The sequence below is a fragment of the Sinosporangium album genome, from assembly GCF_900100605.1.
In the GTDB taxonomy this organism is placed as follows: Bacteria; Actinomycetota; Actinomycetes; order Streptosporangiales; family Streptosporangiaceae; genus Sinosporangium; species Sinosporangium album.
The window spans coordinates 1-385,989 of the sequence record NZ_FNCN01000003.1; the positions used below are offsets into that span (position 1 = coordinate 1).

At 69.5% G+C, this 385,989-nt stretch carries 316 protein-coding genes, 2 tRNA genes, 1 other RNA gene and 2 pseudogenes; 165 read left to right on the plus strand and 156 right to left on the minus strand.

What is annotated here, in order from left to right:
* The coding region (locus tag BLQ73_RS03415) for an amidohydrolase family protein (RefSeq protein WP_093168204.1) at nucleotides 1-1,331 on the plus strand (1,331 nt) is incomplete at its 5' end.
* Between the two features lie 127 nt (nucleotides 1,332-1,458).
* Nucleotides 1,459-2,016 (plus strand): hypothetical protein, encoded by a 558-nt coding sequence (locus tag BLQ73_RS03420; RefSeq protein WP_093168205.1) that lies wholly within the window; start codon nucleotides 1,459-1,461, stop codon nucleotides 2,014-2,016.
* A gap of 361 nt (nucleotides 2,017-2,377) precedes the next feature.
* Here BLQ73_RS03420 and BLQ73_RS03425 read toward each other — a convergent pair whose 3' ends face one another.
* Complete coding sequence (locus BLQ73_RS03425) at nucleotides 2,378-3,586, minus strand: MFS transporter (protein ID WP_218125602.1); 1,209 nt, start codon at nucleotides 3,584-3,586, stop codon at nucleotides 2,378-2,380.
* A gap of 38 nt (nucleotides 3,587-3,624) precedes the next feature.
* Between BLQ73_RS03425 and BLQ73_RS03430 the strand changes: the two genes are divergently transcribed.
* Nucleotides 3,625-4,221 (plus strand): sigma-70 family RNA polymerase sigma factor, encoded by a 597-nt coding sequence (locus BLQ73_RS03430; RefSeq protein WP_093168206.1) that lies wholly within the window; start codon nucleotides 3,625-3,627, stop codon nucleotides 4,219-4,221.
* A gap of 82 nt (nucleotides 4,222-4,303) precedes the next feature.
* On the opposite strand, the gene BLQ73_RS03435 is transcribed toward BLQ73_RS03430, so the two are convergent.
* From BLQ73_RS03435 to BLQ73_RS03445, 3 genes are all read right to left on the minus strand, one after another.
* A complete protein-coding gene (locus tag BLQ73_RS03435; protein WP_093168207.1) occupies nucleotides 4,304-6,082 on the minus strand; it encodes a PD-(D/E)XK nuclease family protein in 1,779 nt (592 codons plus the stop codon).
* 132 nt (nucleotides 6,083-6,214) lie between these two features.
* On the minus strand, nucleotides 6,215-6,418 hold the full coding sequence (locus BLQ73_RS03440) for a hypothetical protein (RefSeq protein ID WP_093168208.1): 204 nt from the start codon (nucleotides 6,416-6,418) through the stop codon (nucleotides 6,215-6,217).
* Nucleotides 6,415-6,636 (minus strand): DUF6400 family protein, encoded by a 222-nt coding sequence (locus BLQ73_RS03445; RefSeq protein WP_093168209.1) that lies wholly within the window; start codon nucleotides 6,634-6,636, stop codon nucleotides 6,415-6,417. The genes BLQ73_RS03440 and BLQ73_RS03445 overlap by 4 nt, the downstream gene beginning before the upstream one ends.
* Nucleotides 6,637-6,866: 230 nt before the next feature.
* Between BLQ73_RS03445 and BLQ73_RS03450 the strand changes: the two genes are divergently transcribed.
* Both BLQ73_RS03450 and BLQ73_RS03455 read left to right on the plus strand, forming a co-directional pair.
* On the plus strand, nucleotides 6,867-7,448 hold the full coding sequence (locus tag BLQ73_RS03450; protein WP_093168669.1) for an RNA polymerase sigma factor: 582 nt from the start codon (nucleotides 6,867-6,869) through the stop codon (nucleotides 7,446-7,448).
* Nucleotides 7,449-7,450: 2 nt separating this feature from the next.
* Entirely contained in the window at nucleotides 7,451-8,644 is a 1,194-nt protein-coding gene (locus BLQ73_RS03455) for an LCP family protein (RefSeq protein WP_093168210.1), read from the plus strand.
* 204 nt (nucleotides 8,645-8,848) lie between these two features.
* Here BLQ73_RS03455 and BLQ73_RS03460 read toward each other — a convergent pair whose 3' ends face one another.
* The 3 genes from BLQ73_RS03460 to BLQ73_RS03470 all read right to left on the minus strand — a co-directional run bounded on the left by BLQ73_RS03460 (nucleotide 8,849) and on the right by BLQ73_RS03470 (nucleotide 11,789).
* Entirely contained in the window at nucleotides 8,849-9,253 is a 405-nt protein-coding gene (locus tag BLQ73_RS03460; protein ID WP_093168211.1) for a MerR family transcriptional regulator, read from the minus strand.
* 231 nt (nucleotides 9,254-9,484) lie between these two features.
* Nucleotides 9,485-10,501, minus strand: a complete 1,017-nt coding sequence (locus tag BLQ73_RS03465) for an aldo/keto reductase (protein ID WP_093168212.1) — start codon at nucleotides 10,499-10,501, stop codon at nucleotides 9,485-9,487.
* Nucleotides 10,502-10,610: 109 nt separating this feature from the next.
* The gene (locus BLQ73_RS03470; protein ID WP_093168213.1) at nucleotides 10,611-11,789 is read right to left on the minus strand and encodes an anhydro-N-acetylmuramic acid kinase; all 1,179 of its coding nucleotides are present in this window, start codon (nucleotides 11,787-11,789) and stop codon (nucleotides 10,611-10,613) included.
* 68 nt (nucleotides 11,790-11,857) lie between these two features.
* On the opposite strand from BLQ73_RS03470, the gene BLQ73_RS03475 reads away from it, so the two are divergent.
* Nucleotides 11,858-12,838 carry an N-acetylglucosamine kinase gene (locus BLQ73_RS03475; protein WP_245690766.1) on the plus strand — a complete coding sequence of 327 codons (981 nt, stop codon included), beginning with the start codon at nucleotides 11,858-11,860 and terminating at the stop codon, nucleotides 12,836-12,838.
* Between the two features lie 46 nt (nucleotides 12,839-12,884).
* On the opposite strand, the gene BLQ73_RS03480 is transcribed toward BLQ73_RS03475, so the two are convergent.
* A complete protein-coding gene (locus BLQ73_RS03480; RefSeq protein ID WP_093168214.1) occupies nucleotides 12,885-14,450 on the minus strand; it encodes a glycoside hydrolase family 10-like protein in 1,566 nt (521 codons plus the stop codon).
* Nucleotides 14,451-14,584: 134 nt separating this feature from the next.
* Between BLQ73_RS03480 and BLQ73_RS03485 the strand changes: the two genes are divergently transcribed.
* From BLQ73_RS03485 to BLQ73_RS03500, 4 genes are all read left to right on the plus strand, one after another.
* Nucleotides 14,585-16,093, plus strand: a complete 1,509-nt coding sequence (locus BLQ73_RS03485) for a glycoside hydrolase family 3 protein (RefSeq protein WP_093168215.1) — start codon at nucleotides 14,585-14,587, stop codon at nucleotides 16,091-16,093.
* A 27-nt stretch (nucleotides 16,094-16,120) separates the two neighbouring features.
* Complete coding sequence (locus tag BLQ73_RS03490) at nucleotides 16,121-17,023, plus strand: MurR/RpiR family transcriptional regulator (protein ID WP_245690767.1); 903 nt, start codon at nucleotides 16,121-16,123, stop codon at nucleotides 17,021-17,023.
* 318 nt (nucleotides 17,024-17,341) lie between these two features.
* A complete protein-coding gene (locus BLQ73_RS03495; RefSeq protein ID WP_093168216.1) occupies nucleotides 17,342-17,767 on the plus strand; it encodes a VOC family protein in 426 nt (141 codons plus the stop codon).
* Nucleotides 17,768-18,661: 894 nt separating this feature from the next.
* Nucleotides 18,662-20,080, plus strand: a complete 1,419-nt coding sequence (locus BLQ73_RS03500) for an amidase (RefSeq protein ID WP_093168217.1) — start codon at nucleotides 18,662-18,664, stop codon at nucleotides 20,078-20,080.
* A 188-nt stretch (nucleotides 20,081-20,268) separates the two neighbouring features.
* On the opposite strand, the gene BLQ73_RS03510 is transcribed toward BLQ73_RS03500, so the two are convergent.
* The 8 genes from BLQ73_RS03510 to BLQ73_RS03545 all read right to left on the minus strand — a co-directional run bounded on the left by BLQ73_RS03510 (nucleotide 20,269) and on the right by BLQ73_RS03545 (nucleotide 29,259).
* Nucleotides 20,269-21,369, minus strand: a complete 1,101-nt coding sequence (locus BLQ73_RS03510; RefSeq protein ID WP_093168219.1) for a serine hydrolase domain-containing protein — start codon at nucleotides 21,367-21,369, stop codon at nucleotides 20,269-20,271.
* Nucleotides 21,370-21,539: 170 nt separating this feature from the next.
* Complete coding sequence (gene murQ, locus BLQ73_RS03515; protein ID WP_093168220.1) at nucleotides 21,540-22,457, minus strand: N-acetylmuramic acid 6-phosphate etherase; 918 nt, start codon at nucleotides 22,455-22,457, stop codon at nucleotides 21,540-21,542.
* Between the two features lie 108 nt (nucleotides 22,458-22,565).
* Nucleotides 22,566-23,465, minus strand: coding sequence for a GNAT family N-acetyltransferase (locus BLQ73_RS03520; RefSeq protein WP_093168221.1), 900 nt, complete (start codon nucleotides 23,463-23,465; stop codon nucleotides 22,566-22,568).
* Nucleotides 23,462-24,472: an ABC transporter ATP-binding protein gene (locus BLQ73_RS03525; RefSeq protein ID WP_093168222.1), complete on the minus strand. Its 1,011-nt coding sequence runs from the start codon at nucleotides 24,470-24,472 to the stop codon at nucleotides 23,462-23,464. The genes BLQ73_RS03520 and BLQ73_RS03525 overlap by 4 nt, the downstream gene beginning before the upstream one ends.
* Nucleotides 24,469-25,482: an ABC transporter ATP-binding protein gene (locus BLQ73_RS03530; RefSeq protein ID WP_093168675.1), complete on the minus strand. Its 1,014-nt coding sequence runs from the start codon at nucleotides 25,480-25,482 to the stop codon at nucleotides 24,469-24,471. The genes BLQ73_RS03525 and BLQ73_RS03530 overlap by 4 nt, the downstream gene beginning before the upstream one ends.
* 45 nt (nucleotides 25,483-25,527) lie before the next feature.
* Entirely contained in the window at nucleotides 25,528-26,439 is a 912-nt protein-coding gene (locus tag BLQ73_RS03535; protein WP_245690768.1) for an ABC transporter permease, read from the minus strand.
* A complete protein-coding gene (locus tag BLQ73_RS03540) occupies nucleotides 26,436-27,446 on the minus strand; it encodes an ABC transporter permease (protein WP_093168223.1) in 1,011 nt (336 codons plus the stop codon). Before BLQ73_RS03540 ends, BLQ73_RS03535 begins: the two co-directional genes overlap by 4 nt.
* Before the next feature lie 7 nt (nucleotides 27,447-27,453).
* Entirely contained in the window at nucleotides 27,454-29,259 is a 1,806-nt protein-coding gene (locus tag BLQ73_RS03545) for an ABC transporter substrate-binding protein (protein ID WP_093168224.1), read from the minus strand.
* A 258-nt stretch (nucleotides 29,260-29,517) separates the two neighbouring features.
* On the opposite strand from BLQ73_RS03545, the gene BLQ73_RS03550 reads away from it, so the two are divergent.
* Nucleotides 29,518-30,492 (plus strand): helix-turn-helix transcriptional regulator, encoded by a 975-nt coding sequence (locus BLQ73_RS03550; RefSeq protein ID WP_275936258.1) that lies wholly within the window; start codon nucleotides 29,518-29,520, stop codon nucleotides 30,490-30,492.
* Between the two features lie 91 nt (nucleotides 30,493-30,583).
* Entirely contained in the window at nucleotides 30,584-31,216 is a 633-nt protein-coding gene (locus BLQ73_RS03555) for an FMN-binding negative transcriptional regulator (protein WP_093168225.1), read from the plus strand.
* 18 nt (nucleotides 31,217-31,234) lie between these two features.
* On the opposite strand, the gene BLQ73_RS32065 is transcribed toward BLQ73_RS03555, so the two are convergent.
* From BLQ73_RS32065 to BLQ73_RS34905, 5 genes and pseudogenes are all read right to left on the minus strand, one after another.
* The gene (locus BLQ73_RS32065) at nucleotides 31,235-31,687 is read right to left on the minus strand and encodes a GntR family transcriptional regulator (RefSeq protein ID WP_176955255.1); all 453 of its coding nucleotides are present in this window, start codon (nucleotides 31,685-31,687) and stop codon (nucleotides 31,235-31,237) included.
* Nucleotides 31,680-31,970, minus strand: coding sequence for a hypothetical protein (locus tag BLQ73_RS32070; RefSeq protein WP_176955256.1), 291 nt, complete (start codon nucleotides 31,968-31,970; stop codon nucleotides 31,680-31,682). The genes BLQ73_RS32065 and BLQ73_RS32070 overlap by 8 nt, the downstream gene beginning before the upstream one ends.
* 413 nt (nucleotides 31,971-32,383) lie before the next feature.
* Entirely contained in the window at nucleotides 32,384-33,595 is a 1,212-nt protein-coding gene (locus BLQ73_RS03565; protein WP_218125603.1) for a helix-turn-helix domain-containing protein, read from the minus strand.
* Nucleotides 33,596-33,716: 121 nt separating this feature from the next.
* On the minus strand, nucleotides 33,717-35,801 hold the full coding sequence (locus tag BLQ73_RS03570; RefSeq protein ID WP_093168228.1) for a DUF262 domain-containing protein: 2,085 nt from the start codon (nucleotides 35,799-35,801) through the stop codon (nucleotides 33,717-33,719).
* 438 nt (nucleotides 35,802-36,239) lie between these two features.
* Nucleotides 36,240-37,214 (minus strand): annotated as a pseudogene (locus tag BLQ73_RS34905) (hypothetical protein).
* Nucleotides 37,215-37,494: 280 nt separating this feature from the next.
* Between BLQ73_RS34905 and BLQ73_RS03585 the strand changes: the two are divergent.
* A complete protein-coding gene (locus BLQ73_RS03585; protein WP_245690797.1) occupies nucleotides 37,495-37,800 on the plus strand; it encodes a peptide deformylase in 306 nt (101 codons plus the stop codon).
* Nucleotides 37,801-37,928: 128 nt separating this feature from the next.
* Here BLQ73_RS03585 and BLQ73_RS03590 read toward each other — a convergent pair whose 3' ends face one another.
* Nucleotides 37,929-38,414, minus strand: a complete 486-nt coding sequence (locus BLQ73_RS03590) for an anthrone oxygenase family protein (RefSeq protein WP_245690769.1) — start codon at nucleotides 38,412-38,414, stop codon at nucleotides 37,929-37,931.
* 242 nt (nucleotides 38,415-38,656) lie between these two features.
* Here BLQ73_RS03590 and BLQ73_RS30925 point away from each other — a divergent pair, with 242 nt between their 5' ends.
* Nucleotides 38,657-38,938: a hypothetical protein gene (locus tag BLQ73_RS30925; protein ID WP_143020104.1), complete on the plus strand. Its 282-nt coding sequence runs from the start codon at nucleotides 38,657-38,659 to the stop codon at nucleotides 38,936-38,938.
* A gap of 442 nt (nucleotides 38,939-39,380) precedes the next feature.
* Nucleotides 39,381-39,728, plus strand: coding sequence for a hypothetical protein (locus BLQ73_RS03600; RefSeq protein WP_143020105.1), 348 nt, complete (start codon nucleotides 39,381-39,383; stop codon nucleotides 39,726-39,728).
* A gap of 91 nt (nucleotides 39,729-39,819) precedes the next feature.
* Here the strand turns inward: BLQ73_RS03600 and BLQ73_RS03605 are convergent, their stop codons facing one another.
* The 4 genes from BLQ73_RS03605 to BLQ73_RS33080 form a co-directional block, all read right to left on the minus strand.
* The gene (locus BLQ73_RS03605) at nucleotides 39,820-40,494 is read right to left on the minus strand and encodes a DUF4276 family protein (protein ID WP_093168234.1); all 675 of its coding nucleotides are present in this window, start codon (nucleotides 40,492-40,494) and stop codon (nucleotides 39,820-39,822) included.
* Nucleotides 40,495-40,498: 4 nt separating this feature from the next.
* On the minus strand, nucleotides 40,499-41,584 hold the full coding sequence (locus tag BLQ73_RS03610; RefSeq protein ID WP_093168235.1) for an AAA family ATPase: 1,086 nt from the start codon (nucleotides 41,582-41,584) through the stop codon (nucleotides 40,499-40,501).
* 187 nt (nucleotides 41,585-41,771) lie between these two features.
* Nucleotides 41,772-42,494, minus strand: coding sequence for a TetR/AcrR family transcriptional regulator (locus BLQ73_RS03615; protein ID WP_093168236.1), 723 nt, complete (start codon nucleotides 42,492-42,494; stop codon nucleotides 41,772-41,774).
* 47 nt (nucleotides 42,495-42,541) lie between these two features.
* Nucleotides 42,542-42,634 (minus strand): 2-oxo acid dehydrogenase subunit E2, encoded by a 93-nt coding sequence (locus tag BLQ73_RS33080; RefSeq protein WP_218125604.1) that lies wholly within the window; start codon nucleotides 42,632-42,634, stop codon nucleotides 42,542-42,544.
* 140 nt (nucleotides 42,635-42,774) lie between these two features.
* Here BLQ73_RS33080 and BLQ73_RS03620 point away from each other — a divergent pair, with 140 nt between their 5' ends.
* From BLQ73_RS03620 to BLQ73_RS03630, 3 genes are read left to right on the plus strand one after another with little or no spacing between them, the layout of a single operon-like run.
* Nucleotides 42,775-43,155, plus strand: coding sequence for a substrate-binding domain-containing protein (locus tag BLQ73_RS03620; RefSeq protein ID WP_093168237.1), 381 nt, complete (start codon nucleotides 42,775-42,777; stop codon nucleotides 43,153-43,155).
* Nucleotides 43,152-44,333, plus strand: coding sequence for an MFS transporter (locus BLQ73_RS03625; protein WP_093168238.1), 1,182 nt, complete (start codon nucleotides 43,152-43,154; stop codon nucleotides 44,331-44,333). Before BLQ73_RS03620 ends, BLQ73_RS03625 begins: the two co-directional genes overlap by 4 nt.
* Nucleotides 44,330-45,427 carry a LacI family DNA-binding transcriptional regulator gene (locus BLQ73_RS03630; RefSeq protein ID WP_093168239.1) on the plus strand — a complete coding sequence of 366 codons (1,098 nt, stop codon included), beginning with the start codon at nucleotides 44,330-44,332 and terminating at the stop codon, nucleotides 45,425-45,427. The genes BLQ73_RS03625 and BLQ73_RS03630 overlap by 4 nt, the downstream gene beginning before the upstream one ends.
* Here the strand turns inward: BLQ73_RS03630 and BLQ73_RS03635 are convergent.
* The 3 genes from BLQ73_RS03635 to BLQ73_RS03645 are packed head-to-tail and all read right to left on the minus strand — an operon-like array spanning nucleotide 45,363 to nucleotide 48,564.
* Nucleotides 45,363-46,406 carry a FecCD family ABC transporter permease gene (locus BLQ73_RS03635; RefSeq protein ID WP_218125605.1) on the minus strand — a complete coding sequence of 348 codons (1,044 nt, stop codon included), beginning with the start codon at nucleotides 46,404-46,406 and terminating at the stop codon, nucleotides 45,363-45,365. The genes BLQ73_RS03630 and BLQ73_RS03635 overlap by 65 nt on opposite strands.
* Nucleotides 46,403-47,473, minus strand: coding sequence for a FecCD family ABC transporter permease (locus BLQ73_RS03640; RefSeq protein WP_093168240.1), 1,071 nt, complete (start codon nucleotides 47,471-47,473; stop codon nucleotides 46,403-46,405). The genes BLQ73_RS03635 and BLQ73_RS03640 overlap by 4 nt, the downstream gene beginning before the upstream one ends.
* Nucleotides 47,474-47,490: 17 nt before the next feature.
* The gene (locus BLQ73_RS03645) at nucleotides 47,491-48,564 is read right to left on the minus strand and encodes an iron-siderophore ABC transporter substrate-binding protein (RefSeq protein ID WP_093168241.1); all 1,074 of its coding nucleotides are present in this window, start codon (nucleotides 48,562-48,564) and stop codon (nucleotides 47,491-47,493) included.
* Nucleotides 48,565-48,836: 272 nt separating this feature from the next.
* On the opposite strand from BLQ73_RS03645, the gene ctaD reads away from it, so the two are divergent.
* The gene (gene ctaD, locus BLQ73_RS03650; RefSeq protein ID WP_093168242.1) at nucleotides 48,837-50,483 is read left to right on the plus strand and encodes an aa3-type cytochrome oxidase subunit I; all 1,647 of its coding nucleotides are present in this window, start codon (nucleotides 48,837-48,839) and stop codon (nucleotides 50,481-50,483) included.
* A gap of 43 nt (nucleotides 50,484-50,526) precedes the next feature.
* On the opposite strand, the gene BLQ73_RS03655 is transcribed toward ctaD, so the two are convergent.
* The 8 genes from BLQ73_RS03655 to BLQ73_RS03690 all read right to left on the minus strand — a co-directional run bounded on the left by BLQ73_RS03655 (nucleotide 50,527) and on the right by BLQ73_RS03690 (nucleotide 62,587).
* Nucleotides 50,527-51,507: an NAD(P)-dependent oxidoreductase gene (locus BLQ73_RS03655; RefSeq protein WP_093168243.1), complete on the minus strand. Its 981-nt coding sequence runs from the start codon at nucleotides 51,505-51,507 to the stop codon at nucleotides 50,527-50,529.
* A 97-nt stretch (nucleotides 51,508-51,604) separates the two neighbouring features.
* On the minus strand, nucleotides 51,605-53,386 hold the full coding sequence (locus tag BLQ73_RS03660; protein ID WP_245690770.1) for an ABC transporter ATP-binding protein: 1,782 nt from the start codon (nucleotides 53,384-53,386) through the stop codon (nucleotides 51,605-51,607).
* A 33-nt stretch (nucleotides 53,387-53,419) separates the two neighbouring features.
* Entirely contained in the window at nucleotides 53,420-55,186 is a 1,767-nt protein-coding gene (locus tag BLQ73_RS03665) for an ABC transporter ATP-binding protein (RefSeq protein ID WP_093168245.1), read from the minus strand.
* 133 nt (nucleotides 55,187-55,319) lie between these two features.
* A complete protein-coding gene (locus tag BLQ73_RS03670; protein ID WP_093168246.1) occupies nucleotides 55,320-56,723 on the minus strand; it encodes a family 2B encapsulin nanocompartment shell protein in 1,404 nt (467 codons plus the stop codon).
* A gap of 4 nt (nucleotides 56,724-56,727) precedes the next feature.
* Complete coding sequence (locus tag BLQ73_RS03675) at nucleotides 56,728-59,013, minus strand: terpene synthase family protein (protein WP_176955258.1); 2,286 nt, start codon at nucleotides 59,011-59,013, stop codon at nucleotides 56,728-56,730.
* A 14-nt stretch (nucleotides 59,014-59,027) separates the two neighbouring features.
* Nucleotides 59,028-60,425: a family 2B encapsulin nanocompartment shell protein gene (locus tag BLQ73_RS03680; RefSeq protein ID WP_093168247.1), complete on the minus strand. Its 1,398-nt coding sequence runs from the start codon at nucleotides 60,423-60,425 to the stop codon at nucleotides 59,028-59,030.
* 102 nt (nucleotides 60,426-60,527) lie between these two features.
* Entirely contained in the window at nucleotides 60,528-61,460 is a 933-nt protein-coding gene (locus BLQ73_RS03685) for a 4-hydroxy-3-methylbut-2-enyl diphosphate reductase (protein WP_093168248.1), read from the minus strand.
* A gap of 56 nt (nucleotides 61,461-61,516) precedes the next feature.
* On the minus strand, nucleotides 61,517-62,587 hold the full coding sequence (locus BLQ73_RS03690; RefSeq protein ID WP_093168249.1) for a polyprenyl synthetase family protein: 1,071 nt from the start codon (nucleotides 62,585-62,587) through the stop codon (nucleotides 61,517-61,519).
* A gap of 360 nt (nucleotides 62,588-62,947) precedes the next feature.
* On the opposite strand from BLQ73_RS03690, the gene BLQ73_RS03695 reads away from it, so the two are divergent.
* Together BLQ73_RS03695 and BLQ73_RS03700 are read left to right on the plus strand one after the other, a co-directional pair.
* Nucleotides 62,948-63,742: an IclR family transcriptional regulator gene (locus tag BLQ73_RS03695; RefSeq protein WP_176955260.1), complete on the plus strand. Its 795-nt coding sequence runs from the start codon at nucleotides 62,948-62,950 to the stop codon at nucleotides 63,740-63,742.
* Between the two features lie 508 nt (nucleotides 63,743-64,250).
* Nucleotides 64,251-65,456: a Cmx/CmrA family chloramphenicol efflux MFS transporter gene (locus tag BLQ73_RS03700; protein ID WP_093168251.1), complete on the plus strand. Its 1,206-nt coding sequence runs from the start codon at nucleotides 64,251-64,253 to the stop codon at nucleotides 65,454-65,456.
* Between the two features lie 294 nt (nucleotides 65,457-65,750).
* On the opposite strand, the gene BLQ73_RS03705 is transcribed toward BLQ73_RS03700, so the two are convergent.
* Nucleotides 65,751-66,491, minus strand: a complete 741-nt coding sequence (locus BLQ73_RS03705) for an anti-sigma factor family protein (protein ID WP_093168252.1) — start codon at nucleotides 66,489-66,491, stop codon at nucleotides 65,751-65,753.
* Nucleotides 66,488-67,162 (minus strand): sigma-70 family RNA polymerase sigma factor, encoded by a 675-nt coding sequence (locus BLQ73_RS03710; protein ID WP_476712859.1) that lies wholly within the window; start codon nucleotides 67,160-67,162, stop codon nucleotides 66,488-66,490. Before BLQ73_RS03710 ends, BLQ73_RS03705 begins: the two co-directional genes overlap by 4 nt.
* 200 nt (nucleotides 67,163-67,362) lie before the next feature.
* Here BLQ73_RS03710 and BLQ73_RS03715 point away from each other — a divergent pair, with 200 nt between their 5' ends.
* The 3 genes from BLQ73_RS03715 to BLQ73_RS03725 all read left to right on the plus strand — a co-directional run bounded on the left by BLQ73_RS03715 (nucleotide 67,363) and on the right by BLQ73_RS03725 (nucleotide 70,093).
* On the plus strand, nucleotides 67,363-68,229 hold the full coding sequence (locus BLQ73_RS03715; RefSeq protein ID WP_245690771.1) for a universal stress protein: 867 nt from the start codon (nucleotides 67,363-67,365) through the stop codon (nucleotides 68,227-68,229).
* A gap of 322 nt (nucleotides 68,230-68,551) precedes the next feature.
* Entirely contained in the window at nucleotides 68,552-69,379 is an 828-nt protein-coding gene (ppk2, locus tag BLQ73_RS03720) for a polyphosphate kinase 2 (protein WP_093168687.1), read from the plus strand.
* Nucleotides 69,380-69,502: 123 nt separating this feature from the next.
* Nucleotides 69,503-70,093, plus strand: a complete 591-nt coding sequence (locus BLQ73_RS03725; RefSeq protein WP_093168255.1) for an Rv1733c family protein — start codon at nucleotides 69,503-69,505, stop codon at nucleotides 70,091-70,093.
* A 99-nt stretch (nucleotides 70,094-70,192) separates the two neighbouring features.
* Here BLQ73_RS03725 and BLQ73_RS03730 read toward each other — a convergent pair whose 3' ends face one another.
* Together BLQ73_RS03730 and BLQ73_RS03735 are read right to left on the minus strand one after the other, a co-directional pair.
* Nucleotides 70,193-70,678: an SRPBCC family protein gene (locus BLQ73_RS03730; RefSeq protein ID WP_093168256.1), complete on the minus strand. Its 486-nt coding sequence runs from the start codon at nucleotides 70,676-70,678 to the stop codon at nucleotides 70,193-70,195.
* Nucleotides 70,675-71,049: an ArsR/SmtB family transcription factor gene (locus BLQ73_RS03735; protein ID WP_093168257.1), complete on the minus strand. Its 375-nt coding sequence runs from the start codon at nucleotides 71,047-71,049 to the stop codon at nucleotides 70,675-70,677. The genes BLQ73_RS03730 and BLQ73_RS03735 overlap by 4 nt, the downstream gene beginning before the upstream one ends.
* 56 nt (nucleotides 71,050-71,105) lie before the next feature.
* On the opposite strand from BLQ73_RS03735, the gene BLQ73_RS03740 reads away from it, so the two are divergent.
* The 3 genes from BLQ73_RS03740 to BLQ73_RS03750 all read left to right on the plus strand — a co-directional run bounded on the left by BLQ73_RS03740 (nucleotide 71,106) and on the right by BLQ73_RS03750 (nucleotide 72,489).
* A complete protein-coding gene (locus tag BLQ73_RS03740) occupies nucleotides 71,106-71,615 on the plus strand; it encodes a GNAT family N-acetyltransferase (protein WP_093168258.1) in 510 nt (169 codons plus the stop codon).
* A gap of 65 nt (nucleotides 71,616-71,680) precedes the next feature.
* Nucleotides 71,681-72,136, plus strand: coding sequence for a hypothetical protein (locus tag BLQ73_RS03745; protein ID WP_218125606.1), 456 nt, complete (start codon nucleotides 71,681-71,683; stop codon nucleotides 72,134-72,136).
* Entirely contained in the window at nucleotides 72,133-72,489 is a 357-nt protein-coding gene (locus BLQ73_RS03750) for a hypothetical protein (protein ID WP_093168260.1), read from the plus strand. Before BLQ73_RS03745 ends, BLQ73_RS03750 begins: the two co-directional genes overlap by 4 nt.
* Before the next feature lie 129 nt (nucleotides 72,490-72,618).
* Here the strand turns inward: BLQ73_RS03750 and BLQ73_RS03755 are convergent, their stop codons facing one another.
* Both BLQ73_RS03755 and BLQ73_RS30930 read right to left on the minus strand, forming a co-directional pair.
* Nucleotides 72,619-73,308 (minus strand): type 1 glutamine amidotransferase domain-containing protein, encoded by a 690-nt coding sequence (locus BLQ73_RS03755; protein ID WP_093168261.1) that lies wholly within the window; start codon nucleotides 73,306-73,308, stop codon nucleotides 72,619-72,621.
* 119 nt (nucleotides 73,309-73,427) lie between these two features.
* Nucleotides 73,428-73,871, minus strand: coding sequence for a hypothetical protein (locus BLQ73_RS30930; protein WP_143020106.1), 444 nt, complete (start codon nucleotides 73,869-73,871; stop codon nucleotides 73,428-73,430).
* A 410-nt stretch (nucleotides 73,872-74,281) separates the two neighbouring features.
* Here BLQ73_RS30930 and BLQ73_RS03760 point away from each other — a divergent pair, with 410 nt between their 5' ends.
* The 4 genes from BLQ73_RS03760 (at nucleotide 74,282) to efeB (ending at nucleotide 82,679) form a co-directional block, all read left to right on the plus strand.
* Nucleotides 74,282-75,520, plus strand: a complete 1,239-nt coding sequence (locus BLQ73_RS03760; protein WP_093168262.1) for a metallophosphoesterase family protein — start codon at nucleotides 74,282-74,284, stop codon at nucleotides 75,518-75,520.
* Entirely contained in the window at nucleotides 75,517-79,158 is a 3,642-nt protein-coding gene (locus BLQ73_RS03765) for an ATP-binding protein (protein ID WP_093168263.1), read from the plus strand. The genes BLQ73_RS03760 and BLQ73_RS03765 overlap by 4 nt, the downstream gene beginning before the upstream one ends.
* A 240-nt stretch (nucleotides 79,159-79,398) precedes the next feature.
* Nucleotides 79,399-81,420: an iron uptake transporter permease EfeU gene (efeU, locus tag BLQ73_RS03775; protein WP_218125607.1), complete on the plus strand. Its 2,022-nt coding sequence runs from the start codon at nucleotides 79,399-79,401 to the stop codon at nucleotides 81,418-81,420.
* Nucleotides 81,417-82,679 carry an iron uptake transporter deferrochelatase/peroxidase subunit gene (gene efeB / locus BLQ73_RS03780; protein ID WP_093168265.1) on the plus strand — a complete coding sequence of 421 codons (1,263 nt, stop codon included), beginning with the start codon at nucleotides 81,417-81,419 and terminating at the stop codon, nucleotides 82,677-82,679. Before efeU ends, efeB begins: the two co-directional genes overlap by 4 nt.
* Before the next feature lie 57 nt (nucleotides 82,680-82,736).
* On the opposite strand, the gene BLQ73_RS03785 is transcribed toward efeB, so the two are convergent.
* Nucleotides 82,737-83,438 (minus strand): TetR/AcrR family transcriptional regulator, encoded by a 702-nt coding sequence (locus BLQ73_RS03785; RefSeq protein WP_093168691.1) that lies wholly within the window; start codon nucleotides 83,436-83,438, stop codon nucleotides 82,737-82,739.
* Nucleotides 83,439-83,500: 62 nt separating this feature from the next.
* On the opposite strand from BLQ73_RS03785, the gene BLQ73_RS03790 reads away from it, so the two are divergent.
* Nucleotides 83,501-84,460: an MBL fold metallo-hydrolase gene (locus tag BLQ73_RS03790; RefSeq protein WP_218125608.1), complete on the plus strand. Its 960-nt coding sequence runs from the start codon at nucleotides 83,501-83,503 to the stop codon at nucleotides 84,458-84,460.
* Nucleotides 84,461-84,468: 8 nt separating this feature from the next.
* Nucleotides 84,469-84,648, plus strand: a complete 180-nt coding sequence (locus BLQ73_RS30940; RefSeq protein ID WP_143020107.1) for a hypothetical protein — start codon at nucleotides 84,469-84,471, stop codon at nucleotides 84,646-84,648.
* A 97-nt stretch (nucleotides 84,649-84,745) separates the two neighbouring features.
* On the opposite strand, the gene BLQ73_RS03795 is transcribed toward BLQ73_RS30940, so the two are convergent.
* On the minus strand, nucleotides 84,746-86,605 hold the full coding sequence (locus BLQ73_RS03795; protein WP_218125609.1) for a sigma-70 family RNA polymerase sigma factor: 1,860 nt from the start codon (nucleotides 86,603-86,605) through the stop codon (nucleotides 84,746-84,748).
* A gap of 478 nt (nucleotides 86,606-87,083) precedes the next feature.
* On the opposite strand from BLQ73_RS03795, the gene BLQ73_RS03800 reads away from it, so the two are divergent.
* The 5 genes from BLQ73_RS03800 to BLQ73_RS34910 all read left to right on the plus strand — a co-directional run bounded on the left by BLQ73_RS03800 (nucleotide 87,084) and on the right by BLQ73_RS34910 (nucleotide 92,510).
* Nucleotides 87,084-88,583 (plus strand): DUF1996 domain-containing protein, encoded by a 1,500-nt coding sequence (locus BLQ73_RS03800; protein WP_093168267.1) that lies wholly within the window; start codon nucleotides 87,084-87,086, stop codon nucleotides 88,581-88,583.
* A 143-nt stretch (nucleotides 88,584-88,726) separates the two neighbouring features.
* Entirely contained in the window at nucleotides 88,727-89,347 is a 621-nt protein-coding gene (locus BLQ73_RS03805) for a DUF305 domain-containing protein (protein ID WP_093168268.1), read from the plus strand.
* Between the two features lie 21 nt (nucleotides 89,348-89,368).
* Nucleotides 89,369-90,784 (plus strand): ferredoxin reductase family protein, encoded by a 1,416-nt coding sequence (locus BLQ73_RS03810; RefSeq protein ID WP_245690772.1) that lies wholly within the window; start codon nucleotides 89,369-89,371, stop codon nucleotides 90,782-90,784.
* 685 nt (nucleotides 90,785-91,469) lie between these two features.
* Nucleotides 91,470-92,072 carry a serine hydrolase gene (locus BLQ73_RS03815; protein WP_093168269.1) on the plus strand — a complete coding sequence of 201 codons (603 nt, stop codon included), beginning with the start codon at nucleotides 91,470-91,472 and terminating at the stop codon, nucleotides 92,070-92,072.
* Between the two features lie 18 nt (nucleotides 92,073-92,090).
* The gene (locus BLQ73_RS34910; RefSeq protein ID WP_420819989.1) at nucleotides 92,091-92,510 is read left to right on the plus strand and encodes a tyrosine-type recombinase/integrase; all 420 of its coding nucleotides are present in this window, start codon (nucleotides 92,091-92,093) and stop codon (nucleotides 92,508-92,510) included.
* A gap of 52 nt (nucleotides 92,511-92,562) precedes the next feature.
* On the opposite strand, the gene BLQ73_RS03825 is transcribed toward BLQ73_RS34910, so the two are convergent.
* Nucleotides 92,563-92,639, minus strand: a tRNA-Arg gene (locus tag BLQ73_RS03825).
* 708 nt (nucleotides 92,640-93,347) lie between these two features.
* Here BLQ73_RS03825 and BLQ73_RS03830 point away from each other — a divergent pair.
* From BLQ73_RS03830 to BLQ73_RS03840, 3 genes are all read left to right on the plus strand, one after another.
* Nucleotides 93,348-94,100 (plus strand): phosphotransferase enzyme family protein, encoded by a 753-nt coding sequence (locus tag BLQ73_RS03830; RefSeq protein ID WP_245690773.1) that lies wholly within the window; start codon nucleotides 93,348-93,350, stop codon nucleotides 94,098-94,100.
* 115 nt (nucleotides 94,101-94,215) lie between these two features.
* Complete coding sequence (locus BLQ73_RS03835) at nucleotides 94,216-95,319, plus strand: cobalamin biosynthesis protein (RefSeq protein ID WP_093168272.1); 1,104 nt, start codon at nucleotides 94,216-94,218, stop codon at nucleotides 95,317-95,319.
* Between the two features lie 92 nt (nucleotides 95,320-95,411).
* Nucleotides 95,412-96,932, plus strand: a complete 1,521-nt coding sequence (locus tag BLQ73_RS03840; RefSeq protein ID WP_093168273.1) for a cobyric acid synthase — start codon at nucleotides 95,412-95,414, stop codon at nucleotides 96,930-96,932.
* A 131-nt stretch (nucleotides 96,933-97,063) separates the two neighbouring features.
* Here BLQ73_RS03840 and BLQ73_RS03845 read toward each other — a convergent pair whose 3' ends face one another.
* Nucleotides 97,064-97,543, minus strand: coding sequence for a winged helix-turn-helix domain-containing protein (locus BLQ73_RS03845; RefSeq protein WP_093168274.1), 480 nt, complete (start codon nucleotides 97,541-97,543; stop codon nucleotides 97,064-97,066).
* Nucleotides 97,544-97,860: 317 nt separating this feature from the next.
* Here BLQ73_RS03845 and BLQ73_RS03850 point away from each other — a divergent pair, with 317 nt between their 5' ends.
* Nucleotides 97,861-98,349 carry a hypothetical protein gene (locus tag BLQ73_RS03850; protein WP_176955263.1) on the plus strand — a complete coding sequence of 163 codons (489 nt, stop codon included), beginning with the start codon at nucleotides 97,861-97,863 and terminating at the stop codon, nucleotides 98,347-98,349.
* A gap of 91 nt (nucleotides 98,350-98,440) precedes the next feature.
* On the opposite strand, the gene BLQ73_RS03855 is transcribed toward BLQ73_RS03850, so the two are convergent.
* The 6 genes from BLQ73_RS03855 to BLQ73_RS03880 all read right to left on the minus strand — a co-directional run bounded on the left by BLQ73_RS03855 (nucleotide 98,441) and on the right by BLQ73_RS03880 (nucleotide 107,773).
* Complete coding sequence (locus BLQ73_RS03855; protein WP_218125611.1) at nucleotides 98,441-101,917, minus strand: ATP-binding protein; 3,477 nt, start codon at nucleotides 101,915-101,917, stop codon at nucleotides 98,441-98,443.
* A complete protein-coding gene (locus tag BLQ73_RS03860) occupies nucleotides 101,914-102,606 on the minus strand; it encodes a hypothetical protein (RefSeq protein ID WP_143020110.1) in 693 nt (230 codons plus the stop codon). The genes BLQ73_RS03855 and BLQ73_RS03860 overlap by 4 nt, the downstream gene beginning before the upstream one ends.
* Before the next feature lie 3 nt (nucleotides 102,607-102,609).
* A complete protein-coding gene (locus BLQ73_RS03865) occupies nucleotides 102,610-103,605 on the minus strand; it encodes an endonuclease domain-containing protein (RefSeq protein WP_093168277.1) in 996 nt (331 codons plus the stop codon).
* A 221-nt stretch (nucleotides 103,606-103,826) separates the two neighbouring features.
* A complete protein-coding gene (locus BLQ73_RS03870) occupies nucleotides 103,827-104,927 on the minus strand; it encodes a serine hydrolase (protein ID WP_143020111.1) in 1,101 nt (366 codons plus the stop codon).
* Nucleotides 104,928-105,010: 83 nt separating this feature from the next.
* A complete protein-coding gene (locus tag BLQ73_RS03875; RefSeq protein WP_093168279.1) occupies nucleotides 105,011-105,970 on the minus strand; it encodes a quinone oxidoreductase family protein in 960 nt (319 codons plus the stop codon).
* A gap of 66 nt (nucleotides 105,971-106,036) precedes the next feature.
* On the minus strand, nucleotides 106,037-107,773 hold the full coding sequence (locus BLQ73_RS03880; RefSeq protein ID WP_245690774.1) for a serine/threonine-protein kinase: 1,737 nt from the start codon (nucleotides 107,771-107,773) through the stop codon (nucleotides 106,037-106,039).
* Nucleotides 107,774-107,986: 213 nt separating this feature from the next.
* Between BLQ73_RS03880 and BLQ73_RS03885 the strand changes: the two genes are divergently transcribed.
* Both BLQ73_RS03885 and BLQ73_RS03890 read left to right on the plus strand, forming a co-directional pair.
* Nucleotides 107,987-108,253 (plus strand): DUF6504 family protein, encoded by a 267-nt coding sequence (locus BLQ73_RS03885; RefSeq protein WP_093168281.1) that lies wholly within the window; start codon nucleotides 107,987-107,989, stop codon nucleotides 108,251-108,253.
* A complete protein-coding gene (locus tag BLQ73_RS03890) occupies nucleotides 108,253-111,744 on the plus strand; it encodes a DNA polymerase III subunit alpha (protein ID WP_093168283.1) in 3,492 nt (1,163 codons plus the stop codon). Before BLQ73_RS03885 ends, BLQ73_RS03890 begins: the two co-directional genes overlap by 1 nt.
* Nucleotides 111,745-111,866: 122 nt before the next feature.
* On the opposite strand, the gene BLQ73_RS03895 is transcribed toward BLQ73_RS03890, so the two are convergent.
* The 7 genes from BLQ73_RS03895 to BLQ73_RS03925 form a co-directional block, all read right to left on the minus strand.
* Nucleotides 111,867-113,297, minus strand: a complete 1,431-nt coding sequence (locus tag BLQ73_RS03895) for a glycosyltransferase family 39 protein (protein ID WP_176955264.1) — start codon at nucleotides 113,295-113,297, stop codon at nucleotides 111,867-111,869.
* Between the two features lie 158 nt (nucleotides 113,298-113,455).
* Nucleotides 113,456-114,682: a PP2C family protein-serine/threonine phosphatase gene (locus BLQ73_RS03900; RefSeq protein ID WP_218125612.1), complete on the minus strand. Its 1,227-nt coding sequence runs from the start codon at nucleotides 114,680-114,682 to the stop codon at nucleotides 113,456-113,458.
* A gap of 142 nt (nucleotides 114,683-114,824) precedes the next feature.
* On the minus strand, nucleotides 114,825-115,055 hold the full coding sequence (locus BLQ73_RS03905; protein WP_093168289.1) for a hypothetical protein: 231 nt from the start codon (nucleotides 115,053-115,055) through the stop codon (nucleotides 114,825-114,827).
* The gene (locus BLQ73_RS03910) at nucleotides 115,052-115,714 is read right to left on the minus strand and encodes a nucleotidyltransferase family protein (protein ID WP_093168291.1); all 663 of its coding nucleotides are present in this window, start codon (nucleotides 115,712-115,714) and stop codon (nucleotides 115,052-115,054) included. The genes BLQ73_RS03905 and BLQ73_RS03910 overlap by 4 nt, the downstream gene beginning before the upstream one ends.
* A 226-nt stretch (nucleotides 115,715-115,940) precedes the next feature.
* Entirely contained in the window at nucleotides 115,941-117,089 is a 1,149-nt protein-coding gene (locus BLQ73_RS03915; RefSeq protein WP_093168293.1) for an esterase-like activity of phytase family protein, read from the minus strand.
* Nucleotides 117,090-117,347: 258 nt separating this feature from the next.
* Nucleotides 117,348-118,004, minus strand: a complete 657-nt coding sequence (locus BLQ73_RS03920; protein ID WP_245690775.1) for a DUF4328 domain-containing protein — start codon at nucleotides 118,002-118,004, stop codon at nucleotides 117,348-117,350.
* A gap of 185 nt (nucleotides 118,005-118,189) precedes the next feature.
* On the minus strand, nucleotides 118,190-118,840 hold the full coding sequence (locus BLQ73_RS03925) for a response regulator (protein ID WP_218125613.1): 651 nt from the start codon (nucleotides 118,838-118,840) through the stop codon (nucleotides 118,190-118,192).
* Between the two features lie 108 nt (nucleotides 118,841-118,948).
* Here BLQ73_RS03925 and BLQ73_RS03930 point away from each other — a divergent pair, with 108 nt between their 5' ends.
* The 21 genes from BLQ73_RS03930 (at nucleotide 118,949) to BLQ73_RS04030 (ending at nucleotide 144,182) form a co-directional block, all read left to right on the plus strand.
* Complete coding sequence (locus BLQ73_RS03930; RefSeq protein WP_245690776.1) at nucleotides 118,949-119,686, plus strand: ABC transporter ATP-binding protein; 738 nt, start codon at nucleotides 118,949-118,951, stop codon at nucleotides 119,684-119,686.
* Entirely contained in the window at nucleotides 119,683-121,458 is a 1,776-nt protein-coding gene (locus BLQ73_RS03935) for an FtsX-like permease family protein (protein ID WP_245690777.1), read from the plus strand. Before BLQ73_RS03930 ends, BLQ73_RS03935 begins: the two co-directional genes overlap by 4 nt.
* Before the next feature lie 181 nt (nucleotides 121,459-121,639).
* Nucleotides 121,640-122,626: an ABC transporter substrate-binding protein gene (locus BLQ73_RS03940; protein ID WP_093168297.1), complete on the plus strand. Its 987-nt coding sequence runs from the start codon at nucleotides 121,640-121,642 to the stop codon at nucleotides 122,624-122,626.
* Nucleotides 122,623-123,609: an ABC transporter substrate-binding protein gene (locus BLQ73_RS03945; protein ID WP_093168299.1), complete on the plus strand. Its 987-nt coding sequence runs from the start codon at nucleotides 122,623-122,625 to the stop codon at nucleotides 123,607-123,609. The genes BLQ73_RS03940 and BLQ73_RS03945 overlap by 4 nt, the downstream gene beginning before the upstream one ends.
* The gene (locus BLQ73_RS03950) at nucleotides 123,606-124,529 is read left to right on the plus strand and encodes an ABC transporter permease (protein WP_093168301.1); all 924 of its coding nucleotides are present in this window, start codon (nucleotides 123,606-123,608) and stop codon (nucleotides 124,527-124,529) included. The genes BLQ73_RS03945 and BLQ73_RS03950 overlap by 4 nt, the downstream gene beginning before the upstream one ends.
* The gene (locus BLQ73_RS03955) at nucleotides 124,526-125,236 is read left to right on the plus strand and encodes an ABC transporter ATP-binding protein (RefSeq protein ID WP_093168303.1); all 711 of its coding nucleotides are present in this window, start codon (nucleotides 124,526-124,528) and stop codon (nucleotides 125,234-125,236) included. Before BLQ73_RS03950 ends, BLQ73_RS03955 begins: the two co-directional genes overlap by 4 nt.
* The gene (locus BLQ73_RS03960) at nucleotides 125,233-126,123 is read left to right on the plus strand and encodes an ABC transporter substrate-binding protein (RefSeq protein WP_093168305.1); all 891 of its coding nucleotides are present in this window, start codon (nucleotides 125,233-125,235) and stop codon (nucleotides 126,121-126,123) included. The genes BLQ73_RS03955 and BLQ73_RS03960 overlap by 4 nt, the downstream gene beginning before the upstream one ends.
* Nucleotides 126,123-127,190, plus strand: coding sequence for an LLM class flavin-dependent oxidoreductase (locus BLQ73_RS03965; protein WP_093168307.1), 1,068 nt, complete (start codon nucleotides 126,123-126,125; stop codon nucleotides 127,188-127,190). Before BLQ73_RS03960 ends, BLQ73_RS03965 begins: the two co-directional genes overlap by 1 nt.
* Nucleotides 127,191-127,419: 229 nt before the next feature.
* Nucleotides 127,420-128,160 carry a (Fe-S)-binding protein gene (locus BLQ73_RS03970; protein WP_093168309.1) on the plus strand — a complete coding sequence of 247 codons (741 nt, stop codon included), beginning with the start codon at nucleotides 127,420-127,422 and terminating at the stop codon, nucleotides 128,158-128,160.
* A complete protein-coding gene (locus tag BLQ73_RS03975) occupies nucleotides 128,157-129,551 on the plus strand; it encodes a lactate utilization protein B (protein WP_093168311.1) in 1,395 nt (464 codons plus the stop codon). Before BLQ73_RS03970 ends, BLQ73_RS03975 begins: the two co-directional genes overlap by 4 nt.
* Nucleotides 129,548-130,189 carry a LutC/YkgG family protein gene (locus BLQ73_RS03980; RefSeq protein WP_093168313.1) on the plus strand — a complete coding sequence of 214 codons (642 nt, stop codon included), beginning with the start codon at nucleotides 129,548-129,550 and terminating at the stop codon, nucleotides 130,187-130,189. Before BLQ73_RS03975 ends, BLQ73_RS03980 begins: the two co-directional genes overlap by 4 nt.
* Before the next feature lie 102 nt (nucleotides 130,190-130,291).
* A complete protein-coding gene (locus BLQ73_RS03985) occupies nucleotides 130,292-131,182 on the plus strand; it encodes a sirohydrochlorin chelatase (RefSeq protein WP_093168315.1) in 891 nt (296 codons plus the stop codon).
* Nucleotides 131,183-131,380: 198 nt separating this feature from the next.
* Nucleotides 131,381-132,466 (plus strand): nicotinate-nucleotide--dimethylbenzimidazole phosphoribosyltransferase, encoded by a 1,086-nt coding sequence (gene cobT / locus BLQ73_RS03990; protein ID WP_093168317.1) that lies wholly within the window; start codon nucleotides 131,381-131,383, stop codon nucleotides 132,464-132,466.
* Between the two features lie 189 nt (nucleotides 132,467-132,655).
* Nucleotides 132,656-133,888 carry a uroporphyrinogen-III C-methyltransferase gene (gene cobA, locus BLQ73_RS03995; protein WP_093168319.1) on the plus strand — a complete coding sequence of 411 codons (1,233 nt, stop codon included), beginning with the start codon at nucleotides 132,656-132,658 and terminating at the stop codon, nucleotides 133,886-133,888.
* Nucleotides 133,885-136,788, plus strand: a complete 2,904-nt coding sequence (locus BLQ73_RS04000; RefSeq protein ID WP_245690778.1) for a dynamin family protein — start codon at nucleotides 133,885-133,887, stop codon at nucleotides 136,786-136,788. Before cobA ends, BLQ73_RS04000 begins: the two co-directional genes overlap by 4 nt.
* Nucleotides 136,785-138,494, plus strand: coding sequence for a GTPase (locus BLQ73_RS04005; RefSeq protein ID WP_245690779.1), 1,710 nt, complete (start codon nucleotides 136,785-136,787; stop codon nucleotides 138,492-138,494). Before BLQ73_RS04000 ends, BLQ73_RS04005 begins: the two co-directional genes overlap by 4 nt.
* An 82-nt stretch (nucleotides 138,495-138,576) precedes the next feature.
* Complete coding sequence (locus BLQ73_RS04010; RefSeq protein ID WP_093168321.1) at nucleotides 138,577-139,233, plus strand: single-stranded DNA-binding protein; 657 nt, start codon at nucleotides 138,577-138,579, stop codon at nucleotides 139,231-139,233.
* Between the two features lie 768 nt (nucleotides 139,234-140,001).
* Nucleotides 140,002-141,303: a GGDEF domain-containing protein gene (locus BLQ73_RS04015; protein ID WP_093168323.1), complete on the plus strand. Its 1,302-nt coding sequence runs from the start codon at nucleotides 140,002-140,004 to the stop codon at nucleotides 141,301-141,303.
* A gap of 465 nt (nucleotides 141,304-141,768) precedes the next feature.
* Nucleotides 141,769-143,433 (plus strand): energy-dependent translational throttle protein EttA, encoded by a 1,665-nt coding sequence (gene ettA, locus BLQ73_RS04020; protein WP_093168325.1) that lies wholly within the window; start codon nucleotides 141,769-141,771, stop codon nucleotides 143,431-143,433.
* A complete protein-coding gene (locus BLQ73_RS04025; protein WP_093168328.1) occupies nucleotides 143,426-143,875 on the plus strand; it encodes an acyl-CoA thioesterase in 450 nt (149 codons plus the stop codon). The genes ettA and BLQ73_RS04025 overlap by 8 nt, the downstream gene beginning before the upstream one ends.
* A gap of 106 nt (nucleotides 143,876-143,981) precedes the next feature.
* A complete protein-coding gene (locus BLQ73_RS04030) occupies nucleotides 143,982-144,182 on the plus strand; it encodes a hypothetical protein (RefSeq protein WP_143020112.1) in 201 nt (66 codons plus the stop codon).
* A 34-nt stretch (nucleotides 144,183-144,216) separates the two neighbouring features.
* Here the strand turns inward: BLQ73_RS04030 and BLQ73_RS04035 are convergent, their stop codons facing one another.
* The 3 genes from BLQ73_RS04035 to BLQ73_RS04045 all read right to left on the minus strand — a co-directional run bounded on the left by BLQ73_RS04035 (nucleotide 144,217) and on the right by BLQ73_RS04045 (nucleotide 147,183).
* On the minus strand, nucleotides 144,217-144,615 hold the full coding sequence (locus BLQ73_RS04035) for a globin (protein ID WP_093168332.1): 399 nt from the start codon (nucleotides 144,613-144,615) through the stop codon (nucleotides 144,217-144,219).
* 218 nt (nucleotides 144,616-144,833) lie between these two features.
* On the minus strand, nucleotides 144,834-145,826 hold the full coding sequence (locus tag BLQ73_RS04040; RefSeq protein WP_245690780.1) for a mechanosensitive ion channel family protein: 993 nt from the start codon (nucleotides 145,824-145,826) through the stop codon (nucleotides 144,834-144,836).
* Between the two features lie 1,069 nt (nucleotides 145,827-146,895).
* Nucleotides 146,896-147,183 (minus strand): hypothetical protein, encoded by a 288-nt coding sequence (locus BLQ73_RS04045; protein ID WP_093168334.1) that lies wholly within the window; start codon nucleotides 147,181-147,183, stop codon nucleotides 146,896-146,898.
* Between the two features lie 344 nt (nucleotides 147,184-147,527).
* Between BLQ73_RS04045 and BLQ73_RS04050 the strand changes: the two genes are divergently transcribed.
* The 3 genes from BLQ73_RS04050 (at nucleotide 147,528) to BLQ73_RS04060 (ending at nucleotide 151,571) form a co-directional block, all read left to right on the plus strand.
* On the plus strand, nucleotides 147,528-149,099 hold the full coding sequence (locus BLQ73_RS04050; RefSeq protein WP_176955265.1) for an NsdA family TPR-like regulatory protein: 1,572 nt from the start codon (nucleotides 147,528-147,530) through the stop codon (nucleotides 149,097-149,099).
* Nucleotides 149,096-149,593, plus strand: a complete 498-nt coding sequence (locus tag BLQ73_RS04055) for a GNAT family N-acetyltransferase (RefSeq protein ID WP_093168336.1) — start codon at nucleotides 149,096-149,098, stop codon at nucleotides 149,591-149,593. Before BLQ73_RS04050 ends, BLQ73_RS04055 begins: the two co-directional genes overlap by 4 nt.
* 619 nt (nucleotides 149,594-150,212) lie before the next feature.
* Complete coding sequence (locus BLQ73_RS04060; RefSeq protein WP_093168338.1) at nucleotides 150,213-151,571, plus strand: DMT family transporter; 1,359 nt, start codon at nucleotides 150,213-150,215, stop codon at nucleotides 151,569-151,571.
* Nucleotides 151,572-151,995: 424 nt separating this feature from the next.
* Here the strand turns inward: BLQ73_RS04060 and BLQ73_RS04065 are convergent, their stop codons facing one another.
* A complete protein-coding gene (locus tag BLQ73_RS04065) occupies nucleotides 151,996-152,559 on the minus strand; it encodes a TIGR03086 family metal-binding protein (RefSeq protein ID WP_093168340.1) in 564 nt (187 codons plus the stop codon).
* Nucleotides 152,560-152,741: 182 nt separating this feature from the next.
* On the opposite strand from BLQ73_RS04065, the gene purU reads away from it, so the two are divergent.
* On the plus strand, nucleotides 152,742-153,590 hold the full coding sequence (gene purU / locus BLQ73_RS04070) for a formyltetrahydrofolate deformylase (protein WP_093168342.1): 849 nt from the start codon (nucleotides 152,742-152,744) through the stop codon (nucleotides 153,588-153,590).
* Nucleotides 153,591-153,722: 132 nt separating this feature from the next.
* On the opposite strand, the gene BLQ73_RS04075 is transcribed toward purU, so the two are convergent.
* Nucleotides 153,723-155,792: a prolyl oligopeptidase family serine peptidase gene (locus BLQ73_RS04075; RefSeq protein ID WP_093168344.1), complete on the minus strand. Its 2,070-nt coding sequence runs from the start codon at nucleotides 155,790-155,792 to the stop codon at nucleotides 153,723-153,725.
* 419 nt (nucleotides 155,793-156,211) lie between these two features.
* Here BLQ73_RS04075 and BLQ73_RS04080 point away from each other — a divergent pair, with 419 nt between their 5' ends.
* The 3 genes from BLQ73_RS04080 (at nucleotide 156,212) to BLQ73_RS04090 (ending at nucleotide 157,949) form a co-directional block, all read left to right on the plus strand.
* Nucleotides 156,212-156,721 carry an HNH endonuclease gene (locus BLQ73_RS04080; protein ID WP_093168347.1) on the plus strand — a complete coding sequence of 170 codons (510 nt, stop codon included), beginning with the start codon at nucleotides 156,212-156,214 and terminating at the stop codon, nucleotides 156,719-156,721.
* 110 nt (nucleotides 156,722-156,831) lie between these two features.
* Nucleotides 156,832-157,635, plus strand: coding sequence for a GNAT family N-acetyltransferase (locus BLQ73_RS04085; RefSeq protein ID WP_245690781.1), 804 nt, complete (start codon nucleotides 156,832-156,834; stop codon nucleotides 157,633-157,635).
* 95 nt (nucleotides 157,636-157,730) lie between these two features.
* On the plus strand, nucleotides 157,731-157,949 hold the full coding sequence (locus tag BLQ73_RS04090) for an FmdB family zinc ribbon protein (protein ID WP_093168351.1): 219 nt from the start codon (nucleotides 157,731-157,733) through the stop codon (nucleotides 157,947-157,949).
* A 142-nt stretch (nucleotides 157,950-158,091) separates the two neighbouring features.
* Here the strand turns inward: BLQ73_RS04090 and BLQ73_RS04095 are convergent, their stop codons facing one another.
* The 5 genes from BLQ73_RS04095 to BLQ73_RS04115 all read right to left on the minus strand — a co-directional run bounded on the left by BLQ73_RS04095 (nucleotide 158,092) and on the right by BLQ73_RS04115 (nucleotide 164,250).
* Nucleotides 158,092-159,246 (minus strand): NAD(P)-binding domain-containing protein, encoded by a 1,155-nt coding sequence (locus BLQ73_RS04095; protein WP_218125614.1) that lies wholly within the window; start codon nucleotides 159,244-159,246, stop codon nucleotides 158,092-158,094.
* A 171-nt stretch (nucleotides 159,247-159,417) separates the two neighbouring features.
* Complete coding sequence (locus tag BLQ73_RS04100) at nucleotides 159,418-159,906, minus strand: helix-turn-helix transcriptional regulator (protein WP_093168355.1); 489 nt, start codon at nucleotides 159,904-159,906, stop codon at nucleotides 159,418-159,420.
* Nucleotides 159,907-160,079: 173 nt separating this feature from the next.
* Nucleotides 160,080-161,924, minus strand: a complete 1,845-nt coding sequence (gene ilvD, locus BLQ73_RS04105) for a dihydroxy-acid dehydratase (RefSeq protein WP_093168357.1) — start codon at nucleotides 161,922-161,924, stop codon at nucleotides 160,080-160,082.
* A 284-nt stretch (nucleotides 161,925-162,208) separates the two neighbouring features.
* Nucleotides 162,209-163,033: a nuclease-related domain-containing protein gene (locus tag BLQ73_RS04110; protein ID WP_245690782.1), complete on the minus strand. Its 825-nt coding sequence runs from the start codon at nucleotides 163,031-163,033 to the stop codon at nucleotides 162,209-162,211.
* A gap of 227 nt (nucleotides 163,034-163,260) precedes the next feature.
* Nucleotides 163,261-164,250 carry a hypothetical protein gene (locus BLQ73_RS04115; RefSeq protein WP_093168361.1) on the minus strand — a complete coding sequence of 330 codons (990 nt, stop codon included), beginning with the start codon at nucleotides 164,248-164,250 and terminating at the stop codon, nucleotides 163,261-163,263.
* A gap of 125 nt (nucleotides 164,251-164,375) precedes the next feature.
* On the opposite strand from BLQ73_RS04115, the gene BLQ73_RS04120 reads away from it, so the two are divergent.
* A complete protein-coding gene (locus BLQ73_RS04120; RefSeq protein WP_093168364.1) occupies nucleotides 164,376-164,966 on the plus strand; it encodes a DNRLRE domain-containing protein in 591 nt (196 codons plus the stop codon).
* A gap of 120 nt (nucleotides 164,967-165,086) precedes the next feature.
* Here the strand turns inward: BLQ73_RS04120 and pepN are convergent, their stop codons facing one another.
* A complete protein-coding gene (gene pepN / locus BLQ73_RS04125; RefSeq protein ID WP_093168366.1) occupies nucleotides 165,087-167,654 on the minus strand; it encodes an aminopeptidase N in 2,568 nt (855 codons plus the stop codon).
* 156 nt (nucleotides 167,655-167,810) lie between these two features.
* Here pepN and BLQ73_RS04130 point away from each other — a divergent pair, with 156 nt between their 5' ends.
* Both BLQ73_RS04130 and BLQ73_RS04135 read left to right on the plus strand, forming a co-directional pair.
* Complete coding sequence (locus tag BLQ73_RS04130; RefSeq protein ID WP_093168369.1) at nucleotides 167,811-168,437, plus strand: mycothiol-dependent nitroreductase Rv2466c family protein; 627 nt, start codon at nucleotides 167,811-167,813, stop codon at nucleotides 168,435-168,437.
* Between the two features lie 246 nt (nucleotides 168,438-168,683).
* Nucleotides 168,684-170,090, plus strand: coding sequence for an aldehyde dehydrogenase family protein (locus tag BLQ73_RS04135; protein ID WP_093168372.1), 1,407 nt, complete (start codon nucleotides 168,684-168,686; stop codon nucleotides 170,088-170,090).
* A gap of 7 nt (nucleotides 170,091-170,097) precedes the next feature.
* On the opposite strand, the gene BLQ73_RS04140 is transcribed toward BLQ73_RS04135, so the two are convergent.
* Nucleotides 170,098-170,670, minus strand: a complete 573-nt coding sequence (locus BLQ73_RS04140; protein WP_093168374.1) for a hypothetical protein — start codon at nucleotides 170,668-170,670, stop codon at nucleotides 170,098-170,100.
* 155 nt (nucleotides 170,671-170,825) lie between these two features.
* On the opposite strand from BLQ73_RS04140, the gene BLQ73_RS04145 reads away from it, so the two are divergent.
* Complete coding sequence (locus BLQ73_RS04145; RefSeq protein ID WP_143020114.1) at nucleotides 170,826-171,269, plus strand: hypothetical protein; 444 nt, start codon at nucleotides 170,826-170,828, stop codon at nucleotides 171,267-171,269.
* On the opposite strand, the gene def is transcribed toward BLQ73_RS04145, so the two are convergent.
* The gene (gene def, locus BLQ73_RS04150) at nucleotides 171,212-171,700 is read right to left on the minus strand and encodes a peptide deformylase (protein ID WP_093168378.1); all 489 of its coding nucleotides are present in this window, start codon (nucleotides 171,698-171,700) and stop codon (nucleotides 171,212-171,214) included. The genes BLQ73_RS04145 and def overlap by 58 nt on opposite strands.
* Nucleotides 171,701-171,799: 99 nt before the next feature.
* On the opposite strand from def, the gene BLQ73_RS04155 reads away from it, so the two are divergent.
* Nucleotides 171,800-172,267 carry a ribose-5-phosphate isomerase gene (locus BLQ73_RS04155; RefSeq protein ID WP_093168379.1) on the plus strand — a complete coding sequence of 156 codons (468 nt, stop codon included), beginning with the start codon at nucleotides 171,800-171,802 and terminating at the stop codon, nucleotides 172,265-172,267.
* Nucleotides 172,268-172,424: 157 nt separating this feature from the next.
* Here BLQ73_RS04155 and BLQ73_RS04160 read toward each other — a convergent pair whose 3' ends face one another.
* Nucleotides 172,425-172,607: a hypothetical protein gene (locus BLQ73_RS04160; protein WP_093168381.1), complete on the minus strand. Its 183-nt coding sequence runs from the start codon at nucleotides 172,605-172,607 to the stop codon at nucleotides 172,425-172,427.
* Nucleotides 172,608-172,675: 68 nt separating this feature from the next.
* Entirely contained in the window at nucleotides 172,676-173,905 is a 1,230-nt protein-coding gene (locus tag BLQ73_RS04165; protein ID WP_093168383.1) for a GNAT family N-acetyltransferase, read from the minus strand.
* Nucleotides 173,906-174,024: 119 nt separating this feature from the next.
* Between BLQ73_RS04165 and BLQ73_RS04170 the strand changes: the two genes are divergently transcribed.
* From BLQ73_RS04170 to BLQ73_RS04190, 5 genes are all read left to right on the plus strand, one after another.
* Nucleotides 174,025-175,140 carry a PP2C family protein-serine/threonine phosphatase gene (locus BLQ73_RS04170; protein WP_093168385.1) on the plus strand — a complete coding sequence of 372 codons (1,116 nt, stop codon included), beginning with the start codon at nucleotides 174,025-174,027 and terminating at the stop codon, nucleotides 175,138-175,140.
* 281 nt (nucleotides 175,141-175,421) lie between these two features.
* Nucleotides 175,422-178,073: a class III lanthionine synthetase LanKC gene (lanKC, locus tag BLQ73_RS04175; RefSeq protein WP_218125615.1), complete on the plus strand. Its 2,652-nt coding sequence runs from the start codon at nucleotides 175,422-175,424 to the stop codon at nucleotides 178,071-178,073.
* A 3-nt stretch (nucleotides 178,074-178,076) separates the two neighbouring features.
* The gene (locus BLQ73_RS34915) at nucleotides 178,077-178,187 is read left to right on the plus strand and encodes a SapB/AmfS family lanthipeptide (RefSeq protein ID WP_094029608.1); all 111 of its coding nucleotides are present in this window, start codon (nucleotides 178,077-178,079) and stop codon (nucleotides 178,185-178,187) included.
* A 164-nt stretch (nucleotides 178,188-178,351) separates the two neighbouring features.
* Complete coding sequence (locus BLQ73_RS04185) at nucleotides 178,352-180,124, plus strand: ATP-binding cassette domain-containing protein (protein WP_093168389.1); 1,773 nt, start codon at nucleotides 178,352-178,354, stop codon at nucleotides 180,122-180,124.
* Nucleotides 180,121-181,815 (plus strand): ATP-binding cassette domain-containing protein, encoded by a 1,695-nt coding sequence (locus BLQ73_RS04190; RefSeq protein WP_218125616.1) that lies wholly within the window; start codon nucleotides 180,121-180,123, stop codon nucleotides 181,813-181,815. Before BLQ73_RS04185 ends, BLQ73_RS04190 begins: the two co-directional genes overlap by 4 nt.
* A gap of 2 nt (nucleotides 181,816-181,817) precedes the next feature.
* Here the strand turns inward: BLQ73_RS04190 and BLQ73_RS04195 are convergent, their stop codons facing one another.
* Entirely contained in the window at nucleotides 181,818-182,423 is a 606-nt protein-coding gene (locus BLQ73_RS04195) for a response regulator transcription factor (RefSeq protein WP_093168391.1), read from the minus strand.
* 202 nt (nucleotides 182,424-182,625) lie between these two features.
* On the opposite strand from BLQ73_RS04195, the gene BLQ73_RS04200 reads away from it, so the two are divergent.
* From BLQ73_RS04200 to BLQ73_RS04235, 8 genes are all read left to right on the plus strand, one after another.
* On the plus strand, nucleotides 182,626-183,924 hold the full coding sequence (locus tag BLQ73_RS04200) for a M50 family metallopeptidase (protein ID WP_093168393.1): 1,299 nt from the start codon (nucleotides 182,626-182,628) through the stop codon (nucleotides 183,922-183,924).
* Nucleotides 183,925-183,956: 32 nt separating this feature from the next.
* Nucleotides 183,957-184,481 (plus strand): MarR family winged helix-turn-helix transcriptional regulator, encoded by a 525-nt coding sequence (locus tag BLQ73_RS04205; protein WP_093168395.1) that lies wholly within the window; start codon nucleotides 183,957-183,959, stop codon nucleotides 184,479-184,481.
* 141 nt (nucleotides 184,482-184,622) lie between these two features.
* A complete protein-coding gene (locus tag BLQ73_RS04210; RefSeq protein WP_093168397.1) occupies nucleotides 184,623-185,141 on the plus strand; it encodes a DUF937 domain-containing protein in 519 nt (172 codons plus the stop codon).
* 205 nt (nucleotides 185,142-185,346) lie between these two features.
* A complete protein-coding gene (locus BLQ73_RS04215; protein ID WP_093168399.1) occupies nucleotides 185,347-185,946 on the plus strand; it encodes a Maf family protein in 600 nt (199 codons plus the stop codon).
* A gap of 17 nt (nucleotides 185,947-185,963) precedes the next feature.
* Nucleotides 185,964-186,773, plus strand: coding sequence for an EI24 domain-containing protein (locus tag BLQ73_RS04220; RefSeq protein ID WP_093168401.1), 810 nt, complete (start codon nucleotides 185,964-185,966; stop codon nucleotides 186,771-186,773).
* Between the two features lie 35 nt (nucleotides 186,774-186,808).
* Complete coding sequence (locus tag BLQ73_RS04225) at nucleotides 186,809-187,921, plus strand: DUF4192 domain-containing protein (protein WP_093168403.1); 1,113 nt, start codon at nucleotides 186,809-186,811, stop codon at nucleotides 187,919-187,921.
* A 132-nt stretch (nucleotides 187,922-188,053) separates the two neighbouring features.
* A complete protein-coding gene (locus tag BLQ73_RS04230) occupies nucleotides 188,054-188,623 on the plus strand; it encodes a DUF6309 family protein (protein WP_093168404.1) in 570 nt (189 codons plus the stop codon).
* Between the two features lie 414 nt (nucleotides 188,624-189,037).
* Nucleotides 189,038-189,796 carry a hypothetical protein gene (locus tag BLQ73_RS04235; protein WP_143020115.1) on the plus strand — a complete coding sequence of 253 codons (759 nt, stop codon included), beginning with the start codon at nucleotides 189,038-189,040 and terminating at the stop codon, nucleotides 189,794-189,796.
* Nucleotides 189,797-190,148: 352 nt separating this feature from the next.
* Here BLQ73_RS04235 and BLQ73_RS04240 read toward each other — a convergent pair whose 3' ends face one another.
* Nucleotides 190,149-190,493 carry a hypothetical protein gene (locus BLQ73_RS04240; RefSeq protein WP_093168408.1) on the minus strand — a complete coding sequence of 115 codons (345 nt, stop codon included), beginning with the start codon at nucleotides 190,491-190,493 and terminating at the stop codon, nucleotides 190,149-190,151.
* A gap of 246 nt (nucleotides 190,494-190,739) precedes the next feature.
* Between BLQ73_RS04240 and BLQ73_RS04245 the strand changes: the two genes are divergently transcribed.
* Nucleotides 190,740-191,285 carry a DUF1707 and DUF4870 domain-containing protein gene (locus tag BLQ73_RS04245; protein ID WP_245690783.1) on the plus strand — a complete coding sequence of 182 codons (546 nt, stop codon included), beginning with the start codon at nucleotides 190,740-190,742 and terminating at the stop codon, nucleotides 191,283-191,285.
* A gap of 245 nt (nucleotides 191,286-191,530) precedes the next feature.
* Here the strand turns inward: BLQ73_RS04245 and BLQ73_RS04250 are convergent, their stop codons facing one another.
* From BLQ73_RS04250 to BLQ73_RS04260, 3 genes are all read right to left on the minus strand, one after another.
* A complete protein-coding gene (locus tag BLQ73_RS04250; RefSeq protein ID WP_093168411.1) occupies nucleotides 191,531-193,057 on the minus strand; it encodes an ATP-dependent DNA ligase in 1,527 nt (508 codons plus the stop codon).
* A 114-nt stretch (nucleotides 193,058-193,171) separates the two neighbouring features.
* Nucleotides 193,172-193,546 carry an FKBP-type peptidyl-prolyl cis-trans isomerase gene (locus tag BLQ73_RS04255; RefSeq protein ID WP_093168413.1) on the minus strand — a complete coding sequence of 125 codons (375 nt, stop codon included), beginning with the start codon at nucleotides 193,544-193,546 and terminating at the stop codon, nucleotides 193,172-193,174.
* An 80-nt stretch (nucleotides 193,547-193,626) separates the two neighbouring features.
* Complete coding sequence (locus BLQ73_RS04260; protein WP_093168415.1) at nucleotides 193,627-195,066, minus strand: GuaB1 family IMP dehydrogenase-related protein; 1,440 nt, start codon at nucleotides 195,064-195,066, stop codon at nucleotides 193,627-193,629.
* Nucleotides 195,067-195,350: 284 nt separating this feature from the next.
* Here BLQ73_RS04260 and BLQ73_RS04265 point away from each other — a divergent pair, with 284 nt between their 5' ends.
* Complete coding sequence (locus BLQ73_RS04265) at nucleotides 195,351-195,818, plus strand: GyrI-like domain-containing protein (RefSeq protein ID WP_093168417.1); 468 nt, start codon at nucleotides 195,351-195,353, stop codon at nucleotides 195,816-195,818.
* A gap of 30 nt (nucleotides 195,819-195,848) precedes the next feature.
* Here the strand turns inward: BLQ73_RS04265 and BLQ73_RS04270 are convergent, their stop codons facing one another.
* Nucleotides 195,849-196,991 (minus strand): CaiB/BaiF CoA transferase family protein, encoded by a 1,143-nt coding sequence (locus BLQ73_RS04270; protein ID WP_093168419.1) that lies wholly within the window; start codon nucleotides 196,989-196,991, stop codon nucleotides 195,849-195,851.
* Nucleotides 196,992-197,446: 455 nt separating this feature from the next.
* Here BLQ73_RS04270 and BLQ73_RS04275 point away from each other — a divergent pair, with 455 nt between their 5' ends.
* From BLQ73_RS04275 to BLQ73_RS04295, 5 genes and pseudogenes are all read left to right on the plus strand, one after another.
* Nucleotides 197,447-199,021: a serine/threonine-protein kinase gene (locus BLQ73_RS04275; protein ID WP_093168421.1), complete on the plus strand. Its 1,575-nt coding sequence runs from the start codon at nucleotides 197,447-197,449 to the stop codon at nucleotides 199,019-199,021.
* 283 nt (nucleotides 199,022-199,304) lie between these two features.
* A complete protein-coding gene (locus BLQ73_RS04280; protein WP_093168423.1) occupies nucleotides 199,305-200,654 on the plus strand; it encodes an FAD-binding oxidoreductase in 1,350 nt (449 codons plus the stop codon).
* A 13-nt stretch (nucleotides 200,655-200,667) separates the two neighbouring features.
* Nucleotides 200,668-201,927, plus strand: a complete 1,260-nt coding sequence (locus BLQ73_RS04285) for an SAM-dependent methyltransferase (protein WP_093168425.1) — start codon at nucleotides 200,668-200,670, stop codon at nucleotides 201,925-201,927.
* Nucleotides 201,928-202,020: 93 nt separating this feature from the next.
* A pseudogene (locus BLQ73_RS35240) lies at nucleotides 202,021-202,128 on the plus strand (GMC oxidoreductase); the annotation flags it as partial.
* A 121-nt stretch (nucleotides 202,129-202,249) separates the two neighbouring features.
* Nucleotides 202,250-203,524, plus strand: a complete 1,275-nt coding sequence (locus BLQ73_RS04295; RefSeq protein ID WP_093168427.1) for a cytochrome P450 — start codon at nucleotides 202,250-202,252, stop codon at nucleotides 203,522-203,524.
* Between the two features lie 21 nt (nucleotides 203,525-203,545).
* Here BLQ73_RS04295 and BLQ73_RS04300 read toward each other — a convergent pair whose 3' ends face one another.
* Nucleotides 203,546-204,394, minus strand: a complete 849-nt coding sequence (locus BLQ73_RS04300; protein WP_093168429.1) for a hypothetical protein — start codon at nucleotides 204,392-204,394, stop codon at nucleotides 203,546-203,548.
* Between the two features lie 933 nt (nucleotides 204,395-205,327).
* Between BLQ73_RS04300 and leuS the strand changes: the two genes are divergently transcribed.
* Complete coding sequence (leuS, locus tag BLQ73_RS04305; protein ID WP_093168431.1) at nucleotides 205,328-207,790, plus strand: leucine--tRNA ligase; 2,463 nt, start codon at nucleotides 205,328-205,330, stop codon at nucleotides 207,788-207,790.
* Between the two features lie 56 nt (nucleotides 207,791-207,846).
* Here the strand turns inward: leuS and BLQ73_RS04310 are convergent, their stop codons facing one another.
* Together BLQ73_RS04310 and lexA are read right to left on the minus strand one after the other, a co-directional pair.
* Complete coding sequence (locus BLQ73_RS04310; RefSeq protein ID WP_245690784.1) at nucleotides 207,847-209,013, minus strand: MalY/PatB family protein; 1,167 nt, start codon at nucleotides 209,011-209,013, stop codon at nucleotides 207,847-207,849.
* A gap of 252 nt (nucleotides 209,014-209,265) precedes the next feature.
* A complete protein-coding gene (gene lexA, locus BLQ73_RS04315; protein WP_093168433.1) occupies nucleotides 209,266-209,976 on the minus strand; it encodes a transcriptional repressor LexA in 711 nt (236 codons plus the stop codon).
* Nucleotides 209,977-210,960: 984 nt separating this feature from the next.
* Here lexA and nrdR point away from each other — a divergent pair.
* The 4 genes from nrdR (at nucleotide 210,961) to BLQ73_RS04335 (ending at nucleotide 216,203) form a co-directional block, all read left to right on the plus strand.
* The gene (gene nrdR / locus BLQ73_RS04320; RefSeq protein ID WP_093168435.1) at nucleotides 210,961-211,422 is read left to right on the plus strand and encodes a transcriptional regulator NrdR; all 462 of its coding nucleotides are present in this window, start codon (nucleotides 210,961-210,963) and stop codon (nucleotides 211,420-211,422) included.
* Between the two features lie 87 nt (nucleotides 211,423-211,509).
* Nucleotides 211,510-214,332, plus strand: a complete 2,823-nt coding sequence (locus BLQ73_RS04325) for a vitamin B12-dependent ribonucleotide reductase (protein ID WP_093168437.1) — start codon at nucleotides 211,510-211,512, stop codon at nucleotides 214,330-214,332.
* A 381-nt stretch (nucleotides 214,333-214,713) separates the two neighbouring features.
* Entirely contained in the window at nucleotides 214,714-215,106 is a 393-nt protein-coding gene (locus BLQ73_RS04330) for a nuclear transport factor 2 family protein (protein ID WP_093168439.1), read from the plus strand.
* Nucleotides 215,107-215,309: 203 nt separating this feature from the next.
* A complete protein-coding gene (locus tag BLQ73_RS04335) occupies nucleotides 215,310-216,203 on the plus strand; it encodes a proline iminopeptidase-family hydrolase (RefSeq protein WP_093168441.1) in 894 nt (297 codons plus the stop codon).
* 230 nt (nucleotides 216,204-216,433) lie between these two features.
* Here the strand turns inward: BLQ73_RS04335 and BLQ73_RS04340 are convergent, their stop codons facing one another.
* From BLQ73_RS04340 to BLQ73_RS04370, 7 genes are read right to left on the minus strand one after another with little or no spacing between them, the layout of a single operon-like run.
* Nucleotides 216,434-217,435 carry an Lrp/AsnC family transcriptional regulator gene (locus BLQ73_RS04340; protein WP_176955267.1) on the minus strand — a complete coding sequence of 334 codons (1,002 nt, stop codon included), beginning with the start codon at nucleotides 217,433-217,435 and terminating at the stop codon, nucleotides 216,434-216,436.
* A 19-nt stretch (nucleotides 217,436-217,454) separates the two neighbouring features.
* Complete coding sequence (locus BLQ73_RS04345) at nucleotides 217,455-218,300, minus strand: alpha/beta fold hydrolase (protein WP_093168445.1); 846 nt, start codon at nucleotides 218,298-218,300, stop codon at nucleotides 217,455-217,457.
* A 24-nt stretch (nucleotides 218,301-218,324) separates the two neighbouring features.
* A complete protein-coding gene (locus BLQ73_RS04350) occupies nucleotides 218,325-219,494 on the minus strand; it encodes a M24 family metallopeptidase (RefSeq protein WP_093168447.1) in 1,170 nt (389 codons plus the stop codon).
* Nucleotides 219,495-219,502: 8 nt separating this feature from the next.
* The gene (locus BLQ73_RS04355; protein WP_093168449.1) at nucleotides 219,503-220,399 is read right to left on the minus strand and encodes an ABC transporter permease; all 897 of its coding nucleotides are present in this window, start codon (nucleotides 220,397-220,399) and stop codon (nucleotides 219,503-219,505) included.
* A complete protein-coding gene (locus BLQ73_RS04360; RefSeq protein ID WP_093168451.1) occupies nucleotides 220,396-221,358 on the minus strand; it encodes an ABC transporter permease in 963 nt (320 codons plus the stop codon). The genes BLQ73_RS04355 and BLQ73_RS04360 overlap by 4 nt, the downstream gene beginning before the upstream one ends.
* Nucleotides 221,359-221,391: 33 nt before the next feature.
* The gene (locus BLQ73_RS04365; RefSeq protein ID WP_093168453.1) at nucleotides 221,392-222,990 is read right to left on the minus strand and encodes an ABC transporter substrate-binding protein; all 1,599 of its coding nucleotides are present in this window, start codon (nucleotides 222,988-222,990) and stop codon (nucleotides 221,392-221,394) included.
* On the minus strand, nucleotides 222,990-224,198 hold the full coding sequence (locus tag BLQ73_RS04370) for a dipeptidase (protein WP_093168455.1): 1,209 nt from the start codon (nucleotides 224,196-224,198) through the stop codon (nucleotides 222,990-222,992). The genes BLQ73_RS04365 and BLQ73_RS04370 overlap by 1 nt, the downstream gene beginning before the upstream one ends.
* A 312-nt stretch (nucleotides 224,199-224,510) precedes the next feature.
* Here BLQ73_RS04370 and BLQ73_RS04375 point away from each other — a divergent pair, with 312 nt between their 5' ends.
* Together BLQ73_RS04375 and BLQ73_RS04380 are read left to right on the plus strand one after the other, a co-directional pair.
* Nucleotides 224,511-225,542, plus strand: coding sequence for an ABC transporter ATP-binding protein (locus BLQ73_RS04375; protein ID WP_093168457.1), 1,032 nt, complete (start codon nucleotides 224,511-224,513; stop codon nucleotides 225,540-225,542).
* Nucleotides 225,526-226,506 (plus strand): ABC transporter ATP-binding protein, encoded by a 981-nt coding sequence (locus tag BLQ73_RS04380; RefSeq protein WP_093168459.1) that lies wholly within the window; start codon nucleotides 225,526-225,528, stop codon nucleotides 226,504-226,506. Before BLQ73_RS04375 ends, BLQ73_RS04380 begins: the two co-directional genes overlap by 17 nt.
* A 78-nt stretch (nucleotides 226,507-226,584) precedes the next feature.
* On the opposite strand, the gene BLQ73_RS32080 is transcribed toward BLQ73_RS04380, so the two are convergent.
* Nucleotides 226,585-226,758, minus strand: coding sequence for a hypothetical protein (locus tag BLQ73_RS32080; protein ID WP_176955268.1), 174 nt, complete (start codon nucleotides 226,756-226,758; stop codon nucleotides 226,585-226,587).
* A gap of 245 nt (nucleotides 226,759-227,003) precedes the next feature.
* On the opposite strand from BLQ73_RS32080, the gene BLQ73_RS04385 reads away from it, so the two are divergent.
* Nucleotides 227,004-227,249: a hypothetical protein gene (locus BLQ73_RS04385; RefSeq protein WP_093168461.1), complete on the plus strand. Its 246-nt coding sequence runs from the start codon at nucleotides 227,004-227,006 to the stop codon at nucleotides 227,247-227,249.
* Nucleotides 227,250-227,374: 125 nt separating this feature from the next.
* Here BLQ73_RS04385 and BLQ73_RS04390 read toward each other — a convergent pair whose 3' ends face one another.
* Nucleotides 227,375-227,779, minus strand: a complete 405-nt coding sequence (locus BLQ73_RS04390) for a hypothetical protein (RefSeq protein WP_093168464.1) — start codon at nucleotides 227,777-227,779, stop codon at nucleotides 227,375-227,377.
* A 941-nt stretch (nucleotides 227,780-228,720) separates the two neighbouring features.
* Here BLQ73_RS04390 and BLQ73_RS04395 point away from each other — a divergent pair.
* Nucleotides 228,721-229,956 carry an ROK family transcriptional regulator gene (locus BLQ73_RS04395; RefSeq protein ID WP_176955269.1) on the plus strand — a complete coding sequence of 412 codons (1,236 nt, stop codon included), beginning with the start codon at nucleotides 228,721-228,723 and terminating at the stop codon, nucleotides 229,954-229,956.
* Between the two features lie 161 nt (nucleotides 229,957-230,117).
* Here BLQ73_RS04395 and BLQ73_RS04400 read toward each other — a convergent pair whose 3' ends face one another.
* Nucleotides 230,118-230,756: an FMN-dependent NADH-azoreductase gene (locus BLQ73_RS04400; RefSeq protein WP_093168717.1), complete on the minus strand. Its 639-nt coding sequence runs from the start codon at nucleotides 230,754-230,756 to the stop codon at nucleotides 230,118-230,120.
* Between the two features lie 106 nt (nucleotides 230,757-230,862).
* On the opposite strand from BLQ73_RS04400, the gene BLQ73_RS04405 reads away from it, so the two are divergent.
* Complete coding sequence (locus tag BLQ73_RS04405; protein WP_093168468.1) at nucleotides 230,863-231,390, plus strand: MarR family winged helix-turn-helix transcriptional regulator; 528 nt, start codon at nucleotides 230,863-230,865, stop codon at nucleotides 231,388-231,390.
* 296 nt (nucleotides 231,391-231,686) lie between these two features.
* Entirely contained in the window at nucleotides 231,687-232,247 is a 561-nt protein-coding gene (locus BLQ73_RS04410; protein ID WP_093168470.1) for a carboxymuconolactone decarboxylase family protein, read from the plus strand.
* A gap of 65 nt (nucleotides 232,248-232,312) precedes the next feature.
* Here the strand turns inward: BLQ73_RS04410 and BLQ73_RS32085 are convergent, their stop codons facing one another.
* Nucleotides 232,313-233,206 (minus strand): DoxX family protein, encoded by an 894-nt coding sequence (locus BLQ73_RS32085; protein WP_176955270.1) that lies wholly within the window; start codon nucleotides 233,204-233,206, stop codon nucleotides 232,313-232,315.
* Nucleotides 233,207-233,504: 298 nt separating this feature from the next.
* Between BLQ73_RS32085 and BLQ73_RS04420 the strand changes: the two genes are divergently transcribed.
* From BLQ73_RS04420 to BLQ73_RS04440, 5 genes are all read left to right on the plus strand, one after another.
* Nucleotides 233,505-235,844, plus strand: coding sequence for an AAA family ATPase (locus BLQ73_RS04420; protein ID WP_093168474.1), 2,340 nt, complete (start codon nucleotides 233,505-233,507; stop codon nucleotides 235,842-235,844).
* Nucleotides 235,845-236,106: 262 nt separating this feature from the next.
* Nucleotides 236,107-237,090: an ABC transporter permease gene (locus BLQ73_RS04425; protein WP_093168719.1), complete on the plus strand. Its 984-nt coding sequence runs from the start codon at nucleotides 236,107-236,109 to the stop codon at nucleotides 237,088-237,090.
* 8 nt (nucleotides 237,091-237,098) lie between these two features.
* Nucleotides 237,099-238,013: an ABC transporter permease gene (locus tag BLQ73_RS04430; protein WP_093168721.1), complete on the plus strand. Its 915-nt coding sequence runs from the start codon at nucleotides 237,099-237,101 to the stop codon at nucleotides 238,011-238,013.
* Nucleotides 238,014-238,046: 33 nt separating this feature from the next.
* Nucleotides 238,047-240,107 carry a dipeptide ABC transporter ATP-binding protein gene (locus BLQ73_RS04435; protein ID WP_093168476.1) on the plus strand — a complete coding sequence of 687 codons (2,061 nt, stop codon included), beginning with the start codon at nucleotides 238,047-238,049 and terminating at the stop codon, nucleotides 240,105-240,107.
* Nucleotides 240,108-240,121: 14 nt separating this feature from the next.
* Entirely contained in the window at nucleotides 240,122-241,810 is a 1,689-nt protein-coding gene (locus BLQ73_RS04440; protein WP_176955271.1) for an ABC transporter family substrate-binding protein, read from the plus strand.
* Here BLQ73_RS04440 and BLQ73_RS04445 read toward each other — a convergent pair.
* From BLQ73_RS04445 to BLQ73_RS04465, 5 genes are all read right to left on the minus strand, one after another.
* A complete protein-coding gene (locus BLQ73_RS04445; protein WP_093168478.1) occupies nucleotides 241,800-242,666 on the minus strand; it encodes a 5-oxoprolinase subunit C family protein in 867 nt (288 codons plus the stop codon). The two genes, BLQ73_RS04440 and BLQ73_RS04445, sit on opposite strands and share 11 nt — an antisense overlap.
* Nucleotides 242,663-243,298 carry a 5-oxoprolinase subunit PxpB gene (pxpB, locus tag BLQ73_RS04450; protein WP_093168480.1) on the minus strand — a complete coding sequence of 212 codons (636 nt, stop codon included), beginning with the start codon at nucleotides 243,296-243,298 and terminating at the stop codon, nucleotides 242,663-242,665. The genes BLQ73_RS04445 and pxpB overlap by 4 nt, the downstream gene beginning before the upstream one ends.
* A complete protein-coding gene (locus tag BLQ73_RS04455) occupies nucleotides 243,295-244,050 on the minus strand; it encodes a LamB/YcsF family protein (protein WP_093168482.1) in 756 nt (251 codons plus the stop codon). The genes pxpB and BLQ73_RS04455 overlap by 4 nt, the downstream gene beginning before the upstream one ends.
* 107 nt (nucleotides 244,051-244,157) lie before the next feature.
* On the minus strand, nucleotides 244,158-245,702 hold the full coding sequence (locus tag BLQ73_RS04460; protein ID WP_093168484.1) for a hypothetical protein: 1,545 nt from the start codon (nucleotides 245,700-245,702) through the stop codon (nucleotides 244,158-244,160).
* A 123-nt stretch (nucleotides 245,703-245,825) separates the two neighbouring features.
* The gene (locus BLQ73_RS04465; RefSeq protein ID WP_093168486.1) at nucleotides 245,826-246,068 is read right to left on the minus strand and encodes a hypothetical protein; all 243 of its coding nucleotides are present in this window, start codon (nucleotides 246,066-246,068) and stop codon (nucleotides 245,826-245,828) included.
* Between the two features lie 314 nt (nucleotides 246,069-246,382).
* Between BLQ73_RS04465 and BLQ73_RS04470 the strand changes: the two genes are divergently transcribed.
* From BLQ73_RS04470 to BLQ73_RS04480, 3 genes are all read left to right on the plus strand, one after another.
* Nucleotides 246,383-246,952, plus strand: coding sequence for an HhH-GPD-type base excision DNA repair protein (locus BLQ73_RS04470; RefSeq protein WP_093168488.1), 570 nt, complete (start codon nucleotides 246,383-246,385; stop codon nucleotides 246,950-246,952).
* 195 nt (nucleotides 246,953-247,147) lie between these two features.
* On the plus strand, nucleotides 247,148-249,244 hold the full coding sequence (locus BLQ73_RS04475; protein ID WP_093168725.1) for a SpoIIE family protein phosphatase: 2,097 nt from the start codon (nucleotides 247,148-247,150) through the stop codon (nucleotides 249,242-249,244).
* Nucleotides 249,245-249,486: 242 nt separating this feature from the next.
* A complete protein-coding gene (locus BLQ73_RS04480) occupies nucleotides 249,487-251,166 on the plus strand; it encodes an RNA polymerase sigma factor (protein ID WP_176955272.1) in 1,680 nt (559 codons plus the stop codon).
* A gap of 130 nt (nucleotides 251,167-251,296) precedes the next feature.
* Here the strand turns inward: BLQ73_RS04480 and BLQ73_RS04485 are convergent, their stop codons facing one another.
* Nucleotides 251,297-252,121 carry a YaaA family protein gene (locus tag BLQ73_RS04485; RefSeq protein ID WP_093168493.1) on the minus strand — a complete coding sequence of 275 codons (825 nt, stop codon included), beginning with the start codon at nucleotides 252,119-252,121 and terminating at the stop codon, nucleotides 251,297-251,299.
* A 130-nt stretch (nucleotides 252,122-252,251) separates the two neighbouring features.
* Nucleotides 252,252-252,431: a hypothetical protein gene (locus BLQ73_RS30955; RefSeq protein WP_143020116.1), complete on the minus strand. Its 180-nt coding sequence runs from the start codon at nucleotides 252,429-252,431 to the stop codon at nucleotides 252,252-252,254.
* Nucleotides 252,432-252,917: 486 nt separating this feature from the next.
* Between BLQ73_RS30955 and BLQ73_RS04490 the strand changes: the two genes are divergently transcribed.
* Nucleotides 252,918-254,216, plus strand: a complete 1,299-nt coding sequence (locus BLQ73_RS04490) for a sensor histidine kinase (protein ID WP_245690785.1) — start codon at nucleotides 252,918-252,920, stop codon at nucleotides 254,214-254,216.
* 749 nt (nucleotides 254,217-254,965) lie between these two features.
* Here BLQ73_RS04490 and BLQ73_RS04495 read toward each other — a convergent pair.
* Nucleotides 254,966-255,196 carry a DUF7455 domain-containing protein gene (locus tag BLQ73_RS04495; RefSeq protein WP_093168498.1) on the minus strand — a complete coding sequence of 77 codons (231 nt, stop codon included), beginning with the start codon at nucleotides 255,194-255,196 and terminating at the stop codon, nucleotides 254,966-254,968.
* A 245-nt stretch (nucleotides 255,197-255,441) separates the two neighbouring features.
* Here BLQ73_RS04495 and BLQ73_RS04500 point away from each other — a divergent pair, with 245 nt between their 5' ends.
* On the plus strand, nucleotides 255,442-257,514 hold the full coding sequence (locus tag BLQ73_RS04500) for a DNA gyrase/topoisomerase IV subunit B (protein ID WP_245690786.1): 2,073 nt from the start codon (nucleotides 255,442-255,444) through the stop codon (nucleotides 257,512-257,514).
* Nucleotides 257,515-257,922: 408 nt separating this feature from the next.
* Here BLQ73_RS04500 and BLQ73_RS04505 read toward each other — a convergent pair whose 3' ends face one another.
* The gene (locus tag BLQ73_RS04505) at nucleotides 257,923-258,426 is read right to left on the minus strand and encodes a beta-class carbonic anhydrase (protein WP_093168502.1); all 504 of its coding nucleotides are present in this window, start codon (nucleotides 258,424-258,426) and stop codon (nucleotides 257,923-257,925) included.
* A gap of 210 nt (nucleotides 258,427-258,636) precedes the next feature.
* Here BLQ73_RS04505 and BLQ73_RS04510 point away from each other — a divergent pair, with 210 nt between their 5' ends.
* Entirely contained in the window at nucleotides 258,637-258,957 is a 321-nt protein-coding gene (locus BLQ73_RS04510) for a hypothetical protein (RefSeq protein ID WP_093168504.1), read from the plus strand.
* Between the two features lie 14 nt (nucleotides 258,958-258,971).
* Here the strand turns inward: BLQ73_RS04510 and BLQ73_RS04515 are convergent, their stop codons facing one another.
* Nucleotides 258,972-259,532, minus strand: a complete 561-nt coding sequence (locus BLQ73_RS04515) for a thioredoxin family protein (protein WP_093168506.1) — start codon at nucleotides 259,530-259,532, stop codon at nucleotides 258,972-258,974.
* A 173-nt stretch (nucleotides 259,533-259,705) separates the two neighbouring features.
* Between BLQ73_RS04515 and BLQ73_RS04520 the strand changes: the two genes are divergently transcribed.
* Complete coding sequence (locus BLQ73_RS04520; RefSeq protein ID WP_093168508.1) at nucleotides 259,706-260,104, plus strand: MerR family transcriptional regulator; 399 nt, start codon at nucleotides 259,706-259,708, stop codon at nucleotides 260,102-260,104.
* Entirely contained in the window at nucleotides 260,101-260,415 is a 315-nt protein-coding gene (locus BLQ73_RS04525; RefSeq protein ID WP_093168510.1) for a thioredoxin family protein, read from the plus strand. Before BLQ73_RS04520 ends, BLQ73_RS04525 begins: the two co-directional genes overlap by 4 nt.
* Nucleotides 260,416-260,458: 43 nt before the next feature.
* Here BLQ73_RS04525 and BLQ73_RS04530 read toward each other — a convergent pair whose 3' ends face one another.
* A complete protein-coding gene (locus BLQ73_RS04530) occupies nucleotides 260,459-262,975 on the minus strand; it encodes a DNA gyrase/topoisomerase IV subunit A (protein ID WP_420819990.1) in 2,517 nt (838 codons plus the stop codon).
* Between the two features lie 97 nt (nucleotides 262,976-263,072).
* On the opposite strand from BLQ73_RS04530, the gene BLQ73_RS04535 reads away from it, so the two are divergent.
* Together BLQ73_RS04535 and BLQ73_RS04540 are read left to right on the plus strand one after the other, a co-directional pair.
* The gene (locus tag BLQ73_RS04535; protein ID WP_143020117.1) at nucleotides 263,073-263,918 is read left to right on the plus strand and encodes a hypothetical protein; all 846 of its coding nucleotides are present in this window, start codon (nucleotides 263,073-263,075) and stop codon (nucleotides 263,916-263,918) included.
* Between the two features lie 222 nt (nucleotides 263,919-264,140).
* Nucleotides 264,141-266,252, plus strand: a complete 2,112-nt coding sequence (locus tag BLQ73_RS04540; RefSeq protein ID WP_093168514.1) for a RecQ family ATP-dependent DNA helicase — start codon at nucleotides 264,141-264,143, stop codon at nucleotides 266,250-266,252.
* 258 nt (nucleotides 266,253-266,510) lie between these two features.
* On the opposite strand, the gene BLQ73_RS04545 is transcribed toward BLQ73_RS04540, so the two are convergent.
* Nucleotides 266,511-267,404, minus strand: coding sequence for a carbohydrate kinase family protein (locus tag BLQ73_RS04545; RefSeq protein ID WP_093168517.1), 894 nt, complete (start codon nucleotides 267,402-267,404; stop codon nucleotides 266,511-266,513).
* Nucleotides 267,405-267,631: 227 nt separating this feature from the next.
* Here BLQ73_RS04545 and BLQ73_RS04550 point away from each other — a divergent pair, with 227 nt between their 5' ends.
* Nucleotides 267,632-270,325: a bifunctional acetate--CoA ligase family protein/GNAT family N-acetyltransferase gene (locus BLQ73_RS04550; protein WP_093168519.1), complete on the plus strand. Its 2,694-nt coding sequence runs from the start codon at nucleotides 267,632-267,634 to the stop codon at nucleotides 270,323-270,325.
* 35 nt (nucleotides 270,326-270,360) lie between these two features.
* On the opposite strand, the gene BLQ73_RS04555 is transcribed toward BLQ73_RS04550, so the two are convergent.
* The gene (locus tag BLQ73_RS04555) at nucleotides 270,361-272,499 is read right to left on the minus strand and encodes an L-type lectin family protein (RefSeq protein WP_143020118.1); all 2,139 of its coding nucleotides are present in this window, start codon (nucleotides 272,497-272,499) and stop codon (nucleotides 270,361-270,363) included.
* A gap of 341 nt (nucleotides 272,500-272,840) precedes the next feature.
* On the opposite strand from BLQ73_RS04555, the gene BLQ73_RS04560 reads away from it, so the two are divergent.
* Entirely contained in the window at nucleotides 272,841-273,431 is a 591-nt protein-coding gene (locus BLQ73_RS04560) for a DUF5998 family protein (protein ID WP_093168523.1), read from the plus strand.
* Between the two features lie 77 nt (nucleotides 273,432-273,508).
* Nucleotides 273,509-274,342 carry a sulfurtransferase gene (locus tag BLQ73_RS04565; protein ID WP_093168525.1) on the plus strand — a complete coding sequence of 278 codons (834 nt, stop codon included), beginning with the start codon at nucleotides 273,509-273,511 and terminating at the stop codon, nucleotides 274,340-274,342.
* Here BLQ73_RS04565 and BLQ73_RS04570 read toward each other — a convergent pair.
* From BLQ73_RS04570 to BLQ73_RS04585, 4 genes are all read right to left on the minus strand, one after another.
* Nucleotides 274,282-276,876: a CHAT domain-containing protein gene (locus BLQ73_RS04570; protein WP_143020119.1), complete on the minus strand. Its 2,595-nt coding sequence runs from the start codon at nucleotides 276,874-276,876 to the stop codon at nucleotides 274,282-274,284. The two genes, BLQ73_RS04565 and BLQ73_RS04570, sit on opposite strands and share 61 nt — an antisense overlap.
* Nucleotides 276,855-278,033 carry a hypothetical protein gene (locus BLQ73_RS04575; RefSeq protein WP_093168529.1) on the minus strand — a complete coding sequence of 393 codons (1,179 nt, stop codon included), beginning with the start codon at nucleotides 278,031-278,033 and terminating at the stop codon, nucleotides 276,855-276,857. Before BLQ73_RS04575 ends, BLQ73_RS04570 begins: the two co-directional genes overlap by 22 nt.
* A 115-nt stretch (nucleotides 278,034-278,148) precedes the next feature.
* Nucleotides 278,149-278,754: an RNA polymerase sigma factor gene (locus BLQ73_RS04580; RefSeq protein ID WP_093168531.1), complete on the minus strand. Its 606-nt coding sequence runs from the start codon at nucleotides 278,752-278,754 to the stop codon at nucleotides 278,149-278,151.
* 49 nt (nucleotides 278,755-278,803) lie between these two features.
* Nucleotides 278,804-279,856: a S8 family peptidase gene (locus tag BLQ73_RS04585; RefSeq protein WP_093168533.1), complete on the minus strand. Its 1,053-nt coding sequence runs from the start codon at nucleotides 279,854-279,856 to the stop codon at nucleotides 278,804-278,806.
* 203 nt (nucleotides 279,857-280,059) lie between these two features.
* On the opposite strand from BLQ73_RS04585, the gene BLQ73_RS04590 reads away from it, so the two are divergent.
* The 5 genes from BLQ73_RS04590 (at nucleotide 280,060) to BLQ73_RS04610 (ending at nucleotide 283,094) form a co-directional block, all read left to right on the plus strand.
* Nucleotides 280,060-280,554 (plus strand): DUF3145 domain-containing protein, encoded by a 495-nt coding sequence (locus BLQ73_RS04590; protein WP_176955273.1) that lies wholly within the window; start codon nucleotides 280,060-280,062, stop codon nucleotides 280,552-280,554.
* Between the two features lie 8 nt (nucleotides 280,555-280,562).
* A complete protein-coding gene (locus tag BLQ73_RS04595) occupies nucleotides 280,563-281,267 on the plus strand; it encodes a RibD family protein (RefSeq protein WP_338056591.1) in 705 nt (234 codons plus the stop codon).
* Nucleotides 281,268-281,312: 45 nt separating this feature from the next.
* Complete coding sequence (locus BLQ73_RS04600; protein ID WP_093168537.1) at nucleotides 281,313-281,756, plus strand: deaminase; 444 nt, start codon at nucleotides 281,313-281,315, stop codon at nucleotides 281,754-281,756.
* Between the two features lie 119 nt (nucleotides 281,757-281,875).
* A complete protein-coding gene (locus tag BLQ73_RS04605; protein ID WP_093168539.1) occupies nucleotides 281,876-282,262 on the plus strand; it encodes an SCO5389 family protein in 387 nt (128 codons plus the stop codon).
* Between the two features lie 226 nt (nucleotides 282,263-282,488).
* Nucleotides 282,489-283,094: a Uma2 family endonuclease gene (locus BLQ73_RS04610; RefSeq protein WP_245690787.1), complete on the plus strand. Its 606-nt coding sequence runs from the start codon at nucleotides 282,489-282,491 to the stop codon at nucleotides 283,092-283,094.
* Between the two features lie 62 nt (nucleotides 283,095-283,156).
* Here BLQ73_RS04610 and BLQ73_RS04615 read toward each other — a convergent pair whose 3' ends face one another.
* The 9 genes from BLQ73_RS04615 to BLQ73_RS04655 form a co-directional block, all read right to left on the minus strand.
* Nucleotides 283,157-284,581, minus strand: a complete 1,425-nt coding sequence (locus BLQ73_RS04615) for an acyl-CoA carboxylase subunit beta (RefSeq protein ID WP_093168541.1) — start codon at nucleotides 284,579-284,581, stop codon at nucleotides 283,157-283,159.
* Between the two features lie 11 nt (nucleotides 284,582-284,592).
* Nucleotides 284,593-285,825 carry a beta-ketoacyl-ACP synthase II gene (gene fabF, locus BLQ73_RS04620; protein ID WP_093168543.1) on the minus strand — a complete coding sequence of 411 codons (1,233 nt, stop codon included), beginning with the start codon at nucleotides 285,823-285,825 and terminating at the stop codon, nucleotides 284,593-284,595.
* A 161-nt stretch (nucleotides 285,826-285,986) separates the two neighbouring features.
* Entirely contained in the window at nucleotides 285,987-286,226 is a 240-nt protein-coding gene (locus tag BLQ73_RS04625) for an acyl carrier protein (RefSeq protein ID WP_093168545.1), read from the minus strand.
* Nucleotides 286,227-286,293: 67 nt separating this feature from the next.
* On the minus strand, nucleotides 286,294-287,241 hold the full coding sequence (locus BLQ73_RS04630; protein ID WP_420819991.1) for a beta-ketoacyl-ACP synthase III: 948 nt from the start codon (nucleotides 287,239-287,241) through the stop codon (nucleotides 286,294-286,296).
* Nucleotides 287,242-287,246: 5 nt separating this feature from the next.
* Complete coding sequence (locus tag BLQ73_RS04635; protein WP_093168733.1) at nucleotides 287,247-288,143, minus strand: ACP S-malonyltransferase; 897 nt, start codon at nucleotides 288,141-288,143, stop codon at nucleotides 287,247-287,249.
* A 108-nt stretch (nucleotides 288,144-288,251) separates the two neighbouring features.
* Nucleotides 288,252-289,370 (minus strand): PucR family transcriptional regulator, encoded by a 1,119-nt coding sequence (locus BLQ73_RS04640; protein WP_093168549.1) that lies wholly within the window; start codon nucleotides 289,368-289,370, stop codon nucleotides 288,252-288,254.
* Between the two features lie 70 nt (nucleotides 289,371-289,440).
* A complete protein-coding gene (locus tag BLQ73_RS04645) occupies nucleotides 289,441-289,890 on the minus strand; it encodes a DUF350 domain-containing protein (RefSeq protein WP_093168551.1) in 450 nt (149 codons plus the stop codon).
* Nucleotides 289,891-289,902: 12 nt separating this feature from the next.
* Complete coding sequence (locus tag BLQ73_RS04650) at nucleotides 289,903-291,072, minus strand: glutathionylspermidine synthase family protein (protein ID WP_093168554.1); 1,170 nt, start codon at nucleotides 291,070-291,072, stop codon at nucleotides 289,903-289,905.
* Between the two features lie 8 nt (nucleotides 291,073-291,080).
* Nucleotides 291,081-291,539, minus strand: coding sequence for a hypothetical protein (locus tag BLQ73_RS04655; RefSeq protein WP_143020120.1), 459 nt, complete (start codon nucleotides 291,537-291,539; stop codon nucleotides 291,081-291,083).
* Nucleotides 291,540-291,738: 199 nt separating this feature from the next.
* On the opposite strand from BLQ73_RS04655, the gene BLQ73_RS04660 reads away from it, so the two are divergent.
* Nucleotides 291,739-292,467, plus strand: coding sequence for a helix-turn-helix transcriptional regulator (locus tag BLQ73_RS04660; RefSeq protein ID WP_093168559.1), 729 nt, complete (start codon nucleotides 291,739-291,741; stop codon nucleotides 292,465-292,467).
* A 397-nt stretch (nucleotides 292,468-292,864) separates the two neighbouring features.
* Here the strand turns inward: BLQ73_RS04660 and aceE are convergent, their stop codons facing one another.
* Nucleotides 292,865-295,612, minus strand: coding sequence for a pyruvate dehydrogenase (acetyl-transferring), homodimeric type (aceE, locus tag BLQ73_RS04665; protein WP_093168735.1), 2,748 nt, complete (start codon nucleotides 295,610-295,612; stop codon nucleotides 292,865-292,867).
* A 258-nt stretch (nucleotides 295,613-295,870) separates the two neighbouring features.
* Between aceE and BLQ73_RS04670 the strand changes: the two genes are divergently transcribed.
* The 7 genes from BLQ73_RS04670 to BLQ73_RS04700 all read left to right on the plus strand — a co-directional run bounded on the left by BLQ73_RS04670 (nucleotide 295,871) and on the right by BLQ73_RS04700 (nucleotide 300,139).
* Nucleotides 295,871-296,065: a DUF1918 domain-containing protein gene (locus BLQ73_RS04670; RefSeq protein WP_093168561.1), complete on the plus strand. Its 195-nt coding sequence runs from the start codon at nucleotides 295,871-295,873 to the stop codon at nucleotides 296,063-296,065.
* A 275-nt stretch (nucleotides 296,066-296,340) separates the two neighbouring features.
* On the plus strand, nucleotides 296,341-296,769 hold the full coding sequence (locus BLQ73_RS04675) for a DUF3052 domain-containing protein (RefSeq protein WP_093168563.1): 429 nt from the start codon (nucleotides 296,341-296,343) through the stop codon (nucleotides 296,767-296,769).
* A 692-nt stretch (nucleotides 296,770-297,461) separates the two neighbouring features.
* The gene (locus BLQ73_RS04680) at nucleotides 297,462-297,917 is read left to right on the plus strand and encodes a peroxiredoxin (protein WP_093168565.1); all 456 of its coding nucleotides are present in this window, start codon (nucleotides 297,462-297,464) and stop codon (nucleotides 297,915-297,917) included.
* A gap of 119 nt (nucleotides 297,918-298,036) precedes the next feature.
* Entirely contained in the window at nucleotides 298,037-298,369 is a 333-nt protein-coding gene (locus BLQ73_RS04685) for a hypothetical protein (protein ID WP_093168737.1), read from the plus strand.
* A 130-nt stretch (nucleotides 298,370-298,499) separates the two neighbouring features.
* Nucleotides 298,500-299,474, plus strand: a complete 975-nt coding sequence (locus BLQ73_RS04690; protein ID WP_245690788.1) for an ROK family protein — start codon at nucleotides 298,500-298,502, stop codon at nucleotides 299,472-299,474.
* Between the two features lie 98 nt (nucleotides 299,475-299,572).
* A tRNA-Val gene (locus BLQ73_RS04695) sits at nucleotides 299,573-299,644 on the plus strand.
* A gap of 117 nt (nucleotides 299,645-299,761) precedes the next feature.
* Nucleotides 299,762-300,139: an RloB family protein gene (locus BLQ73_RS04700; RefSeq protein WP_176955274.1), complete on the plus strand. Its 378-nt coding sequence runs from the start codon at nucleotides 299,762-299,764 to the stop codon at nucleotides 300,137-300,139.
* Here the strand turns inward: BLQ73_RS04700 and BLQ73_RS04705 are convergent.
* Together BLQ73_RS04705 and BLQ73_RS04710 are read right to left on the minus strand one after the other, a co-directional pair.
* Entirely contained in the window at nucleotides 300,136-301,908 is a 1,773-nt protein-coding gene (locus BLQ73_RS04705; RefSeq protein WP_093168571.1) for a carbamoyltransferase family protein, read from the minus strand. The two genes, BLQ73_RS04700 and BLQ73_RS04705, sit on opposite strands and share 4 nt — an antisense overlap.
* Before the next feature lie 317 nt (nucleotides 301,909-302,225).
* A complete protein-coding gene (locus tag BLQ73_RS04710; RefSeq protein WP_093168573.1) occupies nucleotides 302,226-302,852 on the minus strand; it encodes a LysE family translocator in 627 nt (208 codons plus the stop codon).
* A gap of 324 nt (nucleotides 302,853-303,176) precedes the next feature.
* Here BLQ73_RS04710 and BLQ73_RS04715 point away from each other — a divergent pair, with 324 nt between their 5' ends.
* Together BLQ73_RS04715 and BLQ73_RS04720 are read left to right on the plus strand one after the other, a co-directional pair.
* Nucleotides 303,177-303,458: a metal-sensitive transcriptional regulator gene (locus BLQ73_RS04715; RefSeq protein WP_093168575.1), complete on the plus strand. Its 282-nt coding sequence runs from the start codon at nucleotides 303,177-303,179 to the stop codon at nucleotides 303,456-303,458.
* Between the two features lie 164 nt (nucleotides 303,459-303,622).
* On the plus strand, nucleotides 303,623-305,251 hold the full coding sequence (locus BLQ73_RS04720) for an endonuclease/exonuclease/phosphatase family protein (protein WP_218125618.1): 1,629 nt from the start codon (nucleotides 303,623-303,625) through the stop codon (nucleotides 305,249-305,251).
* Nucleotides 305,252-305,560: 309 nt separating this feature from the next.
* Here the strand turns inward: BLQ73_RS04720 and BLQ73_RS04725 are convergent, their stop codons facing one another.
* The 3 genes from BLQ73_RS04725 to BLQ73_RS04735 all read right to left on the minus strand — a co-directional run bounded on the left by BLQ73_RS04725 (nucleotide 305,561) and on the right by BLQ73_RS04735 (nucleotide 308,615).
* Nucleotides 305,561-307,126, minus strand: coding sequence for a multicopper oxidase family protein (locus tag BLQ73_RS04725; protein ID WP_093168577.1), 1,566 nt, complete (start codon nucleotides 307,124-307,126; stop codon nucleotides 305,561-305,563).
* Between the two features lie 125 nt (nucleotides 307,127-307,251).
* Nucleotides 307,252-308,247, minus strand: a complete 996-nt coding sequence (locus BLQ73_RS04730; protein ID WP_093168579.1) for a M56 family metallopeptidase — start codon at nucleotides 308,245-308,247, stop codon at nucleotides 307,252-307,254.
* The gene (locus BLQ73_RS04735; RefSeq protein WP_093168581.1) at nucleotides 308,244-308,615 is read right to left on the minus strand and encodes a BlaI/MecI/CopY family transcriptional regulator; all 372 of its coding nucleotides are present in this window, start codon (nucleotides 308,613-308,615) and stop codon (nucleotides 308,244-308,246) included. The genes BLQ73_RS04730 and BLQ73_RS04735 overlap by 4 nt, the downstream gene beginning before the upstream one ends.
* 241 nt (nucleotides 308,616-308,856) lie before the next feature.
* Between BLQ73_RS04735 and recQ the strand changes: the two genes are divergently transcribed.
* A complete protein-coding gene (gene recQ, locus BLQ73_RS04740) occupies nucleotides 308,857-310,785 on the plus strand; it encodes a DNA helicase RecQ (RefSeq protein ID WP_093168583.1) in 1,929 nt (642 codons plus the stop codon).
* On the opposite strand, the gene BLQ73_RS04745 is transcribed toward recQ, so the two are convergent.
* Entirely contained in the window at nucleotides 310,782-311,402 is a 621-nt protein-coding gene (locus BLQ73_RS04745) for a class I SAM-dependent methyltransferase (protein ID WP_093168585.1), read from the minus strand. The genes recQ and BLQ73_RS04745 overlap by 4 nt on opposite strands.
* 361 nt (nucleotides 311,403-311,763) lie before the next feature.
* On the opposite strand from BLQ73_RS04745, the gene BLQ73_RS04750 reads away from it, so the two are divergent.
* The 4 genes from BLQ73_RS04750 (at nucleotide 311,764) to BLQ73_RS04765 (ending at nucleotide 315,946) form a co-directional block, all read left to right on the plus strand.
* Nucleotides 311,764-312,423, plus strand: coding sequence for an AAA family ATPase (locus tag BLQ73_RS04750; protein WP_245690789.1), 660 nt, complete (start codon nucleotides 311,764-311,766; stop codon nucleotides 312,421-312,423).
* 447 nt (nucleotides 312,424-312,870) lie between these two features.
* On the plus strand, nucleotides 312,871-313,125 hold the full coding sequence (locus tag BLQ73_RS04755; RefSeq protein ID WP_093168587.1) for an acyl carrier protein: 255 nt from the start codon (nucleotides 312,871-312,873) through the stop codon (nucleotides 313,123-313,125).
* Nucleotides 313,126-313,369: 244 nt separating this feature from the next.
* Nucleotides 313,370-314,278, plus strand: coding sequence for an LLM class F420-dependent oxidoreductase (locus tag BLQ73_RS04760; RefSeq protein WP_245690800.1), 909 nt, complete (start codon nucleotides 313,370-313,372; stop codon nucleotides 314,276-314,278).
* An 882-nt stretch (nucleotides 314,279-315,160) separates the two neighbouring features.
* Nucleotides 315,161-315,946 carry a carbonic anhydrase family protein gene (locus BLQ73_RS04765; protein ID WP_093168591.1) on the plus strand — a complete coding sequence of 262 codons (786 nt, stop codon included), beginning with the start codon at nucleotides 315,161-315,163 and terminating at the stop codon, nucleotides 315,944-315,946.
* A 305-nt stretch (nucleotides 315,947-316,251) separates the two neighbouring features.
* Here BLQ73_RS04765 and BLQ73_RS04770 read toward each other — a convergent pair whose 3' ends face one another.
* Entirely contained in the window at nucleotides 316,252-316,620 is a 369-nt protein-coding gene (locus BLQ73_RS04770; RefSeq protein WP_093168593.1) for a DUF742 domain-containing protein, read from the minus strand.
* A 47-nt stretch (nucleotides 316,621-316,667) separates the two neighbouring features.
* Complete coding sequence (locus tag BLQ73_RS04775) at nucleotides 316,668-319,196, minus strand: sensor histidine kinase (protein WP_093168595.1); 2,529 nt, start codon at nucleotides 319,194-319,196, stop codon at nucleotides 316,668-316,670.
* Nucleotides 319,197-319,414: 218 nt separating this feature from the next.
* Here BLQ73_RS04775 and BLQ73_RS04780 point away from each other — a divergent pair, with 218 nt between their 5' ends.
* The 4 genes from BLQ73_RS04780 to BLQ73_RS04795 all read left to right on the plus strand — a co-directional run bounded on the left by BLQ73_RS04780 (nucleotide 319,415) and on the right by BLQ73_RS04795 (nucleotide 327,510).
* Nucleotides 319,415-321,034, plus strand: a complete 1,620-nt coding sequence (locus BLQ73_RS04780; protein ID WP_093168597.1) for an ABC transporter substrate-binding protein — start codon at nucleotides 319,415-319,417, stop codon at nucleotides 321,032-321,034.
* A 130-nt stretch (nucleotides 321,035-321,164) separates the two neighbouring features.
* Nucleotides 321,165-325,007 (plus strand): ATP-dependent RNA helicase HrpA, encoded by a 3,843-nt coding sequence (gene hrpA / locus BLQ73_RS04785; protein WP_093168599.1) that lies wholly within the window; start codon nucleotides 321,165-321,167, stop codon nucleotides 325,005-325,007.
* A 67-nt stretch (nucleotides 325,008-325,074) separates the two neighbouring features.
* The gene (locus tag BLQ73_RS04790) at nucleotides 325,075-325,737 is read left to right on the plus strand and encodes an HAD family hydrolase (protein ID WP_093168601.1); all 663 of its coding nucleotides are present in this window, start codon (nucleotides 325,075-325,077) and stop codon (nucleotides 325,735-325,737) included.
* Nucleotides 325,738-326,079: 342 nt separating this feature from the next.
* Nucleotides 326,080-327,510, plus strand: a complete 1,431-nt coding sequence (locus tag BLQ73_RS04795) for a cytochrome P450 (protein ID WP_176955275.1) — start codon at nucleotides 326,080-326,082, stop codon at nucleotides 327,508-327,510.
* On the opposite strand, the gene BLQ73_RS04800 is transcribed toward BLQ73_RS04795, so the two are convergent.
* The gene (locus tag BLQ73_RS04800) at nucleotides 327,485-328,888 is read right to left on the minus strand and encodes an FAD-binding oxidoreductase (RefSeq protein ID WP_093168605.1); all 1,404 of its coding nucleotides are present in this window, start codon (nucleotides 328,886-328,888) and stop codon (nucleotides 327,485-327,487) included. The genes BLQ73_RS04795 and BLQ73_RS04800 overlap by 26 nt on opposite strands.
* Nucleotides 328,885-330,489, minus strand: a complete 1,605-nt coding sequence (gene mdlC / locus BLQ73_RS04805) for a benzoylformate decarboxylase (RefSeq protein ID WP_093168607.1) — start codon at nucleotides 330,487-330,489, stop codon at nucleotides 328,885-328,887. The genes BLQ73_RS04800 and mdlC overlap by 4 nt, the downstream gene beginning before the upstream one ends.
* 119 nt (nucleotides 330,490-330,608) lie before the next feature.
* Here mdlC and BLQ73_RS04810 point away from each other — a divergent pair, with 119 nt between their 5' ends.
* From BLQ73_RS04810 to BLQ73_RS04820, 3 genes are read left to right on the plus strand one after another with little or no spacing between them, the layout of a single operon-like run.
* Nucleotides 330,609-332,465, plus strand: a complete 1,857-nt coding sequence (locus BLQ73_RS04810) for a peroxidase family protein (protein WP_218125619.1) — start codon at nucleotides 330,609-330,611, stop codon at nucleotides 332,463-332,465.
* Nucleotides 332,466-332,525: 60 nt separating this feature from the next.
* Nucleotides 332,526-332,783: a hypothetical protein gene (locus BLQ73_RS04815; protein ID WP_093168609.1), complete on the plus strand. Its 258-nt coding sequence runs from the start codon at nucleotides 332,526-332,528 to the stop codon at nucleotides 332,781-332,783.
* A complete protein-coding gene (locus BLQ73_RS04820) occupies nucleotides 332,780-335,017 on the plus strand; it encodes an acetoacetate decarboxylase family protein (protein WP_093168611.1) in 2,238 nt (745 codons plus the stop codon). The genes BLQ73_RS04815 and BLQ73_RS04820 overlap by 4 nt, the downstream gene beginning before the upstream one ends.
* Before the next feature lie 110 nt (nucleotides 335,018-335,127).
* Here the strand turns inward: BLQ73_RS04820 and BLQ73_RS04825 are convergent, their stop codons facing one another.
* A complete protein-coding gene (locus BLQ73_RS04825) occupies nucleotides 335,128-335,523 on the minus strand; it encodes a hypothetical protein (protein WP_093168613.1) in 396 nt (131 codons plus the stop codon).
* 313 nt (nucleotides 335,524-335,836) lie between these two features.
* On the opposite strand from BLQ73_RS04825, the gene BLQ73_RS04830 reads away from it, so the two are divergent.
* From BLQ73_RS04830 to BLQ73_RS04840, 3 genes are all read left to right on the plus strand, one after another.
* On the plus strand, nucleotides 335,837-337,228 hold the full coding sequence (locus tag BLQ73_RS04830) for an NAD(P)/FAD-dependent oxidoreductase (RefSeq protein WP_176955276.1): 1,392 nt from the start codon (nucleotides 335,837-335,839) through the stop codon (nucleotides 337,226-337,228).
* Between the two features lie 232 nt (nucleotides 337,229-337,460).
* Nucleotides 337,461-338,042: a GntR family transcriptional regulator gene (locus tag BLQ73_RS04835; protein WP_245690790.1), complete on the plus strand. Its 582-nt coding sequence runs from the start codon at nucleotides 337,461-337,463 to the stop codon at nucleotides 338,040-338,042.
* 46 nt (nucleotides 338,043-338,088) lie between these two features.
* Nucleotides 338,089-338,895, plus strand: coding sequence for a tyrosine-protein phosphatase (locus BLQ73_RS04840; protein ID WP_093168619.1), 807 nt, complete (start codon nucleotides 338,089-338,091; stop codon nucleotides 338,893-338,895).
* Between the two features lie 29 nt (nucleotides 338,896-338,924).
* Here the strand turns inward: BLQ73_RS04840 and BLQ73_RS04845 are convergent, their stop codons facing one another.
* From BLQ73_RS04845 to BLQ73_RS04860, 4 genes are all read right to left on the minus strand, one after another.
* The gene (locus BLQ73_RS04845) at nucleotides 338,925-339,965 is read right to left on the minus strand and encodes a Gfo/Idh/MocA family protein (protein ID WP_093168745.1); all 1,041 of its coding nucleotides are present in this window, start codon (nucleotides 339,963-339,965) and stop codon (nucleotides 338,925-338,927) included.
* A gap of 105 nt (nucleotides 339,966-340,070) precedes the next feature.
* A complete protein-coding gene (locus tag BLQ73_RS04850; RefSeq protein ID WP_093168621.1) occupies nucleotides 340,071-340,976 on the minus strand; it encodes a proteasome assembly chaperone family protein in 906 nt (301 codons plus the stop codon).
* A 303-nt stretch (nucleotides 340,977-341,279) separates the two neighbouring features.
* The gene (locus BLQ73_RS04855) at nucleotides 341,280-342,215 is read right to left on the minus strand and encodes a terpene synthase family protein (protein ID WP_143020121.1); all 936 of its coding nucleotides are present in this window, start codon (nucleotides 342,213-342,215) and stop codon (nucleotides 341,280-341,282) included.
* A gap of 736 nt (nucleotides 342,216-342,951) precedes the next feature.
* Nucleotides 342,952-344,964, minus strand: coding sequence for an ATP-binding protein (locus tag BLQ73_RS04860; RefSeq protein ID WP_245690791.1), 2,013 nt, complete (start codon nucleotides 344,962-344,964; stop codon nucleotides 342,952-342,954).
* Between the two features lie 143 nt (nucleotides 344,965-345,107).
* Here BLQ73_RS04860 and BLQ73_RS32090 point away from each other — a divergent pair, with 143 nt between their 5' ends.
* Entirely contained in the window at nucleotides 345,108-345,272 is a 165-nt protein-coding gene (locus BLQ73_RS32090; RefSeq protein ID WP_176955277.1) for a hypothetical protein, read from the plus strand.
* A gap of 111 nt (nucleotides 345,273-345,383) precedes the next feature.
* On the opposite strand, the gene BLQ73_RS04865 is transcribed toward BLQ73_RS32090, so the two are convergent.
* Entirely contained in the window at nucleotides 345,384-346,361 is a 978-nt protein-coding gene (locus BLQ73_RS04865; RefSeq protein ID WP_093168625.1) for an ABC transporter permease, read from the minus strand.
* A complete protein-coding gene (locus BLQ73_RS04870; protein WP_093168627.1) occupies nucleotides 346,358-348,907 on the minus strand; it encodes a CocE/NonD family hydrolase in 2,550 nt (849 codons plus the stop codon). The genes BLQ73_RS04865 and BLQ73_RS04870 overlap by 4 nt, the downstream gene beginning before the upstream one ends.
* A gap of 255 nt (nucleotides 348,908-349,162) precedes the next feature.
* Between BLQ73_RS04870 and BLQ73_RS04875 the strand changes: the two genes are divergently transcribed.
* Nucleotides 349,163-350,335: a hypothetical protein gene (locus BLQ73_RS04875; RefSeq protein ID WP_245690792.1), complete on the plus strand. Its 1,173-nt coding sequence runs from the start codon at nucleotides 349,163-349,165 to the stop codon at nucleotides 350,333-350,335.
* On the opposite strand, the gene BLQ73_RS04880 is transcribed toward BLQ73_RS04875, so the two are convergent.
* The 3 genes from BLQ73_RS04880 to BLQ73_RS04890 all read right to left on the minus strand — a co-directional run bounded on the left by BLQ73_RS04880 (nucleotide 350,293) and on the right by BLQ73_RS04890 (nucleotide 354,965).
* Entirely contained in the window at nucleotides 350,293-351,357 is a 1,065-nt protein-coding gene (locus tag BLQ73_RS04880) for a copper resistance D family protein (protein ID WP_093168631.1), read from the minus strand. The genes BLQ73_RS04875 and BLQ73_RS04880 overlap by 43 nt on opposite strands.
* Nucleotides 351,354-351,977: a copper resistance CopC family protein gene (locus BLQ73_RS04885; protein WP_093168633.1), complete on the minus strand. Its 624-nt coding sequence runs from the start codon at nucleotides 351,975-351,977 to the stop codon at nucleotides 351,354-351,356. Before BLQ73_RS04885 ends, BLQ73_RS04880 begins: the two co-directional genes overlap by 4 nt.
* Before the next feature lie 369 nt (nucleotides 351,978-352,346).
* Complete coding sequence (locus BLQ73_RS04890) at nucleotides 352,347-354,965, minus strand: chitinase C-terminal domain-containing protein (protein ID WP_245690793.1); 2,619 nt, start codon at nucleotides 354,963-354,965, stop codon at nucleotides 352,347-352,349.
* 377 nt (nucleotides 354,966-355,342) lie between these two features.
* Here BLQ73_RS04890 and BLQ73_RS04895 point away from each other — a divergent pair, with 377 nt between their 5' ends.
* Nucleotides 355,343-355,828, plus strand: a complete 486-nt coding sequence (locus tag BLQ73_RS04895; RefSeq protein WP_093168637.1) for a hypothetical protein — start codon at nucleotides 355,343-355,345, stop codon at nucleotides 355,826-355,828.
* 42 nt (nucleotides 355,829-355,870) lie between these two features.
* Here the strand turns inward: BLQ73_RS04895 and BLQ73_RS04900 are convergent, their stop codons facing one another.
* The 6 genes from BLQ73_RS04900 to BLQ73_RS04925 form a co-directional block, all read right to left on the minus strand.
* Complete coding sequence (locus BLQ73_RS04900) at nucleotides 355,871-357,421, minus strand: choice-of-anchor I family protein (protein WP_093168640.1); 1,551 nt, start codon at nucleotides 357,419-357,421, stop codon at nucleotides 355,871-355,873.
* A gap of 376 nt (nucleotides 357,422-357,797) precedes the next feature.
* The gene (locus BLQ73_RS04905) at nucleotides 357,798-358,790 is read right to left on the minus strand and encodes a hypothetical protein (RefSeq protein WP_093168642.1); all 993 of its coding nucleotides are present in this window, start codon (nucleotides 358,788-358,790) and stop codon (nucleotides 357,798-357,800) included.
* Nucleotides 358,791-359,060: 270 nt separating this feature from the next.
* Entirely contained in the window at nucleotides 359,061-361,568 is a 2,508-nt protein-coding gene (locus BLQ73_RS04910) for a S8 family serine peptidase (RefSeq protein ID WP_093168644.1), read from the minus strand.
* 77 nt (nucleotides 361,569-361,645) lie between these two features.
* Nucleotides 361,646-365,164 carry a S8 family serine peptidase gene (locus BLQ73_RS04915; protein ID WP_218125620.1) on the minus strand — a complete coding sequence of 1,173 codons (3,519 nt, stop codon included), beginning with the start codon at nucleotides 365,162-365,164 and terminating at the stop codon, nucleotides 361,646-361,648.
* A gap of 149 nt (nucleotides 365,165-365,313) precedes the next feature.
* Nucleotides 365,314-368,772 carry a S8 family serine peptidase gene (locus BLQ73_RS04920; protein ID WP_093168646.1) on the minus strand — a complete coding sequence of 1,153 codons (3,459 nt, stop codon included), beginning with the start codon at nucleotides 368,770-368,772 and terminating at the stop codon, nucleotides 365,314-365,316.
* 125 nt (nucleotides 368,773-368,897) lie between these two features.
* Complete coding sequence (locus BLQ73_RS04925) at nucleotides 368,898-370,859, minus strand: malectin domain-containing carbohydrate-binding protein (RefSeq protein ID WP_176955278.1); 1,962 nt, start codon at nucleotides 370,857-370,859, stop codon at nucleotides 368,898-368,900.
* A 966-nt stretch (nucleotides 370,860-371,825) separates the two neighbouring features.
* Between BLQ73_RS04925 and BLQ73_RS04930 the strand changes: the two genes are divergently transcribed.
* Nucleotides 371,826-372,461 carry a hypothetical protein gene (locus BLQ73_RS04930; RefSeq protein ID WP_093168650.1) on the plus strand — a complete coding sequence of 212 codons (636 nt, stop codon included), beginning with the start codon at nucleotides 371,826-371,828 and terminating at the stop codon, nucleotides 372,459-372,461.
* An 85-nt stretch (nucleotides 372,462-372,546) separates the two neighbouring features.
* Here BLQ73_RS04930 and BLQ73_RS04935 read toward each other — a convergent pair whose 3' ends face one another.
* The 6 genes from BLQ73_RS04935 to BLQ73_RS04960 all read right to left on the minus strand — a co-directional run bounded on the left by BLQ73_RS04935 (nucleotide 372,547) and on the right by BLQ73_RS04960 (nucleotide 379,815).
* On the minus strand, nucleotides 372,547-373,917 hold the full coding sequence (locus tag BLQ73_RS04935; RefSeq protein WP_093168653.1) for a sensor histidine kinase: 1,371 nt from the start codon (nucleotides 373,915-373,917) through the stop codon (nucleotides 372,547-372,549).
* 6 nt (nucleotides 373,918-373,923) lie between these two features.
* Entirely contained in the window at nucleotides 373,924-375,129 is a 1,206-nt protein-coding gene (locus BLQ73_RS04940; protein WP_245690794.1) for a sensor histidine kinase, read from the minus strand.
* 555 nt (nucleotides 375,130-375,684) lie between these two features.
* Nucleotides 375,685-376,791: an o-succinylbenzoate synthase gene (gene menC / locus BLQ73_RS04945; protein ID WP_093168655.1), complete on the minus strand. Its 1,107-nt coding sequence runs from the start codon at nucleotides 376,789-376,791 to the stop codon at nucleotides 375,685-375,687.
* Between the two features lie 38 nt (nucleotides 376,792-376,829).
* Entirely contained in the window at nucleotides 376,830-377,663 is an 834-nt protein-coding gene (locus BLQ73_RS04950) for a GNAT family N-acetyltransferase (protein ID WP_245690795.1), read from the minus strand.
* Nucleotides 377,660-378,781 (minus strand): M20 family metallopeptidase, encoded by a 1,122-nt coding sequence (locus BLQ73_RS04955; protein ID WP_218125621.1) that lies wholly within the window; start codon nucleotides 378,779-378,781, stop codon nucleotides 377,660-377,662. Before BLQ73_RS04955 ends, BLQ73_RS04950 begins: the two co-directional genes overlap by 4 nt.
* Nucleotides 378,778-379,815, minus strand: coding sequence for a dipeptidase (locus tag BLQ73_RS04960; protein WP_093168657.1), 1,038 nt, complete (start codon nucleotides 379,813-379,815; stop codon nucleotides 378,778-378,780). Before BLQ73_RS04960 ends, BLQ73_RS04955 begins: the two co-directional genes overlap by 4 nt.
* 161 nt (nucleotides 379,816-379,976) lie before the next feature.
* Between BLQ73_RS04960 and BLQ73_RS04965 the strand changes: the two genes are divergently transcribed.
* The 4 genes from BLQ73_RS04965 (at nucleotide 379,977) to rnpB (ending at nucleotide 383,319) form a co-directional block, all read left to right on the plus strand.
* On the plus strand, nucleotides 379,977-380,813 hold the full coding sequence (locus BLQ73_RS04965; RefSeq protein ID WP_093168659.1) for a Nif3-like dinuclear metal center hexameric protein: 837 nt from the start codon (nucleotides 379,977-379,979) through the stop codon (nucleotides 380,811-380,813).
* A complete protein-coding gene (locus BLQ73_RS04970; RefSeq protein ID WP_093168661.1) occupies nucleotides 380,810-381,550 on the plus strand; it encodes a zinc ribbon domain-containing protein in 741 nt (246 codons plus the stop codon). Before BLQ73_RS04965 ends, BLQ73_RS04970 begins: the two co-directional genes overlap by 4 nt.
* Nucleotides 381,547-382,857, plus strand: a complete 1,311-nt coding sequence (locus BLQ73_RS04975) for a bifunctional RNase H/acid phosphatase (protein WP_093168663.1) — start codon at nucleotides 381,547-381,549, stop codon at nucleotides 382,855-382,857. The genes BLQ73_RS04970 and BLQ73_RS04975 overlap by 4 nt, the downstream gene beginning before the upstream one ends.
* Before the next feature lie 60 nt (nucleotides 382,858-382,917).
* An RNA gene (gene rnpB / locus BLQ73_RS04980) (RNase P RNA component class A) lies at nucleotides 382,918-383,319 on the plus strand.
* 32 nt (nucleotides 383,320-383,351) lie between these two features.
* Here rnpB and BLQ73_RS04985 read toward each other — a convergent pair.
* Complete coding sequence (locus tag BLQ73_RS04985; protein WP_143020122.1) at nucleotides 383,352-384,047, minus strand: hypothetical protein; 696 nt, start codon at nucleotides 384,045-384,047, stop codon at nucleotides 383,352-383,354.
* An 83-nt stretch (nucleotides 384,048-384,130) separates the two neighbouring features.
* Complete coding sequence (locus tag BLQ73_RS30960; protein WP_143020123.1) at nucleotides 384,131-385,057, minus strand: DUF7224 domain-containing protein; 927 nt, start codon at nucleotides 385,055-385,057, stop codon at nucleotides 384,131-384,133.
* Nucleotides 385,058-385,738: 681 nt separating this feature from the next.
* Between BLQ73_RS30960 and BLQ73_RS04995 the strand changes: the two genes are divergently transcribed.
* Nucleotides 385,739-385,989: helix-turn-helix domain-containing protein (locus BLQ73_RS04995; RefSeq protein WP_143020124.1), on the plus strand; the 251-nt coding region annotated here is incomplete at its 3' end.

The following is a 385,989-nucleotide window of genomic DNA, read 5'->3' on the forward strand; positions in this document are numbered from 1 at the left end:
AGTTGTCTGACGGACGCATTCTTCTCAAGAACGGGACAGTGGTCACGCTGGACCCCGAGCTTGGTGATATTTCGGGTGGGGACGTCCTCATCAACGACGGGCGCATCGAGCAGGTCGGGCAGGAGATCAACGCTCCGGGCGCCGAGGTCGTGCGGGCGGACGGGATGATCGTCATGCCCGGCCTGATCGACACGCACCTGCACATGTGGCAGCATCCGCTGCGGGGGCTCGGCCAGCACGTGTGGGGCTTCCCCGACTACAGCGCTCATGTGTTCAACCTGCGTGAGCGTTACGGCCCGCAGGAGATGCACGACGCGACCTACACCTGCGGGCTGGACGCGCTGAACAACGGCACCACCACTGTGCTGGACTTCTGCCACAACGTTCTGACGGAGGAGCACGCGGAGGGGTCGCTGCGGGCGCACCGGGAGACCGGCCAGCGGGTGCTGTTCGCGTACGGCATGCTGGGCCGTGATGACCGCCTGGTCGAGGAGCGCCCGAGCAGGCTCGCGCATGTGACCCGGCTCGCCGGCGAGCTCAACACCGACAAGACGAACCTGGTGCGCCTGGGTCTCGCCTTGACGACGCTGACCTATGCGTCGATCGAGGACGTGCGGGCGGAGGTCGAGCACGCCAGAGGGCTCGGTCTGCAGATGACGATCCACCAGAACGTCCATGCCGAGGTCTTCCGCCTCCACGAGGCCGGGCTGCTCAGCGGCGATCTGCTTCCGGTCCACTCCAACAACCTCACCGACGCCGAGATCGGGCTGCTGGCGTCGTGCGGGTGTGCGATCTCCTTCACCGCCGAAGGGGAGCACAGCGATGGTCATTCGATGAGCGTGATAGGCAGGGCCGACCGGGCCGGCGTGCTGCCGACGCTCGGTGTCGACGCGCCGTCGTTCACCGACCCGGACATGTTCGCCCAGCTCCGGGCCACCTACAACATCATGCGGGCCACCGAGTCGCAGTGGGAGCGCCAGGAGGGGCGTTGGCCGGTGCGGCGCTACGAGGGGTCGCCGTACGTCACGTCGCGGCGGGTGCTGGAGTACGCCACCGTGAACGCGGCCAAGGCCATCGGTCTCGGTGACGACCTCGGTACGCTCACCCCGGGCAAGCAGGCCGACATCGTGATGCTCAACAGCGGCCTGTTCGGCATCGCCTCGGGGGATCCCGCCTACCACATCCTGCACTACAGCACGGCGCGCGATATCGACTCGGTGCTGGTCGCCGGGCGCTTCCGCAAGCGTGCGGGTCGGCTGCTCGACGTCGACTTCGACAAGCTGGCGGCCACGGCGGTGGGCCTGCGCAGCAGGATCATCGGCGACGCCTGACCGCTCGGTCCACGGCACCCCGGGGGTGACCGTGCGGCGAGACATCTCCCCCCGCCCCAGGCGGGGGGAGATCTTTTTAGTAGGAAATATGGGAGGCAGGGCGTAGGCATGACAGGATCGTGCTGCGATGTCTGCCACGCCGAGCTTCCGCCTCCTGCGCGCTGCGGTGTTCGCCGTGGCCTGCCTCGGGCTGGCGGTGCTCGCTCACCGGGTCGGCGAAGGCCGCGAGGTCGATGTCCGTACGGCTCTCGCGGGGCTGGCGCTGGCGTTCGCCGGGGCGTTCCCCCTGGCCGGCCGCGAGCGCGGCACCGCGGTGATCCTCCCTCTCCTCACCGCCGTGCAGGCCGGGCTGCACCTGCTGTTCGCCGCGGCCGAGCCCGCGGTGCACGGCCCGGGCCACGTGCACTCCGGTCTGACGGCGGACATCGGCATGCTCGTTGCGCACGGCTGGGCCGTACTTCTCACCGCGCTGTGGCTGGCCCGGGGCGAGGCGGTGCTGTGGGCGCTGCTGCGCCGCGCCGGCGTCCGGTTGAGCGTGTTCCTCCTGGCCTGGTGGTCGGTGCCGGAGCCGCTACCGCAGCGGGCTGTGGCCGCCCCGCCGGAGCCGCGGCTCCTGCGGTCGGCGGTGCTGTGCTCGGCGGTCGGGTTGCGCGGTCCGCCGCGGGTGGTCTTTGCCGCGCTGTGATCTGCCGACGCCACGGGTCCGCTCGCGCGGTCATCGTGGCCGACGTGTCCATCCGCATGTGAGAAACCCGGATGGAACGCCGGGATGAAAGGCCGGACACGGCCTGAAGCCGTGTCCGCGTCGCCGCGTTCTCGACGCTGTCTTCTAGGCGTTTCCCGCCCTTCCAGCGTCTTCGGCGCGTTCCCCAGCGTTCCCACGCGTTCTCTGTACTCATGTGGTCGACGCGCACGCTGAGCGACGCGGCTTCCCCAGCCGCAGGACACGGCCGGCACGCACGCCTGTCCGCACCCCCCTATCGAAAAGGGTGTTCTCCGCATGAACGGATTCCCTTGGAAGACCGTCGCCGCCGACGCGGACGGTCTCACGCGGGCTTCGGCCTCGTGAGCCTCGACAGGCCGAAGGCCGCGACAGCCGCTGCCGCCGCGAACTCGGCGGCGACCAGCACCCAGCCCCATTCGTATCCCACCGACTCGACCAGCAGGCCGAACAGCGGCGGGCCGACGGCGAAACCGGCGAAGAAACCCGAGGAGATCCGGCCGGAGTCACGTCCCGCCCGGCTCGGATGCGCATGCCGTACGACCGCGACCATGGTGACGGCGTTCGCGGCGACGCCGAAGGCGCCGATCCCGGCCGCGCCCACCCACGCGAGAGGCGTGAACCATGCCGAGGAGGCGAGCAGCAGGCCCGCCGTACAGGCGGCGATCCCGAGCGGGATGAGCAGCGACTCGGCGCGCTCCCTGCGCCCGGCGGCCGAGGACCACCCGATGCGCCCGGCGAAGCCGGCCGTACCCAGGACGGCGACGAGCCAGGCGGCCACGACCGGCCCAAGGCCGAGCCGCTGGGTGCCGAACAGCGTCAGGTATGTGTTCACCGAGGAGATCCCCGCCCCGAGCATCAGCGAGAAGGCCGCCAGCACGGCGACGCCCGGGGTCTTCGCGCCCTGCGCCTGCGAGGGCGCGGCGGGGTCCACCCGCGGGGCGTACGGCAGAGCCCGCCACGCCCACACCGCGATCAGCAGGGAGATCCCGGCGGCCGTCCACACCGCGCCGCGCCAGCCGGTCCACGCGGCCAGTGCGGCGAGCGGCAGGCCGGCGGCGATCGTGCCGACCTGCACGCCGGACTGCTTCCAGCCGGTGACCGCGCCGCGGCGGGCCGGTTCGACCTGCGCGAGGATGATCTTGTTGGTGGCCGGGTTGGCGAGTGACTGGGGCAGTCCGCCCAGCGTCACCGCGATCAGGAGCGTCACGGCCCCCGCGGACGAGCCGATGAGGGCCAGGGCGACGGCGGTCAGTACGAACAGCGCGATCAGGCAGCGGCGGGCGCCGAACCGGTCCACCCACGTGCCCGCACCGAGTGAGAACAGCGATGCGGCGCCGAAGCCGAAGGTCGCGGTGAGGCCCAGCACCGTGGGTGAGATCCCCGCATCGGCCATCAGACGGGGGCTGAGCGTCCCGACCAGGAAAAGCTGGAGCATCGAGACGGCCATGCTGATCGTGAGCAGGGCCGTCAGGGTGCGCTCCCCGATCAGAGGCTTGGCCGAGGCCGGATAAACCGGCTCTTCAGTTCGCATCGAGGTCCCCCAAACACGCTTGCGAGGAGTGTCCGTTCATGAGCACCGCCGTATGCGACAGGCTCACTGGAAAAAACATCGGAAACCTCGACGATCAGTATCTTACGGTTCTCGCTCTGGCCGCCCGCGACGGGGATCCCGAGCGGGTGGAGGCGTTCACCAGGGCCGTTTACATGGATGTGTTGAGGTTTGTCGCCTATCTGGGTGGGGCCCAGACGGCCGAGGATCTCACCCAGGAGACATTCGCCCGGATGCTGAGCAGCCTGCCCAGGTTCGCCGGGCGTTCCTCGGCCCGCACCTGGCTGCTCTCCATCGCACGGCGGGTCGTCGTCGACAGGTTCCGTCACGCCGCCGCCCGGCCGGCCGTCGCCGACCTGTTCGACTGGGAGTCGGCCGTCGAGCGGACCGGGTCGCGCGGGTGGATCGGCGAAGAGGAAGGCGTGGTCTTGGCCGACCTGCTCGCCAGGGTCCCCGCCGAGCAGCGTAGGGCGTTCGTGCTGACCCAGGTGGCGGGGCTGCCCTACGCCGAGGCGGCCCGGATGATCGGCTGCCCGGTCGGCACCGTCCGCTCCCGGGTGGCCCGCGCCCGCCGCCACCTCATCGAGTCCCTGCACGCGGCCGAACGGCAGGGCTAGCGGACGCGTCCGTACGGCGGGCCGCCACCGGCCGCCTGCCGTACGGACGGAGGTGCTCCTGGGGGCGGTGTTCCCGGGGACGTCAGAACGGTGGGATGTCGTCCTCGGGGGTCTCGGTGAGGGAGGCGACGATGGCGCTCGCGCGCCCGCCCCCCGCCGGGGCGGCCTTGACGATCTCCCCGGTGCGCGAATCGATCACGAGACCGTCCACGACGATATGCGGGGAGTCGCCGGAGTCGTCGGCGCTGTCGCACCACCGCGAGACCGGGCAGATGCGGCACCACGGGCCGGGCTTCGGCGCGAAGGCCGTGTCATGGTGCCACTCGGCGGCCAGCCGCGAGACGACGGCGCGGGCCGCGCCGACGACACCTGGATCGCCGGCGTCAAGGGTGATCACCTCGGCCTGCTCGGGCGAGAGCTGTTCGAGCTCGACCAGGCCCGCCCCGGGGCCGAACGCCCCATCGGCGACCAGGCAGACCGCGAGGGCGAGCTGCGGCACGAGATCGAAGGCGTTGTCCGCCGTGATGCCGCGGGAGGCGGCGACGCTCTTCTGCTCGCGGTAGACGAGGCGGCCGTCGACGCGGCGCAGCAGGTCGGGGTGGGCGAGCACGACGACATCGGCCGACGGGTCGTAGACGGCGGTCTTCGGCTCGGGCCGCACGTCGGTGACCAGGCCGGGGCCGTGCAGCGGGCACACCTCCACGTGCCGCAGGAGGTACGGCCTGGCCTCGCGGTAGTCGGCCCGGCTCACCAGCGGAGCGGCCAAGCCCAGGTCGGGCGCGTCGTGGGGCGGCAGGTCGCCGACCGAGCAGGGGCGGGCGGGGAGACGGCCGTGGGCGGCCTCCAGCCACTGATGCACGGCCAGGCCGCGGCGCGTCGCCTGGTTGCCGGAGTCGTCCCACGGCAGCCAGAGCTCATGCATCTGCGCCTGCGCCGGGCAGATCTGGTAGCGCCTGGCCGTCGTCATCGACCACGTGCGGCGGTGCGTGCCCCGGTCGGGCAGCCCCAGCAGCCCCGGCAGGTGCGGGAGGTCGTCGCAGGAGTCGCGCAGCTTGCACTCCGCGCAGTCGTGCCCCGGAGCCCTGCCGGCGCCCGCGAGCAGGCCCGCCGCCACGGGGCGGACGGTGGCGAGGTAGGAGCGCTTGATCTCCTCCGGGGCGAGGTCGACGAGCAGCTTGGCGCCGCCGTCGGTGAGACCCATCTCCACCACGCGGACCCGCCCCGCCCGCGGCGACTCGTGGCGCACAGGGACGGGGATCTCGCGGTAGACGTCGCGCGGGTTGACGGCCTGCCCGCCGGTCGCCGCCACGTAGGCCATGGCGACGGTCGCCGCCCCGTCGGGGGCGCCGACGGGGCGGCGGGTGCGCATGCGCCGGAACTCCACGACGTGGCCGTCGGGCGAGCCGTACCACCTACCCCAAGCCGTCATGGCGCGCAGCTCGGTGGGGGAGGTGATCTGCACGATGCGGGGGCTGCGTTCGGGACGCAGATCCACCCCGTCGCGCGCGAGTTCGGCCGCGAGGGACTCGGAAGTCTCGACGTAGGTGCGGCAGGCGTGGCGTATCCAGCGCGCCGCGCCGGGGTGGACGGGGGAGCGGTTCTCCGCGAGGGCCTGTGCCACCGCCGCGTCGACGTCGGCCTCCTCGAACTCGACGGCGTCGAGAGCCGCCATCACAAGCCCCAGGGGGAACGCGTCATAGGGCGCGTATCGCCGCCGCTCGTAGGCGCGGCGGCGGACCTCCGGCCTGGCCTTGACCGCGACGAACTCGCGGCAGTCGCCTTCGCGGCGGTCGAGCATGCTCGCCGACAGTCGGATGATGTCGGGGTTTCCGGTGAGTTCGGACCGGATGGTCCAGCTCATAGCCCCTCCCGGTGCCTGTTTCCGCGCTGCGACCCCTAGATTAGAAGATCGTCGGGCCGCCTGGGAACGCCTCGCTCGGCTCGCAGGCCCTTTCACCGGTGGCATGACCCGAGTCGTCCGTACGGCGACCGCTCAGCGGGTGTCCTGCGCCCACAGGTGTGTGCAGGAGGGGCACTGGAGGTGCACGACGTGCCCCTGGTTGGCGAGTAGATAGCGCCAGTGGACCGGGCAGTTGCGGCGGGCCAGGCAGTCGGCGCAGTCGTGCCCGTCGTGGCAGCTCGGGCAGGCCAGCCACGCGCGGCGGCCCAGGTCGGCGTGCGGGTCGATCGGCATCATGGGGCCGGCTCCCGGCGCGGCAGCACCCCGGCCTCCACCAGCATGTCGTAGGTCGCCCGCTGGTCGGCGTCGAGTCCGGAGTACAGCAGGTTGTATGCCTCCTCCTCGGCCCGGAGCGTGGCGATCGGGTCCCAGTCCGGTCCCATCGCGGCCATCACCGCGGCGCGGCGGCGGGTCTCGTCGAGGGTGAGGTCGTGTTCGAAGAGGATGTGGTTCACGGCTGTCGGCTCTCGGGGTGGGGGATCCGGTGGGGAACTCCTGGGGCGTGGGGCTCCGGGCTGAGGGCTCCGGATGGGGGGAGCTTTGTGCTGCATATACCTTATGTCGGCTTTCGTGGGACGGCCAGGTGACCCCGCTCACATCCTCGAGAACTTAAACCTGGCCTTACGGCAAGACATCCGTGACGTGTCCCTACGGAAAGGCCGGTCTTCATGTCATGGTGCCCATGATGAGCGCATCGCCAGATGTCCGGATACGTGATAGCGATCTCGTCCAGGAATCCCTCACCCGGCCCGAGGCGTTCGCCGAGCTCTTCGACCAGTACGCCGGGATGCTCTACCGCTACGTCTCCAAACGCATCGGCCCCGACACCGCCGAGGACATCGTCGGCGAGACCTTCCTGATCGCCTTCTCCCGCCGCAGCCGCTACGACCAGACATACGGCGACGCACGCCCATGGCTGTTCGGCATCACCACCAAACTGATCTCCCGTCACTACCGCGCCGAGGCGGCACGCTACCGGGCGCTGCTCCGCTCACCCGTGGAGCCGTTCATGGAGAACCCGGCCGAGCGCGTGGTGGCCGAGGTGGCGGCGCAAGCCGTACGGCCTGCCCTGGCCGGCGCGCTCGCCGCCCTGCCGAGGCGCGACCGCGACGTGCTGCTGCTGATCGCCTGGGGCGATCTCACCTACGAGGAGACGGCGCGAAGCCTCGGCATCCCCGTGGGAACCGTACGATCCCGCCTCAACCGCGCCCGGCGGACGCTACGGAAAGCCCTCGGTGACGACCACCCCTTGCGAGAGGAGACGTGACGATGGACGACCTGACAATGCTTCGCGACCTCGGGCGCGACCTGGAGCACGAGCCTCCCGCAGGGCTCGTACGGCAACGCGCGCGCCTGCTCGACGCGGCCGGCGGAGGCACATCGCGCCGTCCGACCTGGTTCGCCCGCCTGTGGGCATGGCCCGTCGCCGCGGTGATCGGGGCCGCCGCGATCACCGCCGCGGCCATGCTCGTGCCGACCCTGCTGGTGAAGGGCTCGTCCCAGGTCGCGGCGCCGCTCGGGGACCGGCCGGCGCGGGTGACCGGCACGCTCAACGTGCTGCTGGTGGGCACAGACTCCGAGGTGGGCACCCCCCGCTTCCGCACGGGCCAGGCGCGCGCCGAAACGATCATGCTGGTGCACCTGCCGGCCGACCGGGGGGAAGTCACCGTGGTGAACCTGCCGCGTGACTCCATGGTGGCGACGCCGAAGTGCGCCTCCAACGGCGGTCGCCCGCTCGACAAGATCAATGCGATATACGCCGAGGGAGGCATGACCTGCCTGCGGCAGACGGTCGAGACGTTGACGAGGGTGCGACTCGACCACGCCCTGGCGGTGGACTTCTCCGGATTCAAGGCCATAGTGGACGCGCTTGACGGGGTGCGTATCACCGTGCCCAGCGCCATCGACGACGCCCAGGCGAAGCTTCGGCTCCCGGCGGGCACACACATGCTCGACGGAGAGCAGGCGCTCGGCTACGCCCGGGTGCGTTACACGGTTGGGGACGGGTCCGACGTATCACGTATCAAGCGCCAGCAGGTGCTGGTGAAGGCGCTGGTGGCGCGGGCCAAGGAGAAGCTGACCGACCCGGCCGCGTTTTTTGAGTTCGCCGGTAAGGTCCGAAAGGCCGTTACGGCCGACACGGAGTTCGACGCGGAAACGCAGGCGGACCTATTCAGCGGCCTGGCGAAGGCCGACGTCACCGCGGTCACCGTGCCCTGGGAGCCTTACCCGGGGGACCGCACCGCTCTCGCGTGGCGGCAGCCCGACGCCGACCGGCTTTTCGCGCGGCTGAACGGCAAGTCCACCCCCACCGTCACCCCACCAGGCGGTGACGGTCGGGCGAAAACGGCAAGTCCACCCCCACCGTCACCCCACCAGGCTGGACGGCAAGTCCACCCCACCCCCACCCCCACCGTCACCCCACCAGGCGGTGACGGTCGGGAGAAAGCCGTGAAACCGTGATATTCCACTGATCGACCGACGGACGCGATCCGGAGCCGCCTAGGAGCGCCGGGCAGCGGGCCGGGGAGCCGTAGTCCTCCCCGGCCCGGCGTCAGAGTGCCGAGCACGCGAGGCCCCGACGCTCCAGTGAACCCAGGCGACATGCCCGCCGGCCCGTGCGCCGTCAGCCGCCCGAGGTAGGAGAAGGCGTTCGCCTCCTTCGCGTCAGCGGGGTTGCTGGTCGATCAGCGTCTCGTAGTGCTTGATCTTGCTGTCCAATACGCCGGCGTTGCCTTGCAACACGTGGATGCGTCTGGCCAGTTCGTCGCGGTGCGCGCGCAGCATGGCCAGCCGGTCGGTGAGGGTGGCGCCTCCGGCGGCCCGTAGCCGGGCGTAACGCCGCATGTCGGAGATCGACATTCCGGTCTCCCGCAGCCGGAGGAGGAACTCCAGCCACGCCAGATCGGCGGCGGCGTAACGCCGCTGGTTGCCGGTGGTGCGGCCGACCCTTTCGATCAGCCCGGCGCGTTCGTAGTAGCGCAGGGTGTCGTGCGAGAGTCCGGTCCGCTCAGCGACCTGGGCGATGGTGAGCGCCGGTTCCTGCTGGTGGACAGCGTTCCCGTTGGCCATGGAGGAATCGTAGGACCTGGAGTGTGCTCCAGGTCAATTGCGGCCTCGGCGGCGGTCGGCGTGCACGTGACTTCTCGAACCGGGGCGACGCCCAGACGCCTGCCGCGTGGACAGTGCCTGGGCGGGCGTCGTTCCGGGCTCGTCCGTTCTTCTGCGGTCAGGGCGTCGCCGGTGCCTGCCAGTATCCGGGGTGCGAGGCGGTGAGCGGCGGGGCCGGGCAGCGCCGGCGCGTCATTCCCGGCTGGCCGCCGCGAAGTTCATGTCGGCGTACCGGTCGCCCGCGACCTTCGAGGCGATGGGTTCCAGGCCCGCCAGGTCCGCCTCGGTCAGGTGGATGCGGGTCGCTGCCGTGTTCTCCTCGACCCGGCTGCGCCTGCGGGTGCCGGGGATGGGGACGACCGGGAGCCCGTGGATTTGGGTCTGCTGGTGGACCCAGGCCAGGGCGACCTGTCCCAGGGAGGCCCGGTGTGCCTCGGCCACCGCCCGGATCGGCTCCAGCAGGGCCGCGTTCGCCTTGGCGTTGTCGCCCGTGAAGCGCGGCTGCTGGCGGCGGAAGTCGTCGTCGGTGAGCTCGTTGTCGGCGTTCGTGAAAGAGCCGGTGAGGAAGCCCCGCCCGAGCGGTGAGTACGGAACCAGAGTCACCCCCAGCTCGCGGGCCGCCTGCACGACACTGATCTCGATGTCCCTGCTGAACAGCGACCATTCCGTCTGGACGGCGGCGATGGGGTGCACCGTCTGTGCCGCACGCAGTTCGGCGCCCGTCACTTCGCTGAGGCCGAGTTGCTTCACCTTCCCCTCACCGACCAGCTCGGCCATGACGCCGACGGTTTCCTCGATGGGGATGTTCACGTCACGACGGTGCATGTAATAGAGGTCGATGACGTCGACGTCCAGGCGCCGCAGGCTTGCTTCCACGGCTTGCCGGATGTACTGCGCGTCGTTGCGGATGATGCGCCTGGTCGGGTCCTCCGGCGAGACCGTCAGCGCGAACTTCGTCGCGATGATGACCTCGTCGCGGTGCGCCTTGAAGAACGGTGCCAGGAACCGCTCGTTCTCGCCGTGGCCGTAGAGGTCGGCTGTGTCGTACAGCGTGACGCCCAGTTCCAGCGCGCGTTCGAGGGTGGCCCGCGCCTCCTCGCCGTCAGTCGGGCCGTAGGCGAAGTTCATACCCATGCAGCCCAGGCCCTGTACGCCGACCTCGGGGCCGTCCATGCCGAGCTGTGCCTTGCCGATCCTGCTGTTCGTCATCGGGACCTCTCCGACGCCGGTGTTCGCCCGGCGTCCACTTTCGAATCGTTCCTCCGAACGCTAGAACCCTGGAGCGCGCTCCAGGCAAGTCGGCTGTCGATGGCTCAGGCTACGGTGTGTCCTTTACGGCGGTGCTGTGTCCTTTACGGCGGTCGCCGGACACGATCCGCAGCCGTTCCGGGACGCCCGACCGGGCGTCGGGCAGCCGCAGAGGCCCGGCGCCCGGTGTGAGGGTGCCGAGCACGCGAGGCCCCGACGCCCCCGTGAAGCCCGGCACCGTGCCCGCCAGCCCGTGCGCGGTCAGCCACCCGAGGTAGGAGAACGCGATCGCCTCCTTCGCGTCGGCGGGCACCCCCAGCTCGTCGCTCAGCGCGATCCGCGCGGCGGGGGCCCGCTCCCGCAGCATCGCCATCAGCACCGGATTGCGCGTGCCGCCGCCCGCCACGACCACCATGGTGAGTCCGTGCCGCCTGATCTCGGCCGCCGCCGTCTCCGCCGTCAGCGCGGCCAGCGTCGCGACCAGGTCGGGCAGGCCCAGGCCGTACGGCGCCGCCATCTCCTCCACATATCCCGGGTGGAACAGCTCCTTGCCCGTGGTCTTCGGCGGCGCGAGCCGGTAGTAGGGCTCGGCGAGCAGCGCCTCCAGCAGGTCCTTGTGCACACGTCCGGCCGCCGCCAGGCCGCCGTCCCGGTCGTAGGGCTCGCCCGTCGCCGCGAGCACGGCGGAGTCCATCAGCGCCGACGCCGGCCCCGTGTCGTAGGCCACGCCGAGCTCCGGCACCGTCAAATTCGCGATCCCACCCAGGTTGAGCGCGCCGCAGCGCCCCGGCAGCCCGGCCAGGAAAGGCACGTCGAACGCCGACACCAGCGGAGCCCCCTGCCCTCCCGCGGCCACGTCCCTCACCCGCAGATCCGACACCACCGGCACCCCGGTCCGCTCGGCGATCCACGCCGCCTGCCCCAGTTGGAGCGTCCCCCGCACCGCGCCGTCCTCCACCCAGTGGAACAGCGTCTGGCCGTGCGAGCAGATCAGATCGGCGGGTGGGCACGCGGCGGCGGCCTCCGCGAACGCCTGGCCGATCAGTGTGTCGAGCCGGCACACCTCGCCCATGTCCACCCGGTTCGGCGGAAGCGCCGCGATCACGCGGGCGCGCAGCTCCGTGCCGTACGGCACCGCCCCGACGTGCTCCACGACCCCGACGAGCTCGCCGTCCGCCGCCTTCCAGTCCACGACCGCGCTGTCGATGCCGTCGTGTGACGTCCCCGACATCAGTCCGAGCACCCGCATACAGGCTCCTTGAAGGGAGTTTTCAAAGCTCTATAGTTCTCGGGAGAATATCTACATCGGGAGTGCGTGTGAGCACAGGGCGGGCCGCGGCGGCGGAGAGGCACCTGGTCGTCGGGGTCGACGGCGGCGGCACCAGCACGCGGTGCGTCGTCGCCACCGTCTCCGGAGAGGTGGTCGGGCGCGGACACGCCGGAGGCGCCAACATCCTGTCCGCCGTCGACCCCGTCGGCAGCCTCCGCGCCGCCCTCGCCGAGGCGCTCCACGATCACGACGCCACCCGCGTCGCGGGCGGGGTGTTCGCCCTCGCCGGTGCCGAGGCGGCGGGGGAGCGGGCGCCGGCCGCCGCCGGTGAGGTCTGGCGGAGGCTGCGGCTGAGCGGGGCGCCCGAGGTCGTGTCCGACCTCGCCGCCGCCTTCAGCGGCGCGACCGAGGAGCCGTCCGGCACCGTGCTGATCGCCGGCACCGGCGCGGTCGCCGCCCGGATCGCCGACAGGCGGGTGACGCGCCGGGCCGACGGCCACGGCTACCTCCTCGGCGACGAGGGGTCGGGCGTGTGGATCGGGCGCCGTGCCGTACAGGCCGTGCTCGCCGCCCTGGAGGGGCGGGCCGTGCCCACCGCGCTCCTGGCCGCCGTCACCGCCCTGCCCGGCGCGCCCGAGAACCCCACGCCCGGGGAGATCGTCCGCCTCGTCCACGCGGGCCTCGCCGACGCCGGCCCCGCCTGGCTCGGCCGGCTCGCCCCCGCCGTCGAGGCCGCGGCGCGTGCGGGCGATAACACGGCCCTCGCCATCGTCGAGGACGCCGCCGAGCGGCTCACCGCCACCCTCCGCTCACTCGGCCCCGCCGACGGCCCCACCGTGCTCGCGGGCTCCCTGCTGACCGAGCCCACCCTGCTGGCCGACGAAGTGCGCGCCCGGCTCGCGGGGGCCGCCCTGGTCCCCGCCCGCGACAGCGCCGCGGGCGCCGCCGCCCTCGCTCTGCACGCCCTTGCCCTCCACGCGCTCGACCTGCCCGACGCCCCGGCCGCGCACCGGCGGCTGATCGGCTGAGACGTGTACGGCTCCCGCCGCAGGAAAGCGGGAGCCGTACCGTAGATCACCGTGCGACAGCGCCGCGGCTGGGCCGGCTCTGGCGGCCCGCGCGGTCGACCGCGGTGACGTAGTAGCGGGCGCCCTTGGCGCCCGAAGGATCGGTCCAGGTCAGGTGGCGTCCACCGGGCACGACGGCGACCAGGCTGCCGGCGTGTTCGAAGTCCTGCGGTGTGGCGGGACGGTCCAAGCGGAAGATCGCGAACTGGAACGGCCTGCCGCCGCCCGCGGCCACGGCGCACACCTCGACGCCCCCGCCGGTGACACGCGCGTGCGTGAGCACGGGGCGGCGCGGAGGGGCTCCGCCCGCGAGCCGGGGGAGGAGCGGGTTGAGGGCGGGACGCCGGTAATGGTCGGCGACGACCCGGGTGACCGTTCCCAACCGGTCGTCACGCACATCGGACGCGCTGAACCAGATATCGCCGCCGACCACCGGATGGTCGCGGTTGAGGGTGAGGTGCCGGGTCAGCTCGTCGGGCTGCTGCCACGGCGCGGGCTGGCCGGCGGCGCCCGCCTTGTAGGCGGCCTGGCCGATCCAGAGCTGCACCCCCGTGCCCTTGGCCACGTCCGACCACCAGGGGATGAGTCTGGCGTAGTCCGCGTTGGACTGGCCGATATACCAGTAGATCTGCGGGGCGATGTAGTCCAACCAGCCCTTCTTCACCCAGCCCCGCGTGTCGGCGTGCAGGCTGTCGTAGGACTGGCTGCCGCTGGTGTCCGACCCGAGCGGATCGGTGCCCTTGTTGCGCCAGATGCCCGACGGGCTGATGCCCCAGGCGCATTCGGGCTTGCCGTGCCGTACGCGCTCCTGCATCTCCCGCACCAACAGATCCACGTTGTCGCGCCGCCACGCGGCCAGGTCGGGGAAGCCCTGGCCGTACTTCGCGAAGGCCGCGCTGTCATCGAACGCGGGCGTGTTGACCGGGTAGAAGTAGTCGTCGAAGTGCAGGCCGTCGATGTCGTAGCGGTTGATCGCGTCCATCATGGCGTCCTGCACGAACGCGCGGACCTCGGGAATGCCCGGGTTGTAGTAGAGCTTCCCGCCGTAGGAGACGATCCAGTCGGGGTGCCTGCGCCCGGGATGATCGGGGTGGAGCTTCGCCGGGTCGGCCTGCATCGACACGCGATACGGGTTGAACCACGCGTGGAAGGTCAGACCCCGCGTGTGCGTCTCCTCCACCATGAACGCCAACGGATCGTAGCCGGGGTCGCGGCCCTGCACCCCGGTCAGATACTGCGACCACGGCTCGTACGGCGACGGCCAGAAAGCGTCGGCCGTCGGCCTGATCTGCACGAACACCGCGTTGAGGCGGCGCGTCTGGGCGAGGTCCAGCCAGGCGAGGTATTCCGCCTTCTGCGCGTCGGCGCTCAGACCCGGACGCGACGGCCAGTTGATGTTGAGGACGGACGCGATCCACATGCCGCGCATCTGGCGCAGCGGCGGCGGGGGAGCGGAGGTCATGGCGGAGGCGGCCTGGGTCGTCATGGTGAGGGGGATCGTGAGGGGGATGGTCGTGGAGGCGGCGGCCAGGGTGAGGCCGCGCAGCATCGTACGACGGCTGGGACGGATCATGCGTGCTCCTGAGGCTGAAGGAGATGGCGCTGATCGCGACGATGGCAGAAAGTTACATTCATATCAACGATGCTGAAAGAAAGTGTCATTGATGTGTAACCTGCTGCGGAGACCTCTCACCGGGAAGGTGACCCATGCCCCACAGCCCCGACCTGGCCAGACTCGCCCTGACCGTCCTCCAGCCCGGATTCGACGGCTCGGCGCCTCCGGCGTGGCTGCGGCGTGCCCTCTCCGAAGGGCTCGGCGGCGCGGTGCTGTTCGCCCGCAACATCGTCGACCCCGACCAGACCGCCGACCTGATCGCCGCCATGCGCGAGGACAACCCCGCCGTCGTCGTGGCCGTCGACGAGGAAGGCGGCGTCGTCACCCGCATGGAGGCCGCCTCCGGCAGCTCCTGGCCCGGCAACCGAGCCCTCGGCACGATCGGCGATCCCAGCCGTACCGAACGGGTCGCCGCCGCCATCGGCCACCTGCTCGCCTCCGTCGACGTCACCCTCGACTACGCGCCCTCCGTCGACGTCAACGCCGACCCGGACAACCCGGTGATCGGCATCCGCTCCTTCGGCGACGACCCTGGTCTCGTCGCCGAACACGGCGCCGCCTGGATCAGGGGCCTCCAATCGACCGGCGTCGCCGCCTGCGCCAAACACTTCCCCGGCCACGGCGACACCGTCGCCGACTCCCACCTCGAACTCCCCACCGTCCACGCCCCCGCCGCCCTCCTGCGCCAACGCGACCTGCTGCCCTTCCGCGCCGCCATCGACGCCGGAGTCCGCTCGATCATGTGCGGCCACCTCCTCGTCCCCGCCCTCGACCCCGCGGCCCCCGCCACCCTCAGCCGCCCCACCCTCACCGGCCTCCTCCGCGACGAGCTCGGCTTCACCGGCATGCTCGTCACCGACGCCATCGAAATGCGCGCCGTCGCCGCCCTCCACAACCCCGGCGAGATCGCCGTCCGCGCCCTCATCGCCGGCGCCGACGCCATCTGCGTGGGCGTGTCCTCCGAGGAGGGGGAGAGCGTCTACGTCCTGCGCGACGCCATCGTCGCCGCCGTCCACGACGGCCGCCTGTCCGAGGAACGTCTCGCCGAGGCCGCCTCCCGCGTCGTCGCCCTCGCCGTTTGGCACGCCGACTTCGCCGGAGCCCGGCTCTGGAACGAGCGCGACGACGATGTGGCCCTCGGCCTAGCCACCGCCCGCGACGCCCTGCGCGTCACCCTGCCCGGCAGGGGCCCCGCGCCCGCCGCCGAGGCCGCGATCCCGCCGCTCGCCGCGCCGCCCCTCGTCATCGACGTCGCCCCCAGGCTCAACCTCGCGGTCGCCCCCGGCACCCCCACCGGCCTGTACGCCGAACTGCTCGACAACCTCCCCGGCACCCTGGGCGTCACCGTGCGCGCCGACAGCCCTGCCCTGCCCGACCTCGCCCCGCACGCCGACCGGCCCCTCATCCTGGTCGTCCACGACGCCGCCCGGCACGGGTGGGCGGCCGAATTGGTGGCTCATGCCGTACGGCAACGGCCCGACACGGTCGTCGTTGAAACCGGCATGCCGGGCGAGGCGCAAGGGTCCGTTTATATCGCTACAAACGGGATTTCACGGGCATCAGCCCAAGTAGTCGCGCATTTGCTGGTCCATGGCCAATAATCGGATGCCGACTAGAGGAGGGGCCACGTGTCCTCACTGAACGAACACGACGGCCCCAGCCCGGCGAACCTGGTGGCCACCGTACGGGCCGTGCTGCCCTCGCTGACCCCGGCCGCCCAAGCCATCGCCAGATTCATCCTCGACGACCCCGGCATGGTCGCCCGCAGCACCATCACCGAGTTCAGCGCCGTCTCCGGCACCAGCGAAGCCACCATCGTGCGCACCGCCCGGGCACTCGGCTTCGCCGGCTACTCCCAACTGCGCTTCGCCCTCGCCGCCGCCGTCGCCCACAACACCCCCGAACGCCTCGTCCCCGGCGACCTCGCCCCCGACGACCCCCTCACCGACGTCATCGCCAAAGTCACCCGCGCCGAATCCCAAGCCCTCGCCGACACCGCCGCCCAACTATCCCCCGACACCCTCGGCGCCATCGTCGACGCCGCCGTCACCGCCCGCCGCATCGACGTCTACGGCGTCGGCGCCTCCGGCCTCGTCGCCGTCGACATGGCCCAGAAACTCATGCGCATCGGCCTGTCCGGCCACTCCTACACCGACGCCCACCTCGCCCTCACCGGCGCCGCCCTCGCCCGCCCCGGCGACCTCATCGTCGGCGTCAGCTGCACCGGCGAAACCCCCGACGTCATCCTCCCCGTCAAACTCGCCCGCGACGGCGGCGCCACCACCGTCGCCATCACCAACAACCCCCGCTCCACCCTCGCCGCCCTCGCCGACCACGTCCTCGTCTCCGCCGGCCGCGAGACCGCCTTCCGCCCCGGCGCCCTCGCCAGCCGCATCAGCCAGCTCCTCATCGTCGACTGCATCTTCGTCGGCATCGCCCAACGCACCTTCGAAACCTCCGACGCCGCCCTCCGCGCCACCCGCCAAGCCCTCGCCACCTACTTAGGCGAATCCCGCCGCCGCGTGAAATAACCCTCTCCGGGGACGGGGGCATCTCCGCTGCCCTCGACTTGTTGTGCACGTTGTTTGCGGGCCTGGGCGAGAAGTCGTTCGGCGCCCGCCTCGATCACGGAGGGGGCGACCCCGGCCGCATGTAGCTGTCGCTCCACATCCAGCTAATCTCCTGGTGTCCTTCTAGGCACGTCAGCTCCTCATCATGAGTCGTGTAGTGCATGTATATCCGATAGCCGGGTCTCCGACGGTAGGAGTCCGATGAGGTGTCGACGATGTAGCCGGGCCTGCGTCGTACGACGGACGGGTTTTGTCGGTGGCGTTCCCTAGGGTGGGCGCATGGCTTACGACGTGCAGATCTGCATCGACTCCGGTGACCCCCACGTGCTGGCCGACTGGTGGGCGGAGGCGCTCGGGTGGGAGGTCGAGTCGCAGGACGAGGCGTTCATCCGCGACATGATCGCCAAGGGCCACGCCTCCGAGGCGGACACGGTTGTCCACAGGGGTGAGTTGCGCTGGAAGCCAGGCGTGGCGATCCGCAACCCCGGCTCACCGCGGGTGCTGTTCCAGCTGGTGCCGGAGAAGAAGACGGTGAAGAACCGGGTCCACCTCGACATCAGGGTGGGAGCCGAGAAGATCGAGGCCGAAGTCGAGCGGCTCGTGGCCAAGGGGGCCACCGTCCTCCACCACGGTCGCCAGGGGCCCCACTCCTGGATCACCATCGCCGACCCCGAGGGCAACGAGCTCTGCGTCTGCTCGGATTGACGGCACCGGCTCGCGGTGGCTGACGTCGTACGCCACCGCCATGCTTCTTGCCGTCGATTCCTGTGATGACTCGGAGCGGGGGGCGGAGGTCCAACTGATCGCCTTCCGAGATGTTTACCGGAAGGCGGCCCCAAAGAGAACCGCTGTAATAGCAAGGAGCATCCTCGAGCACTGTCTCTGGTATTTTGTGCGTCCAGGCGGGGCGCCGAACGTGACCGTCGTGGACGGTGTTCAAACCGACCAGCACGGTGAGCGGGCCCAGCGCGACATCGCATGAGGCGATGGATTTGAAGTCGCGGATGCGAAGCCGGGTGACGAACGGGCTCGCGGATACCGGTTCCGTGCTCATGGGATGTCGACTTCCCGGCCGGAGCTCGGTGACGCGTCCGATTGGCCCGTGATTGTCACGCCTGTCGCCTTCCTTGAGCAGATCGTCGTGATCCGCGAGACCGGCGCCCAACCAGGCCGTCACCTGCGTTGAGCGGCCAAGTTCGCTCCTCGACGTGGTGAAACCGCGACCCACGATATCAAGATCGATTCTTCGTGACTTCGAAGGTCTCAACCCGAAGGCGTCGGGCTTCAATCGGCGAAGGGGGGAGAGGCGCTGTAAGTGCATGGGCTAGGCCCTTTGGGGTTCCTCGCTCGCCACGTTCTATTTATGGCCGATCTGATTTATTCGGGTGGCGTCAGCCGGCCAGGCGTAGGTCGTCGGTGGCTACGGCGTGGCGGAGGGGTCGGATGCCGGGGCGGTCGCGGAGGAGGTGGGCGTTGGTGTCCGCTATCTGGGCCGGCGTCTCGATATATGGGCGGCTGAAGCAGGCCGTAAACGCAAGACTGCAATTTTGTGACCGTGCGCCCTAGATTCCTCGGCACGGCAAACGAAGAAGGGGCGCAATGTCGGAAATATGGGAGATGTCCGCCTGGGAATTGGCGCGGCAGATCCAGGCTCGCACGGTGTCGAGCCGTGAGGTGGTCGAGGCGCATCTGCGGCGGATCGCGGAGGTCAACCCCCGGGTGAACGCGGTCACGGTCGTCCTGGCCGAGGAGGCGCTGCAGGCGGCGGATGCGGCGGACCGGGCCCTGGGCTCGGGCACGCCGGTCGGTCCGCTGTGCGGGGTTCCGGTGACCGTGAAGGAGAATGTCGACCTCGAGGGATCGGCCACGACGCTGGGCATCGTCCCGCTGCGCGATGCGGTCGCCGCCGCGGACGCGCCGCACATCGCCGAGCTGCGCGCGGCTGGGGCCATCCCGATCGGGCGGACCAACATGCCGGAGTTCGGCATGCGCTGGCACACCGACAACGAGTTGCGCGGCGCCACCCGTAACCCGTGGTCGGCCTCGCACACGCCCGGCGGCTCCAGCGGCGGCGACGCCGTGGCCGTGGCGACCGGTATGGCGGCGCTGGGGCTGGGCAACGACGGGAGCGGCTCGCTGCGCTGGCCCGCCCAGTGCTGCGGTGTCGCCGCGTTGAAGCCGTCGCTAGGGCGTGTGGCCCAGGTCGGTCTGCCGGCCGGCGCGGGTGATCCGCCGCGGCCGACGCCGTTCGGGTTCCAGCTGCTGGCCGTGCACGGGCCGATCGCCCGGAGCGTTCGGGACCTGCGTCTGGCCTTCACACATATGTGCGCGGACCATGGCGGGGATCCCTGGCACGCGCCGGTACCCCTGGACGGTCCCCCGGTTCCCGCACCCGTGCGGGTCTGGCTCGCCACCGACCCGGACGGCCCCGATCTGGACCCTGGCGTGGCGGACGCCCTGCGCCAGGCGGCGGAGCGGCTGTCCGACGCGGGGTATGTCGTGACGGAGGGCCGGGCCCCGGCCCTGGTGCGGGCCGGTGAGATCTACACGCAACTCTTGTCCGCCTACGGCCGGGTGCACGAAGTGCAGCCGCCGGTCGAGTCGGTGGCTTCCGAGGGGTTCATCCGTTTCTGGGCGGAGTACGAGCCGCACTGGAAGCAGGCGGCCGGCCAGGCGGCCTTCGATCCCATGATGGAACGCGCCGTGATCGCGCGTGCCTGGATGGCGTGGATGAGCCAGGCTCCGCTCGTCCTCGCGCCGATCTGCACCAGTCCGGCCTTCGCCGTGGGGGCCGACCTCGACGCCGACCGGCTCGCTCGGTGGCCGGCGTCCCTGCGCATGGCGTGGACCGCCAACCTTCTGGGGCTTCCAGCGGTGGCCGTCCCGACGGGCGTGGCCGAGGGGCTGCCTCAGGGCGTTCAGATCATCGGGCCGCGCTTCCGCGAGGACCTATGCCTGGACGCCGCCGAGGCGATCGAGGCCCGCACTCCTGCGCTGACCCCGATCACCCCGCGCTAGCCGCCGGGAGGGCCCATCGGGCGCGGCACAGACCGCGCAGGAAGCTCCGCAATCCGCCAATACCGAGATCGCCGCATTGGAAGGGCAGGGCGAGGCTCATTTCGGTCGGCACCCGGACGCTGAGCTCACCCTGAGCCAGGCCGGCATCGGCGTGATCCTCAGCGCCCGGGTGCTCGCGGAGTTCGAGCTCAGCCGGCCAGGCGTAGGGCGTGGGTGGCTACGGCGTGGCGGAGGGAGCGGATGCCGGGGCGGTCACGGAGGGGGTGGACGTTGTTGGTCAGCAGGATGACGGTGAGGGCGCGGACCGGGTCGATGACGAGGGAGGTGCCGGTGAAGCCGGAGTGGCCGTAGGCGGTGGTGAGGGGGCCGACGATGGCGGGGTCGCCGAGGCGGAAGCCGAGGGCTTGGCGGTAGGGGGCGCCTTCGGCGCCGTGGTCGCGGGTCATCTCGGCGACGCTGTCGGGGGTGAGGAGGGGGGCGCCGCCGGTGCGGAGGGCTTCGGCGAAGGTGAGGAGGTCGTCGGCGGTGGAGAAGAGGCCGGCGTGGCCGGCGACGCCGCCGAGGCCGTAGGCGGTTTCGTCGTGCACTTCTCCGCGGACGCAGCCGGTGCCGGGGCGTTCGATTCTGTGTTCTGTGGCGACGATCCGGGACAGGCTGAAGGCGCTGGGCCGGTAGAAGGTGTCGTTGAGGCCCAAGGGGCGGGTGATCCGCTTGTGGACGAGGTCGTCGAGGGGGGCTTTTCCGGCGAGTTCGGCGACTCGGCCGGCGGTGACCATGCCGACGTCGGAGTAGAGGTGGGTGTGGCCGAGGGGGTTGACCGGCTCGGTGGACAGCACGCGTTCGAGGCGTTTCGCGTGGATGTCGGGGCCGCCGCCGGGGATCTCCTTGTCGGCTCGGCGGCTGGGCGGGAGGCCGGCGGTGTGGGTGAGCAGGTGGCGGAGGGTGGTTTGGGGGTGGCCGCCGTATCCGTTGAGGAGCCAGGTGGAGACGGGCGTGTCCAGGTCGAGCCCGCCGTCCTCGACAAGCGACATGATCACGGTGGTGGTGAAGAGCTTGGTGATCGAGGCGAGGTCGAAGATCGCGTCTCGGCCGGCGGGGGGCCTGATGGGGAGGAGCTCTTCGGAGGCGCCCGCGAAGCGCACGATCTCGCCGACGGCCGCGGAGGCGGCCACCTTGCCGTCCACGGCGATCAACGCCACCGCCGCCGAGCACACTTTCGGTACGGCGTTGGCCAGCAATGCCGCGAGCGCGGCGGAATCCTGATGCGCGGTGGTCGATTTATCGGTCACGTCACCCTCGTCACGCTAGTCGGCGGCGGCGCCGGGGCCCAGGCTGTACGGTGACCCGGCGGTCGTGCTCGGGCCCGTGTGCGGGTGGGACGGGCCGTGGTCAAGGATTCCCAGGGAAACCACGACAAATCCCGGCAAGTCATCCAAACTCCCCGCACTCCCGGCCGGGCTCAGGCGCGCTGGGCCTTCTCGGACGCGAGGACGGCGTCCAGGTTGTCGCCGTGGGCGGCGAGGAGGGTGCGGGCGGCGTCCGCGTCGAGCCCGTGGCGGATCACGACGACGGCCACCTTGACCTGCCAGTCGGCGGCCTCCAGGGCCGCGCGGGCCGCAGGCTGGCCGGCGCCGGTGATCTGGGTGACGAGCCGGGTGGCGCGGTCGGTCAGCTTGGAGTTGACGGGGGAGACCTCGATCATGCTGTTGCCGTACGTGCGGCCCAGCCTGATCATCGTGATCGTCGAGATCATGTTGAGCACGAGCTTCTGCGCCGTGCCCGCCTTGAGGCGGGTCGAGCCGGTGACGATCTCGGGGCCGACGATGACCTCGATGGGGTGCTGCGCGGCGTTGGACACGGGTGTGCCCCTGTTGCACGAGAGGCCGATGGTGAGCGCGCCGCGCCGGGCGGCCTCGTCGAGGGCGCCGACGACGTAAGGCGCACGCCCGCTGGCGGAGATGCCGACGACGGAGTCGAGCGGGCCGATGTCGCGGTCGGCGATGGCGGCGGCCCCGGCGCCGGCGTCGTCCTCGGCGCCTTCGACGGATCTGGTCATGGCGGGCAGACCGCCGGCGATGACACCCTGGACGGTTTCCGGCCGGGTGCCGAAGGTCGGCGGGCATTCGGAGGCGTCGAGCACGGCGAGCCTGCCCGAGGTGCCGGCACCGACGTAGATGAGGCGGCCCCCGCGCTTCATCCGGTCGGCGACGCCGTCGATGGCGGCGGAGATCTGCGGGATGGCCTGGGCGACGGCGGCCGGCACGGCGGTGTCGGCGTCGTTCATCAGCCGGGCCACCTCTTCGGTGGTGAGCCGGTCGATCCCGCTGTAGCGGGGATCGCTCTGCTCGGTGAAGAGTTCGGCGAGTGAGTCAGTCATGGCTTTCCATGTCGGTAATTTTCACTGAATGCTTCTACTGTGCAAATTATCTTCGAAGTGTGGCGTCATGTCACTCGTGCGCACCGGACTCCACGGCACGCGGAACACTCAGCCGCCTCCCGGAGGGCCGTCCCCCAGGGCGCGGCTGTAGAGCCAGAACACCCGCTCGGCGCGGGCCGCGACCGCTCGGGAGTAGAACCTGAGCGGTCCCACCCATCCGATCTGCGCCTCGGTCAGCCCCGCCGTCCGCATGTCGGCCAGGCAGCGGCGCAGCAGGACGCGGCCGATGCCGAGCCCGCGCGCGGCGGGAGCACTCCCCATCGGGCCGAACCACGCGGGCCGCGACCCCCACGCGGCGAAGCCGAGGATCTCCCCGTCGCGCACCGCGTAGTGGCAGCCCGTGCCGTTCTCGGCCTCCCACGCCCAGGTGTCGTTCCAGTGCCGGCGCACGAACTCCGCCACTTCGCCGCGCTCACCGGTCGGGGCGGAGATCACGGCCACCTTCGCGTCGGCCAGCCGGGCGATGTCGTCCTCGGTGGACAGGTCGGCGGTGCTGAGGTCGGCCGTCATGTTCCAGGCGGTCGTGTCCAGCGTGTAGCCGAGGCGCTCGGCCAGGCACGCCGCGGGCGTGTAACGCACGTCGATGCCCGGCCAGGCGTAACACGGCGGGTTCCCGGCGAACCTCGCCATCCTCGCCCCCTCCGCCCGCAGCCACTCCTCGGCGGCTTCCACCAGCGCCCGGCCGCGCCCGGCGCCCTGCGCTGCGGGGTGTACGGCGAGCAGGTCGATGTGGCCGACCGACGGGTCGCGCCCCGACAGCGAGGCGAACACGACACCGGTCAGGTCGCCGGACAGGCCGCCGGTCGCCAGCGCCGTCCACCGCCGCCCCGCGGGAGGCGCGGCGAGCCGGTCCACCAGCGCGGCGGCCCCCGAGTCCAAGGTCAGCGCCGCGTCCGCGACCGCGCGCAGCGCGGTCAGGTCGGCGGGCTGTGCCGTACGGATGGTCACGCGGCCTCCAGCGGCGTCGCCACCACGTTGCGGCGCTCGGGGTAGAAGCAGGAGTGCTCCTGGGCGAAGCCGCCGGACCGCGCGAGGAGCGGAATCTCGGATGTGCACCTGTCCGTGCTGAACGGGCAGCGCCGGGCGAACAGGCAGCCGTCATCGGATTTGCTCTCGTCGAGGGCCTCCGTCGGCACGACCCGCTGCTCGCCGGGCCGCTCCAGCCCGTGGAGGACGGGGATGGCCGACAGCAGCGACTGGGTGTACGGATGGACCGGCGAGGAGATGATCGTCTCGACTTTGCCGCGTTCGACGATCTGGCCGCGGTAGATCACGTACATATCGCCGTCGCCGCCGATGTAGCGGGCGGTCGCCACGTCGTGCGTGATGAACAGCACGCTCACGCCGAGCCGTTCCCGCAGGTCTTTCAGGAGCGACAGGATGCCCAGCCGCAGTGACACGTCGATCATCGAGGTGGCCTCGTCGGCGACGAGCATCTCGGGGTCCACCGTCAGCGCGCGGGCGATCACGACGCGCTGCCGCATGCCGCCGGAGAGCTGGTGGGGGTAGCGCGGCAGCACATAGCCCGGGTCCAGTCCCACCAGGCTCAGCAGTTCCGCGGCCCGCGTGTCGATCCACGAGCCGGGCCGGCGGGTCTGCTTGGCCCGCAGGGCCAGCGGCGCGTGCAGCGTCTGGTGGATCGTGCGCGTCGGGTTGAGGGCCGAGTAGGGGTCCTGGTGGATGAGCTGGATGCGGCGGAAGTACGGCTGGCGCGCCCGCGGCTTCAGCGCCGACATCGCGGTGCCGTCGATGACGATCTCGCCGGAGTCGTAGGTCTCCAGCCCCGCGATGATCCGGCCGAGCGTCGTCTTGCCGCAGCCCGACTCGCCGATGAACGAGACGGCGCCGCCTTTCTCGATGGAGAAGTCGACCCCGCGCAGCGCCTTCACCTCGCGGCCGGCCAGCACGCTGCCGCGCTGCTTGAAGGTCTTGACGATCCCGGTTCCCCTGATCACGCCGACTCCTCCCGTACGGCGCCGCCCGCCTCGACGGCATGGCACGCGACCAGGCGCGGCCCGTCGGCGACGGTCGGCGGTTCGACTGTTTCACACACGTCCATGCGCAGCGCGCAGCGCTCGCGGAACACGCACCCCTCCCGGGGGACGGTGCCCAAGGTGGGCGGGCGGCCCGGCAGCGCCCTGGCCTCGTCGATGTCGCCGACCAGGCGGGGGATAGCCCCCAGGAGCCCGCGCGTGTAGGGGTGGCGCGGGGTGGCCAGCACCTCGTGGGTGGGGCCCTGCTCGACCACGCGCCCGCCGTACATCACGGCGAGCCGGTCGGCGACCTCGGCCACCACGCCGAGGTCGTGGGTGATGACCATGGTGGTGAGGCCGCGCTCCTCGTGCACTTCGCGGATGATGCGCAGGATCGTGGCCTGCGTGATCATGTCGAGCGCGGTCGTGGGCTCGTCGAGGACGACGAGGTGGGCGTTGAGCACGAGCGCGAGCATGATGCCGACCCGCTGCCGCATGCCGCCGGACAGCTCGTGCTGGTGCGAGTCGAGCACCCGCGCGCCGTCCAGCCCCATGCGTCCGAGCAGCTCCTTGGCCTCCCGCACGAGCGCCCGCAGGTCGGACACGCCGTGGGAGCGGCCGAGGTCGAGCAGCTGCTTGCCGACGGTCTTGAGGGGGTTGAGGGAGTTCTGCGCGGCCTGGAACACATAGCCGATGTGTCGTCCGCGCGCCTTGCGGAGCTCTTCGCCCCGCAGCCCCACCACGTCGCCGAGCCCGTCGATCTCGACGCTCCCCGCCGCGATCCTGCCGGGCGGCTGCACCGCGTTGAGCAGCGACAGCGCCAGCGTGGACTTGCCGGAACCCGACTCGCCCACCACGCCGGTGATCGTGCCGGGCCGGAGCTCCAGGTCGATCCCGGCGATGGCCGGCAGCTCGCCCGCCGGCGTCTTGTAGACCACGGACAGTCCGCCGACCCGGACACCCGGTGCGGTCTTCGGCGCGGATTCAGGCATGGGTTCCACAGGCGTTTCCGCTGACGTTTCCACAGACACCGCCATCTACTCCTCCCGCAGCCGGGGGTTGAAGATCTCGTCCATCGCGTCGACCACCAGCACGATGCCCAAGGTGAGCAGCAGGATCGCCAGCAGCGGAGCCATCAGGTACGGCAGAGCCGCCGTCGTCGTCAGCGCGCCGCCGCCGAACACCGCGAGGTTCAGCATCACGCCCCAGTTGTTCGCCTCGAACGGCAGCACGCCCAGGAAGAACAATCCCACCTGCGCGTAGACGGCACCGGTCACCGCGATCAGCATGTTCATCGCGATGAAGGGGGCCATGCTGGGCAGGAGCTCCCGTCCGATGATGTGCGTTGTCGACAGGCCGAGCCCCCGTGCCGCCTCGATGAAGCCGCGCTCGCGCAGCGACAGGGTCTGCGACCGTACGGCACGGGCCACGCCGCCCCAGCCGAGCAGCCCGAGCACGAGCCCCATCTCCCACGCGCTGCTGAACTTCCAGATGGTGGACAGCACCAGCAGCAGCGGCAGGCCGGGGATGGTGAGCTTCATGTCGGTGATCCGCATGAGCACGCTGTCCCAGCGGCCCCTGCGGAAGCCGGCGAACAGTCCGACGCCGGTGCCCAGGACGATCGTGATGACGGCCGTCACCAGACCGGTGAGCAGCACGTATTGCGCCCCGGTGACGACCAGGGCCAGCACGTCGGTGCCTTCGAAGTCGGTGCCGAAGGGGTGTGCCCAGCTCGGCGGCGCGTAGAGCGCGTTGTCGTCGCGGGGGAGCTGGTCGGGGTAGAGCAGCGGCCCGAACACGCCCATGAAGGCGAACCCGAGCACGATGATCGCGCCCGCCATGCGGCTCGGCTTGCGCTTGAGGACGCGCCAGACGCCGCGCCAGAAGTTGCGCCGCAGGGTGGCGCGGGCGCCGCCCGGGAGGGCCACCGCGGGGTTCATGTCACTCATCTGCCCGCCTCCTCACCGGAGCGCACCCGGGGGTCGATCACGGTGTAGAGCATGTCCGCCACGATGTTGGCGACGATGATCGCTATGGTGATCAGCAGGAACGCGCCGCCCATCAGGGCGAAGTCGCGGTTGGTGATGCTGTCGATCAGCATCAGGCCGAGGCCCGGATAGTTGAAGATGCGCTCGATGAAGATCGCGCCGCCGAACAGCAGCCCCAGCGAGAGGGCGAGGATGGTGAACAGCGGCAGGATGGCGTTGCGCGCGATATAGCGGAAGACGATGCTCCGCTTCATGCCGCGCAGCTCGGCGGCGAGGATGAAGTCGTCGCCGAGCACGGTCACCACGCTGGACTTCATCGCCAGGATCCACCCGCCGTAGCTCGCCAGCGCGTAGGTCAGCACCGGCAGGGCGGCGTGTTCGATGAGCGACCCGATGTATCCCAGGTTGAAACCCGGTTCGAACATGATGTCGGCCGTGCCGCCGGACGGCAGGATCGGGATCAGGGTCGTGAACAGCGCGCCGAGCAGCAGCGCCAGCACGTACTGCGGGATGCCGTGCAGCAGCGATCCCGACACCGCGAGGATGTCGCCGAGCCTGCCCGACCGCTTGATCGCCGCGTAGACGCCCATCATGATGCCGATGAGGAAGCTCAGCAGCGTGCCCACCAGCACCGGCAGGACCGTCCACTTGGTGGCTTCGAAGAGCACGTCGGTCACCTGCGCGCCGGGCGTCATGAGCGATTCGCCGAGGTCCAGGCGGAAGAGCCCCGACATGTAGTCGAGGTATTGCTGCCAGAGGTTGCCCTTGGGCATGAAGCCGTAGAGCACCGCCGTGGCGCGCTCGGCCTGTTCCGGCGACATGCCCTGCTCGATGAGCTTCTCGTAGCGGGCCGCGATGGGGTCGCCGGGGATGTTTCTGATGATCACGAAGCTGATCGACGTGACCACCAGGACCATGACGAGCCCGCGGGCCAGGTGGCCCGCGAGTCGGCGTGCGATGACCGTCATAAGCGAACTATTTCTTCTTGATCAGACCGAGCTGGATCCAGACCCCGGAGGTGAGACGCAGCAGGTCGCTGTCGTTCTCCGGGAAGCCGGTGAAGCGGTTGGTGTTGATGAACTGGGTGTTGACGTAGTCCCAGAGCTGGATGACCGGGAGGTCCTGGTTGGCGGCCTTGGCGAGCTTCGCGATGATCTTCTTCTGCTCGTCGCCGGTGACCGAGTTGAGCTTGTGGGTCAGCTCGCCCGGATCGACCTTCTCGCCGTCGACCTCGATCGTCTCCGGGCCGCCCATCCAGTTGCCCTCCTTGCCGGCGGGGACGTGCTTCAGCTTGCCCGCGAGCAACTGCCAGCCGTTGGAGGTGCCGTAGAGCCGCTGGTAAATGTTGTACGGCGCGGGCCCGAGAGCCACCAGCCACATCCCCACGTCGTACTTCCCGGCGGCGAGCTCCTCAAGATAGAGCGGGTAGTCCGCGGTCGTGACCACCTCGGCCGACACGCCGGCGTCGTTGAGCTGGCTCGTCACCGACTTGGCGCCCGCCAGCCAGTCGGAGAAGGACGCCGGCACGTTGATGGTGAGCTTCCACGGCTTGCCGTCGGCCAGCGCCCACTTGCCGTCGACCTTCTTCAGCCCGGCCTTCTTGAACTCCTCATCGGCCTTGGCCACGCCGCCCTTGTACGGCTCAAGCGACTTCAGCGCGGCGGCCCCCAGCCACTCGGCCGCCGGCCTCTGGTGCATGCCGGACGTCGTCGCCGACGCCGTGCCGCCCTCGGGCGAGGCGACCTTGGTCACCTGGTCGCGGTTGATCAGGTGGGCCAGGCCCCGCCGTACGTGCACGTTGTCGTAGGGCTTCTTCGACTGGTTGAACGCCAGGGAGTTGCCGACGGGGGAGTAGCCCCGCACGACGCCGTTGCCGGGCGTCGCCGCGATGCGCTTCATCACGTCGGCCGGCACGGCGGTGAACGGCGCGCTGTCCAGCTTGCCCGCGGTCAGGTAGCTCCAGATCTGCTCGTTGCCGTTGTAGTTGAGGATCTTCACCTGGTCGGGCGCGACCTTGGCGGCGTTGTAGAAGTTCTTGTTCTTGACGAGCAGCGCCTCGCCCGGGTTCATGCGCTCCAGCTTGAACGGCCCCGCCGAAACGTCCTCCTTCGGGGCGAAGGCCAGCACCTTGGGCGCCAGGTCCGTGATCGCCTTCCTGGCGGCCTCGGCCGCGGGGCCGTCGGTGCGGGCGGTCTTGACCTTGTCCCAGAAGTCGGCGGGCAGGAGGCCGCCCCAGATGTGCTCCGGGACGATGATCGTCTCCATGATGCCGCGGACGAACGTCACGCTCGGGTTGTCCGCAGCCTGGGTGATCTTGATGGTCTTGTCGTCGATCACCTGGATGTCCGAAGCCGCCCCCGCGGCCTTCGGGTCGAGGGCGTAAGCCGTACCGCCCTGCGTGTAGGCCAGGCCGATGGAGACCTTCACATCCTCGGCGGTGACCGGCTTGCCGTCGGACCACTTGTTGTTCGGCTGCAGCTTGATGGTGATCGACGACTGGTCCGGGGCGATCTCCCAGCTCTCCGCGATGCCCGGATAGAACTGGTTGGGATCGGTCATGTGGTTCTTGGTCCACCCAAGCCACATCGAGTTGTAGCCCCGGAACGCGTTGCCCTTGGGGTTGTAGGGGTTGATCGGCGCGTTGACATCCAGACCGGGTTTCAGTGCGTCGATCGTCGTATAGAGACCGCCGCCGGATGACGAAGAGTTGCCGTTACCGGCACTGCATGCCGTCACCGCGGCAAGACCGAGCAACGCCGCTACCGCTGCCAGACGCTTCATGGACCGCTCCGTGGGGGGTCTTGGCTCAAGGATGTGAACTCGAAGGGAGAAGGGGGACTTGCCCCGGACCTTATGGGCGCTTACGACTCCGCGTCAATAATCTCCATGATGTGTGAGGGTTCTGCAACTTTCCTTCATCTAGGTCACGGAAGCTCAAAAACCCCTGGTAGGTGGCTATCCTGGCGACATCGCGGTCAGGATCTGGCCGTGATCCGGCGTACTAATAGATATACGAACCGGCCCGGGAAGGGAGATCAGGTGGAGACCTCGGCGCGTCTGCTACGCCTGCTCTCACTGCTGCAGATGCGGCGTGAGTGGCCCGGCCCCGAACTCGCCGAACGCCTCGGCGTCGCCCCCCGCACCGTCCGCCGCGACGTCGAACGCCTGCGCAACCTCGGCTACCCCGTCCACGCCACCCCCGGCGTGCTCGGCGGCTACCGGCTGGGCCCGGGAGCCTCCATGCCGCCGCTGCTCCTCGACGACGACGAGGTCATCGCCGTCGCCCTCGGCCTGCGCCTCGCCGCCGCCGGCACCATCAAAGGCATCGAGGAGAACTCCGCCCTCGCCCTCGCCAAGATCGAACAGGTCCTGCCGTCACGCCTGCGCCACCGCGTCGACGCCCTGCACTCCTCCACCATGGCCATCGCCGCCGGCGGCCCCGTCGTGGACCCCGCCGTCCTCACCGCCGTCGCCTCCGCCTGCCGCGACCGAGAAACGCTCCGCTTCGACTACACCGGCCACCACGGCACCTCCACCCGCCGCCGCACCGAACCCCACCGCGTCGTCTCCTGGGGCCGCCGCTGGTATCTCGTCGCCTGGGACCTCGACCGCGACGACTGGCGCACCTTCCGCCTCGACCGCATCGAACCCCGCACCCCGACCGGCCCCCGCTACGAACCCCGCGACCCGCCCGACGGCGACATCGCCGCCTACCTCACCCGCCGCATCGGCCACGCCATGTGGCCCATCGAGGCCCGCGTCCGCGTCCACGCCCCCGCCGCCGCCCTCGAAGGGCGGGCGGCAGGCGACGTCCAACCCGAGACCGACGCCACCTGCCTCCTCACCCTGCGCGGCGACTCCCTTCCCGGGATCGCCGGCTTCCTCACCATGCTCGACCACGATTTCGACGTCCTCGACCCCCCGGAACTCGCCGACCACGTCCGCGCCCTCGCCGCCCGCTACGCGCAAGCCGTACGGCCCGGGCCCGCCCAGCCTCCCCCGGAAGCCCCCTAGGCTGTCGCGCATTCCGCGGCACCGCAGCACCGCACTCCGACATCCCTACATTCCGGCATTTCGACATTTCGACACGGAGGACCTGAGGCTCATGCGCGACAACAAGGACTACGCCCTGGACGATCCCGAGGCCGTCCGCGACCTTGTCCGCCGGAACCCATGGTGCACGTTCGTGAGCTCGGTGCCGGGACGGGGGCTCGTGGCCTCGCACTACCCCGCCATCCTCGACGAGACGGCGCCCGGCATCGTCCTGCTCAGCCACGTCGGCAGACCCGACGAACAGGCCCACGAACTGGGCCGTCACGAGATGCTCGCGATCGTCCAAGGGCCCAACGGCTACATCTCGCCCACGTGGTACGGCGACGCCGTCGAAGCCCCCACGTGGAACTTCGTCGTCGTGCACGCCCACGGCACGCCCGAGCGGCTGAGCGACGAGGAGAACCTGGAAGTCCTCGACCGTCTCGTGGACCACTTTGAACACCCCATGCCCACCCCCTACCGGCTGCGGGGCACCCCGGAGCGAGCCGCCTACGCCGAACGAGCCGCACGCGGCACCGTCGGGTTCCGCCTTCCCGTGACCCGGTTCGCGGCGAAGAACAAGATGAGCCAGGACAAGTCCGACGACGTCATCAAGCGCGTGATCGAAGAGCTCCACAGCTCCGGCCCCCACCACAACCCCGCGTTGGCCACGTATATGGAGAACGTGCCGCGCCCACCGCGCTAGCCTCCCGGGCGTTCGAAGTCACCCGCACACCACCCGCCGCCCGTGGTCACGCAGAATCAGGCGTTCCTTCTCCAGCAGGCGCAATGCCCGCCGAACCGTCTCCTCGCCGCACTGGTAGAACCGTTGAAGGCTCACCTGCGAGGGAAGGATCGCCCCGGGCGCGTAGAGGCCGGCGGCGATCTTCTTTCGCAGATCATCGGCAACTGTGCGGTAGCGGTACTCCAGAACGACCTCCGGAGCCGGCGAGCCGCAGACCAGCCAGCCCTTCGACGGCACCACGACGACGACCTCTTCCTCCGCCAGAGCCGTCAATGCCCTCCGCACAGCGTTCCGCGAGACCTGGAGGTCGGCCGTGAGGATCTTCTCCGACGGGAGATAGGAACCAGGTGGGTGGACACCGTCGGCGATGTCGAACAGCAGCCGCTCCATGACCCGGGCGTAGGCGCTCCACCCGTTGACCCTGTCAAACAACCGCCACCGCCGACTTCCCATGCCGCCCCTCGGCCACGCCGGAAACCGACGCGTCGGCGAGCGCGGCGGCCTCGACCTGATCCACGGCCAGTCGGTCGCCGAGACCGTCACCCCAACAGACCACACCAGACCGCACCCGCACCTTCCACACCAAGCCCGAACGATCGGGTACATCCAGACAAGGCCGGGAATCCGGCCCCTGCCCCAACCGCGCCCGCACGCCCAGACCCACCAGCCGGACCTGCAACCGCATGAGATGCCGCGCATCCTGAGAAATGCTCAACGCTTCACTGTCCTTTCCCTTGGTGTCCCTTGGTGGCATATGAAGGCCGGTACGGCACAGGCCAGGAGGAACCCATGCCGCACCGGCCACTCCGTACGGCTCACGCCGTACGGAACCGGGCCGGGACCTGCTCACTCAAGCCCCGGCCGGGGCCCGCGCGCCGGGCATCGTCACAGCACGCGGGTCATACAGCGCGGCAGCCGGCCTGCACCACCGCGCCCTTCGGCACCGCACCCTCGCGGACGAGACACGGCGCCGGCCCGCGACCGCCCCGGGCCCGGGACGGCCGCACATCGTGTACGGCACGGCAGAGGCTTCCGGTTGTTTCGGCGGAGTCACTCTGCTTGATCGCATGGGGACAGTCTTGCCACTGCGAAGCGTCGTGAAGTTTCACGGCCTGTGAAACCGTGGTTTCACGGCAGGCCAAGCCAGCGTGCGAAATCGCTGAGTTCGCGGGAGCGTCGGCGCTTCAGAGTGGAAATCGCCCGGACCGTTTCGTGGACCATCGGATGGTTGCGTGTCTGCTGAGGCGCGGTACGGCGGGCGGCGAGCAGCATGTCGAAAGACTTCTGACGGTCACCGTGGTAAAGCCAGCCGCGTGCCACGTCGATGTAGTAATGCCCGAGGCGCACCGGTGCGACCGTGGCAGGGAAGTCGCTGGATCCGGCCAGACGTATCGCCTCACCCCCGTCGCACATCTCGACGGCGACCGCGACCGCGTGCATGGCTACGTTGGAGGGTCCGAATTCGAGCCCGTAGTGGTTGGCGTCCCGGCCGATCACCCGGGCAGCCTCGCGTGCGTGCTCGACATGCTCGAAGGCCGTCTGGCGGTCGGCGGCGCGTGCGGCGAAAATCGCGGAACGCAGATGCGCCGCTCCCAGCACACTGAGCTCAGCGGCATTCAGACGGCCGAGATCCTCGCCGATCTCCTGCCGCACGCGGTCAAGGAGGGACAGCCCCTTGTCATAAGCGGCCGTCGCCAGAAACAACGTCGAGCGCTGCCAGTACGTGCGGGCGACGCGAAGGCGGTCCTGCGAGGAGTGAGCAGCCCACATCACGCGATCCATGGCCAGGCTTCGCAAGTCGAAATAGCCGAACGTGTACGCGATCGCGGTTACTCCCGTGTACGCCTCCGCAAGCAGCCCGAACACCTCGTCGCATGGACTTCCGTCGCTGAAATGAGCGGCTCGCGTCAGTTCTTCAAGCAGGCCCGGCAGCATCGCCGTGAGCTGTGCGAACTGCGCGCGTCTGCCAAGATCCGAAGCACATCGCACGTCCAGTCGAAGCTGTTCCAGCGGTGGTGGCAGCAAATCCTCATCGGGCAGGTCCCATGACAGAAGCGCACGCCGGATCTCAGGGATGCCGCAATGGACCTGTTCCTCACGGCCTTCGTGGTAAGGCTGACCCGTCAAACGCCCGAGCCCGACACCAAGAGTTCGCGCCACGGCGGCGACGAGCGCCTGAGTGGCCGGCTTGTGACCTCGCTCCACTTGAGCGATCAGGCTCTTGGAGCAGGGGACGCGGTCAGCCAGTTGCTGCTGCGTCAGGCCACGCAGTTTGCGGGCCTGGGCGATTCTCCGCCCAATTCCCATGTCAGGGGAAGAGGTGGTTCCGTCATCGCGCATGCCCCCAGCTTTGCACGTCGGCGAACGTCTGAGAGGTCCCCACCCTAGTTGCCGGAGTAATGCAGTCCAATAGAGCGAGGTGACAGGTCATCTATGCCTAGGGTATAGAGGCTGACTCTTATCAGGCGAAATCGAGCTCTCCCTGAGACGGCGGAGAGTCGTCTCCTTCCACTCCTTCGATAATCTTGAGCAAGTCGACCATTCCGATATGGCACTTCTTGCTGGCTCTTCCATTCCCGCCGAATATGACTCCTTCGGAGCGAAGAATCTGTAACTGCTCACCGGAGTCCGTGACACCGGTAGGCAATTTTGCGGGAATAGATCCATCGCTTTTGAGTACCCGGTGACTATTTGGAAGAGAGAGTTCTTCAATCCATTTACTCACCGTACGTCGATGTATTCCTGCGACTTGAGCAATTACAAGATAGTTCGTCCACCTCCCACTGGGTATTTCGCTGAGAACCTTACGTGCAAGTGCCAACTTGGGGCTAACTGGGTCAACTTTGACGGTGTCGTCTGGGCCGGGCCAGATGGTAATCGCTAAATCGGCCAATTCTTCTCCGCGCTTCTTAATCTCGGCAGCGCCCCATCTGTCCTCTTTTGCAATGCGGAGGTTCATGGCTAGTCCGCTGCCTGCAAGAATGTGCTTCTTAGCGGCGAATGGCTTATTGGACAAGCTCCCGTTGTACGCTGATAGCGTTAGGTTTCCGAGGGTATGAACAATCGTTTCATGTAATTCTTCTACTGTGCCCTCGGGGTTGATGTCATGTTCCAGATCTGTTTTCCAGTCCGGCGTCAAGCTCTGTGGGAGAATATGCTCAATCGATAGATTGGAGCTATCGAAGTCTATCTTCTCGTTTCGACCGATACCCTCTTCGAGGCAGCGGAGGACAAATTCTTTCTGGTAGGGTTTACCTCGCCAGTAGAAAGGATGTTCAAGTATGGCCTCTCGTACCATCTCGTCTGTCGGAAAACGTCCTCTCTGATGTGTAAGAGTTCGGGTAACGGACTGGGCGCTGGGGACTTCGTCGTCTAAAGAACGAACGAGATCGATGAGCATCACGTTGTTGCCGGCGCGCCCCATGCCAATAAGCATTTGCCTTACCATGTAGCTCTCGACCACTCGAAGAATGTCTGCGACGCCATCGGGGTCGACAAGGCGGTCCTCGTAGGCGAGCATGACCTTAAGGGCGACTGGGTAGACAACTTTGGCCTTCCACCGGTGAAGCCGGTCTAGGGCCTTGCCGATAGTGGTGTTATTTTCCTCATCAGGGTGAAGGATACGCCGAAAGACTAGGGCCATTCGATATAGCTCGGAAACCCATTCCTCTATCTCTGACTCGCTCTCGAGTCCACTGAGATGACGCTGCTGATCTCGATATATCGAGTGCTGATTCGTTGGCCGCCCACCTCTTTTGATCACCAGGTCGAGCCAGATTAGGTCCACCAGCTGCTGCTCATCGAAAAGTTTCTGCATGGGCAGCCAGTAGCGTCCATAAATCCGCTCTCCAGCGATGGGGAGACGCATGAATAGGTAGTTCCGTAGCAGGTCTGCTTGGGTAAGCTTTAGTCCGGTATTATTGAGAGACTCGAATATTCTATAGACGTTATCGCCGGGCTGTGCAGAAATCTCCACGAAAGAGAGTTTTCCGACCGCAACCTTTTCGATAGACTGATACCAGTCGCGGGAATTTGAGTCGTCATCGATGAGTTCTTCGAGCTGGCCCTTGAAAAATCTGTAAGCATTTCCTATGCCGTCCTCACCGCCTGCGGCGGGGTCGCGTTCTACGAGCTTGATCCAAGAGTCGCGATCAAGCTGTGTAGGAACAAGAGTGTACCTTTCAACGTGATCCGCGAACTCGTTCATGAGGTACTGTACGTCGATTTTTCTAGAGATTTGAGGATGGTGTTCGCGGCAGCAATTGCGTATTGCGCAGAGAAGGATGCTTAGTGTGGTCAGCCTTTGTTGCCCGTCCACGACAAGCCAACCTTGAACACCTGACGCGGTTCTCGCTGGGCTGGGCGCAAGCACAACGGAACCGAGAAAATGCGTATCAGATTCACTGGAATGTGCAAGTTCGATAATGTCCGACCATAACTGCTTTAGCTGGTCGCGCTTCCAACTATATGACCTCTGGTAGAGGGGGATTATATACTGCTTTTCTCCCTGGAGGAGATCGCGCAGAACAGTCTCGTTGGCTCGCACTTTACTCCTTAATCGTAAGTGGCCACATAATAGTTACTTGACTGGTGGGTGGAGGCGTAGTTTGGTAACAAGACCACAACGAAAATCTTTGGCAATCTCGATGCTGTCAACTTTGAGCTCAAAGCAAGAGGTTGCGATGTGCGTATACAAAACGGGCATACTGCACGATATGTCCTTTTCGTGCCTGATCTCAACGAGAAATTGCGTGGATCCAGGGCGATGGGTTCTGTCGGCGGTATGGATCTCACTTCCAGGTCTTCCCATGCTGGAAAAGCTCGTCCGGGTGTTGCCTGGCTCCGTCGCCTCGAAGAAGTCCATCTACTTGACTGCAAAATGTTTCGGTGAGGGCATGGAAATCGCCTTACCTGGCACATGAATATGCTTGTTTGGATAGCTGGCAGAAAGGAGGCCCACTCCTAGTACGGCAGCCGCCATTTGTTAGCTGAGCTGGGTATATGCCGTGGCCAGGCGGGCGCGGCGGTGGAACCAGCGGGCCCGGGCCTGGTGACGGCGCCGCCAAGCCGACCAGTGAGCGATGTGTTCCAGTGACGGTGTGCGGGGGGCGGCGGCGTTGAACAGGCGCTTGATCTCAGCGACCGTCAGCGGGATCATGCCGGGCTCGGCGGGTGGCGGCTGGTCGGGCCGAGTCGGTGACGGTGCCTGGCTGTCGGTGCGGTGCCGGGCCTCCGCCGCACCGACCGCGCAGACGGCCGGGGCGGCCATGACGAGCACAGTGTGCCGCAAGATCGCCTCATACAGGCGGACTTGGGCCTGGTCCAGCCCGAACAGGTCCTTGCCGAACTCGAATGCCTCCTCCACCGGCTATCTGAGCCCGGCCGCAGCGATCAGAAGGGACAGGGCAGCCGGCCGGCCTTCGGGGACGAAGCAGTAGTGGAAGGCGAGCCCGCCGGTGGAGCGATGCCTGCGGACCGGCAGGAAGTGGGTCGCGGCTGTGGTGGCGATCCAGGCCCGGGCGTAGGTGCGGTCGCCTTTGGAGCCGTCCCCGGCCGAGTGGACGGTCCACCTGCGTTTTTCTGCTTCAGGTGCCCGGCCACCGCCTGCTCGCAGGTCAGGCAGGTGCCGCCGCCGAGGGTGAGGGCGAAGGAGGCGCGGACGCGCAGCACGTAGGCCTGGCCCTGCTCCTCCAGGAAGGTGCGGAGCTTCGTGCAGGCGCCGTAGACCTCGTAGGCGGACGGCGCCCATCGCCCCCGCGGTGTCCCATCTGGCACGGTTCAGCAGCCGCCGGGTGGCATCGGGGCTGCGGTCGCCTATCCACTCGGCGATCGTCCAGCCATTGCGTTTGGGCAGGTCGGACATCACGGCACGGACGTACTTGGAGGCCTGCAGCCGTGGTTCGACCCTGGCGAACATCGGCGCCAGGGCGGTCATGAGCTCCTCGGTGTTCCGCTGTATCCGTGTGGCCTCTACGATAGGACGGCAGCCGCTCTCGATCTTGTTCTCTTCACACGGACATGATTATGAGCGGCTGTTCTCGTTGTACTGGAATCCCATCACGAGATCGCATCGATCATGGCCGCATCGTTCCAGCTCACACAGCAAATGGAGGCTGCGGTACTAGCGGAGGTCGCTGAGCGATTTCCGCTTTCCGTCGAAGCGGATGAGGTCAGGAGTTGTGTCGGCCACCTGGAAAAGATGATGAATTGTGGCCCAAGCTCGTACCTCAGCGAAGGGGGTGCGGCTTGCATTACCACAGATTGGGGCTGCTCGTTCAATAGCCGTTGTCCGGACCAGCAGCGGTGCCGACATGATGCTCATCAATCCGAGCATAATCGATCAATCGGTTGAGGTTGACGAGCAGTACGAGGGGTGCCTCAGCTTCTTCGACGTGCGTGGAATGGTTCCGCGTCCGGTGCGGATCGAAGTGGAGCATCAGGATATCGATGGGACCGTTCTTATCACTTCATTCGAAGGAGCGGTGGCCCGGCTCGTGTGCCACGAAATGACCATCTCGGTGGGCGCCTATACCGTTCGCGCATGAGGCCGGGGGTGCAACCGATCCCGGTTTCCCAGTACAAGGGCACCGGCCGGCCTTGGGGTGGCTGATCACTCCCTGGGGCCGGACTCATCGTGGAACGCGCGGTATGGCCGACTGTACGGCAGGGCGGGCTATGCGGTGGTGAGCAGCGACCAGCACAGGAGGGCGAAGGCCGCTGTGCAGGCGATGGCGCGGATGAGGTTCCAGCGGACCCAGGGTTTTTCGAAGCTGTGCCGTACTTGCGCCGGGTCGGTGATCTGGGCGGGGGGACCGGCGGCCTCGAGGGCGTTGTTGAGGGGGATGTTGGCGCGGAAGGTGATGGCGAGGGCGGCGATGTGGATGGCGAGGGCGGCTGCCAGGGGGAGGGAGAGGGGGCGCCCGTCGAACGGGTCGAGCAGCAGGGCGATGAGGGTGAGCAGGGGAGCGCCGACGAAGCAGGCGGCGAACCAGCCGTTGAGGATAGCGACGTTGATGCGCTGCATCACCTCGATGAACGCCCGGTCGTCGACCCGGCGCAGGCCGAGCATGACCGAGCAGGCGAACGCGTAGAAGAGCCCGGCGACCAGGCCGGAAGTGACCGTGGCGAGCATGAGCGCCGCGTCCTGCCATGTTCTCACGTGTTCCTCCTCGGCCTTGTGTCCGACTCAGCACGCTAGCGCGCTGGTTCTGCGGAGTACATCCTGATTACACGTGTTCATCCACGTATTGGCTCGGCGTCAGTATGTGTCTCACGACCCGGGCCCTCACCGACACCCTCACGGCGCTCGGCCGCCTCGCACCTGGCATTGAGTTCCTGATGAAGTACGCGCTGCCGCCAGACCTCCGCGACCCGTAGGGGGCGGCCTTCGCCCAGATCGCCATGGCCGCGGCGGCCGAACGCGGCGAACCCTGGCTGACCTTCTTCACTCCCGACGACCTCTTGGCCACTCTGGCGAAGCACCACGTTGATGTGGTCAAGCAGGTCCTGGCGTCGGTGCTCTGGTGGCGCCAGGACGCGCCGTCGCCGGCCGTCGCCTGCCGCCTCGTCCGCGCGAGCTTCGACCATCTTTTCGGCACGGGCCATGAGGGGCGGCCTGTGCCGTACGGACATTGTCCTCTTACATTTAGTGCTTTTGTCCGTCAAAATTGGGCGACCCGGTGACAGAATGGATCCGGTCCGAAAGAGCTGCGGAGGACGGAATCGGCCATTCCCCATATCAATGAAGGGAAAAGAGGTTGACGGTGGAAGGGAGAATGTTCACCATAGCTGCAGGTGTTCCTGCCAGGAGGAGCGTCATCATGCGGCTTGAGCTCTCCCGGCGTGTAAGAGCACGATGGCACTATGTCAGGTTCTTTTCCCTTGCCGAATGGCCTGTGGCTCTCGGGTTGACGGGGGTGGCGCTGACCTTCGTCACGCTGGGCCCGACCGTGCTGAGCTTCGCGCTCCTTCTAGCGTTATTGAGCGCCGTGACGACCGTGATCGGGTTCGGCCGGGAGATTCATGAGGCCGTGGCCAGGAGGTCTCGGTTCGAATTTGTCAGGATGAACTCCCTCCTGGCGACTATCGGCACGGCGACTCCCTGCAAGACCTTTTGGCGCGGGCCATGGAACGGGAGTTGGCCGAGGAGACGGGGGTCGGCGGCCACGACGTACGGTCGACGCGCGTGGTCGGCTTCGGCCGGTGGATCGAAAGGGGAGCGAAACCCGAGTTCTTCGGGGTGAGCTATCTTTCCATCTCGTCCAGGGAGCTCGCCGACCGCTACGTGAAGATATCCGAACGCCTGTACACCGGCCGCGTCCGCGCCCTGCCCGTGGACTTCCCGGCTCTCAAGCGAAGCCTCCTCGCTGGCGCGTCCATCGCGCATTCAAGCTCCTGCCCCGAGGACATCCGAAACTCGGGTTCCGTCCCCCTCCTCGTCGGCCTGCGCTTCGCCGTACTTGAGTGGGAGTGAACGCCAGGACAATCGCCCCGAACTCATCTCTGAATGTCTGCCTCCTCTTCCGTTGCCTTGATGTCACCGTGGACTCGGCACAGACTTCGGTTCAGCTCCGCGGAGCTTCTAGAGCATCGCTCAATGCAGAGAACCACGCGTCTGCGTGAGGGCAGGTTTTCCTGACACCGTCGACACCGAAGTCTGCGATGACCAGGGGGCCGTCCAGAGTTTTGCGGTAGCGCGGGATGAGATTGAGAAGGCGTTTCGACGGCGCTGTTTCAGGCCCTTCGTTGACCAGTTCCGCTCCGTGCGCTTCCATCACGATCCTCTGCACGACCTGGGACAGCGGCCGGTCTCCGAGGAGGTCACCCAACGCGTCATGACCTGCGAGGACCCAGGCTTCGACCTCATGGAGAACGAGGTGGGGGAGAAATCTGCGGTCGTGGACTGCCTCAGCCATCGCCCTCTCCACGTGGGCGACTCTGTCATATGGGGAGCCGATGGGCCGTGTCCTCATCCCTGGCACGTCGGAGGGGAGCCCGTAGTAGTCGAAGAGAGTTGATAGCAGGGTGATGGAGGGATCTTGGAGAAGCAGTCGGATCTCCGTGACCAGCTTCTTCCATGTGGACAGGCCGCCTTTGTAGGAGGGGCCGCCCGCTGGGCGTTTAGTGGTATGGACTGACCAGGTCACGTAGATCGTGGAGTTCATGAAATATGGCGATATGACCTCGCGGGCTATGCTCTCCTCAGTCTGCCCCTCGCAGAGGATGTGGAGACGGCGCATCGGGCTATCCCTGCTCCGCCTGAGGTCGACCGCCGAGCAGGTTCTTCTCCCACAGTTCGCCCAGTGAGTAGTCGGCCAGCCATGCCTGTAGCCGGTCGGGGTCGGGTCTGTCGAAGGTGGAGACGCCGTGGGCGCGTTCGACCACGATGAGGTCGTTGAGTTCGAACTGGTTGATGAGCGTGACCGACTGGGTGGCGATGAGGACCTGGCTTTCCCGGCTCGCGGCGCGGATCATGTCGGCCAGCTGCACGATGGCGTACGGGTGCAGGCCCAGTTCGGGTTCGTCGAGTACGACGACGTCGGGGAGGTCGGGCAGGCTCAGCAGTGTCGCGAGGCAGATGAATCGCAGTGTGCCATCGGAAAGGGCGTTGGCGGGGAAGACGACGTCGCCGCCTTCCTGTCGCCACCGCAGGCGGAGGCGTTCCTTTTCCTCGATGAGCACGAAGTCTCGGAAGAACGGGGCGACCTGCCGGACGGTTCTCACAATGCGTTTGTAGGTCGAGATGTCGTCCTCGCGGAGGCGCAGTAGCACGGCGGCGAGGTTTCCGGCGTGTGGGTGGAGGGTGATGTTGTCGGAGGTGTAGCCGCGTTGTTTGACGGGGGCGGCGGCGCCGGTGTCGTGGAAGTGGAAGACACGGCAGCCGCGCAAGACGTTCACGATGTGTTGCGCGGCCGATTCTTCTTGCCCGGTGAGGGCATTGGGGAGGCGGCTCTCGCGGTGGCCTTGGCCGAGTGAGAAGCGTTCGCCAGATGGGAGCCCGATCCACTCGTCCTCAAAGATCAATTCATCGCCCGCTGCGGGCATGAGAGTCGCCCCGTAGGTGTAGGGCGCGAGGTCGAGTGTGAGTTTCACGCGGGCGTTGCCTTTGAGGCCGCCGTGGAGGAGGGCCGAGGCTCCGCCGACTTGTCCGACGAAGAGGTTGAGCTCTTGGTCGACCAGGCGGCCGAGGAGTGCGAGGGCGGAGATGAAGTTGCTCTTGCCGGCGCCGTTGGCGCCGATGAGGATGTTGAGGTCGCTCAGGGGGACCTTCGCCGACTCGATCGAGGTGTGGCCCTCGATCGCGATGGATCGAAGTCGGCGGCGTGTCATGGAGTCAGCATAGATCGATCGGGGCGGCTGTTGTGGAGCTTCACGACCGGCGTAGACGAAAGCTCTTGTACAGCGTTTAAATATATAGGCTAGCCTATCCTAACTCAATCGGGGCGGGCGTGGTGCTGATCCGGGCGAAGGACGACCACGTGGCCGAGGGGCCGGCGGGCCGGGCCGTCGAGGCGGTCTAGGGCCGGTCGGTCAGGTCTTCCAGGCGTTGGGCGACGCCGTCGAGGGTGCGTTCGACGGCGTAGTCGTAGAGGCTGGCGTAGTAGCCCGCGATCTTCTCCGGGTTCTCCGCCAGCTCATACGCGAACGCTCCCATGGCGGCCAGACCTGGCATGTCCGCGTTGTCGCGGTATTCCCCGAACACGTCAACCATTCTCGTGCGATCCATCGCGCCACGCCTCCGCTCGTCCTCGACGGAGACGAACTGGCAGGCCGTACTGAGGATCATGCTGTACGCCAGCACGCTCTCCTTGCCGAAGCCGGCGTCCTGCAGCAGCCGTACGCCCCGGTCGATGATGGGCACGGCCCCCTGTACGGTGGGGCCGTAGACGGCGAGCCGGTGCGCCACGCCGGGATATCCGCGCAGCACGGTCCGCAGCTCGCCCACCAGCACGCGGAACCAGTCGCGCCACGGCAGGTCGCCGGGGGGCAGCGGCATCATGCCCACGACCCGCTCCAGCACCCCCAGGACCACCGCCTCCCGGTCGCCGATGTGGTGGTAGATCACCGCCGGGTACGCCTCGATCGCGGCGGCGAGCTGGCGCAGGGTCCACCCGTCCAGGCCGTGCTCGGCGGTCAGCTCCAGGGCACGATCGATGATCTGCTCGGCGGTGACGGCGGGCAGCCCGGCTGCCCAGCGCGAGCGCGGCCTACTACTGCGGATCAGTGGATTGGCGGCCATGTGGTGAACAGTAGTGTCCGGGATTCGGCAGTGCCCAACCGGCCGTCTCAGGCCAGGATGCGCAGAGGATCGTGGAGCAGGCCGAGGAACTCCCGCATCCACAGCGCGGCGACCACCCCGTCGACGGGCCGGTGGTCCATCGACGACGCCGTCCGCGCCCTACCGCAATCGATTGCAATACCAGAAGGAATAACCTCATAATGTTCATGCAATCGAGTGCGGTTTCTATGTCACAGGTGAGGGTCGCAGGTGTACTGCGAGCGGATTGGGGTGTAAGGCTGTGACCACGAAGGTGGTAGTCGGGGTGTTCAGCCCCTCAGTGTTAGCGAGGGTCGTCAGGCGCCTCGGACTGTTCGCCGACCAGGGGCTCGACATCGTCGAGCAGCCGGTCGCCTCGTCGAGCGCGCAGTTCCGGGCGCTGCTCGACGGCGACCTCGACATGGCGCTCACCAGCCCCGACAACGTGCTCGCCTACCGTTCCGCGCCGGACAACCCCCTGGGGGAGACCGCCGACCTGCGCACCGACCTCGACGCCATGAGGACCGTCGTACAGCTCAGGCGGAAGTACACCTCCCCGCCGATCGGCGGGCCGGACCCGCTCGCCTCCGCGCTCGATCCCCTGGACAAGCTCATCGACCCGCGCATGACGGAGGCCGCATGACCGGCCCCGCTCCGGCGCCGGCGGGTTCGCCGTGGCTGCTGCAGGCCGCCGCCGCGACGTCCACGCTGGACAGGTTCGTCATGCCGCCGATGCTCATCGCCATGGCGGTCGACCTCGGCGAACCGCTGTCCGCGGTCGTCGCCGCGGCCAGCGCGTACTTCCTCGCCTATGGCCTGATGCAGCCCGTGTGGGGGATGATCTCCGACAAGCTCGGCCTGGTCAGGACGATGCGGATCTCCCTCGTCCTCTCCGCGCTCGCCACCACGGTCGCGGCCTTCACCGAATCCGCGATGGGCCTCGGCATCGCCCGCGGCCTGGCGGGGGCCTGCTTCAGCGCCGCCGTACCGGCCGGGCTGATCTATATCGGCGACACCGTGGGCGTGGACCGCCGGCAGCGCGAGATCGCCTCCTTTATGGCGGCCGTCGCCGCGGGTACGGCACTGGCCTCGGTCGTCGGCGGGCTTCTCGCCCAGGTGAACGGCTGGCGCGCGGCGTTCATCGCCACCGGCCTCATCACCGCCGCCGTCGCCGCGGCCCTCGGCCGGGTGCCCAGCCCGCCGCGCGTCCGGGCGGACCAGGGCGTCATCGCTCCGATGATCGCCGTCCTGCGATCCGGCTCGGCGAGGCTCATCCTTCTGCTGGCGTTCACCGAGGGGGTGGTGCTGCTCGGCGTGCTCACCCTGCTGCCCTCCGCCGTGGAGGCGGCGGGCGCGAGCGCGTCCGTCGCAGGGGCCGTCACCGCGGTGTACGGTGTTGCCGTGCTCGTGTTCGCGCGGGTCGCCGGCGCGCTGTCGCGCCGCCTCCACACCTCCCGGCTCATCGCCTTCGGGGCGCTCGCCGCGGTCGCGGCCTGCGGCCTCGCCACCCTGTCCCGCTCGCCCGTCGCGGCGGCGCTCGTGGCCTGCCTGCTCGGGCTCGCATGGGCTCTCATGCACTCGTCCCTGCAGACCTGGGCCACAGAGGTCCTGCCCGCGGCGCGGGCGACCGTCGTGTCGGCCTTCGCCGGAGCGCTCTTCCTCGGCAGCGCCGTGGCCGCCGCCCTGGTGGGAGAGTGGGCGGAGGCGGCGAGATTCACCGAGATCTTCGGCGTGGCGACCCTGATCGCCGTTCCCCTCGGCCTGATCGCCACGGTGGCACGCATGCGCTGGACGAGACCCGAAGGTGAGCCGGGCCGATGACGAAAGAGCAGCCGCCCCCGCGGCCCTCGGAGCAGCCGAAGCTCCGCGACGTGGCCAAGGCGGCCGGTGTCCACGCCGCCACGGCCTCCCGAGCCCTCAACCCCGACACCCGCGGCCTGGTCAACGCCGAGACCGCGCGCCGCGTGCTCAAGGTGGCGAAGGCGCTCGGATACCGCCCCAACCCCATCGCGCGCAGCCTCAAGACCGCGCGCACCCGCACGGTCGGGCTGGTCATCCCCGACCTCACCAACCCGCTCTTCCCGCCGATCGTCCGCGGCATCGAAGAGGTTCTCGAAGCCGCGGGTTACAGCGCGTGGCTCACCAACACCGACGACGATCCGCGGCGGGAGCAGACCCTCATCGATTCGCTGCGCTCGCGCCAGGTCGAAGGGCTGATCGTCGCCACCGCGCGGCTCCGCCATCCGCTGCTGGAGAGCCTGCACCGGCAGGGCGTCAGGATGGTGCTGATCAACCGGCGCACCCAGGAGCCGGACATCCCAAGCGTCACCGCCGACGACGCGGTCGGCACCGCGCTCGCGGTCAAGCACCTGGCCGGGCTCGGACACCGCAGGATCGCCCACCTCGCGGGCCCGCGGCACACGTCGACCGGTGTCATCCGGGCCAGCGCGTTCCGCCACGCGATCCGCGACCACGGCCTCGCCGACGATCCCGAGCTGACCGTCGAGTGCGCGCAGTGGACCGAGGAGGAGGGCGCCCGCGCCATGTCCGGCCTGCTCGAACGGGGCGTGGAGTGCACGGCGGTCGTCGCCGGCAACGACCTCATCGCGCTCGGCTGCTACGACGCCTTCTCCCGGCACGGCCTGTCCTGCCCTGACGACGTCAGCGTCGTCGGCTTCAACGACATGCCCTTCCTCGACAAGCTCCGCCCGCCGCTGACCACCGTCGCGCTCCCGCACCACGACATCGGCGTGGAGGCCGCCCGCATGCTCCTCGAATGCATCGAGGAGCCGGAGCGGCACCCCCGCTCGGTGCTGCTGCCCGTGTCGCTGGCGGTGCGGGGTTCGACGGCTAGCCTCCGCGGTTCAACCGGAGCAGGAGCCACAGCAGGTAAGGCCCGCCGACCACGCCGGTGACGACCCCCGCGGGCAGCAGCACGCCGGGCCAGGCGAACTGCGCCGCGAAGTCGGCGCCGAGCAGCAGCACCGCGCCGATGAGGGCCGAGGGCACCAGGGTGAGGGAGCCGGGGCCGGCGAGGCGCCGCGCGATCGGCGCGCTGACCAGCGCCACGAACGGCACCGGCCCCACCACTGCGACCGCCGCCGACGCCAGCCCGACGGCGGCCGCGAGCAGCCACAGCCGGGAGCGCTCCACCGCCACCCCGAGCCCGGTGGCGGGTTCGTCGCCGAGTTCGAGGACGGACATGCGGCGTGCCAGGGCGAGGGCCGGGGGCAGCAGCAGTGCCGTACACACCGCCAACGGGATCAGCGTCGCCCAGTCGGCGCGGGCGAGGCTGCCGTTGAGCCAGACGAGGAGCTGCGTGGCCTCCAAGACGTCGGTGGTGGTGAGTAGGTAGGAGGAGATGCCCGCGGAGATCGCCGCCACGCCGATGCCGACGAGGACGAGCCGCTGGCGCGAGCCCCGCCCCCGCCAGGCGATCACGTAGATCAGCGCCGCGCCGGCGAGCCCTCCCGCGAGCGCGAGTCCGGTGAGGGCGAGCCCGCTGAGCCCGAACACCATGAGCGCCAGCACGCCCGCCGCGCTGGCGCTGTGGGTGATGCCGATGATGTCGGGGCTCGCGAGCGGGTTGCGCATGGTCGACTGGAAGACCGCCCCCGCCAGGCCCAGGCACGCCCCGGCGAGCACGGCGGTGAGGATGCGCGGCAGCCGCAGTTCTATCACCACGAACTGCGCGAAGGTGTCGGCCCGGCCCAGCACGACGTCGATCACCTCGGGAAGGGTGACGGACGCCTTGCCCAGGGTCAGCCCCAGCGCGGCGAGTCCGGCCAGCAGTACGGCACAGCCGGCCGAGACGGCCGAGGCCCGCCGTACGGCACGCCTGCGCTGCGCGCGCAGCGCCTGCACATGGGACGCCTTGGCGTGTGCGATGTTCACAGGCTCACCGCCTTGCGCGGTCGGATGAGGGCGATGAACAGCGGCGCTCCCACGAGGGCCGCGATGACGCCGACCTGCAGCTCGCCCGGGCGGGAGACGACCCGGCCGATCACGTCGCAGACCAGCAGCAGGGAAGGTGCCGTGACGGCGCACAGCGGCAGCAAGGCCCGGTGGTCGGGCCCCACGTAGTGGCGTACGGCGTGCGGCACGATCAGTCCGATGAACCCGATGGGGCCCACCGCCGCGGTCGCGCCGCCGCAGAGCAGCACGATGCAGACCGCCGCGAGCGCGCGGGTGAGTCCGACCCGCTGCCCGAGGCCGCGGGCGACGTCCTCGCCGAGGGCCAGCCCGTTCAACGCGCGGCTGATGGCCAGCGCCAGCAGCAGTCCTGCGGCGATGCTCGGCAGGGTCCGCCACAGGATGTCGAGGTCGCGTGCCGCGAGCGAGCCGACCTGCCAGAAGCGCATGGAGTCGAGCGCCGTCCGGTTGGTGAGCAGCACCGCGCTCACCAGGGAGGTGAGCACGGCGGTGACGGCGGCGCCCGCCAGGGCGAGTTTGACGGGTGTGCTGCCTTCGCGTCCCCGGCTGCCGATGGCGTACACCAGTACGGAGGCGGCTGCGGCCCCGGCGAACGCGAACCACACGTAGCCGCCGGCGTCGGTGACGTTGAAGACGGTGATGCCGATCACCACCGCCAGCGAGGCCCCCGAGTTCACCCCGAGCAGTCCGGGCTCGGCGATCGGGTTGCGGGTGAGCCCCTGCATCACCGCGCCCGCCACGGCGAAGGCGGCCCCGGCGGCCAGGCCGACGAGGGTGCGCGGCAGGCGCTTCTCGACGATCACCAGATGGTCGGGGTTGTCGGCGTTGTAGTTCGTCAGCGCCTCCCACACCGTGGACAGCGGCAGCGCGTTGGCACCGACGGCGAGGCTGAGGGCGCTCGCGACGGCGAGGACGGCGACGGACAGGACAAGCCAGAGCAGCACGCGGCGCATGCCGCCAGCCGGGCCCGGACGTTTGGTGGTCGTCGTCGGGCCCGGCCGGGCGTCGGCCGCCTGAGGCGGGGTCATAGGGGGGGCCGGGGGGATCAGCCGCCGACCTTCGTGGCCACGGCGGCGAGTTGCGGCACGTACTGGTCGAGCATCCACGGGATGGACAGCACGGTCGGCGCGCTGCTCGCCATGACGAAGGACTCGCCGACGATGGGGGCGAAGCGCTTCTCCTTGACGGCCGGCAGGGCCGCGATCACCGGGTCGGCCACGAAGGTGTCGACGTCCTTCTGGGTGGCGAAGTACATGACGAGCACGTCAGTTTTGATCTTGCTGACGTTCTCGTAGCTGATGGAGTAGAAGTACGAGCCCGCTTTCGGGTCGGCGTCGAGTTCCTTGACGCTGGGGCTCTCGGTCATGCCAAGCTGCACGAGCAGCTCGACGCGGGGGTCGCTGCCGCGGTAGATCGTGAACTGGTCGTTGGCGTTCACCGCGCCGTAGACGAATGACCTGCCCTTGAGGTCGGGGTTGTCCGTGCCGAGCTTGGCGATGTGGGCGTCGGCCTTCTCGCGGAGCGCCGTGGCCTCCGCCGACAGGCCGAGCGCCTTGCCGACGATCTCGATCTGCTGCTGCCACGACGTCGCCCAGGGCTTGTCGGGGTACGACACGGTCGGGGCGACCTTGTTGAGTTTGTCGTGCTCCTCCTTCGTGAGCCCCGAGTACGGCGCCAGGATGACGTCCGGCTTCGCCTCGATGATCTCCTCGATGGGTACCTCGCCCGAGTCGGAGGACGGGAGCAGCGCGGGCGGCGTGCCGCCGAGCTCCTTCAGCTTGGCGGCGTTCCACGGGAGGATCCCCTGGGCGTCGCCGCCGTACGCGTAGGTCGGCATCGCGACGGGCACCACGCCGAGCGCGAGCACCGCGTCCTGCGTCGACCAGCCCCATGTCACGACCCGCTGCGGCTTCTGCTGGATGGTCACGTCGCCGTGGGCGGTCGGGATGGTGACGGGGAAGGCGTCTGCGGCCGGGGCCGCCGAGGAGGCGGCGGGGGCGGCGGACGCGCCGGTCGGTGCGTTCGTCGTGGTGCCGGAGCACGCCGCCAGCGCCAGCGAGGCGAGGGCGGCGACGGCCGTGAACGCGATCCGGGAACGCGATCGGGCGGCAGCGAGCATGGGGGTCTCCGAAAGAAGTGCTGAGGTAAGGCGAGGCTTACCTTACAGTTGCGTGAATATTGAATCACCCTCGGGTGGGCGTCCCGGCCCGCGGGTCCTCCGGTCAAGCCGCGCGAGATCACCATGCGACCGGACAGGGGTGATCGTCTACCGGCAAAGAGTGGCGCGACGCCGAAGCGGTGGCGGGGCGGCGCACGTGGCCGGGTGGTACACCTGCCTCAGGTGTTGGCCGCGCGGAGTCCCCCCGCTCTGGCGAGAGGGCGGAGAGAGATGTGACGACTCCACAGGGCGGCGAACCGCTGACGTCGGCCGCGGCTCCGGTTCGGGCCAGTCGCAGGGGCACCCTGGCCGTCGCGTGGCTGTCGACGACCGATCACAAGGTGATCGGCTACATGTACCTGATCGCCTCGTTCGCCTTCTTCCTGGCCGCCGGAGTGATGGCGCTGATCATCCGCGCCGAGCTGGTGCAGCCGGGTCTGCAGTTCGTGAGCCATCGCGTCTTCAACGAGATGTTCACCATGCACGGCACGATCATGATGCTGCTGTTCGCCACTCCGCTGTTCGCCGGCTTCACCAATGTGATCATGCCGCTCCAGATCGGCTCGCCCGACGTCGCCTTCCCCCGGCTCAACGCGGCGAGCCTCTGGCTGTTCCTGTTCGGCGGGCTGATCACCGTGGGCGGTTTCTTCACCGCGCAGGGCGCCGCCGACTTCGGCTGGTTCTCCTACACCCCCCTGTCCAGGGGGAACTTCACGCCCTCGGTCGGAGGCGACCTGTGGATCATGGGGCTGGTCATGACCGGCCTCGGCACCATCCTCGGCAGCGTCAACTTCATCACGACCATCATCTGCCTGCGCGCCCCCGGCATGACCATGTTCCGCATGCCGATCTTCTGCTGGAACGTGCTGCTGACCAGCATGCTCGTGCTGCTGGCCTTCCCCGTGCTGGCCGCGGCCCTGCTCGCCCTTGAGGCCGACCGGAAGCTCGGCACCCACATCTACGACCCGGCCACCGGCGGCCCGCTGCTCTGGCAGCACCTGTTCTGGTTCTTCGGGCACCCCGAGGTCTACATCATCGCCCTGCCGTTCTTCGGCATCGTCACCGAGGTGATCCCGGTGTTCAGCCGCAAGCCGCTGTTCGGCTACATCGGCCTGGTGGGGGCGACGATCGCCATCGCCGGCCTGTCGATGGCGGTGTGGGCCCACCACATGTTCGCCACCGGGCATGTGCTCCTGCCGTTCTTCTCCGTCATGACGTTCCTCATCGCCGTGCCGACCGGCGTGAAGTTCTTCAACTGGATCGGCACGATGTGGCGAGGGCACCTGAGTTTCGAGCCGCCGATGCTGTTCGCGGTGGGCTTCCTCGTCACCTTCCTGCTCGGCGGGCTCACCGGCGTCATCCTGGCCTCCCCTCCGCTCGACTTCCACATCACCGACACCTACTTCGTCGTCGCCCACTTCCACTACGTGGTGTTCGGCACCGTGGTGTTCGCGATGTTCGCCGGCTTCTACTTCTGGTGGCCGAAGATGACCGGCAAGATGCTCGGGAGGACACTGGGGCGGTGGCACTTCTGGATGCTGTTCATCGGCTTCCACGGCACCTTCCTGGTCCACCACTGGCTCGGCGTCATCGGCATGCCGAGGAGATACGCCGACTACAGCCCCTACGACGGCTTCACCACGCTGCACGTGATCTCATCGGCCGGCGCCCTGCTGCTCGGCCTGTCCACGCTGCCCTTCCTCTACAACGTGTGGCACACCACGCGCTTCGGTGAGCGGGTCACCGTGGATGACCCCTGGGGCTTCGGCAACTCCCTGGAGTGGGCCACGTCATGCCCGCCACCCCGGCATAACTTCACCAGCATTCCGCGCATCCGCTCGGAAAGGCCGGCCTTTGATCTGCACTATCCGCCCGCCTGACGGCGGCTCCCGCCGCCCGAGCGGGGCGGCGGGAGCCGCGAGGTCAGGACGCGGCGTTCCCCTCGGCTTTCCCCGCGGCGGTGCCGAGGCCGTCGTCCACCGCCACGTCCTCGGACGCCAGGGTGATGCCCGACGCGGCGGCCTGCAGGTCGAGCAGGATGGCGAAGTCCTCGTCGACACGGCCGGTGCCCACGCTCGCCTGCACGCACTGGGCGGTGGCCGCGACGACCGGCATCGGCACGTCGAGCTGCCGCGCGGCGGCGAGGCCCAGGTCGAAGTCCTTGCGCAGCAGGATCGGGGTGAACGTCGGGGTGTAGTCCAGGTTCACGAACGCGGGCGACTTGTAGCGCGTGAACACCGACCCCATGACGCTGTTGTTGAGGAATTCGAGGAAGGCGTGCCGGGGCACGCCGCCCTTCTCGGCCAGCACGGTGATCTCCGCCAGCGTCTGTGTGACCACGCCCAGCATCAGGTTGTGGGCGATCTTGACCAGCCTCGCCACCTCGCCCTCGCCGACGTACGTCACCGACTTGCCGAGTCGCTCCAGCAGGTGGACCACCTCGTCATAGGTCTCCTTCGGTCCGGACACCACCAGGCTGAGCCCGCCGACCTTGGCGACCTTGCCGTTGCCGCTGACGGGCGCGGCCAGGTAGCCCACGCCCAGTTCCTCGCACACCTGCCGTACCTTGGCCGACGACTCGGCGGACACCGTCGAGCAGTCCACGACCACGCGCGGCACCTGCGCGGGGTCGGCGAGCAAGCCGTCCTCACCCAGGAGTACGTGCTCCAGGTCGGCCGAGGCGGACACCATCGTGAACACCACGTCCATGCCGCGCAGGTCGGCGATGGCCGCGCACAGGGAGGCGCCGTACTCCTTCAGCGGCTCGGCCTTGGCCAGGGTGCGGTTCCAGGCGGTGAGGTCCACATTCGCCTGGGCGAGCAGGGACGCCATCGACAGGCCCATGCGGCCGGTTCCGATCCAGCCGACGCGGAGCCCGGGGCCGTTCGTGGTGGGGATGCTCATCTCACTGCCTTTGCAATCGTTTGCTGTTCTATGTCGCAAACGTTTGCAGACGTCCGTGGGCCATGTCAACCATTCATGCGGGCTGCTCGAAAGCCGCTCAGTTCTCCGATGCGCCGTGCCACGACCGCCACAGCGCCGCATAGGAGCCGCCGGCCCGGACCAGCTCGTCGTGGGAGCCGAGCTCCACGACCCGGCCCCGCTCCATGACGGCGATGCGGTCGGCGTCGTGCGCGGTCTGGAGGCGATGGGCGATCGCCACCACCGTGCGGCCCTTCACCAGAGCCGACAGGGAGCGCTCGACCCGCCGCGCCGTCTGCGACGCGAGCAGCGACGTCGCCTCGTCCAAGACGAGGACGTGCGGATCGGCGAGCGCCAGCCGTACGAGTGCGAGCTGCTGCGCCTGCGCGGGGGACAGGTCCAGCCCGCCCGAGCCCACCGGGGTGGCCAGGCCGATGTCGGCCGCCCAGTCCCAGGCGTCCAGGGCACGCAGGGCCGCCTCAAGCTCGGCCCGGTTCGCGTCGGGCCTCGCCATGAGGAGGTTCTCCGCCAGCGTCGCGCTGAAGACGTGGTGTTCCTGGGTGACGAGCGCGACGCGGCGGCGCAGCTCGGAGAGGGGAAGGCCGGCGGTGGGCAGGCCGTCGAGGGCGATCGAGCCCACCCGAGGCTCGTAGATCCCGGCCAGCAGGCGGCCGACGGTGGACTTGCCCGCGCCGGACGGCCCGACGATCGCCAGCCGTTCACCCCGGTGGATCTCCAGGTCGAGGTCGCGGACCACGTCGTGGTCGTCGTGGTAGGCGAAGCTCACGCTCTTGAACGTGACATGGCCGATGTCCCTGGAGGGGGGCCGGGCCGCCGACGGCCGTGAAGGCGCGGGCGCCGCGTCCGCACCGACCCCCGCGTCCGGGTCCGCGGAAGCACCGCGGACGCCGATCAGGCGCGCGAGGGCCGCGCCGCTGAGCTGGAGCTCGTTCAGCCAGTAGAGCAGGACGTCGACCGGGCCGACGAGCTGCAGCGCGTACAGCGCTCCCGTCGTCACGGCGGCCAGGGACACCAGCCCGTCGAGGTAGAGCAGTCCGCCGATGACCAGCACCGCCACCACGGGAAGCGCGTAGGACAGGTCGGAGATCGGCAGGAACACCGTGCGGAGCCCGAGCGTGTAGCGTTCGGCGCTGTAGGCCGAGGCGATGTCGTGGTCGGCCCGCTCCGCCCGCCGCCGCGCGATGCCGAGCGCCTCCACGGTGCGGGCTCCCTCGACCGTCTGCGTGAGCCCCTCGGCCAGGTCGGCGTAGGCCGCGTTCTGCCGCACATAGCCGGCGTGCGCGCGCGTGAGATACCACCGCGCGGCCAACCACAGCACGGGCACCGCCGACAGGCACGGCAGCAGCAGGAGCGGATCGGTCAGCAGGACCGCGCCGACGATCATCACGATCGTGGTCACCGCGAGCATCGCGTCGGGCACGGCCTGCCGTACGGCGTTGGCCAGCAGACCCACGTCGCGCGTCGTGCGCGCCACCACCTCGCCGGTTCCCGCGCGTTCCACCGTCGCGAGCGGCATGGCCAGCACGTCGTCGACGAACCGCTCCCGCAGCTCGGCGAGCACCTGCTCGCCGAGCCGTGCCGACAGGTAGATGGCGACCCCGCTCAGGAACGCCTGCCCCAAGACGAACATCACGGCCAGCGCGATCACGGTCTCGACGTCGGCGGTGCCCCGGGGGATCCTCTCGATGAGGTCGCCGAGCAGCAGCGGCATGGCGAGACCGCAGATCGCGCCGGCCGCGTGCACCGCCACGGCCAACGCGAGCGCGCGAGGATGCCCCCGGGCCAGGCGCCTGGCGTAGGCGCGGACCTCTGCGGCGGACGACACAGGTAATCTGTCCACTCGCGCACCGACCTCCATGATGTGCTGCGGCGCTCAGGCCGCATTCTCTTCCCTCGCGACCACCGCGCGGTAGCGGCGGTCGTCGAGTAGTGCCGCGTGCGTGCCCTCGGCGACGACGCGTCCACGTTCGACGAACGCGACGCTGTCGGCGCGGCCCAGCATGACAGGGCTTGTCGTGAACACCAGAGTCGTGCGCCCCCGGCGGCGCGCCGTGAGGCGGGCCGCGATGCGCTCCTCGGTGTGCGCGTCGACCGCGCTCGTCGGCTCGACGAGGATCAGCACCTCCGGGTCGACGGTGAGCGCCCGGGCCAGTCGCAGGCGCTGGAGCTGCCCGCCCGACAGCTCGTGCCCCGAGCCGCGGATAACGGTGTCCAGGCCGTGTGGCAGCCCATCGACGATGTCGCGCGCCGCGGCCGTGTCGAGCGCCTCCATCAGCAGGGCCGTGTCACTCGCGCCGCTCGCGCCGGCCGCGTCGGCCGTGCCGCTCGCCTCGCTCGGGTCGCTCGTGTCGGCTGTGGTGCGGAGCTCGGTGCGCAGCGGGCCGGAGAACAGGCGGGCGTCGTTGTCCACGACGAGGACGCGCCGGCGCACCTCGTCGCGGGGGAGGTCGCGGAGGGGGCTCGTGCCGTACGTGACGCCGTCGCCGGCGTAGCCCCCGAGCCGGTCGGCGAGCACGGAGGCGTCGCAGGGGGAGGCGCACGCCACGGCGGTGAAGCGGCCGGGCGGGGCGGTGAGGGCGGACACAGGGTCGGTGAGGGGACCGGGTGCGGCCGGCCAGGTGGAGCGCGGCGGTTCCGCGGCCTCGCGCCCCTCGGGCAGGGACAGGATGCGCGCGATGCGGCCCGCGGCGACGTAACCGGCGGTCAGGCTGTGCGCCGACGACGACATCCGGCGCATCGCGAGCGCCAGGTAGGCGGTGTAGCCGTAGAAGGTGACGAGTTCGCCGACGCTCAAGGTGCCCGCGACCACGTAGCGGGCGCCGAGCCAGATGACGATGACGAGCATGAGGCCGGGCAGCAGGGATGTCACCGTCGTGAGGGCCGCCTCGACCCGCGCGACACGCAGCGCTGCCGCGCGGACTTGTTGGGACTTCTCCTGATAGCGGGTGGAGAACTGCTCCTCGCCGCCGATCCCGCGCAGCACCCGCAGGCCGCTCGCGATGTCGACCGCGCGGCCCGTCAGCTCGCCCTGCAGGTCGCGCACCCGGTGTTTTCGGCGGTGCAAAGGGCGCACCAGCAGCCCGGTCACCCACAGCATCAGCGGCACGCCGAGCAGCACCACCAGCCCGAGCCGCCAGGAGGTCGAGATCATGATGGCGGCGACCGCCGCGATCACCGCCGCCGACCCCGCGGCCCGCCCCACCACGTCGAACGCTCGGCCGAGCGCGCCGATGTCGTCGGTGGCGACGCCGACGACCTCCCCGGTCGGGACCTGCCGCCGCAGCGAGGCGCCGAGCGCGGAGCTCTTCCCGGTCACGAGCTGCGTCGAACGGAACGACGCGCCGAGGGAGGCGGTGAGCGCCCAGCGGTCCTGCGCAATGCTCGCCGCGGCCTGTACGGCGGCGAGGCCGAGCAGGGCCGCGCCCCACAGCAGCAGCGCCCCCCGGTCGCGGGCGATCAGGCCGTGGTCGAGCGCCCGGCCGATCGCGGCGGGCATCAGCGCCTGGCAGACCATGAACAGAATGCCGAACGCCACGCTGAACAGGATCGGCACCCGGAGGCCGGTGGTCAACCAGACCAGGTAACGAAGCGGGGAACGACAATCTGGAGCCCCGGGGTCGGGCTCTGGAAGCAGCCGCATGAGGCGCGATGTTAGCCCCACACCCCGCATGGTTCACCTGGTTTCCGACATGCGTGAAGACCTGCCGTCAAAGTCACGCATGAGGCCCGGGGCGGTGCCGGCCCACCGCCCCGGGCCCGTTCTTGCGCCGCCCCTACCGGGTGACGTCCACGTCCGTGAGCACGCCGAGCGCGTCGGGCACGAGGACGGCCGCCGACTGGTAGGCGCTGACCAGGTAGGAGGTGATCCCCTTGTCGTCCACCTTCATGAACCTGACCGACACGCCCTGCTCGTACTCGTCGGGCAGGTCCGCGCCGCGAAGACCGATCACGCCCTGGTCCTCCTCACCGGTCCGCATCACCATGATCGAGGTGAGACCGCGCTCGCTGACCGGGATCTTGTCGCAGGGAAGGATCGGAACCCCGCGCCAGGCGGTGACCCTCGTCCCCTCGAACTCGGTGGAGTCCGGATAGAGGCCGTAGGCGTTGCACTGGCGGGCGAACGCGGCGATCGCCCGAGGATGGGCCACGAAGAACCGGGACTTGCGCCTCCGGCAGAGCAGCTCGTCGAGATCGTCGGGGGTCGGAGGACCGGATCTCGTGGTGATGCGCTGCCTGAGGTCGGCGTTGTGGAGCAGGCCGAAGTCGCGGTTGTTGACGATCTCGAACTCTTGCCGTTCGCGCAGCGCCTCGATGGTGAGCCGGAGCTGCTGCTCGGTCTGGTCCATCGGCTCGCCGTACAGGTCGGCGACCCTGGTGTGGACACGCAGAACCGTCTGTACGGCGCCGAGCGCGTATTCCCTGGGCTTCAGCTCGTAGTCCACGAACGTGCCCGGCAGCACCGCCTCCCCGACGTGGCCCGCCGACAGCGCGATCTCCGCCTCGCCGTGCTTGTTCTGGGCCGCTCCGCCGCCCGCCGCACCCCGCCGGAGGTGGTCCGCCAGGGACGGCGAACGGTCGAGAAGCTCGCGATACGCCGCCGCGGGCAGGCTCAGCAGAGTGCACGCCGTCAGTGCCGTCGCCGTGAACTCCCACCTGCCCGGCTCGTCGGCGGCCTGGAGCACCCGGGCACCGAGATGCTCGCCCTCGGACAGGACGCCGAGGTGCCGGGCCCGGCCGTACTCGCCCGCCGCGGTGACGCCGACCCGCCCGTGAGCGATGAGGAGCACCTGGTCGGCGGGGGAGTCTTCGGCGGCGATTACCTGGCCGGCGCGGCGTTCCAGCCGTACGAACCTCTCGGCCAGCGCCGTGAGCACCCCGAGGTCGTCGAACCCCCGCAGAGCGGGCAGCTCGCTCAGCGTCGGCGGCACGACGCCGACCCCGGGCGCGGTGGAGGAGAAGGCCACCAGGCCCGAGCCCCGGTTGTAGGTCAGGCGGCGGTTCACGCGGTAGGTCCCGCCGGGCACCCGCACCCAGGGCAGAGCCTGGAGCAGGTGCCTGCCGGTGATCCCCTGCGTCTGCGGCACCGACTTGGTGGTCGTCGCGAGGTTGCGCGCGGCGGCCGTGTCGAGGCTGAGCGGCGTACCGTTCGCTCCGCCTGCGCCGTTGGATACGGTCACGGGATCACACCGCCGATCTGTTGCCGAGGGTCAGCAGGGAGGCGATCCGCGCCGTCGCGGTGCCGAGCCCGGTCGGCCCGCCGGTCCACCCGCCGGTCCACCCGCCTGTCCCCCCGCCGCTCCACTGCGGCGTGAAGGCGGACGCGGGCGGCCCCAGCGGATGGCGCAACTCGGACTCCAGATAGCGGCGGGTTTTCTGATGCCACAACAAGACCGCCGCCATCCACTCCTGCATCTTCTTCACGTAGTCGGTGAGCGCCTCTCTGGCCTCCGCGCCGAGATCGAGGTCCTCGAACAGCACGGGCAGCTCATGGGCCGCGAGATGCTCGAACTGCCGCATCCGCGCGTTGGCCAGGTCGGTGACGACGGCCACCCCCTGATCCTTGTCGCAGGAGAAGAAGTCCTGCGAGACGAGGATGCAGTTGTGCACCTCGCCCTCGAACTCGATCTCCTTCTGGTAGGAGAAGACGTCGTTCACCAGCATGGCGTAGTCCGAGCTCGCGTTCTCCAGACCCATCACGGTGCGGGTCTGGTAGATGTCCGCCGGCAGCGACCGCCCGTGGGCCAGCCGCGACAGCGCCTTGGTGAGGTCGCTCCCGAAGGTCCGCCGCCGCATCTCCATGTAGTCGACCGGGTCCGGGACCCGGTTCTGGATGTGGTTGGCGAGCTCCCACAGCCAGCTCTCCGTCATGGTGATGACCGAGTCCCTGAACAGCTGCCGCCCGTCGGGCGGCAGCGGCGAGGCGGTCCGCACCCACAGGTCGGCGAGGGCCCGCTCCACCGGGTTCGCCGGCGTGGGGACGGCCCCGAGGTCCAGCGGCATGAACTCCAGCAGTCGCGCGTGGAACGCCTTCGCCCCCGCCATGTCGCGGGCGAACACCAGCGGGAAGTAGTCGTCGGCGTAGGTGCCCCAGGTGAGCCACTGCGTCGACAGGACCAGGTCGTCGGCCGTGGAGTCCGGATCGATGCCCGCCGCGCACAGCGCGAAGTCGAAGCCCCTGTTCTGCTCGGCCGACCACAGCCCCGGCCCCGGCAGGCCGGGCAGCGGGGCGTGGAACCCCATCCGCTCCGACCATTCCACGCCCTCGCGCCTGGCCTCGTCGAGATGCGGGTTCAGCCGTACCCGAACCGGCATGTAGAAGTCCGGCGTCTCGACCGGCCCCACCCGCTGGAACGGGACGTGCATGTGGCTCTTCGGACCTCCCGGGCCGAGCAGCCCGGGAAGGAGGTTGATCTTCGCCGCGGACGTGCCGAGCCCGGTGGGCCCGCCGAGGAACGACGCCGTCGGCGTCGCCCGGCCCCCGCCGTTCATGTAGCGGCTCGACCGCATGTGCCACTCGTGCCCGCCGGACTGCCAGTCCTGCAGGCCCTTCACATAGGCGAGTACGGCGAGGCGCTCCGACAGGTCCAGCCCGTGGTCCTCGAACAGCCCCGGCAGCTCCGTCAGCACCGTGTTCTCGAACTGGTGCAGACGCGAGTTGAGCAGGTCGTTCACCGCGTCGGCGGCCGGCTGGGTGTCGAGGCCGAAGAACTTCTCGAAGACGAGCACACCATTGCTCAGCTCGCCTTCCTCCCTGACCTCCCGCTCATAGGAGAACAGGTCGTTGCGCAGGTGCACTGCGTCGGAGAAGCTGTCCCGCAGCACGTGCAGGGGACGCGTCCCCGCCACACGGGCCGGCACCTCCGCGCCGTTCGCGACCTCCACCAGGTTGGCCGACCACGGAGCGCCGCCGACCCGGCGCCGCATCTCGATGTACTCCATCGGATTGGCGACCCGGCCCGCGTTGATGTTGGAGAGCTCCCACAGGGACTCGTCCAGCAGGTTCTTCGTGCTCTCGATGAACCGCGCCCGCCAGTCGGCCGACATGCCGGGCACGGTGCGCCGCCACAGGTCGGCCAGCCCGCGCTCCACCGGGTTGGTGGGCTCGGGGATGCCGTCCGTTCCGTGGGCGGGCATGTACGCCGGGAGCCTACTGAGGTATTCCTTGGCTCCGGCGAGGTCCCCGGAGCGCTTGTAGACCTCCAGGAAGTGGTCGTCGAAGTAGAACACCCACACATACCAGTCGGTCACGAGGTTCAGCACCTCGGCCGAGCAGTCGGGGTGGATGTATGCGCACATGAGCCCGTAGTCCATGGCGTCGAGCTGCGCCTCGTCCCAGACCGCCGGGTCGGGATCCAGCATGCCCATGGTCCTCGCCCACTCCTTGGTGTGCGAACGGGCGCTCTCCAGATGGGGGTTGAGCCGCGCCGGATACGGCACGTAGAAGTCGGGCAGCGTGAAAGGCTGCATCCTCGTCCTGTCTCCTAGCTGATCTCGACGCTTTCCAGGATTCCGAGAGCATCGGGAACCAGGACGGCGGCGGAGTAGTACGTCGTCACCAGGTACGAGATGATCGCCTTATCGCTGATGCCCATGAACCGGACGGACAGGCCGGGCTGGTACTCGTCGGGCAGGCCCGTGCGGTACAGGCCGATCACGCCCTGCTCGGCCTCGCCGGTCCGCATCGCGATGATCGAGCTGATCCCTTGGTCGCTGACCGGGATCTTGTTGCAGGGCAGGATCGGGACGCCGCGCCAGGCCGGCACCTTGTTGCCGTGCAGCTCGGTGCTCTGCGGGTAGATGCCGCGGCTGTTGCACTCGCGGGCGAAGGCGGCGATGGCCTTCGGGTGCGCCAGGACGACGCCGGGGTTCTTCCACACCTTGGCCAGCAGGTCGTCCATGTCGTCGGGGGTCGGCGGGCCGGTGCGGGTGTGGATGCGCTGACCGAGGTCGGCGTTGTGGAGCAGGCCGAACTCCCGGCTGTTGACGAGCTCGTGCTCCTGCCGTTCGCGCAGGGCCTCGACGGTGAGGCGGAGCTGCTGCTCGGTCTGGTTCATCGGCTCGTTGTAGAGGTCGGCGACCCTGGTGTGGATGCGCAGGATGGTCTGCGCCACGCTGAGCTCGTACTCACGGGGCTTCAGCTCGTAGTCCACGAACGTGCCCGGCAGCGTCACCTCGCCGGTGTGGCCCGACGACAGCGCGATCGCGGCCTCGCCGTGCACGTTGGTGTCGTGCCCGGCGCTCGACCGGTAGTCCTCAAGGTGGGTCCGCAGCTCGGGCGACTGGTCGACGACCTCCTGGAACGCCTGCCTGTCGAGGAAGAGGGCGGTGCCTGAGGTGAGGGCCTTGGCGGTGAAATCCCACTCGCCGTCGCTCTCGGTCAGGACCTCGTCGCCGAAGTGGTCGCCGTCGGCCAGCACGCCGAGGGTGGTCTCGTTGCCGTAGGCGTTGACGCCGACCCGGCTGACCTTGCCGTGGGCGATGAGGACGAGCTGGTCGGCCGAGTCGCCCGCCGACGCCAGGGTCTCACCCGCGTCGAACTCCCGCTGCACGAACCGGCCGGCCAGGGCCGCCAGCACGTCGGCGTCGTCGAACTGCCGCAGCGTCGGCAGCTCGCAGAGCTCGGCCGGGATGACCCGCACGTCGGCGCCGGTCGTGACAAAGGTGATGCGTCCGTCTCCGACGGCGTAGCTGAGGCGGCGGTTCACACGGTACGTTCCGCCGATCGCCTCTACCCAGGGGAGCACGCGCAGCAGGTGCCGCGAGGTGATCTCCTGCATCTGCGGCACGGATTTGGTGGTCGTCGCCAGATTGCGCGCGGCGGCGGTGCCTAGGCTGAGCTGTGACTGCCCGTTTCCGTTTCCGGGAACCGTTTCGGTCATGGCGAGACATACCTCTCATCGGGGGTGGAAGGTTTCTTCATCCCGTCCCTCGGCCGATCCACCGGGGTCGGGGACGTGGGGGCTGAAGTCTGATGGGCTGGGTCAGCCCTCGTTGCGCAGCTCGTGGGGGAGGGAGAACGTCAGCGTCTCCTCCGTCAGCGTCACGGCCTCGGTGTCGGTGTAGCCGCGGGAGGAGAGCCAGTCCAGCAGGTCGGCGACCAGGTGCTCCGGCACGGACGCCCCGGAGCTGACCCCGACCGTCGTCACGCCCGTGAGCCACCGCTCATCGGCGTCCGCGGCGCGGTCCACGAGGTAGGCCGCGCCCGCGCCCGCGCCGAGCGCCACCTCGACCAGGCGCTGGGAGTTCGACGAGTTCGACGAGCCCACGACGATGACGAGTTCGCAGTGCGGGGCGATCCTGGCGACGGCCTCCTGCCGGTTCTGGCTGGCGTAGCAGATGTCGTCGCTCGGCGGGTCGATCAGGTTCGGGAACCGCTCGCGCAGCCGCGTCACGGCCGCCATGGTCTCGTCCACCGAGAGCGTGGTCTGCGACAGCCATCCGACCGTCGAGCCCTCGGGCAGCTCCACCTCGTCGGGCCGCGCCGGGTCCACCACGTGCATGCGCTCCGGCGCCTCGCCGAGCGTGCCCTCCACCTCTTCGTGGTCCGCGTGGCCGATCAGGATGATCTCGTGGCCCGCCTGGGCGAACCGTACGGCCTCCTTGTGGACCTTGGTGACCAGCGGGCACGTGGCGTCCACCGTCCGCAGGCCGCGCCCGTCCGCCTGGTGCTTGACCTCGGGGGAGACCCCGTGGGCGGAGAAGACGACAAGCGCCCCGTCCGGCACCTCGTCGAGCTCGTCCACGAACACCGCGCCCCGGCGGGTCAGATCGTCCACCACGTAGGTGTTGTGCACGATCTGCTTGCGCACGTACACGGGCGCCCCGTGCCGGCGCAGCGCCTCCTCTACGGTGAGAATGGCCCGGTCGACGCCCGCGCAGTATCCCCGCGGCGCCGCCAGCAGTACGCGTCCCATGACCTCTGCCCTCCCTGGTATGGCCATGTCGGATCTCTTCGGACCGGTCCGGGCTGTCACCGGGTGCGATGCACGAGGCCGTTGGCGAGTACGGCGAGGCCGTCCTTGGCCTCCTGCGTGATCGGCGCGCTGCCGAGCACCTGGAACGCGTTCCGCGCCCGGTCGCCGATCAGCGCCTCGACATGCGCGAGCGCCCCCGTCGACACGACGATGTCCCGCACCTCGGCGGCGCGTTCCTCGGTCAGCTCCGGGTTGCCGTGCCAGGTCTGCAGGTGGGCCTGCTCGCTCGGCGAGGCGTAACGGCGGGCGTGGGCGATCAGGACCGTGTTCTTGCCTTCGCGCAGGTCGTCGAGCACGGACTTGCCCGTCTCCCCGGCGTCGCCGAACATGCCGAGAATGTCGTCGCGCAGTTGGAACGCTTCACCGAGGGGCACGCCGATGCGGGAGTAGGCCTCGACGAGTTCCAGGGAACCGCCGGCCAGGGCTCCGCCGATCTGGAGGGGGCGTTCGACGGTGTATTTCGCGGTTTTGAACCGCACGACCTTCAGCGCTTGCTCGATGCTGGAGCGTTCCTGAACCTGGGTGAGGATGTCGAGGTACTGACCGATGATCACCTCGGTGCGCATCTGGTCGAACAGGGTCCGTGCCGTACGTAGCCTGCCGGGCGCGACCTCGGCCACGGCCAGCAGTTCATCGGCCCAGGCCAGCGCCAAGGTGCCCATCAAGATGCCGGCCGCGCGCCCGAACTCGGGAGCGCTCGAGCCGCCGTGCAGGGCGGCCAGGCTGTGATGCATCGTGGGGCGTCCGCGGCGCAGGTCGCTGCTGTCCATGATGTCGTCGTGGATCAGCAGGCCCGCGTGGCAGAGCTCCAGGGCCGCGCCCGCGGAGATCACCCCTTCGCTCTCCCCGCCGCCCGCGCCGCGCCAGCCCCAGTAGCAGAGGAGGGGCCGGACACGCTTGCCGCCGTGGAGCACGAAGTCACCGAGCAGCCGATAGGCGTCCGCCACCTCGGGGTCGTCCACGGGCGCGGAGTGCTCGCCCAGGAAGTCGGCGAGCCTGCGGTCGACCAGCGCCTTTATCTGTGTATCAGGCTCCACCGGTGTTGTCTGCTCGGTTTCCACGATCATCGCGCGTACCCCTCATAAGACCCTTGATGCGCGGAACGCTATTGAGCGGCTACTAAAAGTAAAAGCGTCCATTCCGAATAGTGGAACGTTTGAACCGCGCCCGGTCTGGGGCTACCGGACGCCCAAGCCGATAGATGGATCTTGTACGGCAAAGCCGACATGTCGCCAACCGCCGCCACCTTGGGGTGCCCATGGCCTGTAATATGGCTTGTCCGCTACTTACCGTGGACAATTCATTGCCTTGGGTAGTCATGCTTTGACAGATCCATGGATGGCGCATGCCTTCCCCAAGCCGGATAGGTGCGTAGGAGAATGTCGCAGAATAGCGCTTGTCAGGAAGCAGTCCTGTCCACGCAGATAGTGCCCGTCCAGTCGCCCACCAGCCTGGAGAAAGCCATCGCCATCCTGACTTCGCTCAGTAAGGCCTCCCACCCCATGAGCCTCGCCGAGCTGTCCAGGAGCACCGGACTTCCGAAGACCACCGCGTACCGCCTCCTCGGCACCCTCTGCCGGAACGGCCTCGCCCAGCGCATCGGCATCGACTACGCCGTTGGCGACCATCTCCTCACCCTCGCCGGCCACGGCCGGCGGCCGTTCCCCGCCGCCCGCCGCATCGTCCTACCGCACCTGGTCCGCCTTTACGAGCTGACCCGGCACACCGTCAACCTCGCCGTCGCCCGCGGCCTCGAAGCGGCCTACGTCGAACGCGTCTACGGCCAGAGCCGCATCGACTCGCCCTCCGACGACATCGACCGCGCCCCGCTCCACTGCACCGCCACCGGCAAAGTCCTGCTCGCCTTCGACCAGGAACTCGGCCAGTCCTTCCGCCGGCACGGCAGCCGCACCCGCATGACCCGCCACACCCTCGTCACCGACACCGCCCTCGACCGCGAACTGCACCGGGTCCGCCGCCAAGGCGTCGCCTACGCCCGCGAAGAACTCGCCAAAGGCATCGCCTGCGCCGCCGCCCCCGTCTTCGGTCCCGACGGCAGAATCTGCATGTCCATCGGCGTCGCCGGCCCCGCCGGCACCCTCCACCTCCCCGAACTCGCCGCCGTCGTCCGGCGCACCGCCAACGCCCTCTCCAGCGCCGTCGGCAAACACGCCGCCCGCCAACCCACCCCCCACCTCACCCCCGCCCCCCGCCTCCTCTGACCCCCACGACGCCGACTCAGCGGCAGGTCCGGGGCGAAGGCGGACGTGCCGTACACGAACTCGGCGGTGAAGGTCATATCGCAGGGGGAGTTCAGGGCCCGTTAATTCGCTGGACGGGGGCGGCGGCGCCTCACTACGGTGGGCCGCATGTCCAGCCCCGAGGCGTCAAGACGCTAGCCACCGGTCCTTCGGTGGCTTTTCGCTGTGTCCAGCCGACGCGCCGCTCCATGCGAGACGGCGCCGCTCTCCGCTGTCCACGCCGCGTCGGCCATGCTGCGCCTTCCACGCCGCCGAAGCACTGTCGCACGGGCTGTCTTCGCACCGGATGACCCGCCGCCCACGCCGTTTCCCCGGCGTCCACCGCGGCGCCGTCCACCGGTTGCCCTTCACGCGGTGATGCCGCGCGCCCGGCCGTACGGCTGCTCCTCGTGACACTCCGCCGCGCCGGGCCGTCGCGGCGTGCGCCGCGTCCTGTCATCGACCCGCGATGTGGTTGTGGAGTGTTGTCGTGCCGTTCGCCATTTACCTGCTCGGACTGGCGGTCTTCGCCCAGGGGACGTCCGAGTTCATGCTGTCCGGCCTGGTGCCGGGCATCGCCCAAGACCTTCATGTGTCCATCCCCGCCGCGGGGGCGCTCACCTCGGCCTTCGCCGTAGGCATGGTCGTCGGAGCGCCGCTGATGGCGGTGCTCAGCCTGCGGTGGCCGAGGCGGACGGCGCTGCTGGTCTTCTTGGCCGTCTTCATGGTGGTCCACATCGTCGGGGCCGTCACCACCGACTTCGGTGTGCTGCTCGCCACCCGCGCGATCGGAGCCTTGGCCAATGCCGGGTTCCTCGCCGTGGGGATGGCGACGGCGACAAGCATGGTGGAACCCCATGCCAAGGGGCGGGTCATCTCCGTCCTCCTGTCGGGCGTCACCCTCGCCTGCGTCGCCGGGGTGCCCGCCGGAGCGCTGATGGGACAGCTCTGGGGCTGGCGGTCGGCGTTCTGGGCCGTGGCCCTGATCTGCGCGCCCGTCCTGATCGCGGTCGTGCGCTCGGTGCCCGGCCCCGCCCCGGCGGTGCCGGAGGCCACGGCCCGTCGGCATGCCGAAGTGCCCAGTGCGCGCCGGGAACTGCGGGCGTTGCGCCGTCCCCGGCTCCTGGTGATCCTGCTCCTCGGCGCCCTGGTGAACGGCGCCACCTTTTGCACGTTCACCTACCTGCTGCCCCTCACGACCCAGGTCAGCGGGTTCCAGGAGAGCTGGACGCCGGTCCTGCTGGCCCTCTTCGGCCTCGGGTCGTTCCTCGGCGTCACCGTCGCCGGCCGGATGTCGGATAACCGGCCGATGCGGCTGCTCGTGCCCGGCGGCGGCGCCCTGCTCGCCGGGTGGCTGCTGTTCGCCGTGGCCGCCGACAGCCCGGTGGCGGCATTGCTTCTGCTCTTCGTGCAGGGGACGCTCTCATTCGCGGTCGGTTCGACGCTGATCACCCGGGCGGTGTACGCGGCGTCCGGGGCGCCGACCCTGGCCGGCTCCTTCGCGACGGCGGCCTTCAACGTGGGCGCGGCGCTCGGACCCGCCGCCGGCGGAGCCGCCATCGACGCGGGCCTGGGCTTTCGCTCCCCGCTGTGGGTCAGCGCGCTGCTCGTCGCCCTGGCGTTCGCCGTCGCGGGTCTGGCGCACGCCGTACGGCAGGCCAGGGGAGGCCCGGGGGAGACCTCGCCGGTCATCTGACCCGGGCCGCGGTCCCGGGCCGGGCGAAGCGGCCCCGGCCCCACCCCGGCGGGCCGCTGATGTGGAGGGCCGCGGTGGCCGGTGATCGCGAGTGAGCGGAGCGGGTATTCGACCATGTCCATCCCCTGGATGCTGAATTCTCATCTGTGTATGTCCAGCAGTACGGGGACCCGCATTTACCGGGTTCAACCGGTGAATGTGTAGAAATACGCATTGCGGCGCGCTGTGGTGGTGACGGAAAAGAGCCCCCCGCCGTAGCGGAAGGCTCTCGTGGATATGTGCGGGCGTGGAAAACTAGACCGGCACTGAAAGCAGCGTCTCGCCATCGATCACCTTGATCTCGAAAGCGGCGATCTCATCGCGGGCAAAGGCCGTGCCCCCGTGGAAGTAATAAGGCCCCGAGGGCCCGGACGCGTCGTAATCCCCGGCGGGAACCGCCCATCCCGTCATCACCCGCCGTTCGCCCGACCTGGAGACCGCGATCAGCTCGCACTTCAGCGGGCTGCGGACGCCTGTGAGCTCCACCACCGCATGGGTGCCCCAGTCCTTGGCCTCGACCGCCACCACCCCGCTGACGCCCGAAGGGCCCGTGCCCGGGAACTTGTCGCCATGGCGGAACATCTCCTTGGCGAAGCTCTGCACCCCGCCCGTGGCGTGCGCCGACCCCCCGTCGCCGGGGCCGCCGACCGCGGCGCCCACGCCGTACCCGCCCACGACGAGGACCGCCGCGGCGGCTGCGGCCAGCAGGAACGTAGTCCTGCGAGCGCGGCGGCGGGCCGCCTTCGAACGCCGCACGAGATCGATCACCTGCGCGGGTTCGGGGTCGGTGGCCTGCCCGCCCTCCTCGCCTTCCTTGACGTCGGCCTCGACCGGCCCTAGATCGGAGAGCAGCCCGGCCAGGCCGGACATCTCCGCGAGTTCCGCTGCACATGGCTCGCATGTCGCGAGATGCGTCTCGAATGCGGCCCGGTCCCTCACGTCGAGCAACCCCAGGGCGTAGGCGGCCACATCGGTGTGTTGAATCGGGGCGTTCACGCCTTCACCCCTCTCTCCTCAAGCACCAGGCGCAACGCCCGGACTGCGTAATAGACGCGGGATTTCACAGTGCCTATAGGAATGCCCAGTTTCTCGGCGGCGTCGTTCACCGACCGGTCACGCAGGATCGTCTCGTTGAGGATTTCCCGGTGAGCGGGAGAGAGCGACTTCAATGCTTCGGCCACGACCACCTGGCGCAGGAGGCCCTCCACTTCGTCCGGCATCGGCACGTTCTCCAGCGGGGCCTCGCCCGCCTCTTGAGGCCGTGCTTCCTTACGGCGTCGATCGTCGATCACGATACGTCTCGCCACCGTCGCCAACCACGGCATCAAGGAATTCGCACCCGAATCCAACTGATCCACGCTTCGCCATGCGCGGATCATGGTCTCCTGCACCACGTCCTCCGCCCACTGCCGGTCCCCGAAGGTGAGCCGGACGGCGAACGCCAGCAGCGGCCGGTGATACTCCCGGTAGAGGGCGGCGAAGACCGCCTCCCCGTCATGGGCGCGGGCGTGATCGTGATCGCGGTCGCGCCCGCCCGGCGGACGCAGGAGGTCGAACCACCTCCGCCGCGCTCCAGTGCTCTCCATGGTCGGACGTCTCCGGAGGGTGAGTGCGCCGCCGGCCAGGCCGACCGGTGCTGCCGTCGCCTGCGTGTGCTGTCGAGTCACGGTGGTCCTTCGAATGCCGAGTCCACCCGGTTGTACGCGAAGACACGGCGCCGGGTTCACGGGAATCCGCGGGGATTTGCGGCTCATGCCGTACGGCTGCGCGGGGCGGCCTGCGCCGTACGGCACCGCCGGAGGTCCCAGGGGTAAGGGACCTTTGGCGGTGTCGTGGTGACCCCGCGCTGGGATTTGATCGTTCGTGCATGAGGGGAGAAGACAGGATGATCGTGGTCGGAGTGGACGGGTCGGACACCGGCCTTGAGGCCGCGGCCTGGGCGGCGCGGGAGGCCGAGATGCGCCGAGCCCCAGTGCGCGTGGTCTACGCGATGGCGGAGTGGGCGCTGGAGATGGCGGAGGACGCACCCCACGCCGAGGTGGGCCGCTGGATGCGTGACAACGCGGCCACCGTGCTGGCCGACGCGGTGGCCCGAGTGAAGCAGGAGGCCCCCGATGTCGCGGTCGAGTCCCGCCTCCTCGGCGACGACCCCCGGCTGGCGCTGCTCGAAGAGGCCAAGGAGGCCGACCTGCTGGTCGTCGGCAACCACGGCCTGGGAGGCTTCCGCGGCCTGCTGCTCGGCTCGGTCGCCCTGGGCGTGTCCGGGCAGGCAACCTGCCCGGTGGCCGTCGTCCGCGTACCGCCCGCCCCGCCGCGCAACGTGGTGGTCGTCGGCGTGGACGGCTCACCCGGGAGCCTGTCCGTCATCGAGTTCGCCTTCGCGGAGGCGGCCCTGCGCGGCGCGGAACTGCACGCCGTGCACGCCTGGAACTCCTCGATCATCGGCTACGGCCCGGAGACCCTCGCCGAGGCCCTGGAAGACGCCGCCACCGAGCGGCGCCTCCTCGCCGAAGTGGTCGCCGGATGCGGGGAGCGCTACCCCGATGTGAAGGTCATCGAGCGCAGCCGGCACGGGCACCCGGCCGAGGTGCTGCGCCTGGCCTCGGCCGACGCGGAACTGCTCGTCCTGGGGTCCCGGGGCAGGGGGCCGATGGCGGGGCTGTTCCTCGGATCTGTGAGCCACGCGCTGCTCCACCACGGGAACTGCCCGATCGTGGTGCTCAGCACAGGGTGATCGCCCTTCGGCTCGCACTCTCGCACTGTCGAGTGATTGGAGGTGGATGTATAGAGGGCTGCTTTCCCGGTAACGCCTGATGAGTTTTCACCGGCTTCAACAGGATTGCCTCTTTCCCACGTCGCCCGCCGGGCGGTCCCTGAACACCGGACCGCCCGGCGGCCCTATGCGTGGCCCCACCCCGCGGAGCGTCGGCTGCAGAGGGCGCCGGGGAGGCGTCCACCCGGCGGAAAGTCGCGGAAAGTCGCGGAAAGACCAGGAAAGTCGCGGAAAGACGCGGAGTTCGATGAGGCATGGCCGGATCCTGGGAAGGAACCGGTTCATGGGTGGTACTCACAACGAGGACGCGGCGCCGAAGCTGCGGCGCAAGCCGTACGAGAAGAGGCTCTTCCACTTGCAGGGAGAATTGGTCAAACTGCAGGAGTGGGTGCGCTTCAACGGCGAACGCCTCGTCGTCGTTTTCGAAGGCCGCGACGCCGCCGGCAAGGGCAGCACGATCAAGCACATCGCGGAATACCTCAACCCGCGGGTGACCAGGATCGTGGCCCTGCCCGCGCCGACCGAGCGGGAACGCACCCAGTGGTATTTCCAGCGCTACGTCGAACAACTCCCCGCCGCCGGAGAGATCGTGCTCTTCGACCGGAGCTGGTACAACCGTGCGGGTGTCGAGCGGGTGATGGGCTTCTGCACACCCGACGAGCACGCCAGATTCCTCCACCAGTGCCCGATCTTCGAGAGGCTCCTGGTGGAAGACGGCATCATGCTGCGGAAATACTGGTTCTCGGTCAGCGACGAGGAGCAGGAGCGCAGGTTTCACGCCCGCCTCTCCGACCCCATGCGCCGCTGGAAACTCTCCACAATGGACCTGGAGTCCATCAACCGCTGGGAGGACTACTCCCGCGCCAAAGACGAGATGCTTGTCCACACCGACATTCCCGAGGCGCCATGGCACCATGTGGAAAGCGAGGACAAACGGCGGGCCAGAATCAACATGATCTCCCATCTGCTCGCATCCGTCCCCTACCGGGAGGTCGAACGCCCACCCCTGGAGATCCCCCTCCGGCCCGCCGCCACCGGATATCGCCGCCCGCCTCGGAGACCCGAGACCTATGTGCCCGATGTGGCCATCGAACTGATCCGCGACACATGAGCCCGAAGGCCCTCATCAAACTTGGCCAAGGACACTGGCGTACGGGACGTATATGAGTAACGGTGAAGAAAGAGCTTTCGACGGAGACCGATTCCGATGTGAGAGCTGGGGGAGTGGTTCCCGATGCGCGCACTGAACGGATGGGGAGCGAGGTGCCTGCGCCTGTACCGACCGGATCGCAACCCGCTCCGGCGCCGCTGCGACAGGATCGAGGCATTCGTCGTCACAATCCTGCTCCTCATCGGCCTCGTGGCCGTCTACCCCGCCGTCGTCGTAGGCGTCATGACCTTCGACCACGGCGTGGCCACGGAGAAAGCGGGCCGCTGGGTCCACGCCGTCGTCGTGTCCGAAGCCCCCCACGGAGTCCTGACCAGCGCCGCGGCCCAAGCCGCCCCCGCCATGGCCCACGTCCGCTGGCACGGCCCCGGCGACAAGAACACCACCGCCCTGGCCCCCGTCCCCGCCGGAACAGAGCCCGGCCAAGCCGTCAACATCTGGGTCGACGGCTCCGGCACCCCCGGCTCCGGCCCGCAGGACCGCGTCACCACGGTCGTCCACGCCGTCACCACCGGCCTCGGCACCATGATCGGTGCCGCCGCCCTCCTCTGCCTGGCCGGCGCCCTCACCCGCAAAGTCCTCGACCGGCGCCGCCTCGCCGAGTGGGAGGCCGAGTGGACCGCCGCCGACCGCCACTGGCCCACCCGCGGCGCCTGACCTCCGTCGGCGTGACCGGCCTCGGGGGCTGATGGCCGTACGGCATGGGCCTTGGTCGTCGGCGTGGTGGCCTCAGTCGCCTCGGTTGTCTTTGTCGCCTCAGTCGGCGAGGAGCGCGTCCATCTGGCCGACCGCCAGCCGCAGGCCCTCCGCCATGCCCATGTTCACCAACTGCTCCATCTGCTCCCGGGAGTCGAAAGCCGAGTACATCTCCATCCGGGTGCCTCCCTCGTGCTCGCTGAGCCGCACCCGCACCGCAGTGGTCGGCATCTCGGCGGACGGCACCCCGTCCTGGTCGGCGAACCCATCGGTGAACTCCAAGGACGTCGGCGGCGTGACCGACGTGATCCGCCACCAGCCGCGGTGCTTGTCGCCCTCTGGACCGGTCATGAAATAGGTGATCTCGCCGCCCGGTGTCAAGTCGTGTCCGTCCACGGTCGCCGGGTAGGTCGGCGGCCCCCACCACCGCTCCAGCTTCCGCGGGTCGGCCCACAGCTCCCACACCCGCTCCACCGGGGCGGCGAAGTCGGCGATCAGGGTGAGGGTCAGCTTGTCGTAGTCCTTGTCGATGCTGGTGACACTCATGGTTCTTGTCCTTTTGTCGTGGGGTTCTCTTCGGCGATCAGGTCCTCAGCGAGCAGCCGGGACATCCGGTCCACCCGCCCGCGCCAGGCGCTTTCGAGCTCGTCGAGGGCCAGACGCGCCCGCCGTACGGCCTCTGGGTCAGTGCGCACAAGCTGCTCCCGTCCCCGGCGCTGCTTGGTGATCAGGCCGGCCTTTTCCAGCACCGCGACGTGCTTCTGCACCGCGGCAAAGCTCATCGGGTAAGCGTCGGCCAGCCGCGACACCGACAGCTCGTCCCGCACACAGCGGCGCAGGATGTCGCGGCGCGTGGCGTCGGCCAGTGCGTGGAACAGGCGGTCCACGGCCTCGTCGGTCAGATCATCTACAACCATTTGGTTGTAGGTTAGTCCTGAGCGGCCCCGATGTAAAGGCGACTACCCTTGGGTCCATGATCCGCCCGGCAGAGGAGAACGACCTCCCCCTCCTTCAGGACATCGAACGGGCCGCGGGCGCGTGCTTCGCCGATATCGGCATGGCCTTCGTCGCCGAGGACGAACCCCTGCCCCTCGACGTTCTTCGCGAATACCAGCGCGACAGCCGCGCATGGGTCTACACCGACCCCGCCGGCCACCCCGTCGCCTACCTCCTCGCCGACATCGTCGACGGAAACGCCCACATCGAACAGGTGTCCGTCCATCCCGCCCACGCCGGCCGCCGCCTCGGCCACGCCCTCCTCGAGCACGCCGCCCACTGGGCCCGCTCCCGCGGCCACCGCGCCCTGACGCTCACCACCTTCACCCACGTCCCCTGGAACGGCCCCTACTACCAACGCCGCGGATTCCGCTACCTGGACGACGCCCAGCTCACCCCCGGCCTGTACGCCATCCGCGCCTCCGAAGCCGCCCACGGCCTCGACCAATGGCCCCGAGCCTGTATGCGCCGCGACCTCACCCCCTGACCAGCGGCTCCATGCCCTCGGCGCTTTACTTCGGAATGTGTTCCGAAGTATGCTGCGGTATGGCCATGCCGACTGTCCCGTTCTCGGACTTGTCCAAGCACTCCAAGCGGGTCGCCGAGACCATCGACCGGTTCCATCGCGTGCACGTCAAGCGCCGCGACGGAGAAGACCTGTTCATCTCGACAGCCCGGCACGACCGCCAGCGGGAGGAAACCGCGGACGTCGCGGCGCGCATGATCGCCGCATTACTGGCCAGCGATGAGGGCGTTCGCGCCGTTCTGCAAGCCCTGCCTGTGGTTTTCCCTTGGGTCAGGCACCTTTCCGCGGACGAGAGGCATGAGTTCGTCCAGGAACTCGTTGACGCCACGAGAGACGCGATCGATCTCGACGTCCACGCCACACTGCACCGGGTCATCGTCGAATGGCGCGCCACCGCCCGCATCCTGGCCGACCCGGTGTTGACCGCGCAGCTTACGCGCCCGATTCCGGAGGAGGACCATGGCGAGGTGACCACGCCGTGAGCCCCAAGCGCGGCGACGCCGTCGCGCCTCCGCCGGTCGGTGACGAATGGCATCTGCGGTTCGCCACCGGCGAGGCGGCCAAAGGCTGGATCGATCTGTGTGCGGAGGCCGCCGGCAACACTAGACGGTGTTTCGAGGCTCTGCGAGCGAACCCGCTGTCGCAGGAGGACCCGGACCGGCAGCACCGGCTACGTGGCCGTCTCGCCTCCGGTACTCTGGGCGGTCGCGAATACCCCCAGTGGGAGTACGAGGTCACCGCAGGAGGCCGCATCCGCTACCTGGTAGACGAGGTTCGGCGGACCGTTCACCTCGTCTACGCCTCAACTCGCCACCCCAAGGACACCGACACGTGAAGGGCCGACCTGAGAGGCGGTTCCGGCCGCTGAAACCGCCCACGGCCTCGACCAATGGCCCCGAGCCTGCATGCGCCGCGACCTCACCCCCTGACCAGCGGCTTCACGCCCTCGGTGGCCACGTACGGCTTACGCCCCGCCCGTGTTGACCAGCTTGATCAGGGCGTCGGCCGCCGGGGCCGAGGAGGCCGGGTTCTGCCCGGTGATCAGCAGACCGTCCTCCACGACGTAAGGCTCCCAGTCACCGGCCTTGGAATAGATGCCTCCCAGGCCCTTGAGCTCGTCCTCGACCAGGAAGGGGACGACCTCGGTGAGCTGGACCGCCTCCTCCTCGGAGTTGGCGAACCCGGTGACCCGCCTGCCCCGGACCAGCGGCATGCCGTCCTCGTCGACCGCGTGGCGCAGGACGCCGGGGGCGTGGCACACCAGAGCGAGCGGCCTGCCCGAGCGCAGCGTCGTCTCGATCAGCCGCACCGAGTCGGCGTCCTCGGCCAGATCCCAGAGCGGGCCGTGACCGCCGGGGTAGAAGACCGTGTCGAAGCCGTCGGCCGGCACCGAGTCCAGGCGCACGGTGTCCGCCAGCGCCGCGGTGGCCTCCGGGTCGGCGTCGAAGCGCCGGGTCTGGTCGGTCTGGAAGCCGGGCTCGTTGCTCTTCGGGTCCAACGGCGGCCGACCGCCCCAGGGAGAGGCGAGCACGACCTCCCAGCCGGCCTCCTTGAAGCGGTAATACGGCGCCGCCAACTCCTCCAGCCAGAACCCGGTCTTACGGCCGGTGTCTCCCAGCTCGTCGTGCGAGGTGAGAACGATGAGAACCTTCATGACTTTCCTCCAAACGTCCTCGGCCAGGCATGAAATCGAAGGACCTACAAGTGTAGGAGCCGCCGGTTCGTGGCATGGAGATCGTGGGATCTATGGGGTCGATCTGCGATCGAACATCTTCATGGCCATGGTGCGAGGCCGTGGGCGGGATCGTCATTCGGGAACAGCTCGCGCTTGATGAGAGCGTAGGTCGAGCAGAACTGCACGTGTTTCTCTAAAAGCAGAGCAGTGGACGGTTGCCCAGCCGCCGGGATCTCATCCGGTCTGATGGTGTATCCGGTCTTCAGCACCTCGCCGCCTGGCCCTTGGTCGTCGATCGAGCTGAATCGGAGTGGACCTTCCGTACCTTGCCATCCACCGGAAGCCTGCCATGTGCAGCGCAACACTAGAACGTCAGGTTCGGGGCAGTGCCAATGAAAGCGGCTGACGTCCATTGCGCCGGCGAGATTCGCCCATGCGCTCCAGCCGCGGCCATCCTGCAGGAATCCCAGCCAACTGGACTCCAAGGATCCGAGGTCATAGGGCTGGCTGTCCCAGAGGCCTACCAGCGTCTCGTGGTGCATGCCCGTTAGGTTCGCACCGCTGTAGGCGTGAGTGCAATGTGGGATCAGCATATGCGTGGACCGGCTGCCGCCCCAGGGACACCGACACCTGAGGGTGCGCCGTATTGAAACACGGTTCACAGCCGATCAACGCCGATGAGAACATCGCCGGGTCGGCCCGCGTCAACAAGGGTCGGTATTTCGGAACCAGGGGCTACCGGGACTGGAAGCGAGTCGGGGGAGTCGCAGTGCAAATGCGCATGGCGAGGAACGGAAGCCGCTCCGTCGATCACGCCCCACCTGGGGCTCCATATCGCTGCCGCTTTGGCCCATTGGAACGGTTCACTTCTTTCTCTGAAAGGCATATCTACGACGCGACTTCACGGCATCATCATGGATCACAGCTTCGATACCGGCGAAAGCAGGCTTTCGTGAAACTCCTCCATGCTGCTGATCTTCATATCGACAGCCCGCTGCGGGGGTTGTCCACGTACGAAGGGGCGCCCGCCGACGATCTGCGCACGGCCTCACGACGGGCGCTTGAGAACCTGGTCTCGCTCGCCGAGTCCGAGCCCGTTGACGCAGTGCTGCTGGCGGGAGATATCTACGACGGAGACTGGCGGGACTATCAGACGGGGCTCTTCTTCGTTCGTTGCATGTCCGAGCTTCGGGAGGCCGGGATCCCCGTGTACATGGTCTCCGGTAATCACGACGCACAGAACAGGATGACGCGAAGCCTGCGGCTGCCCTCCACGGTCTTCATGCTCGAAGCCGATGGCCCCGAGACGAGACGGGACGAGGGCCTTGGGCTGGCCGTTCACGGGCAGAGTTTCAAGCAACGTGATGTCTCCGACAACCTCGCGATCACCTATCCCGAGCCCTGTGCCGGCCTCTTCAACGTGGGCCTGCTGCACACCGCACTGGGTGGCAGGGAAGGGCACGAGCTCTATGCGCCGTGCTCGGTGGAGCATCTCGCGGCCAAGGGATATGACTACTGGGCCCTGGGCCATGTGCACAAGCGGGAGGTCGTGTCGCAGGACCCGTGGATCGTTTTTCCCGGCAACGCGCAGGGTCGGCATGCACGTGAGACAGGGCCGAAGGGCTGCACCATCGTCGAGGTCGACGACCTCCGCGTGTCCTCTGTGCAGCACCACGACCTGGACGTCGCACGCTGGGAGCATCTGAAGGTCGATGTCTCTGAAGCAGCTGATCCCGACGCGGTGGTCGATCTGGTGGCGGCGCAGCTCAGGGCGATGGAGTCTGGACGTCTGCATGCCGTCCGAGTCAGTCTCGTCGGCAGGAGCGAGGCTCACCTCCGTCTGTGGCGCGAGCAGTACCAGCTCGTCAACGACGTCCGCATGCTGGCCAACGAACTCAGCGGCGTGTGGGTGGAGAAGGTGCGGATCGAGACCCGACTACCGGACAGCCCCGATGAGGGGGCAGCGGGTCTGCTCGCTGACCTGGCCCGCACTGCTGCCGAGCTACGTGCGGATGAGGATGTGTTCCGTCAGTTGGTCACTAGAACGCCCTTGCTCAGCGGCTCGCTGTCGGCCGAGGTCTGGGGCGAGGGGCGGATAGATCCCGCGGACTCCGATTGGTTGGGCCGAATCGGCGATGAGGCCGTCGCACTGCTCGAATCTCTCGTCTCGGAAGCTGGAGAGAGCCGATGAGAATCGATCGCCTCGACCTCGCCGCGTTCGGCCCGTTCACGGACCGGACCCTGGACCTGTCCGCCCCCGGTGTGCACGTGATCTGCGGCCCCAACGAGGCCGGTAAGTCCACCGCCCTTCGTGCGCTCGATCAGCTCCTCTACGGCATCGATATGCAGACGCCGTACGACTTCGTCCACCCGAAGTCCGAGCTGCGGCTCGGTGCCCTCATCCGGTACGGCGGCGGCACCTTGGAACTCGTAAGGACCAAGAGCCGCAAATCACCGCTCCAAAGCCCGGATGGTTTCCCCCTCACCGGGGAGCGTCTGGCGTCCGCTCTGGCCGGCGTCGATCGGGGCACCTTCACCACCGTGTTCGCCTTGAACAGCCACGAGCTACGGGAGGGCGGCCGAGCCCTGGTGCAGGGCAAGGGAGACTTTGGGCAGGCCCTGGCCGCCTCGCGATCCGGGCTGCGCCTCACCAGAGCCCTGCAGGAGATCAACGCGCGTATCGGTGACCTCTACAAGGAACGACGCGCCTCAAAGCCGAGGATCAACCATCAGCTCAGCGTTCTGAAGAACGCCCGGGATCGCAGGAACAGCGCGTTGGTGCGACCAGAGGCGTACCGGGACCTGGAAATGAAGGTCGAGGCGGCGCAAAGGCGGTTCGACGAGCTCTCCGGTGAGCTGATGGAGCTGCGAAGTGCCCAGTCTCGGCTCGCCCGGCTTGATCAGGCGCTTCCCGCGCTGCTTCGGCGCCGGCAGCTTCTTGACGAGATGGAGGCTGTATGCGCGGAGGGAGCTCTGGCCCCGGCCGAGGCCGCCGACCGCCTCCCCGCTCTCCTTCACGAACTGGACGAGGCGAGAACCCGTTCGGCTGCGAGGGAAGAGGACCTGAGACACGTCCGCGAAACCTTGGCCGAGATCGTTGTTGACGACGATCTCCTGGCCCATGCTGACACGATCGATGGTCTTTTCAAGGACCGCAACGCCGTCCGAGACGCGGCCCAGCTCCTCAGCAGACATCTTGAGGAGGCGGCCAGGCTTCGGGACGAGGCAGAGAAGCTGTTGCAGTACGTGCATCCCGATGCTGCGCTCAGCGAGACGTCGCGTTATCGGGTGTCCAAGTCGGTGCGCGGCACGGCTGAGGATCTCCGTGAGCAGCGCATACGGATCGACAGCAGCCTCAGTCAGAGCCGTGGGGCGCTGGCCGTACGGCGGCGCAAGCTGGAAGGCGCGGAAAAGAAGCTGGCCGCGTTCCCACCGGTCGAAGACATCGGCCCGCTTCGCGCGGCCCTCGATGCCGTTCCGAAGGACCTGCTCAACGGGCTTTCGGCGGCGGACGAGGACCGGATGCGGCACCGCAGGCGGGCCGAGCAGATGCTGCATCGGCTGCGGTTACGTGATGTGCGGATGGAAGACGGTGCTTCGCTGGCGACACCGTCACGTTCGCAGCTCGACGCGCATATGGAAATGCGTAACGAGCTCAAGCGCGAGCGGCGCGAACTCACAAAGAGGATCAAGAAGTGCGGGCAGCAGTTGGAGGAGAAGCGGCTGGAGCTCGATTCGCTGCTGCGGAACGACCCTCCCCCGACCGAGGAGGAGTTGGCGTCCGCCCGATCGGAGCGCGATGAACTGTGGCGGCGGCTGCGCGAGGGTCGGGAAGCGGACGCTCGTTTGGCAGAGGAGTTCGAAATCGCCGTGAACAGGGCCGACCAGTTCGCGGACCAGATGCGGCGTGACGCGCAGAAGGCGAACGTCCGCCTGCAACTGGAGCTGGATATCGCAAAGGGCGAGCAGGAACTAGTCCGGCTCGCTGGCGATCAGGTGGATCTCAGAGGCCAAGAGCACGAGCTCGACTCGGAATGGGGCTGTCTCTGGCAGGAGTTCCCCGGTCCGCTTCCCAAGCCCGACGGTGCCGCGGCTGTCCTGGAGGAGGCCGGCAAGCTCCGAGAGACGGTCGATGACCTCTGCGACGCGGACACGAGGCATGCCGCCCTCCACGCCCAGGTGGTCCAGCACATCACGCGGTTGCGGGAGGTTCTGCGGGATCCGGAGGACGTGGATGCCACGGCAGGCCTCGGCGTCGACAGTGTCCTGGCCTCACTGCCCAACCTGCTGGAAATCGTGGAGCAACGGCTGCGGGCGCAGCAGAAGGTCCTCGGGGATCGGGCCGCGCAGGAGGAGCGTGTGGCACTTGAGCGCGCTGAACTTGACGAGACGAGTGAGCGCGTCGCCGAGCACGAGCACGAGCTGACCGAATGGGAGGCCGACTGGGAGCGGCTGCTTGCCCAGATCGGCCTGCCGACCGAACAGGATACGGACGCGGCCCTTGCCGCCCTTGAGTCGCTCAGGGAAGTCTCGGACAAGGCAGATCAGGCCGCCAAGAGTGAAGGCGAGTCTTCGCGGGCCGCTGAGAAAGTGAACCGGTTCCACGCGCTGCTTCAGACGACGGCCGCCGCATGCGGATATTCGGTGCCCGAGGAGGAGACCGAGCGCTACCTGTTGACGGACACGCTCCAGGCCAGCGCCCGGAAAAATCTCGCAATGGCGGACAAGCGGGCGTCCCTGCTTGCCGATCAGGAGCGGCTCGACAAGGAAGTCGATCGCTGCCGTTCGTCCGCCCAGGGAGCAGAGGCAGAGCTCGGCGCGCTCGTATCGACGGCCGGGATGGAGAGCTTTGAAGATCTCGAAGCGGCGGTGGGGCGCCGTGGCCGACACGACGGGCTGGCGCATACCCTCTCCGGGGTGACCGACACGATCGTCACAACCGGCGAGGATCTGGACGAGCTCATGGAGAAGGCGCAGCGAACGGATCTCGACGAGCTCGCCGCGCAGCTGGGCCGAGTGCGCGATTCGATCGATCAGCGGGACCGGGAGCGCGACGAGCAGTCCCGCCTTCTGGGGTTGACGAAAGCGGATCTCCAGCGGATCGACGGATCCGCCCTCGCCGCCCAAGCCGCCGAGGAGATGGAGAATGCCATCGCGATCCTGGTCGAAGAGACGGAGGAGTATCTGCGGCTGGAGATCGCTCGCGCCATTCTGTTCCGCCAGATCGAGGACTACCGCGAGTCACAGCAGAGTCCGGTTCTCATCCGTGCCGGGGCGCTGTTCCAGAAGTTGACCTTGGGTCGGTTCAGCGATCTGGGGCTCGATGACGAGAGCCCCTCTCCGGTTGTGCTGGCGCTTTCCCCCGAGCGCGGCCCCCTTCGCGTCGACGAGCTCAGTGAAGCCACCGCCGACCAGCTCTACCTGGCACTACGCCTTGCCACCTTGGAGGGTTACGCCGAGGAGGGCAGAACGCTTCCCTTCGCCGTCGACGACATCTTCATGACCTTCGACGACCAGCGTGCTCGCGCCGCGCTGTCAGTGCTGGATGAGATGGCGGACCAGTTCCAGGTGATCGTGTTCACCCACCACGAGCACCTCACCGACCTTGCCCTGCGGGCGATCCCACGCGGCCGTGTGCACATTCACTCCTTGCCGGAGTTCGTCCCGGTAAGGCCGGCAAGGAATGGGAAGCCGCATAAACCCGTGGAGCGAGAGCCGTCCCACCGCTTGATCAATGGGGAGCGCGCCTGCCGCACGTGCGGAGCACCCGTCGCCTACTCGGGACGGGGTAGGCCACCTGTTCAGTGCAGGACATGTGCGGGGCAATGAGATCGGGCTTCAACTGCCCGACTGCAAGGACGCAGTCACGTGCAAAGTCGGTCAGATCCCGCGCAGGGCGGCCGCTGAGCTCAGCGACGTCGGGGTAGACCTCGGCCGCCTCGCCCCTGGCATAGTGCGCGTGATCCTCGCGTCGGCGGTGGTGGTTCACGGAGGGGGGCCGGAGGGGAGGTGAAGTTAGGTTTGCCTACACTATCCGGGTCATGGCTGAGGTTCCCCCCGAAAGGACTGATGGTGTGGGACAACGCGTTTCCCAGCTTTCTGATCGGCTTGCGTGAAGGGCTGGAAGCAGGGCTGATCGTCTCTGTCCTCGTCGCCACGCTTGTGCGGTCCGACCAGCGGGCCAGGCTGCCGCACGTGTGGACGGGGGCTCTCGCGGCCGTCGCCCTGGCGATGGGCTTCGGCGCCGTTCTCACGTTCACGTCGGCGAATCTGACCGGTAAGGCCCAGGAGGCGTTCGCGGGCACGCTGAGTCTGGTCGCGGTGGTCTTCGTGACCGCGATGGTGTTCTGGATGCGCCGTTCGGCGCGCAGTCTCTCCGGCGAGTTGAAGGAGAAGGTGCAGGCCGCGCTGTCGATGGGGGCGGGTGTCCTGGTGGTCACCTCGTTCCTGGCGACCGGCAGGGAGGGGCTGGAGACGGCGCTGTTCCTGTGGACGACGGCTCAGGCGGCGGGGGAGTCGGTCGGGCCGCTGGTCGGGGCGGCGGGTGGCCTGCTGCTGGCCGCGGGGCTGTGCTGGGGCCTGTACCGGCGCGTGTTGAAGATCAACCTGACCAGGTTCTTCACGGTCACCGGCACGGTGCTCATCGTCATCGCCGCCGGTGTGCTGGGGTACGGCGTGCGCGATCTGCAGGCGAGCGGGCTGCTGCCCGGCGCCGGCTCATTCGCCTTCGACGTGTCGGGGAGCATCGATCCCGGCTCTTGGTACGCCACGTTGGTGCAGGGGACGCTCAACCTCACCCCGGCGATGACCTGGCTCCAGGTCATCGCGTATGCAGGGTACGCGGCGATCACGATGACGGTGTTCCTCCGCCGGTCGCGCTCCGCCGTACCCGCCGCCCGGCCCGCGCCCGCGGAGGGGCGGAAGCGGCGGCTGCCGAGTTGGACCGTTCCAGTGGCCGTGGTGGCCGTGCCGGTCGTCGCGGCGGGCGCCGTCATCGCGGTGCTCGGCGGGAAGACGACCTCGGACACGCCGGTGATCCTGGTCTCGGCGCAGGACTGCGGCAAAGGCTTCACGCCTCCCGCCCCGGGCCGCCAGACCTTCCAGGTCCGCAACACCGGCGACCGCACCGCCGAGGTGTACTTACTCGACCCGACCACCAACGCCGTCTACGGCGAGGTGGAGGGCGTCGCGCCCGGCACCACGCGCAGCCTGGTCGCCACGATCGGCGCCGGCTCCTACGCCTGGCGGTGCGTGCCCAACGACGGAAGCGTGGTCACCTCCGCGAGTGTCCGCGTCAACGCCGGCGGCGCGGTGGCCGCGGTCGTCCCGGTGTCGGAGCGGGACCTCGCCGCGCCGCTGGCGTCCTACCGCGCCTACGTGGACAAGGGTCTGGCCGAGTTGGCGGCCGAGACGCGCGGGCTCCAACGCGACATCGAGGCGGGCGACCTCGAACAGGCCCGCAGGGACTGGCTTCCCGCTCACCTGCGCTATGCCTCGCTCGGAGCCGCGTACGGCACATTCGAAGATTTCGACGCGAAGATCAACGGGCGTGCGGCGGGGTTGGCCGAGGGGGTGAAGGACGCCGACTTCACCGGTTTCCACCGTCTGGAGTACGGCCTGTGGCACGGCGAGCCGGCGAAATCCCTGGCCGACGTGGCCAAGCGGCTCACCGACGACGTGGACGCGCTCCGCAAGAGCTTCCCCACCCAGGACTTCCAGGCCGGCGACCTGCCTCTGCGCACGCACGAGATCCTGGAGAACACTCTGCAGCACGAGCTCACCGGGGCCGCGGATTACGGCAGCGGCAGCACACTGGCCACGGCACAGGCCAACCTCGACGGCACCCGGACGCTCCTGGATCTGCTGCGCCCGCTCGTCGACGCACGCAATCCCCAGGTCGTCCCCGCGGTCGATCTGTGGATGAAGCGTACGGCGGAGCTGGTGAAAGCAGCGCAGACCGACACAGGGGAGTGGACCCCTGTCGAAGCCTTCTCTCCCGCCGCCCGGCAGCGGCTCAACGGCACGGTGAGCCAACTCCTTGAGGAGCTGGCGCCGATCCCCAACCTGCTGGAGATTCGGAAAGCCTCATGAACGACAAGTACTCGACGACGGGTCGCCGCGGCTTCGTCAAGGCGGTGCTCGGCACCGGGGCGGTGCTCGCCGGCGGCGGGCTCGCCAGTGGGGGGCTCACCGGAGCCGTGACCGCGAGCGCGTCGGCCACGGCCACGGAGACGGCCGCGAGCGGCGGCGCAGCCGTACCGTTCCACGGTGCCCACCAGGCGGGGATCACCACGCCCCCGCCGCCCGCGGCGGCCTTCGTGTCCTTCGACGTGATCGCCGGCGACCGCGGTGAGCTGGCCGACCTCATGCGCACGATCACCGAGCGGGCCCGGTTCCTGACCCGGGGTGGAGTGCCGGAGGACCTCGGCGTCGGCGCGCCGCCCTCGGACAGCGGCATCCTCGGTCCGGAGATCCCCGCCGACGATCTCACCGTCACCGTCGGGGTGGGGAGTTCCCTCTTCGACGACCGCTACGGACTGGCCGCGTTGAAACCGCGGCGTCTCAAGCCGATGCGTACCTTCCCCAACGACGACCTCGATCCCGCGGAATGCCACGGTGACCTATCGCTGCAGATCTGTGCCGGGCACATGGACACCGTCCTGCACGCTCTGCGCGACATCGCCCGCCACACCCGTGGCGGGATGCAGATCAAGTGGCGTGTCGACGGGTTCGCCAATCCGTCCCGCCCCACGGGCACGCAGCGCAACTTCCTCGGGTTCAAGGACGGCATCGCCAACCCGGACGTCGCCTCGGCACGCGAGATGGACCAGCTCGTGTGGGTGACGGGAGGCGGCGAGCCGCCGTGGGCGGTCGGCGGCAGCTACCAGGTGATCAGGATCATCCGCATGCTGGTGGAGTTCTGGGACCGGGTCTCGCTGGCCGAGCAGGAGAAGATGATCGGACGCAGACGCGACACCGGCGCTCCCCTGGACGGTGGACGCGAGGACGACGTGCCCGACTACTCCAGGGACCCGGACGGGGAGGCGATCCCGCTGGACGCCCACATCCGCCTGGCCAATCCGCGGGTCCCGCAGACCGACGGCGCACGCATGCTGCGCCGCGGATACAACTACGACCGCGGGGTCGACAAAGTCGGCAACCTGGACATGGGCCTGGCCTTCTGCTGCTACCAGCAGGACGTGGAACGGCAGTTCGAGGCCACCCAGGAGCGGCTCGTCGACGAGCCGCTGGTCGACTACATCACCCCGACGGGCGGCGGCTACTTCTTCGTCCTGCCCGGCGTTCAGGGCGCTTCCGACTGGTTGGGGCGCGGCCTTCTCGGAAGCTGACGATCAGTCGGTTCGCAGACAATGCCTGCCCTCTCCCTCCATCGGGTAGGCGCGCTTTCAGTGGTTTTCATCGACCTCGGGGGTGGATTGGCTGGATCGGTGGCGGGCCAGGCGTTCGGTGTGGGCCGAGTGCGCCGCCGGCCAGCCCGCCGCAGGGGACGTCTCCTGGGCCAGGCCGTTGAGCGCGGCGCGGACCACGCGCTCGGTCTGGACATCGACCGCCCGTGAGCCGTCGATGTGGATCAGGCCGTCTGTGAGCAGCACGGCCAGTCCGTGGATCGCCGCCCACAGCACGAACTCGGCTCCCGGGCGTGCGAGGGCGGGCAGGCCGCCGGCCTCCGCGAGCCGGTCGAGCTCCGCGGTGAGCACGTCGTGCGGGTGGGTGGGGATGGACGAGTGCGGGCCAGTGGCGCCGCCGCGCAGGACGAGCCGAGCGACGGCCGGGTCTTCGAGCGCCCAGTTGACATAGCCGCGCCCCAGGGCGATCAGGCGCTGCTGGGGGTCGTTCCGCCGGCCCGGCGCCCGCTCGCACTCCTGTCTCAGGCGCTCCCCGAGCCAGGCGAGTGTCCGCTCGGACAGAGCGCGGACCAGCGTGTCGCGTGAGGCGAAGTGGTGGTAGGAGGCGCTGGGGCTGACGCCGACCCGAGCCGAAGCCTCCCGCAGGGACCAGCCGTCGGCCCCGCGCTCGCGTACGAGTGCCTCGGCGGCGTCCAGCAGCGCGCTGTGCAGGTCCCCGTGGTGATATCGGCCCTTTGTCACCACTCAATCTTAGCACTGCTCAGATCCGTGCTACGCTCCCAGGAATCTCAACACTGTTCAGATTGGACTGGGTCATGTGCCCCACCGATTCCCCGCCGACCCCGGGCGTCCCGTTGCCCGGCCAGAGCGACCTCCCCGACGTACGGATGAGCCCGCCGCCGATCGTGCGAGGCGAGCCCGTCGAGGTGTCCGACGGCGTGTACGTCATCCCCGACAACCGGATCGAGCTCGTCCCGAACGTCGGCATCGTCATGGGCACGCACGCCGCGCTGGTCATCGACACCGGTATGGGCCCCCGTAACGGCGCCTACGTCCTGGAGCAGGCCCGGCGCCTGGCCGGCGAGCGGCACCTATACATGACCGTCACGCATTTCCACCCCGAGCACGGGTTCGGGGCGCAGGCATTCAAGGGCGCCGCGACGATCGTCTACAACGCCCCCCAGCGCGCGGAGCTGCACCGCAAGGGCGCCGCCTACATCGACATGTTCAAGGACCTGAGCCCCGCCGCCGCGGCTGAGCTCCAGGACGTCGAGCTCGTCGATCCCGACCTGGTCTACGAGGGCGAGGCCGAGATCGACCTAGGTGGACGCAGGGCCGTGCTGCGTGCCGTCGGGCCGGCGCACACGGGCTCCGACCAGGTCATCCTGATCGACGACCGGGTGCTGTTCGGGGGCGACCTGTTCGAGACCCGTATCTTTCCGATCGCGCCGTACTTCCCGCCCTACGACGTGGACGTGGACGGCGGGGGCTGGATCGGCGTGCTCGACGAGCTGATCGCCCTCGACGCCGAGATCGTCGTGCCCGGCCACGGCGAAGTGGCCGACACCTCGCTGATCCGCGACGTCCGCGACTACCTCGACTACGTGCGCGGGGAGGCCGCGCGGCTGCGGGCGGCCGGCGCCTCCGCCGACGAGACGGCGGCGGAGATCGACAAGGACGCCCGCGCCCGCTGGGCCACCTGGGAGCGGCCCGAGTGGATCGGCTTTGCCGCCCGCGCCTTCTACGACAGCGCTGAGCGGTGATGGGCCGCATGAGCGCGCGACCCGCACCGGGTACGGTGACGCTCCTGGCCGGCTACATCGGATACCCCCGGGCCTCCCAGGCCATGGAGACCATCCACGCCACGATGGCGGACGACCTCGCGCGGCACGCACCGCCCGGGTCGCCGACGACCGCGTACACCCCCGCACCAGAACCGGAGAACGCATGAGCGACCCCGGCCCGTTGATCGCAGTGTGATCGCAGTGTCGCGCAGCGAGCACGACCGCCCTACCCGTGGCGCGTTACCGCCTCTCGCTCGGGGACGATCAGCGGGCTTTTTGGAAGGCGCGGCCGGTCAGGGTCGCCTGTCCATCGCTGCGGAACAGCCCGCTGCCCTTTTTACCGGCCTCGGAGGGCAGCCCGAACCACGCGTAACGCTGGACGTAGGGGAGGGATGCGAGCATCTCTGTGGAGGCCGTGAGGAAGGCCGCCTGCTGCGCATCGCTGGCGTAGCGGGTGCCCTTCGAAAAGTCGATCAGCGCGTACTCGGTGAGCCAGATGGGTTTGCGGTAGCGCTTGTAGACCGCCTGGATGTAGGTCTTGAGCTGCTGGACGGCCGCCCCGGTGCGGAAGTCCGCGCCGTACCAGTGCAGGGTGATGAAGTCGACGCGGTAGTCCCGTTCGGCCGCTCCCTTCATGAACCGATCCAGCCAGCCGTCCGGAGTGGCCCCGCCGAACGCGACGCCGGGGCTGCCGAGCACCTTTCCCGCCTTCATGAGCTGGGGCCACAGATCCAGGGCCTGCTCAACCGTCATATTGGCCTGTTCGGCAATATCCGGCTCGTTGAAGCTCAGAAGGTAGGGCCCAGCGGCCTTCGCCTGGGCGAGGTTCTCCTTGGTGACGCTTCCCGGTCCCCAGATCGTCGGCACGAACTCCGCTCGTATGCCGGGGCCCTTCGGGACGGTGGACCACGTGTGGTACCAGCGCGCACCGGAGTTGGCGAGCGCCCTGCTGAACCCGGGCATGTCCCACACGCCCACCCCCTTCCTCGAGGAGGCCCGTACGGGCGTCGCCGACGTCGGGCCGGCGGAGCCTTTCATCCTGACCGGCTTGGGCGTCCGGGCGGAGGAGGGGGAGGCGGCGGGTCGGCTGGGTGACACGGTGGGCGTGGACGGGGATGGGGATGCCGTAAAGCTCGTATGGGGTGCCGCCTGTGGTGGCGGGTTGACGGGGCCGATGAGCTGCCCAGCCACGATGGCGCCCGTGATCACAAGGGCCACCCCGGCGATGGCGGCTGCCCCGGCGACAGGGTTGTGGGTCAGGGAGTGCCACATGCCGCGCGGCGGCGGAAGGGCCTGGGCGGCCTGATGGCCGCCGGAGGCGAGGGGCAGTTGGACGGCGACGTGCTGGACCGCTCCGGCGACGGTCGGCAATTGGTCCAACAGGAACCCGGCCGGCAGCGGCACCAGCGGCAGCCCGACGAGCAGGCGGTCGATGGGCAGCATGCCGACGGTGTGCCGCCCGCAGGTCACGCAGTCGCGGACGTGCCTGGCGAACCGTTTGCGCCACAGAGGGTTGCGCACGCCGTCCCAGCTCCAGGCGAGGGTGCGCAGGTCTGGGCACCGAGGGTCGGCCTGCAGCACGCGGACGACGATGCGGGCCGTGTGGATCTGCTCCTTCATCCGCTGAACGCGGACGGCGGCGTGCCGGCTGGACAGACCGAGGGCACTCGCGAGGCCGGCCCGATCCAGCTCTCCGGTCTCCTCCAGCCACCACAGGGAGAGCAGTCCCCGGTCGTCGTGGTCCAGCCAGTGGGTGGCCTCGGCCACTTCACGGCGCTGATCGGTGAGACCGAGCCGCAGGATGGTCAACGTGGCGAAGTCGGAGGCCGGGTCGGCCACCTCGTCGGCGCTGTCGAGGTTCTCCCTGCGGTACTGGGTGGTACGGCGGTCCTGCTCGTGGTCGCGCACCTGCCGTACGGTGATGGCCACCAGCCAGGATCGGTACGCCTTCGGGTCGCGAAGGCCGGAGAGGCCGTGCACGACCCGGAGCAGTGTCTCCTGAACCACGTCATCGACGTCACTGTGCCCGTTGAGCGCCCGCCCGACGATGTTGTAGACGAGGGGGAGCGAGTCGGCCACCAGGGAGTCCAGGGCCTGCTGGTCTCCGTCGCGTGCGGCAGTCACCAATGCCGTGTCAGGTCCGCCCCTACCGGTTCCCGGCATAACCCTCTACTTCCTATCGGTTGGTTCGCGCCTGCACGTTTGGCCCAGGGCACATCCAACCCCGCGGGAGCACACCGCGCGTCTCCATCAAGGAAGACCCCGGACGGGGGTCACGAATAACAAAAATCCGCAATGTCGCGAAGTTTCTGTTGTCGCCGCCTCGCTCCACGGTCTCCAGTACACGAGCGAGTGCGTCCGGATGCCGGATGCGACGATCACGAGAGGCGCGTGACGATGGCGGTGCGAGGCGGGCAGCGGCCCCCCTGGGTCGGCGAACGCCCAGGCAGTGGTGGTGGCAGTGGTTCCGTCCGAGGCCTCCTCATCTCTTCACATGACACCTTCTCCGCGATGCCGTTACCTCCCGAGTCGCCCTGTCACCGGCTGATCACAGACGCGGCCTGCGCTCAATTCCATCCCACTACGAAGGACTTCACCCCTCATGAGTCAGACTGATCCGCGTGTCACCTCGGTGGCGCCGCGAGCCCGCCGCCTGGCGCTCTCGGGCGTCCTCGCCCTCGTCGTGGGCGCTTCTCTGGTGAACGGCGCCGCTCCGGCCGGCGCGGCGGAGGTCCCGCTGTCGCAGAACCGTCCGGCCACCGCCTCCTCGATGGAGCGCGGCGACCTGTCGGCGGCGGCTGCGGTCGACGGCAAGGCGAACACCCGCTGGTCGAGCGAGTTCAGTGACCCCCAGTGGCTGCAGGTGGACCTGGGCAAGACCACCGCGATCGAAAAAATAGTGATCAACTGGGAACGCTCGTACGCCAAGGCGTTCCGGATCCAGACCGCCGTCAGCGCCAATGGCCCGTGGAAGACGGTGTACAGCACCAGGGCGGGCAGGGGCGGCGCCCAGACCGTCAACGTGTCGGCCACCGGCCGGTACGTGCGGCTGTATGCGACCAAGCGGTCCGGCCGGTACGGCGTCTCGTTGTGGGAGTTCCAGGTCTTCGGCACCGGCTCGGATACCCCGACCCCGACCCCGACTTCGACCTCGACCTCGCGCCCGACCCCGACCTCGCGCCCGACCTCGCCTCCGACCCCGACCAAGCCGGCCCAGCCGACGCCCAGCACCCCCGCGACCCCTGGCACGCCTGCCGCCGGCTGGGTGCCGGTGAACCAGGCCGAATGGAAGAAGGCCCTGGACGCATACAACAAGGTCACACCCCAGGCGGTTCCCGCGGGCATCGTGAGAGTCCCCGAGTTCCACACCGACTGCACGGTGTCCAACGAGCTCAAGGACGACCCGATCGTCCTGCCCGGCTTGCCTGGCGCCTCCCACATGCACACCTTCTTCGGTCCGAAGGTGACGGCGACCACCACGCCGGAAGACCTGCTCGCGAGTTCCACGACCTGCAACGCGCCTGGGGACAAGAGCGCCTACTGGGTGCCGCAACTGACGCGTAACGGCACTCCGGTCCCGGTGAAGGACTTCCGCGTGTACTACGGCTCCCGGCTCAAGGACCCCTCGGACGTCGTGCCCTTCCCGCCGGGTCTGGTCGCTGTGCAAGGCGATGCGAAGCGGCAGGTAGCCACGGGGAAGGGCGCCCCCGGCCAGTTCTGGTGCGCCGGCAGCGCGGAGATCGGACGCAGCGCCGACGGCAACTGGCCTGTTTGCGCAAAGGGCGGCAACCTGATCTACCAACTGATGTTCCAGGACTGCTGGGACGGCAAGCACATCGATTCGCCTGACCACAAGTCGCACATGGGGCCGATGAAGGACGGCAGGTGCTCCGGCGCCTATCCGGTTGCGGTGCCCAACATCTCGCTCATGGTCAACTACAACTCCCTCGGCGGTGACGGCCTGGCGCTGTCGTCTGGCCTGCCGTCCTCGATGCACGGGGACTTCATGAACGCGTGGCAGCCGGAGAAACTCGGCGCGCTCGTAAAGGTGTGCATCAACGCCAACGCCAAGTGCGGCACCACGCCCGGCTGGGGCCGCTAACCGATCCCCGTCGCTCCCCGGCACGCAGCGCTGGCGCAGTCGCATGTCTCCGACTACGTGACAGGAGTGATCACCGCTAGTCGGGGCCCGGCGTATCGCCGGGCCCCGACTCATACCCGGCAGTCGGCCGGAACGGAGGGACAATGAAACCGGCCACTGTGGGCCTGCCGGTGCTCGCCGTGCTCACCCTGCTACTGCTCGCGCGATGCGTCGCGGCACCGTCGAGCCACTCGGCCGCCGGCCACGGGTGGCCGCCTGTGGCCGCGACGTCCCAGTCGCAGGCCGCCCCCACCTCCGCGACTTACAACGCCACCGACGTCGCATGGCTGCAATTGATCATTCCGATGACCCGACAGGCGCTGCCCGTATTCGACGCGGCCCCCAGGAGGACCTCGAACCCCCTGATCGTCCAACTCGCCGCACAGATGGGCAACGAACATCGTGCCCAGTTGCGCACGCTGCAGAGCCTGCTGCGGCGGGCCGGCGTGCCTGACGTTAACATGCACGCGGGGCACAACATGCCAGGCATGGTCACCATCGCCGAGCTGGGCGACGGCACCCGGACGAAGGACGCCGCGTTCGACCGGTTCTTCACCGAGCACATCGGGGAGTACCTCCGGCAATCCGTCTCGCTGGCGGAAGGCGTACAAGGCGCGGGAGCCGACCGGGACACCAAGGCGTTCGCCGTCACCGTGGGCAGGGCCCGCGCCGCCGACCTGGACCGCCTCACCGGCGCCCCCAAAGCCACCCTCGTGGGCCGCTGAACAAAACCCCAGAGAGGCAACGTGCGCACTACCGCCGACCAGCACACCGTCCGCGTCTCCGGCACACGCTTACGCCGACGGCGGCGACGGCGACGCGAGGCTCCCGACCGTTCACCTGCCGGTACGCGCGCCAACCTGGACCGGGTGGTCATCCTCTTCATCTACTCGGGGGTGGCCGCCGCGACCGCGGGCTGCTGGAGCGAGCTCGGCTCGGTCACCGGGCTCGCTGCCTGGCTGAGCTGGGTGGGCCGGCTCACCGGGCTACTCGCCGGATACCTCTGCGCCGTGCTGCTCGGGCTCATGGCCCGCATCCCGGCGCTGGACCGCGGGGTCGGCACCGATCGACTGGCCCGCTGGCACGCGACGGCCGGCCGGTACACCATCTCTCTGTCGCTGATCCACATGACATTCGCCACGGCGGCGTACGCCGTACGCAATGGTGTCGGCCCGTTCGACGGTGCGCTCACACTTGTCCTGACCGGCCCGGCCCTACTGGAGGCGACCGTCGCGATCATCTTGTTGGCCGGTGTCGCGGTCATCTCGATGCGCGAGGTCCGGCGCCGGGTCAGCTACGAGGTCTGGCACTACCTGCACTTCGCCACCTACGGGGCGGTCTTTCTCGCATTCGCCCACCAGCTCACCGGCCCGGACTTCGACGCGAACCCGCTCATGGGGCTGTTCTGGTGGACGCTCTACCTGGCGGTCTGCGGGGCGCTGATCTGGTACCGCTTCCTCACCCCGGTACGGCGTGCCCTGCGGCACCGGTTGCGAGTCGCGCACGTGCGGGTGGAGTCGCCCGAGGTGGTGTCGGTCTACCTGACCGGCGAGCACTTGGACGAGCTGGACGCCGAGCCGGGCCAGTTCCTGCGGTGGCGGTTCCTCACTCCGGGCATGTGGTGGACCGCCAACCCCTACTCGCTCTCCGCCCCGGCCAACCCCCGCTTCTTGCGCATCACGGTCAAGGGGGTCGGGAAACACAGCCGCGCGCTGGCTCACCTGCGTCCCGGCACCCGGGTCTGGGCCGAGGGCCCCTACGGCGCGCTCACCGCCGCGCGGCTGCGCCGGCGGCGCGTACTGCTCATCGGAGGCGGGGTGGGCATCAGCCCGTTGCGCGCCCTGTTCGAGACGCTGCCCGGCGAGGTGACCCTGGTCTACCTGGCCCGCAGGGACGAGGACCTGGTGCTCCGCAGCGAGCTGGACGCCATCGCCGAGAGACGCGGCGCCCACATCCACTACACGGTGGACGACCCGTACGGCTCCACCAACGGCAGGTCCGTCCCCCTGACCGGTCGGGCCCTGCGGGCCCTGATCCCCGGCCTGCCCGAGCACGACGTCTATCTGTGCGGCCCGAGCGGGATGACGACGGCGGCGCGACACGCCCTGCGCCGCGCCGGCGTTCCCCGCCGCCGCATCCACATCGAATGCTTCGACTTCTGAACGCTGTTATACCGGGGCGCGCTCCATCGAGGAGGCGGTGGCCGGACGGTTCTGCGACAGCGGGACCTCCGCCGCGCCGGCTGGAGCGGCGCCGTTCACCAGAGATGCGCCCATGATGAAGGCGGGGACGCCTACGAGCCGGACACGGCGAACCTGCCAAGCGGCTCCGCGAACCGGTGCGGCACAACGCTGAACAATCTCGCTCATGAGAGATGAAATCCTTCGTCGGGGGATGCGGGGAGCCGACGACACGGCATCGCATGGGCGAAAGAACGGGCGCGTACGCGGGCATACGGGCGCCACATGGCCTCCCTCGTTGCCAATGTCCCGCGCCTCCCCCTCTTCGGGCACGCCCGGCGGACGGACGCCATCTGCTCCTTCCTAGGAGACCCGCCGGCCGACCGGCGATAACGGAAATATGGGGATGGGCGGGCACTCCGCAGCGAAGCTGTGAGCGGTTCGCCACCTGCGTCGCCGGAACGCGAGCGTTCATGGGGAGCAGGATGGAGGACAGCGTCGGCCTCGACAGGGGTACCGGACATCACCGGTACCGGCGATGTCCGAACTCGCTCATGAGAACGAGGAGAAAGAAGAGAAATCGGTCGCACCGGCGATGCGCCAGACGGCAGGCGATCACTACGGTGGTGCACCGTCCGATCGACTAGCTCCTACATGGAGATTTGCCGTGAAACCGACCCTGGCCTGTCTCACCCTCGCTGCCGCCATGGCGGTCACGTCTTCGACCGCCGTGCCTTCGGCTGCCGCCCACGCGGCCACGCCGGCCAAGGCCCGCACGCTCACCCAGGCGCCCACGCCCACCTCCCCCGCCCACAAGGGCTACCAGTCGGTGCCCGCCGGGTTCGAGGACGCCATCCCCTACGGCGAGGGCCACGTGGTGGACATGACCGACTCCAGCGTCACCTCCACTTGGGCCTCGGGCGACCTTATCTCGACGGTGGCGGACCTGGAGAGATTCGTCAAGGCGCTGTTCTCCGGCAAGGTCGTGCAGCCTGCGCAGCTCGAAGCGATGTTCACCGTCCCCGGCGTGATGATGCACGACGAGTGCGGCAACCAGCCGGCTATATACACCTCTGGCCTGAGCCGGATGGTGCTGCCCGGCGGGATCGTCGCTTACGGCAAGACCGGCGCCCGTTACGGGTACGCGGCCGGCGTGGGGGCCACCCGCGACCTGAGCAGGACGCTGGTCTACTCCGTCAACTCCACCGACGCCAAGGCCTCCGGTCAGAACCAGCGCACCCTGGGCATCGCGCTGGCCGCCTTCTCCTGACCTTCCCCCTACGACCTGGTGGCCTTGACCCACGTCCCACATCACGTCCGCACACAGCCACCGTGCCTCCTGGGCGCGCACCTGGTCGGCTGCGAGCAGGGAAGGCGTGGGCAGGGAAGGCGTGGGCAGAGTCCGAGGTGGTGTTCACCCGGAGGCTCGGCGAGCCGCCGCGGGAGGAGTTTATTTCCCAGCGAATTCGAGATCCTCGTGCGCCGGGTCGGCCTGCCATCCATCCGATTCCACGATCTCCGCCACTGCTTGGCGACCTTCGGACTGGCGACCGGTGTGGATATGAAGGAGATCTCGGCGATGCTCGGGCATTCGCGTCACAGCTTCACCGCAGATACCTACGCCTCAGTGCTGCCCGAGCCGACTCAGGCAGCCGCTGAGGCGACCGTGGCGATCAGCCCACGTCGGTCACGGAGGACAGGTTCCTGACCGGATGGTCCGGCAATGGTCTGCCGGACCACGCGTGGATCACCTCCGCACCTGGCGCGCCCTGCAGGATTCGAACCTGCGACCGTCGGATTAGAAGTCCGATGCTCTCTCCAGCTGAGCTAAGGGCGCTCTCGCCTAATTGTGCATGATCCTGGGAGTGAATACGTATCCGGATTCGGTTGGCGTGTCTCACACCCCTGTCGGGAACGGGGGTGTACCAAACCTGACCGGGGCGGATGCGGCGGGAGGCCATGAGAACTTTGCCATGTATTTCCCGATTGTGACAGAAGGGTCTCGCCTGTCGATCAGGATGAGCGCCCCACATGATGTCGTACGGCGCGGTCGCGTCCATGGGCGGGAGCCGTACGCGCCGTTCGGCGGTCTCGGGCGAGGCTGTCTCCGGGCCGGTCCGATACTTGTCGCCGTCAAGGGAATCTATGGGCGGGTCGCGCGCGGCCTTGGCCCATGGCTTGGGGCCTTCGGGAAGCCGGGACGGAGTCCGTACGGTGGTCCCGATGATCCCCGAGGTGGCGATATGTGTACGGCCGGGCCGGTGGGGGCCGTGGCGGGGACCGACGGCAGGGGAGGGCGCACGGGCGGTACGGCTATCGCGATAAGGATGGATCTGCCCTTCAACGTGCTTGTAAGGGTAGTTATCCACCTGCTTGGATACCAGTATCCGTTGTCCCTGTGACCGGTTGATATTTGTCTTCACTGCCCCCCGAAATCGCTCCCACTCCGGTAATCTGCGGTCGCATGGTCGGCGCGACACTGCAACGTGATCTCTGTTCCACGAGTCATGAAGGCCGAGCGGAGATCCCTCTGACCGGGGGCGACGTGACCGAGGGCGTTGTCCGGGTCGGAGCCACGGTCCGCAGGCCCGCGCGCGCCTCGACCGGAGCCGTGCACGCGCTGCTGCGCCACCTCGCGGCGGAGGGGTTCACGCAGGCCCCGCGCGTGTTGGGGGTCGATGAGCTGGGCCGTGAGGTGCTCACCTACGTGGAGGGCGAGACGGTCTCGCGTCCGCTGCGGCCCCACGTGGTGGGGGAGGAGTCGTTGGCAGCCCTCGCGGAGCTGCTGCGGCGGCTGCACGATGCCACGGAGGGGTTCGTTCCGCCCCGCGACGCGGTGTGGGAGAAGGGCTCGAACGACGACGCCGACCCTGAAGTCATCGGCCATTGCGACATAACCCCGGAGAACGTGATTTTTCGCGACTGGCTGCCTTATGCGCTGATCGATTTTGACCTGGCCAGACCCACGACCCGCCTCTTCGACGTCGTCACCACGCTGAGACACTGGGCGCCCCTCGCCGACCCCGTCGACCGCGACCCGCTCCAGCGCTCGCTCGACGTCCCGGCCAGGGTGCGCCTTTTCTGCGACGCGTACGGCATGAGCCCCCGTGACCGCCGTCGCCTCACCGAGGTCGCCCGCCTCCGCTTCACCCGCGCCTACGCCTCCATGCGCGAACGCGCCGAGACCCACGGCGGCGGCTGGGCCCGCATGTGGGCCCAGGGCGCGGGAGAGCGCCTCCGCCGCGCCTCCGCCTGGCTCGACGAGCACGAGGAAACCCTGCACGCCCACCTCGTCTGACCTGCCCAGTCCGCCACCGCACCGCACCGGGGCGGCGCGGGTCCCCCCCGGGGACACCCCCGCCTGGCCCCGTCCCGTGAACCGCGCACCCCTCCCTGCGGTACCCTCAGGTCCCATGACGGCCGCGCCCCCGCCTCCCGAGCCCCGTGCAGTGGGCTTCGCGGGCTGGGTGAGGTGCGCCGCGCCGACTTCCCGCGCCCTGGGCTCGGCGGCTTCGCGCCTGCCCGCTCCCCGCGCCCTCGGCCTGCTCGCCGGGGTCGCGCTCGACGCCGTCTTCGCCGACCCGCGCAGGGGCCACCCCGTCGCGCTGTTCGGCCGGGCCGCCGCTGCCCTCGAACGTCGGCTTTACGGCGACGCCAAGGCTTACGGCGTGGCCCACACGGCCCTGTGCGTGGGCGCCGTCGCCGTGGTCGGGGTGGCCGCCGAACGGGCCACCCGCCGCAGCCCCCTGGCCCGCGCGGCCGTGACCGCCGCCGCGACCTGGGCGGTCCTCGGCGGCACCAGCCTCGCCCGGGAGGGCGTGGCCATGGCCGAGGCGTTGGAGGCCGACGACCTCCCGCGGGCCCGGGCCAGGCTGTCCCACCTGTGCGGCCGCGATCCGTCGGAGCTGGAGGCCGCCGAGCTGGCGCGGGCCACCGTGGAGTCGGTCGCCGAGAACACCTCCGACGCCGTGGTCGCCCCGCTGCTGTGGGGGGCGGTGGCCGGCGTGCCGGGCCTGCTCGCCTACCGCGCGGTCAACACCTTGGACGCGATGGTGGGGCACCGCTCGCCGCGCTACGAGCGGTTCGGGTGGGCCGCCGCCCGCCTCGACGACGCGGCCAACCTTGTGCCGGCGCGGGCCGCTGGAGCTCTTGCCGTGCTTGCGTCGCCGCTGGTCGGCGGCTCGCCGCGGCGCACGGCGCGGGTGCTGGCGCGCGACGGCCACCGGCATCCGAGCCCCAACGCGGGTCGCTGCGAGTCGGCGTTCGCCGGGGCGCTCGGGGTGACGCTCGGCGGCGTCAACGTGTACGGCTCGCGCGTCGAGCACCGCCCCGAGATGGGCGACGGCCGCAAGCCCGATGTCTCCGACATCCGCAGATCGGTGCGGCTGGCCAGAGCCGTCTCCCTGGCCGCGGCCGGCGTGGCCGCCGCCGTCGCCATGAGATCCACCGCGGGATCCGCTGTGAGATCCGCCATGAGATCTGCCATGAGATTCGCCGTGAGATCGAACTGCCGCTGACGCGGTGTGACACCGGCGTAGGCCGGTGACATCGTGGCCATTGGGCCATGAAAGAGTCTCGACGCTATCGAAACACGACAAGGTAGGCGTTCATGGGCAACCCCAGGGGTGCATTGCTGGTGGCGGGCACGACCTCCGACGCGGGCAAAAGCATCGTCACCGCCGGGATCTGCCGGTGGCTCGCACGTCAAGGAGTGCGCGTCGCGCCGTACAAGGCGCAGAACATGTCGCTCAACTCCTTCGTGACCAGCGACGGCGCCGAGATCGGCCGCGCCCAGGCCATGCAGGCCCGCGCCGCCGGCATCGAACCCACCGCCGACATGAACCCCATCCTCCTCAAACCCGGTAGCGACCGGCGCAGCCAGGTCGTCGTCCTGGGAAGGCCGCTCGCCGACGTCGACGCCATGGAGTACTACGAGGTCAAAGACCGGTTGCGGGAGATCGCGCTGGCCTCGCTCGCCCGCCTGCGCGACGACTACGACATCGTCGTCTGCGAGGGCGCCGGCAGCCCCACCGAGATCAACCTCCGCCGCGGCGACATCGCCAACATGGGCCTGGCCCGCGACGCCGGGCTCCCCGTGATCGTCGTCGGCGACATCGACCGGGGCGGAGTGTTCGCCGCCCTGCACGGCACCGTGGCCCTGCTCGACGCGGCCGACCAGGCGCTGATCAGCGGGTTCGTCATCAACAAGTTCCGGGGCGCGCCCGAGCTCCTCGCCCCCGGGCTCGACATGATCCGCGCCGCCACCGGCCGCGCGGTCTACGGCGTCCTGCCCTGGCTCGACGGACTCTGGCTGGACGTGGAGGACTCCCTCGCGCTGGAGAGCCGCCCGGCCTCGGCCGGGCTCGCGCCGTACGGCAGGCAGACCTTGCGCGTCGCGGTCGTACGGCTTCCGCGCATCTCCAACTTCACCGACCTCGACGCCCTGGCCGGCGAGCCGGGGGTGCTCGTCAGGTTCGTCACCTCGCCCGCCGAGCTCGACGACGCCGACCTCGTCGTCCTTCCCGGTTCCAAGGCCACTCTCGCCGACCTCGCCTGGCTGCGGCGCACCGGCCTCGCCGGCGCCGTCGCCGACCGGGCCGCGCGCGGGCGGCCGGTGCTCGGCGTCTGCGGCGGATACCAGATGCTCACGCGCAGCATTCACGACACCGTCGAATCCCCCGACAGTCCCGACCCCGTCGACGGTCTCGGGCTGCTGCCCGCCACCGTGGTGTTCAAGCCGGACAAGACTCTCGGGAGACCCGTCGGTGAGGCGTACGGCCGGCGGGTGGCGGCCTACGAGATCAGGCATGGCGTCGTCACCCTCGACGACGGCGCGGAGCCGTTCCTCGACGGGTGCCGCGCCGGGGCCGTCTGGGGCACCACCTGGCACGGAGCGCTGGAGAACGATGACTTCCGCCGCGCCTTCCTGAGCGACGTCGCCGCGGTCGCCGGCCGCGACTTCACCCCGGCCCCCGGCACCGACTTCGCCGCCGAGCGCGAACGCCGCCTCGACGCCCTCGGCGACCTGGTCGAACACCACCTCGACACCGAGGCCCTGCTGCGCCTCATCACCGAGGGCACGCCGCAGGGCCTCCCGGTCCTGCCGCCGGCGGGCATGCTCATCCATTAAATACGGAAATATCCCCGAAACCCCAATCAAGGGGATGGGTTCGTGTTCACGAATTCCGCGCTGATATCGCCCTGGTCCGGTGGCTGTGACGGCAAAAGGCGAGTATTAGTAGGGCCGGGGGCAGGACGTGATTATGGCGAGTTGGGCGGCGGGTTGAAGGGAGCAGCCGCCTCGCTCCCCGGATGTCCCTGATCGGCGAGGGCGGCATTGAGGGCAGGGCCGGCCACATCGGTGGCCGCGGCGGCGAAGGCCAGCACGGGGAACACCATTTTCCCCGGCACCTGGTAAACACCGCGCTCCGGCTGGTGGATCAGGCCCACCCCCGACAGCGTCTTCAGATGGTGGTAGAGCTGCCCCGGAGACGACAGGCCGAGCTCGCTCTGCAGTTCGGCGATGGGGCGCGGGCCCCGGATCAGGATCCGCAGGATCTCGAACCGCGCCGGATGGCCGGCGGCCGCGAGGACGGCCGCGAGCGGCGCGGCGGGCAGGCTGAGCAGCACCGACGGGCTGCGCGCCATCTGCCAGCTCCACTCATAGCCCGAGATCTTGACTTCGCCGCCATAGGCCACGAGCCCGGAGTCGTCGGGGGCCTGTGGCATGCCCGCCTGCATGCCCGCCTGCTTGACCGCCGCGGCCTCAAGTGCCGCGACCCGGGCTTCCAGGGCCTTCAGCTGCTCTTCCGTGGTGGGCAGGGCGCAACCTCACTTCGAAACCGCGCGTCCTCGCCGATCTAGGCGGAGACAGGCGCTAAACGGATCAACCACTGCTGGTGAGCATAGCTCTACCCGAACTGCTCCGGGTCATCGTTCTCCCGCAACCCGTCATATCGGCTTGGGATGAATCTGCCCGATGAGACCGGGAAGACGCGTGCGGCATAGCAGGATGAGAATCGATTCTCGGCGCGTTTGAAAAGCGCTATAAGAAGCGTATGGAAACAGTGCCACACCGGCTTGATGCCAGAAACGGCAGAAGGGGGTTTTGTGTGAGTACCCGTGTTCCGCTAAGGATTTTCGGATTTGTGCTATTTGCGGCTTCCGTGATCCTGTCGGGCTGCGGTGAGACGGAGCTGAGACGGTGGGACTGCGAGGCGGTGGCCCACGATGTCGCCGAGCTCCGCAAGGCGGTGGCTCCGATATTGGAAGACAGAGCACCCTCGATCTCGTCGATGAACGACTGCTATTCAGGCGGCGGAGGATGGCTTCACATCGAACTCCCGCCCGAGACGTCGGTCGCCTCCGTGCTGGCGGACTTTAAGAAGAACGCATGGGTCGACGCCCGCACCTCGGACGTGCGGGGCTATCTCCCTGATGGCGGAAGGGGAGCCAAGAAGCGGTTTGGAGAACTCTCCATCGTCGTCGCGCTCGAAAAGGAATCCCCGGGGCAGAAGCTCCTGGGGAAGGCGTTCTACATCGACTAGAGCGGACCCGCTGCCAGTCCGTGCGAGAGCGCCCCCGCCCTTCTCACTCGGGTGAGAAGGGCGGGGGCGCTCGCCGCTACAGGGGTCGTCGTCACAGAGTCCGTCGTGCTCTGTCGATCACCTCTTCGGCGGTGAGAGGGCTTTGAGGGTGGTGGGTGAGACACATCGGCGTCTGCACCTGGAGGAAGGGGTTGCCTTCGAGCGCGGAATAGAACCGGCCGGGGGCGAGACGCGAGATGTGCGGTACGGCACCGCCCTTCGCACGGGCCATCTCCTTGGCGGCGTTGATCTGAATGGGACTGTTCAACAGGCCGAAGAACTGCGTGGCGGCGTTCCCGGGAATACGGTTGTGCAGCCCCTTGGGGGCCTGGGTGGCGAAGACGAGCCCGAGGCCGTATTTCCTGGCCTGCGAGGCGAGGGCCAGCGTGCTGTGGGTGCAGGCCGTCATGGCGCCCGACGGGGCGAAGGTCTGCGCCTCGTCCATGACGAACAGGCCGCCGAGCGGACGGTGGCCCGCCGGGTGGCGTTTGATCCAGGCGAACAACGCCATCTGGAGTTGGTTGACGAAACTCTGCCGCTGCTCGTCGGTGGGGAGCCCGGCGAGGTTGATCACCGACACGCGAGCCTTTTTGCCCGGGGGAGGGGTGAGCAGGTGGGCGGGGTCCACCGGGGTGCCCTCCCCGCCGAACAGCGGGTCGTTCACCATGGCGGCGGTGAGGGTCTGGGCGAGGTCGGCCCCGATTTTCTCGGCGTTGCCGAGTTCGCTCACGCCGTACGGCAGGGCGGCGAGCACCTGGACGAGACCCTTGAGCGTGGTGCCGCCGCGCAGGCCGCAATAGCGGAGCGCCTCACGGAGCACGGCCTGGCCCCACTGGGCTTTGGCCGTACGCCCGTCGAGTTTGATCCGCGGCACTATGGAGGCGACGGCCACCTCCACCGCCTCGTTGAATTCATCGGCGTCGTCCACGACACCGGAGAAATCGGGGAGGGGCTGGAAACTGAGGGGGCGTCCGGCGCTTCGGCGGGGAGTCCAGATGACGACGTCGGTCTCGGCGACATAGCGTTCCGCCTTGGCCTGGTCCTGCGCGTTCCAGTACGGCGGAGCCGACGGCCACGGGTCCCCGAGACGCGCGAGGTCGTTGTTGGGGTCGAGCACGATGGCCGAGACGCCGTGAAGTGCGCATTCCTCGATGAGGCGGCGGATCAGAACGGTCTTTCCCGAGCCCGACCCGGCGAAGATCGCGACGTGTTTTCTGAGAGCCTCCAGCTCGATGGTGACGGATGTGTCGCCGATGATGGTCTTGCCGATGGTGACCGACGGCGTGATGCCCGTGTCGGGCATCGTCGGCGGGAACGTGGCGTGGGCGGCGGGCCGCGACGGCACGAACGCCGGGGCGGTCGGCACATAGCTCGGCGCCGGCGTCCCCCCGCCGTCGGGGCTGTCCTGCTCCTCGACGGGCGCGTCCCGCGTTTCTCGCTCACGGTCGTCCGTGTCGGTGATATCCGGCGTGTCCTCGTAGACCTCGCCGGGCACGATCCGCGCCTCCCGCAGCGCCTCCCTGAGCAGCGTCACCTCGCGGGTGGGCCGCCGCTCCGCGAGCCACTCCGCCAGGCCCGGCGGGTTGTCCGCGAGTAGATCGCGCAGCGCGGCCAGCACCGCGAGGTCGGAGGGGGCGACAGGCAATACGGTGCCGCCCGAATGCTCGAACGCCGCGATCACCTCCTGCGTTCGCGGCCCGTGCGACCAGGCCGCATTGCGCAGGAGGAAGAGCCGCCGCTTGGACACCCCGGCGTTCAGACCCGCCGTGACGCAGGCGGCGCGGACGCGGTGTAGCGCGGCGTTCGCGTTGTCCGTGGAGATGGCGCGGAACGCCCAGTGCGCCTCATCTTCCGTGGCTTCGTCGAGGCTGCGGCGGAGCCTCGCGTGCAGGGCAGGCTTCGCGCTCGGGGCCGGGTCCTGGGTGAAGACCCGCCCGGCGTCGCCCTGCTCCATGATCCAGGCCGTGAGCCCGGCTGCCAGCAGCCCGGGCATCGTGGCGTCCTCCCCGGCGGGCGTGAGGGCGTCCAGGACATCCGCCGTCTCACGAAATTTCGTGAAACGCTCGTCGATGGCCGCCAAGTCAGCCGTGGGTACGGCTTGCGCCCCCGTCCCTGACGGCTCCCCGCCGTCCGACCCCTCGCCCTGATGCGCCGCCTCAACCCATTCCTGGCCGTTGCGTGAGCTTTCCGCCCATGAGCGGAAGGCCGCCAGATTTCCGCCCGCGCCGGTGGCGGCGAAAGAGGCCGTCCCCGAGGGGGTGCCCGCGCCGGAGCCGGAACCCCCGCCCCCCTCCCCGGCGGGCAACCGGGCCGGGAACACGGGCGACGCGCCTCCTGCGGGCGTGGGGTCGCTCAGGCTCTCCAGTTCCCTGACCGTCCCCTCGGCCAGACACGCCTGGATATGAGCGTCGATCTTGATGAGGAGCTGGCGGGGAGTGAACCCTGGAGCCCCCGCGAAGGCCGAGGGTTTCACCGGCCACGTCGGATACGGGGGAGTCACCCCGAGCTCCTGGAACCTCGCCGAGAACCTTCGCTCGATCAAGGAGATCGCGCTCTGGACATCGGGGATCGTCATCAGCTGGGCGGCCTGCCGGAACCGGTCCGGCACGCTGTCCGTCGCGGTCTTCTCGATCAACATCCAGGCGACCGGCAGGCAGGTGACGACGAGCAGCGTGCGCCGCGTGACCTCACGCAGGGTCATCAACCCTCCGGCGACCTGCTCCACCATGAGGCTCTCGGCCGGATCGGCGGGCTGGACGGCCTCAGTGAGGATCGTGGACTGCGCCAGCAGCGTGTCGATCTGGTCGACGGCGATAACCGAAGGTCCGGTCAGCGCAAGCAGGCGGGACAGGTCCTTCACGATCTCCTGCGGGGACTTGGGCGCCTGCCGTATGCCCCACGCGGCCCGCTCGCCCGGATCCTCGTCGGCGAGGGAGGACAAATAAGTGGAACCGATATCCTGCAACCCGAGGTCGGACGAGGCGAGCAGCACCAGGGCACGCGCGGTGTGCTGCACCTCATGGCCGATGTGCCGGTCGTGGTGGCGCAGAGCCTTGATGAAGTTGTCGAGAGCCTCGCGCGTCAGAGGTGAACTACCGAGGATGGAACGGCGCACCATGCGGGATACGGCGATCAGCGACGACAGCCGATCCAGGAAAACGGTGAGCTGGGTTCTCCCGTCGTCCTGTTCACGTGCCAGCCCGTCGAGCATGGACACGACGATGCTCTCCCAGAAGTTCCTGGCATCGAGGAGACCGACGAGGAAGAAGTAGCCTTCCTCACGCTGGACCTCTTGACGCGCCCATCCGAGGAAATGAGTCTTCCCGGTGCCGCGCTGCCCCTGGATCACCATGCCGATGGGGCTCGCATCGCGGCTTTCCCGCGCCTCGGCAAGGCCGCCGCGCAACAGCCTGCCGGTCTCCCGGTGCAGTTCCTCCACATAGTAAGAAGAGGGACGCCACACGTCGTCGGGGACAACGGCCCAGTTGAACTTGAGCGCGGATAGGGCGTTCACATCCGGCGTCGTCACAGCGCACCGATCCACAGCAGATGCTTGTCCTGGTCGCCGATGTTCACCGCGGCCTCCCGCTGAACCGCGGTGAGGATCTTCTGATTGGACTGCGGAACGAGATTCACGTCGGGGGCGCGTTCCAACTGCACTAGCGCCCGATCCACCTCGGCTTTCGTCGCGTCCCCGAGAAGGGGCCTCAGAGAGCCGAGATCAACCCACTGCCCGTATTCTCCGGCGAGTTCGAGATAGGCCGCGCGGATCCGCGTTTCGAGCCCTTCCACCGGCGTGCCGACATGGACATGGGCCGCCGCGTCGAGCTCCGCTTCCGGCGCGTCCACGTCGGTGTCGTCGCTATCGTTCGGTTGGAAAACGTCGGCGAGTCTGAAGTCGTCGCGTCTCAGAAAACCGCGCAGCCCGGTGACCAGCGCTCGGACCATCGCCCCCGACGACCCGGTGCCCACCGGCAGCGTGCCCTCGCGGATCTCCTCGCCCATGCGAGCCCATCCGGCGTCGGTCAGCACGTGGACGAACGCCCGCCGCTCCTTCCAACTGTCCACGAGCTTCATGTCGTTCATGCGCAGACGGCTCTTGCCGTCGAGCGTCACGCCGTACAGGGTTTTAAGCTCGGGATTGGATATCTCCCGGGCTTCCGCCATCAGAACCACAAGAACCGCAGCCTCAGGCAGCCGTAGGGCATTGTCAGACATCGCCTATCCTTCCGGTTTTCCAAGACGGCGGAGCCGCAACAACCGTTCGATCTGGTGCACCACGATTTCGATATCGGTGAGCACCTGCTCATTGGTGAAGCGCAGGACGACGTGGTCGTCCAGGTGAAGCCGTACATCCCGTCGCCGATCCGCCGCGTATTTCGGCGGCGCGCAGTGGTCGGGCCCGTCGACTTCGACGACGCAGCGTTCCGCCGCCCACATGAGGTCGACGCGGATGGGCTCGGCGAGCGGGTGCGGCAGATAGGTCTGGTTCCACGCCCGCCCCGCCGCCCAGCGGCGGGGCAGCAGGGCCGCCTCCAACGCCTGCTCGGCGGCGCTCGCGGGATGCGGCGCTCCCGCGACGGGTGGAAAGAGGGGCGGATGGAGGGGCGGCATCAAGTCCGCGGAGGGCTTCTCCTCAACCGCGGTGTTCCCCGAGCCCGAAGTGAGCGTGGCGAGGGTGACCGTCAGGACGCGGTCCACGGTGGTAAGCGGCGCCCCCGTGAGCCACACGCCGAGCCCTCCATGGCGGGCCAACCATTCACACCCCGCGACGAGGTGTTCTTCCGAGCTGGGCGACAGCCCTCCCGGCACATGGACAAGGGCCGACGCGTGTGAACGCCCGAAGCCGGCGGCGAGCACGCGGGCGAGGCCGACGGCCCGCACTTCGAGGGGAAAACGTGGTGTGCGCCATGCCGTACGGCGCAACGCCCGTTCGGCGAGGTCCGCCAGGAAGGGGCTGAAGTGGCCGTTCCGGCGGGCCGTACGGGTCGCGGCGGCGCGCACCGCCGCGACCCCGGCCCCGCCGGGGCCGGAAATGCCCCGCGCATCGGGCAGCCAGGCTGGGAACAGGTCGAACGCCGCCTCCTCCAACCCGTGGAGCAGCGCCGTGACCGTGTCCAGGGGGGAGCGGGGCGCGCCGACGGCGCACGTGACGACGGCCGGGAGCCCGTCCGGCGGTACGGCGGGAACGCCGTGAAGGCACACGACACGGCCCATTGGCAGTTCCGCCCACGACCGCGCCACGCCGTACCCCAGTTTTCGAATCCTTGACCATTGCCGAGGCTATACGCGGGCGCGGGAACAACGCAGGTGTTTTGGAGGAAGCCGCGAAGATTGTCCAATCACGAGCATTCCTCCCGTTCAGACCGGCCGGCAGGTGATTATGAGCTCCACGCGCAATGTGGAGCTCATCCGCCGTGAAATCCGCGGGTGCCTGTTCAGCGAGGCGCGGTGAGCGCCGCTTTGACCTTGGCGAAGTAGGTGGGGTCGGTGGCGAGGCGGAGCAGGAACAGTTGGTGGGCGTAGCTTGTCACGGCCGATGCCCACGTGGAGGCCGACATGTCGCGCATGGCCAGCACGATGGTGCGGGCCCGGCCCTTGCCCTTCGGGATGTAGTAAGCCGCCTCGGACAGCACTCCGGGGAACATGCCACCCTTAGTGCCCAGGGCCGCGATTTTCGGGTGCTGGAATCCATTGCGCATCGGCCACTCGAGGTGCTTTCGGGCCAGCGCGGACGCCTCCGCCGAGACATATTTGTTTCGGGCGATGGCATTGATCAACTTTGCCACCGTCCTGGGCTGGGCCAGGGTCACCGTATTGGCCCAGGCCGCCTGGGTGGCGAAGTCGGGAAGCGTGGGTGGCGTGGTGTTGCCTCCTTTGGCCACGTGGTCGGCGAGGCACTGGTCCGCGGTCTTCTGGCAGCCCGCCATACGCAGTGATTCGCCGTTGATGGTGTTGACCTGTCGCGGCGCGGGGCCGCCTCCGGTCTTGGCCGCGGCGATCAGGGCGCGTTCCCCGAGGCGGTGCCGGAGGTAGTCGGTTGAGGCGTTGTCGCTTTCGATGATCATTGCGGAGACGAGTTGATCGATCGTGACCGTCGTGCCGGGCTTGAGGCGTTTGACGGCGTTGTCGTAGGCGCCCCCGTCAGTGCCGGGCAGGTGGTAGGCCTTCCACGTGGCCATGGGCACCTTCTCCTCCGGATCGATCGTGCCCTTGTGGACCGCCGTCACATAGGCGGCCAGGTGGAAGAGCTTGAAGGTGGAGGCGAACGGGAATTCCTTGGTGCTGTTGTGGTTCAGCCCGGGGCGAGCGACGAGGGAAACCTTGTCCTTGTTCGCAGCGAGGTAGGCGAGCACGTCCTCGGGCGTCTTGATCTCCGGCTCGGAGGCCGTCGTGGAGGCCGGTCTGAAGGTCGACCCGGAGAGTGACGTGGAGATCGCCTCGGTGGCCGACCGGGAGGACGCGGAGGCCGGAAGGGCGGTGGATGCCGCGGCGACGCTCAGGATGGCGGAAAGCGAGAGGACTGCGATGCGTGACATGGCCATACACTACTCGAAAATCCGGAATTCCGGAGAAGTGAAATATTGTGGCATCTGCCACCCCGCCCAGGCCGGCGGACAGATCAGGGGATGAGCAGCGATTTGCCCGTCGTGCGGCGGGCTTCGAGGTCTTCGTGGGCGCGGCGGGCGTCGGCGAGGGGGTGGCGCTGGAAGATGTTGACCTTGAGGTCGCCGGAGGCGAGCCAGGTGAACAGGTCGGCGGCGCGGGAGACGAGTTCCTCGCGGGTGGCGACGTAGTGGACCAGTGTGGGCCGGGTGAGGAACAGGGAGCCGCCGGCGTTGAGCACCTGGGGGTCGACCGGGGGCACGGGGCCGCTGGCCTGGCCGTACAGCGCGAGCAGCCCGCGGGGGCGCAGTGAGGCGAGGCTGCCGTCGAAGGTCGCGGCGCCGACGCCGTCGTAGACCACGTCGACCCCGGAGCCGGTGAGCGCGCGCACGGCGTCGGCGAATCCCTCGTAGCGCAGCACTTCGTCGGCGCCGGCCTCGCGCGAGAGCCGTTCCTTGTCGTCGGTGGAGACGGTGGTGATGACGCGCGCGCCGCGCAGTTTGGCCATCTGGGTGAGAAGCTGCCCCATGCCGCCCGCTCCGGCGTGGATGAGGATGGTGTCGCCCGGCCGGATCTGGTGCGTGGAGTGGGAGAGGTAGTGCGCCGTCATGCCCTGGAGCATGACGGCGGCGGCCACGTCGAGGTCGACGCCCTCGGGTACGGCGACGGCCTGCGAGGCCGGCACCACCGCCTTCTCGGCGTAGGCGCCGAGCGGCCCGGCCCACGCCACCCGGGCGCCCGGGCTCACCTCGGTGACCCCTTCGCCGACGGCCTCGACGATGCCCGCGCCCTCGGTGCCGGGCGTGAACGGCGTCGGCAGCGGATAGCGCCCCATGCGGTGGTAGATGTCGATGAAGTTGACGCCGGCCGCGGCGACGTCGACGAGCAGTTCGCCGGGTCCGGGCGCGGGGGTGGGGACCTCACGCTCCTGCAGGGCCTCGGGGCCGCCGGGGGTGGAGACGACGATGGCGCGCATGGGAACGGCTCCTTTGGCGGGACACGAGAAACAGCGGGACGTGGGAAAGTTGATCGTACAGCGGGGTCAGGGCGGCGGCTGGGGCCCGTGCATGGTGAAGTTGTCAAACGATGTCTTGAGTTTGGCGTTCGTCTTCTGCCCGACCCGGACGACGATGCCGACGTTGCCCGGCTTGAGCGGGTTGTCGTCGTCCACTTCTTGCACGCGTGAGCCGTTCACCCACATGGCCAGGTGCATCGCACCGTCGACCTGGTCGCATTCCGCCTGGATCCGCGTGTTGTGCGTGTGGTCGATCTTGACGGCGATCGGCGCGCCCAGGTCCATACCCCGGCCCTCCACGACCCTGCGCACCCGTGCCTGGCCTTTCGTGTCGAGCAGGAACTCGTAGCGCGTCACCTTGTTGTCCGGTGCGCCTGCGCAGAACAGCCCGTATTCTCCGTTGCCGACGGGCGTGCCGCGGAGCGAGGTGTCGACGCCGAGAAGCAGATGACCCGGCACGGTCGGCACGGCCGGGGCGGGAGTGGCGAACGGCTGCGGGGTGGCCGACTGCACGGCGACGTACGGAATGGGGGCTTCCTCACTGGCGGAGGCTTTCTGCTGCCCGTTGACGTCGATGGCGTAGAAACCGCCTGGAGCGTATCCGTTCGCCGCGTAGATATACGACGCGTCGTAGGTGCCTCCGGCCCAGCCGGTGCCGCTCTGGGTGAAGTCATCGTGGAAGAGCAGTTTGAGGTCGTCCGGAGGCCCGCCACCGGACGTCAGCGCGTAGGCGCCGACGGCGCCGACGGCGGCCACTACCCCGGTGACGGCGGCGGCCACCGCGAACAGCCGCCGACGGGGCTTCACGGGCCTTGCCGGAGGTGCCGCCGCCGGCGGCCACGGCGGCGGTACGGCCTGCGCCGCGGCCGGCGTTCCCCCGGTCCACGGCCTGGTCGGCGCCTGCGTGTCGCCTCCGTGCCGCCCGTCCGCGGCCACCGCGGTCGACGGCTCGAAGGGGGCGGTCCGCCCCACGAGGTGGTCGAGGAGCTGCTGGGCCGTGGGCCGCGCCGCAGGGTCCTTGGACAGCGCCCTCGCCACGGGCTCGCGCAGCCCCGGGTCCAGCCCCTCAAGCACCGGCTCGGTGTTGAGCACCTGGTGGAGCACGGAAGGGATGGCCTCGCCGTTGAACACGTGGTGTCCGGAGGCGGCGAAGGCGACCAGGCACCCCCAGGAGAACACGTCGCACGCGGGCGTGATCGGCTCGCCCCGCAGCACCTCGGGAGCCATGTAGCGGGGTGTGCCGATGATCTCGCCGGTGGCGGTGACGCCGCCCAGGGTGTCCAGGGCGCGGGCGATGCCGAAGTCGATCACGCGCGGGCCGACGGGGGAGAGGAGCACGTTGGACGGCTTCAGATCGCGGTGGATCACCCCGGCCCCGTGGATCGCGGTCAAGGCGGTCGCCACGCCGACCGCGAGCGCGTCGAGGTTGGAGCCGCGCAGCGGGCCGAACTGGTTGATCGACTCCTCAAGGTTCAGGCCGGGCACGTATTCCGTCACGACGTAGAGCTGGTCGCCGTCGAGCGCGGCTTCGAGGACCGCCGCCGTGCAGAAGGGCCGTACCCGCCGCGCCGCGTCGGCCTCCCGCCGGAAGCGGGTGCGGAACTGCTCATGCTGGCCGTACTCCGCATTGATCACCTTGATGGCGATCCTCTGACCTGAGGCGTCCTCACCGAGGTAGACCGTTCCCATGCCGCCGCGGCCCAGTCTGCCGAGCAGCCGATAGCGCCCGATCGAAGGGGGATCACCAGGACCGAGGTTGTTCACGCATTCGCCTTACCGCTAAGCCTTTACTGCTGTTTTGCGAGAGATCAGCCTATCCAGCAAATGCACGCGCAGCCCTGGATGTCCCCAGCCTGGAGGCGTGCCGGTGGGCCGCGTCGACTTGCGTTCATGAGGCCGCTGAACATATGTTCGAGATATCACCTGACCTTCCCCCGGGTGGCCCTAACCGCCAAGCCGCAAGGGGGGAGACAAGCCTTGAGCAGACTTTACGGCGACCCGATCGAGGTCTGGACCAGAGACGGAGAGCCCGCCCAGTTCGTCTGGCGCGACCGGCTCTACTCGGTCCGCGCCGTCGTCGACCGATGGGTCGTCGCCAGGGAGTGGTGGAAGACCAGCGAGACCGACCCCGGCGAGCGCCGCTTCTGGCGGGTCCAGGCCGGCCCGGGCCGCGTGGTCGGCACCTATGAGCTGAGGTTCGACACCGCGAGCGCGGGGTGGCTCCTCCTGCGGGCGTGGGACTGATGGCCGGGCCGTTCCCGCACCTGCACGTGAGCTCGGCCTACTCGCTGCGCTACGGCACGGCCTTCCCCGACGCCCTGGTGGAGCGGGCCTTCGAGCACGGCATGGACATCCTCGCCCTGACCGACCGCGACGGCCTCTACGGCGCGGTCAAGCACGCCAAGGCGTGCATGGACGCCGGGGTGCGCCCGGTGTTCGGCGTCGACCTCGCGCTCGCCGGGGCCGGGCCCCGGCGGGGCCGCGGGCCCGCCTTGGGCGCGGGCGCGGGCGACAGGGTCGTCGTGCTGGCCCGGGGGAGCGCGGGGTGGCCGAGGCTCTCCCGCCTGGTCACCGCGGCCCACCACGCGGGGGAGCGCGGCGAGCCCCGGGTGACCCGCGAGCTGGTCGCCGCCTCCGGGGCCGGCGGCCTCGCCGTCCTGCTCGGGCCGCGTTCCGATGTCGGCCGCGCCGTCGCCGCCCGCCACGACGACCTCGCCTTGTCGCTGCTCGCCGCCTGGCGGGCGGCGGCGCCGGGCGTGGTGATCGAGGTGGTCGACCGCTTCGGCTACCGCGAGACGGCCGACGCCGCCCGCATGGTGGCCTTGGCCGACGCCGCGGGGGTGCCCGCCGTGCTCACCAACGCGGTGCGCCACCTCGACCCCTCGGACTACCAGGTCGGCGACGTGCTGGACGCGGCCAGGCGGCTCGTCCCGCTGCACCCGCGCGCCGTGGAGCCCTCCGGGGCGCACGCCTACTTCAAGAGCCCCAAGGAGATGGCGCTCGTCGCCGAGCGGGTGTGCGGCGAGGGGGAGCGGGCCCGGCGGCTGCTCGCCGACACCCGGGGGCTCGCCGAGGAGTGCGCCGCCGACCCGAGGACCTTGCTCGCGCTCAGGAACGATCCGCCGCTGCTGCACCTGCCGGAGGTCGGCGGGGACGCGGTGCCGCTGCTGCGCCGGCGCTGCGAGGACGGGTTGCTTGAGCGGGGTTTGGACCGTTCCAAGCAGGCGCGTGAGCGGCTCGCCGAGGAGCTGGACATCATCGAGCGCAGACAGCTGTCCGGATATTTCGTGACCGTCTCTGACATCACCGCGATGATCAAGGACATGGGGGTGCGCTGCGCCATCCGGGGCTCCGGCGCCGGCAGCCTCGTCAACCACCTCATCGGCATCGGCGCCGTCAACCCCCTCGACCACGGCCTGCTGATGGAGCGCTTCCTGTCCGAAGGCCGCGTCGGCCTCCCCGACATCGACGTGGACGTCGAATCCGCCCGCCGCCTCGACTGCTACCGCGCGATCTACGAGCGGTACGGCGAAAGCCGCGTGGCCTGCGTCTCGATGATGGAGACCTACCGCGCCCGCAGCGCCATCCGCGACGTCGGCTCCGCCATGGGGCTGCCGCCCCACGAGATCGACGCCATCGCCAAGGCGTTCCCCCACATCCGCGCCAGGCAGATCCGGGCCGCCCTCGGCGACCTGCCCGAACTGCGCGGCAGCGGCCTCGGCGACGGCACCCTCGAACGGGTCTTCCGGCTCGCCGAACGCCTCGACGGGCTGCCGCGGCACATCGCCCTGCACCCCTGCGGCGTGCTCATCGGCAACTCCGGCCTGCGCGACCGCACCCCGGTCGAACGCAGCATGCTGGAATTCCCGATGTCGCAGTTCGACAAGGACGACGTCGAAGAGGCCGGCCTGCTCAAACTCGACGTCCTCGGCGTGCGCATGCAGTCGACCCTGGCCTACGCCCTCGACGAAGTGCGGCGCGTCGACGGGCTCGCCGTCGACCTCGACACCGTGCCCCCCGACGACGCCGCGACCTACGACATGATCTGCGCGGGCCGCACCCTCGGCTGCTTCCAGATCGAATCCCCCGGCCAGCGCGAACTCGTGGCCAAACTCGAACCGCGCACCATGCACGACCTGATCGTGGACATCTCCCTGTTCCGCCCCGGACCGGTCAACTCCGACATGGTCACGCCCTACCTGGAGACGCGCCACGGATGGCGCAAGCCGTACTACCCCCACCCGGACCTCCGGGAGGCGCTCACCGAGACCCACGGGGTCGTCGTCTTCCACGAGCAGGTGCTCAAGGTCGTCGACGTCATGACCGGGTGCGGGCTGTCGGAGGCGGAGAAGATCCGCAGGACGCTGGGCACCCCCGCCGGGCGCGAGCTGGTCAAAGCCTGGTGGGACCGGCACGTGCTGCCGGAGTTCGACCGGGAGACGGCGGAGAAGGCATGGCATGTGCTCGACGCCTTCGGCGCGTTCGGCTTCTGCAAGGCCCACGCCGCGGCCTTCGCCCTCCCCACCTACCAGTCGGCCTGGCTCAAACGCCACCACCCCGCCGCCTTCTTCGCCGGAGTGCTCGCCCACGACCCCGGCATGTATCCTTCGCGCGTCATCGTCGACGAGGCCCGGCAGTGCGGCGTCACCATCCTGCCTCTCGACGTCAACCGCTCGGGCGCGCAGTGGCGGGTCGAACGGCTCGCCGCCGCCGACCGCGCGCCCGAGGCCGGCCCCGCCCCCGCGGGCTTCGACATCGGGCGGATCGGGCTGGGCTACGGCCTGCGCGTGCCGTTCTCCGCGGTCAAAGGCATCAGCGACGCCGAAGTCGCACGCGCCGTCGCCGGCCGGCCGTACTCCTCCTTGGCCGACTTCTGGGACCGCGCCCGCCCCGCCCGCCCCACGGCCGAACGCATCGTCCAGACCGGCGGCCTCGACACCCTGTACGGCTTGCGCCCCGGCACCGGCTCCCGCTGGCGCCCCGGCCACCTCACCAGGCGCGACCTCATCGCCCAGGTCGGGGCACTTGAGCGCGGATCCGCCACGGGGGTGGCCAAGGGGGCCGGTGCCGTACAGCTTCCGCTGGGCTTCACCGAGCACATCACGCCCGGCGAACTCCCCGAGATGACCGACAGCGAGATGGTCGAGGCCGAACTGGAGATCCTCGGCATCGACATCAGCCGCCACATCATGGCCTTCTACGACGAACTCCTCGACGCCATCGGCGTCGTGCGCTCCAGGGACATCCTCGCGCAGCGCAACGGCGCCGAGATCCTCGTCGCCGGCGTCAAGGTCGCCACCCAGACCCCCGCCGTGCGCTCCGGCCGGCGTGTCATCTTCACCACCCTCGACGACTCCACCGGGCCCGTCGACCTCACCTTCTTCGAGTCCGTCCAGCCCCACTGCGCCGCCACCGTCTTCGGCTCCTGGCTGCTCGTCGCCCGAGGCGCCATCCGCCGCACCGGCGCCCGCGCCGTCTCCCTGCGCGCCCTGGACTGCTGGAACCTCGTCGACCTCGACACCACCTGGCGCACCGTCGGCCTGCCCGCCGTCCAGGCCGCCCTCGCCGCCCTCCCCGCCCCCGGCGGTCGCGTCGGCGGCGAACCCATCGAATACGCCAACGGCTACACCCTCTCCCCCTACGCCGACATCGGCCCGCCCCCCGGCGCCACCACCCCACCCCGCCGCCTCTGGCACGCCAGCCCCGGCAGCAGCGGCCCCACCCGCGCCGCCTGAGCCGGTCCGCCATGTAGGTACGGCCAGGGCCCGGTAAACGGCTCGTGACCACCACGGGACGCCAGAATTTCCCCGCGCTTTTCGCGCGGAGCGGCAGGCGAAAGGGACGGGTGGCCGGTCGCTTACGTGTTCTCCCCGGCGTCACGAGAGGTGCCGGAGGACGAGCCCCGGGTGTAGAGCGTGAGGCGCACAATGCCGAACGCGCGGGCGGGGCCGGGGCGGAACTGCTTGTGCAAGGCGACCAGCCGTTCGTCGCTCGCGTAGCGGGGGCCGATGTAGGGGGACACCAGCCACACGCGGTCGACGCCGCGGAGCGCGGCGGTGAGCTCCGGGCCGGTGCGCGGGGTGGGGGAGCCGGGGGCGTGGGTGGCGTCGGGCAGATGCGTGTACGGCCCGCCGTAGATCGCGGCGAACAGGCGGTAGCGCTGGGGCACGAACAGCACATGGTCGCCGGGCCGCCGGTCGGCGCGGAGCGCCGCCGTCAAGGCGCGCAGGTCGTCGGGGCGGCTGTCGGGCTCCCGGAGGGCGAGGTGCGGTCCGGCGGACAGCCCGACGAGCGCCGCCAGCGCGACCGCCGGTACGGCGGGGCGCCACCGGGGGGCCAGACCCGCCAGCCAGGCGATCCCGATCCCTGCCGCCACCGCGAGGCCCGGCACTGCGAACAGCACGTAACGCGAGTGGTAGACGGGCTCCACCTGCGAGATCGCCCACGACAGCACCACCGGCAGGAAGGCCCACGCCGCCACGCCGGGCGTGCGCCGGGCCGCCCACGCCCCGACCGCCGCCAGCCCGAAGACGAGTACGGCACCGCCCACGCTCCCGGCCACCTCCAACGGAAACGCGGCCAGGTCCCCGATCCCCGGCTGCTTCAGCCAGAAGAGCTGTGTGTCCCGCTGGCCCGCCGCGATGGCCACTAAAGGCAGCAGAGCCACCCCCGCCCCGGCGACCGCCGCCATCCAGGGAAGGACCCGCCGCCCCGCCGCCACCCCGTGCGCGGGAACGAGCAGCAGCGCATAGAGGTGCATCCACCCCAGCAGCGCCACACTTCCGCCGTAGGCCGCCCACCACAGGCCCCGCCGATCACGCTGATCCCGCCGGTCCAGCGCCTCGGCGAGCAGCCACGTCGCGAGTACGGCGACGCCCGACACCAGCGCGTACCCTCTGGCCTCCTGCCCGTAGCGCGAGACGATCGGCAGCAGCGCGTAGATCAGGCCGGCCGAGACCCCGGCCAGGGTGCCCGCCCACCGCCGCGCCAGCAGGGCCACGCCGTACGCCGTCGCCGCCATCCCCAGCACCGACGGGAGCCGCAGCCACAGCTCGACGGGTTCGCCCAGGGCGGCGAACGGCCTGAGCAGCACGTAGTACAGCGCGTGGACCATGTCGATCTGCCCGAACAGGTGCCGCAGGTCGGCCCACGACATCCGTGCCGCCATGCCGCTCACCGACTCGTCCCGCCAGAGCGACGGCGAGGTGATTCCGTACAGCCCCACCACGGCCGCCACCAGCGCAGGCGCGATCGTGGCGGCAGCCGTACCGCTCGACCGTGTTTTCATGGGGGCCCCTCCCCGGTCGTGAACCCCACCGATACTCCCGAACCTCAGCAACCCGGGCAAAATCCAACGTGCGGGGCGCCCGGCAGGGAGACGGGTACGGCGGGTGCGCACGCTCCCGACGCACGCGTTCGACGGGGCTTCATGCGGGAGCGCGGTCCCTACGGCCGCGCATCCTCCACCTGCGGGCTGTGCCCGCCGCGCCATTCGACCAGCAGCACGGTGGCGTCGTCGCTGAGCCGCCCGTCGTGGTAGTCCAGAACGCTGCGGATCAGGCGGCGCAGCCTCTCGGGGGTGGGAAGGACGTCGACATCCCGCTTGATGACGAAATCCACGAAACGCTGCAGGCCGAACTCCTTGCCCCACGCGTCCCGCGCCTCGGTGATGCCGTCGGTGTAGAGCAGCACCCGATCGCCGGGCTCGAGCTGCTCCCGGCAGAGCTCCACCGGGAGGTCCAGATCAAGGCCCATGGGGTGGCCCGGAGGACACTCCAACGTCGCGACCCAGCGCCCGCCCCGGATCACGACGGGAGGGTGGTGCCCGCGGTTGACCCAGGTGAAGACACCCGTGGTGAGGTCCAGGTGGGCCATGATCGCGGTGACGAACCGGGTGCCCTCCCCGAACTCCCTCAGCAGCACCCGCTCGACGGCGATGCTGTTGGCCACGAGATCGAGGCCCCGGCGGCGGTGGTTGCGGCTGGCGGCCATGGCGAGGTTGGACGTGAGCCCCGAGGACACGTCATGCCCCATGGCATCGAAGATCGCCACATGTACGGCGTCGCCGTCGATGGCATAGTCGAACGCGTCGCCGCCGATCTCATAGGCGGGCTCCAGGACCGCGCCGATCACCACCCGGGGGCAGGCGATCGTCAGCGGCGGCAGCATGTCCCACTGCATCTCCGCCGCGACGTTCATCGGCTGGCTCCGCACCAGCCGGGCGTAGGAGTCGCTGTAGGAACGCGCGCACACCACGATCATCGCCACGAGGCACGCCAGCAGCTCCCCGTGCTCGGCGGCACGCTCACCGGCCCCGCCCCGGACCCGCAGCACCCCGAGCCGCTCGTTGCCGTTCACGACCGGTACCCACCAGTGGTCGACGCGGCCCCCCGCGTCCTTCCCCGCCAGCACCCGGACCTCTTGGAACGCCCGCCCGGCCAACGTCGTGTCCACCGCCAGCTCGCCCGGCGCCCCCTCCCCGCCGGCCCCCGCCCGCCCCGCCAGCAGGCGCAGCACGTTCTCCTGCAGATCGGCCAGGTAGATCAGCACCGGGGCCAGACCGGCGTGCGCCGCATGCTCCTCGACGAGATCCGGCACCTGCTCCATCGACGCCACATGACTGGCAGCCAGCAACCCGGTCAGCATCCGCTCGACACCCGAAGGAGAACCCATCGCCGCCCCCTGTGTCGATCCCACCGGCGTAACCACACCGCACCCCGCCCCAGGCGGCCACCAGCCACGCGGGCGTTTCAGCAAGCCTTGACGCCCGTTGTCCCATCGATGACCCGCCCCGCCGACCGCGAACCGCCGCAGCTCAAGCGATCCGGGCGATGAGCTCATCCAGCGGGAAGAAGTAGCGGCCATGGGTCGAGAGAAGATCAGATCGACTCTTGGCCACGAGCACGACGATTTCGATGTCCGGTCGGCCTCTGAACTCCTTCTCAGCGCTGAAACGAGCCGCGAGAGCGTCGCGTCGACGGTCGAAGTGCTCCTCACGTAGGACCTGACCAGCCGCACGGTCATATATCACGAGGAGATTGGTCATTTATCAACCTTACCAATGTACGTTGTCTCCGGGACGGGCACGAGTCGGCCGATGAGCTCCTGAAGAAAAATCAGGTGACCGTGGACTTCCCTCCACATTTCATCGGCCTGTGTGCTGCCCGACCGTCCATCCGTGAGCTCTGCCTCCTCAAGAGTCTTGACGGATTCGCTCAGGGAGAGTGCAGCGGCCACCACGGATGCCCGAACCTCGTATTCTCGCGCGTGCGCGGCGGCATCGCGATCATCTTTGCAGACCGTCCAGCGCGTGGGAGGTTCGCCGTATCGGATGCCGCGCCCGACCCGGTCGGCGAGCTTCTCGAACATGTCGGCCCATTCATGTTGCCAATGGGTGCGCACCTGGATCTCGACCGGCGCCTCGTGAAGGTTCACGATGACGTGGACTGCGCGATAGCCGTGACTTGGATTTGTGCGACGGTCGACGAGCCGGAGTTCACGGCTTTCGGATGTAAACGCATTAACGATGCGGGCGATCGCATGGTTTTGAAGAGCTCGTCCCCCGGACAGTACGATTCGTGCCCCTGCGAGATCTTGAATGCTTTTCAGCAAAGATCCTCCGTGTCGTCTAAGCTTCTCAAGGATCGTGCCGGTGTTCTTGATTCGGCCGCTCGGCTGGAATCCGATGCCACGCACGGTTTCCATGGCGCTATCCAGGCTGTCGTCCTAGGCGAGTAGCAGGTCGTTCAGCAATGCGAGGTCGTCATCGCCCGGTCCGTGGGGATCGATGAGTCGCTTACCGAGTCGTTCGATCTGCGACTTGCTCAGAGGTAGAGGCATATGCCTCCTTTGAGTTGGCCGAGAGCCGGTGAGTGGGGCATGGGTGTTCGGAGGCCCCGCGCGCCGGGGAGCGGGCGGGGCCGGGAGGCGGTCAGCAGCCGCGGGCGGCGAAGGCGAGGAACTGGGTGACTTCGCGTTGGTCGAAGTTGTCGTCGGAGCCGATGACGACGGTGCACTCGCCGGTGAGGAGGCGGGGGCCGAAGGCGAGGCTTTCGAGGTTCTGGGTGGGCGGGTTGACGGTGCTCAGGTCGTAGACGAGGCGCTTGGAGACGGTGCGGTAGGCCGCGCCGTCGGCGAGGCTGTTCCGGTCGAGGACGTTGGTGGCGCCGCGCAGGTCGATCTCGTAGAGCTTGACCTTGTAATTGACGCCTTCGATCCAGGAGCGTTCCAGGGCGAGGTAGCGGTTGTCGTCGAGGGCGAGGATTTCCGAGACGCCGCTGTCGGTGGCGCCGGTCGGGGGGATCGGGGCTGCGGGAAGCGGGTCTATGGGGTAGGCGTATTGTGCGCGGAGTTTTCCGTCGCGCCCCCACACGGTGATGCGGGCGGGAGCTCCCTTGTCGACGCTTGGAGGCGTGCCGTCTTCAAAGCGCGGGCCCTCCACAATGGCGGCGATAGTGCGCGGGGTGAAGGTCAGTCCTTCGAAGCCGAAATTGCGCCGCGGGCCGCGGTCGGCGTCGGTGAGTTCAAGGTTTTCGGGGATCGGGAGTTCGCCGAGGTGTTTACCGTCGCGGTCGATCCAGCGGACGAACAGGTCGGAGATCGGCACGGTGGGGGCGGATGCGCTGGGCCGGTCGCCTTCGTGGCCCCACAGGAGCCGCCGGGTCCACTTGTCGAAGCGGATCGTCTCCGGGTCGGCGGATTCGGGTAGGCCGTATGCGGGGTAGGGAGTGCCGTCGGGGCGCCGCAGGGTTTTCACCCCGGTCAGCCGGACCCCGGTGAACGCCCCCGTCCGCAGGTTGAAGTCGAGTTTCCCGGTGTAGAAGCGGGCCGGGTTGTAGCGCCAGCGGTCGTCGGAGATGAAATACCAGGTGTTGGTGAGCGGGTCGCGGTCGATGCCGGAGAAACCGCCGACCGTTGTGTCCGCGTATTGCAGCTTATGCGGCAGACGCTGCTCACCTAGGAAGCGGGTGATCCGGATATCGCCGGGTGCCGCGGCGGCGGGTTGGACTGCGATGCCGCCGAGGCCGACCGCTGTCGCCAGCGCGACGGTGACGCGGGTGAATGTCCGCCAATGTGTCATGTGTTCTCCATATCCGTTGTTCCCCATGTCCATGGAAACCGATTCCAGGTAAGGGGTTCCGCTGGAAGTGCGGGACACATGAGATCGCGGATTTGAGGAATTGTCCAACGAGATCGCGGCGGGGTGAATTCCGCGCTTAGCGATAACCTTTTATATCGATATTTGCCGACATCGCTTAGAGACCGTAGACATGCGAAGGCCCGCGCCGGCTGTGGCGCGGGCCTCTCATGTGGGCCTTCCTGTACGGCTTCGGCGAGCTCAGGGGCTGCGCTGCGGTGTGGTGGCGGCGAGCCCCCGCTGCTCGGCGGAGGGCACAGGCGCCGGAAGCGGCACCACGCGCACTTTGCGCACCGCCGTACGGCGCTTGCTCCCGCGGGTCTGGATGCCGGTGACCTCCCTGACGGTCACGGCGCACAGGAGCGCGGCCAGCGCCGTGACCGCCACTTCCACCGGGCCGAGCCCGGTCAGTCCGATGGAGCCGGAGGCGGGCAGCAGCGGCAGCCGTACGAATGTCAGCGTCAGCGCGGCCAGCAGGGTCATCCACCACGCGGCGACCAAGACCAGCCAGCGCGCCCTGCGGTCCTGCGAGGGCCGGGCCCCGCGCCACACGCGGTCAAGGAGCACGGGCGGGGCGACGAGGTTCACCATCGGTACGGCCCAGGCCGCGATCGTGGCCCCGGCCGCGGGTGCCAGCGGGTTGTTGGCCTGGCGGGCGCGTACGAGCCAGGTCAGGTACGTCGCCATCGCTCCCAGGGTCGTCACGGCGACCGCGAGCATCAGCACGGCGAAGACCGTCATCGCGCCGAGGAGCGTCTGGGCCGGGGCGGAGCGGAGATCGCCGCCGAGCGCGTTGATCTGCTGGGCCAGCTCACGGCCTCGGACCTGCTCGAACACCACCAGTGCCGTCAAAGACACAATCTGCGCAGTAAGAGTTAGGTAGACGGCGGAAGCCGAGCGGGTGGGTGGTGGCGGGGCAAGGCGCATGAATCTCTCCCCCCGGCATGCGCTGAAGGACTTGCCAGGGTTCCTATCCCGCGAACACCCCCGTTAATCAGCATCCATCCTGCTCCGTGGGCTATTCCTTGAGTGAATGTCCCATGTCAGCCGACGACACCCGATTCCCATGCCCAGGCGGCGATTTCCACGCGATTCCTGACACCCAGTTTCGTCTGGATGGAGCCCAGGTGCGTTTTGACCGTGGACAGGGACACGAACAGCTCGGCCGCCACCTCCTGATTGGTCCGCCCCCTCGCCACATGCCGCACGACGTCCAGCTCGCGGTCGGTGAGCGGGTCGACGAGCGGCCTCCCCATGTTCACGCGCGGGTTGGACAGGTGGGCGAGCAGCCGTACCGTCACCGAGGGCGACACCAGCGCGTCCCCCGCCGCAGCGGCCCGGATCGCCTCGATCAGCAGCGTCGGTCCGCTGTCCTTCAGCAGGAAGCCGCACGCCCCGGCGCGCAGCGCGCCGTAGACGTATTCGTCCATGTCGAACGTCGTCACGATCACCACGCGCATCGGGCGCTCCACCCCCGGCCCCGCCAGGACGCGCGTCACCTCCAGCCCGTCCAGCCGGGGCATCCGGATGTCCAGCAGGCACACATCCGGCCGCAGCCGCCGAGCCTGCTCCACGGCCGCGGCCCCGTCCGCTACCGCCGCGACCACCTCCAGGTCCGGCTGCGCGTCGAGGATCATCTGGAAGCCGGTCCGCACGAGTTCCTGGTCATCGGCGATGAGCACCCGAATTGTCACGTTGGTGATTCTGCCAGGCTGAATCAGCCGTTCGGCCGAGGTTCCCGGCATCAAGGTCGAACGGTCGGCCGATCCGGACAAGGGCACCGAGCCGAAAGGCTGGTCGCCATGAATGAGGGTTTCGACAGGCCACACGTGCCGGACGCCATGGGAGGCGTTGTTCTCGAAGGCCGCGCACTGGTGAAGCGGTTCGGCTCCACGGTCGCGCTGGCGGGCGTCGACCAGACCGTACGGCAAGGCGAGGCGCTCGCCGTGATGGGCCCGAGTGGGTCCGGAAAATCGACGTTGCTGCACTGCCTGGCGGGCATCATGAAGCCCGACGCGGGCGAGGTGCACCTGCTCGGCGCACGGGTGGACACCATGAAGGAGCGCGCCCGCAGCGCGCTGCGGCGCACGAGGTTCGGGTTCGTGTTCCAGTTCGGCCAGCTCCTGCCGGAGCTGCCGGCGGTGGAGAACGTGGCACTCCCGCTGATGCTCGGCGGCGTGCCGAGGGGGCAGGCGGTGGGCCAGGCGCGGTCGTGGTTCGCCCCGCTCGGTCTCGCCGACATGGAGGACAGGCGGCCGGGCGAGCTGTCCGGCGGGCAGGCGCAGCGCGTGGCGATCGCACGGGCGCTGGTGACGAGCCCGGCCGTGGTGTTCGCCGACGAGCCGACCGGCGCGCTGGACCAGAACACCGGGCACGAGGTGATGGACCTGCTCGTCTCCGCCATCAAGGGCAACGGGTCGTCTCTGGTGGTCGTCACCCACGACCCTCAGGTCGCGCGGTGGTGCGACCGGGTGGTGGAGGTGCGCGACGGGCAGATCATCGCCGGTGACCACTCCCGCGCGGGCGGGGTGCCCCGGTGAACAGCGCGAGGCTGAGCTGGCGGCTGCTGCGCGGCGGCGGACGCAAGGGCATGGTCGGTGCGGCGTTGACGCTCGCGGCGGTGGCCGTGTCATCGCTGCTGCTGGTGTTCGCCGTGGCGGTGAACCATGCGTTCGACGGCAGGGCGGAGCGGGCGGAGTGGCGCAACCCGCCCGCGCATGGCAAGGCCGTGCAGGTGACGGCCGAACGGCCGAAAGGGGCGGTCGCCGTCCAGGCCGTGGACGGGGAGAACCTCGGCGGCAGGGTTCTGACGATTGTGCGCTTCGCCGTACTCAAGGACGGTGTGAAGCCGCCCGAGGGGCTCCGCCGGTTGCCGAAGCCGGGGGAGGTGATGCTGTCGCCGGCCCTCGCCGAGCTCATAGAGCGGAGGGGCACGTCGGTGGCCGGTCTGCCGCCCGCCCCCGCCGGCTCGCCCCGCATCGGCGACGGGGCGCTGGTCCACCCGGATGAACTGGTCGCGGTCGTGGGCCACGCGCCTAAGGATCCAGAGGTGGCCAAGGCCCGCAAGGACCTCTCGGTGCGGGAGATCCCGCCTGTCTGGATCAAGGGTTTCGACAATAAGGCGCTCGACGAGGCCGTGGCCTACCAGGCACTCGCGACAGTGGCGACCGCGCTGATGGTCGTGCCGCTGCTCGTATTCGGGGGCGCGGCGGCCCGGCTCACCGTGGCCAGGCGCGATCAGCGGCTCGCCGCGCTCCGCCTCATCGGTGCGACACCCGGCCAGGTCGTGGCGATGACGGTGGCCGAGGCCGTCGTGGTCGCGTTCGCGGGGTCGGTGCTCGGCGCCGTCCTGTACGGCGTCGCGATGCCGTTCCTCTCCCGCGTCGAGATCGGCGGCGGCCCGTGGTTCACGGCCGACCTGTGGCCGGGCCTGCCGTACGTGCTCGCCGTGGTGCTCGCCGTACCGCTGCTGGTCGGCGTGTCGGCCGTGGTCGGCCTGCGGCGCGTCGTGGTGAGCCCGCTCGGCGTGGCCAAACGGGAGACCCCGCCGGGCATGAGGTTCGTGCGTGTGATCGCCCTGCTCGCCGTGCTCGCGGTGTTCCCGGCGTTGGGCGTCGGCGTAAGAATGGACGTCTTCCCGGCGATGAGCCTGGCCGTGGGCGTCATCGCGGTGATGGTCGGACTGGCATTCCTCTGCGTCAACCTGGCCGGCCCGTGGGTGGTGGCGCTCATCGGCCGGATCGTGTCGCGTCTGGCGCGCACCCCGGCGATGCTGCTCGCCGGACGTCGGCTGGTGGACGACCCGCGCTCGGCGTGGCGGACCGTCAGCGGTGTGGCGATGACCGGCTTTGTGGCGGGTTTCATCGGGCTGCTGGCTCCGGGGGAGTGGGCGTTGGAGCCCGACGACCTCGCCGGCGTGCAGATGTTCGCCGACATCAGGACCGGGACGGTGGTCGTGCTCACGGTGTCCTTCCTGGTGGCGATCGCCAGTGCCGGCATCACGGCGGTCTCGTCCATCCTCGACCGCCGGCAGACCTACGCGCTGCTGCACCTGGCGGGGACCCCGCTGTCGGTGCTCGACTGGGCGCGGCGCGCGGAGACGCTGATTCCGCTGGCGGTGATGGGCGGCGGCTCGATCGCCGCCGGGGCGTTCGCCGCGATGCCCTTCATGATCGCAGGCCCGAACGCCGCGGGGCTGGTCCCTCTGCTGGTCTCGATCGCGGTGGGTTTCGTCGGCGTGGTGGCCGCAGGGGAGATGAGCAGGCCGCTGCTGCGCTCGGTGACGCTGGATCCGGCTCCGCGGCCGGATTGAGATTCCATGGTATTCAAGTAGGAAAAGTTGCAAAACTCGTGCGCGGTGGTTAACGTGATGCCCGTGATCCTCAGCGCACTTCTCACCACACGCGACCACGTCGACTACTGCCGCGTCGCCAGTGCGCTCTGTCACGCCGGGCCGTCCCACGACCGCTCGGCTACGACAGGAGAACGACGACATGCAGGAGCTGTGGTTCACCCGCTGCCCCGTGCCCACCGCGACAGGAGTGGCCGCTGACCTCGGCTGGTTCGACGAGGAGTTCGGCCCCGACGGCATCGCCGTACGCTCCCTCCAAGACGGCCCCGACCCGCGGGGCCGCCACTTCACCCACGAACTGACCGCCCTGGTCAGAGAGGGCGGCAACGTCCCCGCCCTCTGGGCCAGGGCACGAGGGCGGACGACCCGGCTGATCGGGCTCACCTGGATCGAGGAGCGCCAGGCCGTCCTCACCACGCCCACCTCACCCATCCGCGACGCCGAAGGGCTGCGGGGCAGACGCCTCGGGCTCCCGGTGCGCACGGACGCCCCGGTCGACTTCTGGCGGGCGATGGCATTGCGCGGCTTCCACGGAGCGCTGTCCATCGCCGGACTGACGCTGTCCGACGCCCGCCTGGTCGACGTGCCCAGCGGCCCGGACCCGGACCCCGGGCACTGGGCCCCCGAGCTCGACGCCCTGGCCCGCGGCGCGATCGACGCGGTCTATGTCAAGGGGTCGCGCGCCGTGGAGGACGCCGAACGGCACGGCCTGCGCGTGGCCGTCGACCTCGACGCCCACCCCGACCGCGCGGTCCGCGTCAACAACGGCACACCCCGGCCCATCACCGTCGACCAGGCCCTCCTGGACACGCGCCCCGACGTCGTGGCCCGCTTCCTGAAAGTCCTGCTCGACGCCGCGGCCTACGCCGCGGACCATCCCGAGCGGACGGCGCTCATTCTCGGCAGGGAGACCGGCGCCGGAGCCCGCGGGGTGGCGGGAGCGTACGGGACGCCCGACCTGTCCATCGACCTGTCCGATGAGCGGCTCGCCCTCCTCGCCGACCAGGAGCGCTTCCTGCGCGAGCACGGCTTCCTGGACTCGGCCGTGGACGTCGCGGCCTGGGCCGACCACACGCCTCTCCTCGGCGCCCGCACACGCCGCAGGACGACAGTGGAGCAGTCAGCATGAGACACCTGACCGCCGCCTTGCTGCTCCTCACCGCCCTCGCCATGTCCACCGCCTGCTCCGCCGCGCGGGGCGCCGAAGGCGCGGAAGTGGTGACGGTCCGCCTCCCCGACCCCGGCAACGCGGGCGTCCTGGCCCTCGGGAAGAAGGACGGAAGCCTCGCCAAGGCCCTGGAGAAGGTCAACGCCGAGATCGAGTGGACCGGGCAGTTCGGGGCTTTCGCCCCCACCGCACAGGCCATCAACTCCGGGCAGCTCGACTACGGGGTGGGGTCCATCACCTCCGGGATCGGGGCGCTCGCCGCCAAGCCCAGCTTCAAGATCTTCGCCGTGGCCGAGCCGGACCTGGCCGGAGAGGGCATCCTCGTCAAGGAGGGCGGCCCGGTCCGCGAGATCGCCGACCTGGCCGGGCGCAAGGTCGCCGTCAACAAGGGCGGCACCGGCGAATACCTGCTGCTCAAAGCCCTCGACCAGCACGACATCGCCCCCGGCGAGGTGGAACGCGTCTACCTTCCGCCGGCCGACGCCGCCACCGCGTTCAACGCGGGACAGGTCGACGCCTGGGCCTCGTGGGGCGCCTTCGTGCCCGCCGCCCAGGCCAACTCGGGGGCGCGGTTCCTGGCCGACGGCGCGGCGCTCCAGTCGGACAACTACCAGATCCACGTCGTCTCCACCGCACTCGCCCAACGCCACCCGAGGGTGGTGCACGCCCTGTACGACTATCTCCACACGGGCAGCGTCGCGATCCGCGCGAACCCCGCCTCCTACGTCAACGTCTTCACCGGAGCCGGCCCCACCGCGGTCACCGGGCGCCTCAAAGAACTCACCGAGGTGTCCTACGCGCAAGACCCCGTGATCAAGGCCGTCGCCGACGCCGACCTGCCGAGATTCGCCGCCGTGGCGGACTTCTTCGCCCGGCGGAAGGTCACCACGTCGGTGGTGCCGGTGAAAGAGCACCTGATCGACCCTGTGAAGGCCGGGTCATGACTCTTCTCCACTCCGGGGGCGTGCCCGCCCCCCGCGAACGGGGTGCGGTGGGACCGGGGCGCGACGTGTCCCCACCGCGCCCGCCAGAAACCGGACCGGGGTCGACCACCTCCACGGCCCTGGTCCGCCCCGAGCCGCCGAAGCGTGCGAAGCGCGGTGCCGCGACCACGCTCGCGCTGCGGTCGCTCGGGCCGGTGGTGCTGGCCGCCCTGTGGGCGGCCGGCACCACGTCCGGCTGGATACGCCCCGACGTGCTCGCCTCACCCGCCCAGGTCGCCGCCGCGTTCGGCGAGCTGTACGGCGACGGCCAGCTCCAGGACGCCCTCGCCGTCTCGCTCACCCGCGCCGGCCTCGGCCTCGCCCTCGGGGCGACGGCCGGCCTGCTGCTCGGGCTGGTCAGCGGCCTGCTGGCGCTGGGGGAGGACCTCATCGACCCCGCCGTCCAGATGCTGCGCACGATCCCGTTCCTGTCCCTCGTGCCGCTGTTCATCGTCTGGTTCGGCATCGGAGAGGCGTCCAAGGTGATCCTGATCGCGGTGGCGACATCGTTCCCGATGTACGTCAACGCCCTCAGCGGCACCCGCGGCGCCGACCGCAAACAGGTCGAGGCGGCCCGCGTCTTCGGGGTCACCGGGGTGAGGCTGGTCCGCGAGGTGATCCTGCCCGGCGCGCTGCCGTCGTTGCTCGTGGGGCTGCGCCTGTCGCTGACGCTCAGCGTCATCGCCCTCATCGCCGCCGAGGAGATCAACTCCACCGCCGGGCTCGGCTACCTGATGACGCAGGCCAGGGAGTTCGTCCGCACCGACATCCTGGTCGTCGTCATCCTGCTCTACGCGGTGCTCGGACTGCTGGCAGACCTGGCCGTCCGCGTTCTGGAGAGGCTGCTCATGCCCTGGCGGGCGGGGGTGGCCGTCCGATGAGCGCGCTCACGGCCCGGGCCCATGCCGTACGGCTCCGCGGGGTGCGGCGGGTGTTCGGCGAACGGGCGGTGCTCGACGGGGTGGACCTGTCGCTCGCGCCGGGGGAGTTCGTCGCCCTGCTCGGCGCGAGCGGCACGGGGAAGACCACCTTGCTGCGCATCCTGGCCGGGCTCGACGGCGCGGACGAGGGCGACGTGCTCGTGCCCGAAGTGCGCACCGTCGTGTTCCAGGAGCCCCGGCTGATCCCCTCCAAACGGGTCCTCGACAACGTCGTCCTCGGCCTGCCCCGGAGCGCCCGCGCCAGCGGGCCGGCCGCGCTGGCCGAGGTCGGGCTGGCGGGCCACGCCCGGGCCTGGCCCGCCACCCTGTCGGGCGGCGAGGCGCAGCGGGTCGCCCTGGCCCGCGCGCTCGTGCGCGAACCGGGGCTGCTCCTGCTCGACGAGCCCTTCGCCGCCCTCGACGCGCTCACCCGCCTGCGCATGCAGGACCTCGTCGCCGAGCTCTGCCGTACGCACCGCCCCGCCGTACTCCTCGTCACCCACGACGTCGACGAGGCCATCCGGCTCGCCGACCGCGTCATCGTGCTCACCGCCGGAACGCTGAGCACCGACGTGCGTGTCGCCCTCGACCACCCCCGCGAGCGCACGGACCCGGAATTCGCCGCGCTCCGCCGCCGCCTTCTCGAAGACCTTGGAGTCAGCTCATGACCATCCGCATCGGCGTCCACGCCAACAACCCCTTCCTTTTCCTCCTCTCCCACCTCGACCACCTGCTCCAGGGGCAGGACGAGCCCATCGAGGTCTACCGCTACACCGACGGCACCAGGACCGGCGATCTGCTGGCCGAGGGGGCCTTCGACATCGGCGGCACCGGTTCGACGCCGCCGTTGTCGGCGCAGGCGGCCGGCCTGCCCGTCGTCTACGTGGCGGCGTCCGCCCCCCGCCCCGGCCACGGCGCGCTGCTCGTCGCCAAGGACGGGCCCGTCGTCACCGTGGCCGACCTCGCCGGGCAGCCGGTCTCCTTCGCGGTGGGCTCCTGGCACACCCACTTCCTGGCCAAGCTGCTCAGCGGCGCCGGACTCTCCTACCAGGACATCGAACCCAGGCCCGCCGCCTCGGAAGCCGGGCTGTGGCTGCGCGACGGCGCCATCGCCGGCTGGGTGGTGCAGGGCGCAGAACTGGTCGAGGCCGAGCGGTCCGGCCGGTTCGCCCGGCTCGCCGGCACCGCGGGGGTCATCGCCGACCGCTCGGTGTTCTTCACGAGCCGCGAGGTCGCCGAGCGGCGGCCCGAGGCGATCGCCACCGTCGCCAAGGCGCTCCGCGAGGCCGCGGCCTGGGCGGGCGCCAACCCCCGTGAGGCCGCGGCGCTCACCGCGTCCGAGCGCGGCGGCTCCATCGACGCCTGGGAGACCGCGCTCAAGCGGCTGCCCTGGACGCTGGAGCCCGTGACGAGCGAGCTGCTGGCCGAGCAGCAGGAAGGCGCCGACCTGCTCGCCGACGTCGGCTTCCTCCGCCGCGCGATCGACGTGCGCACCGCCACCGCGCCCGTGCTGAACACACTGGTGTCGTCGGTCCTCGCCGAGGTGGCGGTCTGATGGCGCGCGAAGTCCTCTGGTACATCGTCCCGCGCGACGGCGAGATCCCCTGGGAGCCCAAGGGTCGGCGGGAGGTCGACCTCGACCACCTGCGGGGGCTCGCCGCCACCGTCGACAGGCTCGGCTACAGCGGCGCGCTGCTCGCGACCGACCTGCACGACGTGTGGGTGCTCGGCAGCGCGCTGGCCTCCGTCACCGACAGGCTCCGCCCGCTGCTCGCCGTACACCCCGGCCTCATCTCCCCGACCCTGCTCGCCAAGATGGCGCTGACGTTCGACCACCTGTACGGCGGGCGCCTCCAGATCAACGTCGTCAACGGCGACACCCGCACGCTGCGGCAGTACGGCCTGCACGTGGACCACGACGAGCGCTACGACCTCAGCGCCGAGTACTGGGGCATCGTCAAACGGCTGACCGCCGGGGAACGGGTGAGTTTCGAGGGCCGCTACTTCACGATCGAGGACGCCGCCCTTGAACTGCCTCCCGTTCAGCGCCCGCACGTGCCGCTGTGGTTCGGCGGCTCGTCGGCGGCGGGGCTGCGGATGGCGGCCGAGCACATCGACGTCTACCTGTCATGGGGGGAGCCGCCGAAGCAGCTCGCCGAGAAGATCCGCGCGCTGCGCCGCGCCGCCGAGGAGTTCGGCAGGGAGATCCGGTTCGGCGTGCGGCTCCACCTCATCGTGCGCGACACCGAGAAGGAGGCGTGGGGCTGGGCCGACCACCTGCTCCGCTCGACCAGCCCGGAGACCTACGCCCGCATGTCGGGGATCAACCTGGCGGCCGACTCCGAGGGGATGCGCCGCCAGTTCGGCCACCACGGCGGACGCGTGCCGGACCGCGCCAAGGACCTCGAGATCTCTCCCAACCTGTGGCCGGGGATGAGCCTGTTCCGGCCGGGGCCGGGCACCGCCCTGGTCGGGAGCACGGAGAACGTGCTGGAGCGCCTCCACGAGCTGGAGGAGCTCGGGGTGGACACGTTCATCCTGTCGGGCAACCCGCTGGCCGAGGAGGCCGAACGGGTGGCCGAGACGATCCTGCCCAGCCTGCTCGCGGGGCAGCCCGTCTGACGACACCGCTCTGAGACACCCCTCTGAGACACCCCTCTGAGACACCCCTCTGAGACGGCCGTCCGCGGGGCCGCACCTGCCGGGCCGGGCGATCGGGGCGCCCGGCCCGGCACTGTGCCTGAAGCCGAATGAGAACGAGGTCTACCAGATACCTCGGGGGGCGCATGCGGGGGGGTTCCTCGTCTCCGCGAGGGCGCGGTCATAGTGTGGGCGGCGTCGAAGGAGCGTTATGCGCGTCGCCCTGTTCATCACCTGTATCACCGACACCCTCTACCCGCAGACCGGGCGGGCCGTGGTGGCCCTGCTGCGCCGCCTGGGGTGCGAGGTCGACTTCCCCGAACGCCAGACGTGCTGCGGTCAGATGCACCTCAACACCGGCTACCGCGACGAAGCCGTACGGCTGGCGCGCCGCACCAAGCGCGTCTTCGGGAAAAGCGAGATCGTGGTCGTCCCGTCCGGCTCCTGCGCCGCGATGATCCGCGAGCACTATCCGCGGCTCGGGGCCGAGATGCCGAGGGTCGTGGAGCTGACGGAGTTCCTGGTGGACGTCCTCGGCGTCACCGACGTCGGCGCCTACTTCCCCCACCGCGTCACCTACCACCCCACCTGCCACTCGCTGCGCGGCCTCGGGCTCGGCGGGCGTCCGGAGACCCTCCTGCGGGCCGTCCGCGGACTGGAACTCGTCCCGCTGCCGCGGGCCGACGAATGCTGCGGGTTCGGCGGCACCTTCGCCGTGAAGAACCCGGCCGTGTCGGCCGCCATGTGCGCCGACAAGGTGGGCGCCGTCCTGGACACCGGCGCCGAGGTGCTGTGCGCCGCCGACAACTCCTGCCTCACCCACCTGGGCGGCGCCCTGCGCCGCCAGCGCACGGGGGTCAGGGTGATGCACATCGCCGAGATCCTCGCGTCCACGGAGAGCGGAGGCGCCGGGCGCACGGCCGGCCTGAGCACACCGGAGGGGGCCCGGTGAGCGGAACGTTCCTCGGCATGCCGGCGTTCCCGGTGAACGCGGCTGACGCCGTACAGAACTCCCAGCTCCGCCACAACCTCCGCAGGGCCACGCATACCATTCGCGACAAGCGCTCGCGCGTGGTGGCGGAGGTGCCCGACTGGGCCGAGCTCAGATCGGCCGCCAAGGCCATCAAGGACGCCGCCTTGCGCGACCTCGACCGCCACCTCCTGCGCCTGGAGGAGACCGTCCAGGCCGCGGGCGGACACGTGCACTGGGCGCGGGACGCCGCCGAGGCGTGCCGCATCGTCACCGACCTCGTGCGCGCCACCGGCGAGACCGAGGTCGTCAAGGTCAAGTCGATGGCGACCCAGGAGATCGGCCTCAACGAGGCGCTCGCCGACAGCGGGATCCACGCCTACGAGACCGACCTCGCCGAACTCATCGTGCAGCTCGGCGACGACAGGCCGTCCCACATCGTGGTGCCCGCCATCCACCGCAACCGCGCGGAGATCCGCGAGATCTTCCTCCGCGCCATGCCGGACGCCTCACCCGACCTCACCGACGACCCCGCGGCCCTCGCCGAAGCCGCCCGGCTCCACCTGCGGCAGCGCTTCCTGTCCAGCAAGGTCGCCATCTCCGGGGCCAACTTCGCCATCGCCGAGACCGGCACCCTGGTCGTGGTCGAATCCGAGGGCAACGGCCGCATGTGCCTGACCCTGCCCGAAACGCTGATCAGCGTGGTGGGCATCGAGAAGGTCCTCCCCACCTGGCGCGACCTCGAGGTGTTCCTGCAACTCCTCCCGCGCAGCGCCACGGGCGAGCGGATGAACCCCTACACCTCCACCTGGACCGCCGCCACGGAAGGCCAGACCTTCCACCTGGTGCTGCTCGACAACGGCCGCACCGACGTCCTCGCCGACGAGGTCGGGCGGCAGGCCCTGCGCTGCATCCGCTGCGCCGCCTGCCTCAACGTCTGCCCGGTGTACGAACGCGCCGGAGGCCACGCCTACGGCTCCGTCTACCCCGGACCCATCGGAGCCATCCTCACGCCCCAGATGCGCGGCATGGGGACGCCGCTCGACGACTCCCTGCCCTACGCCTCCACCCTGTGCGGCGCCTGCTACGACGTGTGCCCCGTGGCCATCGACATCCCCGAGGTCCTCGTCCACCTGCGCGACCGGTCCTCCCACCCCCGCGCCGAGCGCGCCGCCCTGCGGGCCGCCGGCTGGATGCTCGCGCGGCCCGAACGGCTCGCGCGGGCCCAGCGCCTGGCCTTCCGCCTGCGCCGGCTGGTGCCGCGCCGCCTCCCCGGGCCGCTGTCGGCGTGGACCGACACCAGGGACCTTCCCGATATACCTCCCGAGTCCTTCCGAGACTGGTGGAAGCGCACCGAAGGCGGAACGCGATGAACGCCCGCGACACCATCCTGCGCCGCATCCGGGCCGCCACCGCGGACGCGCCGCCGGCCGAGGCCGTCTCCCGGGGCTACCGCACCGCGGGCGGCGCCGTACGGCACGAGCCCGGCGAGGACGACCTCATCGCCCTGTTCGCCCACCGGGTCGACGACTACCACGCCTCCGTACGCCGCGTGCCCGCCGGCGAGGCCGCCCAGGCCGTCGGGGCGGCGGCGCGCGAACGCGGGCTGACCACCCTCGCGGTGCCCCCCGGCCTGCCCGAGGAGTGGACATCGGGGCTCACCGCCGTACGGCTGCTGCGGGATGACCCGCCGCTCGCCCCCGGCGAACTGGACCGCGCCGGCGGCGTCATCACCGGATGCGCGGTCGCCATCGCCGAAACGGGGACGATCGTCTTGGACGCGGGACCGGGGCAGGGCAGGCGGGCCCTGACGCTGCTGCCGGACTACCACCTGTGCGTCGTGCCGGCCGACCGCGTCGTGCGAGGCGTGCCGGAGGCCGTGGCCCTGCTGGACCCGCGGCGCCCGCAGACGTGGATCAGCGGTCCGTCCGCGACGAGCGACATCGAGCTGGACCGGGTGGAGGGAGTCCACGGGCCGCGCGTTCTGGACGTCATCATCCTGGGGAACTGACCTGCGAAGCTCTCCGTTACCTGGGAAGCAGGGCGGCGAATGGGCTATTCTCGCGTGTCTTGTCTAGATAATGCCAGGTCAACGTCACGGAGATCCACCAACATGAAGCCGCCGTTGCTGCTCATCGGGCACGGTTCGCACGATGACACGGACGCAGCGGAGTTCGGCAGGTTCGTCCACCGCCTGCGGTGCAGGCTCGACCGCTCGGCCGTCGAGGTCACCGGAGGCTTCGTCTCGAAGGCGCGTCCACGGCTCAGCGACTCCGTGTCGGCGATGGTGGCCCGCGGCCACCACCGGGTCGTCACCGTGCCGCTCGGGCTCGGCGGCGACCAGCGGACCTCCACCGAGATCACCGCGGCCCTCGCCCGCGAGCAGGAACGCCACCCGACCCTCGCCTACGAACACGCCAGGCCGCTCGGACCCGACCCCCGCGTCCTCACCCTGCTCGCCGACCGCCTCGCCGACGCCGCCCTCGACATGCCCCGCCCGCGCTCCCTCGTCGCCGTCGGCGAGACCAGGAGGCTCCGCGCCGTCTCCACCGTCGAACCGCCTCTGCTGCGCGTCGTGCCGTCCCCCGCCGAGCCCGACGGCTCCGAGCACGTCGACCCCGGCGAGACCGCCGTGGTGCTCGTCGGCGAAGGCTCCACCGACCCCGTGGCCAACGCCGAGGTCCACCGCGTCTCCCGCCTCTTCTGGGAGACCCACGCCTACGACCTGCTCACCGTGGAGACCGCCTTCGTCTCCCTCACCCCGCCCGGCGTCCCCGGGGGCCTGGAGCGCTGCCGCCGCCTCGGGGCCAAGCGCGTCATCATCGTCCCCTACCTGCTGTTCGCCGGGGGAATGCTGGAGCGCGTATGGGCCCAGGCCCTCGCGTACGGCGCGGGCCACCCCGAGCTCGACATCCGATGCGCCGAGGTCATCGGCGACTGCGAGGCGCTCGCCGACGTCGTCATCGAGCGCTACGAAGAGGCCCTGCGGGCGGCGGCGGGCTGAGACCCCGCCCGCCGTGCCTCTCAACGGCGGCGTGGGCCATACTCGTCACCGGGCTCGGGTCGGCCTTCGCGGCCCAGGTCGGCGTGGCGGCCAGGGTCGCCCGCCGATTCGCAGGTTCGATTCGGCGCCATCGATTCGGCCGTTCGAGCCGCTTGTGAAGGCGTTCGTGAAGTCGCTCTGTGGATGAGGAGAACCCCCATGAGTCCGCTGGAAGAGACCGTCGCCGCGATCAGCCCCGCCGACCCGGCGGTCCTCGCCGACGCCCGCGCGCACCAAGAGCGGCTCACCAAACCGAGAGGCGCTCTCGGCGTGCTCGAAGACGTCGCCGTGCGACTCGCCGGAGCGGCCGGGCGCAGCCCCGCCCCCATGCCGTCCCCCGCCGCTCTCGCCATCTTCGCCGGAGACCACGGCGTCCACGCCCAGGGCGTCACCCCCTGGCCCCAGGAGGTCACCACCCAGATGGTGGGCAACTTCCTGGCCGGGGGAGCCGTCGCCAACGCCTTCGCCGCCCAGGTCGGCGCCTCCGTCACCGTCGTCGACGTCGGCGTGGCGGCCGACCTCGACGACGCCCCCGGCCTCCTGCGGCGCAAAGTCGCGTACGGCACCGCCGACCTCGCCTCCGGCCCCGCCATGACCACGGCCCAGGCCGTCGCCGCCCTGCACGTCGGCATCGAGACCGCCCGCGCCCTCATCGAGGACGGCGCCCGCTGCCTCATCACCGGCGACATGGGCATCGCGAACACCACCGCCTCGGCCGCCCTCATCTGCGCCTTCACCGGCACGTCCCCGGAAGAGGCCACCGGCCGCGGCACCGGAATCGACGACGAGACCCTCCAGCGCAAGATCGACGTCGTCCGCCGCGCCCTCGCCGCCAACGGCCTGGAGCCGACGTCCCACGAGCCCGCCGGTGCCGCCGCGGGACTGCGAGTGCTGGCCGCCGTCGGAGGGCTCGAACACGCCGCCATCGCGGGGTTCATCCTGGGCGGCGCCGCCGCCCGCGTACCCGTCATCCTCGACGGCGTCATCGCCGGCTCGGCGGCGCTCGCGGCGGCGGCGCTCGCCCCGGCCGTCGTCGACCACTGCGTCGCCGGCCACCGCTCGGCCGAGCCCGGCCACCGCGCCGCCCTGGACCACCTCGGGCTGCGCCCCCTGGTCGATCTCGAACTCCGCCTGGGTGAGGGCACCGGCGGACTGCTCGCCCACCCGCTCGTGTGCTCCGCCGTACGCGTCATGCACGACGTCGCGACCTTCGACGCCGCCGGCGTCACCGAGAAAGAGATCTGACTCGCGGGAGCGCCGCCATATGCCACGCCGCAGCGGAAAAGCCGGATGTCAGGCGTTCCCGATGCACCTCATGTGGCCGCTGAGGCGACTCTTGACGAGCGTTGACCTAGCGACAGCAAAATACGAGGGCGGACCAGGTAGGTTTACCTCCTAACACCGCCATACTTCTCGAACGGGAGATCCGCCGACATGTCCCCGTACCTGCTCGGACTGCGCCTCACCGGGCGGCGGGTGCTCGTCGTGGGAGGAGGCAGGGTCGCCCAGCGGCGCATCCCCGCCCTCCTCGACACGGGCGCTATCGTGACGCTTGTCTCACCCAGCGTTACCCCCGCTCTCGACGATCTGATCGCGGCGGGACGGTTCACCTGGGAAGCGAGATCATACGAAGTCGGCGACTGCGACGGTGCGTGGCTGGTCCAGGCGTGCACCGACAACCGCGCGGTCAACGCCGCCATCGCGGCCGAGGCCGAGGCCAAGCGCATCTGGTGCGTCCGCGCCGACGACCGCGACGCCTCCGCCGCGTGGACACCCGCCGCGGGTCGCGTCGATGAGATCAGCGTCGCCGTCACCACGGGCGGAGATCCCCGCCTCGCCGCGGGCGTCCGGGACGCCGTGGTCGAAGCCCTGCGCGACGGCACCGTCAAGGCGCGGCGCAGCCGTACCAAGCCCGTGGGCGTCGCCCTCGTCGGCGGCGGCCCCGGCGACCCCGGCCTCATCACCGTCCGAGGGCGGCAACTGCTCGCCCAGGCCGACGTCGTCGTCGCCGACCGGCTCGCCCCCCGTGCCCTGCTGGACGAGCTGTCCCCCGATGTCGAGCTGATCGACGCGGCCAAAATCCCGTACGGACGCTACCTGGCACAGGAGAAGATCAACGAAATCCTGATTGATCGGGCCAGGCAGGGAGCCTTCGTCGTCAGGCTCAAGGGCGGCGACCCCTACGTTTTCGGTCGGGGCGGTGAAGAGGTGCTCGCGTGTGCGAAGGCGGGTATCCCCGTCATCGTGGTTCCCGGCATCACCAGCGCCATCGCCGTACCCGCCTCCGCCGGTGTCCCCGTCACCCACCGCGGTGTGAGCCAGGAATTCCACGTCATTTCCGTCCATGTTCCGCCGGACCACGCCCAGTCGACCGTCGACTGGCCCGCTCTGGCGCGGTCGGAAGGCACCCTTGTGCTCATGATGGCCGTCGAACGCATCGACGCTGTCGCCGAAGCCCTTGTGCGTCACGGGCGTTCAGCTGACACTCCCGTAATGGTGGTACAGGAAGGTACTCTTCCCACTCAGCGAGCTCTCACCGCGACACTCGCCACAGTCTCCGAGCGTGTGACCGCGGCTGGAATCCGGCCCCCGGCAATCGTGATCATCGGAGATGTCGTCAAAGTCGGCCAGGAGGTCGAAATGGTGCGAGCGGAGCGGATTCCGTGAGGTCTGCCGCCGACGACAGGACACAACCGCTGACCGACAATGAGCCCGAGAACGCCGAATCCCTGGAGGAGCAGACCATTGTCTTCCAGGCGATACGGCCCGACGAGGATAACCCCGTCGATAGCGGCACCGCCCCCATGGCCTCGGCCGGGAGCGCCGCCACCGAGGCGCCCCGCCCCGGCCCCGCCGACACCACCCCCATCTGGGGCAAGAGCCCCGAAGACGTCTGGGGCCCCGTACGCTCCCGCCCCGACGCCACCACAGGCCAGGACAACGTACGGCGCCACGCCCCGGCCGACCCCGAACCGGACGTCGGCGACGACCCCGCCGCCGCGCCCGAAGGCCCTCCCCGAGCCCCCGCCGCGGCGGACGCCGCCCCCCGATCCGGCCCGGCCGACCTCCTAGACCCCTCCCACGACGACGAACGCCCCGGGAACCCGACTGACCGGCTGGTCAGTCACCCCCCGAACACCACCACAGAGCCACCCCCCAAGACCGAAGCACATACCGCCAAGCGCCCCGCCCCCAGGCCCAGCCGAACCGAGCACGGCCAAGCCGGGCGCCGCGAGGCCGCCCGCGGTGAGGCGCAGCGCCGAGATCCCAGGCGGGGCGATGCCGAGGGCCGCGAATCTGAGCGCGGCGATGCCGAACGTCGCGAATCTGAGCGGGGCGATGCCGAGGGCAGTGATGCCCGGCTTCGCGAGGACGACGTTTCCGGTTCCCCGTCCCACGGCCCCGGGAACGCCGACGCCCCGCACGACGAGTCCTCACCCGCGCCCGCCGCCGCCCCGAAGGTTGACGCGCCGGCCGCGGAGGCTCCCGACGACGGTACGGCGGATGCAGAGGTCTCAGAGGCAGAGGTCTCAGAGGCAGAGGTCTCAGAGGCAGAGGTCTCAGAGGCAGAGGTCCCGGACGCAGGGGCCCCGGACGCAGACTCCTCGGACATCCACTTCTCGGACGCCGGCTCCTCGCCCCGGGAGACCGCCGGCACGGGCGGCGCCGTCGCCGGCGAGGCCCCGGCCGACGGGGACTCCGAGCCGGCGAGTGCCGAAGCCGCCCCTTCGCCCGTTCCCGCCGCCGGCCCGAGTCCGGGCAGCCGCGGCAACCCCGCCCTCGTTGCAGCGGCGATCGCCGCCGACGGGGCGGCTTCCGCCGTACCCGAGCAGGGCGGGGAGGAAGCGTCCGCCAAGGCGCGGGTTGTGGAGGTCGCGCTGCCGGACGCCGCGGTGGAGGCGTTGACCTCGGCGCTCGCGGCGTTGAGGGACAGCGTGATCAACCTGCGGTTCGGGCTGGACCTGCCCGGTGCCGAGGAGGCGAAGAAGGCCAGGGCCGAGATCATCGCTCAGCTCGGCGACTATGTGATCCCGCGCGTCCGCATGAGTACGGCTCCCGCCCTCGTCGTCGTGGCCGGTTCCACGGGCGCGGGCAAGTCCACCTTGGTCAATACCCTGGCGGGACAGAAGGTCAGCGCGACTGGGGTGCGGCGTCCGACGACGGCGACGCCGGTGCTGGCCTGCCATCCGGACGACTACGAGTGGTATTCCGGGAGCGGGTTGCTGCCGGATCTGGAGCGCGTCACAGACCCGGCCGCCGAGGCCACCGGCGAGGCCGGCGGCTTGGTGGTGGCGCAGACGGAACGGCTGCCGCAGGGCGTCGCTCTGCTCGATACGCCCGACATCGACTCGGTTGTCGAGGAGCACCATGAGATCGCGCACCGCATGCTGGACGCCGCGGATCTGTGGATCTTCGTGACGACCGCGGCGCGTTACGCCGACGCTCCGGCCTGGCGCCTGCTGCGTCTCGCGAAGGAGCGGGGCGCGCGATTGGCCATTGTGCTGTCCCGGGTGCCGCCGAAGTCCCGAGAAGTGGTGCTCAAGCATTTCGTCCGCATGCTGACGGAGTACGGGCTGGGAGAGGTCGACCGGTTCGTCGTCGACGAAGGGGCCGTATCCGGCGGTCTGCTCAAGGAAGGCCAGGTCGCCGAGCTGCGCCTGTGGCTGGCTGAGTTGTCGGTGGACGAGCAGCGGCGTGCGGAAGCCGTACAGGAGACGCTGAACGGTGTCCTCAACAGCTTTCGGGCTCGGATCCCGGCGCTGGCCCGGCATGTGGAGGCGCAGGTCGCTTTCCGGACGGAGGCCCGGGGCGATGTGGACGCGGCCTACATGGCGGCTTTGGCGGAGATCGATGAGTCCACGCGCAACGGGACGCTTTTGAGCGGGGAGGCGCTGGCGCGATGGCAGGACTTCGCGGGGTCGGGCGATCTCAAGCGGACGCTGCGGCTGCGGAAGGCCGGCCGGTTCGGCGGCAAGTCCGACGGACAGGCGCCGGAGCGGATACACGCTCTGAAGTCAGCGCTTAAGTCCGGGCTTGATTCCGTGATCGTCTCGGCTGCGCAGCGCGCCGCCGAGGAGGTTGTGGCACGGTGGCTGCACAGGGGAGGCGCCGGGGCGATCCTGGCGTCCACGCCGGGCCTCGACGCGCCCTCCGAGGATTTCGTCCGGCGCGCGGGCCGTACGGTCGCCGCGTGGCAGGATCACGTCGTCGGACTGATCCGCACGGAAGGGGTCACGAAACGGTCGGTGGCGAGGGTGATCTCGTACGACCTGGAGTCCCTGGCCTTGATCTTCATGGTGGGCCTGCTCGGCTATGGCACTTCCGAGGCCGGCGGCGAACACACGTCCACCGCCTTGCCGCAACGCCTGCTGCGGGCCGTGCTCGGAGCCGAGTCGCTGCGCAACATCGGCGCCAAGGCGCGCAGCGACCTGCGTGCCCGGATCAGCATGCTGTTCGACGAGGAGACACTGCGGCACGTCGAAGCGCTCGACGCCTCCGGCATCCCCGACGAGAACGCCGCGACGCGCCTATACCAGGCTACTTACCAACTTGAGGCCGCCCGATGAGCAAAAGCATCATGACGGGATCGACCGGTATCAGGCAGGGGCTCGGGGCGCGCCTCGCCGCCCTGTCCAAGGTGGTGGAGCTGGGGACGGGCAGAGTCGAGCCCAAACTGCTGGCCGAGGCCGGCAAACTGCTGCTGCGCGCAGGCGACCGGCTCAAGCTCTCCGCCGACCACACCGTCGTGGCCCTGGCCGGAGGCACGGGCAGCGGCAAATCCTCGCTATTCAACGCGATCTCCGGGTTGGAGCTCTCCCCCACGGGCGTACGCCGCCCGACTACGGCCCGCACCCACGCCTGCGTGTGGGGGCTCGACGGCGCGGGGCCGCTGCTCGACTGGCTCCAGGTCCAGTGGCGCCACCGCTTCGCACGGGCCAGCGCCCTCGACAAGGGCGATGGCCGCCTCCACGGCCTGATCCTGCTCGACCTGCCGGACCACGACTCGATCCGCGCCCTCACCGATCACGAGGCCGACCGGCTGATCCAGGTCGCCGACCTCATCGTGTGGGTGCTCGACCCGCAGAAATACGCCGACGCCTCCGTGCACCGGAAGTACGTCGCAGACCTCGCGGGCCACGACGCCGTCACGGTTTTCGTGCTCAACCAGGTCGACAGACTCGCCCCGGAAGAAGTAGCCGAATGCGTCAAGGACCTCGACGAGCTGCTCAGGCGTGAGGGCGTGGCCGACCCCGTCATCGTCACCACGTCCGCGCTCACCGGACGCGGCGTCAACGGGCTCAAAAGCCTGCTGGCCGACGTCGTCACCCGGCGGCGGGCCGCCGTCCAGCGCATCGAGGCCGATCTCGACCGCATCACCGCCGACCTCTCCAAGATCATGCCCGAGCCGGGCGCTCCGCCCGCGAGCGCGTCCGTCGACGCCGCCCGCAGCGTCGGCCTCACCGACGCCCTCTGCGACGCCATCGGCGTCCCCGCCGTCGGCGAGGCCATGGAAAGCGTGTACGGCTCGCGCTCGGCGGATTGGATCGGCTGGCCGTACACGCGCTGGGCACGCAAGCTCGGCCGCGACCCCCTCGGCAGCCTCAACATCGGCGACCTGCGCGATGAGATCCGCGAACTCACGGGCACGTCCGTGAGCGCGCAGCCGGCCGAGGTGGACAACGCCGTACAGGCCCTCGCGGAGGGCTTGTCCATCGGCATGCACGACGCCTGGCGCAACGGGGTGAGAGACGCGGCGCGCTCCAACTCCGCCACGCTCCCCACGACCCTGTCCAACGAGCTCGCCGAGGTGGCCCCCCGCCTGGACAAGGTTCCGAGCTGGTGGAAGGCCGTCAAGGGCCTGCAGTACTCCCTCGTCGTGCTCTTCGGAGCCGGGCTCGCCTGGGTCGTCACCACGCTGCTGTCCGGTGTCTTGGAACTCATCGACCTGCCCGGCGGCCTCGTGATCTTCGGCGATGTCCTCGCTCTGCCGTGGGTCGGTCTGGCGATGGCCTCGGTGCTCGGACTCGGAGCGCTCTCGGCCGTCGCGAGCCGCAACTTCGTCACCCTCGGCGCGAGCGCCGAACGCGAACGGCTGGAGCGCGAAATGCGCCGCCGGGTCGCCACCGTCGCCGACTCGCTCGTCGTCGAGCCCGTGGAACGCGAACTGGCACGCCACACCCAGTTCTACGCGGCGATGCAGGCCGTCCTGCCGTCGTCAACCCCGTCGTCCACAGGGCCGAAGGCGTCCCGGCAGGTTATCCCCAGAACGTGACTCGGTGGCCCGCGTCGGTGACGGCTTGGGCCACTCTGCTTCCAACGCGAGCGGGCAGTCCGCCCCGCCATGGGAGGCGACGATGAACGACGTCTACATCACCCTGACCGGCAATGTGGCCACCGAGCCCCGGCAGCACCAGTTCTCCGACGGCACGCGCGTCACTTCGATGCGCGTGGCCACCACCGGCCGCTACTTCGACAGGCGCGCCGGCGAGTGGCGCTCGGCCGGCACCACCTTCTTCACCGTGCGCTGCTTCCGTTCCCTCGCCGACAACGTCGCGCAGTCCATCCGGCTCGGCCACCCCGTCGTCGTCCACGGCCGGCTGCGCATCCGTCACTACCAGCGCGGCGACGAGCCCCGCATGGTCGCCGAGATCGAAGCCGGTTCCGTCGGGCACGACCTGCGCTGGGGCATCGGCAGCTACGCCAGACCCCACCACCGCGGCCTTCCCGCGCCAGGTGAAACCCCCTGGCAGCCGTCCCCCACCGACCACAGCCCCACCCCGACCACCCCGCCTCCCGCCGCCGGCCACGACGAAACAGCCGACACCCCCTGGCCCGACGCAGCCCTGCCCGCTGCCCCTCCACTCGGCGCGACCTCCCCTGAAGACACGCCCTCTCCAGGCCCCGACGCTGCGGAGCAGCCGTTCACCATGCCCGGCGACGCCGCCGTTCAGGACGACGAAGTCCCGTGGCCTGAAGGAGCCGAGCCCGCGATGGCGATGCAAGCCGCCTGAGACGACGCCCACGCGTCGCCGCGGCCCGTCGCGCAACCGCCCATCCGGTCGCCCTGGACATCGCCTTCCGGCGCACTGCCGGCATGGCTCGGCCGCCGTGGGCGGCTCACCGACGGGGCGTGTCTACCGCGCCGCCGCTACCGTCGGCTGGACCATCGGCGGCGCGACTCGCCGGAGGCGCACCGATGGGCGCGGGGCTCTGTGCGCTGATGGGCGCGGGATGCTGTGCGCTGATGGGCGCGGGGCGCTGTGCGGCGAGTGCGGTGACATGGGGAAAGACGGGGGCTGTTCGGTGAGGTTCGTGTGGCTGCGGGGCGAGTTGTAGTGGGGGGAGCGGGGGTGACCATGGTTGTAGGTGGGTTGGTGACCCGGTTGGTGGAGGGGCATCGGCTGACTTTTTCGGAGGCCCGACGAAGGGGTTGAACGGGCGACCGGGTTCCGGCGTTCGCAGGTGTGGCGGGCGATCGGGGATTCCCACGATGTGGGAGCGTTCGCGGGTCAGCGCCTGGGGTTCCACCGGGAGGGGGATCGGCCGATGGTCGATGGTGCGTCGTGGATGCAAGAAAGAGCATCCGTCAGGTCCAGGTCACTCCCCGTGCCATAGCTGCTCCTTATCCGCAATGGCCCGCTCGGTCTGGCTGAGCGGTGGTTGATCAGCGGCCTCACCTGGTGCGCGAGACCGCGAGCCCTCAAGGTATCGGTTCCCGTCGCGCATCGCACACACCGCAACTATTGTGTTACACATCGTTAGTCGGGAGGGAGGACGACATGGCCGCGCCCAGCCACGCTTCGGCAAAGCCGCGTGTCGGCGTGACAGCGTTGACCGGTCGGTGGCCACTGCTGGCGCAGCGCCGACCGCTGATCGCTTATCTGTTCGGAATCGTGGCTCTGCATCTGGCGGCCGTCGCGGTGTTCGGTTCCTCGACCGATTTCGAGTGGGCCGACGTGCTGACGTTCCTGGCGCTGATGGTGTGCGGTGCGGTGTGCATCGAGGCCACGCGGCGGCTGGGCATGCCGGCCGGTGTGTCCCGCGACCTGCTTTCGGCGTGGTGGCTTCCCGCGGCGCTGCTGCTGCCCCCTGTCTACGCCCTGCTCGCCCCCATACCACTGCAGATCCTTCTGCAGCTGCGGGTCAGGGCCACGGTGCTCTACCGGAGGGTTTTCAGTTCGGCGGCCATAGGGCTGGCCGGCTGTATGGCGTCGGTTCTGTTCGCGGTCCTGGTCGGAGATCCGGCGTCCCTGTCGAGGGGCGAGGGCAGGTCGATCATGCTGGCCATCGGCTGTGCCGTGGTCTTCGCCGTCCTCAACACGGCCCTGATCGCGGTCGCGGCGCACATGGCCGACCCCGACACGCGCTGGCGCGAGGTGCTGTGGGATCGCGAGAGCGCCCTGCTCGACGTGGTCGAGCTGTGCCTCGGCGTGATCGTGACCATCGCCTGCGCGCTCAACCTGGCGCTGCTGGTGCTGGCCCTTCCGCCGGTGGTGCTGCTGCAACGCAGCCTGCTGCACGCCCAGTTGCAGGCCGCGGCGCGCACCGACCCCAAGACGGGTCTGCTGAACGCGGCGGCCTGGCAGCGTGAGGCCGACACGGAGATCGTCCGGGCGCGGCGCACGGGGGAGACCCTGGCTCTGCTCATCATCGATATCGACCACTTCAAACGGGTCAACGACAACCACGGACATCTGATCGGCGACCAGGTCCTGGTCGGGGTCGCCGCCACTCTGCGCAGCCAGCTTCGCGACTACGACGTCGTGGGCCGCTTCGGCGGAGAGGAGTTCGTGATCCTGCTGCCTCGCGCCGACGTGGGGGAGGCCCGCAGGGTGGCCGAGCGTCTGCGTTCCCGCGTCGGCCGCATGGCGGTGCCCGCCGACGACGCGATGGTCACGGTGACCATCTCTGTGGGTGTGGCGATCATGAGTGTCCACGGTGACGACCTCATCGAGCTGCTCGCCGCCGCCGACCTCGCCCTCTACCGCGCCAAGGAGCTCGGCCGCGACCGCGTCTGCGTGCCGGCCGCCTCACGCCGGCAGCCCGACCCCGGGCGCAGACCACCGCAGCAGCCGAGCTGAGACCGCTTCCGCAGCGGTCGGGCATGCTCGGCAGGTGTTCCCGGCGGGTGTTTCCGGTAGGTGTTTCCGGCAGGGCCGTCCACGCCAGTGGGCGGCCTTCGCCGTACCCGGTCCGTCGGCAGCCGGTCGCCTTGTGGCCGTCTCCGATGAGACCGCGACGAGACCCGGGGAGAGTGCGGGAAGAGCGCCGGGAAGAGTGAAGGCCCGTTTCCCCTTTTCATGGGGTTCGGCGTGCCGGTTGTTTGAATGTGACCGGCGGATACCGGCTGAGGCGGTTTCGGCCCTCGCAATATTGATCGTTTATGGGGCTGCCGTGGCATGCGGGGCCGATTGCGCACCGGCTTCGCGATGGAGGCGGCGTCCATCGGCGGCATGCGCGGACCTTGGTTCCGCGCAGATGGCGGATGGCCGATGGGGAGTGGGGACTGGTCCTGTGAAGTGCCCTGTCCGGATAGGCTTTACGCCATGCCGGAGTACATCTACACGTTGCAGCGCGTGCGCAAAGCGCACGGCGACAAGGTGATCCTCGACGACGTCACGCTGTCGTTCCTGCCCGGGGCAAAGATCGGTGTGCTTGGCCCCAATGGCACAGGCAAGTCGACGCTGCTCAAAATGATGGCGGGCTTGGAGCATCCGTCCAACGGCGATGCCCGTCTCATGCCCGGCTTCACCGTCGGCATGCTCCAGCAGGAGCCGCCGCTGAACGAGGCCAAGACCGTGCTTGGCAACGTCGAGGAGGGCGTGGCCGAGACCAAGGCCCTGCTCGACCGCTACAACGAGGTGGCCGAGCTCATGGCCACCGACTACAGCGACGAGCTGCTGAACGAGATGGGCAGGCTGCAGGAGCAGCTTGAGCACCGCGACGCCTGGGAGCTGGAGAGCCAGCTTGAGCAGGCGATGGACGCGCTGCGCTGCCCGCCGCCCGACGCCGACGTCACGACGCTCTCCGGTGGTGAGCGCCGCCGTGTCGCGCTGTGCAAGCTGCTGCTGCAGAAGCCCGACCTGCTGCTGCTCGACGAGCCCACCAACCACCTCGACGCCGAGAGCGTGCAGTGGTTGGAGCAGCACCTGGAGAAATACCACGGCACGGTTCTCGCGGTCACCCACGACCGTTACTTCCTCGACAACGTCGCCGGCTGGATCCTCGAACTGGACCGCGGCCGCTGCCACTCCTACGAGGGCAACTACTCCACCTATCTGGAGGCCAAGGCCGCCCGGCTGAGGGTGGAGGGGCAGAAGGACGCCAAGCGCAAGAAGCGCCTGGAAGACGAACTCCAGTGGGTGCGGTCCAACCCGAAGGCCAGGCAGGCCAAGAGCAAAGCCCGTCTCCAGCGTTACGAGGAGATGGCCGCTGAAGCCGACAAGCACCGCAAGCTCGACTTCGAAGAGATCCAGATCCCGCCGGGCCCCCGCCTCGGCACCACGGTGATCCGCGCACAGGGCCTCACCAAGGGCTTCGGCGACCGGGTGCTGATGGACGATCTCTCCTTCGACCTGCCCCGCAACGGCATCGTGGGTGTCATCGGTCCGAACGGCGTCGGCAAGACCACGCTGTTCCGCATGATCATGGGCGACGAGACGCCCGACGCCGGGCAGTTCACGATCGGTGAGACCGTCCAGATCTCCTACGTCGACCAGGGCCGGTCCAACATCGAGCCCGCCAAGAACGTCTGGCAGGTCGTCTCCGACGGGCTCGACCACATCAAGGTGGGCCACGTGGAGATGCCCTCCCGGGCTTACATCGCGGCCTTCGGGTTCAAGGGCCCGGACCAGCAGAAGCCCTCAGGGGTGCTCTCGGGCGGTGAGCGCAACCGTCTCAACCTGGCGTTGACCCTCAAGCAGGGCGGCAACGTGCTGCTGCTCGACGAGCCGACCAACGACCTCGACACCGAGACGCTCTCCAGCCTGGAGAACGCGCTGCTCGACTTCCCCGGATGCGCCGTCATCACCTCTCACGACCGGTGGTTCCTCGACCGCATCGCGACGCACATCCTCGCGTGGGAGGGCGAGTCCAACTGGTTCTGGTTCGAGGGCAACTTCGCCGACTACGAGAAGAACAAGATCGAACGGCTGGGAGCCGACGCGGCGAAGCCGCACCGCGTCACCTACCGCAAGCTCAGGCGTGACTGACAGCGCGCCGCAGGCGGCTCCTCTCCCCGGTGACGGGGCGGGGAGCCGCCGCCATGTCTTTCACCGGCAGGTCCGCTTCGCCGACATCGATTCGCTGGGCCACGTGAACAACGTGCGTTTCTTCGACTACTTGGAGGACGCGCGGATGGCTCTGCTCTATGTCGATCCGGCGCGGGAGGGCGGGCAGCCCTACAGAGGTTTCGTGGTCCTCAACCATGAGATCCACTACCGGCGTCCGCTGACGCTGCGTGCCGATCCGATCAGGGTGGAGACGAGGGTGAGCGGCATCGCGTTCGCCCGGTTCACGCTCCACCATGAGATCCGCGACGACTCCGAGGTGTTCGCCCAGGCGCAGACCGTGCTCGTGTCCTACGACGTCGAGGCGGCGAGGCCGCGGAGGCTGTCCGGCGAGGAGATCGCCTACCTCAAGCGTTTCGCCTGAGGCGGAACCGTTTTCCCCCGCGGTGCTCCGGGGAGAATGTGGGATGTCACCGGCTGGCTACTTTATGTAGCGAAAGTTGCTGATAGCTCGCCTTCGGGGGAAGACAATGAAAGCTCGTTCGTTCTTGGGGTGTGCCCTGTCGGCCGTCGCACTGGCGGCTGCCGGCGTCGCCGTGTCGCTGCACGGCGTGGCCGCCGCCTCGGTGCCGATGATCGTCATAGGTCCGGTTTATGCGGAGCCGGTCTCCGGGACCGTCGTCGAGGGCGCTGCGGCGCCTCCCGTGGAGGAGACGCCGCTTTCACAGTAAAAGCCCTGACAAGCCGACGAGTCAGCGCGGACCATCATCCTTCCGGCGCGTTGACGAGGCTGTGCGCGGCATAGACGAGGTAGTCCAACAACCGCTTCTCCAAGTCCTCCGGCAGGTCGAGGGTCTGGACGGCGTCGTGCATGTGACGGAGCCAGGCGTCGCGCTCCGCGGGCCCGATGACGAAGGGCGCGTGGCGCATGCGAAGCCTGGGGTGCCCGCGTTCCCGGCTATAGGTGTTGGGGCCGCCCCAATACTGGATGAGAAAAAGCCGCAGCCGCTCCTCCGCCCCCTCGAAGTCGTCTTCCGGATAGAGGGGACGCAGCAGGGGGTCTTCGGCCACGCCCACGTAGAACCGGTGCACTAGACGGCGGAAGGTCTCCTCGCCGCCCATCGCCTCATAGAGGGTCACAGACTCCTCGGTGCTCCCTGACATGCCCCTCAGCCTAAGACAATCCGGGGATGGTGTTGCCGCCGGAGGCTGCTTTCGGCAGGGGCGTCCCGCCTGCGCACGGGCAGTCGCAGCTGCTCAGCGGGCACGGGACGGCTCCACCATCTAGTTGCGTGCACATGCAGACTTCTCACGTGCAGGGCATCCGGTACGGCACGGCGGTGCCGTACCGGAGCCCCTCAAACGGCCCGTGAGGCGACGTGTCAGGGGGCGGAGGACTCGGCCACGATGGCGATGTCGGCGCTGTCCAGCGCCGCCTTCACACGCCTGCGGAGCTTGCGGGTGAGGGCCGCACGCTGAAGCGGGTCGGTCTTGACCGTGATGCGGAAGACGATCGCGGTCTCCGAGAGCCCTTCGAAGCCCCAGACCTGCGGCTCTTCGAAGATGACCGTCTGGTGGTAGGCCGGGTCCTCCCAGAGCTCCTTGGCCGCCTGCATAAGGACTTGCTTCACCTTGGCCGCGTCCGCGTGGTTGTCCACGGGCACGTCCATGACGGCCCTGGCCCAGCCCTGAGACTCATTGCCGACCCTGGTGACGGTGCCGTTGCGGACGTACCACACCCGGCCGTCCGGGTCCCTGAGCCTGGTGACGCGCAGGGTGACCGCCTCCACGGTGCCGGTGGCCGAGCCGAGGTCGATGACGTCGCCCACGCCGTACTGGTCTTCCAGCAACATGAACATCCCGGCGAAGAAGTCCTTGATCAGCTCCTGTGCGCCGAAGCCCAGGGCCACGCCGAGGATGCTGACGCTGGTGAGGAGCGGTGCGAGGTTCATTCCCAGCCGGTCGATGACCATGAGTGCGGCGGTGCCGATGATGACGATCGAGGTGAGGCTTCGCAGCACCGACCCCATGGTCTCGGCCCGCTGGCGCCTGCGTTCGGACAGCAGCGCGGGGCTGCTCTCGGTGACGGTCGGCGACTTGTTGCGCAGTCGGTCGGGCATGACCCCTTCGGCCATGCGGCCCGTGACGCGCGTGATCAGCCGATGGGTCAGCTTGCGGAGCGCCAGTGCCGCGGCCACGATCAGCACGATCGCGAGCAGGGTGCCGAGGGCCGGGACCCAGGACTCCTGCACGAAGGTGACGAGCGATCCGGGGTCGGGGATGTCGTTGAGGTCGGGCAGGTTGTTGATGAGGCTGCTCGGAGAGGGGCTGGAGGTCGGAGTGGGGGTGGGGGTGACCGTCACCGTGGGGGTCACTTCCGGAGTGATGACCGGTGTGGGCGTGCTCACGGGACTCGGCGAGGCCAGGAAAGGCACGACGTGGATCCCCCTCGGATCGATGACTTCATAACGTACTGGTCACGGGACCCCCACAATATTGCCGATTCTGTGTGGAATCGTCACGTCCGCCCGAGAACCGATCAATGGCGTCGGACACACGTGAGGCCCGCATCACCCGGGAGACCATGATGCCTGTACGGCTGTCGCGTCACGGGGAGACACCTGGCTACGACCCGTGCGCGGAGGTGGACGCCCCTCCGGATCGGTCCGGACGGGAGAGGTCAGGCTTGCTCGCCTGGCCGACTCACGTCCGGACCGGCCGCTGTCACATTACGCCGGGGAAGACGGGCAGGTCCCGACCACGGGCCGCGGAGGGCGGGACGGGGCCTGCCGGTGACGCACGGCTCGGCGGGGACACGCACCCGGAAGCATGTCCCGCACCGGTCCGGAAGGGGGATCCCCCCGAGCACTCCCCGGGAGGCCCGGAAAGTGGTTTTCAGCCTCCGGGTCATACCCGGGGGCTCGCCCTGCGAGCAGGACGAGGTCTTGTGACCGCGGTCCTCCGAGGCGAGTGCGGAGGGAAAGTACCGATGCCTCGCCTGGAGGGTTCGCGGACGGTTGGCGGATGGATTTATGGCGGAGCAGAGCGGGCTGTCGCCGTACCGCTCGAACGGCGGTCTCGCACGCGGCCGTGCGGAGCCGGTCGGTGCGGCCCGCGCCGTCTGTCCCCGGCGCGGGTCGCACCGGAGTTCGAGCGGAGGGGAACGCCCGGTGCTTTTTTCAGGAGGGGGAGGTTCGTTGAGCGCCGACCGGCGCCCTCAGACCGCCTCGCGGCGGCCTTGGGGCATCCGGTGGTGCTGCGATCTGGCGGGTCGCGCGGCCGGGTCGGCCGACGGCGTCGCTGTGGTCGGGGTGTGGAGCCGACGGGGTGCCCAGTGTCCTCTTGGAGAAGGACACTCCGCACCGGCCACCCCGCCGGCCCCGTGGGACCGCGGTAGGCGCGGTGAGCCCCGGTGGCTGCGCTCCACCCGGATCACCGCCTGGCTCATTCGCCCACCGCGGCGAGTACGCGGGCGACCTTGGTCGCCGCGCCGGCCGGGTCGTCCGCGTGATGCATGCGCTCTCCCCAGGACCACCAGTAGTACCAGTCGCGGTGGTCTTTGACCGGGGTGTGCGGTCGGCAGGTGACGTTCTCGGCCAGGCTGGTCGCGTTGGGGTTGATCACGCGGACGAAGGCGCGACCCGAGTGGGTCTTCACCACCCGCGCGAGCAAGCCCCGGGCGTCAAGTTCTGACACCAGACGCTCCAGATGTCCGAAGTCTTCCTCCCCCACCTGAATGCCCTCCTTAAGTGGCTTGGTCCGGCAACTGTCCGTGGTCCCGTGGTCCGCGAATCGTTGCTGGTCCGCCCAAGATGACTCACCTGGTGAGATGGGTCAACGCACACGAGCTCAACGTCAGGGTGGGGGTTGTGCCAACTGGGTTGAAAGAACCTGTCCAGGGGAGGACGATCCTTAGCCGGTAGCTTTTAGTGAGCGTTCTCCACGAGTACAGGTATGGTCCATCATTTCTCATAGGCGCAGTGGAACCACCGACACCTCGCTGCGTATGAGTTCGGTGAGGACCGGTCGGGACATGTGTGCCAGCCCGCTCTGCTGGCCGCGAGAGAGGGGCCGGTATGTCCGGCAGGCAGCACAGAGAGACTGAAGTAGCGCGGAGGATCCGGGCGAAAGGTCTGGCCGGGAGTCATCCCATGGCCCAAATCGCTGACGAGGTCCATGAGGTCTGCGGTCCGCAGTTCGGTACAACCCGCATCAAGAGCCATCGGCTCGGCTACGGCATCGCGTTGGCCGATGTCATCGAGCAGGTCAGAGCGCTGTTCGAGCGCGACGGAAAACCGGTGCCGGGCATCGGGGAGACATTGTTGTCCGCCTATGAGAGCGGGCTGAAAAAACCCGGCCCCGAATACCTGCATTACCTGTGCCTGGTCTACAGGGTCGAACCGGTCGCCCTCGGTTACGAGGGGCCGTGCATCTGCGGCCACGGCCACCGCATGCAAGGTGGTGCCCGGGGCGACCTCCACGAGGGAAGGCGCGACGCTGCCTCAAGTCCGCGCGAGCTGCTGAACGCTGCAAGCAGCGGCGATTCCTCTGCGGACGGGGGCAATGAGGAGGAAAACGTGCTACGCAGGACGCTGCTACAGCTCCTTGCCGGCACCACTGTCTCATTGGATGGACAAGTGCTCGGAGCTGTTGAGGGCATTCGCAGGCGATTGGACGACACCTTGGTCTCGGGGACGGTGTCGGCCGCGATGCTCGACCACTGGGAAGAGGCGACCACCGGATTCGGCCGCCAATACAGCAACACCCCGCCGTTACGGCTTCTCTGCGATGTTCTCCTGGAATTGAGCGCGGTGCGTCAGGCGCTTGAACGGCGCCAGCCGATGGACATCCAAGACGGTCTACTCCGCATGACGGCCAGGCTGGCCGGGCTGAGCGGCATGGTCATGATCAATCTCGGTGACCACCGCATGGCCCGGTCTTTCTTTCGTACGGGCCGGACCGCTGCGGACGAGACCGGAGACCGCGCGCTGCGCGCCTGGGTGACCGCCCGCGAGGCCTTGGTCCCGCTCTACTACGGCGATCCGCGCGAGGCGCTCAACCTCGCCAAGAAGAGCCGCGATCTCGCTGGCCAGACCGCGTGCGCGGCGCAGGCCATGGCTCCCGTCGTCGAGGCACGGGCGCTGGCGATGATGGCGGGAGCCGGCAAGAAGGACGTGATCGACCAGGCCAAGCGCGCCCTGTCCCGGGCGAGGGCGGCCTTCACCCAGATGAGCGCGGACGAGCAGGAGGACCCCACCTTCGGCTACACCGAAAAGCAGCTCTATTTCCACCAGGGCGATGCGCTCGTCAAGCTCGGTGACACCATTGAGGCCGACCTCTCCTTGCAGCGGGCGCTCAGCAAATACGATTCCTCGGAATGGCTCGATCCCGCACTGATCCAGTTCGATCGTGCCAAGTGCAAGCTGATCGAGGATGAGGTCGAGGAGGCCCTGACCATCGCGAAGGCCGCGGTGGACTCCCTGCGGACGGAATACCGCACGGACATCGTCATGCGCCGCGCCTACGATCTCATGAAGCAGATCGAGACCCGGGCGGCCGGCGCCCACGAGCTCGAACAGTTCCAGGAGTTCAGAGACAGCCTGGCGCCGGGGGAGCAGCTTCAAGAGCATCGGAGGGCCGGTGCATGAGCCTCACGGTCAGGCGATACCACTCGTCTGATCTTCCGGCCGTTCAGGTGATGCACCGGCTCTGCCTTGCGCAAGTCGGTCTCGCTCCGGGGGATGGCGTCTACTACGACGATGATTTCCCCCGTATTCACCAGATCTACATCGCCGACAGAGGCGAGTTCCTGGTCGGCGAGTCCGCCGGGCGTGTGGTGGCGATGGGGGCGCTCCGCAGGATCGACGAGGAGCGGGCGGAGATCTGCCGCATGCGGGTACACCCGGATTTTCAGCGCCGCAGATTCGGAACGGAGATCCTGCGTCGGCTGGAGGAGCGCGCGGTCGAACTCGGCTACCGGCGCATCCGTGTCGACACCACTCTCAACCAGGCCGCCGCTCTGGCGCTCTACCGGAAGTTCGGATGGGTGGAGACCGGGCGTGAGCTGGTGGGAGGCCTGATCGTGGTCTACGGGGAGAAGGTGATCGGTCCGGCGTTCGGCGCCGGACACGGCCCTGTGTGAGACACGGCCCTGTGTGAGCCGTGGGGCGCTCTCTGAAGAGGGCGCCCCACTGTGAGGGAGGGGGGCCGCGCCCCCTCCCTGACCCGCCTTCCCGTGCCGCGTCGACAAGAGGTCGACAAGAGGTCGACAAGAGGTCGACAAGAGGTCGACAAGAGGTCGACAAGAGGTCGACAAGAGGTCGACAGGCCGCTGACAGGGGGCGACGGGACGGCGGCCGGGGCAAAGATGCAGGCAATGTCAGGCTATTGTCGAGATTAATCCGCTATTTTCATAGTGATTCCCTATGATGGGAACTGTTGTCGTACGTTGGTAAGATCGTTTTCCCGTCGCGCCCCCGCTGTCTGGGGCGACGCGGAAAAGATCTTTTCGGGCAAGAGAGAACGCCCAGCATCTGCCTCTCTGGCATCTGGAGTGCTGATATTTCCAAGTATGGTGTTCGGTGTCGTTAAGTTGAGCTGGAGTTGGTGCTCCTAATTCTCTGATGGCGCCCCCCCAGGCCCTCGGCCTGGCTGAATGGGATAAGTCCTAGAGTGACGGAAATAAGCCTGAGTATAAGAGTAATACCTCTGGCAGTGGTTCATGTAATGCCACTAGCTATTGCTAGTGGAATGCTGCTTTTATGGCAGTGCTGCCCGCTTCCTTCCCCCTCATGGGAGCTGTGCTTCTATTGTTCGTCAGTGCCGCGTGGGGGTCGGCGTTTCCGCTGATGAAAGACCTCATGATCCGTATGCCGGTGGAAGACCTCCTGGCCGCGCGTTACGGGATCGCCGCCGTGGTGTTGTTCGCCATCCGGCCGAGTTCCTTGTTCCATCTACCTCGAGGCACCTGGTCGAAGGGTGCGCTGCTCGGCCTGATGTTCGGCATCGGGCAGACCTCGCAGGCCATCGCCCTCCACGGCCTCCCCGCCTCTGTGTCGGGGTTCGCCGTCGGCTGCAGCGTAGTGATCACGCCGCTGCTCGGGCTGCTGGTGCTGCGGACCGGGCTACCCGTGCGCACCTGGATCGGGGTGATCTTCGCCACGGCGGGGATGGCGGTCTTCACCCTTCTGCGCGGCACGGAGGGGAGTGACATCTCCCTGGCGGCACTCGGACTCACCCTGTTCGCAGCGGCCCTGTACTCCGGCCACACCCTCGTGCTCGGCCGTGTCGCCGGCCCAGGTGAGGTCTACGCCCTGACCGTGATCCAACTGGCCACGATCGGAGCGATCAACGGTGTCCTCGCCCTACCCGACGGGCTGACGCTCCCCGACCGGCCCGGCGACTGGTGGATCCTCGCCCACCTCTCCATCGTCTCCTGCGCGCTGGGCTTTCTGGCGCGCTCCCTCGGCCAGGTCTACGTGGCCCCCGTCTCGGCCTCCGTGCTGCTCTCGTCACAGCCCCTCTGGGTGACCCTCCTGGCCGCGACCCTGTACGGCGAAGCCGTCACCTGGAGCGTCGCCGTGGGCGGAGGGCTGATGCTGGCGGCCATGCTGCTCGCCGTACCGTCCTCCGAGACGGCGAATTCACCGCCCCCCACGGCACCCGACCCCCCTCTTCCTCCGCCCGGTCCGGCGGAAGAGGCGCGGCCCGAGGCGGCGGTGCGGGCGGCCCGGGTGCTGTCGGCCCTCCTCGAACCGCGACCGGACCCTGACGACGAGGCCGCCCGCGTCGCCGAACGCCCGGATGAGGCACCGCCCCACCGGGACGCGCCGCCGCCGGCTCCGGCCGAACGTCCCCTCGTGCCGGAGCAGCGCGAAGGCGTCGAGGGCGTCGACCCGCTGGTGCGGCGCGCGCTGGAGATCATTCGAGAGAGGGGCTCGCCCCTCACAACCGAGAACTCGCGACCGGGCGCGGCCCGGGGCGGCGAGGTTCCCACCGCTGAGGCGGGCGCCGGACCCGCGGTTCCGCGATGTTCGGACTATCCCAGCCACGGCGAAGTGTCGCCGGGACGGCTTCGATGGCCCACAGCGGTGACGATCCCGGGCTTGATCGTCGAATGACGTCGTAGGGCCGGTTCGCCGCTCGGGCATGGGCCGGGGCCGAGTGGCGAACCGTCTCGCTGCCGAGGCGCACGCCGTACCCTGCCTCTTGTCCACGGGGTGCGCGCGGCGCCCCGGCGGGGCCGCGCTCGGGCAAGGTGATCGGCAACGCGATGGTTGCCAGGTGTCCGGCTAGATGATCGAGGGCCGGGTGATCCGGAAATGTCCGGCGCGCTTGCAGGTGGTGCTTTCTCCCCTTGGGGAGGGGAACTTTCCTTCACAGGGGACAACTCATCATCCCCTTGACATAAGCGGGTGGAGGATTGTCCGCTACGGACAAGGATCGCCGCGGCGAGGGTGGGGATTTATCCCCCGCTCTAGGCTTCCGTGTGGGGGAGCCCCCGTGATGAGCCCCCGTGATGCGTGCCCCGCGCGGTGGAGTCCCCTAGGCGCGGCCCCACGCGGCCAGCAACTTGGTCTGCGCGTCGGCTCCCGGCGGAATCTTCGCCCGTGGGCCGATCACTCCGGCCCCCCGGTATCCCTCCTCGACCCCGGAGAACCACCGGGCGCACTGCTCCACCAACTCCGGGTCAAGTCGATCGTTCCCTCCGATCGCCCGCGACAGGTCCCACGAGTGGATGAGCGCGTCGGCGAACAACTCGCTCAGGTATTCCGCGGCCGGGACATCGCCGAACGACAGGTGCGCCGTGCGGTCCAGCACGCCCTCGGCGGCCACCGCCCGCGTCGCCTCCGCCTCGGAGGTGTCGAACACCTCCACCGGCTCGTCGCCCAGCAGGTCGCGGTCGAACGTGTCCCCGACCTCGTCCACGGTCTTGCCGGCGAGCAGCTCGGGAACCCAGAAATTCTCGCTGACCATGTGATTCACCAGCGCCCGCACGTCCCAGTCGGTGCAGGGGGTCGGCTGGTCCCACTGTTCGTCGCGTACGGCGTGCACACGTGTCCCGAAGTCGTGCAGAGCCCGGCGATGCGCCTCGCGGATGTCCATCATGGCGGCGCCTCCTCTCCATCCTTCCAGTCTGCGTCGCGGTCATGCCGAGGATGAGGCGGGGTCACGGGGGCGTACCACATCTTGGGTGAGGAAAGGGGCGTAGAAGGCTCGGGGTGACGTGATCATGAGATGAGCCCTGTACTCTTCCCAGATCGGCCGAACTTAATCCCGAGGGTGAAGGCATGAGCTCCGAATATGTGCTGACGTTGTCCTGTCCGGACCGGCCAGGTGTGGTCGCCGCCGTCTCGGGACTGCTCGCCGAGCGCGGATGCAACATCATCGAGAGCCAGCAGTTCGGAGACCGGGTCTCCGAACGCTTCTTCATGCGGGTCCAGTTCGCCGCGTCCGTTCCCGAAGACGGGTTGCGGGCGGCCTTCGCCGGGCTCGCCTCCGAGTTCGCGATGGACTTCAAGCTCCACGACGTCGCCGTGAAGTCGCGGGTGCTCGTCATGGTCAGCAAACTCGGCCACTGCCTCAACGACCTGCTCTACCGCACGCGTTCAGGGCTTCTGGACATCGAGATCGTCGCCGTCGCGTCCAACCACCCGGACCTGCGCCCCCTGACCCAGTCCTACGGCATCGACTACCACCACCTGCCGGTGACGCCCGAGACCAAGGCGCGGCAGGAGGGCGAGATCCTGGCACTGGTCGAGCACTACCAGGCCGATCTCGTGGTGCTCGCGCGCTACATGCAGGTGCTGTCGGAGGATCTCTGCGTCAAGCTGGCCGGCCAGGTCATCAACATCCACCACTCGTTCCTGCCGTCCTTCAAGGGCGCCAAGCCCTACCACCAGGCTCACTCGCGTGGCGTCAAGCTCATCGGCGCCACCGCGCACTATGTCACGGCCGACCTCGACGAGGGGCCGATCATCGAGCAGGAGGTCGCCCGGGTCAACCACACCCACTCGGCCGACGACCTCGCCGCCGTCGGCCGCGACCTCGAATGCCTGGCCCTGGCCCGTGCCGTCCGCTGGCACGTCGAGCAGCGGGTCCTTCCCGACGGACACAAGACGATCATCTTCCCGCGCTGACCGATCCGAGCAAGCCGAGCAAGCCGAGCAAGCCGAGCGTGATCGCCGGGTGCGGCGCCTGAGCGCTCCGCCACGCTCCGAGGGCCGGCCGGTGAGGCGCGGCCCTTGGAGCGGGACTTGAGGCGACCCGCGTCAGAGGCCGGTGTGGTGCGCGAGGAACGCCAACTGGTCGGCGGCCAGATCGACGGTCTTGCTGACGGCTCGGGCGCCGTGCCCGACCTCGCTCTCATTGCGCAGGAGGATGGGGCTGTCCGGATCGGCTTGGGCATGCTGGAGGGCGGCGCACATCTTCCAGGCGTGCAAGGGGTGCACGCGGGTGTCGGAGTGGAAGACGGTGAACAGCGTGGCCGGGTAGGAGACCCCCGGCCGCACGCGGTGGTAGGGCGAGTAGGACCACAGCCAGGCGAACTCTTCGAGTTGGGCGGCGGTGCCGTATTCCACGTTCCAGGTGGCGCCGAGGCCGAACCTCTCGTAGCGGATCATGTCGAGGAGCGGGGCCGAGCAGGAGACCGCGGCGTAGAGGTCGGGCCGCTGGGTGAGGGCGGCGCCGACGAGGAGGCCGCCGTTGGAGCCGCCGGAGATCGCGAGCTTGGCCGCCGTGGTGACCCCCGAGGCGATCAGGTGCTCGGCGGCGCTGTGGAGATCGTCGAAGACGTTCTGCTTGTTGCCCAGCATGCCGGCGCGGTGCCACGCCTCGCCCTGCTCGCCGCCGCCGCGGAGCTGGGCGACCGCGTAGACTCCGCCGGACTCGACCCAGGCGAGCGTCGACGCGGAGTAGCCCGGGGTCATGGAGATGCCGAATCCGCCGTAGCCGTACAGGATCGTGGGTCGGGGGCCCTGGCGGTCGGGAGGCGAGATGACCAGCATGTGGACTTCGGTGCCGTCCGTGGAGCGATATCTCACCTGCTCGGTATGGACGTGCGGCACTTCGACGGCGCCGGGGGAGGAGGCCCACAGGGTGGTCTCGCCGGTGCGGGCGTTGTAGCGCTGGATCGTGGGCGGGGTGACGTGGTCGGTGTAGCCGAACCACGCCTCGTAGCCGCCTTCGGGGCGCTCCGTGAGGCCGCTGATGCTCCCGAGGCCGGGTGTCGGCACCTCGCCGGTACGCGCGCCAGTCACGAGGTCGTGGATGGAGATCTCGCTGATGGCGTGGCGCGTCCACCCGACCAGCATGATCGGCCGGGCGAGGTCGTCGAGGATGGCGAAGTCCGAGAGCACCGCCTCGGTGTCCTCGGGCACGAGATCGCGCCAGTTCTCGTAGCCCGGCGACGCGGGGTCGGCCACGCAGATCCGGCCCCGGGGGGCATCGCGGTCGCTGAAGATGTAGAGCGTGCCGTCGCGCCCGAAATGCAGCCCGGTCTGAGCGTCGACGTCCTGCTGGACCGTGACGAGGGCGGGCTCCTCCAGCGGGGAGGCGTGCAGGTCGGCAAGCCACAGGTCGTTGCGCGGTGCCGTGCCCCGCGATGCGGAGATCGTCAGCCACTGGCCGTCGCGGGAGACCGACACGCCGTAGTAGTTGGTCTTCTCCAAGCCCTCGCCGAAGATCAGCTTATCGCCGTCCACGGGCGTGCCGACGCGGTGCAGATAGACCCTGCGGTGGAACTGCTCCTCACCCGCAGGTACCCGGTCGGCGGGGAGCCGGCGGACGTAGTAGAACGCCTCACCGCCGGGGAGCCAGGCGATCGGCGAGTAGCGGCACCGGTCGATGGGGCCTTCGACCACCGCTCCGGTGGCGACGTCCATGACGTAGAGCTTCGACTCCTCGTCGCCGCCCACCGAGATCTGGTAGGCGAGCAGTCGGCCCTCCTTGTCCGGCTGCCACGCGTCGAGCGTGGTGAGGCCGGCGGGGTCGAGCCGCATGGGATCGAGCAGCGCGGTCTCGTCGCCGTCCCCGACCGCCGTGTAGAGCACCGCGTGCTCCTGATCGGGGGTGCGCCGCATGAAGAACCGGCGCTCGCCCCGCCACACCGGCGAGCCGATCGACCCCGAACGCAGCAGCTCCGCGACGCGTCCCCGGTAGTGCTCGCGCCGGGGTAGTCCGGCGGTCGAACGTTCGAACAGCGCGTCCTGCGCCTCCAGCCACTCCTTGCTGGCCGGATCATCCGGTGACTCCAGCCACCGGTACGGGTCGGGGACCGGGGTGCCGTGCAGAACGTCGACGGTGTCGTCACGGCGGGCAGGCGGGTACGGCTGTCGCGTCATGTCTCGCACCTTATGACGTGGCACGGCCGAGCGGCGACAGCCTCGTGCCCATGTGCCGGGCGGACGCGTATATCGGCGGGTCAGGGTACCTTCGATGTACGGGCGTGTCGCACTATGAAGAGTGCTGAACAGAAGGATGACCAGGGGGGTTAATTCATGATTGAAAATCCTTCAAACCGGGCATAAATCGCAACAGGCGTCCCTCCCGTTGTATCCAGCAGGCTTTTATGGGGTGGCGGGGACGCTATCGGAAACGCCAAACTTGGTGGAGGACGGTGCCGTGGTGACCATCCGCTGGACCGTCCGGCGGAGGTCCTCGTGACGGATGCACCAGGGGCCCAACAAGGCGGGCCGCCACCCGGGTCGCGCATACGCGTGACCCCCGACTACTGCTCGCGCACGGCGGGGGAGGCCCGCTGATGCGCCAGGTTCTTCTGCTCAACGCCACTTACGAGCCGCTCACCACCCTGTCCATGCAACGCGCTGTGGTGCTGGTGATCAGGGAGAAGGCCGACGTGGTCCACCGAGACGGGCGCGGAGCCGTACTCCGGTCCGCCTCGCGCGTGGTGGACGTGCCGTCGGTGATCAGGCTCAAGAGATATGTGCGCATTCCTTTCCGCTCGCGGATCCCTCTCACCCGGGCGGCCCTGATGCGCAGGGATGACTACAGGTGCGCCTACTGCGGTCATCGTGCCGAGACGATCGATCACGTGATTCCGCGTTCCCGCGGAGGGCCCCACGCCTGGGAGAACTGCGTGGCCTCATGCATGCAGTGCAACCATCGGAAGGCCGACAGACTTCTGGAGGAGCTGGGGTGGGCGTTGAACGTCGCCCCGGTCGTCCCACGGGGCGCCCACTGGAGGCTCATCGGCGCCGGACTTGTCGGAGACCCTCTATGGGCGCCCTACCTCGCGGAGAACGCCGCCTGACAGAGCACGAACTCCGGGCGGGGTCCCCCTTCGCCGGATCCGCCTGGAGCCCTCGTGTTATTTAGCTCACATTTCCAAGATCGCATCGCAGCACACATATGACGTGGTATTTGACTCCTGATATCACAAGGTTTCCGGAAAGCGCGGAGACCTGGCTTCTCCATGACACCGTCCGCAACACCGTTGTCCTGACCGTCCTGAACGGCGTGCGCGCCGGTCTCTGGGTCGAGGACCCGCTGCTGGCGTGGTACGAACGCGGCGGCGACGTGCACGGGCTCGCCTGCCACACGCCCCCGCACAACCTGCTGCTACCCGATCTCTCCCTTGAGCTCGTCGGCTCCCTCGCCGCCGAGCTCATCGACATGAACAGGAAGCTGCCCGGCGTCAGCGGCCCGCTCCCCGCGGCCGAGGCGTTCGCCGCGCACTGGTGGCGTCCCGAACGCCGGCGCCGCGCCGAACGCCTCTACCGCCTCGGCACCCTCACCGGCCCCACCGCTCCACCAGTCGGCAGGGCCCGTACGGCTACCGCCGACGACCTGCCCACACTCGTCTCCTGGATCACGGACTTCGAGCGCGAAGCGGGCATCGCCACCCCCGTCGACCCGACCCCGGCGATCTCACGCCGACTCACCAGGGCCGAACTCGTGTGGTGGGAGACCGGCGACGGGCGGCCCGCGGCCCTGGCCGCGGCGTCGACCCCCATCGCGGGCATGTCCCGCGTGGGGCCGGTCTACACGCCGCCTGAGTTGCGCGGCCACGGGTACGGCTCCGCCGTGACCGACGCCGTGACGCGCCACGCGCTGTCGCGCGGAGCGCGCGAGGTGCTGCTGTTCACCGATCTCGCCAACCCCACCTCCAACCGGCTCTACCAGAGGCTGGGCTACGAGGCGGATCTCGACTACGCCTCCATCTGACCGATCGCCGGGCCCCGGGGGCAGGCCCATGAGGCCCGGGATCCGGAGGGCCGGGGGCATGGCCGCGAGGCCGCGGCGGCGCGTAATCTTGGGGCATGCCGCGATATGACTACCGCTGCCGCTCCTGCGGATCCACCTTCGAGCTGAGCCGGCCCATGGCCGCGGCCGACGATCCGGCCACCTGCCCGTCCGGCCACGACGACACAGTCAAACTGCTGTCCACCGTCGCCGTGACCGGCGCCGCCTCCGCTCCCCGCGCCGCGGGCGGCGCGTCCGGCGGTGGGGGGTGCTGCGGCGGAGGGTGCTGCGGATAGCGCCAGGTCGCCGGCGGGGTCACTCGGCACGGTGGACGACTGTAGGAGTCCTCATCGTGGCCGGAGGGCAGCGCGCCCGGCAGGCGGTCGGGGCGGAACGCCTGCCGGGGCCGGTGAAGCCCGGCAGCCCATGCCGGCACGATCAGGAAAGTGATGGCGTCTCGTCCAGGGCGTGGCGCAATTGCAGCGCGAGCACCTTGGAGTAGGTGCGGCACATCTGGAAGTTCCCTGCGGAGAACCACAGCCCCGGCTGCGCGGTGGGCCGCCACATGTTGCGGACCTCGCCCTCCTCGTCGTACCCCCAGACCGGTCCTACGGCGTCGGCGACCGCGTCGCCCATGAGGCGGCGTACGTTCTCCTGCTGGTTCTCGAAGCCGGTGGCGAGCACCACGAGATCGGCGTCGAGGACCGATCCGTCGGTCATCCGCAGGCCCGCGCCGACGAACCGGTCGGCGTCCGCCCACTGCGCCAGGCCGACCTCGCCGGAGATGATCAGCTCGGAGCAGCCGACGTTGAGGTAGTAGCCGCCGCCGCTGCGCATGAACTTCATCTGCTGACCGGTGCCGTCCTCGCCGTAGTCGGTGCGGAACCCGGCCTTCTCCAGCCCCGCGATGAGCTCCCGGTCCAGATCCTTCATGGTGGCGGTCATCGCCTTACTGGCCTGCACCAGGTCCGGGTAGGGCACGGAGAGGCCGATGAGGTCGGAGTCCTCCAAGGTCGGAGCCGAAAGGTAGGAGGCGTCAGCGGCGGCGGCGCTGGGGTCGATGCTGATCACCGTGGTGGAGCCGTGCTGCAGCATCGTGACCCGCGAGCCGTTGGCGTGCAGGTCCTGCGCGATGTCGTGCGCGCTGTTCCCCGTCCCGACGATGAGCACCCGCTTGCCCGCGTGGTCGGCACCGCTGGTGTAGCCGACCGAGTGCATCGCCTCGCCGCCGAAGTCCGCAAGGCCCGGCAGGTCCGGCCGGTACGGGATGCCGCTCACCCCGGTCGCCAGGACGATGTGCCGCGGCCGGAGCACGCGATGCTCCCCGTCGCCGCGGCGAACCCGGGCCTCCCAGGTGCCCGTCCGCTCGTCGAAGGCTCCGTGCTCGAACCGCGACGACCCCCAGAAGTTGATCTCCATGGCCTCGGTGTACGCCTCGAACCAGCCTGCGAGCTTGTCTTTGGGGACGAACACCGGCCACGTCTGCGGGAACGGCATGTACGGCAGGTCGTTCAGCCACACGGCGTTGTGCAGGGTGAGGGAGTGGTACCGCTTGCGCCAGTTGTCACCGGGACGCTCGTGCGCGTCGATCACGAGCGTGTCCACGTCGAGCCGTGGCGAGAAGCCAAGCTGACGAGGAGGAACACCCCCGAGACCTTCATGCGCGGGGGTTGCAGTCGGGTGCGGTCAGGCAGACGCGTTAGCCCGGGGTTTTGCCCCCACTAGCCCCGGGCGTGGCGGTGAACCGCTCCACCGGGTGCGGCCTCACGCGGCACGCCGTCGCCGCTGGAAGGGCAGGAAGCGTTCGGCCACGTGAGGGCGGGCGGGTGTGGTCGTGGGCTCGACCGCGATGAGCCGGTCGAACCGGAACGCGCGTATCCCGTGGCGCAGCCGGCACATGCCCACGAGATACCAGTGATCGCGGTGGACCAGGCAGGTCACGGGGTCGACCTCCCGGACCGTGACGCGGTCCGCGGCGTCGCGGTAGTGCAGCCGGACGACGAGCTGCCCGGTGATGGCGTCGGCGACCACACGGGCTCGGGAGGCGGCCTCGGCGGTCAGCGGGGTGGTGAGCGTCGCCAGGGTGGTGGCGACGACGTGGTCGTCGAGCTGGAGGTGCTCGAACGCGTGGCGCAGCCCTTGGCGGGCGGTCAGGGCCTGCGGGCCCGACCCCATGTGTGCGAGGGACAGGGCCAGGGCGGCGATCTCGGCGGTCGTCAACGTGTGGGCGTTGGGCTTCACGACGTTTGCCATAGCACAAGAGTAGAGGTCGGGACTGACAATTTTTCGAACACGCCCTCGACCGTGTGGCAGCCGTACGCACATGTCTCGAACAGTCGCTCGTGCCGCATGGATCAGGTGTACGGCGCGAGCCGTGCCGGAGCCGTGCCGGAGCCGCGCGGTCTCGCGCGGCTCCGGAGGGAGGCTCAGTGCCTCGTGGGCACCTGGGACAGGTCGCGCGAGGCCCCGGTGGAGGCGGAGGTCGTGAAGGCGGCGTAGACCTGTAGGGCGGCGCTCACCGGACGGTGGCGGTCGCGGGGCCGGTAGCCTCCGAGGTCGGCGAGGAGCCGCTCGCGCCGGGCGGCGAGCTCCGTCTCGGGCACCCGCAGCTCCATGCTCCGGGCCGGGATGTCGATCTCGATGAGGTCGCCGTCCTCGACGAGGGCGATCAGGCCGCCCTCGGCGGCCTCGGGGGAGGCGTGGCCGATGGAGAGCCCGGAGGTTCCGCCGGAGAAGCGGCCATCGGTGATCAACGCGCACGACTTGCCGAGCCCCTTGCCCTTGAGGAAGCTCGTCGGGTAGAGCATCTCCTGCATCCCCGGCCCGCCCTTCGGGCCCTCGTAGCGCACCACCACGACATCCCCGGCCTTGACCTTGCCGCCGAGGATGCCGTCGACGGCGTCGTCCTGGGACTCGAAGACCACCGCGGGCCCGGAGAAGCGCCAGATCGACTCGTCGACGCCGGCGGTCTTGACGACCGCGCCGTCGAGGGCCAGGTTGCCGTAGAGCACGGCGAGCCCGCCGTCTTGCGTGTAGGCGTGCTCGCGGTCGCGGATGCAGCCCTCCTCGCGGTCGAGGTCGAGGCTCTCCCATCGGGCGTTCTGGGAGTATGCCTTGATGGTGCGCACGTTGCCGGGGGCGGCGTGCCAGAGCTCGACGGCCTCGGGCAGCACGGTGGGGGACTTGGGGTCCCACGCCTCGATGTAGTCGGCGAGCGTCGCCGTGTGGACGGTCGGCACGTCGCGGTGCAGCAGCCCGGCGCGGTCGAGTTCGCCGAGGATGGCGGGGATGCCGCCCGCCCGGTGGACATCCTCGACGTGGTATTTCGCGGTGGCGGGGGCGACCTTGCACAGGCACGGCACCCGGAGCGAGATCTCGTTGATCTCCTTGAGGCCGAAGTCGACCCGCGCCTCGCGCGCCGCGGCGAGCAGGTGCAGGATCGTGTTGGTCGAGCCGCCCATGGCCACGTCGAGGGCCATCGCGTTCTCGAACGCCTCGCGGGTGGCGATGGAGAGCGGCAGCACGGAGGCGTCGTCCTGCTCGTAGTAGCGCTTGGCGATGTCGACGATCGCGTGCCCCGCCCGCTCGAATAGCGCCTTGCGGGCCTGGTGGGTGGCGAGCGTGGTGCCGTTGCCGGGCAGCGCCAGGCCGATCGCCTCGGCGAGGCAGTTCATCGAGTTAGCGGTGAACATGCCCGAGCAGGAGCCGCATGTCGGGCAGGCGCTCTCCTCCATCTCCAGCAGCTCGGCGTCGGACACCGAGTCGTCGGCCGCGGCGATCATGGGGTCGATGAGGTCGAGCTTGCGCCCGGCCGTCTTGCCGGCCTCCATCGGGCCGCCGGACACGAACAGCGTCGGGATGTTGAGGCGCATCGCCGCCAGCAGCATGCCCGGCGTGATCTTGTCACAGTTGGAGACGCAGATCAGCGCGTCGGCGCAGTGGGCCTGCACCATGTATTCGACCGCGTCGGCGATCAGCTCGCGGGAGGGCAGAGAGTAGAGCATGCCGCTGTGGCCCATCGCGATGCCGTCATCGACGGCGATGGTGTTGAACTCGCGTGGGATCGCGCCCGCCTCACGGATCGCGCCCGCCACCACGTCGCCCACCTCGCGGAGGTGCACGTGGCCGGGGACGAACTGGGTGAAGCTATTGGCCACCGCGACGATCGGCTTGCCGAAGTCGCTTCCGGCTACACCGGTCGCCCGGAGCAGGGCCCGGGCACCGGCCATGTTCCTGCCGTGAGTGACCGTTCGAGACCTGAGGGCGGGCATGGCCGTCTCCCATCGAGGTGACTGAGCCGTTTCCGACGCCTCCTTCCGGCCCATCGGTAGGCCGAGGCGGTCAGTTGTCTGACCCCGCCGACACGGCCGTGCGGCCGGGTGGTCCAGCGGGTGGGAAACCGCTCACTGCGCGTCTGCAAATGGTACGGCCAACGCCCGTCGAATGAGACGTCTGCCCGACAGGTGGGACGTGGCGCGAGCGCGCGGCACCCGAGGCGCCCTCACGGAACGTGGGAAAAGCCCGGTCCCGCCCTGGAGGGCGGGATTACGGGCCGTCAGTTTTCGCCGTAGCGAGGGGGCAGAACCTGCCCCGCAGCCTCGTGGATGGCTTCGATCTCGGGATCGGTCAGCGACCGCTCCCGCTTGGTGATCCACTTGCGCACGCGGCTGCCGTCGAAGACGTCGACCTCGCGGATGTTGAGCACCTTCCACGGGATGGCGGGCCCGTAGATCGCCAGTGAGGGCACCACGACGACCTCGCGGCCGAGCGCCTTGCTGATCAGCTCGCTGGCCTGCGAGGCCTCCCAGCGCGCCTCGTCGAGGCGGGGCTTCTGGTTGAACGGCCCGTGGAACAGCTTGCGGTGCGATTGGACGCGGACGGGCAGGCGCTTGTCCCAGTTCTCGGAGTCGACCGCGTAGATGCCCGTGGGGCCGACCACCACGTGGTCGATCTGGGCCTCGCTGCCGGGGATCGCCCGCGCGTGGAGGGTGCGGTAGCCGCTGCGCTCCAGTTTCTTGAGCTGGGCCTCGGTGCGGCGCTCGGCCATCGAGGGGCGCCGCCAGGCGGGAACCGAGGAGACCGACCGCGCGCGGTAGCTCGCGTCGGCGATGGCGGCGATGACGGCACCGGTGACACCGAATCTCCAGTCGGCGAGAAGGATGCCGACCACGATCCCGGCGAGGATCGAGATCAGCACCCGCCTGCGGAGGTGCCGGTATCTGGGCTCTCGCAGGAGCGCGGCGAGGGACGCGCGTTCGACAGGTGCGTAGGTCGACGTCTGCGCGTCTTGTCGGGTCGCCGGCCGATCGTCGTCGGGCCGGTCGCTGACCCAAATCGGTGACGTAGGGTTACCGTCGTCAGGCTCTTGACCGGAATCCACGTGACTCACCGTAGCCGACGCCCCTCAGCGTGCCTAGTGTTGGATGGTTCATACTTTTGTGGCCGTGTTGACCCGCATCGCCATGCCGAGGCCCGGGTATCTATGTAGGTCCCTAGATTATGTCTGGAGCCAGTCCCTACTGTCTCGGGCATGGCGCAACTAGAAAATCTCACTCCCCTTGACCTGGCCATTGACTTCCGCCGGAGCGATGTCTTGGCGATGGCGCGTCACTCCCGGAGCCCGGCCCCGGCGAGCGCCGGGGTGAGCAGGGTGGCGAGGTGCGCGCTCACGTCGGCGAGCAGGCTCGCCGGCCGCACCTCCGCCCCGGCCACGGCGGAGATCAGGCTGGGCAGTCCCGGGAGGGGAAAGCCGTCCTCGGTGGTGACCGCGTGGCCGACGGGGTTCTTGTCCAGTGAGGCGCGGCTGCGGGTCCAGGCGTCGAGCACCTCCTCGGGGGAGGGGACGCCGAAGCCGTGGCCGACGGGCGCCGCGTGGCGGAGCCGTACGAGGGAGGTTTCGGCGAAGGCGAGGGCGACGCGGGCCCGCGTGGTGAGGTCGTCGCGGGCGGCCGGGGGCACCCAGTGCATCGCCGTACAGGGTCTTCTGCAGGCGGCGGCGCAGGTGGCGAGCGCGCCGGCCACTTGGCTGTGCTGCCGGTCGAAGTAGGCGCGCCACCCCTCGGGGCGCTCTCCGGCCACGCGGAGTGTGCGGTTCGCGGCCGATTGCTCGGCCTTGGTGTGGTCGCACTCGCGCTCGCCGATGACGCCGAAGCGGCTGGCCCGGGCGTTCAGGCCGTCCGGCCAGCGGGCCGGGTCGCCCGCGTGGCCGAGGACGGATTCGAAGGCGAGCAGCGGGAGGTACTCGCTGGCGATGTGGACCGCGGCGATCATCGGGCTGAGTTCGCGGCGGTGCCACCGGACGGCGATGGCCTCGAGCAGCAGTGAGTAGGCGGGTTTGAGGGAGGCGAGGGCGCCGCGGGGCTGCTCCCGGGGAGCCTGGGGCATGTGGCAGGCACGCGCCCGGCGCTTGAGGGACACGGGGACCGAGCGCGCCTCCGCGGCGAAGTCTTCGGCGTCGAGCGACAATAAGCGCTGCCCGAACTCGCACACGTCCACGATCTGTTCGGCGTCCGCGAGCACGCGCGGGGCGAGTGCGCCGAGGTCTCCGAAGGCGAAGCGCTGGGCCAGTGCGATGAGGAGGTGGGCTGCCGAATCCATCCGACAACGATCTCATGTGGGCATCCCCGGGCGGAGTCACCAAGCCCACCAGGAGTCACCCAAGACCTTGCAAAATAGGGCGTCGGCACCAGTCGCCGCATGAACGCCATTCTTATGATCACCCGATGAGAATCAGGACACCCTTCCTGTTGGCGGTCGTAAGCGGCGCCGTACTCGCCGCAGGCCCGGCCTTCGCGGACGGGACCGGGAACATCGACCTTCGCCCGTCCTTCGACGCCTACGTCGTCGAGGGGACCCGGAGCGACCAGTCCCACGACCAGCAGCTCAAGGTCGGCTTCAACGGTGAGCGGCCCGTCAGGTCCTTCCTGACCTGGGACACCTCGGCACTCGCCGGCAAGAAGATCGTGTCGGCCGTGCTGCGGCTCTGGAACCAGCACTCCTGGTCCTGTACGGCACGGGCCTGGGAGGTCTGGAGCGCCGAACCGGCGACCCCCGCCACGCGGTGGCCCGGGCCCGCCCTGGTCCAGCGGGTGGTCACCTCCACCGAGACCAAGGGCTGGGCGAACGGCTGCGCCGACGGATGGGTGACGGCCGACGTGCAGCCCCTCGTCCAGTCGTGGGCGGACCAGAAGACGGCCGTCGGCGCCATCGGCATCAAGGCCGCCGACGAGACCGACAAGTTCGGCTGGAAGCGCTTCTCCTCCAGCGAGTCGGTGTTCAACCCGCCTGTCCTCAGCGTGACCTACCTCGACTAGCCGCACCGGCCGCCCACGCGCTCGGTGCCGCATGGGGAGGGGCCTTTCCCGCACTGCGGGAAAGGCCCCTCCGTCGCTCGGCCGCCAGCGGGCCGCCAGCGGGCCGCCGTCGGGCGGGCGTCAGCCCGCGGCGGCGTCCCTGGCCTGGGCGCGCAGGGCGCGGCTGATGCCGTCGGCGCCTTCCAGGAGCAGTCGGCGCAGACCATGCGGCGGCTCCTGGGCGTGCAGGTAGCGCTCGGTGCGGTCGACCACGGCCTGGTCGATGAGGAGCGCCGGGTAGCAGCCGGCGGCGAAGGTCTGGGCGCTGTCGGCCGTCCAGCTCTTCCAGATCCGCCCGATCTCGGAGAAGTACTTCTCCTGGTAGGGGCGGAGCAGGTCGACGTGGTGCGGGTCCCCGAACCCCAGGACGGTGGCCCGCAGCACCGCGTTGCTGAGCTCGCCGCCGACGATATTCGCCCACGCGGCGGCCTTGGCCTCCGCAGTGGGGATCGCGGCCCGGCACATCGCCGCGGAGCGCTCGCCGGTCGCGGTGGCGTCGCGGGCCAGCTCGGCGTCGATTTCGGCGTGGCCGAACTCCCCACCGCTGACCATCGCGTGCGTGAGCGTCCACCGCAGGTCGGTGTCGACGGTCAGACCGGCGGGTACGGCGGAGCCGTCGAGGACGCCGCGGACGAACGCGAGGTCGCCGGGGGAGACCGCGACCCCGGCCAGCGCGTTGACGTAGGCGAGCTGGTGGTCGGAGCCGGGCTCGGCCCGGGCGACGAGCGAGCGCAGAGCGGAGGCCAGGCGGTCCAGGCCCGTGGCCCGCCACTCGGGCGCAGTGAACTGCTGCACGGTCAGTTTGACCTGGCGGAGCACCGTCTGCACGACTGAGATGTCGGAGATCGAGTGGATGCCGCCGGCCACCAGGGTGACGTAGTCGCGGGCCGCCATCTCGGTGTCGCGGGTCATGTCCCAGGCCGCCGTCCAGCTCAGGGCGCGCGGGAGCGACTCAGTGAACGTGGCGATGCCGCCGTCGACGAGCGTGGCCAGGGACCGGTCGTCCAGGCGGACCTTGGCGTAGGTGAGGTCGTCGTCGTTGATCAGCACGAGGTCGGGCCGGACCTCGCCCAGGAGCTCGGCGACCGCCGTACGCGGGCCGGAGACATCGAGCTCGACGCGGCGGACCCGGGTGAGCGCGCCGTCGACCTGGGAGTAGAGCCCGATCGCCAGGCGGTGGGTGCGCAGCGTCGGGTAGTCGGCCGGGGCCTCCTGGAGCACCTCGAACCGGGTGAACCTGCCCTGGTCGTCGACGTCGAAGGACGGACGGAGCGTGTTGACCCAGGCGGTCTCCAGCCACTCCTTGGACCACGACGACAGGTCGCGGCCGGACGTGCGCTCAAGAGCGGAGAGCAGGTCGGCCAGGGTGGTGTTGCCCCAGGCGTGCTCCTGGAAGTAGTCGCGGACTCCGGCCAGGAAGTTGTCCAGGCCGACGTAGGCGACGAGCTGCTTGAGGACCGAGGCGCCCTTGGCATAGGTGATGCCGTCGAAGTTGAGGGCCACCGCGTCCATGTCGATCATGTCGGCGGCGATCGGGTGCGTGGAGGGGAGCTGGTCCTGGCGGTAGGCCCAGGCCTTCTCCAGGTTGGCGAAGGTGGTCCAGGCGCTCGGACCCCAGCGGGTGGCCTCGGCCATCGCGAGCACCGAGGCGTAGGTGGCGAACGACTCGTTCAGCCACAGGTCGTCCCACCAGCGCATGGTGACGAGATCGCCGAACCACATGTGGGCCATCTCGTGCAGGATCGTCTCGGCCCGGCGCTGCACCGTGGCGTCGGTGACGCGCGAGCGGAAGACGTAGTCCTCCACGAAGGTCACGCAGCCGGCGTTCTCCATGGCACCGTGGTTGAACTCGGGCACGAAGAGCTGGTCGTACTTCCCGAACGGGTAGCGGACGCCGAACACCCGGTGGAAGAAGTCGAAGCCCTGCCGGGTGACCTCGAAGATGTTCTCCGGGTCGAGGTGCTCGGCGAGGGAGGCGCGGCAGTAGATGCCGAGCGGGATGCCGTCGTGCTCGGAGGTCACCTTGTGGTAGGGCCCGGCCACGAGCGCGGTGATGTAGGTCGACATCACCGGCGTCGCGGGGAAGTGCCAGCGGCGGGATGCCTGGAGCGTGCCGTGCCTGCCCTGGTGCTCCGCGAGGTCCTCGATCGCGTCGGCCGCGGAGTTGGAGACGACCTCCCACTCGGCGGGGGCGAGCACCGTCAGCTCGAAGGTCGCCTTGAGGTCGGGCTGGTCGAAACAGGCGTACATCCGGTGGGCGTCGGCCGTCTCGAACTGGGTGTGCAGGTAGACGTTCTGGTCGACCGGGTCGACGAAGCGGTGGAGGCCCTCGCCGGTGCGCATGTAGGCGCAGTCGGCGTCGATCTGCAGCACGTTGTCCTCGGCCAGGCCCGGCAGCGGCAGCCTGCCCCGCTCAAGGTCGTAATCGCTGATGTCGAGATCGACCCCGTTGAGCGTGGCCGCCCTGATGTGGGCGCCCGCGAGGTCGATGAAAGTCGACGCCCCAGGCTGGGTGCTCGTGAAACGTACTGTGGTGATGCTCTCGAACCGCTCCTCGCCCTCCGTCAGGTCCAGCTCGACCGCATAAGAATCGACCTTCAGCAGCCGGGCCCGCTCGCGGGCCTCGTCGCGGGTCAGATTGCCTGCCACATGTGCTCCTCATGAAACGCGCGTCCCCCGCACCGTTGCCGAGGGGATTCTTGAATCCTGCCACGCCGGGCCGGGGTACCGCGCCTTGGAATACGCCGATCTCATCTACCGGTTGTTTAGCTTTGCAATGTTGCAGCCAACGTCAGGGAGCTGGTAATGAGCGAGCCCACACCGGTCGACTTCTGGTTCGACCCCTTCTGCCCGTGGGCGTGGCAGACATCGCGTTGGGCGAGAGAGGTGGAGAAGGTCCGCTCCATCACGGTGAGGTGGCACATCATGAGCCTTGCCGTACTCAACGAGGACAAGGACGTGCCCGACGAGTACCGTCAGGCGATCAAGGAGGCCATCCGGCCGGTGCGCGTGCTCGCGGCGGCGTCGGCGAAGTACGGCGAGCAGGTGCTCGGCCCGCTCTACATCGAGCTCGGGACCAGGATCCACGGGAAGGGGCCCGGCGGCTTCACCCCCGCCGACCTGGAGGGGATCATCGCCGAGTCCCTGGCCGCCCTCGACCTCGACCCGGCGCTCGCCGAGGCGCAGTGGGCCGAGGAGCACGACGAGGCGGTACGGCTGTCGCACGGCAAGGGCATCGAGCTGGTCGGCCAGGAGGTCGGCACGCCGATCATCTCGGTGGAGGGCTCGGCCTTCTTCGGCCCGGTGATTTCCTCGAATCTGAAGGGCGAGGCCGCGGGGCGGCTCTGGGATGGTGTTGTGATTGTCGCGGGCACCGAAGGCTTCTACGAACTGAAGCGGTCTCGTACCATCTCGTACCCGATATTCGACTGATGGCATTTGCGCCCTTCGTCCTGGGATCAGTGCGTCCTGGGGTCAGTGCCCGGCACGAGGGGCGGTGTCATAACGAAGTTGTGAGGGATCGCGGGCATTCGGCGCGAGGGTCGGCACGTTGGTCGTAGTCTCGTGACGAACAACGTGCGGGCGACATTCAGGAATTAGCCATGGATTGAGGACCTGTCACGTGATGAGCAACTTCGTTCGCCACATGACGCCTCAGCGAACGGAGGATGGGGGACAATGCGCCATCTTTACCTGAACGGAGCCTGGGTGCCGTCCACCTCGGGCGAAGGGATCGACATCGTCGACCCCGCCACCGAGGAGATCGTCGACCGCGTGCCCGCGGGAACCCCCACGGATGTGGAGGCCGCCGTCGCCGCGGCGCAGGCCGCCTTCGCCGCCTGGGCGGCCACCCCGCCCGCCGACCGGGCCGAGATCCTCGCCGCCGCGGCCCGGTTGCTCCGCGACCGCGCCGAGCGCGTCGCCCGTGTCATCGCCACCGACCTCGGCGCGCCGTACGCCAAGGCATTGAAGATCCACACGCTCGGCCCGGCCGATGTCCTGGACTTCTACGCGCGTACGGCGCAGGCCCACGACGGCGAGGCCGGACGCGTGGGCAACTCGCGCGTCCTCAAGGAGCCCGTCGGCGTCGTCGGCACGATCACGCCCTGGAACTACCCGCTGCACCAGGTCGTCTGCAAGGTCGCTCCGGCCCTCGCCGCGGGCTGCACGGTCGTGCTCAAGCCGAGCGAGGTCGCGCCGCTGGCCGCCTACGAGCTGGCGGACGTCTTCGACGCGGTGGGCCTGCCGCCCGGGGTGTTCAACCTCGTGAGCGGCAGGGGGGAGGTGGTGGGCGAGGCCATCGCGACCCACCCCGGGGTGGACATGGTGTCCTTCACCGGCTCGACCAGGGCGGGACGCCGGGTGGGCGCCCTGGCCGCGGAGACCGTCAAGCGGGTCGCGCTCGAACTCGGCGGCAAATCCGCCAATATCGTTCTCCCCGACGCCGACCTCAAGGCCGCCGTCAAGGCGGGGGTGGCCAACGCGTTCGTCAACTCCGGACAGAGCTGCTCGGCCTGGTCGCGCATGATCGTGCACCGGGACCAGTATGACGAGGCCGTCCGCCTGGCCGTGGCCACCGCCGCGGAATACCCCCTCGGCGGGCCGTTCGACGAGGGCGCGCGGCTCGGCCCGCTGGTCTCCAAGGAGCAGCGCGACCGGGTCGTCCGCTACATCAACCGGGGCCATGAGGAGGGCGCGCGGCTGGTGTGCGGCGGCACCGAGCGCCCGTTCCCGAAGGGGTTCTTCGTCGAGCCGACGATCTTCGCCGGGGTCGCGCCCGGGATGGTCATCGAGCAGGAGGAGATCTTCGGTCCGGTCCTTTGCATCGTTCCCTATCTGCGCGAGGAGGAGGCCGTCGCCATCGCCAACGGCACGCCGTACGGCCTGGCCGGCGCGGTGTGGTCGGCGAGCGAGGAGCGCGCGGTGGCCGTGGCCCGGCGGCTGCGCACCGGACAGGTCGCGATCAACGGGGGCCGGTTCAACCCGCTCGCGCCGTTCGGCGGATACAAGCAGTCGGGCCTCGGTCGCGAGCTCGGGGACTACGGCTTCCAGGAGTTCCTGGAGCTGAAGTCGCTCCAGTTCTGACGGCCGCTCAGGTCGCGCCGCGGATCAGCCGGACGGGCACCGACGCGCACGAGCAGCGCATCGCCGCCCGTTCGGCCTCGTGCGGTCTGCGGTGCAGGAGCATGGCCACGACCATGGGCGCGAAGACGATCGCGTTGTAGAAGAGGTGGAGTTCCACCCTCGGCACGAGGAGCTGGATGATGCTGGTCGGCGCGGGGCGGCCGAGCAGGTTGTTGCCCGTGAGGGCCTGGATCAGGAGCAGCAGGTGCTCCAGGTGGTGCCAGACCTGGATGCCGAGGGCGATGTTCCACCAGGTGCGTGCCCTGCCGGTGAACCCGGGGCGGAGCAGGATGAAACCCACCAGCATGATCAGCGCGTAGCCGTAGTGCATCCACTCCGACGTCACAAGCCAGGGGAACGGCAGCCCGAGGAGGCCTCGGGCCTCGGCGAGCGGCCAGCCGAGGACGTAGATCTGCACCGCTTGGACGAGGTGCTCGGCCCAGTGGGCCACGACGATGATGAGGAATATGCCGAGAGCGGTGCGATGGTGTCTGGTGTTGAGCCCGCTCGCGGCGGGTAGTCCGGTGGGGTGGGTCGCCATGTTGTGCCCTTCGTGCGACAAAACCGAACGTCTCTCCGGATAGGTGGTCGCCCTACGTGGTCGGCCCCAAACCTGGCGTAAGCAAAGCCTCGCCATCGCAGTCAGCACCGTGAAGGACCCCGCACATGGTGAACACAGACCGCGTTCGTCCGCGCGTGAGCGCATTCGGAATGGTCGTAGCTGGTATTGGCGTCCTACTGGTCGTTCTCGGATTTCAAGGCCTGGGGCCGGCGCTGGCCGCGGCACGCGCCGACGGCGCCTGGGGCACCTTCACAGCGCGGGAGGTGACCTGTATCCAGCATCCAGGCCATGAGCAGTGCTCATGGCAGGGGGAGTTTCGGCCCGACACCGGCTCCGCCGTGCGTGCCGACATCACGTTGTACGGCAGCGACCGCGACACCTTCGCCCCCGGCGCCGTGACCCGCGCCTTCGACACCGGCCGCAGAGGCCATGTGTACGGCCCCGGCGGCTCCAACGAGTGGATCATGTCGGCCCTGCTCCTGCTGGCGGGCGGCTTCCTGCTCGGCCTGCCCGTGCGGCGCTACTTCGCCTGGAGGAGGACCTTGCGCGCGGCGTCCTTGGCGAGCCGGTCGACGTAGAGGGTGCCGTCGAGGTGGTCGGTCTCGTGCTGGAAGCAGCGGGCGAGCATGCCGCGCGCCTTCACCCGCACCGGACGGCCGAGCCGGTCGAGGCCCGTCACCGTCACGCCCGCCGCCCGCGGCGTCGGCGCGTAGAGGGGTGTGCCCGTGTCCCTGCCCGGCACCGACAGGCAGCCCTCCTCGTCGAGGACCTCCTCCTCGTCGTCGACCGTGAGCACGGGATTGATCACATGGCCCTTGCGGTTGCTGATGTCGTAGACGAACAGCCGGCGTGACACGCCGATCTGGGGGCCCGCCAGGCCGACGCCGTTCGCGGTGTACATCACCTGGAACATGTCGTCGATCAACCGCCGGAGCTCGCGGTCGAAGTCGACGACGGGCTCGGCGGGGGTGCGCAGAACCGGGTCACCGATCACTCGGATGTCACGCATCGACGGCTCTCCAGGGCAATCGCTCAGACGGGTGGTGAGGTCCTCACTCTAGCCGGGGCCGCGGTCCGCTTGTTCACGCGAAGCTGGGAGACTGGAGGCGTGCGTGTTTACATCGGTGCCGACCATGCGGCCTACGAGCTGAAGAACCACCTGGTGTCCTGGCTTAAGGACCAGGGGCACGAGGTGACCGACTGCGGTCCCTTCGTCTACGACGAGCAGGACGACTACCCGGCGTTCGTGCTCCGGGCCGCCGAGGGCGTGGCGGGTGACGAGGGAAGCCTCGGCGTCGTGCTGGGCGGCTCCGGCAACGGCGAGCAGATGGCCGCCAACAAGGTGCGCGGCATCCGCGCCGCCCTCGTCTGGAACGACGACACGGCGAAGCTCGCCCGCGAGCACAACGACGCCAACGTCATCAGCGTCGGGGCCCGGATGCACTCCGAGGAGGACGCGACCCGGTTCGTGCGGCTCTTCCTGGCGACGCCGTATTCCGGGGCCGAGCGCCACAGTCGGCGCATCGCCCAGCTCGCGGCCTACGAGACCATCGGCCAGCTTCCGCCGCTCCCGTAGCCGGACTCCCCGGGCTAACCGGGCCCGGTTCACCGGGCGGGCCCGGTTAACCGGATTCACCGGGCCCGCCGGGCTCCACCGGGTTCACCCCCGCGGGCTCACCGGGCCCGCCGGGCTCACCCCCGCGGGCTCACCGGGATGTCGGGCTCCACCGGGTTCACCCCCGCGGGGATGCGCGGGGGGGCGTCCGCTCGGGACGTTCCCCCTTTCGGTCCTTCTTGCCCGACTCATCCCTCAGCGGGCGCCTTTCGGCGAAGTCGTGGTTCTCCTGCGAGGGGCGGGACACGTCCCGCGCCCGCATCGCGGTGATCGCAGTGATCTGCATGTTCTGCAGGGCCATGCACGGACTCTAACCCGGGGCTCGGCTTCGCGACCCCGACTCGCGTACGGCGGGCCCCGGGGCGCTGGTCAGAAAATGAGTCCGGCCCAGGGCTTGACGTCCCAGGACATCGCCGTCGATAGCGCCCGCAGGGCACCCGTCGTGGCCTCGTCGGCGGCGCCGATCGCCTTCCACGGGCTGAGGGAGCGTCCGCCGAGGTAGACCTCGCCAAGCGCGGCGACCGGCAGCGTGACGTCGGCCGGGTCGACCGTCGGCTCGCACACGGCCCCCGACGTGTCGGCGGACAGCCGCCACCTACCGGCGTTCCACGGGCATACCGAGTCCTCGACCTCGATCACGACGTCCACCGGGGCGGCGTACGCCCGGGCGGCGAGAGCCCGCCTGACGTCAGCGGTCCTGATCCACAGGTCCTCCATGTTGACCGCTTTGAGCCGGCGTTGGTCGGCGAGCAGATGCTGGATCGGGTCGTCGGCGGGGCGGCTGTGCGCCTTCACCCGGGCGACGAGGTCGCGGTCGAGCACGGCCCGCCACGTGGCCGCGTAGGCCGCCGGGTCGGTGGCGAAGAGGTCCAGCAGCCACAGATCGCTGTCGGCGATGACGTGGTCGTCGAACGAAAGCTTCACACGGAACAGCGCGTAGCCGCGCGGCGCGGTGTCGTCCTCCACCACGACACAGCGCAGCGGGCCCATACCGCGCTGGGCCGACTCCTCGTCGGCGAGCACGTCGTCCCAGCGGCCGGGGCTGCGGCCGTACATGCCGGGGCGGGTGACGCGCACCTTGTCGAAGACCTTCTCCAGGAGCGGTCTCGCCTCGGCGGGATCGGCCACCCGCAGCCGTAGCGCGGGGTCGGTCAGCACGTGTCTGCCGAAGGCGGCGTGGTGGCTGTCGATGGTGACCCCGCGGCCCTCGGCGGCGAGGCCGTACCCGAACCTGCCGTAGATCGAGGATTCGGAGGCGTAGAGCGCGGCGACGGGTTCGCCCCGTTCGTAGAGGTCGGTGAGCTGACTCTTCATCAAGGCCGACAGCACGCCGCGTCTGCGGTGGGAGGGCAGTACGCCGACCGCCGTGACGCCGGCGACGGGCCGGACACCCCCCGGGACGGTCATCTCGAAGCTGAAGATGGCTGTGCAGCCCACCATGCGGTCGCCGTCGAACGCGGCGAGCGTCCGGTCCAACTCGATCAGCTTCCTGAAGCGTTCGATGTTCTCGGGGGCCATCTGGGAGCTGAAGGCCTCTTCCCAGATGCCACAGAAGGCGTCCCAGTCGGATTCGGTCATAGGGCGGATCGGGTAGCTCATTTGCTTTACCGTATGAGGGGGCAAAGGGGTCCGGCCACCCAATATCCGTGTTTAATGATCAAGGCGTTGGTCAAGTGGGCTGCCCAAACAAGGGATAGACCGATACAGTCAGGCGCATCATGAGTTCCCGTCCGGCGCCGCTTCTCCCTCCACGGCTCCGTGCGTTCCTGGTGCGCGTCCCGCTCCTGGTGCGCATCGTGCGTTTCTTACGGAGGGGACCGCTGGCCCGCGACCGCAACCTGTTGATCACGCTCATCGTGCTCACCTTGCTGATCGGCGTTCTCGCCGCCAAGGTGTCGATGCAATGGGCCTCGCCGTCCCTGCTGATCCTGGTCACCCTTGTCGGCGGACTTCAGCTGCGCCTGCGCAGTCTGGCCAAGCTGCTGTGCGCCGAGTTCGTGGCCCTTGTCTACATCGCCGCCCTGCGCGGGGTGGGCGACGTGGGCCCGGGGCTGCTCGCCACCATCGTGTTCACCGCGGTGCTCGCCGCGCTGATGTCCCGTACCCGAGGGCAGCTCGGGATGCAGGGGCTGCGCGGTGACGCCATGCTGCTCGAACTGCGCGACCGGCTGCGAAGCCAAAGTGAGCTTCCGCCGCTGCCCAAGGAATGGGGGCAAAAGGTTGTGCTCAAGCAGGCGGGCGGCTCGTCCTTCGGCGGTGACTTCGTGGTCTCCATGCGCGACGGCGACCACGTCGAGGTGGCGGTGGTCGACGTTTCCGGCAAAGGGGTCGACGCCGGCACCAGGGCGCTGCTGCTCTCCGGAGCCTTCGGCGGCCTGCTCGGCTCGGTGAGCGCTTTTCTGCCCGCCTGCAACACCTACCTGCACAGGCAGCGCGGGGGTGAGGGGTTCGTCACGGCCGTCCACCTGCGCCTCAACCTGGTGACGGGTGAATACGTGATCACCTCCGCCGGTCATCCGCCGGTCGTGAAGTTCGACGCGGGCACCGGCGGCTGGCAGGTGGCGACGGCCAAGGGAGTGGTGCTCGGTGTGGTGCCCGACCTCCACTGCGAGCCCGACCGGGGTGTGCTGCGCAAGGGCGACGCGCTGCTGCTCTACACGGACGGGCTGATCGAGCAGCCGGGGCGCGACATCGATGCCGGGCTGGACAAGCTGCTCGGCGAGGCCGAACGGCTGCTGCCGTCGGGGTTCACCCACGGGGCGCGAGCGCTGGTCAACGCCATGTCGTCCGGGCATAACGACGACTGCGCTCTGGTGCTCATCTGGCGCCCTTAAGTTGGGTTTGTCCATTTTCTGTACGGTCTGCTTTTGTCTGGTTGCGTACCGTAGAAATGGGAAATCCTAGTTTCCTGATGTGTTCGCGGGTTCTGTGCTGTCTTGCTGGCATGCTGGTCGCATGCCCCAACAATGACAGATGAAACGGTTCAGAATGTGAACTGTCATGCCTTATCCGTGGGTTGTGTCACTGGCGGCCTTGGGGCCAACCTGACATTCTCATTCCAGCTAGCCCAATGAAATCCGGAGAAACGGACATGAGCGGAAGGGGGCGAAATATCGTGAATAAGCGCTACGAACTATATTGCCTCGCGGACCCGCTCTTCTATGACTCACTGGTGACGTCGGGGGATCGGTCCGCGCCGCGCGGTGGGAACGCCGGCTCGGCGCGGACCGCGGGTCCGGGCCTGCGGAATGACTTCGCGGTCGCCGTCAGGCCGGCCCCCGAAGGCTGGACCCGGGGCGAGAGCGATGACTGGGTGGTATACCGGCGCTCTTCCCGCGCAATGCGGGACCAGGGGTGGAAGATCCATGTATCCGCCTGTCTGGATGGCGCCGAGGAGGTGCTGGAGGCGGTGTGGGACTACTGCGTCCCGCGCGGTGTCGACTTTAAGTTCCTGCGGGGCAGGCATATTTTCCACATGCAGAATGCGAAATATGCCGACCGGGGGTCAAGTGGGAAGCTTGTGGCTATTTATCCCGCTGATGACATCGAACTCGAGCGGATCCTGACCGAGCTTTCCGGGATCCTGGCCGGCAGGCCCGGGCCGTACATTCTCAGCGACCTGCGCTTCGGTGACGGCCCGCTGTATGTGAGGTACGGCGGGTTCGTCGAGCGCAACTGCGTGACGCCTGAAGGTGTGATCGAGCCGGCCATCACCGCCCCCGACGGCACCCTGGTGCCCGATCGGCGCACACCGGTCTTCACCATGCCGTCATGGGTGGAACCACCGGAGTTCCTGCGCCCGCATCTCGCCGCCCGCACCGCGACTACGACCGGCGACCTTCCCTACACCATCGAACGCGTCCTGCACTTCTCCAACGGCGGCGGCGTCTATCTGGCGACCGACCGGCGTTCGGGGGAGAAGGCGGTGCTGAAGGAGGCCAGGCCGTACGCCGGGCTCGACTTCACCGGGCAGGACGCCGTGGCCCGGCTCGAACGCGAACGCGAGGCCCTCGACCGGCTCAGCGGCCTGCCCGTGGTGCCGAGGCTCCTCGACACGTTCACCGTGGGGGAGCACCGCTTCCTCGCGATGGAATACGTGGAGGGCGAGCCGCTCAACCGGCTCTTCGCCGACCGCTACCCCCTCGCCGGCGACAGGCCCGCGCAGGACCGCGCGGACTACGCGGCGTGGGCGGCCGGGATCTGCGGTGAGGTCGAAGCCGCGGTCGGCATGATCCACGCGAGGGGCCTGGTCTTCGGTGACGTACACCTCAGCAACATCATCGTCGGACCGGACGGATCCATCACCCTGATCGACTTCGAGATGGCCACGCCCATCGAGAAGGCAGGGCGCATGGGTCTCGCCAACCCGGCGTTCGCCGCCCCGGCGGGGACCACGGGGACCGACATCGACCGCTACGCGCTGGCATGCCTGCGGCTGTCGCTCTTCCTGCCCCTGACCGACCTCTTCCTGATGGACCGTGGCAAGGCCGCCGAACTGGCCGACGCCATCGTGGAGAACTTCCCCGTCCCCGCGGACTTCGTGGAGGACATGGAGGACGCGGTGCGGGTCATCGCGCCCGACGCTCGGCCCCGCCGTACGGCATGGCGCGAGGCGGCGGCCGGCGGCGAACCCTGGCCGGGCCTGCGCGCGTCGATGCGGGCCGCCGTTCTCGCCTCCGCCACACCGGAACGCGACGACCGTCTCTTCCCCGGCGACATCGGGCAGTTCTCGACCGGCGGCCTGAACCTCGCCTTCGGAGCGGCCGGTGTGCTCTACGCCCTGGACGCCACCGGCGCCGGGCGGTTCCCCGACCACGAGAAGTGGTTGGTCGAGCGTGCGCTCAACCCCGGCCCGGGGAGCCGCCTCGGCTTCTACGAGGGGCTGCACGGCGTGGCCTACGCGCTGGCGCGTTTCGGCTACACGACCGAGGCGATGGACCTGGTCGAGATCGTGTCGCGGGAACGGTGGGAGACCCTCGGGCCCGACCTGTTCGGCGGCCTCGCCGGCATCGGCCTCAACCTGTCCCACCTGGCCCGGGCGACCGGCGACGGCGGTCTGCTGGCCGACGCGCTGAAGACGGCCGATCTCATCGCGTCGCGGCTCGGCGGCCCCGACGACGTGCCGGAGGTCAGCGGAGGCACGGGACCCTACGCGGGGCTGATGAACGGCTCGTCGGGACCGGCCCTGTTCTTCATCCGGCTGTACGAGCGGACCGGCGACGCCGGACTGCTCGACCTGGCTGAGGTGGCGATCAGGCAGGACCTGCGCAGGTGCTCCCTGCAGGACGACGGATCCCTCCTGGTCAACGAGGGGTGGCGCACCATGCCCTACCTCGACCGGGGGAGCGTGGGGATCGCGTGGGTGCTCCGCGAATACCTGCGGCACCGCCCGGACGCCCTCCCCGCGCCCGCGCTGCCCGCGCTCGACGGGGCCGCGCACTCACCCTTCTACATCCAATCCGGCCTGTTCACCGGCCGCGCGGGCATCCTCGCCTACCTGGCCGCGAACCGGCCGGAAGACGGCGGGGCCGAGGCCCGGCGGCAACTGCGGGCGCTCGGCTGGCACGCCCTCGCGTTCGAAGGCCACCTGGCCTTCCCGGGCGAGCAGCTTCTGCGCCTGTCCATGGACCTCGCCACCGGTACGTCCGGAGTGCTGTTGGCGGTAGGCGCCGCGTTGGGGGAAAAGGCGGCGACGCTGCCTTTCCTGGCCCCCTCGGCGACGGCGGAGCAACTCAGGGGCAACAACCATTCACACACGGAGGTGTAGGAAATGGCGCTTCTCGACCTGCAGGGCATGGAGAGTGAGGCTCCCGGTGGCGGCCGTAGCCACTACAGCCGCGGCTGCGGCGGTGGCAGCTGGCTGAGCCTGCTCATCTGCTAAGAGCGATTCCGAAAAGGGCCCGGGACCGGGGTGGATGATTCCCCCGGTCCCGGGCTCACGTATCGGACCGTCCGTGTCGGCTCATGCCGTACGTGACAGGAGAAGGGCCGGGCAGGCGTCCGGCGAACGGTCGGCCGAACGGGTGGACGAGAGGCGGGACGAGCGTGCGCGACGCAGACCGGCTGCTGGCCGGACTCATCCGCGGATCCGGGCGATGGACCGCGCTCCTGGCCGTATCGTCCCTGGCGGGCGCGGTCGCCGAACTGTCCCTTCCGCTCGCGCTCGGCGCCGCCCTCGACAGCGCGCTGGACCGCGACGCGGGCTCCCCGTGGTTCGCTGTCTGCGCCGCGCTCGTCGCGCTGGCCGTGGTGGGCGAGGCGCTGTCCGAACTCGCCTCAGGCGCCGGCAGGGTCGCCGTCGTCGCGGATGTACGGCACCGCCTGGTCCGCCGTATTCTCGGCGCCGGGCCCGCCGCGCCCCGGCACTTCGGCTCCGGCGACCTCGTCGCGCGGGCCACCGGCAACGCCGACGAAACCGGCCACGCCCCGCCCGCCGTGGTCCTGGGCGCCACCGAGGTGATCCCCGCGGCCGGGGCGGCCGTCCTGCTGTTCGTTCTCGACTGGAGGCTCGGCCTCACCTTCCTGATCGGCAGCCTCTGCACCGTGGCGCTGCTCCGCGCCTTCGTCCGGGACGCCTCCGACCTCGTGGCGGCATACCAGCGCGTCCAAGGGACCCTCGCCGGGCTCCTTCTCGAAGCCCTCGCAGGGGCACGCACCATCGCCGCCGCCCGCACACGCACACAGGAGGCCGACCGCGTGCTCGCGGTACTGCCCGGGCTCCGTGCCCACGGGGACGACATGTGGCGCGTGCAACGGGACATCTCCATCAAGACGGCCCTGCTGGGGCCGCTCACCGAGATCGCCGTGCTCGCCGTGGCGGGGTTCTGCCTCGCCCGCGGCGACATCAGCGCGGGGGAGATGGTGGCCGCAGGCCGCTACGCGGTGCTCGCGGGCGGGTTCGGCGCGGTCCTCGGCTACCTGAACCGGCTCGCCCGAGCGCGGGGCGCCGCCGTACGGGTGGCGGAGGTCCTCGCCCATCCCACGGTGGAGTACGGCTCGCGCCGCCTCGACGGGCCGGGCGCCGGAACGCTGGAGTTCCGCGGCGTGGCCGCCGGCGGCGTGCTGCGCGACGTGACCCTGACCGTGACCGGCGGCACCACGCTCGCCCTGGTCGGCGCCCACGGCCCGGAGCTGTCGCTCGTCGCGGCCCTAGCGGGCCGCCTGGCCGACCCCGACGCGGGCCGGGTCACACTCGACGGCGTGCCGCTGCGCGACCTGTCGCGGGAGGCGCTGCGCCGCGCGGTCGGCTACGCCTTCGAACGGCCCGCCCTACTCGGCGGCACGCTGCGCGACGCCATCGCACTCGGCCCGGACGGGCTGCCGGTCGACGAGGCGACCGTGCGCGCGGCGGCGCGGGCGGCACGCGCCGAGGCGTTTGTGGCGAGGCTGCCCGGCGGCTACGACACTCCGGCGCGCGACGCGCCGATGTCCGGCGGCGAGGCGCAGCGGCTCGGCCTGGCCCGGGCCTTCGCACACCCCGGCCGACTACTGATCTTCGACGACGCCACGTCGAGTCTGGACACCGTTACCGAGCTCCAGGTGAGCCAGGCCATCGCCGCCGACCTGCGCGGCCGTACGCGGTTGGTGGTGGCGCGGCGGGCCGCCGCGGCGGCCCGGGCCGACCGCGTGGCCTGGGTGCGGGACGGGCGTATCCACGCCGTGGCCCGGCACCGGGACCTGTGGAGCGACCCCGAGTACCGCGCGGTGTTCACCGGCGAGCCGTGTGGTGATCTTCGCGACGAGGCGCGTGCCGGGCCGCGTGTCGAGCCGCGTGTCGAGCCGCGTGTCGAGTCGGGCGCGCTCCGGGAGGGCCGGTGAGCGGGGTCGCGCTCCTTCTGCGCGTGTCCTACCGCACCGGCCGGCGTCACTATGCGGCGATCGCCCTATGGTCTGTGCTGGAGTCGGCGCCGGCGTTCATCTCCGGGCACGCCGTGGCGCGTGCGCTGGACGAGGGCTTCACACAGGGCAGACCCCTGACCGGTTTCGCCTACCTCGGGCTGTTCGCGGTCGCGGCGGGGCTCAGCGCGTTCGCCCTCGGGCGCATCGTGCCGCGACTCGGCGCGATCGCCGAACCCCTCCGCGACGCCCTCGTGCGCAGGGTCGTCACCGGCACGCTCCACCAGGCCGCCCAAGGCCAGGGGGCCAGACCGGACACGGCGGTCGTCGCCCGGCTGACCCAGCAGGTCGAACTTGTCCGCGACTCCTTCGCCGGTCTCATCATGGTGGTGCGCGACTTCGCCTTCACCATCGCCGGCGTGGTCGCCGGGCTGGTCACACTTCTTCCCGCGGCCGTCCCCCTGGTCGCCGTGCCGGTGCTGGTCGCCGTGGCGCTGTTCGTACGGCTGGTGCTCGTCTTGGCCCGCCGCCAGCGGGCACTGGTGCTCGCCGACGAGGACGTGGCGTCCGAGATCGGCATGGTCGTCGACTCGGTACGCGACATCGTCGCGGCCGGGGCCGAGAACGGCGCGGCCACGCGGGCAGGACGTGTCGTGGACGCCCAGGCCCGCGCCGCCCGGCGCGTCGCCGCGCTGACCTCGGCCGCGACCCTCAGCACCGCGGTGGGCGGCTGGCTGCCGATCGTGCTGCTCTTGTTCGCCGTCCCCGGGCTCTTCGGCGGCGGGGCCACGGCGGGGGAGGTGCTCGGCGCGATGATCTTCGTTCTGTACGGCGTGCAGCCCGCCCTGCGCGGCCTCGTCACGGGCCTCGGCGGCACCGGCCTGCGCTTGGCGGTCACGGCCGACCGGCTCCTCGCCACCACCGCGATCCCCCCGGAGCCGCCGCCCCCGCCCGCACCGGTCCGCCCGCCGCGGCGGGACGACCTGGTGGTCCGCAGGCTGACGTTCGCGTACGGCCCCGCCGCCGAACCCGTCCTGCGCGATCTCGACCTGCGCATCCCCGAGGGCGACCATCTCGCCGTGGTGGGTCCGAGCGGCATCGGCAAGTCGACCTTGGCGGCGCTTCTCGCGGGGCTGCTCACCCCCGGCGGGGGCGAGATCACGCTGGGAGGGAGGCCGCTGGGGGAGTTCGACCCCGACGCTCTGCCCCGCCGCCGGGTGCTGATCCCGCAGGAGGCGTATGTCTTCACCGGCTCTCTGGCGGACAATCTGCGCTACCTGCGGCCGACGGCGAGCGACCGGCGGATGGAGGAGGCGGCGGAGATCGTCGGCCTTGCCGTACCTCAGGGGCTCGCGGAGCGTGTCGAACCGGCGCGCCTTTCGGCGGAGCGCCGCCAGCTCATCGCCCTGACCAGGGCCTATCTGTCACCGGCGGGGATCGTCATTCTGGACGAGGCGACCTGTCACCTCGGCGCCGCGGCGGAGGCGCGTGCCGAGGCCGCCATGGCGGCCCGTCCGGGCACGTTGATCGTCATCGCCCACCGCATGAGCTCGGCCCTGCGCGCCCGCCGGACGCTGGTACTGGACGGCATCTCGGCCGAGGTCGGCGGTCACGCCGACCTGCTGCACAGCTCCCCGTTGTATCGCGACCTCTCCGGGCATTGGAGAGGCTAGCCTCAGATCCATCCCGAATCGGAGGCGATGCGTACTGCGTCGACACGGTTGCGCGCTCCCGTTTTGCACATGATGCGGGATAAGTGATTGCGCACCGTGCCGACCGATAAGAACAGCTGCTCGGCGATCTCGCACGAGCCGGCGCCCTGCGCGGCGATGCGGAGCACGTCCACCTCGCGCCGGGTCAACGGGTTATCGGCCGACTCGAGCGCCGCCACCGCGAGGTCCGAGTCGACGGCGCGGCGGCCCGCGGCGACCCTGCGCACCCCGTCGGCGAGCTCCTCGGGATCGATGTCGAGGCTCATGAAGCCGAGCACGGGCGTGGTGAGGGCCCGGCGGACCTGGCCGGGACTGGGCTGGGCGGACAGCACGAGCACACGGCAGCTCGGGATCTTCTCCTGCAGGCGGACGGCGGCGGTGAGGCCATCTGTGCCGGGGAGGTTCAGGCCGATCACGGCGGCGTCCGGTTCGTGGGTGAGTGCGGCCGGCACGATGTCCTCCGCGCTGGCGACGTCGGCCACCACGTCGAGATCCGGCTCGCATTCCAGGGAACAGACGAGACCTCGTCTCATCAGGGGCAGATGTTCGGCAACCAGAACCCGGATCAAGCTCGCTCCTCTTGCGATCATGCGTCGCAGGGTGATCGAACGACTGCTGACTGTCAACGGAGTGTCTCTTTTTAATAAAGCCTAGGCAAGTCGGTTGTTCATTTGGAGACCTGGAGGTGATCGGACCACGGCACCCAACGGTTAGCCTTGAGGCGGGCACAGTGCCTCCCGATCACGTTTTACCCGCCGGGGGTATACATAGATGAGCTGGCTCTTCGTCGCAGGGATCGTCCTCTTCCTCATCGGGCTGATGGCGTCCATCGCGCTCCACGAGGTCGGCCACCTGGTCCCGGCCAAGATCTTCGGCGTCAGGGTGACGCAATACATGGTGGGTTTCGGCCCCACGATGTGGTCGCGCCGCAAGGGCGAGACGGAATACGGGATCAAATGGATCCCCTTCGGCGGCTACATCCGGATGATCGGAATGCTTCCGCCGCGCCCGAGCGACGACCCCGCCAAACTGCGCAACGTCTCCACCGGCCCCTGGCAGGGCATGATCGACACGGCGCGCGAGGTCTCGCTGGAGGAGATCCGGCCCGGTGACGAGAACCGCGTCTTCTACCGCAAACCCTGGTGGCAGAAGGTCATCATCATGTTCTCCGGGCCGGCGATGAACTTCGTCCTGGCCTTCATCCTCTTCGCGGTCGTGCTCATGGGGTTCGGCGTTGAGGTGACCAAGACCGTCATCGGTGAGGTCAACCAGTGCGTGGTCCCCGCCAACGCCCAGGCGCGCGAGTGCACTCCGGCCGACCAGCGCACCCCGGCCGCCATCGCCGGGCTCAAGGCGGGCGACCGCATCGTCGCCTTCCAGAACAAGCCCGTCACGAAGTGGGAGGACGCCCAGCGCGCGATCCGCGCCCACGGCGCGGGCCCCGCGGTCGTGCGCATCGAGCGGGACGGCCGCCAGATGGACGTCGACATCACGCTGATCGCCCAGCAGGTCCGCTCGCTCGACGACCCCAACAAGATCGAGACGGCGGGCTTCCTCGGGCTCAAGCCCGAGATCGCCGTCGAACGGCAGGGCATCGGGGCCGTGGCCGTGCACATGTGGGACCTCACCTCCCGGACCGCCGAGTCGATCGTGCGCCTACCCGAGAAGATGGTGGGGGTGTGGGAGGCCGCCTTCTCCGGCGAGGAGCGCGACCGCAACGGCCCCATCGGCATCCTCGGCGCGGGCCGCATCGGCGGTGAGATCGCCTCGGCGCCGGCGCCCGTGGAGTCCAAGCTCTCGGCCTTCGTCACGCTGCTCGCGGGGTTCAACCTGGCCATCGGGCTGTTCAACCTGATCCCGCTGCTCCCCCTCGACGGCGGGCACATCGCGGGCGGCCTCTGGGAGGGGCTCAAGCGCGCCTACGCGCGTGTCCTGCGTCGGCCCGCCCCCGGCTACGTGGACATCGCCAAGGCGCTCCCGCTGACCTACGCGATGGCCTTCGTCATGATCGTGATGGCCGGTCTGCTGATGTACGCCGACCTGGTCAATCCTGTCAGGCTGTTCGGCTGAGCGCGGGGTGGCGGAGCCGTACGCTGACGGTTGTGGAGACTACGGCGGGGGCGGTCATCGACGCCGCCCTGTTCCGCCTGCGCAGGATGTGGGCGCGGCCGCTGCGTCCGCGCAGGATCGGGGACGCGGGGCGCCCGGTCCAGATGTCCAACCTCATGGTGGTGGGCGCCGTCCGGCAACTCGGCCATGAGCTGCCGGAGGTGACCGTCGGCGCGGTGGCCGAATACATGGACGTCGACCCCTCGACCGCGAGCCGGCTCGTCAACGACGCGGTCGGCGCCGGGTTCGTGGACCGGGAGGAGTCGCAGGTCGACGCGCGGCGCGCCCGGCTCGTGCCGAGCGCCGTCGGGCGGCGGGTGCTCGACGCCGTCTCGCGCTACCGGCGGCAGCATGTCGACGGGTTGCTCGCCGACTGGTCGGAGGAGGACAGGGAGCGGTTCGCGACGCTGCTGGCGAGGTTCGCGGAGACGTCCGCCGCGCGGCCCCCCGACCTCGACCGCCTCGATGCGGTGATCACCGAGGCGCTGTCCGGTGAGGGGGACCGCGCGAGCGAATAATGCGGTCGCGCCGTGCTTTGGGGTGAATTGGCCAATATGTGGCGCTATTCCGAATCGTGTTGGGGAATGTCCACTTTTGCGGGAATTGCGTAGAAGATTGTGAATTCGCCTTATGGAAGGCCGCACTTCAGGGGGAGCATTGTGAGCCAGTCACTGCAGGATGGAGTCCTCGCTCAATTCGGTGAGCGCGGACTCCGGCAGATCGCCGTGCTGCCCGGCGCCGACGCCCCGTCGGCGACCGAAGCGGTCACGGCGTCCCTCGGCACGCTCGTGGGAGGCGTGGGGGACATGGCCCACAACACCGCCGACCCCGAAGGCGCGAGCGCGCCGCGGCGCGTCCTCACCGGCCGCCTCGACCGCGCCCTCGGCGGGCGTGGCACCGTGGCGGCGGCGCAGAAGATCCCGCAGGCCCACGGGTCGAGGTCCGGAGACATGCCGAGGGTGCCGATGGCGCCGGCTCCCCTGGTCATGTCGACGCTCGTCCGCCGCGCCGCGGAGCGTGACACCGACGCCGGGACGATCGCCCGAGATCTCGGGCGGCAGCCGCCCGTCGCCGGTGCCGCACCTCGCCGAAGAGCCGGTGAGGGCGCCCTCCGGGGCCCTTCGCCCGAGGCCGAACGGCCGCCCGACGCGGTGAGCGCGTCCACCCCGGCCCGGTGAAGCCACCGGCAGGCGTCTCCCGGTGCGGTTCCCCGCCGGTAGGAGGCGCCTGACCGGTCGCCCTGGGTCTCGTGGTCCCCAGGCAGGCGGGAGTAAGCCGGACGCCGTGTACGGCGAGCGCCGGCTGGGTGGGACCCGGGCGCCCGAGGGCAGCGGTCGCCGACTGTGAGAGTCGCCGGCGGCCACGTGCCCGTTAGGCTGAGGCGTGCCCGAGATTGTTCTTGCTTCAGCCTCTCCCGCCCGCCTGGCCTTGCTGCGCAGCGCGGGCCTCGACCCCAAAGTGATCGTCAGCGGCGTCGATGAGGACGCGGTCAGCGCGCCCACGCCGAACGACCTGTGCCTGGCCCTCGCACGCGCCAAGGCGCGGGCCGTCGCCCGCGACATCGCCGCCGGGCTGGTGATCGGATGCGACTCCGTGCTCGCCCTGGACGGCAGGCCGTACGGCAAGCCCGCCTCGGCCGAGGAGGCCGTGGCCCGCTGGCGGGCGATGCGGGGGAAGACCGGCCACCTGCTGACCGGGCACTGCGTCATCGAGGCGGCCACCGGGCGGGAGGAGGCCGCCGTGGGGTCGACGGCGGTCAGGTTCGGCGAACCGACGGATGCTGATATCTCGGCCTACGTCGCGAGTGGAGAGCCTCTGCGGGTCGCCGGTGCCTTCACCCTCGACGGGCTGGGCGGATGGTTCGTCGAAGGCATCGACGGCGACCACGGCAATGTGCTCGGGATCTCGCTTCCTCTGCTGCGCCGGCTCTTCGGCGCCCTCGGATACACCGTGCCGACGCTGTGGCACGCGGAGACCGTTTGAGCATTAGCCTTCCGGACATGGGTCATCTGCGCGCGTTCATCGGCGGCATCGGATATTTCTTTCAGGGCGTCGGATGGGTCGCCCGCCACCCGAGGTGGTGGCTGTTCGGGCTCATCCCCGCCCTCGTCGCATCGGTCTTCTACGTGTTCGCGCTGATCTACCTGGTCACCAGGTCCGTCGACATCGCCGCCTTCCTGACGCCCTTCGCCGACGGCTGGAGTGAGGGCGTCCGAAGCGGCACGAGGGCCGTCCTGGCCGTCGTCGTGGTCGTGGCGGGTCTCGGCCTGGCCATGGTGACCTTCGTGACCGTGACCCTGGTGATAGGCGAGCCCTTCTACGAGAAGCTGTCGGAGAAGGTGGACGAGTCCTTCGGCGCGGTTGCCGAGAGCGACGACACCCCATGGTGGCGGGCCCTTCCCCGGTCGATCGCCGACGGTTTGATCACGCTTGGCTACGTGTTGATGTTCACGGTTCCGCTGTTCTTCATGGGGTTCATCCCCATAGTCGGGCAGACCGTGATCCCCGTGCTCGCGGCGCTGGTCAGCGGATACTTCCTCACCGTGGAGCTCACGACCGTGTCGCTGGAGCGCCGGGGAATGGTGAGGAAGGAGCGCTTCCGCGTGCTGAAGTCCAGCAGAAGCTCGGCGCTCGGCTTTGGAGTCGCGGCCTTTGTGGCCTTCATCGTCCCGATCGTCTCCGTAGTCGCCATGCCCGCGGCGGTCGCGGGGGCGGCCGTCATGGTGCGCACCCGGATGCTGCCCGCCCATCGGGCCGCCCCCGAGTCGTCCACAGATTACTCGCTGTCCACAGAACGTCGCTCGGTGTAACGGAGGCCGTGGTGGGGGCGGCATGCTTGCCGACCATGACGACCACCACGGCGGCTCCCAGGCTGCTCCTCTCCTCACCCACCGACGTCCTCGTCGCCGTCCCCTACCTCGTGGGGTTCCACCCCGCCGAGAGCCTCGTCGTGATCGGGCTCACCGGCACGCCGCCCCAGACGCACCTGTGCCTCACCACACGCTGGGACCTGCCACTGCCTCCCGACGGGCTCGGCGCCCTCCTGCCGCTCCTGGAGCGGGAGGGGATCAGTCAGGTCATCGTGGTCGGTTACGGACCCGGCGCACTGGTCACCCCGGCCGTCGACGCCATGCGCGAGCTCGCCCGCACCGCGGGCATCGCCGTGTGCGATGCCCTGCGCACCGAAGGGCGTCGCTACTGGTCCTATATCTGCGAGACGGCCGAGTGCTGTCCCGTCGACGGCACCCCGTTCGACCCCACGGTGAGCTCGGTCGCCGCCCACGCAACCGTCGGCGGGCTCGTGGCGCTGCCCGACCGGGCGACGCTGGAGCGGTCGATCACCGGCGAGATCGACCCGGTCGCCCGCGCCGCCATGCGCGAGACCACCGCGTCGATCACGGCGGAGCTGCGCGGCCGCCTGGCCACCCACCCTCGGCCCGACGAGTTCGCGGCCGAGTTCGTGGCGGTCGGCCTCGCCAGGGTGCGGTCCGCGATCGGGTCCGCGGGCTCCGGCACCCCACTCGACGACGAGGAGGCCGCACGGCTCGGCCTCGACCTCGCGGTGATCCGCCTCCGAGACGAGGCATGGACCTTGATAGACGACGACACCGAGCAGGCGCACCTCACGCTGTGGAAAGACCTCACCCGCAGGCTTGAGCCCGCATTCGTGCCGCCGGCCGCCTCACTGCTCGCCATGACCGCCTGGCGCAGAGGCGACTGTGCCATGGCGGGCATCGCGCTGGAGCACGCCCTGAGGATCGACCCTGACTACTCGATGGCCAACCTGCTCATGCACGCGCTCTGCCAGATGCTGCCGCCCACGGTCCTCCGCGACCGCATGCCGCGGCCCGAAGACCTCGACAAGGAGATGGGCGCTCCGCGGTTCTCGTGGTTGCTCCCGGTGGTCGAGCTGACCGATCCGGCCAGGCTCGCCTTCCGGCCCGGGGGAGAAACGTGATGGCCGGGCCTCATCCTTGCGGGCATGGGAGCCGTGCGTCCCGGTGGGCCGTCGGCGCCGCGTGCGCCGCATGCCACTTCATTGGAGATGTCAGCCCTTCATTGAACAAGTCAGGTCGACGGAACGGTTGCCATGAAACTGGATGCGAAGGTCACATTCGACACGGTGCTACGGCACTTTCACGAGGCACACCCTCGTGACCGGGAACACGAGTTCAACACCAACGACGACGCCGAAGGCCATCTGAAAAACGCCGACCGACTGCTGGGCACCTGGAACCGGGTGCTGTTCAACCGGCACGACGTTCTCAGCGTGATCCTGCCCTGGCACGAAAGCGAAGGAGGCGAAGGCCCGCTCATTCCCAAGCCGGGCATGCCGGTCGCGGAAGCCGTCGCCCGCGTGCGGGCCCAGGGGGAGGAATACGCCACACTGAACCCCGTCTGCTGGGCCAAACTCCAGTGGCAGGCCACGGCGCCGTTCAGCCCGCTCTACCTGAGCGTCGAGCCTGTGGAGGGCGTGGACTACGAGGAACTCGCCGTCCGGCGGGGGCTCATCCACCTCGACGGCCTGCACAGGATGATCGCCTGGGAACTCTGGGGGCGGCTCTCCGACGACCACACGGTCGAGGCATACCTCGCCGGGGCCCCGGAGAACCCGCCGCCGGCTGGTCCCGCCTCTCCCGCCTCGGACACGGTCACGTAAGTAGCGTGTCGTATGCGGTGGACTGGCTGTTTGCTCGTTACCGACCGGGGTTTCCGATGAGTTGAGATGTGCCAGGGCAGTGTCGCCGGTGCGGCGCAGGGTGGTGCGGGTGACCGTGGTCACGCCTTCACAGGCACAGGGGAGGAACGGACGGTGCCCTGGTCGGTCGGCGGCCGTGAGCTCACGCCGCCGCTGTGTGTGCGGGGCGGTCACGTCGCGTTCTTCGTTGTCCCCCCCGCCCGCACGTGCTGTCGTCAACGCATCATTGTGAGATGTTCAGGCAGGTGACCACGGCATTGTTCGACCCGGAGCGACATTGGGACGGGTCGTTAGTTCAGGAGGCTTTATGGCGGCGACGGAGTTTTAATCCGAAAATCTGTGCCGATTCCCGGTATCCACAGTGTAATAGGTGCCGTGATCAAGACCGATCGAGCATTGATGTGTGCGATCCTTGCAATGGTGATGTTAACGAGCTGTGCAAACGCTACGGGGGGCGGCGTGCCGTCGCCTTCGGCCGAGTCGTCAAAGAGCGGTGAGGCCGCCAAGTCTTTGGAGATTGAACGGGATTCGCTGCCCGATACTCTTCCGGAGACCACGAAGGCATTCTCCAGAGCGCTCGCCAAGCCGCCGGCGCTGGGGGCGGGCTGGAAGTTCGACACCGAGTCCCTGCGCAAGGATGAGTATTTCCAGGATTTCTTGGGCAGTGGGGTGGCCGAGCATTGTCCTGCCGGTAAGCCGCAGTTCACGTGGATGTCCGCCAAGGCGAAGTCGCCGCATTCCGTTGCCGGAAGCTTCTCCGACTCAGAGGAGCGGATCATCAGTGTGGTCGTGTCGCTGGACAGTCCGGCACGCTCGGCAGCGAGGGTGCGGCACCTGCGTCACGCATACGAGCAGTGTCATTCCTTTGTGTACACAACGGAGGGTTTGAAGGTGGCCGAGGGATACGGAATGCAGCCTTCCCCACAGGGAGTTGAGGCGGATGAGGCATTGGCGGTGAACTGGAGCGTCAAGGCCACGGAAAGAGGCCAATCCGATCTCAACTTCTCGGCTGGCCTTGCGCATGCGCGGGCGGGCGGTCTGGTGGTGACGGTCTACACGCACAACTGGCAAGGCGATCTCACCCCCTACCTCAGAACGGCCACCACCGCCGCGCGCAAGGCGCTGGGCCTGTGACGAAGCGCTCGATGCAGCGCGGGGCTCGGAGTGTCATGCCTCCCTGCCGTCACGGCTGCGGTCCACCGCGACCCCCGGAGCATGCTCCTGATGCGCGTCACCCGCCCCTGGGAGACGTGCACGTCGCCGGGTTCGCGGGACGGGCGGGTCCGTGAGGAGCGGAGCGGGTCGCGGTGGCGTGCATCGGTTACTCTCCGAGGGCCGGGGCCGGGTTCGGAGGCACTGATCGGGTTGCGCATGTGTCGGGCGTGCGAACACGCCCCCCGGGATGGAAGGCGGTGTCAGGAGACACGAGGTCAGGCGGTGTGGTGAGCGGAGAAGCCCGTGCCTGCCGTCCCGGGAGTCGTTGTCGTCAGGGTTCTTGTTCTTCGCGCTTCTGGCGTTCGTTGTAGTCGCGCATGCGCTGGGGATAACCGGTGAGCTGGACGTCGTAGACGGGAAGGGCGAGGTCGCGCGCCACCTTGTGGATCACGGAGGGAGCTCCGACCCTGCGGCGCGTCCATTCGCCGTCGTGGGCGACGGCGACGGCTGTCGTGTTGGTGGCGAACGTTTCGGGCTCTACGTAGAACTCGACGCCACGGCGCGACTTGGCGAAGGCGATGAGCGCTTCGATGTCGTCATCCGTGACGGCACGGTCGAACTTGGCAACTCTGGGCCCGCGAAGGCGCCGTATTCCATAGCGATCGCGCCATCTCATGCCACTTGTATACCTCCTTGGCGCCCCCGAAGCGCGGACGCAACTAGTCGGGGTGGACTCAGGGTTTGTCCGGATGGACCGAGCTAGGGTCATTGATAAGTATGAAGCGGGAGATATAAGGCTGACGAAAGGTCTGGATCATCCATGGCAGGCCCGGTACGACCGCATGGCACACCCCCACGGCGCGGCCAACGAGTGACTCCTCATGGAGGTGCGTACCAGTTCCCCGGCTCACCGGTCTCACACTTGGACCTCCGTGTCAGTAACGAGGACCGCAACCAGGTCATCGAACATGTCTCCGTGGCCTACTCCGAGGGCCGGCTGACCAAGGAGGAGTTCGACGACAGGTTGCACCGCGCGGCGACCGCCCGTGTTCACGGAGATCTTGTGCCGATTATGACGGATTTGTACGGCATGTACCCTCCCTTGCGCCAGCCCCCGCCCTTCGCCGCACCACCTCCATACGACGCTCCCGCCCGCGACTCCGGCGACCGCGTCGGTGCGGGTGCCGCCCATCTGCTGCCCTTCCTGGGTTTGATGATCGTGGGCCCGTTGGTCCTCATGGCGACCGCGGGCAGGACCTCGCCCTACATTCGCAAGCATGCTGTCGAGGCGTTGAATTTCCAGCTCACCGTTCTGGGAGCGAGCATCGTTCTCGCCATCACCATTGTCGGTATGGTCGTCGTCCCGTTCGTCTGGCTAGGCGCTTACGTCCTGTCCGCCGTGGCCGGAGTGAGCGCGATGACGGAAGGCCAGTTCCGATACCCGCTGACCGTCCGGCTGGTCAAATAGGCTTTCCCGTTCCGGTGCCGCCTCCGGACCGCGCTCGAGGTGGGGCGGCCTCGACGCGGTGACCGTTCACGCTGGTGAAAGGCGTACGCCTTTTCTCTCCGGTCGGGCCTGCTGAGCTGCGAGAACCGCTGTGCAGCCGTCGGCATGGGCAGGTCCGTGCGGGTGCCTTTCGAAGTGAGCGGTTACTCGGCTGAGGGCCGCGTGCGCCTCAAGGAGCGGGGCTGACCGTTTTCCCGAGAGGCGGGTCACGGCATGAGCGCGCGTACGGTGTCCACGGTGTCGGCTTCGTCGGGGCGTTTGTCGGGGCGGTAGCGGAGAACGCGGGCGAAGCGCAGCGCCATGCCACCGGGATAGCGGGGAGAGCGTTGCACGCCGTCGAAGGCGACCTCCACCACGAGCTCCGGCCGCACGGTGACGACCCAGGAATCGGTGGGGCCGATGGCCAGTTCCAGGAAACGAGCCGTCTGCCACGTGAGCAGCGCGTCGGTAAGGCCCTTGAAGGTCTTGCCCAGCATGACGAATCCGCCGGTCTCAGGGTCGCGTGCGCCCACGTGCAGGTTGGAGAGCTTGCCCTGCCGCCGCCCGTGGCCCCATTCGGCGGCGAGTACGACAAGGTCGAGCGTGTGCCGGGGCTTGACCTTGACCCATCCCGCACCGCGCCGACCCGCCGCGTAAGGACCGGCCAGGGATTTCACGACCACGCCTTCATGGCCGTGCCGTACGGCATCGCGAAAGAACGCCTCGCCCTCCGCGGGAACGTCCGTGACGAGGCGGGGGATGAGAAGTGAGGCCGGGAGCGAGGCTTCGAGGGCGGCGAAGCGCTCGGCGCCGGGCAGGTCGAGGAGGTCGCGGCCGTCGAGGCGCAGAAGGTCGAAGAAGAACGCTGTCAGCGGCGTGGTCGCACGCGCGGAGGCGACATCCGTACGGCTCGCCACGCGTGCTGCGGTCACCTGGAACGGCTCGGGACGGCCGTCGAGGCGGAGGGCGATGGCCTCGCCGTCGAGTACGGCTTCGCGTGCCGGCAGGGTGAGCGCCGCCTCGATGACCTCGGGCACCTGCGAGGTGATCTCGTCGAGTGTCCTGGTGAAGACGGCCACGGTGCCGCCGGACTTGTGCACTTGGATGCGCACGCCGTCGAGCTTCCACTCCAACGCGGCCGGCACGCCGACCTTCGCGAGGGCGGCGGCGACGTCCGCGGCGCTCTGGGCCAGCATGGGGGCCACCGGACGGCCCACTTCAAGGGTGAAACCGCGTAGCGCCTCGACACCGCCGGCGAGGGCCGCCGCACCGACGGCGGGCAGCCAACCGCGCACCGTGAGCGCCCGCCGTACCTCGGCTGCGGGCACCCCGGCGGCCTTGGCCACCGCCTCGATCATCACCCCTTCCAGGGCGCCCTGCCGGAGTTCGCCGTGGAGCAGCCTCAGCAGGAAAGTCTGCTCCTGCCTGGTCACCCCGCCGAGCAGCTCGGCGACGGATGCCTTCTTCGCCGCGTGCGAGCCCGGCCCCACCTGGGCCTTGATCGCCGTCAGGCGTTCGTCCACCTCCGCCAGCGTCGCCGTGGCCACTTGGCGCGGCTCCGGTACATCCTGGAGCGTGCGCCACCCGACCCCGATCTGCCGCTGCGGCAGCTCGCCCGAGAGGTACGCGATGGCGATCTCCGCCTCCGCCGGCGGAACCCGGCCGAGTAACTCAGCGAGATGGCCGATTTTGCCCAGCCGCGCAGACGTGCGGGCGACCATATCCGACACTCTGGCCACGTCGATCAGCAACACCCTGCCATCGTGCCGCAGAGTACATATCACGCGCCCGCGGCACGCTGTACCGGCCGCGAGGCGGCCCGCCGGCCGATCGTGGGGTGGCGGCGGGTGGGCCGCCGCCACCGGGGCTCAGGCTACGCCGAGCAGGTCTACGACGAAGATCAGGGTCTCGCCGGGCTTGATGGCCCGGCCGGCGCCGCGGTTGCCGTAGCCGAGGTGGGGCGGGATGACGAGCCGACGGCGGCCGCCGACCTTCATGCCCGCCACGCCCTGGTCCCAGCCTGCGATGACGCGTCCTGCGCCGAGGGGGAACTCGAACGCCTCGCCGCGGTTCCAGGAGGCGTCGAACTCTTCGCCCGTGGAGAAGGAGACGCCGACGTAGTGCACGGTGACGTTGTGACCGGGCTTGGCCTCGGCTCCGTCACCGACGACGATGTCGGTGATCTCCAGCTCGCTGGGCGGGGCGCCCTCGGGAAAATCGATCTCGGGCTTGTCGAGAGCCACGTGGTTCTCCTTGGTCGTCTGATTTTGACCGAACGACTCTACGCCCATCGCCGACCTTCCCTGGTTTCAGACCCTGCGGGTCACCAGCTCTGATGCAAAGGCATCCCCTCGCTGTAGCCGGACGAGCTCTGCACGCCCACGATGGCGCGTTCGTGCAGTTCTTCGAGGTTCGCGGCGCCCGCGTAGGTGCAGGCTGAGCGGAGTCCGGCCACGATGGCGTCGATCTGGTCTTCGACGCTGGGCCGTACCGGGTCGAGGTACATCCGGGAGGTGGAGATCCCTTCTTCGAACAGGGCTTTGCGTGCCCGTTCGAAGGGGCTGTCGTCCGCGGTGCGGAACCGTACGGCACGAGCCGACGCCATGCCGTAGTTCTCCTTGTAGCGTCGACCGTTGGCGTCGGTGTGGGCGTCGCCGGGGGATTCGTAGGTGCCGGCGAACCATGAGCCGATCATGACGTTGGCGGCGCCTGCGGCGAGGGCGAGCGCGACGTCGCGGGGGTGGCGGACGCCGCCGTCGGCCCACACGTGGCGTCCGAGGCGGCGGGCTTCGGTGGAGCATTCGAGCACGGCGGAGAATTGGGGGCGTCCCACGCCGGTCATCATCCGCGTGGTGCACATGGCGCCGGGGCCGACGCCCACTTTGACGATGTCGGCTCCGGCTTCGATGAGGTCGCGGGTGCCGGAGGCGGTGACGACGTTGCCGGCGGCGACCGGGATGCCGGGGTCGAGGGCTCTGACGGCCTTCAGAGCGGAGATCATCTTCTCTTGGTGGCCGTGCGCGGTGTCGACGACGAGTACGTCGATTCCGGCTTCGACGAGTTCTTTGGCCTTGGCGGCGACGTCGCCGTTGACGCCGACGGCGGCGGCGATGCGCAGTCGCCCTTGAGCATCCACGGCTGGTTGATACAGGGTCGCCCGGAGTGCCCCGGTTCTGGTGAGGATGCCGACGAGGCGCCCGTCGCCATCGACCACGGGGGCGAGCCGGTGGCGGCCTTCGTGGAGGCTGTCGAAGGCGGCCCGCGGGTCGAGTCCGGTGGGCAGTGTGAGGAGGGAGGCCGACATGACCTGGGAGAGCTGGGTGAACATGTCGACTCCGTGGCAGTCTGCCTCGGTGACGACTCCGACGGGCCGGTTGTCCCAGTCGACGATGATGACAGCACCATGGGCGCGCTTGGGCAGGAGGTTGAGCGCGTCTCCGACGGTGTCGTGGGGGGTGAGGGTGATCGGCGTATCGTGTAGGAGATGACGCTTCTTGACCCATTCCACGACGTCGGTAATGACATCGATGGGAATGTCCTGTGGTATCACGGTGATGCCACCGCGCCTGGCGATGGTTTCGGCCATGCGCCGTCCCGCGACGGCGGTCATGTTGGCGACCACGATCGGGATGGTGGTGCCGCTGCCGTCGTCGGTGGACAGGTCTACCGAGAGCCGTGAGCCCAGTGCCGACCGCGACGGCACCATGAAAACGTCACTGTACGTCAGGTCGTGTGTAGGCTCGAGCCCATTAAGAAATCTCACGTTTCTCCACCTTATGTGGTGAATGGTCAAGAAGGAGAGTTCCCTCTCCCGGCAAAGGTCAAGACGGCGGCCTTATGATCCGTTCGTCATCCGCGCCGGGGGCGCGGAGGCTGGGCGACTTCCATTCCGGTACGGCGATGGCCTGATCACGGCGGTGAGGTGCCTGGCCCGGAGCGGGACCGGCCAGGGGTTCGGGCGGTTCGAGCACGGCCGGGATTCGCCTTCCGAGTGGCGTGCGCTCTGGTCGGGTGGCGAGGAAAGTAGGGACATTGATGGGCGAACCTATGAAAATCATCGAGCGGCCGGAACTGCTCGTGGTGGGCTATGCCATACGCACGTCGAATCCGGAGGAAATGGACCCTGCGCTGGCCAGATTGCCGGGATTGTGGCGCCGGGCCGGCGCGCCCGGGGCTTTCGCGCATGTGCCGGGGCGCGTGGACGAGAACCTCTACGCGGTGCTCACGGACTACGAGAGCAATCACCACGGCTCGTATACACAGGTGGTGGGAGTGGCGGTGCGCAGCGCCGCGGCCATTCCCGAGGGCATGGTGGCCGTCCGGGCGCCTCGTGTGTCGTCCATGCTGGTCGAGGCCAGGGGGCCGATGCCGCAGGCGATCCGGGAGGCGTGGCAGCGGATCTGGAAGCACACCGAGTCCGGGGGCGTGCCGCCCCGGGCCTTCACGACGGATGTGGAGATCCACCACCCCGAGGGCGCCGACCTCTACATCGCGACCCTCCCGATGAGGTCCTGAGGTCCCGGCGCCTGGCGGTTCACGGACCGGTCAGGCCAGCACCCCCGCTGCGCGGAGCCGTTCGGCCTCCTGCGCGGACACGCCCCACGAGGTCAGGTCGGACAGCCGGGTGGCCGGGGCGAGGTCCGGGGCGGGGGTGCCGAGCAGCCGCGGGGCGGGGGCGGGCTGGGTGACCCCCTCCACGGTCACGAAGGAGTTCCTTGCCCTGCTGTGGGGATGCCCGGGAGCCTCGTGCATCTCCAGAACCGGGAAGACGCAGGCGTCGGAGTCGGCGAAGACCTCCTCCCATTCGGCTCTGGTCTTCGTCGCGAAGGCCGCGGCGAGGCGCTCGCGCAACGCGGGCCAGGCGGACCGGTCGTCGCGGTCGGGCAGGTCGGTGAGCCCCATCAGCTCGACCGCCTCCGCCCAGAACTGCGGTTCGAGGGCCGCGACCGCGACATAGGCGCTGTCCTTGGTCGTATAGGTGTCGTAGATCGGGGCGCCGGTGTCGAGCAGGTTCGTGCCGCGCGGTCCCCACCCTTCGGAGGCCGGGCCGCGGTAGAACATCGCGAACAGCAGGGCCGCCCCGTCGGTCATGGCCGCGTCGACCACGCGTCCCCGCCCGGTGCGGGTCCGCTCGAACAGGGCGAGCACGATGCCGTGGGCGAGCATGAGCCCGCCTCCGGCGAAGTCGCCGAGGATGTTGAGGGGGGCGGTCGGCTTCTCGCCCTCGCGCCCGAGGGTGGACAGCACGCCGGAGACGGCGAGGTAGTTGAGGTCGTGGCCGGCGGTGTGGGCGAGCGGCCCCTCCTGCCCCCATCCGGTCAGGCGGCCGTAGACGAGGCCCGGGTTGACGGCGTGGAGGTCGTCGGGTCCGATGCCGAGCCGCTCGGCGACACCTGGACGGAACACCTCGATGACCACATCCGCGCGTGCCGCCAGTTCCTTGAACACCGCGGCGCCCTCGGGCGACTTCAGATCCAGGCCGATGGTGCGTTTTCCGCGGTCCATCACGTCGCGGCGGGGAGTGTCTCCGGCCGCGAGTACGGCGGGCACGCGGTCCACGCGCAGGACCTCGGCACCGTGGTCGGCGAGCATCATGCCGGCGAACGGCCCGGGGGCCAGCCCGGCCAGCTCCAGAACCCTGACGCCCGCCAGTGGGCCCGTGTGGGGGTCGTCGCTCGGTCGGTTCATGGGCCCTCCCCGGTCTTCAGGCGTCGGTCTTCAGGCGTCGGCCTCGCTCTTCGCGTCCGCGGTTCGCCTGTGGAACCATCTTCGGTCCTGGCGCGCCCGCATAGTGCGAGGCGAGGGCGGGGCGCCGGTGGGGGGTCGGCCGTGCTCCGTCCGGCGGCAGGTTCGACTCCCGCGTCCGCGTCGGGAGCCGAGTGAGGCAGGGGATCTGCGAGGAATGTCCTGATCAGAGTGGCACACATATCGATCTTCCTGAAGCGTCCACTGCGAGCACTGCACGCAACGGTCGCCAGTATGGGAAACTTGCGCACGATTGGTAGGGATCTAGGGCGTGTTCTTGAAGATCCGAGGGATGCGACCTTGGGAGAGAGCGTCTTCCCCGGGCGACCCGCCGTCTTCGCTCGGCTCGGGAGCCGGGTGAGGGCGTTCGGCGTCCCGCGGCGACCGAGGGGCTGGACATGGTGTCACCGGACGGGCAGAACCTGATCGCCCGGCGTTACCGGCTGCTGCGCAAACTCGGGCAGGGTGGCATGGGAGCGGTCTGGGAGGGGCACGACGCGCTGCTCGACCGGCAGGTCGCGATCAAAGAGGTGCTGCTCCCGGCCGGGCTCTCCGGCGTGGAGCGGGAGCGCCAGCTCCAGCGCACCAGCAGAGAGGCCCGGACCGCCGCGAAGATCAACCATTCCGGCATCGTGGCGATCTACGACGTGGCCGAGCAGGACGGGCGCCCCTGGATCATCATGGAGCTGGTCAAAGCGCCGTCCCTGGACCGTGTGGTGGCCGAGACCGGGTCGGTGCCGACGTGGCAGACGGCCGACATCGGGCGCCAGGTGCTGTCGGCCCTGATGGCTGCGCATGCGGCCGGGGTCCTGCACAGGGATGTCAAGCCCGCCAACATCCTTGTCACCGCCGAGGGCCGTGCCGTACTCACCGACTTCGGCATCGCCACGGTGGCGGGCGACAGTTCGCTGACCCAGACCGGGATGCTGACGGGGTCGCCGGCGTTCCTCGCGCCCGAGCGGGCCCGCGGGGGCGAGACGGGACCGGCGTCGGACCTGTGGTCGCTCGGGGCGACCCTGTACGCGGCGGTGATCGGCAGGTCGCCCTTCGAGCGCGGCGAGACGATGGCCACGCTGAGCGCGTTGCTGACCGAGGAACCCGACTTCGGCCGCGTGCCTCCGGCGCTCCACCCGGCCCTCAAAGGCATGCTGGAGCGCGACCCGGCGCGGCGCATCGGCGCGGAAGAGGCCGACCGCCTGCTGGCGGAGGTCGCCGCCCCCGAGGGCGAACGGCGGAGCCGCGGACGGTCCCCCGGGCGGGGGAGAGGTAGGAGGGCGGCGCCCAAGCCCGGCGGTGGCCGTCTGGCGTTGATCGCCGCGTCGCTGGTCGTGCTGGTCGGCGGTGGCACCACGGCCATCCTGGCGATGACGTCAGGTGCCGACAAGCAGGCCGACGCGTCCGCCAAGCGCCCGGCCGCGCCCTCGGCGTCCCCGGTGGCGGCGGGGGAGCAGACCTCCGCCGCGCCCGCGACGAGTGCCGCCTCGCCGAGCGTGTCGCCAAGCCCGAGCAGGACGCTTTCGCCGTACAAGCGGTATCGGTCGGCGGCGGGCTGGAGCGTGGACGCCCCGCGGACGTGGCGGGGGAGTGTGAACGAGGGCTACACGCAGTGGGTGCGCAGGGACGGCAAGGCACGCCTGGGCATCGAGGAGATCAACTCCTACACCGGGGCGATGGAGATCCTCACCGATATGGAGGTCACCCTCAAGCCCCAGGTCGACGACTACGCCCGTGGCTCCATGCGCAACGTCGCCTGGAGGCACGGCCCCGCCGTGGAGTGGGATTTCACCTTCACCGCCACCGGGCGGGAGGGGCAGTCCTGGCTGAGACCGGGGGTCACCTACCGTGAGCTGCGGCGTGTGCTGATGGGCGAGGACAGGGCGCTCGTGCTCCAGTGGACGGTCGAGAAGGACGCATGGGTCCAGCAGTTCCCCGCCGCGCGGCAGGTCCTCAGGAGCCTCACTCCGAAGGGCTAGCCTCCGGGATTTTGTCGGTGCGAACCACTACGCTGGGCTGATCCTTGGAATTCTCGTGAGGGGTCCGGTCGCGATCGCAAAAACGCCGGAGTTGTAGAGTCGTAGTCTCTTCGCCGCCGGCGAGCACGCGGGAGCAGCGCGGATCCGGGCGATCGCGAGGTCTGTGCGTTCGCCCGTTTCGCGCGTAAAACCCGTTGCCCTCCTGGTCTGCACTGACTTAGGGATATAACGTGCTAATCGACGATCTCCTGCACAGCTCCGGGGGTGTTGTCCTGTGACTCGGATGTCAACACACCAGCGAGCCGTAGATCAGATCAAAGAGTCCTATGCGGCGATTCCCGGTGATACCGCGCCGCGCCTGGCCAAGCCCACCACGAACCTCTTCAGGTTCAGGGACGACGGCCGCTCGGCGCGGCTCTCGGCCCGCCATCTCGACCAGGTGATCGAGGTCGACCCCGTCTCCATGACCGCCGAGGTGCAGGGGATGACCACCTACGAGCGGCTGGTGGACGCGACGCTGCCCCACGGGCTCATGCCCTATGTGGTCCCGCAGCTCAAGACCATCACGCTGGGTGGCGCGGTCACCGGCCTCGGCATCGAGTCGACCAGCTTCCGTGACGGCCTGCCCCACGAGTCGGTGGAGGAGATGGAGATCCTCACCGGTGACGGGCGGGTGGTGGTGGCCGACGAGACGGGTGAGCACCGCGATCTGTTCCGTGCCTTCCCCAACTCCTACGGCACGCTGGGATACGCCCTCCGGCTGCGCATCAAGTTGAAGCCGGTGAAGCCGTTCGTCCGCCTGACGCATGTCCCCTTCGGCGACGCCGACAAGTGCATGCTCGCCATGCAGGAGATCTGCGAGCGGGGCGAGCACGACGGCGAGCCGGTCGACTTCGTGGACGGCGTGTTCTTCGGGCCCGGTGAGCTCTACCTCACCATCGGGCGCTTCTCCGACCATGCTCCGTATGTCTCTGATTACACGGGCATGCGCATTTATTACCAGTCCATCCGCACCCGCACCCGTGACTGGCTGACCGTCCGCGACTACCTCTGGCGGTGGGACACCGACTGGTTCTGGTGTTCGCGGGCCTTCGGAGTGCAGCAGCCGCTGGTGCGCTCACTGGTGCCGCGCCGATGGCTTCGCTCGGACGTCTACCGCAGACTGGTCGGCCTCGACCGCAGGCACGGCCTCAGCGCCAGAGTCGACCGCTGGCGCGGCAACCCGGTGCACGAGTCGGTCATCCAGGACGTCGAGGTGCCTGTGTCGCGGGGGGCCGAGTTCCTGCGGTTCTTCCACGAGAAGGTCGGCATGACCCCGGTCTGGATGTGCCCGCTGAAGGCGGGGGCCGACTGGCCGCTCTACCCGCTCGACGCCGGCCGGCTCTACGTCAACTTCGGCTTCTGGGGCACCGTGCCACTGCCACGCGGCCAGTTCGACGGCTACCACAACCGCCTGATCGAGAGAGCGGTCCACGATCTTCAGGGCCACAAGTCGCTCTACTCGACGTCTTTCTACCCTCGCGATGAGTTCTGGCGGTTTTACAACGGCGACGCCTACTGGCCCCTCAAGCGGGCATACGATCCGGGCGGCCGATTGCTGGACCTCTATGAGAAGTGTGTACGGGGGCGTTAGGGAGGTTGATTCTGTGAGTCTGGCGCAGATCTTCGAGAAGGTTGTCGGAAGCAGGGCGGACATCGAGTTCGTCGCCTATGACGGGAGCTCCGCCGGGCGCTCTGGAGCCGAGGTGCGGGTCGAGGTCAAGTCTCCGGTGGCGGTGGCCTATCTGGCGCAGGCACCCGGTGAGCTCGGGCTCGCCAGAGCCTACATTTCCGGCCACCTCGACGTGCAGGGCGACATGTACACCCTGCTCGACCGTATGTGGTCGCTGACCTTGGACGACCTCACCCTCGGCGAGAAGGTCTCGGCGGTCAGGTCGCTGGGCGTCAAACCCCTGCTGATGCGGGTCTCCCCGCCCCCGCAGGAGGTACGGCAGAGCGCGATGGCCAAACTGGGCAGCCGCCACGCCAAGCAGCGTGACGCCGAGGCCATCCACCACCACTACGACGTCTCCAACGCCTTCTATGAGTGGGTCCTCGGCCCCTCCATGGCCTACACGTGCGCGGTCTTCCCGGGTGAGGACGCCACGCTGGAGGAGGCGCAGTTCGCCAAGTTCGACCTCGTCGCCAAGAAGCTCGACCTCAAGCCCGGCGTGCGTCTGCTCGACGTCGGCTGCGGTTGGGGCGGCATGGTGATGCACGCCGCCCGTGAATACGGGGTCAAGGCCCTCGGGGTCACCCTGTCCCGACAACAGGCGGAGTGGGCCCAGAAGGCCATCGCCGAGGCGGGGCTCAGCGACCTGGCCGAGGTCAGGTTCATGGACTACCGCGATGTGACCGAGACCGACTTCGACGCGGTGAGCTCCATCGGGCTCACCGAGCACATCGGCAAGGACCAGCTTCCCGGCTACTTCGGCTTTCTCCACGGCAAGCTGAAACCGGGCGGCCGACTTCTGAACCACTGCATCACCAGGCCCACCGGCACGGAGAAGACGATCAACAAGGGCGGCTTCATCAACCGCTACGTCTTCCCCGACGGCGAGCTGGAGTCGGTCGGCCACCTGATCAGGCAGATGGAGGACCTCGGCTTCGAGATCCGCCACGAGGAGAACCTCCGGGAGCACTACGCCAAGACCTTGGAGAGGTGGTGTGCCAACCTCGACGCCCACTGGGACGAGGCGGTCGAGGAGGTCGGCCAGGGCACGGCCCGCGTGTGGCGGCTCTACATGGCCGGCTGCGTCGTCGGGTTCGAGCGCAACAAGGTGCAGCTCCACCAGGTGCTCGGGGTCAAGCTCCATGGAGACGGCGGTGCCGCGGTGCCGCTGCGCCCCTCGCTCGGCTGGCCCTGATCGCAGGGCGGCGCCGCATGGCACACGGCCCCCGGTCCGGCTTCCGGACCGGGGGCCGCCGCCCGCCCCCGACATCGAGTTGATCCTCGCCACGGCCTTGAGGCGCTGCGCGTCGTGGACGCCTCGGTGATGCCGACCTTGAACCGGGGGCACACCCTCGCCCCTGTGGTAATGATTGCAGAAAGGGCGTCCAGCCTTATATCGGACGCAGAATTCTCAGGTCGGGGAATTATCCACCACGTTGCTTTTTCGAGAGGGCTGATTGGAGCACGCCTCCGGGCGTACGCTGTACGTACGGACCGTCGTCATGAGGATGTGGCGCATGAGCGTGATTCCGCACCAGCACCGGCCCATCACGTCGATCGATGATTTCGACTTGTCGGACCACGAGTTCTGGCAACGGCCCATGGCCGAGCGGGAGCGGGCGTTCGCCCTACTCCGCGCCAAGGGCAAACCGGTGTTCTACGAGGAGCCTGACGTCTCCTACATAGAAAAGGGTCCCGGCTACCACGCCATCGTCAAGCACGTCGACCTGCTGGAGATCAGCAGAAACCCCGAGATCTTCTGTTCGGGGAGAGGGGGGGCCACCAATATCGAGGACATGCCGGCCGAGTTGGCGGAATACTTCGGTTCGATGATCAACATGGATGATCCGCGCCATGCCCGGCTGCGGCGGATCGTCTCCCGTGCCTTCACCCCCCGGATGATCAAACAGTTCGAGGCCGGAGTGGAGATCGCGGCGGCGCGCATCGTCGACGATCTGCTTGAGGCGGGGCCCGGTGTCGACTTCGTCCCCCATGTCGCGGCCCGGTTACCCGTCAAGATCATATGCGACATGATGGGCATTCCCGCATCGGAATACGGATTCGTCTACGATCGCTCCAATATTGTCCTCGGCGGCTTCGATCCTGAATTCGGCCTCACCGACGAAGGCGCCATGGTCGCCAAATTGCTCACAGCCGGACGCGAACTCCAGCAGTTGGTGCAAGGGCTCGCCGTCAAACGCATTGAGAACCCCACCGACGACCTGATCTCCGCCCTCGTCAACGCCAACGTCGACGGTGAACGGCTCACCAATCAGGAGATCGGCTCATTCTTCATCCTGCTGGTCGTCGCGGGCAACGAGACCACGCGCAACGCGATCTCGTACGGCCTGCGCCTGCTCACCCTCCACCCCGATCAGCGCCGGCTGTGGCTGCGCGACCTCCAGGAGCACGCGCCCGGCGCGGTCGAGGAGATCGTGCGCCTCGCCTCCCCGGTCAACTACATGCGCAGGAAACTGACGCGCGACTACGAGTTGAACGGAACGCGTTACCGCGAAGGCGAGAAGGTCGTCCTCTTCTACTGGTCGGCAAATCGCGACGAGGCCGCCTTCGACGAACCTCAGCGCTTCGACATCACGCGCCGCCCCAACCCCCACGTCGGATTCGGCGGCCCGGGACCGCACTTCTGCCTCGGCGCCCACCTGGCCCGGCGCGAGATCAGCGTGATGTTCCGCGAGCTGCTCACACGCGTGCCTCATATCGAGGCCGGTGAACCCGAACAGCTTTTCTCCAGCTTCATCAACGGCATCAAGCACATGGAATGCCGCTTCTGAAGCACGCCCATGGGCCGGGGCTCAGGAAGCCGCCAGTCCGATTCTGCGGAACACCGTGTTGACGTCGGGGAGCAATTGCTTCTTGCTCTCCGGCACGGACATGTAGATGATCGCCGGCAGGTCCTCGCCGGTGCTCAGTGCGGCCACCACCATGGTCGTCTTATCCTGCCCGGCGGTCACCTGCCAGGCCGAGAGCTCCCCGGGCAGGCCCTGTACGGCGAGGGCCTGCTGGGCGATCTTCCTGATCTGGTTGCCCGGGGGGAACAGTTTCTGGCGGGCCTGGAAGGCGACGGCGCTGATCACCGGGGAGAGGTTCTCCGGCGAGCTGTACCTCGCCTTGAGCCGCTCGGGAAGCGGGCCCGACATCACCTGCGCGTACTGCGCCTTCCCCGTGTTGTCGCGGCCGGCCGCGACGTACTGCCGGGTGGCGAAGCCGTACGTGGTCTTGACGGTGGGGCGGCTGTCGAGCTGCCAGGGGCCGCCGAGCCGGGGGAGCGTGATGGCCGCCGCCGAGTCGGTGAGCGTGCCCGCGACGGGAGACGCGTTCCCGGGGAAGCGAGGCAGCTTGCTGAGGGACTGCGGGCGCGTGGTCGCGGGGCCGGAGGAGGGGGCGGCCTTCCCGGACACGCCCTCGCCGGCGGGTTCGTCCTCACCGGCGAACGGGCCGGCGAGGAACGCCCAGGCCAGGGCGGCGATCAGTGCCACGGCGAGCGTTCCGGCCAGCGCGAAGACCCAGATCGGCTTGCCGCGCGGTTCGAGGTCGTCCTCGTCGCCGATCTGCTCGTAGTTCTCACCGAAGACGGTGTTCCACAGCTCCTGCTGGCGGGCCGGGGGCGGTGTCTTGGGGCCGCTGATCTGACCGGCGGTCACGAACGGCTTGTAAGGGTCGGCCGGGTCCCTGCCGAGGGCGGCCCCCGGTGCCGCTCCCGGCGGGGCGCCGGGAGCGGGGCCCGGCGCGGGTCCGGGCGGGGATCCGGGGGCGGTCCCCGGGGCGGTGCCGCCGGGCGCTCGTCCCGGGGCGGGAGGCCGGAGTCCCGGGTCGGTGCCCTCACCGGGCTCGCCGCCTCTGCGGAAGGACTGCGCGGGAGGCTGATCGCCCGGCCACGACTGAGACTGGGGGGCGCCGCCGCCGCGCGGGGGTCGCGGGGGTGCGGTGCCGCCGGACGCGGAGGCGGGCTCCTGCCGTACCGGCCGGGATGGACGAGCCTCGGAGTCGGGAACTTCCGGCCAGGCCGGGGCCCCATGCGATGGACTCGGGTGCTCCGGGGCCATTCTCGCCGTACCTCCCGCTGTTGTGCCCGGATTGTGGGTGGTCGGCATGATCTCATGTGACACGGGGGGTTCCGCAGGTAAACCGGAGAAGCCTCCACGGAACTGCAGGCCAGTGGGGTCGGTGGGCGGATCCTGCATGGGGAGCCCTTGCTCCGCGGGATCGGGCCCCTGCCCCGGTTCAGATGAGTGCACCACGGCGCAAAGAGTAGACCGGAGGGACAACAGAGGTCACAACGGATTTATCACCATCGTGTCTCGCTGACCTTGGGCAACGGTTCACGGCGCTTGGCTCCGCCGTACGAGCACCCGTCATGTTTGTGGTCTTTTGGCGGTAATAGGCCGCCTGGCTTGGGTTGATCTGCAGTGGCCATCCTGCCGGGTTGCGAACTGCGCTAGTCTTGGCATATGCGTTCCGCGACTCTGCTTAGCGGGCCGCGCCGGTAGGGCTGAGTTCCGCCCACTGGCGCGGCGACCCCTCGTTTGTGCGAACGGGGGGTTTTCTTATGGGCGATCAATCGAGGGAAGTCACGAGTGAGCGAGCAGTACGACCCCCAGACTCTGCAGGCCAAGTGGCAGCGGCGGTGGGAGGAGCTTGACCTGTTCCGGGCCGAGGACTCCCCCGAGGACCCCCGCCCCCGCAAGTACATGCTCGACATGTTCCCCTACCCCTCGGGCGACCTCCACATGGGCCACGGCGAGGTCTTCGCCATCGGCGACATGCTCGCGCGCTACTGGTTCCAGCTCGGCTACAACGTGCTGCATCCCATCGGGTGGGACTCCTTCGGCCTGCCCGCCGAGAACGCCGCGATCAGGCGCAACGCCCACCCCGCCGAGTGGACCTACGCCAACATCGAGACGCAGGCCGAGTCCTTCCGCCGCTACGCCCCCTCCTTCGACTGGTCGCGCCGCCTGCACACCAGCGACCCGGAGTACTACCGGTGGAACCAGTGGCTGTTCAACCGCTTCTACGAGCGGGGCCTCGCCTACCGCAAGGGCGGCCTGGTCAACTGGTGCCCGAACGACCAGACCGTGCTGGCCAACGAGCAGGTCGTGCAGGGCAAGTGCGAGCGCTGCGGCGCCGACGTCGTCCGCCGCGAGCTGACGCAGTGGTACTTCAAGATCACTGACTACGCCGACCGCCTGCTCGACGACATGGCGATGCTGGAGGGTGGCTGGCCCGAGCGGCTGCTCACCATGCAGCGCAACTGGATCGGCAGGTCCACCGGGGCCGACGTGCTCTTCGAGATCGAGGGCCGCGACGAGCCCGTCACGGTCTACACGACCAGGCCCGACACGCTGTTCGGCGCCACGTTCTTCGTGGTCGCCCCCGACGCCCCCCTGGCCGAGCGGATCTGCGCCCCCGACCACCGCGAGGCGTTCGAGGCATACCGCTCGGAGGTCGCCAAGCTCTCCGACATCGAGCGTCTGTCCACCGAGAAGGAGAAGACCGGCGTCTTCCTCGGTGTCCACGCGATCAACCCGGTCAACGGCGAGCGCCTCCCCGTGTGGGCCGCGGACTACGTCCTGTCCGACTACGGCCACGGCGCGATCATGGCGGTGCCCGCCCACGACCAGCGCGACCTCGATTTCGCGCTCAAGTTCGGGCTGCCGGTCCGCGTCGTCGTGCACACGGGCATGGCCGACCCGGGCGAGACGGGCACCGCCACCGCCGGCGACGGCAGCATGGTCAACTCCGGCCCGATCGACGGGCTCAGCAAGGAGGAGGCCATTGCGAAGATCATCGAGATCCTCGCGGGCGAGGGCAAGGGCAGGGCGGCGGTCAACTTCCGCCTGCGCGACTGGCTGCTGTCCAGGCAGCGCTTCTGGGGCACCCCCATCCCGATCATCCACTGCCCCGACTGCGGCGAGGTCCCCGTCCCCGACGAGCAACTCCCCGTCGTCCTGCCCGACATGCGCGGCGAGGCCCTGGCTCCGAAGGGCGTCTCGCCCCTCGCCACGGCCACCGAGTGGGTCAACGTCGACTGCCCCAAGTGCGGCGGCGCGGCCCAGCGCGACACCGACACGATGGACACGTTCGTCGACTCGTCGTGGTATTTCCTGCGGTACTGCTCGCCCGGCTACGAGGGCGGGCCGTTCGACGTCGAGCAGGTGCGCAAGTGGGGGCCCATCGACCAATACGTGGGCGGCGTCGAGCACGCGGTGCTGCACCTGCTCTACGCGCGCTTCTTCATCAAGGTCCTCTACGACATGGGCATGATCGACTTCTACGAGCCGTTCGTGCGCATGCTCAACCAGGGCCAGGTCGTCAACATGGGCAAGGCCATGTCCAAGTCCCTCGGCAACGGGGTCGACCTCGGCGAGCAGATCGACAACTTCGGCGTCGACGCCGTGCGTCTCACGATGCTCTTCGCCGGGCCCCCCGAGGACGACATCGACTGGGCCGACGTGTCCCCGGGCGCCTCGCAGAAGTTCCTCGCCCGTGCCCTGCGCGTCATGACCGAGGCCGGCGCGGGCACCCCGCCCGGCGCCTCGCCGGAGGGCGGCGACCTCGCCCTGCGCAAGGTCACCCACCGCACCATCGACGAGGTCACCAAGCTCCTCGACTCCTACCGCTTCAACGTCGCGGTGGCGCGCATGATGGAGCTGACCTCGGCCGCGAGGAAGGCCATCGACTCCGGCCCCGGCGCGTCGGACCCCGCCGTCCGCGAGGCCGCCGAGACGCTGGCCGTGATGCTGTCGCTCGCCACTCCCTACACCGCGGAGGAGGGCTGGGAACGGCTCGGCAGGCCCGTCGGCATCGGACGCGCCGGATGGCCGAAGGCCGACCCCGCGCTCCTCGTCCAGGAGTCCGTCACGTGTGTCGTCCAGGTCGCCGGCAAGGTGCGTGACCGCCTCGACGTCGTGCCCGACATCTCCGAGGCCGACCTCGAAGCCCTCGCGCTGGCCTCCGACAAGGTGAAGGCCCACCTGAGCGGCGCCGCCCCCCGCCGGGTGATCGTTCGCGCGCCCAAGCTCGTGAACATCGTCCCCTAAAGGCCGATCTTGTACGGCACAGCCCGCGTGGGCTGTGCCGTACAAGACTGTGCACGTCAGCCTGTGCGGCCCGCCACCGCCGCGGCCAGGCGGTGCAGCATCTCATGCAGCACCGGGCCCGACGTCGCGAAGTTGAGCCTGGAGAACCCCTCGCCGCCGGGGCCGAACGTCGCCCCCGAGCTCAACCTCACGTGTGCCTCCCGCCGGACGAACTCCGCCGGCTCGTCGCCGAGCTCCACGGCGTGGAAGTCCAGCCAGGCGAGGTAGGTCGCCTCGGGGACCCGGTAGGTCACGCCCTTCGGCAGCAGGTCCGCGACCATCCGGCGGTTGCGGTCGAGCACCGCGCGCACCTCGTCCAGCCACGCGTCCCCGTGCCGCCACGCCGCGACCGTCGCCTCCACTCCGAGGAGGTTCGCCGCGCCATAGAGGTGCGTTGGCTGCCGGTCCAACGCCTCGCGTACGGCGGGCACGCCCACATGGGTGACCGAGCACCGGATGCCGCCGAGGTTGAACGCCTTGGTGGCGGAGGTGAGCGTCACCGTGCGCTCGGGCAGCAGCGTCGCGAACGGGATGTGCCGGGCGTCGCCGTAGGTGAGGTCGGCGTGGATCTCGTCGGACAGCACCAGCAGGTCGTGGCGCTCGGCCAGTTCGGCCAGGGCCGTCAGCTCGGCCTCGGAGAAGACGCGACCCGTCGGATTGTGGGGGTTGACGAGCAGGAGCACGCGGCACCGGCCGTCCGCGAGGTCCTCAGCCAGTCGATCCGCGTCGAACTCCCACGAGTCGCCCTTGGCGATCATGGGGATCGGCAGCAGCGGGCGGTCCATCTCGACGAAGGTTTCGAGGAACGGATAGTAGCCCGGGGTGTGGAGCGCGACCTTGTCTCCGGGTTCGGTGAAGATGTGCAGGAGGACCTGGAGGGCCTGGTTGATGTCGGTGTAGGAGCGGACATGGCCGGGGTCCGGGCGCCAGCTATACCGGAGCTCCATGCGTTCGGCGAACGCCTCCGCGAGCGGGCCGCAGGCGGGCTCGTCGAGCCAGTGGGGGTAGCCGAGATCGTGGCCGGTACGGAGGGTCAACGCGCTCTGGATCTCGGGGGCGATGGGGAAGTCCATGTCGGCGACCCAGGCGGGGATGACCCCCGCCGGGGTGGTCGCCCACTTCAATCCGGCTCGTGAGCCGAGGTGATCGAGGGTGAGCTTGTCCAGGCGAAATGCATCGGTCACATTGTCACCATATGTGGCCACTTTTACCCCGCGCGGCTCCGGGGCTCGGCCGAGCGCCACGCCCGTCTGTCCGCTGCCGGTCGGTGGCTCTCGGCGCGCGGATGATCGGGGTGTACGGCGTAGCGGGGGTGGGGGCGCGCCGGCGTTTCGGGGGCGGCGCCGTACGGCATGGCGGGGCGCGGCGGGGCTCGACGGGGTATGTGGAAAGCCCCGGAGCCGGTGCGGGCTTCCGGGGCTTGTGTGGTGCCGGGGTCAGAGGCGGCGCAGCACCGCCACGACCTTGCCGAGAACGGAGGCGTCGTCGCCGGGGATCGGGTCGTAGTTGGCGTTGTGCGGCACGAGCCAGACGTGGCCGTCCTTGCGCTTGAAGGTCTTGACCGTGGCCTCGCCGTCGATCATGGCGGCGACGATGTCGCCGCTCTCGGCCACGGGCTGCTGGCGGACGACCACCCAGTCGCCGTCGGCGATGGCAGCGTCGATCATCGAGTCGCCGGTCACCTGGAGCAGGAACAGGGTGCCCTCGCCGACGAGCTGCTTGGGAAGTGCGAAGACGTCTTCGACGCTCTCCTCGGCCAGGATCGGGCCACCGGCGGCGATGCGGCCGACCAGCGGCACGTAGGCCGCGGTGGGCCTGCTGACGGGCGCCTGGGGCTCCTCCTCGCCGGAGCCGGGGTCGACCCACAGCGCGGGCTCGCCGGGCAGGCGCACCTCAAGGGCGCGGGGCCGGTGCGGGTCGCGCCGGAGGTAGCCCTTGCGCTGCAGCGCGGTCAACTGATGGGACACACTGGACGTGCTGGTCAGCTGCACGGCCTCGCCGATCTCGCGCATCGAGGGCGGGTAGCCGCGCTGCTGCACCGAATCGCGGATCACTGCAAGGATCTTGCGCTGCCTCGGGGTCAGGCCCAGGGAGTCACGACGGCGCACCGCCAGGTCGCCGACGCCGTCGCCATTGCGCTCGCTCATGCTCTCCTCCTCGCCTGAGACCGCCCACCGCCGATCTCCCGTTGTGAAATTCCCGCGCGCACGTATGCGACCGTATCGCCGAAGGAGATCTAGTTCAAACGCACGTTCGAGTGAACCTCGATATCGGCGACTACGTGGTCTACAACATCGTACGGGAGTTCGATCGATACCGTGTTCGATTCCCCGATCTTATTCCGTCATTTTGGCGAGACGTGACTGGTGTCGTCGGGGGGCGTAAAGGGAAGGGCCCGTGGAGTCAGTGGGATCGCCGCTCGGCCCCCTCATCCGTCGGGAGGGGCCACCGGAGCGATCATGCCGGATAGAGCCCATGCACCGTATATGTGGGAAATCTTCATGAAATCGGCACCCCGAATCCGAAGGCGCCGGCCGTGCGTCGGGGATAATCGACGGGGGTCCGCCGAAAGGCGAGCGAGGTGTTCCCGGCGCGCATTATTCCGGGAGATGCCTCTCACGGGTGAGACGTCGTACGGCAACGCCGAGCACCCGGTCGAGGGGAACGTGGTCCAAGGTCGTGGCGTCAGGCCGTCGCCGACGTTGCCGGGGCGTGTCCGCTCCGTCCGCGGTCTCGCCGCGGGTCGGAGCGTGGAATCCTGGCTGGGGCCTCCGGCCGCCTGCCTCGCTCGCACGTGGTTGCCCGGGCCTGTGGTGGCTGGTGTGTGCCTGATAGTTCAGGGGCTTTTGTGCTTGAAGACGCGACACGCCGGACTTGGGGAATCGTTGCCCTCCTGAGCAGCGGCTTCGGCAGTGGTGGGGCGGTCAACTTGCGTTCATGGTCTGGCACTCCTACGGTTGGACCACAACATCTAGTAGTCACGCCGACGTAGCTCACCATAACTTGTGTTTCTGTTACCGCGCCGCCGCAACCGTGGGGTGTGCGGGAGCGTCTCTTGGGCTTGTTTTTACCTTGTCCGAGAGAACCTGTGACTGTGGTGGGGCGAGGCACCGTAAAGGGAGGCGGCAAACGTGCATTGCCCGTTCTGTCGTCACCCCGACACGCGCGTCATCGACAGCCGCTCCACTGAGGACGGCGCGGCCATTCGCCGCCGCCGCACCTGCCCCGAGTGCGGGCGACGGTTCACCACGCAGGAAACGGTTCTGCTCATGGTGAGCAAGCGCAGCGGCGTGACTGAGCCTTTCTCGCGTGACAAGGTCATCGCGGGCGTCCGGCGGGCGTGTCAGGGCCGCCCGGTGGGCGAGGACCCGCTGGCACAGCTCGGCCAGCGGGTGGAGGAGAGCATTAGGGCAACGGGAGCCGCCGAAATTCCCTCCAATGAAGTGGGTCTGGCGATCCTCGGTCCGCTCCGAGAGCTCGACGAAGTGGCTTATCTCCGCTTCGCGTCGGTCTATCGGAGCTTCGAGAGTCTTGATGACTTCGAGGCCGAGATCAAGCAACTCAAGAGCGACAAGGGCGGCAGCCGGCCCTAATGGGCGGCCCCCGGCGCCGGGGGGATGGTGCGGCGCGATGAAGCGGTCCGACGGTGGGCTCTTTGCGAGCCCCGGAAGGGGGATGTCATGACGGAGACGGTCAGCGGCGCGGTGACCCGCGGCGGCAAACGACCGCGTAAGGGACTGAAGATGAAGCGGATCTTCACCACTCCCGGCACGCACCCCTACGACGAGGTGCGCTGGGAGCGCCGTGACGTCGTCATGACGAACTGGCGCGACGGCACGGTCAACTTCGAGCAGCGCGGCGTCGAGTTCCCCGACTTCTGGTCGGTCAACGCCGCCAACATCGTGACGACGAAATACTTCCGCGGGGCCGTGGGCACCCCGCAGCGGGAGTGGAGCCTGAAGCAGCTCATCGACCGGGTCGTCGGCGTCTACACCGCGACCGGCGTCGAGCACGGCTACTTCGCCTCCGACGAGGACGCCGAGATCTTCGACCACGAGCTCAAGCACGCGCTCGTGCACCAGATGTTCGCGTTCAACTCCCCGGTCTGGTTCAACGTCGGCACCGCCTCGCCCCAGCAGGTCTCCGCGTGCTTCATCCTCGCCGTGGACGACACGATGGAGTCGATCCTCGAGTGGTACAAGGAGGAGGGCGTCATCTTCAAGGGAGGGTCCGGCTCCGGCGTCAACCTCTCCCACATCCGCTCCAGCAAGGAACTGCTCTCCAGCGGCGGCACCGCCAGCGGCCCGGTGTCGTTCATGCGCGGCGCGGACGCCTCCGCGGGCACCATCAAGTCGGGCGGGGCGACCCGGCGCGCGGCCAAGATGGTCGTGCTCGACGTCGACCACCCCGACATCGAGGAGTTCATCGAGACCAAGGCCCGTGAAGAGGACAAGATTCGCGCCCTCCGCGACGCCGGGTTCGACATGGACCTCGGCGGCAAGGACATCGTCTCGGTCCAGTACCAGAACGCCAACAACTCCGTCCGCGTCTCCGACGAGTTCATGCGCGCGGTCGAGCGCAGCACCCCCTTCGGCCTGCGCGCGAGACTGACCGGCGAGATCATCGAAGAGGTCGACGCGCGATCGCTCTTCCGCAAGATGGCCCAGGCCGCATGGGATTGCGCCGACCCCGGCGTGCAATACGACGACACGATCAACGACTGGCACACCTGCCCGGAGACCGGCCGCATCACGGCGTCCAACCCGTGCTCGGAGTACGTGCACCTGGACAACTCCTCCTGCAACCTGGCCAGCATCAACCTCCTCAAGTTCCTGAAGGACGACGACTCCTTCGACGTCGCGTCGTTCGTCAAGATGACCGAGCTGATCATCACCGCGATGGACATCTCGATCAGCTTCGCCGACTTCCCGACCCAGAAGATCGGTGAGACGACCCGCGCCTACCGGCAGCTCGGCATCGGCTACGCCAACCTGGGCGCCCTGCTGATGGCCACCGGCCACGCCTACGACTCCGACGGCGGCCGTGCCATCGCGGCGGCCATCACCAGTCTCATGACCGGCGTGTCCTACCGCCGCAGCGCCGAACTCGCCGGCGTCGTCGGCCCCTACGACGGCTACGCGCGCAATGAGAGCGCGCACAAGCGCGTCATGCGCAAGCACGCCGCGGCCAACGACGACCTGCGCACGCTCGGAGGCATGGACGTCAAGATCCACGCCGAGGCGTCCCGCCAGTGGTCCGAGTGCCTCAGGACCGGGGAGAAGAACGGCTACCGCAACGCGCAGGCGTCTCTGCTCGCCCCCACCGGCACCATCGGCCTCATGATGGACTGCGACACCACCGGCATCGAGCCCGACCTCGCGCTCGTCAAGTTCAAGAAGCTCGTCGGCGGCGGCTCCATGCAGATCGTCAACCAGACGATCCCGCGCGCGCTCCGCCAGCTCGGCTATCAGCAGGAGCAGATCGAGGCCGTCGTCGAATACATCGCGGCCAACGGTCACGTCGTCGACGCGCCCGGCCTCAAGCGGGAGCACTACGAGGTGTTCGACTGCGCCATGGGAGCGCGTGCCATCGCCCCCATGGGCCACGTCCGCATGATGGCCGCCGCGCAGCCGTTCCTGTCGGGCGCCATCTCCAAGACCGTCAACCTGCCCGAGTCGGCGACCGTCGACGACATCGAGCAGGTCTACCTCGAAGGCTGGAAGCTCGGCCTCAAGGCCCTCGCCGTCTACCGCGACAACTGCAAGGTGGGCCAGCCGCTGTCGGTGGCGAAGAAGGCCGAGGAGGAGAAGACCGAGCAGGCTCCCGCCGTACAGGTCGTCGAGGTGGCCCGCCCTACGCGGCGGCGCATGCCCAACTCCCGGCCCAGCATGACCACGCGGTTCACCGTCGGCGGGGCCAAGGGCTACATGACCGCCTCGTCCTACCCGGACGACGGTCTCGGCGAGGTCTTCCTCAAGATGTCGAAGCAGGGGTCCACCCTCGCCGGCGTCATGGACGCCTTCTCGGTGGCGATCTCCATCGGCCTGCAATACGGCGTGCCGCTGGACACCTACGTGCAGAAGTTCGTCAACATGCGCTTCGAGCCGGCCGGCATGACCGACGATCCCGACGTGCGCATGGCCAACTCGGTGATGGACTACATCTTCCGGCGCCTGGCCCTCGATTACCTGCCTTTCGAGGAGCGGGCCGCGCTCGGCATCTTCTCCGCCTCCGAGCGCATCGCCCAGCAGCGCGGCGAGGACCCGGCGGCTCTCCAGGAGTCGGTCGACCGGGAGGCTCTCGCCCAGTCGGCCCCCATCGAGGCCAAACCCACTCCGGTGACCCCCGCCGCATCGTCGGCCCCGGCGCCGCACGCGGCGCTGGAAAGCCACCAGGGCCGCACCGCCGACGCTCCGCTCTGCATGACCTGCGGCACGAAGATGCGTCCGGCCGGTAGCTGCTACGTCTGTGAAGGCTGCGGCTCCACCAGCGGCTGCAGCTAGCCTTCACCTCATTAGGGGAGGCGGCCGGATCTTCCGGTCGCCTCCCCTTTTTCTGTGTGCACATTTGTGTGCGCGTCCGCGTGGGCGGGCTTACATGTCTCGTCTCCTCGCAGAGCGACGGGACCGGGTGGGATGAACGAGACATGCGTGCGGTGTGAATTCCCGCGATAGCACCCGACTGCCCGACCCGCCGGAATAAGTCAATCCTTTAATTTCCCGTATTCGCTTGCCTATGCTGAGGGCTGTCGCTTTGACGTGCGCTTGTGGACGCAGCGCACGCGGACAGGCATTCGCCGCAGCGGCTTTTACGTAGATCGCACGGCCTTGCGCGAATGACATTTCCGCGGCCATGTCCAAGGGGTAGAGAAAGGAAAAGTCCTCATGGGTGGAGAAATCAGTGAGAAGGCGATTCGGTGCCTGAGGCATCTGGAGGCGTATGACTTCACCGGCATGCGGGCGATGTGCACGGACACGGCCACCGTGTGGCACAACGACGGCAAGGGGGAACAGACGATCGATGGGAAACTGGAGCAGCTCAAGCCTCTTGTCACTGCCGTCGATTCGCTGCGGTACGAGATCGGCCGCCAGTTCCAGAACTCGAATGAGGTGCTTCAGCAGCAAGTACTTCACCTGGCCATGCGCGACGGGTCCCGCATCGAGCTCCACGCGATGATGTACTTCCGGTTCAGAGACGGCCTCGTCGACCGGATCGAGGAGTACGTCTACCCCGTGCCGGCCGACGGCAACGCCCCCGGCGACGGCGCTCGGGCGTAATTGCGAGCGTCGCGATCCGGACCTTCCGGCCACCGGCCGGCACCGCCACCGCTGCGCCGCCCAGCTTCTCGCCGTCGGCTGTCGCTCAATTTACGGGCGAATTGAGCCCGGAAATGCGGATCATTTCCGCCGCGGTGATTCACTTTCTCATTCTTGACAGAACAGAACGGTCTGGAGACGGCCGTTGGATGTGAGGTCAGCAAATGACAGGTTCTCAGATCAACGTCATCGAAGGCGAAATCTCGGTCCCGGGAGGTAAAGTCTGGTACCGCCGGATGGGCAATGGCGGCGTGCCACTCCTGATCGTTCATGGAGGGCCGGGCTATCCGAGTGATCTATTGTTCGAGGCGTTCGAGCCGCTCGCCCGCGAACGTGAGGTCATCTGGTACGACCAGCTCGGAGTGGGGCGATCGGATGCGATCGACGACGTTTCCCTGCTGACGGTCGAGCGCTTTCTCGACGAACTCGGCGCGGTCGTCGAAGGCCTTGGCCTGGAACGACCGCACGTGTACGGCCACTCCTGGGGAGCCATGCTCGGCCTTCAATACGCCGCGGAGCGCGCGCCCGCGTGGACAAGTCTGATCTGCGCCAATGGATTGGCGAGCGTGCCCCGGTTCGAGAAGGAGGTGCGTGAGCTCCTCGCGGGGCTACCGGGCGATGTGCTGGACCGCACCTATGGTCGTGAGCTGCGGGGAGAGACCGGTGATCCCGACTACTGGGTCGCCCAAGGGGAATACATGCGCGCGTGCGTCCTCCGCACGTCGTCGGTGAATCTCGACCCGGATCTCATGAGTCTGATCACCTTCAAAACGCTGATCGGCCATGCGGATTACCACGTGTCGGGAACTCTCAAGGACTGGGACATCGTCGACAAGCTTGCACGGATCCGGGTTCCCACGCTGGTCCTCGGCGGCGAGTTCGATGAATGTGTGCCTTCACACCTCGCCGACATCGCCGCCCGCATCCCGGACTCCGAGCATGTCACGCAGGCCGGCGCCGCCCATATGGGCTATCTCGAGGAAGAGCCGCTTCGTCGCGAATACATCTCCATCATCCAGGGCTATATGGTGCGGATCGAGGCACGTTCACAGTCGTGATCCGCTGTCCGGTCAGGTGGTCGCCGGTGGGCCGCTACCGCCCGACATGCCCTTGGAGTCGCTCGGACCGGATGGCGGTCAGGACCCTTCGTAGAGGCGGTCAAGGTGGACAAGGTGGACATCCGGCCGGGTCTCGGCGATGTCGTGGAGGCGCGGCATGAAGCCCGCGGCGCTGAAACCCCCCGATGATAAGTGGACCTATTATAGGTCCGCTTATCATTGCCCGCCGGTTAGGGAGCTTCGCCGCTGAGGGCGGAGGCTATGCGGTGCTGGGCCCAGGGGACGGGGAGGAAGGCCCGCTTCACGTTGAGGATCTGGACGCTGGCGGTCCAGGAGCGGATGCCGGGGATGCCGGCGAGGGTGCGGCTGGTGAAGTGGTGGATGTCGGCCGTGGTCGGCATGATCACTTCGCACATGAGGGAGGACTGGCCGAGGGTGGAGGCGATGAACCGCACGCCGCGGTGCTCGGTGAGGCTGGCGGCGATGTCGTCGAGGGCGTCGGGGGCGACGGACAGCCAGAACAGCACTTCGGCTTCGTACCCGAGGGCGGAGGCGGGGACGAAGGTGGCGACGGTGGCGCAGCCGCGTTCGGTCATGGTCTCGAAGCGCCGCCGTACGGTGCTTTCGCTGACGCCGAGCCGTTTGGCGACCGACAGGAAGCTGGCGCGGCCGTCGTCACGCAGGGCGTTGAGGATGTCCATGTCGAGGGGGTCGAGGTGGCCGACGCCGCACCGGTGGGGCGGGGGCGGGACGGCGAGGTGCCCGGCTTTGCGGTCGAGGACCTGCATGCTCCAGTCGTAGGAGACCTTGTAGGTGTGGAGCACCAGGTCGGCCTGGCTGTGCAGGGCTCCGGGGATGCCCTGCACCTCGTCGACGAGCAGGGAGAAGAGCTCGCGGTGCTTGGGGGCCACGAGCTCGAACACGATGTCGTGGCTCCCGGTGACGACGCTGACGAACCGGATCTCCGGGCGGCGGCTCAGCATGCCGGCCACCCGGAGCTGGCTGCCGGGGGCGCAGCTCAGACGGACCATGAACACGTCGACCGGGCCGGCGTGCTCCAGGTGCGGGAGGACCGCCACGCACGCCATGCCGTCGGAGATGAGCTGCTGTGCCCTGCGGGCCACGGTGGTGGTGGACGTGCCCAGCACCTGCGAGATGTCCGTCCAACTCGCCCGCCCGTTCACGTGGAGGGCGGCGAGGATCTGCCGGTCGAGTGAATCTAGATCGTTCATTGCATGCATCTTGGCGCGTTCAGCGGGTCGCGTGCACCTCCTCAAGGAACTCGCGTACGGTCGCCTCCCACAGGTCGGCCTCCTCCGCTTGAGGTGAGTGGCCGGAGTTCTCGAAGACCACGAGGGTGGACTGCGGGATCAGGTCGGCGATGGTCTCGCTGCACGCGACGGGAGTGATCCAGTCGTGGCGTCCGACGGTGATGAGGGTGGGGGCGGTGACCCCCGGCAGCGCGGACTTGAGGTCGTAGGCGTGCTGGTTCACTGAGAACGCATAGTTGTGCGTGCGGTAATGGTACGGCGTGGCTTCCGCGCGCTTGGCGACGAGGGCGGGGTCGTAGTCGTGGTCGTAGAGGGGGAGGATCTCGGTCCAGCAGTCCCGCAGGTCGGCGTCGTCGCGCACGGTGCCGGTCATGATGCGGACGAACTTCGCCTGGTCGATGGTGACACGGGCGGATTCGAGGGCGTTGCGGGTGGCGAGTTCCTGGTTGGCGTTGTCGGCGGCGGTGTCGCGGAGCACCATGGCGCTGACCCGGTCGGGGTGGGCGACGGCGTATTCCATGGCGATGAATCCGCCGTACGACCCGCCGGCGATGACGATCTGTTCGGCGCCGATCCATGCGCGGATCGCGTCGACGTCGGCGACCCACTGCTCGTGGGTGAAGGGGCCGTTGTCGTCGCTGGCGCCGGAGCCGCGGGCGTCGAACACGACGACGCGGTAGGCGTCGGCGAGGCGTCCGAAGCTCGCGCGTGGCTCGGCGAGGGAGCCGAGGCCGGGGGCGCCGTGGTGGGCGATGATCGTGGGGACGCCCGGCCGGTCGCCCAGCACCTCGATGTGCAGGCGATTGCCGTTGATCTGCACGTACATCTGGGGCTCCTAGAGTGGGTGCGGTCAGGCGATGACGATGTCGGCGAGCGCCTTGGGGTAGGCCGTGAGCCTGCGCGGCCCGTCGCCGGTGACCAGGACGGTGTCGGAGATGCGGTAGCCCGCGTGGCCGGGGATGTAGATCCCGGGCTCGCTGGACAGGATCATCCCGGGGGCGAGCACGGTGTCGTCCCCGTCTTCGAGCCACGGCGGCTCGTGGAAGCCGAGGCCGATGCCGTGGCCCTGCCGGTGGCGCAGGTATTCGCCGAGGCCGGCGTCGCGGATGACCGCGAGGCAGGTCTGGTTGGCCGAGGCGCAGGTCGCCCCGGCGAGCAGGGCCTGCGTGCCGGTCTCCTGGGCGAGCAGGACCGTCTCGTAGTAGTGGCGCTGGTCGGCGGTGGGCTCGCCGAGGATGAAGGTGCGCTCGCTTTCGACGAAACGGCCGCCGACGGCGCAGCCGAGGGACAGCATGAAGGTCTCGCCGGCGCGCAGCCGGTCGCCGCCGGGGAGGCGGTGGGGCTGGGCCGAGTTGGCTCCGCCGTACACGAGGCCGCCGGTCAGCATGGGCACGACGACGACGTCGTCGTGTTCGGCGTACATCGTGCGGGAGCCGTACGCGATGACGTGGGAGGCGAGCTCGGTCTCGGTGGGGAGGCCGCCGTCGGCGAGGGCGTCGCGGACGAGGCGCACACCGGCTTCGATCATGGCGTCCGCGATGCGGGCGGCCTCCTCGTGGAGGACGATCTCCTCGGGGAGTTTGCGCAGCCTGGCACGTTCCACGATCGTGGTGCCGCGCCATGACGTGCCGGGGAACGCCTCGCCGAGCGCGCCGACCCGGCCGATGGGCGTGGAGGGGGCGTAGCCCGCGGCGGCCGGGGCCGCGACGTGTCGGGCGAGCACCGCGAACGGCGGCACCACGCCGGGGAACTCGGGATATGCCAGGATCTCGGCGTGCGCGCCCTGGTCGGCGGCGTATTCGCGTTCCAGGTCCGGCACCAGCAGCACCGGGTCGCCCTCAAGGGCGAGGTAGCACGCGACGGGCCGCTCGTTGGGGAAGTGGTGGAACCCGGTGAGGTAGGCGACGTCCAGCGGGTCGTCCAGGACGAGGGCCGACAGGCCCTCCTCGACCATGGCCGCGCGGACGCGTTCGACGACGGACGCGTAGAACGAGGGCGGCAACTGCTGGGAGAAGGTCATGCGGGGGCTCACCTTCGGTGGTTGCGGGCGTCGTTGTAGGCGACGGAGAGCAAGGTGGCGGCGACCACGAGCACGAGGATCGCCAGCGACGGGAAGAGGGTGGTCCACCAGGCGGTGGCCAGTGAACCGGACAGCTGCGCCTTGTGCAGGATCGTGCCCCACGACCAGCTGTTGGGGTCGCCCAGGCCGAGGAAGGCCAGCCCCGCCTCCGACAGCACCGCGCGCGAGGTGGTCAGCACGACCGACACCCCGACGACCGGCACGACACCCGGCAGCAGATGCTTGCGGATGATCCACAGAGGCGACCCGCCCACGACCCGCGCCGCCGCGATGTACGGCAAGGGCACGATGGCCAGCGCCTGCGACCGTACAACACGCGCCACCTCGGGCCAGCTGAACAGGGCGATCACGATGACCAGCGTGCGGACGCTGGGCCCGGCCAGCGCCGCGACCAGGATCATCAGCGGCAGCACCGGCAGCGACAGACACAGGTCGATGAGCACGCCGAGCGGCGCATCGAGCCGCTTGAAGTAGGCGGCGGTGACCCCGACAAGCAGCCCGATGACGATGGCGAGCGCCGAGGCGCTGACGCCGACCGTGATGCTCACGCGGGTGCCCCAGATGACCTGGGCGAACACGTCCTGACCGACATCGTCGGTGCCGAACCAGTGCGCGGCGCTCGGCGGCTGCGAGGTGTCGGTGCCGTAGCCCTCGGGGAAGGGCGCGATGAGCGGGGCGCAGAGCGCCACGACACCCAGCAGCACCAGCACGATTGCACTGCCGACGCCGAGCGGGTTGCGGCGGAAGGCCTGCCAGGTGCGCCTGGCCGGCGTGGGATCGGGCTCGGCCGACAGGCCGGAGCCGCTGAGGGTGGCCGTCTTCGGGGTGGCGGTGGTGTCTGTCATGCTGTGCGCACCCGGGGGTCGAGGAAGCCGTAGGCGATGTCGGTCAGCAGGTTGGCCGCGACCACGGCCGCCGCGAGCAGGACGAACGCGCCTTGGAGCACGGGGAAGTCCATTTGCCCGACGGCCTCGTAGATCGCGCGGCCGATGCCGGGGTAGGCGTAGATGGTCTCGGTGAGTACGGCACCGCCGAACAGCATGCCGAGCTGGATCCCGGCGATCGTGGTCGTCGGCAGCAGGGCGTTGCGCACGGCGTGCTTCCACACCACGGCGCTCGGCCGTACGCCCTTGGCCTTGGCGAGGGCGACGTAGTCGTCGCCGAGCGCCTCCATGAGCGTGGACCGCATGGTCAGCACGTAGCTGCCGAGTTGGATGAGCACCAGCGACAGGCAGGGGAGCACGAGGTGGTGCAGCATGCTGAGGGTGGCGGCGAAGCCGGTGGCGTCGGGGTCGATCGCGCCGCCGATGGGGAACCAGCCGAGCAGCACGCCAAGGGTGTAGAGCAGGAAGATTCCGACGCTCGGCACGAAGAGCGACTGGGCGGTGATGCCGCCGATCTGGATCAGCCGGTCGGCCCACCCCCGGGCCTTGGTGGCGGCCAGCACTCCGAGCGGGATGCCGATGACCACGGTGGCGACCATGGCGGACATGGTCAGGATGAGGGTCCACGGCAGTCGCTCCATCAGCACCTCGGTGACGGGGAGGGACTGGCGGAACGACATGCCGAGGTTGCCCTGCACGAGCTGCCGCAGATAGTCGAGGTATTGCACCATCAGCGGCTGGTCGAGTCCGAAGTCCGCGAGCAGTTTGGCCCGCAGCTCCTCGGTCATGTTGGGGTCGGCGACTGCGAGGACGGGGTCGCCTGGGAGCAGCCGGACCAGGAAGAAGGTCACGGTGACGGCGAACCACAGGGTCAGCAGGCCTCGCAGCAGGCGTACGCCGATGAACTTGAGCCGCACCATGACCTCCTTCGCATCAGGTGGCGGCACCCGCCCTTACGGGGCGGGCTTGGCCTGGGCGAGCGACAGCGGGTTGACGATCGAGAGCAGTTCGCTCGGCATCGGCTTGAAGTCGGTCCACTTCGTCGAGTGCGCGATGTTGAACGTCTCGACGTAGAGCACGTTGTCGTAGACCTGCTCGTGGATCAGCTTCGCGGCCTCCTGGATGGGGCCCTTGGCCTCGGCGGGGCTGAGCGCCCGCTGCCCCTGGTCGATGAGGTCGTCCAGTTTGGGGTCTTCGACCTGGGCGTAGTTGATGAACCCGCCCGTCTTGAACGCGAGGGCCATGTTGGCCGGAGGGTTGTCCATGATGGCCCAGGAACCCGCGTAGATGTCGAAGTCGCGCTTGCTGCCCTTGGCGATGTACGTGTTGCGTTCCAGGCCCTGGAGTTTGATCTCGATGCCGGCCTGCTTGGCCGAGTCGCGCACCATCGGCGCCCACTTGGCGATGTTCGGGTCGGCCTGGTCGTAGATCATGTTCAGGCTCAGGTTGGTGACGCCCGCCTGCTTCAGCAGCTCCTTCGACTTGTTCACGTCGAAGGCGTACTCCTTCATCGTGGGGTCGAAGTAGTCCGGCTGGGACGGTGTCAGCACGCTGGAGTTGGACGTCTTGGCGAAGCCCTGCAGCGCGATCTTCCGGATGGCCTCGTAGTCGACCGCGTGGGCGAGCGCCTGGCGCACCCGCACGTCGTCGAGCGGCTTGCGCTTGGTGTTGTACTGCAGGTGGGCCCACCCGAGGGAGGGGATCTCCATCATCTTGATCTTGGAGTCGCCCTTGAGCGAGACCGCCGTGGCCGGCGGGAGCACGTTGGCGATGACGTCGATGTCACCGTTGCGCAGCGCCAGCACCTCGGTGTTCACGTCGGGGAAGACGCGGAACACGATCTCCTTGACGCCCGGCGTGCCGCTGGGGGCGGGGCCGAACTTCTCCACACGCTCCATCACGTAGCGCTGGCCGCGCTCGACCTTGGTCAGCTTGTACGGCCCGGCGCTGACCCAGTCCTTGTCGTTGGCGAACTTCTGCACGCTCGGGGCCTTCTCGAACACGTGCTTCGGCACAATCGGCATCCAGAAGCCGATGTTGTGGAGGAACGTTCCATCCGGCCTGGTGAGCTTGAACTCGATCTCGGTGGGCGAGACCACCTCCGCCTTGTCGTAGGCGGTGATCAGACCCGCGACGACGCCGAACTTCTCCTTCTTGACCGTGTCGATCGTGTAGACGATGTCCTCGGCGGTCACGGGCTTGCCGTCGGACCACGTCATGTCGTCCCGCAGCTTGACCGTGGCGGTCTTGCCGTCCTTGGAGTAGGCCCACTCGGTCGCGAGGTACGGGATCCGCTTGCCGGTCTCGTCCATCTGCGTGAGGTGCGGGTACATGAGGTTGGTGACCCACGAGTCGGTACGGCTGTTGCCGACCAGCGGGTTGAAGTTGACGACATCGGCGGTCGTGCCGATCGTGAGCCGGTCGGCCGTGGCCGCGGCTCCGCCGGAACCACCGGTCGAGCCGCCGCCGGACCCCGGCGTGCTGGGGGCGCACGCCGCGACCCCCGCGATGACGGCCGCCGCGAGGGCGGTCAAAGCGGCACGTCGGCGCATCAGTGCCATACCTCCTCCAGCACCCGCAGCGTGTTGCCGCCGATGACCTTGCGAATCTCGTCGTCGGAGTAGTCGTGCTCGACCAGCCAGCCGATGATGTTCCAGAAGCACTCGGCGGGGTTCTCCAGGCCGTCGACATAGGGGACCTTGTCGTACGGCACGCCGTAGTGCGCCTCGTTCAGCGACAGGTGGTCGGCGAACGTGTCGTGCAGACCGACGTGGTCACCGAAAAGGGTGTCGGGGCCGAACGAGACGTGGTCGATGCCGACCAGGTCTACACAGTACGTGAAGTGGTCCATGACCGACTCCAGCGAGTGGAGCGGGTGCGCGGGGGAGAGCGTGGTGTGGGGGGCGGCCTCCAGGCCGATCACACCGCCGCGCTCGGCCATCGCCCTGATGGTCTCGTCGGTCTTCATGCGGTTCGTCGGCCACACGCCGCGCGCGCCGGCGTGGGTGATGAACACCGGCTTGTTCGAGTGGCGGATGGTGTCGAGGCAGGTGACGTCGCCGGAGTGGGAGATGTCGATGGCGATGCCCAGCTTGTTCATCCTGCGTACGGCCTTCTCGCCGAACAGGGTGAGGCCGCCGTCGTTCTTCTCCTTCAGACCGCCGCCGAGGGTGTTGGCCTCGCTGTAGGCGATGCCCATCTGGCGGACGCCGAAGCCGTACAGCATGTCGATGCGGTCGACCTCGTTCTCGATCATCGTCGAGGCTTCGAGGGCGAGGACCAGGCCCATGCGCCCGGTCTCGTGGGCTTTGTGGACGTCGGCCAGGTTCTCGACCTTGAGGACGTAGTCCTGGTGGGCGATGTCGGACAGCCGCATGCCGATGTCGGCGACGACGTCGGTCCACTTCCACCCGGCCTGGCTGGTGATGCAGCAGGTCCCGTCCATCAGGTTGTCGAAGACCACGGTCATGCCGGAGCGGGCCAGGCCCTCGTATCCGGTGCGGTGACGTGCCGTGCGGTTGTAGTCGACGGTCTGCGTGATCTCCTTCGGGAAGATCGACGGGTGGTCGTGGAGTGAGATGACCATGCTCTCGGCGAGGAGGCGAGCGGTGCGCTCCTTCTGCTGAGTGTCGAGCGAGATGCCCTGATAGGCCGGGACGCGGCCAATCTCTGGGACGAGGTCGAACTCGCGGTAGTCGACGCCCGCCTCCAGGTACTCGTAGGAGCGGTAACCGGTGTAGCGCTTCGCAGGCTCCAGCACTGTGCGATGTCCCCCTCTGGGTTACGGTCGGACTTCGCCGCTTTCCGTCGAAGCCTCCTGGCGTCACGCCATCATTCGGCGAACTTGGCGAGGAGCTTGCCAGAATTCGTCATGTCGGTCAATACTGGGCCAGGTTTCGGACAGCGGTCGATGGGGACGGCAGACGCCGCGCACGGCGCCGTGTTCGGAAAAGTCGTTCAGAAGAGTTGTTCGGAAGGGTCGTTCGGAAGAGTTCGTTCATCTCCGTTTAGGGTGGACGGCCACCGGGCCTCCGGTCGGGAGGCCGGAGGCGTGAAGTCATGAGGAGGCGCGATGGCCAAGCCGGCCCCCGCCACGTCCGATGAGCGGGCCCCCGCGGCGCTGGAGGTCCGTGACCTGAAGGTCACGTTCAACACGTCCACGGGCGCGGTGCCCGCCGTACGCGGCGTGGACCTGGTCATCAGGCCGGGCGAGACCCTCGCCCTGCTCGGCGAGTCCGGCTCCGGGAAGTCGGTGACCGCTCGGGCGATCATGGGCCTACACGACCAGCCCCATGTCGACGTCCGCATGGAACGTGCCATGGTCGGAGGCCGCGACCTGCTCGCCATGACGCCGGAGAACCGCCGGCTGCTGCGCGGCAGCGCCATGACCATGGTGTTCCAGGACGCGCTCTCCGCGCTCAACCCCGTGCTCACCATCGGCGACCAGATCGGCGAACTGTTCCGCGTGCACCGCGGCGCCTCCCGCAAAGAGGCCAGGGAACGGGCCGTCGACCTGCTGGAACTCGTCGGCATCCCCGCGGCCAGGGACCGCGTGCGCGACTATCCCCACCAGTTCTCCGGCGGCATGCGCCAGCGCATCCTCATCGCGATGGCCGTCGCCCTCGAACCGGCCCTGCTGATCGCCGACGAGCCCACGACCGCGCTGGACGTCACCGTCCAGGCACAGATCCTGCGGCTCATCGACCGGCTGCGCCGGGAACTCGGCACCGCCGTACTCCTCATCACCCACGACCTCGGCGTCGCCGCCGAGGTCGCCGACCGAATCGCGGTGATGTACGCCGGGAGGATCGTCGAGACCTCTCCGGTGGAAGACCTCTACGACCGGCCCGCCCACCCCTACACCGAGGCGCTTCTCGCCGCGATCCCCGACCTGGACCGCCCGAGCTCGGAGCTGCTCGCGATCCCCGGAACCCCGCCAAGGCCAGGCGCGGTCGGCGCCGGCTGCGCGTTCGCACCGCGTTGCACCAGGTCAACCGAGATCTGCGCCGACCGGCTGCCCGCGCTGACCCCGCTCGTCGGGCATCCCCACCGCACCGCCGCCTGCCACCACACCGAGGAGGTGCTGCATGCCGCCGTCAACTGAGCCGGTGCTCGCGGCCGTCGACCTGCACAAGACCTACGGAAACCGCATCTTCGGCAAGAGCGGCGGCGTCCACGCCGTCGCCGGGGTCAGCCTCACGCTGAAGGCAGGGGAGACGCTGGGCATCGTGGGGGAATCCGGCTGCGGCAAGTCGACCCTCGCCCGCATGCTCGTCGGGCTGGAACGCCCCGACAGGGGAGAGGTCACCTTCCATGGCAAGCCGTTCGCGTCGGGGCGCGGAAGCATCCCCCGCGACGTGCGGCGCCGCGTCCAGATGGTCTTCCAGGACCCGCTGACCTCGCTCAACCCCCGCATGACCGTGCTCGAAATCATCGCCGAACCCCTCGACGTGCACGGGCTCGCCGCGAGCCGGCAGGCGAGGCGGGCCAAGGTGGGTGAACTCCTCGAACTCGTCGGCCTGGCTCCGGAACTCATGAACAGGTTCCCGCACGAGTTCTCCGGCGGCCAGCGGCAGCGCATCGGCATCGCGCGCGCCTTGGCGACGGAGCCCGAGGTGATCGTCTGCGACGAACCGGTGTCCGCCCTCGACATGTCGGTGCAGGCCCAGGTGGTGAACCTCCTCGCCGACCTCCAGCGCACTCTCGGCGTCGCCCTCGTGTTCATCGCCCACGACCTCGCCGTCGTGCGACACGTCTCCCACCGCGTCGGCGTCATGTATCTGGGCCGGATGGCCGAGCTCGGCCCCGCCGCCGAGGTGTACGGCACGCCCGCCCACCCCTACACCAAGGCGCTGCTGTCCGCCGCCCCCATTCCCCGGCCGCAGGCCCGGCACCGCGAGCGCGTCATCCTCGCCGGCGACCCCCCGAGCCCCGTCGATCCCCCCTCCGGCTGCCGTTTCCGCACCCGCTGCCACCAGGCTCAGGACCTCTGCGCCGAACAGGCCCCCGAGCTCACCGGCCCCCACGCCCACCTCGCCGCCTGCCACTTCTCGGTGCCGGCGGCCTGACGGCCCGGTCGCGTGTCCCGGTCGCTCGGCTCGGTCGCGCGGCCCGTCGGCCGGGCCGCGCGGCCTGACAGCGTGCTGTCAAGCCGCGGGCGTGGGTTCCTTCCCCGCGGGGAAGTGGAGCACGTTCCTGCCCGTGTAGGCGCGCAGGTCCACAACCTTCGAATCTCCCGTACGGCGCCGCCCCGCCGCCGAGCGGATGTGCCTGACCTTGTGGCGCGGCGTGTGATCTGGAACTACCGTGAACCTCGTCATCCATGCCCCCCGGCGTGATGCTTTTGTTACCAATGAGATAACTACAGAGCGGGCCGTAAGGCCGCTGTAAAGACCTTCTGAATTCTCTCTGGTCGATCGTCGGGCCCCTGCACGGGGGTCGGTCTGGGGCCCGCTCCATCGCCGCCGTCCCCGCCGCGCCGACGCTCCGCCGCGGTCGTCCCGCGCCGATGCTTCGCCGCGGTCCCCCGGGGTAGGGAACCCCCGGACACCTTTTGGGGGAAAAGATGGCTGCTTGTGAGACCTGCGGAAATGACTACCACATGGCCTTCGAGGTGCACGCTCAAGGCGTCGTGCACACCTTCGACTGCTTCGAGTGCGCCATCCAGAAGATGGCGCCCATCTGCGAGCACTGCGGCTGCCGCATCATCGGCCACGGTGTCGAAGCCGGCCAGCACTGGTTCTGCTGCGCCCACTGCGCCCGCGAGGAAGGCGCCACCGCCCTCGTCGACCACGTCGAAGCCCCGGCCTGAGCGGCACGGGAGAGCTCTGCGCCCGGCGTCCGCCGTACGGCCGCTCGCCGGGACGGCCGTTCACCCCGGTGGAGATCGGCGGTCGCGGTGGCCGCGGTGGCCGCGGTGCGGCGTTCTGGGCCCGTTCACCGATTGAACCACTCCGCCGAGGCGGAACGGGCGAGCATCCAGATCACGACGAGCGGCAGCAGCATGCCGAGCAGGTTGAAGACGGTGACGCTCTCGCCCGAGGCAGTCGTGATCAGCGGGCCGAGCAGGCCGAGGCCCTGCACGACCAAAGCCGTGATCCGCACCCATTTCCGGCGTGACCGGACGGCGGAGGCGAGTACGGCCAATAGCACCGTGGTCACGGTGGTGGGGAGGAACAGGAGCAGCCCGGTGGGCCCGAGGTCCGCCTCTGCGGGCACCTCGGAGAGGAAGATGATGAGGAACAGCAGGGCGATCACGCCAAGGCCCGCCTGCACCCACATGATCGCCCGGGCGACCGACACGTCCCGCGGCATGGATTCGACTTCGTCATACCCTGACATCGGACCTCTCCAGGAGTGGAAGACCAGCGGTGATCCGGGGAAACGGGTTACGGGCCGAGCACGTTCAGGGCGAACAACGGGAAACCGCATGAGCGGTGCGGTGGAGTTCGTGTGAATCATAAGAACGCCGCAGTTCTCTGCGATAGACGAGCCTGGGAATTGATTCCGAAATTTGATCCCCCGCGGTCGGGCTCTCTGTGCGTGTCCGCCCATGGCGCATGGCATAACCGCTGGCAGTGGGCATGGCGCGGCCGTTCGGGCATGCATGTCCGATGAGCATGCGCCTTCCCTTTGCGATGCGGAGCGTGGTCGGCCGAATGCTCATTGCGGCGGCCTCCGCCCGGCGCTGCGGCGGCATATGACGGCGATTGAATGAATCGCCGATCAAACCCTTCTTGTGTGCGCGATCGAGATCTGCTTCCGGAAGCGGTGGACACACGTGAGCGATCGGGCCGGTCGAATATGGGGCGGCCCTCCCGGGGAGATGTCGGCACGGTGGCGGTCGCGGTGTTCGCGGTGTTCGCGGTGTTCTTCAAGGGGCCTGAAACCCCTGCGAACGGCGGTGGCGACGTGAGCCGTCGTGCGCGGCGAAAGGATCTGCGGCCGACTTGGGCTCTCCCCGGCCGTTCCTCCGTTGGACGCCGCCGGCAGCGGGCACGCTGGGGGCTGTGCTGCCCGAAATCTCGGCATTCGGTCGTGCAAAACCCAGCACGAACGGCATAGCGGACAGAACCAAATCTGTCCGTCCGATGTTCTTGTTTCGGGTGCGTAGGGTTGCGCGCCGACTGGTTCTGTCGGCATTGTTGGGGAAGCCGGTGCCGGCGGGCGAGGTCAGGTCGCCCGTCGGCCCGGTCCTTTCGTGCTTCCCCGGTGGCCTTTGCCGCTCGCGGAGGCGGATGCGGCATGATTGGGGCGGGCCACATCCACGAACGAGGCTGACCTTGATCACTTCTGCGAGGGGGCCGCGCCCCGCGGACTTCACCGACGTCCGGGTCACCAATCTGTCGGTCGTGCTCCGTTTCGTCAGAGAGCACGCCCCCTGTTCGCGTGCCGACATCGCCGCCATGACCGGACTCAACAAGGCCACGGTGTCGAGCCTCGTGGCCGATCTGATGGACCGGGGGATGCTGCGCGAGATCGGCCTGACGGAGAACCGTGTCGGCCGCCCCGCCACGATGATCGTCCTTGACGGAGCGCCGTTCTCCGCCGTCGGCATCGAGATCAACGTCGACTACCTGACCGCCGTGGTCATCGACCTCGCGGGAGAACGCCTGCTGTCGTGGCGCCGTTTCTTCCCCGGCACCGACGCCGTGGCCGACGAGGCCGTATCGGAGGTCGCGGGGCTCGCCCGGCGCGTGGTCAACCGCATGTCCAGAGAGGGACGCCAGGTCCTCGGCCTGGCGGTGGCCGTGCCGGGACTGGTCGACATGCGCGGTGCCGTACGGCTCGCGCCCAACCTCGGCTGGACCGACGTCGACCTCTACGGCGACCTGCGCAGGGCGCTGCGCGAACCGGAGTTCCCCGTCGAGGTGGAGAATGACGCCAACTTCGCCGCCATGGCCGAGCAGCGGTTCGGCGCCTTCAACGGCGCCCAGAACCTCGTCTACCTGACCGGGGAGATCGGCGTCGGCGCGGGCGTCGTGCTCGACGGGCGGCTCCGCCGGGGCGGACGGGGATACGGCGGTGAACTGGGTCACGTGCAGATCGACCCCGAGGGGCACTCGTGCCGCTGCGGTCGTGTCGGATGCCTGGAGGCCGTCGCGGGCATCGGCGCCGTTCTCGACCGCGCGGTCGCCTCACCCACCGAGATCGAGCCTGAGATCGCCCAGATCGTACGGCTGGCGCACGCCGGAGACAGGGCCACGCTCGCCAGGCTCCACCGCGTGGCCCGCGACCTCGGGCGCGGTGTGGCGATCCTGTCCAACCTGCTGAACCCCGAAGTGGTGATCCTCGGCGGCTACTACGTGCCGCTCGCGCCCTTCATGCTGGCCACCGTCGAGGAGGAGGTGCGCCTGCGCACGATCGCCCCGGACACCGGCGGGTTGCGCATCGCCGCTTCCACCCTGGGGCACGACGCCGCGGCGCTCGGGGCGGCCGGCCGGGTGCTCGACGGCGTCGACTCGGGCCGCTTGCCCCCATCGCGCGTGGTGCCGGAGCCGCTCCCGGAACGCGCCTGACGGCACGCGATCCCGGGGCCGTGCCGACTGCGTCGGCTGCGTCTGCCGTACCGGGTTGCGCCGGCTGTGCCGTACGGCACGCGCCCGGCGGGGCGCTCCGCGCCCGAGGGGCTGGGTCTCCCGCGCCCGGGAGCCTCGGGGCGTCGGCGCCCGTCAGCGGGTCAGGCCCGCTGGAGGGCGGTGCCGCGCGCGAGCTCGACGGCCCGCTCGTGGGCGGCGGCCAGCGACACCGCGGCCTGCTCGCGAAGGTCCGCCATCGCGGGGTTGGTGTCGGCGAGGGTGAGCTCAGGCATGATCACCTGGAGGTCGAGGCCGAAGACCTCGACCAGCACCTTGCGCAGCCACGGGTCGGCGAAGTCCCAGCCCTCCTTGGGCGTGCCGGGGCCGTACGCCCCGCCCCTGCTGGCGATCAGGAATGCGGGCCGCCCGTAGAGCGGGCCCTCCTCGGGGGTGAAGCCGACGGTGCGCCCGCCGACCAGCACGTGGTCGAGCCACGCCTTGAAGGTGGTGGGCGCCGCCCAGTTGTACATCGGGACCGCGAACAGGTAGGCGTCGGCGGCCAGCATCTCCTTGACGAGCTCCTCCTGGACGGATGCGGCGGCCTTCTGCTCGGCCGTGTGGCCGGCGGGGTCGCTGAACCGGGCGGCGATCAGGTTTCCGGAGAGGTGGGGGACCGGGTTGCTGCCCACGTCCCGATAGGTCACGTCGCCGTCCCAGTGCTGTCGGAACGTCTCGGCCACGGCGCGGGAGACCGAGCCGGTCATCGCGGCGGCCGCGTCGATGTGCAGAAGGCGAGGCATGAGATCCTCCATTGAAGTGTTGGGGCAGATCGTCTGCTGAACAGATTGTCCTCAGGGCAGGTAGTCTGTCAAATCAATCATCTGCCCGTGTGGTTATGATGAGGTCATGAACAACGATCGGTCGTGCTCCCTCCCCGCGGGACTGGAGACCGATGTCGGGTGGCTTCTCGGCCAGACCTTCCACGCCTACAACACCACCACCCAGCGCGTCATGGCGGAGTTCCCCGCCGCACACCGGGGCTACATGCTGGTGTCGGCCGCCGTCCACGAAAGCGCGCGCAACCAGATCGAAATGGCACGCCAGCTCGGTGTCGACCGCTCCGTCATGGTCAACCTTGTCGACGAACTGGAGCGGGAGGGGCTGGTCGAGCGGCGGCCCGACCCCACCGATCGCAGAAACCGCCTCATCGCCGCCACCGAGCAGGGCCGCGAGCGGCTTGCGTGCTCCCTCGCCGCGATCAGGCGGGCCGAGGAGGAGCTTCTGGCCCCTCTTGAGGAGCACGAGAAGAGGGCCTTCCGCGAGATGCTCCGCAGGATCGTCGCCCGCGGCGTTCCCGAGGAGGCGCGGCACGCCGCCTGCGCCGCCGCCGAGACGGGCGATGACCGCCTGGTGGGCACCGATAGGCACCGATAGGCGCCGATAGGCGCCGATAGGCGCCGAGCCTGTGGGCTGTGTCGGGGGGCGCTGCGCCTGCGCGCCTCGCAATGATGTGAGTCCGGTCGGAGCCCGCTCTCTTCGCGAGTGATTCTCGTGTGCGCGGCTGGGAGCGCTCCCGTGATGACCGCGCCGCGTCGGCCGGGTGGGGACCCTCATCCACGGCTCCCGGCGGTCCGGGGCTTTTGCGCGGCGGACTCTGGGGAAGATGTCAGGCAGTTCTACGCGTCGCCCCGCCGCCCGGCGCGGACCCGGGTGGGGAAGCAGGAGTTTTCATGCCGCATATTTCCCTTAAGTCGGACGAACCTGGCATCAACGGACTTTTCCGGTACCGGCCGGAGACGGCCCGACCGCTCGCGGACCTGGCCGAGGTGCTGCTGCGCGGTGACAGCACCCTGTCGCGGGGAGAGCGGGAGCTGATCGCGACATATGTGTCGTCGCTCAACGAGTGCCGGTTCTGCTCGAACTCCCACGCCGCCTTCGCCGCCGCCCAGCTTCCCGGCGGCATCGAGCTGGTGGACCAGGTACGGTCCGACCCGGACGGCGCGCCGATCAGCGCCAAGCTCCGGGCTCTGTTGGTGGTGGCGGCAGCCGTACAGCGCGGCGGGCCGCACGTCACCACGGCCGATGTCGACGCGGCCAGGGCGGTCGGCGCGACGGAGATGGAGATCCACGACACCGTGCTGATCGCTGCGGCGTTCTGCATGTTCAACCGATACGTCGATGGATTGGGAACCGTGGCTCCCGCCGACAGGTCCGCCTATGCGGCCATGGCCGAGCAGATCGTCGACCAGGGTTACAGCGCCGTCGTCCCGGAGTCCCAGCCCGCGGGATGAGCCGGGCGACTTCTCGCCGTTGGAGGGAGCCCCGGCGCCGGGCCCGGCGCCGGGGCTCCGGCAGCTCACTTCCGGTCGTCGCTTGAGCCGGCGACCAAGGTGTCGCCCGTGCTCGCCCCGCCGGGCGAGGCCCGGCGCGTGCGCGGCGCCCGCTTGGGCTTGGCGGGTGGGGCGATCGGCTGGGTGTCCCCGGCCGGCCGAGCGGGGACCGGATCCGCCTGCGAGGCGCCCGGCGCGTCCGTGGGCTGCGGCGGTGCGAGCGGTGCGGGCGGTGCGGGCGGTGCGGGCGGTGCGGGCGGTGCGAGTGGTGCGGGCGGTGCGGGCGGTGCGAGCGGTGCGGTGGGCCCGCTCGGCGGTGCCTCACCGGAGTCGGCCGGGTCGCGTTGCCCCTCCTGCGGTCCGGCCGACCGGGCGGGCTCGGTCTCGCGCGGCGCGGCGTCCGCGGATTCCGGGGCGGCGGGCCACTGCGGCTGTGCCGTACGGTGTGGGCGCAGTGCGTCGATGACCTCGTCGGCCTCGGCCTCGGGGGAGAGGTCGCGCGGCTCCTCGGGGCCGCGGCGCCGGAATACGACCATGTGGTCGACCGACAGGCGTCCCGCGCCCACGACGGCGAGCAGGATGGAGGCGGCGCCGAGGGCCACGATGAGGTTGACGTGGCCGCCCGCGAGCGGCTGGGCGGTGTCGCCCGTCGCGAGGGAGAAGACCGCGGCGTGCTCGGCGAACAGGACGAGGCCGACCACGGGTACGAGCAGGCCCACGATGAGGAGCGCCCCGCCTATGAGCTCGACGAGCATGGTGAGGGCGGCCCACACGCCGGGCAGCGGCGCGCCGATCTCGGCGAAGGAGGCTCCGGTGCTGATGAGGCCGGCTTCGAGCTTGCCCCAGCCGTTGGCGATGAAGATGCCGCCGATTCCTATGCGGGCCGCGAGCGCTGCGATATCACGGAAGGTTCGTCGCACGGTGTTCAATCCGTCCGCTTGATGGTGATATGTCTTGTACGAGGCTGACGGTAGTTGAATGGCTTCACAAAGGAGTCTGAAACGTCGAAAGGTGCCCACCTCCCGGCATTCGTCGCGGATAATGCCAAGTCAGGTACGGCAGGAGCCGTACCCGAGGTCGGGCGGATTCGTATCCGCCCACGGATCCCATTCCCCGCCGGGGGCGGGCGGACCGCTCCCTCATGGACAGAGCCGCGTGTCGGGGACGCCCAATCGCCGCCTGAGTGCGGTATAACCGGGGGCGGACCGGGGAGGCTTGATGCGTGACTCCGACAGGGCCCGGCCGGCGGGGCACGCCGCGGCACGGGATCTGTTCGAACAGATACGGCGGCGTTATTTCGAGCTATCCCCGACGGCGAGAAGGCTGATCTACGTCGGAGCCGGGGCCGCCGCCCTCGCGCTCACCATCGTGACGGGCTGGCCCTTCCTCCCCGCGCTCGTGGTCACGGTCGTGCTGATGGCCTTCGCCGCGTTGACCTTACGCTTCCCGAGGGCCGCCGCGACGGTGCTGGTACTCGGCGCCTGGGCCATGCTGCTGCCCGTCTTCACGCTGGCCTTCGGCCGGAATTCCTCCGTACCGCTGCTGCTCATGATCGTCGGCCTGCCCGTGGCGGCGGTCGCCCACCTCATCCGGTGGGTGCCTCCATGGCTCACCACGCTGACGGCTCTGCTCGCCACTGCCGCGATCGCCCTCGGGCTCTCACCCCTGTCGGCCACCGCGGCGCTGTGGGGCGGCTGCGCCGGCGCGGTCGCGGTGCTCGTCTTCCGCTTCCTCCAGGCGCGCCGGGTCAAGGCCGCGCTCACGGCCGGCGAGCAGCAGGTCCGCGTGCGCGTGCGGGGTGGCGGCACCGCGGCCCAGGCCGCCGCCGACCCGGGGCAGGGGCCCCCGCCGATCTCGGTGGAGGAAGCCCTCGGCGAGCTGGAGGGCATGGTCGGGCTCGCCCCCGTCAAAGAGCAGATGCGCTCGATCGCGGCCTCCATCGAGGCCGCGCGGCTGCGGGCCGAGGCCGGTTACACCACCGAGCCGCCGATGCGGCACTTCGTGTTCGCCGGGCCGCCGGGCACCGGCAAGACCAGCGTGGCGCGCTCGGTCGCCAAGATCTTCTACGCCTTCGGCCTGCTTTCGACCCCCTATGTCGTCGAGGCCCAGCGGGCCGACCTCGTCGGGGAGTTCCTCGGGGCGACCGCCATCAAGACCAACGAGCTGATCGACCGGGCCATCGGCGGCGTGCTGTTCATCGACGAGGCGTACAGCCTCATCAACTCCTCCGACGGCCAGCCCGACCGCTTCGGGGCCGAAGCCGTACAGACCCTTCTCAAGCGCGCCGAGGACGACCGCAACCGGCTGATCATCATCCTGGCGGGCTATGAGAAGGAGATGGCGGCGTTCCTGTCGTCCAACCCCGGACTGGCCTCGCGTTTCTCCACCAGGATCACGTTCCCGACCTATTCCCCGGACGAGCTGCTCAGCGTCACGGACCTGATCCAGCGGCGGCGCGGCGACCGCATGCCCGCGGACGCGCGCCCGGCGCTGCTGAGCCACTACGACGACGTCCACCGCAGGGCGGTCATCGACGAGCTGGGCAACGCACGCTTCGCCCGCAGTCTGGCCGAGGCGGCGGCGCAGGCCCGCGATGTGCGGGTCGTGGGCGGCGGGGGTTCCCCGACGACCGAGGACCTTGTCACCACCACCGCGGCCGATTTCGCCAAGGCGTTCCATGAGCTGACCGCCCGCTTCCGGGGCGACCAGGCCGTCCCGACGCTGGAGGAGGCGCTGGCCGATCTCGACGCCATGGCGGGGCTGGAGCCCGTCAAGCGCCAGGTCCGCGCGATCGCGGCTCAGCTCAGGGTGGCCAGGATGCGGCAGGAGCAGGGGCTGCCCACGCCACCCCAGTCACGGCATTTCGTGTTCGTCGGGCCGCCCGGCACGGGCAAGACCAGCGTCGCCCGCGTCCTCGGCCGGGTCTTCGCCGCGCTCGGCCTCCTCACCCGGCCCGACGTGGTCGAAGGCCAGCGGGCCGACCTCGTCGGCCAGCACCTCGGGGCGACCGCCATCAAGACCAACGCCCTGGTCGACCGGGCCATCGGGGGTGTGCTGTTCATCGACGAGGCGTACAGCCTGATCAACCCCGGCTACGCCGGGGGAGACGCCTTCGGGGCCGAAGCCGTACAGACCCTGCTCAAGCGGGCGGAGGACGACCGGGACCGGTTGGTGATCGTCCTCGCGGGCTACGAGCGGGAGATGGACGGCCTGCTCGCCACCAATCCCGGGCTCACCAGCCGGTTCAACCAGCGGATCAAGTTCCCGTCGTACTCGCCGGACGAGCTCACCGAGATCGCCGTCGTCTGCGCGCGGCGCGCGGGCGACAGGTTCGACCCCTCCGCCCTGAACGACCTCGCCGAGGTGTTCACGTGGGTGTGCGGGGAGAGGCTCATCGACGGGCTCGGCAACGGAAGGTTCGCCCGTTCGCTGTTCGAACGGTCCGCCATGCGCCGCGACGTACGGCTGGCGGCCTGCGGGGACACGGCCAGCGCCGAAGAGCTCACCACCATCACCAGCGCCGACGTGCGGGCGGCCGTGGAGGAGCTCTCCGCGTAGGGGCCGCCGTTCCCCTGCGGGTCGGCCGGTCTGATGTGGGCTTTTCGGTCGAACGTAACCGGGGAAGTTGGCGCTCCTGTTGAGGGGCAGGCCGCGGGCTTTAGGCATGCTTTAGGGCTGCTACCTGCGGAATTATGCGCCGGATTTGCTTACGGCAAATGCCGACACACCCTCTGATTGGGAAGTCTGCCCCTCCTGGACATCGCATGATGTAGCAGTATGGCTACACTCCGTGGGGGTTGGAGGGGGCGAGGGGTTGGTGATGGCGGGTTTTCTGGCGCGGCGACTGCTGAACTATGTGGCGTTGATCGTGGTCGCCACCAGTTTGGCGTACATGCTGGCCGCGAGTGCGCTCAATCCGCGATCGAATTACGAGCAGCGGACGCCGCCTCCCCCTCCCGCGGTGGTGGACGCACGGTTGGACGAGCTCAATCTTAACGACGAGACGCCGTTGTTCCAGCGTTATCTGCGCTGGTCATGGGGGGTTCTCCGTGGGGATTTCGGGAGGACGGTCGCGGGTGATGAGGTTAATGCGGATCTCGCGAGGCGTGCGGGTGTTTCTTTGAGACTGATCCTTGTGGGGCTGTTTGTAGGCAGTATTGCGGGAGTGCTGGTGGGCGCATTGGCCGCCGTATGGCAATACGGGGTTTTTGACCGGCTAACGACGGGAGCTTCGTTCATAGTGCTCGCCGTGCCGACGGTGGTCCTGGCGAACATCCTGATCATCGGCGCGGTCTGGTTCAACGACCTGGTGGGCGCGCAGATCTTCCTGGTCAGCGGTGAGACGACGCCCGGCCTCGAAGGCGGGCTCCCGGCGCAGTTGTTCGACCGGCTCAGGCACCTGGTCCTCCCCACGCTCTCGCTCTCGCTCGGCCTGATCGCGGTCTACAGCCGCTACCAGCGCAACCTCATGCTCGACGTGCTCGGCGCCGACTTCGTCCGTACGGCAAGGGCCAAGGGCCTGCGCCGGCGCACGGCGCTCACGCGCCACGCCCTGCGAACGGCGCTGATCCCGGCGGCCACCTACTTCGCCTTCACCTTCGGGGCGCTGCTCACGGGCACGACCTTCACGGAGAAGATCTTCGGCTGGCACGGCCTGGGCGAGCGGCTCATCGACTCCATCTTCACCAACGACGTCAACACGGTGGCGGCCATCAGCTGCCTCGCGGCGTTCGCCGTACTCCTGGCGGCCCTCGCCTCCGACCTGATGCAGGCGGTCCTCGATCCCCGGGTGAGGATGGGGTGAGCGGCCGCATGACCCTGCCCGAGGAGCAACTCACGGAGCAGCGCTCGGCCGTGGCCGAGGCCGGAGTGAGGGTGCCGTCCCGGGGCCGGGTCGTAGCCGGGCGGTTCTTCGGCTCCGGGTGGGGGCGGGCCGGGTTCGCGCTGCTCGCGGCGGTGTTCCTGCTGGCGTTCGCCGGGCCGCTGGTCTCGCCCTGGAGCTACACCGACAAGGATTTCACCGCGTTCATGGCGCCGCCCTCGGCGGCGCACTGGTTCGGGACGTTGCAGACCGGGGCGGACGTCTTCGCGGTGACGATGCGCGGCATGCAGAAGTCGCTGGTCGTCGGGCTCCTGGCCGCGCTGGTGTCCACGGCCCTGGCCGCCGTGATCGGCGCGTTCGCCGGCTACTTCCTCGGGTGGACCGACCGGATGCTGACATGGGTCACCGACCTGCTGCTGGTGCTGCCCGCGTTCCTCATCCTCGCCGTCATGTCCCCGATGTTCGCCGGCGGGCAGTGGCCGCTGTTCGTGTTCATGCTGGCGCTGTTCCTGTGGATGGTGACCTCGAAGGTCGTGCGCGGGATGACGGTGTCGCTGAAGGAGCGGGAGTTCATCCTCGCCGCGCGGTTCATGGGGGTCTCACCCACCCGGATCATCTTCCGGCACGTGATCCCGAACCTGTCGTCCCTGCTGGTCGTGGACGCGACGCTCAACGTGAGCGCCGCGATCCTGACGGAGACGAGCCTGTCCTACTTCGGGTTCGGCATCCAGCCGCCCGATGTGTCGCTCGGCACGCTGATCGCCGACGGCGCCAAGACCGCGTCCTACGCGCCGTGGACGTTCTGGTTCGCGGCCGGTCTGCTGATCGTCACCGTCCTCGCGGTCAACATGATCGGCGACGCTCTGCGCGACGCGCTCGACCCGGGCTCCCGGAGGTCTCGATGACCGAGCGCCCTTATGCATTCGGCTGGGTGAAGCATGCGTGATGAGCCCGTTCTCACGGTCTCCGACCTCTCTGTCACCTTCGGCATGGGGCGGGGGGCCGTCCACGCGGTCCGCGGCGTCAGCTTCGATGTGCGCCCCGGCGAGGTGCTCGGCGTCGTGGGCGAGTCCGGCTCGGGCAAGTCGGTGTCGGCCCTGGCGGTGATGGGTCTGCTGCCGCCGAACGCGCGGGTCTCCGGTTCGGTGAGACTGCTCGGCACCGAGCTGCTCGGGGCGTCCGACAAGCGCCTGGCCGACTTCCGGGGGCGCGCCCTGTCGATGGTGTTCCAGGATCCGCTGTCGGCCCTCACCCCGGTCTACCGGGTTGGCGACCAGATCGCCGAGGCGCTCATGGTCCACCGGAGGCTCACCCGCGCCCAGGCCGCCAGACGCGCCGTCGAACTGCTCGACCTCGTCGGCATCCCGAGCCCCGAGCAGCGGGCGATGGCCTTCCCGCACGAGTTCTCCGGCGGAATGCGCCAGCGCGCCGTGATCGCGATGGCGATCGCCAACGATCCCGACGTCATCATCTGCGACGAGCCGACGACGGCGCTCGACGTCACGATCCAGGCCCAGGTGCTCGACGTGCTCCGCAAGGCGCAGCACGAGACCGGCGCGGCGATCGTGCTGATCACGCACGATCTCGGGATCGTCGCCGGCTTCGTCGACCGCGTCCTGGTGATGTACGCCGGGCGGCCCGTCGAGGTCGGCACCGTGGACGAGGTCTACTACCGCTCGCGCATGCCGTACACGCTCGGCCTGCTCGGCTCGGTCCCCCGCCTCGACCGGGGGGAGCACGGGAGGCTCGTGCCGATCGTGGGCAATCCGCCGTCACCCGCCGCCCTGCCCGAGGGCTGCCCGTTCTCGCCGCGCTGCCCGCTCGTGGTGGCGGACTGCCGGTCGGCCGAGCCGCCGCTGCTCCCGGTACGGCACGGCGGCCATCTGGCCGCCTGCGTGCGTGCGGGCGAGATCGACGGCGGGGATCTGCCGCCCGAGCGGATCTACCGGGCGCCCGAGAGGGCGGCGCCGAGGCCGGTGCACGCGCCCCGGGAGGAGCGCGAGGTGGTGCTGGGGGTCGACGGCCTGGTCAAGCACTATCCGCTGATGAGAGGCGCGGTGTTCAAGCGCCGGATCGGCACGGTGCGGGCGGTCGACGGGGTGACGTTCGACCTGCGCGAGGGGGAGACGCTCGGCCTGGTCGGCGAGTCGGGCTGCGGGAAGACCACCACGCTGATGGAGATCCTCCGGCTCGTGCGTCCGCAGGCGGGCACGGTGGCGGTGCTGGGACGCGACATCTCCGCCCTGGCGTCGTCCCAGCGCATGGCGATCCGGCGCGACATGCAGGTGGTGTTCCAGGACCCGATGTCCTCGCTCGACCCCCGCATGACGGTCTACGACATCCTCGCCGAGCCGTTGCGCACGCACGGCAGGCGCGACCTCGGGCCGAGGATCCAGGAGCTGCTCTCCCTCGTGGGGCTGGAGCCGCGCCATGCGGCCCGCTATCCGCAGGACTTCTCGGGAGGGCAGCGGCAGCGCATCGGCATCGCCCGGGCGCTCGCCCTCTCCCCCCGCCTGATCGTGCTCGACGAGCCGGTCTCCGCGCTCGACGTGTCGATCCAGGCGGGCGTGATCAACCTTCTGGAGGAGCTGAAGGAGCGACTCGGCCTCTCCTATCTGTTCGTCGCTCACGACCTGGCCGTGGTCCGGCACATCGCCGACCGGGTCGCGGTCATGTACCTCGGCAGGATCGCCGAGGTGGGCGCGGTCGGCCGTGTCTACGACTCGCCCATGCACCCTTACACGCAGGCGCTGCTGTCGGCCGTTCCGATTCCCGATCCGGAGAAGGAGCGGGCGCGGCGGCGCATTCTGCTGGAAGGCGATCTGCCGAGTCCGGCGAGTCCGCCGTCGGGGTGCCGTTTCCGCACACGCTGTCCGCTCTTCAAGGCCATCGGGGAGGCCGAGCGGCTGCGGTGTGTGGACGAGGAGCCGCGGGTCCGCCCGATGGGCGGAGACCACGGCGCGGCCTGCCATTACGCCGAATCACTCGATGTCCTGTGAAAACTGGAGGAATTGTGTTTGCAGTTCGGTGCGCGGTCGCGCTGGTGGTGGCCGGGGCGGCCCTCACCGCATGCGGCGGCCAGACCACCACGCGAACCGGGGGCGTTCAAGGCCAGGTGAGGGCATATGACATCAATCCTCAGCCCCCCGACGCGGTCAAGGACGGGGGGACGCTTCGGTGGGGCATCAATGAGTACGCCTCTCAATGGAACCTCAACCACATCGACGGCAACCTCGCGGAGGTGAAGAAGGTCGTCGACGCGCTGATGCCCGCGCCCTTCAGATCCGATGAGAAGGCCCAGATCAGTGTCAACCCCGACTACGTGGTGGATGCAAAGATCACCCAGTCGGCTCCCAAACAGGTCGTGACATACACCCTGAACCCTCGGGCCAAATGGTCTGACGGCAAGCCCATCACGTGGGCCGACTACGAGGCCCAGTGGAAGGCGATCAACGGCACCAACCCGGCCTACCGGGTGGCCACGGTCACCGGATACCAGGACATCCAGAGCGTTGCCCGGGGCAAGGATGACTTCCAGGTCGTCGTCACCTTCGCCCGGCCGTTCGGCGACTGGCAGTCGCTGTTCTGGCCGCTCTATCCGCAGTCCACCAATCGGACGCCGGAGGCGTTCAACACCGGGTGGCTCAACAAGATCCCCGTCACGGCGGGGCCGTTCGCCTTCCAGGCGTTCGACCCGACGGCCAAGACCGTCACGATCGCGCGCAACGACGGCTGGTGGGGCCGACGGGCCAAACTCGACCGCATCATCTTCCGCGCCTCGGAGAGCGACGCCCTCATCGGCGCCTTCACCAACAACGAGCTCGACGTCGTGGACGTCGGGCCGTCCGCCCCGGACTACGCGCGGGCCAAGGCCACCCAGGGCGGCACCGTACGGCAGGCGGCGGCGCCGGATTTCCGGCACTTCACGCTGAACGGCGAGAGCGAGATCCTGTCCGACGTCCGGGTGAGGCAGGCCATCGCCAAGGGCCTCAATCGCCAGGCGATCGCGCAGTCCGACCTTCAGGGGCTCGACTGGCCCATCGTGCTGCTCAACAACCACTTCTTCATGAACACCCAGGAGGGCTACCAGGACAATTCCGGAGCTCTCAGCACCTACGACCTGGCCAAGGCGGGGCAGATGCTCGACGCGGCCGGATGGGTGATGTCCGGCGGGGTGCGCAAGAAGAACGGCAAGGAGCTGAACCTGCGTTTCGTCATCCCCTCAGGGCTCCAGCTCAGCAAGGCCGAGGGGGAGCTCGCCCAGACCATGCTGTCCGGGCTCGGGGTCAAGCTCGCCATCCAGTCCGTGCCCAGCGATGACTTCTTCGTCAAGTACGTCATCCCCGGCAACTACGACATCGCTCCCTTCTCCTACATCGGCACGCCGTTCCCGGTGACGAGCAGCTACGGGCAATACGTCAACGCCGCCCATCCACCCAAGAACGGCAAGCTGTGGAACGCCAACCTGGGCAGGATCGGCAGCCCGCAGATCGACGAGGCGATGAACCGCGCGATGTCCGAGCTCGACCCAAAGCAGGCCATCGTCGAGGCCAACGCGGCGGACCGCCTCATCTGGCAGCAGGTCAACGTGCTGCCGCTCTACCAGCGTCCACAGACATGGGCCGTACGCTCGTCGCTCGCCAACATCGGCGCGCGGGGCTTCTACAGCTTCAAATACGAGGACATCGGATTCATGAAGTAGCCCGCAGCAGGGCGAACCTCACCGTGTCGCCGGGACGCAGCTGGGCCGCGGTGCCGATGTCCGCCTCGACCACCACCCCGATCACCGGGTAACCCCCCGTGGGCGGGTGGTCCGCCAGGAACACGATCGGCTGCCCGTCCGGCGGCACCTGGACGGCTCCGCGCACCATGCCCTCGCTCGGCAGCTCCCCCCGCCGTGTCCGCCGCGGCGCCGGCCCGCGCAACCGCACCCCCACCCGGTTGCTGTCCGAGGAGACCGCGTACGGCACCGCGCACATCGCCTCCACCGCCCCCTCGGCGAACCAGTCGTCCCTCGGTCCCGGCAGCATCCGCAGCACCGGAGCGGAGGGAAAGGACGGGGGAGGGGCGTAGTCGGCCGCGGGAAGGGCGAGCCCGAGGGCCGGCCCGACCGGCAGCAGGTCACCCGGCTTCAAGGGGGCGGGTCCGAGCCCGGACAGCGTGTCGTGGGACCGGCTTCCGAGCACGGGCTCCACCGCGACCCCCCCGCGCACCGCCACATACGTGCGCAGCCCCGCCGCGGGCATCCCCACCGTCACCTCGCCGCCCGGCGGTACCCACGCCGGCGCGTACATCTCCCCGCCCGCCACCTCGCACGGCGCTCCCGTCACGGCGACCCACGCACCTCCGCGGAACCGCAGCCGGGCACCGCCGAGGGTCAGCTCGATGCCCGCGAACCCCTCCGGATTGCCCACCAGCCGGTTGGCCAGCGCCAGGCTCCGCTCGTCGGCCGCCCCCGACCGGGGCACGCCCAGGTGCGCATAGCCCGGGCGGCCCGCGTCCTGCACCGTCGCCAGCATGCCGGTGGCGAGCACCTCGACCAGTCGGTCGGCGTTCATGTCCGGACGAACCGCACGTGAGTGCCCGGCCGCAGTAGCGACGGGGGATCCGCCGAGGCGTCCCACACCACCGTCGAGGTGTGGCCGAGCAGCCTCCACCCGCCGGGCGAGGCCGAGGGATAGACGGCGGAGTACGGCCCGGCGACCGCGACCGAGCCCGTCGGCACCGAGGTGCGGGGGGTGGCGAGGCGGGGCACGTGCAGGACCGGGTCGAGCCCGGTGAGGTAGGCGAAGCCGGGGGCGAACCCCAGCCAGCCCACCACGAACGGGCTCGCGGTGTGGCGGGCGACGACCTCCTCGGGGGAGAGCCCGGTCTCCTCGGCGACCTCGGCGAGGTCGGCTCCGCCGTACACCACGGGGATCGTCACGGTGGGGGCGCGCTCGGCCGCCTCGGAGAGGGCCGTTCCGAGAACGGCCGCGCAGAGCGCCTCAAGGCGTGCGGACAGGCGGTCCACGGCCTCACAGGAGGCGGTGGGAGCGACCACGAGCACGGTTTCAGGGCCAGGGACGATCTCGGCCGCCTCCGGGGGCCGATCGGCCCGCAGCGCCGCGTCCAGCGCCAGCGAGAGGGCGAGCCCGCCCGTCTCGACCAGGAGCCCGCGCTCGCCGACCCGGCGCACTCGAAGGGTCACGTGAAGGCCATCACCGTCACGCCGGCCTCCTTGAGCGCGGTGCGCACCGCGCGGGCCAGCACGACCGCCCCGGGCGTGTCGCCGTGTACGCAGATCGACCTGGCCTCCACCGCCACCTCGCTCCCGTCCTCGGCCACGACGACGCCGTCCACCGCCATGCGGACGGCGCGGGCCACGACGGCGGCCGGGTCGGCGATGACGGCACCCGGCCGACCGCGCGGGACCAGGGTGCCGGCCGCGGTGTAGGCGCGATCGGCGAAAGCCTCCGAGACCGTCGCCACCTTGGACCCTGCCGCGATCTCATGAACCGCGGATCCGGGGAGGGTGAGGACGGGGAGCGACGCGTTGTAGTCGGCCACGGCGTCCACGAGGGCACCGGCCTGGGCGGGGTCGCGGCACACCCGGTTGTAGAGCGCTCCGTGCGGTTTGACGTAGGCGACCCGCCCGCCCATCGTCCGGGCGATCCCGTCCACCGCCGCGAGCTGGTAGAGGATCTCGGCGTAAAGCTCCTCGACCGGCACCTCCATCTCGCGCCGTCCGAACCCGGCCAGATCGCGATAGGACACCTGCGCGCCGATCGCCACCCCCCGGTCCACGGCGGCGGCGCACGTGTTGCGTATGGTGACCGGATCTCCGGAGTGGAAGCCGCAGGCCAGGTTGGCGCTGGTGACGATGTCGAGCAGGGCCTCATCGTCGCCGAGCCGGAAAACGCCGAAACCCTCACCGAGATCGGCATTGAGATCGATCAGCATCGTGTCCCTCGGGGATCCACCGCACGGGCTGCCCTGTCGGAGCGACCGTCGCCCGCGCGGACGCGTTCGGTTCAAGCCTACGAGCCTTCGGCCCCGCCCGTGAGATATCAGAAGGGGGGTTCGTCTGGGATGTCGGCGATGTCGTCGAAGGCGGCGGCCAGCTCGTCCGGATGGTCGCCGATGCGCTCGGCGATCTCGATGAGCACGTGCAGGACGTCATGCCGGTCGTGGCCGAGGTCGAGTAGGCGCTGGGCCGCCTCCCACAGCTCCGGAGGGTCGCCCTCCCAGAGCCGCGAGGCGATCTCCTCGTGCCAGGCCAGGTGCTCCTCGTAGTCGGGGCGGTCGCCCTCGCCGACGTGATCGATCTCCAGCAGCACCCGGCGGTCGGCGTCGTCGGCGGGATTGAGCCGGTCGAGGTCGACATCGCCGTGGGTGCCCTCAAGGAGCGGGAAGGCGAAGACGCGCCGGGCGAGCGCTGACAAGTCGCCGTCGGGCAGCAGCCGCTCGACCAGCGCCCGCGGGAGGCCGAAGGCCGTCGGGTCGCGGTACGCCTCGGAGAACTTGGCCGTCGCCTCCCACACGGCGTCGAGCGTGGCCCGCAGGCCCGGCTCGGGGAGCCCGGTGCGGGCGGCGGCGAACCGCACCCACGCCGCCAGCACGTGCGGCATGGCCTCCTGCTCGGCCGGGCTCAGCATGACTTTGCGCGGCAGCCACGACAAAAGGAACGTTTCACATTTTTTCGGGCTCACTCGTAGCGCGCGTCCGAAGTCCTGGTCGCAGCCGTAGTCGATGATGTGGTCGGCGCACCGCGACGCGGCCGACGGGTCCGACAGGTGCTCGGCGGCGTCGGAGGCCAGGAACTCGGCGGCCAGCATCGCCCGGCGGTCGCGGCTGTAGGGCGCCTCGCCGTGCAGCGGCGCCGGCCGCTTGCGGCCGGGCGGCAGCGCCTTGAGGCGGGCGCGGGCGAAGGCGTGGTAGGCGCCGTAGCTCTCGCTCACCGGCGGCGGGGTCCTGCGGCCCGGCGGCTCGCGCGTGGCCTTCATGGCGGACTCCAGGAGCGCCCGGGCCTGATCGGGCTCGATCTCCTCGAAGCGCAGCATCTCATTGCTCTCGGCCTCGGAGCGTGCCTGCTCCAGCAGCTTCTCCACCTGCGAGGAGACCCACGCGTCGCGGGCCATGCCCCGCATGTTGTAGTCGACCACCAGCACCATCGCGTGCCGGTCCTCGGTCGGGCCCGCCCGGCGCGGCCTCGGCGAGCCGGAGAGGTGGTCGGTCCGGTAGGCGAACGTGCACACGACGGTGTCCTGATCGCCGTATTCGTCCCTGGAGACGAAGCACCCCGTCGGCTTGACGGCGCCGACGCGGTCGGCCCAGCTGGGCCTTGCCACCCCGGACTCCATGAGCGCGAGCGCCGCGCCCTCGGCCTTGGCCCCCTGGCGCGCCGTGCCGAGGTAGGCCATCGCGACGAGCAGCGTCAACGCGGCCGGATTACCGGCCTTGGCCGCGTAGTCGACCAGGCCCTCGCCGAGCACCTGCTCGACGTCGCCGCCCCGGAGGCGGCGCCCCCACCAGGCGCCGATCATGTCGGAGACCATGAGCTCGGCGTCGAGGGGGCTGCGCACGGCGAGCAACTCACGTGCCGCGACCAGCATCTCCGCGAAGACGTCGTCCGGCGGCGATGCGTCCCGTGGATCTCGGTGTCGGCGGCTCACACCCCAACCTTCTCGCATTTTCGGGCCAAACGGTGCGTAGAAGGCGGCCCGGTGATCCCGATGTTATCGGGGTCCGCGTGGTGGCGGAGCAGAGTTCACCAGGGCGAGCAGATGTTCGCGGGCTATCCTCTCGATCACCTCGGGCGTCGTGCGGACTCCGAGGTGCTGTGCGCAGGCGCAGACATCCGTCACGCATCGCGCCACCGTCGCGTTCGGGACGGTCGAGAACTCGGCGGACAGGCGCGCGCTCACCGATTCGCGCAGCGCGGCCGCGCCACCGGTGATGCGTGTGGCGAGAGCATGCATGTAAGTCGCATTCCTCCGTAGGAGCGGGAAAAACCGCCCGACAGACACATCGGGGACTTTCATTCCCATTCCATTGCTTGCGGCGCTCATGTCAAGGAGGGGCGGCCGGAGGCCGGTGCGGCCCGGGGTCCGCCGAAGCGCGAGGTCGCCGCGTCTGCGGGCCGGTGCCGTACGGCTTGCGCGCGTTAATGATCTTGCGAGAATTTGAGCAATTTTTGCGCTTGGGCGGCATTGTTGACATATGCCGGTTCCCTGCAGTTCAGGGGCAGGTCAGGGCAGGGTTCCGGCCCCGCGCGCTGTGGGAAGCTGTTCGCATGCGAATCCAGCTCTCTCAGCGGGCACCGGCGGACGATCTCCTCGGCCGCAACGCGTTCGCGCTGCTCATCGGCATGCTGCTCGATCAGCAGGTGGCGATGGAATGGGCCTTCACGGGACCGTTCACGATCGCCGAGCGGATGGGCGAGGAGCTGACCCCCGACGCGGTCGCCGCACGCGATCCGGAGGCGTTTGCCGCGTTGCTCTCGCAAAAACCTGCCGTGCATCGCTATCCCGGTTCGATGGCCAAACGCGTCCAGCAACTAGCTGCCTACCTCGTCGAGCATTACGATGGCTCGGCAGAGGCCCTGTGGCGGGACATCCGCGACGGTGACGACCTGCTGCGGCGGCTCATGGATCTGCCCGGGTTCGGCAAACAGAAGGCGCAGATCTTCCTGGCACTGCTCGGCAAGCAGCGGGAGGTGAGACCGCCGGGGTGGCGAGAGGCGGCAGGAGCTTACGGCGAGGTCGGAGTCTTCCGTTCGGTGGCCGATGTGGTCGACGAAGACACTCTCGCCAGGGTGAGGGCCGCGAAGCAGGAGGCCAAGAGGGCGGCGAAGGGCAAGTAGCCTGATCTTGCTGCGAGCGGCGGAGCATTTTTGACAGGATGCGTTGACCGCATCGTGGCCGGGGCTTCCGTCCGCGCATGCCCATCGCCGATGATGTAGGGCAGGATCCGGTCAAGCCGGAGCCGCGCAAAGCCGAATCACAGTTATGGAGATGTGCCTCGTGGGAGACCCTGGCACGCGACGGAGGTGCCGACCATGAGCGCCGACACCTCCGTCCCCCGTCCCCGGGAGTCGGGTGTGGACATCTCAGACTCCGGCCTGTTCCAGGGCCTGATGTCGGAGGCGAACTTCGCCTTCGCGTTCTTCGACACCTCGGGTCGCTTTCATCGGGCCAATCAGCTTTTCGGCGAGGTGGTCGGGGTTCCGGCCGACAGGCTGACCGGGCAGCTTCCCCGGGACGTGCTCGCCGCCGACCTCACGGCGCTGATCGAGGGTTCGGTCCGCTCCGTGGCCGAGGGCAACGACCCTCCCAGCGACGGCCGGGTGCGGGTGCGGCTCGCCCCCGACGAGACCCGGCACTGGTCGCTGTCCTTCGCACCCGTCCATGACGACAAGAACGTGCTGCGCGCCGTCGCCCTCGTGGGTGTCGACGTCACCGAGGGGCGCCAGACCGAGGAGGACCTCCGCCGCAGCGAGGAGCGCTACCGCTCGCTCGTGGAGGCGCAGTCCCAGCTCGTCTGGATCACCTCGCCCAGCGGCGCCGTGATCGAGGACGCCCCGCAGTGGCGCGCCATCACCGGCCAGGGACTGGAGGAATACCTCGCCCACGGCTGGCTTGAGGCCGTACACCCCGACGACCGGGCGCACACCGAGGAGGCGTGGCGGGACGCGCTGCGCGGACGCTCGATGTTCGAGTGGAACTACCGTGTCCGCACCCGGGCGAGCGGTTACCGGCACTTCGAGGTCCGGGCCGTCCCGATCATCCGGCACGGCCGCGTGGTCGAGTGGGTCGGGGCCAACACCGACGTCACGCCCCAGCGCGAGGCCGAGGAGATGCGGGGCCGCCTTACGGATCAGCTCGGCGCAGCCGCGCTGCGCACCGCGCGGCTGCAGGGGGCGACGGCGATGCTCGCCGAGGCCCTCACGGTCGAGCAGGTCGTGCAGGTCATCATCGACGTGGGCCGCACGGCCGTGGCCGCCGACCGCTCGTCGGTCGCGCTGCTGGACCCCGACCGCGCCGCGCTCAAACTGATCAACAGCGGCGGCTTTCCGGAAATGCTCCTCGGAAGTCAGGGTGACGATCTCCCGCTGACGCATTCGAGCGTGCTCACGATGGCCGTCAACAGCCGCCGGCCCGTCTTCGCCGAGTCCCCGGAGAGCCTCCGCGCCCAGTTGATCGACGCGGGCGGTGAGGAGGAGGCCATCGAGAACATCCTCGCGCACTCCGACGAGCGCGCCTGGGTGGGGCTGCCGCTGCTCGCGGCGGGTCGCGCCCTCGGAGCCCTCAGGTTCTCCTTCACCAGACCGCAGAAGATCTCTCAGGAGGACGGGGTCTTCCTGGAGGCGCTCGCCGGGCAGTGCGCCCTCGCCGTCGAGCGGGCGACGCTCTTCGAGCGCGAGCACCGCACCGCCGAGACCCTGCAGCGCAGCCTGCTCCCCGACCGGCTTCCGGTGGTCAAGGGGCTGACTCTGGCCCAGAGGTTCCGCTCGGGCAGCCGCCACGTGCAGGTGGGCGGCGACTGGTATGACGCCTTCGTGCTGCAGGACGGCCGCGTGGCCGCCGTCGTCGGCGACGTCATGGGCAAGGGCGTCAAGGCCGCTGCGGGCATGGGCCGGATCCGCAACGCCATGAGGGCCCTCGCGCTGACCAATCCGCCGCCTGCGGCCGTGCTGACGGGCCTTGACCGCGTTTTCGAGGCCACGGAGGAGGAAGAGCAGGTCACATCGCTCGCCTACATGGTGGTGGAGCCCGGCACGGGCGAGGGCACCCTCGCCCTCGCGGGCCACCCGCCGCCGCTGCTGGTCTCCCCGCAGGGTGCGCCCCTGCTCTGCGACGCCGAGCCCGGCACTCCGCTGGGCTGGCCGACGAGTCGGCGCCAGTTCCGCTTCTGCGTCCCGCCGGGGCATACGGCCGTGCTCTACTCCGATGGTTTGGTCGAGAACCGCAAACGTGGGCTCGATGCCGGACTCGCAGAGCTATGCTCGGTTGTGACCGAAGCTCCACCGGAGGTCGTGGGGAGTCCTCACATGTTGCTCGATTTCCTCGTGGATCGAATGTTGGCTGGTTATGAGCAGGATGACGACGTGACTGTGCTGGCTATCCACGTTCCCGCTGCCACGAAGAGTGACTGAATGAAACAGTCATAACGGTTGCTTTCGGATATCAGTGGCCCGCTTCCGTACGCACTACTCTCTCGGTCGGCCTAGGGTGGGAAGGCAACCGCCGGGAGGTGGGCCTGCGGAGTGTGGGTGTCATGTCAGAATGCTTGGCAGGCACGTAGCGGTCCGCACGGCCTCGCCATCGTCAAGAGAGGCATCCGCCCCTAGCGGGCAACTGGGTCCATTGTCGCCACGCGTTCGTTCGAGAGGTGTTCGTGTCGCCTGCAAGTTCGACTCGCTCGAAGCCATCTGAGCTGAACGAGCCCGTCATTCAGCGACTGCTCGAGCGTGGGCGCTCGCAGGGTTTCCTCGAGTCCGAGGATGTCCGCAAGGCTTTCGAGGAGGCGGACATCCCCATGTCGCACGCCGCCGCGTTCCTGCGGAGCCTCAGCAAAGAGGGCGTGACCGTCGTGGTGACCGCCGCGGACTCCGCAGCGGCCCCCAAGAGGTCTCGGGGATCAGCAAAGCGCCGCACAGCCGCTCCCGTCAAGAAGACCAAGACAGCCGCCGCCGCGGCCAAGGAGCCTCAGCCTGAGACCGTCACCGCGGTCGTCAGTGCCGCAGAGCCCGCTCCCGCCGCGCCCAAGAAGGCGGCGCCCGCCAAGCGCGGCGCCGCAGCCGCGGGCAAGAAGCCCGTGGCCAAGGCCAAGTCGGAGGCCGCCTCGGCCCCCGCCGCGCCTGCCACCGGGGCCAAGCCCGACTCCAAGGCCAAGCCCGCCGACAGCAAGCCCAAGGGCGCCGAGTCCGGCGAGGACGACGAGGACATCGAGCTCGACGTCGACGTCGAGCTGGAGGACTTCGACGCCGAGCTGGAGGTCGAGTCCGACGAGGTCGAGATCGAGGGCGACGAGGCCGAGGGCGACGGCGAGGAGGAGGCCGAGCCCAAGGCCGAGGCCGGGGCCGTCACGCAGAGCGACGACGAGGTCCTCATCCTCTCCGACGACGATGACGACGCGCCCGTGGCCCAGGTGGCAGCGGCCGGAGCCACCGCAGACCCGGTCAAGGACTACCTCAAGCAGATCGGCAAGGTCCCCCTGCTCAACGCCGAGCAGGAGGTCGAGCTGGCCAAGCGCATCGAGGCCGGCCTGTTCGCCGAGGAGCAGCTCGCCGGGGAGAACGACAAGCTCCCCGTCGACGTCCGCGCCGAGCTGGAGTGGATCGCCGAGGACGGCCGCCGCGCCAAGAACCACCTGCTGGAGGCCAACCTCCGGCTCGTGGTCTCGCTCGCCAAGCGCTACACGGGCCGCGGCATGCTCTTCCTGGACCTGATCCAGGAGGGCAACCTGGGCCTGATCCGCGCCGTCGAGAAGTTCGACTACACCAAGGGCTACAAGTTCTCGACCTACGCCACGTGGTGGATCCGCCAGGCGATCACCCGGGCCATGGCCGACCAGGCGCGCACGATCCGCATCCCGGTCCACATGGTCGAAGTGATCAACAAGCTGGCCCGGGTCCAGCGGCAGATGCTGCAGGACCTTGGGCGCGAGCCCACCCCGGAGGAGCTGGCCCGCGAGCTCGACATGACCCCGGAAAAGGTCATCGAGGTTCAGAAATACGGCCGGGAGCCCATCTCGCTGCACACCCCGCTGGGTGAGGAGGGCGACAGCGAGTTCGGTGACCTCATCGAGGACTCCGAGGCGATCGTCCCTGCGGACGCGGTGAGCTTCACCCTTCTGCAGGAGCAGCTCCACTCCGTCCTCGACACGCTCTCCGAGCGTGAGGCGGGTGTGGTTTCCATGCGCTTCGGCCTGACCGACGGCCAGCCGAAGACGCTCGACGAGATCGGCAAGGTCTACGGCGTGACGCGTGAGCGCATCCGGCAGATCGAGTCCAAGACCATGTCCAAGCTCCGCCATCCGTCGCGCTCCCAGGTGCTGCGCGACTACCTCGACTGAAGTTCTCAGCACACACGAGGCCCCGACCCGCTTTGGGTCAGGGCCTCGTGTGGTTGTTCAGGGGAGATTCCCCGGTCGGCGGGATCTTTCATGTCCGGGGCCGGGAGACCGCACGTCCGGGGCCAGGAGCTCAGGGCCCGGGAACCAGGGGCCCGGAGCAAGAGCGCAAGAGCAAGAGGGCGCTGGGGTCAGGGGGCGCTGGGGTCTCCAGGAGGATGTCGAGCGTCCATGCGGAGCCGGGCCTGGGCGGGTCGCCGAGCCGCACGTCGTAGTCGAGATCGATGAGCACTTTGGCGAGCTCTTCGGGAGACCGGGGGTCGGCGTCGGCCACCAGCAGGGAACGTGCCACCTCGCCCCGAGTGGCCTTGGCCATGTGGCTGACGACCTTGCCGCCTTTCAACACGCGCACCGAGACCGCCGGGCCTTTCGGGCGCCACGCCGAGGCGTAGGTCGCCGACCGCATGTCGACGATCAGCCCGTCGGCGTCGGCGAGGGCCTCGCTCACGGGCGCCCGCCAGAAGGAGGCGAGCGGGCCGAGGGGTGGTAGCCGTACGCCCATCGAGAGGCGGTACGGCGGAACGCGGTCGTTCACGCGTAGGAGGCCCCACAGGCCCGAGAACACCAGCAGCGATCTTTCGGCCCGGCCACGGGCGTCGGGGGAGAGCCGGGAGAGGCCGAGATTGTCGTAGAGGACGCCTGTGTAAAGGTCGGCGGCGGGGAGCGCCGGGGAGGAGAGCAGCTCTTTGTTCTTGAGGATTTCGCCGCTCTGTCCGGGGGAGAGCCCGAGGACGGCGCGGGCCCTGCCTTCATCGGCGTCGCGGCACAGAGCGACCAGGGTGGAGAGCACCCGTTCCCTGGAGTCACTGAGGAAGGGAAAGCTCAGCGATGCCAGGTCGAGGGCGGGGCCCTCCTCGGCGGTGGCCTTGCCCTCGGAGGGAGGCAGGAGGATCAACACGAAGCCCGACTCTATCGCCGCCGGACATGTGCCGCGCCTCCTCCGAGGGGCTCCGCTCCTGGTCGGACGGCTTTGGGGGCGTATGTCCGCGGGGATGTCCAGGAGCTTCGGCGGTGGGGGAGCCCGAGGGTCAGCGTTCGGGGGCCGCTTCCCACTCGGAGCAGGGGTGCAGTGCGTGGTGTTGGTAGATCATTCCCACGGGCTTGCAGATTGCGGGGATCTGCACGATGTCGCTGCCGGGGCCGCAGATGCAGTGGGCACTGGGCTCGTGTTCGACAACGTCTCCCACCGGCTTCACATGGACAATCATGGCATTCACCCCGCTAAGTCATTGAGGACGGTAGATATGGATAAATCTATCCCCAAGGAAACCTTGTGGCCAGGGATGCCAGGTAAAGATCTCGGGCCCCAGGGCCGGCGTGGCACACAACCCCGTGGCTGTCGAAGTGTGGCGCTCACGGGTTTCTGTGCCAACGCCAAGCGGAGGGCCCCGCTCGATCACCTGGGCCAGTGGCCGCCGCCTCATCGGCTCCGCCCCGCACAGCTCTTCGGCACGGAGTCATCTGCCGTGAAGGAGAGAACGGCCTTGCCGCGGATCGGTGGCAGGGGAGTCGAGGGAAGTTCAAGGGCCGGTCATTGAACGTGCGGTAGTCCGCCAACCATGCCTTGCGGGGGTTGGGCCTCCCGGCGCCGGCTGGAGACTCCGATCATGGAATCTCGTCTGGCGGGTCTTCGGCGGTTGCGAACGCGGATGTTCTCCTCCGTCCGAGGGCGGGCAACGCTGATCGCATCTGGAGTGACAGCACTCGCACTGGCCCTGTGCCTGCTGCTCATCTGGTCGATCATCCGCGACTCCACCACGAACCGCCAGGTCGACAAGGCGGCCGCCGCCGCACGGCAGCTGGCCGCGGTGGCGGCGCTGGCGCGGGTGCCGAACCCCATCCCGCCCACCGGATCGGAGCTTATGCAGCTTCTCGCAGCCGATGGCAGCGTGATCGCCGCGACAAAGCCGATGCAGGGACGACCTCCGATATCACGGAAGAAGCCGGAGCCCGGTGAACTGCGGTTCGACGACGCCGTCTGCCCCGCCCGACTGGACAGGTGCCAGCATGTCACCGGAACGGTGATCCTGCGGTCGGCGGTCTACAAAGGGCCCGTCACCGCGCTCGCGGCGGTGCCGCTGTCCGACATCGGCGACGACCTCGGCGTCCTCGCCGCTCTGCTCCTCATCTTCGCGGCCATGACCGCGATCGTCGCAGCCGCCACCTGGTTCGCGATAGGGCTGGCGTTCCACCCGGTCGAGGCGATCCGCGCGGAGATGGCCGACATCACCGCCACCGCCCTCGATCATCGCGTCCCCGTTCCGCAGACCGGCGGCGAGCTCCAACGCCTGGCCGAGACCGTCAACGACACCCTCCGACGCCTCCACAACGCCACCGAGCATGAGCACAGGTTCGTCTCCGACGCCTCTCATGAGCTGCGCAACCCCATCGCCGGGCTCCAGACCCGCATCGAGGTCGCCCTCACCGAACCCGACGACACCCAACTGCGCCCTGCCCTGGAGGCGGCCCTCCGCGATACCGAACGCCTCAGCGACATCGTTGAGGACCTCCTTGAGCTCTCTCGCCTCGACCTCGGCGCCCCCACTCCCCTCCAACGCCTCGACCTCGGTGAACTCGTCGAGCGGGAGCTGCCCCGGCGCCCCGAACGCGTCCCGATCACCGCCACCCTGACGCCCGGAGTGCTCGTCAACGCCAATCCTGTCCGCATCGCCCGCGTCCTGGGCAACCTCCTGGCCAACGCGGAACGGCACGCCCACTCCCACATCCAGGTCATCGTCGAGCGAGAAGGTGGCGAAGCCGTCCTGGAGGTCATCGACGACGGCGCCGGCATTCCCGCGGACGCCCGCGAAAGAATCTTCGAACGATTCGCGCGCCGCTCCGACGCCCGCCGGCTCGATACCGGCGGCACGGGGCTGGGGCTGCCCATCGCCCGCGAAATCGCCCATGCCCACGGCGGTGGCCTCACCGCCCACGACGCCCCCACGGGCGGCGCCCGCTTCACCTTGCGCATTTCCCTCGCCATCGACCCCTGAAAGCGGGGGCCGGCCCTGAGGGTGGGGGCGTCGGGGGCGCGCGGATACGCGGATGTCGGTGTGGGCGCGGCCGGGCGTCGGCTCAGATCGCGCGCGAGCGTCATCCATGGGCGTGCGCCCGAGGCTTGCGCGGGTCCTGGACGCCATGGAGGTCCTGGTGGGGCGCGTGCCGTCAGTGGGACCGTGCCGTGGTGGGCCCCGCGAGGGCAGGGCCGGAGACGGTTGGAGGCCGTCGTTCGGTCGCTGCGGGGAGCCGGGCGTGGAGGGGGATGCCGTAAAGGCATGTGGAGGGGGCCCGGGTGCCCGGTGGGGGAGGGGGACGAGCTGCCGCTGTGGCGCTGTGCTCCACGGTTCGCTGCCGGGTGGGCCCTTGTGGGGCCTGCCTGGGGGGCGGTGCCGTACCGGGTCTGAGAGGGATGGGTGGGGTGTGGAGGTGTTGACGAGGGCCTTGGCCTGGGTGGAGGGGCGGTGCCGTACGGGGGCCTGGGGGAAGGCGGGTTTGACGGCGCCGGGGTGTGTGCCGGTCGGAGGAAGGCCGCATGCTGCGCGCCCCGGTCTCCGGATGAGGAGGGAACGGGGCGCTTGACCGCGCCAATGGGCGATATTTCGCGATATTGGACGCGATTGCGGAGTCCGTGATCTAGATTTGGGAGATCTAGATCTGGGAGGTGGGCTCCTGTGCTCGGGGGGCGGACGACGTAGTGAGGAGGACTGCCGACATCCGCCCGGATATGGGGGTCAGGCGAGCGTCAGCGCTCGCTGTCACGTGCGCTAGCAGGGGTTTCGCTGAGCCTGGCCGACTCGTCGAGGATGTCGGCGCCTTTGTCGCGCAGTGCCGCGACGTGCTGACGCCCGTGGTGGGCACAGAACAGCAGCTCCCCGCCGAGAGGCAGGGTCGCACGAACGTAGGCTTGGGCGCCGCAGCGGTCACACCGGTCCAGTGCCGTCAGCGGCTTGGTGGGGGCGAGAGCTCCAGTCACGTATCGCCTTTCGGGTCATCCCCGCCGGAGCGAGGATTTGGCGTCAGTCACTTGGGACAACATCTAACCGGACCTGAACGTTCCCAACCGCCTCCGCGCTACGCCGAGAGCGGAATGTATCGGAAAGCGATGGCCCGCTGGCGTCCGGTAACGGCAAACGCCGCATGGTGGCAAGCTTGTACGCGCGCTTACAGAAAGAACCTGTAGGCTGCGCACTGGTGTTCGATGGCGGAGTGGGAGTGGGTGTGACCGCAGTAAGCACGGAGACGGGTTACACGGCCCGTCACCTGTCGGTGCTGGAGGGCCTTGAGGCCGTCCGCAAGCGCCCGGGGATGTATATCGGGTCCACCGACAGTCGCGGTCTCATGCATTGTCTCTGGGAGATCGTGGATAACGGTGTCGATGAGGCGCTCGCGGGCCATTGCACGCGCATTGAGGTGGAGCTCCACCCCGACGGGTCGATCGAGGTTCGCGACAACGGGCGAGGCATTCCCGTGGACATCGAGCCCAAGAGCGGCCTCCACGGCGTCGAGCTCGTCTACACCAAGCTGCACGCGGGCGGAAAGTTCGGCGGCGGCTCCTACGGTGCCTCAGGCGGTCTCCACGGCGTCGGCGCCTCGGTGGTCAACGCGCTCTCCGCGCGCCTCGACGTCGAGGTAGACCTCGACGGCCGCGTCCACGCGATCAGCTTTCGGCGCGGCGTCCCCGGCGTGTTCGACGGGGACGGGCCCAAGGCCAAGTTCAAGAAGAAGTCCGGGCTGCGTGACGGCGGCCCGCTGGCGCGAAAGGCCACCGGCACCAGGGTCCGGTTCTGGGCCGACAGCCAGATCTTCCTCCCCGACGCCGAGGTCTCGCTCGACGAGATCCACGTGCGCCTCCGCCAGACGGCCTTCCTCGTGCCCGGCCTCACCCTCGTGGTGCGCGATTCCCGGGGCGAGGAGCCCCATGAGGAGACTTTCCGCTTCGAGGGCGGTATCTCCGAGTTCACCGACTTCCTCGCCCGCGACGAGGGCGTCTGCGACGTGCTGCGCCTCCAGGGCGTCGGCCACTTCCACGAGACCGTGCCCGTGCTCGACGAGCAGGGGCACCTGACCCCGACCAACGTCGAGCGCGAGCTCACGGTCGACGTGGCCGTGCGCTGGGGCAAGGGCTACGACACCACCGTGCGGTCGTTCGTCAACGTGATCGCCACGCCGAAGGGCGGCACCCACGTCGCGGGCTTCGAGCGGGCGCTCGTCCGCACGATCAACGAGCAGCTGCGTGAGACCCGACTTCTGAAGAACGGCGACGACGCGGTCCTGAAAGAGGACATCCTTGAGGGCCTGACCGCCGTCGTGACGGTGACGGTGCCCGAGCCGCAGTTCGAGGGCCAGACCAAGGAGGTGCTCGGCACCTCCGCGGCCACCCGCATCGTCTCCCACGTGGTCTCCCGCGACCTCAAGGCCCTCTTCGCCAACCCCAAGCGCGCGCAGAAACTCCAGCTCCGCGCGGTGCTGGAGAAGATCGTCGCTGCGGCCAAGGCCCGCATCACCGCCCGCGAACACCGCGACAACCAGCGGCGCAAGAGCGCCTTGGAGAGCTCGGCGCTGCCGGCCAAGCTCGTCGACTGCCGCAGTGACGACGTCGACCGCAGCGAGCTGTTCATCGTGGAGGGCGACTCCGCGCTCGGCACCGCCAAACTGGCGCGAGACTCGGAGTTCCAGGCGCTGCTGCCCATCCGGGGCAAGATCCTCAACGTGCAGAAGGCGTCCGTGAGCGACATGCTCAAGAACACCGAATGCGCCGCGATCATCCAGGTGGTCGGGGCGGGCTCGGGGCGCACGTTCGACCTGGCCGCCGCCCGCTACGGCAAGATCATTCTGATGGCCGACGCCGATGTCGACGGCGCGCACATCCGGTGCCTGCTGCTGACCCTGTTCCACCGCTACATGAAGCCGATGGTCGAGGCGGGCCGGGTTTTCGCCGCCGTGCCGCCGCTGCACCGGATCGAGATCACCAATCCGGGTCGCGGCCAGGACAAATACATCTACACCTACTCCGACGCGGAGCTGCACAAGGTCCTCCGCGACCTTGAGCGCCGCGGCAAGCGCTGGAAAGACCCCGTGCAGCGCTACAAGGGTCTGGGTGAGATGGACGCCGACCAGCTCGCCGAGACCACCATGGACCCCCGCCACCGCGTGCTGCGCCGCGTGCGCATCGACCAGGCCGAGGCGGCCGAAGAGGTCTTCAGCCTGCTCATGGGCAGCGAGGTCGCGCCCCGGCGCGAGTTCATCGTGAAGAGCGCGGCCGACATCGACCGCGACCACATCGACGCCTGAGCCCCCGGGGCGCTGGAGCACGGCGAAGCCCCGCCGTGGCACGGCGTCGCGTCGCCCTCACGGGCCTCCTGAGGGCGGGGAGGGGCCCTGTGCGCCCCTTCCCCGCGCGCGCCCGTCCGGGGACGCCCAGAAGGCGGGCAGAGCCTCTAGGGCATGCCTATCGGCTTCGGTGCCGCTGGGAACGGCCCGTGTGGTCCTGGTGCGGGCACGGTGGTCGGCGTGTGCGGTAGCCGTACATCGGGTGCGAGGATGCGCGGGTGCGGTCGGGGCCTGTGAGGCGGTGACAGGTGCCATGGGTCGGTCGCCGACGCCCAGCCGGCAGAGCCTGTCGCGGCGCGCCGGGGGGAGGGCCCCGGCCGGCCGTCGTGCGTGGTGGTCGGCTCCTGTGGCGGTGCCGTACGGGCGGACCTAGGAGAGTTCCACCGGGGTGAGGGCGCCGGTGGAGACGTTGTAGATGGCGCCGCCGACGGCGAGGTCGTCAGGGAGGAACGGGCTCGTCTTGATGCGGGTGAGATCGTGGCGCAGGGCGGCGTCCTGGTCGGGCACGGTGTGGAATTCCAGGCTGCGGGTGTCCAATCCGTGCTCTGCGCTGATCAGCTCGTGGACCTCGTCGTCGGTGAGCTTGGACATTCGGCAGTCGGTGTGCGGCATGACGAGCACGCGGTGGACGCCGAGCAGGTAGACGGCGAGGACGAGGGTGCGCAGCACGTCGTCGGTGACCCTGGCGCCGGCGTTGCGCAGGATCTTGGCGTCACCTGCCTTGAGGCCGAGGAGGCCGAGAGGGTCGATGCGGGAGTCCATGCAGGTCACTACGGCGAGGCCGCGGGCGGCCCGGCCGGTGAGGTCTCTGTCGGTGAAGCCGGCGGCATAGCGCTGGTTGGCGACCAGCAGATCGTCGAACGTGTCGCTCATCGATACCCACTCCTCCGAGTCGTTGGGGGCACTTCTTGAAGATGATCCCGCATGCCCAGTTAGTCAAAGTTTGTGGGGGCCGGGTTTTGAGGCGACAGGCCGTAATCGATAACGTTGCGTGATGAGGGTGTCACGTGTGGTTGCATGGTGTGCGTCTTCACGTGATCGTCCGCTTTGGAAAGACCGGCCTCTTGCCGGCAAGGAGCACCCATGGGCAAGACCGAGATCCTGGCCGACTATCTCCGCGGTCAGGCACGCCGCCAGCTCGACCGGGTCGAGCACCGGGATGACGGCAGCAACGCGCGCAGCGCGCTCGCCCTGCTCGACGCCGCGATCTACGCCAAGGGGCTCGACGACGACGATCCGCTGATCGTGGAGCTCGTGGAGGCGGGGTGTTTCGGTCGCGACGGCCTCGGCGGATTCGATCCCGGCGAGGAGGCCACCAAGGCCGTGCGCGCCTGGCGCGGCGGTGAGCCCGGCGACCTCCTCAAGTTCGTGTCCATGGTGTCGCGGGTGCAGATGACCGGCTGACGAGACCTCAGGCGTCAGCCGGGCTCGTTGCCCTCTTTCCATTTGATGCCGCAGCCGAGGCTCGGCACCTGCTCCTTCACGGTGCTCCCGGCCAGCACCGCGTCGGTGGCGGCCCGCAGCGACGCGCCGGTCACGGGCACGTCGTTGCTCGGGCGGGCGCCGTCGAACTGGCCGCGGTAGGCGAGCTTCAGGTCGGTGTCGTAGAGGAAGAAGTCCGGGGTGCAGGCCGCGCGGAAGGCCTTGGCCGTCTCCTGCGACTCGTCCAGCAGATACTTGAACGGGAAACCCGCGCGATTCGCCTGCTCGATCAGATGCCCGGCGTCGTCGTCGGGATAGGAGACCGTGTCGTTGCTCGCGATCGCCACGGTGGCCACGCGGCCCGCGTAGTCGGCGGCGAAGGCGCCGATGCCGTGCTCGATGCGCTTGACGTAGGGGCAGTGGTTCGAAAGGAAGATCACCAAGGTCGCCGGAGCGCCCTTGAGGTCGTGAAGGGTGACTCTACCGCCGTCGATCGCGGGAAGGTCGAACTCGGGTGCGAGAGTGCCGAGAGGCACCATGTACGAGCTGACAGCCATGTGTCCATTGTCCCAAAGGCAAGCTCACGCACCGCTGGCGGTGTGCGGTGTGTCCCGCCCGTGCCCCGCCTCGGGCGGTCGGCCCGCGCGACGTGCCACCGCCCAGCGGCGGCCGGGCCTGCCCGCACCCTCTTGTTGCCTTGACACTGACGACAACGTTTAGCGTCACTGGCATGCACATCGGTGAACTCGCGGAGAGAGCGGGGGTCAGCACGCGGACTCTGCGTTACTACGAGTCCCTGGGATTGGTCACCGCCCATCGCGCGGTCAACGGATACCGCGTCTACGGTGACGACCACTTGAGACTCGTTCAGCAGATCCGTGCGCTTCAGGAATGCGGATTCGAGCTTGAGGAGACCCGTCCGTTCGTCGAGTGTCTGCGTGCCGGGAACCCGACCGGCGACTCCTGCGCTGCGTCGCTGGACGTGTATCGCAGGAAACTCGCCGAACTCGACGCCTTGATCGGCGAGTTGCGCGCGGTGCGTGACCAGGTGAATGCGCAGTTGGTGCAGGCGGAGACCAGGTCGTCGAGTGGGCCTGGGCCGTACTGCCGATCGAAGGGACGGCAATGATCGATGTCACGGATGCCACTTTCGCCGACGAGGTGCTGAAAGCGGATCTTCCGGTCTTGGTGACGTTCACCTCGGAGTGGTGTCCTCCGTGTCGGCAGTTGGCTCCGGTGCTCGGCGCGATCGCCGAGGAGGAGAGCGACCGGGTCAAGGTCGTTCAGCTTGACGTGGACACCAACCCGAAGACCGTGTCCGCCTACAGGGTGTTGGCAACCCCCACGCTCGTGGTCTTCCGCGCCGGAGAGCCGGTGAAGTCGATGGTGGGGTCCAAGCCCAGGCGGCGGCTGCTCCAGGAGCTTGAGGATGTGATCTGACGCGAGAGCCCCGCACCGCGACCGGTGCGGGGCTCTCGAGCGTTCAGAGGGAGGCGTCCTCCTCGGCGGCCGGAGGCGGACTCGCGGCGGGGACGGCGGCCGTGGTGCCGAGGGCGCCCCCGATCGCGGTGACCGCGTGGGGGAGAGGTGAGCCCGACCCGTCGCGGCGGCCGATCTCGGTCGGCAGCTCGACCGGCCGCCCGGTCTCGGTGACGCCCTTGGCGGGGGCGGGGCCGGCCCAGGCGATGATCAGGGCATCTTCGCCCTTGAGGAAGCGCTGGGCGCGCACACCTCCCGTGGCGCGGCCCTTGGCGGGGAACTCGGCGTAGTCGGCGACCTTGGCGTTGCCGGTCTGGGTGCCGGGCAGGGCCGTCGCGGAGCCGGCGACGGTCACGACGTGGGACGGCAGCGCGGGGTCGAGGGCGCCGAACCAGATGACGGTGGCGGCCGGGTCGAGCCGTATGCCCGCCATGCCCCCTGCGGGGCGGCCCTGCGGGCGCACACTGCTCGCGGGGAAGCGCAGCAGTTGCGCGTCCGAGGTGATGAAGACGAGGTCATGGGCTTCGGAGGTCAACTCGGTGACACCCACGACGCGATCGCCCTCCTTGAGGGTGATCACCTCGAAATCGTCGCGGTTGGCCGGATAGTCGGGGACCACGCGTTTGACCACGCCTTGAGCGGTGCCGAGCGCGAGACCGGGGCCGTCGGGCGTGAGGGCGCCGAGCCCGATCACGGTCTCACCCTGGCCGAGCGTGACGTATTCGCTCACGGGGTGGCCGCCCGATAGCGACGGAGGACTGGCCGAGGACGGCAGCACGGGCAGGTCGACCACGCTCACCCGAATGACCCGCCCGAGCGAGGTGACCACGCCGATCTCGCCGCGCACCGTGGAGTCGACCACGGAGACCAGCACGTCGTGGTTGGACCGCTCGCCCTCGCCGCTGATCGGCCCCGCGTCGAGCGTGCGGGCGAGCAGGCCGGTCGAGGAGAGCAGCACCCTGCACGGGTCGTCAGGGACCTCCAGGGCGACGGCCGCGGTGCGCGACACGCCGGAGGACTCCATGAGCACCGTCCGCCGGGGCGTGCCGTACGCCTTGGCGACGTCGGCGAGCTCCTTGGACACGAGGGCGCGCAGCTTGTCGTCGGAGGACAGCAGCGCGGTGAGCGCCGCGATCTCTTCGATGAGGGTCGCCTTCTCCTGGTCGAGTTCGAGCTTGTCGTATCTCGTCAGGCGGCGAAGCGGCGTGTCGAGGATGTAGACGGCCTGCGTCTCCGACAGCTCGAAGATCTCCATGAGCCGCCTGCGCGCCTCGGCGGAGTCGTCGGAGGAACGGATGACCTGGATGACCTCGTCGATGTTGAGCAGCGCGACGACGAGACCCTCGACGAGGTGCAGGCGCTCCTCCCGCTTGCGTCTGCGGAAGGCCGAACGGCGGCGCACGACGTCGATGCGGTGGTTGACGTAGACGTGGAGCAGCTCGCGCAGGCCGAGGGTGCGTGGCTGCCCGTCGACGAGCGCGACGTTGTTGATGCCGAACGTCTCCTCCATCGGCGTGAGCCGATAGAGCTCGTCGAGGACGGCCTCCGGGATGAAACCGTTCTTGATCTCGATGACCAGCCGCAGGCCCTTGTGGCGGTCGGTGAGATCCCTGAGGTCGGCGATGCCGGACAGCTTCTTGGACTGCACGAGCTCCCGGATCTTGGTGACGACCCGCTCGGGGCCGACGTTGAACGGCAGCTCGGTGACCACGAGGCCCTTGCGGCGCGGCGTGACCTGCTCGATCGTCACCTTGGCCCGCATGCGGAAGGTGCCGCGGCCGTTCTGGTAGGCGTCGCGGACGCCGTCGAGCCCGATGATCGTGCCGCCGGTGGGCAGGTCGGGCCCGGGGATGAAGCGCATCAGCTCGTCGAGCGACGCGTTCGGGTGCTTGAGCAGGTGGCGGGCGGCCGCCACGACCTCGACGAGGTTGTGGGGCGCCATGTTGGTCGCCATGCCCACCGCGATGCCGGTGGTGCCGTTGACCAGCAGGTTGGGGAACGCCGACGGCAGGACCGTGGGCTCCACCTCCTGCCCGTCGTAGTTGGGCCGGAAGTCGACGGTCTCCTCGTCGATCGACTCCACCATGAGCATGGCCGCCTTGGCCAGCCTGGCCTCGGTGTAGCGCATGGCGGCGGGCATGTCGTCGGGCGAGCCGAAGTTGCCGTGGCCGTCGATCAGGGGGAGGCGCATGGAGAACGGCTGCGCCTGCCGTACGAGCGCGTCGTAGATCGGGGTGTCCCCGTGGGGGTGGAGCTTGCCCATGACGTCGCCGACCACCCGGGACGACTTGACGTGGCCGCGGTCGGGCCGCAGCCCCATCTCGCTCATCGCGTAGAGGATGCGCCGCTGGACCGGCTTCAGTCCGTCCCGCGCGTCGGGGAGCGCACGCTGATAGATGACCGAGTATGCGTATTCGAGGAAGCTTGTCCGCATCTCAGCGGACACATCGATGTCGACGATACGTTCCTCGAAATCATCGGGCAGGGGGGTCGTCGTCTTACGTCGGGCCATGTCGAACATTCTGCCGAAGGTCCAGGGCGGGGCGCGACTTGAACCAGCCGCTGGTGCGGGTGGGGCTCCTGAGACGGATGTCGTACTTCCTCTCTACGATTCTGAGATGCTCAAATATCGTGAATTAGCAGGGCGCGGGGTTGCGGTCGGCATCCTCGCGCTGAGTCTTAGCGGATGTGCCGCGGTGGCCCAGCTCACCGACGAGGCCGGCAACCTGCTGGAGAACTCCGCGGGCGTCAACGACGTGATCACGGCGGACGCGCCCTTCCGCGGATCCCCCTCCGAGAAGTACGCCGACGGCGCGGCGGGCATCGCGATCCCCGAGGCGACCCGCGTGAAATGGTTCTCCAAGACCGACGTCGCCTGGGCGTATCGCAAGGCCAAGAAGCTCATCGAAGCCCGCCATTTGGACGAGCAGACGCTCCTGGGCGGTAGGCCGACCGCCTACGCCGACCAGTTGCACCCCCGGCTGCGTAAGGAATTCCTCAAGTATCTCGACCACAAGGATCAGGACGAGGACACCCGCGCCTGGGTGACCAGTTTCGCTCCGGGCAAGGTCGATCTGGTCGGGTTGGTGATCAAGGTCCAGTCCACGCTGTCTCCTTCCGTGAAGATCGTGGAGAATCGCCGAGAACTGCACGTCACGCATGAGTCCCGGATCGTCTACGCGGTCAAACCCAAGGGCAAGCCTGGACCGATCCAGCGGGTCATGGTCTACGACAAGTCCGTGTTCGAGTTCTGGCGGGAGCGTTCTGGCGGGCGGCTGAACGTCTGGCAGGGCGATCACATCGAGGGGTGGTCCGCCAACACCCGCTGCGACATCAGCGACTCCTTCTACCACCCCGATTTCAACCTGACCGGCTCCGGCGGCACCGGTCCCGCTCAGGATCCGTACAAGGAGCAGGCGAAGCCGCTCAAGGAAGGCGAATGCGGTGCGGTCACCGGCGTGTGACGGTCTTGAGGCGTGTCAGACGATCGCCGCGGACCTTGGCAGTCGTCTTGTCGGCGGATCGCCGGGCTTGTGCCGTACGGCGTGAGCCTTCAAGTGGGCTGCTGTCGGTGGGACGTGGTACCAAGGACCACATGACCGAGTCGCCTCACTCGCCGGGCCGGCCGCCCCGCCGCCGCGCCTGCCGCCCCACTGCCTCCGCGCGGGCCGTATCGGGGGTGCCTCATGCACGGTGAGGAGCAGGAGCCGCTGCTTGAGGAGGCGCAGGCCAGGCTGCGCGCCCTGGCCGGCGAGGGGGCGGTGCTCCGCGACGACCAGTGGGCCGCGATCAAGGCGCTGGTCGTCGACCGGCGGCGTGTGCTCGTCGTGCAGCGCACCGGGTGGGGCAAGTCGGCCGTCTACTTCATCGCGACCGCGTTGCTGCGCGAGCTCGGCGAAGGGCCCACGGTCATCGTGTCGCCGCTGCTCGCGCTGATGCGCAACCAGATCGCCGCCGCCGAACGCGCCGGCATCCACGCGGTCACGGTCAACTCGGCCAACCCCGAAGAGTGGGAGAAGATCTACGCCCAGGTGGCCGAGGGCGTGGTCGACGTGCTGCTGGTGAGTCCGGAGCGGCTCAACAACCCCGACTTCCGCGACAACGTGCTGCCCGAACTGGCCGAGAGCGCCGGGCTGGTGGTGATCGACGAGGCGCACTGCGTGTCCGACTGGGGGCACGACTTCCGCCCCGACTACCGCCGCCTGCGCACCCTCATCGGCGAGCTGCCTCCCGGCATCCCGGTCCTCGCCACGACCGCCACGGCCAACGCGCGGGTCACCCGCGACGTCGCCGAGCAGCTCGCGGTGGACTCCGAGTGGGAGGAGCCGCAGGAGACCCTGGTGCTGCGCGGCGCGCTCGAACGCGAGAGCCTGAGCCTGAGCGTGGTCGAGCTCGCGGGGCCCGAGGAGCGGCTGGCCTGGCTCGATCAGGCGCTTCGCGAGTTGCCCGGCTCCGGCATCGTCTACACGCTCACCGTGGCCGCCGCCCATGAGGTCGCCGCCTATCTGCGTGAACGCGGCCATGAGGTCGCCGCCTACTCCGGCCAGACCGAGCAGGCCGAGCGGCTGGCCGCCGAGCAGGACCTCCTCGACAACCGGATCAAGGCGCTCGTGGCCACGTCGGCGCTCGGCATGGGCTTCGACAAGCCCGATCTCGGGTTCGTCGTCCATGTGGGGGCCCCGCAGTCCCCGGTCGCCTACTACCAGCAGGTCGGCCGGGCCGGGCGAGGGGTCGAGCGGGCCGAGGTGATCCTGCTGCCGGGCAGGGAGGACCGCCAGATCTGGGCCTACTTCGCCTCGCTGGCCTTCCCGCCCGAGGAGACGGTCCGGCAGACGCTCGCGGCGCTCTCGGGCGGCACGCTGTCCACGGCCGCGCTGGAAGGCCGGGTCGATCTCAGCCGCACCCGGTTGGAGTCGATGCTCAAGGTCCTCGATGTGGACGGCGCGGTCCGCCGGGTCAAAGGCGGCTGGGATGCGACCGGCGAGCCGTGGAGCTACGACGGTGAGCGCTACGCCAGGGTCGCGCAGGCCCGTGAGGCCGAACAGCAGGCCATGCTCGCCTACATCGCGGCCACCGACTGCCGCGAGATGCACCTTCGGCTGCACCTCGACGACGACGCGGCGACGCCGTGCGGGCGGTGCGACAACTGCACGGGCGCGCGCCGGTCGGCCGGCGTCGACGGCGCGGCCGTCGAGGCGGCCAAGGCGAGCCTGTCGCGACCCGGGGTCGTCGTCGAGGCCCGGCGCCTGTGGCCGACCGGCCTCGCCGAGCTGTCCGGCCGGATCAAACCCGAGCTCGCCGCCGCGCCCGGACGGGCGCTCGGCCGCCTCACCGATCTCGGCTGGGGCAACCGCCTGCGTGACATGCTCGCGGCCTCCGCCCCCGACGGTCCCGTGCCCGACGACGTGTTCGCCGCGGTGGTCAAGGTGCTGTCGGCCTGGGAGTGGGAGGCGAGGCCGTCCGCCGTGGTGGCCATGCCCTCCGCCGGTAGGCCCGTCCTCGTGCGGAGCCTGGCCGAGCGCCTCGCCCAGGTGGGCCGCCTCACCTATCTCGGCGAACTCGGCTACCGCTCCGGCTCTCCGGGCCGCCAGTTCAACAGTGCCCAGCGCGTGCAGGCCGTCCGGGGCACCCTCGCGATGCCGCGCGAGCTCGCCGGGCGCATCGCCGAGGTCGGCGCCCCCGTGCTCCTGGTCGACGATCTTGTCGACACCGGCTGGACCATGACCCTGGGCGCCGCCCTGGTCCGCCACGCCGGAGCGCCATCCGTGCTGCCCTTCGCTCTCGCCACGGTCTCCTAGCGCCTCGCGTCCGGCCGGGGTCCCCGGCCGGGTCCGGGTCACCCGTACGGCACCACCTCGCCGGCGGTGGGCGTCGGGCCGTCCTGTCGTGGTCCCCGAGGGGGCGCCGCCGCAGGCCCGGCCTGGCCGAGGAGGGCGAGCGGCCCACCACCATTCACGCCACGATCCACGCCGCCGAGCCGGAGCCCCCGTCTGGGGCCTGTCCGCCGTGCCCCGAAGGCACCCCGCCCCGGAAGCCCGGGGAGGCGGGGCGTGGGGTTAGAGGCGGGGGCGGGCGCCGAGGTAGGAGATGGCCTTGGCGGCGAGGCGACAGCCGGCCGACAGGGCGTCGGCGGGGGGTTTGCCCTCCAGCCAGGGGGTGAGGAAGCCCGCCGTGAAGGCGTCGCCGGCGCCGGTGCCGTCGACGACGCGGTCGATGGACTCGGCCGCCACCTTGACGGGTTCCGGGCGGTTGTTGGTGTACCAGAGGGCGCCGTCTTCGGCGAGCTTGATCACGACCTGGGGGAACCACGCGGTGAGCACCTTGGCCGCCGAGCTCGGCTCGTCGCGTCCTGTGAGCACCTTGGCCTGGGAGATGTTGCAGAAGAGCAGCTTGGCGGCGTGGGTCCACTCCAGGAAGGGCTCGGCGCCGGTGCGCTCCAGGGGGGCGGCCGAGGCGGCGTCGACCGAGATGCTCATGCCTTCGCGGCGGGCGAGCTCAAGCGCGGCGAGCCCGGCTTCGCGCGAGCCTTCGTTGACGAGGGTGTAGCCCGACACGTGGAGGTGGGCGCCTTGGGCGAACAGGTCGCGGGGCAGATCCTCGGGGGACAGCGCGGCATTGGCCCCGGGGTCGGACAGCATGGTGCGCTCGCCCTTGTGGGTGACGAGCACCACGCAGGTGCCGGTGGGGCGTTCGGGGTCCATGACCAGTCGCGCGTCGACGCCGTAGCCCATCAGCTCCATGTCGCGGTTGCGACCGGTGATGTCGGCTCCGCGCCGCCCGATGAACGCCACCTCGGTGCCTTCGACGGCGAGCCAGGAGGCGATGTTGGCCCCTGAGCCGCCGCCGTGCATCGTGACGATGGCCGGGGTGTCGCTGGCCCTGGCGAGAGCGTAGCGGGCGCGTGCGACCGCGTCGGTCATGAGATCGCCCACCACGACAACCCGAGTCATGATGTCACCACCTTGCTGCCGTTGGTGCCGGTGCGGTCGCGGAGGATCCCCGCCGGGATAAGGGTTCCACACGCGAGGCTGACCCCGAGAAACCTTACAGTTTCCGGCCGCGCTACGCGGCATCGTGCGGGTAGATAGGGCTCAGTCGATGCACAAGCGTTGTCCGGGGCACGTGGTCGCGGCCGTTTCGCGGTGGCTTTCGGCGGTCTGCGCGCGAACCGGGTGACATGGGCGCTGACGTGGGGCGTAGGCGTGCGGCGTCTAGGCTTTCGGGTGTGGAGGCTCAGTATCCCGCGCATTGGGAGGCGGATGTCGTCCTCGCCGACGGCGGCACGGCACATGTCCGTCCGATTCGGACGACGGACGCAGACCGGATGCGGGCGTTTTATGCACGATTGTCCGATGAGTCAATTTATTTCCGCTTTTTTGGTCCTCGGCCAGAATTATCGGATCGCGAAATCACCCGGTTCACGACAGTGGACTACGTGGGCAGGGTCGCCCTGATCGCGCTGATCGGCCAGGAGATGGTGGCCGTGATCCGCTACGACCGGATGACCCCCACCGAGGCGGAGGTGGCCTTCCTCGTCGAGGACGCGCACCAGGGCAGGGGAGTGGCCTCGGTGCTGCTGGAGCATCTCGCCGCCACCGCCAGGGAACGCGGCTTCGAACGCTTCGTGGCCGACGTCCTTCCGGCGAACCGGCGCATGATGGGCGTCCTCCGCCAGGCCGGATACACGGCCGAGAGCAGTTTCGCCGACGGCGTCGTGCGGATGACGCTCGACCTGGCCCCCACCGAGACCTCGCAGGAGGTCGTGGTCGGCAGGGAGCACCGCGCGGAGGCGCGCTCGATCGAGCGGCTGCTCAACCCGGGCTCCGTGGCCGTGATCGGCGTGTCGAGAGCCGGTGGCGTGGGCCAGACCGTGCTGCGCAATCTGCTGGCCGCCGACTTCTCCGGGCCCGTCTACCCCGTGCACCGCGAGGCCCGCGCCGTGGCCGGTGTGCGGGCCTACCCGAGTGTGAGCGCCATCGACGGCGACGTCGACCTGGCCGTGCTCGCCGTACCCGCCGCCGGTGTCATCGACGTGGTGAAGGAGTGCGCGGAGAAGGGCGTGCGCGGGCTGATCGTGGTCTCCTCCGGGTTCGGGGAGACGGGGGCGGAGGGCAGGGCCCGCCAGGACGAGCTCGTGCGCATCGCCCGCGCTTACGGCCTGCGCGTGGTCGGCCCGAACTGCCTGGGCATCGCCAACCCCGACCCCGCCGTACGGCTCAACGCCACCCTCGCCGCCACCGTGCCCGGCCGGGGCCGGGTGGGCTTCTTCAGCCAGTCGGGCGCCCTCGGCACCGCCCTGCTGCAGCGGGTGGCCCAGCGCGGCATGGGGATCTCGTCCTTCGTGTCGGCCGGCAACCGGGCCGACGTCTCGGGCAACGACCTGCTCCAGTTCTGGGAGGAGGACCCTGCGACCGACGTGATCCTGCTCTACCTGGAGTCCCTGGGCAACCCGCGCAAGTTCACGAGGCTGGCCCGCAGGATCGCCCGCCGCAAGCCCATCGTCGTCGTCAAGAGCGGCGGCGCCACCCGGCACGTCCCCACCGGGCACGCCGCGCCGGTGCTCGGGCTTCCCGACAGCGCCCTCAGCTCGCTCTTCGAGCAGGCGGGGGTGATACGCGTCGATGACCTGGTCCAACTGTTCGACGTCGCCCAGCTTCTCGCCTACCAGCCGCTTCCCGCGGGCCCGAAGGTCGGCGTGGTGAGCAACTCCGACGCCTTGGCGCTGCTCGCCGTCGACGCCTGCGTCGGCGCCGGCCTGTCGCCGCGCCCACCGGTCAACCTGGGCGCGACCGCGGGCGCGGCGGAGTTCGGCGCGGCACTCGCGGGCGCCGTCGCGGCCGATGACGTCGACGCGGTGGTGGTTGTCTACATGCCCCCCATCCCCGGCGGCGCGGCGGACGTCGCCGCGGAGCTGGTGCGCGTGGCGGGGGAGTGCGGCAAGCCGGTGCTGGCCACCTTCGAAGGCCGCCGGGGCATGCTCCCCGAGCTGCGGACGGGGATGAACGGCGCGGACCCGGCGCGCGGGTCGATCCCGTCCTACGCCGCACCGGAGGAGGCCGTACGGGCCCTGGCCTATGCCGTACGGCATGCGCGGTGGCGCGACGGCCTCGGCGCCGGCCACGCCGGGGGGCCCGCGGGGGTCGCGCGCGGCGCGCGGGAGCTGGTGCGTACGGCGCTGGCCGAGGCGGGCGACGGCGACGGTGTCGAGGTCGACGCGGCGGGGCTGCTGGCGGAATACGGGGTGGAGGTCTGGCCCTCGGTCCCTGTCTTCTCCGCGGATGAGGCGGTGGACGCGGCGCAGAGGCTGGGGTGGCCGGTGGCGATCAGGGCCGTCGAGGCGGAGGCGGTCCAGCGGGCGGGCACCGTGCGCCTCGGGCTGTCCAGGCCCGACGCCGTACGGCATGCCTATCTCGACCTGGCCCGGCAGCTCGGCGGGGAGATGACGATCGCCGTGCAGCGCATGGCCCCGCAACCGGCGGTGCCGACGGTGGTGAGCGTGGTGGAGGATCCGGGATTCGGCCCGGTCGTGTCGTTCGGGTTCGGGGAGGTGGCGGCGCGTCTGCTCGGCGACCAGGCTTACCGGCTGGCCCCGCTGTCGCCCGAGGAGGCGGGCTCTCTGGTGCGGTCGGTGCGGGCCGCGCCGCTGCTGTTCGGTGAGTACGGCTACCCGCCGGTGGCGGTCGGAGCCCTGGAGGACCTGCTGGTGCGGGTGGGGAGGCTCGCGGACGAGCTGCCCGAGGTGGCGCTGCTCGATCTGGACCCGGTGCTCGTGGGGGAGAGCGAGGTGGTCGTGCTGGGGGCGCGGGCCGTACTCCGCAGTCCGGTGGGTCCGCGGCCCGACGGTGGTCCGAGGGGGCTGCGGCCCGTGTGAGAGGGGCGGGCGGAATGCCGCCCGCCCCTCGTGCGTCAGGCCGCCCTGCGCTGGGCGGGGCTGTTGGTGTCGGTGGAGGTGCAGGGCTTGTCGGCCGTGCAGTTGGTGTTCGGAGCGGTCACCGTGGCGGTGGCGGTGTAGCTCTTGGTGGCGCCGGCGGGCATCAGGCAGACGACGGTGAAGGTCATGCTGCCGCCCGGAGCCAGGCTGACCACCTCGTTGAGGTCACCGATCCCGCTCGCGGCCGGGCAGGCGCCGCCCGTGCTGGTGCAGGTCCACTTGATCCTGTCCCACGGGCTCGGCCAGTCGGCGACGAGCTGGGCACCCGACACCGGAACGCTGCCGGTGTTGGTGACGGTCACGGTGTAGGTGTACGGCTTGCCCGGGACGTACGGCTTCGGGTTGGAGGTCATCTTGACGTCCAGCGTGCCGCTCGGCGCCGGGTCCACGACGGGGAGCTGGATGGTCCCGGTCGCGGTGTCGTTGCCGGTGTTGCTGTCTCCGGGGGTGTTCACCCCGGCGTCGACGGTGACGGGGCCGTTCGTGACGGCGGGGACCTTCACCGCGATGGCGACCGGCGGGTAGGAGTCGCCGCCCTTGAGCGCGTCGTCCCCGGTGCCGGGCCGGGTGCAGGTGACCTTCCGGCCTTCGGTGGCGCAGTTCCAACCGTCGCCGGTGACTCCGGTGATCTGCAGCGGGGCCGGCACGGTGTAGACGGCCTTCACGGTGCCCGTGGTCGGGCCGGCGCCGGAGGCGTTGGCCGTGGTCACGGTGATGGTTCCGGTGCCGCCCGGGGTCAGCGTGGTGTCGCCGCCCACGGCCTGGCTGAGGTCGGGCCCGATGGGCGCACTGTCGACCGGGATCACGGTCGTGTCGCTGGTGGCCCTGTTGTCGGCCGGCTGCACTTCGGCATCGGTCTCGGCGGCGTTCGGCGCCACGACGCCAGTGGCCCGCAGCGTCGACGACGCGTCATCGGCGACGGCGACGTCCACCTTGATCTGCGGGAACGAGTCACCGGGACGCACGAGGGCGTCAGTGTCGCAGGTGACCTTCCGCCCGTCGATCGCGCAGGTCCAGCCGGTCCCGCTCGCCGTCGTCGGCGTCGTGCCGGCGGGCGCCTCGAAGGTCAGGCGCGTCGGGTCGTCGGCCCAGCCGTACATGGCGTTGACCGCGGTGTTGATCGTGTAGGTCCCGGTGCCGCCCGCACGGAACGGCCCGTTGTTGCTGATCGCCAGCTGGAGGTCGGCGTCCAGCGCGCGGATCTCCAGGTCGGAGATGGCGTGGTTGGCGGTCGCCGCGCCCGTCGAGGCCGCGAAGCCGACCTTGATGCTCTTGGGCAGAGGATCCTGGTTCGGCAGCTTGTCGAGGTCGATGCCGCTGAAGAGGGTCTCGTATGACTCGCCGTCCTTGTGGCGGATCTTTACGGCCATCTTGTTGTCAGGGGTGATGTCGATGAGGACATGCCGCTTGGACGCGTCGCGGTTGGTGGCGTCGTCGAGCGGCCTGCTCAGTTCCTTGCCCTCGATGTAGCCGTATCCCGTGGAGTCCGAGCCGCGGATGACGACGGAGTTGGGCTTCACGCCGGGCCCGCCGTTGCCCGCCCAGCGCGGGTTGGAGAAGTTGCCGAACTGGTCGAAGCCGATGCCGACGAAGGCGTCCTTGAGACCCTTGTAGCCGAGCGCGCCGCCCGGCTCCCCCGCTTGCGCCGCGGTCGTGTTCCCGTCGACGATGTAGAAGGAGATGCCGTCACCGCCGCGCGGACCGAGGCTGTCGGTGTAGGGCTTGATCCCCCACATGTAGAGGTCGAACTCGATCGAGACGCCTCGGCCGGCCTCGATCGCCTTCTCCAGCAGTACGGCGCCCGCCGCCTGCTTGATGTCGTTGGTCAGCCTGAACACGCCCTGGCCGACCGGGTCCACCTTCCCCTCGGGACACGCGCCGAGCGACCCCGCGGGCGGGTTGGTCGCCGCGGTGAGGCACGGGGCGTCGCCGCCCCTGGGGCTGCTCGCGGCCCAGACGCCCGGGGTGGTCTGGTCGCTGTGGAAGCCCTCTTTAAGGAGCTCCGAGGCCGAGGCGGGTGGGGCCATGACGACGAAGCTCATGCTGGCGGCGGCGGTCACCGCCGCCGTCAACCCGGTGCGCAGGACTCTCCCCGCCCGGGTTTGCGGACGCATGCGTCCGATTTCCATATCTATCCCCCGATTTCAGCATAATTCTCCAGACCCGATCTCCTGGGAGGTGCGACAGGCCCGATCAAGGCTCTGACCTGTGGGAACATCCCTTTTTTCGGCATGTGTCGAGGAGGTGAGTCTGGTGCTGTCCATCCCTACCGATAGCCGTTCAAACTTCAACGCAAACGCTAGGACCCACTTCGGGGGCAATCGTTTATATTGTCGTGTCCGGAAAAATTGGACTTTATGTTCTTTAGTCCCGCCATACGTTGCTGGCAGAGATGGGGGAACGGGGTAGCCCCGTGAGGGTGAAAGCGCCACCCCGGACAGGGCAGGATGGGTGCATGAGGGAAACCCGAGTCTCGGCCGAAGGTCTGCGCGAGGCGATCGATCGCAGTGGCTACTACCCCGACCTCGTCGCCGACGCAGTCGAGTCCGCACTGGGCAAGGAGGCGGTGACCGCCTTCGTCGTGCACCACGAAGCCACGTTCGACCCCGCCATGGAGGTTCGCAGACACGTCACCGTGCTGGTGCTCTCCCCGAGCCGCCTGCTGGTCTGCCACACCGACGAGCATCCCCCGGCCGAGGGGGTCTCCGCGTCCCACGCCTCCACCACCACCGAAGCCGTACGGCTCAGCCGCATCCAGTCCGTCGCCGTCACACGCGTGGTCCCCGACCCGGCCTCCTACGTGCCGGGCGTGCCCCCGACCGAGGTCACGCTGACGATCGGGTGGGGGGCGATCTCCCATATCGATCTCGAACCCGCGACCTGCGGCGACGAGAACTGCGAGGCCGACCACGGATACACCGGCGCCGTCACCGCCGACGACCTGTCGCTGAGGGTCAGCGAGGCCGCCGACGGGCCCGAGGCCGTCAGCCACGTGCTCGCCTTCGCCAAGTCGCTCTCGGAGGCCACGGCCATCGCCGCCTCCTGACGGCGGGCTCCCTCGCCACCCTTCCCACCGTCCGCTCTCCCCGGCGCGGAGAGCGTCCGCATGCTCAAGGAGTTCCCATGAGCCCGCTGATCACCCCGGCCGAGCTCGCCGCGCTCGTCGAGCGCGGCGAGGTGACCGTGCTCGACGTGAGGTGGAGGCTGCCCGGCCAGGCGCCTGAGCCGTACGGCCCCGCCGCCTACCGTGAGGGCCACATCCCCACGGCCGTCTTCTGCGATCTCGACACCGACCTGGCCGCTCCGCCGGGCCCGGGCGGCCGGCACCCGCTGCCGGCGGCCGAGACCCTCCAGGCGGCCGCCAGACGCCTCGGCGTCTCGCACGCGAAACCCGTCGTGGCCTACGACGACGCCGACTCCACCGCCGCCGCCAGGGCGTGGTGGACGCTGCGTTACTTCGGCCACGGCGACGTCCGCGTGCTCGACGGCGGCATCCGCGCCTGGCGGGAGGCGGGCCTGCCCCTGTCGAAGGACGCCGAACGGGCGCGGCCCGGCGACTTCACCGCGAAGCCCGGCGCGCTGCCGATCCTGGAGGCCGCCGAGGCCGCGGCGCTGGCCGCCGAGGGCGTGCTGCTCGACGCACGCGCCCCCGAACGCTACCGAGGGGAGAACGAGCCCGTCGACCCCGTCGCGGGCCGCATCCCCGGCGCCGTCAACGCGCCCACCGGCGGCAACGTCGGCGGCGACGGCCGCTTCCTCACCCCGCCGGAGCTGCGTGACCGCTTCGCCGAGCTCGGAGCCGACGGTTCCGTGCCGGTCGGGGCCTACTGCGGATCCGGGGTGACCGCCGCCCACGAGGTGCTCGCCCTCGACCTGGCCGGCGTGCCCGCCTCGCTCTACATCGGGTCCTGGTCACATTGGATCACCGACCCCGACAGGCCCGTCGAGACCGGCTGAAGGCCGTTGCCGAAACAGGCGAAACTGTAAAGCCCGGCTTTCGCCCCGGCGTCCGCCAACGCGCGCGCCGGGGCGCGGCCCCGCCCGAGCACCTCATGGAACACCGCCATGAGGGCCAGGCTCTCATCGTCACGCACCGGCAGCAGCCCCGCGACCACGCACGCCGCGCCTCCCGCGAGCAGCGCGCCGACCAGCCCCAACCGCAGCCCGCCCTCCGGGCTGCGGGCCATCCCCGCGTCGCAGGCCGACAGCACGACCAGCCTCGCCGCAGCCGCGGCCGGGAGTTCACAGGCCGACAGAGAGCCGTCGGCCAGTTCCACACCCGACAGCAGCGGCGCACGCGGGCAGAACCTCCCATGCGCCGCCACATGCACCACGTCGGCCCCGGCCAGCGCCGCCACCACGGACGCCTTCGACGGCGGCACCTCCACCGCGCCCGGATGGCACGCCACCACCGCGTCCGCCTCCGCGCGGGCATGCGCCAGGCCCGGCCCCGCGACCACGGCCACCCTCGGCCCCGCCCTCAGCCCGGCACCCGTCCGAGCCCACCCCCGCGCCCACTCCTCGGTCACCCCCGCGCACACGCTCACCGGCACCTCGCGCAGCGACGGCAGCGCCGCCCAGGGGAGCGTGTGCAGCGTGCCCGCCGGCACCACCACCAGCTCACGCCCGGACAACTCCGCCGCCATCGGCCGCAGCAACCGGCGCTGCACCGCGGCAGCCGCCCGCTCCGGCTCCCTCCCGGCCACCCCGTCCCGGCGGGCCGCCCGCCGCATCGCGTAGCGCAGCCGTACCGCGAGCTCGGCGACCACCCCCGCCGAGCCCAGCCGGTGCAGCGCCACCCGGCGCGGTGTGACCGTGACCGCGGCCAACACTCCGCCGTGCCGTACGAACGCGACCAGCGCCGCGTCGCCCAGCACCTCACGCAGCCGGTCCACGGCGAGGGGGCGCTCCTCGGGCACGCGCGACGCCGTCGCCCAGGACAGCACCTCGCCCGGGCGGCCGCTCTCCAGCGCGAGCTCCAGCCCGTAACCCGCCAGCCGCACGGCCTGCGCCCGCGCCCGAGCCGCCTCCGCGGGATGCGCGGCGTCGCGCACCCTGGCACGCTGCTCCGCCACCCCCTCCTTCAGTACGGCACACGCCCCCGGCACATCACCCCGCAACACCGCCCGCATCGCCACCCCGTGCGTGTCGCCCCCACCGGGCGGCAGCCGCGCCTCCGCGGCGGCCCGATCGCCGAGCGCCGCCGCCAGACCGGCGGCCACCAGCGCCAGCTCCGCCCCCTCGGCCGGCCATCCGTGAACGGCGAGCTCGTCCGCGCACGCCGACACCTCACGACACAAGGACGGATCCGGTGCGGCCACGGCAAGCCGGGCACGCAGCCGTATCTCCTCCGCCAACGGCACATGGCGCCCCCGCCCCTGCCCGGCGAACTCCTCACGCACAGCGGACGCCGTCGCCTCCGCCCGCCCCGGATCGCCCGTGAGCAGCTCGGCACGCGCCAGCAGCAGCCGCGCATCGGTCAGAGCGACCCCCGCGCCGCACGACGCGAGCGACGGCACGGCCTGCTCCAGCAGCATCCGCGCCTCGAACGGCAACCCGGAGTCCAGGAGCGCCGAGGCGACATCGGCGCGCATCGCCGCCAGCCGCTCGGGAAACCCGGCGAGCACCCGTTCGGCGACCTGGCAGGCGCGGAAGGCGGCGGCGATCCGCCCCCGCGACACGGCGAGGAACGGCAGGTTGGCCTGCGCCAGCCGTACGAGATGACCAAGACCCGCGCGCTCCGCCACCCGCGCGCAGTGCGCGATGTCGCGCTCGGCCTCCTGGTAACGGTGCAGCATGGCCAGGGCCAGACCCCGGTTGAGCAGCGCGCCCGCCACGAACACCACCTCGTCGGCCACCGCGCGGGAAAGCGTCTCCAACGCGCCGTCGCAGGCCGCCACCGCGTCCCCGCACCGGCCGAGCCGCACCAGCGCCACGGCCAGGTTGGAGCCGAGTTTGCCGCGCTCCCGCTGCGTGAGGTACGGCATGGCGGCCTCGGCGATGCCGAGGGCCTCCTCGGGCAGGCCCCGCTCGGCCCGGATCGCCACCAGCGACAACCGCGCCTGGGCCGCCCGGCGATCGAGGTCGGCCGCGCACGGACCGCCGTGCCCCGTGCCTCCGCCCGCCGACGTGGCCAACTCCACGGCCCGGCACAGATGCTCGTCGGCCCCCGCCAGATCGCCCAGCTCCCGAGTCGCCAGGGCCACCGCCCGCCGCGCCACCACCTGAACCCGCCGGCAACCCCGGCGTTCCCCCTCCCGCAGCACCTCCCAACCCCGCTCCCAGCCGACCTCCGGCCGGACCCCGGCCATCGGCACAAGCCCCTCCGCCACCCGCATCAGCCCCTCATGCGGACATCCCCCGGCCGACTCGGGGGGCTTCGGGGGCCGGCTGCCGGAGCGGGCCTCCGGCCGTACCGCGCCCATGTGCGGCTCCGTTCCGTCGCCGGGCAGGGGGTGGCCGTCGGCGATCACAGATGGACGTGGGTCCACGGGGTGGCGACGGGGGGAAGGCCGTCGCGGTGGCAGACCACGCTGAACCATCCGGGGGAAAGCCCCACGACGGCGAACCCTCCGCTGTCGACGAGGTCACGGACCACCGTGGAGTCCAGTGTGCGGATCTCCACCCGCCTGGGCGACCGACCGTCCGCGGGGGCGTCATCGCAGTGGGCCTCCACATCGGGCGCGGGCCCCTCGCCAGGGGGGACCCATTCCGCGTGGCTCAGCTCGTGGCCGGGGGGCTCACCGCCGGCCTCGCCCCTGCCCGCCTCGCCCCTGCCCGCATGGGTCGCCCTGTGCGGGGCCGCTTCACCCGTGACCGGGCCGACGCGGCTTTCCGCCCGAGCGGCGGATCCACCGTCGGGGCCCGCGTCGCCTGGCTCTCCGCCACATCGATGTGAGACCGCGGGGTGTGTCCTGGAATCGGCGAGGTGGGTATTTTTCGGGCCGGGCTGTGGGGTCTCCGTGTCATAAGGGCCGGAAATCGCGGGTTCGCCGGCGGGGCCGGTGCGCATGAGGGGTGCCCCCTCGCGCGAGCCGGTTTCCATGGGCACGTGCGGCTGGGTGGGGGCGGCGCCGTGCGGCACGGCGTCGCCGGGAGGGATGGCCGCCCGCGTGGAGAGCAGAGGGCCGCGGGTGAAGCCGAGAGTGCGAGTTCGCCCGCGTGGGGCGGACTCGCCGTCGGCGAGGGCCTCCTCCTCGCGGCATGCCGCGGTTTCGGCACGTGCGGCTGGATCGCTCCCGCTCGCTCCACGGGTCGCGGGGTCCGCGTGCTCCGGATCGCCGGTGCCGGTGCCGGTGCCGGTGCAGGTGTCCGCGGTCTCGGCGGTCTCGGCGGTCTCGGCGGTGAACGTGATCTGGCCGGCGAGGTCGAGGAGTTCGCCGTTGAGGGTGAACTCCAGCTCGACGATCAGCCCTTCGGCGCTGAACCGCAGCAGGCGGTTTCCGTCGCCCATCAGCGGATCGTCATGGTCTGCGGCGACAGCGGAGCGGATGCCGGACACCTCCAGGTCCGGCAGCGCGTCGGCGACGGCCGCGCCTGGCAGCCGCAGCGTGAAGGCGGCACGGGCCGCCGACGTCACCCCGGTCGGCACCGGGTCGGCACCCGCCGCGATCCGAAGCGCCGCGAGGATCGCCTCGTCGCCCTTCACCTCGCCACCTCCCTTGAACGTTGAACTGTGAGGAAACCCACCCGGCGCCCCCTTCCCGTCGGTGTGGCCGAGGGCTCGTGGAGGCCGGGGGGCGGCGGTCTGAGGCGCGGGCCCGTCATGCGGGCTCCTCCTCGGCGGCGATCAGCGCCCGGAGCCGGTCGAGGCACCGGCGGCGGGTCGGGCCGATGCTGCCGACCGGCATGCCGAGCCGTACGGCGTGCAAACGGTAGCCCGCGTCGGGGTCGGTGACGAGGAGGCGCAGGAGCGACCGGCAGGGCTCGCCGAGCTGGGCGACGGCCCGCCACAGGCGTTCGCCCTCGTCGAGGCCGAGGACCGCGTCGGCGGGGTCCTCCTCGGTCCGGCCGGTCGGGTCGAGCAGCTCGTCCGGGGGGTCGGCGTGCAGGTGCTCGCCGGACCGTTTACGGCGGACACGCATGGCCTCGTGTTTGACCGTGGAGGTCAGCCAGGCGCCGACGGCGGCGGGCTCCCGGATCGCGTAGAGGTTCTCCACGAGTTTCAGCCAGCCGAACTGGACCACGTCCGCGGCGTCCTGCGCGCTGAGCCCATGGGCCCGTGCGACGTGCCACAGGCGTGCGCCGTAGCGGTCGACCAGTTCGGCCCACGCGGCGGAGTCGCCGGCGGTGGCCGCGGCCAGCAACTCCTCGGGCGAACGCCCGGCGGACACCGCGACGCCCCCGCCGCGTGTGGGGTGGGGCAGCATGTCTCCCCCTGCTCAAATGGGCCGGCAGCTCATCGGTCAGGGGGGAACCTTAGCGACTGGCGGAAACCAGCACCCCCAAGTCGGGGATTTGCTGGCTTCTGCGGGGATCAAGCACGTGAGCAGTGGCTTCGCGGGGACTCATGTCCTTTGCGGCGTCGGCGATGGCTCCCGAGACCAGGGCCGTCGAGAACGACGTCCCGCTCCACCGCGCGTAGCCGGCGAAGCCCTCGCATCGCAGGTAGGTGCTGGTCAGCCACTCGCCCTGCGCGCAGGCGTCCACCCACGGCCCGTGACCGGAGAACGGCGCCCGCCTGCGCTCGGATGCGTCCACCGCGCCGACGGCCACGACGTCGGGCAGCGCGGCGGGCCAGAAGGGCCGCCGGGTCGCGGTGTTGCCCGCGCAGGCCACGACCGCGGTGTCGCCGAGTGCGGCGATGGCCTCGGACACCAGCAGGGGCGGCTGGTCGTCGAAGGTGTGGCAGCCGAAGGACAGGTTGAGCACCCGCGGCGGGTCCGCCCGCACCCGCGCCAGCGCGCTCAGCAGCGCCGCCTCGTCGGCCACGCCATTGCCGTCGAGGAGGCGCGTCGCGCGAAGCCGTACGCCGGGGGCGCGCTTGACGAGCAGACCCGCGATGAACGTGCCGTGTCCCGCCTGGGGGTCGGGGACGCCGTCGCCGTCGTAGTCGGCGACTTCGGTGACGTCCGTGCCGTGCTCGCGAAACCACGGGGCGCGCTCCCACCAGGGGTGCGGGGCGAGGCCGGTGTCGAGGAGCCCCACGGTGGTGCCGTCGCCTCCGGCGGGTGGCGGGTCGAGCTCCGTGGCGGGGAACGGCCTGCCCGCAGGGCCGCCCCAGAAGAGGGGCTGTCCGACGAGGATGTGGTTGGGGGAGACGCGGTGGCCTCGGTCACGGAGCGTAGCGGCCAGGTCGCATTCGTCCACACCGGGTGAGAGGCGCACGCGGAGAACGCCGCCGGTTTCGGTGACCGCCTCGATCCATCGCGCCGCCACCTGCAGCGACGTCCTGTCGGAGAGGAGTTGCCCGGGGCGGATAAGGGTGGGGGAACCTGCGATGTGCTCAACGTGCCGGATGTCACGGTTCATCGGGACCTCCAGGGGGTTAAGGCGTCGTGAGCTGGTCCTTTCCCCGATCACACTGGTGTCAACAGTCACATGCGCAACATCTAGGTGTGCGCCCCCTCTGGTGTCACGTCGCGACCGACGGTAGTCTCTCCTACAGTCACTTGTGATCATCCCAGTATGAGGCCGTTGGGGAAGGCGCACCTCGTACTGAAACGGGAGGTCCGGTGTCTGCTCGTGGCGTGATTTACGTCCACTCGGCTCAGCCTGCGCTGTGCCCTCATATCGAATGGGCGGTCGCGGGTGTCCTTGGCGTGCCCGTGGACCTGACGTGGACCCCGCAACCGGCCGCGCCCGGCACGCTCCGGGCACAGGCCGAGTGGGAGGGCCGCGCGGGCGTGGCCGCCGCCGTCACCTCGTCGCTCATGGGATGGCAACGCATCCGGTTCGAGATAACCGAGGATGCCTCGCCGGGCGTCGACGGCTCACGCAACGCCTACACGCCCACGTTGGGCGCGTTCACCGCCGTCATCGGGGCCAATGGCGACATCCTCGTGCCCGAGGACCGCCTCCGCACGGCCATGATGCTGGCGGCGCAGGGCCGGGCGGTGCTGGAGGACGAGCTGGACAAGCTCTTGGGCCGTCCGTGGGACGAGGAGCTTGAGCCGTTCCGCTACGCGGGCGACGGCGCTCCCGTCCGGTGGCTGCACGCAGCCGTCTGACCCGCGCCATGGCTGATCCGAGGCGGTCCGGCATGGACGGGCGCCCCTACGTGCTGCTCAGCTGTGCCATGTCGCTGGACGGCCATATCGACGACTCCGGTCCGGATCGGCTGCTGCTGTCGAACGAGGAGGACTTCGACCGCGTCGACGAGGTGCGCGCCTCCTGCGACGCGATCCTGGTCGGTGCCGGCACCCTGCGGCGCGACAATCCGCGGTTGCTCGTGCGTTCCGAGGCGCGGCGGCATGCCCGGGTGCGGCGCGGGCTTCCCCCGCATCCGGCCAAGGTGACCCTGACCGCGACGGCGAGGCTGGATCCCGCGGGCCTGTTCTTCACCGAGGGCGACGCCCGGAAGATCGTCTATGCCGCCTCCGCCGTCGTGGGGCCGCTGAGCGCCGCCCTCGCCGGTGTCGCCGAAGTGTCCGACGCCGGCGACCCCCTCGATCTCCGTACGGCTCTCGCAGACCTGGCCCGCCGCGGGATCGCGCGGCTCATGGTCGAGGGCGGCGGCACCGTGCACACGCACTTCCTCCAGGAGGGCCTGGTCGACGAACTGCAGCTGGTCGTCGCCCCGTTCTTCGTCGGCGACCCCTCCGCGCCGCGTTTCGTGTACGGCGGCTCCTTTCCGCAGGATTCGCGGCACCGCATGGAGCTCGCGGACGTACGGCGGCTCGGCGACGTCGTGCTCCTCCGCTACCTGGTGGGCGGGGCGTAGGATGCGGAAGGCCGGTTGATCGGATCGACGCGTGGGGAGGCGGATGTGGACGACCGCCGCTGGCTGACCCTCGCCTGTGAGCTCGCCCGTCTGTGCCCGCCGTCCGGCACCGCTTTCTCGGTCGGCGCGGTCGTCGTGAGTGCCGACGGCGAGGAGATCGCCCGTGGCCACTCCCGGGAGGCCGATCCTCACGACCACGCCGAGGAGGCCGCCCTCGCCAAGATCGCGCCTGGCGACCCCCGGCTGCCGGGCGCCACGATCTACAGCAGCCTGGAGCCCTGCGGCGAGCGCAGATCCCGGCAGAAGACATGTGCCCGGCTGATCGTTGAGAGCGGCATCCGCAGAGTCGTCATGGCGTGGCGTGAGCCCGTGCACTTCGTGGAGGGCCAGGGGGCCGAGGTCCTGGCCGAGGCGGGCATCGCCGTCGTCGAGCTCGCGGATCTCGCCTCGCTGGCGCGCGAGCCGAACGCCCACCTCGGCGCCTCCTGAGTCACCCCGGGTCACGCTGAGTCATACGCGACTGACGGAAAGGCTCACCGTTAGGCCATAGACCGAGACCTTTGTCCCTCTTAGCGTCGTTAGGTGTCAATCGTCGTCTTGGAGGTGTCATGTCGCTGACCGTCCCTGCGGAGCTGATCGATCAGGCGCGCGATGGAAAGGTGGATCAGGCGGCCTTCGTTGACTGCATCCGTACGTCATTGCCCTACGCCTGGGGCGTGGTGGTCAGGCTTGTCGATGAACTCCAGTCCGGAAACGCCGAATTCGCCGACAACCAGCTCTCCCCGCCCGACCAGGCGTCCTATGGCCAGCTCTTCAGAATGATGGCCAGCGACGCCATTCGCAGGGCCGTCGAGCAGCACTTCGGCGTGCGGCTCGCCTTCCAGAACTGCTGCCGCGCCGCCGTCTTCCGCCCCGACGCCCACGGAGCCCTCGCCGACTTCACCACCCCCGAGGCGCAGATCCTCAACCAGCGCCCCGAACTGATCGACTGCTGACCCACCCACCCCAGGGGGGCTCTCGCCGTATGGCGGGAGCCCCCATATGCTTTGCCCGGCTTGTCGGGACACGCCTACTAAATGAGCAACAGCGGGTACACGTGCCATGTGGGAGATCTAATGGACATGTGCGGCGCTTCACAGTGGCGTATGCATCGTTCAGAGTCCCAAGGTCTCCTGACGAAAAATCGTCAACGGGCACCAGTGCATTGATAGCTTGGCGGACATGAAGGCTGAGGCCAGGAGCGTCGAGATGACAACCCCATCGTTGCCGGGCTGGCTGTTTCCGCCCGAACAGGGATTCTTCGCTCAGGATCTCGATCACATTCCGGATCTGCCCCCGCACACAGAGTTGATTGATGGAAGCTTGGTGTTCGTGAGTCCACAAGCCAGCTTCCACACTCTGACGCTGTTCCTGCTTGAGCGTGAGTTGCGCGCTTCCGTGCCTGCGGCTCTCAAGGTGCGACGTGAGATGAGTGTCGTTCTCGGGCCGCGCCAGCGTCCGGAGCCGGATCTTGTCGTTTTCCACGCGCGGGCCGTAACGGGGAAGACGCAAACAGCCTTCCAGGCGGAGGACGTGGTGTTGGCTGTCGAGGTGGTCTCGCCGGACTCCGAGGTCAGAGACAGGGAACGCAAGCCTCAGATCTATGCAAGAGCGGGCATCCAGCACTTCTGGCGTGTAGAAAACGTCTCCGGATATCCGACTGTCTATGTGTACGAGCTGGATCCAGCGACGCAGGCTTATGTGCCGACGGGCATCTACCATGCCAAGCTTCAGCTCTTGGTGCCTTTCAGCATCGACATCGACCTCACGGAGATCGACGCCTTCTAAAGCGGTGCGGCACTCTGGCGGCTGTGCCCCCGGGCCTTGGGGCGGGGGCACGGAGCGAGCTGCTACAGCGGGATGTTGCCGTGGGCGCCGCGGGCGGGGGTGGCCTTGGCGAGGAGGGCGGCGATGGCGCCGCGGGTGGTGCCAGGCTGGATGATCTCGTCGACGACGCCGAGTTGGACGGCACGGTCGAGGCCGCCGGCGATCTTTTCGTGGTCTTCGGCGAGCTTGGCCTCAAGGGCGGCGCGATCGTCCTCGGGGCAGGCGGCGAGTTCGCGCCGCTTGAGCACGCGGACGGCGGCGACGGCTCCCATGACCGCGATCTCGGCGGTGGGCCAGGCGAAGACGCGGGTGGCGCCGAGCGAGCGGGAGTTCATGGCGATGTAGGCTCCGCCGTACGCCTTGCGGGTGACGAGCGTGACGCGCGGCACGGAAGCCTCGGCGAAGGCGTGGAGGAGCTTGGCGCCCCGGCGCACGACGCCGTCGTGTTCCTGGCCGACGCCCGGCAGGTAGCCGGGGACGTCCACCAGCACCACCAGCGGCACTCCGAACGCATCGCACATGCGCACGAAGCGGGCGGCCTTCTCGGCCGAGGTGGCGTCGAGGCAGCCGCCGAGACGCATCGGGTTGTTGGCGATGACGCCCACGGTGCGCCCGCCGAGGCGGCCGAGGGCGGTGACGACGTTGGGGGCCCACTTGGGGTGGAGCTCCAGCCCTGGGTCGTCCAGCAGGCCGTCGACGAGCGGGTGGACGTCGTAGGCGCGGCGCGGCGATTCGGGCAGGAAGGCGGTGAAGTCGACCTCCTCCACCGAATCGGGCCGGACCCGGCCCTGGTGGCCGAGGAGCGAGGCCAGGCGCCTGGCCTGGACCAGCGCGTCGGCCTCGGTCTTGGTGACGACATGGACGACGCCGCTGCGCTTGCTGTGGGGCTCGGGGCCGCCGAGCGCCCTCATGTCCACGTTCTCGCCGGTGACGCTGCGGACCACGTCGGGCCCGGTGACGAAGATGCGGCCCTCGTCGGCGAGGACGACGAGGTCGGTGAGGGCGGGGCCGTATGCCGCGCCGCCCGCGGCCGGGCCGACGACGACGGAGATCTGCGGGACGACACCGGACGCCTTGGTCATCGACGCGAAGACGCGGCCGACCGCGTGGAGCGACTCGACGCCCTCGGCCAGACGCGCGCCACCCGAGTGCCAGACCCCGACGATCGGGACGCGCTCTCGGACGGCCACATCGTAGGCGTGCACGATGTGCTCGCAGCCGTCGGTGCCCATCGCGCCGCCCTGCACCCGGGCGTCGCTGCAGAAGGCCACCGCCGGTGAGCCCTCGATGCGGCCCATCGCGGCGAGCACCCCGCTGCGGTCCTCGGGGGTGATCGGTCGGACCGTGCCCTCGTCGAACAAGGCGGTCAGCCGTATGTTCGGGTCCCGGGGGTCCACCGCCTCCTCTGCGGAGGCCGGTGTCACCACCCTGTTGTCAAGCACGGTCATCGCGAGGCCCCCTAGGCGGTGGTGAAGGCGACGGCGACGTTATGGCCGCCGAAGCCGAACGAGTTGTTGATCGCCGCGAGCTGCCCCTGCGGCAGCTCGCGCGGCTCGCCGCGCACGATGTCGACCTCGATGCCGTCGTCGAGGTCGTCGAGGTTGACGGTCGGCGGCACGATGCGCTCGTTGAGCGCCAGGATCGTGAAGACCGACTCGATTCCTCCGGCCCCGCCGAGCAGGTGACCGGTCATCGACTTGGTCGCGGTCACGAGCGGGTGGGTGCCGATGACCTCCTTGACGGCGACGGTCTCGACGACGTCGCCCGCCGGGGTGGAGGTGGCGTGCGCGTTGATGTGGCGAATGTCCTCGGGGGCGAGGTCGGCGTTGGCGAGGGCGCGCCGCATGGCGAGCATGATCCCGGCGCCGGTCGGCTCAGGCTGGGCGATGTGGTGGGCGTCGGCCGAGTAGCCGACACCCGCGGCGACGGCGTAGATGCGGGCGCCGCGCGCCAGGGCGTGCTCCTCCGACTCCAGCACCACGATGCCGGAGCCTTCGCCGAGCACGAATCCGTCCCTGGCCTTGTCGAACGGGCGGGACGCCCGCTCGGGCTCGTCGTTTCGGGTGGACATGGCGCGCATGGCGGCGAACGACCCCACGTTGAGCGGGTGGATCGCGGCCTCGGTGCCTCCGGCCACGACCACGTCGGCCCGGCCGGTGCGGATCATCTCGATGCCGTAGCCGATGGACTCGGCTCCGGTGGCGCAGGCGCTCACGGTGGCGTGGACGCCCGCCGTCGCGCCGAACTCGATGCCGATCCAGCCGGCGGCGCCGTTCGGCATGAGCATCGGCACCGTGAACGGCGACAGCCGTGTCCAGCCCTTCTCCTTGAAGGTGTCGTATGCCGCCAGGATGGTGGTGATGCCGCCGATGCCGCTGCCGACGACCACGCCGAGCCGGTCGGACTCCACCTTGGGGGTGCCTGCATCGATCCAAGCCTGCCGTGCCGCGATCAGCGCGAACTGCTCGGCCCGGTCCAGTCGCCTGGCCTCCGGCCTCGGCAGCACGTCGAGCGGGTCGACGGCGGCCTCGGCCCCGAATTTCACGGGGACGGAGTCGATCCAGTCCGCGTTGATCGTGCGGATGCCCGTCCGGCCGGCGAGGAGCGCCGACCAGGTCGACGCGACGTCACCACCGAGAGGCGTCGTCGCGCCGAGCCCGGTGACAACGACGCGAACCCGGTCTGTACTCACTTTGTGCGCTCCTTGTGCTTGAGCGAAGGGCCGCCGCCGCCCGGAGATGGGCCCTTCTGTGCCGCCGTGCCGTACGGCTCGGTCGTCCTTGGCCTCGCATTCCGGGCACGCGGGGCCGGTCAGGGGGTGTCGGCGCGTGCTGTGAGCACGCGCCTGACGCGTTAGTTCTGGATGAAGCTGATGACGTCCTTCACCGTCTTGAGGTGCTTGAGCTGGTCGTCGGGGATCTCGACACCGAACTCGTCCTGAGCGGCGACGGCGATCTCGACCATCGACAGCGAGTCGATGTCGAGGTCGTCCACGAAGCTCTTCTCCGGGCTGACCTCAGAGGCGGGGATGCCGGTGATCTCGTTGACGATCTTGCCGAGGCCAGCCAGGATGTCCTGCTCGTTCATGGCCATGTCGCGACTTCTCCTTGATGTGATTTCTCTTGAAGGGAAATGCGGCCCACAGAGCCGCACGTGGAGTCTAGGGAATTTCGATCACTTGGGCGGCATAGGTGAGCCCCGCGCCGAATCCTAGGAGAAGAGCGAGGTCGCCCGAGGACACCTCTCCCCGCTCGATCATGCGGGAGAGGGCCAGCGGGATGGAGGCGGCCGAAGTGTTGCCCGCGAGCACGATGTCCTTGGCGACGATCGCGTCCTTGGCGCCGATCTTGCGGGCGATGGCCTCGATGATGCGCAGGTTGGCCTGGTGGGGCACGAAGGCCGCGAGCTGCGACGGGTCGACTCCCGCGCGCTCGCATGCCTTCCGCGCGACCGGGTGCAGGGCGGTGGTCGCCCAGCGGAAGACGGTCTGTCCTTCCTGGTGGAGGAAGGAGTTGCGATCCTTGATGATGATGGCGTCGGACTTGTCACCGGCGCTGCCCCAGGCCACCGGCCCGATCCCGGGCGTCTCGGCGGCGGCTACGACGGCCGCGCCGGCGCCGTCCGCGAAGATCACGCAGGTGGCCCGGTCGGTCCAGTCGATCCACTGGGAGAGCTTCTCGGTGCCGATGACCAGCACATTGGTCGCCGACCCCGCGCGGACCGCGTCGCTCGCGGCGGCGAGGGCGTAGCAGAATCCGGCGCAGGCGGCGTTGACGTCGAACGCGCCGGGGGCGTCGATCCCGAGACGGTGGGCGACGCGGCCGGCGGCGTTGGGGATCTGGGCCTCAAGCGTGCAGGTGGCGACGATGACGAGGTCGATGGCGTCGGCCGACAGGCCGCTGGCGGCCAGCGCCTTGCCCCCGGCCTGCACGGCGAGGTCGATCTCGGACTCGGCCGATGAGGCGATGCGCCGCTCGGTGATGCCGACCCGGCTGCGGATCCACTCGTCGGAGGTGTCGATCGTCTTCGCGATGTCCTCGTTGGTGACGACGTCCGCCGGCTGGTAGCCGCCGAAGGCGAGCACACGTGCGCCGGGAGCGGTGGGCATGAGTCTCACTTGAGGGCCTCCCTGGCCGCGTCGAGATCGTCGGGGGTCTTCAGAGCCACGGTCACGACCCCCGGCATCGCCCGCCTGGCGAGTCCGGTGAGGGTGCCGCCGGGGAGGAGTTCGATGAGCGCGGTGACGCCCATGCCGACCATGGAGGCCATGCACGCGTCCCAGCGGACGGGGCTGCCGACCTGGGTGACCAGGCGGGCCAGGCAGTCGGCGCCCGACGTCACGACCGCGCCGTCCGCGTTGGACAGCAGGGGCGCCGACGGGTCCTGCGGTGAGACGCCGGCCGCGGCGTCGCGGAGGTGGTCGATGGCGGGGGCCATGTGCCGGGTGTGGAACGCGCCCGCAACGGCGAGCGGGCGGAGCCGGGCCCGCGCGGGCGGGTCCCCCTTGAGGGCGTCGAGCTGCTCAAGCGTGCCGCCGGCGACGATCTGGCCCGCGCCGTTGATGTTGGCGGGGGTCAGCCCATGGCGTTCCAGGGACGCGAGCACTTCGGCCTCGTCGCCTCCCAGCACCGCCGTCATGCCGGTCGCCGTCACGGCGGCGGCCTTGGCCATGGCCTGGCCGCGCTCGCGCACCAGCGCGAGTGCCTGCTCAGGGGTGAGGACCCCGGCGATCGCGGCGGCGGCGAACTCGCCGACGCTGTGCCCGGCGACCGCGCCCGGGGGGGCCTGGAGCACCTCGGCGGCGGCCAGCGAGGCCGCCACGAGCAGGGGCTGCGCGACGGCGGTGTCGCGGATCGCGTCGGCGTCCGCGGTCGTGCCGTAGGCGATCAGGTCGAGGCCGACGATGTCGGACCAGGCCGACAGCCGGTCGCTCACTCCGGGCAGTTCTAGCCACGGGTTGAGGAAGCCCGGTGTCTGGGCTCCCTGGCCCGGGGCGACGATTGCGTGCACGAAAACCACCATGCCCTGTAGATGTTCACCACACGGATAGAGATCCGCATGAAGATTGTCTAGTGAATTTTGTAGAGGACCTACAGTAGGGGTTTCATGGGCGGTGCGTTATCGGTCGATGTTCATCGAGATTTCGGACAGCCGTCCCAGAATCAGACCCACTTGCAGGGTGAAGGCGGACCTGCCTTCCGTGGGCTGATAGCCCGTCAACTCTGTGATCTTTCGCAGACGGTAGCGCACAGTGTTCGGATGGACGAACAGTAGTCGCGCCGTCGCCTCCAGAGAAGTGCCTTGTTCGAGATAGGTCGCCAGCGTGTCGAGCAGCGGCGTGCCGGTGAGCGGTAGGTAGACGTTCTCGACGAGCTGGGCGCGGGCGTCGGCGTCGCCGTCGATGGCGCGCTCGGCCAGCAGGTCGTCGGCGTGCACCGGGCGCGGGGCGTCGGGCCAGCCCGCCGCGGCGCGCAGGCCCGCGATGGCCGCGCGGGCGGAGCTCGCGGCGGCGTGGAGGTCGGACACCTCGGGACCGATGACGATGGGGCCGTCGCCGAACCTCGGCACCACATGCTTGGCGGCGTCGTTGACGCTGCCCGCCCCGCCGACGATCACGATCAGGCGGTCGCCCTGAACGCCCGCGAGCAGGTCGAGCCCCGCCCGCCTGCCCTTGTCCCGCAGCCCGTCTATCACCGCGCGCGGGTCGTCGTCGGGTGCGCGCCCGGCGAGCACGACGACGGGGGAGGACGTCCAGCCGAGGGCCGCCGCCCACGAGTGCAGACCGTCGTCCACCTCACCTCTGACGAGCGCGTCGACGATGAGCGCCTCGAGCCGCGCGTCCCACGCTCCGCGCACCTCGGCCTCACGCGCGTAGACGTGGGCCGCGGCGAAGGCGACGTCGCGCGTGTAGCGGAGCATCGCCTGCTGGAGCTGGTCGCCTCCGCCCGGCGCGGCGAGGTCGTCGACCTGGGCCTCCACGACCTCGACCACGACGCGGACGATGTCGACGGTCTGCTGGAGCGAGATGGACCGCTTGAGCTCGCGGGGCGCGGTGCCGAAGAACTCCATGCTGGGCGTCGGTCGGCCCTCGTCGACATGCTGGAACCAGTCGACGAAAGCCGCGATCCCGGCCTGGGCCACCAGGCCCACCCAGGAACGGTCCTCGGCCGACAGCGCGCGAAACCACGGCAGTCGTTCGTCCATGCGTGCCATCGCCGCCGTGCCGAGCGCGCCCATCGCGCGCTCCAGTCGGCGTGTGGTGTCCTCGCGTATCCGATCGCTCACACCTCTAGAGTGCCAGCTTGAATCAGATGACCGCGACGGCGGTGATCAGGCCGATGGCCAGGTGCGTCACCGCAAGAAGCTTCGTGCCCGGCTGGAGTTCGGCCTCGGTGACCAGCTCGCGCACCGAGATTCCGGCCACGAGGTCGAACAGCAGCATGGCGATGGTCTGTACGGCGATGCCCACGACGCCGAACACGGCGGTGGCGAGCAGGCCTTCGTGGAGCGCCCCGCTCGAGGACCAGATGGAGGCCGCGACGATGAGGCCCACGGCGACCAGGCCGGAGCCGGTGAGCAGCGTGGCGTTGGGGTTGCGCTCGGACTTGATGAGCAGGCTCAACTTGCCGGGGGTTGCCCAGTCGATGACGTAGAAACCGATGATCAGCATGACCACGCCGAGAATCGCGTAGGCGAAGATCGCGAGCGCTCCGCGGCCGAGGGTGTCGACGAGTGGGGAGGCGGCCAGAGCGACCATGATGTGTTACTCCTAGAGTTCGATTCTGTGAGGGACGAACGACGAGGTGTCGTCGGTGATGAGCCCCGAGGTCTCCCGGATGCCGAGGCCGGCGGCCTCGTCGTGTACCACCCAGGCGCCGAGCACCGGGCGCTGCCCGTCGAAGTCGGGAAGCGCCTGGAACTCCTGGTAGACGTGTCCCTCGGCGCCGTAGGGGCTGCCGGGGCGGGCCGTGCTCGCGCCGTGCCCCGGCGCGACGATCCACATGCCCGACCCCTCACGGCCGAGCAGCGGCTTGGCGATGTACGACGTCAGATCCCGCGGGCCGTCCAGGTAGGCGGGCAGCAGGTTGGGATGGCCCGGATACATCTCCCATAGGATCGCGAGCAGCGCCTTGTTGGACAGCAGCATTTTCCACAGCGGCTCGATCCAGGTCGAGGCGGGCTGGTGCCGTACGGCGAGCTCGCCGAACCGGTCCGCCACCGCCCACTCCCACGGGTAGAGCTTGAACAGCGACCGTACGACCCGGCCCTCCAGGTCGACGAAGCGCCGGTTCAGCGGGTCCCAGCCGAGGTCCTCCACCGCGATGGCGATGGCGTCGAGACCGGCCAGCTCCGCGGTCTCCTGCATGTAGGCGACGGTCATCGCCTCCTCGCCGGAACGGTCCATCGCCGTCCACGCGAAGTGCGTCGGCCCGGTCGGGAACACCCCCGCGAGTTCGCGCCAGCGGTCGACCAGCCGCTCGTGGATGGAGTTCCACTGGTCGTCGTCGGGGTGGGTGTCCTTGAGCCAGAACCACTGCACGACGGCGCTCTCCAGGAGGCTCGTCGGAGTGTCGGCGTTGTATTCCAGCAGTGTGGCCGGACCTTCGCCGTCGTAGCGCAGGTCGAACCTGCCGTAGACGTGCGGATCGCGCCGCTCCCACGAACCGACCAGCTCCGGCACCACCCCGGAGGGCACCGCGAAGTCGGCGAACCTCTCGGTGCGGATGACGTGGTCGACCGCGGCGAGGCACATGCGGTGGAGTTCCTCCACCTGCTCCTCTAGAGCGAGCACCTCGTCCATGGACAGCGTGTAGTGGACGCTCTCATCCCAGTACGGCCGGTCCAGCCCGTCCGGGTGGGCCGAACGGTGATACACCAGGCCCTGCGACTCGATGGTCTTCTCCCAGCCCCGGCGCGGGGTGGAGCTCAAACGTCTCACTGGCCGGCTCAGCTTCCCCCGTAGGATCCGCGCCCGCCGAGTCCACCGCGCTGGACGACCGTGCCGGACCGGCTGGTGATACTCACGTCGGAGGGGCGTACGGTGGTACCGCCCTGGACGCGGCCCGCAGCCGCGCGGCCTCCGTAGTACCAGTGGTAGGCGCTGCGGACGGCGTAGATATGGCTGGGCGAGTCCTCGTCGCAGTAGTCGTCGTCCACGATCAGGTAGCCGTCATCCGTTTGCGACGAGTAGTCGATGCAGTCGGCGTCGACTTCGTCGTCGTCGCCCGAGACGAAACCGGCGACGATCAGCCCGACGACGCCGACTCCCGCGACGGAGACGGCGATGCTGGCCTTGACCCGCCTGGACTTGCGCTTCCTCTGCATCTCCGCCAACTCGGCCTTTCGGTTCCGAGTACCGGCGGACGTTGGATGGGGTTCGGGGGACTTCGAGGTGGCCTCTGCCATCGCACTCCTTTTTCACTCTGAGCGCCTCTTCGACCCACCTAACGATCCGGAGAACAACGTCGTTCCACGCCCATTCCGGCAAGTAATGACGTAGCTATAGGGAGTGGGAGGAAGGAGAAGGCCCAGTGATGCAGAGTAGCGGTGTCTGATTTCCTGTTCAATCGGAGAACTGTCGGACCCGACGAGTAGCGTCCCAGGGGTGAACCGTACCGATCGGCTTTATGCCCTCGTTGAGGAGCTGCGCGCGATCTCTCCCAGGTGCCGGTCCGCACGCGAGCTCGCCGTCCGTTTCGACGTGAGCAAACGCACCATCGAACGCGACATCGCCGCACTGCAGGCCTCAGGTGTTCCCATCTACGCCGAACCCGGCCGACGCGGCGGATACTGCCTGGACAAGACGATGTCGCTGCCGCCGCTCAACTTCACCCCCGCCGAGGCCGTGGCCATCGCGGTGGCGTTGGGCCGGGCCGGAGGGCAGCCGTTCGCCCGCCACGCGCGCAGCGCCCTCCGCAAGGTCGTGGCGGCCATGCCCGCCCCGGACGGCGAGCGGGCACGCGAGCTGGCGGCCCGGGTGCGATTACTCGACCCCGAGCCCCAGGAGGGGGCGCGGGCCGACCCCGTTCCTCCGGACGCGGTGGCCAGGGCCATCGAGGACGCGCTGCTGCGCCGGCAGGTGCTGCGCATCTCCTACACCGACCGGAAGGGGGAGCCCACCTCCCGCGACATCGAGCCGGCGGTGTTCATCGGGGGAGTGGGCGGCTACTGGTATCTCGTGGGCTGGTGCAGGCTCCGCGACGACGTGCGGGTCTTTCGGCTCGACCGCATCGCCGCCGCCGAGCCGACGGGCGAACGCTGCCCGGAGCGGCCGCCCGAGCGTTTCGTCACCGATCTGCCGGATGTCGTTGTCCGCAACCCGGACCTGGGGTGAGCCCGGCGCGGCGGCCATCGAGGACACCGACATGCCGAAAAACACCGACATAAGGCTGTCGCACACGGCCTCCATAGTGGACGTACGGCCCGCGCACGCCGCCGACCGCCGAACGGCGGCGCGCGCTGTGGCTCACCGGATCCGCCGCGTCACACCGACGCCGTGAGGATGTCGTGGGCCGCCTTCTCCGAGATGATCGCGGTGGGCGCCGCGCCGAGGCCCGTGATGCGGAGAACGAGAAGAGGCGGCGTGCTCCCTCCTCGCACACCGCCTCACCAGGTCGTACGGCCGACGCCAGGAATCATGACGCGAATTCCGGGGGAAATTTCATGAAGGGCGCCCCCCACTCTCGCCGGGGGCGCCCTCCTGGTGTCGACCTCGCGTGATCAGAGACTGATCAGAGACCCATCGACTGGGCGTCGTTGCTCTCCGCGCCGGACGCCTCGGTCACGCCGTTCTTGAGGTGGTAGCGCGCGATGGCCTCGCGCACGACCTCGGGCTTGACCTCGCCGCGCCTGGCGAGCTGGGTCAGCACGGCCAGCGTGATCGACGTGGCGTCGACGTGGAAGTGCCGGCGCAGCGCCGACCGGGTGTCGGACAGGCCGAACCCGTCGGTGCCGAGCGAGGTCCAGTCGCCCGGAACCCACTGGGCGATCTGGTCCGGCACGGCCTTCATGTAGTCGCTCACGGCCACGAACGGGCCGCTCGCCGCCGACAGGGCCGAGGTGACGTACGGCACGCGCTGCTCGCTGTCGGGGCTGAGCAGGTTGTGCTCCTCGCAGGCGAGGGCCTCACGCCGCAACTCGGACCACGACGTGGCCGACCAGACGTCCGCCGAGACGCCCCAGTCCTCGTCCAGCAGGCGCTGCGCCTCCAAGGCCCACGGGCCGGCCACGCCGGAGGCCAGGATGTTGGCCCGAGGGGCGTGGTCGGACGTCGCCCGGGCGAACAGGTAGAGCCCCTTGAGCAGGCCCTCCACATCGATGCCCGCCGGCTCGGCCGGCTGCTGGTAGGGCTCGTTGTAGACGGTCAGGTAGTAGAACACGTCTTCGGGGCTGTCGCCGTACATGCGGCGGATGCCGTCCTTGACGATGTGCGAGATCTCGAACGCCCAGGCCGGGTCGTAGGAGATCGCCCCGGGGTTCGTCGAGGCGATGAGCGGTGAATGGCCGTCCTCGTGCTGGAGGCCCTCGCCGTTGAGCGTGGTGCGGCCGGCGGTCGCGCCGAGCAGGAAGCCCCTGCCCATCTGGTCGGCCAGCTGCCACATCTGGTCGCCGGTGCGCTGCCACCCGAACATCGAGTAGAAGATGTAGACCGGGATCATGTGCTCGCCGTGCGTGGCGTAGGCCGTGCCCGCCGCGAGCACCGAGCCCATCGACCCGGCCTCGCTGATGCCCTCGTGGAGGATCTGCCCTTCGGCGGACTCCTTGTAGGAGAGCAGGAGCTCCCGGTCCACCGCGTCGTAGGTCTGCCCGTGCGGGGAGTAGATCTTCGCGGTCGGGAACATCGCGTCGAAGCCGAAGGTGCGGGCCTCGTCGGGGATGATCGGCACGATCCGCGACCCGAGCTCCTTGTCGCGCATCAGGTCCTTGAGCAGGCGCCCGAACGCCATCGTCGTCGCGATGGCCTGCTTGCCGGAGCCCTTGCGCAGGCCCGCATAGGCGTCGTCGCCGGGGAGCTTGAGCGGCTTGGCGCGCATGACCCGTTTGGGCAGCATGCCGCCGAGCGCCGCCCGGCGCTCCATCATGTACTGGATCTCCTCGTTGTCCGGCCCCGGGTGGTAGTAGGGGGGCAGGTCGCCTTCGAGATCCTTGTCCGGGATTTCGAGGTAGAGCCGGTCGCGGAACTCCTTGAGCTCCGCCTTCGACAGCTTCTTCATCTGGTGCGTCGCGTTGCGCGCCTCGAAGTCCTTGCCGAGGGTCCAGCCCTTGATGGTCTGGGCGAGGATCACCGTGGGCTGCCCGACGTGCTCGCGGGCGGCCTTGAACGCGGCATAGACCTTGTGGTAGTCATGCCCGCCGCGCGACAGCTTGCGGATGTCGTCGTCGGTCAGGTGCTCGACCATGCGGCGCAGGCGCGGGTCGTCGCCGAAGAAGTTCTCGCGGATGTAGCCGCCGGACTCGACGCTGTAGGTCTGGAACTGACCGTCGGGCGTCGTGTTCATCTTGTTGACCAGGACGCCGTCCACGTCGCGCGCGAGCAGCGGGTCCCAGTCGCGGCCCCAGACGACCTTGATCACGTTCCAGCCCGCGCCGCGGAAGAACGACTCCAGCTCCTGGATGATCTTGCCGTTGCCCCGCACCGGGCCGTCGAGCCGCTGGAGGTTGCAGTTGATGACGAAGGTCAGGTTGTCGAGCTCTTCGCGCGCGGCGAGCCCGATGGCGCCGAGCGACTCCGGCTCGTCCATCTCGCCGTCGCCGAGGAAGCACCAGACGTGGCTGCGGCTGGTGTCCTTGATCTTGCGGTTGAGCAGGTAGCGGTTGAACCGCGCCTGGTAGATCGCCGAGATCGAGCCGAGGCCCATGGAGACCGTCGGGAACTCCCAGAAGTCCGGCATCAGACGCGGATGCGGGTAGGACGGGAGGCCGTGGAAGCCGTGGGACAGCTCCTGCCGGAAGGCGTCGAGCTGGGCCTCGTTCAGGCGCCCTTCCAGGAAGGCGCGGGCGTAGACGCCCGGAGCCGCGTGGCCCTGGAAGTAGACCTGGTCGCCCGACTCGCCGTGGTCCTTGCCGCGGAAGAAGTGGTTGAAGCCCACCTCGTAGAGCGAGGCGGCCGAGGCGTAGGTCGCGATGTGGCCGCCCACGTTGGTGCGCGCGTTGGCGCGGGTGACCATGACGGCGGCGTTCCACCGGATATAGGCGCGAATGCGGCGCTCGACGTATTCATCGCCGGGGAACCACGGCTCGCGCTCGGGTGGGATCGTGTTGATGTAGTCGGTGCTCCGGAGACCGGGCACACCCACCTGGTGCTCACGCGCTCGCTCCAGCAGGCGCAACATCAGGTATCGGGCGCGTGTCCTTCCCTCCGTCTTGACCACGTTGTCAAGAGATTCGAGCCATTCCTGGGTCTCGCTGGGGTCGACATCAGGCAGCTGGCTGGGTAGGCCGTCACTGATGATCGAGAAACGCTGGCGTCCGGAAGCCACTGGGTCTCGCCTTCCGAGGATGGTCTTGTGAAGCCTCTTCATCTTGTTGTCTAGGACACTTCCATCCTGGCCGCTCGCTGCGGAAAACGCATCTCTACCGCCCGGTAACCGGGAAGTCGGTGCTGGCAGGGACGGGATCGTGGCCTAGACCACCGATGGTAGGACGATTTAGGGACAAACGTTACATCGGGGTACCCCTTTTCGGGAGCAGTCAGACGTATGAATCTGGGAAGAGAGGAAGTAACGGGGGGAGACAGCATGTACGCGACCGTGGGGGACCGTCTCCTTATGCACGGTAATGCCGTGGGGGAGCCGGACAGGCAAGGCGACATCATCGAGGTGCGCGGAGCGGGGGGAGGGCCGCCCTTCGTGGTGCGGTTCGACGACGGACACACGGGTTTGGTCTTCCCGGGCCCGGACACGATCGTCGTTCCAGCTCAGCGCAACCCGTAGGGGCAATAGGATCACACGTGTGACATCGCACGGCCGCCTCGGCGGCGAAACGGCCGGTGGTCGCTGTTCCGCGGCCACCGGGGCGGGGCCGTCGGACGGCTTCTCGGATGGCCGGACCACCGCTGACGACTGTCTATTTTGTCTGTTTGATTCATGAGGACTGGGGCTGTCGTCGTGGCGACCGTTGACGACGATGGGTCACAGCGTGTGGACTGTGCCGAAACAAAGGCCCACATGGGCACAGTTGAGGGGCCACCCAAGCAGGAGGGATACACGTGAGCGCGACCGCGGGTCAGGCGCAGGACGAGCGTGGCCTGGCCGACCGACTCGGGCTGAAGCCGGGTCAGGTGGTGCAGGAGATCGGCTGGGACGAGGACGCCGACGAGCAGCTTCGCGATTCGATCGAGGCGCTGACCGGCAGCGAACTGGTCGACGAGGACTATGACGACGTCGTCGACGTCGTGCTGATGTGGTGGCGCGACGGCGACGGCGATCTGTTCGACGCGTTGAGCGACGCGATGGCCGTCCTCACGGACGGGGGACAGATCTGGCTGCTGACGCCCAAGGCGGGCCGAGCGGGCCACGTCGAGCCGAGTGACATCGGGGAGGACGCGACGACGGCCGGGCTGTCTCAGACCAGCAGCATCAGCGCCGCCGGCGACTGGTCGGGCACTCGGCTGGTCGCGCCGAAGGCGCGCCGCTGAACTCGGGCCCGGCTCCACAGGCCGGACAGTCGTGTACGGACCGTGACCGGACCGGCCGGGACCTCCGGTCAGCCGGTTCCACACGCGAGGCCGATCGGCCCCGCGGCCCGTTCGCGCGCGTGGCCCATTCGCGCGCTCGGCACCGAATGCGCGCGGCGCCGAGCGGCGGTCACGAGGCCGGAGCCGGTCGCGGGCGACCTTCGCGACCTTCGGCGATGACGAGATCGTCGGCCACTATGAGATCGGCCATAGAGGCATAGCCGCCCCTTCGCCGGGCGCTTATGCCGGGACGGAATCATCGCTCGCCGTGCGGCGGGGGCCGCACGGCACGGGAGCGGGCGCACGGGTGATCGGTCCGCCGGGACCGGTCGGCCGTACGGCGCCCGCCCGAGCTCCTCATGCCGTCTCACAGGCGAACTCGCCTGTCGACCCCCCCTGTGGCCGGAGGCCCTGTGAACCGGCGGCCGATCGGCCCGGCGTGAACGGGTCGGCCGGGTCGGCCGGGCGCCGGCGGGCCGCTCGGGCGGTGCCGTACGGGCCGGGGCGCGCTCCGGACGGCCGGACGGGCCGGGGCGCGCTCCGGACGGCCGGACGGGCGCCACGCCCGGGACGGGGCGCACCGGCGACCCGGGCCGTGATGCGGGAGGATGGTGGCATCCGCCCACGGCGCCCCCTGAAGGGAATCCAGTGACATGACCGTTGACGTCGGTTCCGCCGCACCGGAGTTCGAGCTGATGGATCAGCACGGCACGCCGGTCAGGCTGTCGGACTACCGGGGCAAAAAGGTCGTGCTGGTCTTCTACCCCCTGGCCTTCAGCGGCGTCTGCCACAGCGAGCTCGGCGCCCTCCGCGACGACCTCCTGCCCACGGCTCCGGATGACGTGCAGGTGCTCACCGTCTCCGTCGACTCGATGTTCGCCCACAGGGCTTGGGCGGATCAGGAGGGATATCCGTTTCCGCTGCTCTCCGACTTCTGGCCACACGGACAGGTCGCGGCGAAGTACGGTGTGTTCGATGAGACGAAGGGCCTCGCGCGCCGCGGCACCTTCATCATCGACGGCCAGGGCGTGGTGCGTTGGAAGGTCGTCAAGGCGCTTCCCGACGCCCGCGACATCGCCGACTACCGCAAGGCGCTCGCCGACATCTAGGCAGCGGGCCCATCGGCCGGCGTCACCCCCCGTGCACCGTCTCCCGCCCCGGTGCGCCCACGGGGGCGCAGTCGGCGACATCTGAATCCGACCCTCATCCCACTCCGATGGAGGCGACGATGCCCTGCTATCGATGCGGGGCCAGGCAGATCGACCCGGCGCGTGGCGCGAGCCCGTGGAAGCGCGGTGTACGCCACGAGACGCAGGTGCTCGTCTGCCCGGACTGTCAGCAGAGTCACACCGGCGATCTCGATTCCTGCCGTGCGTGCGGCTCCACCGCTCTCATCTGCAGACTCGGCGAGGTCGAGTGCCGCGGCTGCGGTGCCGTACGGCCGGCGCAGGCCCCCGACCAGCTCGTCACCTCGGGGGCGCCCCCGGGGCTGTCGGCCGAGGTAGAGGCCGCGCTGAGCCGTGTCCTGGGCCGCGCCGCGGCGCCGCGACCAGGGGACTGACCGCAAGGGGGGATGGGGGCTGATCAAAATGCCGATCGCCCCCTATATTGCTCATAATCGAGCAATCTACCCCGCGGGAGGGTGCTGCATGAGGTCCTTCGTGGTTGCCCTAGATGTCGGTGGCACTTCCATGAAGGGCGCTCTTGTCGATCGGGTCGGCACTATCCTGCATACCGAGCGCCGAGCGACGCCCCGACAACACGGGCCCGAAGCCGTGGTCAAGACCATCAGGGCCTTCATCACCCACCTCACCCGCCTGGGCGACACGCTGCCCACCGGACATCCCGGTGGCGACCGGCGCGGCCCCCTGCGGCCGAAAGCGGGCCGTGAGCACAGCGGCCTGGCCGGCGTCGGCCTGGTCGTTCCCGGTCTCGTCACACCCACCACCGCCGTCTACGCCGCCAACCTCGGCTGGCGCGACGTCCCCGCCGAGGAGTTCACCTCGCTCGACGTTCCCGTCATGCTGGGCCACGACGTGCGCACCGGCGGCCTCGCCGAGAGCGTCCTCGGCGCCGGACGGGAATGCACCGACTTCCTCTTCCTCCCCATCGGCACCGGCATCGCCGGGGCCATGATCATCGATGGCGAGCCGTACGGCGGCGCCGCCGGCTGGAGCGGTGAGATCGGCCACATCCCCGTCCTCCCCGACGGCGAAACGTGTGCCTGCGGCCAGATCGGCTGCCTGGAGACCTACGCCTCCGCCGCCTCCGTGGGCCGCCGCTACAGCCTGCGCGCCGCCCGCCCCGGCACCCGGGCAGAACAGGTCGTCTCCCTCGCCCGCTCCGGAGACCCCGTCGCCGTCGCCGTATGGAACGACGCCGTCGAGGCCCTGTCGCTCGCCCTCGCGAGCTACACCCTCCTCCTCGACCCCGCCGTCATCGTCCTCGGCGGCGGCCTCGCCGAGGCCGGGTCCGCCCTCTCCGACCCCCTCCGCGAACGCCTCTCCAAGCGCCTCGCCTTCCGCGAGGCCCCCCCGCTCAACTCCGCCGCCCTCGGCGTCAACGCCGGCATGCTCGGCGCCGCCCTCCTCGGCTGGCACGCCGCCGGCGACCCCGGCATCGGCGGCACCTGGACCGTCCCGCTGTCCCTCCCCCCGGCGCCGTAGAGCACTCGCCTTACAAGCGAGGGATCCCCCACTGGAACCCGCTCACGTTGATGTGCCAGTCGGGGCCTTGGTGCCGTATGGTTGGCTCACGTGCGTCCGGGCGCTTAGCTCAGCGGTAGAGCACTCGCCTTACAAGCGAGGGGTCACTGGTTCGAACCCAGTAGCGCCCACACCGGCAGGCCCTCACCTCGGAAACGGGTGGGGGCTTTTTCGTGTGTCCCGGCCCGGCCCGCGGGGCGGCGCGCGCAGCGCAGGCCGCTTCGCTCGACCTCTCAAGGTCTCGCAGCGTGCCGATCAGGACCGTGCAGATTTGGTGCGTCCTCGACACCGAACTTGATCACGGGCTGGCTGAGCGGATGCTGGCGGAGGCCGACGGAAAAGTCATGCTTGCTCTTTCGACCCCGTGCTTCGACTTCTGGCTCCTGCTTCATCGCGAGGACCACCGTGCTCCGTTCCAGACGGCCGGCGGCGCCGAGAGAGCATCGAAGCGCGTGATGCCGACGTGGAGCAAAGGCGGCACTAAATTTGCGGACTTCCAGGACGGAGTGGGCGATGCCTGTCGGCGGGCAAGGGCTGCTGATCCCGAGGGGAAGAACTATATGAGGAATCCATCCACGTCGGTGTGGAGACTCATGCAGTCCATTCGAGAACCCGTCAAGGACTAGTCCAGGCGGATGGCCTCACGCCAGTCCCGCGCTTCGCGCCACATCGGCTGATCCCGTTTGTAGAGGAGGAAGCATCCCAGGACGAGTACATCCATGTTGGTGCGCATGAAGCAGGCGTATGCCTCGCCCGGGGAGCTCACCACGGGTTCGCCACGCATCCTGAACGGGGCGGCGGCGAGCAGCGGGCACCCTGTCGCCTCCTTGAAGGCGGCGAGGAGGCGGTGGTAGGCCGGGTTGCTCTGCTCGTCGATCAGGTGGACGCGGGCGGAGTAGTCGACGTCGGTGACGGCGGGGATCGTGGAGCGCCGCACGTGCAGGAGGTTGAGGCCGGTGGCGGTGGTGCCGCCCGCCTGGTCGACGCGTCTGGAGGACGAGATCTCGGTGGCGGTGAGCATGGAGGGCCCGTCCCGGTCGAGGCGGAAGTAGTCCTTGGCGTCCGCGGCGAGCACCGAGGCCGTGAGGGGGCGGTGGGACTCGCGGAAGGTGACCTTGAGGTTCATGGCGGACTGCATGTCGGGGTCGCGCGGGTCGCCGAGGACGGCGCGCGCGCCGAGCGGCTCCGGGCCGAACTCCATACGGCCGGAGAACCAGGCGACGACCCGGCCCTGGGCGAGCTCGGCGGCGACGTCGCGGGCGAGGGCGGCGGGAGCGGGACGGGTGTGCGGGATCTCGTTCTCCCTGAGGAAGGCGTCGATCTCCTCGTCGCCGTAGGCGGGGCCGAGGAGGGAGAAGGCCATGCCGTCGCCGCCGCCGAGGAGCGGGCGGGGCGCCCCGCGGTCGGCCGCGACCGCCAACGCGGCCCCCAGGGTGCCGCCCGCGTTGCCGCCGACGGGCTGCGTCCACGTCTCGCCTGGGCACCCGCCCGTCTTCACCGTGCCGCCGGCGACGCAGAGCCTGCTCTCCCCGGTGATCCGCTGCGCCGTGCGCGCGAGGCGCACCACGATGTCGTCGGCCACGAGCCGGACGGACGCACACAGATCAAGCTCGCGATCGGTCAGCGGGGCGTGCGGAAGGCGGCGCGGCCCGCCGAACAGCCTGCCGAACGCGCGCCCGGTCACCACCTGGCCGCGGACATTCTTGATATAGCGGGTGTTCAGCCGGAAGGAGCCGTCCGGTTGGATCTGCACGATTTTCTCGCGGATGAGCGTCGCGTAACGCGGTTCACCGTACGGCGCCAGCCCGGCGATATCGAATTCCCCGGACCCCGATCGGAATCCGCAGTAATACATGAACGCCTCATAGAGCATTCCGAGTGAATGGGGAAGGCGTATATCGGTGAGCCTGTGCACCTGGCTGCCGCGCCCGTGCCACAGTGTGGTCGAGGCCAGATCGCCGGCGCCGCCGAGGCACAGGACGGCGGCCGATTCGAACGGGCTCGGCAAGAATGCCGACGCCGCACGCGATTCGTCGTGGCAGCGGATCAGGATGTCGGGGACCTGGCCGAGCCGCAATCCGGACAGGCTCCGGCCGACGGTGCCGGCGACGCGGCGCTTCCAGCCGAGTCGCCGGGTGAGGGTGCGGCGGAACTCGGCCGGCCGGTGCCGGGTGCCCGGCGTGGGATCGTCGTAGTAGGCGACCGCGGCGACGTCATCGAGTCCGGCTCCCGCCTCGCGCAGGCAGTATTCGATCGCGAGCGTTGGGAAGGAGGGGTCGTGGCAGCGCCTGCTGAATCGTTCCTCCTGCACCGCGGCCAGCGGCACACCATCGGCGATCAGCGCCGCGGCGCTGTCGGGGCAGTGGGCCGAAAGGCCCAGCACCAAGTCAGACACGGGTTCTCCTTCAACGCGCTGCGTGGACCTGCGGGACATCGCGGTGGGAGTGCGTTTCAACGCGGTCGTGCGTCGGCGGACCGAGTCCCGCCGGCCGGATGGCGACCGCTCAGTGGTGAGATGGTGCGAGAGAAGAATGAAATGCACAGGCGAATCGCTTGTACGGCACAGCCGCCGCGCCGCCGTTGATCGGCCCGCGATTGCGCGCAGGAAATGCGGCGGGCCGTGATTCTTCCGAGTGAAAACTAGCAGCGACACCAACGGGCATCAAGATCTTGAGGACGCCCGATTTCACGAGCCGGGCTCAGGGGCGTGTTTCAACGGTCGGCGGCGACGCCTATGGCGAGCCCGGCGAGAATCGTTCCCATGAAGTAGCGCTGAATACGCTGCCACAGCGGCCGGCCGGCGAGAAATGCCGCGACAGAACCGGCGGCGAGCACGATCAGACCGTTGACGGTGAGCGCGACGCTGATCTGGGTGAGGCCGAGGGCGAGGCTCTGGGCGGCGACGGCGCCGCGTTCCGGGTCGACGAACTGGGGAAGCAGTGAGACGTAGAGGATCGCGATCTTCGGATTGAGCAGGTTGGTGAGGAGGCCCATCGCGAAGAGCCTGCGCGGCCGGTCGGTGGACATCCGCGTGGGGGCGAACACCGTGTGTCCGCCGGGCCGTACGGCCTGCCAGGCGAGCCAGAGGAGATAGGCGGCTCCGGCGAGCTTGACAGCGGTGAAGAGCTGGGGAACGAGCGCGAAGACCGTGGCCAGTCCGGCGGCGGCCACGGCCATGTAGATGAGGAACCCGGCGGCGACGCCCGCCAGGGAGATGAACCCTGCACGTCTCCCCTGGGTCAGGGTTCTCGACACCAGGTAGATCATGTTGGGGCCGGGTGTCACGACCATCCCTAGAGCTACCGCCGCCATGCCGAGAACAGCCTCAATGCTGACCACGAACCCTCATTTCATGAGTGCCATGCCTGCGATTAACGCCTGATCGGGAATTTCATGCCCTTACGGTTGCTGTGCTCGTGTGCTCGTGTGCTCGTGTGCTCGTGTGCTCGTGCGGTGGCTGGCGTGGCACGGGGACCGATCCCATCACTCAGGCAGGAAGGCCCACCAACAATCACCAACAGCCACACGTGCCCACGATACGGGAGGAGTTCGGAGGCGAGGCGGCAATGACGCCTGCCGCTCGACACCGAGCACGGAATACGGTGGGGGGGTATGGTGTTCCTGAGGGCAGGGAGAACGGCAGAGCGAAGGGAGAGCCAGACGATGGTGGGATACAGCCCTACAAAAGAGGACCACCTCCAGCGGTTGCGCCGGATCGAGGGGCAGACTCGCGGTCTACAGCGGATGGTCGAAGAGGACAAATACTGCATCGACATCCTGACCCAGGTGTCGGCGGTCAACCGGGCGCTGCAGGCGGTCGCACTGTCGTTGCTGGAGGAGCACATGGCCCACTGTGTGGCCGAGGCGACCCGCCAGGGAGGAGCCGAGGCCGAGGCCAAGATCAAAGAGGCGTCCGACGCCATCGCCCGCCTGGTCCGCTCCTGACCGATCCGCGGCAGGGCGGCACTGAGGGCACGCACGCATCCACCGTGATGGGAGATGTTCGCCGAGACGGGTCTTGATGTGTGCGGCCCGGACAGCGGGAGGACGGCCTATCGTAACGTTTGTCCCAGAAGCTTCTTGACGCTCACCAGTGAACAAGGAGTCTCATGCGCAGGATCCCGTTGATCTCGGCTGCCGCCCTCGCCGCGATCACCGCCACGGCCTCCCTCGCCGTGGCCGACCCCGCCGGCGCGCGTGCCTCGGCCGCCACGCCCGCGGCCTCCGGCACGCCGTCGCCGCAGGGGGCATCCACCGCGGCGGCGCCAGGCGGAACCCTCACCGTGAAGTCCGCTGTCGTCCAGGCCGGCCGACCGATCACCTTCACCTACACGACGACGGCGCTCGACGCCAAGAACTGGATCGGGCTCTACACCGACCCCGGCAACGGCCCCGTCGACCAGCGCTACGTCGGCCCCTCCCTCACGTGGGCGTACACCCCGCACGGAAACGGCACCGTCGAACTGCCCACGACCGGGCTGGAACCGGGGAACTACATCGCGTTCTCCCTGGCCAAGGACGGCTACAAGTGGCTGGCCGAGCCCGTGAAGCTGCGCGTGACGAGCGGTGAGCGGCTCCGGTTCGTCACCGAGACGATCCCGCTGCGCAACGCCCGCGCGGAGAGCGCCTACAGCGCGACCGTCCAGGGCCTGCTGCGGGGCGACACCGACGGGATGGCCTTCCAGAAGGTGTCCGGGCCGAGCTGGGTCAAGGTCGACGCCAGGGGCGCGGTGACCGGCACCCCGCCCGCCGCGGAGTCGGCCACGACCTCCGTCGTCGAAGTGCGCGCCGCCAACGCGGCGGGCGACAGCCGTACGGCGAAGCTCTCCATCGACGTGCGCCCGCCCGGGGCGCGGCTCGTGCCCGAGCTGAAGGCCCTGAGCTGGAACCTGTGGCACGGCGGCTCGCAGGTCAAGGGCGGACGGGAGAAGCAGCTCAAGTTCCTGCTCGACCACGACATCGACGTGGTCGGCCTGCAGGAGAGTTCCGGCGTCTCGGCCGCCGAACTGGCCGCCGCGCTCGGCTGGGACCACTACCAGGCCGGCGCCGACGTCGGCGTGATCAGCCGCTACCCCATCGTCTCCCGGGGCCCGCTGCCGTCCGTGTCGGGACTGCCGGTGTCCAACGTCACGATCGAACTCGACGAGCGGCACGGCGAGAAGATCGCGCTGTGGAACGCCCACCTCGGCTACACGCCGTACGGCCCCTACGACGCCTGCTTCGGCAAGATGACCGTGCAGCAGCTCCTCGACCGTGAGGCGCAGTCCAAGCGCACTGGGCAGATCGAGGGGATCATGAGAGCGATGGAGTCCGATCTGCGGGCCGCGGACCGCACCCCCGTACTGCTCATGGGCGACTTCAACGCCCCGTCGCACCTCGACTGGACCGCCGCGAACTCGCGCTGCGGCTACAGGGACGTGCCCTGGCCGACCTCGGTCCTGCCCGAGCGGGCGGGGATGAAGGACTCCTACCGGGTCGCCAACCCCGACCCGAAGGCCGCCCCTGGCATCACGTGGTCGCCGATCTACAAGACCTTCACCGGTGGCTACGGGCACGACTCGCACAAGGGCGAGCCCGAGCCGCTGGACCGCATCGACTTCATCCACTACAAGGGCAACATGCGGGTGAAGAGCTCGGCCGCCGTCGTCGAGGGCGTGCCCACCGCCATCCCCGACCACCAGAACAACCAGTGGACCTCCGACCACGCGGCTGTTCTCACGGTGTTCGACGTGCCCTGACGCGCACGGTGCGCAACGTGCGTGGGATCTGTGCGCCCGTGCGTGGGATGCCGGAACCGCGCCCGGCCTTACGGGGCGTGGGCGGGCGCGGTTCCGCGCCGGCGGGTGGGGGATGCGCTCCGGGCCCGCGTGCCGGTCCGGCCGGAGGTGGCCTTCTTTCCCGGACCGGCGGTCCGCGTGGCGCACGGCGTGCACGTCGTGCACCCGGCGGGGCCGGACGTGAACAGGCGGCTCACGGAGGCCCGCCGGGCGACGCTCCGCCCGGCCGTTTCAACTATGCCAAGTAGTAGGTAAGTGCGCCGTAAGGGCCTACTTCAGGTAGCCGAGCAGCGTCATCATGCCGCTCTCTCCGTGGTAGAGGTTGTGGCAGTGGATCATCCACATCCCCGGGTTGTCGGCCTCGAAGTCCACATTGAGCGTCCGGTTCGGCAGCACGATCGCCGTGTCCTTGCGCGCACCCGCGCCCTCAAGGGCGAACGTGTGGCCGTGCAGGTGCATGGGATGCCACATGGTGGTGCGGTTCACGAACGAGAGCCGCACCCGCTCGCCGCCGCGCACCTCGGCGATGGTCTCCGGGTCGTACTTCCGCCCGTTGATCCCCCAGTCGTAGTTCATCATCCCGCCCGTGAGCTCCAGTCTCACCGTGCGGTCCGGGGTGCGCTGAGGCAGCCGTACGGCTCCCGCCGGGCTGAGCCGGTCGTAGCCGATCACGAGCCCGTCGAGCTCGCGCGGCCGGGCGCCGGCCCCGGGGGCGCGAGCCGTACGGCTGGTGCGCACGAGGGCCCGGGCCAGGACGTTCTTGCCCTCGGCGAGGGCGGCGAGGGGGAACACGCCGTCCTTGAGCGTGACCAGGACGTCGTAGCGCTCGCCCATGCCGATCAGCAGGGCGTCGGTCGGCGCCGGCTCCACGGGGAAGCCGTCGGTGTGCGTGACGGTCATGCGGTGCCCGCCGAGGGCCACGCGGAACGCGGTGTCGCCGCCCGCGTTGACGAACCGGATCCGCACCCGGTCGCCGGGCTTGGCGGTGAAGGTCTCCGGCGCGCTCGGCAGCCGCCCGTTGATCAAATAGTACGGATAACGCACATCGCCCGCGTCCCCGCCCAGCAGGGGACTGCTCGCGCCCATCAGCATGAAGCCCCGCCCCTCCGGCGCGGCGGAGGGTGTCTGCGACCCGCCGCCGTGGCCCATGGCGCCGTGGTCCATGCCGCCCATGCCGCCCATGCCGCCCATGCCGCCCGACAGCTCGGCGAACACCTCGTCCGGGGTGCCCGTGACGCCGTCGAGCCAGTCGTCCAGCATGACGACCCACTCCGCGTCGTAGCCGAGGTCCTCGGCGGGGTCCTCGACGATGATCGGGGAGTACAGCCCGCGGTCGAGCTGTGTGCCCGTATGCGGGTGGAACCAGTGGGTGCCGGCCGTGGCGGCGGTGAACTCGTAGACGTGCTCCCGCCCCGGCGGGATCGGGTCCTGGGTGATGCCGGGCACGCCGTCGGCGTCGTTGCGCAGGGCCAGGCCGTGCCAGTGGACCGTGGTGTCCTGGGGCAGGTCGTTGCGCAGGCGCACCCGGACGACCTCGCCCGCCGTGACCCGTATCTCCCGGCCCGGGACGCGGCCCTCATAGCTCCAGGTCTTGACCGTCCTGCCGCCGAGGTCGACGGTCTGCTCGACGGCCCTGACCGTGAAGTCGCGTACGGCCCCGGGACTCCTCCTCGCCTCCGCGGCGGCCACGGCGCCGTCGCCGGATCCGACGAAGGCCCGCGTGGTGGGCGGTGCGCCCTGCCCGCCTCCTGTCTCGGCGGCGCATCCCGCGAGTGTCGCGCCCGCGGCGAGTCCGAGTCCCCCGCGGAGAAAAGCCCGCCGATCGATGGATCGCATGAAATTGCCTCACTGACGTGGTGTGGTCGGAAACTACGTCGGCCACCGGCCCCGCCGGGAAGGACGCCCCGCCTGCCCCAAAGGCGGCACGCCCCTCACCTCCACCGTCAGTGTACGGCTATCTCCTATGGGCCGTAGTAGATACCGGGCGCTCCCATGATGATCGCGTTGCAGTGGTGGGCCAGGAAGGCCGCCACCCCCGGGAGCAGGGCCACGGCGGCGGGCCCCGCCAGCAGCACCCCCACCGTGATCAACCCGGCGAGCCGCTCACCGCGCTCCAGCGGACGCTCAGGCGCCAGCATCCGGCGCACCCGCGCCAGCGCCGTCTCGCCGCCCGCGCCGAGCGCGAACGACGGCGCCCGGCCCGTGGCCAGCCCCACCAGCGCCGCCGCGACATCGATCCGGCGGTGGCTGCGCGCCGCGACGTCGTCGGCCCGCAGCTCCACCAGCCGCCTCACCTCCGCGTCCGCCCGGACGAACAGCGGAACGAACGGAAACGCCCGGGCCAGCGCGGCCGACGCCGCGAGCACAAGATGGTGGCGGCCCGCCAGATGCGCGCGCTCATGCGCCAGCACCGCGGCCACCTGCTCACAGGTGAGCGACCTGAGCGCCCCCGTGGTGATCACGGCCTGCCCCGGACGTCCCGGCAGGCAGTACGCCACCCGCTCCTCGTAGTCGACCACCACGGCACCGAGATCGTCGTCGTGCCGGCCCAGCAGCGCCAGCATCTCCGAGTGCCGCCGCCGCTGCGTACGAGCCCCGATCAGCTCGGCGGCCCCGCAGTACACCACACGGGCGCCGATCAGTCCGGACACGGCAAGAGCGAACCACGCCCCCGCCGGCAGCGCCCCGGCCCCGAACAGCAGCTCCGCACAGGCGGCGAGGACAAGATCGGCACAGGCCGCGAAGAAAGCCGCCAGCCCGTGCCCCACCGACGACGGGGGTACGGCGAACGCCGGTCCGGCCAGCACCGCCGACACCACCACGGAGGCACTCGCCGCCTGCCACATCCCCGCCGCGAGACGAGGCGCCCGCTCCGCCCACGCCACCGCCCCGAGCACCCTCGGCAGCACCACGGCCGCCACGACCGCATAGGCCGCGAGCAGCAGCGCGACCGTCACCGGTCGCGACCCTTGGCCGGAACCACCTGCAGCGCCGCCGACAGAGCCTCGGCCTCCTCAGGCGTCAGCCGCGACAGGAAATGCACGAGAGTCGCCGCCCGATTGCCGCTCTGGGCCAGGGAATCGCGCATCAACTCGGCCGTGTAGGCCTCCTTGGTGGCCACCGCCTCATACGCATAGGCCCGGCCGAACGGCTTTCTCTTGAGCAGACCCTTGGTGTGGAGCTTGTCCATCACCGTCATCACCGTCGTATAGGCGATCTCGCGCTCGCTCCGCAGGTCTTCGAGCACCTCCCGCACCAACGCAGGACGGTTATAGGACCACATACGATCCATGATCGTAGATTCCAGCTCGCCCAGGCCGCGCATCGGAGACCTCCCTCGCCGCAGGTGAGACACCACATGCTACCGGGCATCGTAGCCACGCTCCCGGACCGCGCACACGGCCTCACCTAGGCGAACACCCCCTCACCAGGTGGGAGAGGCCCCATCACCGACCGCCGCCTCGACCACCTCCCACGCGGGCGGGGCGGCTTCGGCCGTACGGGACGATCACGCACGTATCTCCGGCGGCTCGGTGGCGGTTGAGGGATCTTCGTAGAATGGTCCGATGCTCTCCCCCGACAGCGGTCCCCAGACGGACGAGGCGGCCGAGGCGGCCGAGGCGGCCGAGGTGCTGCGCCGGGTCTTCGGCTACGGCTCCTTCCGCGACGGGCAGCGCGAGATCGTCGACCATCTCGTGGCGGGCCACGACGCCCTGGTGCTCATGCCGACGGGCGGCGGCAAGTCGCTGTGCTACCAGATCCCGGCGCTCGTACGGCCCGGCACGGGCGTCGTGGTGTCGCCGCTGATCGCGCTGATGCAGGACCAGGTCGACGCGTTGAGGGCGCTCGGGGTGCGGGCGGACTTCCTCAACTCGACGCAGGGCGCCGAGGAGCGCCGCCGGGTGGAGGGGGAGTTCGCGGCGGGGGAGCTGGACCTGCTCTACCTGGCGCCCGAGCGGCTCGCCGCCGAGCAGACGCGCCGACTGCTCGAACGGGGGACGATCTCCCTGTTCGCGATCGACGAGGCCCACTGCGTGTCCCAGTGGGGGCACGACTTCAGGCCCGACTACCTCACGCTGTCCATGCTGCACGAGCGCTGGCCGGACGTGCCGAGGGTGGCCTTGACGGCGACGGCGACCCCGGCGACGCGGGAGGAGATCGTGCGGCGGCTCGGCCTTTCGGGGGCGCGCCGGTTCGTGGCGAGCTTCGACCGGCCCAACATCAGATACCGCATCGAGCCGAAGAACGAGCCGAGGCGGCAGCTTCTCAGGCTGCTGCGCGAGGAGCATCCCGGCGACGCGGGGGTGGTCTACTGCCTGTCGCGGGCGTCGGTGGAGAAGGTTGCCGCGTTCCTGGTGGAGAACGGCATCCCGGCGTTGCCGTACCACGCGGGTCTCGACGCGCGCACCCGCGCCGAGCACCAGGCCAGGTTCCTCCGTGAGGAGGGGGTGGTCATGGTGGCGACCATCGCGTTCGGCATGGGCATCGACAAGCCGGACGTGCGTTTCGTCGCCCACCTCGACCTGCCGAAGTCGGTCGAGGGCTACTACCAGGAGACCGGCAGGGCGGGGCGGGACGGCCTGCCGGCCACCGCGTGGCTGGCGTACGGCCTGCAGGACGTCACCCAGCAGCGCAAACTGATCGACACCTCCGAGGGCGACGACGCCCACCGCCGCAACCTCGCCGAGCACCTGTCGGCGATGCTGGCGCTCTGCGAGACGGTCGAGTGCCGAAGGGGCCGCCTGCTCGACTACTTCGGGGAGCGGGCCGCCGCCCCGTGCGGCAACTGCGACACGTGCCTGTTCCCGCCGGAGGCGTGGGACGGCACGGTGGCCGCGCAGAAGATGCTCTCAACGGTGGTGCGGTTGCAGCGGGAGCGGGGGCAGAAATTCGGCGTCGGGCAGATCACCGACATCCTGCTCGGTAAGAGGACCCCCAAGGTCGAGCAGTGGGGCCACGACAGGCTGACGGTGTTCGGGGTGGGCGCCGAGCTCGGCGAGTCCGAGTGGCGGGCGGTGGCGCGCCAGCTTCTCGCGCAGGGGCTGCTCGCCGTGGAGGGCGACTACGGCACGCTCGTGCTGACCGAGGCAAGCGCGGACGTGCTCTCCCGGCGCAGGGAGGTACGGCTGCGCCGCGACCGGCCGCGCGCCGACGCCAGGAGGTCGGCCTCGCCGTCCGGCGGGCAGCGCCGTCCGGCGCCGGTCGAGCTGACGCCCGAGGCGACGGAGGTGTTCGAGCGGCTCCGGTCGTGGCGCGCGGCCACGGCGAAGGAGCAGGGCGTGCCCGCCTACGTGATCTTCCATGACGCGACGCTCCGCGAGGTGGCGACGCGGACGCCCTCGTCCTTGGCGGAGCTCGGCGAGGTCGGCGGGGTGGGGGAGAGTAAGCTCGCGAAGTACGGGCAGCACATCCTCGACGTTCTCGCCGCCCTCTCCGGGGAGCCCGAGGTGCCCGAGGTGCCCGAGGTGCGCGGCGGGGTCGGCGAGGTGCTTTAGAGGCGGCGGTAGCAGGTCACAGAGAACGGCCTGTGAGGGTCGTTCTCCACGTGTTCGGCGATGCGCCGCGTGACCGGGTCGCCTTCGAGGTGGCGATGCAGCCGCCGCGCCTCGGGCCAGGGGTGCACGAGCACCAGCACGCCTCCGGGCGCGACGAGGTCGCGCAGGCGCCTCGACACGTGCCGCAGCCGTTCGTCCCGGCCGAGGTAGTACAGGGTCTCCGCGCAGAACACCAGATCGAACACGCCGATCGTGCCGGGGTCGGTGAGGTCGGCCGCGATGAAGCGAGGCCCTTCGCCTCGGGCGCGGGCGCGGGCGAGTGCGCGTTCGGAGATGTCCACTCCGACGATCTCGGCGCCGGGGTGCTCCCGGGCGAGGAGGTGGGTGAACGTGCCCTCGCTGCACCCGGCGTCGAGGATGCGGGTGTACGGCTCCCGCGGCACGTGGTCAAGTGTCGTCCGGTATTTGTTCAACTCGTAGAGGCTGACCTGGAGTTTCCACGGGTCGGGGCTACGGTGCCACCAGTTGAAGTAACGTCGGAGCACCTTGGTGTGCATACGCGGGCTGAACAGCGAGAGCAGCCCGAACAGCCGTCGATGGAGGGCGTCTGCGGACATGGGCGACTCCTGGTGGGACGGCCGACCTACTATGATTCGTAGTAGCTTAGGCGGTGGGCGCGTATGAGCAGCGTGAGGAATCGGCCATAGGCCGTCTCCTGAAACGCCCCGCGCACCTCCGCATACCCCGTAGCGTGGGTGTCCCCTCTACGGAGAGTGACAAACCGCCACAAGTGGTGCGCAGCTCCGCATCGCCGTCGGCGGCCCACCCTGGGCGGCCGTACGGCACGGCACGGCAGGGCACGGCAGGGCACGGCACGGCCCAGGTCAGCGCACCCCCGCCAAAGTTCTGTCATAGATCACCTTTACGGTGAATCCGGGCTCGTTTCCGGCGGCCCGGACGTTGAACCAGGTGATGGGCATGGTTCTCTACCCCTGTGAGGTGCACGCGATGGCCGCCACACCGGCCAGTCAGGCGTCTGTCAACGAGCTGCGCTACCCCACGGGATCGCTGGTGATGCTCTCCGGGCTCCCGGGGGCGGGCAAGAGCACCCTGCTGGAGCGGCTCTACAGCCTGACCGGTGAGGAGAGCGAACCGGTCGTGGCCGAGGGGGGTGTGCTGGTGATCGACTCCCGGCAGGCCCGCAAGCGGTGGGGCCGGGTCCTGCGCCCGGTGCCGTCCCGCCTCCAGACGCCCCTGGTGCACACCACTCATACCTGGCGGGTGGCCCGCGCGGTCATGGGCGGCCACACGGTCGTCGCCCACACGCGCGGCACCTGGCCCCACCTTCTGTACGGCTTCGCCTGGCTCGCCCGGCGCATGAACCGCGACATGTATCTGATCATGCTCGATGTGGAGCCGGAGACGGCCCTCGCCGGGCAGCACGCCCGCGGCAGGGTGATCTCGCGGATCACCTTCGCGCGGCACTGCCGGCGGTGGCGGGTGCTGGTCGACCGGGCGAGCGCCGGCTCGCTTCCTCCGGCGGCCGGGGTCACCGTGCTGAGCCGTACTGCCGCCGCCCTTGTGCAGCACATCCGCTTCGTCCCGCAGGCGGACCAGGGCGGCCGGCCCGCGTCCTGAACGGCCCGCGCGTCCTGAACGGCCCTCGAACGGCTCTCGGATAGGCCTCGAATGGGCCTCGAATGGTCCTGGAACGATTTTCTCCGGAGCCGATAGCGGCGTGGAGTCGGCCAGAAAGCGGGCCGCAGTACACCAGGCTTTCCATGAAAGCGCAATAGTTTTAGCTGTTTATGGCTATTAGTTGCTACTCTTGGTCTGGTGGTACACGAAGATACGTCATGACCGAAAAGGTAAATGGTAGTAAATGCCCGAATTGACAGCCCGGAAGAGTGACATTACGATCGGTCGCGCTGTCGGATGTATGGGTGGAAATTAGGTTAGATATACGACCTGGCGATTATTGCGGTTTGAGTGGCGCATTATTGGCAATGGGGTGGTTTAGTCCTCATTGTCATGGGCTGTTGACTTCGTATTTCTCTATCCGACCCGAGGATCTCTGAGGGGATTATGGAAATCGAGAACACGATCAAGAAGATCATGGTGGCCTACCTCCTGCCGGGGGCCCAGGCCGACCGGATCGGTCTCGACGACAGCCTGCGCCATGTCCACGGCCTGGATTCCCTCGGCGTTGTCGAACTACGCGTCCAGTGCGAGGATCTCTTCGGAATACGCATCTCCGATCGCGATTTCCTCTCGGAGAACTTCGCATCGGTCCGCACCGTGGCCGCGCTTGTCCGCAGGTTGCTCCACGAGGCCGCCTGAATCTTCCGACGAGCATCTCCGCGGGGGAGTGTCCAGGGAGGCGAAGAACCAGAGCGGCGGCACCGTTTCGGCCCCGCGGCCGATCCCGCAGCCTGCGCGCGGCACACGCCCGACACATGCGCGGCGAGGGCTCCGATCTAGGCGGGTTCATGGCGATCTAGACTGGTCGGCGACGGGCGCTGGGCCTCCGGATCTCCGGAGGCCCGGCGTGGTCTCGATCGGAAACGGGGCGAGTGCTGTGCGTATGGGGATAATGCTCAACAACGACGTGTCGAAGAGCAGACCGTCGGATGCGATCGACGCGTTGGAGCGGCAGGTGGCGCAGAGCGCCGCCGACGGCTTCTCCTCCGTATGGCTGTCGCACATCTTCGGGTTCGACGCGCTGACCGCTCTCGCCGTGGTCGGGAGAAACGTCCCGGGCATCGAGCTCGGTACGGCGGTCGTCCCCACCTACCCGCACCACCCCGGGGTGCTCGCCCAGCAGGCGCTCACCGTCAATGCCGCTGTGGGCGGCAGGTTCGCCCTCGGCATCGGGCTGTCGCACAAGATCGTGATCGAAGACATGTACGGCTACAGCTTCGACAGGCCTGCCAGGCATATGAGGGAATACCTCTCGGTGCTCCTTCCGCTGCTCCGCGGCGAACCGGTGTCGTTCGAGGGGGAGACCCTGCGGGCGAACCTTGAGCTCAGCGCACCCCCGGCCCCGGACATGCCCGTCCTGATCGCCGCGCTCGCCCCGCGCATGCTCAAGCTCGCCGGTGCGATGGCGGATGGCACGGTGCTGTGGATGGCCGGGCGCAAGGCCGTCGCCGAGCACATCGCCCCCTCGATCACCAAGGCGGCCGAGGAGGCCGGTCGGCCCGCTCCGCGCATCGTGTGCGCGCTGCCGGTCTGCGTCACCGACGACGCGGAGGCCGCGAGCGCCAGGGCGGACCAGATCTTCGAGATTTACGGTCAACTCCCCTCCTACCGCGCGGTGCTTGAGCGCGAGGGTGCCGAGAGGCCCGGCCAGGTGGCCGTCGTCGGCGACGAGGAGACGGTCGCCCGCCGGCTCGACGACCTCGCCGCCGCGGGAGTGACGGACTTCGTGGCCTCGCCGTTCGGATCGGCGGAGAGCGTCGCCCGCACACGGGAGCTGCTGAGGTCCATCTGAGAACCCGTCTGCGGTCCGTCTAAGGTCCGTCTGAGATCCACGCTCTGAGGACCCGTCTAGGTCCAGGGCTCTGAGGCCGCCGTCCGAGGGCCCTCTCTGAGGGCCCCGTCTGAGGGCCCTGTCTGAGGGCCCTGTCTGAGGTTTGCCTGAGACCACTCTCAGGCCGCTCCGGGGCCTCGCTGCGCCCTCGGGGGCCGAAACTCCACGCGCTCCGGCGGCGCTCCAAGGGCGGCTTCGCCGCCCCCAAAATGTGAAGAATCCCATTTTGGACGCTAAGTCGCCGTGAATGACACGTAGATGAATGTGTCATGAGCACTCTCTCATTTATCTAGACCGCTGGCGATTTCGCAGGTCAATGAAGGTGGCCAAGCGGAGGAGTTTTCGCCCGGAAGTTACAGAGCGGGCATTCCGGTAACGGGAAAGCCTCATTCCCCTACCGAGCGTGCATGGTGGTCCATCTAAAATATGGCCGGCAGGTTAGATACGTGTTTCGCCGTGGCCGAATGATTGCTTTCGGCTCATAATGAGGATGTTTCGCAATAGCGGCGACCACTTATAGGACGGCTTCCTCGCAATGCATCCGATAAGGGTATGGTTTTGTCTGAGCCCCTGGGGCAGCACCCCCAGGAGATGTGTGCGCTGAATCACATTCACCGCCGTGATGTAAATCACGCCCCACGTACGGCTCTGGCAGCGAAGCCGACACCTCCCGGCATAGGTGCCTGACGGCGCGTCCTGTTCCGGGAGCGGAAACGGGGCCTCGGATCCCGCGGCCTCCGATTGTCGCGACCTCGGATTTCCGCCGATTCCGGAATCTCCGTGAATCGCCGGAACTCCGCAGTCCATGCACGTGGTGGTGGCACGCCATTGAAGGGAAGAGAAATGTACCTCCGTCATGCCCGCAGAAACCCGATCGCTCTCCTCGCGCTGCTTTCGGTTGTGTCGGTCGTGTCCGCCGGCTGCGGAACGGCAGCGGCGAAGCTCAGGGCTGTCGAAAGCCCCATCGACATCGACACCTCAAGCGTTCTGGCGGACCCCGACCAGCCCACGCTCACCGTGCTCTATCCCTGGGGCGCCACGTCGCGCATGCTCATGCAGTACCAGGCCAAGGAGCCCTGCAGGAGCCGCCACAAGGAGGAGGACGTCCGCGGCATCCCCGCACCGGGCTTCTTCGTGAAGTACGGGGATGAGAAGTACGAACTCAAGAACGTGCACTACCACGCGCCGAGCGAGCACAAGATCGACAAAACGAGCGCGGAGGTCGAGGCCCACCTCGTCCACCAGAACGCCAAGGGCGACTACCTCGTGCTGGCCGTCCACCTTGACACATCGGCCACGGCTCAGTCGGGCGAGCACGACAAGCTCATCGACTCCGCGCCTCCGGTCGAGATCTGCCCGCCCGACCCGCCCATGCTCCCGGTCAGGAACAACATCGCCCTCCGCGGGCTGCTGCCCGCCGACGTCTCCGCCTATCGCTACGTCGGTTCACTCACCACCAAGCGGGAGGGGGAGTACCACAGTCCCGTCCAGTGGCTCATCATGAAGCAGCGGATGTCGCTGACCACCGCGAGCCAGGCGAAACTCCATGCGATATGGCCCGGTGCGGCGTTCCCGCACGGCAACTCCAAGCCCGTGACCAAGGCCGCTCCCAAGGTCTACGTCAAGTAGGCGCTCCTCTGGGACGCGCACTCCCACCGCCGGGCCCATGGCGTCCGCCGTGCGTCGCGAGGCTCGCTCCGGCCCTCTGAGGAGCCCTCAGAGGCGCCCTCGCAGCGCACGGGCCGTCCGGCGCGCATGCCGGGCCTGTCAAGCGTGGCGGGCGGGACGGGAGGGGCGGTGGGAACGCGCCGAGGCGGGGAGCGGTCGACGCTCCCCGCCTCCGCATGAGTCGGACGGCTCCGCCGAGTCCGGATGCACCACGCGCTCTGGACGGCTCCACGCGGGCTGTGCGGCTCCATGCCGACGGCGGGCGGCTAGAGGGCGCGCAGGCCGTCGATGACCTCCAGCAGGATCCGCTCCTGGGGGAGCTGGGCCGCGGGGGCCGGGGGCCGTACGGTGACCAACTGCTGGTCCAGCAGGTCGCCGACGAGGACGCGGACCACCCCCAGAGGCAGGCCGAGCTCGGAGGCGATGTCGGCGAGCGGCGTCGCCCGCGCGGCCAGCTCCAGGATGGTGAGCTGCTCGGGGGTGAGGTTGCCGGGCCGGCGTCTACTGGTCGCGGTGATGACCGCCATGAGGTCGATGGCGGTGCCTGAGGGTTTGGCGCGTCCCCGGGTCAAGGCGTAGGCGGGGACGACGGGACCGGCGTCCTCGTCCAGCCAGCGCTCCCCATGCTCACTCATTCACACGCTCCGGGGATCTTGAACGTGGACATGGGCCGGCCGTGCGCTCACTTGTCGCCCTCCTCGCTCAGTTCACTCTCCAGACGTGCTCGGTTCCACCCTCGTTGCAGCGAACTCAGCAGCAGCTTCGCCTCCTCGGGTGAACGCTCCACGGGCGCGGCGCCCTCGTCTCGCTCGGTCTCACGCTTTCCGAGCGGCTGGACCTCCCGGAGTTGCGGGGCGAGGTTGGCCTGCCTGACTCTGCGCGGCAGGCTCGCCCGCTCATCGGAGCGTACGTCACGGGAGGGTTGCCGCGCGTCGCCGGGGCCGGGGCGCGCGTCGGAACGCTCGCCGGATCCGCCCGTACGGCCGGCCGCGGCGGAGGGGGTCGGTGCGAGGCGCGGCGGCGGGGGCACGGCGGCGGGCCGGGGCGGCCTGGCGGGCCTGGACGGGGGCTGCGCCGGCCGGGGGATCGCCGGGATGGGGCCGGTGGCGGCCCTGCCGCCTGACCCGACGCCCGACCCGCCGACCTGCCTGGCGGCGGGAGCAGCGGGGGCGGTAGGGGCGGCGGGGGCAGTGGGGGCAGTGGGGGCAGTGGGGGCGGGGTCGAGCATGCGCCTGCTCTCGATGGTCGCGGGCCCCGCGACCGCCGGCGCCTGCGGTTCGGCGGGCTCCTCCATCTCAGCGACGACGAGGTCGCGCGGGATGAGGACGATCGCCGTGGTTCCGCCGTACGGCGAGGTGCGCAGCGTCACCTGGACGCCGTGGCGGTTGGCCAGACGGCCGACGACGAACAGGCCGAGCCGGTCGCTCTCCGCCAGGTCGAACTCCGGTGGGTTCAGCAGCCGATCGTTGAGTTCGGCGAGCTTCTCCGGGCTGACGCCCAGACCTCGGTCCTCGACCTCGATGACGAAGCCGTTGGCGGCCATCTCACCCCGGACGTGCACGGCGGTGTTGGGCGGTGAGAAGACGGTGGCGTTCTCCACCAGCTCGGCGACCATGTGGATGACGTCGCCGACCACCGATCCCTGCAGGGAGTGGGAGGCCATCGGGAGTACGGTGACCCGCGTGTAGTCCTCCACCTCGGCGGCGGCGCCGCGCATGACGTCCAGGAGCGGGACCGGCTTGCGCCATCCCCGGCCCGGCGTCGCGCCGGACAGGATGATCAGGCCTTCGGCGTGGCGCCGCATGCGGGTGGTGAGGTGGTCGAGCCGGAACAGCTCTTCCAGCGAGTCGGGCTCGGTGGTGTGCTCCTGCATGGCGGCGAGCTGGATGCGCTGGCGGTGCAGCAGGGTCTGGCTGCGCCGCGCGAGGTTGAGGAAGACCTGGCCGATGCCTTTGCGGAGCTGGGCCTGGCCGACGGCCGCGTCGACCGCGGTGTGCTGGACGGTGGAGAAGGCCCGGCTGAGGTCTTGGATCTCGGTGGTGTTGCCGTGCCCGGCGATGGGCGGCGCCGCTGCGGCGATGTCGATCTCCTCGCCTTTGCGGAGCTTTTCGACGACCGTCGGAAGCCGGCTCTGGGCGAGTTCGATCGCCGCCTGGCGCAGGCGGAAGAGCTCGCGGGTGAGGCGGCTTCCGAGGCGCATCGAGATCAGGACCGAGGCGATCACGATGACCAGGCCGAGGCCGCCCCAGAGGTAGGCGTTGCGCAGGAGCGAGTCGGCGATCGGCTCGGCGCGCTTGGACAGGTCGGCGGCGGTCGCGTTCTGGGCGCTCTGCAGGGAGGCGCTGACCGAGTCGGAGACGCTCTGCCAGGTGTTCAGGCCGCCGGGTCGCAGGGGAGCGCCGCCGATGATCTGCTCTTCGAGCATGCGCAGCCGGTGGTACTCCGGCATCGTGATCACGTTGACGAACTGCTCGCGCAGCTCGGGGTCGAGCTCCGCCAGGGACTGGTCGATGGTGAAGCGGCGGTTGCCCACGATCTGTGTGAACAGCGTGCGCTCTTCACCGGTCATCTCGCCACCGCCGGTGAGGCCGCCGGCGGCGAGGCTCTGTTCGCGGCTCAGCAGTTCTTTGGCGAACGCGAGCGAAATGAGGACTCGGCCCTGCTGGTAGATAGGGATGTCGTCAACAAGCGCCAGACTCTCCAGCATCCGGGAAATTGAGTCTGAAATGTCATTATATGCCTCATATGCCCGAAGTCGATCCGAAAGGCCGATATCGATCTCGGCGCGGATATCGGCCAGTCGTTCGAGGCGCACCAGAACCTGGTCGACGTGCTTACGGGTCGCTTCCTTGGTCGCCTCCCGCGACGCGTTGGAAAGCGCGAGATTCCTGAAGTTCTTCCTGATCTCGTCCGTGCGGGCGCGTTGAGAGGTGAGGCCGATCCGGTCGGTGTCGCCCCGGGGCGGTGCGGTGCCGAGAGCGAGCCGCCTGGCGGAGAGCAGTCGTTCCCGCTGGAGTTCGATGACCAACTGGTCGGCGGGCTGGCGCAGAGTCGTCCACACCGTGGAGTGGTCGCGCAGGTCGAAGCTGGTGACGAAGGCGCCGCTGGCGATCAGAACCCAGAGGATGATCAAAGAGAGGAGAGGGACCAGCAGCAGGCCCACGATCTTGGACCGGATCGAACGGTCTCGTGCACGGCCAGGGGTACCCATGACACTCGTCCCTCGTGTTCGGGGGGTGGTGGGGTTGGAGCTATTCGTGAACCCCGGGGGAGACAGGGGAAGAGGCTAGCAGTGCAACGAGCGGAATTGATCCCTACAGGCTGAGATATCGGGAAATATCGCATCCACTACTGTCTTCACTACTCTCCGCTGTGATCTTGCAGTAGCGTCGATCTTGATCAGTTATGGCAGGAAAGGACCCGCCGAACATGCGCCGGTCAGCACGCATCATCGCTCTCGCGGTCGCCGCGGTCACAGCGCTCGCCTTAACCGCCTGTTCCAACGGGACCGCGAGGGAGGCCGAACCGGTCGGCACGACCTCGGCGCAGTCGGCGAAAGAGTCCACGTTCGTGTACGTGACGAACCTTAGCGTGGTCACATCGTGGGACCCCGCGATTTCGTACTCCAACGAGATCATCGCAATGCAGAACATCTACGAGGGTCTGACGATCTACAACCCCGTCACCAAGAAGGCGAGCCCGCGCCTGGCGACCGGGTGGACCTCCACCCCGGACAACAAGACCTGGACCTTCACCCTGCGAAACGGGGCGACGTTCCACACCGGCAGGCCGGTCGACTCCGCCGCCGTCAAGGCGTCCATCGAGCGCACAAGGAAACTCGCCCAAGGTGCGGCGTATATCTGGGACCCGGTCGACTCCATCGGAACGCCCGACCCCACCACCGTGATCTTCAACCTCAAGTATCCCGTTCCGCTCGACCTGGTGGCCGCCTCCAGCTACGCGGCCTACATCTACGACACCGAGGCCGCCGGCGACGAGGACCTCGGCGAATGGTTCGAGAAAGGACACGACGCCGGCTCCGGGCCGTACACCATCGCGAGATGGCAGAAGGGCAAGCGGAGCGAGGTACGGCTGACCGCCTACGAGGGTTACTGGGGCGGCTGGGAAGGGCCGCACTACAAGAACGTCGAGTTCTGGGCGGTCAACGAGATGAAGGCGGCCTGGCAGCTCCTCCAGCGCGGCGAGGCCACCTACGTCAGCCGGATGTCCCCGCAGCTCTACCGGAAGGCGTCCACGGCCGGCGGAATCCGCACTATGGAGGTTCCGTCCTTCCAGACCATGCTCATGCTCTTCAACACCGCGAGCGGCCCCCTCCAGGACGTACGGCTCCGCAAGGCCGTCCAGAAGGCCCTCGACTACGACGGGGTGGTCGCCGCACTCAAGGGCGCGGGCTCCCAGACCAGCGGCATCGTGCCCACGGGCATGCTCGGCCACGCGCGGGACATGGTGCCGCGGCAGGACCTCGCGGCGGCGGAGGCCCTGCTCAGGGAGGCGGGGTACGGCCCCGGAGGCCGGGAACTGCGCCTCACCCTGACCTACGCCGCCGGAGACGACGACCAGCGGGTGCTGGTCTCCCGGCTGAACTCCGTGCTCGCCGCGCTGAACGTCACCGTCGACGCCCGCGCGATGCAGTGGGAGGCGCAGTGGGACCTCGGCAAGAGCAAGGACCCCCGCAAGCGCCAGGACATCTTCGTGATGTATTGGTGGCCTGACACGCCCGACGCCTACTCGTGGTTCGTCAACATCTTCCGTCACACCGATCCGATCTCGTTCAACTTCACCTACATGAAGAACACCGATCTCGACGCGCGGATCGAGAAGCTTCCCGGCCTGACCGCGACGAACCGGCGGGCGGCCGAGGAGGCGTATGAGGAGCTGCAGCGGGAACTGATCGACGAGCGGGCCGTGGTGGCCGTCCCGTGGGTGGTGAACTACCAGCGCGCCTACCTCGGCGGAGTGCAGAACTACACGGACAACCCGGCCTACGGAAACGTCGTCTTCGTCCACGATCTGACACCGACCGGGTAGCCTCCGGTGTGCCGTCCGGCCGCGCGTCAGGGGTAATCGGTTGGCGGAGACCCCACCCGTTCTGCCTATCCTGTCGGGTGGCCGTGCGGGAGGTGCGCGGCCGGGGGACCACGGCCATGGGAACATTTCCTTGAAATCTGCGCTCGACGATCTGCACGCCCGCCTGGCGGAGCTGACGACCCGCGACCGGGGCCGGCTCCGGCGCCGCCTCGACGGCCTGCGGCGGGTGAGGGACGACGCCTCACGGCACAGGATCCTCGCCGAGATCGAGGCGGAGGTCGACAAGGCCGAGGCCCGCGTCCGGCTGCGGCGCGACTCCGTGCCGGAGTTGCGCTACCCCGAGGAGCTCCCGGTCAGTCAGCGCCGCGACGACCTGCTCGCGGCGATCCGCGACCACCAGGTGGTGATCGTCGCCGGCGAGACCGGCTCGGGCAAGACCACGCAGCTCCCCAAGATCTGCCTGGAGCTCGGGAGGGGCGTGCGCGGCCTCATCGGCCACACCCAGCCGCGCCGGATCGCCGCCCGCACCGTCGCCGAGCGCGTCGCCGAGGAGCTCGGCACCGAGCTCGGCCAGGCGGTCGGCTACAAGGTGCGGTTCACCGACCAGGTGGGCGAGGGCACCCTGGTCAAGCTGATGACCGACGGCATCCTGCTGGCCGAGCTGCAGAACGACCGCCTGCTGGAGCAGTACGACACCCTGATCGTGGACGAGGCCCACGAGCGCAGCCTCAACATCGACTTCATCCTCGGCTACCTCAAGCAGGTCCTGCCGAAGCGCCCCGACCTCAAGGTGATCATCACCTCGGCCACGATCGATCCCGAGCGCTTCTCGCGCCACTTCGGGGACGCCCCCATCGTCGAGGTGTCGGGGCGCACCTACCCGGTCGAGGTGCGCTACCGCCCGCTCGGCGAGGACGACGACCAGATCCAGGGCATCATCGCCGCGGTCGACGAGCTGAGCGCCGAAGGGCCGGGGGACGTCCTGGTCTTCCTCAGCGGTGAGCGGGAGATCCGCGACACGGCCGACGCGCTGGTCAAGCGCGACCTGCCCCGGACCGAGGTCCTCCCGCTCTACGCGCGCCTGGCCGCGGCCGAGCAGCACCGCGTCTTCGCGCCGCACAGCGGCCGGCGGATCGTGCTCGCCACCAACGTGGCGGAGACCTCGCTGACGGTCCCCGGCATCAAATACGTGATCGACCCGGGCTTCGCGAGGATCTCGCGCTACAGCCACCGCACCAAGGTGCAGCGGCTGCCCATCGAGGCCGTCTCACGCGCGTCGGCCGACCAGCGCAAGGGCCGCTGCGGACGCACCTCCGACGGCATCTGCGTGCGCCTCTACGAGGAGGAGGACTTCCTCGCCCGCCCCGAGTTCACCGATCCGGAGATCCTGCGCACCAACCTGGCCTCGGTCATCCTGCAGATGACCTCCATCGGCCTCGGCGACATCTCGGCGTTCCCGTTCGTGGAGCCCCCCGACCAGCGCCAGGTCAAGGACGGCGTCAATCTGCTGCAGGAACTCGGCGCCTTCGACTCCGCGCGGTCGTTGACCCCGCTCGGCCGAAGACTCGCGACGCTGCCCGTCGACCCGCGTCTCGCGCGCATGGTGCTTGAGGCCGACAAGAACGGCTGCGTGCGCGAGGTGATGGTCATCGCCGCGGCGCTGTCCATCCAGGACCCCCGCGAGCGGCCCACCGACAAGCAGCAGCACGCGGACCAGATGCACGCCCGGTTCACCGACAAGGAGTCGGACTTCCAGACCTATCTCAACCTCTGGGAATACCTCCGGGAGAAACAGCGCGAGCTGTCGTCGGGTCAGTTCCGTCGGCTCTGCAAGGCCGAGTTCCTCAACTATCTGCGCGTCCGCGAATGGCAGGACATCTTCAGCCAGATCCGCCAGGTCGCCTCCACGCTCGGCGTCACGCTCAACAGCACCCCCGGCGAGCCGTACAAAGTGCATGTGTCCCTCCTCGCCGGACTGCTCTCCCACGTCGGCCTGAAAGACCCGGAGAAGCACGAATACCTCGGCGCGCGCGGGGCGAAGTTCGCGGTGTTCCCCGGCTCGGCGCTCTTCAAGAAGCAGCCGCGCTGGGTGATGTCCGCCGAGCTGGTCGAGACCTCCAGGCTCTGGGCGCGCGTCAACGCCAAGATCGAGCCCGACTGGATCGAGCCGCTCGCCGCCCACCTCGTCAAACGCGCCTACTCCGAACCGCACTGGGAGAAGCGGCAGGGCGCCGTCATGGCCCTGGAGCGGGTCACGCTGTACGGCGTGCCCATCGTCGTCGACCGCAAGGTCAACTACGGCCGCATCGACCCCGAGCTCTCCCGCGAGCTGTTCATCCGCCACGCCCTCGTCGAGGGCGACTGGGACTCCCACCACCGCTTCCTCAAGGAGAACCGCAAACTCCTCGGCGAGGTCGAGGAGCTGGAGAACCGCGCCCGCCGCCGGGACATCCTCGTCGACGACGAGGCGCTGTTCGACTTCTACGATGCGCGGCTGCCCGCCGATGTGGTCTCCGCCCGCCACTTCGACGCCTGGTGGAAGAAGGCCCGGCACGGCGACCCCGACCTGCTCACGTTCTCATCCGAGATGCTGATCAACGAGGGAGCGGACGTCAGCGCGCGGGACTACCCCGACGTCTGGCGGCAGAGCGGGCAGCGCATGCGGTTGACCTACCAGTTCGAGCCCGGGGCCGACGCCGACGGCGTGACCGTGCACGTGCCGCTCCAGGTGCTCAACCAGGTGAGCGCCGACGGGTTCGACTGGCAGATCCCCGGCCTCCGGGAGGACCTCGTCACCGCGCTGATCCGGTCCCTGCCCAAGCCGCTGCGCCGCAACTTCGTGCCCGCCCCCGACTACGCGCGGCGGGTGCTGAGCGCGGTCAGGGCCGGCGAGGAGCCGATGCTCGAGGCGGTCGAACGCGAACTGCTCAGGCTCACCGGCATCCGGGTGCCGCGCGACGCCTGGAACCTCGACCAGGTGCCCGACCACCTGCGGGTGACCTACCGCGTCCTCGATGACGGGAAGCGCGCCATCGCCGAGGACAAGGACCTCGACGCCCTCAAGCGCTCGCTGGCGGGCCGAGTGCGCGAGACCCTGTCGGCGGCCGGGGGCGGCATCGAACGGCGCGGCCTGCGCGCCTGGGACTTCGACGAGCTGCCCACGCTGTTCGAACAGGGCCGCGTGAAGGCGTATCCCGCGCTGGCCGACGACGGTGACAGCGTCGCGATCCGCATGTTCGAGACCGAGGCCGAGCAGCGCCGCTCGATGTGGGAGGGCACGCGGCGGCTGATCCTGCTCAACTCGCCCTCGCCGGTCAAGCATGTGCTGGGCGGCCTCGGCAACCAGGCCAAGCTGTCCCTGAGCCGGAGCCCGCACGCCGGGGCGGGCGCCCTGTTCGACGACTGCGTGGCCTGCGCCGCCGACAAGCTGGTCGCCGAGGCCGGCGGCCCCGCCTGGAACGCCGCGGGTTTCGCGGCGCTGCGCGACCACGTCCGGTCCCATCTGGTCGACACGACGACCGAGGTCGTGGCCAGGGTGGAGCGGTCGCTCGCTGTCTGGCACGGGATCGGCGTACGGCTCGCCGGGCTCGGCGCGCCCCGGGTGGCCGACGCCGTCGCCGACGTACGCGATCAGCTTTCGCACCTCGTCTTCGACGGCTTCGTCACGGAGACGGGCTACCGGCGCCTGCCGGACCTCCACCGCTACCTGCGGGCGGTCGAACGGCGGCTGGACAAGCTGCCCGACGACCCGTTCCGCGACGGGCAGTGGATGGCGACGGTGCACCGGGTCGAGGACGACTACCACGAGCTGCTCGAACGGCTCCCGCCCGCGCGCCGCGAGGCCGAGGACGTCGCCGAGGTGCGCTGGATGATCGAGGAACTGCGGGTGAGTTTCTTCGCGCAGGCCATCGGCACCCCGGCCCCCGTCTCCGAGAAGCGCATCCGCAAGGCCATGGACCGCTTCGCCCCGTAGAGCCCGGTGGAGATGATGTGGGGCTTCGGCCCGTAAAGTACGGGGACGCGGTGGAAGGAGAAGGCGCATGGTCCGGGTAGTGGTCTTCGACGTCGGTGAGACGCTGATCGACGAGACGCGGATCTGGTCGCGGTGGTCGGACCGGCTCGGAGTGCCGAGGCTCACCATGCTGGGTGTGCTCGGGAGCATGGTCGCGGTGGACCGGTCGTACTCCGACGCCTTCGAGCTGGTGCGCCCGGGGCTCGACGTGGACGCCGAGCTCGCCGCCTGGGAGCGTGACGACCCGCACGGGCTGCGCGAGAACTTCGACGCCGACGACCTCTACCCGGACGTCCGGGGAGGCCTCGCCGCCCTGCGCGAGGCCGGCCACCAGGTGATCGTCGCCGGAAACCAGCCGCCTCAGGCCGAGGGCGCCCTCGCCGCGATGGACCTGCCGGTCGACTCGATCCACACGTCGGCGGGTTGGGGGGTGGAGAAGCCCAAGCCCGAGTTCTTCGACCGGGTGGTGGAGGTCGCCGGATGCGGGCCGGGCGAGATCCTCTACGTGGGCGACCGGCTCGACAACGACGTGGTGCCGGCCAAGCAGGCGGGCATGCGCGCGGCGCTGCTCCGCCGGGGGCCGTGGGGCTATGTGCACGCGGCCCGGCCGGAGGCGGCGCAGGCCGATCTCGTGGTGGACGGCCTGTGGGAGCTCGCGGTGGCCCTGGGGGAGGGCCGCCTTCGCGCGTGAACCACGATCTCCCTGCGAATGGCGTGAAAGGCTGCGAAGCCGCGAAAGGCGGGGAGAGCACTAATTGGAGCTCCATTTGTTTTACCAGTGGCGCTGTGCGACTCTGTGTGGCTCTGCGTGGCTCTGTGTGGCTCGGATTTTGGTTGCAGTGTTTAAAGGATATTTAGCGGGATTTCACTGGATGTGGTTTTCCCGAGGGGGCGAAACGTTCCCCTAGGAGTGGGGCGAACGGTAGGCGCATCCCCCCGATCAGATGGTTTCCTGTCCTGGTCAGGTGCTCTGTCCGAGACTCGCGGGTAGGGCATCGTCCAGATGTCCAGGCGTCCATTTGGGGGGACCGCTATGGCAAAGCCCATTCCGCGTGCCACGGCACTGGAGAACCTCCGGTTCTCGCTGACCTACACCATTCCGGGTCTCCTGCGCGGCGCGTTCACGACCCAGCCGCGTTGGCTGGACCTGATGGCGAGACTCGACACCAATCGGCGCGCCAACGACGTCGTCACCAAACTGCGCGTCCGGTACGGCGGGCGCTCCATCTGGGTCAGGGGACCGGTCGGCCCGGTGCTGCTGGTGCTGTCGCAAGGCGACATCAAACGTGTCCTGTCCGCCTCCGACCACGCCTTCTCCCTGGCGAGCCCCGAGAAGGTCGCAGGGCTCAGCCTGTTCCAGCCCGACTCCCTGGTGCTGTCGGCCGGCGAGCTCCGCGACGACCGCAAGGGCTTCAACGAGGCCGTCCTGGCTGCGGAGGAGCGGGTGCACCCGCTCGGCGACCACTTCATGACCGTCGTCGCCGACGAGATGGACGTCCTGCTGGCCGGTGTGGGCGTGGGCCTGCTCACCCGCGACGCGTTCGACGCGGCGTTCGCCCGTGCGGCCCGGCGCATCCTGTTCGGGGACTCGGCGCGGAACGACATCCGGATCAGCCGCCTGCTCCGGGCCCTGCGCGCCGAGGCCAACTGGCTGGGGCTGCGCACGTGGCGCTCACGGCGCAACCGCGCCCTGCTGCGGAGGATGAACGGCAAGATCCGCTCCTATGCCGCGAAGGCCGAGCCCGGCAGCCTCATGGCCATGTTCGCGCAGGCCCCCTCCAGCGCCAGGACCGACCCGGTGGGACAGGTGTCGCACTGGCTCATGGCCTTCGACGTGCTCGGCATGGGCATCATGCAGACGCTGGCGCTGTTCGCGGTCCACCCCCTGAAGGCCGCCGAGGCCGCCGCCGACATCCGGTCCGCCGAGGAGGAATACGGCAAGGGCACGGTCGCGGCCGTCACGGCGATGCCGTACCTCAAGGCGAGCCTGCTGGAGGGCCTGCGCCTGTGGGCGCCCGTCCCGACGCTCATGCGGGTGACGACCGAGCCGGTCGACTGGCACGGCGACAAGCTCCCCGCGGGGGTCAACGTGATGATCCCGGCGTCGCTGCACCACAGGAACCCGCAGCTCGGCTACGCCGACCGGTTCGCGCCCGAGGCGTGGATCTCCGGCGAGGCGGGGGAGGACTGGTGGATCAATCCGTTCAGCCGGGGCCGGGGCCAGTGCCCGGGGGCTAGCCTGGCGCTCCTGATCGGCCCGGCGGCGCTCGCGGCCCTGCTGCGCGACCGCCGCTACGAGCTGCTCGAACCGCAGATGCGGGCCGACCGGCCGCTTCCGCTCACGATCAACGCGGCGAGGTTCAGATTCGCGGTGCGCCTGCCCGGTCCGTCCGCGCCCCGGGAGGCGGTGCCCGAGGCGCGAAAGGCCGGCGCGGACTCTAGGCCAGCACCTTCCCAGGATTGAGGACGCCCTCCGGATCCAGCAGGTTCTTGATGCCCTGCTGGATCCGGAGCGCTCCGGGGTCGAGCTCGCGGCGCAGCCACTCCCGCTTCAAGATGCCCACGCCGTGCTCGCCGGTGATGGTGCCGCCGAGCGCGAGGCCCGCCTCCATGATCGCGTCATAGGCCCTCTCGGCCCGTGCGAACGCGCTCGGGTCGGCCTGGTCGAACACCACCGTCGGATGCAGGTTGCCGTCGCCGGCGTGCCCCACCGTCGAGATGTAGAGGTCGTGTTCCGCGGCGATCAGCGCGATCCGGTCGATGAACTCCGCGAGCCTGGTGCGCGGCACCGCCACGTCCTCGATGAACGCCGTCGGCCTGCCGGGCAGCGAGGCCGCCTGCCGCTGCAGCGCGGGCAGCACCAGCCGCCGCGCGTCGAGCACACGCTTGGACTCCTCCTGGTCCGCGGCGACGGTCACGGCGACGGCTCCGGCCGTACGGCACAGCTCGGCGATGGCGGCCACCTCGGCCGCCGGGTCGCGGTCGTCGCACTCGACGATGAGCGTGGCCGCGGCGTCTCCCGACAGCATCGGGTGGCCGACGTCGGCCACGGCCCGGGTGGTCACCTGGTCCATGAGTTCGAGGGCCGACGGCACGTGCCCCCTCCCGATGATCGCCGCCACCGCCTCGCCGGCGGCGGTCGCCGACGGGAACTGCGCCAGCATCGCGAGCGACGGGCCGGGTGCCGGGCGCAGCGACAGTGTGGCCTCCACGATGACGCCGAGCGTGCCCTCGGAGCCGACGAACAGCCTGGTGAGGTCGTAGCCGGCGACGCCCTTGACCGTGCGGCGGCCCGTCCTGACGAGCTCGCCGTCGGCCAGGACCACCGACAGCCCGAGCACGTAGTCCGCCGTGACCCCGTATTTCACGCAGCACAGCCCGCCCGCGCCCACCGCGATGTTGCCGCCGATGGTGCAGTCGTTCCAGGAGGCGGGGTCGGGCGGGAAGAACAGCCCGTGCGCGGCGACCGCGTCGGAAAGGCCGCGGTTGGTGACGCCGGGCTCGCAGCGGACCAGCCGGTTGCCCCGGTCGATCTCCAGGATCCGGTTCATGCGCAGCAGCGACAGCACGATGCAGCCGTCGTCGGCGTTGGCGGCCCCGGCGAGGCCGGTGCGGGCCCCCTGCGGCACGACCGGCACCCCGTGGGCGTGGGCGACCCGCAGGACGTGTCGGACCTGCTCGGCGGTCTCGGGGGTGACGACGACGGCGGGGGTGCCCGCGGGGCTGAAGGGCGCGCTGTCGCGCGAATGCCGTTCGAGGGTGTCGGCGTCGTCGTGGACCATGTCGGAGGCGAGGCCGGCGCGCAGCGCCGAGACCCAGGTGAGTTCGACGGACGTGGTCATCGGTTGAGGTCCTCGATGGTAGAGATGATCGGGACCTCGATCAGCGTGGGCCCCTTGGCGGACACGGCGGACGCCACCGCCGCGGTGAGCTCGTCGCGGGTCGTGACGTGGCGGGTCGCCAGGCCGTAGCCTTCGGCGATCGAGCGGATGTCGATGCCGGGGAGTTCGAGCCCGGGAATACCCGAGACCTTCTCCAACCGGCCGAACCACTTGAGGATGGCGTATTCCCTGTTGGTGAGCACGATGACCGTGAGCGGGACGCCGTAGGCCGCGGCCGTCCACATGGCGGGCAGCGCGTAGTGCATCGACCCGTCGCCCATGACCGCGACGACCGGGCGGCGGGGGGCGGCGAGCTGGGCCCCGACGGCGGCCGGCAGCCCGAATCCGAGGCCGCCGCCGGTCGTGAACAGGTAGGCGCCGTCGGCGCCGATGCGCACGTGGTCCTGGAACATCAGCGAGTTGGACGGCGACTCGTTCACCCAGATCGCGTGGGAGGGTACGGCTTCCGCCAGCGCGGCGAACACGCTGATCGGCGACATCCCGCCCTCTTCGACGAGGTCGGGTTCGGGCTGGGGCCTGCCCCGGGGCGGCACCCGGCGGCCGGAGGGGGTCACGTACTCGGTGAGCAGTTCCAGCGCCGACCGCGCGTCGCCGACGATCGCGTCGCCGACCGGGGCCTTGGCCGCCTCCTGGGGGTCGGAGGTGATGTGCACCAGTGAGGCGCCCTCGGGGAGGAACGCCCCCGGAAGGTACGGGTAGTAGCGGAAGACCGGCGCCCCGATCACCACGATCAGGTCGTGTCCGCCGAGGGCGGCCGACACCAGGGAGATGCCGGGCGGCAGGAAGCCCTGGAAGTGGGGGTGGTCCTGGGGGAAGCAGAGCCGCCCCTCCAAGGGGGCGGTCCACACCGGGAGGGCCGCCCGCTCCGACAGCGCCACGGCGACCTCGATCGCCCCGGTCGACGCGACCTCCCCGCCCAGCACGAGGGCGGGGTTGACCGCCGAGGAGAGCCGCCGTGCGAGGTCGGCGATGGGCCCCGGCATGGGCGGCGTGCGGGACACGACCTTGCGCCGGGCGAGGGTGAGACTCTCGGCCTCGTCGACCTCGGCGTCGAAGTCGTCCATCGGGAGCGAGACGAAGACGGGCCCCGCGGGAGGAGAACTCGCCAGGTGAAATGCGCGGGCCAGCGCGGCCGGGACATCCTGGGCCCGCGGTGGCTCATATGACCATTTGACGGCGGGTCTCGGGAGCATTGTCGCATCGGTGTTCGTCAGAAGCGCCTCCATCGTCATCATGGCGCGGACCTGCTGGCCGGCCGTGACGACCATAGGCGTGCGATTCGCGGCGGCGTTGACTATGGCGCCCATGGCATTGCCAAGGCCGGCGGAGGTATGCAGATTCACCAGTGCCGTGGTGTGCGAGACCTGGGCGAATCCGTCGGCCATGCCGACGACCACGGCCTCCTGGAGCCCCAGCACATATCGGAAATCGCCCGGAAACTCATTCAACATCGGCAATTCGGTTGATCCTGGATTGCCGAAAATTGTGGTTATGCCGTGTGCTCTGAACAAATCGAACACGGCGGTACGAACGATACTCACGTAAATCCGTCCCTCCTCGCGCGGTCCTTCTCTGAAGGTTCAGAGAATGTAACGTTGGGTTCGCGTGCTGTCACGCTACGCGACAATCGATGGTGGAGAGATCCAAGCGGGAGAATCACATGGTCCTTGAGCGACCCACCCAGAGCGGCGACCCGTCGGGCCGCCCCTCTGACGGGCCCCCCGGCGATCGAGGGGCCGTGCACCGCGCATCCGGGAGCGTCCCCGAGCGGCCCCTGGAGAGTCGCCGGCGGGCCGAGAAGCCGTGGCACGGACGGGTCCTGCCGTTCGCCGTGGCCGCTCTGGCACGCATGCGCGAAGACCTGCGCAGACACAACCTCCACGACACGTGCGGCGCCGGGGGCGAGCGCTCCCGCACCGCGTCCCCGGGGACGCCGGCCCACCGCAGCTACGACGGGTCGGGCTACGACCTCGACGACGTCGACATGGGCCGCGTCGGCACCCGGTTCGACCGCAACGCGCCGCTCGCCATGACCTTTCCCGAGCCGATGGACCGGCTGATGTCACCGAACCCGCGCGAGGTCGCCGACCGGCTCCTGACGCGGACCGGGTTCATCCCGGCCCGCTCGCTCAACATGCTGGCGGCGGCCTGGATCCAGTTCCAGAACCACGACTGGTTCAGCCACGGGGACAACCACGAGGCCGCCCCGCTGGAGGTCGAGCTCGCCGAGGACGACCCGTGGCATGAGCGGCCGATGCGCATCCGGCGCACCCGCCCCGACCCGACCGCCCACACCGAGGACGGGCGGCCGCCGACCTACGAGAACACCGTCACCCACTGGTGGGACGGCTCCCAGCTCTACGGCAGCTCCGAGGAGCGCTGCCTGCGGCTGCGCTCGGGCGAGGACGGCAGGCTGGCCATGGTCGGCGGGCGGCTTCCCGACGAGGACGCTCCGGGCCTGTCCGGCATCGACCTCACCGGCTTCTCCGACAACTACTGGGTCGGCCTGTCGATGATGCACACGCTCTTCGCGCGTGAGCACAACGCCATCTGCGACATGCTGCGCGCCTCCTACCCGTCCTGGGGGGACGAGCGGCTGTTCCAGACCGCGAGGCTCATCAACACCGCGGTCATAGCCAAGATCCACACGGTCGAGTGGACGCCCGGCATCCTCGACACCCGCGCGCTGCGCCTCGGGATGAACATCAACTGGTCCGGGCTGGTCGGAGCGCGGTGGCGGCGCGGCCACGGCCGCCTCGGCCGCAGCGACGTGATCTCCGGCATCCTCGGATCGCGGCACGACCACCACGGCGCGCCGTACTCCACGACCGAGGAGTTCGTCACCTGCTACCGGCTCCACCCGCTGATCCGCGACGACTACCCGATCCGCTCCCACCACAGGGGCGGGCTCGTGGAGACGGTCGGCCTGATGCCGCTCCAGGGGCTCGACACCCGTGGCGCTGTGGACAAGTACGGCATGGCCGACCTCTTCTACAGCTTCGGTGTGATGCACCCCGGCGCGATCACCCTGCACAACCACCCCGCCGTCCTGCGCGACCTCCTCCGCATCAACGGCGAGCACATCGACCTCGGCACCGTCGACATCGTGCGCGACCGCGAACGCGGAGTCCCCCGCTACAACGCGTTCCGCCGCATGCTGGGCAAGCGCCCGGTGACCGGCTTCGGCGAACTGGAGTCCGGCGACCTGCTGCGCGACGTCTACGACGGCGACGTCGACAGGATCGACACGATGGTCGGGATGTACGCGGAGACCCCGCCGCAGGGGTTCGGCTTCTCCGAGACCGCGTTCCGCATTTTCCTGCTGATGGCCTCGCGGCGCCTGAAGAGCGACCCGTTCTTCACCGACCTCTACACCCCGGAGACCTACACGCCGGAGGGCCTCGCGTGGATCGACGAGACCGGCATGGTCGACGTGATCCACCGCCACCACCCCGAACTGGCCCCCGCCCTCGCGGGGCTCGGCAACGCCTTCGCCCCGTGGCGGAGGCTCTCGTGACCGCCCGCGACACGTCCGAAGGAACCGCCCGCGACATGTCCGAAGGACAGGTGAGCCGCCATGGCCGTTGAACCTGTGCGTGTGTCGATGCTGGCCCAGAACACCAGGGCCGACGCACGGCGCATGACCGAGCAGGCGCTGCGCCTGCGGGACGCCGCCGTGAAACTGCGCGGCAACCCCATGATGCCCGCCTGGTTCGAGGCCACCGTGCGCGAGCAGATCAGCCGCTGCATGGCCGCCGCCGCCGAACTGGAGGTGGCGGCCCAGCGCATGGAGGAGCACGCCGGCGACCTGCTGGGGCGCAGGAGGCCGCGATGAGCGTCGACGACATGACCCACCCGGACGCCGGGCCCGTCCACGCCGACCGCGACGTGCTGGAGCGAGGCGAGACCGGCACCTACGCCGGCGACCTGGCGGTGGTCGGCCAGGTCGCCGCCGAGATCGCCAGGGCCGCCGACGAGATCCGCGGAGTGTCGGCCAGGCTCACCGCCACCGTCTCGCGGCTCGGCCTCGCCGGCGCCCGGGGGAGGGCCGCACGCTCGGCCCTCGCCGCGCAGCGGGCGCTGCTGCGGGCTGTGGTCTCCCCGCGCGGACTCGGCTACGCCCTCACCGGCGGCAGGCTCGGAGCCACAGCCGAGCGGATCGGCGGCTGGACCGGGCAGGAGAGCCTGGCGGTGATGGTGGCGGTCACCTCCCTGCGGCTGCGCATCGCGGCCGTCGCCGAGGCCCACCCCGAATGCATGACCGACCCGGCGCTCCACCGCCTGATCCAGGCCGTCAGCGCCGACAAGTCCCTGCAGGCCGCCCGTGCCCTCCGCGAGATCGTCAAGGACCGAGGCATCCAGCAGACCCTCACCCGCATCGCCCCCATCTTCATCGAGTTGCTCGCTGTCAACGCGCTGCTGGACGAAAACCCCGCCAACGACGAGTCGGGATGGGCCATCGCCGCGGGGCGGTCGATCACATCGGAGCCGCTGCTCGGCGTGTCCGTCAACGCCGTGTGCCGGTGGGACGTCGGCGACGGCTCGGCCGAGCCCGTCGAGCTCGCACCGGCCGAGCGGGCCAAGCTGAGCGAGGCGGGCACGGTCAACGGCTTCCTGCGCAACATCGCGATCGTCGGAAACACCGGGCGTGTCCTCATCCAGCGCATCCAGGGGCCCGACGGCGTCGAACGCTATGCCGTACACATCCCCGGCATGCAATGCGGGATGCCGCGCAACGACTCGCCGCAGGACATGGTGGGCGCGTGGCGCAACACCCTGATGAACGAGTCGCCCTACACGAGGGCGGTGGCCAAGGCGATCGAGCACTTCGGAGTGCCGGACAAGGCGGAGATCGCGGTCATCGGACACAGCGAGGGCGGCGCGGCGGCCATGAACCTCGCCCAGGAGCCCGCGTTCCACGAGCGCTATTCCCTGACCCACGTGATCGCGATCGGGGCGCCGGTCGACTTCAAAAAGCCTCCCCCGCACGTCTTCGTGGCCACGATCACCAACCAGCACGACCTGATCCCGAGCCTTGACGGGCAGGGGCCCGGATCCCCGTTCCACTTCCACCCCGACTGGTACGTCGTTGACTACACGGACTCCACCCACGAGTTCCCTGTCTGCCACAACGCCTGGCATTACCTCGACAACCTCGAATACGACCTCCACGAGGCCAGGGAGCACATCAACGCGTCGCTGGCCCCCTACCAGGGCACGGTCACCGCGGCTCAGGCATACCGGCTGTTCGACGAGGTGCGTTCCCCCGACGGCTTCCCGTTCCTCACCGTCGCCACCTCGCTCACCGAGACCGCTTCGGGGCCCGTGGAGATGCCGGTGCGCTGCTCCGACGGCACCGCGGTCAACGCCTTCTTCCACGCCGACGCCGACGCCGCCCGCGAACTGCTCGCCGGCACCGGCCTCGCGCCCGCTCTGCTCGGCGGCCGTGCCGTGGTCGCCGTTCTGCCCCGCGCCTACCGGAAGACCTCGATCGGCGCGTTCCAGGAGGTCGGCGTCGCCGTGGTCGTCCACGACCCGTGGCGGCCGAGGCCGCTGCTCGTCTGGCCGGAGCTCCTCAGGCGGGGCGACCGGCGCGGATCGGGGCTGCGGGTGCTCGACCTCGCGATGGGCCCCGGCGGGGCGCCGGGCCTCGCGGCGGGCAGCGCCGTCGCCCCCGGCCTCGCCCGTGAGGTATGGGGCTATCCGGCCTTCCCCGCGCAGGTGGGTGTGGCCCTGTCGGGCAACGTGCTGACCGTCGACGTGCGGGAGGAGGGGCGGCCCGTCATGGAGCTCGCCGGTCGCCTCGGGCCGTGGACGCCCGGCCCCGAGCTCGATCTCGTGACCTACTCCAGAAAGGACGGCGCCACCCTGCGCTCCCTGGTCGACACCCGGGGGGCTCAACGCCTCCACCTGGTGTCCGGTCTGCGGCTGCGCGCCTCCGGCGACCATCCGATGGCCGAGCGGCTCCGCGTGCTCGGCCTCGACGGCACCCGCCCGTTCCTCGTCCTCGCCACCGACCGCCTTCAGGCGAGGCTCGGCGCCGGCGCGCCGGTCACCCTTCCCGCCTAGCCGGCGCCGACATCTCCCGGACACCGGGGACGCCGACGGGCGGGGTGCGATCCGCACCCCGCCCGTCGCGCTGGGCCCCGTGGTCCGGCCCTTCAGCTCAGTGTGCCCCTTCAGCCCAGCGTGACCCCGAGGAAGAGGGCGGCCAGCGCGAACACCCCGCTGAGGGATCCCAAGGCCGCGGTCGCCCCCTTGGTCTTGGCGCGGGTGTGCAGGAAGGCCGTCGCACCCGACAGCGCGACGACACCGAGCTTGACGAAGAGCGTCGTCCGATATTCCGGAGCGGTGTCGCCGATCGTGAGGACGCTCCATACACCGGTCAGCACCAGCACCCCGAAGGCGGGCCAGGCGACCCGGTTGAACGCCTGTGCGGCGACCTTGGTCACCCCGTCGCCGGTACGGCGGAGCGCGGGCACCAGGAACGCCAGAGTGAACTGCCCGCCGACCCATATCGTGGCGGCGAGGACGTGGAGGAACACGCGAAGGGTGTCGAGGGATACCGAAAGCATTCGAACAACCTATTGACCGTCCGTCTCGGTGGCCAGCGCGGGGTCTCGTCCACAGATTGGCCATATGGAATGGCCAGTTGGCCACTCTCGACGGATCCGAGTGAGGGCCGGTCGGCGTTTCGGGGCCGTTCGCATCCGCGGATTCGGCGCAACCTGGCCGACACCGACGGTGAAAAGGCGCAGGTCCCCGGTGCGGGAAAGGCGTATTCGCGCGTATGCGCCCCGGGTGGCGCTGGAATTCCCCCGGCCTGCGTGCTCAAATGGCGGTGCCGGCGACCCGGCAGGTCCTCGTGATATTCAGACCATCCCCCGAATGCTCTGTCGAGCGCCGTGCGGAGATGGCGACCGAAAGGGCATTCAGGTGAAAGTTGATTTCGATGTGGCCGTCATCGGAGGAGGCCCGGCCGGTTCGACCGCCGCCTCCTATCTCGCTCGGGCCGGACTTTCCGTGGCCGTCTTCGAAAGTGATACATTTCCTCGGCCGCACGTGGGGGAATCGCTGGTGCCGGCCACCACTCCGGTCCTGAACGAGATCGGGGCACTGGAGAAGATCGACGAGGAGGGCTTCCCCAGGAAATACGGCGCCTCCTGGACCTCCGCGGAGTCCCGCGACATCCCCCACCTCGGCTATCGGGGCCTCAGCCACGACTGGACGGCCGAGGTCCAGTTCGTAGAGCGCGACCAACCGGGGGTCGACCGCGACTACACCTTCCATGTGGACCGTTCGAAGTTCGACGCCATCCTGCTGAGGCACGCCGGAGAGCAGGGGGCCAAGGTCTTCACCGGTGTCCGCGTGCTGAACGTCGACTTCGACGACCCGCAGGTCACGCGCCTGACGTGCCGGCTGGCCTCCCGCGAGGTGGAGTTCACCTCGCGCATGGTGGTCGACGCCTCCGGTCGGCAGACCCTGCTGGGGCGGCAGCTCAAGGTGAAGGTGGCCGACCCGGTCTTCGATCAATATGCCCTGCACACGTGGTTCGAAGGGCTCGACCGGGAGGCGATCGCCGGCGACGTGGCGCAGGCCGACCATATCTTCGTCCACTTCCTGCCCATCAAGGACACCTGGCTGTGGCAGATCCCCATCACCGACACGATCACCAGTGTGGGGGTGGTGACGCAGAAGAAGAGGTTCGCCGCGGCGAACGCGGGGCGTGAGGAGTTCTTCTGGGACTTCGTCTCCAGCAGGCCCGAACTCCACACCGCGCTGCAAAAGGCCCGCCGTATCCGGCCGTTCAAACCGGAGGGCGACTACAGCTACGCGATGAAGCAGATCTGCGGCGACAGATTTGTGTTGATCGGGGACGCGGCGCGGTTTGTCGACCCCATTTTCTCCAGTGGTGTCAGCGTCGCTCTCAACAGCGCGCGTATCGCCTCGCGCGATATCATCGCGGCGCATAAGGCGGGCGACTTCTCCAAGGCCAGGTTCGCCACCTACGAGAACAAGCTCCGGCGGGCGGTTCGGTATTGGTATGAATTCATCTCCATCTACTACCGGTTGAACGTGCTGTTCACCGCCTTCGTGCAGGATCCGCGTTATCGCATTGATGTGTTGAAGATGCTCCAGGGCGATGTCTACGACGGGGAAGAGCCCAAGGTCCTCCAGGCCATGCGCGAGGTGGTGGCGGAGGTGGAGAGCAATCCCCGGCACCTCTGGCATCCCTACCTCGGGACCCTCCGCGCCCCGACCTCGGCACCCGCCTTCTGACGCCCGCGGGCGGGGCGGACGCCGTACGGCGGGAGCCCGGCTCGCCCGCCGTGGAACCCGTCTCGCCGACGGGACAAGTGCCGACGGGTAGCGCCGACGGGTAGCGCCGACGGGACATGCGTCGGCGGGAGTGTGGCGGGCTGCGCCGGGATGGTGGCGGGGGGCGATGGCCGCGGCGGCCCCGCTGTACCACTTGGTGAGGCGCGGAGCTCGCGCCGATAGGGTCGAGGATATGGCGATGGTCTCTGAGGGGCGCCCGGACGCGCGGCCGCGTGTGCTGGTGCGACGCGGTCTGCCGACGGCTCCCGCCGTACGCGGGTCGATGTCGCTGTTCATGGCCGAGGCTCAGGGGCAGGGGGTGCTGCCGGGGCGGGAGATGGTCTATGTGGGATCTGAGCCCGCCGGGGAGGCGGTGGCTCCGGCATTGAGGGTGAGCCCGGGCACCGAGGTGATCGCCCGGCGCAAGGTGCTGACGGCCGACGGTGTGCCGGTGCGCGTGGCGACGAGCTACTTCCGGCTCGACGTGTTCGGCGGCACGAGGCTGGCCGAGCAGGGCTTCGTGACGCCGTCGCTGCAGTCGGCGATCGGTGAGCTCGGCCACGAGTTCGGATCCGCCGAGGAGACGCTGGTCGCCAGGCTCCCGACGGCCGAGGAGGCGGGTCTGCTGGAACTCGATCCGGGGGAGTGGGTCGTCTGCGTCGTACGGGCGAGCTATTCCACGGAAGACGTGCCGGTCCATGTCTTGGAAACGGTGTGTTCGGCTACTCGTCACATCTTTCAGATCCGGCAAGTGGCAGGTCACGACGAGTTTTAGCGCAGGTCAGCCGCCCGACATGTGCCGACATGTAGGGTCAACAGGGATGAATGAAATTTCACGCTGGATAGATCTCGACGGTGCCGTCAACGTGCGTGACCTGGGCGGACTCCCCACGCGGGACGGCGGTGCCACGCGATTCGGCCGAATCCTCAGATCGGACAACCTCCAAGGGCTCACGGCGGGCGACCTCTCCCGCCTCGTCGGCGAGTTGAACCTCCGCCACGTCGTCGACCTGCGCTCGTACCCCGAAGTGGAACGCGAAGGCCCCGGTCCCCTCACCCGGTTCCCTGAGGTCAGCATCCACCACCACACCCTGTTCGCCGAAGGCGGCCGACACACCGACGTCGAGGCCGACCGCCCCTCGATCGACGCCGACAAGGTGCTGCCCTGGCAGCGGCCCTTCGACGAGGAGCAGCTCGCCGAGATGAGGGTCACCGGCTTCTACTACGGCTATCTGCGTGACAGGGCCGACTCGGTGCTCGCCGCCCTGAGGGTGCTCGGCAAGAACGACGGCGCGGCCATCGTGCACTGCGCCGCGGGCAAGGACCGCACCGGCGTCGTGATCGCTCTGGCGCTGGCGATCGCCGGGGTCACCAGGGAGGCCATCGTCGCCGACTACGTCGCGACCGGCGATCGCCTCGAAGGCATCCTCTTGCGGCTGCGCGCCAGCGACACCTACCGCGAGGACCTGAACTCCCGCCCGGCCGACGACCACCGTCCGCGCGCGGAGTACATGGAGCAGTTCCTCGGCGTTCTCGACGACCGCTACGGCGGGCCGCTCGGCTGGCTCGACGCCCAGGGGTGGACGGGGCAGGACACGCGGGCCCTCCGGAGCCGCCTGCTCGGCTGAGCCCGGCACGCTCAGGGGTGCCTGAGGGATCAGGTGAGGTGGACGACCCGGCTCTCCAACGCCGACAGGTGGGCGGCCTCGATCACGGCCGCGGTCGCCACCGCCTCCTCTGGGTCCACCGGAGGAGGCGCCCCCTCCCGCAGCGCGGCCACGACGCCGCGGTAGAAGTCGAGGTAGGCGCCCGGCTCCGTGGGCACCGTACGGCTGTCGCCCTCCGTGCCGACCACCCCCCACCGCTCCCGCGGCTCGCGGCCGAACTCCGGCGCGGCGGGGTCGTGCCCGGCTCTGAGCCGCTCCTCCTGCACGTCCAGACCGTGCTTGACATAGGCGGCCCGGGAGCCGAGGACGCGGAAACGCGGCCCGGGCAGAGGCGTGACCGCGCTCATCCACAGGTGGGAGCGGGCGCCGCTCGCGTGGGTGAGGGCGACGAACGTATCGTCGTCGGAGACGACGTTCTCGCGTCGGACGTCGGTCTCGCAGTAGACCTCCCGCACCGGCCCGGCGAGCCAGAGCGCCTGGTCGACGAGGTGGCTGCCGAGGTCGTAAAGCAGCCCGGAGACCTCCTCCGGACCGCCGGTCTCGCGCCAGCCGCCCTTGGGGACGGGCCGCCACCGCTCGAAACGGGACTCGAACCTGCGCAGCTCGCCGAGCCCGCCCTCCGCCAGCAGGCGTCTCAACGTCAGGAAGTCGCCGTCCCACCTGCGGTTCTGGTAAACGGTCAGCATCAGCCCGCGCGACCGGGCCAGCAGCGTGAGCTCCTCGGCGTCGGCGGCGGTGGCCGCGAACGGTTTGTCGACCACCACCGGCAGGCCGGCGGTGAGCGCGGCGCGCGCCAGCGGCACGTGGGTGCGGTTGGGGGAGGCGACGACGATCAGGTCGCTTCCCTCCCAGAGCTCCTCGGGGTCGGCCACGACACGGGCGCCGTATCTCTCCCGCGCGTCGGCCGCGCGGTCGGCGTCGCGCGTCACCACGCCGGTCAGCCTCAGGCCGGGCACGGCCGCGATCAGCGGGGCGTGGAAGAACGCCCCCGCCACGCCGTAGCCCACCAGGCCCACTCGGATCTCGTCCACCACCGCCCCCTTTCGGGATCACGATAGCGGGTGCCCCGATGCGCGCCGGTGGGCGCGGGCCCGTCGGGCTCCGCCGTACGGCACCGGCCTGATCAGCGGCGCGCCCTAGATGTCCTGGTCTCCGCGTTCGGCGAGGAAACGCTCGAACTGGGCCGCGAGCTCGTCGCCGGTCGGCATCGGGGTGCTCTCGGCGATGAGGTTCTCGCGCTCCGAGCCCCCGGCGAAGGCGTCGTATTGCTGCTCAAGCCCGACGATGGCGGTGGACAGCTCGGCCGAGCCCCGGATCTGCTCCTCGATCTCGTTGTTGGTGCGGTCGGCGGCTGCGTGCAGGGTGTCCATGGGGAACACCAGCCCGGTGTTCCGGCTCACTGCAATCAGCGCGGTGATCGCTGCCTGGGGGTATTCGGCCTGGGCGAGGTAGTGGGGCACGTGGACGGCGTAGCCGACCGCTTCGTGGCCCTTCTCCCCGAGCCGGAACTCGATGAGCGAGGCGGCGCTGCCCGGCACCTTGACCCGGCCGAAGTTGCTGGACTGCCCGTCGGTCAGCTCGGGGCTGGTGGCATGGGCGGTGACGCCGAGGGGCCGGGTGTGGGGGATGGCCATCGGGATGCCGTGGGTCGTGACGAGCCGCCGTACGCCGAACCGCTCGACGAGCTGGGCCACGGCGGCGGCGAACAGCTCCCACTCGCGGTCCGGCTCAGGGCCGCTGAGCACCAGGAACGGCGTGCCGGCCACGTCGTGCGCCAGCCGTACGGACAGCTCAGGGGTCTCGCAGGACACCCATCTGTCGGTGTCGAAGGTCATGACCGGACGTCTCGACCTGTAGTCGAGGAGGCGATCGACGTCGAACGTGGCCACGGTGCTGTGGTCGAGCTCGGAGAGCAGGTGCTCGACGGCGAGGCGTCCGGCCGCCCCCGCGTCGACGAATCCCTCGAAGTGATAGAGCAGTACCGGATCACGGAGGTTGGATACATCACCGTCGAGCCGGTAGAGATCTGTCGGGTCGGTCACGGTGTTTCAGCCTCCCTTGTGGGTCTTCTCCCCAGAACCCACCACGGCGCTTGGGCATTCCTGTTCTCGCTTCCTTTTTGATCGCTTCCTCAGTGGCGGGGCCGGTCGGTCGCCGGGAACCGGCGGTGACAAGCCTTGCCCTTGAGGTGCTCACAAGTACGGAAAGCTCGATGCCGGGAGGTCAGTCCCGGTCACCTTCAGGCACCTTATCGGGGGACATAGGGGTTCATGGACGTGGATCAAGGTGGATCGACGTGGATCGACGCGGCCCCGCGCGGGAACACCGCGCGCGGGGACCGATCCTCAGTCGAGCAGCTCGTCGTGGAAACTCGGCACCTGGCCTCTGAGGATGGGGTCGGAGAAGCGCCGGCTTTCCAGCGCCCAGTCGTGATAACCCCGCATCCAGTGTTCCAGCCCGGTCACGCACCGGAGGGTGCCCTCCCGGGTGTTGTGGCCGACGCCGAGCTCGTCGAAGACGATCAGAAGCTCCTGCTTGGCGCTCTGGAAGCGCTCGATCCTGGAGGAGATCATGTCGTTGACCCGGCCGACGGCCTCTTCCAGGCTGCACCCGGCGTCGTTGCTCAGCACGATGACGAGATTGTGGAACTCGCCCTGGGCGAGTTCGCGGTTGAGCCCGATGATGTCGTTAGTGCAGACGACGACGTGTCCCGCTTCCAGCACCAGCCGGCGGTAGGGCTCCGATGTGCGGATCGCCTCCGGCACGTCGAAGTGCTCGACGAACTCGACGACGTCGAAGGACGGCGGCACGTAGGCGATGTTCAGCTTGTGCTCGATGTAGCTGTCGGTGTCGGGGATGCGTCCTTGGACGCGGTTCTCGACCTCCCAGACGGCGGTCTCGAAGCAGAGGCGGAAGTGGTCGGCGAAGCGGTTCCACCAGGCTTCGCTGGCGTGCATGCGGAACCGGTCGCGGATATCGGCCAGTCCGCGCAGGACCGGTCCGGCGGAACGGTCCAAACGCCCACCGCGCAGCAGCGCGTCTGTCTTGTCCACCCACCTCCGCGCCAGCTCGGGGTCGCGCCCGACCTCGGCCAGCTCGAACTGGTCGTCGTAGACGTGGAACCAGCTGTTGAGGTCGGTGGCGAGGGCCAGGTCGGGGAAGGACGCCTCGGGGTACAGGCGGGCGACGAGGCGGGCGTAGGACTCCCCGGCGAACCGGGCGACCGAGAGCTTTCCGTCGACGAGCTTCATACGGCGGGCCCAGAGGGCGGTATGGTCCACCGCTTCTTTGACAAATGGGTTGATACGTGATGGATACGGGATGTTTAGCGCAGGAAGGCGGAAGTCTGCGACTTCTCCCATGCGGCTCGACCTCCAGGTGTCAGAAACCCGGCATTGCAGGACATAGCTGCCTAAGGGGTTCAAATGATGGCAGATGCCATTATTTCGCAATACCCGGGGTGCTTTAACCCTAACCGTGAGATCGAGGCTTAACATCCTCTACTTCCTGGTGACGGCGAGTCAAGATCGAAGCTAGAAGTTGGCTAGCATTTCGCGTCGCTCCTGGAGTTTTCGCAGGTCAGGTGCTTTTAGTTGGATGGAGTTCGTCGGTTGCATAGAAGGTATGAAAAAAGCTCACTTTATCCTGAGCTTTTCCTGAAAGGGGGAAATCGTAAATATCCTCACTCGCCTGGCGCGTTCAGCCGGCGGACCCGAGTGCACGGAGGCCATGCGACGCCGCGTGACCGGTGACCGCGTGACCGCGTGACCGCGTGACCGGTGGCCGCGTGACCGGTGGCCGCGTGGCCGGGTGGCCGGGTGACCGCCGTGCCGAGAGGGCGCGTCCGCTCCGGACGCGCGAGGACCACGGCGGCGCGGGGACACAGTCGACCGGCACGGGGCGTGGGGGACACCGCGGACCGGCGGTCACGAGTCCGAGTCGTCCTCCAGGCCGAGGGTGATGGCCTCCTCCAGCGTGAGCCGTCGGCCCTCCGTGAACTGCTCCTCGAAGACGTCCTCACCGATGTCCCTTGCACTCCTTCACGCACTGCTTGTGCTCCTCGTTGAGGAACGGGCTGCCGAAGAGCGGCAAACCGAACAGCTTCCAGTTGCTATCGGTCGCTCCCAGCAGTTGCGTGGCCCGGTGCGGGTTGCCGCCCGTGGCGAAGATCCGAGCCAACGTCTCCAGGCACATCAACGTGCCGATGACGTCGTGGAAGTGCAGCTTGATGCGCAATCCCTCACGGGCGCTGCCCGCGGCCTGCGCGATGTGCCCGCTCTTGATCTGAGCCTCGGCCATGGCCCACAGCGCGTGCGAGCGCAGCCACAGCTCACCCCGCTGCTTGCAGAGCTTCAGGCAGTCACGCAGCAGGCTCTCGGCCTCCTCCGGCTCGTTCTGAGCGGTGAGCACGAAAGACAGCTCGACGATCGCGGGGAGCAGCCCCGGGTTCAACTCGCGCTCGGTGCCGCCCCGGTGGAAGTCTATGGCGACGCCGAGCAGCGCGGTCGCCTTCTGCAGATCGCCCTGGAACATGGCCGCGGTGCCCTGCATCTTCGTCGCGAGGATCACCGCGGCGGAGTCGCCCACGCGCACCGCCTCGCTGCTGCACTCCTCGGCGTACTGTATCGCCGACGCGATGTCGCCCTGCGTGCTGCACACATAGGACATCACCCACAGCGCCTTGCAGCGGGCCTTGCTCGGGTCGGGGTTGGCCTGCAGCGACCGCTCCAGGTAGAGCCGCCCCTCCCGCGCGAACCCGCACGCCACCCACATGAACCACAGCGACGACGTCAGCTCCAGCGCCACCATGCTCTCGCCCGGCGTCGCCAGGCAGTAGTTGAGCGCGGCCCGGATGTTGTCGTGCTCCTGGCGCATCCGGATGAACCAGTACGCCTGCCGCGGACCCGACCAAGCGCTCTCGCCCCGCTGGGCGAGGCCGAGGTAGTAGTCGCGGTGCCGCCGCCGGATCTGGTCGGTCTGGCCGAGCTTGTCGAGCCACTGCTCGCCGTAGTCCCGCAGCGTGTCCACGAGGCGGTATCTCACGCCGGCGTGGTTGGTCTCGCTGAGCAGGATCGACTTCTCGACCAGCCCTGTCACGAGGTCCATGATGTCGTCGGGGTCGAGGCTGTCGACGGTGCACACATAGCGCGCCGCGTCCAGCTCGAAGTCGCCCGCGAAGATCGACAGCCGGGCCCACAGCAGCCGCTCGGCGGGCTCGCACAGTTCGTGGCTCCACCCGATCGCCGCGCGCAGCGTCTGATGGCGCGGCAGTGCCGTACGGCTGGCGCCCGCGAGCAGGCTGAACCGGTCGGCGAGCAGCGCGAGGATCTGCTCGACCGACAGGGCGCGCAGACGCACCGCCGCGAGTTCGATGGCCAGCGGGATGCCGTCGAGGCGGCGGCACAGCTCGGCGACGGGCCCGATGTTGTCCTCGTCCAGCTCGAAGTCGGGCACCACGGCTCCGGCCCTGGCGGTGAAGAGCTGCACCGACTCATTGGTGAACAGGCTCTCGCTCGGGTCGTCGCCGGGCACGGCGAGCGGCGGCACGGCGACCACATGCTCGAACGGAAGCTGGAGCGACTGGCGGCTGGTCGCCAGGATGTGGAGGTGCTCGGAACGTTTGAGCAGGTCGTCGATGAGCGTCGCGCACGCCTCGACGAGGTGCTCGCAGGTGTCGAGGATGAGCAGCATGTCGCGGTCGCCCACCCAGTCGCTCAGGGTGTCGCTTCCGGAGCGCGGCGACTGGTCGGCGATGCCGAGCGCGGAGGTGATGGTGTGCTTCACCATTCCCGCGTCCTGCAGGCGGGCGAGGTCGGCGAACCAGACGCCGTCGCGGTATTGTCCGCGGACCTGGTGGGCCAGGCGCAATGCGGTGCGGGATTTGCCGACTCCGCCGATTCCCGTCACCGTGACCAGGCGTGATTCGCGCAGGTGCCTTTTCAGATTGGCCAACAGGCGGGTTCGGCCGACAAAACTGGTGAGTTCGGCGGGGAGATTTCCTTCCCGCCGCCATCCTGTTGGCGTTGCCATCGCCGCCTCATCGTGGGTTGCCGGAAGCTGCTACGGCATCGTACCCCGCTTGTTGTCAGCTGTCCTTTCTGCCATAGATGCGCGGTGGTGACGTTTCCAACCTGGGGAGAAAGTCTCCCTCCCTGGATCGATAGAATGCACGTGTGACAGTTCAGGGCCCCGATGAGTTGCGGCCGGTCGACCTCTTCGAGGACGGCCCGCCTGTGCTTCCGGACCAGACGGTCGACGAGAGCGATGTCGGCTGGGGTGAGTGGAGCGAGGCCGACGACACGGCACGTCTACTTGAGGAACGTCCGCCCCACTGGTGAGCCGCCCCACTGTGAGGTGCCCCCCTCTGGTGAGGCCCCTGCCGACCCGGGGCGTGCCCGGCCGGGCACGCCCCGGCGGGCGACCACCTGTTGGACGACCCGGGCGACCGCCTAGGAGACGACGTCCTTGCGGCGGAACCGGCGGAACGCCAGAGCCGTCAGCACCACCCCATAGGTCACCGACAGGGCGGCACCTCTCACCATCCCGCTCCAATCGAGATCCACGCCGAGTGCGTAGATCCACGCGGTGTTCCAGAACGTGGGAAGGAACTCCCGCAGTGACCCGAGCACTTCGACGGCCTGCAGGATGTTGCTCACGACGACGAGGCCGACGGCGCCGCCGACCGCGCCGAGCGGGGAGTCCGTCATGGTCGACAGCAGGAAGGCGAGCGCCGCCACCGTCAACTGGTTGAGCAGGATGTAGCCGACGATGACGGCGAAACGCGGCAGCACCGCCGCGGCCTCGATCGTCTCTCCGGTGAAGGGCACCCGCACGTCGTCCCAGCCGAAGGCCACCGTGCCGGCCAGCAGCGCCATCAGCGGCACGGTGATGACCGCGGCCGCCGCGTAGCCGAACGCCACGACGAGTTTGCGCCCCAGGAGCCGGTCCCTGGGCACCGGCGCCGCCAGCAGATAGCGCAGCGACGACCAGTTCGCCTCGCTCGCCACGGTGTCCCCGCAGAACAGCGCGACGGCCACCACGAGCAGGAAGCTCGCCGACACGAACAGCGTGAAGATCGAGAAGTTCAGCGCGCTCTCGGTGGCGAGATCGCTCATGGACAGGCCGCTGCCCTGCGTCGTCCTCTCCGGAGCCAGCGAGAAGGCCGCCACGAGGATCCAGGGGAGGGCGGCCAGCAAGGCGAACATGACGGTGGTGCGCCGCCTGCGGCCCTGCCGTACGAACTCCACGCGGAGGGGCAGGGTGCGGCGGGGCGCGTAGCCGCGGGCCTCGCCGTGCGGGCCGTACGGCTCGCGCCGCCCGGGCGGCGCGAGCTCCGCGGGGGCCGCGGGGGCCGCGGGGGCCGCGGGGGCGCTGCCGTTCGCCGGGAGGTCCCCGCGGGGCGCGGCGGTGGCGTGTTCCCGGCTCAAGCGTTCTCTCCGATCAGGTCGAGGAATACGTCCTCAAGGCGTGGCGCGGCGGCGCCGGCGCCGGCGCGGGAGCCGAGCAGCTCCTCGACCGGCCCGGTGGTCACCAGGCGGCCCCGGTGCATGACCACCACGTGGCTGCAGGTCTGCTCCACCTCGGCGAGGAGGTGGCTGGACACGATGACCGTACGGCCCTGCCGGGCGTAGCGGATGAGCACCTCCCGCATCTCCCTGATCTGCGGCGGGTCGAGCCCGTTGGCCGGTTCGTCGAGCACGAGCAGGTCCGGCAGGCCCAGCATGGCCTGGGCGATGGCGAGCCGCTGCCGCATGCCCTGGGAGTAGGTCCGCACCGCGCGGTCGAGAGCCGCGCCGAGCCCGGCGATCTCCAGGGCCTCGTCCAGGTGGGCGTCCTCGGACGCGCGGCCCGTGGCACGCCAGTACAGGTCGAGGTTGGCGCGGCCGGTCAGGTGGGGGAGGAAGCCGGGCCCTTCGACGAAGGAGCCGAGGCGCGAGAGCACGGGGGCGCCGGGGGTGACGCGGTGGCCGAAGATGCGGATCTCGCCCGCGTCCGGTTGGATCAGCCCCATCAGCATGCGCATCGTGGTGGTCTTGCCCGCGCCGTTCGGCCCGAGCAGCCCCAGCACCTGGCCCTTCTCCACGCGGAAGCCGAGGTCGTTCACGGCGAACTCGCCATTGCGGTAGGCCTTGGTCAGGCCGGTGATGCGCAGCGGCACGTCGGCGAGGGCCGGGTCCTGCGGCTCTGCGGCGCGGCGCACCCGGCCGGTGAGCAGGATGCCCGCGGCGACGGCCACGGCCGCGAGCGGCAGCGCCCACACCCACCACACCAGCCCCTGGGCGGGCGTGGCGAGCGCCGCGACGGTCGGTACGGTGACGGTGGGGGAGGCCAGCGCGACGCGGTGGACGGCGGCCTTCGCCGAGCCGGTGAAACCGAGGTCGGTCGTCGTGAGTGTCAGCCGGAGCCGGTGGCCGGCGTCGAAGCGGTGGTCGACGGTGGGAAGCGTGATGGTGACGTCGGTGCCGCTTCCGCCGTCGGGGATCGACACCCGGACCGGGGAGACCAGACCGGCGGGCAGCACCGGGGCGCTGCCCGCGCCGCCCACGTCGTAGAGCTTGGCGAACAGCGTCACCTCGCCCTCGCCGCTCACCCTCACCTTCGCGGTGGGGGAGCCGGTGAGCTGAAGGGAGGCCGGCAGCGGGGCGGATTCGAAGCTCGCGCTCTGCCCCGCCATCTCGGTGGCGACGTTCAGCGCGGACGACCCGCCGGCCAGGGCGCCGAAGCCGGGCACCGAGGAGATCGACGCGGGGGAGCCTCCGGCCGGGGTGGCGACGTGCTGCTCCGGGCCGGTCAGGGCGATGTCGGACCGCTGGACGCCGCTGGTGCCGGGGTAGGCGGGGGCCTCGGCGTGCAGCCGTACGGGCTGGCGCGTGCCGGGGTCTCGGCCGCCGTCGCGGGTGACGGCGAAGCCGGGGCCCGCGACGGCGCCGCTCTCCTTCTTCAGGTAGCGGTCGAACCAGCCGGTGACCTGCTCGTGCAGCCAGTCCACCTCGCCGTCGCCGCCGTCGTGGCCGCCGTCGAACCAGCCGACCCTCACGTCGGCGCCGGTCGTCGCGATCGCCTTGGCGTTGGCGTCGGCGTGGGACAGGGGGAACAGCGAGTCGCGCTTGCCCTGCAGCAGCAGGGTGGGGATCTTGATCCGGCCCTGGACCGACACCGGGCTCGACCGGCGCAGCAGGTCGATCGTCTCCGCGCTCGCCCGCCCGGTCTCGGCAGCCTGCTCGTACACGGAGCAGATCTCCGGCAGGAACCGCCCGCAGCGCACCTCGTCCGCGCCCTTGGGAAGGGCGGGGGTCGCGGCTGCGCGTCCGCGGTCGGCGGGAGGGGCCGCGGCCTGGCCGCCTCTGCTGAAGAACAGACCGGCCCACATCCGCTTGAAAACCCCGGCTTGCGGGCCGGTGCCCCCGCCGTCGGGGAACAGGGCGTCGGCCAGGTCGTACCAGGTGATCTGCGGCACGATCGCGTCGACGCGGTCGTCGTAGGCGGCGGTCATGAGGGAGACGGCCCCGCCGTACGACCCTCCGGTCATGCCCACGCGCGGGTCGCCCGCCTTGTCCAGCGCCACCTCGGGGCGCTTCGCCAGCCAGTCGATGAGCTGCCTGGTGTCCTTCACCTCGTAGTCGGGGGAGTTCAGGGCGATTTGCCCGCCCGACCGCCCGAATCCGCGGGCCGACCACGTGAGTACGGCGTAGCCCTCGGCGGCCAGCCGTACCGCCTCGTCGCGCACGCTCTCCTTGGTGCCGCCGAATCCGTGGCCGAGCAGCACGGCGGGGGCGCGCCCGCCTCCGGGCGGGGGATAGAACGTGGCGTCGATATCCACGCGCTGGTCGTCCTTCGGTCCGTCGACGACCGCGATGGTATGCGCCTGCCCTCTGACCTCGGGCGCGGACGGCCAGGCGATCCAGACCCCCACTCCCGCGAGGGCGACCGCGGCCAGGGCGATCCACACGGCCGGCTTCCCCAGACGTCTCATGCGCGAAGCGTAGCGGCGGCAACTGAGAACGTACTGAGAAGGCGCGAGGGTCGGCCCGGAGATCGGCCCGGAAATCGGCGCGGGGGCGGTGGAGAGCGGGGGTGGAGAGCGGGGGTGGAGGAAGCACGGAGCGGGGTGGAGGAAGTACGGAGCGAATACGAGCAACGGCAGTGGAGGAGTCGTGCGCGGATCAGGGATAACGTACGGGTTTCTCCTGATTGCGGCAGCGGTATCGGGCGGGCATCATGTCGAGGCGTGAAGCCACGAACAAGTAGCAGGATGACCGGTTGGGCGCGTAGCCCGCTGAAGTCGGCCGCCGCCTGGGCCCTGCCGTACTGGACGAGGGGGGAGCCGGGGCGCGAGACGCCGAGCGACCTGTTCAGAGTGCTCTATCTGGGATGGGCCGTAGCGCTGACACTCAAGGTGCTCGGCTCGTCGTGGGACGTGTCGTGGCACTTCAAATGGCTCCGCGACGACCTCGCCCCGCCGCACCTCATCAACACCGTCGGCACCGTGATCGTCGTCGCGCTCACCATCGTGCACGGCTACACGGGATACGGCGTCGACCGTACGGCGCTGCGCCTGATCCAGGTCGGCACGGGCGTCTTCCTCGTCGCCGTCCCCCTCGACCTGATCAACCACCGCGTCAACGGGCTCGACATCACGTCGTGGAGCCCGTCGCACATGCTCCTCTACATCGGCACCGCGCTCATGATCGGGGGCGTGATCCGGGGATGGTTCGTGGGCGCGCCCGAGGGGCGGACACGCACGGTCATGCTCGGGGCGCTGTTCCTGTTCTGTCTGGAGAACACCTGGTTCCCCAGCCAGCATCAGGAATACGGGGTCTTCGGCATCCACGCCTGGGACCGCGGCGAGCCGTACGCCGAGCCGATCCTGCTCCAGTTCGCCGCCGACCAGATGGGCCGCTCCGTCGACCGGAACATGGTGGTGGCCTTCTCGCTGCCGGCTCCGGACTACCTCTACCCGGTTTACGCGACGGCGGTCTGCATGCTCGTGCTCGTGCTCGCCCGCCTGATGATCGGCAGGGCCTGGAGCGCGACGCTCATCGCCGCGGGCTACGTCGCCTACCGGGTGCTGATCTGGCCGCTGCTCATGGTGGCCGACTTCCCCATCTCCGCCGTCCCGTTCTTCCTGCTGGGCGCGGCGGTCTGCGTCGACCTGGCCTTCTACATCAAGGTGCCCGTACTGCGGGCCGTCGTCGGGGCCGCCCTCGTCACGGCGGGCTCCTACCTGTCGCTGAACCTTCAGCACACCCTGCTGGACTCGCCGCCCTTGGCCAACACCTCCGCCATCGCGGCAGGGGGCCTGCTGCTGGCGGTGTGGCTGGGCGGCGAGTGGTTCGTCCAGCGCTACAGACTGCGGGGTCAGCCCACGGGGGCGCGCGTCAGCGCGACCGCCACCCCGTAGGCCAGCCCCATGATGAAGATCTCCGCCGCCGCCCACGTGGCGACCGCCGTGCCCTCGCGGCGCTCCACCTTCGGCAGCAGCCGGAACCTGATGTGGGCGGCGATCGGCACCAGCATCGCGGTGAACACGACCTTCGCGATCAGCAGCCACCCGTAGCCCGTGGTCACGAGCGCCCCCGGCAACTCCACGCCGGGGGTCAGCGCCATCGTCGACAGGCCGCTCACCAAGCCCGACACGCTCACCACCACCAGGCAGACCGAGGCCAGCTTGGAGAATTTCGGCAGCGTCGACGCCAGCAACTCCCGATCCCAGGCGACGAACAGCATCGTGGCCAGCAGGCCGCCGGTCCACAGCGCGGCCCCCAGCACGTGCAGCTCCATCGAGATCATGATGGGGTCGTGCCACACGGAGTCGACCGCGTGGCCCGTGACGGGGATCGGCAGCAGCCCGAACAGCGCGATCACGATGCGCATCTCGGCGGGCACGCTCTCGCCGAACCGCAGCGCGAGCAGTCCGATGCCCGCGCTCGCCAGCGCGCACGCCGCGCTGAACAGCAGGCCCTGCCCGGCTCCGACGCCGCTCACATAGTCGATCACCATGCCGATCGTCGGCACCTGGCCCGGGTTGAGCTCGGCCGTCTGGAACACGATCGTCACCAGCGCGCACAGCGCCCACACCCACGCCAGGGACACCGCGAGCGGGCGGGCCCGGCGCATGACCGGCTCGGTGCGGTCGGGGGCCCCGAAGCCCAGCAGCTTCGGTAGCACCGTCAGCCCGACGACCGCCACGGCGGCCAGGTCGATCATCGCCCGGACGAAGGGCAGGCCGTGCGCGACCAGGGGGCCGGGCATCGGGATGCCCGGCGCTGCCTCCTCGCCGGTGAACGCGCTCGCCACCAGGACGGCCGCGGTCGTGCTCGACACCAGGCCGAAGACCATGAGGCGGCGCACCGCGGCGCCGCCGCGGGCGCCTTCCTCGACGGCGGGGGCGGGATCGGGGGCGGAGTCGGTGGTCACGGTCATCCCGCCACGCCCTCCTGCGGTCGCTCGCCGCTCGGCCTGGCCCGGCGCAGTGCCACGATCGTGCCGATGCCGAGCAGGACCAGCGCCGCCGCGACCCACACCACGGCCATGGCGGCTCCGCCGTTCTGGGCGGCTTCGGCCGCCTGCGCGCTGAGGTCGGGGCCTTGAGGCGCGGCGGGGGAGGCGGGGGCCGCCGCGGACGCCGTCGCCGCGGGCTCGGCCGACTGCCCGGCGTCTTCGGGTCGCGCTCCCGGACCGTCCTGGGAGAGCTTGAAGGTGATCTTGCCGGAGATCGGGTGCCCGTCTGCGGACAGGACGCGGTAGCCCACCACGTATTCGCCCGCGGGGCCCAAGGGGCGCACCTTGGCCGTGACCTTGGGGCCGTCGACCTCGGGCTTGCCCTCCTCCCAGCGCGACTCGCCGGGACCGATCACCGTCACCTGGGAGAAACCCTGCCTGACCGTCTGGTCGAACTCCAGCGTGATCGTGTCCGGCGCCTCCGCGATCGTGGCACCGTCCTTCGGATCGCTGCCCGTCAGCACGTTGTGGGCCTGTGCCGGAGAGGCGCCCACCAGCAGCGCAGCCCCCGCGAGCATCAGGGCCGTGAGAAGCCGTCTCACGCTTTTGACCTTCCCTAGGAATTCTGTCAACGAGGACATGGTGCCACTCACGGGCCGCCCCTGGCGTCAGGGCAAACCCTGATGCTTGGAACAAAACGGAGGCGGTGCCGTACAGAGCTGTACGGCACCGCCTCAAGTCGCACCCGGGAAGGGGGGGAGGACCGCCGGGTGCGACACGTAGTGCCCTCCCCCGCCGGCCGGCAGGGCCGTGAAGGAAGGCGGATCACGCCCGGCGATCCGGGGGGAGGTCGCCGGGCGTGATCGGTGTGCCCCGGACCGCGCGAGGGGGATGGTCCGCGCGATCCGGTGTTCTCGGTTCCCGGCCCGTCAGGGCCGGGAAAGGCGCCGGGAAGGCAGATCAGAGGGGACTCAGCAGGGGCCGAGTTCCTTCCAGACGCCGGCCACGCCGGGCTCCTCGCCCTGGGTCCACCACTGGTTCTGCCATTCGCGGCCGTTGTGGGAGACCTTGGTGGGGCTGGCGTAGACCTTGCCGCGGTCCCAGGCCGGCGACGCGCAGGTGCCGGTCGGGCTCGGGCTCGGCGACACCGTCGGGCTGGGCGACACGGTCGGGCTCGGGGACGCGGTCGGGCTGGGCGAACCGCTCGGGCTCGGCGAGCCGCTCGGCGACGGGCTCGCGGTGCCGCCCGTGCAGACGCCGAGCTCCTTCCAGACGCCGGCGCTACCGGGCTCGTCGCCCTGGGTCCACCACTGGTTCTGCCATTCGCGGCCGTTGTGGGAGACCTTGGTGGGGCTGGCGTAGACCTTGCCGCGGTCCCAGGCCGGCGACGCGCAGGCGCCGGTGGGCTCGCCGCTGGGGTTGCCCGTGGGGTTGCCGGTGGGCTCGACCACGACTCCGCCGCGCGCGTAGTCCTGGACCAGGCCGTACGTCTTGCCGCCGAAGGCCAGCGTGATGTTGGAGATGCCGGGCTTCGGAAGCTGGTAGACGTAGTCGATGTCCAGGGACGCGCCAGGGGCGATGGACTTGTCCGCGGGGAGCTTCACCGACACGCGGTGGAACTCGCCCGTGAGACCCCCGATGTTGTTCGGCTTGGTGTGGTCACTGCTGATCACCCTGGTGCCGAACCCGTTCTGGTCCTTGGCGGTGCCGGGAGCCGAGACCGAGTAGTCCCACTGGAACTCCGCGCCACCGGGAATGGTGGTCTTGGAGTTGTTGGTGACCTTCAGCTTGGGGTTGATCGGGTAGTTGTTGTCACCCGTCGGGAAGCTGTGCGCCTCGATCGATACGTCCAGCTTCTCGTTCGGGACCGTCACCTTCGCCTTGGCGGCGCCGTACGGCGTGGCCGTCTTGAAGCTGTCGTAGAGCAGGTTCGTCAGCGTGTTGCCCGGGGTGTACTCGCCCTTGGCGGCGTTCCACTCGTAGTCGCCGGCCAGCTCCCAGATCATGATGCCGCCGATGCCGTTGTCCTTGACGTAGTTCGCCTTGGCGCCGAGGGACTGCTCGTCCTCGGTGGAGATGAACACCTTCTTGGACTCGTTCCAGAGCCACGGCGCGACCAGCGTCGAGTCGTAGTGGCGGGTGTAGGTGCCGGTCAGCTTGTCCTCGGGGTCGGTGTCGGGCTTGAGGCCGAAGCTGCCGATGTAAGAGCCGGAGATGCCCTTCTCCAGGTTCTTGGCGTGCCACATCGGGTTGAAGCCCGCACCCATCTCCTGGCCGTTCTCGATGTCGTGCCAGATGTTGTCGATGCCGCGTGCGCCGTCACCGCACTCCGTCAGACCCTCGCCGCATGTCGGCGGCCGGATGACGGGGGTCTGGCCCCACAGTCCGTTGGTGCCGCCCGTCACGTTCTTGAAGCCGCGCGTGTAGTACGGCACGCCGACGTTGATCCGGCCGGCCTGCATCGCGCCGCGGAAGTAGCGGTAGGCCCAGTCGGTGTTCAGGTAGCCGATGCCGCCGTAGTTTGCCTGGCTGTAGACGTTCCACCTGACGAGTTCGGCGTCCTTGCCGTCGTCGAAGAGGGGCGCGTTGGGGCCCACGAACTGGTTCCACGAGCCGTGCAGGTCATACGACATGATGTCGACGTAGTCCAGGTACTGCAGGATCTGGAAGGTCTCCATGCCGCGCAGGAGATACGCCGACGAGGGCGCTGCGATCGTCAGCATGTAGTACTTCCCGTCCGCCGCGGCGGCCCGGTCCAGCTTCTCGCGCAGCGTCTTCATGAGGACGGCGTAGCCCTTCATGAGAGCGGTACGCCGCGGGTTGGCGTGCGCCCAGTCCTGCGGGTGGCCGGTGTCCTTCATCGACGACGGGTACTCGTAGTCGATGTCCACACCGTTGAAGCCGTAGGTGCGGATGAAGTCCACGGCCGAGTCGGCGAAGGTGTTGATCGCCGCCTGGTTGATGGAGTTGTCGTTGTTCACGGTCAGGCGGTAGAAGCCGCCCTCGCTCTTGCGGTTGCCGTCGGCGCCGATGATGCCACCGGTCTCCGCCCAACCGCCGACGCTGATCATCGTCTTGGCGTGCGGGTTCGCCTTCTTGAACTTGTTCAGCTGGTTGAAGTGGCCCTTGTAGGAGTACGCGGGGTCCATTTCGGCGCCCGCGACGCCCGGCCATTCCATGCCGGTGGCGGCGTTGTCCGGTCCGTTCGCACCGACCGAGAGCTTGTTGTCCGTCCCGACGTGGGCGAACGCGTAGTTGATATGGCTGATCTTGGCCCAGGGAATGTCCTTGGCCAGATACGCCGGCTGACCGTTCTTACCGGTCCTCCAGCTCGTGAAGTAGCCGATGATGCGGCGCTTGTGGTTGGCGCCGAGCTTCTCACGGCCCGCGTCGTCATAGTTCAGGCAGTAGGGCACTTCGACGCCGGGCGTCTTGTAGAGCCCGTCAGGCCGGCAGGTCTCGTTGTCGACGGCCGCTGCTGCGGTGCTGACGAGGACTCCCGCGATCAGGGCAACGGTGGCTCCTGCCGCGGTGAGCGCCGCGCGGAGACGCGGTCTTCTTGGGGAGTGTGTTGCGTGTGATTCAGACACGAACAGGCCACCTCCGACAGGCGACATGGCAATGGCTGGGAAGGCCCCCGCCCCCGGGGGTTGAACGAAAACTAGATCGCTTTGAGCTGTCCGTCAACGGTTTCTATTAGGAAAGTTTCCAAAGAGTTTGATCTCTTTGTAGAGGTCAGAAGCGATGCTGTTCCTAATCTTCACGTCGATATGCAGCTCAGCCTAGGGTCTGAGGCGGAGGTGGCGCCTGTGACGCAGGACACGCTTAATCCGTATTTAAGTCGGACTTAATCCGATGCGCCGGGTGAACGGCGCGAGCTCTCTCCGTCCCCGCGTCGGGCGCGTGGTGTGCCCCGGGAGGTGGTATCACCTTCTGGGGGACCCTCCACGGGGGAGCGAGATCCCTTGTGGAGGGGAGCAGCCTGGTGAGCGTCCGCCGTACGGCACTGCCGGTGTGCACCGCCGCACTCGCGATGGCCTGCGGATGCGGCATCCAGCCCACCGACGTCATCGACGCGGGGAACCCGCCGTGGGGTCCCGCCTCGGGCACTCGGCTCTACTTCGTGTCCGGCGACCGGCTCGCCACGGCGGGGAGGCCCGGCGACGGGCTCGGCCCGGACCGAGCGGTCGCGCTTCTCCTGCGCGGCCCCACCCGGGCCGAGCGCGAACGCGGACTCACCGCGGCGCTGCCCGCAAAGCTCTCCGTCGAGGTCGCCATCCACGGCGACACGGTGACGCTCACCCCCGGCCAGGCGCTTTCGCGTCTCGCCGAGGGTCAGCTCGTGTGCACCGCGGCGGAGGCCCACGCCGCCCGGAGCGGACTGCCGACGTCGGCGGTCGAGGTCGTCGTCGAGGCGGGCCCTCCGACGCGGTGCGAGGAATACCTGCACTGACCTGTCCCCTCCGCGCGCCGCCGGGAGGGCCTTCGCCGGGGCTCAGCGCACCTCGTAGATCGAGGTGGTCCCGCTCACCTCATTGCCCACGACGAGCAGCGCGCGGTGCGTCGGGCTGTCCTTGGCGGGAACGAAGAGCACGCCTTCCGGCCCGACGTCGCCCGCCGTCCCGTTCGCCACCGACCCCGCGAAGTTGCGCGTGTTCACGTATCCCGCGAGCTCCGGGTCCTGAGGGTCGGTCACGTCGAAGGCGGCCACTCCGCTGACCCGCTCCAGCCCCACGAAGGCGTAGGTCCGTCCACCGACCTGGCCGACGGCGAGACCCTCCGGCTCCGGGCCCTTGTTGTCGCTGCGGGTGTCGGTCGAGTTGTTCTCCTCGTTGTCGGAGTTGAACTGGGCGGGCAGCGCGTCGGCGATCAACTCCTCCAGCGTGTCGCCCGAGTCCCACACCAGCCGGCCCGACGCCGTGAAGATCGAGATCGAGCGGCCGCCGAAGGCGTGCAGCTCGGTGTAGGCCCCCGAGGCGTCCTTGGGGGAGTCGACCGCCACGTTCAACCGGCCGAGCTCGGTCTCCTTTTTGAGCGCCTCCGCGTCGGGGAAGGCGCTCGGCGCCAGGTTCAAACCCTTCACCCGCACCTCGTCCGCATGGCACCCCCACTCGCGCCCGTCGCCCTCGTTCGCCGTCACCACATAGGGCCGCCCCGCCGACTGGAAGGACGCCACCGAGTCGGGCATGTACATGCCCTTCACCGGATGGGGCCGGATGTCGGTCCTGCCGTCCTTGTCGGAGGCATCGAAGCCGCTCTTCGACCAGTCCTTGAGTCCCAGCGGCAGAATGGCCGTGACCTTGGCGCGGCGCAGGTCCACCACGGCCAGGGCGTTGTTCTCCTGCAGCGACACCCAGGCCGTGTGGCCCTGGACCGTGATGTACTCCGGCTCCAGGTCCTTCGACACCGACGCGCCGGGGCCGCTGATGCGCACCCCCGCCTTCCTCAACCGGTCGGCCTGCGCGTCGAACGCGCCGAACCCGGCCGTGCGCACCGTGCCCTTGCGCACGTTGACGATGCTCACCGACCCCTCGGGGTCAGCGACCTGGCCTGCGCAGTACGACGACGGCTCGCCCTCGTTCGCCACCACCACGTGCCGCCCGTCGCCGGTGAACGTCACCATGTCGGGCAGCGCGCCCACGGTGACCTCGCGGATCTTCGCCCCCGTCCGGGCCTCGAACAGCGCCACCGTTCCGGGGTCGGTCTTCACCGCGGCCTGCTGCGCCACCGCCACCACGCCGTCGCGCACGGCGACGCTGTTCGCGCCCGGAGTCTGGAGCGTGGTGACCTTACGGGGAGTACGGGGGTCCGTGATGTCCAGGACGTCGACCGTGCCGGCGTGGGCGTTGACGACGAAGACCCGGCGCGTCGCCGGGTCGTACGCCGTGATCTCGGCCGCGCCCGCCGCGACCTGCCCGGCGTTGTAGCGGCCGACGAAGGTGATGCCGACCTTGTCGGAAGCGGCATGTGCGGGAGCCGCGTACAACATTCCAGATGCCAGGAGGCATGCGGCGGCCAGGCGGGAAAGGGGGGTGATGGTACGCATATGGCGAAGTTTCTTCCCATGTCGTGACCAATAGGTGTGCCTAAGATGGCCGATCACGTCACCCTGTGCAACCGCTTCCTTAACCCGCTCCCACCGCCACCCGCCCCACCATGCCCGGCACCCCCCTCGGCGCTGGAACCTTCCACAGGTCAGGCCGCCAATCCAGCCCCGGCCGGCCTGTGATCCGGCCCGGCATCGGTTCCCCGCGCAACGCCCCAGCTCCCGCCGAGAACCGCTGCACCGCCTCCGGCGGTCGGCCAGACCCGGCCACGCCGGCAGCCCCCACCCGCCCCACCGCGGCGCCGGCTCCGCGAAAGCCGCCACGCGCGGCTCCGCCATAGAAAAAATGCACGCGCCGTATTGTCCGCTTGTCCGCTCAGGGGGACGAAGGGGCGGACGGGCCCGTCGGCCCCGCGTGATCGGCGTCCTTCACCTGGTGGAGGAAGATCCCGGGCGTCTGCTCGATATGGCCCGTGGCGAGAAGCCGTGATGTGCCGGGGATCGCCGTCAACGTGTTGAACTCGGCCCCGCCCGCGGACGGGCTGACCGGGGCGAGAGTCCACGCGCCGACCGCGGAACGGTGAGCCAGCGCGGAATCATAGCCGTTGACGTCGGTCGTCCCGAGGAACCAGACGCCGCCCCGACCGTCCGGGACGGGGTCGGCGGTCTCCCGCCAGTGGCCCGCGACCCGCGTCACCGCCTCGGAGCTCCACCGGCCCTCCGTACGGCGGAGCAGTATCGGCGTGGTGGGTCCCGGCCTGCCCGGCACCGCGTTGACCGTGATCCACACGTCCGGCCCGTCGGCGGCCACCCCCACCATGGTGGTGTGGAACGACGCGTCGGGCAGCAGCCGGTCGCCCAGCGGAACGATCCGCCACGTGTCGCCGTCGTAGTGGCCGACGAGCTGCCGCCTCTGGTCGTGCCGGTGGGACCCCGCCACCCAGATGTCGTCGGCCGACGCGGCCGCCGCCCGGTAGACCGACATCGGCATCTCGACCCTGGACCAGCCGCCCCGGGTGTAGTGCCACGTCTCACTGCCGAACAGCCAGACGTCGTCCTCGCCCAGCACCTCGATGTCCTCCACCGACCGTGTCGGCACCCTCGACATCGTCACCCACGCGCCGCCGTCCCACCGGGCGACCCCGCGGGTGGGATCGTCGCCACCGCCCACGACCCACACGTTCGTCGGTGACGAGGCCCCGGCCACCGCCACCGACGTGCCGACCTCCGACGGCGGATCGTTTTTCCGCCACTTCTCGCCGTCCCAGTGAAACGCCGTGGCGCCGAGGGTGAATTCCCGGAATTTCCGGGTGCCGAACGCCCAGATGTCACGCTCTCCGAGTGGGACGATGCGCGCTCCGAATTGCAACGACGACGACTCGTGGACAAGCCGCCACGCTGCATTTCCGCCCGCTGTCGTGGCGCACCCCGATAACATCCCCGCCAGCACTGCCGCTCCGGCCGCCAATGCCACCCGCCTCTTCACCTGTGTAACCCCCGATCCGTGGAAAGCAAGCAAATGCTGCTTAAGATTCCATAGTTCAGCGGGGTTGTCACACGGCGTGGAATTCCAGTGCCGGGCGCGGCCCGTCACTTCTGGGAAGTGACGGGCCGCCGGGCGCGAGGAAATTGCGAGGGTTTAGGGAAGGGCCGGGCCGCGCCTGCTCGGGGTGAAGGTCAAGCTCTGTCCGTTCTTCAGCGCCGGTGAGTTCTGGGAATACCAGAAATCGATCGTGTCCTTGAGGTCCTGGAGGCCGACCGACGCCTTGTCTCCAAATTCGCGAGGGTTGTCGAGGTCCTTGTAGAAGAACCTGATCGAACCGTCCTCGCCGAACGCCGCCGACACGGAAACACGGAGGGAGTTGTCATTCTTGAACGTGACGTTCCGCCACTCCACGACGAACGTCCGCTTCGGTGCCGTGCCCAGCTCCGCGGTGTAGATCCCGGCTTGACCGTCCACGATGAGATCATCATTGAACGGGTGGACCCATACATTGCGCTCGTCGATGCCCCAGGTGCCGCGGAAGTACAGATTGCCGTCCGTGGAGATCCAGCTACTCGTGTACTGCGAGCCGTACAGCGGAACAGTGAACGGCAGGTAGACCTCGGTCTGCGCCAGGTCGCCCGAGAGCCCGAGCCTGTCGGTGCCCGCGATATACGGCTCCTCGCCCGCGGCGCACACGTAGCCGAACGCGTCGGAACGGTTGGCGAGATCGAAGTCCTTGGTCAGGTCGCCGTTCACCGTGACCGGCGCGGTCCGGGAGGTGGCGCACCGCGATGCCGGGGTGACCTTCAGGTCGTAGGCGCCGCGCGGCAGGGCGAGCCGGTAACGGCCGGCGGCGTCGGTGACGGCCTTCGCGGACGTGCCCACGGCCGTGACCTCGGCGCCCGCCTCGGGGGCACCCGTGTGGGTCACGGTGCCGGATACGCTGCCGGGCGATGCCTCGGTCAGCGCGACGTTCGCGGTCGTGGCCTCCTCGGCGTCCACGGTGGCGGTCGCGGTGGCGTCAGTGTGCCCGAACTTCTTGACAGTGATCCGGTAGTCGCCCGGGAGGAGACGGGGCAGGCTGTATTTCCCGTCCTGCCCGGTGGTGACCGTGCGGCTCTGCGGGCCCGCCACAGCCACCGAAGCGTCGGCGACAGCCGTACCGCCGCTGGTCACCGTGCCGTTCAGCGTGCCGAGTGAGTCGGACGGCGCGGCCTGCACCGCGGCGTAGGCGTCCAGGCGGCCTTCACCCCAGACATTGTTCTTGCCTGCGGTGCCGCCGCAGCTCGTGTCGCTCATGTCGATCGCGGTGCGGTCGAGCACCGCCCGCGTGGCGGCGACATCGCCGAGGAGAGAGGGGGAGGCCGACCATATCAGCGCGACGGTCGCCGCCACGTGCGGGGCCGCTATCCCCGTCGAGGCACGGTCCCTGTAACCCCCGTGTTTGATCGACGAACGTGCGAAGCCGGGCGCGGTGATGTTGGGCTTGATCTCACCGTTATCGCCGGCGCCGCGGGAGCTGAAGACCGTGGCGCCGTTCCTCTGATCGAACGCGCCCACGCTGTAGCTCTCGACGTACCTCCCGGGGGTGCCGGTGGTCCCGCAGACCGGGTACGTGGCGTCGCCGTTGGCGAACACGGGGAAGATTCCCGCCGCGACCCACGCCTGGATGATCTCCTTGTACCCCGAGTAGTACCCGATGGTCCAGGAGTTGTTCACGACGTCGGGGGCGAGGTCGGGGCGGGGGTTCGCGCCGTTGAGGTCAGTGGGGGCCAGAATCCACTGCCCGGCGGCGAGCAGCGCGGCCTCCGAGCACCTGTTGGACTGGCAGGCTTTCGCCGCGATCCACTTCGCTCCGGGGGCGACTCCGATCTGGTTGGTCCCGCCGTCGTCGCCCACCATCGTGCCCATGGTGTGGGTGCCACTGTGGTCGTTGTCGCACGGCGCGGCGGTGGAGCACTGGCGGGAGGGGTCGAACCAGTTGTAGTTGTGGTCGACGGTCCCGTCGGCTTTCTTCCCGCGGTACTGCCTCGCCAGCGCGGGGTGGTCGAACTGTACGCCGCTGTCGATGTTCGCCACGACGACGCCTTCGCCGCGCGTGCCGATCTCATTCCACACGCGGGGGGCGTTGATCCGGTCGACGTTCCATTCGACCCCATTGGCCCTGGTCTTGGCCTCGGCCTTGGCGCGTGACTTGGACTGCGTCTTGGGCTGGTCCTTGACGGGGGCGGGCTTGGGCAGGTCGACGGTGCGGGCGGGGACGATGCTGGTCACCTGCGGAAGACGCGCCACCGACGTCGCCAGCTCGGCGTTGCCGGTCACGTGGACGGAGTTGGTGATCCAGAACGGTGTGTAGTCGGCGCCGACCGCTTTCAGGAGCTTGACCAGTTCGGCCTGGGAGGAGGAGGCGAAGGCGGTTTTGGCGCGGTACACCGCTTCGGCCTTGTCGGCCTTGGTCTTCGCCGTACTCGTGGCGCTGAGGTTGGCCGAGCCTCTCAGGTGCACCCAGAAGGTGGCCTTGTCATCGGCCTTCAGGTCGGCCAGCACCGTTTTGTCGATCTTGTCTGGCGTGGGGGCGGCCATCGCGACACTGTGGGGAGTGAGGAGCGTGAGCGCGGCCACAGCCCCGATCAGGGCTGTTCGGAAATGTCGGGGAATCATGGATAGACGGTCCCTTTCGCTTGTTCGGAAGGGCGGCGGCCCGCCGCATGAGGCGATGCGGCGGGCCACCGGGTGGGTCAGGGAAGCACCTTGTCGGGGCGCTCGGAGATGCGGATGGCGTTCACGATGGTGTTGCCGTACCGCTTGGCGAAGCGCACGTTGAGCTGGCCGTCGGCCACCTTCACGGTGTATTGCCTGGTGACGGCGGTGTGCGTCCCGACCTGGAGGGCGAGGTCGAGGGCGGGAACCGCGAGTTGGTCCTCGACGATGACGTCGAAGACGCGCTGCCCCGGCCTGGAGGAGCGAAGGTCGGCGAATCCGAGCTCGACGGTGTAGGTGCCGTTGGGCACGTTGTCGAAGCGGTATTCCAGCATCGATTCGCGGGCGCTCTTGAACAGTCCCTGTTCGGAGGTGCCTTTGATCGCCCGGGTGGTGGTCCGGACGCTGCCGGTGCCGACATAGCCGTGCGCGCCGGCAGCGTACTTCCTGTCGGTGGACCAGCGGTCGCCCACGGCGTCCACGACGTCCTTGGTGCCGCCGACATCGACCGCGACCTGGTGCTTGGGCACGACGACCCGCACGGTGACCTTGATCTCGGGTTTGCGGCCACTGGCCGAGCGGATGAGCAGCGTGCCGGTGCGTACGGTGCCCGGCGGCACGCCGACGGACGACGCGTCGGCCTTCACCGTCGCAGACGCGCCCGCGGTGAGGGCGCCGCCCGCGGGGGTCACGGTGAGCCAGGTCTGCGCCGGGTCGTTGACCACGGTGTAGGCCGTCGCGCTGCCCAGGTTGGTCAACTCGATCGAGCCGGTCCGTACGGCGTCCGCCGGCATGACCAGCGTCACCTCGTCGACCTTGGCCGTGACGCGGCCCGTGGCGAGGGTGGTGTCGAAGCCGGTGAGGGCGCCCGCGGTGACGCTGGCGTCTTGAACGAAGGTGCCGTAGTGCTCCTTGGACACCTCGGCCTTGTGGTCGCCCACGGGGGCCTGGCCGTAGAAGCGGCCGTCGGCCCCGGTCGTGAACTGCGCCTCGGCGCCGATCTTCACGGTGGCGCCGGCCAGCGGGCCGCCGTCGTTGGCGTCGGTGACCAGGCCGCCCACCAGGCCGTGCCTGCTCGCGGTGAAGGTCAGGCTCTGCCCGCCGCTCAGCACGGAGGCGTCGTGGGAGTACTCGAAGCCCACGCTGCCGGTGCCGTTCTCGATGCCCACCGTGGCACCCGAGCCGGATTCGCGAGCGTTGTCCAGGTCCTTGTAGAAGAACCTGACCGAGCCGTCCTCGCCGAGCGCCGCGGAGACGGAGATGCGGAGCGTGTCGTCGTCGTAGAAGGTGGCGTCCCGCCATTCCACAACGAACGTCCGGCGCGGTGCCGTGCCCAGGATCGCGGTGTAGATCCCTGAGCGGGTGTCCAGGATGAGATCGTCCCAGTACGGGTAGATTCCCGCGTTGGGCGAGGAGGCGGAGGGCAGCGGCCCGTTGCCCGCGGCGCTGGACCGGCCGGCGAAGTTCACGAAGCCGTTCGTGCTGATGTAGCCGCTGCTGTACGCCGTGCCGTACAGCGGGAACACGAACGGCAGCGTGACCGCCGCGGTCTCGTCGTCGCCCGTGAGCGCGAGCTTGTCGGTGCCCGCGACGTACGGCTCCGCGCCCGACGCGCAGACATGACCGAACGCGTCGGAGCGGCGCGGCAGGTCGAAGTCCTTGGCCAGGTCTCCGCCGACGGTGATCGGCGCGGTCTGGGAGGAGGTGCAGCGGGACGCCGGGGTGACCTTCAGGTCGTAGGCGCCGTGCGGCAGCGTGAGCTGGTACCTCCCGGCGGCGTCGGTAACGGCGGAGGCCGGGGTGCCCGCCGCCGCGACCTCGGCGCCCGCTTGGGGGACGCCCGAGGAGATCACGGTGCCGGACACCCTGGCCGACGGGCTCGCCGTCAGGGCGACGTTCGCCGTGGCGGTCTGGCCGGCGGTGACGGTGGCGGTCGCGGTGGCGTCGCCGTACCCGAACTTCTTGACGGTGATCTGGTAGGTGCCCACGAGGAGGCGCGGGAGGGTGTAGGTCCCGTCCGGCCCGGTGGTGACCGTACGGCTCTGCGGGCCCGCCACGGTCGCGGTCGCTCCGGCGACGGCCGCGCCGCCGCTGGTCACCGTGCCGTTCAGGGCTCCGAGGGAGCCGACAGGCGCGGCCTGCACCGCGGCGAAGGCGTCCAGGCGGCCCTCGCCCCACACGTTGTTGTCGGCGGCGGTGCCGCCGCAGCTCGTGTCGTTCATGTCGACCGCGGTGCGGTCGAGCAGCTCCCGCGTCGCGGCGATGTCGTTGTCGAGGGCGGGGGAGGCCGACCAGAGCAGCGCCGCCGCCCCGGCCACATGCGGGGCGGCCATCGACGTGCCGGAGATGGCGCCGTAGCCTCCGCCGTTCACCGATGAGCGCACGTTGACGCCGGGTGCGGCGATGTCGGGCTTGATCTCGCCGTTCTCACCGCTGCCGCGGGTGGAGAAACCCGCGATGGCGTTGTTGATGTCGAACGCGCCAGCGCTGTAACTCGCGACGTATTGCCCGGGGGAGCCGCTGGAATTGCAGCCCGCGCCCGTGACATTGCCGTTGGAGAACACCGGGAAGATGCCCGCCGCGACCCACGCGTCGACGATCTGCTTGTACCACGGGTCGAAGCCGAGACCGCCCCAGGAGTTGTTCACGATGTCGGGGGCGAGATCGGGGCGGGGGTTCGCGCCGTTCAGGTCGGTGGGGGCCAGCATCCACTGTCCGGCGGCGAGCAGCGAGGCGTCCGAGCAGCCGTTGGATTCGCAGCCTTTCGCCGCGATCCACTTCGCTCCGGGGGCGACTCCGATCTGGTTGGTCCCGCCGTCGTCGCCCACCATCGTGCCCATGGTGTGGGTGCCGTGGTTGTTGTTGTCGCAGGGCGCGGCGGTGGAGCAGACGCGGGCGGGGTCGAACCAGTTGTAGTTGTGGTCGACGGTCCCGTCGGCCTTCTTGCCGCGGTACTGCGCCGCCAGCGCGGGGTGGTCGAACTGCACGCCGCTGTCGATGTTCGCCACGACGACGCCTTCGCCGCGCGTGCCGAGCTCGTTCCACACGCGGGGGGCGTTGACGCGGTCGATGTTCCATTCGACCGCGTTGAGCTTGGCCTGGCTTGTGCCGGGAATCGGCTCGGGCAGTTTGATCGTCCGGACCGGATCGATGCGGACCACCTGCGGCGTGCGCACCACCGTGGCCGCCAGTTTCGAGTTCCCGGTCACGCGGACGGCGTTGGCGATCCAGAACGGGGTGTACTCCGCGCCGGCCGCTTTCAGGAGTTTGATCAGTTCGGCCTGGGAGGAGTCGGCGAAGGCGGTTTTGGCGCGGTAGACCGCTTCCGCTTTTCCGGTCTTGGTTTTTGCCTTGGCCGCCGAGCTCAGGTCGGCCGAGCCTTTGAGGTGCACCCAGAAGGTGGCCTTGTCGTCGGCCGCCAGGTCGGCCAGGACCGCTTTATCGATCTTGTCCGGTGCAGGGGCGGCGGCCATGACCGCACTCTGGGGCAGGACGAGCGTGAGTGCGGCGATAGACCCGATCAGGGCCGCTTTTAAGTGCCGGGGGATTGGTGACACACGATCTCCTTCATTCTTCGGGGGGTGTCCCGTTGCGGAGGGTGGGTCTCGTTCGTCTGCGGGGGCTGGGACCGGGGGCGGCCGGCCACTCCTCAAGGAGGTGGCGGGCCGCCGGAAACGAGATCAGAGGGGGCGGGGGAGTCAGAGGGTCAGGGGACCGCCTTGTCGGGGCGGTCGAAAATGCGGATGGCGTTCACCACGGTCTTGCCGGACCGCTTAACGAGATGCACGTTGAGCTGGCCGTCGGCGACCTTCACGGTGTACTGCCTGGTGAGGGCCGTGTAGGTGCCGGTCTGGAGGGCCAGGTCGAGGGCGGGGACCGCCAGTTGGCCTTCGACAGTGACGTCGAAGACGCGCTGTCCGGGCCGTGAGGACCGCAGGTCGGCGAAAGCGAGCTCGACGGTGTAGGTGCCGTTGGGCACGTTGTCGAAGCGGTATTCCAGCATCGATTCGCGGGCGCTCTTGAACAGTTCCTGTTCGGAGGTGCCTTTGATCGCCCGGGTGGTGGTGCGGACCCTGCTGCCGCCGATGTAGCCGTGCCCGCCCGCGGTGTATTTGCCGTCCTTGGACCAGCGGTCACCCACCGTGTCCACCACATCCTTGCCGCCGCCGACGTCAAGGGCGACCTGATGCTTGGGCACGATGGCCCGCACCGTGATCTCGATCTCGGGCCTGCGGGCGCTGGCCGAACGGATGAGCAGTCTGCCGATGCGCACGTCGCCCGGCCGCATGCCGGCCGAGGAGGCTGTGGCCTTCACCGTCGCGGACGCGCCCGCGGCGAGGTCGCCGTTCTCCGGAGTCGCGGTGAGCCAGGTCTGCGCAGGGTCGTTGACCACGGTGTAGGCCGTCGCGCCGCCCAGGTTCCTCAACTCGATCGAGCCCGATCGTTGGGCGTCGGGCGGCATGACCAGCAGCACCTCGTCGGATCTGACCGTGATGCGGCCCGTGGCGAGGGCGGTGTCAAAGCCGGTGAGAGCCCCCGCGGTGATGCTGACGTCTTGGACGAAGGTGCCGTAGTGCTCCTTGGACACCTCGGCTTTGTGGTCGCCCACGGGGGCCTGGCCGTAGAAGCGGCCGTCGGCCCCGGTGGTGAGCGACATCGTGTCGATCTTCACGGTGGCGCCGGGGAGCGGGTCGCCGTCGTTGGCGTTGGTGACGAGGCCGCTGACCAGGCCGTGCCTGCTCGCGGTGAAGGTCAGGCTCTGCCCGTTGCTCAGCGCGGGCAAGTAGCGGGAATACCACAGGTGGGTTCCGTCCGTAAAGTTCTGGATACCGATCGATGCGGTCTTCCCGAACTCGCGAAGGGTGTCGAGGTCCTTGTAGAAGAACCTGATCGAACCGTCCTCGCCGAGCGCCGCCGACACCGAGAAGCGGGCGGTGTTGTCGTGATAAAGGGTGGCGTTCCGCCATTCCACGATGAACGTCCGTTGCGGTGCCGTTCCCAGGGTCGCGGTATAGATGTCGTCCAAGACCAGATCGTCAAGGTAGGGGTAGATTTCGACCCATGGGGAGCTCCCTAGAGGGGTGATCGTGCCGTCGATGTGCACAAAGATGCTCGTGAAGTGCTCGCCGTACATCGGGAAAGTGAACGGAAGGTAGACCTGCTTTACCGCAATGTCCCCACCGAACCCGAGCTTGTCGGTGCCCGCGATGTACGGCTCCGCGCCCGACGCGCAGACGTGGCCGAAGGCGTCGGAGCGGTGGAGCAGGTCGAAGTCCTTGGTCAGGTCACCGCTGATCGTGATCGGCGCGCTCCGAGAGGAGGCGCAGCGGGACACGGGCGTGACCCTCAGGTTGTAGGTGCCCTTCGGGAGTTCGAGCCGGTATCGACCGGCCGCGTCGGTGACGGTCTTGGCGGGCGTGCCCGTGGCCGCGACCTCGGCGCCCGCCGCCGGGACACCCGCATGAATCACAGTGCCCGAGACGCTTCCCGGAGGGCTTTCGGTCAGGGTGACGTTCGCCGTCGCGGTCTGGCCGGCGGTGACGGTGGCGGTCGCGGTGGCGTCGCCGTACCCGAACTTCGTGACGGTGATCCGGTAGTCGCCCGGGAGGAGGCGGGGCAGGCTGTAGGTCCCGTCCTGGCCGGTGGCGGCCGTACGGCTCTGCGGGCCGGTCACGGTCGCGGTCGCTCCGGCGACGGCCGTACCGCCGCTGGTCACCGTGCCGTTCAGGGCGCCGAAGGCGCTGACGGGCGCGGCCTGCACCGCGGCGAAGGCGTCCAGGCGGCCCTCGCCCCACACGTTGTTGTCGGCGGCGGTGCCGCCGCAGCTCGTGTCGTTCATGTCGACCGCGGTGCGGTCGAGCAGCTCCCGCGTCGCGGCGATGTCGTTGTCGAGGGCGGGGGAGGCCGACCAGAGCAGCGCCGCCGCCCCGGCCACATGCGGGGCGGCCATCGACGTCCCGGACATGGGACGGTAGCCGCCGCCGTTCACCGATGAGCGCACGCTGACGCCGGGTGCGGCGATGTTGGGCTTGATCTCGCCGTTCTCACCGCTGCCGCGGGTGGAGAAACCCGCGATGGCGTTGTTGGCGTCGAACGCGCCAGCGCTGTAACTCGCGACGTATTGCCCGGGGGAGCCGCTGGAATTGCAGCCGGCGTTGGTGGAGTTGCCGTTGGAGAACACCGGGAAGATGCCCGCCGCGACCCACGCGTCGACGACCTGCTTGTACCACGGGTCGAAGCCCGGACCGCCCCAGGAGTTGTTCACGATGTCGGGCGCGAGGTCGGGGCGGGGGTTGGCGCCGTCGAGGTCGGTGGGGGCCAGCATCCACTGTCCGGCGGCGAGCAGCGAGGCGTCCGAGCAGCCGCTGGCTTCGCAGCCTTTCGCCGCGATCCACTTCGCTCCGGGGGCGACTCCGATCTGGTTGGTCCCGCCGTCGTCGCCCACCATCGTGCCCATGGTGTGGGTGCCGTGGTTGTTGTTGTCGCAGGGCGCGGCGGTGGAGCACATGCCGGCCGGGTCGAACCAGTTGTAGTTGTGGTCGACGGTCCCGTCGGCCTTCTTGCCGCGGTACTGCGCCGCCAATGCGGGGTGGTCGAACTGCACGCCGCTGTCGATGTTGGCGACGACGACGCCTTCGCCGCGCGTGCCGAGCTCGTTCCACACGCGGGGGGCGTTGACGCGGTCGATGTTCCATTCGACCGCGTTCATGGTGGCCTGGGCCTGGCCGGGGATCGGCTTCGGCGGGTCGATGGTGCGGACGGGGGCGATGCGGGTCACCTGCGGCGTGCGCACCACCCTCGCCGCCAGTTCGGCGTTGCCGTTCACGCGGACGGCGTTGGCGATCCAGAAGGGGGTGTAGTCGGCGCCGGCCGCTTTCAGGAGTTTGATCAGTTCGGCCTGGGAGGAGTCGGCGAAGGCGGTTTTGGCGCGGTAGACCGCCTCGGCCTTTCCGGCCTTGGTTTTCACCTGGGCAGCGGAACTGAGATCGGCCGAGCCTTTGAGGTGCACCCAGAAGGTCGCCTTGTCATCGGCCGCCAGGTCGGCCAGAACCGCCTTATCGATGTTGTCCGGTGCGGGGGCGGCCATCGCCATGCTCTGGGGAAGAAGGAGCGCCAATGCGGTGGCAGCCCCGATCAGGGCTGTTCGTAAGTTCCGCGGGATCATGGACAGACGGTCTCTTTCGTGGTTTGTGGGCGCGTCCCATTGGAGGGTGAGTCGTCACGCTTGCCGAAAGCCGGGGAAGAGGCGGCCCGTCACGTCGGGGAAGGGGAGGGACCGCCGGGCGAACGTCACGGGAGGGGTTTGTCGGGACGCTCGAAGACGCGGATGGTGTTCACGACCGTGTTGCCGAAACGTTTGGCGAAACGCACGTTGAGCCGGCCGTCGACGACTTTCACGGTGTACCGCTTGGTGACGGCCGTGTGCGTGCCGGCCTCGAACGCGAGATCGAGCGCCGGGACCGCCAGTTCGTCTTCGACGATGACGTCGAAGACGCGCTGTCCAGGCCGTGAGGACCGCAGGTCGGCGAAACCGAGTTCGACGGTGTAGGTGCCGTAGAGCACGTTGTCGAAGCGGTATTCCAGCATCGATTCGCGGGCGCTCTTGAACAGTTCCTGCTCGGATGTTCCCTTGATCGCCCGGGTAGTGGTGCCGACCCTGCTGCCGCCGATGTAGCCGTGCCCGCCCGCGGTGTATTTGCCGTCCTTGGACCAGCGGTCACCCAGCTCGTCCACCACGTCCTTGGTGCTGCCGACATCGAGCGCGATCTGGTGTCTCGGCACCACGGCCCGCACCGTGACCTTGATATAGGGGTCGCGGCCGCTGTTGGAGTAGACGAGCAGCGTGCCGGTGAGCACGGCGCCCGGCCGCAGGCCGGCGGACGACGCGCTGACCTTCAGCGTCGTGGACGCTCCCGCGGCGACCTCACCGCTCGCAGGCGTCGCGGTCAGCCAGGTCTCCGCGTCGTTGAACACGGTGTAGGTCGTCGCGCTGCCCAGGTTGGTCAACTCGACCGAGCCGGATCGTACGGCGTTCACCGGCATGATCAGCGTCACCTCGTCGGACTCGGCCGAAAGCCGCCCCGTGATCAGAGCGGTGTCGAAGCTGGTGAGAGCCCCCGCGGTGATGCTGACGTCCTGGAGGAAGGTGCCGTAGTGCAGCCTGGACACCTCGGCCTTGTGGTCGCCCACCGGAGCCTGGCCGTAGAAGCGGCCCTCCTCGTCGGTGAGGAAGCTCGTGTCGGCGCCGATTTTCACAGTGGCACCGATGACCGGCTTGCCGTCATTGGCGTCGGTGACGACACCGCCGACCAGGCCGTGCCCGCTCGCGGTGAAGGTCAGGCTCTGCCCGTTGCTCAGCGCCGGGGAGTTGTCGGAATACCAGAAGCTGACCCCGTCCGTGAAGTTCAGAATGCCGATCCTCGCGTTGCTTCCGAACTCGCGAGGGTTGTCGAGGTCCTTGTAGAAGAACCTGATCGAACCGTCCTCGCCGAGCGCGGCCGACACGGAAACGCGGAGGGTGCTGTCGTTCCTGAACGTGACGTTCCGCCACTCCACGACGAACGTCCGCCGCGGTGCCGTACCCAGCGTCGCGGTATAGACCCCGGCCTGGTCGTCCACGACGAGACTGTCCTGGTACGGGTAGACCATCGCTATATGCTGGCCGTATCCCGAGTGAAACTGCATGTAGCCCGTCGATCCGATCGAGCCGTGCTTGTACTGCGCGCCATACATCGGGAACGTGAACGGCAGGGCGACGCCCTGGGAGCCCCAGTCGCCGCTGGGGCCGATCTTGTGGGTGCCCGCGATGTACGGGTCGGCGCCTACGGTGCATACATGGCCGAACCCATCCGTGCGGGGCGGCAGGTTGAAGTCCTTGGTCAGGTCGCCGTTCACTGTGACCGGCGCGCTCTGTGTGGATACGCACCTGGAGGCCGGGGTGACGTTCAGGTCGTAGGCGCCGTGCGGCAGGGCGAGGCGGTAGCGGCCGGCGGCGTCCGTGACTGCCTTCAGCGTCGTGCCCACGGCCGCGACCTCGGCGCCCGCCTGGGGGGTTCCCGCGGAGGTCACCGTGCCCGACACGCTGCCCGACACGCCGGTCGACGGGTTCGCGGTCACTGCGGGGTCCGCTCTCATCGTCCGGTCGGCGGCCGTGAGGGTGGGGGTGGCCATCGCCACGCTCTGGGGAAGAAGGAGTGCGATTGCGGTGGCGAGTCCGATCAGGGTTGTTCGAAAGAGGGACTGGGGGGTCATGGGGAGATGATCTCTTTCATGGTTCGCGGGTCCGCTCCACAGGAGAGTGAGCCGTTGTCGCACAGGCTCTTCGGATAGGTGCCGTGGAGGGCGGTCTGGCTTCGCTGCGGCCGTACGAGTGGCCGGGGCCATATGCAGAGCTCACCAGGAGCAAATGATCTTTACTGCTCACGTGAAGAATGCTCATGGATGAGTGTAATTTTTTCAAGGTTTGGATTGGTAACGATTGAAATGTCATGCCATATTGTCATTTTGGATCGTTCTTTGTGGACAGGGGGTATGCGGAAGGTCGCCTGTCCGTCTTTAAAGGGGCGCCGGATGTGTCTAGTGCGCGGTGTTCGCCCAGCTCAGCGCGCCCGCTGATAGCGACTGCGGCGATGGCCCGCATGAAAGCGCGCTGACCTGGCTCTCATGTTCGTACGGCGATGTCATGAAATTCCGGCGCCGCCGCTCTGGCCCATCTGTGAAACGATTCCGTCTGCGAAAACGCGCATAACTCGCGGGCGCATCGAAAAGTGGAAGTCTTACCCTTTCCAGGGCCGGAGGGCCCCGACACCCCGGCATCGGTGGGCCGTGGTGTCTGTTGGCGCGTTCCCGAACTCGCGGGAGGGGTGGATGCCGACCTGTGCCCTCAGGCGATCCGCTCGGCCGAATCCAGGAAGCGGGCGGAGAGTTTCTCCCTCGCGTCGAGGACTTCGATGCCTATCGGCCTTCCCGAGTCACCCGGATATCTGCCGTCGGCGGCTCCGCCGCTCGATCGTGGCTGGCTGGCATTTCTCGCTATTATGGATTAATGCCCTCGGGTCTCGAATCTCTGCGAGGTATTCTGGCACGATGGAAACTGGCGTTTGGGCCTGTCCATAGTTGGAGCGTTCCCTGGGGGTGTCGACCGGTAAATGCGCACGAATCCATACAAATTCCAAGAATCCTGATCCTGACTGAGCCGGCAAAGGATGGGAGGGGCACATGCGAGACAAAGACGTCGACAGCATCGGGCGTAGCCCCGTGCAGCCCGCGCAACCCACACAGGGCGCGCAGCGCTCACGCCACGACCCCCCACCGCCGGCGAGCCGTGTCGGCCACCCCGGCAGGCATCCGGTCCACGAACTGACCTCAGAACTGCTCAAGCGCACCGAACACCTCGTCGGCCGACCGCTGAGGTCCGCGCTCGACATCGGCCACCGCGTCGGCCGCTTGACCCCCGTCATCGCTGACCACGCCGACCAGGTCACCACCGTCGATCTGGCCGCCACCGATCTGGCCGCCGCCGACCTGGTCGGCGTGCCTGTGGCGCACGCCGTACACGGGCATCCCTTCGACGTCGCGGTCTCCCTGTGCGACCTCACCTGGGCCCACGACGACGGCGAACTGCCCGCACTTCTACGCGCCGTACGGCACAGCGCGCGTTTCCTCATCGTCCTCGACCCGGCACCCGCGCCCATCCCGGCCGGCCCTTACGCGCGCCTACGCCTCCTCACCGGCCATCTGCTGTCCCTGGTTCCCGGCGCCGCCGTCGTCGAATGCCGCGAACTGACCTCCGCGGGCCGACGCTCCTTCGCCGCCCTCATCGACCTCGGCCTCGGCTCGCAGCCTCCCAGGTGACCGCGCCCGCCTCGGGCGACCAGCAGCGGGTGGGCGATGCTCATGGCGGCGGGCCCGGTACACAGCCGCCGCCGGAACCGGCGCGTCACTGGCGGCCGTTGTGCCGGCGGAGGGGGAGGCGGACGATGAAGCGGGCTCCGGCCGTACTGTCCTCGACGGTGAGGATGCCGCCGTGGGCCTCGGCGATCTCGCGGGCGATGGGGAGGCCGAGGCCGGTGCCTCCGGCGTCGCGGTTGCGGGCGGCGTCGAGGCGGGTGAAGCGGAGGAAGACGGTTTCGCGGTGCTCGGGGTCGATGCCGGCGCCGTCATCGAGGACTTCCAGGATGGCGGTTTCACCGTCGGCGGCGACCGAGACGCGGGCCTGGGCGACGGCGTGGCGTTCGGCGTTGTCGAGGAGGTTGGTGAGCATGCGGAGCAGGCGGAGCTTGTCGCCGGTGACCCAGACGTCGGGCTGGAGGTCCCGCACGATCTCGATGCGGCGGGTCGGGCGTTGGTCGAGTTCGGCGGTGACGATCTCGGTGAGGTTGACCGGGTCGCGCTGGCCGGGGATGCCGGCGTCGAGGCGGGACAGCATGAGCAGGTCGGTGACGATGGCCTGGAGGCGGTCGAGGCTGCCGAGGAGGGCGCCGGCGGTGTCGGGCCAATCGACGTCGTCGGGATGGAGAAGGGACTCCTCGACCTGGGCGCGCATGGCGGTGATGGGGCTGCGCAGGTCGTGGCTGGCGTCCGAGGCGAAGCGGCGCTGCTGTTCGACGGTGGCCTGGAGGCGGTCGAGGGTGTGGTTGACGGTCGTGGCCAGGTGGCCGATCTCGTCCTTGTAGGCGGGGGTGGGGACGCGGCGGCCGAGGTCGGTGGAGGTGATGTCGGCGAGTTCCGAGCTGATGTCCTCGACGGGGGCGAGGGCTTTGGCGACGGTGCGGGAGATGCCCAGGGCGGTGAGTCCGGTGATGAGGGCGCAGGCGCCGAGCAGGCTCGCCAGGAAGCCCGGGCCGACGTACAGCGGCGGCGCCTTGTCGGCGGCGTACACGGTCCACTCGCCGTCGGGCGCGTAGACCTTGAAGCCGACGATGATCAGGCATGTGCCGGGGTAGGCGGGGCTGCGGCAGGTCTCGATCGTGGCGCGGCTGTCGGTGAGGGTGGGGTCCACGGTGGTGAGCGGGGGTCTGCCCAGGAGCGGGGCGCTGGCGCGCACCACCTCGTCCTTGCTGTTCTGGATCTGGACGAGGGTGACCTGTTCGACGGGGGTGGGGTTGAACTGCCGGGCCAGGCCGTACCGCTCGACCTGGAGGGCGATCCGCCGCGTGGTGGCCGCGACGCGGTCGGCGGTCTGCTCGGTGATGATCGTGTGTACCGCGAGCGTCGCGAGAACGGCCGCGGAAAGGCACAGGACACCGACGATGACGGTGGAGACCAAGGTCAACCTGGCCCGGACCGACCAGGTGTAGCGCGCGAACATGGCCGGTCACCCCTCCTTCGCAAGAGGCAGGCGGAGAACGAAGAGGGCGCCCGCGGCGCTGTCCTCGACCGCGAGGGCGCCTCCGTGGGACTGGGCGATCTCGCGGGCGATGGGGAGGCCGAGGCCGGTGCCTCCGGCGTCGCGGTTGCGGGCGGCGTCGAGGCGGGCGAAGCGCTGGAAGACGGTTTCGCGGTGCTCGGGGTCGATGCCGGCCCCGTCGTCGTGGACGTCCATCACCGCGATCTCGCCGTCGGCGCGTACGGCGACGCGCACCTGGGTGAGCGCGTGCCGTTCGGCGTTGTCGACGAGGTTGGTGAGGAGGCGGGCGAGCCGCAGCCGGTCGCCCCGCACGTGGACCCCGTGCGGGAGGTCCCGGACGATGGCGACCTTCCGGGGGCGGCGGTCGAGCTCGCGGGCGACGAGGTCGGTGAGGTCGAGGATGTCCTGCGCCCCGGGCGCGCCGGCGTCGAGGCGGGCGAGCATGAGCAGGTCGGTGACGATGGCCTGGAGGCGGTCGAGGCTGTCGAGGAGCGCGTCGGCGGTGCTGGACCAGTCGGTGTCCTCGGGGTGCAGGAGCGACTCCTCGACCTGGGTGCGCATGGCGGTGATGGGGCTGCGCAGGTCGTGGCTGGCGTCCGAGGCGAAGCGGCGCTGCCGTTCGACGGCGTGTTCGAGCCTGTCGAGGGTCTCGTTGACGGTGACGGCGAGCGAGCGGATCTCGTCCTTGTACCGAGGGAGCGGCACGCGCTGGCCGAGGTCCGTGGCGGTGATGTCGGCGAGTTTGGTGCGGATCCAGTCGACCGGGGCCAGCGTATTGCCGACGATGCGGTGGGTGCCGAAGGCGGTCACGAGGATCAGGAGCAGCGAGCCGACGAGCAGCGAGGCGAGGAGCTGCGGGTTGACGTACCACGGCACGACGGGGTCGGCGGCGTAGATGCGCCAGTCGCCGTCGGGCTGGTAGATGCGGAACATCACCATGACCATGCAGTCGTCGGGGAAGTCGGGGCTGTTGCACACGATCTGGTCTTGGCGTGTGGTGAGTTCGCTGGGCTCGAAGGTCGCCATCGGAGGCCTGTCCAGGAGGCCGGGCGTCGCGGAGATGACCCGGCCCCGGGAGTCGAGCACCTGGACCGCGCTGATTCCATCGATCTGGAGCTGAGTGGGAAGTATGCCGCGTTTGGTGAGATGTACGACTTTTAGTGCCTCCGCCACAACATGATTTGTCCGAACATTTGCGGCAATATCGTGCAGCCCAAGGAGCGCAAGTACCGACCCAGCGGCACACAGCAACGACATAACGACGGTCGCCGCCAAAGTGAGGCGGGTCCGAACGGACCACGCGAAGCGTGTGATCACACAAAATCCCCCTGAGATCAGGTGATCACACTAAGGGGACCCGATTCCAATCGTCGGAGATTCTCTGGCAAGTCCTGGCAAAACTCGCGAACCGCCATGTAAAGAACGTCAGGGAGGCTGTTCAACGATTTACCTCCCTCTCCTCTGCAAACAGCTGCGTAACTCAGGAAAGCCCCGTATGGTGCGACAGACGGATGAGGAGCCTCCGATGCCTCCATATCAGAGGCATACGGGAGGTGGCGGCGGGGGGTATCGCTCATGATCCTCAAGCCGCTCGGCCACGGCAAGGACCCTGCGCGGTGCGGCGGCGGATCCGCCGCCGACGCCGTCCGCGGAGGCCGCGGAGGCCGACACGCGAAGACCCCCGGACATGGTGGTGGGACAAGTCCGGAGGTCTTCGAGGAGGAGTGGTCAGGCGGGGATCCACTCACTCCAGGTGGTGATGTCGGCGAGGACGTCCGGCACCGGTTCGACACCGAGGCCGGGGCCGGTGGGAACGCTCAAGTGGCCGTCGTCCAGCACGAAGGGCTCGGTCACGTCGGTGGCGTAGTACCGGCTGGAGCCGGACGTGTCGCCGGGCAGGGTGAAGCCCGGGAGGGCGGCGAGGGCCACGTTGGCGGCGCGGCCGATACCGGTCTCCAACATGCCGCCGCACCAGACGGCCACACCGTGGGCCGAGGCCAGGTCGTGGATCTTGCGGGCCTCGATGTAGCCGCCGACGCGCGCCGGCTTGATGTTGATGATGGAGCACGAGCCGAGAGTGATGGCCGCCGCGGCGTGCTCGACAGACTCGATGGACTCGTCCAGGCACACCGGGGTGCGGAGCTGCTTGGCGAGGGCGGCGTGCTGCACGAAGTCGTCGTTGGCGAGCGGCTGCTCGATCAGCAGCAGGCCGAACTCGTCGAGCTTGGACAGATGACCGGCGTCGACAAGCGTGTAGGCGGCGTTGGCGTCGACCTGCAGCAGCACGTCGTCGCCGAAACGCTCCCGCACCGCGCGGACCGGCTCCACATCCCAGCCCGGCTCGATCTTCAGCTTGATCCGGACATAGCCCTCGCTCAGGTAGCCGTCCACGGCGTCGAGCAGTTCCGGGACGGAGTTCATGATGCCGACCGACACCCCGCACGGCACCCGGTCGGCGGTCGCGCCGAGGAAGCGCGCGAACGACTCCCCGGAGGCGCGCAGCTGCGCGTCGAGCACGGCGAGCTCCAACGCGGTCTTCGCCATGCGGTGGCCCTTGAACTTGGCCAGGGCGTGCGCCACGCCGTACCCGTCGACGCTCGGCAGCGAGGTCAGCTCGGGGATGAGGAAGCGGCGCAGCACGTCGACGGAGGCGTCCACGTATTCCGACGAGTAGAGCGGCGCCGACATCGCCACGCACTCGCCCCACCCCTCGGATTCGGGCGTGACCACACGCACCAGCAGCACGTCGCGCTCGCTCTCGACCCCGAAAGAGGTGCGGAACGGGGCCACCAGCGGCAGGTCGATCCTGCGCAGTTCAATTCCAGAGATCTTCATGTTCCCAGTACGGCGGGAAGGCCCCGCCGCCGCTCCTTTCAACCGTTCCTGTCGACCACGTAGCCGGCCTCGCGGGTGAAGCCGACCACCGCCGCGCCGCCCGCCATCAACTCGCCGAGCACCTCCCGTACGGCGCCGCGCCACATCCCGGCGGCCACCGGGTCGGTGCGGCGCAGGGACTCGATGTCCTCGGGTACCGCGACCAGGACGGTCGGGCCGTCGGCGTCGCCGATGACGGGCCGCCCCTCCTTGTTCGCCAGTCCGACGACCGCGTCGCCGGGCACCCGCGGGACGGAGGCGGCACCCGCCGCCGCGGCGGCGACATGCGGCGCGTTCAGCTGCCATTCGGCCAGAATGCGGTCTGATTCATCCCCGGCGTTGATGGCGTCGTCCATGGCACCGTAAAACCTGGGGAGGTACTCCGCGGGACGCGCACCCAGCTTGACCAGGTTGAAGTAGGCGTTCCTTCGCACAAGGGGATCGTAGGTCCAGGAGATGCGCTCAAGCCCGCGTTCCATCGCCCACGCGCGCTGGTGCACCTTGAGCGCGAAGCCGATGCCCCGCCCCACCGACGCCCCCGTGATGTGCGAATGCAGGGTGATGCCGGGCGGCGTGGCGAGGAAAGCGACGGAGCCGCCGACCACCTTGCCGCCCTGGAACGCTCCCGACACGTAGTTGCCGGCGTGCGACATCGCCCGCATGAGATCGACGGTGATGGGCGGGGTCGCCGGGGAAGGGTGCCAGATCTCCACGAAGAGCTGGAAGATCCCCTCGATCTCCTCGATCTCATGCAGAATCCGCACCTCGACCTCGGCCCGATCGCAGGCCCTCGCGGTCGCCTGCCACGCGGCGCCGAGCTCCGGCGCGCTCAACGGACCCCCTCTGGCTCGGCGGCGCTCCGCCGGAGCACCGAGGCGACGAGGCCGGAGAGCAGTGCCGTACGGCCCGGCATCTCCGCCGTGATCACATGCTCGTGGTCGGCGTGGGCGCCGCCCCCGACCGCGCCGAGCCCGTCCAGCGTCGGACAGCCGACCCCCGCGGTGTAGTTGCCGTCGGAGGCCCCGCCGACCGCCACCCCCGACAGGGGGGCGAGGCCGAGACCCGCGGCGACATGCTGGGCGAGGGCGAACAGGCCGGCCGAGGAGGCCGCCTCCAGCGGCGCGCGGTTCGGACCGCCGCGCACGTCGAGCCGGGTGCCCGGCACCGTCGCGGTCAGCGCCCCCATCAGCTCGTGGACCCGCTGCTGGGCGGCGACGTCGGGGACGCGCACGTCCACCTGCACGCTCGCCTGCGCGGGCACGGTGTTGCTGCTGGTCCCCGCCCGCGACAGGGTCGGGGTGACCGTCGTCAGCCCCTCGTCCACCAGGGAGGCCAGCTCGTTGACGGCCAGGATCTGGTGGGCCAGCTCGACTGCGGCGTTCGCGCCCTTCGCGGGTTCGAGGCCGGCGTGGGCGGCTTTGCCGTACACGATCAGCTCGTAGTTCGACACGCCTTTGCGGGCGGTCTTCAGAGCCCCGCCGTCGGCACTCGCCTCCGTCACGAACGCCGCGGATAGGCCCCGGGCCGAGTCCTCGATCAGCTGGTGCGATGTGAGCGAGCCCAGCTCCTCATCACCCGTGATCAGTACGGTGACCCCGTCGAGCGACGGCAGCGCGGCCAGCGCGTGGAAGATCTGCACCAGGCCGGCCTTCATGTCGAACACGCCCGGCCCGCGGGCCACCCCGTCCACCAGCGACCACGGGTGGGTCCGCAGGGTGCCGAGCGGCCACACGGTGTCGTGGTGCCCGAGCAGCAGCACGCGCGGCGTGCCGAACGTCCACCGCAGATGGGTCACCCCGCCGAGCACGACGAACTCCGGGGCCGCGCCGAGCAGGCGCTCACCCTGGGCGGCGACCACCTTCGCGCTGCGGGCCACCGCCGCGTGATCGCTGGAGAAGGACTCGCAGACCACCAGGTCCTCCAGGTCGGCGAGCATCGCCTCGAGGTTCACGCGGGCCTTCCCAGCTCGTCCCGGAACAGGCGCCGCACGTTTCCTCCGATGATTTTGACGATATCGTCCTCGGCGAAGCCCCGCTTGATCAGCCCCTCCGTCACCAGGGGCATGCCGCGCGGCCCGTCGAGGCCGGGGATGCACGCCTCGACGTCGAGGCCGTCCAAGCCGATCGGCTCGCAGCACGGCGGGGTCAGCTCATCGATGACCTCGCGCAAGAAGTCCGGCCCGAGACCGACGTGATCGATACCGGCGACCTCCGCGACATGCTCGATGTGGTCGACCAGGTGGTCCACGGTCGCCTCGCGCGGCTTCTCGGTGAGGAACGCCGCCACGAAGTTCACGCACACCACGCCACCGGTGGCCGCCACCGCGCGAAGCTGCTCGTCGGTCAGGTTGCGGTGGTGGTCGAGCAGCGCCCTGGCCGACGAGTGCGTCGCGATCAGCGGCCTCGTCGACAGCTCGAAGACATGCTCCACCCCGCTCGCGCCCAGGTGCGAGATGTCGAAGATCATGCCGAGGCGCTGCATCTCACGCAGCGCCTCGACGCCGTGCGTGGTGAGCCTGCTGCCCGTGGCGTCCTCGCAACTGCCGTCGGCCAGCGGGGTGCGGCCGAAGTGGGCGATCGAGGCGACACGCACCCCCAGCCGGAACAGCGTCGGGATCAGCTCGATGTTGGCGTCGATGCCCGGTGCGCTCTCCAAGGCGAGAACCAGCGCGATCTTCCCGGCGGACAGCGCCTCGTCGATCTCCGCGCCGTCCACGCAGAGCCGTACCTCATCGGCGTTGCCCTCGGCCAGCACATGCGCGCACTCGATCATGCGCAGCGTCTCCCGGAGGGCGCCATCCGGGCGGTACACGTCGTCGATGAACACCGGAAGGACCTGGAGGTCCACGCCCCCGTCGCGGAGTTGAGGCAACCACCGCTCGCGGAAGAAGGACGCCCACCGCTTCGGTGGACGCGCCGTCACCGCCATGAGCAGGTCGTTGTGGGTATCGGCGACGACTGCGCGGCGATGCAGGTCAGTGGACACGAGTGGCTCGCTCCTTCGCTGCGGGGATGAGGATGCAGTTGGACGTTATCCGGAAGGCGATACCGGTGAATTCGTCCGCTACACCTAAGAGAACGGGGGTTTTTCGTGTGGCTCTCCCATCGGGAGACTCGTACCGCACGGCCCGGCGGTAGTCTGCGCACGTGTCACGATCAACGCTCAACGATGTCGTGGCGGCGCTGGAAACCCTCTACGACCCCGCCTGGGCCGAATCCTGGGACGCGGTGGGGCTGGTCTGCGGGGATCCCGACCAGCCCGTGCGCCGCGTCCTGTTCGCCGTCGACCCCACCTGGGCCGTCGTCCGCGAGGCCCGCGAATGGGAGGCCGACCTCGTCGTCACCCACCACCCTCTCTATCTCAAAGGCACCACCAGCGTCGCCGCCTCCACCCCCAAGGGGCGGGTGATCCACACCCTCATCCGCTCCGGCATCGCCCTCTACACCGCCCACACCAACGCCGACAACGCCAACCCCGGCGTCTCCGACGCCCTCGCCCGCGCCGTTGGCCTCGACGGCGAACTCACGCCCCTCGCGCCGTCGCCGTACGGCGAGAGCCTCGGAATCGGCCGCGTCGGCGACCTCGCCTCTCCCGTCACCCTCGCGCGGTTCGCCGAACGGGCCGCCGCCGGCCTTCCCGCCACCGCGGCCGGCCTGCGCGTCGCGGGCGACCCCGACCGCGAGATCAGACGCGTCGCCGTCAGCGGAGGCGCCGGAGACTCGCTGCTCGGCGCGGCCCGCGCCAGCGGAGCGGACGTGTTCCTCACCGCCGACCTGAGACACCACCCGGCGAGCGAGTTCGTGGAAGCCGGCGGCCCCGCACTCGTCGACGCCGCCCACTGGGCGACCGAATGGCCGTGGTTGGGCGATGCGGCGGCACTCCTCACGTCCCGGCTCGCCCAGCGGGGCATTAACGTGGAGACGCACGTCTCCAGCAGGGTCACCGACGCCTGGACCACAACAGCACAGCGAGGGATGAAATGAAGGCTGCACCCGAGGCCCAGAAGCGCCTGCTCGACCTGGCCGGGCTCGACACCGCCCTCGACCGCCTCGCGCACCGGCGCCGCACGCTCCCCGAGCTGGCCGAGATCGCCGAGCTCACCACGAGGCTCGGCCGCCTCGCCACCGAGATCATCGGCGCCGAGACCGAGGCCGCCGACCTCGGGCGGGACCAGGCCAAGGCCGAATCCGACGTCGACGCCGTCCGCGTCCGCGCCGACCGCGACCGCAAGCGCCTCGACTCGGGCCAGGTCTCCTCCCCGCGCGACCTCGCCGGGCTCCAGTCGGAGATCGCGTCGCTGCAGCGCCGCCAGGACGACCTCGAAGAAATCGTCCTTGAGATCATGGAGCGCCGCGAGGCCGCCGACGCCCGCGTGGCCAAGCTCGCCGGCGAACGCGACGAGGTCACCGCCACCCGGTCCGCCGCCGACGACCGGCGCGCCGCCGCCTTCGCCGAGATCGACAAGGACGCCGACGAGACCCGGCGCAAGCGCGACGCGCAGACCACCGACATCCCGGCCGACCTACTCGCCCTCTACACCAAGCTGCGCGAGCAGACCGGCGTCGGGGCCGCCCTCCTCCAGGCGGGACGCTGCCAGGGCTGCCGCACCACCCTGCCCATCGCCGAGCTCAACCGCATCCGCAGCGCCGCGCACGACGAGGTCGTCCGGTGCGAGGAGTGCCGGCGCATCCTCGTCCGCACCGCGGAGTCCGGACTGTGACGTCCTACGTCATCGAAGCCGACGGCGGATCCCGGGGCAACCCGGGGCCCGCCGGCTACGGCGCCGTCGTCAAGGACGCCGCCGGGCGGGTCCTCGCCGAGACCGCCGAGGCCATCGGCACCGCCACCAACAACGTCGCCGAATACCGCGGCCTGATCGCCGGGCTCACCGCCGTCCTCGACCTCGCCGGCGACGGCGCCGCGGTCGAGGCGCGCATGGACTCCAAGCTCGTCATCGAGCAGATGGCCGGGCGGTGGAAGATCAAGAATGAGGGGCTGCGCCCCCTCGCCACCGAGGCGGCCTCCCTGGCCCGCCGACTCCGCGTCACCTGGACGTGGATCCCGCGCGCCCGCAACAGCCACGCCGACCGCCTCGCCAACGAGGCCATGGACGCCGCGGCCAAGGGCCTCCCCTGGCAGGCCAAGGGCCTCCCCGACGCCGACGAGGACCGTCCGGCCGCCGGGCCGCGGCAGGCCGACACGGGGACGTCACGCCACCGGGACGCGGCGGCCTCACAGCAGCGCGACGCCGGGGCTTCACGGCACCCGGACGCCGGGGCTTCAGGGCAGCGGGACGCCGGGGCTTCAGGGCAGCGGGACGCCTCGTGGAACGGCGACCGAGGCCCCAAGGCCCGACCCGGCGAGCAGCGCGGCGAGCACGACAGAGGCACCGGGTGGATGCCGCCCACACAGCACGCCACCACTCTGCTCCTACTCCGCCACGGCCAGACGCCCCTGTCCGTCGAACGCCGCTTCTCCGGCCTCGGCGACGCCGAACTCACCGCCGACGGGGTCGCCCAGGCCGAGGCGGCAGCCGAACGGCTGTCGCGAGAGCCGTACCAACCCCATGTGATCATCAGCTCGCCCCTCAAACGGGCACGCGCCACCGCCGAGATCGTCGCCGCCCGCTGCGGCGCGCCCGTCGAGATCGACGAAGGGCTGCGCGAAACCGACTTCGGAGCCTGGGAAGGCCACACCTTCGCCGAAGTCCAGCAGCGCTGGCCCGCCGAACTCGCCACCTGGCTCGCCGACCCCGCCGCGGCCCCGCCCGGCGGCGAGAGCTTCGCCGTCACCAGCCGCCGCGTCCAATCGGCCCGCGACCGCATCCTCCTCGCCCACCCCGGCGCCACCGTCCTCGTCGTCTCCCACGTCACACCCATCAAACTGCTCGTACGGCTGGCGCTCCTCGCCCCGCCCGCCGCCCTCTACCGCATGCACCTGGACGTGGCCTGCCTGTCGAGGATCGACTACTACGCTGACGGCCCGGCCGTCGTGAAATACCTCAACGACACCTCGCACCTCGCCTGACCGGCACGCGGCGCGGGCATGCCGTACCCCGCGGACTTGTTACCCTTGTTGCACGGCGGACGAGCCGGCCGGGCGGTCGCGTCGGGTTCACACGTGAACCCGCCGAGGAAGGTCCGGGCTCCACAGGGCAGGGTGGTCGGTAACCCCGACCCGGGGCGACCCGCGGGACAGTGCCACAGAGAGCAGACCGCCTTCCCCCTCACCGGGGGAAGGTAAGGGTGAAAGGGTGGTGTAAGAGACCACCAGCGCCCACGGCGACGTGAGCGGCTAGGTAAACCCCACCCGGAGCAAGGTCAAGAAGGGCCGCTCCTCACGGAGCGACCCGCGTGCGACGTTCGAGGGCTGCCCGCCCGAGCCGCACGGGTAGATCGCACGAGGCCGCCGGCAACGGCGGCCCCAGATGGATGACCGCCCCTTCGCACCCGCGAAGGACAGAACCCGGCCTACAGGCCGACTCGTCCGCCCTCCCCGCCACTGACCCGCGGCAATGCGGGTCAGCGGCGTTCGGCGCTTTTACCAGTCCGGAGCACACGACGAACTCGGATCACGAGTCTGTGCCTCAGGCGATCCCCGAACAGGATCAGTGCGACCCCACCTCCCAATGCCGCCGCGGTAACAGTCCACGACCAGAGCGAATCTGCCGCATACCGCGGAATGCTCCATGCGGGCGGCTCTGCGCTGCCGCTCTGCGCGGATTCGTAGAGCGGCACCAACAGCACGATGGGAAGCACCCAGCCCAGTGATCTGCCGAAGATCCAAGCAGACAGGCATGCGATACCTGTCCACCAGAGTGTGTTCCTCAGAACGAGCGGGGCCAATTCCGCGCTTTGGCCGGCAAACAGGCCGACGGAGATGAGCAGGAGTGCCGAAAGCGTCGCTGTGGCCATACAGATAAGGTCGATTTGCGCCATCGAGCGGGCCGCTATCCGATCGAAGTCGGCCATGCCGCTTCTAAGGACCAGAGATATCACACAGGCATAGGGGACTGGAAGCAAAATCGCCAGCGGAAGCGTCTCGGCCATTCCCGGGTTCATCACAGGAAGATGCACGCTTGCACGCCCCCATACCGCTGTCGCCAACGAGAGCACAACAAGCGCAAGAGCCGTTGCCGTCAATTTTCGAGCGCGAACGATGAAGGACGCCTCGTTCCACACCCATTTCTCTTCCGCATGACCAGGAAGGTCTTCCATCGCATTACCGTGATTCATTCCCGGATCCCAATAGGCGCTTGGTCTGAATTGCGAGAGGTGGAAAATGTCTCGTTCTCGATATTTCAGCGCCTGCAGTCATCGATAACGGCCAATTTGGAGCGGGCCCAAAGCACTTGCTCAGGGCGGGGTTTCTTAAGTACCTCGGCAACCTCTCGGCGATCGGCGTCCGTCATGGCACTGGGGTCGTGCTGAGGGTCCCCTAGGCCCTTCCAGGATGCAGATCGTATCCAAGTGAAAAGTTGATTCCCTGCGTCGACCAAAGGCTTGGCTTCGCCCTTGTCTCTAGGCCGGCAAGCGAAAGTACGTTCAATGGCCACGAACGCCATTGCCTGGATAAACGTTTCTTCGTTCTCGCCGCCGTGGACCTCATATCGCACAGCGGGGCGTTCTCTTGTTGTGTGCAGACCCGCTTCCAGCAGATCGATAGGAGGCAGGATGCCCGCCGTGGCCTCTGTCACGCGGGTGGCGGCTTCCTTTGCGATGGCTAAATAAGCGGAATTCTCCGGCCACAAGCATACCTGTTGAGAGTTGACGGGATTGGGCACTTGTTCGCATGCCGGATTTGAGTCGGCAAGTCGAGGGCGCTGCAGGGGGCCGCCGAACATCAATGTTGCAACACCTGTCAATCCGGCTGCCACCAATATCATTTGCCGGAACTTTGGTGTGCGTCTATCTCGTGTATTGAGATTTGCGCCAATGGAGAGAGCTGCGATTACAAAGACGGCGGCAAGGATGATACGACTTCCCAGCCCGATTGGACTGATCTCAAGCCGTGCGGGACCGTAGGAAGGCGCCAATGCCTGTAGAACAAACAAGGGGACGAAGGCGACGCCTGCAGCTGCGACGGCCGCAAGTCGGCTGGTGACCGCACTTCCCACCATATGTCCAACGGCTGCACAAAAGGTGAGCGCAGCCAAAGCCAGTAGGAAATATCCAGGCCACAAAAATCCGCTCGGTGCTTTCTGGGTGGTTATACTTGCCGCTGTCATTGTGGCAAATAAAAGAGGGGCCACGGTATGGCATAGCGTCCCGAATAAATGCAGGGCTTCGATTTGCCATCGCGGGCGTGCGGCCCCGGAGAGTTGCTCTCCCGTGCCACCCCGATGCACACGCTGCGCACTCCAAGCCGCCGCAGCGGCGGCGACCACTCCTGAAACGATGACGGCTACGGAAGCGGCCCTCGCGCTGGCCTGAGGCCAAATCAGCTCCCAGGATCTCCTGTCCGCCAACAGCATCACGAGTGCGATGGCGGACAGCGGCACTGAGAGCCATGCCAGCGGGGACCTACGTAGCTCAGTGCCAAGCGCATTCCTCATGCTTGAGATCCTTGACTCGAAAGCACGGACATATATCCCCGTTCGATTGCCGTATCCCCTCGGGCGTCGGGAGCCGCACGCTCCACGAGCTCCGCCGGCGTGCCCAGATACTCGATTCGCCCAGATTTCATAATCACTAGACTGTCGCACAGGGCGGCCACGTCTTCCACCAGATGTGTGCTCAGTACAATCGTGGCTCGTGCAGACAGGTTTCGTATTAAGTCACGAAATTCAAGCCGTTGCTCAGGGTCAAGTCCGACCGTTGGCTCGTCTAGAGAGCTTTAAAGGTGAGGGTTAGCTATCGTCACCTGATCGTCAGTTGGCACGCGCCCGCCCAGATGAGATCACCGGGGTATGAGATACCCCGACGGCGGAGGACTGACCACCGAGCAGCGCAAACGCCGCGAGCAGCTGCGGATGCGCGCCGCCGACCTCATCGCCCAAGGCGCCACCGACACCCGGATCGCCCGCGAGCTGCGGGTCACCCCGATGTCGGTCGGCCGCTGGCGCCGAGCCCTGGAGAACGGCGGACGCGCAGCCCTGACCTCCAAAGGAGCCGGCGGCGCCGAGTGCAGACTGAGCCCCGCCCAGCTCAGCGACCTGCA

Coding starts and splice junctions, on each gene's coding strand:
- BLQ73_RS04595 (WP_338056591.1), top strand. CDS start 280,563: ATGGCTGATCCGAGGCGGTCCGGCATGGACGGGCGCCCCTACGTGCTG.
- BLQ73_RS03450 (WP_093168669.1), top strand. CDS start 6,867: ATGAGCGCATCGCCAGATGTCCGGATACGTGATAGCGATCTCGTCCAG.
- BLQ73_RS04350 (WP_093168447.1), bottom strand. CDS start 219,494: ATGACCTTCTCCCAGCAGTTGCCGCCCTCGTTCTACGCGTCCGTCGTC.
- recQ (WP_093168583.1), top strand. CDS start 308,857: ATGCTCTCCCCCGACAGCGGTCCCCAGACGGACGAGGCGGCCGAGGCG.
- BLQ73_RS04720 (WP_218125618.1), top strand. CDS start 303,623: ATGCGCAGGATCCCGTTGATCTCGGCTGCCGCCCTCGCCGCGATCACC.
- BLQ73_RS03610 (WP_093168235.1), bottom strand. CDS start 41,584: ATGACACGCCGCCGACTTCGATCCATCGCGATCGAGGGCCACACCTCG.
- BLQ73_RS04860 (WP_245690791.1), bottom strand. CDS start 344,964: ATGGCAACGCCAACAGGATGGCGGCGGGAAGGAAATCTCCCCGCCGAA.
- BLQ73_RS04030 (WP_143020112.1), top strand. CDS start 143,982: ATGAAAGCTCGTTCGTTCTTGGGGTGTGCCCTGTCGGCCGTCGCACTG.
- BLQ73_RS04900 (WP_093168640.1), bottom strand. CDS start 357,421: ATGCGTACCATCACCCCCCTTTCCCGCCTGGCCGCCGCATGCCTCCTG.
- BLQ73_RS04005 (WP_245690779.1), top strand. CDS start 136,785: ATGAGCAAAAGCATCATGACGGGATCGACCGGTATCAGGCAGGGGCTC.
- BLQ73_RS03735 (WP_093168257.1), bottom strand. CDS start 71,049: ATGGTTGTAGATGATCTGACCGACGAGGCCGTGGACCGCCTGTTCCAC.
- BLQ73_RS04625 (WP_093168545.1), bottom strand. CDS start 286,226: ATGGCCATGAACGAGCAGGACATCCTGGCTGGCCTCGGCAAGATCGTC.
- BLQ73_RS04270 (WP_093168419.1), bottom strand. CDS start 196,991: ATGAACCGACCGAGCGACGACCCCCACACGGGCCCACTGGCGGGCGTC.
- BLQ73_RS04375 (WP_093168457.1), top strand. CDS start 224,511: ATGGCCAAGCCGGCCCCCGCCACGTCCGATGAGCGGGCCCCCGCGGCG.
- BLQ73_RS03800 (WP_093168267.1), top strand. CDS start 87,084: ATGAGTCAGACTGATCCGCGTGTCACCTCGGTGGCGCCGCGAGCCCGC.
- cobA (WP_093168319.1), top strand. CDS start 132,656: ATGTCCCCGTACCTGCTCGGACTGCGCCTCACCGGGCGGCGGGTGCTC.
- BLQ73_RS04225 (WP_093168403.1), top strand. CDS start 186,809: ATGACGACCACCACGGCGGCTCCCAGGCTGCTCCTCTCCTCACCCACC.
- BLQ73_RS04325 (WP_093168437.1), top strand. CDS start 211,510: ATGACGGAGACGGTCAGCGGCGCGGTGACCCGCGGCGGCAAACGACCG.
- BLQ73_RS04470 (WP_093168488.1), top strand. CDS start 246,383: ATGCGAATCCAGCTCTCTCAGCGGGCACCGGCGGACGATCTCCTCGGC.
- BLQ73_RS04545 (WP_093168517.1), bottom strand. CDS start 267,404: ATGACTCGGGTTGTCGTGGTGGGCGATCTCATGACCGACGCGGTCGCA.
- BLQ73_RS04550 (WP_093168519.1), top strand. CDS start 267,632: ATGGGCGCTGACGTGGGGCGTAGGCGTGCGGCGTCTAGGCTTTCGGGT.
- BLQ73_RS04435 (WP_093168476.1), top strand. CDS start 238,047: ATGCGTGATGAGCCCGTTCTCACGGTCTCCGACCTCTCTGTCACCTTC.
- BLQ73_RS03435 (WP_093168207.1), bottom strand. CDS start 6,082: ATGAGCTGGACCATCCGGTCCGAACTCACCGGAAACCCCGACATCATC.
- BLQ73_RS03945 (WP_093168299.1), top strand. CDS start 122,623: ATGAGACACCTGACCGCCGCCTTGCTGCTCCTCACCGCCCTCGCCATG.
- BLQ73_RS04380 (WP_093168459.1), top strand. CDS start 225,526: ATGCCGCCGTCAACTGAGCCGGTGCTCGCGGCCGTCGACCTGCACAAG.
- BLQ73_RS04565 (WP_093168525.1), top strand. CDS start 273,509: ATGAGCCCGCTGATCACCCCGGCCGAGCTCGCCGCGCTCGTCGAGCGC.
- BLQ73_RS03625 (WP_093168238.1), top strand. CDS start 43,152: ATGACCGGCCCCGCTCCGGCGCCGGCGGGTTCGCCGTGGCTGCTGCAG.
- BLQ73_RS03500 (WP_093168217.1), top strand. CDS start 18,662: ATGTCGGAAATATGGGAGATGTCCGCCTGGGAATTGGCGCGGCAGATC.
- BLQ73_RS04585 (WP_093168533.1), bottom strand. CDS start 279,856: ATGAACCGTGACATCCGGCACGTTGAGCACATCGCAGGTTCCCCCACC.
- BLQ73_RS04935 (WP_093168653.1), bottom strand. CDS start 373,917: ATGTTCGCGCGCTACACCTGGTCGGTCCGGGCCAGGTTGACCTTGGTC.
- BLQ73_RS04080 (WP_093168347.1), top strand. CDS start 156,212: ATGCGCCAGGTTCTTCTGCTCAACGCCACTTACGAGCCGCTCACCACC.
- BLQ73_RS03865 (WP_093168277.1), bottom strand. CDS start 103,605: ATGGGCCGTGTCGTGTGCCTTCACGGCGTTCCCGCCGTACCGCCGGAC.
- BLQ73_RS04340 (WP_176955267.1), bottom strand. CDS start 217,435: ATGAACGATCTAGATTCACTCGACCGGCAGATCCTCGCCGCCCTCCAC.
- BLQ73_RS30930 (WP_143020106.1), bottom strand. CDS start 73,871: ATGCACCACGAGACGCTGGTAGGCCTCTGGGACAGCCAGCCCTATGAC.
- BLQ73_RS04580 (WP_093168531.1), bottom strand. CDS start 278,754: ATGCTGCCCCACCCCACACGCGGCGGGGGCGTCGCGGTGTCCGCCGGG.
- BLQ73_RS04880 (WP_093168631.1), bottom strand. CDS start 351,357: ATGACCGTGACCACCGACTCCGCCCCCGATCCCGCCCCCGCCGTCGAG.
- BLQ73_RS04605 (WP_093168539.1), top strand. CDS start 281,876: ATGTCGCTGACCGTCCCTGCGGAGCTGATCGATCAGGCGCGCGATGGA.
- BLQ73_RS04355 (WP_093168449.1), bottom strand. CDS start 220,399: ATGACAGACACCACCGCCACCCCGAAGACGGCCACCCTCAGCGGCTCC.
- BLQ73_RS03690 (WP_093168249.1), bottom strand. CDS start 62,587: ATGATCGTGGAAACCGAGCAGACAACACCGGTGGAGCCTGATACACAG.
- BLQ73_RS03745 (WP_218125606.1), top strand. CDS start 71,681: ATGCCGACTGTCCCGTTCTCGGACTTGTCCAAGCACTCCAAGCGGGTC.
- BLQ73_RS03835 (WP_093168272.1), top strand. CDS start 94,216: ATGACGGCCGCGCCCCCGCCTCCCGAGCCCCGTGCAGTGGGCTTCGCG.
- BLQ73_RS03960 (WP_093168305.1), top strand. CDS start 125,233: ATGACCATCCGCATCGGCGTCCACGCCAACAACCCCTTCCTTTTCCTC.
- BLQ73_RS03955 (WP_093168303.1), top strand. CDS start 124,526: ATGAGCGCGCTCACGGCCCGGGCCCATGCCGTACGGCTCCGCGGGGTG.
- BLQ73_RS03645 (WP_093168241.1), bottom strand. CDS start 48,564: ATGCTCGCTGCCGCCCGATCGCGTTCCCGGATCGCGTTCACGGCCGTC.
- BLQ73_RS03730 (WP_093168256.1), bottom strand. CDS start 70,678: ATGAGTGTCACCAGCATCGACAAGGACTACGACAAGCTGACCCTCACC.
- BLQ73_RS04840 (WP_093168619.1), top strand. CDS start 338,089: ATGAATGAAATTTCACGCTGGATAGATCTCGACGGTGCCGTCAACGTG.
- BLQ73_RS03840 (WP_093168273.1), top strand. CDS start 95,412: ATGGGCAACCCCAGGGGTGCATTGCTGGTGGCGGGCACGACCTCCGAC.
- BLQ73_RS30955 (WP_143020116.1), bottom strand. CDS start 252,431: ATGATTGTCCATGTGAAGCCGGTGGGAGACGTTGTCGAACACGAGCCC.
- BLQ73_RS04445 (WP_093168478.1), bottom strand. CDS start 242,666: ATGAACGCCGACCGACTGGTCGAGGTGCTCGCCACCGGCATGCTGGCG.
- BLQ73_RS03915 (WP_093168293.1), bottom strand. CDS start 117,089: ATGACACATTGGCGGACATTCACCCGCGTCACCGTCGCGCTGGCGACA.
- BLQ73_RS03665 (WP_093168245.1), bottom strand. CDS start 55,186: ATGCGGCTGCTTCCAGAGCCCGACCCCGGGGCTCCAGATTGTCGTTCC.
- BLQ73_RS03755 (WP_093168261.1), bottom strand. CDS start 73,308: ATGAAGGTTCTCATCGTTCTCACCTCGCACGACGAGCTGGGAGACACC.
- BLQ73_RS03900 (WP_218125612.1), bottom strand. CDS start 114,682: ATGGGTTCTCCTTCGGGTGTCGAGCGGATGCTGACCGGGTTGCTGGCT.
- BLQ73_RS03555 (WP_093168225.1), top strand. CDS start 30,584: ATGCGCGACAACAAGGACTACGCCCTGGACGATCCCGAGGCCGTCCGC.
- BLQ73_RS04120 (WP_093168364.1), top strand. CDS start 164,376: ATGAGAATCAGGACACCCTTCCTGTTGGCGGTCGTAAGCGGCGCCGTA.
- BLQ73_RS04360 (WP_093168451.1), bottom strand. CDS start 221,358: ATGGTGCGGCTCAAGTTCATCGGCGTACGCCTGCTGCGAGGCCTGCTG.
- murQ (WP_093168220.1), bottom strand. CDS start 22,457: ATGACTGACTCACTCGCCGAACTCTTCACCGAGCAGAGCGATCCCCGC.
- BLQ73_RS04425 (WP_093168719.1), top strand. CDS start 236,107: ATGGCGGGTTTTCTGGCGCGGCGACTGCTGAACTATGTGGCGTTGATC.
- BLQ73_RS03535 (WP_245690768.1), bottom strand. CDS start 26,439: ATGAGTGACATGAACCCCGCGGTGGCCCTCCCGGGCGGCGCCCGCGCC.
- BLQ73_RS04735 (WP_093168581.1), bottom strand. CDS start 308,615: ATGCGCGGCCTGGGCGAGCTGGAATCTACGATCATGGATCGTATGTGG.
- BLQ73_RS04520 (WP_093168508.1), top strand. CDS start 259,706: ATGCACATCGGTGAACTCGCGGAGAGAGCGGGGGTCAGCACGCGGACT.
- BLQ73_RS03740 (WP_093168258.1), top strand. CDS start 71,106: ATGATCCGCCCGGCAGAGGAGAACGACCTCCCCCTCCTTCAGGACATC.
- BLQ73_RS04115 (WP_093168361.1), bottom strand. CDS start 164,250: ATGGATTCGGCAGCCCACCTCCTCATCGCACTGGCCCAGCGCTTCGCC.
- BLQ73_RS04515 (WP_093168506.1), bottom strand. CDS start 259,532: ATGGCTGTCAGCTCGTACATGGTGCCTCTCGGCACTCTCGCACCCGAG.
- BLQ73_RS03910 (WP_093168291.1), bottom strand. CDS start 115,714: ATGGAAACCGTGCGTGGCATCGGATTCCAGCCGAGCGGCCGAATCAAG.
- BLQ73_RS04760 (WP_245690800.1), top strand. CDS start 313,370: ATGGGGATAATGCTCAACAACGACGTGTCGAAGAGCAGACCGTCGGAT.
- BLQ73_RS04800 (WP_093168605.1), bottom strand. CDS start 328,888: ATGACCACGTCCGTCGAACTCACCTGGGTCTCGGCGCTGCGCGCCGGC.
- BLQ73_RS04555 (WP_143020118.1), bottom strand. CDS start 272,499: ATGCGTCCGCAAACCCGGGCGGGGAGAGTCCTGCGCACCGGGTTGACG.
- BLQ73_RS04465 (WP_093168486.1), bottom strand. CDS start 246,068: ATGCATGCTCTCGCCACACGCATCACCGGTGGCGCGGCCGCGCTGCGC.
- BLQ73_RS03950 (WP_093168301.1), top strand. CDS start 123,606: ATGACTCTTCTCCACTCCGGGGGCGTGCCCGCCCCCCGCGAACGGGGT.
- BLQ73_RS30925 (WP_143020104.1), top strand. CDS start 38,657: ATGGCCGCGGCGGCCGAACGCGGCGAACCCTGGCTGACCTTCTTCACT.
- BLQ73_RS03465 (WP_093168212.1), bottom strand. CDS start 10,501: ATGACGAACAGCAGGATCGGCAAGGCACAGCTCGGCATGGACGGCCCC.
- BLQ73_RS32080 (WP_176955268.1), bottom strand. CDS start 226,758: ATGACGAGGTTCACGGTAGTTCCAGATCACACGCCGCGCCACAAGGTC.
- BLQ73_RS04825 (WP_093168613.1), bottom strand. CDS start 335,523: ATGCTTTCGGTATCCCTCGACACCCTTCGCGTGTTCCTCCACGTCCTC.
- BLQ73_RS04400 (WP_093168717.1), bottom strand. CDS start 230,756: ATGCCTCGCCTTCTGCACATCGACGCGGCCGCCGCGATGACCGGCTCG.
- BLQ73_RS04035 (WP_093168332.1), bottom strand. CDS start 144,615: ATGTCAGGGAGCACCGAGGAGTCTGTGACCCTCTATGAGGCGATGGGC.
- cobT (WP_093168317.1), top strand. CDS start 131,381: ATGAGTCCGCTGGAAGAGACCGTCGCCGCGATCAGCCCCGCCGACCCG.
- BLQ73_RS03965 (WP_093168307.1), top strand. CDS start 126,123: ATGGCGCGCGAAGTCCTCTGGTACATCGTCCCGCGCGACGGCGAGATC.
- BLQ73_RS04335 (WP_093168441.1), top strand. CDS start 215,310: ATGACAGGTTCTCAGATCAACGTCATCGAAGGCGAAATCTCGGTCCCG.
- BLQ73_RS04640 (WP_093168549.1), bottom strand. CDS start 289,370: ATGGGCGCGCTCGGCACGGCGGCGATGGCACGCATGGACGAACGACTG.
- ilvD (WP_093168357.1), bottom strand. CDS start 161,924: ATGCCCGCCCTCAGGTCTCGAACGGTCACTCACGGCAGGAACATGGCC.
- BLQ73_RS04135 (WP_093168372.1), top strand. CDS start 168,684: ATGCGCCATCTTTACCTGAACGGAGCCTGGGTGCCGTCCACCTCGGGC.
- BLQ73_RS03875 (WP_093168279.1), bottom strand. CDS start 105,970: ATGCGCGCCATCGTCGTCTCCACCCCCGGCGGCCCCGAGGCCCTGCAG.
- BLQ73_RS04295 (WP_093168427.1), top strand. CDS start 202,250: ATGAGCGTGATTCCGCACCAGCACCGGCCCATCACGTCGATCGATGAT.
- BLQ73_RS04330 (WP_093168439.1), top strand. CDS start 214,714: ATGGGTGGAGAAATCAGTGAGAAGGCGATTCGGTGCCTGAGGCATCTG.
- BLQ73_RS04430 (WP_093168721.1), top strand. CDS start 237,099: ATGACCCTGCCCGAGGAGCAACTCACGGAGCAGCGCTCGGCCGTGGCC.
- BLQ73_RS03630 (WP_093168239.1), top strand. CDS start 44,330: ATGACGAAAGAGCAGCCGCCCCCGCGGCCCTCGGAGCAGCCGAAGCTC.
- BLQ73_RS04075 (WP_093168344.1), bottom strand. CDS start 155,792: ATGACGCGACAGCCGTACCCGCCTGCCCGCCGTGACGACACCGTCGAC.
- BLQ73_RS33080 (WP_218125604.1), bottom strand. CDS start 42,634: ATGGACCACCGGCCCGTCGACGGGGTGGTCGCCGCGCTGTGGATGCGG.
- BLQ73_RS04715 (WP_093168575.1), top strand. CDS start 303,177: ATGGTGGGATACAGCCCTACAAAAGAGGACCACCTCCAGCGGTTGCGC.
- BLQ73_RS03615 (WP_093168236.1), bottom strand. CDS start 42,494: ATGGCCGCCAATCCACTGATCCGCAGTAGTAGGCCGCGCTCGCGCTGG.
- BLQ73_RS04920 (WP_093168646.1), bottom strand. CDS start 368,772: ATGATCCCGCGGAACTTACGAACAGCCCTGATCGGGGCTGCCACCGCA.
- BLQ73_RS03480 (WP_093168214.1), bottom strand. CDS start 14,450: ATGATCCGTCCCAGCCGTCGTACGATGCTGCGCGGCCTCACCCTGGCC.
- BLQ73_RS03890 (WP_093168283.1), top strand. CDS start 108,253: ATGGCCGGGCCGTTCCCGCACCTGCACGTGAGCTCGGCCTACTCGCTG.
- BLQ73_RS04780 (WP_093168597.1), top strand. CDS start 319,415: ATGCGCCGGTCAGCACGCATCATCGCTCTCGCGGTCGCCGCGGTCACA.
- BLQ73_RS04405 (WP_093168468.1), top strand. CDS start 230,863: ATGAACAACGATCGGTCGTGCTCCCTCCCCGCGGGACTGGAGACCGAT.
- BLQ73_RS04385 (WP_093168461.1), top strand. CDS start 227,004: ATGGCTGCTTGTGAGACCTGCGGAAATGACTACCACATGGCCTTCGAG.
- BLQ73_RS04930 (WP_093168650.1), top strand. CDS start 371,826: ATGCGAGACAAAGACGTCGACAGCATCGGGCGTAGCCCCGTGCAGCCC.
- BLQ73_RS03870 (WP_143020111.1), bottom strand. CDS start 104,927: ATGTCACGCATCGCAGTCCTCTCGCTTTCCGCCATCCTGAGCGTCGCC.
- BLQ73_RS03715 (WP_245690771.1), top strand. CDS start 67,363: ATGAGGGGAGAAGACAGGATGATCGTGGTCGGAGTGGACGGGTCGGAC.
- BLQ73_RS04685 (WP_093168737.1), top strand. CDS start 298,037: ATGCCCTGCTATCGATGCGGGGCCAGGCAGATCGACCCGGCGCGTGGC.
- BLQ73_RS04170 (WP_093168385.1), top strand. CDS start 174,025: ATGAGTTCCCGTCCGGCGCCGCTTCTCCCTCCACGGCTCCGTGCGTTC.
- BLQ73_RS04090 (WP_093168351.1), top strand. CDS start 157,731: ATGCCGCGATATGACTACCGCTGCCGCTCCTGCGGATCCACCTTCGAG.
- BLQ73_RS04535 (WP_143020117.1), top strand. CDS start 263,073: ATGCTCAAATATCGTGAATTAGCAGGGCGCGGGGTTGCGGTCGGCATC.
- BLQ73_RS03930 (WP_245690776.1), top strand. CDS start 118,949: ATGAATGAGGGTTTCGACAGGCCACACGTGCCGGACGCCATGGGAGGC.
- BLQ73_RS04265 (WP_093168417.1), top strand. CDS start 195,351: ATGAAAATCATCGAGCGGCCGGAACTGCTCGTGGTGGGCTATGCCATA.
- BLQ73_RS03540 (WP_093168223.1), bottom strand. CDS start 27,446: ATGACGGTCATCGCACGCCGACTCGCGGGCCACCTGGCCCGCGGGCTC.
- BLQ73_RS04835 (WP_245690790.1), top strand. CDS start 337,461: ATGGCGATGGTCTCTGAGGGGCGCCCGGACGCGCGGCCGCGTGTGCTG.
- BLQ73_RS04505 (WP_093168502.1), bottom strand. CDS start 258,426: ATGAGCGACACGTTCGACGATCTGCTGGTCGCCAACCAGCGCTATGCC.
- BLQ73_RS04870 (WP_093168627.1), bottom strand. CDS start 348,907: ATGAGACGTCTGGGGAAGCCGGCCGTGTGGATCGCCCTGGCCGCGGTC.
- BLQ73_RS04925 (WP_176955278.1), bottom strand. CDS start 370,859: ATGACCCCCCAGTCCCTCTTTCGAACAACCCTGATCGGACTCGCCACC.
- purU (WP_093168342.1), top strand. CDS start 152,742: ATGAGCTCCGAATATGTGCTGACGTTGTCCTGTCCGGACCGGCCAGGT.
- BLQ73_RS04060 (WP_093168338.1), top strand. CDS start 150,213: ATGGCAGTGCTGCCCGCTTCCTTCCCCCTCATGGGAGCTGTGCTTCTA.
- BLQ73_RS04690 (WP_245690788.1), top strand. CDS start 298,500: ATGAAGGGCGCTCTTGTCGATCGGGTCGGCACTATCCTGCATACCGAG.
- BLQ73_RS04015 (WP_093168323.1), top strand. CDS start 140,002: ATGGCCGCGCCCAGCCACGCTTCGGCAAAGCCGCGTGTCGGCGTGACA.
- BLQ73_RS04830 (WP_176955276.1), top strand. CDS start 335,837: ATGCTCTGTCGAGCGCCGTGCGGAGATGGCGACCGAAAGGGCATTCAG.
- BLQ73_RS04230 (WP_093168404.1), top strand. CDS start 188,054: ATGAAACTGGATGCGAAGGTCACATTCGACACGGTGCTACGGCACTTT.
- BLQ73_RS04750 (WP_245690789.1), top strand. CDS start 311,764: ATGGTTCTCTACCCCTGTGAGGTGCACGCGATGGCCGCCACACCGGCC.
- BLQ73_RS04165 (WP_093168383.1), bottom strand. CDS start 173,905: ATGAGCTACCCGATCCGCCCTATGACCGAATCCGACTGGGACGCCTTC.
- BLQ73_RS04820 (WP_093168611.1), top strand. CDS start 332,780: ATGAGCGTCGACGACATGACCCACCCGGACGCCGGGCCCGTCCACGCC.
- def (WP_093168378.1), bottom strand. CDS start 171,700: ATGCGTGACATCCGAGTGATCGGTGACCCGGTTCTGCGCACCCCCGCC.
- BLQ73_RS03460 (WP_093168211.1), bottom strand. CDS start 9,253: ATGGCCAACGGGAACGCTGTCCACCAGCAGGAACCGGCGCTCACCATC.
- BLQ73_RS04970 (WP_093168661.1), top strand. CDS start 380,810: ATGAAGGCTGCACCCGAGGCCCAGAAGCGCCTGCTCGACCTGGCCGGG.
- BLQ73_RS34915 (WP_094029608.1), top strand. CDS start 178,077: ATGGCGCTTCTCGACCTGCAGGGCATGGAGAGTGAGGCTCCCGGTGGC.
- BLQ73_RS03485 (WP_093168215.1), top strand. CDS start 14,585: ATGCCCCACAGCCCCGACCTGGCCAGACTCGCCCTGACCGTCCTCCAG.
- BLQ73_RS04220 (WP_093168401.1), top strand. CDS start 185,964: ATGGGTCATCTGCGCGCGTTCATCGGCGGCATCGGATATTTCTTTCAG.
- BLQ73_RS03850 (WP_176955263.1), top strand. CDS start 97,861: ATGGAAACAGTGCCACACCGGCTTGATGCCAGAAACGGCAGAAGGGGG.
- menC (WP_093168655.1), bottom strand. CDS start 376,791: ATGAAGATCTCTGGAATTGAACTGCGCAGGATCGACCTGCCGCTGGTG.
- BLQ73_RS04055 (WP_093168336.1), top strand. CDS start 149,096: ATGAGCCTCACGGTCAGGCGATACCACTCGTCTGATCTTCCGGCCGTT.
- BLQ73_RS03680 (WP_093168247.1), bottom strand. CDS start 60,425: ATGACCGAAACGGTTCCCGGAAACGGAAACGGGCAGTCACAGCTCAGC.
- BLQ73_RS04420 (WP_093168474.1), top strand. CDS start 233,505: ATGCGTGACTCCGACAGGGCCCGGCCGGCGGGGCACGCCGCGGCACGG.
- BLQ73_RS04745 (WP_093168585.1), bottom strand. CDS start 311,402: ATGTCCGCAGACGCCCTCCATCGACGGCTGTTCGGGCTGCTCTCGCTG.
- BLQ73_RS04455 (WP_093168482.1), bottom strand. CDS start 244,050: ATGCTGATCGATCTCAATGCCGATCTCGGTGAGGGTTTCGGCGTTTTC.
- BLQ73_RS04630 (WP_420819991.1), bottom strand. CDS start 287,241: ATGCCCACCGCTCCCGGCGCACGTGTGCTCGCCTTCGGCGGCTACCAG.
- BLQ73_RS04160 (WP_093168381.1), bottom strand. CDS start 172,607: ATGGCCCTGCAGAACATGCAGATCACTGCGATCACCGCGATGCGGGCG.
- ettA (WP_093168325.1), top strand. CDS start 141,769: ATGCCGGAGTACATCTACACGTTGCAGCGCGTGCGCAAAGCGCACGGC.
- BLQ73_RS04615 (WP_093168541.1), bottom strand. CDS start 284,581: ATGACCGTGCTTGACAACAGGGTGGTGACACCGGCCTCCGCAGAGGAG.
- BLQ73_RS04755 (WP_093168587.1), top strand. CDS start 312,871: ATGGAAATCGAGAACACGATCAAGAAGATCATGGTGGCCTACCTCCTG.
- BLQ73_RS03765 (WP_093168263.1), top strand. CDS start 75,517: ATGAGAATCGATCGCCTCGACCTCGCCGCGTTCGGCCCGTTCACGGAC.
- BLQ73_RS03655 (WP_093168243.1), bottom strand. CDS start 51,507: ATGAGCATCCCCACCACGAACGGCCCCGGGCTCCGCGTCGGCTGGATC.
- BLQ73_RS04275 (WP_093168421.1), top strand. CDS start 197,447: ATGGTGTCACCGGACGGGCAGAACCTGATCGCCCGGCGTTACCGGCTG.
- BLQ73_RS03685 (WP_093168248.1), bottom strand. CDS start 61,460: ATGGGACGCGTACTGCTGGCGGCGCCGCGGGGATACTGCGCGGGCGTC.
- BLQ73_RS04460 (WP_093168484.1), bottom strand. CDS start 245,702: ATGCTGGTCGCGGCACGTGAGTTGCTCGCCGTGCGCAGCCCCCTCGAC.
- BLQ73_RS03545 (WP_093168224.1), bottom strand. CDS start 29,259: ATGAAGCGTCTGGCAGCGGTAGCGGCGTTGCTCGGTCTTGCCGCGGTG.
- BLQ73_RS03675 (WP_176955258.1), bottom strand. CDS start 59,013: ATGCAGCCTTTCACGCTGCCCGACTTCTACGTGCCGTATCCGGCGCGG.
- BLQ73_RS03495 (WP_093168216.1), top strand. CDS start 17,342: ATGGCTTACGACGTGCAGATCTGCATCGACTCCGGTGACCCCCACGTG.
- BLQ73_RS03845 (WP_093168274.1), bottom strand. CDS start 97,543: ATGCAGGCGGGCATGCCACAGGCCCCCGACGACTCCGGGCTCGTGGCC.
- BLQ73_RS04610 (WP_245690787.1), top strand. CDS start 282,489: ATGAAGGCTGAGGCCAGGAGCGTCGAGATGACAACCCCATCGTTGCCG.
- BLQ73_RS04410 (WP_093168470.1), top strand. CDS start 231,687: ATGCCGCATATTTCCCTTAAGTCGGACGAACCTGGCATCAACGGACTT.
- BLQ73_RS03440 (WP_093168208.1), bottom strand. CDS start 6,418: ATGATGCCGATCGACCCGCACGCCGACCTGGGCCGCCGCGCGTGGCTG.
- BLQ73_RS04670 (WP_093168561.1), top strand. CDS start 295,871: ATGTACGCGACCGTGGGGGACCGTCTCCTTATGCACGGTAATGCCGTG.
- BLQ73_RS03895 (WP_176955264.1), bottom strand. CDS start 113,297: ATGAAAACACGGTCGAGCGGTACGGCTGCCGCCACGATCGCGCCTGCG.
- BLQ73_RS03940 (WP_093168297.1), top strand. CDS start 121,640: ATGCAGGAGCTGTGGTTCACCCGCTGCCCCGTGCCCACCGCGACAGGA.
- BLQ73_RS03905 (WP_093168289.1), bottom strand. CDS start 115,055: ATGACCAATCTCCTCGTGATATATGACCGTGCGGCTGGTCAGGTCCTA.
- BLQ73_RS04510 (WP_093168504.1), top strand. CDS start 258,637: ATGGGCAAGACCGAGATCCTGGCCGACTATCTCCGCGGTCAGGCACGC.
- BLQ73_RS04525 (WP_093168510.1), top strand. CDS start 260,101: ATGATCGATGTCACGGATGCCACTTTCGCCGACGAGGTGCTGAAAGCG.
- BLQ73_RS03970 (WP_093168309.1), top strand. CDS start 127,420: ATGCGCGTCGCCCTGTTCATCACCTGTATCACCGACACCCTCTACCCG.
- lexA (WP_093168433.1), bottom strand. CDS start 209,976: ATGAGCGAGCGCAATGGCGACGGCGTCGGCGACCTGGCGGTGCGCCGT.
- BLQ73_RS04680 (WP_093168565.1), top strand. CDS start 297,462: ATGACCGTTGACGTCGGTTCCGCCGCACCGGAGTTCGAGCTGATGGAT.
- BLQ73_RS04065 (WP_093168340.1), bottom strand. CDS start 152,559: ATGATGGACATCCGCGAGGCGCATCGCCGGGCTCTGCACGACTTCGGG.
- efeU (WP_218125607.1), top strand. CDS start 79,399: ATGGTGTGGGACAACGCGTTTCCCAGCTTTCTGATCGGCTTGCGTGAA.
- BLQ73_RS04365 (WP_093168453.1), bottom strand. CDS start 222,990: ATGCGCCGACGTGCCGCTTTGACCGCCCTCGCGGCGGCCGTCATCGCG.
- BLQ73_RS04530 (WP_420819990.1), bottom strand. CDS start 262,975: ATGTTCGACATGGCCCGACGTAAGACGACGACCCCCCTGCCCGATGAT.
- BLQ73_RS04345 (WP_093168445.1), bottom strand. CDS start 218,300: ATGTACGTGCAGATCAACGGCAATCGCCTGCACATCGAGGTGCTGGGC.
- BLQ73_RS03980 (WP_093168313.1), top strand. CDS start 129,548: ATGAACGCCCGCGACACCATCCTGCGCCGCATCCGGGCCGCCACCGCG.
- BLQ73_RS04910 (WP_093168644.1), bottom strand. CDS start 361,568: ATGATTCCCCGACATTTCCGAACAGCCCTGATCGGGGCTGTGGCCGCG.
- BLQ73_RS04475 (WP_093168725.1), top strand. CDS start 247,148: ATGAGCGCCGACACCTCCGTCCCCCGTCCCCGGGAGTCGGGTGTGGAC.
- BLQ73_RS04130 (WP_093168369.1), top strand. CDS start 167,811: ATGAGCGAGCCCACACCGGTCGACTTCTGGTTCGACCCCTTCTGCCCG.
- BLQ73_RS03640 (WP_093168240.1), bottom strand. CDS start 47,473: ATGACCCCGCCTCAGGCGGCCGACGCCCGGCCGGGCCCGACGACGACC.
- BLQ73_RS03860 (WP_143020110.1), bottom strand. CDS start 102,606: ATGTCTGACAATGCCCTACGGCTGCCTGAGGCTGCGGTTCTTGTGGTT.
- BLQ73_RS03420 (WP_093168205.1), top strand. CDS start 1,459: ATGTCTGCCACGCCGAGCTTCCGCCTCCTGCGCGCTGCGGTGTTCGCC.
- BLQ73_RS04790 (WP_093168601.1), top strand. CDS start 325,075: ATGGTCCGGGTAGTGGTCTTCGACGTCGGTGAGACGCTGATCGACGAG.
- BLQ73_RS04280 (WP_093168423.1), top strand. CDS start 199,305: ATGTCAACACACCAGCGAGCCGTAGATCAGATCAAAGAGTCCTATGCG.
- BLQ73_RS04765 (WP_093168591.1), top strand. CDS start 315,161: ATGTACCTCCGTCATGCCCGCAGAAACCCGATCGCTCTCCTCGCGCTG.
- BLQ73_RS30940 (WP_143020107.1), top strand. CDS start 84,469: ATGAGCGCGCGACCCGCACCGGGTACGGTGACGCTCCTGGCCGGCTAC.
- BLQ73_RS04645 (WP_093168551.1), bottom strand. CDS start 289,890: ATGGTCGCTCTGGCCGCCTCCCCACTCGTCGACACCCTCGGCCGCGGA.
- efeB (WP_093168265.1), top strand. CDS start 81,417: ATGAACGACAAGTACTCGACGACGGGTCGCCGCGGCTTCGTCAAGGCG.
- BLQ73_RS03985 (WP_093168315.1), top strand. CDS start 130,292: ATGAAGCCGCCGTTGCTGCTCATCGGGCACGGTTCGCACGATGACACG.
- BLQ73_RS04775 (WP_093168595.1), bottom strand. CDS start 319,196: ATGGGTACCCCTGGCCGTGCACGAGACCGTTCGATCCGGTCCAAGATC.
- BLQ73_RS03425 (WP_218125602.1), bottom strand. CDS start 3,586: ATGCGAACTGAAGAGCCGGTTTATCCGGCCTCGGCCAAGCCTCTGATC.
- BLQ73_RS03565 (WP_218125603.1), bottom strand. CDS start 33,595: ATGCGCGATGACGGAACCACCTCTTCCCCTGACATGGGAATTGGGCGG.
- BLQ73_RS04200 (WP_093168393.1), top strand. CDS start 182,626: ATGAGCTGGCTCTTCGTCGCAGGGATCGTCCTCTTCCTCATCGGGCTG.
- ppk2 (WP_093168687.1), top strand. CDS start 68,552: ATGGGTGGTACTCACAACGAGGACGCGGCGCCGAAGCTGCGGCGCAAG.
- BLQ73_RS04240 (WP_093168408.1), bottom strand. CDS start 190,493: ATGAGATGGCGCGATCGCTATGGAATACGGCGCCTTCGCGGGCCCAGA.
- BLQ73_RS04770 (WP_093168593.1), bottom strand. CDS start 316,620: ATGAGTGAGCATGGGGAGCGCTGGCTGGACGAGGACGCCGGTCCCGTC.
- BLQ73_RS03725 (WP_093168255.1), top strand. CDS start 69,503: ATGCGCGCACTGAACGGATGGGGAGCGAGGTGCCTGCGCCTGTACCGA.
- BLQ73_RS03530 (WP_093168675.1), bottom strand. CDS start 25,482: ATGCCTGAATCCGCGCCGAAGACCGCACCGGGTGTCCGGGTCGGCGGA.
- BLQ73_RS04100 (WP_093168355.1), bottom strand. CDS start 159,906: ATGGCAAACGTCGTGAAGCCCAACGCCCACACGTTGACGACCGCCGAG.
- BLQ73_RS04540 (WP_093168514.1), top strand. CDS start 264,141: ATGCACGGTGAGGAGCAGGAGCCGCTGCTTGAGGAGGCGCAGGCCAGG.
- BLQ73_RS04560 (WP_093168523.1), top strand. CDS start 272,841: ATGAGGGAAACCCGAGTCTCGGCCGAAGGTCTGCGCGAGGCGATCGAT.
- BLQ73_RS03600 (WP_143020105.1), top strand. CDS start 39,381: ATGGAACGGGAGTTGGCCGAGGAGACGGGGGTCGGCGGCCACGACGTA.
- BLQ73_RS03455 (WP_093168210.1), top strand. CDS start 7,451: ATGGACGACCTGACAATGCTTCGCGACCTCGGGCGCGACCTGGAGCAC.
- BLQ73_RS04390 (WP_093168464.1), bottom strand. CDS start 227,779: ATGTCAGGGTATGACGAAGTCGAATCCATGCCGCGGGACGTGTCGGTC.
- BLQ73_RS03430 (WP_093168206.1), top strand. CDS start 3,625: ATGAGCACCGCCGTATGCGACAGGCTCACTGGAAAAAACATCGGAAAC.
- BLQ73_RS04815 (WP_093168609.1), top strand. CDS start 332,526: ATGGCCGTTGAACCTGTGCGTGTGTCGATGCTGGCCCAGAACACCAGG.
- BLQ73_RS04050 (WP_176955265.1), top strand. CDS start 147,528: ATGTCCGGCAGGCAGCACAGAGAGACTGAAGTAGCGCGGAGGATCCGG.
- BLQ73_RS04725 (WP_093168577.1), bottom strand. CDS start 307,126: ATGCGATCCATCGATCGGCGGGCTTTTCTCCGCGGGGGACTCGGACTC.
- BLQ73_RS03805 (WP_093168268.1), top strand. CDS start 88,727: ATGAAACCGGCCACTGTGGGCCTGCCGGTGCTCGCCGTGCTCACCCTG.
- BLQ73_RS03605 (WP_093168234.1), bottom strand. CDS start 40,494: ATGCGCCGTCTCCACATCCTCTGCGAGGGGCAGACTGAGGAGAGCATA.
- BLQ73_RS04655 (WP_143020120.1), bottom strand. CDS start 291,539: ATGGCAGAGGCCACCTCGAAGTCCCCCGAACCCCATCCAACGTCCGCC.
- BLQ73_RS04140 (WP_093168374.1), bottom strand. CDS start 170,670: ATGGCGACCCACCCCACCGGACTACCCGCCGCGAGCGGGCTCAACACC.
- BLQ73_RS04795 (WP_176955275.1), top strand. CDS start 326,080: ATGGCAAAGCCCATTCCGCGTGCCACGGCACTGGAGAACCTCCGGTTC.
- BLQ73_RS04985 (WP_143020122.1), bottom strand. CDS start 384,047: ATGGAAGACCTTCCTGGTCATGCGGAAGAGAAATGGGTGTGGAACGAG.
- BLQ73_RS30960 (WP_143020123.1), bottom strand. CDS start 385,057: ATGACAGCGGCAAGTATAACCACCCAGAAAGCACCGAGCGGATTTTTG.
- BLQ73_RS03470 (WP_093168213.1), bottom strand. CDS start 11,789: ATGCGGGTGCTCGGACTGATGTCGGGGACGTCACACGACGGCATCGAC.
- BLQ73_RS04010 (WP_093168321.1), top strand. CDS start 138,577: ATGAACGACGTCTACATCACCCTGACCGGCAATGTGGCCACCGAGCCC.
- BLQ73_RS04810 (WP_218125619.1), top strand. CDS start 330,609: ATGGTCCTTGAGCGACCCACCCAGAGCGGCGACCCGTCGGGCCGCCCC.